Here is a 461373-nt window from a genome sequence, read left to right as displayed (position 1 = left end):
CGAGATTCCAGTTGCCATCATGCCTTTAGTGGATAAAAAATCTATCCCTGTAGAGCAAACCAACCAATTCAAAGTGGCTGCGTTTTACTCCATTAGTAACTGCGAGTCTGGACTGCGGGGGGTTTCGATGGGCAACTTCTTAATTAAGCGCGTTGCTGAGCAACTCCATGCCGAGTTCCCGGGATTAAAAACCTTTGTGACCCTATCACCGATTCCGGGCCTCATGGAGTGGATTACCGATGGAGCCCATTTGGGCGACCTGCCAAGCTCTGACAAAATGAAGCCGGCGATTCGTAAGGCCCGTGACGAGGCGCTTGAACTTTTGAAACTCAATGGTGCTAATTGGATGGATAAGCTAGGCAAGTCCTGGCATCCAGATCAATGCAGTGAGGACGAAAAGGCTGCCCTGATGGCTTTAACCGCGATTTATCTGACCGTGGTTACCCCAAGTCGGGACGGCAATCCTGTCGCTAAATTCCATCTAGGTAATGGTGCCAAGCTGCATCAAATTAATTGGGCGGGTGATTTGTCCAAAAATGGCCTGCGGCAATCCGCTGGTTTAATGGTGAATTATCTGTATGATCTGTCGAGCGTTGAAGAAAATCATGAGCGCTTCGTGAACGGCGATATTATTTATTCCTGTTCGGTTGGTAAGCTGATCAAAACATAAGCCTAATAAGTCCTGTATAAGACTTTTAGGGGTTTTGCCCTAGTTTTTGAAGTTCGATTTAGAATGATGTTCGCAATCGTTTTACCCTTTATAAGAATTGAAGAGGAGACAATAATGGCATTAATTCAGAAGAAAAAAATAGCAGGCCTCGTGCTTAGCTTACTAGCAGCAGTGGGTTTATCAAGCACCGCTCATGCGCAAGAGTGGCCAGTAAAAACCGTCACATTTTTGAACCCATTCCCAGCGGGTGGTGGCACGGATGCATTCGCCCGTCCTTTGGCTGCTCAGTTAACCGAGCAATTGGGTAAGCAGTTCATTATTGATAACCGTGGTGGTGCAGGTGGTACGGTAGGTGCATCGGTTGCAGCGAAAGCAGCACCAGATGGCTATACCTGGTTTATTGGCGCATCCCATCACACCATTGCTCCTTCCATGTACAAGAACTTGGACTATGACATTCAAAAGAGCTTCATTCCAGTTGCTCTTTTAGCCAGCGTTCCACAGGTATTGGTAGTAAACCCCAATCGTGTGAGTGCTCGTAACTTAAAAGACTTCATTGCTCTTATGAAGAAGAACCCTGGTAAATACAACTTTGCCAGCGCCGGTAGTGGCACAGTGCATCACTTAGCTGGTGAGTTATTTAAGATCCAAACAGGCACCTTCATTGTTCATATTCCTTATCGTGGTGCAGGTCCCGCAATGAGTGACCTCTTAGCTGGCCAGGTTGATTTGGAATTCGATGGCTTGGGAACATCCGCTCCACAAATTAATGCTGGTAAGTTGTTTGCGATCGCCGTTGCTTCTGAGAAGCGCAATCCAGCAATTCCAAATGTACCAACATTTGTAGAAGCTGGTTTGCCTGACTATCGCGTTTCGACTTGGTACGGTATGTTTGCTCCTGCTGGCACACCAAAGCCAATCATCGATAAGATGACAGCTGAGGTTCAAAAGGCTCTTAACTCACCAAAGTTGAAAGCGATTTGGGCTCAAAACGGTGCGGATAATCCAAATCTTTACGGAGAGGCATTTGGTAAGCAAGTTGCGTCTGACGTAACCCGTTGGGCTGAGGTTGTTAAGAAATCAGGCGCTAAGCTCGATTAATTTTGTATTCGTAGTCAAGGGTTTTGAGTGAACTTATACGCATTATTAGAGTCTGGCTTTCCTAAAAATCGCGAGGACTGTGCACTAGAAACCCAAGACGGACTGTATTACTCGTGGCGCGATCTCGATCGCGCCACGGCCATGATGGCAAATCTTCTCAAGAGCTTGAAGTTACCCCAAGGCTCACGAGTTGCTGTCCAAGTTGAAAAATCCCCAGAAGCACTTTTCTTATATCTGGCCACTCTACGTGCCGGGTATGTGTACTTACCCTTGAACACGGCGTATCAAGAGTCTGAGATTCAGTATTTTCTAGAGAATGCAGAACCAGCCGTTGTCGTTTGCAGTTCCAAGAACTTTTCTTGGATTTCAAAGATTGCATTTAAGAGCGGCACTCAAAATGTATTCACCCTCGATGAGAATCGGACCGGATCACTTTTAGATCGCGCTGCTCAGTGTTCCGATCAATTTAAGACCGTTAAAAAAGCCGACGACGAACTAGCTGCTATTTTGTACACCTCCGGTACTACAGGTCGCAGTAAAGGTGCCATGCTCACGCACGGTAACCTGGGTAGTAATGCCCTGGTATTAAAAGAGTTTTGGGGCTGGAAAAAAGGTGATGTCCTTTTGCATGCTCTGCCCATTTTCCATGTGCACGGATTGTTTGTTGCTGCCCATGGCGCTTTATTAAACGGCAGCAAAATGATTTGGTTGCCTCGTTTGGATACTGCACAACTCATTAAGCATTTGCCACGCTCAACCGTCATGATGGGCGTGCCAACATTCTATGTACGCCTTCTGCTGGATCCGAACTTTAATCAGAGCGTCTGTAAAAACATGCGCCTCTTTGTTTCAGGCTCCGCACCTTTATTAACTGAGACCTTTAATAATTTCCAGAAAGTGTCTGGTCATACTATTCTTGAGCGCTATGGTATGAGTGAGACTGTGATGTTGGTCTCTAATCCGTATAAGGGTGCCAGAGTTGGGGGATCCGTTGGCGTTCCTCTTCCTGGAGTTGAGGTTCGTGTCGTGAATGAATCCGGATCACTCTGTGATGTCAACGAGATTGGTGCCATTGAAGTGCGCGGTCCGAATATATTTAAGGGCTACTGGCGCATGCCTGAGAAGACCGCTGAGGAGTTCACTAAAGACGGTTGGTTTAAAACGGGTGATGTGGGTCGTTGGGGCGGTGAAACCAGTGCCGGTAAAGTGCCTGATCACTATCTGTGCATCGTGGGTCGCAATAAGGATTTAATTATCTCGGGTGGCTACAACGTCTATCCAAAAGAAATTGAGAGTTTTATTGATGATATGGATGGGGTTGAGGAAAGCGCAGTGATTGGGATTCCGCATAAAGACTTTGGTGAGGCGGTCATGGCCGTGGTGGTTCCAAAGCCAGGCGCCAAACTCAATAGCCAATCGATGATCGATGCTCTCAAGTCAAAGATTGCAAACTTCAAAGTTCCCAAGCGGGTTGAAATTGTCAACGACTTACCCCGAAACGCCATGGGTAAGGTCCAAAAGAACGTATTGCGCCAGCAGTACAGCCATTAAGCGCCAAGCGCTTTATGGGCCTCATTGAACATAAAGAGCGCCAAGAACATTAGCATTACCCCAAAGACTCGCTTGAGTTGAACGACATTGAGCTTGCGAGCTAATTTTGCTCCAAGTGGGGCAGTAAAAATACTCGTTGCTACGATGCAGGCAACGGCCGGTAGATAAATGAAGCCAAAAGATCCTGCCGGTAAGTCGGGCCGACCAAAGCTACCAAATACGTAACCCAAGGTTGACGCAAGCGCAATCGGAAAGCCGAGCCCCGAGGAGGTTGCCATTGCGACATGGGGACTCACATTGCACCAGATCATGAATGGCACGGTGACAAAGGCGCCACCGGCACCTAGTAAGCTCGATAGCCCTCCGGAGAAGGCGCCATAAGAGAATAAGCCGACCTTACCAGGTAGCTCACGTTCCGGCTTGGGCTTTTTGTTGATGAACATCTGAATCGAGGTGTACACAATAAAGATGGCAAAGAAGAGGGAGAGCCAGCCAGTATTGAATGCCTCAAATAGTTCGCTACCTCCTAAAAAACTCCCCACAATGATTCCGGGGGTGAAGCCCGCAACCAGTTTCCAGTCAATTGAGCCATGGCGATGATGCGCCCGAATGGCTGACAGTGAGGTAAACAAAATGGTGGTCATTCCAGTGGCAATGGCCATATGAACAATGATGTCTTGGCTAAAGCCCTGGTGATTAAAGACAATGATCATGAAGGGGACCAAAATCATTCCCCCGCCAATCCCAAGCAGACCCGCTAAGAACCCTGCACAGGCTCCGCAAATCAGCAGGATTGCAATATCAGTCAGAAACATGCAAGGATCCCCGCCTTGGTCGCTAGACCGTCATCCTGAACCCTAAAGTTCAAGGTGGCACGGTAGCAATACTTCGGGTGCATCAAATGACTCAGGGAGTATCGGACTAGCCCACACTGTAAATCGATCAGACGCTCGCGCCCATACTGCAATACCCGTTCCGTATGCTTACGCATCGGTTCAAGGAACTATTGGCCTTGGCGCACCAGGCAGGGAAAGTGTTTTGATCAGGGAATCGACTTGCTGTTCAAGCGCATTGACTTCCTGCTCAATCAAAGTCAGTTGTTCGGGGTCAACCTTGGGGGCGTTGGCTGCTTGTGCCAAAGATTGCTGAGCTTGAATCAGGTCACCCGCTAATTTAATGGCCGCCATCATGGCTGCCCGTTCAATACTTTTATTACCACTGGCTAGAGCTAACTTAATCTGTTCATCTACTAAGGTGCAGGCCTCGCGAAGTAATGGCTCATGATCGCTTGATGTAGCTAGCGTGATTTTATGGCCAGCAAGGCTCACTTCAATGCGTTGTTGGGTCATGGTCTTTATCGATGATTGCGTTATCGCCTAACAGGTTCATTTGGCGAGAATCACTTTGTTCTGGCAGGCGCTTTAGGATGTGCTCAATACGCTTTTGGGCATCCTCAATTTTTGACTCAAGGGCAACGCGATCGTTTCGTAATGCCTCAACAGAGGCATTCACCATTTTTAACTTCTCAGAAAGGCGTCGGAGCGTTTGCTCGATGGAATCTTGCGACATAAACAAGATCGTATCAGAACTAGGCTAATTTCTTTTTGGAGGTCTCGGTCACCAGATAGAACGCTAGCGAGGCAACAGCAATGTAGCAGAGGGTGAAGAACAAATTACCAAAGAAGTAGGTTCCAAAGATCTCAGCAAACCCTAATAGTGAAGCATTGCTCTTTTGGAAATAAAAAGCCCCACTTGAGATCAACTCGCAAATTGCCACGCCACCAATTAAGGCTACAACAAATTGACCAATCTTAAAACCTTGCTGTTCGAAGTGCTGCCGCAACCACCGACCAGCTAACCAAAGTGCCAAATATGCAGGAATCAGGGCCGCGTACGCAAAGTTAAAGAGGTAATTACCCATGGCCAAGTAGTCGATTACAAAGGCCTGAACTAAAACGATTACGAAGAGAATGGGGCTCAATAAAAAACCAAGCATGAAGGCGATTGCCCAGGTGGCATCCGGCAGACTCATCATGGAAGCCACATGTTGACCTCGGGTGGCCCACAAAATCAAGGAAAAAACCACTGCAATCCCAACAGTCTGTTTGGTCGAAAGATTAAACATGTTTCCTCCTTGAGTAATGAGCCTATTTTAGACCTAAATTAGCAAAAATCCTTTATTTCATGGCGTACCGAACCCCGACAAAAAGGTTCGATCCCGGGGTATTAAATCCATAGGACAGCTGGTAATCCTTATTGAAGATATTGTTCCAACGACCAAAGATCGACCAATCTTTGGCAAACTCGTAATTGCCATACAAGTTGAAGATCGCATAGCCGCCCATATAACCGGAGTTACCAGAGTTATAGCGACCACCTTGGAAAGTTCCTTCGGCACCCATATTCACTTTCCGATAGCGGTACTCGGCGCCAAGGTTTCCGAATTGACGAGCACGTTTTGCTAGCAAAAACCCAGTAGTCTGATCAATTGGATTTTGCTGATCATAGGACGCCTTTAAGCGAAGACTTGATAACTTTGCAATGCCGCCAACCGATACACCAGAGATTTTTGCAACGCCAGCGTTTCCAGCACAACCATAGTTTGGACCATTGAGTTGTGCAATCGTACACGGGGGAGCCGTGGTGGTGTACTGAATGAGGTTGGTGATGGTGCTATTAAATCCAATTAAATGTAGATCTAATTTGCTAGATTCATAGTGCAGACCAATCTCGGTATTTTTACTCTTTTCCGCTTGCAAATTTGTATTGCCGTAATCTGGAAAATACAAATCATTAAACGAGGGCGCTTTAAAGCCGGTGCCGTAATTAATATTGCCTCGAATTTGTTTAGAGAAAAAATAGCCATACGATGCGCTACCGGTTGTTTGTGGCCCATATCCGGTAATACTGTCATTGCGAAGCGCGAGGTTTGCTAAGTGAGATCCGCGCTTAAGTTGATAAGAACCTGCCACGGTATTGGTATTTTGGTTTTGACTGACAATTCCACCATCATTCGAATACCCGTTTAAAGTTTTTCGCTCGGCAACGAGTTGCAACAAATCGCTGCCAATTTTGATATCGTTCTGCCAGGAATAAATCATCTGCTTTGTTTTATAAACAGGATTCCCGGAGCTATAGAGGTTTTGTGAGTAATCATTTGATTGGGAGATTTGAAGCATGCTTTTCCAGTCTTTGTTGATTTGATTATTCGAAAACAAAGAAAAGATCCCCAAATTACTAATTTGGCTTCCTATACCGCCACCATAAAAATTAGCAACGGGATATTGATTGTCGAGTCGCGAAGCCAAAAACTGAAATCCAAACTCTTGACCACGATCCCATTCCTGGGCAATACGACCAGCACCACCACTTTTGGTATAGCCTGTTCGATTTTGACTTAATGCATTTCTATTATTTGTAGCTACAGAATTAAATCCAGTAGAAATCTCTTGGGATCCACTGAGGGCATAGCTTGTTGTCTTGGTGTCTCCAAAGGAACCATAGAGGCTTGCATCCGTAATGCTCGTGCCGTAACTACCATATCCCGTTGAAGCGTTCGCTTGAAAAGGCCCGGTTCCTTTTTTGGTGAATATCTGAATTACGCCACCAATTGCGTCAGAGCCATACAAGCTACTCTGCGGCCCAAAAATGATTTCGATTCGATCAATAATGCCAAGTGGAATTGCTTGTAAAGAAAATCCACCCGTTCCCGCAGCTTGAGTGCGAACGCCATCGACTAATAAAAGAGCTTGATTGGAGTTTGATCCCCGCAAGAACACGCTTGCTGCTGACCCTGGGCCGCCAATAGTAGAAATCTCCACCCCCCTTTGTCGCTGTAATAGCTCCACTAGACTCGTTTGCCCAGCATCAGCTATTTCTTCTGGGCCGATGTAGACGTAGTCAGCTAGAACGTCATTGGCACGCGTGGGGGTACGAGTTGCAGTGACAATTACCGGATCCATTGGATTATTGGCTGTACTGACCGAGACACTGCTGCTTTGAGCAAATGTAGTTGGGTTACTGAAAACAAGGGTTGAGGCGAGGGTGAGTGCAGATAGGCGCCAACGGTTCTTGGCTCCGAAAGAGTTACGGCAAGGTTGCATGATGAATCCCAAGTTGTAATGCCTGCCAACCTCCCCGTTAGCGGGCGATACAGAATTCGGAATAGGGATGAGCGTCAATGAGGGTGTGCGAGGACCCTATATTGGCGCGCGAAGATCCCCGTCCGCGAAATTCCACCTGTCTTGGCCGGTATCCGGGCTGGTGAACTTTAGATTTGGCCTTCCCATGTATTGACACACAGTGGCTTATCAAACCATAGCGCTAAATGACTAGCGCATTCACTTACCGTTGCGGGGGCAGCACACGTTTGGGTAGTGTTTCCCGTTTAACCCAAATGCAAGCATTTGGGCACCACGACAGCCCTATATTACCCTATCTGCGACTAGGAATAACCCGAATATGTGATGTTGAAAGGCTTACAATGAGAGGTTCAAGCACATATTTCAATGACCATACTAGACAGACATCCAGAGAAAAACCTAATTCGCTTGCAGCTAAGCCAAAACATTGTCCTGCGTAATCTAGACCCGGGCAGCATGGCTGAATTAGAGAGCTCTCTTGAGATCTCGGATCTGAAGAAATCCGAGATCTTATTGCGCCAAGGTAACTATCAAATGGAGCAGTATTTTGTTCTCGATGGAATCTTGAAGCGCATTGTGTCGAGTGCCGATGCAAAAGAAATGATCTTGCGTTTTGCCATTGAGAAAGATATTGAAACCAGCTACGCCGCTTGGCGCTTACAGCGCGCCGCTCCATACAGCATCGCTTCGGTTACCAAGGCAAGGGTGGCGAGGATGCCGCTTAAAAAGTGGGCTGAGTTTCTAGAGAATCATCCAAAACTGAAAGAAAGTTTCGAGTTTGAGGTAATGCGTCTCATGAGTGAAATCATGGCGCACACCATTACCCTGCACATGCTCGATGCCCCGGGCCGAGTCGAGCGATTTTTGCGGAAATATGAAAACTTGTTCGATGTTTTGCCCAAGAAAGAATTAGCCGCCTATCTCAATCTCTCACCCGAAACTCTAAGCCGTTTAAAGAGTAAACACAAAGAGCTATTTATATAAAATAAAAGGGTTTTTTAGGGGATTGAGTAGGCTCTAACCCTAGGTTTTTATTGGATTTTAGGGGAAATTGACGAAAGTCAATGCTGAAGCTATCTATGAGTCCTAAGATTCGTTTCAGTTCAGCGGAAACTCTTTTATGGAGGCAATGCTGAAGACAACCAATCCCACGGAGAGAGACAACGTTATGTTGACAGCGACGAAAGAGCATTCTGCCAATGCTGCTGCAGAAGATACCCCATTAACCGACGGTTTCCATTTGGTAATCGATGCGCTTAAAGCGAACGATATCGATACTATTTTTGGACTCGTTGGTATTCCAATTACCGATCTAGCTCGCTTGGCTCAAGCGGAAGGAATGCGCTTCATTGGCTTCCGCCATGAGCAGCATGCAGGTAATGCTGCCGCGATTGCTGGTTATATGACCCAAAAGCCTGGCATCTGCTTAACGGTGTCGGCCCCAGGATTTTTAAATGGCTTGACCGCCCTTGCTAATGCAACTACCAACTGCTTCCCCATGATCTTAATTTCTGGATCGAGCGAGCGTGAGATTGTGGACTTGCAGCAGGGTGATTACGAAGAAATGGATCAGCTCAATGCTGCTAAGCCCTATGCGAAAGCTTCTTACCGGATTAATAAGGCAGAAGATATTGCCATTGGTGTCGCTCGCGCCATTCGTGCTGCGGTCTCTGGACGTCCAGGCGGCGTTTATCTCGATCTGCCTGCACAGTTATTGGGACAAAGTATTCCGGCTCAAAAGGGACAAGAATCATTGTTCCGCGTGATTGACGCAGCACCGAAGCAGATTCCTGCTCCAGACGCGATCAAGCGCGCTATCGATGTGTTGAAGAATGCTAAGCGCCCCTTAATTTTGTTGGGTAAAGGCGCAGCTTATGCGCAAGCCGACCAAGAGATCAAAGATTTGGTTGAGAAATCGGGCATTCCTTATTTGCCAATGTCCATGGCCAAGGGTTTATTACCCGATAACCACCCACAGTGCGCATCCGCAGCGCGTTCATTTGTGTTGGCAGAAGCCGATGCGGTGATGTTGGTTGGTGCCCGCTTAAATTGGTTATTGGCTCACGGTAAAGGTAAAACTTGGGGCAATCATTTGAAGAAATTTATTCAGATTGATATTGCGCCGACCGAAATCGATAGTAACGTTCCGATCGCAGCACCTGTCATTGGTGATGTTGGTTCGTGTGTGACTGAGATCTTGAAGCAAATTGCAAGCGTTCCCAAGCCCAGCGCTGAATGGATTAATGCAATCAACGAGAAAAAAGAGAAGAACATTGCCAAGATGGAGGAGACACTCTCCAAGAACCCATCGCCTATGAACTTCCACAGCGCATTGCGTGCAATTCGCGAAGTGGTGAAGGCCAATCCCGAAGTCAATATCGTGAACGAAGGTGCCAATACGCTTGACTATGCCCGTAGCATCGTCAATATGTACAAGCCACGTAAGCGTTTTGACTCCGGAACTTGGGGCATTATGGGTATTGGTATGGGTTACGCCATCGGCGCCGCAGTGGTAAGTAAGTTACCGGTCATTGCGATCGAGGGTGATAGCGCATTTGGATTTAGCGGCATGGAACTCGAAACCATCTGCCGTTATAACTTGCCAATCATCACGGTGGTATTTAACAATAACGGCGTTTACCGTGGTACTGATGTGAACCCCACGGGTGGCTCTGATGTTGCGCCAACCGTGTTTGTGAAGAATGCCCGTTACGACATCATGATGGAGGCGTTTGGTGGAGTCGGATATAACGTCACCACCCCTGAGGAGTTGACTGATGCATTGAACAAGTCATTAGCTTCTGGCAAGCCCACCGTCATCAATGCTGTGATCGATGAAACTGCCGGTACTGAGAGTGGTCGTTTAACCAACCTCAACCCAGCTTCTACTGCAACTAAGAAGTAATCATTAATTGATATAAAGAGTCCAAAGGAGATTCAAGATGAGTAAACCACTAGACGGAATTCGGATTATCGATTTCACCCACGTACAAGCAGGTCCTGCTTGCACCCAATTGCTTGGCTTTTATGGTGCCGACGTCATTAAAGTAGAGCGTCCCGGCTCTGGCGACGTGACCCGCAGTCAGTTGCGCGATATTCCGGATGCTGATGCCTTGTATTTCACGATGCTCAACGGTAACAAGCGTTCCTTAACCTTGGATACCAAAACTCCTCAGGGTAAAGAAGTGCTCGAGAAGTTGATCAAGGTTTCTGACGTAATGGTTGAGAACTTTGGTCCTGGTGCCTTAGATCGCATGGGTTTCTCATGGGATCGCATTATGGAATTGAACCCCAAGATGATCTTGGCTTCCGTAAAAGGCTTCTCCGACGGTCACTCCTATGAGGATCTAAAAGTGTATGAGAACGTGGCTCAGTGTGCTGGCGGTGCTGCATCGACCACCGGTTTCTGGGACGGCCCCCCCACCGTATCTGCTGCCGCATTGGGCGATAGCAATACCGGTATGCACTTGGCGATTGGTATTTTGACTGCCCTCATGCATCGTCAAAAGACCGGTAAAGGTCAAAAAGTGGCTTGCTCAATGCAAGACGCCGTATTGAACCTCTGCCGTGTGAAGTTGCGTGACCAGCAGCGTTTGGATCGCGTCGGTTATCTCGAAGAGTACCCACAGTATCCTCATGGCAAATTTACTGATGTTGTGCCCCGTGGCGGTAACGCCGGTGGTGGCGGACAGCCTGGCTGGGTCTTAAAGTGCAAAGGCTGGGAAACCGATCCAAATGCCTACATCTATTTCACGATTCAAGGTCATGCTTGGGAACCAATTACCAAAGCTCTCGGTAAGCCAGAGTGGGCAACCGATCCAGCCTATATGACTGCAGAAGCTCGTCAAGATAAGATTTTTGACATCTTCGCAACCATTGAAGATTGGCTCAAAGATAAGACCAAGTACGAAGCGGTTGATATCTTGCGTAAGTACGATATTCCATGCGCACCCGTACTCTCGATGAAAGAGATTGCTGAGTCACCTGATTTGCGTGCCAGCGGTTCCATCGTGGAAGTGGATCACAAAGTACGCGGCAAGTACCTGACAATTGGTAGCCCCATTAAGTTCTCCGATCTGAAAGTTGAAGTGAAGCCATCCCCAGTTTTGGGTGAGCACACCGATGAAGTTCTCTCAGATCTAGGCTACAGCAAAGACCAAATTGCTCAGTTGCATGCAGCAAAAGCAGTCTAATCGTATTCGTGATTAAGCAATGGCGCCTGCGGGCGCCATTTGTTTTTCAAGGGGAGCGGATCATGGACGATGAGGTCGATCTTCATCAGCTGATTGAGGCGATTGGCGATGCTGTCGTAGTGTCCAATGTAGCAGGCAAAATTACCCTGTGGAATCGGGCCGCCGAAGAAATGTTTGGATACACCGCGGCAGAGGCCTTGGGACAAAATCTAGACATCATTACACCGGAGCGATTTCGGGCGCGTCATTGGGAAGGCTATCACCACTCGATGGAAACAGGCACCACAAAGTACGGCAAGCAAACCCTGCGAGTGCCAGCTATTCATAAAGATGGGCATACCTTGTCGATCGCATTCACGGTCGCCATGCTTCATGATGAACATCATCGAGTGAGCGGTGTGGTTGCGGTGATTCGGGATGAGACCGCACGATTCTTGGAAGAAAAAGAACTCAAAAAGCGTCTGATCGAGCTGGAATCCAAGCCGGGGGCTTAATTGGCGTGTTGACTCAAATTGGTCATCGAACACCATTTTTGGCTAATACCAGCACTGGTAAAATGGCTTTCATCATATTTTCATACTTTTTAGGACTTTTTTATGGCTAAAGCACTTGAGGGGATCAAGATCCTCGACTTTACGCACGTTCAATCTGGGCCGACGTGCACCCAGTTGCTCGCTTGGTTTGGAGCAGATGTCATCAAGGTGGAGCGCTCGGGTGAGGGTGATGCAACACGCAATCAACTCCAAGATATACCTGATGCCGATAGCTTGTATTTCACGATGCTCAATCACAACAAGCGCTCGATTACCGTGAATACCAAAACACCAGAAGGGAAGGATATTCTGGAGCGTCTAATTAAGCAGTGTGATGTCTTGGTTGAGAACTTCGCTCCAGGCGCTTTGGATCGCATGGGATTTACCTGGCAGCGCATTCAAGAACTCAACCCTCGCATGATCATGGCTTCGATTAAAGGATTTGGACCAGGGCCTTATGAGGATTGCAAGGTGTATGAGAACGTTGCGCAATGTGCGGGCGGTTCTGCATCAACTACGGGTTTTGATGATGGCCCACCCATGGTAACGGGTGCGCAGATTGGTGATAGTGGAACTGGTTTGCACTTGGCGCTTGGTATTGTGACCGCACTTTATCATCGCACCCACTCTGGCAAGGGGCAAAAGGTCGATGCTGCCATGCAAGATGCGGTTCTCAACCTTTGCCGCGTCAAGCTCCGTGACCAACAGCGTTTGGAGCGTAATGGCACGATGCAAGAGTATCCACAGTTTCCCAATGGTAAGTTTGGTGATGCAGTGCCTCGCGCGGGCAATGCATCTGGTGGTGGCCAGCCCGGTTGGATTTTGAAGTGTAAAGGCTGGGAAACTGATCCTAATTCCTATATCTACATCGTAGTGCAGGCTGCAGTATGGGAAGCTATTTGTAAAGTGATTGGTCGTGAGGATTGGATTACCGATACCAATTACGCGTCGCCCATGGCGCGCTTACCACGTCTGATGGGAATCTTTGCAGAGATTGAGAAGTGGACCATGACCAAGACCAAGTTCGAGGTGATGGATATTCTCAATCAATATGATGTGCCCTGTGGCCCAATTCTCTCGATGAAAGAGATTGCTGAAGAGCCTGCCTTGCGTGCCACTGGGACCGTGGTCGAGGTCGATCACCCCATTCGTGGTAAGTATTTGACTGTTGGTAATCCGATCAAACTATCGGATAGCCCTACCGAGGTCACTCGTTCCCCTCTATTGGGCGAGCACACCGATGAGATCTTGCAAGAACTTGGCTTTAATATCGATGATCTGATTGATTTACGACATAAGAAAGTCATCTAATGCGCATTGCACTGATTGGCAGTCAAGATTTTGGTAAGGCCGCACTCGAGGCTTTTCTGGAGCGTGGGGATGAGGTGGTGGCTGTGTTTTGTCCACCCGATAATCCGAAAGCCACCAAGCCCGAGATCCTTAAAGAGACCGCTTTGGCTCGGGGCCTCAATATGCTCCAGTTCCCTAGTCTCAAGGGGCCTGAGGCTGCCAATGCAATGCGCGATAGCAAGGCTGATATTTGTGTGATGGCCTATGTATTGCAATTTGTACCCCAGGATTTAGTGAAGATTCCTCGGTTTGGCACGATTCAGTATCACCCATCGCTGTTGCCAAAATACCGTGGTCCCAGCGCCATTGGTTGGTCGATTGCTTTGGGCGAAACCAAAACCGGATTAACGATCTTTCGACCCTCAGATGGTTTGGATGAGGGTGAAATCATTTTGCAAAAGGAAGTACCAATTGGTCCAGACGATACCCTGGGTCAGGTGTACTTTAATCATCTCTTCCCATTGGGGGTAAAGGCATTATTGGAAGCAGCTGACCTCGTAGCGGCCGGCAAGCATCAAGAGATTGTGCAAGATGAGTCGCAAGCAAATTATGAAGGGTGGTTTGACCAAGCCGCCGCTCGGATTCATTGGTCAAATCACGTCAGTCAAATCTATAACTTGATTCGGGCATGCAATCCAGCCCCAGGTGCATGGACTGCGCTTAATGGTGAGAAGGTTCAGATCTATGATGTGCGCAAGCATGTCACCCCGACCTTCGGATCGGTTAAGGGTAAGCCTGGCGAAGTGGTTGAGGTTAGCTCAGACTCGTTTAAGGTGGCCTGCCATGGCGGCCAGATCGAGGTTCTGAAAGCCAAAGTTGGAAAAGGTTCCAAAGTCTCTGGCTCTGAGTGTGCCAGTGCAGCCGGTATTCAAGTCGGCCAGTTCTTTGACGCTTAAACCTTAGATCTCGAGATTATCAATCAAGCGGGTCTTGCCAAGTTTGGCGGCTGCCAAAATAACAAGTTCTTTCTTTGCCAGTAAATCATCATGGCTGGGTGCTAGCAAATCGGCGCGTTTACGAATCGCGATGTAGTCAGGTTGCCAGCCACGTTGTGTCAGGGCACTGCTAGCCTTCTTTTCCAGATCACGCAGGGATTGATCTAGAGGTTTCGGGTTACTAGCCCGATGAATGGCATCTAAAACATCTAACCGTAGTTGTTGCAGACTGGCTTGCAAATGCGGGGCCTCAGCGCGCTCGGCATCACTGAGATAGGCATTGCGCGAGGATAGTGCCAAGCCATCATCAGCCCGAATAGTTTCACCAGCCACAATCTCAACGGGCAAGGCAAATTGATGGGCCATCTGGCGAATAATCATCAATTGCTGGTAATCCTTTTTGCCAAAGACCGCAACGCGCGGCTGAACGCAGGAGAATAGTTTTAGGACAACGGTACAAACCCCCTTAAAGAATCCGGGACGGAACTCGCCTTCCAAAATATCGCCCAACTGCTTGGGTGGATCCACACGGTATTCCTGTGGCTCGGGATACAAGACCTTCTCAGTGGGGGCAAAGAGTACATAAACCCCTTCCTTTTCAAGCTTCTCGGCATCCGCCTCTAGAGTGCGCGGGTATTGATCAAAATCTTCATGAGGACCAAATTGCAGGCGATTTACAAAAATACTGGCAATTACTGGATCACCGTGCTGCCTTGCAATGCGCATTAAGGAGAGATGCCCTTCATGCAAATTACCCATGGTAGGAACAAAGGAGGCACGATTTTGGCCGCGCAACTGGTCGCGCAGTTCTTGAATATCGGTAACGATCTTCATGCGCTTGGTGTATAGGCCAGTCGGACGTAGATGGGCGCGTAGGGCTCGGCTTGCGTGATTTCAATGAGAGATTCACGGGAGAGTTCAAGCATCGCAATGAAGTTCACCACAATCACGGGGACACCATTACCAGAACGAATGGCATCCTCAAATAGCTCGCTGAATTCGACAAAGCGGGTGTTCTGTAAGCGCCGCAGAATGCGCGTCATGAAGTCACGAACCGATAACTGCTCGCGTGTAATAGTGTGGTGTTGATTAAGTTTGGCACGGTGTAAGACATCACGCCAGGCCATCTGTAAATCTTCAAGGTTCACCTCGGGCCACGTGACTGCAACACTGGTATCGACATAGCCATGAGCCACCTGAAAGTCACGACCCACTTGCGGAATGCGATCAAGTTCTTGGGCAGCTAATTTCATGCGCTCGTATTCCAGTAAGCGCCGTACTAGCTCAGCGCGTGGATCTTCGACCTCTTCATCACTGTCTGCTTTTTTCATGGGCAGGAGCATGCGCGATTTAATCTCAATGAGCATCGCTGCCATCAGGAGATACTCGGCCGCCAGTTCAAGATTGTGATGACGGATTTGGTCGATATAACTGAGGTACTGCTGCGTGACCTCGGCCATTGGAATATCGAGGACATTGAAATTCTGTTTACGAATTAGATACAGCAGCAAATCCAGTGGACCTTCGAAGGCTTCTAGAAAAACCTCCAGAGCATCTGGTGGAATATATAAATCATTTGGTAACTGAAACAGCGGTTCGCCATACAGCTTGGCAAAGGCAGAGCTTAAGCCATCAATTTTTTCTTCTGATGGACCATTGGGGAGCGGCTCGAGCTCCTCAGTCATTGCCATATACGTAGGCGCGTTGCTTGACTTTAGCCAGTTGGTTGCGTCGGATCTCTTCGGGGCTCAGTGCAGGCTTATCCCACAATAGGGCACGACCTTCACGCTGCGCTTGTTCCAGATGGGGATTTTGAGACTTGAGTTTTTCTAAAAACAAGGTGGCTTGAGATTTATATTTCTTCATAAAATCAATAACTTAGCTAATAAAACAAATTCCAACACCCTTCATTATTAACGATTTTTGGGGAGTCTTAGCGATTTAATTGGAGGAGAGTCTCGACCTGGGTTGGCTCAACCCGGGTCATTAAATGACGATAAGGTTTAATGGCCATGTCGCTCTTTAATGATTTGCGGATGTCGTGCCATTGCATGGGCTCAATCGATAAAAATTCTTCAACTTGAGTAACAAGATTTGGCAAGACAGGCTTTAAATACAAGCTCAAGCGACGGAAAGATTCTAGGATGACGCTACACACTTCATGTAGTTTGCTTGACCCTTGGGGATCCTTGGCAAGCTCCCAAGGCTTGTTCTCATCGACGTAGGCATTGACCAGATCCGCGAGCTCCATGATTTGACGTACTGCTTTTGCAAATTCGCGAGATTCATAAAGATCTGCGATTGAGTCACTTGCATTGGCAATCGATTCTAGTAATGGATGCGTCATCGCTGCATCCGTAACTCGACCCTCAAAGCGTTTTACTAAAAATCCAGCGGTACGACTAGCGATGTTGATGTACTTCCCCAAAAGATCGCTGTTAACGCGTGCCACAAAATCTTGGAGGTTTAGATCCAGATCCTCCATGGTTGCATTCAACTTTGTTGCAAAGTAATAGCGAAACCATTCAGGATTAAGACCAGCTTCAATCACACTGTTGGCAGAAATAAGCGTGCCACGTGATTTACTCATCTTCTCGCCATCCACGGTTAAAAATCCGTGAGCAAAAACATTGGTGGGTGTGCGATAGCCTGAAAAGTGCAAGGTCGCAGGCCAAAAGAGCGTATGAAAATACAAAATGTCTTTACCAATGAAATGGTATTGCTCGGTAGTGCTATCGGGCTTAACCCAGTTTGCAAAATCAAGGCTTCGTTCCTTGCAATACTTTAGGAAGCTCGCGTAATAGCCAATGGGAGCATCAAGCCATACATAAAAATATTTACCGGGCGCGTCGGGGATTTCAAAGCCAAAGTAGGGCGCATCACGCGAAATATCCCAGTCACCTAGTTTGCTATCCCCCTCGGTGCCCACCCACTCTTTCATCTTGTTCTTGGCTTCAATCTGTAGCGGGGTTTTTACTTGGGTCCATTCGCGTAAAAATGCTTCACAACGCGGATCGGATAGTTTGAAAAAATAATGATCCGAGACCTTACGAATTGGCGTAGCACCACTCACCACGGAGTATGGATTCTTGAGATCGGTGGGCGCATACGTGGCGCCGCATTTCTCGCACGAGTCGCCATATTGGTCAGCAGCTCCACATTTAGGGCAGTTGCCTTTGATGAAGCGATCAGGCAGAAACATTTCTTTCACCGGATCGTAGGCTTGCTCAATCGCCCGCTTTTCAATCAATCCTGCCTCTCGCAACTTCAGATAAATTTCCCGAGATAGCTGCTCATTCTCAGGACTATCGGTGGTGTAGTAATGATCAAAGGAGATCAGAAAGTGATCAAAATCCCGCTTGTGTTCATGCCACACCTTGTCGATTAGCTCTTTGGGAGTAATTCCTTCTTTTTCAGCTCGTAGCATGATTGGGGTACCGTGGGTATCGTCGGCACCGACGTAATGCACCTCATGGCCACGCATTCTTTGGAACCGAACCCAAATATCCGTCTGAACGTATTCCACGAGATGTCCAATATGGATTTGGCCATTGGCGTAGGGTAGGGCGGAGGTGACGAGCAGTTGACGCATATCAATCATTCTTATTAAACATTGATTTTAGACTGCGGTTAAAGTGTATGGTGAGATACCGTGGGGTATCGATGATGGACAAAGATCAGACCGCCGATGAGTAAGACTTCGCAATCCACTATTGCAATGACAAACGCTTCTGTACCCGTGGTTCATGAGGTGGCGATTATTGATGAGTTAGGACGCCAGAAAACTACTTTTATTCCAGGCGAGCGCTCCTTGACCATCTACTTGGATAAGCGCGAAGTGGTGACTCTCATGACCTTGGGTGCGGCACCCGAGGCCTTGGTCCTAGGATATTTACGCAACCAACGACTGGTGGAGTCGGCTGAGGATATTGAGAGCATTCAGGTTGATTGGGAAACCGACTCAGCGGCGGTCAAGACCCGCAGAGCCACAGTCGATATTGATGCAATCACCAGTAAGCGTGTCGTGACCACGGGCTGTGGCCAAGGCACCATGTTTGGTGGGTTAATGGAGGATATGGCCCAGATTCGGCTACCAGACGGCCCTAAGCTTCATCAGGCGGCGATTGTGGATCTCTTGGAGCAAATCAGGGCTCATGAAACCATCTACAAGAAAGCGGGCTCTGTGCATGCCTGTGCGGTATTTGAGCGTGCTGGGGACGATCGGGTCAGACTCTTGCATCTGATTGAGGATGTGGGCCGGCACAATGCAGTTGACTCCATTTCGGGCTTACTTTGGTTGGCTAAGCGCCAAGGTGAGGACCTCATCTTTTTTACGACCGGGCGCTTAACTTCGGAGATGGTGATCAAGGGGGCTCAGATGGGTATTCCCTTTTTGCTGACCCGTTCCGGGGTTACGCAGATGGGCTTGGAGCTGGCCAAAAAGACCCATTTAACCTTGCTCTCGCGCTGCTCTGGTAAGCACTTTGAGATCTATAACGCCCCAGAGCGTGTGGTTTTTCAGACACCCTCGACCTGAAAGCGAGGGTTTGTGTCCACTTGGGCACGAAAGTCTTACAATCCCGCCATGACTATTAAATCTGACCATTGGATTCGCCGGATGGCCGAGGGGGGCATGATTAGCCCCTTTGAGCCCGGCCAAATTCGGACGAACGCCGCAGGGCAAAAAATTGTGAGTTATGGCACATCAAGTTATGGCTATGACATTCGGTGCGCGAATGAGTTCAAGATCTTTACCAATATCAACAGCACGATTGTGGATCCGAAGCAATTTGATGAAAAGTCATTTGTGGATTTCAAGGGTGATGTCTGCATCATCCCCCCTAATTCCTTCGCCTTGGCAAGAACGGTGGAGTATTTCAAGATCCCTCGCAATGTGTTAACCATTTGCGTAGGCAAGAGTACCTATGCGCGTTGCGGAATCATCGTCAATGTCACACCGTTTGAGCCCGAGTGGGAAGGTTATGTCACCTTGGAGTTTTCGAATACCACTCCATTGCCAGCCAAAATTTATGCGGGCGAGGGTTGCGCTCAAGTCCTTTTCTTTGAGAGCGATGAAGTATGCGGTACCTCTTACAAAGATCGTGGCGGTAAGTACCAAGGCCAACACGGCGTTACGTTACCCAAAACCTAAGCCATCATGAAATTTCGTTTCCCGATCATCATCATTGATGAAGACTTTCGCTCCGAGAACATTTCGGGTTCTGGTATTCGTGACCTTGCAGTTGCGATTGAGAAGGAAGGAATTGAGGTGATTGGTCTCACCAGTTATGGTGATCTCACCTCATTCGCGCAGCAAGCCTCGCGAGCATCATGCTTTATTTTGTCGATTGACGATGAAGAATTTGATGCTGTTATCGACTCTGAAGACAGTGATCTGCCAGCGATTACCAATTTGCGCTCTTTTGTCGTCGAAGTGCGTAAGCGCAATGAAGATATTCCGATCTTTTTGTATGGTGAGACCCGTACCTCGCGCCATATTCCGAACGATATTTTGCGTGAGCTGCATGGCTTCATTCATATGAATGAAGATACGCCGGAGTTCGTGGCGCGCCACATCATTCGTGAGGCTAAGGTCTATCTTGATTCTTTAGCGCCCCCGTTCTTTCGGGCGCTCACCCACTATGCCTCTGAGGGTTCGTATTCCTGGCATTGCCCGGGTCACTCAGGAGGCGTTGCCTTTTTGAAGAGTCCTGTTGGTCGTATGTTCCATCAATTTTTTGGTGAGAACATGTTGCGTGCCGATGTTTGTAATGCAGTGGAAGAGTTAGGTCAGCTCTTAGATCACACCGGACCCGTGGTGGCCAGCGAGCGCAATGCCGCACGTATCTTCAATGCAGACCATTTGTTTTTTGTCACTAATGGCACATCGACCTCGAACAAAATTGTTTGGCACTCGACAGTGGCTCCGGGCGATGTGGTTCTAGTCGATCGCAATTGCCATAAATCGGTGATTCATTCGATCATGATGATGGGTGCGATCCCAGTATTTTTGATGCCCACCCGTAATCATCTTGGCATTATTGGGCCTATTCCAAAGGAAGAGTTTGAGTGGGCCAATATTCAGAAAAAGATTGCGGCTAACCCCTTTATCAAAGATAAAAATGTTGTGCCACGGGTCTTAACCATAACCCAGAGCACCTATGACGGGATTGTCTATAACGTTGAGATGATCAAGTCCATGCTCGATGGTAAGGTCGATAGCTTGCATTTCGATGAAGCGTGGTTACCGCATGCAGCTTTTCATCCTTTTTATCAGGACATGCATGCGATTGGTCAGAATCGTAAACCTCCACAAAAGAGTTTGTTGTTCTCAACCCAATCAACCCATAAATTACTCGCTGGCTTATCGCAAGCCTCCCAAGTCTTGGTGCAGGATGCCCAGGAGCGCAAGCTTGATCGAGATTGCTTTAACGAGGCCTACTTGATGCATACCTCGACCAGTCCTCAGTACGCGATTATTGCCTCATGCGATGTATCGGCAGCCATGATGGAGTCACCCGGTGGCACCACCTTGGTTGAAGAGTCGATTGCGGAAGCCTTAGATTTTAGGCGTGCGATGCGTAAGGTCGATGAGGAGTTTGGCTCTGACTGGTGGTTTAAGGTTTGGGGCCCAGATCATTTGGCTGAAGAGGGCATTGGAACGCGTGACGATTGGATTTTGGAGCCCAACGCCTATTGGCATGACTTTGGTCCTTTGGCCAAGAACTTCAATATGCTTGATCCGATCAAGGCAACGGTGGTTACTCCGGGCTTGGATATTGAAGGTAATTTTGGTGAGATTGGTATTCCGGCAAGTATCGTGACCAAGTACCTGGCCGAGCACGGCGTGATCGTTGAGAAGACCGGGCTCTATTCATTCTTCATCATGTTCACGATTGGTATTACCAAAGGGCGTTGGAATACTCTCGTGACCGAGTTGCAACAGTTCAAGGATCACTTTGATAAGAACCAACCCCTGTGGAAGGTGCTGCCTGAGTTTGTTGCTAAGCACCCCCGTTACGAACGCGTGGGACTACAAGAGATTTCTGCGCAAATTCATTCTTTTTATAAGAGCCGCGATGTAGCCCGCATGACCACTGAAATGTACCTCTCGAATATGGAGCCAGCGATGATTCCAGGCGACGCCTGGAGCAAGATGGCCCATAAAGACATTGACCGAGTACCGATTGATGAGCTTGAGGGTCGCATTACCGCCATGCTGGTAACACCATATCCCCCGGGCATTCCACTGCTGATTCCGGGTGAGCGCTTTAATAAAGCGATTGTGGATTACTTACGCTTTGCACGTGACTTTAACCAACGGTTCCCGGGCTTTGAAACCGATATCCATGGCCTAGTTAAAAATGCCGATGGCAATCACGGTTACTACGTCGACTGCGTGCGTGCTTAACGAGTTTTAATTACTTCTTTTTCAGGGCGGTGCGGGCACGTTTAATAGCTGCAATGACCTGTTTGGGGGCAGTACCTCCCAAATGATTGCGGGCACCCACTGAACCCTTAGGGGTTAATACCGCAAACACATCCTGAGTAATTAACTTAGATTTGGTGGTTAATCCGCAAGCCTTAATGAGCTCCGTCAGAGTGAGATCGCTTAAAGCACAATCTTTCTCAACGCAGCGTTTGACTGCATGAGCAACCGCCTCATGCGCATCCCGAAATGGCAATCCTTGCTTAACCAAGTAATCGGCCAGATCCGTAGCGGTTGCAAAACCCTCTTCTGCTGCGTATTCCATTGCGGCTTGATTAACCTTGATGTGAGGGACCATATCCGCAAAAATTTGGATCGTTTGGCTAACTGTATCGACGGCGTCAAAGAGAGGCTCTTTATCTTCTTGATTATCTTTGTTATAGGCAAGTGGTTGCCCTTTCATGAGGGTGAGAAGAGCAATCAAATCACCATTCACCCGCCCGGTCTTGCCACGGGCTAACTCAGGGACGTCGGGATTTTTCTTCTGCGGCATGATTGAGCTGCCGGTACAAAACCGGTCTGGCAAATCAATAAAACCAAAGCGTGGGCTGAGCCACAAAATCAACTCCTCAGATAATCTGGAGACATGCATCATGAGGATTGCAGCGTTTGCACAAAACTCAATTGCGAAATCACGATCAGACACTGCATCGAGCGAGTTTTGGCAGACTCCATCAAAACCCAGGGTTTTGGCAACACGGGCCCGATCAATCGGATAGCTGGTACCAGCCAGAGCGGCGGCACCCAAAGGCAATTGGTTCACTCGCGCACGGCAATCGACAAAGCGCTCTGCATCACGGGTAAACATCTCGTAGTAAGCGAGCAGATGATGGCCAAATGTCACGGGTTGAGCTACTTGCAGATGGGTATGACCCGGCATGATGGTATTGGCGTGTTGCTCCGCCAAGTTGAGAAATGCCTCGCGTAAACGTGTGAGGTCACCCAAAATTAAATCAATTTCACTTCTTAGCCATAAACGAATATCGGTGGCAACTTGATCATTGCGTGAGCGGCCAGTATGTAGACGTTTGCCCGCATCCCCGATCAATTTGGTAAGCCTAGCTTCAATATTGAGGTGAACATCTTCAAGGGCTAATTGCCAATCAAAGCGTCCAGACACAATTTCTTTTTCGATCTGGGCCATGCCCTTTTGAATGGCCATGAAATCAGCCTTCGAAATGATTTTCTGGGCAGCCAGCATCTCGGCGTGGGCCATAGATCCGGCAATATCCACAAGGGCTAGCCGCTGGTCGAAGGCCAGTGAGGAAGTGTAGTGCTGAACTAGGGAATCGACGGGTTCAGCAAAGCGGCCAGACCACGCTTTGGATTTATTGGCTAAAGAATTTTTGGATGAGCTCATAAACACAGTATATTGTGTGTCGTAACAGTTTATTTTAATTCTGAAGTTGCCCTATGAGCCCAACGCGTTTAGTTATTGCCTCTCGTGAGAGCAGGCTTGCCATGTGGCAAGCCGAACATGTTCAAGCATGCCTTAAAAAGTTGTACCCCGGCTGCGAGGTCATCATCCTAGGAATGACCACCAAAGGCGATCAAATCTTAGACCGCGCCCTCTCTAAAGTGGGGGGCAAAGGACTCTTTGTAAAAGAGCTGGAAACCGCTCTGGAAGATGGTCGCGCTGATCTTGCCGTGCACTCATTAAAAGACGTGCCGATGGTGATGCCAGAGGGCTTTGATCTTTCATGCATCATGGTGCGCGAGGACGCGCGCGATGCCTTGGTATCCAATGACTATGCCAGCTTGGCTGAGTTACCCGCAGGAGCAGTGGTCGGTACCTCAAGCTTGCGGCGTGAAGCGATTATTCGGAGTCAGTATCCTCATTTACGGGTTGAGCCATTGCGCGGTAATTTAGATACGCGGATGGCCAAGCTGGACCGCGGTGAATACCAGGCCATTATTCTGGCTGCCGCTGGCTTAAAGCGCCTAGGGATGGGTGCTCGCATTAAAGCACTGTTGCCTTATGATCCCCATACCCCAGCTGCTGGCCAAGGGGCATTAGGCATTGAAACCTTAAGTGCACGCCCTGATGTGAAAGCCTGGCTAGCGCCTTTAAATGATTTACCAACCGCTCTCGCAGTGACCGCCGAGCGGGCGGTATCACGTAAATTGGGTGGCTCGTGCGAGGTGCCTCTGGCGGCTCACGCACAATGGCAAAACCCGCAAGAGCTCTCGATGCGCTCCTATGTGGCCAGTACTGATGGTCGGCAAATTTGTTTGGCTTCTGGTTCGCGTGCGATCAGCAATTATCAAGAAGCGGAAGCATTTGGCCTGGCGATTGCTGATGATCTGATTGCGAAGGGGGCGGCAGCCTTATTGCCGCACTAAATCTGTGAAGGGGTTTGAACCGGCGATCATCGTAACCCGACCGACCGGTCAAGCACGCCGCTTAACTGAATTAATCCAAGCAGCTACGCAGGCAGTTTATCCATCGGTGCGGATGGTGAGTCTTCCCTTGCTGACGATTATTCCAAAAAATGATTTCGCGCTCCTAACGCAATTACGCACAGCCTTACAACGCTCAACACTGATCATTTTTGTGAGCCCCAATGCGATTGAGTGCGCCATGCGAGCTGTCGATGATGCGAACTCGTCTTGGGGGCAATTAGTGAATCCTGGAGTAAAGATTGGGGTGGTGGGGCAGAGCAGTCAAGAGGCGCTGATCCGGCACGGCCTAACCAAAGCATCCATCTTGGTTCCCGCCCACGATGAATCGGACTCTGAGGGTCTATGGAGGGTCCTTCAATCCAAGATCACTGACTGGCCTAAGGAATCTGTTTTGATTATTAAGGGAGAGGGGGGTCGTGAGACCCTAATCGAGCAATTGCGTTCAGTTGGCGCTGGGCTTGAGATCGTATCAATTTACTCGCGTGTTCCATTAGATCTTGCTAGCCCATTATGGCAGTCGTGCACCGAACTTGATCCACTGCATACGTTGTGGACCTTAACCTCGTCTGAGGCGGTGCGGCATTTGGGTGAGCGCTGTAAAGAGGTCAACCGAATTCCAAGACTTGCGATTGAGAATAGCTCGGCTTTGTGCAGTCATGCCAATATCGCACATGCAGCTCAGCAAATCGGTTTTAGAAATATCTCGGTTTGTGAGCCGCGGGACGAGTCGATTAGTCAGTCTGCGGCAGCTTGGTTAGTAGAGCAGGTAAAAAGATTTCCATAACCAGTAGAGGGTGACCGTTGAGTTGGTAGAGTGTGCGTCTGGCCCAAACGCGTTTGGGGAGATCCGCATACCGTCGTTGGCAGGCTTTCCACTCTGGATGATGATGGTCCAAACGAACAATTTGCCGAATGGGGCGAAAGCGCCCTTTGAGAACTTTGGCAAATAAAACTGCACCCAAGGGTTTATGACCCAATTTCAGAATCGTATGGTTACTGCCAATCGAACTTGTGATGGGCAATACGCTACGCGCCATCACAATTGGCTCACTCTGATCGCACAGCAAAATCTCACGAACCCGCGAGCGATGGATTGGGCGTCGAAAGAATTTTTTTTCGGATGCAACTAAATTTTGTTTGCCATCGGCAAGGATTTGTAATTCAAGGTGGCGATCTTCGGGATAGTGAAGTGCTTTCTCGAGTTTGCGTGTGAGCGATCCAGTATCGCTTAACCATTCTTGTAATGCCAATGGAGCACCCAAGGGTGCTCCATGGTCAAGTTGATGCCAGGTCGATGGGGAGCGAGACTTCCGCCACAACATACAAGGCGCTAATTAGTGCTGACGTGTGCTATTTTGAAATGAGCCAGTACGTGAACCAAAGCGCGGCCCTGAACTTTTACGCGCCTGACCCCCAAACTTGGGTTTAGTGCGTTTGGCAGCTCCAGGGCGATGATTAGGTTTATGTGAGCTTGGTTTTTGTTGAGGCTCAAGACCTGCAATTTCAGCAGCAGCCATGGGTTGCTGAGTAAATCGCTCAATCGCTCTAATCTTCACGCGATCACGATGCTCGGCTAGTGTAATGGCAATACCATTGCGCCCAGCGCGACCTGTACGACCGATACGGTGCGTATAGTCCTCAGGTTTCATGGGCAGACCAAAATTGATCACGTGACTGATTCTGGGCACGTCAATTCCACGCGCAGCTACATCAGTGGCGACCAAAATCCGGGTTTGGCCTTTGCGTAATGAATCGAGGCGACGGTTGCGAACGGCCTGTGGCATCGCGCCATGCAAGGCACTCGCTTGATAGCCATTGGCACGCAAGGTGTCAGCAATCTTTTCGCTTTCTACTTGGGTGCTCGCGAAGACAACTGCTTGATCGAGCTCGGGGTCGGAGAGCAGGTGCTCCAACAGGCGATGCTTGTGCGCCATGTTGTCAGCCCAATGAAGTTTCTGGGCGATATTGGCATGCGCTTCACCAGCATGGGCAAGCTCGATCCGTTTGGCGTCTTTTGTGAGGTTTGACGCTAGGCTCATGATGCGCGGGGCAAACGTTGCTGAGAACATGAGTGTTTGAGAACGACCTTTGCAACGCTCATCAATTGCCTCAAGATCTTCAGCAAAGCCAAGATCCAACATGCGATCAGCCTCATCGACCACCAGGCACTCAACTTGATCTAAGCGAATGGCGCGTGAGTTAAATAAGTCCAGTAAGCGACCTGGAGTCGCTACCACTAAGCTTGCCCCCTTAATCGCTTGGATTTGCTTGCCGTAGGGCATACCACCCATGATGGTGGCAATCCGTAGGCTCTTGATACCGCGCGCCAGATTAATCGCATCGGTGGCAACTTGTTGCGCTAGTTCGCGGGTTGGACACAAGACCAAGATCTTGGGCTGAGCGCGACCAGGTACAGGGCTACCATTGGGATTGGCAAGAACAAGTTGATGAAGAAGTGGCAATAAAAAAGCAGCAGTTTTACCGCTTCCAGTTTGGCTGCTCACCAATAAATCGCCGCCCTCGAGGGCCGCAGGAATAACCTGTGCTTGGACGGGGGTGGCTTGTGTATAGCCCAGCGCCTCAATGTTCTTGAGTAAGGGCGCAGCTAAGTTCAATGAAGCAAATGAATGGTTCGTAATTTCAGCAGAATGTGACATGCAATACCCATCCTCTCATAGGATGGTCTCCGGTTGTGCGCCAAGTTTATGTAAAGGCGCGATGGTCAAGGGCATCGACCATCAGACAAGCGGCAGCGGGGTAAAAACCAAAACGCTGAAAAATGTAAATTGCTGGGGACGATGTTTCAAAAAGCCCTCCATTATGACACGTTTCCTGTTTATGATCTAGTCATGCTGGATTGGATGAATTTGACCCATGTTGGCGTCGTACAGTTGCCAACCTTTATTCTGGGCACCATCGCGATTGTTTTATTGCCGGGCCCAAACTCCCTTTATGTTCTGACAGCCTCATCCAAGCTGGGCTGGAGGGCCGGGGTGTGGGCATCATTGGGCATTGTGGTGGGCGATTCAATTCTGATGATTGCCATTGTTTTAGGGGCTGCATCCCTCTTACAAAACTCTTCTGGCATTTTTATGGCATTACGTTGGCTGGGGGCGATTTACTTGCTGTGGCTAGCTTGGGGCCTGATGCAAACCGCTTGGAATCGTTTGCAAAGGTCCTCCTCACAAAATAGCGCTCCAGCAAGCACCATGCGACTTATACATATGCATCCATTTGTGGCTGCACTCGGTTTATCGCTCACCAATCCCAAGGCCATTTTTTTCTTCATCTCCTTCTTTACCCAGTTTGTCGATCCACAATTTGCCAATCCAGCCCAGAGTTTTTTATACCTTGCCATCATTTTGCAGATGATTAGCATCACCTACTTGGGGGTACTGATTTGGGTTGGTGAAACTCTGGCTCATCGAATGGAGCGCCATCCGCAATGGGCGGCTATGCTGTGGTTTGGGGTTGGCGCACTATTTATCTATTTTGCGTTACGCTTATTGATAGGCGGTTAAGTAAAAACAGTATTGGAGAATCTTGGTGGCAACGATCTTAGAGAAGGCGATATTGGGCGGTGGGTGTTTCTGGTGCCTCGAGGCGGTCTATCAGCGCGTTCAGGGCGTTACGCATGTGATCTCGGGATATGCTGGTGGCCATGTTGTTAATCCCAGTTATGAGGCGGTCTGCTCGGAGTCGACTGGGCATGCCGAGGTTGTTGAGATTGAGTTTGATCCCAGCATTATTTCCTATCGGCAGTTGCTAGAGATCTTCTTTGTGATTCATGATCCAACCACATTGAACTACCAGGGTAATGACGTAGGAACGCAATATCGCTCGGTGATTTATGCCCTTAACGATCAGCAATTGCAAATCGCTAAAAACCTAGTCAAAGAGCTTGAGGAGCAAAGACAGTTTTCTGATCCGATTGTTACGGAAGTGATCATGGCCCCCGTTTTTTATCCTGCGGAAGACTACCATCAGAATTACTATCGCAATCACCCATTTCAGGGTTATTGCATGGCAGTTGTAGGTCCTAAGGTTAGTAAGTTTAAAAAGACTTTCTCATCTTTACTGAAAGATTGAGAGAGAACCTTCTATGGCGCCAAGCGACTAATGCGCCATGTCTCTTGAGCCTTGGTGTACAAAATACGATCATGTAAACGTGAGGGGCGACCTTGCCAAAACTCAATCTTCTCGGGCCTTAAACGATATCCTCCCCACTGGCTTGGTCTTGGGGGATTTTCGCCAAATTGTTGTTTAAAGCGTAATTCTTCTTGTTCTAAAAAAGCACGACTTTCAATTTCTCGGCTTTGGGGTGAAGCCCAGGCGCCTATGCGAGAGGCTGGGGGGCGTTGAAAAAAGTAATCATCGCTCTCAGCTGCGCTTAGTTTGGAGACAATTCCATTAATCCGCACTTGGCGCTCTAGCTCGTGCCAATGAAATAGTAGTGCCGCTTGTGGGCGGATTGCAAGCTCTTGCCCCTTTTGACTTTCGTAATTTGTAAAGAAACAAAAATCACCTTGGCTGATTCCTTTTAATAAAACCACCCGGGCTGAGGGCGTACCTGATGCATCTGCTGTTGCTAGCACCATGGCATTGGGTTCCGGACATTCTGCCTGACTAGCTTGCTCAAACCAGCTTTCAAACAGGATGATGGGATCGAGAGGCAGCTCACGTTCCGATAGTTGCCCTGCGGTATAGTTTTTCCGTAAATCGGCTAAGTTTTTACTGATTGAACTCATGGATTGAGTATAAAGAGAGCGTATGACAAACGAAAGAGTGCTTGGCCCAAGTACGTGTGAGAGCAATGAAGTGGCAGATCGACGATTTGCTGGGGTGGCTCGTCTTTATGGAGAGGATGCCTTTAAAGCATTTGGCCAAGCCACGGTTGTGGTGATCGGCTTGGGTGGGGTTGGCTCATGGGCTGCTGAGGCTTTGGCTCGCTCTGCGGTTGGGCATTTGGTTTTGGTCGATTTTGATCATATTGCACCTAGCAATGTGAATCGTCAGTTGCATGCCATTGAAGGTAGTTTTGGGAAAGCTAAAGTGCTGGCTATGGCTGAGCGTCTTCAAGCCATTAATCAAATGATCACAATCACTATGCATGATGTATTTGCGGAGCCAGCCAATTTGGAGCAGATCATTCCGCATAACTCTTTTGTACTGGATGCCTGCGACGATGTATCGGCGAAGGTAGCGCTGGCTAGCTTTTGTAAAACTCAGCAGATTCCATTAGTGATGTGCGGAGGCGCGGGCGGGAAGGTTGACCCCACCCGAATTCAGATTGCTGACTTATCCAAAACCACCCAAGACCCCTTGCTAGCCAAAATCAGAGCCCAGTTGCGCAAAAACCACTCATTCAGTAGGGATTTGAAGAAATCCATGGGAATTCAGGCTGTTTATTCAGTGGAAGCTAGGAGGGGCTTAGCCAGCGGGGGTTTGGAATGCTCTGGGTATGGCTCAGGAGTTACCGTAACCGCAGGGTTTGGATTTACAGCTGCCGCGGCTTGCCTTGCCCAAATAGCCAAATTACAAGCTTAATATTTTGCTAAACTCCTGATTTACTTGAAATGATGTTCAGGTAATTGGTTTGTCAACCCTTTGTTTTTAGAAGCGTTAATGAACTAACCTAATGAAAGCCATTTGTAGCTACATTGGTTTTCTTTGGGCTGTTGTATTTCCGTAGGAGACTACGTTTATTAATTTTTACTTTGGAGTTTTACATGAAAAAGATCGTTGCTATGTTAGTTGCTGGTTTGTTCTCTGCTGGTGTTTTCGCTCAAGCTGCTCCAGCTAAGAAAGATGACAAGAAAGACGCTAAGCCAGCTGCTGCTGCTCCAGCTCCTGCTGCTGCTCCTGCTGCTCCAGCCAAGAAGTAATTCTTCTTGTTTAAGAGAACCCCAGCTTGCTGGGGTTTTTTTTCATCCAAAATTTGCTCAGAATCACTAGGGCTATCCCTGTAAGAATTTACTGATTTTTCTGTAAGTAACTATTTTTTTAATGGCAGCTTTCATTGATTATTCAGTAGATTCTCAAAGTTACTTAATTATTAATTTCGTTCTTGATACTTCTATAGTTTTTAAGCACTAGTTTCAAACGTATTCGCTCCATAGACTCTCATGCGGTGGCGTTGTGCCACTGTCATCATGAAAGGAGTTCTCTTGGAGAAGAATGAAGAAGGCTTAAAGCGCCATCTCAAAGTCAGACACATTCGCTTAATGGCTTTGGGTTCGACCATTGGTGTCGGATTGTTTTTAGGATCTGCCACCGCAATTCAAATTGCGGGACCATCAATTTTGCTTGCGTATTTCTTAGCCGGCCTGGTTGCATTCGTGGTTTTGCGAACCTTAGGTGAAATGGCGGTTCACGAGCCAGTCACAGGGTCATTTGCCACCTATGCCAATACCTATGTCAATCCCTTAGCGGGATACATGGTGGGTTGGGGCTATTGGACATACTGGGTGGTGGTAGCTATTGCCGAAGTCACCGCGGTTGGTATCTATATGGGGGTTTGGTTCCCAGATATACCGCAGTGGATTTGGGCGCTATCGTCCATCATCCTGATGGGGCTCATTAATCTGATTGCAGTCAAAGTATTTGGTGAGTTTGAGTTTTGGTTTGCGCTCATCAAGATCATGGCGATTGTGCTAATGATCGCTTTGGGCTGCTCGGTCATTTTCTTTGGGTTTACCAACGATTGGGTACCAATGGGATTGGGAAATCTTTGGCAGCATGGCGGATTTTTCCCGAACGGATTTAGTGGATTTTTGCTCTCCTTGCATATGGTGTTGTTTGCCTATGTTGGTATTGAGATGATCGGCCTATCGGCGGGCGAGGCACAAAATCCAAAACAGACGATCCCAATGGCTATTGATTCATTGATCTGGCGCATCCTGATTTTTTATCTGGGCGCATTGATGGTGATCTTGGCTATCTTTCCCTGGAATGAAGTAGGTCAGCAAGGCAGTCCATTTGTAGCGATGTTTGAGCGCATTGGTTTGCGTGAGGCTGCAGGTGTTGTTAATTTTGTGGTCATTACCGCTGCCTTATCTGCTTGTAACGCTGGTGTATTTAGTGGTGGCAGATTACTGTATGCACTCTCAGCTAATGGCTACGCACCAAAGCCTTTTGTCAAGCTGTCAAACAATGGTGTGCCGCATCGTGCTGTGATTGGAACGGTTTGCGTACCAATGGTAGGCGTGATCCTGAACTATTTTGTCCCCGAGAAGGCATTCCACTACATGATGGCAGCCGTTACATTTGTGGGCCTCATGGTTTGGATTTCCATTCTGTATACCCACTATCGCTTTCGGGCAAGCCTTAGCAAAGATCAGCTTGCTCAATTGTCGTATCGCACACCATTGTGGCCCTATTCCAGTTGGTTTGCCTTGGCCTTCATCGCGCTCGTCATTGTCTTGATGAGTTTTCATGAGGATGCGCGCATGGCACTCATTGTGGGTCCGATCTTATTAACCATTTATTTGATCCTGTATTTCGTATTGGGGATTGATAAAAAACACGTACTTCAATTAGGAGAGCAAAAATGATTATTGGTATTCCAAAAGAAATTAAGAACAATGAGTTTCGAGTTGGCCTCACCCCTAGTTTGGTGAGTAGTCTGACGCGGCAAGGTCACACAGTGTTAGTGGAGCAACATGCTGGGGCACAAATTGGTTTTGCTAACGAACAATACGAAGCAGCTGGAGCAAAATTAATGGCAGATGCTAAAGCGGTTTTCGCAGATGCTGAGTTGATTGTGAAGGTGAAGGAGCCACAGCCACAGGAGTGCGCGATGCTTCACGAGGATCAAACTCTCTTTACCTATTTACACCTGGCCCCTGATCCAGTGCAAACGGAAGCATTAATCAAGTCCAAGGCCATCTGTATTGCTTATGAGACGGTGACCTCATCGAGTGGCGCACTCCCGCTCTTGGCACCCATGAGTGAGGTGGCTGGGCGGATGTCCATTCAGGCGGGGGCGGCACATTTGGAGAAATCCAAAGGTGGCTCTGGATTATTGTTAGGCGGCATTCCTGGGGTTACTGCGGCAAAGGTATTGATCTTAGGTGCAGGTGTTGTAGGGCGCCATGCCTTACAAATTGCCGTCGGTATGGGCGCCCACGTGAGCATTATGGATCGCGACTTGGATCGACTGCGGCAGATTGATGCACTCTATGGCAATCGAGTCCAAACCCTATTTTCTGATCAGCAGAGTATTGAGAATGCAGTGAGAGATAGTGATTTAGTGATTGGCGCAGTGTTATTACCAGGTGGTTCGGCGCCAAAATTGGTGACCGCAGCCATGATCGGGCAGATGCGAGCTGGATCGGTGGTGGTAGATGTAGCGATTGACCAGGGCGGTTGCTTTGAGACCTCGCGACCCACCACCCATGCGGAACCCACTTATGTTGAGCACGGGGTGATTCATTATTGTGTGGCTAATATGCCAGGCGCGGTTGCCCGAACATCTACGATTGGTTTAACCAATGCAACCTATCCCTTCATTGAGCAGATTGCTAATCTTGGGGTGATAGAAGCATTGCGGCAGAACACGCATTTGAGGAATGGCTTAAGCGTCTATCAAGGGCAACTCACTTCTGCACCCGTCGCTCGGGCGCAGAAGCGGTCGTACGTCTCAGCAGATGAGGCTTTACTGCGCCCCGATTTAGTCGAGGTCTGTGACTAAGGAGGCGAGTGTTTCATGAGGGAGGGTTTCGACATGCATGGGATATCCCTTGTGGTCGCAACCCACCATCATTTGAGCACCGGCCTTTAGCGCCTCTTTCATCGCAGGTGTTAATGGAATGCGCAGGAAGTGCACGGCCGAGGTTTTCTCGGTCGTTGCACGCTCTAGATCCTCGTCGGCAATTGCATAGACCCGTGGCTGACCTTCAATCTCAATAAAAATCCGATCTTCTACACCAACTAATTTAGCCAGTGCTACGCGACGATCGGCCTCATTAGGGTACTCAATCATCATGGTGACCTTGAAGTCTGAACCACTCGGTACCATTGGATTGTAGGCATCTAACTCGTCTTGAATGCCTTCTTCTTCAAAGGTTTTCTCAACGCGCAACATCTCCTGAATCTGATAGCGCATTAAGAACTCGTTTTCAAAAATGAGCGTGAGATGCTCGCCCAGGTGGACGGTACGTAGTTTGCGTTCCGCAATGGCGCGCGCTCTCATTTCAGGGCGTGCTTTGTGATAAGCCTCAAGGCTTAATAAACTATCGCGAGTAATTTTTCCCATTTCAATTGATCCTGTTGTCATGATTTAGAGTCCGTAGGCCTTGGCCATTAGTGTGAGTGGATGAGCCATCGCGGTCTTGGGCAGACCCAGTTCATCCATTCCTTGCGCAATGTGGTGCCCAGCGAGTTGGCAATCGGAGCTAATGTAGTTTGGTGATTCTTCAGCCATGCTGCGAAATACTGGACGACCAATCTTCATTGCCATCGCATGAAACTCTTTCTTGACGCCCCAGGTTCCGGAGTGGCCTGAGCAGCGCTCCACCACATTCACTTCGGTTCCTGGAATGAGTTTCAATGCCTCAGCGGTTTTCTGACCAACGTTCTGCACGCGGGAATGGCAGGCGACGTGATAGCTCACATGACCCAACTCTTCTTTGAAGTCTTGGTTTAAAAGACCATCCTTGCTGCGCGCAATAAAGTACTCAAACGGATCCCACATCGCGTCTTTGACTGCTTGCACATCAGCGTCATCGGGGAACATCAATGGCAACTCTTGTTTAAACATTAAAGTGCACGATGGAATTGGAGTCACGATGGCATAGCCCTCACGCGCCAACTTAGCGAGTTTGGGGATGTTCTTTTCCTTATTTTCTTTTACGGACTCAAGATCACCTAATTCGAGTTTAGGCATGCCACAGCAGGCCTCTTTGTCAACCAGGGCATACGGGATCTGGTTGTGATTGAGGATCTTAATGAGATCTTGACCGATACCAGGCTCGTTGTAGTTGATGTAGCAAGTAGCATAGATCGCGACTTTACCGGGGGTGCGTTGACCATCTTTTACTGGAAACGCTACCGATGGCTTCGCCAATTGGGGGAAGGTCTTCGAAGCGTATTCAGGAACCCATGCTTTTTTATCAACGCCTAAGGCGCCTTCCATCATTAAACGGGTGACGCCCATATTGTTCACCGCATTGACCGCTTGGGTCACGATTGGAATGCCTGCAAATTGTCCAAGCTTGTCAGTGGAAGATAATAATTTGTCACGGAAAGTGGTTTTACCTTCTTTGAAGGCAACCGCCTTCGCGCGCAGCATCAAATGCGGGAAGTCAATATTCCAAGGGTGGGGTGGGGTGTAGGGACACTTGGTCATGTAGCAAACGTCACACAGATAGCACTGATCAACCACTTTTTGATAGTCGGCTTTTGCCACACCTTCTACTTCACCTTCCTCGGTCGCATCGACGAGGTCAAAGAGGGTAGGGAATGAGCCGCAAAGATTGACGCAACGACGGCAACCATGGCAAAGATCAAATACCCGCTCCATCTCGGCTTCGAGTTTCTCGGTGTTGTAGAAGTCCGGATTGGTCCAGTCCAAGGGGTGTCTAGTTGGGGCTTCGAGATTGCCTTCGCGTAAAGTCATGGAATTGCCTTTAGAGAAAAATTAAGATGCACGCAGTTTAGGGTTTTTTCCTATGATAGCCAAATTGTATTAATTAAAAATATTGATAGATTTTATTTAAATATCTGATTTATATGGATTTTTATGGATTATTCATTTCTACCGGGGTGGTTGCCCTGGCAGAAATCGGGGACAAGACCCAGCTTTTGTCACTCATGCTCGCAGCGCGCTATCCCAAGCATGCCTGGCCGATTATTTGGGGGATCTTGCTGGCAACGCTTGTTAACCATGCGCTCGCTGCTTATGTGGGACATTGGGTTGCTGGGCTACTCAGTCCTGATCTATTGCGTTGGATTCTGGGAATTGGATTTTTAGCCCTTGGCGCTTGGCTACTTATCCCCGACAAATTGGATGAGGACCAAGCTGCAAAAGCAGCAAAAGGGGCTTGGGCAATTTTTGTATTGACCACCAGCTTATTTTTCATTGCCGAAATGGGTGATAAGACCCAAATCGCCACGATTGCTCTGGGAGCGAAGTATGACAGTGTGGTGTCGGTCACGATTGGGACAACTCTTGGCATGATGCTCGCGAATGCTCCTGCGGTATGGCTTGGTAAGCAATTTACCAAGCGCTTGCCAATTACGTGGGTGCATCGTATTGCGGCGATGATATTCATTGTGCTTGGAATGGCGACCTTACTTTGGGGTGGGGATCTTGCGTAAGCGCTAAGTAAAGATCCAACTAAAATCGTTCCATGCGAACCGATTCTGCCAAGCGCTTTTTGCGCTCTCAATACAAAGCTCCCGATTATCAATTTGGCCAAGTAGAGCTTGATTTTGAATTAATGCCGCAACGCACCCTTGTGCACAGTCGCATTGAGGTGATCCCTAGTGAGATCACGCAAACCTCGAAAGACGAGCTCCCCCTTATTTTGGATGGTGAAGAGCTCGAGTTCATTAGCCTGCGTATCAATGGCGAGACGCATCGCCATTTGGAGCTAACGCCGGGGAGACTGGTGATTCATGGTTTACCTCAAGGAGGCAAGCAGCGTTTTGTGATTGAAATCAAAACCGCATGCATTCCTGAGAAAAACACATCATTGATGGGCTTGTATGTCTCACGTGGTAATTTCTTCACGCAGTGCGAAGCAGAGGGTTTTCGGAAAATCACGTATTTCCAGGATCGTCCCGATGTGATGGCGCGCTACCGCGTGACCATGCGAGCACTCAAAGCCGATTACCCAGTCTTGCTCTCGAATGGCAATTTGATTGCCAAAGAGGATTTGGCCGATGGTTGGCACAGCGCCATTTGGGAAGACCCGTTTCCAAAGCCTTCTTATCTGTTTGCCTTGGTGGCTGGAAAATTAGTTTGCTCAGAGGATGTGATTACTTCTCATAGTGGTGATAAAAAACTATTGCAAATTTGGGTTGAGCCGCGGGATCTGCATAAAACCCACCACGCGATGGACTCGCTAAAGCGATCGATTGTTTGGGATGAGAAGCGCTTTGGTTTAGAGCTTGATTTAGAGCGCTTCATGATTGTGGCGGTGAGTGATTTCAATATGGGGGCGATGGAGAACAAGGGCCTCAATATCTTCAATACCAAGTTTGTGCTGGCGGATGCGCAAACGGCAACGGATACGGATTTTGCCAATGTTGAGAGCGTAGTAGCCCACGAGTATTTTCATAATTGGACAGGCAACCGCGTGACCTGTCGGGATTGGTTTCAACTATCACTGAAAGAAGGTTTAACCGTCTTTCGGGATCAAGAGTTTTCAGCCGATCAAATAGGTACAGAGTCTGGTCGGGCGGTTAAGCGCATCGATGATGTGCGTTTACTTCGCCAGCTACAGTTCCCCGAGGATGCGGGGCCCATGGCTCATCCGATACGGCCCGATGAGTATCAAGAAATCAATAATTTTTATACGGTAACGGTCTATGAGAAGGGTGCGGAGGTGGTACGGATGTATCAAACCTTACTTGGGGTTGATGGCTTTCGTCGCGGCATGGATTTGTATTTCAAGCGTCACGATGGGACGGCGGTGACCTGTGATGAGTTCATCGCCGCGATGGCTGATGCGAATGAGCGCGATCTCAGCCAGTTTAAAAACTGGTACAGCCAATCGGGTACTCCGCGAGTTCAAGTCAATGAACAGTTTGGTGCTCGGAAGAAAGAATATCGCTTGACCCTCAAACAACATTGCCCCCCAACACCTGGGCAGAAGACCAAAAAACCATTTCATATTCCCTTGAAGGCGAGTTTGTTATTTGAAAAGGGCGCATCCATTACTGCAAAAGAAGCAAAGCATTTTGGTCAAGAAGTATTGCTAGAGCTAACCCAGTCAGAGCAAACGTGGGTAGTCAAGCAAATCCCGGCAAAACCAGTGCTTTCGATCAATCGGGATTTCTCGGCACCCATTTTGATTGAGCACGAGCAAAGCGAAGCAGAGTTGCTCGCTCTCATGGCCTATGAGACGGATTCATTTAATCGGTGGGAGGCTGTGCAAAAACTAGCTCAGCAATTGATTTTGGTAGGTCGAGAGCCCGATCGGCGATTGCTAGAGGCCTACCGTGAATTGTTGGTCGATCCGCAATTGGATCCGGCGTTCAAACAACTTCTCTTTACACTGCCAGCCGAAACCTATTTGTATGAGCAGGTTCAGTTGGTTGACCCTCAGCAATTGCATTGGGCGCGTAGAGGTTTTAAGTCTGCTCTAGCGCAAGCGCTTAAATCCGACTGGGAAAAGACCTACCGCTCGCTCCAAACCTCAGCGAGCTATAGTCCGGACGCAATGAGTATGGGTCGGCGCGCTCTCAAAAATGATGCGCTGATGATGCTTTTAGAAACCAAGGACACTCGCTGGTATGAGGTGGCCGAAGAGCAATACGAGTTAGCGAACAACATGACCGATCGCTTTGCGGCATTACAGGCCCTTGTATTCGCTCACGCACCCCAGGCTGAGAATGCCTTAGCTGATTTTTATCAGCGCTTTGCGGAAGACCCGCTCGTGGTTGATAAGTGGTTTGCCTTACAAGCAATGCGACCCCCGCAAACCAAGGGTCAGTCTGTGCTTGGTCATGTGCAAGAGCTGATGCGACACCCCGCATTTCAGATGAATAATCCTAATCGGGTGCGCAGCCTCATTCATGCATTTTGTTTGAGTAACCCAGGTGGATTTCATGGGGTCGATGGTGTGACCTATGCCTTTTGGGCCGAGCAAGTGATTGCATTAGATGAGATCAATCCTCAAGTAGCGGCGCGACTGGCCCGTGGCTTAGACCGTTGGCGTCAGTTTGCATCACGCTACCAGAAGCCGATGAAAGCGGCGCTAAAGACCCTAGCAACAGTCAGTCGGCTTTCCCCAGACGTGCGCGAGGTTGTTTCTAAAGCGTTGGGAGACGCTCATCCTAGCGCCTCGTAAAGGCATTGATTTTGCTGGGATAAAATCTCAGTCTGAACGCAGTATTTTCCAAAGGTTCATGCCGGAATAGCTCAGTTGGTAGAGCAGCGCATTCGTAATGCGAAGGTCGTAGGTTCGATTCCTATTTCCGGCACCAGTTTGCCCCTTAAATAAGTGCTTAAAGTACGGGTTTTCACTAGTCAGTACGGGTTTTACTTATGTGAAAATTTTTGTTTGTTGATGTCTGTCAATTTTTGTCTAAAGCTTTTATTGAAGAATTAGTCATCAAAGTTGCTACATAACAAATTTAATACTTTGAAAAAACTTTTTGGAGGAGCAGCTATGCGTTTGAAATTTAAGTCAACTGTACTAAGCGTCGCTTTACTTGCTGGTTTTGCAGCTTCAGCTACTGTACAAGCACAGGCTAAGTGGGAGCCAACTAAGCCGGTAGAATTTATTATTCCAGCAGGTCCCGGAGGTGGGGCCGATCAAATGGCGCGAATGATTCAGGGAATCATTTCCAAAAATAATCTGATGAAGCAATCAGTTATTCCTGTAAACAAGGGTGCAGGAGCTGGTGCGGAAGGTTTCTTGGCAATTAAAGAAGCAAAGGGTGATCCAAATAAAATTATCATCACGCTTTCAAACCTTTTTACTACCCCTCTCGCAACCGGTGTACCATTTAGCTGGAAAGATATGACTCCTGTTGCGATGTTGGCGCTTGACCAGTTCGTATTGTGGACTAATGCTGAAAAGCCTTATAAATCAGCTAAAGAATATATTGATGCAGCGAAAGCCGCTGGCGCTGGTAAGTTCAAGATGGGCGGTACCGGATCGAAGCAAGAGGACCAAATCATTACGGTAGCGCTTGAAAAATCTACCGGTGCGAAGTTCACGTATGTCCCGTTTGCAGGTGGCGGCGCAGTAGCAGTTCAGTTGGTTGGTAATCACATTGATTCATCGGTTAATAATCCAATTGAAGCCGTTGCACAGTGGCGTGCTGGTAAGTTACGTGCTCAATGCGTATTTGACACTGAGCGGATGCCATACAAGGAGAAAATCACCCCTACTCAATCATGGAATGATGTGCCTACATGTAAAGAGGTTGGCGTGAATACCGATTATGTAATGTTGCGGGGTATTTTCATGCCACCAGGCGTAACTCAAGCTCAAGTGGATTTCTATATTGACTTGTTCAAAAAAGTCCGTGAGACACCTGAGTGGAAGAAGTTTATGGCTGACGGTGCCTTCAATCAGACCTTTATGACTGGCAAGGATTTTAATTCTTGGTTGGAAAAAAATGCCGCTCTCCATGCTCAGCTGATGAAAGAAGCCGGATTTTTAGCTAAGTAATTTGGTTTTTACTAAATAAGACCTCTAAACTGGGGTCTTATTTTTTTAAGTTTGAATTAATTTTTATATAGAGCAAAGTATGTCTGATCACTCAAATCAAAATTCTGTAATTAGTATGCGATCGATGGAAATCATCGTTGCCCTTTTATTTTTAGTTGTCGGTTTTGTGGTGATGACTGGAAGTCTTAAATTAGGTGCCAAGTGGGGTAGTGATGGTCCCGAGTCTGGCTATTTTCCCTTTTATATCAGTTTAATTATTTTGGTTTCAAGTTCGATCACGTTATTTCAAGCGTTTAAGAATAAAGAACAGGGTGAGGAGAGTTTTGTTGATAGAGAGCCTTTGCGCCAAGTTCTTTCGGTTTTAATCCCCGCTGCCTTGTATGTTCTTGGGGTTCAGTTGATTGGTATTTATGTCGCATCGGCTCTTTATATCGCAATTTTTATGGTTTGGCTCGGTAAATATGCACTCTGGAAAGCTGCTGCGGTTGGTTTGGGAGTTAGTGTCGCCTTATTCATGATGTTTGAGTATTGGTTCCAAATACCCCTGCCCCATGGATCCTTGATTAATCCACTGGCTATATTCGGATTGCAGTAATACAAGACAAAAATTAATAACGATAGAGACTTAATACAAAGGAGCTGAAGTTGGAAGAAATTAACGCCCTATTTGGAGGCTTTGCTGTCGCGATGTCGCCATTCAATATTTTGTTGATGCTTGTTGGCGTCACCCTCGGGGTCATCATTGGCGTATTGCCAGGGCTTGGCGGAGCGAATGGAATCGCAATTTTGTTACCCCTTACCTTCACGATGCCTCCAACTTCAGCAATTATTATGCTCTCTTGCATTTACTGGGGCGCTCTATTTGGCGGTGCAATAACATCTGTACTTTTTAATATTCCGGGTGAACCTTGGTCTGTAGCAACCACATTTGATGGCTACCCTATGGCCCAAGATGGTAAAGCTGGTGAGGCCTTAACTGGTGCATTCACCTCTTCTTTCGTTGGCGCATTCTTCGCAATCGTCATGATTACCTTTTTGGCCCCACTGGTTGCGAAGTTCGCATTGCAGTTTGGCCCCCCTGAGTTTTTTGCTGTCTATCTATTAACTTTCTGCAGCTTTGTGGGCATGAATAAGGGCTCACCTTTCAAAGTCATTTCTGCCATGATGCTCGGTTTTGCTCTGGCAGCCGTTGGTATGGACACTGTTACTGGGCAATTGCGACTCACATTTGGATCCACTGAGCTCATGCGCGGCTTTGACTTCCTCATCGCTGTAATTGGTTTATTCGGTATTGGTGAGATTTTGCAATCGATGGAGGAGGGACTTTCCTTCTCTGGTAAAAGTGCCAAGATTCGTGCAAAAGTTGTCTTTGAAACCTGGGCAAAGTTGCCTAAATATTGGGCTACATCTTTGCGCAGCTGTTTAATTGGTTGCTGGATGGGTATTACCCCTGGTGGAGCGACGCCCGCCTCATTTATGAGTTACGGGGTTGCTAAACAAATGTCTAAGAATAAAGATAAGTTTGGCAAGGGTGAGATGGAAGGTATTGTTGCTCCTGAAACAGCGGCACATGCTGCTGGTACTGCAGCTCTTTTGCCTATGCTCTCTTTGGGTATTCCAGGCTCACCTACCGCCGCGGTTCTACTGGGTGGCCTCCTCATTTGGGGTTTGCAACCAGGACCTCTCTTGTTTGTAGAGAAGCCAGATTTTGTTTGGGGCTTAATTGCTAGTATGTATTTGGGTAATATTGCCGGTTTGTTTGTAGTATTAACCTGTGTACCAATTTTCGCCTCAATTTTAAGAATCCCATTCTCAATCATCGCTCCAGTGATCATTGTGGTTTGTGCAGTTGGTGCATTTACAGTTCATAACGCGATGTTTGATGTATGGCTCATGTTAGGTTTTGGTGTACTGGGCTATCTCTTTAAGAAACTTGACTATCCGATGGCGCCGATGGTTCTCGCCTTAGTGTTGGGTGATCGCGCCGAAGACTCTTTCCGTCAAGCGATGCTAATCTCTCAAGGTAATTTGAACGTGTTCTTCTCAAACTACCTGGTTGGTAGCATCACCTTACTTGCAATCATCCTCTTGTTCTGGCCTTTAATTTCAAAATTAAGGCAGAAGAAGGCATAATTTTTTCAGGATGTTTTAAAAATAAAAAAAGGGGGGGCGCAAGCCCCCTTTCTTCATCCAGAGCCTTTCTGGATAAAATAACGATATGCTTTCCCCCCACCAAAAATTGATCCATTGGCTTTGTGCGATCGCCTTTTCATGGAGTATTTTTACCCCATCGCTAGCCAAAGCCTTTTTCCAATCGGCCAATACAAATTTTCTGACCATGGAACTGTGTGTGGTGGATGGTTCCAAGCAAACCGTTAATTTAGATACCGAAGCGCCGACTACGATGGCCGGCGACTGTCCCTACTGTGTCGCGCAATCAATGGCGCCACTGAACCTACTCACCAATCTTGGATTTGCAAGCCCCGCAATACCTATTTTGACTCCCAGTCTCTATTTGGAGTCTCCCAAAACTCTATTTGCGTGGGTCAAGCTCCCCTCTCAGGGGCCGCCTTCAAATCATTGCATCTAATTTAGTGGCAGGGGTTTTATTGGAACCTCTCATGCAATGCCGTTTTCATTTGAAGGATTTATATGAACATCAACTTTTTACAAGCAGTAATAGCAAGTGCTCTAATCGCATTCTCAAGCCACTCATTGGCACATAAGGATATGAAGAGCCCAGAGTATCGAATTGGGCAACTCAAGATTGAGCACCCTTATGCACGCGCGACGGCCCCTGGGCAAAAAGCTGCGGGCGGATTTATGAAGATTGAAAACAAAGGGGCTGCTGATCAATTAATTGCAGCAAGCTCCCCAGTCGCTGGCGAGATGCAATTGCATACCATGACAATGGATGGCAACGTCATGAAAATGCGCGAGGTGAAAGTGATTGATGTGCCAGCAAACGGGTCCGTCGAGCTCAAACCAGGTGGTTTGCACCTAATGTTTATCGATATTAAAAGCCCGCTTAAGGCTGGTGAGGCTGTACCAGTTAAGCTGAAATTTCAGAAAGCCGGTGAAGTTGAAATCAAGGTACCGGTGCGCGAGATGGGCTCAGGTTCTGGGCACATGAAGCACTAGTCAGGCCGCAGTAGTCATACAGCCTGTCTCGCTATGGGCGATTCAGGCTGTGTCGAGTTAAGTTAATTAATCCAGATTTCGGTCAGTAACAGCCCCTTTGCTAGCAGAGCTTGCTAGACGGGCGTATTTAGCCAATAAACCACGTGTATACCGGGATTTTGGTTGTTTCCACGCAGCGCGCCGTTTGGCAATCTCTTCCTCTGGAACATTGAGTTGGATTAATAACTTATGCGCATCGATCGTGACCGAGTCACCTTCTTCAATTAGGGCAATGGTGCCGCCCACAAAGGCCTCAGGAGCGACGTGACCGACCACCATTCCCCAGGTACCCCCTGAGAACCGCCCATCGGTAATAAGTCCAACAGTCTCACCAAGCCCCTGGCCAACTAGAGCCGAAGTAGGCGCTAACATTTCTCGCATTCCGGGACCACCTTTAGGGCCCTCATAACGAATCACGACCACATCACCATGCTTAATTTTCTGGGCCATGATGGCCTCCATGGCCTCATCTTCGGAGTTAAACACGCGTGCTGGACCGGTGATCGATGGATTCTTAAGGCCAGTAATTTTGGCGACGCAGCCCTCGGGCGAGATATTGCCCTTCAAAATCGCCAAGTGTCCTTGTGGATAAAGCGGGTTATCTAAGGTTCGAATAACCTTCTGATCGGCTCTTGGTTTGGACGGAACATCTTTGAGGGTCTCTGCAATCGTTTTGCCGGTGATGGTCATGCAATCGCCATGGAGCAGGCCACCGTCTAGCAAAATCTTCATAACCTGCGGAATACCGCCCGCCAAATGCAGATCGGGAGCTAAATAGGTTCCTGATGGCTTCATATCGGCAATTACAGGCACACGTTTACGAATCCGTTCAAAGTCATCAATGGTCCACTCAATCTCCGCAGCACTCGCAATTGCCAAAAAGTGCAGAACAGCATTGGTCGAGCCACCTACAGCCATAATGACGCTGACGGCGTTCTCAAGGGATTTTTTGGTAATGATGTCGCGTGGTCGAATATTATTTTTGATCGCTTGAACCAATACGCGGGCTGACTCGGCTGCGCTATCGACCTTTTCTTGGTCTACGTTGGACATGGTTGAAGAGTAGGGCAGACTCATCCCTAGCGCTTCAAAGGAGGAGCTCATGGTATTGGCGGTATACATGCCACCACAAGAACCACTGCTTGGACAAGCGTTTTGCTCAACGCCTTTGAGGTCCTCCTCGGTTAAGCGTCCAGAGGTAAATTCGCCAACGGCCTCAAAGGCAGAAACAATATTGAGCTCTTTACCTTTGTAATGGCCTGCTTTGATGGTGCCGCCGTATACATAGATTCCAGGAACATTGGTGCGCGCTAGCGCAATCATGCCGCCGGGCATGTTTTTGTCACAGCCACCAATGACCACCACGCCGTCTTGCCAGAGGCCGTTGACACAAACCTCAATACTGTCAGCAATCACCTCGCGTGAGACCAGGGAGTATTTCATGCCCTCCGTGCCCATGCCGATACCGTCGGAAACTGTGGGAGTACCAAAGACTTGGGCTTTGGCACCCGCTTTCTCCAGAGCATCGATTGCCGCATCGGCTAGTTTTTGTAGGCCGCTATTACATGGGGTAATGGTGGAGTGGCCGTTGGCCACTCCCACCATCGGTTTTACAAAATCTTCCTCTTTGTAGCCCATGGCGTAGTACATGGATCGATTGGGTGCGCGCGCAACCCCTTCGGTCACCATGCGTGAACGCTCATTCATGCGTTTTGGGGCTTGTTTTTGGTCTGCCATGTCATTGTCTCCGCGATTAAATTGCCATCATTTCAAAGCTGTCTTTTCCTGCCCCGCAATCAGGGCAGGCCCAATCGGCAGGGACATCGTCCCATTTGGTGCCAGGTGCAATGCCATCCTCGGGGCGGCCTGCTGATTCGTCATAAATAAAGCCGCAAACAATACAAAGATAAGTTCTCATGGGATTGTGATTCACGCATTAATGTAGAAGGGTATTTTAGGGATATCCAGCAAAATTAGCCTTATAGCTAATAGCCAGTCCAGTTATGGGGGGTTACATTGTTGATCTATAAGTAATTTCAAGGTAATGATAAGCCATGACGCGATTAACCGGCACCGTGTATCTCATCGATGATGACAACTCGATGAGAGATTCATTGGCGCGGATGTTGCGCGATGTTGGTTACTCGATACAAGATTTTGAGAGTGCCACTTCGTTTTTACAAAATTCATTACCAGTTGCGCCAGCTGTGATCGTGCTTGATATGCAAATGCCGGATGTCAGTGGTCTCGATTTAATGGAGCGCTTGGAAAAGCTAGGTCGTAAAACTCCGATTGTGTTTTTGAGTGGCCAAAGCCATCCCCAGCAGATTGTCAAAGGTCTTAAAAAAGGTGCGCTGGATTTTCTGTTTAAGCCCTTCAATATTGATGAGCTCTTGCAAGCTATCGATCAAGCCCTTGATTACGACCAAAAACAACTCAAACGTAATTTAAAAGATGGCGAGATCAAGCGTAACTTCAATACCCTAACACCTCGAGAAAAGGAGGTGTGTACCTTACTCGTGGAGGGCCTCATGAATAAAGAAATTGCTGAGCGCTTAGGCACGACCGATGCCACGATTAAGGTCCATAAGGCCAGGGTCATGGAAAAAATGCAAGCGAACTCGGTTCAGGATTTGGTGAAATTCTATTTGGAGTCCAATTTAACAAGGTAAGTATTAGCCCTAGGGTCGATAGCCAAATATTGTTATTTATGTCATATTCTGAAGTAATTAAGCCGATACGATTGATATACAAGGCATTGATTCAATTACAAATAATTATAAAAACTATATAAAAGTGAGACGCATTTGGTGATGAATAAACGCGTTCCAGATGTTCGAGGAGAGGTTCTTAAAAAGGCTCGTGAAGCCAAGGGTCTCACTGTCTCCGAATTAGCGAGTAAGGTTTGCTTTTCGACTAAACAAATTGAGCAGCTTGAAAATGGTGAGAAAAGCCATTTCTATTCCCTGGCGATTAAAGCGAATGCAGCAAAACGGGTAGCCGATGAGTTGGGCATCAGCCAAGAGGATGTATTTGATTTTGGACCTGACTTGATCGAAGCTGCAAAAGTCCGTCAAGAGAGTTCAAGGGAAGTGGCAAGTCTATCTTCGCCACTAGAGGCACAAGCAAATTCTTCTGGGCCTGTTGAGAAAGAAGAATCTCAGAAGAAAACTTCTCAACCTAAACGTACGACTCCAAAAAAGACTGCAGACCAAAAGGTGGAGCAGCTTGAGCGGTTTGATGAGACTCCCAAGCCAATTATTAAAAAGAATCGCACTCTCATCTACTTTGGTAGTGCTGCAATCGTCGCCGCCATTGGAATGGTGGCTCTGAATATGAATCAACCGCAGCCAGTGAAGTCAGTAGAGGTCGCGAAACTGCCATCGGAAACGATTGCAGCAGAGTCTAAAAAGGAAGAAGTAGTAAGTCCGGCACCACCAACTGCCAACGCCCCAGCACTCGTTGCTTCAGAGGCGACAAATACTTGCCCATCGGAAGATGCCAGTCCAAAAAGTTACCGCATGGCTAGCGCATCAAAGCCTGGCAATATGGTCTATGTGCAAAGCCGAAGTGCCCAAACGATCTGTGTAAAAGATGCAAGCGGCAAACTGGAGAAAAAGAGCTTAGAAGCAGGGGGCTCATATTCCTTCTATGGAAAGGCCCCCTTTGTAGTGATGACCGCTGGCTTAGGTCAAACGGATCTCTTTTTTCAGGGTTATAAAGTGAAAATTGATAACCCAAATGCCAAGAGCATTATTTTGGAAGAAGTGGCGTTCTAGACAGCGGCGTCGTCCACCTCACCCGTACGAATGCGGATCGCCTGCTCAACTGGGCTCACAAAAATTTTGCCATCCCCAATTTTTCCAGTACGCGCTGCTTTGATGATCGCTTCGGTGACGGTTTCCACCAAGTTATCGGCCACAACCACTTCCACTTTCACCTTGGGTAAAAAGTCGACAACATACTCGGCGCCCCGATAGAGTTCGGTGTGACCCTTTTGGCGACCAAAGCCTTTCACCTCAGTGACCGTCAGACCGGTAACGCCAACTTCGGCAAGTGCCTCGCGGACCTCATCAAGTTTGAACGGTTTAATAATGGATGTAATCAGTTTCATAGTGTCTCCTTTGCCTCCATCATACTCAAGGATCATGACCTATTCATGTCCCCACTATTTTTAGGTCTAGAGCTTCGCTCCAGAAGTAATGGGGTAGCGCCAATCTCGGCCAAAAGCGCGTGCAGTAATTCTGACACCCGGGGGTGCCTGACGCCGTTTGTATTCATTGATTTGAATGAGGCGGGTAATTTTTTGCACTGCCGCAGAATCATAGCCTGCTGCAATGATCTCAGCGCTTGATTGATTTTGTTCCATATAACGCGCCAAGATCGCATCAAGCACCTCATACGGTGGCAGACTATCTTGATCGGTTTGATTGGGGCGCAGTTCTGCCGACGGTGGGCGCGTCAGAATTCGCTCTGGAATCACTGGTTTGATCTGATTGCGATAGCGACATAATTGATAGACCAAGGTCTTGGCAATATCTTTAATCACCGCAAAGCCCCCAGCCATATCGCCGTAAAGAGTGCAGTACCCAACGGCCATCTCACTCTTATTGCCGGTGGTAAGAACCAAGCGACCCGTTTTATTGGAGAGGGCCATCAAGATCGTGCCACGCACCCGTGCCTGAATATTTTCTTCGGTGGTGTCGCTCGGTAAATTGGAAAACTGTGCTTGTAGAGCATCTTCAAAAGCCTTCACCGGCTCTTGAATCGAAATCTCATCGTATTGCACGCCCAAGTTGGATGCCAGCTCGCGGGCATCGAGCCAAGAAATTTCAGCGGTGTAGGGCGAGGGCATCATGACTGCGCGCACTTTCTCTGCGCCCAGTGCATCGACTGCAATCGCTAAGACTAAAGCGGAGTCCACGCCACCCGACAAGCCAAGAATTACTCCTGGAAAACGGTTTTTGTGGACATAATCACGCGTCCCCATCACGAGTGCGGCATAGACTTGCGCCTCGAGAGTTAATGCGGGAGTAATCTCACCTCGTTGTGGTTCGCCTCCTATAAGCTCAATAAATCCGACCCCTTCCTGAAACTGCGGCATGGCAAACACCAGCTCGCCATGGGAGTTCACAGCGCAGGATCCGCCATCAAAGACGAGTTCGTCTTGTCCGCCCACCATATTGAGATAAACGATGGGTAAACCGCAGGCTTGACTCTGCTCTTTGAGTAGTTCGTAGCGAGTCTGTTCTTTTTGCAGATGGTAGGGTGAAGCATTGAGTACCAGCAGCATTTGCGCCCCCGCATTCTTGGCTAGACGCGCTGGCTCTGAATGCCAAATGTCTTCGCATAGCAAAACACCGAGTTTTAAACCGTGATGATCAAAAACGCAGGCATTCTCACCCGCCACAAAATAACGCTTCTCATCAAACACTTCATGGTTGGGCAATTCCTGTTTGAAGTACGTGGCAATCACTTTGCCATTCTGAATAACTGATGCTGAATTGCGCAGACCCGCATCGGATTCGCAGGGGTGGCCCACAATCACGGTTAATCCACTCAACTCTTGAAGTTGTTCGCATAGAGACTGAAGTACAGTCCGTGTCTCTTGAATAAATCCGGGGCGCAGTAATAGATCTTCTGGAGGGTAGCCAGTTAAAGAAAGCTCTGGAGTTAAAAGTAGACTGGCGCCGTGTTCATGGGCATCTTGCGCTGCCTGAAAAATCGCTTGCGCGTTGCCAACGCAATCCCCTAAAAGAGGATTGAGTTGCGCCATGGCAATCTGCATGGGGGAATGAGTGCGCTGACTCATAACCTACGCCATGCACGATTCATATTTATGCCTTCTCTTTCTGATAGCGGGCCATACCATCGGTAATCTCTTTGTGAGCGTCGGCAATCGAGCCCCAGCCTTTGACCTTGACCCATTTGCCTTTCTCAAGATCTTTGTAATGCTCAAAGAAATGCTGAATCTGATTCAAACGCATCTGGTTGATATCCTCGGAGCTCTCCCAATGGCTATAGATCGATAAAATGCGATCTTCAGGAACGGCTAGTAACTTGGCATCGTCACCAGCTTCATCGTTCATTTGTAAGACGCCTAGGGCACGGCAGCTAACCACCACGCCAGGAATCAATGGAAAGGGTGTAATTACCAAGACGTCGACTGGATCACCGTCGCCCGCAATGGTCTTGGGGATGTAACCATAGTTGCAGGGATAGTGCATGGCGGTACCCATAAAGCGGTCCACGAAGATCGCCCCGGTTTCCTTATCGACCTCATATTTAATGGGGTCGGCGTTCATGGGGATTTCAATAATGACGTTAAAGTTCTCGGGAACCCGTTTTCCTGGGCTGACGTTATCAAGACTCATACATACTCCAAATTAAATAAAAATCGGTCTGCTTAGTAGATACCCTGATCTTAGCAAAGTGGCAAATCACTAAATCTGTTGGATACTTTTGAAAGCTAGGCTTGCTATTTTAAGCCTTTAGGCGAATAGCAAGATTGTCGTATCAAAATTAAATTGAATCCTCAACCAAGTAGGAGTGATTTAGCATGAGTGATGTGACTGTAGGTCTGTATTTTGCCTTAGCGTGCGGCGTCATCGCAGTGGTTTATGGCTTTGTGATGCGTACGTGGATTCTTAAACAAGACACTGGCAATGCCAAGATGGTTGAGATTGCCGAAGCGATTCAGCAGGGTGCGGCTGCTTATCTCGCGCGCCAATATAAAACGATTGCAATTGTGGGCGTAGTGCTAACCATTCTGATGGCGGTCTTCCTCGATTTAGCAACTGCGATTGGTTTTGTGATCGGCGCTGTTTTATCGGGAGCTTGCGGCTTCATTGGTATGAACGTCTCCGTGCGTGCGAATGTGCGTACTGCGCAAGCAGCAACTCAGGGCATGAACCAAGCTTTGAACGTCGCCTTCAAAGGCGGCGCTATCACCGGCATGCTCGTGGTTGGTTTAGGACTCTTGGGCGTCGGTGTATTTTTCATGCTCCTGGTGTCGATGGATAACGGTCAAGACCTCTCGGACGTGTTGCACCCCCTAATTGGTTTAGCCTTCGGGTCTTCCTTAATTTCAATCTTTGCACGTCTGGGCGGCGGTATCTTTACTAAGGGCGCCGACGTCGGCGCTGACTTGGTGGGTAAAGTCGAAGCAGGGATTCCAGAGGATGATCCGCGCAATCCTGCGGTGATTGCCGATAACGTAGGCGATAACGTGGGTGATTGCGCAGGAATGGCCGCCGACTTATTTGAGACCTATGCGGTGACCTTAATTGCAACCATGGTCCTGGGCGCACTAATGGTGATGAATGCTCCCGTTGCGGCAGTGGTCTACCCGTTAGTCCTTGGCGGTATTTCGATCATTGCCTCGATTATTGGCTGCTCGTTTGTTAAAGCAAGCCCCGGCATGAAAAACGTCATGCCCGCTTTGTATAAAGGCCTGATCATCTCAGGATTAATTTCATTAGTGGGTTTTTACTTCGTGACCAACTGGATCATTCCAGACGATGCCTTGGGGATTCCGGGTAGCCAGTGGCGCTTATTTGGCTCATCGATTGTGGGCCTGCTACTCACTGCGGGTTTAGTGTGGATCACCGAGTACTACACCGGTACCGATTACAAACCAGTGAAGCATATTGCCGAAGCCTCCACCAAAGGTCATGGCACAAACATCATTGCAGGCTTAGGCGTATCGATGCGCTCGACAGCTTACCCAGTGATCTTCGTCTGTATCGCCATCTTTGCCGCGTATTACTTAGCAGGTCTTTACGGTATCGCTGTAGCCGCAACGGCCATGCTTTCACTCGCAGGGATTGTGGTGGCGCTCGATGCCTATGGCCCAATTACAGACAATGCTGGTGGTATTGCCGAGATGGCAGGTTTGCCGGATTCGGTCCGCGATATTACTGATCCATTGGATGCGGTGGGTAACACCACCAAAGCGGTCACCAAAGGTTACGCGATTGGCTCAGCCGGTCTTGCATCCTTGGTACTCTTTGCCGACTACACCCATGCTTTAGAAGCAATTGGTCAGCAAGTCACCTTTGATCTTTCGAATCATATGGTCATCATCGGCCTCTTTATTGGTGGCTTGATTCCTTACCTCTTCGGAGCGATGGCGATGGAGGCAGTAGGGCGTTGCGCTGGAGCTGTGGTGGAGGAAGTGCGCCGTCAGTTCAGGGAGATCCCCGGCATCATGGAGGGAACTGCAAAGCCAAAGTACGGCAAAGCGGTCGACATGCTCACTTCTGCAGCGATCAAGGAAATGATTATTCCTTCGCTCTTACCAGTAGTGGTCCCGATTCTAGTCGGCCTATTCTTGGGACCAGCAGCATTGGGCGGCCTCTTGATGGGTACGATTATTACGGGACTCTTTGTGGCAATCTCCATGTGTACCGGTGGCGGTGCTTGGGATAATGCCAAGAAATACATTGAAGAGGGTAACCATGGTGGCAAAGGTTCAGAAGCGCACAAAGCTGCCGTGACTGGCGATACCGTAGGTGACCCCTACAAAGATACTGCGGGCCCAGCAGTCAACCCACTCATTAAGATCATTAATATCGTGGCACTCTTAATCGTGCCACTCTTGCCTGTGGTTCGTTAGGTCGTAACGGATCAAATAAAAACGCCCAGCATTGCTGGGCGTTTTGCTTAGGGAGCAGGCTTAAGTCAAGAACAATTACTCGAGACCTTCCAGATAACGTTGCGCATCCAATGCTGCCATACAACCCGTGCCCGCACTGGTAATGGCCTGGCGATAGATGTGATCTTGGACGTCACCTGCTGCAAAGACACCAGGGATATTGGTTGCTGTGGCATTGCCCTCTAAGCCCGAGTGCGTTTTGATGTAGCCATTGTTCATATCAAGTTGACCAACGAACAAATCGGTATTGGGTTTGTGACCAATCGCAATGAAGGCACCCGATACCGCAATTTCTTCGGTGCTGCCATCCTGTTTTTTGATACGAACTCCCGTCACCCCCTTGTCATCACCCAAGACTTCATCGAGGGTGGCGTTGAGTTTGAGTTCAACCTTACCTTCGGCTACTTTTGCCATTAAGCGATCATTCAGAATCGGCTCTGCACGGAATTTGTCACGGCGATGGATCACCGTCACCTTACGAGCAATGCCCGTCAGATAGAGCGCTTCCTCAACGGCCGTATTGCCACCCCCAACTACGCACACATCCTGACCCTTGTAAAAGAAGCCATCACAGGTTGCACACCCTGAAACCCCCCGACCCATGAATGCTTCCTCACTTGGAAGCCCAAGGTATTGAGCGGAAGCTCCCGTTGAGATAATCAGTGCATCACAGGTGTAGGTGCCAGAGTCACCCACTAGACGAATCGGCTTTTCAGTGAGGGCTGCCGTATGGATGTGATCAAAAATGATCTCGGTATTAAAGTGCTCGGCATGCTTTAGAAAGCGATCCATGAGCTCGGGTCCTTGGACGCCATTGGGGTCAGCAGGCCAATTTTCCACATCGGTGGTGGTCATGAGCTGGCCGCCTTGCGCGAGCCCGGTAATCAGGGTGGGCTTGAGGTTGGCGCGGGCGGCATAGACCGCAGCGGTGTAGCCGGCTGGGCCCGAGCCCAGAATCAGTACTTTAGAGTGTTTAGTAGTTGTCGTCATCCCTAAATTATAGAGTTTGAAGGCCAATGCTTGTTTACAATCAGGTGAACATGGCTCGTAGCTCGCTCCCACAAATTAAGACCCCGCTGCCTCCCGAGGGCGGCACTGGCAAGATGTCTCGATTGATTGCCGAAGTGCGCTGGATGCTGATGCTTGCCATCTGCCTTGGCTTATTTGCGGTTCTGATTACCTACACCAAATCCGATCCAGCCTGGTCGCACGCTAGTTTTGAGGTTCCTAAAAATATTGGTGGTCGTATTGGAGCATGGACCGCTGATTTGATGCTCTACATTTTTGGCGTATCGGCATTTTGGTGGGTCGTATTATTTGGTCGGCGGGTCTATCAAGGTTGGCGTGAGCTCTGGAGTGTGTCATTACCAGTTGATCCAGAGGCTAGACCCGAATCCTTTTGGACCCGTTGGTTGGGCTTTGCCTTGACCCTCACCTGCAGCATGGGACTAGAGTCGATTCGGATGCATTCTTTGCAATGGGAGCTGCCCAGACCCCCGGGCGGTATCTTGGGCGAAGTAATCGGGGATCCCCTGCAAATGGCGTTTGGCTTTACGGGCGCCACTCTGATTTTGATCTTTGGCTTAGCAGCTGGCCTCTCTCTCTTTTTACATTTCTCGTGGCTCACGCTTTCTGAGCAAGTGGGACGATTTATCGAGCTAAGTATTCGACGTCTGCGTGAGAAGCGCGAGGAGCAAGAAGATCAAAAGATTGGCGAGCAAGCTGCGGTTGAGCGTGAAGAGCACGTCGAGGAAGTGCGGATTCGGGAAGAGGTGGCACCCAAGGTACAAATCTTTAATCAACCCTTAAAGATTGTGAAGAGCGAGCGAGTTGAGCGCGAGAAGCAGCAACCACTCTTTGTAGAAATCCCGGACTCGGAGTTGCCGCCGCTCTCACTCTTAGATCCCGTTCCTGAGGCAAAAGAAACAATTTCTGCTGAGACCCTAGAGTTCACCTCCCGCTTGATTGAGCGCAAGCTCGACGATTTTGGGGTGCAAGCTAAGGTGATTGCTGCTTATCCAGGACCGGTTGTGACGCGTTATGAGATCGAGCCTGCAGTCGGTGTGAAGGGCAGTCAAATTGTGAACCTCTCACGCGACCTATCACGTTCTTTAGGTGTCGTGAGCTTGCGCGTGGTCGAGACCATCCCCGGCAAGACCTGTATGGCGCTTGAGTTACCCAATCCAACGCGACAGTCAGTCTACCTCTCCGAGATTTTGAGCTCCCAGGTCTATAACGACAACCATTCTCTACTCACACTAGCCTTGGGTAAGGATATTGCGGGTAGCCCCATGGTTGCAGATTTAGTGAAGATGCCACATTGTTTAGTGGCGGGTACTACGGGCGCGGGTAAGTCGGTCGGGATCAACGCCATGATTTTGTCGATCCTCTTTAAGGCCAAGCCGGATGAAGTGCGACTCATCATGATCGATCCCAAGATGCTAGAGATGTCCGTTTATGAGAAGGTGCCCCATCTGTTGTGCCCCGTAGTAACCGACATGAAACAGGCCTATAACGCGCTCAATTGGGCAGTCAATGAGATGGAACGGCGCTACAAACTCATGAGTAAGTTTGGAGTGCGTAACTTAGCCGGCTTTAATAAAAAGATTATGGAAGCCGAAGCCAAGGGGGAGAAACTCACCAATCCATTTAGTCTCACCCCTGAAGATCCAGAGCCACTCTACAAAGCCCCCATTATTGTGGTCATCATCGATGAGCTTGCTGATCTGATGATGGTCTCTGGTAAGAAGATTGAAGAGTTGATTGCACGGATTGCGCAAAAGGCGCGTGCTGCCGGTATTCATTTGGTGTTGGCAACGCAACGTCCGAGTGTGGATGTCATCACCGGCTTGATCAAAGCCAACGTTCCCACCCGCATTTCCTTCCAGGTGAGTAGCAAGATCGATAGCCGTACCATCCTAGACCAACAAGGTGCTGAGACGCTGTTGGGAATGGGTGATATGTTGTACATGCCACCAGGAACGGGTTTACCAATTCGGGTGCATGGTGCATTCGTATCCGACGATGAGGTGCATCGCGTGGTTTCCTGGCTTAAAGAGAAGGGTGAGGCTAACTACATCGAGGGTGTGCTCGAGGGTGCCGATGAGTCCACCATGGATGCCTTAAATGGTGGCGGCAATGGCGGTGGTGAAGCCGACCCCCTCTACGATCAAGCGGTAGCGATCGTCCTTGAGAACAAACGTGCTTCGATCTCGCTGGTGCAGCGGCATTTACGGATTGGTTATAACCGCGCTGCGCGCCTTTTAGAGGATATGGAAAAAGCGGGCCTAGTCTCGAAGATGGGCGGCAATGGTAACCGTGAGATTCTGGTTCGCCCCAGCGAATAAGCCAAACTCCAAAGAATGAAGCGCTTTATTTTCTATTTCTTTGTCGCAGTATTGACTATTCCAAATGCGATTCATGCGCAACCGGCCGCACCATCTGGTATTGAACAACTAAAGCAGTTTGTGAAGACCGTGCGCTCTGCCCAAGGTAAGTTTGTGCAGCAACAAATGCGCACCCCCAAACCTAATGAGCCGCAAGATCAATTGAAAATGATTCGGCAAACCTCAGGGCAATTTATCTTCCAGCGCCCGGGGCGCTTTGTGTGGGATACCCAAAAGCCGTATGAGCAAAAACTCATCATGGATGGTAAGCAATTGCTCATGTGGGATAAGGACCTCAATCAATTAACCATCCGATCAGCCAATCAGGCCTTAGCCGCCTCGCCTGCCGCCATCCTGTTTGGGGATGTCGCTCTTGATCAGCAGTTTGATTTAGAGGAAGCGGGCACCAAAACCAATTTGCAGTGGGTAAACCTAAAGCCAAAGGCAAAACCCGGGCAGGGCGATTTACCTTATACGCAAATTGCGATTGGCATGGGCTCTGGATTGCCTAAAGCATTGGAGCTGACCGACGGATTTGGCAGCATGGTGCTCGTGATTTTCAATCAGATGCAAATCAATCCGAGCGTGGATAGTAGCCGCTTTCAATTTAAGCCTCCACAGGGTGCCGAGGTCTTGCGACTAAACTAATGTCTTGAACCCGAAGGAATCGTATGCTGGACCCCCAACTGCTTCGTAAAGATTTAGAGAGTGTCAAGGCACGCTTGGCCACGCGCAAGTTTGAGCTAGATACCAACCTGTTTACACAGCTTGAGAATGAGCGCAAACAGCTTCAAGCAGGTACCGAAGAGTTGCAAGCCAAACGCAATCAATTGGCCAAAGCCATTGGTATGAAAAAAGGCAAGGGCGAGAATGCAGATGCAGAACTTGCTGAGTCGGCAAGTGTCAATCAAACGCTTGAGAAAAACTCCACTCGTTTATCGACCTTACAAGATCAAATCAAAGACTTGATGCTCAATATCCCGAACTTACCGGATGAGAGCGTGCCGGTTGGTATGACGGCCGACGAAAATAAAGAGATGAAGGTTTGGGGAAAACCAACAGAATTTGATTTCACCCCCAAGGATCACGTCGATCTAGGCGCTCCCATTGGACTAGATTTTGATGCAGCATCCAAAATCAGTGGCGCGCGTTTTGTGGTTCTCAAAGGCAACGCTGCGAAGCTCCATCGGGCGCTTGCGCAATTCATGCTGGATGTGCACACCGAGCAGCATGGTTACCAAGAGGTCTACGCGCCATATATAGTGAGCGCGCAAGCAATGCAGGGTACAGGACAGCTACCCAAGTTTGAGGCTGATTTATTCAAAGTACCCCGCAAGATGGGTGGCGAGCATCCTGACGATGGCGGTGAGCGCATTGAAAACTTTTATCTCATCCCCACTGCTGAAGTGCCGGTGACTAACTTAGTGCGTGACGCGATTATTAACACTGATCAGCTACCGCTCAAGTATGTAGCTCACACTCCATGCTTTCGCTCGGAAGCAGGCAGTTATGGGCGTGATGTGCGCGGCATGATCCGCCAGCACCAATTTGATAAGGTCGAGTTGGTGCACATCAGCCATCCCGAGAAATCGATGCAGGCTTTGGAAGAATTGACTGCGCATGCGGAAAAAATTCTGGAGCTCTTGGAATTGCCGTACCGACGCATGCTCTTATGCACCGGCGATATGGGCTTTGGAAGCACCAAGACCTATGATCTGGAAGTGTGGATCCCTTCGCAAAATGCCTATCGAGAAATTAGCTCGTGCTCCAACATGGGAGATTTTCAAGCTAGGCGGATGCAAGCGCGTTATAAAGCGGGTCAGAGCAAACCGGAATTACTCCACACATTGAATGGTTCGGGTCTTGCAGTAGGCCGAACCGGCGTGGCACTGTTGGAAAACTATCAGCAAGCCGATGGCAGTATCCGGATCCCCAAGGTATTGCAGCCCTATATGGGCGGTTTAGAGGTGATTCGCTCGCTATAATTGAGCCATCGAGTATCGGAGAGGTGGCAGAGTGGTCGAATGTACCTGACTCGAAATCAGGCGTAGGTGCAAGCCTACCGTGGGTTCGAATCCCACCCTCTCCGCCAAGATTCCACATGAAATTAGTCAAAAATTCAGGAACTATTTGGCCTGCAGGCGACTAATGTATTCCAGTAGAAGCAGGATTCGACTCTCAGCGTAAATATCACCAAAATAGGGATCGCTTGGATAAATTTGATATGCCTCGTATTGATACTCAGGACCCCAAACAGGCATATTGCTCCGACCATGTATCGGAACCGTTCCTTCCCATAGGCTTTGATAAATGCGTGAAATGGGTAAAACCCCACCATTATTTTTAGAGAGTTGCGTGAGGTCTGGAGGCCCATCAATTAAAAAGTCAGCTAACCAATCATAGCCCTTACCATCTTTGCCATGGCAGGTTGCACAGCGCGCTTCAAACTCTTGTTTACCAAAATCCATGGGGGGTGGTCTTTGGGCATTGCTGACTGTCATAAAGATTAGGCTCAATAAAAGGAGCAGCGCTAAAAAAAACAATTAATTTCTTTGGATTTGCTGAGGCAGATTTATACCTCGATCGCTTATAGAGTGTCATATAGGCAGATAGTCATCAATGATGAAAATAGTTGGGTTAATCGAGCTGGTCAGGTGTGAGGAATCGAACCTCAGCCGCAAGCTATTCCTAGTTACTGTTCTGCCACTGAACTACACCTGAGAGAGCGGGGCGTAGGTATCGAATCTCTACCGCGCACATAGAAGGATTTAATTTGCAGCCCCTCACAAACTAAATCAAGAATCACAACCTACGCCATCTTTATAAATTCGATGTAATCAATAAATTTTGAGAATTATCAATTTATTTTTTAGAAAGAAAATTACGGTACACACTTTATCCCTAGGATTAATTATGGATACTTTGGTTAAAAAAAATCACATTCCTGAGTCTGTTAATCCATCCACATTAATTCCTGAGCTTTTGCGTGAGGCTGGAGTAATAATTAATGGCACCAACCCTTGGGATATGCAGGTTCATGATCCAGCTGCATATGATCAAATACTCTCAAGATGGTCATTGGGCTTAGGTGAGTCTTATATGGATGGCTTATGGGACTGTGAAAAGCTTGATGAAATGCTTACACGACTCTTAGATGCAGACTTAAATGTAAAAGTTCATGGATTAGCAAAAGCACGTTTTGCCATTGAGGTTATTCGGGCAAAGGTAATTAATTTACAGTCAAGATTTATATTGATCTTTAGAGTATCAATAATCTAAGAAAATGAAACCAAATCCTCCGCTAGCAAAATTAGACATCTGATTTTCTGAAAATACTTAAAGCCTAGTTTGAGTAGATTAGATTACTGTTTGATACCGCTGTAAAGGCTTTTGAAATTTTCTAAGTCAACATTGATAGCAATTTTTTTACCATTGAGTAGTTGGTACGTTAGTATCATTTCTTTTCGATTCGACAAAAGCCCCAGCATCTTGTCGTCTGCTGTAAATTGAGAAACGCAGCCACCTCCATCGCAAAAGAGAAATGCATAGGCGGCGGGCTTTTCACCACCAAAGCCAATTTCAACACCAGGATTTAACGCAATACCAAGTGGGCTAATAATGGTGATAATCGTATTTTTGTTTTGATTGGAAGTTCTAACCCCAATCCCACCAATGCGGTTGCGTTGATTTTTATCCTCAAAGAGATACTTTTCCAAAACACATATTTTTTCTTTTGAGGGCGGGGACTCTTGGCATTTAGAGGTCCAGGGTGTAACAAAAAAAGTTGGTTCTGGTTCTTTGGCCAACGCCCCAACATTAGGCAAAAAACTAATAAAAACCATTAAAAAAAGTATGTTTTTAAATTTCATAATGAAATCAATAGGTTAAATCGCAAAAAAAAACGCTATTAGCTATTGAGTTACTAGCTGTACAGATAATAAACTATCAAAACTTTTTTTACTAAAAAAATCAATAGTTTATGAAAATCAATTTTAAATTCCTAACCTTCGTCCTGATTACTTTTGCTCATGGACAGATTTATGCTGCCCCCGCAGTTTTTTTTAATGACAACCTTACTGCTGGGCGCACAAGTTTTACCAATACAGTTAATAGTGCCGCTGCTGTTGGTGGTGGGACACCAATTATTTACATTGTAGATATTGGTGCCCAAGCCGGACAATCAAATTTCACAGCGACTAGTTCTAGCGGGCCGACTATCTACGTTAGTACCTCTCGACTTGGTTCGCCCGCATCAAATAACAGTACTGGAGATATTGGCGGTTTAGGTTATACGACTTGGAGCGTGAGCTATACGTCCGGCAATTTTTCAAGCGTCATCGATCGGGGATACAAAGTATCTTTCTTCTCCGATAGTGCTAGAACGACACCCGTTGACATTAATGCAATTGGCATACAAACAACCAATTGGGGAACCTGTTGCACAGGAAACAACACAACACCAGATGGTTCGCTACAACCGGGCTCTGCGATTTACATGAATTTTGCTGGGACAACCTCTGGAAATTTATTGGTAGGTAACATTACTTCATCAATTAGTGGTACCGAGCATTTTGTTGGCGCTATCAACGATACTGCTTTTTTCAACACCATGACATTAGCGCCCAATGGTACTGGAGAGTTTTTTGGTGTCGGTTCTTATTTAATGTTCTCGACTGTCGCGTTAGGCTCGGTTCCAGCTGGGTCTTCGGTAGTAACGGTGGGCACTACTTCTACAAGCTCTAGCATCACCGATATCATCACCCCTGGTACTTTCCTATTAAGTAGTGTAGTCACAGGATTTAATCCAATCTTCGATAGCGGAACGCTAACGGTTGCAAACGGTGACTCAAGTAGTCAAACTTTTACCATTAGATCTACAGGTGGAACCATCACGATTGCCAGTGGCACAGGTACACTTTCGGGAGTAATTTCAGATCAAACGGCGAATGCAAACGGCGGTTTAACAAAAACTGGCGCTGGAATCTTAATTCTTTCTGGCGCCAATACTTATACGGGTGGTACAACGGTATCGGCTGGTACATTGCAAATTTCGGCAGACAATAATCTTGGGGCTGCCTCCGGTGGGGTCACCCTAGCTGGCGGAAAATTACTTGTTGCTAACACTATTAGCACCGCTAGAAATATTGTTCTCTCAACGGGTACCACGAGCTCTATTGAGGCCTCTTCTGGAGAAGCCTATACGATCAATGGAATTATTTCCGGTGCAGGATCGATTAACTTTACTGGAGGCTCGGTTTTGTTAACTGAAGCTAATACATTTACTGGCTCCGCTGGTATATCTGGAGCTGCGACATTGGCATTAATCAACGCTGCAACGATTGCGAATGCCTCAGCAGTTACGGTTACAAACGGCACATTTGATATCTCTGGAGCAAACGGTAGTGTTAATCTTGGCGGTACTTATACTCAAGCATCAGACGGTAATCTGTCGATGAATTTTACGCCAAGCAATGGTCAACAATTAGTGGTTGCTGGTACAACAACACTTGCAGGCGGCTTAATATTGAACGGATCCGCTGGAACCTATCGACCCGGTCGATATGCATTGATAAGCGGTAGTTCGGTTTCTGGAACATTTGGAAGTTTGACTACTAATTTACCTAGCTTTACGCGCCTGGATTATGCTTTGGCATACGATGCCTTAAATGTGTATCTAATTTTGAATCCAAACTTAGCTGATACCCAGCAATCACTCGTTAATACTTCATCCGTTTTGCAGGGTACCTTCACTCTTCAGAATTCGGTCATGGTTAATGGTTTTACCTATGACTGCCCAGTCTTTGACAAGAATGGTATTTGTGTGAGTGCTGGAGGTCGCAATACAACTGTACAGGCTCAAGGAATCAACAATACGAGTGGCTTACTCATTGCGTCGTATCGCTTAGATAAAAACAATAGCCGCATTGGCGCATGGGTCGATCAGAACCTATCGGTTAGTGGGCCTGGTACTGTTCAGTTGGGAAATAGCACCCCAATGATGGGTATCTTTGGAGTCTGGAGTGAGCGCCCAGATGATTTGGGTGCCGAGGTAAAGATCGGAGCTGCCTATGGGCAAAAAGATGTAACCGTGACAAGGCAAATAGTAGGCACATCGGAGCCGGGAAGCGGAGGGTCGCAACTGGTAACTCAAGGCGTTCAATTAACTGCTAAATACGGTTTTGGTTTGCCTGGTAGCTTTATCGTCTCACCATATGCTGGTATGCGCTATACCCAAAACAATATGGGAGGCTATACCGAAGCAACATCACCAGCCGTTTTTGCACCATTAACTTACTCAGCACTCAACACCAATGCTACTACGGCACTGGCAGGAGCTGAACTAAAGTACAAGGGGATTATCAAGACCACGCTGTTTGCCAGTGCTGGTGTGGAGACCGATACCAATACCTCGAACGGAACCTATTCTGCCACTGGGCTTAATGGTCTAACCCCTGTTAACTTTAATCCCAATCCATTGAAGACCAGGCCCACCGCTACTCTCGGTGGGTACTATGACATCACTAAGTCGCAGCGGTTTGGTGTGACTGGAATCTATCGTCAGGAACCATTCCAAGCCGTATCAACCACAACGGTAATAGCTACCTATACTATTGGTCTATAAACCGTCCCTATGGCATTACTCCCAAGCATGGGGGTAGTGCCAACCAAAAGCGGGATGTGCATCATCTTACAATTGTGAAATGATGGTTTTTAACAATTGTCGGTGGGTATGCTTTTAACCCTAATCTTCGCTATCAATGCTTTGATCGCTTTCATATGCATTCTTTTGCACTATGAGGTGCTCTATAGGCTAAACATAACTATGCCGAAAATTCGACATATTCACGCACGCTACAAAGTGCTAATTGCGGTAGGCGTTATTTTTATTGCGCACATCGTGGAGATTTGGATTTTCGCGTTGGCTTATTACGTGATGGTTCATTATCCAGAAACTGGTTATTTTGTTGGCACGATCTCAGACCACGGATTATTACTGGATAGTATCTATCTATCTTTTATTACCTTCACTACTGTTGGGTATGGTGATATTGTGGTGAATGGATATTTGCGTTACCTAACTGGAATCGAGGCGCTTGCGGGCCTAATACTAATTACTTGGTCTGCATCTTTCCTATTCATTGAGATGCAAAAATACTGGGGCTCGCACGAGCTAAAGTAATTTCAACACTTGCCTTTGCTAAGGACTTGGCTAGCATTCAATAATTCTTAAAACTACTCGCATATTTAAGCAAAATCTTTCATGACACGTTATAAGAATTGAATATGGGGGCACCCTTTAGATTGCTGGAATATACGGGTAATATCATTACGATAAGTCAATGAAAGTTTTACTCGCACTCAATTTTTTTATTTTCGCAGCTATTCAGCTCGGATTACTCTTTGGAATTCTTCATTATCTTAAGGGTGACTCTAAGTCGAAGCCCAATCCTTATTGGCTTGGAGCATTAATTTCTAACGTTATTGGTTTGGGATTATTCGCAATTGGGATTTTATTAACTGATGATATTCAGAAGGTCCCACCCGTCTTTACACTCGCCAACACTTTGTTTTATGCAGCAGCAATTCTGCAAGGCCTATTTTTTTACTCCTTCAATCATCCAGTCAGTAAATCCTTGAAATGGACCCTAGGAATTTCAATGCTTTGCTACGGTATCTTCTTTGAATACTTACGCCTGCATTGGACCTTTGAGGCCCGTACGGTTTTTGCAGTATCCACTTACGCCATTATTCTTGCGTGGCAGATTCGAGAAGCTCGACTTATTAATCAAGGTTTGGGTCTTCAACAATTACGTTATTTTCAATATGCTGCAATAGGAGAGGCACTTTTCCTGGCGCCGCGACTGGTTGTCCTGTTCGAAACCAATTTCCCGATTCGTTCGATGGAGCAATTGCCGCAGCTTCTCATCATCTTTACGTTTGGCCAGATTTTGATGAACACCTTATCGTTTATTGCAATCTGGGGTTACTGGTCCGAAAAATTAGCGATCGACAGCCGGCAGACCGAATTCCAAAATATGACGTTTAAGAAGCTGCTTGATGAGCGCGAAACTCTCATTAGTTCATTGCTAAAGGCTAATAAAGGTAGCACCACGGGTGCATTAACGGCCTCGATCGCCCATGAGATTAATCAGCCATTGGGGGCGATTCAGATTAATAGTGAGTATTTGCAAAAAAAAATTTCTGAGGAGTTGATTGACCGAGAACTCATTAAAAGACTCGCTGACGATATTGCGAAGGACAATATGCGCGCCGCTCGTATTATCAAAACTCTAAAAGCAATCTTCTCTGAGAAATATGACGCTTTCCCCGAAAAAGTATCAGCGGTTGAGGCAATCGAATCGGTCATTTTGTTATCCAAACCTGATCTATCTGAAAAGCATATTCGTGTTGAAGTCGACATTCCGAACTCGATAAGCATGCCGATGAGTTTTGGGGAGGCGCAGCAAATCTTTCTAAATTTAATCAATAATTCAGTCCAAGCATTACAAGCCAGTTCTCAACTAGAGCGCACCATTCGTATTTTTGGAAATGAAGATGCGGAGAAAATAACGATTCGAAGCGAAGATAATGGACCAGGCGTGCCTCGAGAACAGATCCAAAATCTATTTGACCTCTTTTCTGGCAGTAAGCGCGAGGGGATGGGCCTCGGGCTTTGGTTGTGCGAGTACATCATTAGTCGCCATAGCGGCAAGATCCGCCTTGATGCCACTTTTCAAGGTGGCGCTGCTTTTGAAATCACCTTCCCGAAAACCGAATAAAATAGAACAACGAGGGAGATCATCATGTCTATTTTCTGGGCTTTACTAGGTATTTTCGCCACCATCGGTGGAATTATTGCGTATGTCACCACTGGCAACGTGATCTATTTTGCGATCGGTTTTCTGATCCTGTTCTATCAGGCTTGGTTTCGATCCAAAGATGACGAAGAGATTAAAACGTATTTCTAATGGGATGTTAGTACCATTTTGATGTGATTAATACCGGCCTCCTCAAATGGGAGGCCGATTGCCTTAAAGCCGTGGTATTGATAAAAGCCAATAGCGGTTGTCTGGGCATGCAAAAAGAATTGCTTGATTTCTTCTTGGCGGCCATAAGACACTAAAGTCTTTAGTAGTTCACTTCCAAGACCTAGACCGCGATACTCTTTGAGTACCGCCAAGCGACCAATCTTGCCATTTTTCAGTAAGCGTCCTGTTGCAATTGCTTTGCCATGGTCTAGCACAACCACATGCCAGGCCATTGCATCATCGTCATCGAGCTCGAGCTCTTCGGGGACTCCTTGTTCATTAACAAATACGGTCAAGCGAATCGGGTAGGCAAGCTCTTTTGCCTCATCCCATCGCATGATCCTGATTTCTTGCATAAACAAATCATAAACTGCTATCGTTATGGCCTATGATTCGGATTACTGAGCTCCGCCTACCGATTGACCATGCTCCAGAGGCGCTTGAAGCAGAAATTCTGAAGAGGCTTGCCATTGCACCCAAAGATCTCATGCGGTTTGAGGTGTTTAAGCGCAGTTACGATGCCCGTAAAAATAGTGCGCTAACCTTTATCTATACCATCGATGCATCGGTTTGGGATGAGGCGGGTATTCTCAAGCGGCATGCACATGATCCCCATGTGCGACCCAGCCCCGATACCTCGTATCACTTTGTTGTTCAGCAGAGTCATAATCAGCCAACCAAATCTCCATTGCGACCTGTTGTGATCGGTTTTGGCCCCTGCGGAATCTTTGCAGCGCTGCTCTTGGCGCAAATGGGATTCAAACCGATTGTGCTTGAGCGCGGCAAGGCCGTACGTGAACGTACCCAAGATACTTGGGGACTATGGCGTAAGAAAATTCTGAACCCGGAATCCAATGTGCAGTTTGGTGAGGGTGGGGCGGGTACCTTCTCGGATGGCAAGCTATGGAGCCAAGTGAAGGACCCGAAGTTTTATGGTCGTAAAGTCTTACACGAGTTTGTGAAAGCGGGGGCACCTGAAGAAATTCTGTATGTCTCGAAACCCCACATTGGGACCTTTCGCTTAGTCGGAATGGTTGAGAAGATCCGCCAAGAAATTATTGATCTGGGCGGCGAAGTGCGCTTTGGTCAAAAGGTGACTCATTTTGATATCGACAATCACGTATTGAAGGGGTTACGCTTGGAAAGCGGTGAGTATCTGCCGGCCGATCATGTGGTGCTCGCACTTGGTCATAGTGCACGCGATACCTTCAAAGAGCTCTTTGACGCAGGCGTCTATATGGAAGCGAAGCCCTTCTCAGTCGGCTTTCGCATTGAGCATCCCCAATCCGTGATTGATCGTGCGCGCTTGGGGCCGCATGCCGGACACCCGCTCATTGGTGCAGCGGACTATAAGCTCGTGCACCATGCCAAGAATGGACGCTCAGTCTATAGTTTTTGCATGTGCCCAGGTGGTACGGTGGTGGCAGCAACTTCCGAGCCTAATCGGGTGGTGACCAATGGCATGAGTCAGTATTCGCGCAATGAGCGCAATGCCAATGCGGGAATTGTAGTGGGAATCGATCCAAGCGACTATCCGGGCGGACCATTGGCTGGTATTGATTTTCAACGCGAGCTGGAATCGAGAGCGTATACCTTGGGTGGGTCGACCTATGAAGCTCCCGGGCAGTTAGTGGGTGATTTCTTAAAAGGCAAGCCATCGACGGAATTTGGCTCAGTCATCCCATCATATAAACCAGGCGTGCATCTCACCGACCTCGCCACAAGCCTACCGAGCTATGCAATCGAGGCGATTCGGGAGGCGATTCCCGCGTTTGAGAAAAAGATCAAAGGCTTTGCGATGCCTGATGCGGTACTCACCGGGGTAGAGACCCGTACTTCCTCGCCACTGCAGATTAAGCGTGGACCCAATTACCAAAGCATCAATACCAAAGGCCTTTACCCAGCCGGTGAGGGCGCGGGGTATGCCGGTGGAATTATGTCCGCTGGGATTGATGGCATTAAAGTCGCTGAAGCGATTGCGCTCGATCTCGTGAGCACCTAATTAGATTTCAATATTGTCGAGTACCGAATCGGTGAGATGACTCGTATCGCCCCAGCGCTCAATCGACCAAGTATTGCCATCATGGACAATCCAATTAAGTGAGGTATTGGGAACCACCGCGACGCGTTCGGCATCTAAAGCTTGTTGGGTGACGATGCGGTAGATCATATCGAGTGAGCCACCATGACTGACCGCCAAAATCTGCTCGCCAGCATGCTTCATTAATAAATGATCGAGCATGCGCTTCATCCGATTATGAAACTGCACAATACTCTCGCCCCCGCCGAGATCAAAGTCTAAATCGCGGGTCAGGTGACGTTGCCATAGTTCTGGTTCTGCCCGGGGTGCATCAGCCAAAAGCAACCCTTGGAGTTTGCCGACATGGCGCTCGCGCAAATCAGGGTGCACTGAAATATCCAAAGACAAAGGACTTGCAATCACTTTGGCGGTATGAAAGGCGCGCTCTAAATCGCTCGAGTAGATGCGATTAAAACGATGACCGGTTCTTAAGAGGGCTTTGGCTAAACGTTCAGCCTGCATTAGACCGTGGGCATTGAGGGGAATGTCGGTATGACCTTGCATCCGCTTTTCAACATTCCAATTGGTTTCCCCGTGACGAACAAAACAGATTTTAGTCAGTTGCCTCATAGGGTAGATTGTATTGATTTCACGATTGGGATAGAAAAAATAGTATTGGTAGGAGTTAATTCAACTAAGATATCAAAAGTATCAAAATCAACACTAGAGATGGTGATTTCATGAGCTGGCTACGACTAATCCTAAGCATGGTTTTATTGAATACGAGCGTTTGTTGGGCCCAGCCAAATACAGCAGCATCCATTCGTTTGCAATTGGCATGGTCGCATCAAAGTCAGTTTGCTGGCGTCTATGTAGCCCAAATTCGCAAGCACTTTGAAAATGAAGGGCTAGACGTGATTACATTCCCTGGGGGGTCAGGCATTAATCCCCTCCAAGAGCTTCAAAATGGTAATGCCGATGTAGCCATCTCTTGGTTTAACAATGCCTTTGAGCTCTCCAAGCCCGATCAGCGCATTACTAATATTGCACAGTTGTTTTCAGGATCGGCGCTCAATATTATTTGCCGAATCAGTGCGGGCGTTTATGTGCCGAAGGACGTTCAGGGTAAACGCATTGGAGTTTGGGGTGTAGGGGATCAAGAGATCCTCTATGAACTTCTGGATCAACTCAGTATTCCAAGAAATTCAGTCGAAGTCGTGATGCAACGCTCCAACGGTGAGGATTTAATTGATGGGAATGTGGCGTGCGCTACTGCTATGTCCTATAACGAGTATTGGAAAATTTTGCACTCGGGCATACCAAGTGCGGATTTGGTGGTGGTGGATCCGCAAAAATATGGCACCATCAATATTGAGGATGGGTTATATGTGATGAGCGCTCGCCTCGAGGATCCCATCTTTCGAGAGCAAATGGTTCGCCTGATTCGGGCGCTGCGTAAAGGCTGGTCTGAAGCCCGCATCGCCCCAACCCTTGCTGCCCAATCCGTGCAAAAAATTGCTCCCCATTTGGATCCTGCCCAACAGCTGCACATGTTGCAAGTGGTATTGGATTTAATCCCCAAGGAGAACAAACAATTTGGACTATTTAACCTCGCCTATTTTGATAAAAGTGTACGTCGCTTAAGTGCGGTATCTAAAAATTCGGATTTAGATCCTCGTTCACTGTGGACGCATCAAATATGGAATCAAGTACAAAAAGAAGACGGCCGAAAACTACCGCTCACGGAGGCAACTCGCTTTTATGTCACAGAGATTGTGAAGTCCACTTGGTTTAAGTTGCTCATTTATTTATCCGCATTTACTTTTGCTCTATCGGGAACCTTAGAAGGTATGAACCGCAACTACGATCTGTGGGGGCGGTTGGTGTTGGCCTTCCTATCGGGTCTTGGTGGTGGAACCCTACGAGACATCATTATTGGGGGTGAGCGCTTAGACTTCTTTTACGTGCGAGATGTGGTCTTTCCTACCGGTATTTTGCTGATTGTTCTTACTGCTAGTCTCATTGGATTGCGTTATCGTGATTTTCATCATTCGGAGACATTCAAGACCGTTAAAAAATACACCGACGTGATTGGCTTTGCCGGTTTAGCCACCTTGGGTGCGATGCTGGCTCTTGCTGCAGGAATGGCTTGGTTTTGGGCACCGATTTGTGCGGCGCTATCCTGTGCTGGCGGTGGTGTCTTACGCGATGTCTTGGTGAATCAAGAGCCGCATACTTTTAAAGGAGTAATTTATGAGGAGGCGGCAGTCGTTGGTGGTTTAGTACTCACCGCAGGGCTCTTTATCGCCAATTACTATGAATCAAGCCCAATACCGGTTGTGCTGACCGTGGGGGTTACATTTATCTTCTTAGTTGGCTTACGACTAGCCATTTATCGTTATAAGCTACAGTACCCAGAGATTCTTGGGGGACCCAAAAAACCAACTAAGCCTAAACTAAGCTCAAACTAAGCCTACTGAACGACTGACGGATTATTTAATCCGTAGATTTTTAATGCTTACATCTCAGTTTGGTAGATGAGTCCCGCATGCTCGCGTAACGCATGAAACTCAATTTGCTCCCAGCGCTGCTGGGCGACATCGAGCTCTGACTTGTGAGCCGCCAAAAAGACCGAGGCACCGACCACATCTTCGGCCATGCGGTGGCTGTTCTCCGTAATAAATTTTTTGAGGGCGACTGGATCTTCGGAAGTCACCCACCTGGCCATGGTGTAGCGTGCAGGCAATAAGCGCACCTCGGCGCCATACTCGGTTTGTAAGCGGTGCGCCACCACTTCAAACTGCAACTGGCCAAAGGCACCCAAGAGCATCGTCCCGCCACTCATAGGGCGAAACACTTGAATCGCTCCTTCTTCTCCGAGTTGTAAGAGTCCTGTGCGCAGTTGCTTATTACGCATTGGGTCGGCTGCCTCAACCATGCGAAAAATCTCCGGGGCAAAAAACGGTAGACCCGTAAATTGCAACTCTTCCCCTTCAGTGAGCGTGTCGCCTAAATGCAAGAGACCATGATTGGGTAAGCCAATAATGTCACCCGGAAAGGCTTCATCCAAAATATCACGCCGTTGCGATAAAAAGGAGAGGGCATTGTTGGTGCGAATCTCTTTGCCATTGCGCACAATCTTGAGTTTCATGCCGCGCTCAAAGTGACCTGAGCAAATCCGCAAGAATGCCACCCGATCGCGGTGTGCGGGATCCATATTGGCTTGGATCTTAAACACTACGGCCGTAAATTTTTTCTCATGGGGATCGACCTGGCGTTGCACTGCCTTGCGTGATCCAGGCCCAGGAGCTAAATCCACCAAGGTGTTCAAAATCTCACGAACGCCAAAGTTATTAATCGCAGATCCAAAAAATACGGGCGATTGCTCACCAGCCAAGAACGCCTCGCGATCAAAAGCGGGCATGGCATTTTTCACAAGATCAACTTCAGCCAAGGCTTCTTCTAATTCACTACCAAAGCGCTCTTTGAGCATGGGATCATCTAAGGACACGACGAGGTTCGAGTCTTCGGTGACCCGATCCTCGCCGGCTTTAAATAGACGCATTTGATTGTTAATGATGTCGATCACCCCGGCAAAGGATTTACCCATACCGACTGGCCAAGTAAAGGGGACTACCGCCATACCGAGTGCTGCTTCAATCTCATCCATGAGATCAAGTGGTTTTTTAACCTCACGATCGAGCTTATTAATAAAAGTGACCAAAGGCGTATGCCGCGCACGACATACATCAATGAGACGTCTGGTTTGGGGCTCCACACCGTTCGCTGCATCAATCACCATCAAGGCGGAGTCGACCGCAGTTAAGACCCGATAAGTGTCTTCGGAAAAGTCTTGGTGACCGGGAGTATCCAGAAGATTAATGATGGCGTTGCGGTACTCCATCTGCATCACCGAGCTCGCAACCGAAATACCCCGTTGCTTTTCAATTTCCATCCAGTCTGAGGTGGCATGGCGACTCGCTTTACGGGCCTTCACGCTCCCGGCAATTTGAATGGCACCCGCGTAGAGAAGTAATTTTTCAGTGAGTGTGGTCTTACCCGCATCTGGGTGCGAGATGATGGCAAAGCTTCGGCGGCGGGCAACCTCATCCAAAGTGGATAAGGCAGATGATGAATCGGGGGAGTTAATGGAAACACCTCAGGAAAAGCATCATTATAAGACGCTTAGACGAATAAACCGTTGATAATGATGGGTTATGGCATTGATTACTCTGACGGACGCCAAGCTAGCGTTCGGTCATCACCCCCTCTTAGACCGCACCAACTTTGCACTCGAGGCAAGTGAGCGCGTGGGTCTCATTGGGCGCAATGGCACCGGTAAATCCTCCTTTCTAAAGATCCTCGCTGGTATTGAAAAACTCGACGATGGCTTGATTCAAATCCAACAGGAACTACGGATTGCCTATGTAGCCCAAGAACCCCTCTTGAATGCCAAACAAACCATTTTTGAGGCAGCTTCTGAAGGCTTGGTAACTATTAAGCAAATCCGATCGGAGTATGAGGCGCTTGCGCAAGCCGATTGGAACGAAGCCAATCAAGAGCGCTTAGACACCCTGCAATCCCAGCTTGATGCCACGCATGGCTGGAACTGGGAGCAGCGCGTCTCTGAAATCCTGAATCGCTTACATCTCAATACCGATCAAACCATCGGAACTCTTTCAGGGGGCACTAAAAAACGCGTAGCGCTCGCGCAAGCCTTGGTCACTCAACCGGATGTGCTGTTACTGGATGAGCCCACCAATCACTTGGATTTGGATTCGATTACATGGCTTGAGGGGCTTCTGAATGAGTACGCTGGGTCGATTGTTTTTATTACTCATGATCGCAGCTTTTTAGACCAAGTTGCTACCCGCATTGTGGAGCTCGATCGCGGCGTGCTGCGCAGCTACCCCGGAAACTACAGTCGCTATGAGTTTGTTAAAGAGGAAGAGCTCAACGCCGAGGCGCTTGCCAATGCACGAGCCGATAAACTACTCGCGCAAGAAGAAGTGTGGGTGCGCAAGGGCGTGGAAGCCAGGCGCACGCGCAGCGTCGGGCGCGTGGCGCGTCTTGAGAAACTTCGAGCGATGCGCGCTGAGCGACGCAATGCCATGGGCCAGGTAAAGCTCTCAATTGCCTCCGGTGAGCGCAGCGGCAAAATTGTGGCAGACCTCGATATCATCTCCAAGTCCTACGAAAAACCGATTGTGAAAAATTTCACCGCCACGATTTTGCGTGGCGATAAGGTGGGCATCCTAGGGCCCAACGGCGCAGGTAAAACGACACTGCTGAAATTAATCCTCGGTGAAATTACCCCCGATACCGGAGTCGCTAAATTAGGCACGCGCATTGAGGTGGCCTACTTTGATCAGATGCGCGAAAGCCTCAATTTAGAGGCGACGCTCGAAGACTTCATAAGCCCCGGGAGTGAGTGGGTGGAGATTGGCAATCAGCGCAAGCACGTGAAGAGTTATTTAGGGGATTTTCTATTTGCACCTGAGCGCACCAACTCCCCCATCAAAACCCTCTCGGGTGGTGAGCGCAATCGCTTATTACTCGCAAGACTTTTTGCCAGACCTGCGAATGTCCTGGTCCTTGATGAACCTACCAATGATCTCGATATTGATACCTTGGATCTTTTGGAGCAACTGCTTCAAGACTATCAAGGCACCGTCTTTTTAGTGAGCCACGATCGCACCTTCTTAGATAATGTGGTCACTAGCATGATTGCCTATGAGGGCGATGGAGTGTGGCGTGAGTACGAGGGCGGGTATGAAGATTACAAAGTACAAAAGGCACGCTCGGATACGGTGATACCAAGTCCTCTCATGAAAGTGGCTGAAAGTAAGGCCCCCAGTAAACCATCGAATCCAATCGTTGCTAGCAAGTCAAAACTGAGTAGTAAGGAAAAAATTGAGCTAGAAAAATTACCCACTCAAATTGAGGCGCTTGAAGAGCAGCAAGTGATATTAAGCGAGCAATTAGCCGACCCTGCGCTTTACAAGGGCGATCCGAGTGCGAGCATTGCACTCAAAGAGCGGGCACTGGCGATTGATGCACAACTCAAAGTACTAATGGCGCGCTGGGAGCAATTGCTGGAGCGGGAGACGGGCTAGCTAGTTTTTGTCTCAGTACCGTTTTACGATCCGGTGCGCTTTGACTCACCTGCAGTATCGCTGTTTTTTCGGTAACTGGCGGCACGAGGGATATTTTCAGTTCCGGCACACTAATCCCAAACGCCAGTCGTGCGCACTGTTGTAGGGTTTTGTGTCGCAGCATCCGCCTGGGCATTTGATTCCATATCGGATGATCGGTTTTGAGTTCTGCGTAATACTCCCGAACGGTAATGGGTTGGATTAGATCTGCGCGATAGATGGAGCACTCCATCCAAATTGGAATGCCCTCTTCGGTCTCATTAGCTTGGCCAAAGGTGAGTCCTTTAAAACTGGGCTCCCGATGGATCATGGCAATCCAGCCATCAATCGGAATGTAGACTTCATATCCACCTTCCAAATTGTGTTCCCAGTCAACCTGACTTAGTAGGGGGTTGAGCTTTAAGCGTAAAGCGGTTCTTAAGATCAATTGCAAGACCTCCTCGGGAGCTACCGCTTCTTTAGCCCAATGACTCAGTTCTTGAGGGACGATCCCAAGGGTATTAGCCACCTCTGTCACCAATATATCGAGAGTGGGTTCGCTTGGCGGATGAGGTTGATCGTCATCCAAAAGATCCTCGGGTAAATCTAGGATGGATACTTTCTTCATGAGGTAACTCCTTCCAATGCTTTTTCCCTGGGGATGAGTTCATGCTGCAACAGTTCCTCGGGTAAATCCTTCACCACAAAGCGCCGACTATTGATGACTGGACTTTGGTAGGCCTTTACTAGCTCTGGATGTTCGAGACTTAGACGTTTGGTATCAATCCGATAAGTTGGTTTGGGAGCCTTCCAGGTAATGACCGGTTTACCTAGGTAAGTAAGTACTTCGGCATCCGCCATGTGTTCCATCAAGGCTTGCTTAATGCCATTAATTTGCTCCTCCTCAGCATGGGTTTGGGACTCTAACGCTTTGAGCTTTCGAATGAGATCCAATGCTTCCGAGGAAGCTTCTAGCGTTCTACCCGAACAACTCCTTTGAAAGAGCGCTTGGCAATCGTCAATCGATTGGGGTTTGGGTGGAATGTCTTTTTGAACATGCTCGGTCCAAAAGAAAGCAGCTTTCTCAAATAGTAAGGACTCAAGTTCTAAGTCTCGAGTAATCGTATAGATACGTAGATCCGATCCCCCTAATAAAACAGCAACATCAATCTCTGATAGATTGGTAATGCCTAAGTACCAGAGGCATTGACAGAGATAGGTTAGGGGAATCGCGTCCGTCCCGGGCTCACCCCAATCACTTTGACTGTAATAATTTGCTGTTTTACATTCCAAGAGCTTCTTGGCATTAAGACCTCCGTCAGAATGAAAGAGAGGTAAATCTTTCTTCTCCAACACAAAGCGATCAATATGTCCGACGCAAAAGGAATACTTAGGATGAATAAGGCCCCGGGGATGCTCCACCACATGTTCACCTGTGAGTAAGGCATATTCATCTGCAATAAAGGATTCGGCAAACGAGCCAAAGCGCAGGGCAAAGCTATCTTTGATATCTACTTTCTTGCCGGTTTTCTCGAGCCACACGTCCATGGCCGAGCGGTACTTGGAGACCCCCAGAATCGCCCCAATATCGCTTCCACCTAGGAAAGCAGCACGATTATGTGTAAAATCTTGATTATTAAGCATTTTTTATCCTCTATAAACAATAAATTATTAAATAAATAGAATATTTTGTTCTATTATAGTTAGGTTTTATTTTGATTACAAGTGGTCAAATAAAAGCAGCAAGAGCCTTGCTCGGCATAACCACAACGAAGTTGGCGGAAATGTCGGGGGTTGCCTTTACTACGGTGATTCGGATTGAGTCGTCAGATGGGATTCCATCTGGACAGGTAAAAACTCTGAATGCAGTTCAGAGAGCACTCGAGGATGCGGGGATTGAATTCATCGGCACCCCTGAATCTGGAGCCGGAGTGCGGTGGAAGATTAAAAATTAACGCTTAAAGATAACTCTTATCTAACTAACACTAAAAGTTCACCAATTGCTGAAGATAGTTGGCGCGATATCGTCGTTTGGTAACGCATGAGCCGATCTAAGTTTTCAAAATTCGGCAAATTCGGAATTTCAACTTTCTTTTCCTCTAGCGATTTTTGTATCCGCTCAATATATTCCGGTACCGCACTTAATTGGGTCTGAAACCATTGTTTTAAAGAGTGGTACTCGTAATAGTCTCTCGCTTGAATTCCTCTATGGTTGTCTTTAGAAGCGCGTCGATCGATTGCCATCGATAGAACTTCAATATTGATTTCGGCGTAATTTCTTTTACCTTTACTGGAATGATGAATGGCTTGCAATTTATCTTCAATATAGGCATCGATTTTTTGCTGATAAAAAGCTGCTTCGGTATATAAATAGGCGCCTAGCAGGGTACTTTGCATAATCGTTGGGATGTCGGATACTTCTTTTTCGAGGCTGATTTCCTCTTTATCCTCTTCCACTGATTCGGATTCGTTAAACAGTAGTTTTAGATTCTCTTTCAAGAAAAGTAAACGAATTTTATCGAGTATCTTTGGTTCTAAAAGTCCAATACTAAATTTAATGCGAGTTGCTGCTTGCATCAAACTTTCATCTGTTAATTTTTTAGTTGGTTTTTTATCATCGCGACTCTGAAAATACAGCACATCAATTAGATTTTGAATGCGCTCTAGCTGAATCGTTAGACGTGCGATCCGTTCAATCTGGATGGGGACTAATGGGGAGGTTGCGGCGTAATGGGCGCTTAATTCGCGAACAAGTTGATCAAAGCGATCACGCTCATTGATGGTTAAAAAATCGCTCGAGGTTGCTCCATGTTTGAGGGCATTTTTTTCGGGCCCGAGTTTATTTTTACTAAGTAATGAAGATTTAGTCTTTGCTGTGCGTAAGGATTGTTTTTGATGCGTTGGATTTTTCATTTTCTTGAATCTCCAAGGTAGGTCGTGTCACAAATTTCAGCATAGCCCAATCTTCAAATTTTGGTTGTAATTTTTATAACCAATGCCTCAGAAAATACATTTTTGCAAAACGAAATCTGTAACGTATTGAATAAATTAGGGTTTTTAAATTACAATTCCTCTATTTTTAGGAAAATGCCCCGTACCAAATGAGCCAATGGGGCGCCTAATAGGGCTAATAAAGGCTTTAGAATCAGTGCTTAAAAAAACAAATCCGATGAAATTAAATACTCGCCTTTCGCAATCGCTGCTAGTTTGTTTTGGATGCGCTGTCGCAACCTCATCATTTAGTCAAAATCGGCCACCAGGTCCACCAGTGGATGCCGGTGCTTTGCAGCAAGGCCTTGAGCGGCAGCTACCGATGCCGTCTCCTTTGCCGCTTCCCGAACCATCGCGCGAAACGGAAAAGCCCAAGGACGCCAAAGCCAAAGAAGTGCGTGTTGATGTGAAACGTTTTGAACTCGAGGGCGTGAAAACGATCCCCGAAGAAAAAGTTCAAGCGATCTTAAAACCCTATTTGAATAAATCCCTCACGTTTGATGAGTTACAAAAAGTCTGCGATGTGATCGTTGATTTTTATCGTCAAAACGGATTACTCGTCCAAGCAACCTTGCCACCACAACGTATCACCGATGGCGTAGTACGAATTGCAATTACCGAAGCAAAGTTAAGTAGCGTGATTGTGGATACCCCCAAGGGTCCAACCCGCTTTAGTAAAGATCGAGCAGCTGCTTACATCACAGACGCCAATCCTGTGGGTTCTCCATTAAATACCCAAGCAATTGAGCGGGCTTCGATTATTTTGAACGAGACCCCCGGCGTCATTGTGGCAAGCCAATTACAGCCTGGTGAGGATCAAGGACAAACGGCTTTGCGCATGGAGCTTACGGATGGCCCTTTGGTTCAGGGTAAGGTTGAGGCGAACAACTACGGTAGCCGCAGCACCGGACAAAACCAAGGTGTGATTGCTTTAAATCTGAACAACCCCACTGGGATTGGCGATCAAGCCTCGGTAAACGGAATTTACTCCGAAGGATCGCAGTACATTCAAGGTGCTTATTCCTTGCCAGTGACTCGCACAGGATTGCGTCTTGGCGCATCGGGGACCTACCTAAATTACAAAAACGTCAGTAACTACGGCTATCCCAACGGCGGCTTTGGTGATGCTTGGACTGCGGGTGTGAATTTGGCTTACCCCTTGATTCGGCGCCAGGGTACTAATGTCAATACCATATTGGGATATGACGTCAAAAGTTACATGAACAAAAGTAATTTTACGAATGCTGTAATTAGTGCATACAACATTAATAACGTGACCGCCGGTATTTCCGGAAACCATTACGATAGTTTTGGTGGGGGTGCCATCAGTGCAGGCTCGCTCAATTTCGTTGTTGGTAATTTAGAGATTTCGCCAACTAGTGTGACTGGCTTTGGAACCTACACCCCTAGCCAATTTACGAAGGTCACTTTTTCTGCCAATCGTAATCAACAGATTACGGCAGGGGGTGAGACCACCCTCTATGTTGGTATCTCGGGACAAATGGCCTCGGTAGATCTCAACTCTGCGGAGCAATTTTATTTGGGCGGGCCATACGGAGTGAGAGCTTATCCGGTGGCGCAAAGTGGTGGCTCGCAGGGAGGGCTTGGAACTGTTGAGCTACGTCAACAGCTTCCCTATAACGTATTGGGCTCTATTTTCTACGACGTTGGGATCATTCAGCAGTACAAAAATCCAATCGCCTATAACGCGACCAAGGGTTTAACGAATGCCAATAATGTGTACTCTTTGCAAGGGGCTGGGTTTGGGGCTCGCTGGAGCTACCAAGGGTGGAATGTAAACGCTATGGTAGCCTGGCAAATCGGCCAAAATCCCCTATATTCCTTTACAGGTCAACAGGTTGCGGTCGATGGCACCACCACCAACCCACGGGGTTGGATTACCGCTAGCTACCAGTTTTAGGTCTAGGCATGGCTAGGCTCCATGCGCTGATAATCGCGATCTTTTGGGGTCTTTTGGGCTCTGGTTTAGCGACCGCGCAAACCACGATTTCTCAGTGGACTTTGGAGTCTAAAGAGATCATCACTGAAGCGTATACCGCGGGTGAAACGAACACTACATTCGGCGTTTTTTGCTCTGCCAATCAATGTATGTTTTATGTGCATCAACCATCGGTGTGTTTACCCAATCAACGCTATCCCGCACTCGTGCGCAATCAAATTCAAACGTATGCGATCACCATGAAATGCACCTTGGTGGGTAACAAATTATTTTTAATTTTGGAGCCATTTAATACGATGTTGCAAGCGACCCAAATTGGTGAGGAAATTCATTTTGCGTTTGCTTTGCAATCAGCTGAATTTATGACCGCACGTTTTAGTTTGTCTGGTGCGCGTCAAGCGATTCAAGAGGCCTTACAAATTTCGGCAAAAAAGGGTGCGCCAAAACCGCCTGCGACAACACAACCAAATCCCCCTAAAGTGATGCCGCCTTCGAGACCAAACTCCAAAGATTCGACAACATAAATACATTGAAAAACGAATTTTGTAGAGCAAATTTTATAAACAAATTGCATGAAAAAGCACGTGTTTTGCCAAAATGATGCTGCTTAAATTTTAGGCACATATTTTTCAAAATACCCTTTTGTGGTTTAGGGCCAGAAATTTCCAAAATTTACACATCTCTTTGCGAGCCTCATAAATATTGGCTTGGCCGGGAGGGTATTTTTGAAGCCCCATTTTTGGCAGTCCATTGATCAAAATCCATTATCCTTACGGCTAATTCCAGAAGTTCATTGATTAGCGCCTAGTAAGGGTTTATGAGCTTTTTTGATAAAGCTCAAATCATAAAAAATTGTGTTGAAAAAAGTAAACGTATTTGAAGACAGCTGTTGTAACTTTTCTAACCGGTGTAGTCGCTAGATCTCAAAATTTATTACGAGGTCGCCGGGAGCTTTTTTCTTACGTTTCGCAATCTGCTCTACAGAGCGCAAAAATTTCTTACACGATTTGCAAAAGTAAAAAATTCCAACAGCAATTTTTTGCAATCACTCTGATTTATTCGCAAATCAATTTTGCAGTTGCGCAAACAAATCCAACTGCACTACCAACCGGTGGAAATGTGGTTGCTGGATCCGCAACGATTACGCAAACATCGAATGGCACCACAGCCACGATGAACATCAACCAAACATCACAACGTGCGATTGTGAACTGGGATTCATTTAATGTGGGCGCGAATGCACAAGTCAACTTCAATCAACCCAACAGTAGCGCCGCGATTTTGAATCGTGTCACTGGTGCGAGTGCATCGGTGATCGATGGTGCGATTCGTGCCAATGGTCAAGTGGTGCTAGTCAACCCCAATGGGGTGATGTTTGGTAAGGGAGCACAGGTCAATGCCGCCGCTGTGGTCGCCACCACCATGGATATGGCCAATAAGGACTTTATGGCGGGTAAATCCACCTATGCTGGTAACGGTAAGGGCAAGGTCCATAACCAAGGCACCATCAGCATCAATGACCCCAATGGCTATATTGCCCTCTTAGCCCCGGAAGTGCGTAATGAAGGCTATTTATTGGCCCAAAAGGGAGCTAATAACACTATTGCCATGGCCTCTGGCGAGCAAATTACCCTGGATTTCCGAGGAGATCGCCTTATGCGGGTCTCGGTAGACATCGCCACCTACAACGCCTTGATTGAGAACAAGCGGGTAGTGGAGACTAAGGGCGGCCTCATTGTTGTGGCAGCCGGCTCCGCCCGCAATCTCATGAATTCAGTTATAAACAATACCGGTGTTATTACTTCAAGTAATATGGTGAACAATGGCGGCGTCATTGAATTGGTGGCTGCCAACGTCACCCAAGCGGGCAAGGTGAGTGCCAATGGCAAAGGCGAGAACAGCACCGGTGGTCAGATCAATATCGTCGGTGAACACATCACACTCACAGCAAATTCCGTGACCAAAGCAAACGGCAAAGCCGGTGGTGGTCAGATTGAAATCGGTGTGGGTCAAACAATCGCTACGAACGTGACAAGTGCACCGCAAGTCCAAATTCAAACCCAGTTGGCCAGTGCTGCTGTAAGCAACACCGCGAACACCACTGCAGTTGCACCTTCCTCTGTAACTGCATCACAAACCCAAACACAAACACAAACTGCACGCTTAGATCAACACCAAGCATCTGCTCTCACCAAAGCACAAGCCGCGAGTGATGCCAAACAAATGGCCAAGACCGTCACGATTGAAAATGGCGCACGTGTTTCTGCTTCTGCTACCGAAAAAGGTAACGGTGGTTCGATTGTGATTTGGAGTGAAACCAAGACCGCAGTAGCCGGTCTTTTGCAAGCACTCGGCGGCAAGAATGGCGGCAACGGTGGCTTTATTGAAACGAGCTCTAAAGGTGAAGTGCTCTTAGGAAAAACATTTACCGTCCAAACCCAAGCACCCCAAGGACAAACCGGTCGTTGGTTACTAGACCCCATTGATCTCACATTGGATCGTAATGCTGCGCAAGTGATCTCTGCGGCACTCACCAACAACAACGTGAGTATTGCAGTCAACGGTAATACCTGCCCGAGCCTGGGAAGCTGTACGCAAAATGGCTCAGGCAGCTTAACCTTGGCTAGTGGTGCAGACATCCTCAAAGAAGGCAATACGCTCACAACATTGACACTTACCGCATCGGGTATCTTTAATCTCAATGCGAACATTACTGGTGCGAATCTAAACGTCATCATCAATAGCTCGATTGCGTATCTCAATGTGGGCACCACCATCGATGTCAATCAAGTGACGGTGCAAGCCCAAACGATTTATGCCAACGGCAACATCACCGCACGTGGTGGTTATACAAGTAATGCTAATAACAGTAACAACAGCATTCGTGCTGCAATTGAACTCTTAGCGCAAGCGCTCTACATCTCTGGACGTCTATCCACTACACAAACGAGCAGTAATACGAATACATCAACCACATCGACTGCACTCACCATCAATGGCACTGTGGTGCGCCGTGAAGATTTACCGCAATACCTCACACAACAAAACAATACATTCGATCTCAATGAGATTGTGTATGCGACGATCGCTGCGAATGATGCGAATATCACCAACGCGCACAGTAATGTGATTGAGCTATTTGCAACTCAAACAATTACTGCTACCAATACAGCAGAAATCCGTGCGAACGGAACAAATGGCGGTGCGATTTATTTCAATGCCCCGCAAGTCAACACCCAAAATGGGTCTTTAATCCAGGCCCATGGTAATAACGGGCCCGGTGGGGTGATTGCCTTTACCGGAAATCAAATGAATTTAGCTGGAACCGCAACTGCCAATGGAAGCAGTGGAGGTTCTGTTGCCATTTCTGGTGATACAGCAACACTCGATAGTGGCGCATTCATCCAAACCAATGGTAGCGTGGGCCCTGGCGGTACGATTTCCATCGATATTGAGAATCATTTGCAAATCAATAGTGCGCAATTGCAAGCGAATGGCGCTACCGATGGTGGATCCATCCGGATACTCAGCCGCGCAGGCAACTTAAATCTCTTCGATTCAGTAGTTCAGACCAATGGCTCAAATGGTCGCGGTGGAAGTATTGGCATTTCAGCTTTCGATCAAACCATTTTTAGTAACGCAACAGTAGAAGCGAATGGTTTTATTCAAGGCGGAACAATCTTATTAGGCAATGATGCAGAAAACGGCACATTGCCTTTTTCTATTTATGCAAGCTTTGATCCATCTACCCGCATCAGTACATTAGCGACGAGTGTAAACGGAGTGGGTGGCTTTATTGAAACTTCAGGCCAAACCATTTATCTCCTTGCGAGTATTAATGCTGGGCGCGGCGGAATGTGGTTGATTGATCCTGTAGATATTTTTATTGGTAATTCTGCAAACCATAGCATCCTTAACACAGCCATTAATACCGCACTAGTAAGCTCGAATGTAACAATCAATTCATTTGGAAGTGGATCATGTACCGGAGTTTCTTGCTTTCAGACAACGCCACCAGATTGGAGCGGCGATATTTGGCTTCTGGGGTCTATAGACAAAACAGGGAGTAGTCCAACTACCCTTACTTTGACTGCAGCAAGAAGCATTTTAATTAATGCGCCTATCACTAATTCCGGGACAGGCGCACTTCATGTTGTCTTAAATGCCAGTGGCGAGGTTCAAGTCAATCAGCCAATCACAATTAAAGGCAGTTTGGAGGTAACGAGCACTAATCAATTTACAACCGCCTTTGGAAATAACATCACCGCGCAAGCAGGGATTACCAAAGTTGCTGGTGGTGGTCGAACTTCGTTAGGCGGAAATCTAACAACCAGTAATGCAGCTATTAATATCAATAGTGATTTATTGATACGTAATAACCTTTCGCTGAATACATCTGGAGGGGCCATCAATGTTACGGGTACGGTCACTAGTATCACAACTGCAGTTGACACCTTCACAAGCTCTGGAACCTTCAACAGGCCCGGCGTAACTGACATCGAACTATTAGTAATTGGTGGCGGCGGCTCGGGTGGCGGCTCTGTAGGAGGCGGTGGAGGTGCGGGTGGGGTGATTTACTACTCTACTACAGTAATCAGTAACACAACCCACACCATCACGGTAGGTGCGGGTGGAGCAGGAGTTTCTCGTGATTTACCTGGAAGTAATGGCGGTAGCTCGATCGCTTTTGGAATCACTGCACTAGGTGGGGGAGGTGGTAGCGCAATTCCGCCATCAACTAGTGGCTTTAGTGCTGGATCTGGTGGCTCTGGTGGTGGTGGCGGCGGATATTGGGGTATCTACACCGCAAGAGGTTCCAATAATATTATCCAGGGTAACTCTGGAGGTCAATATATTGGAAATTCCAATGCCAGTGGTGTTGCTGCCACGGCTGGAGGGGGTGGTGCACTTGGACGGGGTGGAGATGCAACTCTAGGTCAAGGCGGTACCGGTGGTGATGGCATTTTTTATGCTATCACTGGGTCCTCAACTCTTTATGCAACGGGTGGAGGTGCGTTAGGAGACTCATCTTGGATTACTGCTGGTGGCAATAATAGTGCGCATAATAATGCTGGACATGATGGATGGAGTGGTGCTGCGCCTACTATTACCGCCAACAGAGGTTCTGGGGGAGGGGGGCAATGGGCTCACGCATCCGCGAACCCTAGTCAATCAGGTTCGGCGGGTATTGTTGTTGTACGTTATGCAACCTCCGGGGGATCGACTCTTACACTAGATTCGGGTTCTGGGGCAGTCTCAATTCAAGGTAATATTTCTGGCGCAACCAGTATTGTAAAAAATGGTTCTGGAGTGGCCACCCTCTCCGGCCCCAACACCTACAGCGGCACCACCACTATTTCAGCTGGAACATTAACGATTACCGGAACATTGGGTGGTGGAAATTACGCAGGTGCCATTTCAAACTCAGGCACTCTCATAATTAATTCAAGCTCAAACCAGATACTGAGTGGCGTTATTTCTGGTACAGGAAGCTTGACTAAATCCGGTTCAGGCACTCTATCGCTCACCGGAAATAATACTTATAGCGGTGGAACAACTGTATCTACTGGAACGATTGGCGTTTATCACAACAACGCATTAGGCTCCGCCTCTGTAGCGATGGCCGATGGCACAACTCTATTGTTAGGACGCGCACTGACAACCGTTGCTAACAATATTGCCTTAACTGGTTCAGTCACAGTTGATCTTGATACCGCAGTGGAATATTTGATCGTTGCTGGTGGAGGTGGGGGTGGTGGCGGTATTGGTGGCGGCGGTGGTGCCGGTGAGTTTATTCAGGGATCTGTTGTTCTTTCGAATGGTGATAATCTGATTACAGTCGGTGCTGGAGGTGGTAGCGCACATAACGCTAATGGTCAATCCGGTTCGAATAGTACTGCCTTTGGCATAACGGCCAATGGCGGGGGCGGCGGTGGCGGTTATGCACTGAGCGGATTACCGGGAGGCTCGGGCGGCGGTGCTGGATCGGATTTGGCCAGCGCAACTGGTGGCGCATCAATCAAGTTAGGTGGCGGCTTAGGAAATCCCGGCGGTGATTTTGCAACAAATTATCTTGGTGGTGGACCCAATGCAATATCGTCAGGCGGTGGCGGCGCTGGTAGTGCTGGGGTGCGCGCTGCAGGAACTACTCAAACCGGTGGAAATGGCGGCTCTGGGGTTAGCAGTACCATCTCTGGAAGTTTGCAATTCTATGCTGGCGGGGGCGGAGGTGGCATTAATGGAGATCCAGCCGCTACATCCGCCGGTTCTACAGGAGAGGGTGGTAGTGGCGTAGGTGGTAATGGGGGAGCTAAATCTTCAAATGCTGCTTTAAGAGCGGGGGGAGATGCTGTTAATGGAACAGGCTCAGGCGGTGGCGGTGCTAGTAACGCAAGTTTAGGAGGACGTGGCGGCTCCGGAATTGTGATTGCCCGCTACCTTGGTGCCACTGCCGGTTCTGGCGGCAATACTCTAGCTGCTGGGAACGGACTCGCTGCGGGCTATACGGTGCACACCTTTACGAGTAGCGGCACGCTTACGCTTAATGCTATCGCCCCAGTTCTCAGCGGAAATATTACTGGCACAGGTAACCTCACCGTAGATGCAACCGGTGGCACGATTTCATTGACCGGTACCAATGCCTATGCCAATACGACGATTAGTGGTGGCACTCTTAATATAGGCAATAACACTACTGCGGGTACCTTGGGCTCTGGCACCGTAACAAACAATGCCGCTTTAGTATTGCAGCGTTCCAATGACTTTGCTGTCGCCAATAACATCAGTGGTACTGGTGCGTTAACTAAGTTAGGGACTGGAGTGGCCACTCTTACGGGGACTAATTCTTACGGTGGTGATACAACTATTTCTGCTGGCACATTAGCAATCGGCGGCTCAGGAACGTTGGGCTCTGGAAATTATGCAGGCAATATTTCCATCGCCAACACCAATGACGGCACTTTGCAATATGCATCAAGCGCAACGCAAACCCTCTCGGGAATATTAAGTGGCACGGGTGCTCTTACCGTCTCTGGAAGTGGGACATTAATACTGACAAATACAAATACTTACACAGGCATCACAACGATCTCCGGCGGTATTTTGTCGATTAGTGCCGATAGCAATTTAGGAGCTGCGCCTGCCTCAACCACGGCAACTGCCATCACATTAAGTGGTGGTACGCTGCAGGCCACGGCAGACTTAACACTTCATACCAATCGGGGTATGACCTTAACAGCCGCGAGTGGTTTAGCTGCAATTAGTGGCGCGCGCTTGATTCAGTCAGGTGTAGTGACTGGCAATTTTGCGCTAACTATCAATGGCGCTGGTCAAACTGGTATGGTTGCACTGACTGCTACTAATACCCATGGCAGTACCACAGTTACAGCAGGGACCTTCGGTCTCTATAACAATACAGCGGCTGGTAGCGGTGCAATAGCAATGGCCAATGGTACTACTCTGTTATTAGGCCGCGCAGTGACAACCGTTAGTAACAATATTGCCTTAACTGGTTCCGTCACAGTTGCTCTTGATACCGCGGTGGAATATTTGATCGTTGCTGGTGGTGGTGGAGGTGGTGCCTGGGTAGGTGGTGGTGGCGGTGGTGGTGGTGTACTAACTGGAACAACGAGTTTGGTTTCAACAAGTGCTTTTACCATTTCCGTTGGTAATGGCGGAGTTGGTGCTATCAATGCTCCATCAACCGTCTACACAGCTGCAACTCAAGGCGATAACTCATCTGCATTTGGTTTCACCGCAGTTGGGGGTGGGGCAGGAGGAAACTATTTCGGTGGGGCAACCTCCGGGGGATCTGGAGGCGGTCAGGGCGGTAATCAAGCCGCAGCTTCAGGCACATCTGGTCAAGGTAGCGCCGGCGGAAGTGGTGATGGAGTTGGAACATGGGGCTACGTGGCTGGTGGCGGTGGCGGTGCTGGTGCAGTTGGTGGAAATGCCACAACCACTGAGGCAGGAACCGGCGGAATCGGACTGCTATCGTCAATATCTGGCAACCCTATTTACTATGGAGGCGGTGGGGGCGGAGGTGTTCATAGTGGTGGACTTGCAGCAGCAGGTGATGGTGGATTAGGTGGCGGTGGAAACGGAGTGGTTAACTCCGCATTAAAAGCATCAAATGGAAATGCGAACACTGGGGGTGGCGGCGGCGGTGCTGGTCGAGTTAATAACGCTTATTCAGAGGGGGGTAATGGCGGCTCCGGAATTGTGATTACTCGCTACCTTGGCGCTACAGCTGGTTCGGGCGGGGCTCCTGCAGATGGAACCGGACTCGCTGCGGGCTATACGGTGCACACCTTTACGAGTAGCGGCACGCTTACGCTTAATGCTATCGCCCCAGTTCTCAGCGGAAATATTACTGGCACAGGTAACCTCACCGTAGATGCTGCAGGGGGTACAGTCTCTTTATCAGGTACCAATGGTTATACCGGTACCACCACCATTTCTGCCGGTACTTTAGTAATTAGCGGCACAGGTTCATTGGGATCAGGATCGTATGCTGGCAACATCACTAACAATGGCACATTAAGGCATTCCTCCAGTGCAGCCCAAACTTTTTCCGGAATTATTTCTGGATCTGGTACTTTAACAAAAGATACCTCAAATTCAAGCACCTTAACACTATCAGGTGCCAATGATTACACCGGCGCTACCACCATCTCTAATGGTGTTTTACGGGCCTCTCACAATACGGCGCTTGGAACTGTTGCAGGTGGAGTCACAGTGGCAAACGGTGCGGCACTGGAATTATCAGATGGCATTTCGATTGGCGATGAGGCTCTAAGTTTAAATGGCACCGGCATTAGTAATGGTGGTGCATTACGAAATATCAGTGGTAACAATACCTATGGTGGCGCAATCACCTTGGTAACGAACGCAGTTCGAATCAATTCGGATAGTGATACCTTAACACTTAATAAATCATCCACTGCAATTACTGCATCAAATATCAGCTTAACGATTGGTGGTTCTGGAAACACGACTGTTAGTACGATTATCGCTACCGGTACAGCAACCTTAACAAAAGATGGCAGCGGCACCCTAACTTTATCCGGCACCAACACCTACACCGGCAATACCACTATCTCGGCTGGCACCTTATCAATTAATACCGATCAAAGCCTGGGAGCAGTTCCGGGTTCGGCCACAGCTGACTCAATCGTTCTTAATGGCGGTGTTTTATTAGCAACCGCCGACATCACATTAAGTAGTCTTCGTGGCATTAGCCTCGGTGCCAGCGGTGGTGCATTCAGCATGGATAGTTCGAAAACTCTCATCTATGGCGGCATAATTGCCGATGCCAGTGGTGTCACCGGTGCATTAACGAAGGTTGGTGCAGGTACCTTGGTGTTATCTGGACTAAATACATACAGTGGCGTTACCACCATTAGCGCAGGCACTCTCAGAATAGGCTCGGCTACCGCGCTTGGTGCCTCCACTGCTGCTGTCACGATTACCGCAGGTGCCGCACTGGATCTGAATGGTCAAACGATGACCAATACCAATGCGTTAACTGGAAATGGTTCTGGGATCAATAATGGTGGCGCGATTACGAACTCAAGTTCCTCACCAGCAAGCTATGCAGGCGCAGTCAGTCTTGGTAGTGCTACTGCAATTGGAAGTACCTCTGGAGGAATTACGATTAGTGGTTCAATCTCTGATAGTAGTAATTATGGTTTGGCCATAGTGGGCAATCAAGCAGTAACGATGAGTAATAGTAGCAATACCTTATCAACTATTGCATCAGGTACTGGTATCGGCGCATTAACGCTAGTGAATAATGCCAACTTAACGATTGGCTCAGTCACAGTTAATAGTGTGGCTTATGCAGGTATTAACTCAACGGGCAGGATCTCGATTCAGACGACCCGTAATCTCACGATTACCCAGAACGTCGCAACGACTGATAACTCATCAACAGGTTCGTCCCCCGCATTATTACTTGCGGCTGGAAGTGGCAGTGGAGTTGGTAGCGTGACCTACAACATCACTTTGAGCGGTTCTTCTGCTTTAACAATTGGTAACGGCGGAATTGCCAACTTGTATTCAGGCGGCCTAGATGAAAGTGCAGGTTTAGCCACTTATATCAATACTTTGTCACCAAAGTCTTACACTTATGATGCCACCACATCCACGCAACCATCAGCGTTAGGCTATAACGTCATATTCCGTGGCAGCGCACCGATTATTTACCTCACGATTGTGGACGGGCAAAGTAGCACCTATGGAACAGCAAGCGCCTTAAGTTTTTGGTATTCCTCAAGCCCAACCCTTTATGGAGAGAGCTACGTACCAAGCTCTCTTTCTGCCTACAATACTGTTCAAACCTTTACAGCAGGGCAAAGTTCTATTTCACTTACCGGTAGCTTGAGTGGCACGATTGCTATTAGTACTGCGCTAACAGCGACCACGAGTGCGAATACCTATAGCTTAACCTTAACGCCTACGCTTACTCTTTCTGGTTCAACTACAACATTCCAGGCTGGCACCGCAAAGAACTTTACTGTCAATCCCAAAGCCTTGAATATTGGTATTACTAAGACGTACGATGGATCCAATAGCTATACCAACGCTCACTCGTACACTTTAACTGGCATGGTTAATGGTGATAGTGCACCAACGATTAGTTCGGGATCGGCCGCCATTAATACGGTCAATGTAACGAATACACCAGTTGCCTCGTTTGATAGCAATACATTTGCATTAAGTAATAGCAACTACACCTTGACCGGTGGTACGGTCAGCGCTGCAATCACCCAACTTGCCTCCGTAACGTATACGGGTGCAAGCGGTGGACTATGGTCCGCAGGCGCGAACTGGACAGTAACCGGTGGTGTAGCGACTGGCGCCACACCAACTTTGGGTAACGTTGCCACTGTGGTCATTCCAAGTGGCTCATCCGTGACTTATGGCGACGCGATGAGCGGTTTGACGCCAACAAATGCAACCGCGATTACCAATAATGGATCGATCGCCTTCACAAATACGAGTTCAGTGACTTTACCAAGCGCAATCTCAGGTAATGGTCAGGTGACACTTTCTGGAAGTGCGCCGTTGATTTTGACTGGAAGTAATACGTATGCTGGAGCTACCACTATTAATTATGGCTCCACCTTGCAAGTTGGAAGCGCTGGCGCACTCTCTAGCAGTTCAGCATATGTTATTGACGGCACCTTAGATCTAGCAGGCTACTCCGTATCCGCCGGATCAATTGCTGGGGCAAGTGGGGGAGTGATCACAAGTTCGGCTAGTGGTACCCCAACCCTCACCGTGGGTGATAATAATTCCAGTACCACCTTCTCGGGAGTGATTGAAGATGGATCGGCAAGTAGTTTGGCGATCACTAAAGCCGGAAGCGGCGTTCTCACACTGGCGAATGCAAACACCTACAGTGGCCTTACCACCATTAATGCGGGTACGTTAAAAATTACCAATGCTGCTGGATTAGGCTCCACGAGTGGTGCCACAACGATTAACTCAAGTGGCGTATTGGATTTACACAATGTAGTGGTGGGCGCTGAGGCCATAACGCTTGCAGGCGGAACGCTTAAAGATGTTACTAGCAGCCTTGCTGGGAACATTACGCTAACAGCCGATAGTACTATTAGTGCGACTAATGCTGATGACACGCTCACCTTAAGTGGGGTTATTTCTGGTGGTTTTGGAATTACCAAAACCGGTTTAGGTCTAGTAGTTCTCACTAATGCAAACACTTATACAGGTGCCACCACGATTAGTACTGGAACATTAAGCCTTACTGGTAGTGGCTCGATTGCTGACTCTTCAGTGGTGACCGCAACAGGTACCTTCGATATCAGCGGCACAAGCTCTGGAGCAAGCATCAAGAGTCTTGCTGGAGCCGGCGCGATCAATCTGGGTGGACGTGCTTTATCGTTAACAGCAGCCAATAGCGATACTTTTAGTGGCTCAATCAGCGGTACAGGCGGAAGCCTCACTTTGGTGTCAGGTACCCAAACCCTCTCAGGAAGCAGTACTTATAGCGGCGGTACAACTATTAATGGCGGCACACTCATTGTGTCCGGTGCTACGGCTTTGGGATCCTCTGCTGCTGCGCTTACCATGAGCGCAAACGGTATCCTGGATCTGCGTGCCGCACTCACTGTAGGTAGCTTGACCATGGCCTCCGGGAATACCGTCATTAATACGACGGGCACCTCAAGTCTTGCTGTGAGCGGTGCCGCAACCTTGGGAAGTGCAATTACAACCTCTGGTTCACAAACTTATAGTGGGGCCGTGACTTTAATCACGAACACCAGCCTCAGTGCAACGAATAGCGGAATTAGCCTAGGCTCAACGCTTGATGGTGCCTATACATTCAGTACCAGCAATGGCAGCGGGGCAATAACTCTTGGTTCAGTTGGGGCGACAACGCCACCGACTGGACTGAGTCTTGCTGGAACTGGAGCCAATACTCTCAACGGGGATCTGGTGGTTGCAGGTAATATTGATTTGAGAGGAACTTCACGTTCAACCGGTTTCTCGGCTGATCGCGCTATCAACACTGGTTCGACAAATGGTAATGTAATGCTTGGTGTGGTGAATAGCGCGTTTGGCCTCACTGTTGCCTCGGGAAGTGGAGCGATTAACAGTTTGGCAATTGGTACCTCTACACCACTTGCGTATGTCACATTCACTGGAACGGGCTCCAACACAATTGGCGGCAACATCAGCAGTTATGGGGCAATTAATCTCGGTAGCGCGCGAACCAGCAATGTGGGCGCAAGTTATACGATTAGCTCGGATGGTGATTTAACAGTAGGGGCCATCAATCTCACGGCAGGCTCTACTCTGACCTTGGATGCAAGTGCTGGAAATATTGCTGTAACTAGTATTGCTGGACCAGGATCAGGAAGTAACGCCAACGTGACCTTTAGTAATAGCGGTACGGTGGTCGTGAGTGGCAATATTGCTAGTCGCATCGGTACCCTATGGCTCAATAAAACTGCGGGTAATGTGAGCTTTGCAGGAAACCTGCAAATTAGTCAGTTCAGATCAGATGCAAGTGCCGCCTACAATTTGAGCATTTTGGGTTCGAGCAATTCGATTGCGAGTTTCTCGACCACCACTGCATTTGAAACCACTGGCAGCCTCACGATTGGTGATTCAGCGAGTGACGCCTTTGCATACTCTGGTGGCGCTTTTGCACCCACGATGCCATCTGCACTTAATATCGGTGGCACCATTGCCACCACCACAAGTACATCTGGTAGTGGAGTGATTACTTTAGGAAGCTCAATCCCAGTGACTTTGCATTCGGATTTAACGCTAGATAGCAGTGCAAGTAATGCAAACATCACCGTGGCCCGCGCCATTGCAGGCGCCACTAAGAGCATGACGATTAATTCGGGTACGGGCACCATTGCGTTGACCGGGGCCGTCACTGGAATGGGTAACATCAGTTTGACAGGTAATAAGATTAATTGGTCATCAACTCTCGACGGAACGGGTGCCTTAACCTTAAAGCCAACCACCACTACTAACTTAATTCATATTAATGGCTCGACTGACGCTATCGCTACGATTCTTGACATTACAGCTGCCGAGTTGGCCAATCTGGGAACTAACTTTAGTTCTGTATTATTTGGCGGCGCATCACAAAGCGGCAATGTTTTCCTCAAAGCAAATCTAGCCACCTCCTTACCGACCACGCTTCAGACCTCTGGGGTCATTTACTTAGAGGGTAACTTCACTGGTAGCGGTAGTGCTTCACTCAATTTAACTGGACCAGTACAAATTAGTGCCTCTCGAACCTTGACTGCTTCAACAGTAACATTGAGCTCTACACTCACCACAGTCAGTGCCGCTGCGTATGATCTCGGCATTAGTGGTGACGCTATATTTAGCGGTGCAATCACAAGTGTGCGGAATTTAAGTGTCTCAGGCACAACTTCGATTGGTGCTGATATCACCACCACTGGTACGCAAACCTATACCGGAGCCGTCACACTATCTGGTACCGGCGCAACCAGAACTTTGCAGGGCACCACGGTTACTGCAAGCTCCACCATTGCGGGTGGTGCTAACGCACTCACGATTACGGGTAACGCAGTCTTTGGTGGTGCAATTTCAGCAATTACCAATCTTGGTATCTCAGGCACAACTTCGATTGGTGCTGATATCACCACCACTGGTACGCAAACCTATACCGGAGCCGTCACACTATCTGGTACCGGCGCAACCAGAACTTTGCAGGGCACCACGGTTACTGCAAGCTCCACCATTGCGGGTGGTGCTAACGCACTCACGATTACGGGTAACGCAGTCTTTGGTGGTGCGATTACGGCAATTACCAATCTTGGTGTCTCAGGCACAACTTCGATTGGTGCTGATATCACCACCACTGGTACGCAAACCTATACCGGAGCCGTCACACTATCTGGTACCGGCGCAACCAGAACTTTGCAGGGCACCACGGTTACTGCAAGCTCCACCATTGCGGGTGGTGCTAACGCACTCACGATTACGGGTAACGCAGTCTTTGGTGGTGCAATTTCAGCAATTACCAATCTTGGTATCTCAGGCACAACCTCGATTAACGCCAACATCACCACCACCGGTACCCAAACCTATACCGGAGCGGTGACCTTAGGTGCCAATGCGGCCTTAGCAACCACCAATAATGCGATTGCCTTTAGTAGTACGGTAAATAGCGATAGCAGTACACCACGTAATCTCACGGCCAATGTAGGCTCTAGCAACATTACCTTTACCGGTGCCGTCGGTGGCGCCCAAGGCTTGGGGAACATCTCCTTAACCAGCACTGGCACCACCACCTTTAGCTCCACCGTAGCCGCTAGCAGCGTAGTGCAAAACTCCACCACCGGTACTACCGCAATCAATGGTGGTTCGATCACCACCACTGGCGCACAAACCTACGGTAACGCAGTAACCCTAGGGGCTGACACCACCTTAGAGAGTTCTGCCTCTGGCAACATTACCTTCTCCTCGACCGTCAATGGCGCCAAGGACTTAACGGTAAACACCTCAGGTGCTACCGTCTTTAGCGGTATCGTGGGCGGTACCACCAACTTAACCTCGATCACCACCGACGCTGGTGGTACGGTCTCCTTTGGTAACAACATCACCACCACTGGCGCACAAACCTATAACGATGCTGCCACACTTACCGCCGCGGCGATCCTCTCGGCTTCTAGCATCACCACGGGCTCCACGTTTGCTGCTAGCACCTTTGCACTCACACTCACCACCGATGCGATCAGCCTGGGCGGTAATCTGAGCGGTGCGGGTGCTTTGGTCATTCAACCGAAGACAAATAGCACGACGATTGGTCTGGGTAGTGGTATTACCGCCACCTCATGTGGTGGGGCAGTGTGTACCTTAACCCTTGATGATGCAGAGTTGGCATATTTACAAAACGGCTTTACTGGTATCACGATCGGCAGTACTGCTGGTACGGGAGCCATTGCCTATACCACTTCTACCAATTACACCTTCAACGATCCGCTGACCATCCGTAGCAGCTCCGGCACGATTACTGCAACTAGTGCATTGAACACCGGTACCAATAATCTAACGATCACCAGTGGTGGAGCGGTAAGCTTAGCAGCGATTACTTCCGGTACCTTAGCAGTGACAGGAACAGGCATTACCCTCAATGGTGATATCACCACTAGCGGCACCCAAACCTACACTGGTGCTGTGACCTTAGGCGCTTCGATTACTGCCGCTTCCACAGGTGCATCATCGGCTGGCAACAACATCTCCTTTACGAGCACGATTAATGGGGCAAGAGCACTCACTATTAATGCAGGTACTGGAGCGATTAGTTTTGGAAGTACAGTTGGTAATACTACTGCTTTAACTAGCTTAGCTACCACCTCAACCCATACCTCTGGTACAACCATTAGTGGCAACATCACCACCACTGGTACGCAAACTTACACGTCGAATGTGACCTTGAGTGCTGCGAATAATGAACTCAGTACAACTAATAGTCCAGTAACAATTACTGGTAATGTGATTGGCGGTTCTTCGTCATCAACTCTTATTTTGGAGTTCTTAGGTAGCGGCCAATATAAACACAATGGCACGACCTATACGGCTGGTAGCGGTAGCCAACCCGCTGGAATCACAGTCTCATTCTCATCCGGTGCTTATAGTTGGACACCGTCTGCTTCAACCACTGCTAATGTATTGGTGGTGGGCGGTGGTGGTGGCGGTGGTTTTGATGGTGCCGGTGGTGGCGGAGGTGGCGGAGTTATTTATACAACCTATAGCGTTGTCTCTGGTAGTGTTATTTCAGTCACTGTTGGCTCTGGGGGTACGCGTTCGTCAACTGTTGGTGGACAAGCTAGTAACGGGGGTCAGTCAACATTTGCGAATTTAACTTCCTTAGGCGGTGGCGGTGGTGGTTCTAAGCAGGCAAATGGAGCTAATGGCGCCTCTGGTGGCGGAGGCGGTCACAACAATTCCACCACGTCGCTTCAGCAGGGCGGTTCTGGTAGCTATGCAACCGATGGAAATAGCACTACCTTTGGAAATTCTGGAGGTGCTTCTTATGGACCCTCTGGTGGCGGCGGTGGTGGTGCAAGCTCAGCTGGTGTAAACGCAACTAGTTCCGGCCCTGGAGCTGGTGGCGCTGGTTATTCAAGCGATATCAGTGGGCAAACTGTTGTATACGGAAGTGGTGGTGGCGGCGGTTCGCACGCAGTTGCAGGGGCATCTGGTGGAACCAATGCGGGTACCGGAGGAGGAAATACAGCCGCGGCAACAAATCCAGTCAGCAATACTGGCGGCGGTGGCGCCGGTGGTGGAAATGTAAGCGCTGGTGCTACACCTTCCAATGGGGCCTCTGGAATCGTGATTGTTAATGCAAGTTCAACCGGTACTGGATTGACCATTAACACCGGCAGTGGCGTCATTACCATCGGTGGTAATGTTGGTGAATCCAATGCAATTGCAAGCTTATCTTTAACCAGTAGTACAGAAATTGTCCTAAATGGCAACATCACCACCACCGGTACCCAAACCTATACCGGAGCGGTGACCTTAGGTGCCAATGCGGCCTTAGCAACCACCAATAATGCGATTGCCTTTAGTAGTACGGTAAATAGCGATAGCAGTACACCACGTAATCTCACGGCCAATGTAGGCTCTAGCAACATTACCTTTACCGGTGCCGTCGGTGGCGCCCAAGGCTTGGGGAACATCTCCTTAACCAGCACTGGCACCACCACCTTTAGCTCCACCGTAGCCGCTAGCAGCGTAGTGCAAAACTCCACCACCGGTACTACCGCAATCAATGGTGGTTCGATCACCACCACTGGCGCACAAACCTACGGTAACGCAGTAACCCTAGGGGCTGACACCACCTTAGAGAGTTCTGCCTCTGGCAACATTACCTTCTCCTCGACCGTCAATGGCGCCAAGGACTTAACGGTAAACACCTCAGGTGCTACCGTCTTTAGCGGTATCGTGGGCGGTACCACCAACTTAACCTCGATCACCACCGACGCTGGTGGTACGGTCTCCTTTGGTAACAACATCACCACCACTGGCGCACAAACCTATAACGATGCTGCCACACTTACCGCCGCGGCGATCCTCTCGGCTTCTAGCATCACCACGGGCTCCACGTTTGCTGCTAGCACCTTTGCACTCACACTCACCACCGATGCGATCAGCCTGGGCGGTAATCTGAGCGGTGCGGGTGCTTTGGTCATTCAACCGAAGACAAATAGCACGACGATTGGTCTGGGTAGTGGTATTACCGCCACCTCATGTGGTGGGGCAGTGTGTACCTTAACCCTTGATGATGCAGAGTTGGCATATTTACAAAACGGCTTTACTGGTATCACGATCGGCAGTACTGCTGGTACGGGAGCCATTGCCTATACCACTTCTACCAATTACACCTTCAACGATCCGCTGACCATCCGTAGCAGCTCCGGCACGATTACTGCAACTAGTGCATTGAACACCGGTACCAATAATCTAACGATCACCAGTGGTGGAGCGGTAAGCTTAGCAGCGATTACTTCCGGTACCTTAGCAGTGACAGGAACAGGCATTACCCTCAATGGTGATATCACCACTAGCGGCACCCAAACCTACACTGGTGCTGTGACCTTAGGCGCTTCGATTACTGCCGCTTCCACAGGTGCATCATCGGCTGGCAACAACATCTCCTTTACGAGCACGATTAATGGGGCAAGAGCACTCACTATTAATGCAGGTACTGGAGCGATTAGTTTTGGAAGTACAGTTGGTAATACTACTGCTTTAACTAGCTTAGCTACCACCTCAACCCATACCTCTGGTACAACCATTAGTGGCAACATCACCACCACTGGTACGCAAACCTATACCGGAGCCGTCACACTATCTGGTACCGGCGCAACCAGAACTTTGCAGGGCACCACGGTTACTGCAAGCTCCACCATTGCGGGTGGTGCTAACGCACTCACGATTACGGGTAACGCAGTCTTTGGTGGTGCAATTTCAGCAATTACCAATCTTGGTATCTCAGGCACAACCTCGATTAACGCCAACATCACCACCACCGGTACCCAAACCTATACCGGAGCGGTGACCTTAGGTGCCAATGCAGCCTTAGCAACCACCAATAATGCGATTGCCTTTAGTAGTACGGTAAATAGCGATAGCAGTACACCACGTAATCTCACGGCCAATGTAGGCTCTAGCAACATTACCTTTACCGGTGCCGTCGGTGGCGCCCAAGGCTTGGGGAACATCTCCTTAACCAGCACTGGCACCACCACCTTTAGCTCCACCGTAGCCGCTAGCAGCGTAGTGCAAAACTCCACCACCGGTACTACCGCAATCAATGGTGGTTCGATCACCACCACTGGCGCACAAACCTACGGTAACGCAGTAACCCTAGGGGCTGACACCACCTTAGAGAGTTCTGCCTCTGGCAACATTACCTTCTCCTCGACCGTCAATGGCGCCAAGGACTTAACGGTAAACACCTCAGGTGCTACCGTCTTTAGCGGTATCGTGGGCGGTACCACCAACTTAACCTCGATCACCACCGACGCTGGTGGTACGGTCTCCTTTGGTAACAACATCACCACCACTGGCGCACAAACCTATAACGATGCTGCCACACTTACCGCCGCGGCGATCCTCTCGGCTTCTAGCATCACCACGGGCTCCACGTTTGCTGCTAGCACCTTTGCACTCACACTCACCACCGATGCGATCAGCCTGGGCGGTAATCTGAGCGGTGCGGGTGCTTTGGTCATTCAACCGAAGACAAATAGCACGACGATTGGTCTGGGTAGTGGTATTACCGCCACCTCATGTGGTGGGGCAGTGTGTACCTTAACCCTTGATGATGCAGAGTTGGCATATTTACAAAACGGCTTTACTGGTATCACGATCGGCAGTACTGCTGGTACGGGAGCCATTGCCTATACCACTTCTACCAATTACACCTTCAACGATCCGCTGACCATCCGTAGCAGCTCCGGCACGATTACTGCAACTAGTGCATTGAACACCGGTACCAATAATCTAACGATCACCAGTGGTGGAGCGGTAAGCTTAGCAGCGATTACTTCCGGTACCTTAGCAGTGACAGGAACAGGCATTACCCTCAATGGTGATATCACCACTAGCGGCACCCAAACCTACACTGGTGCTGTGACCTTAGGCGCTTCGATTACTGCCGCTTCCACAGGTGCATCATCGGCTGGCAACAACATCTCCTTTACGAGCACGATTAATGGGGCTGGTGCGAATAGTCAGTCCTTATCTTTGAATAGCGGTTCATCTGGAACGATTGCGGTATCGGGTGCGGTTGGAACGGGTGCCTCCCTCATGACTCTAACAATTACGAACTCAGGAGGAGCTACTTTTAGTAATGCCGTTACAACCGGAACTGGTATTGTTATTACCAATTCTTCCTCATCAACCCTTATTAGCTTTAATGGCAACCTCACAACTGCAGCTTTGACAGTCACGGGTACCGCAAACACTTATAACGTTCGTTTAATTGGCTCAACGAATTTAGTTACCAATGGGGTCACCTTCGCCAATACCGGAACCTTGGTCTTGGGCGATTCGGCAACCGATAGCTTTACTTTTAGTGGCGGCATCACTGCGATAGCCCCAAGTAGCATGACCTTAGCTGGAACCTTTACCAGCGGAAATACCTGGAGTGTTGGCGATAGTAATACAGGAGTTTCTTTAGCGGCGAACACGTCAATTACCACTGCGGCAGCTAATGCCAATTTAACTTTAGGTGGTGCTGTGACTGGGGCCGGCTATACACTCACTCTCAATGCTGGTACTGCCACAATCACTTTTGGCAGCACTGCTTCGGGTTTAGGGAATACATCATTAATTGCAAACGAAATTGATCTGTCGGGTAGCTTTGCAGGCTCAGGAACACTCACGATTGTGCCTGCCACCCTATCACGCAATATCTCTTTAGGCGCTTCTGATAATTCTGATACGACTGTCCTAAATCTCACCACAACAGAGTTGGGCTATCTTGCGGATGGCTTCTCAGCGATTACGCTTGGTGGTGGAAGCTACACGGGTAATTACAGCTCACAGGCCGCCGTAAGCTTTAAGGACCCTGTAACCTTCACCTCTTCAGGAACGTTCACTTTAAGTCATAACCTTGCCGCTGCCGCCTCCACTAATGCAGCATTTACGATCAATGGGCCACTTCTTTGGAACGGTGGCGACATCACGACTAGTTCCGGTCTAGTATCTTTACTTGGAAATGTTACTTTAGGTGGAACGGGTACACGAACAGTCTCGACAACGAGCGGTGAGGTCACGATTGGTACCAACTCTAGTAATACCGTTACTGGAAATGCAGTTAATTTCACATTGAATAGCGGCTCCGCTGGTACCACGATTAATTCTTCGTTCAGTAATATTGGTGATCTGGGCCTTGGGGTAACGGGACAAACTGGATCTATTTATGTCTTGAATGACGTTACTGCTGCAGGTTTGATTACTGGCACTACAAATTATGATATTTACATTGGGCAAGCACCATCGAGTATCGATTACATCCAAATTACTGTTGATAACGGCTATACCGCTTATTTAAATGGCACCACTTTGGGGTCAGGGGCGGACTGGGGGTCTGCGCAGAAATATTCAAACCCAAGTTCCGCAGTGAATGGGGTCAATATTTTTGCCGTTGCCGCATACGATGCTGGAGGCATCGCTGCACTGCAGGCTGAGATTAAGTTATCCAACGGGACTGTGTTGGGTAGTGACGAAACCTGGAAATTAACCACATCAAACCCAACTTCCAATGCCAATTGGAATAAGTCTGGTTACAACGATGCTTCCTGGACCACGCCAAATGCAAATGCTGTTTGGCCCAATAATTCTGGACCATGGGGAAATAGACTCGACAATACCGTTGGCAAATGGATTTGGTCATCCGATAACGACGCCGACAATAATGTCTGGTTCAGATATGCCTTTACTGTGAACAGTGGTGGTAGCAATACCAATAGTTTTGTGATTGGTTCCGGTGCCACCATTCAAAATACTGGAAGGCTTAATATTCAAACCTCTGGAACAGTTTCGTTTGGAGGCAATTTAGTTGCTCAAACTCAATCAGCCATCAGTTTGAATGCCAGTGTTGCTGTCTCTGGTACTGCTACTATCGGTGGTGCCTCAACCCCGGTTACGCTCACTGGAAACTCATCGATCTCTACTGCGACAGCCAATGCGAATGCTGGTGCAAACCTTGCGATCGCTGGGGCAGTTGACGGTACTTTTAGCCTTAGCCTGGCTGCAAAGGCGGGCGAAATCACACTAAGTCGCCCAATTGGAGCAACAACCGCTCTCACTTCTCTTGCAATTGATAACGCTCAGACTGGATCAGTTGCTATTAATGGGACCTATCGGTCTACCAGTTTTAGCTCTGGTACCGGAGTTTATAACCTGATATTTACTGGATCGACTGTTCAGGTAACGAATGCTACAACATTTAGTAATCTAGGTACCTTGCAAATTGGAGATGCTGCTACAGATTCAGGAACGTTTACTGGCGGCTTTACCGCGATCACACAAAGCGGTATCAGCCTAGCCGGATCGATTACGGCGAATGGTCCTACTACGATTGGAAGTAATTCTGCGGGAATCACTTTGCTTGAGAATGTTTCGATTAATACATCGGGCGGTTCCAATACAACTAACCGAGCTTTGACATTTAATGGCGACTTAGTTGGAAGTGGCAAGTCTTTAACTCTCAATACGGGTTCTGGAGTGCTCGCAACCAAAGGCCTTGGAATCAGCGGAGGCGGATTGGGGGCAATCACCATTACCTCAAATGAATTTAATCCGACTGGCGATATCTATGGCCAATCAACCTTAACTATTCGGCCTTCAACATCAGGCAATACGATGGTTTTGGGTGATTTGGACTCGACTAACGATAATACAAATTCAATTCTTGATCTGACTGTTACTGAGCTTGGTTATATCAAGCCAGGCTTTACTGGCATCACCTTTGGGTCTTCAACAACTGGTGCAATTAGTACCGCATCGAATCTAGCATTTACGAGCCCTGTGACTTTTGATACGAATGGCACGGCGCCGGTGTACCTGGGCGGTAATCTCAGCGGTAGTGGCACAGCAGCATTTACATTTAGCGATAAGGTCGTAATCACTGCAACATCTGTAACGGTTCAAACGGCCGACCAAGCGGTTACCTTTAATAGTACGTTGGATGGAACCACTCGGTATGGCCAAAGTCTGGTCCTAAACGTTGGAGCTGGTAGCGTAACCTTTAATGGTGCTATTGGAGCAACATTTGATCTTGATGTATTTACTTTAGAGGGTACCGGTACATATACGATTAATGCCCCAGTGAATACGGCATCCATTAATACTGGTGCTGGCGGCACAACGGTCATTGATACCCCAGTAGTGGCCACTGTAGGCTCTCAGACCTATAACAATGCATTGCTGATTAAACAAAACACCACGATATCAACCACCAACGCTAATATTACTTTTGCCTCAACCGTCAATACGCACCCTAGTGCCACAACTCCAACCCTAAGTGTTAATTCAGGTTCAGCCACCACCACCTTTAATGGCGCCGTAGGTGGGGTCAAAGTTCTCGGCACTACCTCCATTACTGCCGGCTCAGTGATCACTGGGGCAAGTGGCACGATTAATATGGGCGGTAGCGCTCTTTCAATCGCCGCTGATGCTATCAGCCTGGGCGCTAACATCTCAGGAACAAACACCTTAACCATTGCCCCTCGTACCGCAACTACGACGATTGGTTTGGCTGGAGCAGACGGCTCTCTCAATCTCACGAGTGCCGAGCTTGATTATTTACAAAACGGTTTCTCATCTATCACGATTGGTAGTGCGAGCGGCACAGGCAAGATCACGATCGGTGCTTACACCTTTAATGATTCCCTCACCCTGATTAATGGCGGTGCTAGCTCAAATGGTGGGATGCAATTTACAGGTGCGGTATCGGTTCTTGGTAGCTCTGGTACCACTAATACCTTGACCTTAAATACACGTGGCACGGTAACCCAAGATAGTGGGGCAAGCATCACGGCGTTTGGTTTAGAACTCTTAGGTGCTGGCGCTACCTATACCCTAACGGATGGCACGAATGCTATTACAAATTTAGCGGGTAACACGGGTACAGTATCTTTTGCTGAAAATTCAGCCTATACAGTTACCACTGTCAATACAGTGAGCATGACCACCACTGGTAATTTGGTTTTAAGCGGTACCAATGGAATTACCTTGGCTGGAAATATCACCTCTGGTGCTGGCACACAAACTTATGTTGGCCCAATTACACTGGCCTCACAAGCCATTAGTTTGACTTCTACGAATGCTGCCATTACTTTTGATGGCCTAACATCAACAATTGATGGCGCACAAAACTTGACCATTAATAGTGGGTCAGGGGCCATTACTCTCGGATCGACGATTGGTGCCGTTACGCCGATTAGAACTCTGAGTCTCACCAGCTCCAGTGGAATCAATATTGGTGGAAACATTACCAATGGCAGCACCCAAACCTTTACGGGACCAGCAGTGCTTACTGCAGACGCAGTTTTATCAACCACAGCTAGCGCAGCGACAGGTAACCAAATTTCCTTTACTAGTACGATTAATGGATCAACTGCCAACACTCAATCGCTAACCTTAAATGCTGGCACATCAGGAACAATTGGTGTTTCTGGAATTGTGGGGGGTATTACAACCCTTCGGAATTTAACGATCACTCACTCTGGTGGAGCTACCTTTAGCGCTGCCGTTACAACAGGTACCCAGGTTGCACTGACCAATACCGTTGGAACCATCTTATTTAGCGGAGCTTTATCAACAAATACTTTATCAGTTGGTGCGCAGGGATTTAATCTTTCGATGCCAGCTGCTTCTGGAACGATTGCTAATGCAGTTACCTTTGCGAACACCGGCACCTTAAGGCTGGGCGTGAGTGGAGGAACTCAAACTTATACCGGTGGTTTCACTGCAACGGCGCCAAGTGTGGTTACCTTACATGGCACATTCAATGCTGCAGGTACGGTTGAAATTGGTGATGCTGGCACCGGTATTGCATTGGGCTCGAATACCAATATCTCGACGGCCAGTGGAAATGCAAACTTGACCCTTGGTGGCGCAATCACAGGTAGCGGAATCAATCTCTCGCTCTCTTCGGGTTCGGGTGTAATTAGCGTTGCCGGAGCCATAGGCGTTTCAGGCACCGCATTAGGTAACGTCATAATTGCCGCCACTGGTGCACAAACGGGGGGCGTAACGATAGGTGGAAATATTTATGCTTCTACCTTGACTGTGAATTCAGGCGCCTATGATTTGCTCTTAACCGGAGCTGCAAAAGTTATCTCGAATGCGACTACTTTCAATAACACTGGAATATTGCAACTCGGTGCATCGAGCACAGATAGTCACACCTTTACAGCAGGCGGGACAGCTATCGCTCCCTCTGAGGTGAAGCTGGCAGGAAGTTTTGCTTCAACTTCTGCGAGCTTTACGATTGGTGATGCTGACACTCCAATCACATTATTAACAAATACCAGTTTTAGTATTGCCGAGTCGCCAGCCGCAACAACTACCTATACCAACAATACAACATGGGTAGTCCCCACTGGAGTTACATCGCTAACAGTTGATGCAATGGGTGCCAGAGGGGGCGGTTCTGGAGGTTTAGGTGGGCGTGTGCAGGCTACGGTTGCTGTATCCAGTGGCGATACTCTTTTAATTAATTTTGCTGGGGGAGCATCTGGGGGCGCAGGTTCCGGATCCTTCCCGGCTGGGTACTCTGGCGGGAACTACGCAGGACTCTTTTTAAATTCTGTTGCTCAGGCTAACGCCTTAGTTATTGCGGGCGGAGGTGGTGGAAGGGATGGTAGCGGTAGCGTGTCCGGCGGTGCCGGCGGCGGCTTAACTGGCGCGTCTGGAACAAATTCAAATAATAGTCAGTTCAGCTCAACTGGTGGCGGCGGTGGTACCCAAAGCGCTGGTGGTGCAGGAGGCACAATTGCATCGCCTGGTACAAACGCGTCTTCTGGTACAGCATTGGCGGGGGGTTCTGGTGCTCGAGGTATCAACGGTGGGTGGTCAAATATCCCCGGCGGCGGTGGTGGCGGTGGCGGTTATTTTGGTGGTGGCGGCGGAGCCGGCGGCAACGATCATGGCTCTGGTACTCGCAATGGATCTGGCGGTGGGGGTGGATCCTCTTACACCAATGCAGGTTACGTCACAAATGTAACCCATACTCAGGGGCATAATTCAGGGGGAGCTTCTCTAGCGATTTCCTATGCGGTAACTACTGGCGAAGTCGTTCTTGGCGGTACTGTGAATAGTGATGGTGCTACCCCACGCAATATTACGATTAGCACTGGTAGTGGAAACATTACCTTCACAGGAGCAGTGGGGGGTTCTCGCGGACTTGGCAATATCGCCTTGACAAGCACCGGAACAAGCACGTTCTCAGGAACTGTCGTGGCAGCCTCGGTAGTGCAAAATGGTACTAGTGGTACCACCGCAATTAATGGTGGGGCAATTGATACGACCGGCGGAGTACAAACTTATGCCAACAATGTCAGCCTCGGAAATAGTGCAACTCTAACGGCAAGTACTGCAACCTTTAATGGCACGGTCTCTGGAGCCCATGGACTCAGTATTGCTGGTAACGCTGTATTTGGTAATGCCGACTCCGACACCGTCGTACTCACGGGTACGGCCAAGAATCTGTCCATCAGTGGCGCCACCACAATTAACACCAATGCAATCACGACTTCGGGTTCACAAACCTATAGTGGTGCCCTGACCATTGGCACTAACACCATGCTCACAGCGAGCAATGCCGACATTACCTTTAGTTCAACTGTCAATAGTGCAACGAGCACTGCTAGAACTTTAACGATAGATGTAGGCTCTGGAGTCCTTACCATTAATGGCGCTGTTGGAGGTATGAATATTTTGAGCACCACAGCACTAACTGCCGGCTCAGTGATCACTGGGGCAAGTGGCACGATTAATATGGGCGGTAGCGCTCTTTCAATCGCCGCTGATGCTATCAGCCTGGGCGCTAACATCTCAGGAACAAACACCTTAACCATTGCCCCTCGTACCGCAACTACGACGATTGGTTTGGCTGGAGCAGACGGCTCTCTCAATCTCACGAGTGCCGAGCTTGATTATTTACAAAACGGTTTCTCATCTATCACGATTGGTAGTGCGAGCGGCACAGGCAAGATCACGATCGGTGCTTACACCTTTAATGATTCCCTCACCCTGATTAATGGCGGTGCTAGCTCAAATGGTGGGATGCAATTTACAGGTGCGGTATCGGTTCTTGGTAGCTCTGGTACCACTAATACCTTGACCTTAAATACACGTGGCACGGTAACCCAAGATAGTGGGGCAGATCTCTCTGCTGCCGGCCTGCAACTTCTCGGCACCGGCGGTACTTACACGCTCACCAACACTGGTAACGCGATTACTACTTTAGCCGGTAATACTGGCACTGTTTCATTTACCGAGAATGGCGACTTTGCGATTGGTACAGTCGGAACCGCTGGACTGACTACGAGCGGCAATCTGACATTAAGCACAACAGGAACAGTAACGCAGAGTCAAAATATTTCAGCAAGCGGTTTACGTTTATTGGGAACGGGTACCTTTACCTTAAGTCGCACAGGTAATGCGATTACGACTTTAGCTGCTGATACGGGTGTTCTAAGCTATGCACAGAACACGGCTTATACCGTCGGCTCTGTAACTACGGTTGGTATCACAACTACCGGTAATTTAAGCTTAAGTGGTACCGCTGGATACACCATCGCACAAAACATCACATCAGGCGGCACACAAACCTATACCGGCCCCATCACTTTATCCACCGGCGCTATTACGCTGACGGCGAGCGATTCTAATATTACGTTTAGTGGTTCAACCACCACCATCAATGGAGCAAGAGCACTCACCATTAATGCGGGTTCTGGAGCGATTAGTTTTGGTGGAGTTATTGGCGGCAATGTAGCAATCAGTTCGCTAGATTTGCAGGGAACTGGAGCAAATACCCTACCAAGCGCAATTACCGCTACTAGCGACATTAATCTCAAGGGAGTTTCACGAACGAATTCCCTCGTAGCTGCTACAACGCTAACGAGTAACTCGGCAGGAACAATTTCTCTGGGCGATACCAATGGCGCTTTTACCTTAAACATTTCTAATGGGGCAGGTATCATTGATTTGGCAAATGTAGGTAATAGCACAAGCCTTCAGAGCCTGACCTTATTGGGTACTGGTATTAATCAGTTGCGGGGCAGTCTCACTACCACCGGTGCGATTGATCTAAGGGGCACCTCACGCACAACCCAACTGTTCTTTAGTCCGACGATCACCACTACCAATGCCAATGTCACAACTGGCACGATTGATGGTGGCACCGGAACAGCGGCCGGCACTTACTCATTAACCATTGCTAACGGTTCTGGCACCATTACTCTTGGTAATGTTGGTTCCACGATCGCGCTCTATGAGTTAACTCTCACAGGTACAGGCAGCACGGTAGTGGGAAGCATAGATACCACCTATCGCTATAACTTGGGCGCTAGCCGTGGTTTGACACTAAGTGCGGATACCACCTATATCAACCCATCTGATGCTGTTGTTCTCGGAAATATTACCCTTGCAAATGGTGTGACCCTAACATTGGGTAATGGCGGACCTGCAACCATTACGATTAACTCGATTGCGGGTACTGCTAGCGGTACAACATCGCACATTGTGATTAATTCAACTAGTACGGTTGGTGTTACAACAACCATCGGTACCGACATCGGCACGATCACCATCACCAACTCAGGTGGCACCACCTTCGGTGGCACCGTGAGTGCAGCATCGCTTGCAATCACTAGCACTACCGCGAATAACACCATCACCTTCAGTGACAACCTCACCCTGTCCACCGGTATGACCGTCGGTGCTGGCTCGGCTGCCTATAACGTCGTACTCAATGGTTCGAGTAATAGCATCGCCGGTGCAACCACCTTTGCCAATACTGGTACGGTGACCTTAGGTAATGGTGGTGATACCACTGCGTTTACTGGTGGTGTTACTGCCACGGCTCCGAGCCGCATTCATCTTGGAGGAACGATTACCGCTGCTGGAAGCGGTGTAATTAATCTGGGCGCTCCGATTACCGTCAATTCGAATACAACAGTAGGCGGCACCTCCACTGGCGCCATCACTTTGGGTGCTACCACCCTCGCCGATGGTGTGATCCTCACCATTGGTACGGGCATTGCCAATGCTATTAACCTCTCTTCGATTGCGGGCACTGCAGACGGCACCACCTCCAACATTGTGATCAACACCACCGGTGCCGTCACCATCTCCAGCACCATCGGTACCGACATCGGCACGATCACCATCACCAACTCAGGTGGCACCACCTTCGGTGGCACCGTGAGTGCAGCATCGCTTGCAATCACTAGCACTACCGCGAATAACACCATCACCTTCAGTGACAACCTCACCCTGTCCACCGGTATGACCGTCGGTGCTGGCTCGGCTGCCTATAACGTCGTACTCAATGGTTCGAGTAATAGCATCGCCGGTGCAACCACCTTTGCCAATACTGGTACGGTGACCTTAGGTAATGGTGGTGATACCACTGCGTTTACTGGTGGTGTTACTGCCACGGCTCCGAGTGCCATCACTGTTAACGGTACGGTGAGTGCAGCCGGTACTGGCGTGATTACCTTGGGTGATAGCAATACCGCACTGACCATCGGTGGTACCTCCACGATTGGTGGTACTTCTACCGGTCAAATTACCACCGGTGCAATTAATCTTAATAACAACCTCACCATTGGCACTGGTGTAGCCACCCCGATTAGCCTCACCACCGTAACGGGGCCATCCAGTGGTAGCGCAAACCTCACTATTAACACCACTGGTGCAGTGACCGTCAGTGGTGCGATTGGTACCAATATCGGCACACTTACCATTACCAACTCAGGTGGCACCACCTTCAGTAGTACTGTTGGCGCTACTACCGTAACCCTGACCGATACCGCCGGTACCATCACCTTCAATGGCGCACTCACCGCCACCACCCTGAACACCAATAGTGCAGGGTACAACCTAGCGCTCAACGCTACCACCGGTACGATCACCAATGCGGTGACCTTCAGTAACACCGGTACCTTAACGCTTGGAGCAAGTGGGGGAACTTTAGCCTTCACCGGTGGTTTAACAGCGACCGCACCAAGTGCACGCACCATCAGGGGTACCATTAGCAGCAGCAATGCGGCGATGAGCTTCGGTGCGATTACCTTAGGCGCTGCGACGATACTGAATACCAACGCCACCACCAACGTGGCTGATCTCAGCATCGGTGCAGTGACTGGTGCAACATATAACCTGACACTCGTCACCGGTGGTGTAGCGGGTGCAGAAATTACTGGCTCCTCGGTCTCCGGTGTGGGTACGCTTATCATCACCCATTCTGGTGGCACGACCTTTAGTGGTACCGTAAATGCTACGACGGTAACACTCACCAATACTGTCGGCACGATCACATTTAATGATGCACTCACTACCAGCACACTCAATACCGCCACCCAAGCCTATAACTTAGCGCTTAATGGCGCCAGCGGTACGATTACCAATGCGGTGACCTTTAGCAACACCGGTACCTTAACGCTCGGTGCGAGCGGAGGAACACTCAGTTTTGGTGCTGCATTAACTGCGACTGCGCCAAGTGCGAAGTATTTATCCGGAACTATTGCGATTACATCTGGTTCAAGTGCTCTTAATTTGGGTACAACAGCAGTTAGCATTTTGGCTAATACAACAGTAGGCGGCACCTCCACTGGCGCCATCACTTTGGGTGCTACCACCCTCGCCGATGGTGTGACCCTCACCATTGGTACGGGCATTGCCAATGCTATTAACCTCTCTTCGATTGCGGGCACTGCAGACGGCACCACCTCCAACATTGTGATCAACACCACCGGTGCCGTCACCATCTCCAGCACCATCGGTACCGACATCGGCACGATCACCATCACCAACTCAGGTGGCACCACCTTCGGTGGCACCGTGAGTGCAGCATCGCTTGCAATCACTAGCACTACCGCGAATAACACCATCACCTTCAGTGACAACCTCACCCTGTCCACCGGTATGACCGTCGGTGCTGGCTCGGCTGCCTATAACGTCGTACTCAATGGTTCGAGTAATAGCATCGCCGGTGCAACCACCTTTGCCAATACTGGTACGGTGACCTTAGGTAATGGTGGTGATACCACTGCGTTTACTGGTGGTGTTACTGCCACGGCTCCGAGTGCCATCACTGTTAACGGTACGGTGAGTGCAGCCGGTACTGGCGTGATTACCTTGGGTGATAGCAATACCGCACTGACCATCGGTGGTACCTCCACGATTGGTGGTACTTCTACCGGTCAAATTACCACCGGTGCAATTAATCTTAATAACAACCTCACCATTGGCACTGGTGTAGCCACCCCGATTAGCCTCACCACCGTAACGGGGCCATCCAGTGGTAGCGCAAACCTCACTATTAACACCACTGGTGCAGTGACCGTCAGTGGTGCGATTGGTACCAATATCGGCACACTTACCATTACCAACTCAGGTGGCACCACCTTCAGTAGTACTGTTGGCGCTACTACCGTAACCCTGACCGATACCGCCGGTACCATCACCTTCAATGGCGCACTCACCGCCACCACCCTGAACACCAATAGTGCAGGGTACAACCTAGCGCTCAACGCTACCACCGGTACGATCACCAATGCGGTGACCTTCAGTAACACCGGTACCTTAACGCTTGGAGCAAGTGGGGGAACTTTAGCCTTCACCGGTGGTTTAACAGCGACCGCACCAAGTGCACGCACCATCAGGGGTACCATTAGCAGCAGCAATGCGGCGATGAGCTTCGGTGCGATTACCTTAGGCGCTGCGACGATACTGAATACCAACGCCACCACCAACGTGGCTGATCTCAGCATCGGTGCAGTGACTGGTGCAACATATAACCTGACACTCGTCACCGGTGGTGTAGCGGGTGCAGAAATTACTGGCTCCTCGGTCTCCGGTGTGGGTACGCTTATCATCACCCATTCTGGTGGCACGACCTTTAGTGGTACCGTAAATGCTACGACGGTAACACTCACCAATACTGTCGGCACGATCACATTTAATGATGCACTCACTACCAGCACACTCAATACCGCCACCCAAGCCTATAACTTAGCGCTTAATGGCGCCAGCGGTACGATTACCAATGCGGTGACCTTTAGCAACACCGGTACCTTAACGCTCGGTGCGAGCGGAGGAACACTCAGTTTTGGTGCTGCATTAACTGCGACTGCGCCATCGGCAATTACTCTGGCCGGAACCATCAACACTGACAGTGCGGCGGTTTCGATTGGTGCAACTGCAGTTACCACCACCTTAGCAGCTAATACTTTGATCAATACCTATGCCAATGCAGGTGCTGGTGCAGCGATTACGATCCATGGTCCTATTCAAGGAAATTCTGCTGGTCTTGAGGCGCTCACTCTTAAATCGAAGGGTGGGGTCGTGACACTCTCCGGTGTGATCGGCTCCTCCACTCGAATCGGTACGCTCACCTTAGGCGATGCAAGTCAGACTGGCACCATTACGGTCAATGGCACCATCGTTGCACAAGCTCTGGTCGTTGGTGCAAGTAGTGGATCCAATGCCTTTGCCATCGCGCTGAACAACATTGCCTCAGCGGTTGGTGCTACAACTATTACAACAACTGCCACGTTCTACAACACAGGCACGATTCGGTTGGGTGACTTCGCGACGGATACCTTTAGTTTTGTGGGCGGCCTATCGATCGCCAACGCTTCTGCAGTCACGATTAAAGCCCAGACAATTTCAGCTACTGCCAATGAGTTGTTTATCAATGTACCAGTCCGCTTTGAGGTCAGCACTACCTTAAGCCCCACTACGGGCCGAATTACGTTAGGGGCGGTGACTTTAGATGATGGCGCCACCTTGACGCTTGGCGCTGGCGCGGCCACACCCATGACCTTAAGTTCGATTTCGGGAACTGCCGCTGGTGCTAAATCGCACATTACGATCAATACCAGCGATGTGGTTACTTTAAGTGGCAGCATTGGTACGGATATTGGTACCTTGACCATCACCAACTCCGGCGGCATTACTTTTGGCGGCTCGGTCGGTGGCACTGGTGATCGCATCTCAACGCTTGCATTGACAACCAGTTCCGGCACTATTGAATTTAGCAATAATCTCTATGCGGGAACATTAACCAATGCTGGCGGTACTGCTGATATTAAGTTCTTCGGTACAACTACTGATGTGACTAATGCGGTCACACTCAATACAACTGGAGACGTTTACTACGGAGATGCGACGGGCGATACCCTCACATTCTCACGCGGCATCACGCATACCACTGGGAATAATATTCTCGCTGGAACATTTACGGCAGGCGATCCTACTCAATGTACTGGTGCAGTGAATTGCTCCTTTAATTTGGGTGGCACCACAAGCTTCCTCAATCAAACGAGCACCTTTGATTTTGGAACATCTGCGATTACCTTAAACAATGTGATTTTAGGTAATGGGGTTACGCTTTATTTGGGAAGTGGTAACTCTGGTGCGATTACGGTAGCCTCTATCACGGGAACTGTAGGTGGAGCTAGCTCCAACATTGTGATCAACACCACCGGTGCCGTCACCATCTCCAGCACCATCGGTACCGACATCGGCACGATCACCATCACCAACTCAGGTGGCACCACCTTCGGTGGCACCGTGAGTGCAGCATCGCTTGCAATCACTAGCACTACCGCGAATAACACCATCACCTTCAGTGACAACCTCACCCTGTCCACCGGTATGACCGTCGGTGCTGGCTCGGCTGCCTATAACGTCGTACTCAATGGTTCGAGTAATAGCATCGCCGGTGCAACCACCTTTGCCAATACTGGTACGGTGACCTTAGGTAATGGTGGTGATACCACTGCGTTTACTGGTGGTGTTACTGCCACGGCTCCGAGTGCCATCACTGTTAACGGTACGGTGAGTGCAGCCGGTACTGGCGTGATTACCTTGGGTGATAGCAATACCGCACTGACCATCGGTGGTACCTCCACGATTGGTGGTACTTCTACCGGTCAAATTACCACCGGTGCAATTAATCTTAATAACAACCTCACCATTGGCACTGGTGTAGCCACCCCGATTAGCCTCACCACCGTAACGGGGCCATCCAGTGGTAGCGCAAACCTCACTATTAACACCACTGGTGCAGTGACCGTCAGTGGTGCGATTGGTACCAATATCGGCACACTTACCATTACCAACTCAGGTGGCACCACCTTCAGTAGTACTGTTGGCGCTACTACCGTAACCCTGACCGATACCGCCGGTACCATCACCTTCAATGGCGCACTCACCGCCACCACCCTGAACACCAATAGTGCAGGGTACAACCTAGCGCTCAACGCTACCACCGGTACGATCACCAATGCGGTGACCTTCAGTAACACCGGTACCTTAACGCTTGGAGCGAGCGGAGGAACGCAAACTTATAGTAATGGCTTAACAGCACTGAGCCCATCAACAATCACGATGAATGGCGGCTTCACTGTTGGCGGAACGAGCACTTTGGGTGATAGTGATTCCACGATCACGTTTGGCAGTTCTATGACCTTCAGTGTGAATGCCTCCGGCACCCTTAGTATCGGGGGCGCAGTTAGTGGTTCGAATACTAATTTAACAATTGGTGGGGCTGGTAATACTGTGGTCAGCTCTAGCATTGCTACTGGAAGTGGTGCCTTAACTAAGTCGGGTGCCGGTATCTTAACCTTGAGTGCGAACAACACCTTTACGGGAACAACCACCATTAATGGCGGTATTGTGGTGATTCATGACGATGCCGCTTTGGGTGTAATTAGCTCCCTCAATTCTTCAGCGATCACCCTCAATAATGGGGTCTTGCAAGCTAGCGAAACCTTTAGCCTAGATAGTAATCGCGGCATTACCGTGGGAAGCTCTGGCGGCGGACTGGCTGCAAGCAGCGGAAAGACATTGACTTTTGGTGGAGTAATCACTGGCAATCATCCACTCACGATTAATGGCGATGACCAAACGGGAAGCGTGATACTTGCTGGTACAAATAATGCAAGCACCATCACGATTGGCGCTGGTACGCTACAAATTGGTATTGGTGGTAGCACCAACTCCATCGGTACTGGTGCCATTACGAACAATGGCAATCTCATCTTTAATTTAGCGGGAGCGCAAACAGTCGGTCGCGCGATATCCGGAACGGGCACCCTAGAATTTATGGGTTCAGCCACCTATACGTTGTCTGGCACGAATACTTATCAAGGTTTAACAACTCTTAGGTCCGGCACACTGGTAGTCACGAATTCAGCTGGGCTGGGATCAACCGATCAAGGTATTACTCTTAATGGGGGTGTTCTAGATCTTCAAGCGGATATTGGCGTAGAGCCAGTCATTCTTAATGGTGGATCGATCGCAACTTCCTCTGGCTCCGGCGCGTTCTCCGGCGCTTTAGTGCTCTCGAGCGACACCACCTTTGATGTTACGAGCGGTACATTAACAGTCTCAGGATTAATTTCTGAGACGGGCGGCAGTCGTTCCATTATCAAAACAGGTGATGGCACTTTATTGATGACGAACGCCAACACCTACTCGGGCGGCACTAATGTCAACAGTGGAACCTTAAAGGCTGGAATTAGTACTGTGATGAGTGGTGGCTCAATCAGCACTGGTGCTTTTGGTACAGGTGCAATTACTGTTGTTAGTGGTGCAACACTTGATTTAGCAGGTTATACCGTTGCGAACAATCTCAATTTAATTGGTGCTGGTACAGGCGCTACGGTCGGGGCGCTGACTAGTACGAGTGGCACAACTGGTTTAGCAAGCGGTAGCCTCACGTTCATGGGCCATACATCCATAGGCGGCACTCAGAATCTAACGATTAGCGGTGTGATTGGCGACGGTGGTAATGCATACAATTTAAATAAAGTCGGTACGAATACCGTAACCTTAAGCAACTCCAACGCCTACACCGGCACCACCACCATTAATGCGGGTACTTTAAGTGTGACCGGCACCTTATCGGATAGCACCGCCGTAACCGTAGCCAGTGGCGCTACCTATAACGTTGCTGCCAACGACACCATCGCCTCGGTACAAGGCGCTGGTAATGTCAACCTCAATAACTTCACACTCACCACCGGTGATAGCAACAACACCACCTTAAGCGGTGTGATGAGTGGTACGGGTAACCTCGTGAAGGTGGGTAGCGGCACGTTCACCCTAGCAGGCAATAACGATTACACCGGCACCACCACCATTAATGCGGGTACTGTTGTTGTCACCCATAACAATGGTTTGGGTACTACCGCTGGTGGCACCACAATTGCTAGTGGCGCCACCTTAGATCTCTATAACGTGACTGTTGGCGCTGAGGCTATTACCCTAAGTGGCGGCACTCTCAAGGATGTTACTAGTTCCTTGGCGGGTAATATCACCTTAACGGCTGACAGTACCATTAGCGCCACCAACGTAGGCGATCAGTTCACCTTGAGTGGTGTGATCTCCGGCCCCTACAGCATCACTAAGGGTGGTTTAGGTACGGTGATCTTCAGTGGCAATAACGATTACACCGGCACCACCACCATTAATGCGGGTACCTTAAGTGTGACCGGCGCCTTATCGGATAGCACCGCCGTAACCGTAGCCAGTGGCGCTACCTATAACGTTGCTGCCAACGACACCATCGCCTCGGTACAAGGCGCTGGTAATGTCAACCTCAATAACTTCACACTCACCACCGGTGATAGCAACAACACCACCTTAAGCGGTGTGATGAGTGGTACGGGTAACCTCGTGAAGGTGGGTAGCGGCACGTTCACCCTAGCAGGCAATAACGATTACACCGGCACCACCACCATTAATGCGGGTACCTTAAGTGTGACCGGCGCCTTATCGGATAGCACCGCCGTAACCGTAGCCAGTGGCGCTACCTATAACGTTGCTGCCAACGACACCATCGCCTCGGTACAAGGCGCTGGTAATGTCAACCTCAATAACTTCACACTCACCACCGGTGATAGCAACAACACCACCTTAAGCGGTGTGATGAGTGGTACGGGTAACCTCGTGAAGGTGGGTAGCGGCACGTTCACCCTAGCAGGCAATAACGATTACACCGGCACCACCACCATTAATGCGGGTACCTTGGCGATTAGTACGGATACCAACTTAGGTACCGCACCAGCGAGTGCCACACCTGGACATCTGGTTCTCAATGGCGGTACCTTAAACAGCACCGCTACCTTTACCTTAAGCGCCAATCGCGGTATTACCTTAGGTAGCTCTGGCGGCACCATCAATGTCAATGGGGCAACCACCTTAACCTATGGCGGCATCATGGCTGGTAGTGGAGCCTTTACGAAAGCCGGTGCTGGTACCTTAATCCTCTCCGGTAACAACACCTACACTGGTATCACCACCATCAGTGCCGGTACCTTAGGTGTGACCGGTACCTTAGGTAGTGGTACTTATATTGCTGATCTCGTCAACAACGGTATCTTGCACATCAATAGCAGTGCTAACCAAGAGCTCGGTGGCGTGATCAGTGGCTCAGGCTCGGTACTCAAAGAGGGTGCTGGCACCTTAATCCTCTCGGGTAATAACACCTATACCGGTAAGACCACCATTGCTGGCGGTCAGCTCAATATTGGCTCAGACGCGAACTTAGGTACTGCACCAGGCAGTGCGGTTGCCGATCAATTAACCCTCAATGGCGGTGCACTCTTTAATTACAACGGTGCGAATATCACCTTTGCTGCCAACCGTGGCATTACCTTAATCGGTAGCAACACCATCCAGGTCAATAACGGCACCACAATTACTGTGTCTGGAGTTATTACCGGCTCTGGCGCACTCACACTCTCCGCGAACGTTGGCTTAGATGGTGTCTTAATCCTCGCGGGTAATAACACCTACACCGGTAACACTACGATTACCGGCGGTACGTTTACAGTGACCGGTACTTTAGGTAATGGTAGCTACGCTGGTGCGATTGCTAATAATGGCATCTTGCTGGTCAACAGCAATACCAATCAAACCTACAGTGGTGGAATCAGTGGTGCTGGCTCTCTAGAGAAAGCAGGTAGCAGCACCTTAGCTCTAGGTAATACCAACGCCTACACCGGCACCACCACCATTAATGCGGGTACCTTAAGTGTGACCGGCACCTTATCGGATAGCACCGCCGTAACCGTAGCCAGTGGCGCTACCTATAACGTTGCTGCCAACGACACCATCGCCTCGGTACAAGGCGCTGGTAATGTCAACCTCAATAACTTCACACTCACCACCGGTGATAGCAACAACACCACCTTAAGCGGTGTGATGAGTGGTACGGGTAACCTCGTGAAGGTGGGTAGCGGCACGTTCACCCTAGCAGGCAATAACGATTACACCGGCACCACCACCATTAATGCGGGTACCTTAAGTGTGACCGGCGCCTTATCGGATAGCACCGCCGTAACCGTAGCCAGTGGCGCTACCTATAACGTTGCTGCCAACGACACCATCGCCTCGGTACAAGGCGCTGGTAATGTCAACCTCAATAACTTCACACTCACCACCGGTGATAGCAACAACACCACCTTAAGCGGTGTGATGAGTGGTACGGGTAACCTCGTGAAGGTGGGTAGCGGCACGTTCACCCTAGCAGGCAATAACGATTACACCGGCACCACCACCATTAATGCGGGTACCTTGGCGATTAGTACGGATACCAACTTAGGTACCGCACCAGCGAGTGCCACACCTGGACATCTGGTTCTCAATGGCGGTACCTTAAACAGCACCGCTACCTTTACCTTAAGCGCCAATCGCGGTATTACCTTAGGTAGCTCTGGCGGCACCATCAATGTCAATGGGGCAACCACCTTAACCTATGGCGGCATCATGGCTGGTAGTGGAGCCTTTACGAAAGCCGGTGCTGGTACCTTAATCCTCTCCGGTAACAACACCTACACTGGTATCACCACCATCAGTGCCGGTACCTTAGGTGTGACCGGTACCTTAGGTAGTGGTACTTATATTGCTGATCTCGTCAACAACGGTATCTTGCACATCAATAGCAGTGCTAACCAAGAGCTCGGTGGCGTGATCAGTGGCTCAGGCTCGGTACTCAAAGAGGGTGCTGGCACCTTAATCCTCTCGGGTAATAACACCTATACCGGTAAGACCACCATTGCTGGCGGTCAGCTCAATATTGGCTCAGACGCGAACTTAGGTACTGCACCAGGCAGTGCGGTTGCCGATCAATTAACCCTCAATGGCGGTGCACTCTTTAATTACAACGGTGCGAATATCACCTTTGCTGCCAACCGTGGCATTACCTTAATCGGTAGCAACACCATCCAGGTCAATAACGGCACCACAATTACTGTGTCTGGAGTTATTACCGGCTCTGGCGCACTCACACTCTCCGCGAACGTTGGCTTAGATGGTGTCTTAATCCTCGCGGGTAATAACACCTACACCGGTAACACTACGATTACCGGCGGTACGTTTACAGTGACCGGTACTTTAGGTAATGGTAGCTACGCTGGTGCGATTGCTAATAATGGCATCTTGCTGGTCAACAGCAATACCAATCAAACCTACAGTGGTGGAATCAGTGGTGCTGGCTCTCTAGAGAAAGCAGGTAGCAGCACCTTAGCTCTAGGTAATACCAACGCCTACACCGGCACCACCACCATTAATGCGGGTACCTTAAGTGTGACCGGCGCCTTATCGGATAGCACCGCCGTAACCGTAGCCAGTGGCGCTACCTATAACGTTGCTGCCAACGACACCATCGCCTCGGTACAAGGCGCTGGTAATGTCAACCTCAATAACTTCACACTCACCACCGGTGATAGCAACAACACCACCTTAAGCGGTGTGATGAGTGGTACGGGTAACCTCGTGAAGGTGGGTAGCGGCACGTTCACCCTAGCAGGCAATAACGATTACACCGGCACCACCACCATTAATGCGGGTACCTTAAGTGTGACCGGCGCCTTATCGGATAGCACCGCCGTAACCGTAGCCAGTGGCGCTACCTATAACGTTGCTGCCAACGACACCATCGCCTCGGTACAAGGCGCTGGTAATGTCAACCTCAATAACTTCACACTCACCACCGGTGATAGCAACAACACCACCTTAAGCGGTGTGATGAGTGGTACGGGTAACCTCGTGAAGGTGGGTAGCGGCACGTTCACCCTAGCAGGCAATAACGATTACACCGGCACCACCACCATTAATGCGGGTACCTTAAGTGTGACCGGCGCCTTATCGGATAGCACCGCCGTAACCGTAGCCAGTGGCGCTACCTATAACGTTGCTGCCAACGACACCATCGCCTCGGTACAAGGCGCTGGTAATGTCAACCTCAATAACTTCACACTCACCACCGGTGATAGCAACAACACCACCTTAAGCGGTGTGATGAGTGGTACGGGTAACCTCGTGAAGGTGGGTAGCGGCACGTTCACCCTAGCAGGCAATAACGATTACACCGGCACCACCACCATTAATGCGGGTACCTTGGCGATTAGTACGGATACCAACTTAGGTACCGCACCAGCGAGTGCCACACCTGGACATCTGGTTCTCAATGGCGGTACCTTAAACAGCACCGCTACCTTTACCTTAAGCGCCAATCGCGGTATTACCTTAGGTAGCTCTGGCGGCACCATCAATGTCAATGGGGCAACCACCTTAACCTATGGCGGCATCATGGCTGGTAGTGGAGCCTTTACGAAAGCCGGTGCTGGTACCTTAATCCTCTCCGGTAACAACACCTACACTGGTATCACCACCATCAGTGCCGGTACCTTAGGTGTGACCGGTACCTTAGGTAGTGGTACTTATATTGCTGATCTCGTCAACAACGGTATCTTGCACATCAATAGCAGTGCTAACCAAGAGCTCGGTGGCGTGATCAGTGGCTCAGGCTCGGTACTCAAAGAGGGTGCTGGCACCTTAATCCTCTCGGGTAATAACACCTATACCGGTAAGACCACCATTGCTGGCGGTCAGCTCAATATTGGCTCAGACGCGAACTTAGGTACTGCACCAGGCAGTGCGGTTGCCGATCAATTAACCCTCAATGGCGGTGCACTCTTTAATTACAACGGTGCGAATATCACCTTTGCTGCCAACCGTGGCATTACCTTAATCGGTAGCAACACCATCCAGGTCAATAACGGCACCACAATTACTGTGTCTGGAGTTATTACCGGCTCTGGCGCACTCACACTCTCCGCGAACGTTGGCTTAGATGGTGTCTTAATCCTCGCGGGTAATAACACCTACACCGGTAACACTACGATTACCGGCGGTACGTTTACAGTGACCGGTACTTTAGGTAATGGTAGCTACGCTGGTGCGATTGCTAATAATGGCATCTTGCTGGTCAACAGCAATACCAATCAAACCTACAGTGGTGGAATCAGTGGTGCTGGCTCTCTAGAGAAAGCAGGTAGCAGCACCTTAGCTCTAGGTAATACCAACGCCTACACCGGCACCACCACCATTAATGCGGGTACCTTAAGTGTGACCGGCACCTTATCGGATAGCACCGCCGTAACCGTAGCCAGTGGCGCTACCTATAACGTTGCTGCCAACGACACCATCGCCTCGGTACAAGGCGCTGGTAATGTCAACCTCAATAACTTCACACTCACCACCGGTGATAGCAACAACACCACCTTAAGCGGTGTGATGAGTGGTACGGGTAACCTCGTGAAGGTGGGTAGCGGCACGTTCACCCTAGCAGGCAATAACGATTACACCGGCACCACCACCATTAATGCGGGTACTGTTGTTGTCACCCATAACAATGGTTTGGGTACTACCGCTGGTGGCACCACAATTGCTAGTGGCGCCACCTTAGATCTCTATAACGTGACTGTTGGCGCTGAGGCTATTACCCTAAGTGGCGGCACTCTCAAGGATGTTACTAGTTCCTTGGCGGGTAATATCACCTTAACGGCTGACAGTACCATTAGCGCCACCAACGTAGGCGATCAGTTCACCTTGAGTGGTGTGATCTCCGGCCCCTACAGCATCACTAAGGGTGGTTTAGGTACGGTGATCTTCAGTGGCAATAACGATTACACCGGCACCACCACCATTAATGCGGGTACCTTAAGTGTGACCGGCGCCTTATCGGATAGCACCGCCGTAACCGTAGCCAGTGGCGCTACCTATAACGTTGCTGCCAACGACACCATCGCCTCGGTACAAGGCGCTGGTAATGTCAACCTCAATAACTTCACACTCACCACCGGTGATAGCAACAACACCACCTTAAGCGGTGTGATGAGTGGTACGGGTAACCTCGTGAAGGTGGGTAGCGGCACGTTCACCCTAGCAGGCAATAACGATTACACCGGCACCACCACCATTAATGCGGGTACCTTGGCGATTAGTACGGATACCAACTTAGGTACCGCACCAGCGAGTGCCACACCTGGACATCTGGTTCTCAATGGCGGTACCTTAAACAGCACCGCTACCTTTACCTTAAGCGCCAATCGCGGTATTACCTTAGGTAGCTCTGGCGGCACCATCAATGTCAATGGGGCAACCACCTTAACCTATGGCGGCATCATGGCTGGTAGTGGAGCCTTTACGAAAGCCGGTGCTGGTACCTTAATCCTCTCCGGTAACAACACCTACACTGGTATCACCACCATCAGTGCCGGTACCTTAGGTGTGACCGGTACCTTAGGTAGTGGTACTTATATTGCTGATCTCGTCAACAACGGTATCTTGCACATCAATAGCAGTGCTAACCAAGAGCTCGGTGGCGTGATCAGTGGCTCAGGCTCGGTACTCAAAGAGGGTGCTGGCACCTTAATCCTCTCGGGTAATAACACCTATACCGGTAAGACCACCATTGCTGGCGGTCAGCTCAATATTGGCTCAGACGCGAACTTAGGTACTGCACCAGGCAGTGCGGTTGCCGATCAATTAACCCTCAATGGCGGTGCACTCTTTAATTACAACGGTGCGAATATCACCTTTGCTGCCAACCGTGGCATTACCTTAATCGGTAGCAACACCATCCAGGTCAATAACGGCACCACAATTACTGTGTCTGGAGTTATTACCGGCTCTGGCGCACTCACACTCTCCGCGAACGTTGGCTTAGATGGTGTCTTAATCCTCGCGGGTAATAACACCTACACCGGTAACACTACGATTACCGGCGGTACGTTTACAGTGACCGGTACTTTAGGTAATGGTAGCTACGCTGGTGCGATTGCTAATAATGGCATCTTGCTGGTCAACAGCAATACCAATCAAACCTACAGTGGTGGAATCAGTGGTGCTGGCTCTCTAGAGAAAGCAGGTAGCAGCACCTTAGCTCTAGGTAATACCAACGCCTACACCGGCACCACCACCATTAATGCGGGTACCTTAAGTGTGACCGGCGCCTTATCGGATAGCACCGCCGTAACCGTAGCCAGTGGCGCTACCTATAACGTTGCTGCCAACGACACCATCGCCTCGGTACAAGGCGCTGGTAATGTCAACCTCAATAACTTCACACTCACCACCGGTGATAGCAACAACACCACCTTAAGCGGTGTGATGAGTGGTACGGGTAACCTCGTGAAGGTGGGTAGCGGCACGTTCACCCTAGCAGGCAATAACGATTACACCGGCACCACCACCATTAATGCGGGTACCTTAAGTGTGACCGGCGCCTTATCGGATAGCACCGCCGTAACCGTAGCCAGTGGCGCTACCTATAACGTTGCTGCCAACGACACCATCGCCTCGGTACAAGGCGCTGGTAATGTCAACCTCAATAACTTCACACTCACCACCGGTGATAGCAACAACACCACCTTAAGCGGTGTGATGAGTGGTACGGGTAACCTCGTGAAGGTGGGTAGCGGCACGTTCACCCTAGCAGGCAATAACGATTACACCGGCACCACCACCATTAATGCGGGTACCTTGGCGATTAGTACGGATACCAACTTAGGTACCGCACCAGCGAGTGCCACACCTGGACATCTGGTTCTCAATGGCGGTACCTTAAACAGCACCGCTACCTTTACCTTAAGCGCCAATCGCGGTATTACCTTAGGTAGCTCTGGCGGCACCATCAATGTCAATGGGGCAACCACCTTAACCTATGGCGGCATCATGGCTGGTAGTGGAGCCTTTACGAAAGCCGGTGCTGGTACCTTAATCCTCTCCGGTAACAACACCTACACTGGTATCACCACCATCAGTGCCGGTACCTTAGGTGTGACCGGTAGCTTATCGGATAGTACGGTTGTAACTGTTACGGCCGGAGCCACCTACAGTATTGATGCGGATGAGATTGCCAGCGTAATCAATGGCTCAGGAACCATCCTATTAAATGCGAATTTGACTATTAATGGTAGCAACCCAAGTGCCAACATCACGGGTTCGATTGGGGGTAATGGTTCCTTAATTAAGACTGGATCAGGAGCGCTGGTTCTCTCAGGGGATAACTCCTTTACCGGTAATCTGGTGATGAATAACTCCCAATTGACTCTTGCTAATCCTAATGCGTTGGCAAACAGTACCTTGGTTGTTAGTTTGGGTAACTTAGCGTTAGATAGCGGTGTCACCTTATCGACATTACGTGTTATTGGACGGGTGGTGATTCAGACGGATATTCGGTCAACGGGTTCACAATCCTATGGCGGTGATGTTGTCATTGCTCCAGCGAGTGGTTCTTCAGTATCGATCTCAAGTACAGGATCCGACATTAGCTTTAATGGCTTAATTGATGGGGTATCAAAAGTCACATCATTAACAGTAAGCGCCCCAAGCGGAACCGTAACGATCGGTGATAGCATCGGCTCCGCCTCTCCAATTGATGTCTTAAGAGTAACGGGTCGGGATATTGTGATTAAGGGTGATGTGCTGACCCATCGTGAGCAGTATTACACTGGTAACGTTCTCATTAGTGATAACGGTCGCCCCGGATTCTTATTCGATCGGTTTGTGCAATCGACTAGACCAGTTGAAGGTTTCACTACATCATCGCGCGCAAAAACCAGAACCTTCTTATCAATGGATCCAAAGGTTGAATTCAATGGACCTGTTAATCCAGATACCACCGATACATATACCTTATTAGTCGCAGCAGTATGGTTGGGTATCGTAGATGCCAATATCCCCGATACCGTGCCACTCGTCACATTCAATGGCCCTGTAGGAAATATTCGACCCTTCTTCTCGACTAATTTCCAAACCCTGCAATTGAGTGATATCACGGGTGGCACGAAGTCCGTTGCTGGAATCATCACCGTTAAAGAAGCTGTGCAAACAGCAGCTGAGCAAAATTACAGTACTGCCGAAATGCGTGTTTCGGGAAGCGCATCAGGCTCTACGATGACCTTCACCTCAACGCGTAGTGGGTCAATTAATTACGATGTTTCTCAACTCAATGGACAATTTAATGTGGTGGGTGATGGATCAACCCGCATGGTGATCGATGGTAATACTAATTTCACCGGAACCGGGGTTCGACTCGGTGGAGTAAGTCGTCCTTGGATTGAGCGTCGCGATGCCCAACTTGCAGCCCAACGCGCTGCGGCAGCAAGCGGTGGAAACTTGCAAACAACGCTCAAATTTAGCAATATGCTGAGTTTGAATGAAGTAACCACTACTCGCAGTGGAGTGACCGTGGTAATGGACGAGTCTGTGAAGTCAAGTCAAGGTACTGGATCGGCTGGAAGCTCCCTTGCGGGAAGTGAACAGCCAACCACAAGACCGCCAGTCGATGATGCACTTTGTGCAGAAGAGCCGCTGGCCGTAGCGTGTCGTTAACTCGGCTTATTCATTCAAGAATTATTTCGTACAATCTGGTCATGAAAACAATCTGGCTTGCTTTACTATTGGTATTAATCCATCCCGCGACTGGATTGGCCAATCCTGAAAAAAAAGAATTAGCCTTTGTTGCCTCGGTCAATAACGCTCCAATCACTCAGCAGCTCTATGATGCTGCCCTTAAAAATGCCATTGAGCGGGGTGCCAAAGATTCCCCCGAACTTCGTCAAGCCATTAAAGAGGAATTAATCAACCGCGAGTTATTGGTCCAAGAAGCCAAGAAAGAGGGCCTAGAGAAGACCCCTGAGTTCATCCTACAGGTCGATCAGTTTGAGCAAACTCTCTTATTACAACTCTATATTGATCAGCACTTTCAAAAAAACCCCATTACGGATGAGCAACTCAAGGCTGAGTACGAGCGTCAAAAGAAATTAATTGGGGATACGGGTGGCGAAGTACAGTACCGCTTTAGCCAAATTGTGACCACTAAAGAGAGTGAGGCTATGATTTTGATGAGTCGCTTGCAAAAGGGCGATTCGTTTACCCAGTTGGCGCGCGAGTTTTCCGCTGATGCAGCTACTAAAAAAGAGGGTGGTAGTGTCGGGTGGGTCAACGCCTCCCAAATGAATGCTGCTGTCTTACAAACCTTGCGCCTTCTCAATAAAAACGAGTTTGCCAAAAAACCCATTCAAATTGGTAACGCGTGGGTGATCGTGCGTTTGGATGATAAGCGCGCGATGAAGATTCCGACTTTTGACGAATCCAAACCCCAATTGCGGCAAGCGATTGTGCAGCAGTACCTCACCGAGACCGTGCGGCGCTTGCGTCAAAATGCCAAAATTGTGATGTAAGGGTGGTATGGGTTTTCAGTTTCAGTGTCGCCTTGGACTGGGCACCTGGCAAATGGGGGAGAGCGCTCGCTCTGAAGCCCAAGAAATCACTGCGATTGCGTCCGCCATTGAAATGGGCTATCAACTCATTGATACTGCCGAGATGTATGGCTCTGGTCAAGCTGAAACCTTAATTGGTAAAGCATTGCAACGCGTTGGTAAAAGTACGCGTGACCATCTCCAAATTGTCAGTAAAGTATTACCCAGTAACGCGAGCACCAAAGGAACCATCACGGCTTGTGAGCGCTCAATTAGGCGGATGGGGTGTGACTATTTGGATTGCTATCTCTTGCATTGGCAAGGCTCTTATTCTTATGAAGCGACGCTTGAGGGATTGATCAAACTCCAGGAACGAGGAGTGATTCGTAGTTATGGCATCAGTAATTTTGATGCGCCCGATGTGAATGATTGGCTCGCAGCGGAGCGCAATGTCGGCAGTCCCTATCAAACGGTATGCAATCAGGTCTATTACGCTCTCAATGGCCGTGGCATTGAATACGATTTGATCCCGCTCATTCAAGAAAGGGGCATGGCATTGATGGCATATTCCCCGCTGGGCGCTGGTGCTCTGATGCACCATCCCCAACTTAGCGTACTAGCTAAAGAGGCTGGCTTGACCCCAGCGCAAGTGGCTCTCGCTTGGATCTTGCGCCAACCCAACGCAGTGGCGATTCCGAAAACCGTTCATCCAGAACGTCTCAAAGAAAACTTAGATTCAACAAATTTGGTATTGGATAGTGATTTACTTGAGGCGCTTAACCGGATATTTCCTGCGCCAACTCAAAAGAAACCGCTAATGGTAATTTAAGGGATAGTAGGATTACCCAGCGCGTTGCATCGTGGGGTTCTCAAATACCCCCTCAAGACGATCTTCGAGTTCTTCACTCGCTTGTTTCATCGCGGCACGCATTTCATCATCGGGCTGCCAGTAGTTGCGATTCGAGGCTTCCATGAGACGGTTTGCCATGCGTGCGGACGCAGTAGGATTCAATTGCGCTAAGCGCTCCCGCATCTTGGGATCCAAGATAAAGGTTTGGGTGAGTTGCTTGTAGACCCAAGGTTGTACTTGCCCTGTGGTTGCAGACCAACCCATGGTATTGGTGATGTGAACCTCAATCTGACGCACACCTTCATAACCGTGCTTCAACATTCCCTCAAACCATTTGGGATTAAGCATTCGCGTACGTGTTTCGAGTGATACTTGTTCAGAGAGCGTTCTCACCACCCCTTCACCTTGGGTTTGATCACCGATGTACACCGGGATCTCTTCACCCCCCTTGGCGCGTTTCACAGCCTTGGTAATGCCACCTAAGGTATCAAAATAGTTATCGATGGTAGTCACCCCGAGTTCCATCGACTCCAAGTTCTGATAACTCATGCTGACATCCGCTAAGACGCTCTTCAGAAGAGCGTTATTGCAAATGGGCTTACCGGATTTGCCATACGCAAAACCTTTGCGACGCATATAGGTCTCGGCGAGTTCATCGTCCTCATCCCATACGCTGTGTTCAACCAAGTGGTTCACGTTCGCCCCATAGGTACCATCGGCATTGCCATAAACACGAAGTGATGCAGTTTCAAGATCGCAGCCGTGCTCTGCCATATAAGCAAGGGCGTGTTTGCGAACAAAGTTTTGCTCGATTGGCTCATCTGCTGCAGCAGCGAGATAGGCTGCTTCAGCTAAGAGCTTAATTTGCAAGGGCATCAGATCGCGAAAGATCCCAGAGAGAGTAATCACCACATCAATGCGGGGGCGTCCAAGTTCTGCGAGTGGAATGAGGGTAGCACCCGCAAGTCGTCCGTAGCCATCAAAGCGTGGTAGTGCTCCTAAAAGCGCTAAGGCTTGACCAATTTGCCCACCTTCGGATTTGAGGTTGTCACTGCCCCACAGCACAAGAGCAATCGATTCAGGGAGGGCTTGGGCATCATCGATATGCCGTTGCAAAATCTTCTGGGCTTGCTTGGCGCCATCTTTGACCGCAAAAGCACTTGGAATGCGGAAAGGATCAAAGCCGTGCAAATTGCGCCCCGATGGTAAGACCTCGGGGTTACGCATCACATCGCCACCCGGCGCAGGACGAATAAAGCGACCATCAAGCGCCTTCAGAATACTGGGGATCTCGGTCTCTTCTTGGATCTGCTGATCCCAGTGTTGGAGCTTCTCCAAAATCGCAATCGCTTCCTTTCGAGCGAGCTCTTGAAGGTCTTTATTCTTATTCACGATGGTTTGAATGGGTTTACCTTGCACCAATTGCGTAATCGCTGAATTTGGTAAGGCCTGACTGAAAGAACCAATCGCCATGGCGCTTAGTAAATCGACACGCTCGGATTCACTGGGGGTGGAGCCGACCACATGCATGCCATGCGGGATTAAGGTGTACTCCAGCTCCAAAATCTGCTCAAAGAGTTTGGTGATTTGCTGTTGGATGAAGTTCGCATCGCGCAGTTCCCACAGCGGTTCCGCTTTACACAAATCCATCTGCGCCGCTTGTGCCTGAATCAGTGCCGCCAAATCATGATCCTCTTCCTCGCCACGCTGCTCGGGCGAGAGACCACGCCAGCGCTCAATCGAGGTTTTGAGATCGGCAAGCCCCGCATAAATCCCCGCCTGGGTCACAGGTGGTGTGAGATAGCTAATGAGTGTGGCACCTGCACGGCGTTTGGCAAGAGCACCTTCCGAAGGATTATTGGATGCATAGAGATAAAAGTTGGGTAGATCGTTAATTAAGCGATCGGGCCAGCACGAACCACTCATGCCTGCTTGCTTACCCGGCATAAATTCAAGGGCTCCATGTGTGCCGAAGTGCAGAACAGCATTGGCAGCAAAGTCTTCCCGCAAGTAGCGATAGAAGGCTGAGAACGCATGCGTTGGTGCAAAGCCTTTTTCAAAGAGCAGGCGCATCGGATCGCCTTCAAATCCAAAGCCGGGTTGCACAGTCACTAAGACGTTGCCGTACTGCTTACCCAATATAAAAATCCCCGAGCCATTGCTCCATTGCTTGCCCGGAGCTGGTCCCCATTGCGCTTCAATCTCGCTTAACCAACGCTCGCGCTTGACATGATCATCGGCGCTGATGATGGTGTGCACATTGGCTTCGGCCCCATATTGCTGGGCGTTGCCTTCAATGATTTCTTTGCGTAAGGCTTCAGGGGTTTCTGGCACGGTGAGGGTATAACCGTCGGCTTTGAGTCCCAACATGGTTTGGTGTAAGGACTCAAAGACATTGAGGTAGGCGGCAGTGCCCGTATGTCCCGCATTCGGTGGGAAGTTAAAAATTACCAGACCCACTTTACGATTGGCTTTATCGGAGTTGCGCAGATCCACCAACTTCGCGGTACGAGATGCGAGCATGGCAGTGCGCTCGACGCAGGTGAACATATCTTGCGGGTTGTGTTCTTCCGTAAAAGTGCAGCGCTGATGGCAACCGGTACAAGTGGTGCCTGCTGCACCAGGTCGACCGCCATACACCATCGGTTGAGTTGCGCCGTCGAGTTCGGGAATCGCCACCATGATGGTGCTCTCGACTGGCATCAAACCACGATCGGAGCCGCCCCATTGCGTGAGCGTCTGAAACTCCACTGGGTGGGCAGCGATGTAAGGCACATCAAGCTTCGCAAGTACCTCTTCAGCCGACTTGGCATCGTTGTACGCTGGGCCACCAACTAAGGAGAAGCCGGTCAGTGAGATCACCGCATCGACTGTGACCTCATGATTTTTCATGAAATAGGTATCAATGGCAGGGCGCGCATCAAGACCTGCGGCAAAGGCGGGTACCACTTGCAAGCCATGGGCTTCTAATGCAGCAATCACGGGATCGTAGTGACCACTGTTACCAGAAACCAAATAGGAGCGCAGTAATAGAAGACCAACGCGACCGCGGCGTTTGTTATCGGAGATTACTTTAGGAAGGTCAGAGAGTTTTTCACTCAGACGATTTTTCATGCGCGGGTGATAAACACCCAAATCGGGATACTCCACCGGATCGGTGGGCTTTGCTAAACCACGCAGGACCTCCCGCGGACCAGAGGCGTAACGGTTGATGAGGTAACTAAAGAGATTGAATAAGTTTTCTTCGGAACCACCCAACCAATACTGCAGTGTTAAGAAATACACCCGCACGTCTTGTGCCGTCCCCGGAATCCATTTGAGGATTTGCGGAATGAGGCGCAGCACTTTCATTTGCTTGGCGCCCGAACTAGTTTGCTTCTCGCCCTCGGTCTTGGGTTTGGGGCGCAGTTTCTTGAGGATTGCCATCGGCCCACTGGCGGGCTTACTCATATCAAGTTTACCAATCTTGGTGAGCTTCACCACATCCCCAGCTGACATGGCGCAGACCATCGCATCGCAATCATCGCGCTTCGCTTTTAAAGCTTCAAACACTGGAAGGTAGTGATCTTCCATGAATAACATGGTGGCGAGCACAATATCGCCATGGGCGATGTCATGCACCGCTTTATCAATCAACTCAGGATTGCCGGTAAATTCACTTGCGGCATGGATCTGCAAGGACAGGCCTGGAATGGCGCGTTGGAGCTGAAATTGGGCGCGTCGTGCCGCACTATTTAAGTGCGTGTCCATGGTCACCAATACCAAACGAATGGGTACGGCTTCCTTCTTGGACTTGGATTGAACGGCCATGGCTGCCTAACTCGGGTGGGACTCCTCTTTTTATATTGAATTGTGCTAAATGTGTCAACTTATATTGACACTTATAACTGTATTAGCACCTAAAACTAGGGTTAACCCTTAAAAGTAAACATTCATGGAGATAAATTTCTGAACGATCTATAAATGACACAAGACAAATCGACGCAAAAATAGGCCTAATTTTCATTACAGCAGGGCTAGCCTAAAGCGCCACAGAAGAAAATTGGAGTGTGAATGGCTTTATGGCGTTACGCAAGTCTCCTCAGGGCAAAATTACTTTCAAAGCCTGAGGAGCACCAGAACATCAACCCAAGTCAGGACGAATGGGAAGAGTGTGCCCAAGAGTCAGCTAACGATCAGCACAGCCACCGTATTAGTCAGTTATCGACTAGTTTGGGGAGTCGACCGCTACGGTTAAATGCTAGACCCGATGAGCACTTGGATTGGCTCATGCAAACCATTGAAACCAATGTCATCCCGCGATTACTTGTAAGTCACTCAAGCTCGCCAGAAGCTAATCGCTCTCCCGTAATGAGTATTCGGCTCAATGATGAGAGCCGTGTTCATGAGCTAACGGAGTTGGTATTGCGAGATGACGCAACTAAAGCGGCAGATTTTGTACAAGAACTCTATGAGCAGGGTGTACCGCTCGATGAAATCTATCTTCGCTTACTAGCACCTGTTGCAAGACGATTGGGTGTGATGTGGGAAGAGGATCGCGCCACGTTTACACAGGTCACTACTGCGATGTGGCGCATTAAGCAATTGATTTATGACTTCAGCCCACTGTTTCAGGAATTTGCCAGGACGGATGAAAAAGCGCCGCATGCAATGCTAGTGCCCTTACCTGGATCGCAGCATACCTTGGGTTTATTCATAGTGTCAGAGTTCTTTAGACGCGGCGGCTGGAAGGTGTGGGGCGAATTAGCCGCGAGTGAAGGTGAAATTATTGTGGCGATTAAAACCCAATTCTTCGACTTGGTCGGCTTATCAGTAAGTACCGAAGACCAAATACCTGCCCTCAAACGATTCATTCAACTGCTAAAAGAAGAATCTCTAAATCCAAAAATTGGAGTGATGGTCGGCGGTCCAATTTTCATTGCCCGGCCCGAATTAAGACAAGGTATTGCAGCCGATATCGTAGGACTTGATGCGGAAGAAGCTCTGGCGCAGGCAGAGTTTTTCTTAGAGAAAAATCAACACCATTAGGTAAAAAGTTCTAAAAGTAATTCCCTGAGTACCGTAAGGTAGTTGCTATACTGTATCCGTTCGATTACAATATGTCTTATAAAATTCATGCATGATAAAAGTGTATGAAACAATGACTTTCCGCAAATGGTTTTCTGGCATCAAGGACTTTTCAGTACAAATTCGCCTTGCAAGAAGGCTAGAAAGAGTTCGACGTGGGAACTTGGGTGATATTAAAAAATTAGCTCAATACTTATTTGAAATGAGAGAATTTTTTGGTAACGGCTGGAGAATGTATTTTTATCAAGATATCGAGCCAAGCATTTTGATGCTTTATGGTGGTACAAAAGATAGTCAAAAGGCTGATATCAAGAAGTCAAAGCAGATGATTAAGGAATTAATGAATGATGAAAAAGATTCATAAAAATAAACAGCAAGAAATTCGTGAGTTTGATATTGTTCGATTGCTAAAAAATAAACGGGCAATTACGGAGTATTTAAACCAAGTAATAGCTGAGGGTGATGATGCAGAATTGGCGGCTGCCCTTGGACATATTGCTCGCGCAAAGGGGATGACAGCTATTTCAGAGTCTAGCGGCCTAACACGTGAGGCACTCTATAAGGCTCTGCGCCCTCGCTCGAAGCCTCGATTCGATACGGTATATCGAGTGGTGCAAGCGCTTGGCTTGCGTATTGCGATTCATGCCTAATCCGCATCACACCACAGCTTCCCACCGGTAGCCCAGTCTTCTTTCTTCACATCGGTGATGATGATGTCAACCGATCCAGGGCTGCATCCTAAGGTTTCGCAGGTGACACGAGTTACCTCAGCAACAAATTTGCGTTTTTGCTCGACTGTTCTTCCTTCAAACATTTGCACATTGAATGTGGGCATATCAACTCCTTGTTCGTGATTTAGTTAATTAATCTTTATAGCTCTCATCAAAGCGATCGAGCATTCGTAGTAGGGCGGGCCACTCTAGTATTCCTTCTTCGGCGCCGCCATCATGTAACTCATCGGCGGCTTTCTGGATCACACTTTGCTTGGGCAGATGCAATTGTGGACTCGAGAGTGCAGCAATCTGAATCTCACACGCTTTAATCAGAGTGGCCATCACCACATAGGCTTCGCCGATCGTGCGACCTACGGTGAGTGTGCCGTGGTTACGCAATAGCATGGCAGGGTGTTTACCAAGGGATTCAGTAAGGCGCTTTCCTTCGGATTCGGTGAGAGCAACACCTTCGTAATCGTGGTATCCCAGATGTCCCATAAAGCGCATGGCATGCTGCGAGAGTGGTAATAAACCGTTCTCCTGAGCGGATACCGCAATCCCAGCGGTGTTATGTAAATGCATCACGCAGTTCGCATCGGGGCGGGCGCGATGCACTGCCCCATGAATCGCAAAGCCGGTGGGATTAACGCGGTAGGGTGAGTTGGGATCCACAATCTCACCTTGGGTATTGACCTTTACCAAATTCGATGCGGTGATTTCATCAAACTGATAGCCAAACGGATTGATGAGATAGTGATTAGGTTCATTGGGAACCGTTGCTGAGATGTGGGTATAGATCAAATCATCCCAGCCCTCAAATGCACACAAACGGTAACAGGCTGCTAAATCAATCCGGGTTTGTTGTTCTGCAGGACTCACGTTTAATCACCACCCGGATGATCAGTTTTACTGGGAAATTTATTGGAGGCATAACGCACTAATGCATTGGCGAGTGCTAAGACGAAAATGGTAAGGCCCATTAGCAAGATGCCCATGTCCGCCTCATGCTTGGTGCCAACCAGATCGATGATCAGCCGCGTGACGGCAGTAATGGCAATGTAAATCAAGAAGCGCACGGGCATGTGATTGGTCTTAAAGTAAATGCCCACCATTGCACCAATTTCTAGGTAAATAAATAGAAGGAGTAAATCTTGAACTGAGGCATAGGGCTTATGCATCATTTCCAGAAAGCTCATCCCAGCGGCCCATACGGTGGCCGCGCCAATTGCAAAGAGGGCAATTCGATGAAATAAGGAAACAAAAAGATTGCCCGTTGGAATAAACCAAGACTCGATGCGCTCTTCAACGCTTTTAATGCTCTTTGGGGTCTTATCGCTCATCGTTTTTCCTTAAATGGGCTCATTGCCCGTTAGATGCCTTATATTTAACCTTAATTTGGCAACAAACCAATAAAGTTTATTCAAGGAGCGCTTGCATGACCCGTAACTACCCCTTCTCAGCCATTGTGGGCCAAGAGGATATGAAGCTTGCTATTTTGGTAGCTGCATTGGAGCCTAGTATTGGCGGTGTACTGGTGATGGGAGATCGCGGCACCGGGAAGTCAACTGCGGTTCGAGGTCTCGCATCACTCTTACCCACCATGACCGTTGTGAAAGACTGCGCGTATGGATGCGATCCCAAAGCGATGGCAGGCCTATGTGCTATTTGCAGTTCGGGAGCAAAAACCAAACCCAAAACGGAGCTGCGCCCCGTTCCAGTGGTTGATCTTCCCTTGGGCGCGACTGAGGATCGTGTACTGGGTGCGTTGGATATCGAGAAAGCTTTAACACTTGGTGAGAAAGCCTTTGAGCCCGGCTTGTTAGCGAAAGCTAATCGCGGATTCTTATACATTGATGAGGTTAATTTGTTGGATGATCACTTAGTTGATCTACTCATTGATGTCGCTGCTTCGGGACAAAATGTGGTGGAGCGCGAAGGCTTGAGTGTGCGCCATCCTGCTCGCTTTGTATTGGTGGGCAGTGGCAACCCCGAGGAGGGCGAGTTGCGCCCCCAACTCTTAGATCGTTTTGGCCTAGCCGTGGAGGTGAAAACCCCAAGCGATATGCCCAGCCGTGTCGAGATCATTAAACGACGTGATGCCTTTGAGCGTAACCCCGAGGCCTTCATGAAGATCTGGGATAAAGAAGACGCGAAGATTCGGGAGATGATGGCCAATGCGCGCAAGAAACTAGCCAGCGTTAAGGTTGATGACAAATTGCTACACGATGCTAGTACGCTGTGCGCGCATCTTGGTACCGATGGCCTGCGCGGCGAACTCACGCTGTTGCGCGCTTCACGCGCAGTCGCTGCCCTCGATGGGAAAAATAAAGTCACGCGCGATCATCTTAAGCGCATTGCAGTGCCTGCCCTACAACATCGCTTGCGTCGCAACCCTCTCGACGAATCCAGTTCGGCAACGCGTGTGCAACGGGCACTTGATGAGTTATTTGCTTAAGGCATGAACCCTTACTGGTTAACTTGCCTGCACGTTGCGCAGTTAATGACTCTCGCACCCCATGAATTTGGTGGGGTGATTGTGCATGCGCGCTCCGGACCTGTGCGCGAGCGCTGGTTACAAACCCTTGAACAGCTTGCACGCCATCATGGTTTAGCAACACCATTACGGAAGATCCCCAGCGGTATCTCAGATGAGAACTTACTAGGTGGTTTGGATATTGAAGCCACCATCATCTCGGGGAAGCCAATCTTTCGACCGGGGCTCTTAAGTCATTGTGATCAAAGCCTCGTGATTTTGCCAATGGCTGAGCGAGTGGAAGCAGGCACAGTGGCCCGTATTGCAGCCGCCCTCGATCATGGCGCCATTCAGGTTGAGCGTGATGGTCATGGAGAACGCATTGCCTGCGCGATGGGAGTGATCGCTCTTGATGAAAGTATTGAAGAAGACGAGAGTGTGAATCCAAAATTGATCGAGCGCTGCGCGTTTTATATTGATTTGGACTCGATCGCATGGCATGACTTACCAGATGCCAAACTCGATGCAGAGTTCATTGATCTCGATCGCATATCGATTCAAGGGCGGGTAGAGCAAATCACCCTCAGTGATGAACAATACGCCGCGCTCGTCGGAATTGCGGCGCAGTTAGGCATTGTTTCCTTGCGCGCGGTGCAATTTGCAGCAAGAGCTGCGAGGTACTTGGCCGCGATGGATCTCGAATGGCATGAGAGTGAGCTAAGCAAAGAACATCTTGAGCGCGCGGTGACCCTGGTACTGCTACCGAAAGCAACCCAAATACCTAATATGGCCGACGAGACTCAGGCTGAGGATGAGTCCAATCCTGAACCAGACCCCGAAGAAAACGAGGAAGCTAATTCAGAGGAGACTTCATCTCAGAATCAAGAGACAGAAGTTCTTGAAGATCAAGTATTAGAAGCCGCACAGGCAGCGATCCCTCGCGAGCTGCTTGATCGACTCACTCAACTCGCGCTGGTACGCCAAAAAAATCACTCAGCTGGTAAGGCAGGCGCGAGTCAATTGAGTCATCTGCGTGGTCGACCAATGGGCTCAAAGCCCGGTATGCCCTCTGGTAATCAACGATTGAGTTTGATGGATACTCTGCGCGCTGCAGTACCCTGGCAGCGGATTCGTCAGGCCCAACTTAAGAGTAGTCAGAATCCGTCTCAGCCAAAAATCCTCATTCGTAAGGATGATCTGCGCGTAAAACGCTATCGACAGCGTAATCAAACACTCACCACGTTTGTGGTCGATGCCTCGGGCTCTGCGGCGATCAATCGTTTAGCTGAAGCAAAAGGTGCAGTGGAGTTACTGCTTGCAGAGTGCTATGTGCGACGTGATCAGGTAGCACTCATTAGTTTTCGGGGAAGCGAAGCAGAACTGTTGTTAAGCCCAACTCGTTCCCTGGTTAGAGCGAAGCGCTCATTAGCGTCACTGCCTGGTGGGGGCGGCACACCGCTAGCCCTTGCGATTGATACAGCTTTTGCACTGGCGAAGGGGTCACTTAAAAAAGGCATGACCCCCACCTTGGTGTTCTTAACCGATGGTCGCGCCAATATTGCACGCGACGGCACACCAGGTCGCACCCAAGCGCAAGTTGATGCTGAGCAATCCGCAAAGCTAGCATCGCAGATCAAGGTACGCAGTTTATGGATCGATACCTCGCCGCAAGCGCGCGAGGAGGGGGGGCATATTGCCCGACTGATTGGTTCGTACTATTTGCCCTTACCGCATGCGCGCGCGCACGAACTCTCGCAAGCAGTCTTAGGTGTTTTGCATACCTAGAGCCAATTACTTCTTCAGGGCGCGCAGCTCACTCAAGATTAGATCAGCGGTCTTGGCAGTTTCCACTTCGTGCATGATGTGACCACCTGGCCAATAGATCACGGTGGATTTAGGAAAGTACTGGCTGATGATTTTCTTCAAGCCCATTTCTGGGACCCATTGATCACTCTCACCAATCACCCAAATTAACTTGCTTGAAAGGCTTGAGCCGGCTTTAAGTACTTGATCAATGTTGGCCGAGGCCATAAAGTTCATGGCACCGCGCACATGCTCAGGTGATTGAAAGAGGCGCCGATAGTAATTGCGATTTGTTTCTGGCAAATTGGTATTGGTGGAATCTAGTAATCGATCGGTCATACCTGAGAGTGGTGCAAGCTTTGCCAGAATCGATGCCAGCGTTGCTGATTTAGTGACTGGCCCCAACATGGGTCCAAAAAATTGGGTGTAGCTCGGCGGCGGCGGAATCAGTGAGGGATTTAGACCAATAATCACTTGTGGTTTGGTGGGTGCCAGATTAGCAAAGGCGAGTGCTAGGGGAGCGCCAGCAGAATGACCAACGACAATGGTCGGCCACGGCACTTTGAGTTCACCAATCAATGCAATCAAATTACTCGCGATCTGCTCGAGTCGTAAGGAGTCCACTGAAGCTCCCAGAGTAAAGGCGTGCCCTGGTAGATCGACGCTAAGAACTTGCGCCTCTTGATTGAGTAAAGGCGTGAGCTCGCCCCAAGAGTGTGTGGAGGAACCGGTGCCATGCAGTAACAAAATTACCGGCCCTTTGCCTAAGATTTGGACGTGCCAGGTGAGGTCGCCCACGGTGACGGAGCGGCTAATTTGGCGGTTTGGCCAGTCGTAGGGAATGCGATTAATGGTACTCATTAGGGTTTTCCCTAGATATGATTGATTGACCCTCTTGCATTAGCTGTCTATATTCATCATCATGATAAGTGTAAAAAAATATTTACACTTTTTTACCCGTATTGCGACCCGATTAACTCTGAAAGCCGGCTATGAGCTCAAAAATCAGCCCCAGTCAAGCGATGCAAGAACGCATTGAAAAGGGCTTGCATCAAGCGCTTGCCATCGCAGAGTCTAAGACAGCCCCACAAAATTTACAAAGGGCATTGCATCATGCCGTGTTCCCGGGGGGTGCGCGCATTCGGCCGCAACTGTGTTTAGCAGTCGCTGCGGCCTGCGGCGATGACGATCCGGATTTATCGATTGCAGCTGCGGGCGCAATTGAGCTATTGCATTGTGCATCCCTGGTGCACGATGATTTGCCCTGTTTTGATAATGCCATGGTGCGCCGTGGCCAACCCTCAGTACATGCCGCATTTGGTGAGCGCATTGCCGTGCTTGCGGGTGATGCACTGATTGTGTTGGCATTTCAATACATGGCTTCGTGCAGCATGCGCTCGCCACTGCGCTTAGCACCACTTCTAAAAACGATTGCCGCATCCGTCGGTGCGCCGCACGGCATTGTGTCGGGTCAAGCGTGGGAGTGCGAATCCAAAGTCCAACTATCGCAATACCAAAAAGAAAAAACCGGTTCACTCTTTGAGGCGGCAACCGCAGCGGGCGCACAAGCCGCAGGAGCGGATGCCGATACTTGGAAACCACTCGGTGAGTGGTTGGGTGAAGCCTATCAAGTGGCTGATGACATTCGCGATGTATTGGCTGATCAAGCGACGATGGGTAAACCACAAGGCCAAGATTTAGCCCATGATCGACCAAGCTCTGCGCGAGATCTTGGATTGGTGGGCGCGGTTCAGCATTTTGATGAGTTGGTCTACAAAGCAATTCATTCGATACCGTCGTGTAAAGGCGAGAAGATGCTACGCGCTCTGGTCGCAAAAGAGGCAGAACGCTTGATTCCCGAAGCATGGTTTATCAATACGAGTCGACCGCTGCATCACCATGCCACTGTCTGAGCGTGTGTCCGAAGACACGCAAACCCATCACCGCTCATTGAAAGACACCTTCGCCGATTGGCGTAATAGTGTCATTGCCTCACCCCGATTTCAGCGCTGGGCTGCGCGCTTTCCATTGACACGCTGGGTCGTGCGGCGTCAGGCCTCCGCACTCTTTGATGTGATGGCGGGCTTTGTGTACTCCCAAATCTTATTGGCTTGTGTCAAAGTCAATTTGTTTGAGTTGCTCGCAAACGGCTCTTTGTCTAAAGCACAATTGCAAGAGCGCATTGCGTTACCGCCTGCAGGCCTCAATCGTTTACTCGACGCAGCAGTTGCCATTCGTCTTTTAACAAAACGCGACAACGAGCACTATGCACTTGGCATGCTGGGGGCGCCTTTAGTTGGTAATCGTGCACTCATCGATATGATTATTCATCACGGCGATTTCTATCGTGATCTGCAAGATCCGTTAGCACTCTTGCGCGGTGATATTTCTGGGAAAGCGGCGATGGCCGAGTATTGGCCCTATATCGATCACGCCCACGATCCCAAACCAGAATCGCTATCGGCCGAGCGCGTTGCGAACTATTCAAAGCTCATGGCGCACACTCAACCTTTAGTCACCGCCGAGGTAATCGATGCCTACTCGTTTGCTAAGCACCGCCAATTACTCGACATTGGTGGTGGGCAGGGCGCGTTTGCGACTCAACTTGCAAAACTTTATCCGCAGTTGCGGTGCACGATTTTTGATCTTCCTGGTGTGGCTGAGTTAGCCACCACTCAGATTGCTAAAACGGATCTATCAAACCGTATCCAAGCGATTGGGGGGAATTTCTTTGATGGTGAATTGCCCAAGGGCGCCGACGTAGCCACCCTGATTCGAGTCATTTTTGATCATGATGACTCCCGGGTCAAAATCTTATTACGTAATGTTTTCAATGCCTTAGAGCCAGGAGCGAGCTTGATTCTGGCAGAACCAATGGCTAATACCCCGGGGCAAGAAGCGATGGGGGATGCCTACTTTGGCTTCTATTTGCTCGCAATGGGTCGGGGTAGACCGCGTTCCCAAGCGGAAATTACCCAAATGCTGATCGAGGCCGGCTTTGAGGCTGTTCGCCTAATGCCATCCGCTATCCCCTTGAATGCACAGATCTTGCATTGTAAAAAGCCAATGATTTCAGTGGGTTAGAGTTTAAAAGCCAATTTTTGCCCAAAAAGCCTTGTAAATACTAGGGGTCATTAGTAGAAACCCCTAGATGAATTATCCCTAAAGTGGTGAAGAATGAGTCATGTAAATAAATATTTACACATAAAATATGTAAATAAGAAATGACACTATGAACACAATCTATCAAGCAAAGGCCATCGTGCTCGAGAAGCCCGAGAGCGTTGTCTTGAGTGAGCTGAAGTTATCACCCGTCACCGAGACGGATGTTGTGGTTGATATTGAATGGAGCGGTATTAGTACAGGCACTGAAAAACTTCTATGGAGTGGGCGCATGCCCCACTTCCCGGGCATGGGTTATCCACTCGTTCCGGGTTATGAGTCCGTCGGCAAAATTTATCAAGCAGGGATTCGGTCAGGGTATCAGCCCGGTCAGCGTGTATTCGTACCTGGGGCGCGTTGCTTCGGTGATGTGAAAGGTCTCTTCGGTGGCGCAGCATCACGCGTAGTGGTACCGGCTAGTCGGGTGATTGGCGTGGACAACAAATTAGGCGCAGAAGCCGTTTTGTTTGCATTGGCAGCAACTGCGCACCACGTCACATCGGCTGAAGGCAGTCAACAGCCTGATCTGATTATTGGCCATGGTGTTTTGGGCCGCCTGATTGCACGCATTGCCGTACTTGCTGGAAAAAGCCCAGTGGTTTGGGAAACCGATGCTGATCGTCGCACCGGAGCAATTGGTTATGAAGTGATTGATCCAAAGGCAGACCAAAAACGGTATTACAAAACGATTGTGGATGTGAGTGGCGACGCTTCATTACTGGATACCTTGATTTTGTGTCTGGCACCCGGCGGTGAAATTGTCCTGGCTGGCTTTTATGACGCACCCATGACCTTCTTATTCCCACAAGCATTTATGCGCGAAGCCCGCATTCGAGTAGCAGCGCAATGGCAGCCTAAGGATTTATTAGCCGTGAAACATTTAGCCGAGTCGGGTCGACTCTCACTAGATGGATTAATTACGCATCATGCATCACCTGCGCATGCGGATAAAGCCTATCGCCAAGCGTTTAGCGATAAAGATTGTTTAAAGATGGTCCTTGATTGGAGAACCTTGCAATGAGTCCAGCAACCGCAAAATTAGAAGGTGTGCCAGCCGAAGCAACGGTGCAATTTGTCAATCTCAAAAAAGAGGCTGACATGGAACCAGACCCAGTCCACAAAGGACCGGTGACCAAAGAAACCCAAATCATCGCCATTTACGGCAAGGGCGGAATTGGTAAAAGTTTTACCCTCGCCAATCTTTCTTACATGATGGCGCAGCAAGGTAAGAAAGTACTGCTAATTGGTTGCGATCCGAAGAGTGATACGACCTCCTTATTGTTTGGAGGCAAAGCCTGCCCAACGATCATTGAAACCTCCTCGAAGAAAAAGTTATCGGGTGATTCTGTATCGATTGGCGATGTGTGCTTTAAACGCGATGGCGTATTTGCGATGGAACTCGGTGGCCCTGAAGTGGGGCGCGGTTGCGGTGGTCGCGGCATCATTCACGGTTTTGAAACCTTGGAGAAGTTGGGTTTTCATGATTGGGGATTTGATTACGTTCTCTTAGATTTCTTAGGCGATGTGGTGTGCGGTGGTTTTGGATTGCCGATTGCACGCGATATGTGTCAAAAAGTGATCGTGGTGGGTAGCAATGATTTGCAATCCCTCTACGTTGCCAACAATGTCTGCTCTGCCGTGGAGTATTTCCGTAAGTTGGGCGGTAATGTCGGTGTTGCAGGCATGGTGATCAATAAGGATGACAACACCGGTGAAGCCCAAGCCTTCGCAGAAAAAGTAGGTATTCCAGTCTTGGCAGCGATTCCTGCGCACGAAGATATTCGGCGTAAGAGTGCTAGCTATGAAATCATCGGCCGTCCTGGTACGCAGTGGGGACCGCTGTTTGAAGAGTTGGCGACCAATGTTGCCGATGCACCGCCGGTACGACCCAAGCCGCTCAGCCAAGACGATCTCTTAGGACTCTTCTCATCAGACATTACTGGTCGTGACTACGTACTTGAGCCCGCTACCGAAGTTGACATGATGGGCAAAGACGCGGTCGTCAAGAAAACCCTTGAAGTGGTGTACGACAAAGTTTAAGTTCATGAGTAAACCCATCATTCCTATCGTGCCAGAGCAGTTGGTCAACGATCCATCCCAAGGGGATGGTGTGGGATGTCATGCGGGTGAAAAACAAATGATGGATGCGGCAAAGTCTGCGGGCAAAGCGGAGGTATTGCAACGCTATGCGCAAGACTACCCCAAAGGGCCGCACGATCAACCACAAAGTATGTGCCCAGCCTTTGGATCATTGCGGGTTGGATTGCGCATGCGTCGCACCGCTACCATTTTGTCGGGCTCTGCCTGCTGTGTGTATGGCTTAACGTTTACCTCGCATTTCTATGGTGCTCGTCGTAGCGTGGGTTATGTGCCATTTAATTCCGAGACCCTGGTCACTGGAAAACTCTTTGAAGATATTCGGGACTCGGTGCACGAACAGGCCGACCCCAGCAAGTACGATGCGATTGTCATTATTAATTTATGTGTCCCCACTGCAAGTGGCGTACCGCTGCAGTTGCTGCCTAAAGAAATTAATGGGGTACGTATTATTGGTATTGATGTGCCAGGCTTTGGTGTGCCAACCCATGCTGAGGCAAAAGATGTACTAGCCGGTGCCATGTTGCAATACGCCCGCCATGAAATCATGGCTGGTCCCGTGCAAGCGCCGCGTACTGGCGTGCAAACCAAACCGACCATCACGCTTTTAGGAGAGATGTTCCCAGCCGATCCCGCAGTGATTGGCGCCATGTTGGAGCCGATGGATCTTGCGGTAGGCGCTACAGTACCAACGCGTGAATGGCGTGAGTTGTATCAAGCGCTCGATTGCAAAGCAGTCGCAGCGATTCATCCGTTTTATACAGCCAGTATTCGGGAGTTTGAAGCCGCAGGTCGACCCATCGTTGGATCTGCGCCGGTTGGTTACGAGGGAACTGCTGCATGGTTAGAAGCGATTGGCAAAGTAACCAATACACCGCAAGACCGAATTAATGCCGCTAAACACAAAATCTTGCCAGCGATTAAAGCAGTGCTTGGCGCAACCCCGATTAAAGGTCGTATTACCTTAAGTGGTTACGAAGGCTCTGAACTTCTAGTCGCACGCTTACTCATTGAGAGTGGTGCAGATGTTCGGTATGTTGGATCTGCCTGTCCCCGCACAGTCTGGAGTGATGCGGATCGGGAATGGTTAGAAGCAAAAGGTGTGCAAGTGCAGTTCCGCGCCTCACTTGAGCAGGATTTAGCAGCGATGGCCGAGTATCAACCCGATTTAGCCATTGGTACCACGCCGGTAGTACAAGCAGCCAAGCAAGCATCGATTCCTAGTCTGTATTTCACGAACCTCATTTCAGCACGTCCTTTAATGGGGCCTGCAGGCGCTGGATCGCTAGCGCAAGTAATTAATGCCGCGATTGGAAATCAAGCACGCTTTGATGAGATGAAAGCCTTCTTTGGTGAAGTAGGTGCAAGTCACAATGCCGGTGTTTGGGAAAGCGTTCCCAAAGATCGTCCCGAGTTCAAAGCCGAGACCCGTCGCAAGTTAGAAAAAGCGATCAAGAAGCGCAAAGCCGAGGAGATGATCTGATGTACGTCATTGATCACGATCGCGCTGGCGGCTACTGGGGAGCCGTATATGTGTTCACGGCCATCAAGGGATTGCAGGTGGTTATTGATGGGCCAGTAGGGTGTGAGAACTTACCCGTTACCTCGGTCTTGCATTACACCGATGCCTTACCGCCGCATGAGTTACCCATCGTAGTCACCGGATTGGCTGAAGAACAATTAGGTCGTGAAGGAACCGAAGGTTCGATGAAACGTGCTCATGCCACCTTAGATCCTGATTTACCTGCCGTGGTTGTGACCGGATCAATCGCCGAGATGATTGGTGGTGGTGTTACACCTGAAGGTACAGCCATTGCCCGCTTCTTACCGCGTACGATTGATGAAGACCAGTGGCAGTGCGCTAATCGCGCAATGTATTGGTTATGGTCAGAGTATGGCATTAAGAATGTGCCGGCACGCAAACCCCGCAAAGAAGGGGAGAAGCCACGCGTCAATATTATTGGTCCCGCTTATGGCACGTTTAATATGCCGAGCGACTTGGCTGAGATCCGTCGCTTAGTCCAAGGAATTGGCGCCGAGATCAATATGGTGTTTCCACTCGGTAGTCACTTAGCCGATGTGTCGCGTTTAGTCGAAGCCGATGTCAATATTTGCATGTACCGCGAGTTTGGGCGCATGCTCTGCGAAGCCCTTGATCGCCCTTATTTACAGGCACCGATTGGTCTTCATAGTACGACCAAGTTCTTGCGCAAACTAGGTGAGTTGCTTGATCTTGATCCCGAGCCATTTATTGAGCGTGAGAAGCACACCACGATTAAGCCAATTTGGGATCTGTGGCGCTCGGTGACGCAGGACTTTTTTGGGACCGCAAATTTTGCGATTGTTGCAAACGAGACCTACACGCGCGGGATCTCTCATTTCTTGAGCGAGGAGATGGGGCTGCCATGCAGCTTTGCCATTTCACGTAAGCCTGGTCAGAAAACCGATAGCGAAGAAATTCGTAAATTGGTAAAAGAAAAAGCGCCTCTCGTACTATTTGGTAGTTACAACGAAAGAATGTATCTAGCCGAAGCGGGTGGTAAGGGTATGTATATCCCTGCATCATTTCCTGGCGCAATTATTCGGCGCCATACTGGCACGCCATTCATGGGATACGCCGGCGCAACCTATTTAATCCAAGAGTTTTGCAATGGGCTCTTTGATGCACTGTTCCATATCTTGCCCTTAGGTACTGAAATGGATAAGGTCGACTCCACCTTGGCACGTGGTCAAGCAGCGAATGCCTTCTTGTGGGATAGCGACGCACAAACCATGGTTGCTAATTATGTTCAGAAACAACCGGTCTTAGTGCAAATCTCGGCAGCCAAGCAATTACGTGATCGCGTCGAGCGCGATACCGAATCCTCAGGTGAAGCGCGAGTCACTGCAGAGCGCGTGCGCCTGTCTTGTCCTGAGATTGTGCAAGAGAAAACACCCAACCCCATATCGGAGAAAGTATGAATCTGACTACTTTGCTCCATCCCCAATGTGGCAGTTCCATGCCATATGCCCTTGTCGCGCGGGCTTTGCGCGGTGCTAGCCGAAAGGCTAATTTTGAAGGAGGGATCTCGAATGAGTGATCACAGAGGCTCTATTTCTGGTCTTACCGACGACGAGGCGAAAGAATTTCACCAGTTTTATGTCCAAGGTTTGGTCGGGTTTACTGCAATAGCGGTCATTGCTCACATTTTGGTGTGGGCTTGGCGTCCTTGGTTCTACTGAAATCGGAAGTAACAACGTAAAGGTAACGATATGAAAGATATCCATTTAAACCACTCGGTACAGGAGATCGCTAAGAACGATTCAATCACGTTCAAGACGATTTTTGTCTTGTGTTTTGTGGTGTGTTTTGTACTCGCGCTCTTTACTGTGTTCTTACCGGGTCAGTGGAGATCCTGGTTACCAGGATCGGAAGAGAAGTCAATGATCGACGGCGTAAGGTCTGCGGTTTATAGCTTTATGTCGTATTTAACTTAGGAGAAATACCATGTGGAGAATTTGGAAACTATATGACCCATTACGGGCTATGGCTATTCAAGGAATCTTCCTGTTCGGTTTGGCAGCAATGATTCATTTGATTCTGCTAAGCACAGTTCGTTTTAATTGGCTTGATGGTTTAAGTCAGGCTGAGTATGTAAAACAAACTGGTAACAGTGGAGCAGCTAAACCACCAGCAGTACCAGCAGCAAAGTAGTAAGCATCATGAAAACCGTGGTGGATAGGACTTGACTACATATCGAGTCTTATCTACCAATTAAAGGAAGGACTAAAAAATGGCCATGCTCAGCTTTGAACGAAAGTACCGAGTACGAGGGGGAACCCTGGTTGGCGGAGATTTATTCGACTTTTGGGTGGGCCCTTTTTATGTCGGATTTTTTGGTATCACCACGATCTTCTTTACCTTTTTAGGCACTGCACTCATTTTGTGGGGCGCATCGCAAGGACCAACTTGGAACTTGTGGCAGATTAATATCGCCCCGCCCGATTTGAAATACGGCCTAGCACCCGCTCCACTGATGGAGGGAGGACTGTGGCAGTTAATTACGATTTGTGCGCTAGGCGCATTTGGATCATGGGCACTTCGTGAAGTCGAGATCTGTCGCAAATTAGGTATGGGCTTTCATGTGCCATTCGCCTTCTCAGTCGCGGTCTTTGGGTATTTCACGCTGGTTGTGATTCGTCCCGTATTGATGGGCGCTTGGGGGCATGGATTCCCCTACGGTATCTTGAGTCACCTCGATTGGGTCTCAAACGTCGGCTATCAATACTTGCACTTTCACTACAACCCTGCGCACATGATTGCGATCACCTTATTCTTTACGACGACCCTTGCACTTGCTATGCACGGTGCATTAGTGCTGTCGTCAACGAATCCGCAAAAAGGCGAGTTTGTTAAAACCCCCGAGCACGAAGATACCTTCTTTCGAGATTTGATTGGCTACTCCGTTGGTACCTTAGGAATCCACCGACTTGGTTTGTTCTTGGCATTGGCGGCGGTCTTTTGGAGTGCCGTTTGCATTGTTATTAGTGGGCCATTTTGGACTCGTGGTTGGCCAGAGTGGTGGGGTTGGTGGTTAAACCTCCCCATTTGGTCATAAAAAGAATCGAGGGATAAGAATATGGACTATCAAAATTTATTTACCCAGGTTCAGGTGGTTGCTGAACCGCATCATGGCTCACCACTTAATCCCAGAAAGGATGAGCGCGAGCGGATTGGCAAACCCTTTTTAGTCCATTTATTTGGGCGTCTAGGCAATGCGCAGATTGGCCCCATTTATTTGGGAACCATTGGCATCGCCTCTTTATTCTTTGGCATGATCGGTTTTCAGATCATTGGCTGGAATATGTTGGCCTCGGTGAACTGGGATCCTATCCAGTTTGTGCGCCAACTCTTTTGGTTATCGCTTGATCCGCCCTTGCCGAAGCATGGCCTGAACTTCATCATGCCGCTCTCTGAAGGCGGTTGGTGGATGATGGCCGGTGCATTCTTAACTGCATCGGTACTGTTATGGTGGTGGCGAACCTACCGACGTGCGGTTGCACTTGGTATGGGTACCCATATTGCTTGGGCTTTCTTGTCAGCAATTTGGTTGTTCCTCGTCTTAGGCTTCTTTAGACCGCTATTAGTTGGCAGCTGGAGTGAAGGCGTGCCCTTTGGTATTTTCTCGCACTTGGATTGGACCGCTGCATTCTCTTTACGTTACGGTAATTTGTTTTACAACCCATTTCATATGCTCTCCATTGCCTTCCTGTATGGATCAGCACTGTTATTTGCCATGCATGGCGCAACCATCTTAGCGGTTGGTCGCTATGGTGGTGAGCGCGAGATTGAGCAAATTGTGGATCGCGGTACTGCATCGGAGCGTGCCGGATTATTCTGGAGATGGACCATGGGCTTTAACGCCACGATGGAGTCGATTCACCGTTGGGCCTGGTGGTTTGCCGTGCTAGTGCCACTCACTGGCGGCATCGGCATTTTATTAACCGGTACTGTGGTTGATAACTGGTACTTGTGGGCTGTGAAACATGGGGTTGCACCTGCATACCCTGATGTCTATAGTATCCCCACGGTTGATCCAGCAGCAACATTTGTGCCACCTCCACCTGTTGCGAAATAAGGAGCAATCATGAACTCAATTCAACGCATATTGGGCATTGCTGCTCTGGCCGGAGCCACATTATTTCTAACGGCATGTGAACGCCCGCCAGTGGACTCAGTGCAGAGTGGCTTCCGTGGCACCGGTATGGCAATGGTATACAACCCACGTACGTTAGAGGCGCAGGCAGAAAAGAATCAGGTACCGGTATCGATTCCTGCTGATGCGGATGGTCCAAAAGCTGGCGCTGTCTACAAAAACGTCAAGGTCTTAGGAAATCTGAGCGTTGCCCAGTTCACAAACTTTATGGTGGCAATGACCAGCTGGGTTGCCCCTGAGCAAGGTTGTGCCTACTGCCATAACGTCGCAAATTTTGCTGAAGACTCGAATTACACAAAAATTGTCTCGCGCAAGATGATTCAGATGACCCAACGAATTAACGTGGAATGGAAATCCCATGTGGCAGATACCGGGGTGACCTGCTATACCTGCCACCGTGGAAACAACATTCCACAAAACGTTTGGTTTACCGATCCTGCTAAGCCTCAGGGCAGTGGGTTCTTAACGGGCAAGAATGGCCAAAATACCCCCTCACAATCAGTGGGTGGGAGTGATTTGCCCTATGACCCATTCACCCCTTACTTATTAAAAGCTGAAAACATTCGCATGAATGGACCAACGGCTTTACCCACTGGCAATAAGAACAGCATTCAGGATACCGAGAAAGTCTTTGGCTTAATGGTACATATGTCGACCTCATTGGGTGTGAACTGCGCCTATTGCCACAATACCCGTGCCATGCCTGAGTGGTCGCAAAGTCCACCGCAGCGGATGACCGCATGGTATGGCATTCGGATGGCACGTGACATTAATAACAACTATATGGTGCCGATTACCAATGTATTCCCGGCCCATCGATTGGGACCCGAAGGGGATGTGGCAAAAGCGAATTGCGCAACCTGTCATCAGGGAGCCTATAAGCCTCTCTACGGAGTTTCGATGCTCAAAGATTACCCATTCTTAACAGGCACGCCTGCACCGCGCGTTGCACCAAAGCCTGCTGAGAAGAGCAATACTGTAGCGATGAAGTAAGGAATGATGTAACCGGTACTTATGGCGTCCTTCGTGGCGCCATTTTTTTCTAAATTAGGAAGCCATGCTCAAACGAACCTATCTACCCAGTGATGACCGCCCGATTGCGGCGGTGATTGGGAGTGGTTTTGGTGGTTTAGCTGCAGCGATTCGGCTTTCGCATAAGGGCTACCGCGTGAAGGTATTTGAGAAGCTCGATAAGCCCGGTGGGCGCGCCTATGTACATCAACGCGACGGTTATACCTTTGATGCCGGGCCCACCATTATTACGGCTCCCTTTTTACTTGAAGAGTTATGGGAGCTATGTGGTGAAAAACTTGAGAATGATGTTGATCTGCGGCTGATGGATCCGTTTTATCGAATTCGGTTTGATGACGGCAGCCATTTTGATTACACAGGCGATCTGGCGCGCATGCGTGATGAGGTTGCTAAGTTTAGTCCAGCAGACTTGCCGGGCTATGATCGTTTTCTAGCTGAGGCCGAGAAATGCTATCAACTGGGCTTTGAAGAACTCAGTAATGTCGCCTTTGACTCCCTAAGTGATTTATTTGAGGCATTCCCATCGATGGTGAAGATGAAGGCCTGGGAGAGCATCTATACACTGGTTGCAAGACATTTGAAGAACGACAAGTTACGCCAAGTGATGAGTTTTCATCCATTATTAATTGGCGGCAATCCCTTTTCGGTAACGGCAGTGTACTCGCTCATTAATTCTTTGGAGCGCAAGCACGGCGTGTTCTCAGCCATGGGCGGTACCGGCTCCCTGATTAAGGGCTTAGTTCGTTTATTGGCCGATTTAGGGGTGGATGTGCAATGCAACCAGGAGGTAAAGCGCATTGAGGTGCGTGATGGCAAAGCCGTTGGTATTACGCTAGCAGATGGTAATTTTGTGCCAGCCGATATCGTGGTCTCGAATGCTGATGCCGCTTGGACCTACCAGAAGCTGATTGAACCGCAGCATCGCAAGGTTTGGACCGATAAGAAAGTAGCGCGTAGTAAATATTCAATGAGTTTGTTTGTTTGGTATTTTGGAACCAATCAGCAATATCCTGACGTCCCCCACCATATGATTTTGCTGGGCAAGCGTTACCGCGAGTTGCTGGAAGATATCTTCAAACGTAAAGAGCTGGCGAAAGATTTCAGTCTCTATTTACATCGCCCAACTGCGACCGATCCGAGTCTTGCGCCCTCAGGTCATGACACCTTTTATGTCTTGTCTCCCGTGCCAAACTTAGACAGTGGCACAAACTGGCAAGAGACTGCAGAGTCTTATCGCCAGGCGATTGCAGAGTATCTGGATCAATCAGTACTGCCTGGTTTTCAAAAACATCTCACCACCTCGTTTTGCACCACACCGCAGGATTTTCAGGATCGGTTGTTGTCAGTCAAAGGTGCTGCCTTTGGATTTGAGCCGCTCTTATTGCAAAGTGCGTGGTTTAGACCGCATAACCGTAGCGAAGATGTAAAAGGACTGTATATGGTGGGTGCCGGCACCCATCCTGGCGCCGGAATTCCGGGTGTTTTGTCATCTGCGAAGGCTTTAATGTCAGTGGTTCCCCATCCCATTAATGTGGCGAAGGGGTATGCGCAATGAATCGCAGCTCGAAGCGCTTTGATCAGGACCTCAGTGAGTGCGTAGAAACCATGCGCGATGGCTCCAAATCCTTCTTTGCTGCCTCGCGTGTATTGCCCAGTCGTGTACGGGATCCTGCTACGGCTCTGTATGCATTTTGTCGGATCACCGATGATATTGCCGATGCAGCAGACGCTACTGATCAATCGATTATCACTCTACAAAAGCGATTAGATGCCATCTATTTAGGTCAACCCATTGATGAGGCGGCTGATCGGGCGCTAGCAGAGGTGGTGCGTGCCTTTGATATCCCTAAAGAGTTACCACTCGCATTGATTGAGGGATATGCATGGGATACGCAGTACCGCACCTACGAGACCTTTGATGAGTTGCTCGATTACTGTGCGCGCGTCGCTGGTACGGTTGGCGCCATGATGTGTTTGATCATGGGAAAGCGTGAGTCCGAGACCGTGGCGCGTGCTTGTGAACTTGGCCTTGCGATGCAATTAACCAATATTGCGCGTGATGTGGGTGAAGATGCGATGAACGGCAGGATCTACCTGCCCATCGAGTGGATGAGGGAGGAGGGGCTTGAGCCCAAGGAGTGGTTAGCAAACCCACAATTTAATGAAGCAATCTCACGCGTAGTGGCGCGACTTCTCAAAGAGGCCGACAAACTCTACACGCAAGCCGAGATTGGAATTGGTGACTTGCCGTGGGACTGTCGCCCAGCGATTGCTGCAGCACGTCTGATTTATGCGGAGATTGGTCGTGAAGTCGAGCGCTTGAACCTGGATTCTGTATCAGTTCGGGCGGTGGTCTCAAAGCAACGCAAACTGGTCTTATTAACCCATGCCACTTCAGCCATCATTGCGAAGTTCTCGATCCGACGTTTTAACCCAGAAGCACATCCCTCGATTCAGTTCCTGATTGAGGCGGTGAATAAAACACCGCACATCCGTCATTACGGTGGAACTATTCACGAAAGACTGACTTGGGTCGTTGATCTACTCGAGCGGGTGGAAGAGCGAAAGCGAGAAGCGGAAATGACTGTGGCCGATCGTTTTATTCAACCACTGCGTTAACCGCGAATCAATTACTTCACCCTCGGCATCCGCCAAGGAAGCATAAACTGCACTGCCCAAGATGAGAGTCTTGGAACATCGAGCGTCTCATGAAATGAAGTCACGCGCTCACCGAGTAGCTCGCTGCTGAGAACCGAGCGTGCATAAAAAGGCGTATCTTCCAGTGTTTCCAAGATCTTGAGTTGGGCATCCTTCGGGTTACGCATTTGCCTCTGAATCCGCCAACCTGTTTTGGGAAGAGCTTGACGAGGAGGGGGTTCAAAGTGCTCAATGCGACCATCCGGAGTAAAAATGAGCCCCAAGACTCGTTCTATCCCATTACGCTGGCGCACATCATAGATGACTGCAGTACGCTCACCACTTAATTGTGCACGTGACCAATCCCAATCTTTAAACGGAATTGCAATCGGTTCATCCCCCTCATTAGAATCAAAATAGGCATTGCCTTGCCACTTGATGTTAGGTGACTCTAGTTCAACCTCGATACGCGCGCTAGGTGCCAATGGCCCCCAGCGATGCTTATGCTGATCATCTAGATGGGTTGAGAAATAAAATAATTGTTTTGGGTATAGTTTGAAGTGCCCAACGACGCGTTGACCAAAGGGAATAGCGCGTTCCACAAAATCAACCCGCAAATGGTCACCATTCCAATGGAGGCTGCTAGGTCCAATCACAAACTCAGTTTGATTCCGAGAAATACTCGCTGCGCTACGCTCGGTCATGGTCCAGCGCTTATTACCCGGACTATAGATCGCCAAATTAATCGCACAATGGTTTTCTGGATCAACATGGGCATGGCGACGGCGTGCTAAGGCATAGTATGGGGAGAACACGCTCCCCACAAATGCAATCATGACCAGACCATGCTTGCCATCATCACTTAAGGCATCGACGTACCACCAGAGATAAGCACCCGACCCGACCGCTTGGTCAAACCGAGGTGACCCATCAGGGTTGCGGCCGCCATACGACCCGAGAGGGCCGCCATGGGCACTCCCGCTCCCGGATGCGCGCTGCCCCCCGCTAGATAAAGACCCGAAATCGCTGTTTGGGCTGCTGGCCGTCGAAAGGTATCCATCCAACCATGGTTCGCTTGGCCATACAGAGCCCCACCGGTTGCTGGAAAGAGGCGATGAAAGTCCTGTGGCGTAGTGCGCGTTACCGTTGCATCCGCTAATGAGAGATTGAGGCCACAGTGTTCGAGTAGGGAAAGGGATTTTTCTTGACATGATTCAATCTCGGCTTGAGTAGGTTGTTGGTGATCACCAGTGGCTGGCGCATTGACTAAACATAGGAGTCGCTCTCCTTCGGGGTGCGAAAGATGATGGTCGGTTTGATCTTGGGCGCAAATGTAAACCGTTGGCTTTTGTGGCAAACGCTTGCGATAGAAGATATCCGTGAACTCGCTATCGTAGTCTGAGTCAAAAAATACATTGTGCCGAATCAGTGGGAAACCCTGAGGCTTCGCAAACATCGACCAGGTAATTGCGGATAGCGAGCGGGTGGTTTGGGTAATTGGAGAGGCTTGACGAATGGCTTCACCCAATAAGCCAGTTTGTAGGGCCATGGCATCGCCATTAAAGATAACGGCTTGCGTCTGAATCGTTTCGCCATTACTTAAACGCACCCCTGAGACCTTACGGTTACCTTGCATAATCTCTTCGCAGTTCACGCCGCAGATCAAGCGTACCCCTTTGGAGCGCGCCAGATCCGAAAGTGCTTGAGTAATGGCGATCATGCCGCCTTGCACCGCCCAGACCCCTTGCATTTCCACATCTGCGATGAGCATCAGGGTCGCAGGCGCCTGAAACGGTGAGGAACCGCAATAGGTGGCGTAGCGCCCAAAGAGTTGATGCAAGCGCGGGTCTTTAAAGTAGCGACCTAGACTTTTCCAAAGATCATTAAATAGACCAATTTCATACAGTGCTTTTGAGCCAGTTGGTCCTAAATCACTCATCATGCCCATCATCGAGGGCCGTTGCGACAACATATAGGGTTTTTCTAAGGCGCGATAGAGTTTGCGGGTTTGTTCGCAAAAATCAATGAAGCGCCTTGCCTCTGCAGCACCGGCAAAATCTTCAATTGCTTTAGCCGATTCATCACGATTGGCAAAAAGATCTAAACGCTCGGATTTGCTCCATGCATGGCGGGCTAAAATTTTGAGAGGTTCTATTCGCAGCACATCCTCTAGTCGTGTGCCTGCATTGGCAAAGATGCCGTCAAAGACCCAGCGCATGGTAAATACGGTTGGCCCAGAATCCACTCCATGACCGGCACAATCAATCTGTCGGATCTTGCCCCCAAGGCTTTGCTCTTTCTCAACCACGATGACCTCTAGACCGGCGCTAGCAAGTTCAAGAGCGCTCACTAAGCCACCGATGCCGCCACCGATCACCACAATGGGTTGATTACCAAGGGATTTAGGCAAGCGTTCTTCCTTTCCATGAACCGGTTGCGTCAAATGGTTGAAAGCGCACAAACATGGATTCCGAAAAATATTGACCTTGCATGGCGGATTTGATGGCTGCCAAGTGTGCGCCCGAGCGCGCGTAAGTATCCATCGCTGCCTGAGATTCCCAGATGGTAAAGGTTGCTTGCCGTAAGATCGGCGCCTCACCAACACCTGCAGAGATTAGGCAGCCCTCGGTATGCAATAAATCAACTTCTGCAGGTGGTGCCTTGGTCCAAAACGATATTGCTTTTGAGGGCTTAATCGATGCCCGCGTAAGTGAGGCGATTGGCCCTGAGCTTGGTGGAGCAATCGACTCACTCAATTGATGGCCAGACCATTGGCCTTTAACTGAATAAGCACGCAGTTTGACGGTAAATAGTTCATGGGCATGTTCTTGATACCACTTTAGCAAGGGGGATTCGCGAACAAATGCATTTGCATGCTCCAAAGAATCAAAGAGACTAAATAAACCTTGATGGGTTCCACTGGGGCTCACCGAGAACCCGGCATTCTTCCCAGACCCCATGTGTTTTTGGAGCAATAAGCCGCTTGGTCGATAGGTGCTAAATCGGTTGAACATCAGACGCGCAATGCCGGCGAGTTTGGCTTGCGGTTGGATGCTGACCAAGCTCATGACTGCTACCTGTGAAGACATCTTATTCCTCGATGTCGCTATCTTTGCTTTGATCGCTCAGATTATATTTACGTAATTTAATGTAGAGACTTTGCCGAGAGAGACCAAGCATCTCAGAAGCAGAGACTCGATTGCCACGCGTGAGCTCGAGTGCGGCTTTAATGCAAAGCTGCTCAATCAAATCAGTCGTCTCGTTAATAATTTCTTTTAAAGGTAAGCGGCCAACCAGTTGTGTGAGTTCTTCACTCGAGCGTGTAATTGACTCTTCGGGTTGGATCTTTGAGCGAATGCGTGAGCCAACCTCACGAATCGTAAATCCTAAGCATGCATGTGGGTAGGCAACCGATACAGCAGAGATCTCAACCGGATGCAAAGTACCAAACGAGTCTCGAATCGAGGTTGCAAATAACTTAATAGATCCCTTTTCTTGAAGATTGGAGAGCATGACACGTAAATCGACACTCGAACGCTCAAGCCAGCGCTCCAGAGGCTCATTTAAGATTTGATCGAGCTTATCAGCCATGATCAGACGCAAGAATGCTTGATTCGCAGTTAATATTTTCCCGGCTGAGTTGGTCACAATAAAGCCATCGGGCGCATTTTCGAGCGCTTGAATCACTAATGATTGTGCGCCTACATCTTGACGGTCAATAAATTCACCCGAGCGCTTAATCGTGATTAATAGTAGGGATTGGTTTTCATTACGAAACGGTGCGGCTGATAAAAATGCCTCTTGGCCATTTAAAAGCTGAGTGCTGAGGTCAGCCGCAGTGCTTGTATATGCAACCTTACTGAGTAATGACTGCGCTTGAATGCGATCACCCTTGGCTAAATAGTCAATTAAAGAGCGACCGTTGAGTTTTTTAATGGATTCATTTAGCAAATCAGCAGCACGAGGGTTGGCCTCAACAATCTTGAACGTATTTGCGTCAAGCACTAATACGGCCTCGGAGGCCATTTCAAATAAAACACGATACCGCGTTTCAAGTTGGCGCAGGCGAGTGTAATCACGCTCAATCGCTTGCTGTGCGTCGACTAAGCGTTGTTGGAGGAGGGAGATCTCGCGTAAATCACGAGCGAGCGCAATAATCTGCCCTGTACTTCCAATTTTCAGTGTTGCGCAGAGGAGGGGCAAATCACTGGCGCCCGGCATCGCAACATTAATTTGCCGAAAGCGCGAGAGGGAGGACTCATTGGCATCCGTCAAGAGCGCCTGAATCTTCGGACGGCTTTCTACAGTGACCACATCGACCCAAGATTTACCAACCCAGTTTTCTAAGTTGGGGCTTCGTAAATCTGGGTTACCAAACGCAATACTTTGAATCACACCCTCTGAATTCAGGGTGAGCGAGATATCTGCCGAAGCCTCGACGAGATTAGCAATCTCTTCCGGGTTGAGCTGCCCAAAGGTGTGGGCGGTGCTGGCAATATTGGTCACGATCTCAGTCTTTTATTCGTTTTTCTTAAACTCGCGATTTTAAGATATTCTCAGCGGCAATTACCGCATCTGGGGCGCTCAAAGTGCAAATGTCTGCAGCGCATTGATCCATTAATTCTGGCTTAGCATTAAAGAGTGCACCCCCAGCCATAATCCCAATTTGGGAGTTGGCTGAACATTTCCGAATCGCCTGGACCAATTCCTGCATAGCGTCCCATTGCAGCTCATACGAAATTGAGATTCCAACAATATCAAATGCTTGCTCACGGCAAAGCGTAAGGATTTCCTCTTTGGAGGGGTTGGCTACTGTCGTGACATCCCAGCCTGCTTGGATAAAGAATTCGCTCAACATCAACACCCCCATGGTGTGTTGGGAGTGGGGCATTGCAAATAACAAGGCTCTCCCTGAGAGGGTTTTGTGTTCACTTTCATTATTCCGAAAGTCCGGGCTAAGTTCTTGCATGATGCGCTGAACTCGACCGAGGGCAAGGGTCACGGTTGTAAAACTTTGCTCATCGAGTTCCCAATAGCAGCCTAAGCGCCTTGCTGCCGGTGCAATTAAGTCGAGATAGATCTCATTTAATCCCCGACCTTCAAGGCGCATGGCTTGAATGTAGCCTAGGCAAATATCGTTCGAGCTATGAATGAGCAATTCAGCAAAGTGTTTGACCTCATCACTGGATATCGGCACCCCAGTTATTCTGGAAGCAACATCCGGGTGGCTGTGGCCATGCTGCATTAGGAGGCGGGGAATAATTTGTGCCTCGATGGTTTTATTCAGTAGATTATTGAGTTCATGAGAGGGTAGCGAATCCACCTTTTGGGAAATCTGGGTATTGAAGCGCAGTTTTTCGTGCCATGGTTGGCCTTCCTTGCCTTCTGATGCCTGATTACCGTTTCTCGGTAGATTAAATTGATCCACTCTTAACCCCTAAGCCATTTACATATGTTGCGATGCAATATTTATTGCATTCCAAGCACCTTTTTTTCAGGTAATTCTTCCCAGAAATCCAACTAAAAATAGGCTAATCCAGGCCAAAAACCTTCTTTTTTTGACCAATTTCCCTAAGGTTTACCACTAGGAGTCTAAACTGTCAAAATAATTTGACATATATAAGGGTTTATTCCTAGATTTGTCTACATAAAAAAGCGTAAACTTAGGTTTACATATTTATATAGGAGCCAGGCTGCGTAAGGAAAAAAGCACATGGCAAGTCAAATTCACCCCCTTTATACACCCGAAGAGCGAATCCGACGCGATCGTTCGAAGTGGACCTTGGTTCAGGGGATCTTGGCGCCTGTGCAATTTGTCATTTTTTTGGTGAGTTTGTATTTCGTGATTCGATTTTTAATCACGGGGCAGGGCGAGTTTGCCGCCAATGTCTCGATCGTGATTAAAACCTTGATTCTCTACACGATCATGATCACCGGCAGCATTTGGGAGAAAGAGGTATTCGGTAAGTATCTTTTTGCACCCGCTTTTTATTGGGAAGACGTGTTTAGCATGCTAGTTTTGGCATTGCACACCGCTTACTTAATCGCATTAACGTTTGGGTTTTTAGAGCCCCGTGCGCTGATGGTATTGGCCTTATCGGCTTATTTGGCGTATGTGATTAATGCCGCTCAGTTTTTATGGAAACTGCGCCAAGCTCGCTTGCAAGAGTCGAGTCAAGGAACAGAGCGGGTGATGGCATGAATCGCGTGATTCCTTTGCAGCCCACAACCGATACGTGCGACTCGTCAGACCGCGCAATCCTCAAAGAGCGTGGTCAACGCGAAGTGTTTTGTGGCTTAACCGGCATCATTTGGCTGCACCGCAAAATTCAGGATGCATTTTTCTTGGTAGTTGGCTCTCGTACTTGCGCACACTTGGTGCAATCGGCTGCGGGCGTGATGATTTTTGCAGAACCACGTTTTGCGACAGCGATTATTGATGATCATGATTTGGCAGGCCTCGCCGATGCCAATGAGGAGCTCGATCGGGTAGTTAATCAACTCCTCACCCGCAGACCCGATATCAAAATGCTTTTCTTGGTGGGCTCATGTCCATCCGAAGTGATCAAGCTCGATCTCTCACGCGCCGCCGAGCGTTTAAGTAAAACCCACACACCACGCGTACGCATTCTCAATTACTCGGGTAGTGGAATTGAAACCACTTTCACACAAGGTGAAGACACTTGCCTTGCCGCACTTACCAAAGAAATTCCGCGGCATGCACAAGATCATCCGGCACAGAGGGAAGTGGATCTATTGATTGTTGGTTGCTTGGCCGATATTGTGGAAGATCAGTTCTCCCGAATCTTCAACGAGCTGGGCATTGGATCCTATGCATTCTTTCCGCCCAGACGGTCGGGTGATATTCCACGCCTAGGGCCCAATACTCGGTACTTGCTTGTGCAACCCTTCCTGACCGATACCGCCCGCGTGCTCGATGATATGGGTGCAAAGCGGATTCCAGCTCCGTTCCCACTTGGTGTTGAAGGGACAGAGGCTTGGTTTGCCGCCGCGGCTAAGGCATTTGGAATCGATCCAAATCATGTTGAGAAGGTGATTGCACCTAAACGTCAACGCGCAAACTTGGCGCTGGAGCGCCAACGACAAGTTCTCAATGGCCGCTCAATCTTTTTCTTTCCAGATTCGCAATTGGAAATCCCTCTGGCGAGATTTTTGCACCGCGAACTGGGCATGCAGCTGACTGAAATCGGGATGCCTTATATCCATCGCCAACATCTGGCGGAGGAACTGGCTTTGTTGCCAGCTGAAGTGAGCCTATCAGAAGGGCAGGATGTGGAGAAGCAACTTGATCGCTGTCGTAATTATCGTCCCGATATGGTGGTTTGCGGCTTGGGTTTGGCAAATCCACTCGAGGCTGAGGGGTTGACTACGAAGTGGTCAATTGAATTGGTGTTCACACCGATTCAAGGGTTTGATCAAGCGGCTGATCTCGCTGAACTCTTTGCGCGGCCATTGGTGCGCAGAACTAAATTGGCGGCTTAGGAGAGCTCATGAAATTAACGCTCTGGACCTACGAAGGACCGCCTCATATTGGTGCGATGCGTATCGCAACGGCAATGGAGAGCGTGCATTACGTCCTGCATGCACCACAGGGCGATACCTATGCAGATCTGCTCTTCACCATGATCGAGCGCATGAACAAGCGCCCACCAGTGACCTACACCACCTTTCAGGCACGTGATCTTGGTGGTGATACCGCTGAGTTGTTCAAAGATGCAGCGCGTTCTGCTTACGCACGTTTTAAGCCCGACTTACTCATGGTGGGTGCGTCATGTACCGCTGAATTGATTCAGGATGATCCAGGTGGATTAGCAGCTGCACTGCAATTATCAGTTCCTGTATTGCCATTGGAATTGCCCGCCTATCAGAAGAAAGAAAACTGGGGCGCCGCAGAAACTTTTTATCAAATGGTACGTTTGCTAGGTAAAGACTACGTTTTATCTCCTGGAGAGAAACGTAAACCACGGCCTGCTGGATTGCCACCAAGTTGCAATATTTTGGGACCAACCGCTTTAGGATTTCGGCATCGCGATGATTTGGTGGAAATTCGGAAGCTACTACGACAGATTGGTGTGAGAGTCAATGTTGTCGCACCCTTGGGCGCTAAACCTGAAGACATTTCACGCCTGCATGAGGCAGACTTTAACGTGGTGCTCTATCCCGAAGTGGCCAATAGTGCAGCCCAGTGGTTAAGTAAAAACTTTGGGCAGCCCAGTACTAAAACCATCCCAATCGGATTTAATGCAACACGTGCCTTTATCGAGGAGGTATGCACCCTAGCGCAAATCCATTGCGATATTGATGAGTTGACAAAACGCTCACGCGCACGCTGGTATGCCTTATCGGTGGATTCAACCTATTTAACGAATAAACGTGTCTTCATCTTTGGTGACGCAACTCATGCAATTGCGGCTGCAAAAGTTGCATCCCAAGAAATGGGCTTCCAGGTCGTTGGTCTTGGTACCTACAGCCGAGAGTTGGCCAGGGAAGTGCGAGAGGCCGCAAGTCAGTATGGCATTGAAGCTTTAATTACGGATGATTACCTAGAGGTCGAGCAACGCATTACCGAACTACAGCCTGAGTTGATTCTGGGTAGTCAGATGGAGCGCCATATTGCCAAGCGCCTTAAGATTCCGTGTGCTGTTATCTCAGCACCAATTCATGTGCAAGATTTCCCAGCACGCTACTCGCCACAAATGGGATTTGAGGGAGCCAATGTTCTCTTTGATACCTGGGTCCATCCATTGATGATGGGCTTAGAAGAGCACTTGATTGGTATGTTCCGCGAAGACTTTGAGTTTCATGATGGCGCAGCTCCATCTCATTTGGGCCATGGACATCAGCGCACCCCCGCGAACGAAGCGAGCGTTATATCTGAGCCTGCACCGGTTCCTGAGGTGGCAGTAGCTAATGGCGCCCCTGTGACTGAGAGTGTGTGGGAGCCAGAAGCACAGAAAGAGCTCAATAAGATCCCATTCTTTGTGCGCGGTAAAGCCAAGCGCAATACCGAGCGCTTTGCGATTGAGCGCGGTTTACCAACGATTTCTTTAGAAACTTTGTATGACGCAAAAGCCCATTTTGGACGCTAAGCGCACTGGAGCCATGTTATGAACGTAGTCAATATTCCCGTAAGTGAGATGAAGTCACGACGAGCTGACGGAGAGGGCAGTGTTCAGGTACAACTTGATCCCAATTTAAAGATTGGGAAGGCAAAAGTCTTTGCGGTTTATGGCAAGGGTGGAATTGGTAAGAGCACGACCTCCTCCAATCTCTCCGTGGCTTTTTCCAAATTAGGTAAGCGTGTGATTCAGATTGGTTGTGATCCAAAGCATGACTCCACCTTCACGCTTACTAAAAAATTGATGCCGACTGTGATTGATGTCTTAGAGAAGGTTGATTTTCATTCAGAAGAATTGCGCGTCGAGGATTTTGTCTACGAAGGCTACAACGGTGTCATGTGTGTCGAAGCCGGTGGCCCTCCGGCAGGTACGGGCTGCGGCGGCTATGTGGTAGGCCAGACCGTGAAGTTACTGAAAGAACATCATTTACTCGATGACACCGATGTGGTGATTTTTGATGTCTTGGGCGATGTGGTGTGTGGCGGCTTTGCAGCACCCTTGCAACATGCGGATCGTGCACTGATTGTGACCGCTAATGATTTTGATTCGATCTTTGCGATGAATCGCATTGTGCAAGCGATTGGAGCTAAGGCCAAAAACTATAACGTGCGTTTAGGCGGCGTGATTGCTAATCGCAGCGCTGGTACCGATCAAATTGATAAGTTCAATGAAAAAGTGGGCCTCAAAACGATGGCGCATTTTCCAGATCTTGACGTGATCCGTCGCAGTCGCTTAAAGAAATCAACGCTCTTTGAGATGGAGCAATCGCCAGAGCTCGACAAAGTACAGCAAGAGTATCTCCGTTTAGCGGCAGCCCTCTGGGCGGGCGCAGATCCCCTGCCAGCAGTGCCCATGAAGGATCGTGACATTTTTGATCTCTTGGGATTTGATTAATTAAGGCATCAGCATGCAAGAGCATTCGTATCTCGAAAAACGCAGTCAGTTGCAGCAGTACTTTGATCGAACTGCCTTTGACGCTTGGGCAAAATTAACGTCCACTGCACCGGTAAGTGGTATTCGTAAAACGGTACGGGCAGGGCGCGATGAGATGCGTAATGTCCTTTTAGGCTACCTGCCTAATGACCTTCATGGACAGCGAGTTCTGGATGCGGGTTGCGGGACTGGTGCACTCGCGGTCGAGTTAGCCAAGCGCGGCGCGCAAGTGATGGCCACCGATATCTCACCAACCTTGATTGATCTAGCACGCGAGCGCTTACCGACCGATTTGGGTCGGGGGTCAATCGAGTTCTTTGCTGGCGATATGTTAGATCCGGCCTTGGGAGATTTTGATCACGTGGTTTGTATGGACTCCATGATTCATTACCATCGCCGCGATATTACCAAGGCACTAGCGGGGCTTGCGCAACGGACGCGGCAACGGATTGCATTTACTTTTGCGCCTAAGAACCCATTTTTATCCACCATGATTGCCGTTGGACGTTTATTTCCACGCGGTGATCGTGCACCTTTTATTGAGCCAGTTGCTGAGCAAACGCTGGCGAAGTTAATTACACGCGAGCCTGATCTGAGTACCTGGAAGATTGATGCGACCCAAAAGATTGCACGCGGGTTTTATATTTCGCAGGCGATGGTGCTAAGTCGATGATGCGAGTGATGAACCTTAATCTATTCTCGGCCTGGCGACGAATCTCGCCACGGTTTATGCCATTTTCTGATGTGGCAACCAAGGATTTGCCTTTAAGTAAATGGCTACGCTTGGCATTGTTTCAAGTATCGGTGGGGATGGCGACTGTGATGCTGATTGGTACCCTCAATCGCGTCATGATTGTTGAAATGGGTGTACCCGCGAGCCTGGTTGCGCTGATGGTGGCGCTACCTTTATTGTTTTCCCCGTTTCGTGCTTTAGTGGGATTTAAGAGTGATCACCACCGCTCCTTTTTGGGCTGGAAGCGCGTTCCTTACATTTGGTTGGGTAGTTGGTTGCAGTTTGGCGGTCTCGCCATCATGCCATTCTCTCTGATTCTATTGTCAGGGGATTCCAATTGGCCTCATTGGTTTAGTTACATTGCCGCAGCGCTGGCATTTTTATTAGTGGGCGCTGGGATGCAAATTACCCAAACCGCCGGCTTAGCGCTCGCCTCCGATTTAGCAACGACAGAATCCCGTCCACGGGTGGTAGCCCTTATGTATGTGATGTTTCTAATCGGTATGGTCTTTAGTAGTGTGATATTTGGACTATTGCTAACGAACTTCTCACCACTGCGTTTGATTCAAGTGGTGCAGGGCGCCGCAGCCCTAACGATGGTACTGAATCTGATGGCGCTGTGGAAACAAGAGGCACGCCAACCAAAGACTAAGGAGCAGATCAATCAAGAGCCAATCACTCGCTTTAAAGAGTCTTGGAGCCGATTTGCCAAGCAAGACAAGGTGATTCGATTCCTGGTTGCGCTAGGGATGGGAACCGCAGCCTTTAGCATGCAAGACATCATTTTGGAGCCTTATGGAGCGGAAGTACTTCACTTATCAGTAAGCGCTACCACCTTGTTAACCGGCTTGACCTCGATTGGAGCCTTATTGGCATTTATGTTGGCAGCCAAGGTCTTAAATCGTCGGATTGATTCGCATCGCTTAGCTGCGATTGGGGCGCTCTGCGGGATCTTTGCCTTTACTTGCGTCATCTTCTCTGAGCCATTACTGGCGCCTAATTTATTTCGAGTCGGCGCATTCTTGATTGGTTTTGGTGGGGGATTGTTTGCAGTTGGCACTCTCGCAACCGCCATGAGTTTTGATTCCTTGGGTATGAATGGTTTGGTCATTGGTGCATGGGGTGCGGTGAGCGCTACTGCAGCTGGTTTAGCAATTGGCCTCGGCGGGGTGATTCGGGATGTGGTCTCGACCTTAGCAGTATCTGGGTCACTCGGATCTGTTTTGGTCTCACCGGGAACGGGGTACAGCTTTGTCTATCACATTGAACTGTTTTTGTTGTTTGCAACCTTAGTTGCGATTGGTCCTTTGGTCGTGATGAAACGTCCAAAGCCATCGCTGTCAGATTCGAAGTTTGGATTAGCAGAGTTTCCAAGCTAATTCATTGTTAAAGAGGGGAGTACGTTATGGGAACTGGAGCAATTACACAATACGTGGATGTCGCGCAATTAGCCCTGTATGCATTTTGGGTTTTCTTCGCCATCCTCATTTATTACCTCACCATTGAGAGTAAGCGTGAGGGATTTCCGCTTGAGTACGATCAAGCCGGCAAGGTGCGTCGTGCCGAAGGCATTGCAGCGATGCCTAAGCCAAAAACCTTTAAGACCCAATTTGGTGGCGATGTCACGGTGCCACGAGATGAGCCCTTAGAACGTTTGGCTGCTAGACCAGCAAACGGGATGAATGGCGCACCGATTGAGCCAACCGGCAACCCAATGCTCGATGGTATTGGCCCAGGCGCATATGCCAATCGCGCTGATGTGCCCGATCACATGCCAGAGGGCGGCCCTCGCATTGTCCCAATGCGCTTGTTGGGTGACTTCTGTGTAGCCAGACAAGACATTGATCCGCGTGGGCTCAATGTAGTGGGTGCCGATGGCGTACGTGGTGGCACCATTAAAGAGATTTGGGTTGATCGCCTCGAGATGATGATTCGGTATCTGGAGCTTGAGACCACCCCTGAAGCAGGTGCACGTCGTGTGCTATTGCCCATGAACTTTGTTCGGGTCGGTCGCAATCAGGTATCTGTGAAAGCAGTCTTGGGTAAGCACTTTGCTAAAGTACCTGCGACCAAGAGCATGGAGCAAATCACCTTGCTCGAAGAGGAAAAAATTATGGCGTACTTTGGGGCAGGTACCTTGTACGCCACTCCTGAGCGCAGTGAGCCACTGGTGTAATTGGAATGAGCACCATCTACCAATCCCCAGAGCATGAGTTCGAGGCACAGCCCGGATTGCCCGAGCCATTGCCTGAAGATGAGCGTATCCTTTGGCAAGGAAAGCCAGACCTCAAATCATTTGCACTGCATGCAGCGCATTTGCAATGGTTTGCACTTTACTTTTCTGCCATGGTGGTTCTCAAGATTATTGCGATTAGTCGCTCTACGGGCGGATGGGCTGAGGAATGGCCTGGCTTTGCCTGGGCTCTGGGACTGTCTCTGTGCGCATTGACCTTGTTGGCCTTGCTCACCTATTGGTCGGTGAACGCAACGATGTACACCTTAACCAATCGACGTCTAGTGATGCGCATTGGAATTGTGCTGACGATTACATTTAACTTACCCCTCAAGCGTTTAGCTCAAGCAGGTGTCCACATTTATCCAGATGGTAGTGCGGATATTCCCATCAAACTCAATGCGGATGACAAAATCCCATTCTTGCATTTATGGCCCCATGCCCGCGCTTGGAAGTTGGCGCATCCCGAGCCCATGATGCGATGCGTACCGGACGGTGCCAAGGTAGCTAAGTTATTTGCAGATACCTGGGCAACAATGAATCAAGTTGAGTTGCGCCCCCAACCCATCAGTCAGCCCGACTCATCCGTTAGCTCCTATGGACAGGGCATGGCAATCGCAAAGGTATCTCAATCGCGCACATGAGCCGCTCATCGTCACCCCCTCTCAGTAAAACAACGGTTCTGGTGCTCGCACTTGGAGTATTTGCTGTGTTCATTGCTTGGGTGATTACGCAGTCTCAACAGATCGCGCGCTATCCCGATGCGCCAGCAAAAATGATTAAGCAACTCCGATTTGAAGATCGTCCCGATGGCTCAATTGCGGTAGTCGACTATCAATCGAAGCAGCAAGTTGATGTGATTATTGGGGAGGCTGGCTTTATGCGCGGAGCATTACGGACCTTGGCGCAAGAGCGCAAGCGTCGCGAGATCGGTAGCGAGCCACCTTTTGAGTTAATTGCCCGTCAAGATGGGCGCTTAACCCTTGCCGACCCCAGCACCGGACGCATGATTGATTTGGAATCTTTTGGGGTTATTAATTCACAGCATTTTGCACGCCTTCTTCGGACGGATGCAAATCAAACCCAACAACGTTGATATTGGAGAACTAGATGGAATCCGCAGAAAGCCTATTACGAGACCAGATTCCGGCGACCCCGCAAATTAATGATTCAACGAAGAAGGCATTGCAAGATGCCATGTTGAGTCCGCGTTTTTACACCACCGACTTTGCCGAAGTGGATCGGACTAATATTGATGCATTGCGCTCGGAGTGGAATGTTCTAATGGCTGAGTTTGCAGCCGATATTAATTCTGATCACTTTCAGCGGCCTGCTGATATGAGCAAGAACTATTCCAATGTGGATCCGGAGCTCTATGACGAGTTTGTTGATTTCTTGATTAGCTCGATTACCTCGGAGTTCTCAGGATGCATTTTGTATGCCGAGATCAAGCGTAAGGTCAAGAATGAGGATATGAAATTGCTCTATGGCTATATGGCGCGAGATGAGTCCCGCCATGCTGGCTTTATTAATCAGTGGTTAAAAGATTTTGATATCGGAATTGATCTTGGTTTCTTAGCGAAGGCTAAAAAATACACGTATTTCAAGCCCAAATTTATTTACTATGCGACCTACCTTTCGGAGAAGATTGGGTATGCCAGGTACATTACGATCTTTCGAGAGCTTGAGAAAAAACCAGAACTCCGTTTTCACCCGATCTTTTTGTGGTTTGAGAGATGGTGTAACGACGAGTTTCGCCATGGCGAAGCGTTTGCATTAATTATGCGCGCCAACCCCCATTTATTAACGGGGCTCAATAAGTATTGGATTCGGTTCTTCTGCTTAGCGGTCTACAGCACGATGTATGTCCGTGATCATTCACGACCACAGTTGTACAAAGCAATGCAAATCTCACCCACTGACTATGACAAAAAGGTCTTGCGGATTACCAATGAAATTACTAAGCAGGTATTCCCCATCTCTCTGAACTTAGATGACCCCCGTTTTTATGAGTGCATGAACCGCATGCTGGCCTTATTCCAAAAAATGGATGTCTATAAAGCCCGCGGAGGTTTCATAGCAAAAGTGATGGTGCCGCTCTTAGGGGTGCGTGCTGGCCTAGTCTTTGCCCGTGCATATTTCTTACCCGTGCACAACCACGAGTTACCCCGTAATGTCCGCTTGGTCCCCAGCTGGTAATAATCGATGAGCGTGAGTAGCTTTCTCTTTCCGATGCTCTACACCATCTTCTTATGGTGGTTTGGCACCGGAATCATTTTGTTACTCAATCAACGTCCACGCTCGACCCATCAGGCGACCTTTTGGATGAGCGGTATGGTTTTGCTCTTTGCTTTGGTTGGCCTAAAGACTAGTGCTAATCTCAATACAGTGGCTGGAGCATATTGCGGATTTACATGCGCTTTATTGGTTTGGGCTTGGCAAGAGATTGGATTCTTATTAGGGTATGTCACCGGCTCCAGGCGCACTCCATGCCCGCCCGATTGCAGGGGTGTACGTAAAGCGATTTATGCGTTTCAGACCATCTCACATCATGAGTTAGCTCTCATCATTCTCGGAATTGCTGTTGCGGTCGCTACATGGGGTGGCAGTAATTTAGTCGGTTTATGGACCTTTCTCATCCTCTGGGCGATGCGGCAAAGCGCCAAGCTTAATGTGTTTTTAGGTGTGTTGAATCTAAATGAGAAGTTCTTGCCTGTGCATCTTCAATACATGCATAGCTACTTTACCAAGCGGTCTATGAACCCCTTATTACCGATTTCGATTCTCTTGGCAGGTTTAGTGGCCTTACCACTTTGGCAGCATGCGTTTGCCATCAATGCCAACCCGTATCAAATTGCGTCCTCGACCATTTTGGCGACCTTACTCTCGCTTGCCATCTTGGAGCACATCATGATGGTCCTACCATTTTCAACTGACGGATTATGGAAATGGGGACTTCGGTCTTAAACCAAACTTCGCAACGGTCTTGGCCAACTCCATTTGCAATTCTGGAGTTGCTCAAGCCCATTACATGGTTTCCACCCATGTGGGCATTTGCCTGCGGAGTGATTGCAACTGGTGTCGCCATCACCGAGCGTTGGCAGATATTACTCGCTGGTGTATTGCTAGCTGGTCCGATGGTGTGTGCCACTAGTCAGGCGATCAATGACTGGTTTGATCGACATGTGGATGCGATTAATGAGCCCAATCGTCCGATTCCATCGGGACGTATGCCTGGACGTTGGGGTCTGTACATTGCCATTCTTTGGACTGGATTATCGCTTCTAGTGGGTTGGTGGATAAGTCCTTGGGCATTTGTTGCTACCTTAATTGGCCTATTCTTAGCTTGGGCCTATAGTGCACCACCGTTACGCCTCAAACAAAATGGTTGGTGGGGCAATGCAGCTTGCGGCTTATCGTATGAAGGTCTTGCATGGTTCACCGGTTCCGCGGTGATGTTGGGGGACGTGTTTCCCTCAACCGCATCGATCACCTTGGCTTTGCTCTACAGTATTGGCGCACACGGCATCATGACCTTAAATGACTTTAAGGCGATTGAGGGTGATCGCCAAATGGGTGTGCGTTCATTACCAGTGCAATTGGGTATCAACGGAGCGGCTTGGAATGCCTGCTTGATGATGATCATCCCGCAATATCTAGTGGTTGGATTCTTGTATTGGCATGGCAGTTCATTTCATGCATTGGCGATCCTGGTCTTAATCATTGCGCAATTGCTCATGATGAAGTATTTCTTGGGGGACCCCGTAAAGCGCGCTTTATTCCTAAGCGGTTTTGGTGTCCCATTATTTGTGAGCGGCATGATGGTCAGTGCCTTTGCAGTAGGTCGATAAGATGACGTCACATACGACCACCCTCAATTGGTTTGGAATCGCTCGCTTAGGTCTGGTGCAAGCCTCCTTGGGTGCGGTGGTGGTATTAACCACATCAGTTTTGAACCGAGTGATGGTCATTGAACTCGCGCTTCCTGCTTTATTACCTGGATTGCTAGTGGCGATGCACTATCTGGTGCAATTTATCCGACCCCGTATGGGTTTTGGGTCGGATCGCAGCGGTCGTTCAACGCCCTGGATTCAGGGTGGGATGTTAGTTCTGGCGAGTGGGGGTGTGTTAGCAGCAAGTGCTGTCGCTCTCATGAGTCGTGATGTCAGTTGGGGTATTGGTCTTGCTTTTATTGCTTTCATGATGATTGGCTTGGGAGTGAGTGCAAGCGGTACTGCCTTACTGGTACTCCTGGCAAAACGCGTGGATGAGAAACGCAAAGCCGCGGCCGCAAGTTGTGTTTGGCTGATGATGATCTTTGGCTTTGCCATGACCGCTGGAATTAGCGGAAAACTGCTCGACCCATTTTCCTTTGAACGCCTCATCATGGTGTCGCTTGGGGTGTCGTGTTTAGCCTTAGTCATCAGCTTCATTGCGCTGCATGGGCTTGAGCCTAAATCATTGGCGCAAGCGGCACAAAACGCCAATGAACCCAAGCTGCGCTTTAAAGAGGCCTTAGCCGAAGTATGGCAAGAGTCCCGAGTGCGCCGCTTTACTGTATTTGTCTTCATTTCGATGTTGGCATATAGCTCGCAAGATTTGATCTTAGAGCCATTTGCAGGTACTGCGTTTGGTTTAACGCCTGGAGAAACGACAAGCCTATCAGGCCTTCAGCATGCAGGCGTGCTTTGCGGGATGCTTTTGTGTGGATTTGTTACGAGTAGAAGTAAGAATCCCAATTTATCATCCTTACGGATGTGGACGGTCGGCGGTTGTATTGCCTCATCGCTCGCCATGTTGAGTTTGGTGATGTCTGGATTAGTGGGCCCAGGTTGGCCATTCTTTAGCACGGTATTTATATTGGGCGTATCCAACGGTGCGTTTTCAATCGCTGCGATTGGCTCCATGATGCAATTTGCTGGCATGGGCAAGGAGCGTCGCGAAGGTGTGCGAATGGGAGTTTGGGGCGCAGCGCAAGCGATTGCCTTTGGTCTGGGTGGCATTTTAGGAACTGGAGCGAGTGATCTTGCGCGTTATTTATTAGGCGACCCAGTGACCGCCTACGCGAGTGTGTTTTTCATTGAAGCCATTTTATTTATGGCTGCTGCCATCTTGTCCTTTTATATCCGACCAATTGAACGAATTACCAAGTCCCAGTCGATTGAATCATCAATCCCTCGTCAGCTTATTTCCCATGGAGGATCATCATGAGTACCCTAGAAACCTTTGATGCAGTGGTCGTTGGTGGCGGGCCCGCGGGGGCGACTGCTGCGGGCGATCTTGCCAAAATGGGGCATACGGTCTTACTACTTGATCGTGCAGGGCGTATCAAACCCTGTGGTGGTGCAATCCCACCCCGTCTGATTAAAGACTTTGAGATTCCCGATGAGTTATTGGTGGCTAAAGCCCGCTCGGCTCGCATGATCTCGCCCAAAAATAATCAAGTGGATATTCCGATTGAGGGTGGCTTTGTGGGAATGGTCGATCGCGATCAATTCGATGAATGGCTTCGAGTCCGAGCAGCCAATGATGGCGCTACGCGTCGCACTGGTATTTTTGAGAAGATCACACGCGATACCGATGGCACTGCAATTGTTCACTATCGGATTCACTCAACGAATCGATCTGAGCCAGAGAAGACCGGCGCAGTCCGAGCGAAGGCGATTATTGGTGCTGATGGCGCGAAATCAGGAGTCGGGCGTCAAGCCATCCCTGGGGCCAAAGATGTGGACTATGTGTTTGCCTACCATGAGATTGTTCGAGTACCCGAGGCACCTCCTCAAGGTTATGACGGATCGCGTTGCGATGTGTTTTATCAAGGGACGCTATCCCCTGACTTCTATGGTTGGATCTTTCCTCATGGCAATACCATGAGCATTGGGACCGGCAGTGCTGACAAAGGGTTTTCATTGCGTGGTGCCGTTGGCCAATTAAAGAAATTGACCAATTTAGAGAACACCGAGCTTCTTCGTCATGAAGGCGCACCGTTACCGATGAAGCCACTTAAAAAATGGGATAACAATCGGGATGTGATTTTAGCTGGCGATGCCGCTGGAGTCGTTGCTCCCGCCTCCGGAGAGGGGATCTATTACGCCATGGTGGGTGGCCGCCTAGCCGCAGAATCGGTGCATGAGTTATTGGTGACAGGAAATGTCAAAGCACTAGCCCAAGCACGTAAGCGTTTCATGAAAGAGCACGGTACCGTCTTTTTGGTACTTGGGATCATGCAACGTTTTTGGTACGGCAACGATAAGCGGCGTGAGCGTTTTGTCAAAATGTGCGAAGATAAAGACGTTCAACGTCTAACTTTTGAGTCGTACATGCATAAGAAATTAGTCCGCAAAGACCCCATGGCCCACATCAAAATCTTCTTTAAAGACATGGCCCACCTTTTGGGTATGGCTAAGGTATGAGTGCAGAATGGTTTGCACACTATAAGCCGATCATTTTTGCTGTTGTTTGGGGTTTAGTGCTCGCATTGGCTGGGGCCTGGGCTACCGATATCGGTGAGTGGTATAAAAGTTTGCAGCAGCCTGCTTGGAAACCGCCCGATTGGGTATTTGGTCCCATGTGGTCCACCATCTTTATTCTTGCGGGCATCGCTTTTGTGATGGCCTATCACCGAGCTCCTAATCAAGAGACCATTCGCATGTTGGTCATTCTCTTTATTGTGAATGGCTTATTTAATTTCATCTGGAGCGTGTTGTATTTTCGGATGGAACGACCGGACTGGGCTCTGATTGAGGCGGTTGGGTTATGGCTTTCTGTATTAGCGATTGTGCTGGCCACCCGTTCGTATTCGCCGATCTCTAGCCTCTTAGTATTGCCATACTTGGCTTGGGTCTCGGTGGCCATGCTTTTAAACTGGACCACGATTCAATTGAACGGCCCATTCGGTCGGGGTTAATAAAAAAGCCAAGCATTGCGCTTGGCTTTTCTCGGGGCAGGGTACTTATTAACCCAAGCTATCCGCCCAAATATTACGAGCCCAACCCCAGGCATAAACACCCTCGAGTTTGGTGGGTTCGGACGATAAGCCACCAGACCCAGGAACAGTCTTGAAGGTCTTATCTTTAGCATCGTACTGGTGGACGCTAGCAACGTGGACCACCTCGTCTGCATTGACGAAGCTATAACAAGTGTTGGTGAGTACAGGTGCTTGATTAATCTCAAAGCCGCCGAGCTCAGCAACCACAGCTGCTGCTGCAACCTTCGCATGCGAGTTCGCCATGTGGCCTGATTTAGGCATTGCTGGCGCAATCTGAATCGAATCACCAAGAACATGAATATCTTTGGCGGCAGTGGATTCAAAGTTGATGTAGTTCACATTGACCCAACGGGCATTCGAGTTGGCAATGCCGGTCTTCACCGCAATATCACCTGCACGCATGAGGGGTAGAACATTCAATACATCAGCCTTAACATCGTTTTGTACATCAAATTTGAGAGTCCTTGTTTTGCTATCAACCTCAACCACGTTGTGCTTGGGGCGGTATTCAATCATGCCGGGATACATCGATGCCCAAGCTTTCTTAAACAGACCGCCCTTGGAGGTCACATCATCATTCGCATCCAAGATCAATACCTTGGACTTGGGCTTAAATTGCTTAAAGTAACTGGCCACTTGGCAGGCCCGCTCATAAGGCCCAGGAGGGCAGCGATAGGGTGCCATTGGGATGGAGATTGCGTAGACGCCACCATCTTTCATAGACTCCAGTTGTTTGCGAAGCAGGACGGTTTCAGCACCAGCTTTCCATGCCTGAACCGTAACCCCTTCTTGGTTGGCCTTATCTAAGCCTTTGATGGTATCCATCATGAGACCAATGCCAGGTGACAGGATTAGCTTGTCATACTTCATTGAGCCGCCGGAGGCAAGACGAATAGTCTTTTGCTTTGGATCAATGGCGGCCACCATATCCTTCACAACCTTAATGCCGTGACGCTTCGTCAAGTTGTCATAGGGGGTTGAGATATTCGAGATGGTGGTATGGCCTCCAATCACGAGATTGGAGAGTGGGCAAGAAATAAACTCAGGATTGGGTTCAATTAAGGTAACTTGGGCGGTATTGTTTGAGAACATCCGCACATACTTGGCAGCGGTTGCTCCACCATAGCCACCCCCAACCACGACCACATTGGCTTTACTGATATTGACAGGAGGACTGCTTGCGCAACCGGCTAATACGCCGAGAGAAGCAGCTGAACTAACACCTAGAAAGTGACGACGATCCATTTTTTTATCCTCAATTATTTTTTGCCAAGTACATTGGAAATGGTTTGAAGTTGCTCATCGGTATAGCCTTTGGCCAACTGATGCATGATGGTGCCAGTTCTGGCGCCGCTCTTGAAGGCCTTGAGTTGGGTGAACATCGCATCGGGCGTTAAATGATTAATTTGTGGCATCCCTGCATTGGGTACGCCAACGCCATTGGTGCCGTGGCAATTAGCACAAGTAGCTGCCAAGGAAAGTTGATTGATATTAGCTGGACTGGTCTGACTCGCGGCAATACCGCTAAAGGTCAGCAAACCTGTGGTGCCAATGCTAAGCCCTACGAGCTTGAGCTGACGTGCAGATGGAAAGTGCATTTTAATAATCTCCATTGGTTTTAATGCGAACAACAAAAAGCTTTAGTGATATTAAATGATTGATGGGCAATATTTAAAAGAATGTCTCACGAATTCAATACTTATTAGTCATAATGATATAACCCAAGGAATCCCCTGGGATTAAGGTTTTCCCTAGGTTTTGTGCAAATCTAATTGGGAAATGAAGAGGCCTATACGCCAGACTAATAAACTAGCGACTATGCAAACGCCCATTTCTATTCCGTCGATTCTGTTTGGGCTCGTTCTAGCATGCATTACTTATCTGTATGGGGTTGATAGTCGCTTTGCTCCCAAGAATGGCGATGAATACCCTTATACCCATATTGTCCGCATGACCAATGCATCCGATGCATGGTTGCCGCTGCAATCAGAAATGATCGGTATTAAAAATACCAAGCCGCCATTGTTGTTCTGGCAGGGCATGCTCTCAAGCGAGCATGGCAATGCATGGTCGCTATTTAATTTGCGCTGGCCCAGTTTGGTGTACACCGCACTCACAGCCCTCCTAATTGGGTTGAGTGCAATAGCGATTAGTAGAAATCGTTCGGTTGGAGTGTTGGCCAGCATCATTTGGCTTGCCTTTTTTAATACCTATCGCTATGGGCGCCCCTACCTGGCCGAGCCCCCAGAGATCTTTTGGCTCTCCCTTCCATTTTTTCTGTTACTCATCGTTGGCAAAAGACTGGCTGACTCTAGATTCTTATTCCCATTAATCACGGGTTTTGCCATTGGTTGCGCATTGCTTTATAAATCGGTGGCCTACATTGTTCCTGCCTGCCTCGTATTATCCCTGTGGTACTGGCAATGGCGCGATCGTCGGGTGATGGAGTACATCCAGCGCGACCTCCTCAAAGTGATCTCGATTGGCCTGATTGCATTAGGCTTATTTGCACTGTGGTTTGTGTTGGATCCGGACCCGCTGGCGATCTGGAATGAGTTCGTGATTGGTGAAAATGCAGGTAAGTTCGCAGCCAGAAATACGAGTTATTTAAAAGACTTCGTCTGGGGTGGGGATAGTGTGGGCATGCTCTTAGTGACCGGAGTGGCTAATGCCGGATTTTTAACATTCGCGGTATTCAACCTCTTTTATCTGGCAATCAGTGATCGCAAGCCAATGAGCACCGAAGAGAAGTTGCTATGGATTTGGATCGCAGTGTTCTTCATTATCTTTTCTCTTCCAAGTCAGCGCTCAGGCCGATATCTGCTACCGATCATGCCAGCGATTGCGATCTTACTGGCTATTCATTGGCAGCAACTCAATCGCTGGACCTTATGGATTGGCTTGGTATTGCAGGGCGTTGTCTTGGTGGCTTTGACATGGCTCTCTTGGAACATCTATCTTTGGTCCTATCCCGTATGGCATTGGTTCTTACTGCTTGGTGCAATCGGCATCGTTCTAGCTGGGCTAGTTCAGACCCGTTTTACCAAGACAGCAACATTACTGGCTTGTTTTCTCACGATGCTGAGTTTAAGTAGTAGCATCATGCCGCTTGATGGCGTGGCAGGGCGGTTTGATACCAAAACCATTACCGCACTCCAAGGTAAAACGGTGTGGTTCCCTTGCGACTTTCGAGCTAAAGACGAGGAGTATCGCTTTTTGATTCCAGGCGCTGAAATTAAGGGCTATCCCGCGAGCGAGGCTAAAAATCTCACCCAGTTGGCTAATCGCTATGCCTATTTTGCAGTTCAGGCCCCGGTGAATACCAAGTTTGCCCCATGCCCCGATTGTGAGGTGATTGGTGAGCGCCTTGAGATGCGTGCCCGACACTCGTCTGATGAGATTAAGGCGATGCTGTTGGGCCAAGTGAGCGACAATCTCTTTGTGAAAGAGTACATCGTGTTTGCCCCATTCAATATCGGTAAAGATACCTCCACCGAGAAAGATGCATGTCGATGATGCGGGTGTTGGCATTTGTATTCTTAGTGGTTGCGATCGCAATGGCGTATTTTCAGTTGGACGATCATCCCGCTTGGGCTGATTTTCAAGTTCCTAGCGAGTCAACCAATACCGATCCAATCCTATCGTCCATTCCAGGCCCATCGAAAACGAAGACCATCGTTAATGCGCCTACATTGCAGGGCTTAGCGGAGTGGTTACCTGATACCACAAGACCCTCGGTGCATGCGGCAAGTGTCATTCCATTAAAAGACGGAAACTGGCGTGCGTTTTGGTTTGCTGGTTCGCGAGAGGGCGCGGCCGATGTGGTGATTCAGAGTGCGGTGTGGGATTCAACAAACAAGCAATGGGGTCCAGCGAGCGTGGTCCTCGATCGAGAGGGTGCGCAAGCAAGTCTCGGACGATACATTGCCAAGCTTGGTAATCCTGTGCCCATGCGCAATATCAATGGGCAATTACAACTTTATGTGGTAGCGGTATCGATCGGCGGTTGGGCTGGTAGCTCCATCAGTGTGATGCATTCGGATGATGATGGATTGACTTGGACTGGCCCAAAACGTCTCATCACTACACCCTTAATTAACCTCAGTACCCTAGTGAAGGGTTCTGGATTTTTGTTTGCCGACGGCACCATGGGAATGCCGGTCTATCACGAGTGGATTGGTAAATACGGAGAGTTATTGCGGCTTGATCCGAGCGGTCAAATGCTTGATAAACGACGCATGACCTCGGGCCGTGGCACTTTGCAACCCATTGTCTTTATTGATGATGCCAAGCATGCGAGCGCTTATTTTCGTCAAGCTCGTCGAACGGGCGCCAAGCAAATTCCGGTGAGCTACACCACTAGCGCTGGTGAGCGTTGGGAGTTAGCGCCTGACTTGGGTCTACCCAATCCGAATGCAGCCATCACTGGAGTGGAGCTATCGGATCGAACTCGTTTGATGGTCTTTAATGATTTAGAACACGGACGTCATCGCTTGGTCCTCGCCGCGTCATGGTCCGGCCAGACACAAGCAGATAGCAGCCAGCCAGCTAAGAGCAACTACTCTCCATGGAAGACGATTGCCGTGCTTGAGGATGAGACGGCCTCAATGACCAACCCCAAGGAAGAGTTTTCCTATCCCTATATGAGTCTGAATCAACAAGGCCAAGTCTTGCTGGTCTATACCTGGAATCGCAAGCGAATTAAGTCGATTCTTTGGGATGCTGGTAACTTACAGTCGTATCTCCAGCATATAAAAGCAGAAACGGATCAAACCCCATGACCTTGGCTACCCTCATTCATCAGCTGCCGCTCATCGAGATCAGTCTTGTGACGAGCATTATTTGCTTACATCTAGTTCGCTCCATACTCAATAAGGCTCATGGCTTGATTGCGGGCTTGTTCTTTGTCACCATTGCATCACTCGTTTTATTGGCCCCATTCGCTGCAATTGGTGCACCTTGGAACTTACCGTTTGCAGCTTACATTCGTGGCGTGACTGGCGATTTGAGTATTTTGAGTCTGTTGCTAATTTTATTTACATGGAGTGGATGGAGTGCATTTCGAATCGCAAGCGTGACCCCAATACTGATTGCAGTGATAGCTATCCTGTTTTATCCATTTGCTTTGGGACTTACCTTTTTTGACACCTACGCTTGGGGTTACCACTCTAGCGTTTTTGCAGGAACTGTTTTGTTGATCGCCGCAATTTATTTCTTTGCCAAGCACTCCTGGGAAGCTCTGATGTTATCGATTGCCGTGATTGCTTGGTCCATTCACTGGCATGAGTCGAATAATTTATGGGATTACCTCTTAGATCCGTTTCTCGCTGCCTGGGCAATTGGATTAAGTATTCGATGGGTGATTTGGGGCAGACCCAAACAAAATGATCTGGATGGATGGGGCATCGATGCAAGTCTGATGGCGCGTCGCAAACGCGGTCGGATGTTTGGCTAATGCCCAAATAAAAAGGCCGGTTTGCACCGGCCTTGGAATCATTGAAAGTCCAACAAATTAATCAGGAATGTTGGCTTTACGAATGATCGGACCCCAACGGTTGATCTCGGCATCCAAGTGAGCTTTCAGCGACTCACCGTTTTGCTTCGCAACGGGAACGATATCAATGTTCGAGGAATCCAAGCGAGCCTTCAGATCAGGATCGGTCAACGCCTTCTTGAGAGCAGCATTAAGTTTCTCGAGAACTGGTTTTGGTGTGCCAAGGGGAGCATAAATACCATGCCATACCTTCACATCAAAGCCTTTCATGCCTTGCTCATCCAAGGTTGGAACATTGGGGAGGGCGGAAAGACGCTTAGGAGTAGTTACGCCATAGACCTTCACCTTGCCGTCTTTAATGAACGGAATGGTTTGGGTGGTTTGGTCGCACAAAATGTTAACTTGACCACCAACTAAGTCAGTCAAGGCTGGGCCTGTACCTTTGTAAGGAACGGTTGTCACGCGCACACCCAAACGGCTCTGAAAAATCAATCCGCACAATTGAGATACGGCGCCAGGACCTGCATTAGCCATGGTCACCTTGTCTTTATTAGCGCGAATGTAGGCCTCAAGCTCTTTGAAGTTGTTAGGTGGGAAGTTTTTGCTACCTAAGAGCACCATTGGTACGTCAGCAACTTGACCGATGTACTCAAAGTCTTTGAGGGGGTCATAGGGAAGCTTGTCATATAGAGCTTGAGCAGTAGCCATACCCATGTGATGGATATAAATGGTGTAACCATCGGGTTTGGATTTGGCAACTTTTGCAGAAGCAACAGTACCACCTGCACCAGGAACGTTTTCAACAACAACCGATTGACCCAAGGATTTACTCATTTGGGTTGCCAATAGACGAGCAATGGTGTCGGTTGGGCCACCAGCAGCAAATGGGACCACGAGGCTAATTGGTTTATCAGGGTATTTTTGTGCGTTTGCAGTGCCGCTTAACAACACACCAGCACCCATCACCGCAGCAAGTAATGCATTCAAAGGTTTTTTCAAGTTCATTCAAAAGTCTCCGTTAGGGATAAAGCAAACGCCATTTTGCCATGGTTTTGTGGCTGTAAACCTAGGGATTACCAGCCAAACTTAGGATGCGGCGCGCCAACATGACAACTGGCCGATCGATCATCTTGCCATCCACCTTGGCGGCTTGCCCCCCAGAGGCTTGATCTGCTGCAATCACCCGTTGGGCCCAGTCGATCTCTTGGGGATTGGGAGTAAATGCTTGTTTCACAACAGGTATTTGCTTCGGATGAATGCATAACTTGGCGCCAAAGCCAAAGCGTCTAGCTTTTTGTGCATGTGCAAAAATAAGAGCTGTATCGGTCGTCGATTGAGTAACCCCATCGATTGGTGGGGCTATCTGCGCTAATTTTGAGGCCAAAGTCATCATAAATCTGGCGGTATCTAGTTCCGTTTCATTCTCATCGCAGCTGATGCCAAGCTCAACTTGCATATCAAAGTTGCCGAGCGCAAGTCGTAATACCTGCTGCGAACTTGCGATGTCATTCAAATGATGTAGGCCCAGCGGGGTCTCGATCATGGGAATGAATGCGGTGTTGGGGAGCTCTTCGGCAGCGCCATTGATATGATCGCGCGTCTCCGTTTTGGGGATCATCAGGCATGGTGCTTGCAACTCTTTGAGTAATACCAAATCCGCTGCATAAAACGGTGAACCTGGTGCATTACAACGGACCACCAGCCGCTCTTTATCAGAGTCTGAAATCGATGACCAATGTTGTTTGAGTAGTTCGCGCGCTTTGGGCTTGTCGTCTAGACCAACCGCATCTTCTAAATCAATGATGACGCCTTGCGCTCCACTGGCAAATGCTTTGCTGTAGCGCTCCGGTTGATTCGCTGGAACAAACAAGAAGCAACATGCATCACTTAGCGGTAAGTGGGGGAGGTTCATGGCAGCAATCCTTATTTAGAAAAAATAAACGGGACAGCACTTGCCCGACGAATATCAAATAGCAATGCAATAGCTTCGCGCATCTCGGGTTCAGTGGCACCACCACTAAAAGCAGCTAAACGTAGGGCTTTTTCTTGAATTTCCGCTCGCGATAGCGTATTACCTGGATCACCTTTAGGCTCATCGACGCGACCTTCATAAATACGACCATTTTTAAGATAGACCTTGACCTTACCAATCCAGCGCTGCGGATAAGCTTGATCAACCTCGGGATCTAAAACCATACTCACCCGATTACGTAGGGCACGAATCTCGGGATCATGAAAGTGTTTGGCGAACTCATCGAGACCAGCAAATTGATATTTACAAATTAGCGCTAGAACCGTGCCCATTGAAAATTTGGACTGATGTAAGGTAGTTGCCTCACTGGCGGGTCCAAGAACATCGATCGCGCCCTGATGGACCAGGGTCTCGATGCGGTCAATCTCATTCATCTGCACAGCGTGTTTCTGAATCACTTGCAATAAAGCATCTGCTGCGGGATGAGTATGACGACACGAGGCATGATATTTGAACGAGGTCTCCGCCAAACACCAACGCGAGCCTAGTCGATCAATTAATTTTTCAGGATTGGCATCGGTTGATGTGCCTGCTGCAAGACCTTGAACGCCCTCGAGTATTTTCTGGGCACCAGTAAATCCAGCTTGTGCCAAGTAGGCGGACATCAGGCCAGTGGCGCTGGCATGCGCAGTATGCAGCTGCTTGGAATCCGCAGCATCACGCAAGAACTCCCAAAGGCCAGCCGATTGCGTACCAGCCGAACCAAAGGCATGCAGCATTTGCTCCGGACTCAACTTGAGCAAACGACCGACAGTTGCGGCAGCCGCTAAGGTACCAGCGGTACCCGTAGTATGAAAAATTTTGTAGTGGGAGCGGCCCAAGAATTCACCGACTCTAATGCCGACCTCGTAGCCAACCACAGCAGCGGTTAAGAACTCACGGCCACTCAGTTGTTTGGCCTGCGCAAGCGCTAATGCCGCTGGAAATACGATGGTTCCTGGATGAAAGACCGAGCCGTTATGAACATCGTCTTGTTCAACGACATGCGATGCTGCGGCATTGGCTAAGCACGCAAGAAATGGACTCGATATCGAGCGCGATACAATGATTTCTGCGGATCCGGCAGCCGCAGGTTGCGAGACTGGTCCCATCGATTGGGCAAATTGCGTAATGATCTCAACTGGTTTTGCACCTTTGCCGCCAATCGCAGAAGCAAACCAATCGACTAATAAATCTTCCGCCCGTGAAATGACATCTTCGGGAATGTCTTCAAATTGCAATTGGCTTGCAAAGCACGCAAGTTCAGCAGAGTAATGAGTCGTCATCGCTATTTGCTCAATACTGCTTTGGCTTGCATCGTTAGCCAACCCTCATGATCTTCTGCCCAGACCCGCAAGGTTTGACCGCTCGGATCATCACCATCTAACGCGGCATTCACTTTCATGAGATGGATGTCAAAAGTTGGACGAATTGCTCTGAACTCGAAGGATTGCAGCTTTCTGCTGGGGTGATGCTCTCTAACTAGATCCACTAAGAGCGTGGCGATCAAAGGGCCGTGCACGATCAAACCTGGGTAACCTTCCTCTTGGGTGACATAACTGCGGTCGTAATGAATACGGTGTCCATTAAAGGTGAGTGCGGAGTAACGAAACAAAAGAACTGGATCGGGATTAATCACCTTGGTCCACTGCGCATCGCGAGGGGCGGGTGTTGGAGCTGGTGGTTTCTCATCAGGACTTGGGGCTGCTCGGTACACAATGTCATGCTCTTCAGTTAAAGCAAGCCCTTTTTGATTGGAGATTTGATGTTCAACCAGGACAAACAGCAAATCACCAGTTCGTCCTGATTTGTGAGTGACCGACTTAATCGTGGATACGCGCTCGATCGCATCACCAATTTGCAGTTCACCCACCCAACGCAGTCGACCACCGGCCCACATGCGACGTGGCAGTGGCACGGGTGGCAAGAAGCCTCCGCGCTTGGCATGACCATCCGGACCAATTTCGGACTGTTGAGGATGTGGCAAAAAATACAACCAGTGCCATAGCTCTGGCAAAAAGATACCCGGTTTTGGCTCGGGATCATTGCGGTCGAGGGTTGCAGAAAGAGCGCGGTAAGGTGCGGCGGTCACTTGATCTGGATAACGCTCGGATTTACCAATCCACTCTTGGAGATGGGATAGTGTGGCTTCGTCGATTCTCATGACACCATTATGCCAAGTTTGGCATCAGGCTTATCGATCAATATCTAGGAAAACAGCCCACCATTGGCAGCAAACAGAATACCCAAAAGTCCCGCTAGACCTAAGGTACGAATGACACCCCATTGGAGTCGTAGCATCAGAACTAAAGACGCCAAACAAATGAGAAGTGCAAATACCGATAAACCACCCGAGAAGCCCTTCGGAAAAAATACCTGATAGGCAAAGAACACCCCAAGGTTGGCAATCACACCAACCACCGCTGCGCTGATCGCGGTCAGTGGTGCGGTAAAGCGTAAATTACCGTGGGTTGATTCAATCAAAGGGGCACCTAAAAAAATAAATAAGAACGATGGCAAAAAAGTAAACCAGGTCGCCACGCAAGCCCCCAGTACTCCTCCCCAAAAACCGAGGCCACCCAAGACCGTGTCATTAGCAAACCCTGCCAGAAAGCCCACAAAAGCAACCACCATGATGAGCGGCCCTGGTTTGGTCTCACCCAAGGCCAAGCCATCCATCATTTGTGGGGCTGTTAACCATTGGTAATGTTCTACAGCACCTTGAAAGACGTAAGGCAGGACTGCATACGCGCCCCCAAAGGTTAGGAATGCTGCTTTGGTAAAAAACCAAGCCAATTGTGGATAGAGCGATCTCCAACCCTCAATCAGAATCAAAACGACTAGTGGGATGAGCCACAATAAAACCCCAATGCTTAAATGTCGATAAAGACGACTTGCATTATGGCGAGCATGCTCTGGAGTAGGGGTGTGATCACCAATGAGAGCTTGAATACCAGAGTTACTGCGATGAGATGGTGTGTGGGCCTGATGCGCGAAAAGAGATGGGTGGCGTTGACCTAACCAAAATCCAAAGAGTCCTGCGCTCACAATAATGAGTGGGAATGGAACATTAAAAACAAAGATGGCGATAAAGGATAGGAAGGCAAGCCAGGCCAGTATGGCATGACGAATACTGCGTTTTGCAATGCGGATGACCGCCACGATCACAATCGCGGTCACCGCCGGTTTGATTCCCTCAAACAGCGCAGCAATCAAAGGGGTTTGACCAAACTCCAGATAAATCCATGAGAACGCAATCAGAATCAAGAGCGAGGGCAGAATAAATAAGGTGCCCGCCAGAATGCCACCCCAGGTTCGATGCATCAGCCAACCTAAATAAGTAGCTAATTGCTGAGCCTCTGGGCCAGGTAGCAGCATGCAGTAATTAAGGGCATGCAAAAAACAACGCTCGGAGATCCAACGTTTTTTCTCGACCAGTTCATCATGCATCATGGCAATCTGAGCGGTCGGCCCGCCAAAACTAATAAACCCGAGCTTGAGCCAGTACGCTAATGCCTCTCTTAGCGGTATTTGTGGCAGAGATTGATCTGAGGAAGTGATTTCTAAACCTCATCCATGCCACCAACCACTTGGCTAAAGCCGTTGTCGACATAAATAATCTCAGCGGTAATACCGCTAGCTAAGTCGGATAGCAAGAATGAGGCTGCATTACCAACATCATCCACTGTCACATTGCGTCGCAGAGGAGCCGTTTTTTCAACCGCATCTAGAATTTTTCCAAACCCTTTAATGCCCGAGGCGGCGAGAGTTTTAATCGGACCAGCTGAAATACCATTGACCCGAATGCCTTTGGGTCCCAGTGAGCCTGCTAAATATCGAACCGATGCCTCGAGGGATGCTTTGGCTAGCCCCATGGTGTTGTAGTTGGGAACGTTACGCATCGAACCTAAATAAGTTAGGGTAAGAAGGGCGGCATTCGGGCTTAACATGGGGAGCGCTTCTTTCGCCATTGCCGGAAAGCTATACGCTGAGATATCGTGCGCAATCTTGAATGCTTCCCGACTTAAACCCTCCAGAAAATCTCCAGCAATTGCCTCACGGGGTGCAAATCCAATTGAGTGCACAAAGCCGTCAAATTGGGGCCAGGATTTTCCAAGATCTTCAAACAGAGCATGGATCTGTTCGTCGCTACCCACATCGCAGTCAAAAATGAGTGAGCTATTGAATTCTTTAGCAAATTCTGTGATGCGGTCCTTAAAGCGTTCGCCCACATATGTAAATGCCAGTTCTGCACCCTCGCGGTGGCAGGCCTTGGCAATGCCATAGGCGATTGAGCGGTTGGAGAGGAGTCCGGTAATGAGGATGCGTTTACCGCTTAAATAAGCCATGATGAGTCCTTTACTTCAAAATTGATTTGCTATCTACAATTGTTGCATATGCTAAGCCAATTACCCCTGCGATCATTACCAAGCCAATTTGGGGCGCATTGGCGGTCTCTTTTGATCACGCTACTGTGCTCAATGCTCATTTTCCCTCTGGGAGTCGAGGCCGCTCAGGGCATCGCGCAATATGGCAAACCCAAATATGCCGATGGTTTTGCCCATTTTGACTATGTCAATCCGAATGCGCCACGCGGTGGAACACTCACGCTACCCAATCCAGACCGCCGCACCAGTTTTGATAAGTTCAACCCCTTCACCTTGCGGGGTGTGACTGCCCCTGGCATCGGTGCTTTGATGTTTGAGTCATTGGCGGTGAGTAGTGCAGATGAGGTCTCGAGTGTCTACGGCTTAATCGCCGAAGATATAAAAGTAGCACCAGATCAGATGTCGGTGACCTTTCGTTTAAGACCTGAGGCGCAGTTCTCCGATGGCAGTCCGATTTTGGCTGACGATGTCAAACACAGTTTTGATACGCTCATGAGCAAACTTGCCAATCCGCAGTACCGCACCATTTACGCCGATGTCAAACAGGCGGTGGTGGTATCGGAGCGAGTGATTCGGTTTGACTTTAAGACCCGCAATAGCGAGTTACCTTTGATGGTCGGCGGTATACCTGTTTTTTCTAAGAACTGGGGCAAGAAAGCCGACGGCAGTCATACTCCCTTTGACAAGATTACCTTTGAACATCCAATTGGTAGCGGCCCTTACTTAATTGAGTCCTATCGCGCAGGTAAGTCGATGATCTACAAGCGTAACCCGAACTACTGGGGCAATAAGGTGAATGTGCGGGTGGGATTCTTTAATTTTGATCGGATTGTTTACAAACTGTATAGCGATGATGCAGTGCGCTTAGAGGCATTTAAAGCAGGTGAGTTTGATGCGCTTGTGGAGTACCGCGCTAAAAATTGGGCGAAGAGTTATGTGGGCCCTAAATTTAATAATGGCACCCTAATTAAAAAAGCATTTCCAAATCACAACGGTGCTGGAATGCAGGGTTTTGCGATGAACTTGCGTCGTCCTATTTTTCAGGATGTACGAGTTCGCAAAGCTCTTGGATATGCATTGGATTTCGAATGGCTCAATCGCCAACTCTTCTACGATCAATACAGTCGGATTGAAAGTTATTTTCAGAACAGTGATTTGAGTGCTAACTACCAGGGTGAGACCGTGCCCACCGCCGCTGAACTCAAACTCCTAAAACCCTTACAGGCGAAGTACCCTCAATTTGTACCCGAGGCAGTGTTTGGGGCAATGCCGCCAGCACCGAGTACCTCACCGCCCAGTAGTTTGCGTAGCAATCTTCGCAAGGCGAAAGAGCTATTGGCAGAAGCTGGGTGGACCTATCGCGATGGTGCGCTCCGTAATGCAAAAGGGGAGGTATTCCGTTTTGAAATTGTCGAAGATGGCCCGTTCTTTCTGCGGATTCTGACCGCGTATGTACGTAATCTTGAGAAGTTAGGAATCAAAGTAGATATCCGCACCAGCGACTTTGCGCTTCATCAAAAACGCATGGATGACTATGATTTTGATATGACCACCATTCGCTTTCCCGACACCCAAAGCCCTGGGAATGAACTCTACGATCGCTATGGAAGTGCGGCAGCTAAAGAGAGAGGTTCTGATAATGTCATTGGCGTGCAATCACCGGTCGTGGATGCATTGATTGATGCGATTGTGCGGGCTGAAACGAGGGAGCAGTTGCAAGCCGCAACCCGTTCACTCGACCGCGTGCTGTGGAACAGCTACTATGTAGTGCCGCATTGGTACAGTGCAACCCATCGCATTGCATACCGTAAAGAAATGGGCTACCCCAATCCGCCCTTGTATTACTCAGCCGAATCATGGATTTTGTCAACCTGGTGGTTACAGGAGGCGCGCAAATGAGCTCCGAGATTCTGATCTACATCATTAAGCGGGTTTTGCTCATGATCCCCACCTTGCTTGGGGTTTTAACTCTGACTTTTGCAGTGGTGCAATTTGTTCCTGGTGGGCCTGTCGAGCAGCTGATGCTCGAACTTAAGGGTAAGGGCGATGCAGCGGTCGGTGGTGAGTCCTCGGGAGGTGGCGTGACCTATCGTGGACGTCAAGGGGTGGATGCCGAACGGCTTGAGCAAGTCAAAGCCTTATATGGGTTTGATAAACCTCCGCTTGAGCGCTACTTCATGATGCTCAAACGCTTTGCGCAATTTGATTTGGGACAAAGCTACTACCAACACAAAAGCGTTTGGGATTTGGTGATCTCAAAGCTACCTGTCTCGATCAGCATTGGTCTTTGGACTTTCTTTATCAGTTATTTAGTGTCGATTCCCCTGGGGATTGCTAAAGCGGTCCGCGATGGCACGCGTTTTGATCGCGTCACCAGCACGATGATTTTGGTGGGCTATGCGATCCCGGGATTTGTCCTGGGGGTATTGCTATTGGTACTCTTTGGCGGAGGAAGTTTTCTGCAAATCTTTCCTCTGCGCGGCCTGACCTCCGATAACTGGAGTGAGCTTAGTTTGATTGGCAAAGTGTTGGATTATCTATGGCATTTGGTCTTGCCCATCACCGCGTCCGTGCTAGGTAGCTTTGCAGTGATTACGATGCTTACGAAAAATTCTTTTTTAGAAGAGATTCGTAAGCAATATGTCTTAACCGCCCGAGCAAAAGGGGTGAGTGAGAACAAGGTGCTGTGGAAGCATGTCTTTCGGAATGCCTTAATTCCTCTGATCACTGGATTTCCTGCCGCATTTATTGGCGCCTTCTTTGCTGGCTCACTCTTAATTGAAACCCTGTTCTCTCTCGATGGCTTAGGTTTACTTTCCTATGAAGCAGTGATGCGCAGAGACTACCCTGTAGTGTTTGGCACGCTCTATCTGTTTACCTTAATAGGTCTAATTACAAAGTTAATTTCTGATCTTTGCTATGTGCTGGTCGATCCCCGTATCCAATTTGGCTCTGGGGGTGGATCGTGAGCAAATGGCTGCGCTTTAAAGCGAATCGCTTGGGCTATGTCAGCTTATGGATATTCTCGATCCTGTTTGGTTTGAGTTTATGCGCAGAGTTGATCGCGAATGACAAACCTTTAGTGGTGCGCTACGAGGGTAAGTTCTATTTCCCCTTAGTCAAAAATTATCCAGAGACCGTCTTTGGGGGCGACTTTGCTACGCGCACCGATTATCTCGATCCGGATATTAAAAAGAATATTACCGATGGATCGAACTGGGGCATTTACCCCCTCATCCCCTATAGTTTTGAGACCCTCAATTACTTTGCCAAAGAGCCCAATCCAGCAGCACCCTCGGCGGAGAACTGGTTAGGTACCGATGATCGGGGGCGTGATGTATTGGCACGCCTCATCTATGGATTTCGTTTATCCATTCTGTTTGGCATCGCGTTGACTGCAGTGGGTGTAGCGGTTGGAGTACTCACCGGCGCATTGATGGGATTTTTTGGGGGACGCTTTGATCTCATAACCCAACGCATCATTGAGATTTGGTCAGCGATGCCCGAGTTATATCTGCTTATTATTTTTGCTTCGATCTTTAACCCTAGCGTGCTCTTACTGATTATTTTGTTAGCGGCATTTGGATGGATGGGTTTATCCGACTACGTGCGTGCCGAGTTCTTTCGTAATCGCGCTCTTGAGTATGTGCGTGCGGCCAAAGCCTTGGGACTGACAAATGCCCAGATTATGCGGCGGCATATCTTGCCAAATAGCTTAACCCCTGTCATTACTTTTTTACCGTTTCGGATGAGTGCGGCGATTCTGTCACTCACGAGTTTGGATTTCTTGGGATTGGGAGTGCCTCCTGGAACTCCTAGCTTGGGGGAGTTGCTATCGCAGGGTAAGGCAAACCTTGATGCCTGGTGGATTTCGGTGTCGACCTTCGTAGTGCTCGGGGGCACCTTGCTCTTATTAACATTTATGGGCGAGGCATTGCGAGATGCCTTTGATTCTCGCAAGAGCAACCCGTTAACAGGGGCGCGCGTATGAGCTTATTGCGCTATGAGCAACTCTCAATCTCATTTGGTACTGGGCGACGAGAGAAGTATGCCGTTCGTGAACTCGATCTGAGCATTGCGCCAGGTGAGCGCATTGCCTTGGTTGGTGAATCCGGTTCCGGAAAAACACTCTCCGCACTGGCGCCGCTGCGCCTCACCCCAGAAGGTGCTCGTCTGCAGGGCCGGATTCTCTGGCAACGCGAGGATGGCACAGAAGAAAATCTATTAGATTTATCGATTGAGCGTATTCGGGAGGTTCGGGGGCGGGAGATTGCGATGATCTTTCAGGAGCCAATGACCGCGCTCAATCCCTTGTTTACCATTGGCAATCAAATTGTTGAAGCAGTTCAGGTGCATGAGCCCTTAATGCCTTTGGAGGAATGCCGCCAGACTGCCATTACGCTTCTGAAGAAAACCGGGATCCCGCAAGCAGAAGAGCGTTTTTATGCCTATCCCCATCAGTTATCGGGCGGTCAGCGTCAACGCGCCATGATTGCGATGGCGTTGGCATGCAAACCACGTTTGTTGATTGCCGATGAGCCAACCACTGCTTTGGATGTGAGTTTGCGTCTCCAGATTTTGGATTTACTGCGCGATCTGCAAGAAGAGGCCAAAGAGCGGGGTGGCATGGCGATTCTATTAATCACGCATGACCTCAATTTAGTGAAGCATTTTGCAAACCGGGTAGGGGTCTTAAATCAGGGGTGTCTGGTGGAGGCTGGATCAACGCATGAAGTTTTCTCGCACCCCACGAATCCTTACACGGAGCAATTGGTTAACAGTCAGCCTGAGCGTGAACTGCTACCGGTAGTGCCATTGGCCCCCGTTTTATTAACCGCTCATCAATTAAGTGTCTCTTACCCGCAATCCAATTTTGCTAGTGGTGGCTTGCGCTGGCGGGATTGGTTTAGTAAAGCGAAGCGCCATCAAGTCCTCAAGCCCTTAAGTCTTGAACTCAAACAAGGGCAAACGATTGGTGTGATTGGTGAATCTGGTTCTGGGAAAACAACCTTGGCCATGGCCATTCTGGGATTGCTTGGAGAGACAAGGGCCAAGGTGGAGGGTGATGTCTCGGTCTTGGATCAATCGTGGTCAACGCTAACTCCAATTGAGCGTCGTGCAATGCGCGCCCATTTGCAGGTGATTTTTCAGGACCCCTTTGGTTCATTATCACCACGCATGACTATTTTTGAGATTGTGTCCGAGGGTTTGAGTGTTCATCAACCGCATTTGTCTTATGGCGAACGGGAGACCAGGGTGGTTGAGATCTTGCGTGAAGTTGGTTTGGATCGTTCCGCTCTCCAGCGCTATCCCCATGAGTTTTCTGGTGGGCAGCGCCAACGAATTGCGATTGCGCGCGCACTGATTCTGAAGCCACAAATACTGGTACTCGACGAACCCACTTCGGCCTTGGATGTTTCAATCCAAAAACAGGTCTTAAAGTTGCTTAGTGAACTTCAAAAGAAGTACAACCTTGCCTATCTCATCATTAGTCATGATCTCGCGGTGATCCGGGCAATGTCACATGAACTCATGGTGTTGCGCTCTGGAGAAGTGGTGGAGTATGGCGAGACTGAGGCGATGGTTCGTGATCCCAAAGAGCCCTATACCAAAGCATTATTTAAGGCGGCGGAGCTGACCTAGAAATAAAAATCGATATAAAACAATTACTTAAGAATCAATATTCGGGATGAACTTGCTTTCCCTTTTGGTTCGGTTTTGCTAGAATCCATTCATGCCTATTCGTAAGCACATGATCCGTTTACCTTTTCAATTCCTAACCGCCATGGTTTTGGGTGGATTGGTATCGATTGCCAGTGCTAACACTGCTACAGATACAGTAGCTAAAGAGGCCCCAAAACCAGAAGTTCGGATTGAGGGCAATTCTTCCTACTTTGCACGCTTTACCCATCAGGTGGTGGATTCGGTATCCACCAAAACCGAAGCCCTGATTAATGAGGCGATGCAATTAATTGGGGTGCGATATCGCTGGAATGGTGATTTGCCACAATCCGGTTTGGACGCGAGTGGCTTTGTGCGATTTGTGTTTAAAGATAAATTGGGTTTTTTGCTCCCACCTAAGTCCTCGCAAATGAGTAAAGTGGGTAAACCCATTTCTCGGGAGGAGTTAGAGCCCGGTGATTTGGTGTTCTTCAATACGATGCGCCTCACCTTCTCACACGTTGGTATTTATGTGGGCGATAACAAATTCATTCACTCCCCATCAAAGGGTTCAGCAGTCCGAGTTGATGACTTAGCAAGTGCCTATTGGGATAAGCGCTTTGATGGCGCAAGACGCTTAGATGGAACTGATGAGTTAAGCAATGCTGAGCGTAATGCCCTCATTCAGGAAGCAAAAAAGTTACGCGCTCAGCCACGTAAGCTTTAATCCTATTTCAATCCTCGTAGCTTTTCTTTAATCTCACCCACTTTTTCTTGAGCGGCGAGCTCGCCAGCGAGGATAGCGGCGTTACGCGCTCTAAAGTCAGCACTTCCCATCTGCTTAAGTTGAGGCGTAATCACAATATCTGCCTTTGCTAACTCGTATTGATTGATGCTCTGCTGCATGATGCTGATGGTCTGTTGCAATAAACCAAGCGTGCCCGTGGCATTAAATGCGCTCGCATCGGAAGAAATATTGACGGCAATCACAAAAGTGGCACCCATCTCATGCGCATAACGGACGGGCACGGGAGCGACTAATCCGCCGTCGACATATTCACGTCCTTGAATCAGTGCGGGCTGAAAGACCCCGGGCACAGCGCAGGATGCCCGCACCGCTAGACCGGTATCGCCTCGACGAAAAAGAACGCCTTTACCGGTTTGTAATTCCGTGGCAACAATTCCGAGTGGCAGGGTCATTTGTTCGATGGATCGATTCTGGACCTCGCGATTGACCATGCTTTGCAATGCATCGCCTTTGATTAATCCACCAAAGCGCCCGGCAAAGGGGTAGGCCCAGTCTGCAAGGGCTGCCTCATCTAAATTGAGCCCAATCCGATTGAGCTCCAGTCCGCTATAACCAGAGGCATATAGAGCGGCAATTACGCTTCCTGCGCTTGAACCTACCACGAGATTGGGACGAATTCCTTGAGCCTCGAGGGCCTTAATTACTCCAATATGTGCAAAACCCCTGGCAGCACCAGAGCCAAGAACCAGTGCAATGACTGGGGGTTTAGGGCTGTCACGAAACATGCTGCACCCGGGGAGGGTGCTGATTCCAGCAAGACCTAAGCCTTGAAAAAACAAGCGACGATTTGGAGAAAATAAGGACATTTGGCTATTGTATTGACCCTACCCTATAATGGAGTAACAGGTGTAAATTGCTTCGCAAGCGACTTGACCTCCTTGGATCGCTGGCCTTTTCCCATAATAAGAATTGCTGTGAGTGATGCCGGCGCAGTCCATAAACACCCCAACCTTTTTTGACGATTGTGAATAAGCCTCTAAACAGCCTAGCTGTTTGATACAACATATGGATAACGATCACTACAAGCGGGTCATCGAGACCGCCTTAATTTGCGCCCAAGAACCACTAACGGTGAATGAGCTAAGCCGACTCTTTGTGGATCCGCCTTTGGCTAATGCAGACCTGCAGAATATTTTGTTGGAAATTCAGAAAGAGTGGCAAGACAAGGGGATGGAGCTGGTTAGCATTGCAACGGGCTGGCGTTTCCAGAGCCGCCTTCAGATGCGCGAGTATTTGGATCGTCTCACCCCAGAAAAGCCACCAAAGTATTCAAGGGCAGTGCTTGAGACCTTAGCGATCATTGCCTATCGTCAGCCTGTCACTCGAGGAGAAATTGAGGAAGTGCGTGGCGTGGTTGTGAGTAGTAATGTGATGCGTCAGTTGGAAGATCGTGGCTGGGTGGAAGTGGTTGGTCATAAAGAGACGATTGGTCGACCAGGCCTTTATGCCACCACCAAACAATTTTTAGACGATTTGGGTCTAAAAGATTTGCAAAGCTTACCAATGCTCGAGGATGGCTCCATATCCGCAGAAGCATTAGGACAAGCCGTAATTGAGTTTGATGCCGATGCCACGGTGGAGACCGTTATTCCGCTTGAGTCGTCCACTGAGAGTTCTGAGAATGACAAGTCCTGAAAACGATTCTTCCCAAGTAAGTGCCATCCCAGATACAGCCGATGGCCCAATTTCGCGAGACGAGGGTGGTGAGCAACGCAAAGATCGGGGTCCGCGGCGGTTTAATAAATTCAATAACAAATCCCGTCCAGGCAAGTTCAACAAAAATAAGCGTCACTCCGGAGGTTCCGCAAATGAAAATCCGAAGGCAGCTGCATCAGCCTCTCCTGAGTTAATCGCCGAGACCGAGGCCTTATTTGCAGCTGTGGTCTCCGGGGAGTTTGATGCTGCTCTTGAAGCCCCTGAGCCTGTAGAGGCCGTTCGTGATGATCCTGCAGAGATATCGCATGAGGCTGGTGTTGAGCGGCGTGCCGGTAAGGCGGGCGAGGAGGAATCTGAGGAGCCTGAGTCTTTAAGTGATCTTGAGCGTCTGCAATTTGCGAGCGTTGATGAGTTACCCCTGAGTTTGCGCGATGAGGTCTGGTCTGATCTCGATGGTTTAGATGATGATGCAGATGATGAAGATACGGTTAAGCTTCACAAGGTCTTGGCTGACGCAGGAATGGGATCGCGTCGCGAGATGGAAGATCTAATTATTCAGGGTCGCGTCTCGGTCAATAGTATGCCGGCCCACATTGGGCAGCGCGTTGGCCCCAGCGATATTGTTCGTATCAATGGTAAGGTCGTGCATCGCAAGATCCCGACGAAGCCCCCTCGTGTGATTCTGTATCACAAACCCGCTGGAGAAATTGTGAGTCAGGCTGACCCCGAAGGACGCCCCAGCGTGTTTGATCGCTTACCAAAACCTCGCCAAGGCCGCTGGATTGCTGTAGGCCGTTTGGATTTCAACACCGAGGGACTGCTTCTCTTCACGACCTCAGGAGAACTCGCTAATCGCTTAATGCATCCACGTTATGGGGTTGAGCGTGAATACGCGGTGCGTATTTTGGGTGAGCTATCGGCGGAATCTGCCGAACAATTAAAAACAGGTATCACGCTTGATGATGGACAGGCGCGTTTCTTGCGTTTGAGTCAAGGCGGTGGTGATGGCGCGAATCGTTGGTACTCAGTTGCATTGACCGAAGGGCGTAATCGTGAAGTGCGTCGGATGTTTGAGGCAACTGGTCATGTGGTGTCGCGTCTGATTCGAACCCGTTACGGTATTTTTATGTTGCCACCGCGTTTGCGTCGCGGGAAGTGGGAAGAGGTGCCGATGGAGAGCGTGGCGCAACTGATGCGGATGGCTGGTCTGAAGCTGCCCCAGAATATGGCAAAAGATAAAGGTCAGTCTCAGGGTCGATCCTCGCGAATGGACCCAGTGAGCGATCCCAACTTTCAGCCTGATCCCATGCAAACCTCCGTATCGTATTGGGGATCCAAGGAGGCGCTCACGCTAGCCACTCACCATGGGCATGGGGTATCGCACTTACCTGGTCAAGGTCGAGGTGCAAATGGTGGTGGAGGGCGCGGCGGCTTTGGGCAAAAACCCTCGCACTCCAGAGGAGGCAAATCGGGCTCACCCCGCTCGAAGGGTCAAAAAGTTCATCACGCCAGTGGCTTTAGTGCCCCAGCGGGCAATAGCACTGGGGGTCAGCGGCGACCCAATAAGGGTAAGCCGTTCAAGGGCCCACGCAAGCCCCGAAATTCAGGTGAAAGTTTCTGATTTCTCAGTGATTTTTCTGATTCAGGTATAATTCACACATACACCGGCTGATGTTGACATCAACGTAGGCTGGCCTGTTCTGGTAATGAGGAATATGGGCTTGTAAGCCCATTTTTTTTTGCCAAATGCGTTGTAAATGCAGTTTTATAACAGCGGTTGATTTGTGGGGAAGATGTGAAAGAACAGCAGATTATTTCTGCCGAGGTGCGTAATTTGGGCTACTCGCTCGTTGATATTGAGCGTGAAGGCCGTGGTTTATTGCGGGTCACGATTGAGAACCCCGACTATGAGCGCATGATCACCGTTGAGGATTGCGAGAAAGTGAGTCATCAGTTGACCTACACCTTCGCGGTTGAGAACGTGCCGTACGAGCGACTCGAGGTCTCGTCACCTGGTTTAGATCGACCGATTAAGTCTGGTGATGATTTTGTTCGGTTCGCAGGTTTAGAGATTGAGCTGAAGTTGCGAATTGCAGTAGGTAATCGAAAGAATTTTAAAGGGGTGTTGCAAGGCCTGAGGTCTGGGGTTGTCAACACACCGGATGCAAAGTTTAGTTTGTTATTTGAGGCGAGCGATGGCTCTCCAGCCGAACTGGAATTTAGTTTGTCTGAAGTAGAAAAAGCTCGTTTGGTCCCTGTTATTGATTTCAAAGGAAGAAAATCATGAGTCGTGAAGTTCTCATGTTGGCAGAAGCCCTGGCCCGTGAAAAAAATGTTGATCGTGAGATCGTATTTGAAGCTCTTGAGTTGGCGCTTGCCTCGGCAACCAAAAAACGGTACACCGAGGATGTTGATATTCGAGTTTCCATTGATCGCAACAGCGGTGAGTATGAGACCTTCCGCCGCTGGTTGGTGGTTCCCGATGAAGCTGGTCTTCAGGAGCCCGATAAAGAAATTTTGCAATTTGAGGCCAAAGAGCAAATCTCCGATATTGAGACGGGCGATTACATCGAAGAGCAAATCGAATCCTTAGCCTTTGGCCGGATTGGTGCCCAAGCCGCTAAGCAGGTGATCTTGCAACGCATTCGCGACGCCGAGCGTGAGCAGATTTTGAATGACTATCTGGAGCGCGGTGAAAAAATTATGACCGGCACCGTCAAGCGGGCGGATAAAAATGGCCTGATCGTGGAATCGGGTCGTGTCGAGGCATTACTGCGTCGCGATCAAATGATCCCCAAAGAGAATTTACGCTCTGGCGATCGTGTGCGCGCTTATATTCTGAAAGTGGATCGTGAGGCACGTGGTCCTCAAATTGAGCTCTCGAGAACATGCCCTGACTTCTTGATTAAGTTGTTTGAGAACGAAGTGCCCGAGATTGAGCAGCGTTTACTAGAAATTAAGGGCGCTGCTCGCGATCCTGGCATCCGAGCCAAGATTGCTGTAGTGACCCATGACAAGCGCATTGATCCGATTGGAACCTGCGTTGGTGTGCGTGGCACTCGTGTAACCGCAGTGCGTAATGAAGTGGCGGGCGAGGCTGTTGATATTGTTCTATGGTCTGAAGATCCAGCCCAATTTGTGATTGGTGCATTAGCGCCTGCACAAGTGTCATCGATCGTAGTTGATGAAGAGCGTCATGCGATGGATGTGGTGGTTGATGAAGAAAACTTGGCGATCGCGATTGGTCGCAGTGGTCAGAATGTTCGTTTAGCTAGTGAGTTAACCGGCTGGCAAATTAACATCATGACCCCAGAAGAGTCTGCCGAGAAGTCTGAAAAAGAATCCGTGGCGGTGCGCCAACTCTTTATGGACAAACTCGATGTGGACCAAGAGGTCGCTGATATTTTGATCGAAGAGGGCTTTAATTCTCTTGAGGAAGTTGCCTACGTGCCGCTTTCTGAGATGCTTGAGATCGACGCATTTGACGAAGATACCGTCAATGAGTTACGGACTCGCGCGCGCGATTCCTTGCTGACCATGGAGTTAGCAAAAGAAGAGCGTCTTGAGGAGGTCTCGCAAGATTTGCGCTCGCTTGAAGGTCTCTCCACCGAATATATTGCAACCTTAGCCGAGAACCAAGTGCATACGCGCGATGATCTGGCTGGATTGGCTGTAGATGAGCTCGTTGAGATGACGGGTATGGATGAAACAGCAGCCAAAACGCTCATTATGAAGGCGCGCGAACATTGGTTTAATGCATGAGGGGAAGCGCATGGCGACAACAACTGTAAAAGCATTAGCCGAGGAGCTCAAACGCAGCCCCGCTGATTTATTGGAACAACTCAAGGCCGCTGGAATCGATAAGGAATCCGAGGCTGACAAGATCACCGATAAAGATAAGACCGCGTTACTGGCTTACCTTCAAAAAGCACACGGCAGTGCTGAGCCTGGTGTGCGTAAAAAGATCACTCTTACCAAGCGCGAGACCAGCGAAATCCGTCAAGCAGATTCAGCTGGGCGAACCCGCACCGTGCAAGTTGAGGTGCGCAAAAAGCGTGTTTTAGTTAAGCGTGATGATGCTGGTAAGGCAGATGAGCCGACTGAGGCAAAGCCAACTGCAGCAGTTGAGACCAAGCCTATTCTTTCCGATGAGGAGTTAGAAAAGCGTGCCGCGGAGGCTGCTCGTCAAGCGGAACTCTTGGCGCGACAAGAAGCCGAAATGAAAGCGGCGAGTGAGGCCAAGCAAAAGAAGATAGAAGCTGAGCAAAAGCCAAGCAAGGTAGAGGCCGAGCAAGAGGCTGCTAGCAAAGAGCAGGCCAAAAAGGAGTTGGCTGAACTGCAATCACGCCGCGCGGCGGCAGAGGCTGAGGTGTCGGCAATTCGGGACATGATGAGTGCCCCGGCGCGCGTACTAAAAGCTCCAAGTGAGATCGCCAGTGAAGAGGCTAAAAAAGGCACTTTGCATAAGCCAGTTAAAGCAGATGGCGGCGATGATAAGAAAAAGCCCACGAAGGTTGGCGGCAAACTGATTAAGTCTTCTGAGACTTCCTCCACCTGGCAAGAAGAGGGTGCAAAGCGCAAGGTTGGCCTAAAAACGCGCGGTGACCTTACTGGCGGCTTAGGCGGCGGATGGCGAACAGGCGGGGGTCGTAAGAAGCAGCAGCATCAAGACGATAACCCAGCGAGCAATTTCCAGGTACCCACTGAGCCGATTGTGCGTGATGTGCATATTCCGGAGACCATTACCGTAGCCGATCTAGCCCACAAAATGTCAGTCAAGGGCGCTGAGGTCATCAAGTTACTCATGGGCATGGGTCAGATGGTGACGATTAACCAAGTGCTGGACCAAGATACTGCGATGATCATCGTGGAAGAGATGGGCCATAAAGCCCATGCTGCTAAATTGGATGATCCAGAGATTGATCTTGGTGCGGCGGCTGAAGATGCCCCATTGATGCCAAGACCACCTGTTGTAACCGTAATGGGTCACGTCGATCACGGCAAAACATCGCTCTTGGATAAGATCCGAGTTGCGAAAGTGGCCGCTGGTGAGGCAGGCGGTATTACACAGCATATCGGCGCGTATCACGTCGAGACTCCACGTGGTGTCATCACATTCTTGGATACCCCAGGTCATGAAGCCTTTACAGCCATGCGTGCACGTGGTGCAAAGGCGACCGATATCGTCATCCTAGTGGTGGCTGCTGATGACGGTGTGATGCCGCAAACGCGTGAAGCGATTCATCATGCGAAAGCCGCCAATGTGCCCTTAGTGGTAGCGATCAATAAGATCGATAAACCCGAAGCCAACCCCGATCGCGTGAAAACCGAACTGGTGAGCGAAGAGGTAGTACCTGAAGAGTACGGCGGTGACTCACCATTTATTGGAGTATCTGCAAAAACTGGTGAAGGTATCGACGCCTTGCTTGAAAACGTGTTGTTACAAGCGGAAGTGTTGGAGCTTAAGGCTCCTAAAGAGGTGCCTGCCCAGGGGATTGTGATTGAAGCGCGCCTAGATAAAGGGCGTGGTCCAGTCGCTACTGTACTGGTTCAATCTGGCACATTAAAGCGTGGCGATATGTTATTGGCTGGTCAGTCCTATGGTCGTATCCGTGCGATGTTGGATGAAAACGGCAAATCAACCAATGAAGCAGGACCATCGATTCCGGTTGAGATTCAGGGTTTATCGGAAGTGCCCGATGCTGGAGAGACCTTCCAAGTAGTCGCTGACGAGCGCAAAGCCCGTGAGATTGCCCTATTCCGTCAAGGTAAGTTCCGAGACGTCAAGTTGGCCAAGCAACAGGCGGTCAAGTTGGAGAACATGATGGAGACCATGGGCGAGGGCGCCGTCGAAGCTAAGATTTTGCCGATCATTATTAAAGCCGATGTGCAGGGTTCGCAAGAGGCTCTCTCACAATCTCTGCAAAAGCTTTCTACCGATGAGGTGAAGGTGCAGATCGTACACGCTGCCGTTGGTGGTATTACAGAGACTGACGTCAATCTCGCGATTGCCTCGAAGGGGGTGATTATTGGATTTAACGCGAGGGCTGATGCGGTAGCACGTAAGCTGGCTGAGAGTAATGGCGTAGATATTCGCTATCACAACATTATTTATGATGCGGTCGATGAAGTGAAAGCAGCCTTAAGCGGCATGTTGACACCAGATAAGAAGGAAGAAATTACTGGATTGGTTGAGATCCGACAGGTTTTCCATGTGTCCAAGGTTGGGGCCATTGCAGGCTGTATGGTGCTCGATGGGATCGTGCGCCGTAACTCACGAGTGCGCTTATTACGCGACAATGTCGTAGTGTGGACCGGTGAACTCGACTCCTTAAAGCGCTTCAAAGATGATGTGAAAGAAGTGAAAGGTGGATTTGAATGCGGCCTTTCCTTGAAAAACAACAATGACATCCAAGAGGGTGATCAACTCGAGATCTTTGAAGTGACTGAAGTAGCGCGTACTCTTTAATCATCATGCACAAAACCAGTCCTCATCGCCATCAGCGTCTCGCAGATCAAATTCAGCGCGATCTTGCAGAGTTGATCCCCCGGGAATTACGTGACCCCTTGAATGGTTTAATTACCATTCAAGCGGTGGAGCTATCGCCTGATCTCGCGCATGCGAAAGTGTATTTCACGGTTTTGGGTGGTGATCCACAGTATGCGCTGGGATCGCTACAAGAGAAAGCTGGATACTTACACTCTCTTCTCTTTAAGCGGATGCATACCCATACCGTACCTACTTTGCATTTTGTGTTTGATACCTCGATAGAGCGGGGCGCAGAGATGTCACGATTAATTGATCAGGCCTTGGGCTCAAAGCCCAATTAATTGTGATGGCGCAACGAATTGATGGGGTGGTCTTATTAGACAAACCCAATGGTATGAGTTCCCAAGGTGCGGTCACTGCGGTTAAGCGCTATTTTCAGGCAGAAAAGGCTGGTCATACCGGTACCTTAGACCCAATGGCAACAGGTCTGTTACCTATTTGTTTGGGTGAGGCCACCAAGTATTCTCAAGATCTTTTGGACGCTGATAAGACCTATATCGCAACCCTGCGCTTTGGCATCGAAACTGATACGGGTGATGCTGAGGGGCAGGTATTAGCCGAGCGATCGACTGCCGAAGTCGTGGATGATTTGATGGCCAAAACACTCTTGGAGGCAATCCTACCTAAATTCATGGGTGATATTGAGCAGATTCCACCAATGTACTCGGCATTAAAACGCGATGGTAAACCCCTTTACGAATACGCCCGTTCGGGTGTGGAGATTGAGCGTGAGCCCCGAAAAATTACTATTTACTCGATTCGTCTTGTCGCTATTCATTGGCCCCATGTAGAGATCGAAGTCCACTGCAGCAAGGGAACCTATATCCGGGTCTTGGCTCAAGATATTGGTAACGCATTGGGTTGTGGTGCACATTTGAGCGCCTTGCGACGCACCAAGGTTGGCCATCTGAGTTTGGAGCAGAGTTGCACCCTAGAGTCCCTTGAAAATACCTCCACGGTATTGCTCCCAGTCGATGCCTTATTACAAACTCTGCCTGAGTTGACGGTAGATGACCAACAGGCCAAACGCCTAGAAATGGGTCAGCGCGTACCGTGTGCCCTCAATCGCGCCAGCCAGTGGGCTAATTCTTTATTTCGGATTTATCGCAGCCAAGCTTTGCCGCAAAACTTTATTGGAACGGCAGATTGGCGCAGTGGGGTGTTGCACCCCCGACGATTTATCGCTCAACGACTTTTGAACCAAAACTAATTGATCTTTTTGTAAAGCAACTCATGACCAAACGCGCACTTCGTAATATCGCCATCATCGCCCACGTTGACCACGGCAAAACCACTCTGGTTGATCAACTCTTACGGCAATCTGGAACCTTTCGTTCGAATGAAAAGATCTCCGAACGAATCATGGATTCCAATGATCTCGAGAAAGAGCGTGGTATCACCATCTTGGCTAAAAACTGCGCTGTGGAGTATGAGGGTACACACATCAACATTGTGGATACCCCAGGGCATGCGGACTTCGGCGGCGAGGTTGAACGCGTTCTCTCGATGGTCGATGGTGTATTACTGCTGGTCGATGCGGTTGAAGGCCCGATGCCCCAAACCAGATTTGTGACAAAGAAAGCCCTTGCCTTGGGTTTAAAGCCCATCGTTGTCATCAATAAGGTGGATCGTCCTGGTGCCCGTTGTGATTATGTGATTAACGCAACCTTTGAGCTCTTTGATAAATTGGGCGCAACCGAAGAGCAGTTAGACTTCCCGGTCATTTATGCCTCTGGCTTAAATGGCTATGCCGGCACCGATGAGAATGTGCGTTCTGGCGATATGCGTCCACTCTTTAATGCAGTACTAACGCATGTGCCAGTGCGCGATGATGAAATCGATGCCCCATTGCAGTTGCAGATTTCATCGATTGATTACAGCAACTATGTCGGCAAAATTGGTGTGGGTCGGATTCGGCGGGGCAAAATTAAACCCGGTACGGATGTGGTCTGCATCAATGGACCCGATGGCACACCTTTTAAGGGTCGCATCAATCAAGTGCTGAAGTTCAAAGGGCTTGAGCGCGAAGTGGTTGATGAAGCCATTGCGGGTGACATTGTTTTGGTGAATGGTATTGAAGACTTAGCAATTGGTACCACGATCTGCGCACCTGATCAGGTCGATGCCTTGCCGATGCTGAAGATCGATGAGCCAACCCTCACCATGAACTTCATGGTGAACACTAGCCCTCTGGCTGGTCGTGAGGGAAAGTTTGTGACCAGTCGGCAAATTCGGGAGCGCTTGGATCGTGAGCTCAAATCCAATATGGCGTTGCGGGTACGTGATACCGATGACGATACCGTATTTGAAGTATCGGGTCGGGGCGAACTCCATCTCACTATTTTGGTTGAGAACATGCGACGCGAGGGTTATGAGTTAGCGGTGTCACGACCCCGTGTAGTGTTTCATGAAGAAAATGGCGTGAAGTTAGAGCCCTACGAGAACCTCACGGTGGATGTGGAAGATTCCACACAAGGTGGGGTGATGGAAGAGTTGGGTAAGCGCAAAGCCGAGCTCCTGGACATGGTGAGTGATGGTAAAGGGCGTACGCGTCTTGAGTATCGGGTTCCAGCGCGAGGCTTGATTGGATTTCAGGGGGAGTTTATGACCCTGACCCGTGGTAACGGACTCATGAGCCATAATTTTGATTCGTATGGCCCCGTCAAAGATGGAATTTTGGGTGAGCGCCACAATGGCGTATTGATTAGTCAAGACGATGGCGATGCGGTTGCCTATGCATTGTGGAAGCTACAAGACCGTGGCCGTATGTTTGTATCGCCCGGCGACCCTCTCTATGAGGGCATGATTATTGGGATTCATAGTCGTGATAATGATCTAGTGGTGAATCCCATTAAAGGGAAGCAGCTCACTAACGTGCGCGCCTCTGGAACCGATGAGGCAGTGCGCCTTGTACCACCCGTGCAACTCACCTTGGAATACGCTGTGGAATTTATTGCCGATGATGAGTTGGTTGAGGTTACCCCAAAGAGCATCCGCTTACGCAAGCGCTTCCTGAAAGAGCATGAGCGTAAGAAGGCCTCGCGCGAGGAAGTGTAAGTCGGATCCCCATCAGAAAAATGTAGTAACATTGCTACATTTAATAGGTTATGGGGAATGAAGTGCCAAAGACCTTATCAAGCCGAGAATTTAACCAAGACACCAGCGGTGCTAAGAAAGCCTGTCAATCAGGCCCGGTATTTATTACGGATCGCGGCAAGCCCTCGCATGTATTGATGCGATACGAAGACTACCAACGCGTGATCGGTCAGCAAAAAACCATCCTTGATCTTGTGGGTATGCCTGGATTAGCCGAGATCGAGTTCGAGCCTGAGAAAATAAAGCGCTTAACGAAGCCAAGCAATCTTTCCTAATGTACCTTCTCGACACCAATGTCATCTCTGAGCTCAGAAAAGCGGGCACGTCCAAGATTCATCCACAAGTTCATGATTGGGCACAATCGATTGCCCCATCTCGGATGTTTCTCTCGGTGATTAGTATTCTAGAAATTGAACAAGGCATTCTGTCGGTTGCGCGCCGAGATAAAAAGCAGGGCCAGTTATTAAAAAAATGGCTGATGCAAATGATTCTCCCGGTATTTGCTGATCGAATTATTCCAATTGATGTTCCAATTGCACTTCGCTGCGCTGATCTCCATGTTCCCAATCCATCTTCTGAGCGAGACGCCATGATTGCAGCGACAGCGATTGAGCACCGTTTGACTTTGGTTACGCGCAATACCAGCAACTTTGATCCAACGAAATTGAAGTTAATCAATCCTTGGGACTGATTGCATGAGTACCAAGCGCTTAGCCGTTGCTCCCATGATGGAGTGGACCGATCGTCATTGCCGGTCATTTCATCGAATGCTGACTAAGCGCGCAGTACTGTATACCGAGATGGTAACCACAGGGGCGCTTTTACACGGTGACCAGCCACGGCATTTGGATTTCAGTCATGAAGAGCACCCAGTGGTTTTGCAACTCGGTGGGAGTGATCCTGCTGAGCTCGCCCAATGTGCAGCACTTGCCCAACAATGGGGCTATGACGAAATTGATCTCAATTGTGGTTGCCCCTCCGAGCGGGTCCAAAAAGGGGCGTTTGGGGCATGCCTAATGGCTGAACCCGAACTCGTAGCCCAGTGCGTGAGTGCGATGCGTGCTGCCTGCGATCTGCCGATTTCGGTTAAGCATCGTTTGGGGCTTGATCAAATGGATGCGGCCCAATCGTCGCGTGACTACCAATTTGTATTGGATTTTGTATTGGGAGTAGCTGCTGCGGGGGCTTCTCAGGTTACGATTCATGCTCGCAATGCGGTCTTGAAAGGCCTATCACCTAAAGAAAATCGCACTAAGCCCCCATTGCACTATGAGGTCGCCAAGCAATTACGTCGCGATGCACAAAAGCGCTATCCAAATCTAAACGTATTACTCAATGGTGGCTTAGAGTCCAATCACGATATGGCGCAGCATTGGTCTGATTTTGATGGTTTTATGATTGGTCGCGCTGCCTATCATTTTCCGGCCATGCTCTTGGGTTGGGATGATCTCATTGAAAGTAATGGCAATGCAGTGGGTTACCTCTTTAGTGAGGCAGATTGGCATCGAGTGCAAATTGGCTTGATTCAATACAGTCAAGCATGGTTGGCCGATTGCCAAGCCAACCACAAACCGTTTTATCTTGGAGCCATCACCCGTCACATCATGGGCTTAGCGCACGGGCGCGCTGGATCGCGCCGGTGGCGTCAACGCTTATCCGATCATCATGCTTTGGCAAAAGTGAAGACAGCCGATGCTATTGAAACCTTCTTTTTGGAGGCCAGTATGGAGCTGGGAGATTGGGCGCTATTTGAGCCCCCGTCAATCGGTTCGGGAGCATAGTCGTTATAATGCGTTTGTAGCAATGGTGGACGTAGCTCAGTTGGTAGAGTCCCAGATTGTGATTCTGGTTGTCGCGGGTTCGAGTCCCGTCGTTCACCCCATTCGCTACTGACTTGGTCTCACGTCAATTACCTCAATAATCGCCGTATTGCGATCTGCTTCCCCGATGATGAGTTCACTGCGGTCCTGAACAGTAGGGATCACAATTTCTTCACAAATTGGTTTAGAACTAAACACGTTAAAGAAGCTGCAATCCTTTTTGGTCGCTGCGGATGTGGCATGTTCGAGCGGGGAGCGCCCTGTAGTCACGGTTGAGGTAACGCTAACTGCGGTCATTGGGCTCGCTGCCGCCGCAGATCCTGCAGCGGTACCGACACTACTGGCGGCTGCCATGAGAGGGGCCGCACAGCCCTGTAACGCGACAAGGCTGATTAAGATAAAAAAACAGAGTAGGGTGAGCGCCCCTTGGTTGCTGATTAATTGCTTAATTGGATTAGTTTGCGCGACACGCAAGGTTATAAACTCCTGCCGGCCAATCGCCGCTCACGATTGCCTCAAAACTGCTATTTGGGGTCTTGATTTCATCAACCACCTTGCCTTCACCACGCTTACCCGACATAAATTTGACCTCTAAGGGGCGATATTGAACTTGCCCGCAATGGTATTCATTCAGACCAATGATGGAGTTCACGGGTAGCTTGGTTTTAGGTTCAACCCCAGGCTTCTTCAGATCGAGCATCGATAGAACTTGTACCTTATCCCCAGATTTCTTGATACTAGATTTATCAATCAAAATCGTGATGAACTCATTGCTTCCCAGTTCATCCCAAGCAGCTAAAGCAACATTAGAGGAAAGAGCAAAGATTGAAACACTGAGAAGTTGAAGAATAATTTTCATGATAATCCTCTGTAATTAATAGGGATTGTAATGGGTCGATGCCATAACTCAAAACGACTTGGTCTTGAGGACCAATTCACGCTGGACCTGTTTGGGCTTCATTGCCAATGGGATGACTTGATTGTTTGCCCATGCATCGCTTAGATTGCGATAGCGTTGACTTTGAGCCCAACCGGACTGACCCGTCGGAAACATGAAGACCGATTGTTCTGGATCATTTAGGTCATAGATTGCTCGCAGACTGGGTGCATGATTGGCCGCAAAAGGCGCTTTGGGATTGTTCAGCACAGGACGTCCAACATTGACGGTAAAAGCATCTCCTGGAAATGGGACGCTGACATTAAAGAGTCCCGACAGGAAGGGAATGTTTTTGAAAGGACGATGCTCGGAAACGGCGTGATGCGCTTTACCCCAGCGCCAATCATTCGCGGATTTTCCATAACGTTGACTCAAATCATTTAAGGCACGCTGCAATGCAAGATTGGCGGCACCTTGGCAATTTTCTATCTCAGTTGTGGTGTGCACATCACACCACGGACTATTGGGATTGCTGATTTGATTGAGGAGCGCTCCCCGAAAATGACGCCTGCCATATTCCTCGGTAAATGAATCCCCCAAACGAGAGAATAAGATTCGTGTTAATTGATCAACCCAGGCATTGAAGACCAAAGCCGCTACCGAATCCGTACTCATACTTCCATTAAAACCATCGATCGCTGACTGGATGCTAGGCTGCAGGGCATGACCCGAGCGAGCACTCTTGAATAAGGCCAAGAGGGGCTGCGCCCCCAAGGAAAGCACATCGCCTTGCATCGTTTGCATGGAAGCACGATCATGCTGGTCTTTTGCCCCAATCATCGCTTCGATGCGGTCGTATCGAAAGGGGAGATCCCAATCTCCAGTTAGTGGGTTTGGATTCGTTGCAGAGATAATTTCTTGATTGGCGCTTGCTAGCCACTCTGAGCTTGGATTCGAAAAGCTGGGCAATTGCTCAAACGGCACGTAGGTCGTCCAATCATATTGGCGCTCCCACCCTAGAGCCGGCGCAACCCCATAGAGACCTTGGTGTAGTTGCCTACGTGGTGCAATTCCAGCAACTTGTAATGCAATATTGCCTTGAATATCAGCCATAGCTACGGTTTGCATGGGGGCATAGTGATGACGCAAGGCAGCCTTCAATGAGTCAATTGAATCGGCACGATTCATGAGGATGCCGCCCATCAAGGTTTGATTCTCGATATCCAAGGCCGTCCAGCGTAGGGCTAGTGCGTAACGCTGCGTATCAATCACTTTCTTAGCGCGGGCATGACTATCCGAAATGATAGGACCATGGCGACTTTGCCTAACCACAAATCGTAGCGGTGGCTTATCTTTAATCTGAATAATCTCCTCGCGCGCCAAAAAAGAGATCGCACCGTCTGGGCCAATATATTGATTGGGATTGCTCGGATCAATCTTTTCCAAATAAAGATCTTGCACGTCGGGGCCAGTATTGGTAAATCCCCAGGCAATTTTGTCGGTCCTTCCCAAAACAATCGCCGGGATACCTGGCAAGGTGGCGCCAATTACATTTAAACCCGGAGCCTCTAGGTGCGCAAAGTACCAAGTTGATGGTGCACTTAGACCCAAATGCGGATCATTCGCCAGCAGAGGTTTACCCGAGACCGTTTTTTTGCCTGTAAGTACCCAGTTATTGGAGCCCAAGCCCTCTTGCTGATCACTAAGCCACCCAACAGTATCAGCCTGTTTTAGTAAATAAGGCTCACCCTCTCGAGATGCTTGAGCTTTAGATTGAGCGGGCCTAAAAACCTGATGCTCTCGATACAGCTTGGCAAAATCCATCGAAGTAACTGGATTGCTGCCAGGGTAGGGTGGCATGACTTGCCAAATCTCAGCCGTGTTGAGATATTGCGAGAGCTCTAAGCGAAATAATTCTTTTTGCCAGTTGTCACCCAGATCCAATGCCATCATCAGAGACCAGGCAACGCTATCCGCAGCAGACCAATAACCAGGTTTCGATCCAGTCAAAAAATACTCGATTGGTAAAGCCCAGCCAAGTGACTGATTGCCAGCATTGATGCCATCCGCATAGGCTTGCAACAATTGCTTAAATTCAGCAGGGTAGCGTTCGAACTGTTTCTCGGCTGCTTGTTTAATGCCTAAGGTGCGGATAAAGCGATCAAGCGAAACCGTGCGCTCACCCAAAATTTCAGAGAGACGCCCTGAAGCTAAGCGCCGACTAATTTCCAGTTGCCAAGAGCGTTCGGTAGCATGTACAAATCCCAGAGCGTAATACGCATCTCGTTGCGTTTTTGCTTTAATGTGCGGGACGTCGTTCTCATCAAACTGAATGTTTACCGCCTGAGCTAGACCGGCACTAATAACGGTTCCAGAATAATTGGATTTGGCGCTTATCCAGTAGCCGACTATCACTAAAGCAATGAATGTGAGTAAAACTACAAACGCAATTACAAAGTAACGCAAGAAGCGCGATAGTTTAATCATCGATCTAGAGGATTTCATGCGATTTCCGAGCATCATAAAAAACCCCGCCGAAGCGGGGTTGATATCTCAAGACTCTACTTGTAAAGAACCCCTGGTAGCCATAATCCAATCTGTGGGAACATGTAGAGTATCACGATAGCAATTACTTGAATGCCCATGAACGGCAACATGCCCATGAAGATCTGATTTAAAGTGACGTGCGGAGGTGCAACGCCTTTAAGGTAGAACGCTGACATTGCAACCGGGGGTGAGAGGAAAGCGGTTTGCAAGTTCAGAGCAACCAATAAACCAAAAAACAATGGATTGATACCAAAGTTATCGAGTAATGGTACAAAGATCGGCATGAAGATCACGATGATCTCGGTCCACTCCAGTGGCCAACCCAATAAGAAAATAATGATCTGCGAGAGGATCAAAAATTCGATGGGGCTTAAGCCAAGCGAGAGAACCCATTTTTCCACTAAATCTTGGCCACCAAGCAAAGCAAAGGCTGCCGAGAAAATTGAGGATCCCACAAACAACCAGCACACCATTGCTGCCGTCTTCGCAGTCAGAAACACGGACTCTTTTACAACCGTGATATTCAACTGCTTATATGCGGCAGCTAAGATAAAGCCACCAATCGCCCCGACAGCTGCCGCCTCCGTAGGAGTTGCCAGTCCAAAAACAATTGAACCCAGCACAAACAGAATGAGTATTGCCAGCGGGAAGAACGATCCCAATAGCATCTTGAAAATCTCAAGACGAACCCAGGTGAGTAGGGCGTAGTAGATCAACAGAATCGCACCAAGGATGCCAGTCATGATCCAGAACCATAAAGGGGCATCAACCGGCTTGGGCGGCTCAGCAGCTTTTGCAGGCTCTTCGCTAGCGCTTACTTGTGCAGCCGCAGGTTTTTCATCCTCGGCGCCTGGTGGGAGCGAAAGACCTGTGCTTGAAGACTCTTTTTCAGCCCCGGGAGGCTCGCTAAGACCTGTTGAGCTTGATTCGCCTGAATAATCTGAACCGCTTCCCGCAAATCCCATCGGCATGAGATCCATCTCGATTACTTCAGCAGGTTTGGTTGCGATTTGATACATCGACCCCGTAAAACCAATAAATACGATTAAGGGCAATAGCGTCACGATGAGAGATTTAGCAATCTCTGTGCCACTGACGTTGAGATTACGTTTGCCTTTCAGGGCCATTAAAAGCGCCGGAATTACTTTTTGGCTTAATTTTTCACCGAGCTCGGTATAGCTCATTGGTAGTGGAACTTTTCGATCCTCTTCAGCCAGTGGTGGCATCAATTTGGGCTTGAGTTTTGCTAGAAGAATCACATAGCCAATGTATAAGGTGGCCAACATGATTCCTGGAAAGAAAGCACCCGCATACAGCTGCACGACAGATACTCCAGCAGTTGCGCCGTAGACGATCAACATGACAGAGGGGGGGATCAAAATTCCTAAACATCCGCCCGCCGTAATGCAGCCAGCAGAGACACGGGGATCGTAACCGGCCTTTAACATTTGGGGCAGAGCCAGCAGGCCCATCAGTGTGACCACAGCACCCACAATACCAGTCGCGGTCGCAAAAATCGCGCAAGTGAAAATGGTTGCGACTGCTAAAGAGCCTGGTACGCGAACCAAGGCGAGGTGCAATGAGCGGAATAACTTTTCAATTAAGTTCGCACGTTCGACCAAATACCCCATGAATACAAACAGGGGGATTGAAATGAGCACATCATTGGTCATCACCCCATACGCACGCTGAACCATGAGCATTAAGGTATTTTGAAGAGCTAACTCGGGATTTTGAAAACTATAGGCAAAAAAAGTAAAAATCATGCCCATGCCCATGAGGGTAAAGGCGGTGGGGAAGCCCAACATAATAGCAACCACGACTAAGGCCAGCATCAATAAGCCAATGTGACCACTCTCAATATTGCCCCACGGCATGAGGACGAGGGTGGCTACCACCACCAGGGTCATGATGGAGAAGCCGAATAATAGTTCTTTACGCATAGTATTTATTCCTTGTCTTTGCCAACCATGGCTTTGAGGGCATCAACGTCGACTTCCTCAACATCCTGTTCTCGTGAGGGCCATTCACCCTCGCGGATGCATACCACGCAGCGCATGATTTCAACGATGCCTTGGAGTAAAAGAAATACGCCCGCAAGCGGAATAATTGTTTTGAAGGGATAGATAGGAGGGCCATCCGCAGTAATCGATGAATGCTCCAAAATTCTCCAGGAGTCAGCGGCAAAAATGTAGCCCGCATACGCTAACGCAATAATCCCTGGGATGAAAAATACTACATACAAAATCAAATCAAAGATTGCTTGGGTACGAGGCTTTAAAAAGCCGTACAAAATATCACCGCGCACATGTCCATTCTTGGCAAGGGTGTACGCACCAGCCATCATAAACATCGTGCCATACAGCATCATTTGCGCATCAAATGCCCATGCATGAGGACTATTTAAGACGTATCGTGAAAAGACTTCATATCCGATTAGTCCGGTCAAGCCGATCACCAACCAGGAGAAGCAATGACCAACAAAAGTAGATATTTTGTCGACCGTCAGGAATAGGTTTTGCATAACGATATCCTTGAAACTAATATAAGAAATGGGATGGTTAGTGACTAACCATCCCATTGGTTTACTACAACCGGTATTCTATCAAGAAAACCGGTTTTGCTATGCCTGTATTAGGCTTTTTTGGCTGGCTGACCAAAATAGTGGTCATAGGCCATACGGCGCTGAACGTTGGTGTCCAAATCCCACTTCACTGCACGTTTGGCGAAGTTACGCTGTGAGTCAACAATCTTCTTGAAGATTGGGTTCTCAGCTGACTTCTTGGCAACCACGTCATCAAATACTTTGAGCTGGGCGCGTAATACCGAGTCAGGGGTCTTAAAGAACTTAACGCCTTGCTTGGTTTGCATGTCTTCGTAAGCAGAAGAGTAGCGATCCACAGCCTTCCATGACATATCAGCAGAGGAGGCCTCCACGGCGTAGTCAAGGATGTTACGTAGTTTTGCGGGCATTGCGTTGTACTTGGTGCCGTTAAAGAGGATCTCAAACTGCTCAGCATTTTGGTGGTAGCTCTGCAACATGCAAACCTTCGATACGTCTGGGAAGCCCAATTGACGATCTGAAGAGGCGTTGTTGAATTCAGCTGCATCCAAAAGGCCGCGATCCATCGCAGGAACGATCTCACCGCCTGGCAGTGCGTTGACTGAAACGCCCATTGCAGTGAACATATCAATCGAGATACCAACGGTACGATACTTGAGGCCTTTCATGTCCTCAATTTTGGTGACAGGCTTTTTGAACCAGCCGAGAGGCTGAGTAGGCATTGGGCCATAGACATAAGACTTCACGTTGGCACCAACGGTTTTATAGAGCTCCTCGAGCAACTGTTGACCTCCACCGTATTTATGCCATGCAAGTAGCATGTTCGCATCCATACCAAATGAAGGGCCTGATCCCCAGAGTGCGAGGGCTGAGTTCTTACCGTAGTGATAAACCACCACGCCATGACCACCGTCTAAAGTGCCCTTTGATACAGCGTCTAACAAACCAAAAGCAGGAACCACTGCACCAGCAGGCAGAACTTCAATCTTCAGTTCACCACCGGTCATGTCATTCACTTTTTTCGCGAAGTCGAGTGCGTACTCGTGGAAGATATCCTTTGCGGGCCAAGTGGATTGGAAGCGCAAACTTTGTGGCGCTGCTTGACCTTTAGAAATCATTGGGAAGCTAAGAGCGGCTGCTCCAGCGCTACCGACTGCTGCACCTTTCAAAAATTTACGACGTGGTGCTTGTTTTTTGGTTTCGGACATTCATATCTCCTGGTTAATATCAATTAAATACTGCGTGTAAAGCAGAAGGAAATTGTAGGATTATTGGAAAGAATCATATATGGGGTAAACCCTTTGTTTGCATGGCTTCATGGTTATTTTTAAAGGCTGTGCGGTGAGGGTCAATTCTCTGCTCGTGATACGATTCAATCTGCGATTCATTGTTGCGACGCATCACCATGCGTAAACTATTTATTACAATGTTGGATTGCGTTTGCCCGAGTGGTGAAATCGGTAGACACAGCAGATTTAAAATCTGCCGCTCATAAAAAGGGCGTGCCGGTTCGATTCCGGCCTCGGGCACCAATTACGGATTTCGGACGCAGCGAAATCCGATGTAGACCACCACGGTGTTCTCAGGCTTGGTTGCCACATTCCCCTCCATTTGCTGTTCTGGTCCGTACCACCACGAGGCACCGCGGGTAATGCGCTCACTGTTAACTTTAGTTGACGTCCATTCCCATACATTGCCCCCCATATCCGATAGGCCATTCACCCCTGGCTGAGTCGTCCCGGCTGCAACATGGCCATCGCCACGGAGCAAACTACCTGGTGGAGCCAAGCCTTTGTAGTTCCCACAGGCTGAACTTAAGCAATGGGAGCCCTTCGGGGTGCTGCCATTTGGGTAGGGGTAGCGTTGTCCCCGCTGAAAACCTGCCGGCGGGGCTTTGCGTTGCTCTACGAATGCCGCCTCAACCCATTCTTTATCCGTTGGTAAGCGTTTGCCAAAGAATTCGCAGATCGCTTGGGCCTCAAAGGCATTGAGGTGGACGGCCGGTTCATTATCACCCGCTGCCACGCCATAAGGCGTACGCCAAGTCCAGCCGGGTTTTTTCACAAAGCCTAATTCATAGGAGGTGCCACCGCCGGCTTTCTCCGCTGCACTTTGAAAACCAGTTGCAGTGGCATAGCGTTTGACCTCGCCTATCGTCATCTCATGCTGATCCCAAAGAATGCCGTGCACCTCAAGACTCGGGATGGTTGATTTCGCAGGCTGAGCGTGCACATGAAAACCAAAAGTCAGGAATGAAAATATGCAAATTTTGCTAATTGTGAGAATATTCATAAAAGTTTGTTAATCTCAATATTGATGTACAAGCATTTTTGCTGAATTCCAAATCTTTTGCACAACGGAATTTTTGAGCAACCAGGCCCATGAAAAAACACATTCTCTTTCTTCTCAGTGCGCTCTTTCTAGTTCAAACCGTTTGGGCTAATCCAGAGCCGACTAAAAATACGCGAGAGACTGCAAAAGCAGATGCGCCCATGACTGCAGAGGTATTGGCAGTCTTTTTTACTCCGCCGACGGGGGCGGCCCGTGGATTAATTCGTTATTTGGATGGCGCCAAGAAAAGTATTCAGGTGATGACCTATAGCTTTACCTACTTGGAGATTGCAGACGCGCTTACGAGAGCAGCCAAACGCGGCGTGGAAGTGCAGGTGATTCAGGATGGGCCAACTGCAGCAAATAACTTTGATGTGATCCCGGTATTGCTTAAGGGAGGCGTATCAGTACGCGGCAATAAAGCCCACCGTATTTTTCATCATAAAGTGATGATTATTGACGGCGAGATTGTGGTGACCGGGAGTTATAACTTCACCAACAGTGCCGAGAAAAGTAATGCCGAGAACATGATTATTTTGCGCTCGACTCCTTTAGCGCAGCAGTATTACAAAAACTTTGTTACGCATTGGGAGCGCAGTTACCCGATTACCACGCCGCCTGAGCGTAAGACAGTCAAACCCAATTAATCAGGCTCGGTCACAAACCCTAATTTTGTTAAGCCCGCTCGACGCGATGCGGCAAGCACCTGAGCAACCGCATCATAGCGTACCGATTTATCAGCCCGTAAGTTGATCTCGGGTTGCGGGTCTTTCTTAGCGGCTTTATCCGCATACGCGGTAAAGGTTGCTAAGTCGATGGGTGTGCTATTCCAAAAGATTTGGCCTTTGCCATCAATCGTCAACTGAACCGACTCAGGCTTTACTTCATTGCGCACGCTATTGGCTTTGGGAAGTTCTACCTTCACTGCTTGTTGAACGACCGGTAGGGTGATCATAAAAATAATGAGTAAAACCAACATGACATCCACCATGGGTGTCATGTTGATCTCGGCCATCATGCCATCTTCTTGCTGATCGTTTGAGGGATTACTAAAGGACATGATTAATCTTTCTGGGCAACGCGTGCACCAGTGACAAAGTAAGCCAGGAGATCGTTGGCAAAGCGATTAAGGTCGGCAACTACTAAGCGATTAGTGCGATTAATGGTGTTGTAGCCAAGCACTGCTGGAATTGCAACGGCGAGACCAAAAGCGGTCATGATGAGTGCCTCACCGATTGGACCGGCGACTTGATCGATCTGTGCACTCCCAGAGCTGCTAATCGCAATCAGGGCATGATAGATTCCCCAGACGGTGCCGAACAAGCCAATAAATGGTGCGGTTGCCCCGGTGGATGCTAAAAAGGTTAATCCTTTTTGTAACTGTGCCGTTGAGGTATCAACCCCATTTTTTAAACTGCGCGCCATCCACTCGGAATAATTGAGGGTTTGGAATAGTTCACGATGACTAGCACTTTGGTTCTGATGATGCGCCGAAGCTTCGTTGCCAGTCTTTGCAACCATAAAGAAAGGATTGATCGCATGATTACTCAAGCTATTAAGTCCCTCATCAAAGGAGCGGGCTCGCCAAAAGGAATCTAATTCACTTTTGAGGCGTTTGATATTGCGTAAACCCCATAGGCGACTGATCAAAATGACCCAGGTCACGATTGACATAAATAAAAGTAGAAGAGCCACAAAGTGCGTGACGAAGTCACCTTGGGTCCAAAGATGGTGAAGGCCAAACGCGTTGTTCATATTAGGGGCTCTTTAGGTTGAATTTAATTAATAGATTGGTTGAGATTTTAGTGGGACTGCCGTTAATGGTGTACGGTTTAAATCGATAGCGCTTCCCAATTTCCATCGCGGCTCGATCAAGCCTGGGATAGGAGCTAGACTGCAGTAATCGCGCTTCTTCCACTTCACCGGACTCGCTAATGATGAGCCTAACCACCACCTCACCTTGCTCGCCCGCCCGTTTTGAGAATGAAGGGTAATACGGATCAGCGTCGGGCTGATAGACCACCACCAATTTACCAATATCGGTTTGGATGGGGGTGCCACTGACACCTCCGCCTGAAGTGGGGGGTGCAACATTAGCTGTTTGGGAGCTATCGGAAGCCTTGGTGGGCGGGGTTTCTGCTGAGGCGGCTGCCTTTGGAGCGGGCGCTGGGCTTGGCGCGGGAGATTCGGTTTTCTCTAGTTTTTTGGGTTGTGGCTTTGGGGTTGGTTTGGGTGCCTCAACTGGAACCTTAGGGGCTGGGGGTGCGGCTGTCTTAGCGGGCGCTTGCGGCGCCTCTGGAGCCAGAAGATTTGCCATGACGCGCTCGTCATTTTGATAATCCGGCGGCTTAGGACTTAAACCAAACTGAAAGGGAATGATTAATGACAAGTGCGCCAGAATCACCAGAGCAATGATGATGCGCTCATCCCGTGAGAAGGGAAGGTGCCAATGTGCGGAACTTGCAGAGGCCATGCTCAAATCATCAATGATTGTTGGTCGACGCTACGGGGTGACAGGGGAGTTTGCAATAAACGCTCTGCCATTGCGAGTAATGTATCCGCATTTGCAGTGCTCAGCAACTTTAATGACGCGACCCCTGATTCTTCAGCTAGTCTGTGCTGCAGAAGCTGCCGACTTAATTGACGAACCACCGCATCACTGGTATCGACGATGGTAATGGATGTACCAATGAGTTCCTTAATCTGGTTTTTCAGAAAAGGGTAATGCGTACAACCCAAAACCAAGGTATCTGCTTGCGCCTCAACAATCCCTTTGAGATGCGTTTGCAACAGAGCATGCATGGCTGGAGATTCAATTTGACCATCCTCGATGAGCGGCACCAGGCCGGCGCCCGCTTGCTTAATAAAGCGACAGTGACTGGGTAATGTGGCTAAGAGCGCATTGAACTTATCGCTATTAAGGGTTGCCTCGGTTGCGAGGACGCCCACAACGCCATTTTGGGATTGCATCGCTGCTGGTTTAATACCGGGCTCGACACCAATGATGGGTATTTGAAGCTCAGAGCGGATTTGCGCAATCGCTTCTGCGGTTGCGGTATTGCATGCCACCACAATGGCATCGCAACCTTGATCAACCAGGTAGCGACACATCTGCAAACTGCGCTTGGCAATCCAAGACGCAGATTTTTCTCCGTAGGGTGCGTTGGCAGAATCGGCTAAGTAAATGTAATGATGCCGGGGTAGTTGTTTGAGCGCCTCATCCAAAATGGATAAACCGCCAACCCCAGAATCAAATACACCGATCGTTGCCAAGGTTGCTTACCAGTCAGTCTATTAAGCGACGCTCACTGGAATCTTGCCAATTTTCATTTGCCATTCTTTAGGACCCGTTTCATGCATGGAGATCCCTTGAGAGTCAACCGCTACAGTCACTGGCATATCGACCACATCGAATTCGTAAATGGCTTCCATACCTAAATCTTGAAATGCAACCACCTTCGCATGGGCAATCGCTTTAGATACTAAATAGGCTGCGCCGCCCACCGCCATGAGATATGCAGAGCGATGCTTTTTGATGGACTCGATCGCTACGGGGCCGCGTTCGGCTTTACCAATCATGGCGATCAAACCGGTTTGCCCCAACATTGTCTCGGTAAATTTATCCATTCGAGTGGCGGTGGTTGGGCCTGCTGGGCCGACCGCCTCACCACGCACGGGGTCAACAGGACCGACGTAATAGATCACGCGATTTTTAAAGCTAACAGGTAAAGACTCGCCTTTAGCCAACATGTCGGAAATGCGTTTGTGGGCCGCATCACGGCCGGTGAGAATCTTGCCATTCAGCAATAGCGTCTGACCCGGTTTCCAGCTGGCCACCTCCTCGGGTGTTAATGTATTGACATCGATGCGCTTAGATTGCTTAGTATCAGGTTGCCAAGCAACCGCAGGCCAGTCGCTTAGAGATGGGATATCAAAATGAGCTGGGCCGTTACCGTCAAGATGAAAATGAACATGCCGTGTCGCCGCACAGTTCGGAATCATTGCCACTGGTAAAGAGGCGGCGTGTGTGGGGTAGTCCATGATCTTCACATCAAGAACGGTTGCGAGTCCACCAAGACCTTGAGCGCCGATCCCTAATTGATTGACCTTTTCATAGATCTCAAGACGTAACTCATCAATGCGATTTTGGGGTCCGCGCGCAATGAGTTCTTGAATATCAATGGGCGCCATCAAGGATTCTTTAGCAAGCAACGCTGCTTTCTCAGGCGTGCCACCAATTCCGATTCCGAGAATGCCGGGAGGGCACCAGCCAGCACCCATCGTGGGAACTGTTTTTATAACCCAATCCACAATGGAATCAGATGGATTGAGCATCACCATCTTCGCCTTGTTCTCGGAACCTCCCCCTTTGGCTGCGCAGATTACCTCAAGATCATCGCCTGGCACGATCTCATAATGAATCACCGCAGGCGTGTTATCACCCGAGTTTTTGCGCTTACCGGCGGGGTCTAAGAGCACCGAGCCACGCAATGGATTATCAGGATTCATGTAAGCGCGCCGCACACCCTCATTGACCATGTCAGTAACACTCATGGTGGCGCCGCTCCAGTTGATGTTCATACCCACCTTCAGGAAGACCACTGCAATCCCGGTGTCCTGACAAATTGGTCGCTTACCCTCGGCACACATTTTGCTATTGGTCAAAATTTGAGCAATCGCATCTTTTGCTGCTGGGCCTTGTTCAAGCTCGTAGGCACGCCCCATGGCTTGAATGAAATCCCGAGGATGGTAGTAGGAAATAAACTGGAAAGCGTCCGCAATGCTTTGAATCAGGTCGTCTTGGCGTATCGTAGGCATAGGAATATTTCAAAAAGTGGAATGAAATGAGCATTTTAAGGGTTTGCCATAGGGCAAATCAGGACTTAATTCACTTATCGTCATATGAAACGATAGACCGATTGTTTGTTGTGTTGTCACTATAAGTTTTTAGAGAGGGTGTTATTCGTATGGAACCATTAATGCAAGAAAACCGGATTTTTAATCCACCCGCTGATTTTGTAAAAAACGCCGCCATTTCAGGAATGGACGCTTACAAAAAGTTATGCGCAGAAGCTGAGAAAGATTACGAGGGATTTTGGGGGCGCTTGGCTAAAGAAAATCTCTATTGGAAGCAAGTGTTCACGACAGTGCTCGATGAGTCCAAAGCGCCTTTTTATAAATGGTTTGAGGATGGCACCACCAATGCCTCATACAACTGCCTTGATCGTAATTTGCAAAATGGCAATGCGAACAAAACTGCCATCATTTTTGAGTCGGATGATGGCAAAGTAACCAATGTCACCTATCAAGAGCTGCATGATCGTGTTTGTCAATTGGCGAATGCTTTGCGCAAACGCGGTATTAAAAAGGGTGATCGCGTCATCATTTATATGCCGATGTCAGTCGAGGGCGTGATTGCCATGCAAGCATGCGCTCGTATTGGTGCCACACACTCGGTGGTATTCGGAGGCTTCTCTGCCAAATCGCTGCAAGAACGCATCATTGATGCGGGAGCGGTGGCAGTGATTACTGCCGATGAGCAAATGCGTGGCGGTAAAGCCTTGCCTCTAAAAACGATTGTGGATGAAGCGCTATCACTCGGTGGTTGCGAGAACATTAAAAACGTGATCGTCTACAAGCGTACGGGCGGCAACATTCCGTTTAAGGCCGGCCTTGATTCGTGGATGCACGAGGTGACCGATAATGAAGCAAAAACCTGTGATCCAGAATGGGTGAGCGCTGAGCATCCCTTATTTATTTTGTATACCTCGGGCTCAACCGGCAAGCCAAAAGGCGTGCAACATTCTACCGGTGGCTATCTACTGTGGGCCATTCTCACGATGAAGTGGACCTTTGATATCAAGCCAAGCGATATCTTTTGGTGCACGGCCGATATTGGTTGGGTCACTGGCCACTCTTATATTGCGTATGGCCCATTAGCAGTCGGTGGAACGCAAATTGTGTTTGAGGGTGTGCCTACATTCCCAAATGCTGGCCGTTTTTGGGAGATGATCCAAAAACACAAGGCCACAATTTTCTATACAGCACCCACTGCGATTCGTTCTTTGATCAAAGCATCAAATACGGATCCAAGTGTGCATCCTAAAAATTATGATCTCAGCTCATTGCGTCTTTTGGGATCAGTGGGCGAGCCGATTAATCCAGAGGCATGGATGTGGTACTACGAGAACATTGGCGGCTCGCGTTGTCCGATTGCCGATACCTTCTGGCAAACCGAGACCGGTGGTCACATGATTAGCCCATTGCCCGGTGCAACCCCGATGGTTCCTGGCTCTTGCACCTTGCCATTGCCTGGCATTATGGCTGCCATTGTGGACGAAACGGGTAACGATATGCCCAATGGGCAGGGCGGCATCTTGGTAGTGAAGCGTCCATGGCCATCGATGATCCGTACGATTTGGGGTGACCCCGACCGCTTTGTCAAAGCATATTTCCCAGACGAGTTTGGTCGCAAACTTTATTTGGCGGGTGATGGTGCGATTCGAAATAAAGATACAGGCTATTTCACGATTACTGGCCGTATCGATGACGTTCTGAACGTTTCAGGGCATCGTATGGGCACGATGGAAATTGAATCAACCCTCGTTGCCAATCCCCTTGTCGCTGAAGCTGCTGTTGTAGGGCGCCCTGATGACATGACCGGTGAAGCGATTTGCGCTTTCGTGGTTCTCAAGGGTAAGCGACCCGAAGGGGAGGAGGCCAAGAAGATTGCCACCGAGTTACGCAATTGGGTAGGTAAAGAGATTGGTCCGATTGCAAAGCCAAAGGATGTGCGTTTTGGTGATAACTTGCCAAAGACCCGTTCTGGAAAGATTATGCGCAGACTCTTGCGTGTGATTGCCAAGGGCGAGGACATCACACAGGATACCTCCACGCTTGAAAATCCAGCGATCTTGGAGCAATTAAAGAAGTCGCTGTAAGCGTCACAAAAGCATCAGAAATCATCCGCCACTCCTCGAACCGTATAATGAACGGTTTCGGAGAGGTGGATGAGCGGTTTAAGTCGCACGCCTGGAAAGCGTGTGTAGGTTAATAGCCTACCGCGGGTTCGAATCCCGCCCTCTCCGCCAAATGGCAATGAATCGCTTTAAATCGCGATCCACTCTTTGGCTTTCAGGTCATTCAGTTAAATTATCTGTATGAGGCCTCATGTGAACAAAAACCGGCTTGGTGAAGAGATCAAAAAAATGCTGATCTTGTTCATCTATTTTTCAATCTGGTTCTGCGCGCTTGCATTTCTGAGTTTCTCGGTGGAGCGTTTGCAAGGCTTTCCCTATATCCATATTGGCTTGGCTTTAGTGAAAGCATTGTTGTGTGCCAAGTTCATGCTGATGGGCCAGATGTTATATCCGATCGAGAGTAAGCGTGATAAACCGCTCATTGGGCAGATCCTGCCTCGCTCGATTGTCTATGTAGGTGTCGTAGTTTTGTTGAGCGCTCTCGAATCCGGGACAGAGGGTTGGTTTCATCATCGTGGATTTATTAGCTCTTTAGCTAATTTCGGAAACGGTGACCCCATCCATATACTGGCACTGAGTTTGATCTATTGGTTAATTGTGTTGCCTTACCTCACATTTATGAGCTTGCAATCGGTCATCGGGTCGCCGGAGATGAAAAAGATTTTTTGGGGCTAATTGCGAATTGATGCGATTGTCCAGTGTTCGACCTTTTCGTATTTCTCTAATCTTCAGTGCGGTACTGGCAATTTTGGCCAGTGCTTTTTGGATCATTGGCAGCACCTGGGCGCCTACTTGGATCAAAAAGCAAATTGAGGAATATAGTCAGCGACTAGGATATTCGGTACAGATTCAATCCATTAGCGTCAAACCCTTTCAATTAACTGCTCGGGTGGAGGGTCTGCGCCTTCAACAAATTCAGAGCAAACAATTATTCGCATTAGATGCCGGTCTGATTCGTCTGCACTGGAGCAAATTAATGACCGGAGAGTTGGGGATTCGTGATCTACAACTCACGAATCCATCGATCTTGCTTGAGCGCCCAGATGGCGATGGAGCGAAGTGGAACTGGATGCAATTGATTGAGACGATCAATGCCCAAAAACCACCATCGACACCCACCAAATCAAAAACAATCAAAGTATCCGTTGATCAATTCGGAATTCAAGGGGCGCGTCTTCAGTTTCGCGATGGGCAAACCAAGTTTACTGATGATCTAGGACCGTTTTCTCTCAATCTAAAACAACTTAGTAATTATCGACAAGCATCTGATGAGCCTGGTGTGGAGGGTTTGTATGAGCTCGATCTGGGCAAGGTTGACGTGCTCATTCCATCAATCAATAAGATGGTGCTATTTAACAACGTTCAAGCCTCGGGAGGAGTTAGTAGTCCAGAGCCTGAGCAACTTACGGCGAAGTTAAACCTCAAACTTGATGCTGGCGTATTAGATTTCCTTTTTTATCTAGAGCCTAAACAAAATTTAATTAAGATTGATGTGGCCATCGATAACCTGTCTGTGGCCCCAATCGTTACTTTGTTGCCAGCCAACAATCCTTTGCAGACCAACTCGGGTGTCATGGCTGGCAAATTGGAGTATCAAACTCGCCAAGGGCTATGGTCAACCGTGGGTGAGTTAAGCCTTAAGAATATTGAAATCACCGAAGGTAAGCCGCGGCAGCCCTTCATGAAATGGCGCCAAGCCGATCTCAAGCAAATTGATCTTCGTAAATTAGCGAGTGGTAAAACATCACTCACGATTGATGAGGCGTTGTTTGATCAACCTGACTTTAAGTACGAGCTTGATGAGCAAGGGTTTTCGAACATTCGTCGAATGTTTTCTAAACCTGCTCCAAGCCCAGCTCCAGCCTCAGAGTCACCGAAAAGTGCAGCAGAAGTAAAGCCGTCAAATTTTGAGCTCGACATTAAAGCCATCAAATTGCGAAATGGCATTGTGCACTATGCCGATTTGGGTGTAGTGCCACAGTTGCAAACCGATATTCGTAAACTCAATGGTTCCTTGCTTGGCGTGAGTAATGTTCCTGGCCGCTATGCAGCGATTGCTCTTGATGGATTGATTGCAGATCATGGCAGTTTTCGAGCCAAAGGTCAGGCTGCTTTTGAAGACCCGCGCCGCAACCATGACGTGTCATTCGAATTTAAGAATGTTCCACTGAAGGCTACGAATGCCTATTTCATGAAATACGCCGGGTATGCGATTCAAGATGGGCGCTTGGACCTGATGTTGAACTATAGGGCTAAGGATGCTGAGCTAGTTGGCCAAAATCGTTTCGTCATCAAAGATATTGAGCTCGGGGAAGAAGTGCCTAATTTTCAGGGGCGGCGCTTACCCCTGCGACTAGCGATTGCCTTACTAGAGGACTCTGACAATGTGATTGATATTTCACTGGGGATCAAAGGGAATGTTGATTCTCCCGAGTTCTCCGCAACGGGTCTCGTTTGGCAAGCGATTCGTACTGTCCTCACCAATATTGTTACCGCACCGTTTCGGGCATTGGCATCCTTATTGGGGCTTCAAAGCGATACGCCGATTCATGCAGTATTGGGCGAGAGCTCTTATTTACCAGTTGATCAAGAGAAACTCGATAAATTAGCAGGGGTCTTAGTAAAACGTCCTCATGCCACGATTGAGTTTGTTGGCGCCTATGATCCCAATGCCGATAAGGCGGCCTTAGCTAGGGCGAGTGCTGACCGCGCTATTTTGAACGCTGCCGGATTTAAATTGAGCCCTCAGGAACCTCTCCCTATCCCCAGTCTTTCGGACCCCCGGGTTCAATCTGGAGTCAAATCCGCGTATGGGCAACAAGTCGGCCGAATTAAATTAGCCCAGCGTTTGATTTCACTGCCTGACAATGAGGCGCGCTATCAGCAACTGCGCAATGAGCTAATCGAAAGTTATGCGGTGAGCGAGGCCGAGCTATTGCAATTGGCAAGCGCACGAGCCAATCGCGCTAAAGAGTTAATGGTTGCACAGCAACCTAATTTAGCCGAACGAATTACCATAGGAGCATCTAAGGCGGTCAGTGCTGATCAAGAGGGTATTCCTTTGGGTATTTCCCTGGGTAGTAAAAAATAACACCAACAAAGTACATTTATTTTTGAGTTAATTAGCCCCGCCTCATTTATTGCCGCTTGCACAATCGTGTTGGTGGCGTACTTCATTTTTGGAGTGACCGGTTTTGGGTCATCGATTATTTCGGTGCCGGTGCTCGTATTATTCTTCCCCTTACAGGTCGTCGTGCCGATTATGGTGATACTCGATCTGTGTGCGGCATTCTATTTGGGCACAAAGTCCTTTGATGCAGCCGACAAGAAAGAACTCGCCTGGTTACTGCCATTTAGTTTTATCGGTATGGTGATTGGTATCACCTTGCTCTTGAAGGCTCCGCCGGAGCCTTTGCTGATCACCTTGGGCGCCTTTGCCGCATTCAATGGCTTGCGAGTGTTAACCAAGAAAAAATCGGCACCCATGCATACCATCTCGCAGTATTGGTCGATGCCCTTTGGTATTGCCGGAGGGATTTTTACAGCATTGTTTGCTACAGGCGGACCCATCTATGCATCGTATTTAGCGATGCGTTTTAACCAACCCAATACACTCCGCGCAACCATGGCCTTTGCCATTCTGATTTTTGTGTTCTTACGTCTGATCTTTATGTTGGTTACAGGCCTGATATTGAACTGGGAGGTTTTAGGTCTGGCATTATTTCTGGTGCCCTGTATGGTGATTGGTCTTTGGGTTGGCTCAAAAACCCATCGGCGCTTGAGTATTCATCATATGCAATTGGCCTATGGCAGCATTTTGGTATTTGCGGGATCGGTCCTCTTAATAAAGCAAATGTTTTAGGTGATAGACTCGACGTATGACAATGAAAATATTGATTGCTGGATTAGTGATTGCCAGTAGCTTAGGCTTATCAGCCTGTGGTACGGTACAGTCCGCCGCGCAAGCCGATTGCACGGCAGTGGGCTTACGGGTAGGAACGCCCGATTTTGAAGCCTGTTTTAAAGCCCGTGTCCGGGAAAGGGAAATGGACTACAGCAATACCTTTTTGCCTAGTTCCAATTAATCTAAACAGGTAGAAGCTGGACTCCCTGCCAAACTTCAGGGTTAACCCTGATTCGGGAGATCTTGAGCCATATCAATTACTTAGATGGGTAGATCAATTACATTGATTTCAATCATTAAAAGGTCATGTAGAACGATCTTTTAAATAACTATTTAGAGAGACTAAAACAGCATGAATCACCCTAAGCCCTCTAGCGAAATCAAGGCGGTTGCAATTGCAAGTGCAGATGACCTTCGTGAGCGAATTCGGCAAAAAAGTAAATTAAAAGGGCGACAGGCGGATGATGCATCCTTAGCCGAAGTTAAAAAACTGATCGGTGATGGCCCATATCGACGTGACCTACTGATTGAGAACTTGCATCTCATTAATGACGCCTACCGCGCTTTGCATGATCGGCACTTAGCGGCACTGGCCAAGCTAATGAACTTGCCGATGGCCGAGGTTTATGAAGTTGCCACGTTCTATCATCACTTCGAAGTCGTGCGCGGCAATGATCCGGTTGCTGATATTACGGTGCGGGTGTGCGATGGATTGTCATGCGAGCTAGCTGGTGCTAAACAGTTATTGGAGCGCTTACCAACGATTCTTGGTAATGCGAAGACCAAAGTGATTGCAGCTCCGTGTGTAGGTCGCTGTGAGCAAGCACCAGTGGCGGTGGTGCATCAATACCCCGTATTGTTTGCTGACGCAGAAAAAGTATCGAAGGCCGTTAAAAATGGTCAACTGACCCATCCCAAGGCAAAGGATGATGCTCAATTTGAGCCCGCAGACTTTGCGCAGCGCGCCGTGAGTCCTGAGCAAAAAGCCAATGAGGTATCTCCTGCTTATGTGGGTTACGAGGCCTATTGTGCAAAAGGTGGCTACGCTTTAGTCAACGAGTTTGATAGCGGTAAGCGCGAGGTTGAGTCCATTATTAAGGCGATGGAAGATTCTGGTTTGCGCGGTCTTGGTGGTGCTGGATTCCCGGCTGGGCGCAAATGGCGGATTGTGAAGGATCAACCGGCACCTAAGCTCATGGCGGTCAATATTGACGAGGGTGAGCCCGGAACATTTAAAGACCGTACCTATTTGGAGCGCGACCCTCATCGCTTCCTTGAGGGAATGTTGATTGCTGCGCGCGTAGTTGGAATTGATGCTTGTTACATCTACTTGCGTGACGAGTATCACGGCTGCCGCGAGTTGCTTGATGCTGAGATTAAAAAACTTCAAGCGCATGCATCGTTCAAGTTGCCGCTGATTGAGTTGCGCCGAGGAGCGGGTGCCTACATCTGCGGCGAAGAGTCCGCCATGATCGAGAGTATTGAGGGTAAGCGGGGCGAGCCTAGAATGCGTCCTCCTTACATTGCACAAGTTGGTTTATTTGGTCGACCCACGCTTGAGCATAATTTTGAGACCTTGTATTGGGTACGCGACATTATTGCGCGTGGACCACAATGGTTTAGTTCCTTTGGCCGTCATGATCGCAAAGGCTTGCGAAGCTTTAGTGTGAGTGGTCGAGTGAAATATCCAGGTGTCAAACTTGCACCAGCTGGTATCACCATTCAGGAGCTGATTGATGAGTATTGCGGTGGTATGCAAGAAGGTCACACTTTCTATGGCTATTTGCCGGGAGGTGCTTCAGGCGGTATCTTGCCAGCGACCATGAATACCATTCCATTAGATTTTGATACTTTGCAGCCTTATGGTTGTTTTATCGGTTCTGCAGCTGTAATGGTCTTTAGTCATCAAGATAAGGCGCGCGATGCAGCCCTAAACGTGATGCGCTTTTTTGAGCACGAGAGTTGTGGTCAATGCACCCCATGCCGGGTTGGAACTAGTAAAGCTGCGCAATTGATGCAAGCACGTGTATGGGATCAGGCTACTTTGGAGGATCTGTCCACGGTGATGGTGGATGCCTCTATCTGTGGTCTTGGGCAAGCAGCACCAAACCCCATCCGTTGCATCCATAAATATTTCCCCCACGAAATTGCATAACCGCTTAGATAGGGAGCTTAAGGCGTGAACGCACCAGTCAATCCGCAAGAACTTGCATTGCAAACCGTTGAGTTCAAACTCGATGGCAAGACAATCGTTGCCTATGATGGTGAGACCATCTTAAAAGCAGCCAAACGTCATGGAATTGATATCCCCCATTTGTGCTTTAAGGACGGCTATCGTCCCGACGGTAATTGCCGCGCATGCGTGGTCGAGATCAATGGCGAGCGCACCTTGGCGCCCAGTTGCTGCCGAGCCGCTACTGCTGGCATGGAAGTCAAAGCCAATAGTGAGCGTGCCCTAAAGAGCCAAAAATTAGTGCTTGAGATGCTTCTCTCTGACATGCCCGATGAAGGCTATAAATGGGTCGGTGATAGCGATGCTGAACGTGAGCGTCAGCAACATGGGGAACTTAGTGAATGGGCCAGCCGTCTTGATGTAGCGGTTCGTCCTGAACTCAAGGCCTTGCGCCGTCACCAACCACCGGCTGATTTGTCGCACCCTGCGATGGCTGTTAATTTGGATGCGTGTATTCAGTGCAACCGTTGTGTACGCGCTTGCCGTGAAGAGCAGGTCAATGATGTGATTGGCTACGCGATGCGTGGCGCTCATAGCGAAATCGTATTTGATTTGAACGATCCGATGGGTACTAGCACTTGCGTCGCTTGTGGCGAATGCGTACAAGCCTGTCCAACCGGTGCTCTGATGCCCAAAACCCACATTGGTTCTCAAGCTGTTGATCGTAAGGTGGATTCAGTATGCCCATTCTGCGGGGTGGGTTGTCAAATTACCTACAACGTGAAAGACGAAAAAATTGTAAGCGTGGATGGTCGTGATGGCCCTGCAAATCACAGTCGTCTGTGCGTGAAGGGCCGATTTGGCTTTGATTATGTGCACAACCCTCAACGCTTAACCAAGCCGTTGATTCGTAAACCTGGTGTAGCAAAGGACGAGCATTCGATTGAGTCTGCAGGTAAAAATCCTGAGGATTGGAGCGAAGTCTTCCGTGAAGCTACTTGGGAAGAGGCCTTGGATCTTGCAGCCGGTAAATTAAAGGCCTTACGTGATCAACATGGCAAGAAGACTTTGGCAGGATTCGGTTCGGCCAAAGGTAGCAACGAAGAGGCCTACTTATTTCAGAAGCTGGTACGGACTGGCTTTGGTAGCAACAACGTCGATCATTGCACCCGCTTATGCCATGCATCGAGTGTTGCTGCCTTGCTCGAAGGTGTTGGTTCTGGAGCAGTGAGTAACCAGGTCAATGATATCGAGCACTCTGGCTTAATTCTGGTGATTGGTTCTAACCCAACCGCCAATCATCCCGTGGCCGCGACTTGGATGAAAAACGCTGCTAAGAATGGCACCAAGATTGTGTTGGCCGATCCACGCGTGACCGATATTGGTAAGCACGCTTGGCGCACCTTGCAATTTAAGCCAGATACCGATGTTGCCATGCTCAATGCCATGATCTATACGGTGATTGAAGAGGGCTTGTGCGATCAAAACTTTATTTCTCAGCGCGCTTCAAACTTTGAAGCCCTTAAAGAGAATGTCAAGGGTTACAGCCCTGAGGCAATGGCACCCATTTGTGGCGTGCCTGCCGCAACCCTGCGTGAGGTAGCGCGCGAGTTTGCTAAATCCAAAGCCTCGATGATTTTATGGGGCATGGGTGTGAGCCAACACGTGCATGGCACCGATAATGCCCGTTGCTTAATTGCATTGGTCAGTATTACCGGTCAAATTGGTAAGCCTGGCTCCGGTTTGCATCCACTGCGTGGTCAGAACAATGTCCAAGGTGCCAGTGACGCGGGATTGATCCCCATGATGTTCCCGAACTATCAGCGCGTTGATAACGCCCAGGCACATGAGTGGTTCGAGAAGTTTTGGAACACCCCCTTAGATAAAAAGCCTGGATATACCGTAGTTGAGATCATGCATAAGATCACAGCACCAGATTCGGATCCTGACAAGATTCGGGGGATGTACATCATGGGCGAGAACCCTGCCATGAGTGACCCCGATCTAAACCATGCGCGCCATGCTTTGGCATCGCTTGATCACCTTGTCGTGCAAGATATCTTTATGACCGAGACCGCATGGTTGGCGGATGTGATCCTGCCAGCAAGCGCATGGCCTGAGAAAACCGGCACCGTGACCAATACTGACCGTATGGTGCAGCTGGGTAAGCGCGCTCTCAATCCACCTGGTGATGCAAAGCCTGATTTGTGGATTATTCAGGAGCTTGCTAAGCGCATTGGCTTGCAGTGGGGTTACCAAGGCGAGGAGTGCGGTGTTGCTGAGGTCTATGACGAGATGCGTCGCGCCATGCATGCCGTGATCAATGGCATTACCTGGGATCGCTTGCAGCGTGAGTCATGTGTCACTTATCCATGCTTAAGCGAGGACGATCCGGGTCAGCCCATCGTGTTTGACGAGAGCTTCCCAACCGCTGATGGCAAAGTAAAACTGGTGCCTGCCGATATTATTCCGGCCAATGAGCGACCTGATACAGAATATCCTTTTGTATTAATCACAGGGCGCCAGCTCGAGCATTGGCATACTGGTAGCATGACCCGACGCGCAGGGGTTCTGGATGCGATCGAGCCCATGGCGACCGCCTCGATGTGTGGTGAAGACATGGCAAAGTTGGGTTTAAACCCAGGGGATGTGATTACTGTGAAGTCCCGCAGGGGCGAGGTTGGGATTCATGTTCGGCGGGATGATGGCACACCCAGTGGGGCTGTATTTATGCCGTTTGCTTATTACGAGGCAGCAGCTAATCTGATGACCAACCCTGCGTTGGATCCTTTTGGCAAGATTCCAGAGTTTAAGTATTGCGCTGTGGCAGTTCATAAAGGCGGCAAGCCAGCACAGCACATTGGTTATGACCGAACGGTAAACGATGCTATGCTCATTCAATGAGCGTAGCGCATGACCAACATCATCCTGTATTAATCATTGGGGCCGGCTTAGCCGGCCTTACTGTTGCCCTTCACCTCGCAGACCGTCAACCGGTGATCTTGATGGCCAAGCGCCGTCTGAGCGAAGCAGCAACTGCTTGGGCGCAAGGCGGGATTGTTGGGGTTCTCGATCAAGAGGACAGCATTGAATCGCATGTGGTCGATACAGTCAATGCCGGAGCAGGACTCGTTGTTGAGTCGGTAGCGCGTTACGTTGCCGAGCAGAGTGCGCAAGCAATTCATTGGTTGGTTGAGCAAGGTGTCCCATTTACTCCTGATCAATCTGGTCCCGAAGGATTGCATTTAACCCGTGAGGGTGGGCATAGTCATCGACGCATCGCCCATGCTGCGGATGCAACTGGTAAGGCAATTCATGAGGTATTGCTGGATAAGGCCAAAGCACATCCCAATATCCGGATTCTTGAAAACTGGATTGCACTCGATCTCATCACCAATAAGCATTTACAAGTGCCCGCAAAGTACAAATCGAATCGTTGCTATGGGGCGTACGCACTTGATATTGAGAAGGGTCGGGTAGAAACGATCCTAGCCAAAGCTGTGGTGCTGGCAACGGGCGGCCTGGGAAAGGTCTATCGTTATACCAGTAATCCCGATACCGCCACTGGTGATGGAATTGCGATGGCATGGCGCGCAGGCTGCCGGATCGGCAACATGGAGTTCGTGCAATTTCATCCAACCTGTTTGTATCATCCAAGCGATCGCACCTTCCTGATTACCGAGGCGATGCGTGGTGAGGGCGGAATCTTGAAGTTGCCTAATGGTCATCGATTTATGCCGGAGCATGATGATCGCAATGAGCTCGCTCCCCGCGATATCGTGGCACGAGCCATCGACTTCGAGATGAAAAAACATGGCTTGGATTATGTGCATCTCGATGCAACGCATCTTGGTGAATCATTCATCCGGGAACACTTCCCCATGATTTACTCACGCTGCCTCGCTTTGGGTATCGACATCACCAAACAACCAATTCCCGTGGTACCCGCTGCACATTACACCTGTGGAGGGGTTGTCACTGACCTTAAGGGCCGCACTGATTTAAGCGGCCTATATGCGGTAGGTGAGGCAACCTACACTGGATTGCATGGCGCTAATCGCTTGGCCTCTAACTCATTGTTGGAATGTGTGGTGATTGGTAAGGCTGCTGCAGCCGATATCCTAGAGCAGGGCGATATTGAACAAGCTCCAGTGCGGCTATGGGATGAAAGTAAGGTTGAAGACGCTGATGAGCAAGTCGTCATTGCGCATAACTGGGATGAGTTACGCTCCTTGATGTGGAACTACGTGGGCATTGTGCGAACCACACGTAGACTCGAGCGCGCCTTGCACCGCATTGAGCTCTTGCGTACTGAGGTCCAAGACTACTATGCCAATTTCAGAGTAAGCCGAGATTTAATTGAGTTACGCAACTTACTTGAGTGCGCTGAACTAGTGGTCCGCTCGGCCTTATTGCGTAAGGAGAGTCGAGGCTTGCACTTTAGTCGTGACTATCCAAAAACCTGGCCGGTTTCATATCCAACCATTCTGACCCCGATTCAAACTCAGCGCTCTACGTAATACGATCGATGCGCATTGAGTAATCGATTGCCTGAATATCCTTAGTCAATTTGCCAATTGAGATTCGGTCGACACCCGTTGCTGCAATAGCACGGAGTTGATCTTGGGTAACGCCACCAGATGCCTCTAAGAGAGCTCGGCCGCCAGTGAGCTTTACGGCCTCGCGCATTTGATCGAGAGTAAAGTTATCGAGCAAAATACTCTTAGCGCCGTGATCGATCGCCTCTTGGAGTTCTACCAGACTTTCCACTTCAATTTGTACATCCACCCCTGCGTTGAGTCGATTGGCAGCAGCCAATACCGCCACAATACTACCTGCCGCAGCGATGTGATTCTCCTTAATTAAGATGCCATCCCATAAGGCCATTCGTTGGTTCTGACCATGACCGATTCGAACCGCATATTTTTGGGCTTGCCGCAGCCCTGGGATCGTTTTGCGGGTATCCAAAATGGCGCAACCCTTGGGATTAGGGCTAGCATCTGCAATCGCCTCAACGTAGCGGCGGGTGGTGGTTGCGGTTGCAGAAAGGGTCTGCAAAAAGTTCATGGCGGGGCGTTCAGCACTAAGTAGGGAGCGAGCGTTTGATGAAATTTCACAGACCAGATCATTGGGCGCCATCCAATCACCTTCGGAGAAGAGCCAATGAATTCGTGCCTGCGCATCCAGAGCATGAATCACCGCATCAAACCATGCAGTTCCACACAGTACGGCCGGCTCGCGCACAATTAATCTGGCATGGGCCGTTTGATCAGCGGGCACCAGATTGGCGGTCCAATCGCCGCGACCCAAATCTTCATAGAGGGCATCACGCACATTGCGAGCAATCGCCTGATCTAAGGATTCGTTATCAGAAAACATGGAAAAATACTTAGGCAGCACCAATATTTTTAATGAAGCCGTGCTGGGCTTTGGCCAATAATTCAGGGTGGGTGGAGGTAAAGTCCAGCATGCGTTTAATGCATGCCAGCGCTTCAGAGCGAATGGGCTCTTTCACCTCGATCTCGCCAAGGCCATGCTCCAAGCAATTTAAAATGCCACGTAAGCCATTCATGGCCATCCAGGGACAATTAGCACAACTTTTGCAAGTGGCGCTCTCACCAGCTGTTGGGGCGGCAATCAACTTTTTATGGGGTGCCAATTGACGCATACGGTGAAGGATGCCTTGATCGGTCGCTACGATGTATTCAGAGGCGCTTCCCTCGAGCACCGCTTTAATCATCGCCGAGGTAGAGCCAACCACGTCTGCTTGATCGACGACGTGTTGCGGTGACTCCGGATGAACCAGAACCATGGCATCAGGATGCTTCTCACGCATTGCCGCGAGCTCAACCGCTTTAAACTCATCATGCACAATGCAGGCGCCATTCCACAGAATCATGTCAGCACCAGTTTGCTCTTGAATGTAACGGCCCAGATGCCGATCGGGCGCCCACAATATTTTTTTACCTTGCTGGTCTAAATAGTGCACGATCGCTAGGGCGCAAGAACTGGTTACCATCCAATCCGCCTGTGCCTTCACTGCGGCACTCGTGTTGGCATACACCACGCTGACTCGATCCGGATGAGCGGACTTGAATTTCCGAAAGTCATCCGCGGGACACCCTAAATCAAGTGAGCAGGTTGCCTCAAGATCTGGCATGAATACGCGCTTCTCAGGACTCAGAATCTTTGCGGTCTCACCCATGAATCGCACACCCGCAACGATCAAATTCTGAGCAGTATGATTTTTACCAAACCGAGCCATCTCTAAAGAGTCAGAAACAAAGCCCCCAGTTTGCATCGCAAGGTCTTGAATATCACCATCGACGTAATAGTGCGCCACAATGACCGCATCTTTTTCCTTTAACAAAACCTTGATCCGCTCGATTACATCCTGCTTTTCTCCCAAAGCAAGGGGTGCAGGCGTTTTGGCCCACGCCTGCGCAATACAGGTAGCTCCCGATGCATCTTGCTGGGGATAATCATAAAAACTACCGGTCGAAAGTGATTGATTCATTGTGCTCATCTATCAATCTTAACTCGCAATCACTTTCGCGATAGAATCCCATCCTTAAAGGGGATTTCTATGAAACGAATCATGTTATTGGCAAAGTTACATCGGGTCGTCGTGACCGAGGCCGATTTGCATTATGAGGGTTCTTGTGGGATTGATGAGAATCTCATGGATGCCGCCGATATGCGTGAATACGAAAAGATAGAGCTCTACAACATCAATAACGGCGAGCGATTTTCCACCTACATCATTAAGGCACCCAGAGGCTCAGGTGCGATCTCCTTAAATGGTGCTGCTGCTCGTAAGGCCCATGTAGGAGACCATCTCATTATTTGCACCTACGGACCGGTTGATAATGCCGAGTCTAAAACTCATAGCCCCAAAATTGTTCTAGTAGATGAACAGAATCAGATTAAAGAAATTAAAAAGATTTAAGTGGGTCTGCTAAAACGGTAATTTTGCATCGGGCTTCACCGCCAAAAGAGCTGCTTTGAATTCTTGTTGGATTCGTTGAATCGCTTCTTCAGAATCAGCCTCAAATCTGAGTACCACAATCGGTGTTGTATTCGAGGGGCGAGCCAAACCAAAGCCATCGGCATACTCAACCCGTACGCCATCAATCGTATTCATCGATTGGGAACTTGGAAACTTGGGATTGGCTTTAATCTTTTCAAGTAAGACAAAAGATTCACCCTCGGCACATGGCAGTTGCAACTCTGGGGTGCAAATGGCATTGGGTAGAGCGTTGAGTACTTTGCTTGGGTTATCAAATTGACTGAGGATTTCTAGCAAACGAGCGCCGGTATAGAGGCCATCATCAAAGCCAAACCAACGGTCCTTAAAGAAGATATGACCACTCATTTCCCCGGCTAGAGGGGCACCAGTCTCTTTCAGCTTGGCTTTGACCAAGGAGTGGCCGGTCTTCCACATTAGCGGCTCACCTCCATGTTTACGGATCCAAGGAGCGAGGTTGCGAGTACATTTGACGTCATAAATGATTTGGCCCTTGGGATTGCGACTGAGTACATCCTTGGCAAACAGCATCATTTGCCGATCCGGAAAAATCACCTCGCCATCTTTGGTTACCACACCCAGTCGATCAGCATCGCCATCAAAGGCAAGTCCCAGCTCATTGTTGGTCGTTGCGAGATTGCGAATCAGGTCTTGAAGATTTTCAAGGTGGGCAGGGTCTGGATGGTGATTCGGAAAACGTCCATCAACCTCACAAAAGAGCTCTTGCACCTCACAGCCCAGAGCTCGGAATAACTCTCCAGCAAACGCGCCACCCACACCATTGCCACAATCGACGGCGATCTTCATGGGTCTAGCTAAGCGAATATCACCAACAATGGTTTGCAAATATTGGGGGAAGATATTGAAGCTGGAGCGTTTTCCATTGCCTTGCCGAAAATCATCCGCTTCAATTTGCTGGCGTAGCCCCTGAATCTGATCCCCATAAATGGCTGAACCACCGAGCACCATCTTAAAGCCGTTGTAATTAGGCGGATTATGACTACCCGTAATCATGATGCCGGATTTCGGTTGGCAATTTCCAATGGTCTGATGGGTGGCGAAGTAGACCATTGGGGTGGCGACCATCCCAAGGTCAATCACATTAATGCCTGTGGATAGCAAACCCTCGGTCAGGGCCTCAATCAGAACTGGGCCAGAGAGTCGACCGTCACGGCCAATTACAACATCCGTTTCTCCCAAATCGCGCATTTGACTTCCAAAAGCCTGACCAATTGCTTTAGCAATTGATGGATTCAGGGTTTCATCAATAATGCCGCGGATATCGTAGGCTTTAAAAATCGAGGCAGGAACGTTCATGGATTATTTCTGGAAGTAATGGATTCTGGCAGCGGTGATGGAATCAAATTCAGCACCGGAAGTGTCTTTTTGTTGAAGAGCGCGCTCAATGGGTTTGGCTAGTACCTTGCCGAGCTCAACCCCGGGCTGATCAAAGCTGTTCATGCCCCATAGTGCTCCCAAGCAAACGGCACGGTGTTCGTAAAGAGCAAGTAAAGCACCCAAATGATAGGCATCAAGCTTGGGTAGCACAATTAAATTGCTAGGTCTCTTTCCAGGATAGCTAAGATTGGGGTCGCTCGCATCACGGCCTAGGGCCAACGCCTGAGCTTGGGCCAAGCAATTGGCTAAGAGGGCATAGTGATGATCCTTAGCTTCTGGTAGGGCGCTCATCGGCTCTTTAATCGCAATCAGATCAACCGGAATGCATTCCGGTCCTTGATGTAGTAACTGGAAATACGAATGCTGGGCATTGGTACCGGCGCTACCAAACACAACAGGGGAGCTCAGCGATACCGGCTTACCAAGGCGATCGACTTGCTTGCCATTACTTTCCATATCCAATTGCTGCAACCAATACGGGAAGAGTTCCAAGGCGTGCGCATATGGAATCACTGCATAAGATTTGGAATGATGTTTGCTTTGTTGATAGTACAAAGCCAATGCCATTAGGATTGGGAGATTTTGATTGGGACGAGCACTGATCGCATGGCGATCCATGTGATTGGCTCCCAACAAAAATTGTTTGAAGGTCTCAAACCCATACTGCAAAGCAATGGGCAGACCAACCGCAGACCATACCGAGAATCGCCCACCTACCCAATCCCAAAATGGAAAGACATGCTCTGCTTGAATGCCAAAGTCTTCTGCCGCTTGGACATTGCTAGTAATCGCAAATAGGGAGTTTTGGATCTGCGAGCTCGTGAGGTTCTTCGCTTTGAACCAATTAAGAACAGCGCGTGCGTTCATTAAGGTCTCAGCCGTGCCAAATGATTTGGACACAATCAGTACCTTAGTGCTATTCGCCTGAGCACGTTCTAATACATGGCTCAGTTCTGCGCTATCCACATTAGCCACAAAATGAACCCGCATCCCGCGATTGAATTTGTGCGCTGAATGGGCTAAGGCTTGCACTGCAAGTCGTGGGCCAAAGTCAGAGCCCCCAATCCCAATATGAATTAAATCTGTTACCCCCACCCATTTATTGCATAAACCCTCGATTCGTTGCCAAACCTCGGCAATCTCTGGCATTACATCATTGCCATCAACCAGTATTGGGGATTTATCGAGATTACGTAGTGCCGTATGAAGTGCAGGGCGGTGCTCACTAGTATTAACATGTTCGCCAGCAAAGACAGCATGGAGATGATTGCTGAGCTGCGCTTGCTCGGCTTTGGCAAATAAGTTCTTCCAATCTTCAGATCCAATCCCCTGATAGGCAAGATCCAATACGATGCCAGCTGCTTGCAAAGAGCCAAAAACCGCGGTTGAGGGGTTATCGAATGATTTTGCGTTGGAGAATGCGGTCATATATAGATTTTATCAATAAGGGCTTCGAAAGCATCAAGATTTAATTTCAGTGAAATGGTACGATTTGGCATCAAAAAATAAGCAATTAATATGGATAAACTGGATTGTGTCGTCGTTGGTGCGGGAGTTGTGGGCTTAGCAGTGGCCCGCGAAATGGCATTGCAAGGTCATGAAACCGTATTGCTAGAGCGCGAAGCATCGTTTGGAACCATTAGTAGCTCCAGAAATAGCGAAGTCATTCATGCCGGTATTTATTACCCCAAGGATTCTTTAAAAGCAAAACTGTGCGTTGAGGGTAATCGCATGCTCTATGAGTATTGTCGCGACCATCAGGTGGGAACCCAGCGCTACGGTAAATTAATTGTGGCAAGCGATCCACAGCAGGTTGATGATCTGCACGGTATTTTTTATCGTGCCCAGCAAAATGGGGCACGTGAGATTAGCCTCATTACAGCCAAAGAGGCCAATGCGCTAGAGCCCGATCTACGAGTTGCAGCAGCGATTTTGTCCAAAACGACTGGCATTGTCGATAGCCATGCTTATATGCTCTCATTGCTTGGCGGCTTTGAGGATGCAGGAGGAATGGTTGCTTATTTGTCTCCGTTAAATCATGCACGCGTGATTCCTGGAGGGTTTGAGCTAGAGGTGGGCGGTGCCGATGCGATACAACTGCAAACTAAGTATCTAATTAATTGTGCGGGTATGAGTGCGCCGGCCGTAGCGCAACGCATTCACGGAATATCGGCCGAGCACATTCCCAAAGCCTATTTTGCAAAAGGCAACTATTTCTCCTTAGCTGGTAAGTCACCCTTTCGACATTTAATTTATCCCGTCCCAGAGCCGGGCGGATTAGGGGTACATTTGACCCTCGATATGGCGGGGCAGGCTAAGTTTGGCCCCGATGTAGAATGGCTTGATATCGATGCGGAAGATCAAATTAATTACGCAGTCGATCCCACTCGCGGTGAGCGATTCTATGCAGCCATCCGACAGTACTGGCCAGGTCTTCAAGACGGAGCGTTGCAGGCTGATTATTCAGGGGTGCGCGCCAAGATTGTCTCGAAAGATCAACCCGCAGGGGATTTTCGTATCGATGGCCCTAATGAGCATGGTATTGAGGGCCTCTACAACTTCTTTGGCTTTGAGTCACCCGCACTAACCTCAAGTTTGGCAATCGCGAAATATCTAAAGGGCTTACTTAATCCTTAGGCCTCAATTCTTCATCCAAGCTTCAACTCCCCTATAATTGCTCCTTCAGAGGAAGCGTGGCAGAGTGGTTGAATGCACCAGTCTTGAAAACTGGCGAGGATGAAAGTCCTCCGTGAGTTCGAATCTCACCGCTTCCGCCATCATCTATTTCAAGAACAATTCCTGCAGGTCATTGAGATAGCGCATGCCCAGTGGGCTAGCTTTGAGTCGCGTTGGATCTTCGTCCAATAGCCCCTTGCGGAGAGCCTCTGTAATTGGTTTGCTAATCGTATTAAGCCCGAGGCTCGTTCGCTCCGAGAACATACTTGTTGGCACCCCATCCATTAATCGCAGTGCTCCCAACATGAACTCAAACGGTAAATCGTCTTGCGTGAGTAAACGATTTTCAATGACAGCATGACCTTGTTCAGTCATCTTGCTAATATAAGTCTCAGGGTGGCGCTCACGAATCTGCCGTGTGATGCGATTTGGATAGGAAATCTTGCCATGTGCACCCGCACCAATGCCAATATAGTCTCCAAACTCCCAATAATTGAGATTGTGCTTGCATTGTTGTTTGGGCTTGCTATAGGCCGATACCTCATATCGGTCGTAGCCATGCGCTGCCAACATTTCTAGAGCGGATTCAAACATGGCATCACTCTCATCTTCGTGCGGAAGTGCTGGCGGGTGACTCGCAAAATAGGTATTCGGTTCGAGTGTTAGGTGATAGAGCGATAGATGCGATGTATTAAATGCCAGAGCTTCTCTGAGATCGGCTTGTGACTGGGCAAGGGTTTGCTGTGGAAGAGCGTACATCAAATCAAGATTGATGCGTTCAAAGTGATCGTGTGCGATTTCAATGGCACGGCGCGCATCCTGCTGATTGTGAATCCGCCCCAACGCCTTGAGATGATCTGAGTTAAAGCTCTGGATCCCAAGCGATACACGGTTAATGCCGATGCTAGCGAACTCGGCAAACTTCGCTGATTCCACTGAACCTGGATTGGCCTCGAGAGTGATTTCTGCATGAGGTTCCATCGGGATGAGTGCCCGCACGTGCGATAAGAGATGATCAAGACCCTTGGGGGATAAGAGACTGGGAGTGCCGCCCCCAATAAAAATCGTGTGAACTCGACGACCCCAGACATTCGGTAGCTCGGTTTGAAGATCTGAGATAAGCGCTTCGATATACCGGCTCTCGTTAAATCCACCATCCTTAACCTGATGCGAATTAAAGTCGCAATATGGGCACTTACGCTCACACCATGGGAAGTGGATATAGAGCGAGAGAGGGGGAAGTGCGGTTAGTGCGATACCAGAGTTAATCATCGGTTTTCTGAAAAAACGGATCTTTCTCTAATTGCTCCATGAGCTGAACCAGCGCCTGGCCGCGATGGCTAATGGCATTCTTGCGCTCTGGGCTGAGTTCTGCTGCGGTCATCTGATGTTTAGGGAGATAAAAGTAGGGATCGTAGCCAAAACCATGTTGACCACGCGCTTCGTCGATGATCTCACCGTCCCAATGGATTTCAACGACGATTGGGTTGGGATCATTGGCCTCGCGAACCACCACTAGGGCGCATACATAGTGCGCTTTACGATTTAGCTCGCCCGCGAGTAATGACAGTAGCTTTTGGTTGTTATCGGTGTCTGAGCAGTGCTCACCGGCAAAGCGGGCTGAGCGAACACCGGGCGCACCACCTAAGGCATCCACACAAATGCCGGAGTCATCGGCAATGGCGGGTAGACCACTGAGCTTGCTGGCATGGCGTGCCTTTGCTAGCGCATTATCGATAAAGCGGTCAAATGGCTCCTCTGCCGCACTAATCCCAAGCTCCCCCTGGGGGATGAGTTCAATCGCAAAGGGTTTAAATAGTTGTGCAAACTCTCTGAGCTTCCCAGCATTATTCGAAGCTAAGACCAACCGTCGACTCATGCGGCTAAGACGCTTTTCTGGATGCGTGTTAATTCCTCAATACCTGCTTGGGCAAGATTTAATAATGCCTCGAGTTCGGTACGCGAGAATGGAGCGCCTTCAGCGGTTCCTTGCACTTCAATCATGCCGCCACGACCGGTCATCACCACGTTCATATCGGTGTCGCACTCTGAGTCCTCTGCGTAATCGAGATCGAGAACCGGAACGCCCTGGTAGATACCTACCGAGATCGCCGCAACACTATCAATCATCGGGTCGGAGGCAATCATCTTCTGATTGAGCAAATGATTGACCGCATCGCGGGCAGCCACATAGGCGCCGGTAATTGCCGCAGTCCGCGTTCCGCCATCGGCTTGCAATACATCGCAATCGAGATGAATAGTGCGCTCACCGAGTAGTTTAAGATCAAAGACACTGCGCATGGCTCGTCCAATCAATCGCTGAATCTCTTGAGTTCGCCCACTTTGCTTGCCCCGGGCGGCTTCACGATCAGAGCGAGTATGGGTGGAGCGGGGCAGCATGCCGTATTCCGCGGTGACCCAACCCTCGCCAGAGCCTTTTTGATGGGGCGGCACTTTTTCAAGAACGCTTGCCGTGCAAAGAACTTTGGTATCCCCAAACTCAATAAGAACCGAACCCTCTGCGTGTTTTGTAAAAGAGCGGGTAATGGTGATGGGCCGCAGATCGCGTGCTTGGCGTTGGCTAGGACGATTCATGTGGGAGTTCCTTTTTTGCAATTTACAATGCCTACATGATATCGAGCATGACTGGCTACGGCAGCGCTTCCCATCCCATTGAAGTGGGCGAGGGGGGGTATGCGAATCTGCAGGTTGAGATCCGGGCGGTCAACAGTCGCTTTTTGGATTTGAGCTTTCGGATACCCGATGAGTGTCGTGCTGCTGAAGGCGCTTTGCGTGAGCTCCTTAATAAGCACTTAAAGCGCGGTAAGGTCGAGTTTCGGGCTGCATGGCGGCAAAGCACTGGTGAGCATGCGCGCTCCCAAACCATCTCGATCGATCCAGCAAAGTTGATCGCCTTAAAAGATGCACAAGCCATGATTCAGGAGCAATTTCCTGCGGCCGAAGAGTTGCGCGTCGCCGATATCCTGCGCTATCCGGGTGTTGTAACCGAATCGGAGACCGCCGAGGATCAATGGCAAAGTGCCACCCTAAAGGCTGGCGAAGAGGCCTTACGGCAATTAATCCAATCACGGCAAATCGAGGGCCAAGCACTCGCTAAGGTATTAACGAATGCTCTCGATGCGATGCAAGACATGGTTACTCGGCTTGAGCCCCGCATCCCAGAAATCGTGACCCTCTACCAAAATAAATTAGTTACTCGGATCGAGGAAGCATTGGGCGTGCATGCAACCCAAGCCAATATCCCCTTTAATGCTGAGCTAATGGAGCGTATCCGGCAAGAGGTTGTCTTATATGCAGTACGGATTGATGTTGCCGAAGAATTGGCTCGTCTCAAAACGCATATCCAGGTTGCAAGGACGGCCCTGGCAGAGGGCGGGGCTGTCGGTAAGCGTTTAGACTTCTTAATTCAGGAGCTTAATCGCGAGGCAAACACCCTCGGATCCAAGGCGGTCCATGAGGATTGCACGAACACTGCCTTGGAGCTCAAATTATTGATTGAGCAAATGCGCGAGCAAGTGCAAAATTTGGAGTGATGACCATGAGTGCTCCAACCACCTATCAGGGCAGTATGCTGATGATCGTGGCCCCTTCGGGGGCTGGCAAATCCTCTTTAGTCAATGCGCTATTGGAGTCCGATCATCGATTACAGCTTTCGCTGTCGTGCACTACGCGTGCGCCGCGTGCCGGTGAGTTGGATGGGCGTGATTACTCCTTTATTACCAAAGAAACCTTTTTGGTTAAACAAGCGGCCGGTGATTTTCTGGAGTCCGCCGAGGTGCACGGCAATCTCTATGGCACCTCGCGTTCGTGGATAGAAGGTCAAATGCAACAAGGTCAGGATGTGATCCTGGAAATTGATTGGCAGGGCGCACAGCAAATTCGTAAACTAATTCCCCAAGCGATTTGGGTATTTATCTTCCCACCCTCTATTGAGGCTCTTGCGGAGCGTTTGCACAAGCGCGGCCAGGACGATGAGATCACGATTGCCAAGCGCGTTGCAGCCGCTCATATTGAGCTGCAACATGCTCACGAAGCCGACTTTATTGTGATTAATGAGGTCTTTGCCGACGCCTTAAAAGACCTGCAGGCGATTGTGGCAGCCAGCCGGCTACGGACGGGGCCGATGATGGCCCGTTATCCAGCCTTAGTCAAGCGACTTGGGGCATGATGGGCTGTCATCGGGTATCCTATCGGTATTAATCTAAATAAGTGAGTTCAGAATGGCCCGTATTACCGTAGAAGATTGTTTAAAAACCATTCCCAATCGTTTTGAGTTAGTCCTCGCTGGCACCTATCGGGCCCGCCAATTGGTTCAGGGTCACGCAGCCCGAGTCGACGCAAAAGATAAGGCAACCGTGGTTGCATTGCGTGAGATCGCTGTTGGGGTAACCGATCGGGATATGCTGACCAAAGTACCTCTCTAATCCGGGGGTCCCGCTGTGGCGTCTACAGTCACCACAACGGGTTCGCTAGACGAAGTCTCGTCTAGCCAGATTCGCACAGGTAAGCCTTTACCAAGCGCCAATCCCGCTCAAAGCGTGATTGCCTCTTTGCTGGAGCAATCCAGCCGCCATCTCTTTGGCCCTACCTCGCAACCGACTTTGCCGCCTAAGCAGCAAGTTGTATCAATTACGAGCTTGACCGAGAAGCTTCATTATCTGAAGCCCGAGGAAATTAACCAAATTAAGAAGGCCTTTCAGTTTGCGGATGCCGCGCACTTAGGCCAATATCGCCATAGCGGGGAGCCTTACATCAGCCATCCGGTCTCAGTCGCTGAGCTCTGTGCAACCTGGCGCTTAGATGCCCAAAGCATCATGGCCGCTTTGCTCCATGATGTGATTGAGGATTCTGGTTGCACCCAGACTGACCTCGTGAATCAGTTTGGCGCGAAAGTGGCCGAGCTAGTTGAGGGTTTAACCAAACTCGACAAATTAGAGTTTCAAAGTCATGCCGAGGCCCAGGCTGAGAGCTTTCGGAAAATGTTTATGGCCATGGCCCGTGATGTGCGGGTCATCTTGGTCAAGTTAGCTGACCGAACCCACAATATGCACACCCTCGATGCGGTGCCGATTGAAAAACGACGCCGGGTTGCATTGGAAACCATGGAAATCTACGCCCCGATCGCACATCGTCTGGGGCTTAACTTAATCTACCGTGATCTGCAAGACATCAGCTTTAAACACTCAATGCCCATGCGCTTTAGGGCCATTGAGAAAGCAGTAAAGAAGGCGCGTGGCAATCGCCGTGAGATGGTGGATAAGATTCTGGATACGGTACGGATGCAGTTTGCGAAAGCCGGGATCGAAGTTGATTTGCAGGGTCGTGAGAAAACCCTATTTAGTATCTACAACAAAATGCGTAGTAAGCATTTGAGCTTCTCGCAGGTTTTGGATGTTTATGCGTTCCGAGTCACGGTACGAACCGTGGATGAGTGCTATCGTGCCCTCGGCATTTTGCATGCTATCTATAAGCCCATGCCTGGGAAGTTCAAGGATTACATCTCGATTCCTAAACTCAATGGCTATCAGTCTTTGCACACCACTTTAGTCGGCCCATCCGGAGTGCCAGTGGAGTTTCAGGTACGCACTGCGGATATGCACGCCGTAGCTGAATCTGGAGTGGCAGCCCATTGGGCCTATAAGGACGGTTCACCCGAACTGAGTGAAGTGCAAAACCGTGCGCACCAATGGCTGCAGTCGCTGGTGGATATTCAGGACAACAGCGGTGACTCCCAAGAATTCTTAGAGCACGTCAAGATTGATTTATTCCCCGATGCTGTCTATGTGTTTACCCCCAAAGGGCAAATACGGGCGTTACCACGGGGCGCAACAGCCCTCGACTTTGCCTACTCGATTCATAGTGACCTTGGTAATACCTGCGTGGCAGTCAAGGTGAATAATTTACAACTACCGTTACGCACTGAACTCAAAAATGGCGATATTGTGGAAGTGATCAATTCCACAACCTCTCAACCCAATCCAGGGTGGTTAGAGTTTGTGCGCACCGGTAAGGCCCGAGCAGCGATCCGCCATTCATTGAAAACCAAGCACTATGCCGAGGCGTTACAGTTAGGCGAACGTTTATTGGCGAGCGCATTGCGACAACAGGGAGTTGATGCGGGGCTCCTTACTCCCGAGATTTGGGAAAAGTTACTGCATTGGACTGGTGATAAATCGCGCGAGGAGGTCTGTGTCAATATTGTGCTGGGCCGACGTACCGCTGCCGAGTTGGCGACCCGTCTAAAAATTCTGATTGGTGAAGAGGGCGGGGCGGAGCAAATGCGCTTGGGCTCAAATGATTGGGGCAGCTCTGATCAAGAGACGCAAACACAAGCCCTCGTCGTGGATGGCCGTGAGGGCATGTCAGTAAGCTTTCAAAGCTGTTGCCATCCAATTCCTGGGGATGACATCATGGCCTATCTTGGTAAGGGTGAGGGGCTGCAAATCCACACTCAGGACTGTAAGGTAGCTCATCGCATGCTGTCCAAAGATAGCGATAAGTGGGTTGGTGTGCAATGGAGTAAAGATACCAACCGAGAGTTTGATGTGGCCATTACAGTGGACACTAAGCAAGGAAAAGGGGTGTTGGCCCGCGTTGCGAGTTCGATCACTTCAGCTGACTCGAACATCCTCAATGTCTCAATGGACGATAAATACAAAGAAGACTCGGTCACGATGCGCTTCACGATTCAGGTATTAAACCGTTTGCATCTCTCGCGCGTATTGCGGGGCCTGCGCGCGAATGCCGATGTATTTCGGGTAATCCGTAATAAAAGCGTTTAGTAGTCCTCGTAACGCACATCCAGAATATCAATTTCTTTGGCACCTGCTGGCGTTTGAATGCGGACCGTATCGCCTACTTTGGCCTTGATTAGTGCTTTCGCAATTGGCGAGATCCAGCTCACATAGCCTTTCTCAAGATCGACCTCATCGATACCAACAATCCGAATTTGGGTATCAACCCCGTCACCATCACTATAAACAACGGTTGCTCCAAAGAAGATCTGCTCGGGATCGCCGCCATTTGCAATACGTTCTTGGTTATTGACCACCACAGCATTCTCAAGACGTTGATTGAGGAAGCGAATGCGCCGATCGATCTCACGTAAACGCTTCTTGCCGTAAATGTAATCACCGTTTTCAGAGCGATCCCCGTTGGATGCTGCCCAATGCACCACCTGCACAATTTGTGGGCGCTCTTGGTCTAAAAGCTGTAAAAGCTCGGTTTTTAGAGCCTCATGCCCAGCCGGTGTGATGTAGTTCTTCGTATCCATGGCATAATTCTGCCTCATGCGGCTGTAGCTCAGTTGGATAGAGTACTTGGCTACGAACCAAGGGGTCGTGGGTTCGAATCCTGCCAGCCGCGCCATATTCCTAGATCTGCCCTTGTGGCAGATTTTTTGTAAGTCACGATTCTTTGCTTTAATAGTCAGAATATGGCTTCATCTACCACCATCACTTCATCAATCCCGGTTGCAAGCTGGCATGTATCCGGAGCGATTGCTTGTGTAACCCTATCGGGCCGAATCAGTGCTGATGCCTTGGGGCACACCTGGCAAGACGTTCGCAATCGGCAAATGCAATGGTTAGGGCAGGGGGCTGAAAGTAAAACGCTGCAAATTAATGGTGCAGCCATTGAGTACATTGATGGTGCAGGTTTGGCATTCATCATTGATTTGCAACATGCCCAAGCCTTGCACGGTGGGGCGATCGAACTGCAGGGATTTAGTGCCACCCATCAAAATCAATTAAAACGCTTTGCACCGTTTGAGAAATTATTTCCGAAGGAGGATGCGGTTCCAGATGAGGGATTGCTAGTGAAAACTGGCAAAGCAACCCTCTTATTCTGGAACGATATCCGGGGCATTATCTTTTTCACAGGACAGGTTGCTAGTGAGCTCGCTTGGGCCGCACGCAACCCCCTAAAAGTCCGTTGGCAAGATTTTGCCAGCGTTGCCGTACAAGCGGGTCTTGCGGCAATGCCGATTGTTGGCTTGGTGGCATTTCTGATTGGTGTGATTTTGTCCTTTCAGTCAGCCATTGGTATGGAAAAGTTTGGAGCTATTACCTTTGTCGGTCCGCTCGTTTCCTTGGGGATCTTTCGGGAGTTGGGACCCTTGATTACTGCCATCTTATTGGCAGGTCGATCCTCTGCCGCCTTTGCAGCTGAAATCGGTACTATGACCGTCAACAGTGAAGTGGATGCCTTAGTAACCGCTGGATTAAACCCCATTCGTTTTTTGGTTCTACCCCGAGTCTTAGCAGGTTTGGTTGTGGCACCCATCTTGACCATTTATGCCGACTTAGTTAGCGTCTTTTCATCCTCGCTCACCATGTTGATCTATGGCGTACCTTTGGTGAACTTTTATGAAGGTGTGCTCAATACTGTGCTACTGGAGGATATTTTTTCTGGATTAACCAAGGCCACCCTATTTGGTGTCGTGGTCGCGAGTGTGGGTTGCTTGCGGGGCATGCAAACGGGCACTGGAGCAGCCGCAGTGGGTATCTCGACCACGCGCGCAGTAGTAAGTAGCATTGTGATGATTACAGTGGTGGATGGTATTTTTGCCTATGTCTCATACCGAACAGGTTTCTAATGAATCCAATTGAGGTCAAAAATCTAACCGTTGGCTATGGCAGCAAGGTGCTGTTACAAAACCTTAATTTCTCGGTAGCCGATGGGGAGATCTTTATTATTCTTGGCGGGTCCGGTTGTGGAAAATCGAGCTTACTTAAAAATCTGTTTGGACTCTATCAACCTCTTGCCGGCGATGTCTGGATTGAAGGGATGAACATTACCCAAGCGATTGGTCAGGAACGCCAAGACATCATGACCCATTTTGGGGTGATGTATCAGCAAGGCGCATTATTTGGTTCGATGACCCTCCTTGAAAACGTCCGACTCTTTATGGAGGAGTACACCGACCTCAGCGATGACGAGATGGACTTATTGGCGCGTTGTAAATTAGACCTAGTGGGTTTATTACCCTATGCCAATTACATGCCCAACGAGATTAGCGGAGGGATGCAAAAGCGGGCGGCGATCGCGCGCGCCATGGCCTTAGACCCGAAGATTTTGTTTCTAGATGAACCGTCCGCTGGCCTTGACCCGATTACATCCGCTGATTTAGATCAGACCATTTTGGATTTGGCCAAAAATTTGGGCATCACGTTTGTGATCGTTTCCCACGAGTTGGCCAGTATTTATGCGATTGCGGATCGAGTGATTATGTTAGATAAAGATACTAAAAGTATTATTGCGCAAGGCGATCCTCGTGTCTTACGAGATACCAGTACTGATCCCAAAGTGCATCAATTTTTTAATCGCGTTATGTCGAAGGAAGCAGCATGAGTCAATCGAATCCAAATTACTTTCGCTTGGGATTGTTTGTGTTTGCCGGCTTTGCTGCCATTCTTGCCTTGATTTTGGTGTTTGGAACTGGCCAGCTCTTTAAGAAAACAACGATGGCGGAGACTTATATTGAGCAATCAATTACGGGATTAGATGTAGGCGCCCCAGTACGATTTCGGGGGGTGAAAGTGGGGCAAGTAACCTTTATTGGCTTGTCAGGTGCCTTGTATGAGTCCAATGAACCGTTCCCTGAGCGCAAGGAGTATGTCGTAGTGCGGATGCTGATTGATGGTGATGAAGAAAAATTATTAGGACCCACTAAGCAACTACCAAAGGACTTGCGCGCTCGTGTGAAAAGTCAGGGGATTACCGGCGTGAATTATGTCGAGCTCGACTACGTGCGTGATATGAATAACTATAAGTCTCTCCCATATAACTGGAAACCTGAGTATTTGGTGATTGATTCCCTACCTAGTCAGACCGACATTTTTTTCTCAGGAATTCGTAAGGTATTGGATAACTTGGGCGAGATGAATTTAGCAGAAACTCAGAAAAAATTTGATGTGCTGCTGACCAATCTCAACACCATCATTGGTGGCGATGGTAAAGACAATTCCGGGATCGCAAAATCGGTTGAGCGCTTAAATGTATTGCTTGGCAGAATTGATGAGGTCGCTAATAAAGCAGAGCTTGAGCTCTTGATGCGCGAAGTGATTGCGACCACGGTCATTCTTCGTCAAACCTTATCGAGTATGCAAGGCGACACCATTACCTCAATCGATAATCTCAAGCAAATTACCGATCAGTTGAATGATTTTGCCAAAGTGGCTAGCCGATATCCGAGCAGCATGGTTTGGGGAGAGCCCCCACCGCGCATTACCTTGCCCCAAACTGGAGTTCAAAAATGAGCTTTGCATTACGTCGCCTCACGCGAATCTTGGTCCTGTTGACTGGCATTTCTATCTTGGCGGCTTGCGCCCCCACCCGACCCAATCTTGAAACTAGCACTTGGTTGATTGATCCAAAGCGAACTGGGGAGCCCCGTAAACCCAATACCGATTTTTGGTTAAAGGTTGGGCCAGTATCGGTCAATGGACCATTTGATAGTAAATCCATGGTTTATCGCTTAGCCGATCAGCGCTATGAGAAGGATTTCTATAACGGCTATATTTCCAGTCCAGCGGAGATGGTTGGTAATGCGACGCGTCAGTGGATCAGTGACGCCAATATTTTTAAAGCAACTGTTAATCAAAGTAACACCTTCTTTCCGTATTACACCCTCCAGGTTAATGTCACTGAGTTTTATGGGGACTATCGCAATCAAGCAGAAGCGGTTGTTAGCATCGAGTTCTATTTGGTCGTTCTGTCCTCAGGCTCCCAAAATCCCATCTTGATGAACAGCCGTTACACACAGCGCGTTCCTTTAAAGGATAATCGTCCCAATACGCTAGCTAATGGTTTGCAACAAGCGTTTGCGACTATCTTGCAGCGGTTTGAAGCCGATTTGGATGCGGGTACCAAGAACCTGCCAAAACCATTGGTTCAGATGAAGTCAATCAATCAATAAAATAACGAATAAGGGGATGCACAATGGATTTAGGAATCAAGGGAAAGACCGCGTTAGTGCTGGCATCAAGCCGTGGTTTAGGGCAAGCCATGGCGACTGCTTTGGCACGTGAAGGCGTACACGTTGCTATAACCGGTCGCAATGCCGAGGGTCTCGCGCAAACGGTCAAAATGATTGAATCGGTTGGCGGCAAGGCGCTTGCCTTAAATTGGGATCTCGCCGATCTCAATGCGATTGATGGCCATGTTCAAACGGTTGAGAGCCAACTAGGCCCAATTGATATCTTGATTAATAACACTGGGGGGCCGCCACCCACAACGGCGAGCGGTCAAGATCCACAGCTATGGCAAAAAAGTTTTCAGGAGATGGTTCTCTCCCTCATGAAAATTACCGATCGGGTCCTGCCGGGCATGCGCGAGCGTCGATGGGGCCGGATTATTACCAGTACCACTTCTGGAGCCATCGTGCCAATTCGTAATTTAGCAATTTCGAATACGCTTCGTGCCGCGTTACTAGGTTGGTCCAAAACCTTGGCTGCCGAGGTGGCAGCCGATGGTGTGACTGTCAATGTCATCATGCCAGGTCGCGTGGCCACTGATCGCTTGCGCCAACTTGATGAAGCGCGCGCTAAGCGTGAGAACATCTCTTACGATGCGGTCGTAAGTGCCAGTCTGAATACCATTCCCGCAGGCCGTTATGGTGATCCAAAAGAGTATGGCGATACCGCTGCATTCTTGGCGAGTCAAAACGCTTCCTACATTACGGGGTCAGTAATACGGGTGGATGGCGGTCAGGTGCCTAGCATTTAATACAGATGCAGATGCTCTTTAAGGAGCTGCGCGCCAAAGAGCTCTTTTGGCTCTTTGTGGCCCTCGTGCTTTCAGTAGCTGCGCTCTCTAGCGTTAGCTTTTTGGCCGATCGGCTCCAACGCAGTTTTGAAATCGATGGCCGTACACTGCTGGCTGCCGATCTATTAATTGCTGCGGATCAGCCGATCTCGCCTGCATTAATTGAGGAGGCAAGGTCCAAAAAGCTCAACATTGCCCAAACAGTCGTATTCCCAAGCATGGTGAGCCATGGCGGGGAAAGTAAATTAAGTTCATTAAAAGCGGTGAGCGCTCTTTATCCTCTCCGGGGCCAGTTGCAAATTAGTCGTCAAGTCATTGATGGCAGGGTCGACGAGCGATCGATTGAAGAGGTCACTGGGATGCCTCCTAAAAATACGGTTTGGGTTGACCCGGCTGTGTTGATTTCTCTGCGTGCCAAGTTAGGTGACTCACTAAACATCGGCGATCGTCAATTTCGGATTGATGCGGTGATAGTGCGAGAACTGGATCGTGGTGCAGCTTTTATGAACTTTGCACCTCGAGCAATGATCAGTATTGATGATTTGGCAAGCACTGGGCTGATTGGTTTTGGAAGTCGTGTTACCTATCGCCTACTGGTTTCTGGAACAGATCGTCAAATCCGGGGCTATCAAGATTGGGCTCTCAATCATATTGAGCAAGAAAAACTGCGCGGTATTCGGATTGAGTCCTTGGAAAATGCTCAGCCGATGATGCGCAAGACCTTGGAGCGAGCAGAGCGCTTTTTATCACTAGTAGCCTTAATGACAGCACTGATCTGCGCCTTGGCAATTGCACTTGCAGCCAGACGCTATGTTCTCAAGCAAGCGGATAGTTGTGCGGTATGGAAATGCTTTGGCGCAAGTCAGGGACAAATTTTGCGCAAGCAACTGCTTGTTCTCACCCTCATTGGCGTGGTAGCCACCATTCTTGGCGGATTGATCGGTTGGTTTGCTCAAGAAGTCTTAATGCAGCTCCTGGGGGGGCTTATTCAAACTCGTCTACCTTTGCCATCGGTTTGGCCGGTGGTCTGGAGCATTGCATTTGCTCTGTTACTCCTCTTTGGCTTTGCTGGGCCACCAATCTTGACCTTAAGTCAGATCTCTCCATTGCGACTAGTGCGTCGAGAGTTTGGCAAAGTACCGTTAGCGGCCAAATCGATTGCGCTGTTTGGACTCATTAGTTGCTTGGCTTTGGTCTTTTGGGCAACCCGCGACCTGAAGTTACTCGTTTGGGCAACCGGTTCATTTGGGATTGGCGCCTTACTCTTTGCCGGGCTCGCTTGGCTTGGTCTGTGGGGCCTCGAGCGCTTTAGCCAATCACGCTATCTAGCGAGGATTGGCTTTGTGACCCGCTTTGCGATTAGTACACAATCGCGCCGCGCTGCTTTTGCCATGATTCAGGTGAGCTCTTTGGCATTGGCCATCATGGCACTCTTACTGATCTTTTTGTTACGCCAAGACCTATTGCAAAGTTGGCAAGCTAATGTCCCTGATAATGCCCCCAATCGATTTTTGATCAATATCCAAAATGATCAAAAGGCAGACGTGCAGCGCATGTTAAATATCGGTGGCATTGCGCAGGCGCAACTATATCCGATGGTTCGGGGTCGACTCACGCATATCAATGAGCGTGAGGTCATGCCCGATAACTATCAAACCGACAATGCACGCCGCTTGGTTGATCGAGAATTTAATCTCTCGTATACCAATCAATTACCCAGTGACAATCAATTGGTTTCTGGTCAATGGTTTGGCAATTCGGCAACTCCACAAATTTCGATTGAGAGTGGTATTGCGAAGACCCTGAATCTGCGCATGGGCGATCAAATGAGTTTTGATATCGCTGGCCAAAAAATTACTGCACCCATTACCTCGATGCGCAAGCTCGATTGGGGATCCATGCAGGTTAATTTCTTTGTGATCTTTCCGCCTGCGGCCTTGGATGATTTCCCTAAATCTTGGATTACCTCCTATCACCAACCCAGAGAGCGTGAGAACTTGGATCTCAAGTTAGCTCAGACCTATCCTAATTTGACGATTGTTGATATTGAGAACTCGATTCGTCAAATTCAGGAGGTCTTAAATCGTCTAGCGAGCGCATTGGGTTTGTTATTGGTGTTTACCTTGTGTGCTGCTATTTTGGTGCTCTTTGCTGCAATTGGATCTACGCAAGACGATCGTTTTCGGGATGCGGCTCTGCTTAAGGCAGTGGGGGCATCAAAACGAACCTTGGCGCAGCTCGTGGTCATTGAGCTCACCACCATTGGATTTCTATCGGGACTATTAGGCGGCTTGGCAGCAAGCGCAACTACGTGGGCCTTGGGCCGCTACCTATTGGAAATTGAGTTCTATTCCTTTGGTACAGCAATTGGACTTGGTATTGTTTTGGGCGTGTGCGTCAGTTTGCTGGCTGGTTTTCGTTTACAGCAAAAGATCCAGACCGCGAGCACGATGGAATGTCTACGCGAGGTTTAGTCCGCTTTTGGAGCGGCGGCCTCCTTAACCTTTGATTTGGGTGGCAACTGAATTAACTTCGTTTGTGCCATGCGATCGGGTATGCCTTGACGATATTTGCGATCCAAATACATACTGAGCGGCCAAAGGAAAAGAGAAACCGCAAACAGGAGCCCAATGATTTGCCAACCCCGTAGCGGATAGATGGCGTGGATGATGAGGCAGGGTACGATCCACAGCGAGCCGTAGACGTAGCGCCACAGCGCCTGATTTTTGGCTAGCAGACCACCATCCTCAGCGACGATTTGGATGCGCCAGGTTTGCATGGCTAAGGTTTGTCCGTTGCGTCGCCAGTACCAGACAAAGTAAAACCCCAGCACACCATATAAGTAGAAAAAACTGAGCCAACTGGGGATCGCGATACCAAATAGAACCCCGATTAATAAATTGGGGACCATAAAGGTGAGCGCTAATACTCCAACCAGTAGAAGTTGTTCATAAAGATTACAAAATACGCGTCGCCAAAATCGAGGTGGCGGTAAGGCATTGAGCTCTGCGGGGTTCATCCCCAGAGTTTATTTGATTGTGGAGTTTGGTGCGGGCCCTGAGGGGGTATTGATGACCGCGCGCGGCTGAATTGCAGGTGCGGTAGCTGCGCTTGATTTTCTTTTATTGAGTTCTTGCTGAGCAAGCTTTTGCTTTTCTTCTTCAGAGAGTTGTTGATAAGCTTCCCAAGCAGCCGCTTTTTGTTCCGCTGGGATTTGTAGGCTCGTCAGATAGTTATCGCGCGCGATACGCCGATCTTTTTGGGGCAGCTTTGCCCAATCGGCCATTCGTCCCTGGAGCCGTTCTTGCTCGGGAGAGGTCATATAGGGGTAGCGATTCGCGACCCGTAACCATTTTGTTTTGCGGTCATTGCTCAAGGTTTCCCAATCACTCTCCAATGGCGCAAGTACGGTTTGCTGCAGTGGGTTTAATTGATTCCAGGCGAGCTTATCGACTTTCTTGCCAACAGTTGTCGGGGAGGGCTGGGTTACTCCAGTATTCTGCGCATGAGCCCCAGAGTTCGACAGTGCGATGAAGAGAGTGAGAAGGGCTGGTGCTAGAAGTCGAAATTGCATCGCTAAATTTTTTCGTCGTCGGACTTTTTATCATCCGTCTCTGGTTTGGCGAGGGTCTTTAGTTTTAGGAACGCCATAAAGCCGTTATCAACAAATGCATCGGGTGGAACGTCATCGGTTAGGAGGGCAATATCGACATTGGCAATATCATTGATGCGCAAGTCTTCTTGCCATTCGGTGATGGCAATTAAGCCAAGAACTACGACGGTAATGGGTACGAGCCAACCAGTGAATGACCATATGGGTTTATTCCAAGATGAGGTCCGAAAGCTACGATGCGTCGTTTGGAGTTGTGCAACAAATACAGGTTCAGGCTTGGCGCGACTGAGCGCAGTCGCACGAGCATCTTGCAAGCGCGATTGGATATCGCTGCTGAGATTTTCTGATTGAGCGCTTAATAGACGGGTTACCCGCTTTCCAAACTCTTGCTCAACTGGATCTAAATTTTGTTTATTCTTGTTCATCATCACAACACAATTCCTCTGGCCTTCAATGCAGCTGCCAAGGTGTGGGCGGCTCGGGAGCAATGGGTTTTTACACTGCCCTCGCTGCATCCCATGGCAAGGGCCGTTTCAGAAGTACTCAGTTCATCCCAATAACGCATGAGGAAGGCCTCTCGTTGACGACTTGGCAATTTTGATATTTCTGCCTCAAGGATAGCCAATAACTCTTGATTGGCTAATGCCGCACTGGCATCTAGGGGTATTGGACCCCCATCCCGGATCTCAATAAGCTCCAAAGGATCAAAGTCTTCCTCGCCATCATTACCCGATCCCAATGCTGAGAAGGGGGTCTCGTGGGCGGAGCGCACTTTTTGGCGACGAAACCAGTCATGGATCCGATTTTGCAGAATTCGGGTAAAAATCAGTGGCAGCTCTGCGGCTGGCCGATCGCCGTATTTTTGAGTCAAGCTAATCATGGCATCTTGCACCACATCAAGGGCAGCGGCCTCATCCCGAACCGCATAGACGGCCTGTTTGAAGGCTTTTTTCTCAATGCCAGCCAGAAATTGGTCGAGTTCTTGGGCAGAAGCCATGTGAATTACTGCGGATTAATGAGTGTGTTTTTGTGGTTTCGTTATTCGTTTTCGACCCAAAATAGTGCCTAAACTCGCTCATTCTAGGCTATTGCTTTACAATGGAGGGCTTACCGCAAAGAGACCATCCAAGAAGTGGCAGTCTTTTTTCTTTGCGGCAGCGCCGTTCGAACCCGGACCATAAGTAAGGGACAGAACAGCCTAAACAATTTTTTGCCGAAAATTGCAAAGGAAAATGACAATGAATACGAGTAATGCTGAATTCTTAGCCACCAAAGGTGGTCAGGCCGCAACCGGGTCTCAAACCGACTCTAACCCAAGCCCCACAAAACAATCCGCCCCTGAAATGATTGGTGCTGAGATGTTGGTGCATGCCTTGCATGCCGAGGGGGTGGAGTACGTATGGGGATATCCTGGTGGTGCGGTTCTCTTTATTTACGACGAGATCTTCAAACAAGATAAGTTTGAACATATTTTGGTTCGTCACGAACAAGCGGCGGTTCATGCAGCTGATGGCTATGCGCGTGCTACCGGTAAGGTCGGTGTGGCATTGGTTACCTCCGGTCCAGGAGTCACGAATGCGGTCACTGGGATTGCGACCGCTTACACCGATTCAATTCCGATGGTCATCATTACCGGTAACGTGCCAACCTACGCGATTGGTGAGGATGCCTTTCAAGAGGCCGATACCGTGGGCATTACACGACCCATCGTCAAACATAATTTCTTGGTCAAGGACATTAATGACCTGGCCGTCACTCTTAAAAAGGCATTTCATATTGCACGCACTGGTCGTCCTGGCCCAGTGTTGGTGGATATTCCAAAGGACATCTCGGCCACTAAAGCACCTTTTGTTTACCCTGATAGTTTGAGCATGCGCTCCTATAACCCGGTGATCAAGGGTCATAGCGGCCAAATCCGCAAAGCCGTCTCTTTATTACAAGAGGCTGAGCGGCCCTATATTTATACGGGTGGCGGGATCATCATGGCCGAAGCCGCCAAAGAGCTTAAAGAGTTTGCCGAACTCTTGGGCTATCCCGTAACCAATACACTCATGGGCTTGGGTGGATTCCCGGGCACGCATGAGCAGTTTGTGGGCATGCTTGGAATGCATGGCACCTATGAAGCCAATATGGCCATGCAGCACTGCGATGTGTTGATTGCAATCGGCGCTCGTTTTGATGATCGTGTGATTGGAAACCCAGCACACTTCGCTAGCCATCCACGCAAGATTGTTCATATTGATATTGACCCGTCGGTGATTTCAAAGCGCGTTAAGGTGGACGTTCCGATTGTCGGTGATCTCAAAGAGATTTTGGTCGACATGAGCGCGCAATTAAGAGCGGCACCAGCACGCAAGAATCAGGCGAAGGTGAAGGCGTGGTGGGATCAGATTAATGAATGGAAGAAGCGCGATTGCTTGAAATACGATCGTGACTCGCAAATCGTGAAGCCTCAATACGTGGTTGAGAAGCTTTGGGAGTTGACTAAGGGCGATGCCTTTGTGTGTTCAGATGTTGGCCAACATCAGATGTGGGCGGCCCAGTTTTATAAGTTTAATGAACCGCGTCGCTGGATTAACTCGGGTGGTTTAGGCACCATGGGAGTTGGTTTGCCCTATGCCATGGGAATTAAAAAGGCGTTCCCTGATCAGGAGGTCGTCACCATTACCGGAGAGGGCTCGATCCAGATGTGTATTCAGGAGCTTTCAACGCTCACTCAGTACAACACGCCGATTAAGATCGTTTCCTTAAACAATCGGTATTTAGGAATGGTGCGTCAATGGCAAGAGTTGACCTACAGCAAGCGCTATTCCAGTTCATACATGGACTCACTACCCGATTTTGTGAAGTTGGCTGAAGCCTATGGCCATGTGGGGATGCGGATTGAGACCAAGGCCGATGTAGAGCCAGCTCTGAAAGAGGCCCTGAAATTAAAGGATCGCACCGTATTTATGGATTTCCAGATTGATCCACATGAAAACGTTTGGCCCATGGTGCAAGCGGGTAAGGGCATTAGTGAGATGCTGCTTGGAAGTGAGGATCTCTAATGCGTCACATTATTTCTGTTTTGCTCGAGAACGAGCCAGGAGCGCTCTCGCGCGTCGTTGGTTTGTTCTCAGCCCGCGGTTATAACATTGAGACCTTGAGCGTCGCACCAACCGAAGACCCGTCTTTATCGCGCATGACCTTGGTCACGATAGGTTCCGATGATGTGATTGAGCAAATCACTAAGCATCTCAACCGTTTGGTGGAGGTGGTAAAGGTCTTTGATTTAACCGAGGGTCCTCATATCGAACGCGAGCTCATGATGATTAAGGTGAGGGCCGTTGGTAAAGAGCGCGAGGAGTTAAAGCGTACTGCGGATATATTCCGAGGCCGCATTATTGATGTGACTGATAAAAGTTACACGATTGAGCTCACAGGCGTAAGTAGTAAGTTGGATGCCTTCATTAGTGCAATTGATCGTGCATCGATTCTTGAGACGGTCCGCACAGGCGGCTCGGGAATTGGGCGCGGCGAACGTATTCTGAAAGTTTAGTTTTAATCACTCTGTATTTAATTTAAGGAAATCGTATGAAAGTTTTTTATGACAAGGACGCCGATCTGTCCCTGATCAAGGGTAAAAAGGTAACCATCATTGGTTATGGCTCGCAAGGCCATGCCCATGCACAAAACCTCAACGACTCCGGCGTGAAAGTCACCGTCGGTTTACGTAAAGACGGCGTATCCTGGAAAAAAGCAGCGAATGCGGGCTTGCAAGTGAAAGAAGTTGCTGAAGCAGTGAAGGACGCAGACGTTGTGATGATGCTGTTGCCTGACGAGCAAATTGCCGACGTGTATAAAAACGAAGTGCATGCCAATATCAAACAGGGCGCTGCTTTAGCATTTGCACATGGCTTTAATGTGCATTACGGTCAAGTGATTCCTCGCGCGGATTTGGACGTGATCATGATTGCGCCTAAGGCTCCTGGCCACACTGTGCGCAGCACGTACACCCAAGGTGGTGGCGTGCCCCATTTGATTGCGGTTTATCAAGACAAGTCGGGCTCTGCACGTGATTTAGCTTTATCGTACGCAACTGCCAATGGCGGTGGCCGTGCAGGTGTGATCGAGACCAATTTCCGTGAAGAGACCGAAACCGATTTGTTTGGTGAGCAAGCTGTACTCTGCGGCGGCACCGTCGAGTTAATCAAAGCTGGATATGAGACCTTGGTGGAGGCCGGTTATGCTCCTGAGATGGCCTATTTTGAGTGCTTGCACGAGTTAAAGCTCATCGTGGATCTCATTTATGAAGGCGGTATCGCTAACATGAACTACTCTATTTCAAATAATGCAGAGTACGGTGAGTATGTCACTGGTCCACGGATTGTGACCGAGGAAACCAAGAATGCAATGCGCAAGGCCTTGCACGACATTCAGACGGGTGAGTATGCCAAGAGCTTCATCCTTGAAAATCGGGCTGGCGCACCAACCTTGATTTCGCGTCGTCGTTTGACTGCTGATCATGAGATCGAAGTTGTGGGTGCGAAGTTGCGTGCCATGATGCCTTGGATTGCGAAGAACAAACTCGTTGACCAGTCGAAGAACTAAGTTCAGAAGGTAATCATCCGATGATGTATCCACACCCCATCATTGCCAAAGAGGGCTGGCTCTACCTGGTTGTGATTGGGGCTGTGGCTTTTGTGGTCCATCGCTATGCTGGTTTTTTCTGGTCATGGCCATTGTGGCTATTCTTTGTCTTCACCTTGCAGTTCTTTCGTGATCCACAACGAATTGCCCCCTTAGGTAAGGATCTTGTTTTATCGCCAGCCGATGGACGCATTGTGGTGGTTGAGAAAGCCCATGATCCGTATGCCAATCGGGAAGCCTTAAAGATTAGCGTGTTCATGAATGTGTTTAATGTGCACTCCAATCGCTGTGCCGTGAGTGGCCTTGTTAAGCAGGTCACCTATTTTCCAGGTAAGTTCTTTAATGCCAGCATTGATAAGGCCTCGACGGAGAATGAGCGTAATGCGGTCGTGATTGATGCCAATGGCAAAACGGTCACCTTGGTGCAAATCGCAGGTTTGGTTGCGCGACGCATTTTGTGCTACATACGTGCTAATGATCGCGTCAAGCGCGGTGAGCGCTATGGATTTATCCGCTTCGGATCGCGGGTGGATGTGTATTTACCTTTGGAGGCCGAGCCCTTAGTGAGTGTTGGCGAGAAAGTCTTTGCAACCAATACCGCGCTGGCACGTTTGCCGGGTTTAGATTAAGTCATGACCCCACGCCGCAAGTTCCGTCCGGACCGTTCTCGTTTTCTGCGGAGTAAAAATACGCGACGCGAGGAATGGGATTCTGTGGAGGATTTGACGGAGGATGATCTCGTCGTCGAGCCACCGCGTCCACGTAGCAAAGGCATTTATTTATTACCCAATTTATTTACGACGGCGGCATTGTTCTGCGGGTTCTTTGCGATTGTGAACGCTATGAACCATCGCTTTGAGGTTGCAGCGATTGCTGTCTTTGCTTCGCTGGTGCTCGATGGCATGGATGGCCGAATCGCGCGAATGACCAACACCCAAAGCGCGTTTGGTGAGCAGTATGATTCTTTGGCTGATATGGTTTCATTCGGTGTGGCCCCAGCCTTAGTGGCGTACGAGTGGGTCTTAAAAGATCTTGGTAAGTGGGGCTGGTTAGCAGCATTTACCTATTGTGCCGGCGCAGCACTGCGCTTAGCCCGCTTTAATGCCAATATTGGTGTGGTGGATAAAAAGTTTTTCCAGGGCTTGCCAAGTCCAGCGGCTGCAGCGCTCTTGGCGGGTTTTATTTGGTTGGCGGACGATAACAAGATACCAGTCAAGGACTCTGCGATTCCGTTAGTAACCTTCTTCATTACGATTTATGCAGGACTCACCATGGTTTCAAATGCCCGTTTTTACAGTGGCAAGGCCTTGGATATTCGGTATCGAGTACCGTTTTGGGTGATGGTGCTTTTGATCCTCGGTTTTGTATTGATTTCCTCGAACCCACCCCTAACTCTATTTGGCCTCTTCGTGGTGTACTCCCTATCTGGCTATGTTTTATGGTTATGGGAGCGGGCGATGGGGCGCAGGATTGGTGGAGAAACCACAGTTGCAGCCAAGTCTGAGTAAATGGGGTATATTATTTCAATGATGAATCAATTCAATGCGCTTCTACTTCTTCTAGCACTGGGCCTTCGGCTCGGGGCGGGTCGCGCTTAGACACATGAAGTAAGGCACTAAGTTCGCAAACCAGCCCCAGCTAAACCGCTGGGGTTTTTGTTTTAGAAAACCAGTATTGGATGTTTAGACAAGGAATAGATGATGAGTGACCGATTAATTATTTTTGATACCACCTTGCGCGATGGTGAACAGTCACCTGGTGCATCCATGACCCGAGATGAAAAGGTACGGATTGCCCGTCAACTCGAGCGCTTACGGGTCGATGTGATTGAAGCCGGTTTTGCAGCTAGCTCTGAAGGCGACTTTGCGGCTATCTCTGCGGTTGCTGCAGCCGTGAAAGACTCGGTGGTGTGCTCACTCGCGCGTGCCAATGAGACTGATATCACTCGCGCTTCAGATGCCCTCAAGGCAGCCAATGCAAAACGTATTCATGTGTTCTTGGCAACCAGCGCCTTGCACATGGAAAAGAAATTGCGCATGACCCCGGAGCAGGTGTATGAGCAGGCTAAAAAGTCTATCCGCTTTGCCAGAAACTTGGCAGGTGATATTGAGTTCTCTCCCGAGGATGGCTACCGCTCGGATATGGACTTCTTGTGCCGGGTCTTGGAGGCAGTGATTGCTGAGGGTGCGAGCACCATTAATGTTCCTGATACGGTTGGTTATGCCGTTCCTGAACTCTATGGCGAGTTCATTAAAACCTTGCGCACTCGGATTCCGAACTCAGACAAAGCCATCTGGTCCGTGCATTGCCATAACGATTTAGGGATGGGCGTGGCCAACTCCTTAGCTGGTGTGCATATTGGCGGCGCCCGCCAGGTGGAGTGCACGATTAATGGTCTTGGCGAGCGCGCGGGCAATACGTCCTTAGAAGAAATTGTCATGGCGGTACGAACTCGGAAGGATTTCTTTCAGTTGGATGTGGGCATTGATACGAAGCAGATCGTGCCAGCCTCTAAATTGGTCTCGCAAATCACGGGCTTTGTGGTGCAACCGAATAAAGCAGTGGTTGGCGCCAATGCCTTTGCCCATGCATCAGGTATTCATCAGGATGGTGTATTGAAGGCACGCGATACCTACGAGATCATGCGGGCTGAAGATGTGGGCTGGGCAACCAATCGCATCGTGCTTGGTAAGTTATCCGGCCGGAATGCCTTTAAGCAACGCATTGCCGAGTTGGGGATTGTGTTGGAGTCGGAGAGTGAGCTCAATGATGCCTTCGCCCGCTTTAAGGCTTTGGCCGATCAAAAGGCCGAGATTTTTGATGAAGACATTATTTCTTTAATGTCAGACTCTTCAGTGGCTGATCAGAATGAGCACTTCAGTTTCATTTCCTTGAACCAACATTCTGAGACCGGTGAAAAGCCATCGGCGAAGGTGGTGTTCAAGATGGGTGGTCATGATGTGCATTCTGAGGCGGAGGGTAATGGCCCGGTTGACGCCACCTTGCATGCGATTGAGAACAAAGTACAAAGCGGCGCTGAACTCTTGCTCTACTCAGTCAATGCCATTACCTCAGGAACCGAGTCGCAGGGGGAGGTTACTGTTCGGCTCTCTAAAGGGGGTCGTATTGTGAATGGAGTGGGTATGGACCCCGACATTATTGCTGCCTCGGCCAAGGCCTATTTAGCGGCATTGAACAAATTGCACGACCCCAGCGCGATTAAGCTCAATGCCCAGATGGCACCTTAAATTATAAGTTATTGATTTATATAACTTTATGAACTATCAGACCGCTTTGCCCACAATCGGAGGGTGCGGTCTGTTAGAATGCTGAAGCTTTGATTTATAAAGCTTTTTATTAACACGGCATATCAGGTGCAAGCTTGAGTGTCCGCACGTATGGAGTATGAAGATGGCAGTTGCAGACATTAATAAGGCGGAAATCGTCAAACAAAACGCGCGTGGCGCAAACGATACGGGTAGCCCCGAAGTTCAGGTGGCGTTATTAACCGCTCGTATCAATGAACTTACCCCCCATTTCAAGGCAAACGCAAAAGATCATCACAGCCGTCGTGGCTTGTTGAAGATGGTCTCGCGCCGTCGCCGTCTCTTGGATTACCTCAAGAGCAAGGATCTGGACCGTTATCGCGCGCTGATCGACAAACTAGGTTTACGTAAGTAATTTCTTGTTTTTGTCAGCATTGCAATGAAGTAGGGTGTTGCCAAACCGGCAAGGCTCTACTTTGAGTGGTTCAAGATGACCGGCTTCTAGGGATCGTGTCATTCCAATGCGTTTCTTCTTAAAAGAGGCGCACTGGAATGGCATCCCACTTGGGTTCATCAAACAATCACTCCAGTGATACCGCGGCGCTGTGGATCCGCGGTGCGTATGTTTGGAGAAAAAAAGATGTCAATGTTTCATAAAGTTGTAAAAACGTTTCAATGGGGCCAACACACCGTCACCATGGAAACCGGTGAGATTGCTCGCCAATCCAGTGGTGCTGTACTCCTCAATATGGATGACACTGTGGTGCTCGCCACGGTAGTCGGTGCTAAAACAGCGAAAGAGGGCCAAGACTTTTTCCCCTTAACCGTTGACTACATTGAGAAGACCTATTCTGCTGGCAAGATTCCTGGGGGATTCTTTCGTCGCGAGGGACGTCCTTCCGAAGGCGAGACCTTAATTTCTCGTCTGATTGATCGTCCAATTCGCCCATTATTCCCAGAAGGCTTTTATAACGAAGTCCAGGTGGTCGTACATGTGATGTCGATTAATCCTGATGTGCCAGCTGATATTCCAGCTTTAATTGCATCATCTGCAGCCCTGGCAATTTCGGGTATTCCATTTAATGGCCCCATGGGTGCGGCGCGCGTTGGTTATCGTGATGGCCAGTACTTACTCAACCCCAATCGTAGCGAGCAAGCGACGAGCGAACTCGATTTGATCGTAGCCGGCACCCAAGCGGCAGTATTGATGGTGGAATCCGAGGCCCAACAGCTATCTGAAGCCGTCATGCTAGGTGCTGTTGTGTATGGACACGAGCAGTCACAAATCGCGATCAATGCGATTCAGGAGCTGGTGCGTGATGCCGGTAAGCCCGAGTGGGATTGGAAACCAGCACCCAAGAACGAAGCTTTGATCGCCAAGTTACAAAGTTTGGCAGAGGGCCCATTGCGGGATGCGTATCAAATTCGTCAAAAGCAAGCTCGCTCCACCAAGATTAAAGAAGTGGTTGCAAATGTCATGACCCAGTTGGCCGCTGACGGTGAAGTGGATGAAGTAGAGGTTGGTAATCTCTTGTTCGAGATCGAAGCAAAGATCGTACGTAGCCAAATTCTCAATGGTGAGCCACGCATTGACGGCCGTGATACTCGAACCGTGCGCCCCATTGAAATTCGCAACGGTGTATTGCCTCGCACCCACGGCTCCGCACTCTTTACTCGTGGCGAGACGCAAGCCTTAGTAGTTGCAACTCTTGGAACAGCACGCGATGAGCAAATTATTGATGCGCTCGAAGGCGAGTACCGCGATCGCTTTATGTTCCACTACAACATGCCTCCATTTGCAACCGGCGAGACCGGTCGCGTTGGTACACCCAAGCGTCGTGAGATTGGTCACGGCCGTTTAGCAAAGCGCGCTTTAGTACCAGTATTGCCAAGCATGGAAGAGTTTGCCTACAGCATTCGTTTGGTCTCTGAGATTACCGAATCCAATGGTTCATCTTCAATGGCTTCGGTATGTGGCGGCTGCTTAGCGCTGATGGATGCCGGTGTACCAGTCAAGGCCCATGTGGCCGGTGTTGCCATGGGCCTGATCTTGGATGGCAATCGCTTTGCCGTCTTAACCGATATCTTGGGTGATGAGGATCACTTAGGCGACATGGACTTTAAGGTAGCTGGTACTGCTAACGGTATTACTGCCTTGCAGATGGATATTAAGGTCCAGGGTATTACCAAAGAAATCATGCAGGTTGCGTTGGCGCAAGCCCAAGAAGGCCGTTTGCATATTCTGAGCAAAATGCAAGAAGCGATGGGTTCTGTCCGCACAGAGCTATCAGAGCACGCACCACGCATGGTGACCTTTAAGATCCATCCAGACAAGATCCGTGAAGTGATTGGTAAGGGCGGCGCAACGATCCAGGCGCTCACTAAAGAGACCGGGTGCAGCATTGATATTAAAGATGATGGTACGGTCACGATTGCCTCAACCAGTGCAGAAGGTATGGCGCAAGCGAAAGCCAAGATCGAAGGTATCACGGCTGAAGCTGAAGTTGGTAAGGTCTATGAGGGACCAGTGGTGAAGTTACTTGAGTTTGGCGCCCTCGTGAATATCCTTCCGGGTAAAGATGGGCTGTTACATATCTCTGAGATCTCAACGGAGCGCGTGAAGGATGTCAAAGACTTCTTGCAAGAGGGTCAGATCGTGCGTGTGAAATTACTCGCAGCCGATGAGCGTGGCCGTTTGCGTCTATCCATGAAAGCTCTGTTAACCCCGGAGTCTGGTTCAGCAGATACTCAGGCAAGCGATAGTCCCAACGAGACCGTTTAAGTAGGAGTATTGGTATGCGTGTAATGGAGATTCGGGAGTATGGCGCGCCAGAGATGTTGGTAAAAGCTGAGCGCCCTGATCCTGCTGTGCCAAGCGTAGGTTCTGGCGAGGTCTTAATTCGGGTGAAGGCAGCCGGTATTAATCGTCCAGATGTCTTGCAACGAAAAGGGCATTACCCCGTTCCTCCAGGTGCATCCGATATCCCCGGTCTTGAAGTGGCTGGGGAGATTATTGGCGGTGATCTCGCACATGCTGATAACACCTTTGGTTTGAAGGTGGGCGATAAAGTCTGTGCACTTGTGCAGGGTGGCGGATACGCGGATTTATGCACTGCTCCAATCGCGCAATGTTTGCCCTATCCAAAAGGTTTTTCAGATATTGAGGCAGCGTCTTTGCCAGAAACATTCTTTACCGTATGGAGTAATGTCTTTCAGCGCGGGCATCTCAGTAAAGGTGAGACTCTGCTGGTGCAAGGTGGTTCCAGTGGTATTGGTGTGACCGCTATTCTGATTGCCAAAGCACTCGGTCATCGAGTTTTTGTTACTGCAGGAAGCGATGAGAAGTGTGCGGCCTGCACGCAATTGGGCGCAGATCTTGCAATCAATTACAAAACTCAAGACTTTGTAGAAGAAATCAAGAAGGCTACCAATGGCAAAGGTGTGGATGTGATCTTAGACATGGTCACCGGCACCTATTTACAGCGCGAGATTGATTGCTTGGCCGATGACGGTCGTATTGTGATCATTGCGATCATGGGGGGCTCAAAGGCAGAAGTCAATACGGGCCAAATATTGCGTCGCCGCTTAACTATCACGGGATCGACCTTGCGTCCTAGACCTGTCGCCTTCAAGCATCAAATTACCAAAGAGTTGTATCAGACGGTGTGGCCCTTACTGAATGCGGGTCAACTAAAGCCAGTCATTTATAAAACATTTTCCTTAGAGCAAGCCGCTGATGCGCATCGATTGATGGAATCGAGCGAGCATGTCGGAAAAATTGTTTTAACGGTGTAAGAGGGTTGCTATGCGCGCATTGACGGTCATCGGCAATTGGAAGATGAATGGCAGTGTTCGTAGTAATCGGGATTGGTTGCAAACGGTCATTGCAGAGATGCAGCAGGGCATGCCCGCAGGGCGCCGCTTCGGTGTCTGCATACCCTTTCCCTATTTGCAAGAATGTGGCAGCTATTTGGGAAGTTCGCAACTTCAGTTGGGTGCGCAAGATGTATCGGCCTATGCATCCGGTCCGTATACAGGTGAGGTGAGTGCGAGCATGTTGCAAGAGATGGGCGTTCGCTTTGTGATCGTCGGTCACTCGGAGCGTCGCATGCAGTATGGCGAGGCCAATGAGAGCATTGCCCTTAAGGCAGAGCAGGCTTTAGATCATGAGCTGACCCCAATCATTTGTGTTGGTGAAACAGCCGATGAACGAAATTCTGGGCGTGCGGTCGAGGTGGTGAGGCGACAGGTTGCCAGTCAGGTGAGCACCCTGCAGGATCGATTGGTGGATTGCTTGATTGCGTACGAACCGATTTGGGCAATTGGTACAGGTAAAGTTGCCAGTGCGCAAATGGCCCAAGATATGCACCGGGCGATTCGTTTGCAACTGGCTGAGTTTGATGATGATGTGGCCTCTCATATTGGGATTATTTATGGGGGCAGTGTCCGTGCCGATAACGCCACGGAGCTTTTTGCCATGCCCGATATTGATGGGGCGTTGGTTGGTGGTGCGTCGTTAGATGCCAAGGAGTTTTTAGCAATCTGTCGAGCGTGATGGATTGCATGATGAATGACAATATGGAGAACAGAAATGGAATGGCTTAAAACTTTATTCGTGGTCCTGCAAGTAGTTTCTGCATTGGCCATCATTGGCTTGGTCTTGATTCAGCAAGGTAAGGGTGCTGATATGGGTGCCGCATTTGGTTCAGGTTCCTCAGGCAGTTTATTTGGGGCGACTGGTTCCTCAAACTTCCTCTCGCGCACCACTGCTATTTTTGCAGTGATCTTTTTTGTAAGCACCCTAGGAATTACATGGTTGGGAACTAAAAAGCCTGTTGAGTCAGGGGTTTTATCCAACTCAACGTTGCCGACTGTAGCCCCTGCCCAGCAAGGTGGCGCCACTCCAGCAAATGGAGCAAGTTCAGAACCCGGTAAGCCGGTCGTGCCTCGCTAATTTGCACCTTTTTGGAAGGTGCAATGCGGTAGAATTGAGGGTTGTTGTAGGGCTTTTCCGAGATGCCGACGTGGTGAAATTGGTAGACACGCTATCTTGAGGGGGTAGTGGCTTAGGCTGTGCGAGTTCGAGTCTCGCCGTCGGCACCAAAGTGGAATAGTTTGGTCGGGAATTCTTGTCTTATTGCTGTAAATCAAGAATCCCAAAATGAAAGTCGTTGATAATTCGAACGTTTGGAAATCTGACACAGGATAGAAGAAGTTGAACCTTTCAAATTACTTCCCAGTACTGTTGTTTATTCTTGTTGGTATCGGCGTCGGTCTTGCTCCCATTGTTTTGGGAAAAGTGTTAGCCCCCTCCAAACCTTATTCAGAAAAAGATTCTCCATATGAGTGCGGCTTTGAAGCCTTTGAAGATGCTCGTATGAAATTCGATGTGCGCTACTACCTAGTCGCCATTCTCTTTATCCTATTTGATCTCGAAACCGCATTTTTATTTCCTTGGGGCATTGCCTTGAGGGATATTGGCTGGGAAGGTTACATTGCGATGGCAATTTTCCTCCTCGAATTTATCGTTGGTTTTGCTTACATCTGGAAAAAGGGCGCCCTGGATTGGGAGTAGACGTCGATGGCACTTGAAGGTGTTCTAAAACAAGGTTTTGTAACGACTTCGGCTGACCAGTTAATTAATTGGACCAGAACCGGATCGCTTTGGCCGATGACCTTTGGTTTGGCCTGTTGCGCAGTTGAGATGATGCATGCGGGCGCATCGCGTTACGACCTCGATCGTTTTGGGGTGGTGTTCCGTCCATCGCCTCGTCAATCAGATTTAATGATCGTGGCGGGTACCTTATGTAACAAAATGGCCCCCGCTTTACGCAAGGTCTATGACCAGATGCCAGAACCGCGTTGGGTGATATCGATGGGTTCATGTGCTAACGGCGGTGGCTATTATCACTACTCTTATTCGGTGGTACGCGGATGCGATCGTATCGTTCCAGTGGATGTGTATGTTCCTGGTTGTCCACCAACGGCCGAAGCCTTGATCTACGGCATCATTCAATTGCAGGCCAAAATTGGTCGCACCAGCACCATTGCGCGGAAGGGTTGAGATGAGTGATCGCCTCGAACAACTTCGTTTGCAATTGGATCGTATTTTAGGCAACCGTATTCAGAGTGCCACGATCGATCATCGTGAGTTGACCATCGTCTTGCATCATGCAACGTATGCTGAGTCAGCCAAGTTATTGCGCGACGATCCCAGCTTAGCGTTTGAGCAGCTGATTGATTTATGTGGAGTTGATTACAAAGACTATGCTGATGGCACTTGGAGCGGCCCCCGCTTTGCGGTGGTTAGCCACTTACTGTCGATCAAGCATAACCAACGTCTGCGTATTCGGGTATTTGCTCCAGACGACGACTATCCATTGGTGGCATCGATGGTACCCATTTGGAACTCAGCCAATTGGTTTGAGCGCGAAGCCTTCGATCTTTTTGGCATCCTATTTGATGGTCATGAGGATCTGCGTCGTATCTTGACCGATTACGGCTTTATTGGTCATCCATTCCGTAAAGATTTCCCAATCTCGGGCCATGTCGAGATGCGCTATGACCCGGAGTTAAAGCGAGTGGTGTATCAGCCAGTCACGATTGATCCACGTGAGGTGACCCCCCGCGTGATTCGTGAAGAACAATACGGTGGCTTGGCAAATGGCTGAGATTAAGAACTACACCCTCAACTTTGGCCCCCAGCATCCTGCGGCTCACGGTGTATTGCGTTTAGTGCTTGAGCTCGATGGCGAGGTGATCCAACGCGCCGATCCGCATATTGGCTTATTGCATCGTGCGACCGAGAAACTCGCCGAGACCCGGACTTGGATTCAGAGTGTGCCGTATATGGATCGTCTTGATTATGTATCGATGATGGTCAATGAGCATGCCTATGTGATGGCCATCGAGAAGCTTCTCGATGTTGATGTTCCTATCCGAGCCCAATACATCCGCGTGATGTTTGATGAGCTCACCCGTCTGCTCAATCACTTACTCTGGGTTGGCTGTCATGGCCTCGACGTTGGTGCGATGGCAATCTTTTTATATGCCTTCCGTGATCGCGAAGATATCTTCGATATGTATGAGGCGGTATCCGGTGCTCGCATGCATGCAGCCTACTATCGTCCCGGCGGTGTCTATCGCGATTTACCTGAGAGGATGCCTCAATACGCCAAGTCGGCGATTCGGAGTGAGCAAGCGGTAAAGCGTTTGAACGAGAGCCGCAGCGGATCATTATTGGATTTCATTGAGGACTTTACTAATCGCTTCCCAGCCAATGTGGATGAGTACAACAATTTGTTAACCGATAACCGCATATGGAAGCAGCGCTTGGTGGGTATTGGTGTGGTCTCCCCTGAGCGAGCTCTGCAGATGGGCTTTACTGGTCCGATGTTGCGTGGCTCTGGTTTTGCTTGGGACTTGCGCAAGAAGCAGCCTTATGAAGTCTATGACCAGTTGGATTTTGATATTCCAGTGGGCGTGAATGGCGATAGCTATGATCGGTATTTAGTGCGCATGGAAGAGATGCGTCAATCCAATCGGATTATTCAGCAGTGTGTGAAGTGGTTGCGTGCTAATCCAGGTCCAGTAATGAGTGATAACCACAAAGTAGCCCCACCTAAGCGCGTTGATATGAAAACCAATATGGAAGAGTTGATCCATCACTTCAAGCTCTTTACCGAAGGGATTCATGTGCCAACGGGTGAAGCGTATGCAGCAGTAGAGCACCCGAAGGGGGAGTTTGGTATCTACGCCATTTCGGATGGTGCTAATAAACCTTACCGCTTAAAGATTCGGGCTCCTGGCTTTGCTCATTTAGCAGCCATGGATGAGATGTCACGCGGTCACATGATTGCGGATGCGGTCACCATCATTGGGACCCAAGACATTGTATTTGGTGAGATTGATCGATAAATCATGATGACAGCCCAATCCCTTTTTTCTGCTAAGACCCGCGCCCAAATGGATCGCAATATTGCGAAGTATCCGCCTGAGCAAAAACAATCGGCGGTGATGGCATGTTTAATTGCTGCACAAGAAGAGCATGGTTGGGTCTCCCCCGAGATCATCGCCGAGGTGGCGCAAATTCTGGAGATGCCCAAGATTGCGGTTGAGGAAGTAGCGACGTTCTACAACATGTATGAGACCAAGCCGATTGGTAAGTTCAAGCTCGTGGTGTGCACGAATTTGCCTTGCCAATTAACGCATGGCGAAGAAGCGGCTGACTACCTCAAGAAAAAACTCGGGATTAACTTTAATGAGACTACGCCCTGTGGAACCTTCACCCTAAAAGAGGGTGAGTGCATGGGTGCTTGTGGCGACTCCCCTGTAATGTTGGTGAATAACCACCGTATGTGTAGTTTTATGACCCAAGAAAAGATCGATGCTTTATTAGATGAGTTGAGTGCAGAAGCAAAACGGGGGAGCATATGACCAGTTTGCATAGTCGTCACATTAAGCCCTTAATTTTGGCTGGCCTAGATGGTAAGAACTGGCATCTCAAAGACTATGAGGGTCGCGGTGGTTATCAGCAGCTACGCCGGATTCTTAACGAAAAGATTACCCCGGATGCCGTGATTGCGGAAGTCAAGGCATCGTCCTTGCGTGGCCGTGGTGGTGCGGGATTCCCAACGGGCTTGAAGTGGAGCTTCATGCCCAAGAACTACAACGGTAACAAATACCTCGTTTGTAATAGCGACGAGGGTGAGCCCGGTACATTCAAAGACCGTGACATCATGCGCTACAACCCCCATGCATTGATTGAAGGCATGATCATTGGCGCCTATGCCATGGGGATCTCAACGGGATACAACTACATTCATGGCGAGATCTGGGAGGTCTATGAGCGCTTTGAAGAGGCTCTTGAGGAAGCGCGTGCTGCGGGCTATCTTGGACAGAATATTTTAGGAACAGAATTTAGTTTCCAATTGCACGCTGCCCCAGGCTTTGGTGCTTATATTTGCGGTGAAGAGACCGCACTCTTGGAGTCTCTTGAGGGTAAAAAAGGGCAGCCTCGCTTTAAGCCACCATTCCCAGCGAACTTTGGTTTGTACGGCAAGCCAACCACCATTAACAATACCGAGACCTTTGCAGCTGTGCCATTTATTCTGGCCATTGGTGCAGAGGCTTATCTCAAATTGGGTAAGCCCAATAATGGCGGCACGAAGATCTTCTCAGTATCGGGAGATGTCACTTACCCAGGTAACTATGAAGTTCCGCTCGGTACACCGTTTGCTGAGTTATTGAAGTTGGCAGGCGGGATGCGCAATGGCAAACAGCTCAAAGCAGTGATCCCTGGTGGATCATCGGCACCAGTCTTGCCTGGCAAGATCATGATGGATATCACGATGGATTACGACGCGATCTCCAAAGCTGGGTCGATGCTCGGCTCTGGAGCAGTGATCGTGATGGATGAGTCCCGTTGCATGGTACGTTCACTCTTACGCCTCTCGTATTTCTATCACGAAGAGTCGTGTGGCCAATGCACTCCATGCCGCGAGGGGACTGGTTGGTTGTGGCGGATTGTTAATCGCATTGAACACGGTCAAGGTCGACCTGAGGATTTAGATCTTCTCAAAGACGTTGCCGGGAATATTCAAGGGCGGACCATCTGTGCTTTAGGTGATGCAGCGGCGATGCCGGTGCAAGGCATGCTCAAGCACTATATGGATGAGTTTGCTTACCATGTCGAGCATAAGCATTGCATGGTTTCTTCATTTGCAAAGGCCGCCTAATCATGAGTACGGTGAACATGATTGAGATCCATGTTGACGGTAAGCCCGTCGAGGTACCGCAGGGCTCCATGGTGATGCATGCCACCAACAAGCTAGGCACTTACGTTCCTCATTTTTGCTATCACAAGAAGCTGAGCATCGCCGCAAACTGCCGGATGTGTTTGGTTGAAGTGGAGAAGGCGCCTAAGCCATTACCAGCATGTGCCACCCCCGTGATGGCGGGCATGAAAGTGTTTACTCATTCGGCGAAGGCTGTTGAGGCTCAAAAGTCGGTGATGGAGTTCTTGCTCATTAACCATCCCTTGGATTGCCCGATTTGCGATCAGGGTGGCGAATGCCAATTACAAGATTTGGCGGTTGGCTACGGTAAATCCAGTTCGCGCTATAAAGAAGAGAAGCGTGTGGTCTTCCATAAAAATGTTGGACCACTCATTTCCATGGAAGAGATGTCGCGTTGCATTCACTGCACCCGCTGTGTGCGCTTTGGCCAAGAGGTTGCTGGTGTCATGGAACTTGGCATGATCAACCGTGGTGAGCATTCGGAAATCACGACCTTTGTGGGGCAAACGGTTGACTCTGAGCTCTCGGGCAATATGATCGACATCTGCCCGGTGGGCGCCTTAACCAGTAAGCCATTTCGGTATGCCGCGCGCACCTGGGAGTTGGTCCGTAAGCGCTCGATCAGTCCGCATGATGCCGTGGGTGCCAACACTACCGTACAAACGAAGGCTAATCATGTGATGCGGGTTGTCGCACTCGAGAACGAGGCCATCAATGAGTGCTGGATTAGTGACCGCGATCGCTTTGCATATGAAGGCCTAAATAGCCCTGATCGTTTAACCACTCCAATGGTGAAACAAAATGGGCAGTGGTTAGAGACCGATTGGCAGTCTGCCCTCGATTACGTCGTGCACTCATTAAGTGATATTCAGAAGCAGCATGGTAGTCAGGCGTTAGCGGCATTGGCTCACCCCATCGCAAGCGCTGAAGAACTTTACCTCTTGCAAAAAGTGATGCGTGGTTTGGGAAGTCATCAAATTGAGACGCGTTTGCGCCAAACTGATACCCGCGGAGCAGCAACGCTACCCTGGTTGGGTATGCCAATTGCGAAGTTGAGTGAACTCAAGCGTGTCTTGGTGATTGGTAGTCATTTGCGTAAAGATCTGCCGCTGATCGCTGCTCGGATGCGCACGGCAAGCAAACAGGGCCTTAAGGTCTATCGACTCGATGCAGGCGGTAACGATTGGCTCATGCCGATTACTGCGCATCTCAAATCGAAGCCCAGTCAATGGGTGGATCAATTGGGGCAAATTGCCCAAGCGATTGCGCAAGCAAAATCCTTACAGCCTCCAACTGGTCTCTCAGTGAAGAGCGTTTCTCGTGAAGCGCAAGCGATTGCAGATCAATTGCTCAGCAATGCCAAACTTGAGAGCCCTGAGCCACAGGCAATATTCTTGGGATCACTGGCGATTGCCCATCCCAACGCCTCTGATTTACATGTTCTTGCGGAGTTTATTGCCAAGCATACGGGATGCACCTTTGGGTTCTTGTGTGAAGGTGGTAATTCAGTGGGGGCGCAACTGGTGGGTGCTACCCAGGGTAATCAAGGCAGTGTTGATACCGTATTGCAAAGTAAGGCGCGCGCCTATGTGATGTTACACGTCGAGCCACTTCAGGATTTACCCAACCCACAACAAACCCGAGCTGCGTTACAAGGCGCCGATACCGTAATTGCGATGAGCGCCTACACGAGCCCCGATTTGCTTGAGTTAGCCGATGTGATTCTGCCAATCACTCCTTATACTGAATCCGTTGGAAGTTTTGTGAACATGGCGGGGCAGGTGCAAACCATTCAGCCTTCTGTTCGACCTTTGGCAGATGCTAGACCGGCATGGAAGGTGCTCCGTGCATTAGGAAGTCTCCTAAACCTCAATGGTTTTTTGTATAACCTCCCAGAAGAGGTATATGCCGATGCGTTTGCAAAGTCTGTAGAGAGCCAACTCAATAATTGTTTTACAGCCAACCCTGAGGTCCAACAACGCGTTCAGATTACCGCATCGCTCGAGCGCCTTGCCGATCAAGCGATTTATTCAAGTGATGCGATTGTGCGCCGCGCCCCTGCATTGCAACGCACCCGTGATGCAAAGGATGCCAATATGGTTGGAGTGGGGGAGACCCTTTGGGGGCAACTAGGTTTGCAGGCCGGTGATCGCGTGGCGCTTACCCAAGCTGGCCAGACGGTTGAAGTGGGCGTTCAATTACAACCCGACTTGGCCGACGGTGTAGTGCGCATTGCAACAGCAACGGAGCTGAGTGGTCATCTAGCCTCTATGTTTGGTGAAGTGGCTCTTTCTAAATTAACGGTGAGCGCTTAAGGTCGTTATGGGCAACTGGATCGATCTCATTACCAGCCACGGCGAACAACTGTTTGGTTCGTTCTGGCCTTTGGTTTGGAACTTAGCGAAGATCCTGATCATCGTATTACCCATCTTTGGTGCGGTCGCTTACCTTACTCTGTGGGAGCGTAAGCTGATTGGCTGGATGCACATTCGTTTGGGTCCAAATCGGGTTGGTCCCCTCGGTTTATTCCAGCCGATTGCAGATGCACTCAAGCTATTGATGAAGGAGATCGTCTCCCCAACACGCGCCAGTCATACGCTCTACATCATTGCCCCTCTCATGGTGCTTACCCCGGCACTTGCTGCATGGGCAGTGGTGCCATTCCAGGCAGACTTAGTTCTAGCGGATGTAAATGCCGGTCTCTTATATGTGATGGCCATAACCTCGGTGGGTGTGTATGGCGTGATCTTGGCAGGGTGGGCCTCAAACTCGAAGTACCCATTCTTGGGAGCGATGCGTGCCTCTGCTCAAATGATCTCTTATGAGATTGCCATGGGCTTAGCCCTGGTGACCGTATTGATGGTGGCCGGCTCCTTAAATCTCAGTAATATCGTGCGCTCTCAAGAGGTGGGCATCTTTGCCGACATGGGCCTGAACTTCCTCTCGTGGAACTGGTTGCCCTTACTACCCATGTTTGTGATCTATTTCATCTCTGGAGTTGCGGAGACCAATCGTCACCCCTTTGATGTGGTGGAAGGTGAGTCAGAGATTGTTGCGGGTCATATGGTGGAGTACTCCGGTATGGCATTTGCATTATTTTTCTTGGCCGAATACGCCAATATGATCTTGATTGCCGCCTTAACGTCGATCATGTTCTTGGGTGGTTGGTTACCAATCCTTGATTTACCTATCTTGCGCGATATTCCAGGATTTTTCTGGTTATTTGCCAAGATCTTTTTTGTGCTCTCGTGCTTTATTTGGTTACGGGCTTCATTGCCACGGTATCGCTATGACCAAATTATGCGTTTGGGTTGGAAGGTGTTTATTCCGTTAACCGTGGTTTGGGTATTGTTGGTTGGGGCCTGGATTTTGTCCCCCTGGAACATTTGGAGCTAATCACTATGTTCAAGCGCGCCTCTCAGTTTCTCAATAGCTTAATGCTCAAAGATGTTCTTAAAGGAATGTCGATTACTGGGCGTTATTTATTTAAACCTAAAATTACGGTTCAGTATCCGGAAGAAAAGACGCCACTCTCACCACGTTTTCGAGGCTTACATGCGCTGCGTCGCTATCCGAATGGGGAAGAGCGCTGCATTGCATGCAAACTGTGTGAGGCCGTTTGCCCAGCTTTGGCAATCTCGATTGAGTCTGATCAGCGTGAGGATGGTACCCGCAGAACAACACGCTATGACATCGACCTCACCAAATGCATTTTCTGTGGCTATTGTGAAGAGGCTTGCCCTGTGGATGCCATTGTGGAAACCAATATTTTTGAGTATTTCGGGGATAAGCGCGGTGATCTGTATTTCACCAAAGAGATGTTGCTAGCAGTCGGTGATGAATACGAAAAGCAAATTGCCGCTAACCGAGAGGCAGACGCACCTTACCGTTGATTGATTTATGACCCTCGACCCGAATTTAATCTTCTCAGTCTTTTTCTACGCCTTCGCGGCGCTCTTGGTGATTTCCGCATTACGGGTCATTACGGTTCCCAATCCTGTGCATGCCGCCTTGTTCTTGGTTTTGGCGTTCTTTAGTGCCTCAGGTATTTGGATGTTGCTCAAGGCCGAGTTCTTAAGCTTGATCCTGATCCTAGTCTATGTGGGCGCGGTGATGGTGTTGTTCTTATTCGTGGTGATGATGCTCGATTTGGATCTTGCGCATCTCCGACGTGATTTCAAGAAGTATCTACCACTCGCCATGCTGATTGGTGTGGTCATTATCTTGCAACTCTCGATCGTGTTAATCCGCGGCTTTATTGGTACTACCGCGCCAGTGAATGTCTTGCCCGATGTAGTGGCAGCAAATAATACCCAAGCCCTTGGTTATTTAATGTTTACTGAGTACATCTATGCTTTTGAGGTAGCTGGTATTGTTTTATTGGTTGCCATCATCGCAGCTGTTGCTCTTACCTTGCGCAAACGCAAGGATGTGAAGGGTCAAAATATTGCAGAGCAGGTTGCGGTCTCCGCTAAAGATCGGATGCGGATTGTCTCGATGGATGCTGAGCGTGATGCTAAGCAAGACCTAAAGTCTCGAACCAACTCAGGTGACCCAGCATGACCATCACCCTTGCACATTATTTAGTCCTTGGCGCTATTCTGTTTGCAATTAGCGTCGTCGGTATCTTCCTAAATCGACGTAACGTGATCATCCTTTTGATGGCGATTGAGCTGATGTTGCTTGCCGTCAATATGAACTTTGTGGCGTTCTCCCATTACTTAGGTGATATGGCCGGTCAGGTATTTGTATTTTTCATACTGACCGTAGCCGCTGCGGAGGCTGCGATTGGTTTGGCGATCTTGGTGGTGCTATTCCGTAAGGTCGATACGATTAATACCGAAGACCTCGATCATCTCAAAGGCTAGTTGACATGACCACTGCTTTAACAACTGCCCATCTCTGCGCGATTCCGCTAGCACCGCTGGTGGGAGCATCATTCGCTGGATTATTGGGTACTAAGTTCTTTGGCAATCGGATTGGTCAAGTGGCATCCCAATCGATCACCATCTTGGGTGTCGCCATCTCCTTTTTGCTGTCGTGCTGGGTTTTATATGAGGTGATGAACGGCTATTACTTCGATGGTAGCGTCTACACCTGGATGAAGATTGGGGAGTTGAGTTTTGATATTGGTTTTCTGATTGATCCATTGACCGCCGTGATGATGGTGGTGGTGACCTTTGTCTCTCTGATGGTTCACATCTACACCATCGGCTATATGGCAGGTGAGGAGGGCTATAACCGTTTCTTCGCTTATATCTCCTTATTCACCTTTGCGATGCTGATGCTTGTTATGAGCAATAACATGCTGCAGCTGTTCTTTGGCTGGGAGGCGGTTGGCGTTGTTTCGTATCTGTTGATCGGTTTCTATTACGATCGGCCCACCGCAATTTTTGCCAACATGAAGGCCTTCTTGGTCAACCGGGTGGGCGACTTTGGCTTCATCTTGGGGATTGGTCTATTGCTCGCGGCTACTGGCTCGATGAACTATGCGGACATCTTTGCCCAAAATACCGTCATGGCTGCGCAGACTGTACCGGGTACTGACTGGAATCTAGTCACCGTTGCTTGCATTTGCCTCTTCATTGGTGCGATGGGTAAGTCGGCTCAGTTTCCATTGCATGTCTGGTTACCGGACTCAATGGAAGGCCCAACCCCCATTTCGGCCTTGATTCATGCGGCGACGATGGTGACCGCAGGTATTTTTATGGTGACCCGTATGTCGCCATTATTTGAGCTCTCCGATGTTGCCCTGAGCTTCATTCTGGTCATGGGCTCAATTACCGCGCTCTTTATGGGATTCTTAGGAATCGTGCAAACCGATATCAAGCGCGTGGTGGCGTATTCAACGCTCTCGCAATTGGGCTATATGACCGTTGCGCTCGGCGTCTCTGCCTATCCAATTGCTATCTTCCATTTAATGACCCATGCCTTCTTTAAGGCTTTGCTGTTCTTAGGAGCGGGTAGTGTGATCATTGGAATGCATCACGAGCAGGACATGCGCAAGATGGGCGGCCTCTGGAAATACATGCCAATTACCTGTTTGATGATGTTAATTGGTTCCTTGGCATTGATTGGCACACCATTCTTCTCGGGCTTTTACTCTAAAGACTCGATTATTGAGGCGGTGGCGGCGAGCACCATACCTGGATCGGGCTTTGCATACTTTGCGGTGATGGCGAGCGTCTTTGTGACCGCCTTGTATTCTTTCCGCCTCTACTTCTATGTATTCCATGGCAAGGAGCGTTTTGGTCATGACTATGACCATCACCATTCGCACGATGAGCATCATCATGGGCTTGCACCAGGTGAGAAGCCGCATGAGTCACCTTGGGTGATCACCTTGCCGTTGATTGCATTGGCAATTCCTTCGGTGATTATTGGTTACTACACGATTGACCCGATGTTGTTTGGTAGTTTCTTTGGCGATGCGATCTATATTGATGAAGCGAAGCATCCTGCACTCGCAACCTTTGCATCTCATTTCCATGGCCCAGTGGCGATGGCCTTGCACGGCTTTACCACTCCCGTGTTTATTCTGTTGATCCTGGGTGTATTGGTGGCTGCCATTTGCTACCTATGGGCCACATCTTTGCCCGAGAAAATCGCGAAGACCTTTGCTCCAATCAAGACCTTATTGGATAACAAGTATTACCTCGATGATTTGAACCAATGGATTTTTGCAAAGGGTGCTCTGTTGATTGGTGGTGGCTTATGGAAGCAGGGCGATCAACGAGTCATTGATGGTTTTGTGGTGAACGGCAGCGCTCATTTGATTGGCAAGTTCTCAGGGGTGATCCGTCATTTGCAGTCGGGTTATCTCTATCACTATGCCTTTGCCATGATCGTCGGCTTGATTGGCTTAATGGCCTGGATTTTGTATACCCATATTTATATTACTTACTAAGTACACCTGGTCATGATTCTTTCTTACGCGATTTGGATTCCGATTGTTTTTGGCCTGATGATTTTGGTCTATGGCTCAGAGCGTCCATCCGCTGGCGTGAAGTATTTGGCCTTGTTTGGGGCTATTTTGGGCTTTATTGCTACCTTACCTCTAATCGCCAACTTTGATATCGCCAATGCCGGCATGCAGTTTGTGGAAAAGCATAGCTGGATTCCACGCTACGACATTAATTATCACCTTGGTGTGGATGGTATTTCGGTATGGTTTGTGGTGTTGACCGCCTTTATCAATATTTTTGTCGTGATCGCTGCTTGGGAGGTGATTACCGAGAAGGCCTCGCAATACTATGCCGCATTCATGATTTTGTCGGGACTCATGATTGGGGTGTTCTCAGCGCTTGACGGCCTACTGTTTTATATCTTCTTTGAGGCAACGCTCATCCCAATGTACATCATCATCGGGGTATGGGGTGGACAAAACCGTATCTATGCGGCATTTAAGTTCTTCCTTTATACCTTGTTGGGATCGTTACTGGCTCTAGTCGCTATTTTGTATCTCTACAACCTAACCAATACCTTTGACTTGCTGACCTGGCACCGGGCGAAGTTGGATATTGTGGAGCAGGTACTCATCTTTATTGCCTTCTTCATGGCCTTTGCCGTGAAGGTGCCAATGTGGCCTTTGCATACTTGGTTGCCTGATGTTCACGTGGAGGCCCCAACCGGTGGCTCAGTGGTACTGGCAGCCATTATGTTGAAGCTTGGTGCTTATGGATTCTTGCGTTTCTCGTTGCCGATTGCGCCAGATGCCAGCATCCTTTTAGGACCGATCATTATTTTCTTATCGCTTGTTGCAGTGATCTACGTTGGTTTGGTGGCGCTGGTTCAGCAAGATATGAAAAAGCTGGTGGCGTATTCGTCGATTGCGCACATGGGTTTTGTGACCCTAGGATTTTTTATCTTCAGTCCTCTAGGTGTTGAAGGCGGCATTGTTCAAATGATCTCGCACGGATTTGTATCGGGTGCGATGTTCCTGGCAATTGGTGTTCTATACGATCGTATGCACACCCGCAAGATTGCTGATTACGGTGGTGTGATACATCGCATGCCAAAGTTCTCGGCATTTATGGTGCTCATGGCAATGGCTAATTGCGGCTTACCAGCCACCTCGGGTTTTGTGGGGGAGTTTATGGTGATCCTGGCTGCCGTTGATTATGACTTCATGATTGGCCTCTTGTCAGCGACCGCATTAATCCTTGGCGCTGCCTATTCCTTATGGATGGTCAAGCGCGTGATCTTTGGTGCGATCACCAATCCAGAGGTCGAGAAGCTTGAGGATCTCAATGGTCGCGAGTTCTTTATGTTCATCGTTCTGTCGCTCTGCGTGATTGGCATGGGCGTGTATCCCAAACCCTTTACCGACATTATTCATCCGGCAGTGATGCAGTTGCTTGAACATGTCGCGATTAGCAAACTCTAATTAAGGTTATTGCATGGATACTTTTGACCTAATTGCCATCGCTCCAGAAATTGTTCTGGCTTTTGTGGCCAGTGATTTGCTGTTGACTAGTGCCTTTATTAAAGAGAAGAAGGATCATGTCGCGAGTGATGTTTTTCACACTCCACGGGCAGCATCTTTTGTCTATTTCTGTTCCTGCTTACTTTTAATTGGTTTGGGTGTGGTGTTTTTGAGCAGAATGGTTGATTTGCCATACCTTGCCATGGCCGGTCTGTTCCAGTCCGATCCGATTGCCAATTTACTGAAAGCAGGGTGCTGCTTTGCGCTACTGGTTAGCCTGATTTACTCCAAGCAGTATTTGATTGATCGGGGCCTCTTCCGGCCTGATTTCTTGGTCCTCACCTTATTTGCTTTATTGGGACAATTAGTCTTAATCTCGGCATCCAACCTCATCACCTTGTACCTTGGTCTTGAGTTGATGGCTCTGTCAACCTACGGCTTGGTAGCAATGCGCCATTCCAGCGGCCTTTCCTCTGAAGCGGCGATCAAGTACTTTGTACTGGGCGCCTTAGCATCGGGATTTTTGCTCTATGGTATGTCGATGATCTACGGTGTGACCGGATCCTTAGATCTTCTAGAGATCTTGCGCTCCCTCCTCGATCCCCGCATTAATCACCTCATCATGGCGTTTGGCCTAGTCTTTATTGTGGCTGGCGTTGCCTTTAAGTTTGGCGTGGTGCCATTTCACATGTGGGTACCGGATGTTTATCAGGGCGCGCCAACCGCGGTCACCTTATTGATTGCAGCAGCTCCTAAGCTCGCTGCCTTTGCTCTCCTGTTCCGTCTGCTGATCAATACCTTATTACCCCTGATCTCCGATTGGCAGCCGATGCTGATGATTCTTGCGGTTCTATCCTTAGTGATTGGTAATATCACGGCGATCGCCCAAACCAATATCAAGCGGATGTTGGCCTACTCAGCGATTGCGCAGATGGGCTTTGTGTTGCTTGGCATGCTCTCGATTTTTGATGATCACGCCTTTAGTGCCTCGATGTTCTATGTGATTGCGTATGTGATCACTACTTTGGGCACCTTCGGTTTGCTGATGGTCTTATCACGCAAGGGCTACGATTGCGACACCTTGGATGGCTTAAAGGGTCTCAATCGCAAGCACCCATGGTATGCCTTCATTGGTCTCATCATGATGTTCTCCCTAGCTGGAGTGCCCCCCACTTTGGGTTTTGCCGCTAAGCTTTCTGTTTTGGAAGCATTGGTTGACGCTGATTACATCGCTTTGGCTGTGATTGCGGTGATCGCATCGCTGATTGGTGCTTTCTACTACTTGCGTGTAGTGAAGGTGATGTATTTTGATGAACCAAGCCATGAGCATTCGGTGACTGGTTCAGGAATTGCAAAAGGGGTGTTGGGTCTCAATGGCTTGATGGTTCTCCTGTTGGGTGTATTTCCAGCAGGTCTGATGGCCCTATGCCTCAATATCATGCGCAATACCCTCATCGGTTCTTAATTGTTTGGGTATGAGCGAGAAATCGTTTCAAGATCTCGCGCATACCGATGATCATTTAGTCGAGAAGCGCGTATCGGGTGAGGATGTCTACACTGGCATCTTTTTAAAGATGAAACGCGATACGGTGCTGCTGCCTGACGGGCAGCGAGCCTTGCGTGAGTATCTGGAACATCCTGGCGCGGTTGCCATTTTGCCGATCTTAGACGACGGGCGTGTGATTGTAGAGCGTCAATACCGTTACCCCATCGAGCAAGCCGTGATTGAGATTCCGGCGGGTAAGCTTAATGTAGGGGAGGATCCCTTACTCTGTGCGCAGCGGGAGTTACAAGAAGAGACCGGCTACCTTGCTAAGCGGTGGAGCAAGATTCGGCGGATTCATCCGGTGATTTCCTATTCCACCGAGTTCATCGATATTTACCTGGCAGAGGGTTTAACCGCTGGCCCAGCGCGTCTGGATGCCGAAGAGTTTTTGGATGTCTTTGCTGCGCCCCTTGAGGAGTTGATCGAGTGGGTGGAGAACGGCACGATTACGGACGTGAAGACCATCATTTCGCTGTATTGGCTCGATCGCCAACGGCGACTGCGTTAAGGCCTTAAAATAGTAATAACGACAAATATGTCAGATTGCTATTGATTATCCAACCACCATCCCCATCTGTTCTTCATGAAAGTCTATAACTTAGCGTGCGATCTGGAGCATCATTTTGAGGGGTGGTTTGCCTCAGAGGATGACTTTTTATCGCAACAAGCCAGTGGCACATTGTGCTGCCCAGTGTGCGACAGCGCGCATGTCAGTCGCTTGCCATCAGCCCCTCGTATTGGCGGTAAGGTCAGTTCAGAAGAGCCAGTGGCCGTTGAGCCGAGTCAAAGTATTGCCTTATCGAATGCCGATCACGGACAGCTCGAGCGTCAGATTCAGGCGACGTTCATGAAAGCCATGCGAGAGTTGGTTGGTAAATCGGAGGATGTGGGTGCAGCTTTTGCCGAGGAGGCCAGGAAGATTCATTACAAAGAGTCGCCCGAGCGCAGCATCCGGGGGCAGACCAGTGCCGATGAAGTGATGGCATTACGCGAAGAGGGAATTGATGTCCTTGCACTCCCTGAAATGCCGGTCCTCAAAAATACTTTGCAATAATTACTCCTTCTTCACAATCGATTAAAAGGGCTCCATGGAAGAGCTGGGTTTTTGGGTAGGCATTGTTGCTTCCGCAGCCTTTGCGGTAACCGGCGTTTTAGCTATTTCCGATCGTGGCGTGGATCTCTTTGGCGTTTTGGTGCTTGGCATCATCACTGCGATTGGTGGCGGCACGATTCGGGATGTGATTCTGGGAGTGCCCGTGTTTTGGGCGGATGCCCCCATCTATATTCTGGTGGCAGCGATAGCCAGCATCATTACCTTCTACGCAGAATCCACTTTATCTCAGCCTCAACTGTACAAGGCCATTCTTTACATCGACGGCTTAGGAGCGGCTCTGTTTGGTATCCAAGGCGCCGATAAAGCTTGGCATTATGACTTTGGTGGATCGGCAGCAGCGATCATTCTAGGCGTAGTCACCGCCATTGGTGGGGGACTCATTCGCGATGTATTAGCAGGACGCAAAACCTTATTGATGTCCTATGAGCTCTATGCGATCCCCGTATCACTCGGTTGCATGCTTTATGTCTTGCTCTTGAACTACTTTCCGGAGCATGCGATCGTCGGATCGATTGCCTGCATCGTACTGATCTTTGCCTTTCGCTCGGCTGCGATCTACTGGAACCTGAAGGTTCCAGTGATGTTCATCTCACGCAAGAAGTAAACGACTGGTTTTATTTGGAGGTGGGCATGACAAACTCTGCCCCCTTGGAGATACTCTCTGGCCAGCGTTGCATCACACTCTTTTGCTTGGTGTAAAAACGTACACCTTCTTTGCCATACGTATGGGTATCACCAAATAAGGAGCGCTTCCAACCGCCAAAACCATGCCAAGCCATCGGTACTGGAATAGGCACATTAATCCCCACCATGCCAACCTGAACGCGCCGTGCAAATTCTCGGGCGATGTTGCCGTCGCTAGTAAAGCAGGCTACGCCATTGCCATATTCATGGGCATTGACCAGCTCAAGAGCCTCACTAAAGTTGGCGACTCGGACGCATGATAGGACGGGACCAAAGATTTCTTCTTTGTAAATGGTCATGTCTGGGGTGACCTGATCAAAGAGGGTGCCGCCTAACCAGAACCCATTCTCAAAACCGGGAACTTTGAGCCCACGGCCATCGACTAATAGTTTTGCGCCACCACTGACGCCCTGATCGATATAGCCAGTAATGCGCTCGAGCGCAGCTTTGGTCACAATGGGACCCATTTCAGCATCGAGCTCAAGCCCATTTTTTACCTTGAGGGTCTTGGTGCGCTCAATCAGTTTGGGCATGACTTTCTCAGCCGCGTCTCCAACGAGCACGGCAACCGAGATCGCCATGCAGCGCTCACCCGCGGATCCGTATGCAGCGCCAACTAAGGCATCAACGGCTTTATCAATATCCGCATCGGGCATCACCACCATGTGGTTCTTGGCGCCACCGAGGGCCTGAACGCGTTTACCAAAGTGTGCACCGCGCTCGTAAATGTAATTAGCAATCGGTGTGGAGCCCACAAAACTCACGGCACGGACATCGGGATTTTCTAAGAGAGCATCAACCGCTTCTTTGTCGCCTTGCACCACATTAAACACGCCATCGGGCAGACCTGCCTCTTTTAAGAGACGCGCTAAGAGCAATGAGGCCGATGGGTCGGTTGGACTCGGTTTGAGAATAAAGGTGTTACCGCAGGCAATTGCGACGGGGAACATCCACATTGGTACCATCACCGGAAAATTAAAGGGTGTAATGCCTGCGACTACGCCTAATGGTTGGCGCATCACCCAGTTATCAATGTCAGTTGAGACCTGCTCGGTGTAATCGCCTTTGAGGAGTTCGGGAATGGCGGTAGCAAATTCGAGAATCTCAATTCCACGGGTCACTTCACCTTGGGCATCGGTGAACACTTTGCCATGCTCAGAAGTAATGATGGCAGCCAGTTCATCGCGATGACGATTTAAGAGCTCTAAGTATTTAAACAAGATGCGCGCGCGCCGCAGTGGGGAGGTATTGGCCCAGGCTGGGAAGGCGGCTTGTGCAGAAGCCACCGCTTGATTGACATCGGCTTTGCTGGCCAATGCCACGCGACGCGAGATGCTCCCTGTGGCGGGGTTATAAACATCGGCAAAGCGACTGCCTTGGGGCAAGACCATTTGGCCACTCATGTAATGAGCAATATCTTCTTTAATTTCAAAGGCTTGGGGAGCGTTCATGGTATTGGTGTCTCGTAGGTTGGGTGCTTGGCAATCAAAGAAGTCGCCAATGCATTGGTTATCAAAGCTATTGGTATCATTTTAATCGTTTCAGGTAAGTCCGTTTGCGGACCATTCTTTCATCTCAATCTCACAATCACCAATCCATGAGCCTCCTTTTTTCTTCGTACTCCCTTCCAGCCCCCAAAGGATCTCTTACGCTAGCCAATCGGGTGGTGGTGGCACCAATGTGCCAATACTCCGCGCATGAGGGTCAGGCAACCGATTGGCATCTGATGCACTGGGGCAATTTACTCAATAGTGGTGCCGGACTTTTTATTATCGAGGCCACGGCAGTGAGTCCCGAAGGCAGAATCACCCCATATTGCCTGGGATTGTGGGATCAGGCAACCCAAAGCGCTCTACACAGCACCTTAGAGCGCGCCAAACAATTAGCGCCGAAGACCCCGGTTTTTATTCAATTGGCACATGCTGGGCGCAAGGCATCGAGTGCGCCACCATGGCAGGGCGGTCAACTATTACCGATCACTCAAGGTGGTTGGGAAACCCAAGGGCCCTCGGATATTCCTCAATTGGAGGGCGAGCGACCGCCGCATGCTTTGAGTGTGGAGGAGATTGAGCAAATCATTCATGAGTTTGTGATCGCCGCCAAGCGCGCAGAAGAAATCGGTATCGATGGTATTGAGCTGCATGCTGCTCACGGATATTTACTCCATCAATTTCTATCGCCGATTGCCAATCAACGAAATGACCAATACGGCGGTTCGCTTGAGAACCGAATGCGTTTTGTCTTGAAGTTATTTTCAGCAGTGCGCGCTCAGTGGCAGGGCGTATTGGGAGTGCGTCTCTCTGCTAGCGATTGGATCGAGGGCGGCTGGTCGCTTGATGAGTCCATCGAACTCACTAAACAACTAAAAGCATTGGGCTGCGATTACATTCACGTCTCATCCGGAGGAATTTCTCCGAAGCAGCAAATTCAGTTAGGCCCAAACTATCAAGTGCCCTTTGCGAAAGCAATTAAAGCAGCAACCGGAATGGCTACGATAGCCGTTGGGCTCATTGCCGATCCAAGGCAAGCTGAGGCAATCCTCGAAAACCAAGAAGCTGATTTGATTGCATTAGCACGTGCATTTTTGTACAAGCCCCGTTGGGCATGGGAAGCAGCGGCGGTCTTAGGAGGGCAAGTGAGTGCGAGTCCTCAGTACTGGCGCTGTTTACCGAGGGATGCGCAAAGCGTCTTTGTGGAAGCGAAGATGGGGCAGCGTTAGAATGAAATTCACCATAACCGCAAGAGGAGACCATGATGACCACAAAAAGAGTGCTTAAGACGCTCGTCACCATCACATTTAGTATTGTTCTGGGTTTTGTTGCACCCCATAAAGCGATTGCTCAAAATTTTCCTGATCGACCGATCACGATCGTCGTTCCAGTCCCTCCGGGTGGCTTGGTTGATGCATCGGCGCGTTTATTGAGCGAGCCGTTAGCACGTGTCATTGGCCAATCGATTGTGATTGATAATCGCCAGGGAGCGAGTGGCAATATTGCCTATCAATACGTTGCCCGCAGCAAACCAGATGGCTACACCTTGCTAGCCTCTTACTCCGGATACCACGCAGCCAATCCTCTTCTGATGGATAAGTTAAATTGGGATCCATTTAAAGACTTTACGCCAATTGCTTTATTAACGGTCGCCATGAACGTCATTGCGATTCATCCCTCGGTTCCTGTGAATAACCTAAAAGAATTCATTGCGTATGCCAAAGCAAATCCCGGTAAGTTGAACTACGCCTCTCAAGGGAATGGCTCGGTTTCGCATATTGGAACTGAGATTTTTGAGCAAGCAACGGATATCAAATTAACGCACGTTCCCTACAAGGGGTCTGGCCAAGCGATTCAGGATGTATTGGTTGGACAAGTGCAGGTCTTTATTACGACTCCGCCCTCGGTCATGGGCCATATTCAAAGCGGTCGGTTAAAGGCGCTAGCAGTTACTGGTAAAGCTCGGCACCCAATGATGCCCAATGTGCCAACGGTTGCTGAGGCAGGTTTGCCAGGATTTGAGCTGGAGTCATGGGTTGCGCTATACGCTCCCGCAGGAACCCCAACACCAATTGTGAACAAATTAACACAGGATGTAAAGAAAGCCATAGAACTGCCAGAAGCTAAACAACGGGCAGATGCGGCGGGAATTGAGCTACGTTATCTAAATCCGCAGGCAACCGATACCTTGCTAAAAAGGGAAATTGCATTAACGCAAAAAGCAATTAAAGCAGCAAATATTAAGATTGATTGATTGAAATTGGATCGGAGAGTTGTTGAGCGAGGGCGCTTGCTGCACTGAGTAGCAGGCGATCTTGTCCAGGCCCCGCAACTAATGTCACCCCAACGGGTAAACCATTGGGCCCCGCGGTCACGGTTAAATTAATGCACGGTAAGCCCAGCAGGGTCCAGCCGCGACTAAAGACTGGATCGCCCGTTTCTTCTAATGTCTTAGGCGCCTCACCGGCTGCACTGGGCGCAATGATTAGATCAATGTCATTTGAAAAGAATTGGGTGATCGTAGTGCGAGCGCGACGGGCTTTGAGAAGGGCATCGCTGTAATGATGGTAATCAATGGCATCGCCACGTTCAATAATCGCTTTAAGGGTTGGACTGATTTGATCAAAGTGGTTGAGCTTTTCAAAGGTAAAACTTTTGGCCATCTCAAACAGCATAATCTTGGTTTGGGTCTCACTGAGCTTGGCGCAATCTGCAGGTAAGGTGATCTCCTCAACGCCCCCTTTAGCAAACACCTTCGCTGCAAAGCCGGCTAGCGAGAGGGCAGCTGCGGTTTCAGGTTGGGCAAGAGCAAAATCATCGGTCTTGCAAATCCCAACGCGGATTTTGGACTCTAAGGGAGCAATATTCATGAGATCATGATCTGCCGACATCGCAGCAACGCCCAAGGCTACATCCGATACGGTGCGACCAAACACACCAAGCGTATCGAGAGATACCGATAGGCTCTTGACCCCACCAATACTAATCTTGCCGTAACTGGGTTTATAGCCAACCACCCCACAGTAACTCGCCGGCCGAATAATCGAGGCAGCGGTTTGACTCCCTGTTGCAAGAGGAACCATGTAATCCGCAACCGCCGCAGCAGAGCCGCTGGAAGATCCACCGGGAGTGTGATCAAGATTACGTGGATTGCGGGTTGGTCCCGGTTTGAAGCTGGCAAACTCAGTGGTGACTGTTTTACCCAGCACAATCGCGCCAGCCTCACGCATCAGTGATACCGAAACCGCATCGCAAACCGGATGATTATTACCATAGATCGGTGAGCCGTAATTGGTTGGCAAATCGTGTGTATCAAATAGATCCTTCACGCCAATGGGTAGGCCATGCAAGATTCCTTGGATTGGACCGCGATCGAGGGCGCGAGCTTGGGTTTGAGCATGCACCTTGGCAAAGCTGACCCAAGCATGCACCTCAGGCTCGCGCATGCCAATTTGATTTAAGCAATCATTGAGCAGATCCTCGGCCTTGATCTCGCGTTGAGCGAGCGCTTTCGCGGCTTGGGTGGCGCTAAGGTTAGCTAGATTTTTAAAGGATGTCATCGTTTTGGCTTAAATGCGTTTATGCTCGTGGTTTCGTTGCTTGACCCTTTTAGAATACCCCAATTTACCCCAAGATTTCCCACTATTTGTATGACTCAAAGTAATTCCTCTCACAGCACTCGCGAAGCCTGGCTACAAGATGGCGTGCGTCATTTGGAAGCAATTTTTGCGAAGGCTGGCTATGTGATTCCGCCGGTGCGGGTCTCCTGTGGCTTTCCGGCGTCAAGTAGCCCACGAACCACCCTAGGGCAGTGCTGGCCGCGCGAGCGCTCAGGCGGGGGTGTGAATGAGATCTTTATCTCACCAAAATTGGATGATCCAGTTACGCTTCTCGATACGCTCTTGCATGAGTTATGCCATGCAGTCGATGATTGTCATAGTGGTCATGGTGAGGATTTCAAGGGGATTTGCCAAGCCGTTGGATTAGAGGGGCCCGCGCGCATGGCGCATGCATCCGAAGAACTGCAAGTACGCCTAATGACCATCAGTCAAAAGTTAGGCCCTTACCCTCATCAAGCGATTGTGTTTCCCCCGCCACGAGCGAGTAATCTCAGTCGCAATAAAGCGAAGTGTCCCCAATGTGGTTACGAGGTAACACTCTTAAAGCGTTGGGCAAGTTATGGCGCACCCATTTGTCCAAAAGATAACTTGCGTATGGAAGAGCTCGCATTATCGATCCCCGCAGCCGAGACTGATGAGGAAGCCAAGGAAAAAGAGCGCCAGGCCGAACGTGAAATCCGCCGCGCCATCAGCTAGTAAAATCGATCTTTTAATCCATGAGACATGATTTATGAACACCAAAAAGAAAATAACGAACCCTAAGATTGCTGTGATTCCTGGTGACGGGATTGGTAAAGAGGTGATGCCGGAGGGCGTACGCGCTCTAGAAGCGGCTGCTAAAAAGTTTGGTATTCAATTTCAGTTTGACCACTTTGATTTCGCCAGTTGCGATTACTACCAACAGCACGGCAAGATGATGCCGGACAACTGGTTTGACACCCTCATGAAGTACGATGCGATCTTCTTTGGCGCGGTTGGTATGCCCAATATCTTGCCGGACCATCTATCCCTGTGGGGTAGCTTGATCCAGTTCCGTCGTGGCTTTGATCAATACGTCAATCTGCGCCCAGTACGCTTATTGCCAGGTGTGCCTTGTCCACTAGCAAACCGCAAACCAGGTGATATTGATTTCTTTGTGGTGCGCGAGAACACCGAAGGGGAGTACTCCGCCGTGGGTGGCAAGATGTTTGCTGATACCGAGCGTGAGATTGTGGTTCAGGAGTCAGTATTCTCACGCCATGGCGTCGATCGAATTCTGAAGTTTGCCTTTGATCTCGCTCAAAGTCGCCCCAAGAAACATTTGACCTCGGCAACCAAATCCAATGGCATTGCGATCACGATGCCATATTGGGATGAGCGGGTCGAGGCAATGGCGAAGAACTATGCTGATGTGCGAACGGACAAGTATCACATCGATATCTTGACCGCTCAGTTCGTGATGAACCCGGATCGCTTCGATGTCGTGGTTGCCTCAAATTTATTTGGTGACATCCTCTCTGATTTGGGTCCGGCCTGCACCGGCACGATTGCGGTCGCACCGTCGGCCAGTATTAACCCAGAAGGGAAGTTCCCGTCGCTCTTTGAGCCCGTGCATGGTTCAGCCCCTGATATTTATGGCAAGAACATTGCCAATCCAATTGGTCAAATTTGGAGTGGAGCACTCATGCTCGATCACTTAGGCTATCCAGAAGCAGGGGCGCAAGTATTTGCAGCGATTGAGTCCGTGCTGTCAGCCGGACCTGCTCACGCACCACTCACACCAGATATTGGTGGCAAGGCGAGTACCCAAGATTTGGGTAAAGCGATTGCTGCAGCGATCTAGAGTGAACTTAGAGACCCCAAATCGGGGTCTTTTTACTGGCCTTCTCGATGGCCTGTAAAACTTTTTCATGTTCGGCGCAATCTAGTTCGCTCGCTTTGAAGTAGATTAAGTCGCTTGGTAGCGGGGCCTTTGACAAGCCATCTTTGCCAGTGACGCTGTAATCGATTAAATCAATGGTGAGATCATCCTGACCTCGGGTCATGGCTAGATAAACTTCAGCTAGGAGCTGAGCGTCGAGCAAGGCGCCATGTAGGGTGCGGTGTTCGTTACTGACTGCAAAACGTTCACACAAGGCATCCAAAGAATTGCGTTTACCTGGAAACATGCGGCGCGCATCGACTAGCGTATCGGTAATCTTGGCAGCAAGCTCTGAGAAGCTCGGGCGCTTGAGTAGAGCATATTCATTATTGAGAAATGACAAATCAAAGGGCGCATTATGAATAATCACCTCAGCCCCAGCAATGAACTCAGTGAGCTCATCCACAATTTGCGCAAACACAGGTTTGTCCGATAAAAACTCGCGAGATAGGCCGTGTACCGCAAATGCACCTTCGGCAATGTCACGCTCGGGATTAATGTAATGATGGAGGGTCTTGCCAGTCTGGCGGCGATTGATTAACTCAATGCACCCGACCTCAATAATGCGATCACCGGTAGCTGGATTTAAGCCTGTGGTTTCTGTATCGAGAATGATTTGACGCATACCTAATTGTAAAACGCTTAGGTATCCTCGAGATCTTCTGGGGGTATCTCAAGAGGGCCGCGACCAGCAAAGCGATCAAGATACAAATAAATGACCGGCGTAATGAACAAGGTCACAAACTGAGAAAGCACTAAACCACCCACTACGCTGACACCTAGGGGTTGACGTAACTCAGCGCCGGCACCAATACCAAGTGCTATTGGGAGGGCGCCCACGATCGCAGTGAGGGTGGTCATCATGATGGGCCGAAAGCGCAAAATACAGGCTGAACGGATTGCTTCAGTAGGACTCATTCCCTGTTTGCGTTGCGCCTCAAGGGCGAAGTCAATCATCAGGATGGCATTTTTCTTGACGATGCCGATGAGCATCAGAATACCAATCGTCGCAATAATGGTGAGCTCCATCCCAAACATCCATAAAGATAGCAGGGCACCAATTGCCGCGGAGGGCAGGCCAGCCAAAATGGTGATTGGGTGAATGTAGCTTTCATACAGAACGCCGAGCAAGATATAGATCACTGCAAGGGCAGCAATAATTAGAATAAATTGCCCGCTCTGATTACCTTTGAAGACCTTGGCATCGCCCCCATAGCTTGTGATGATAGAGGATGGAAGCTTAATCTCTTTGACGTATTTCTCAATCGCATCGGTGGCTTGCCCGAGAGCAACATCGGGTGCCAGATTAAACGAGAGAGTTACCGCCGGAATCTGCCCTTGATGGTTGACCGCAGTCGGACCAATGGTGCGCTTGAAGCTGGCAAGACTTGAGAGCGGAATCAATTGATTGGTTGAGCGCCCTCGTACAAAAACTTTACCGAGATCGGTTTCAAACTGGCGCTGATCTTCGGCGGTCTCCAAAATGACGTAATAAGTGTTGACGCTTGTGTAAATGGTAGAGACCTGACGCTGACCAAAGGCGTTGTACAGGGCCTGACGAATATCCGCAATCGTCACTCCTGCTTGCGCTGCCTTCTCACGATTGATATCAATCTGAACGTTCAGGCCCCGTAGTTGCGAATCCGAGGTCACATCCCTAAAGAGTGGGTCACCTCGAAGTTTCTCAAGTAATTTCTCCGACCATTCATTCACCCCCTCAAAACCAACACTTTGCAAGGTAAATTGATAACGGCTTTTACTGGATCGTCCACCTAATTGAAGGTTTTGAATTGGCCGCATGAACACCTGTAGGCCGGGGACATCTCTAAACTTTTTACGAAGGCCCTCAAGCACTTCAGTCATAGACTCCCGCTCGCTGCGGGGCTTGAGCACAATAAAGAAGCGGCCGGTATTGCTACCCGCACTCAGACCCCCACCAAGAATTGAGACAAAGCTCGCTACATTCGGGTCATTCGCCACAATCTCAGCAGCACGATCTTGCAACTCTAGCATCGCCTTGTAGGAGATATCTTGATCAGCTTCGGTCGTTGCTGTGATCTGGCCAATATCCTCCTCCGGGAAAAATCCCTTCGGGGTATAGATGAACATCGCAATCGTAATGACAAACGTTGCGATGGCTAACCATAGCACTCGCTTGCGATTTGCGAGAGCCAGATCCAAGTAGTGCACATAAGTCTTTTGGGTCCAATTGAACCAGCGATCAAAGTGACGGTTAATCGGGTATTCGCGGGCATGCTGACCAGGTTTCGGGAGGTAACGGCTGCATAGCATCGGTACTAAAGAGAGGGATACCACAGCAGAAACTAGGATGGCGAGTGAAACAACGACCGCAAACTCACGAAAGAGGAGTCCAATCGGACCTTCCATAAAGAAGAGGGGAATAAAGACTGCCACTAAGGATAGGGAGATTGAGACAATCGTAAAGCCAACCTCACGACTTCCTTTCAGGGCAGCCTTGAGGGGGCTCATACCCTGATCCACGTAACGCACGATGTTCTCAAGCACCACAATGGAGTCATCCACCACCAAACCTACGGCGAGTGTAATGCCCAATAGCGAGACGTTATCTAAGCTATAGCCCATGAAGTAGAGTAGGAAAAAGGCGCCAATCAGTGAAATGGGCAGACTCAAGGATGGAATGATCGTGGCTGAGAGGTGCTTGAGGAACAGGAATATCACCAGTACTACCAGGGCTACGGTGAGCGCCAAGGTGAAGTTGACGTCAGCAATTGCCTCGCGGATTGATTTAGAGCGATCATTGATCAGCGTGAGCTTAATCGAGGCTGGTAGCTGCTTCTCAAACTGTGGGATCATCGCCTTGACCGCATCTACCACCTTAACCGTATTGGCATTTGGCTGGCGCTGAATGGCTAGCGCAATCGAGCGCTCACCATTGGTGGTGGAGAGGGTACGAACGTTCTCATAACTCTCAACCACATCAGCGACATCCCGCAGATAAATCGGTAAACCATTTTTCTGGGCAATGATGAGGTTGGCAAAGTCAGAGGCAGTGACTAATTGCTTATTGGCGTAAATAGTTAATAACTGTCGCGGACCCTCTAAAACACCCACGGGGGTATTGGAGTTTGCTTTATTAATGGCGATCGACAGATCCTCCATCGTGAGGTTATGGATTGCCAAGGAGTCAGGCCGCGCTTGCACGCGAATGGCATAGCGCTTAATGCCATACACAATAATTTGCGCAACCCCATTAATCGTGGATAGCGTTGGAGAAATCAGGTTCTCCGCATAATCATTGAGCTCGGATAAATCCATCGATGGCGAGGTCATGCCGATGATGAGGACCGGTGCATCGGCGGGATTGACCTTGCGATAGGAGGGCGGCACGGTCATCTCGATTGGTAAACGGCGCTGGGCGCGCAACAGTGCCGCTTGCACATCAACCGCGGCTTTATCAATGTCGCGATCGTTATTAAATTCGAGGGTGATATTTGTCGTACCCAAGAAATTCGTCGAGCTAATCACTGAAATACCGTCGATGGTCGAGAACTCTTTCTCAAGCGGCAGGGCAACCGAGGCCGCCATATTTTCTGGGGAAGCGCCAGGCAAGGAGGCTGATACAGAAATTACTGGTGTATTAAAACTAGGTAAGGCTGCAACTGGAATGCGGGTGTACGCCACTGCACCCGCAATCACCGTCACTACTGACAGCAGGACGGTCATGACGGGCCGTCGGATACAAAGCTCAGAGAGCGTCATTTTTTATCAGCAGGTTTGGATTCAGGTTTGGGGGCGTCAGTGGGCTTTGCAGGCGCCACTTTGTTTTCTCGGATCTTGGTGCCGGGCCGCAGATTTTGTTTACCTTCGATCACCACGCGCTCACCAGCTTCGACACCAGTAATTGCAGCCTTGCCCTGATACTCATAGCTCACTTTGATGGGTTTGAGGCTGACCTTATCTTCAGCGCCCACTACATAGATAAAGCGCCCGCGCGGATTAATCACCACCGCTTGGGATGGAACCAAAATGGCGTCCTTTAAGGTATTGGCTTCGAGTTTGACCCGAGCAAATTGTCCAGGTAATAGAGTGCGTTTGTCATTGGCAATTTGTGCCTTGACCCGAACAGCCCCGATTGCTGGATCGACCTGGTTATCGATGACTAAAACTTTGCCCTCGTAGACCTGGGTGCGGTTATCGCCTACGGTCACTGATACTTTTAAGTTAGCAGGATCGGTTTGCATCAATAGTGGAATGTTGTCTTCACCGACGATAAATTGGACGTTGATGGGATCTAACTGAGTGATCGTGACCATCGCACCCAAAGCAGTGGTTGCAGTGGAGCTGGAGGCGGTGGTTACGATATTTCCAGGCGCCACTAAGGAGCCAGGGAACACATTAATAATGCCTGCACGTCCATCGATTGGAGCGCGAATGTAATCAAAGGAGAGTTGCACCTCAGCAGCGCGAGCAGTAGCGGCAGCAGATTTGGCATTGGCTTCGGCAGTATCTAAACCTGCTTTGGAGATAAAGTTTTGAGCAACGAGCTCTTTGGCACGTTGCAACTGACGTTGCGCATCATCGGCTACGGCTTTGGCTTTATCGTAATTGGCGCGATCATTGCGATCGTCTAAGGTGAATAGTAGTTGCCCCTTCTTGACCTCTTGACCTTCTTTAATGTGGACTTCTTTGACCACATTGCTAACCTGCGGACGGATATCCACAATATTAGCTGCCACCACGGTACCGGTCGATTCAATGATGATAGGGATATCTTGTTTCTCGAGGACCAGGGTAACCACCGTTTGTGGCCCACCGCGTTTACTCTCGGGCGGGAAGAAATGATCGTAGGCTTTATCACCGGCATAAATGAATACGAGGATCGCCAGCACCCACCATTTGCGCTTGATTAAAAACGCCACTATTTGCTTCACGTCGATTTTCTGGAGTTGGGTGACCAGTTGGCAACCCCAAGCCATGATGGTTTGTTTGACTCGAGCTAAAAAGGAAGGAGGTTTGGTCACAGCGCTAGTCTAAATTGCTTTGTTATTTAAAGAGTTAAAGCATTCTCTCATAAGCCCAAGCGGGGCGCAGATCAGTTATTGGATAAAAAGGCTTCCACACCTTGATTGGCGAGTTGATCGGCCAGCTCATTTCCAGGGTGGCCGTTATGGCCACGGACCCAGTGCCACTGAATTTCATGAAGGGGCAATAGGGCGTCGAGCTCTTGCCAAAGATCGACATTCTTGACCGGGGACTTGTCGGCTGTCTTCCACCCCCGAGCCTTCCAACCGGCAAGCCACTCACTCACACCTTTTTGGACGTATTGGGAGTCGGTATAGAGATCCACCACGCTGGCTTGCTTAAGCGCCTTGAGTGCGTGGATCACCGCACTAATTTCCATCCGATTATTGGTGGTGTCATGGGCGCCGCCATGCAAGTGTTTCTCATGCGCGCCGGAGCGCAACACCACTCCCCAGCCACCAGGACCGGGATTGCCTTTGCAAGCACCATCGGTGTAGATCGTAATGTGGGGTTTGCTCATGCGCTCTTTATACCTCTTCAGTTACCCGATGGGAAGTTTGCTGAGCAGCGGGGTTGAGTTGGGGGAGTGCTTGCAAGGCTTGTTTGGGAACGCGGCCTACCAAACGGGTACCCGGATGGCGCTTAATTGCCGAGATTAAAAAGACCGAGCCAAAGATCGGCCACCAGCGATTACCCATTTTTTCTAGGAAAGCCATGCGAGCGATATTTTTCTCTTTGCGCAGTGGCAGGCGATAGCAGGCAAAGTGACCCCTATCAAGAGAGTAGTCGAGTAACTTCAACCAATCCTTCACGCGCAGCAAACTCAAGAACTGACCCTCACGTGGTAAATAGTTTTTACCGATTAATCGTCCTGCATATTGACGCAAGCCCCAGAGGCTTGCTGGATTAAATCCGGAGATTACGACACGACCCTCGGGCATTAAGACACGATCGACCTCACGCAAAATCTGGTGCGGATCTTGGGCAAATTCCAAGACATGCGGCAACACCACTAAATCAATGGATTGATCGGCAAATGGCAGTTCCTCCGGAATTCCTTCAATCGGTTGATAGGGCAGATCACCATCGGCTTTCGCAAGCCCGTGGGGAAGCAACATCAATTTGAGTGAAATCCGATTTTCTGCGAGGGTATTGATTTGCGGTAAACCAATTTGTAAAGCGTAGTAGCCAAACACATCGACAACCGCTTGATTAAAGAGCTCTTGCTCGGATTTGAGGATGTATTGCCCTGGAGGGGATTGCAGCCAGGTCTCCCACGAACTCTCGGGTGGAGTGTTGGTCTGCACGTTTGGCGGGGTCATTGGTATCATAGAAGGATTATCTTGTGTCCTAAGGTGTTGCCGTGGTTACAAATTCCTTATTGCAAGTGTGGCCCATACCCGCCTTTACTGACAACTACATCTGGTGCATACACGATCAACAGTCGGCTATTTTGGTTGACCCTGGTGAAGCAAAGCCAGCGATTGATTATTTAACTCAGCAGAACTTACGTCTTACCGGAATTCTAATCACTCATTACCACGCTGACCATATTGGAGGATTACCAGAGATCCTCGCGTGGGCAAGTCAAGGGGGCCTCTCAGTCCCAGTGTATGGCCCCGCGGCTGAGGATATTGCCTTGCGCAGTCACGCACTCTTTGAGGGTGATACCGTCCGCTTTGATGAGCCGCCCATTCAATTAAACGTCCTAGAAGTCCCTGGGCATACCTTGGGTCACATTGCTTACGTGGCACGCAGCGAGGATAACGCTGGACAAACCTCAAAATTGTTTTGCGGCGACACACTCTTTGCTACCGGTTGTGGACGGCTCTTTGAAGGCACGCCCACTCAAATGTCGAGCTCACTGGCCAAGTTCTTGGCCTTACCTCCCGATACGCTGGTGTACTGCACCCACGAGTACACCTTATCCAATATTCGGTTTGCACTCGCGGTCGAGCCAGATAATTCAGATCTAATCGAGTGGTCGCAAACCGCCGATGCCTTACGTCAGCGCAATCAACCCACGGTACCCACGACGATTGCCCATGAGAAGCGGGTTAATCCATTCATGCGCTGCGATCAAGCCCCAGTCATTGCCGCTGCGCGTGCACAAATTGGGCAAGACCTCAAAAGTTCCGCCGAGGTTTTGGCGGTCGTACGGGCCTGGAAGGATCGCTTCTAAGATGATGCGCCGTTCACTCCTACTAATTGCCAGCGCAGCTGTTCTGGTGTTGAGTGGTTGCGCCAGTACTTCGCCCGAGTGGTCCTCAAGCACTGATTCAAGGCGTGACCCGCGGGCAGCCAAAGCGCCGCGTGTGGATCTTAGTAAGCAATCGGTGAGCAGCATCATGGCACCTTCGAATGATCTTTGGATCCAGATTCGGCAGGGCTTTCAATTACCCGAGCTCGATAGCCCCTTGGTCGAGCAGCAAACCCAATGGCTGGTTAAGCGTCCAGATTATGTCAATCGTTCGATGGCACGCTCGTCTCGCTATCTCTTCTACATTGTTGAAGAAGTTAATCGTCGCAATATGCCCACCGAGATCGCACTTTTGCCATTTGTTGAGAGCGCCTTCAATCCTGAAGCCAAGTCGACCGCCAAAGCCATGGGGATCTGGCAGTTCATGCCCAGAACCGGTCAGGACTTTAAGTTAACCCAGAATGTTTTCCGGGATGAGCGACGCGATGTCTTGCAATCCACGAACGCCGCTCTCGATTATCTCCAGCGCCTGTATAAACAATTTGGTGATTGGCAACTCGCTCTGGCTGCCTATAACTGGGGTGAGGGGAATGTGGCCCGTGCGATTAAGCGCAATCAAGCCCAGCGTAAGCCCACGGATTACCAGAGCCTCACGATGCCACGCGAGACCCGTGAGTATGTGCCTAAGTTGATGGCCTACAAAAACATTGTGCAAAACCCAGCTGCATACAACATCGTGTTACCGGAGCTTGAGAACCACCCTTATTTTGTAGCGATTGATGTGACCCGCGATATTGATGTCGATGTTGCTGCCCAATTAGCCGAAATGTCTTTGGAGGATTTTCGTAATCTCAATCCGGCATTTAATAAACCCGTGATCTTGGCCGCAACCGATCAGCAAATGCTTTTACCTTTTGCGCGTGCCGAGCTCTTTCAGATGAACCTGGCAAGCTACACCAAACCCTTATCGTCTTGGACTGCACTCAAGGTCACCAAGAGTGAGACCCCTGAGCAATTGGCAACTCGTCTGGCTTTAAATCCGGAAACGATTCGGGATGTCAATAACATCCCCCGTGGCATGCGGATCCGGGCGGGATCAACCGTTCTGATCCCCAAACCCCCAGGAAAACAGTCGGATATTTCTGAGTATTTGGCTGAGCATGGGCAGTTGAAGCTCGACAAGGCAGTCCCGCCCAAACCCAAGACCAGTAAGCCGGCTCAGGCAAACACTGCAAGCAAATCGGCCCCCAAAAAGGCCGCCAACCCTAAGACCGCAAGTACTCAGCAAAAATCCCCATCGACAAACTCCACAAAATCAGCGAAAACTGGAACTACCTCCGGCTCTGGAGTAAGTGCCAGTGTAAAAACGGCTCCTTAATTCCTGGCCATTGATTATTTTGCTGTGAAGGGAATGCAGGATGAGTGTCGGCTACAAATCGTTTCATGAGAATTCCATTCGGGATCCAAAAGCATTTTGGTCCGAGCAGGCCAAACTGGTTGATTGGCATCAGCCGTTTTCACAAGTCCTTGATTATTCCAATCCACCCTTTGCGAAGTGGTTTGTCGGTGGGCAAACCAATCTGTGCCATAACGCCGTTGATCGGCATTTGAAGGATCGCGCCAACCAAATCGCACTGGTTGCAGTCTCGACCGAAACCAATCAGGAGCACGCCTACACATTTGCAGAGCTGCACGATGAGGTCAATCGTATGGCTGCGATCTTGCAAGCCAACGGCGTGAAGAAGGGCGATCGTGTTTTGATCTACATGCCAATGATTGCGCAGGCCTGTTTTGCCATGCTCGCCTGTACCCGCATCGGTGCGATTCATTCAGTCGTGTTCGGTGGATTTGCATCGCATAGTTTGGCTTCACGCATCGATGATGCAAAACCCAAAATGATTATTACCGCTGAGGCCGGAATGCGCGGTGGTAAGGCCGTTCCCTACAAGCCACTCCTCGATGAGGCGATCACGCTATCAACTGCTAAGCCTGAGAAGGTTCTGATTGTGAACCGTGGCCTCTCGGAGTTCACAACCGTGGCCAATCGTGATTTGGATTACGCCACTGAGCGTGAGAAGCACCTCAACACCAAGGTTCCCGTCGAGTGGGTCGATGCAACCCATCCATCCTATATTTTGTATACCTCGGGCACCACTGGCAAACCTAAGGGGGTACAGCGTGATACGGGTGGTTATGCCGTTGCACTCGCAAGCTCAATGCGTCTGATCTTTGGTGGCAATCCGGGTGAGACGATGTTTACCACCTCCGATATTGGTTGGGTGGTCGGGCATAGCTACATTATTTATGGGCCATTGATTAACGGCATGGCTACCATCATGTATGAGGGCACCCCGTTGCGCCCTGATGCGGGTATTTGGTGGAGCTTGGTTGAGAAATACAAGGTATCGGTGATGTTCTCTGCCCCCACGGCGGTGCGAGTACTCAAGAAACAAGACCCCGCCTTCCTCAGTAAATACAACTTATCGACGCTGCGGACATTGTTCTTGGCCGGTGAGCCACTCGATGAACCAACGGCATCATGGATTCATGATGCGCTGAAGAAGCCGGTGGTTGATAACTACTGGCAGACCGAGACCGGTTGGCCAATCTTGGCGATTCAACGAGGTGTGGAGGTCATGCCACATAAATTTGGCTCGCCCGGTGTACCGGTCTATGGCTACAACATGAAACTGCTTGATGAAGCAACCGGTGCTGAGTTGGGTTCGGATCAAAAGGGCGTAGTTGCGATTGAAGGGCCATTGCCACCGGGATGTATGCAAACCGTCTGGGGCGATGATCAACGGTTTATTAAAACCTATTGGGAGACCGTGCCTGGCAAGATGGTGTATTCCACTTTTGATTGGGCGATTAAAGATAAGGATGGTTACTTTTTCATCTTGGGTCGTACCGATGATGTGATTAACGTCGCTGGACATCGATTAGGAACTCGCGAGATCGAGGAGAGTATCTCAAGTCACGCTAATGTCGCCGAAGTGGCAGTTGTTGGTGTGGAAGATCAACTCAAGGGTCAGGTAGCAATTGGCTTTGTGATTGCAAAAGATCCAAGCAAAACCGAGACCATGGAGGCGGAGGTCATGAAAACCGTCGACTCTCAATTAGGAGCGGTCGCGCGACCAGCACGGGTGTACTTGGTGAGTGCATTACCAAAGACGCGTTCGGGCAAGATTGTGCGACGCGCATTACAAGCCGTTGCGGAAGGGCGCGATCCTGGGGATATCAGCACGATGGAAGATCAATCGGTTCTAGCGCAGATCAAACAGGTGATTGGAAAGTAGCTTGGCAAAGTAAACCGTTTTGCGTGAAGGCAGGGTGAGGGGCGGAGAACTGGTATCATTACGTTATCAGTAACTAATAAATTGCCCTAGCGCTTAAAGACACTTACCTCCCCGCAATTTCGCCTCGGGTTTGTCTTTTGGGGCAAAAAGTGTTGGACGGCAACAGGGTATTGGAGATTGTTTGTCGCCCTTGCTTCCTTCCTTTCCCCCCGCTGTTTTAGCTCTTGCTGACGGCTCCATTTTTTCTGGTCAAAGTATCGGCGCTCCTGGCGAGACCAGCGGTGAAGTTGTTTTTAATACCGCATTAACGGGTTATCAAGAAATCATCACTGATCCCAGTTACGCGCGTCAGCTTGTTACCTTAACCTATCCGCACATCGGCAATGTGGGCGTTAATGCCCAAGACGCTGAGTCAGCACAAATCTACGCTGCCGGCCTCATCATTAAAGATCTCTCTGCACGTGTCTCGAACTTTCGAGCCGAAGACAGTCTCGATCATTACTTGCGTGCCGCTAAAGTCCCTGGTATCGCCGGTATTGATACCCGCAAGCTCACGCGTTTATTGCGTGACCGCGGCGCTCAATCGGGCGCCATCGTGGCTGGCAAGATCGGCGATGATGTAGAAGCGCTTGCCAAGCGTGCTCTAAACCTAGCTAAGGCATTTCCTGGAATGGCAGGTCTCGATTTGGCGCAAGTGGTTAGCACCGATAAAGCCTATGAGTGGCAAGAAGGTGAGTGGCAGTTGCATGGCGAGCAGGGTAAGCCTGCATTCAGAATCATGAAGAACCCAACGAAGCGCGTTGTGGCCTATGACTTTGGTGTGAAACGCAATATTCTGCGTATGCTGGCCGAGCGCGGTTGTGCGCTCACAGTCGTGCCTGCCAAAACTCCGGTCGCTGAAGTGTTGGCCTTAAAGCCCGATGGCGTATTTTTATCCAACGGCCCTGGCGACCCCGAGCCCTGTGATTATGCGATTAGTGCGGCTCAAACCATCATTAGTAAAAATATCCCAACCTTTGGTATTTGCTTAGGTCATCAGATCATGGGCTTGGCTGCGGGTGCGAAGACCTTAAAGATGAAGTTTGGGCACCACGGTGCAAACCATCCTGTCAAAGATCTAGAAAGTGGTCGGGTGGCGATCACCTCACAAAACCATGGCTTTGCAGTTGACGCAAAGACCTTGCCAAATGATTTGCGGGTGACGCATATTTCCTTATTTGATGGATCCTTGCAGGGCCTAGCCTGGAAAGATAAGCCAGCATTTTGTTTTCAGGGGCACCCAGAGGCTTCCCCGGGCCCACATGACATTGCCTATTTATTTGACCGCTTCATGCACCTCATGAATGCCGCTGGCCAAGGAGCTCGCTAATGCCAAAGCGTACCGACATTCAGAGTATTTTGATCATTGGCGCCGGTCCAATTGTGATTGGACAGGCTTGCGAGTTTGATTACTCTGGTGCGCAAGCGTGCAAAGCTTTGCGTGAAGAGGGCTATCGCGTCATTCTGGTCAACAGTAATCCAGCGACCATCATGACCGATCCGGAGATGGCCGATGTCACCTACATCGAGCCGATTACCTGGGAAGTGGTGGAACGCATCATTGCCACCGAGAAGCCCGATGCGATATTGCCCACCATGGGTGGTCAGACCGCACTCAACTGCGCTCTCGATTTGCATCGGCATGGCGTTCTCAAAAAATACAACTGTGAGTTGATTGGTGCATCTCCTGAGGCAATTGATAAAGCCGAAGATCGTCAGAAGTTTAAAGACGCGATGACCAAGATTGGTTTGGGATCGGCAAAGTCTGGGATTGCGCATTCGATGGACGAGGCGATCGCGGTTCAGCAACGTATTCAAGCAGAGACCGGTAGTTCAGGATTCCCGGTAGTGATTCGCCCCTCGTTCACCATGGGTGGATCGGGCGGTGGTATTGCTTATAACCGCGAAGAGTTTGAAGAGATTTGCAAACGCGGCCTTGATCTGTCGCCAACGCGGGAGCTTTTGATTGAAGAGTCCCTCTTAGGCTGGAAAGAGTTTGAGATGGAGGTGGTGCGCGATCGGGCTGATAACTGCATCATTGTTTGCTCGATTGAGAACTTAGACCCAATGGGCGTTCATACCGGGGATTCGATCACGGTAGCTCCCGCACAAACGCTCACTGATAAAGAGTATCAAATCATGCGCAATGCCTCGATCGCAGTCTTGCGTGAGATTGGCGTAGATACCGGCGGCTCAAATGTGCAGTTCTCGATTAATCCAGTTGATGGCCGCATGATCGTGATTGAGATGAACCCGCGGGTCTCGCGCTCATCCGCTCTTGCATCGAAGGCCACTGGCTTCCCCATTGCCAAGGTCGCTGCCAAATTAGCCGTGGGCTATACCTTAGATGAGTTACAAAACGATATTACGGGTGGTGCCACGCCGGCATCGTTTGAGCCCAGCATTGACTATGTCGTCACCAAGATCCCACGCTTTGCCTTTGAGAAGTTCCGTGAAGCGGATCCACGCTTAACCACCCAAATGAAATCCGTGGGCGAGGTGATGGCGATTGGCCGCACCTTCCAAGAGTCCTTCCAAAAAGCCCTGCGCGGTCTTGAAGTGGGCGTTGATGGTCTCGATGAGAAATCCACTGATCTTGAAGACATCATTGCCGAGATCGGTGAGCCTGGCCCGGATCGCATTTGGTATGTGGCTGACGCCTTTCGTATGGGCATGGGAATCGATGAGGTTTACGAAGAGACCAAAATTGACCCATGGTTCTTGGAGCAAATTGAAGAGCTCGTTGAGATTGAGAATGCGGTTAAAGAGCATACCTTGGCAAGCCTGAGCGCTGCAGAAGTACGGTTCTTAAAGCAAAAAGGATTTTCAGATCGTCGTCTTGCCAAATTATTAAAGACCGATGCGACGGCGGTGCGTCAAGCGCGTCATCGCCATGGCGTATTCCCAGTCTATAAGCGGGTCGATACCTGCGCAGCCGAGTTTGCAACGAATACGGCTTACATGTACTCCACCTACGAAGCAGAGCATGGTGAGTGCGAGTCTCAGCCCACGCAGCGCGAGAAGATTATGGTGCTCGGCGGTGGGCCCAACCGGATTGGCCAGGGTATCGAGTTTGATTACTGCTGCGTCCATGCGGCACTGGCAATGCGCGATGATGGTTACGAGACCATCATGGTGAACTGCAATCCCGAGACCGTATCAACCGACTATGACACCTCGGATCGTCTGTACTTTGAGCCTCTGACCTTAGAGGACGTACTAGAGATTGTCGCCAAGGAAAAGCCCAAGGGTGTGATTGTGCAATATGGTGGTCAAACCCCATTGAAGCTTGCCCTTGATCTTGAGGCCAATGGCGTGCCGATTATTGGCACATCGCCTGACATGATTGATGCTGCTGAGGATCGGGAGCGCTTCCAAAAGCTCTTGCATGACCTCAAATTGCGTCAGCCGCCCAATCGCACTGCACGTGCTGAGGATGAGGCGTTAAAGCTGGCCGAAGAGATTGGCTATCCCTTAGTCGTTCGCCCCTCTTATGTGTTGGGTGGTCGAGCCATGGAAATCGTGCATGATGGACGTGATCTTGAGCGGTATATGCGCGAGGCCGTCAAGGTATCGAATGACTCACCCGTATTGTTAGATCGTTTCTTAAACGATGCGATTGAGTGTGATGTGGATTGCATCTCCGATGGAACTCGAGTATTCATTGGTGGGGTGATGGAACACATTGAGCAAGCAGGAGTGCATTCGGGTGACTCGGCCTGTTCATTGCCGCCATACTCATTATCCAAAGAGACCGTTGCTGAGCTCAAGCGCCAAACTGCGGCGATGGCCAAGGGTCTCAATGTCGTTGGTTTAATGAACGTGCAATTTGCAATTCAGCAAAATGATGGCAAGGACACGATCTTTGTATTAGAAGTCAATCCTCGTGCATCACGTACGGTGCCCTATGTATCAAAGGCAACTGGTTTGCAGTTAGCCAAGATTGCAGCGCGTTGCATGGTGGGGCAGAGCCTCGATCAGCAAGGCATTACCGAAGAGGTGATTCCTCCGTACTACTCGGTTAAAGAGGCGGTGTTCCCATTTAATAAGTTCCCGGGCATTGATCCGATCCTGGGCCCTGAGATGCGCTCCACCGGTGAGGTGATGGGCGTCGGCAAGACCTTTGGCGAAGCCTTATTCAAATCGCAGTTAGCAGCTGGTATCAAGTTGCCCAAGAGCGGTAATGTGGTATTGACCGTGAAAGACAGTGATAAGCCTCTCGCCGTTGCGGTTGCCAAGCTCTTGCATGAGATGGGCTTTCCGATGGTCGCCACCAAAGGGACTGCCGCAGCGATTACCGCAGCCAATATTCCGGTATCAGTTGTAAACAAGGTAAAAGAGGGTCGTCCACACATTGTGGATATGATCAAAAACGGTGAGATTACCTTGGTGTTTACGACTGTCGATGAAACCCGTAATGCGATTGCGGACTCTCGTTCGATCCGTACTACCGCACAAGCCAATGGTGTGACCTACTACACCACAATTAGTGCGGCACGTGCGGTGATGGAAGGGATGCGAGCGAAAGATTCGCTCGAGGTTTATTCATTGCAGAATTTACACATTTCGCTTAGCTAGACTAAAATCGAGCTTCATCGATTTTAAGGTTGAGCAGTATGAGTACAAACACTATTCCCATTACCAAGCATGGCGCTGAGCTCTTGAAAGAAGAGCTCACGCGCTTAAAGCATATTGATCGTCCTGCCGTGATTAATGCGATCTCTGAGGCGCGCGCCCAAGGCGATCTTTCTGAGAACGCCGAGTACGATGCTGCAAAAGAGAAGCAAGCGTTTATCGAAGGGCGTATTAAAGAGCTTGAGACCAAATTATCGGCCGCACAAATTATTGACCCTGCTTTACTCGAAGCAGAGGGTCGTGTTGTCTTTGGGGCAACCGTTGAACTTGAAGATCTCGATGACGGTAAAAAAATGAGCTACCAAATCGTAGGCGATGATGAAGCCGACATCGCTGCCAATAAGATCTCGATTAGCTCCCCCATTGCTCGAGCCTTAATTGGCAAAGAGGAGGGCGATGTGGTGACCGTCCAAGCCCCCGCAGGCGCCCGAGAAGTCGAGATCCTCTCAGTTCGTTACATCTAGTTATATAAAAATATAATAACCTCCTGAATTTGTTATACTTCGGTATAACTTATTCGGAGGGCGTATGCATACCAATTTAAGAAAGGTTGGAGGCTCAGTGATGCTGGCAGTGTCCCCGGTTTTCCTTAAAGAACTTCAGATCACTTGCGGCTCGACCGTTGATGTCGCCCTAAAGGACGGGCAATTGGTCGTTCGACCCATCGCAAAGCGGAAGTACGAACTCGCTGATTTATTAGCGCAATGCGATCCCAAAGCAAAAATGCCAAGCGAGGATCGGCAGTGGTTGGATAGCGCCCCGATCGGCAATGAGATTCTGTAATGAAGCGAGGCGATATTTATTTGGTATCTCTTGATCCAACGGCTGGCCATGAGCAAAAAGGGTATCGACCCGTATTGGTAGTGTCACCAGCACCGTTTAATCAATTAACCAAGACCCCAATCGTTGTACCGATCTCCACTGGAGGTCAGTTTGCGCGGGTGGCAGGATTTGCAGTTGAGCTGGTTGGAGCTAAAACTGTTGGTATTGCACGCTGCGATCAACCTCGCACACTAGACCTCGCGGCTCGCAAAGCAAAACGCGTTGAGACCGTGTCGGAGACTGTGATTGATGAGGTCTTGGCTAAACTAGCAACCTTAGTTACCTAGCACGCATTATGCAAGCTCAATCCACCCAGCACCAAATTGCACAACGTCTATTTCTCTTTGTGAGTAGTCTTTGGGTTGGTAGCCTCATTACTGTTGGCTACTTGGTTGCACCGACGCTCTTTGCAACGCTCACCGATCGTCAGGTCGCCGGTATGGTGGCTGGTGCGATCTTTCAGGTGGAGGCATATGTGAGTCTGGTGCTCTGCGTAGCGCTACTGGTCTTGGCAAACCTCTTGGTAAGTCGTGGGTTGCAAGCCTATCGTGCGATTCGTTGGATTTTGCTTGCGATGCTTGTGTGTGCTGCGCTTGGTAGCTTTGTGCTCATGCCCTGGATGGAGAACTTACGCGAGGATGCCTTGTTGCAAGGCATGCCAGTGATGTATTCAGCTTCTGCGAGTTTATTTGCTACTTTGCACGGTATCTCAAGCAGTGTTTTTTTGGTACAAAGCCTCTTGGGTATTTACTTGGTTTGGCGCTTAACCCAAAGCCGCTTTTTTGGGACTAGCTAAGCGAGTCTTGCGGCGCTTTGGTTTGCTGGGGCTAGCCATGGTTGCCTTTTTAAAGCCTGCACGCGAGCCACTGCCACGCTGATTGCTGCGAGCGGTTTGATAGGCGCGTGCTACTTTTTTACTGGGAACTACTTTCTCAGGCTTGGATGCAACAGGGCGCCACACCACGAGCAGTTTGCCAATGTGCTGAATCGGGGCAGCATTCAGGTCATCGCAAATCGATTCATACATCGCAATGCGGGCATCGCGATCATCACCTAGCACGCGGATCTTAATCAGGCCATGGCTCGATAGGGCACGATCAATTTCTTTGCGAACGGCAGCAGTGAGTCCTTCGTTACCGATCATGACGACGGGGTTAAGAGCATGGGCTTTAGCGCGGTGCGCCTTGCGTTGCGCTGATGTTAGTGAGAGAGCAGTCATCCCTGCATCATAGAGGATTTGCAGTGTGTAACCCAAAACAAGGACAATAGCGTTTGTGGCAAAGAATAAGTTCAACAAAAATTGGTTACACGATCATGTCAATGATCCCTACGTCAAGCTCGCGCAGAAAGAGGGTTATCGTGCGCGCGCGGCCTATAAGCTCTCGGAGATCGATGAACAAGATCACCTCATCAAGGCTGGGATGACTGTGGTTGATTTAGGAAGTGCCCCGGGTAGTTGGAGTCAGTACATTCGTAATCGCTTAGTAAAGCTTCGCAAACATCCCACACCCGAGACAGCTGGCAAGCCCGATGGTTGCATCATCGCTATTGATCTCTTGCCGATGGAGCCCGTGGCGGATGTCACCTTTATAGAGGGTGATTTTCGGGAGGAGGAGGGTTTGCGAGCGCTCGAGGCTGCTTTACCCCCAGAGGCCAATGGCAAAGTTGATTTAGTGCTATCCGATATGGCGCCTAACCTCTCTGGTGTTGGTGTAGCCGATGCAGCGCGGATGGCTAATCTTGCGGAGCTCGCTTTGGAGTTTGCCAAAGAGCATCTCAAGCCCGATGGGGCACTTCTGATCAAGTGCTTTCATGGGAGCGGCTATAGTCAAATAGTTGAGGCATTTAAGGGGGTATTTAAGACCGTTGCCCCTCGTAAACCCAAGGCCTCGCGGGATAAATCCTCGGAAACCTTTCTGCTAGGGCGCTATTTGAAGTAGGGTAAATGGTAGAGATTGCCCAAAAACCATAGAAAACCCAGCATTTTTAGGATAAATTAGTCCTCCAACCCTTGAATTTCAACGGGAGTAGAATCAAATACATAGGGTGAGGTTTGGTTCTCAACCCCGATAACTCCCGGATTGATCCGGCAAAGGTGTATTTTGAATAACAATATGTTCCAAAAAGTGGGTGTATGGCTCATCGTGGGCTTGGTTTTGTTCACTGTGTTTAAACAGTTTGATAAACCACGGACTCAAGATCAGGTCACGTATTCCCAATTTATGGATGATGCCAAAGCTGGCAAGATCAAGCGCGTGGATGTGCAAGGCCGTACCTTGCAAATCACCCCAGTTGATGGCAATAAATACTCGATCATCTCCCCAGGCGATATCTGGATGGTGGGTGATCTCATGAAATACGGTGTTCAGGTTACCGGCAAGACCGAAGACGAACCCAATCTATTGGTCTCTGCGCTCTATTACTTAGGACCTACTTTATTAATCATCGGCTTTTGGTTCTTCATGATGCGTCAGATGCAAGGTGGCGGCAAGGGTGGCGCATTCTCCTTTGGTAAATCCAAAGCACGTCTCATTGATGAGAACAGTAACTCGGTGACTTTTGCCGATGTCGCAGGTTGCGATGAAGCTAAAGAAGAAGTATTTGAGATTGTTGACTTCCTCAAAGATCCCCAAAAGTTCCAAAAGCTGGGTGGTCGTATTCCACACGGCGTGCTCTTAGTTGGTCCTCCTGGAACCGGTAAGACCTTATTGGCCCGTGCCATCGCTGGCGAGGCCAAAGTACCATTTTTCTCAATCTCGGGCTCCGACTTCGTTGAGATGTTTGTGGGCGTGGGCGCTGCGCGTGTACGCGACATGTTTGAGAACGCTAAAAAGCATGCACCTTGCATCATCTTTATCGATGAGATTGACGCAGTAGGCCGTCATCGTGGTGCCGGCATGGGCGGCGGTAATGATGAGCGCGAGCAAACCTTAAACCAAATGCTCGTTGAGATGGACGGCTTTGAGACCAATAGCGGTGTAATCGTAATTGCTGCGACCAACCGTTCGGATGTTCTGGATCGCGCCTTACTACGCCCTGGCCGTTTTGACCGCCAAGTGCATGTTGGTTTACCTGACATTCGGGGTCGTGAGCAAATTCTTCGCGTGCACATGCGCAAAGTGCCGATTAATGCTGACGTTGATCCTGCGGTCTTGGCTCGTGGTACTCCAGGGTTCTCGGGTGCGGATCTTGCTAACTTAGTCAATGAAGCAGCTTTGTTTGCAGCTCGTCGTAGTAAGCGCGCAGTGGATATGCAAGACTTCGAGGATGCCAAAGACAAGATCTATATGGGTCCTGAGCGTAAGTCCGCTGTGATGCGCGAGGAAGAGCGTCGCAATACGGCTTATCACGAGTCGGGTCATGCGGTGGTGGCAAAGATGCTGCCAAAGGCCGATCCCGTTCACAAGGTCACCATCATGCCTCGCGGTATGGCGCTTGGCGTCACTTGGCAGCTGCCAGAGTTCGATCGTGTGAACTTATACAAAGATCGCATGCTCGAAGAGTTAGCCATCTTGTTTGGCGGTCGTGCTGCCGAAGAAGTATTCTTGGGCTCCATGAGCACGGGTGCATCGAACGACTTTGAGCGCGCCACCAAAATGGCTCGTGATATGGTTACCCGTTACGGCATGAGCGATAGCTTGGGTACCATGGTCTACGTGGATACCGAGCAAGACAGCATGTTCGGTCGCATGAACAGCAAGACTGTATCGGAGCTTACCCAACAAAAGGTTGATGCGGAGATCCGCACCTTGATTGATAGTCAATACGCACTCGCCAAAAAGATTTTGGAAGAGAACCGTGACAAGGTGGAAGCCATGGTTACTGCCCTCTTAGAGTGGGAGACGATTGACTCGGAGCAGATCAATGACATCATGGCGGGTCGCACACCGAAGCCACCTAAGCCAGTCACCGCGACCGCGTTTGGTAACTCTGCGGGTGGCGGTGGTACTCAGGGTCCTGCAGCAGGTAGCGCACCCGCAACCGCGTAAGCATGTCGTATTCATCACCGCCCGTGGCATGGCGCTGCGGGCGTTTTCTTTTTGAGTTCCCCGCCAATCAGCATCGACGCCCATTGGTAATGGGCATCCTCAATGCCACGCCGGATTCCTTCTCAGATGGCGGGCGGTTTTATCAGCGCGATGCAGGTCTCATTCAGGCCGAGAAAATGCTCGCTGCGGGCGTTGACATCATCGATATTGGTGGAGAGTCTACCCGGCCAGGAGCCGAGCCCGTTGGTTTGCAAGAGGAGCTCGATCGTGTTTTGCCAGTCATCGAATCACTCAAAGAGTGTGGTGTTGCTCTCTCGATTGATACTTACAAGCCCCAAACCATGCAAGCAGCACTCGCCATGGGTGTTGATTGCGTCAATGATATTTGGGCCTTGCGACAAGCGGGAGCAGTCGATGCCATCAAGTCAAGCCAATGTGGCATTGTGTTGATGCACATGCAGCGTGATCCTCAAACTATGCAATTTGATCCCAATTACGAACATGTGGTTCAAGAGGTACAAGCATTCCTATTAGAACGTGCGGCAGTGATCGAAGAAGCAGGAGTTGACTCGCAACGGATTGCCATTGATCCTGGATTTGGCTTTGGTAAGAGCTTGGAGCATAACTATCAATTATTGGCACAAATGAACGTATTTACTGAACATGGTTACCCGGTCTTAGCGGGCCTATCGCGTAAGTCCATGCTTGGCAAGGTCACCAATCTTGAGGTGGGCGAGCGTTTGATCCCGAGTATTGCGGCAGCCATCTTGGCAGTGGAGCGTGGCGCGATGATTGTGCGTACGCACGATGTACCTGAGACCGTGAATGCACTGCAGGTCTGGCAGGCTATGCGAGAGCAAAGTACCTCAGTTTTATAATGAATCATGACTAAAAAATATTTTGGGACCGATGGCATTCGGGGTGAAGTTGGTATTTCACCCATCGTTCCGGAGTTTATGTTGCGCCTCGGTTACGCTACTGGCATGGTGTTTAAGCGCCATGGCAAACCCAATGAGCGTCAACGCATCCTAATTGGTAAAGACACGCGGGTCTCAGGTTATTTGCTCGAAGCTGCCTTGGAGTCTGGGTTCTCGGCTGCTGGGGTTGACGTGACTCTGTGTGGACCAATGCCCACTCCGGGGGTCGCTTATCTCACCAAAGCCCTGCGCTTATCTGCCGGTGTAGTGATCTCTGCGTCGCATAATCTTTACCAAGATAACGGTATCAAGTTTTTTAATGGCAAGGGCGATAAGTTCTCTGATGCGATCGAGCTTGAGATTGAAGCAGAGCTCGAAAAGCCGATGGGCTGTGTTAGCTTCGACAAAATTGGTAAGGCATTTCGTTTGGATGATGCCGCAGGGCGCTACATTGAGTTCTGCAAATCCACTTTTCCACAAGACCTTAACCTCAAAGGATTGAAGATTGTGGTGGATTGTGCCAATGGTGCTGCCTATCACACCGCACCGCCAGTGTTTCATGAGCTGGGTGCCGAGGTGATTGCGATTGGAGTAGAACCCAATGGCAAGAACATCAACGATCATTGTGGTGCCACCGCACCAGCTGCGCTGATTGCAAAGGTTAAGGAAGTGAATGCCGATATTGGGATTGCCCTCGATGGTGATGCTGATCGTCTGCAAATGGTGGATCAAAGTGGGCGTTTGTTTAATGGCGATGAGCTCCTCTATATCTTGGCTAAAGATCGCTTAGAGCAAGGTAAGGCAATTGGTGGAGTTGTAGGCACCTTGATGACGAACTTGGCGATTGAAGTTGCCATCAAAAAACTGGGTCTCGGATTTGAGCGAGCCAAGGTTGGAGATCGATACGTCCTCGAGCTCTTACAAGCCAAGCAGTGGGTGATTGGCGGTGAAGGTTCAGGGCATCTTTTATGTTTGGATCAACACAGTACCGGCGATGGCACGATTGCAGCCCTTCAAGTACTTGCAGCCATGCAACAAAAGCAACAATCCTTAAGCGAACTGTTAGATGGCATCACCATCTATCCGCAAGTGCTCATCAATGTGAAGACTACTCCAAGCTACCAGTGGCAGGCCGATCAAAAGCTTAATGCCATGGTCAGTAAGGTGGAGCAAAGCCTAATTGGTAAGGGCAGGGTCTTAATCCGGCCATCAGGAACTGAACCGGTCCTGCGCGTCATGGTTGAAGCCAATGAGCAAAGTCTGGCACAGGCAAGTGCCGAGGCAATCGCAAAGGAAGTCAGCGTTTCTTGAGGTTAAATTAAGCGACTTGTAACTTGTGCGGCGCATCAAGCGATTGTCATATTCGTTTGTTAGACTGAATAATCTTCATTTAACGCGAGGTGTTCCATGAAAAAGCCGTCAGCAGCTGCTAAGAAAGCCAAAGCACAAGAGTTATTTACCTTGTCCCACAAATTATTAGATGCTGCCAAACAGCTAAGTGAGCATCATGCAGCAGAGTTGCGCTACAACATGCAGCAAGCGATGGAGGCCGCTAAGACTGCTGCACAAAAGGACGTCACCAAGTTGCAAGCCCTACAGAAAAAGGCAGCAGAAGATGCGACTAAGCGTATGAGCGTCTACCAAAAGAAGGTTAAGGCAATCCTGAAAGATATCGGTAACGAAGCAGCCGATGGCGCTGAAAAGCATTTTGATCGTGCTCGTGATGCCATCAGTGACTGGATCAAAGAGGCTGACAAAAAAATACCAATGGGCGGAGAAAAACTTGCGAAGGTTGTGCGTGAGGTATCCGATGCGGGCGCCAAAGTATTTAAAGAGGGCCGTAAGGCAGTAGAGGGCGCAATTAATTCTGCTGAAAAGAATTTGCATACAGTTGCCAAAAAGGCCAGTAAAGCCATTGCACCCAAAGCACCAACCAAACGAAAGACTGCGGTTAAAAAATTAGTCCCCAGAAAAACATCCCGAGCCGTCAAAAAGGCCGAATCAAGCACTCCTGGAAAAACTTCCGATCAGTGACCTCTTTTATTTATTGAAGAGACAGTGGGGTAGCATATGCTGCTAGCCCATTGATTCATTTGATTTTTTTAAGAAACTTCATTTAGTTTCTTGTCATGAAAGCGTCATATTTCCTGTTTATTGTTCAAGTATCGCGTTGTGCGAGAACCATTTAAAGGAAGATAAATGACGATTACCTTGAAAAAAGCCCTAGCAGTAGCGGCTCTTTCTCTATCCACTGCCAGTTTTGCTCCAGCAGCCTTTGCTGCAGACATTACTGGTGCTGGTGCAACATTTCCATACCCCATTTATGCCAAGTGGGCCGAAGCTTATAAAGCTCGCACTGGCAATGGTTTGAACTATCAATCAATCGGCTCTTCAGGCGGTGTCAAACAAATTAAAGCCAAGACTGTAGACTTTGGTGCAACCGACAACCCAGTGAAGTTTGAAGATCTACAGGCCGATGGATTGGTTCAGTTCCCTGCAATTATTGGTGGTGTTGTGCCAATCATTAATTTAGATGGCATCAAGCCTGGTCAAATTCGTTTGGACGGCCAAACCTTGGCTGATATTTTCCAAGGCAAGATCACGAACTTCAACGACAAGCGCATTGCTGATTTGAACCCTGGTGTGAAGATTCCTGCGGGAGAGATCACCGTGGTGCATCGTGCCGACGGTTCTGGTACTACCGCAATTTTCACTGACTACTTGGCCAAAGTAAGTGCCGATTGGAAATCCGCTGTTGGCGCTGGCGCTGCTGTGAAGTGGCCTGCCGCTTCATCGGTTGGTGGTAAGGGCAATGAAGGCGTGGCTGCAAACGTTGCACGTGTTAAAAACTCCATTGGTTATGTGGAGTATGCCTATGCTAAGAAGAACAACATGACCCACGTACAACTTCGTAATGCTGCTGGACAGTTTGTGCAGCCCGATGACGATACATTTGCTGCTGCCGCTGCCGGTACCGATTGGGCAAAGATTCCTGGAATGGGAACCTTTATCACTAATGCTGGCGGTGCCAAATCCTGGCCCATTACTGGTGCATCCTTTATCTTGATGTACAAAGAGCCTGCAAACAAAGCACGTTCAGCTGAAGTATTGAAGTTCTTTGACTTTGCGTTCAAAGAGGGTAAAAAGATGGCAGCTGAGTTGGACTATGTGCCAATGCCTGATGCCACGACCGACTTCATTCGCAAGAATGTTTGGAATCAAATTAATACAAAGTAATCTCTTTACCGACTGTTCTAAAATCAGCTCTAGTATCACTGGGGCTGATTTTGTCTAAAAAGGTCTATTCATGGAAGCCGCGTTAAGCAATCACGTAGTCAATCACGAAGTCTTAAGTATTGCTAAACGACAGCGTGCTCTCGATCGTGTCTTTAAATATTCCACGCAATTTTTTGCATTGACTGTATTGCTTGCATTGCTCGGCATTATTGCCTCCTTAATTTTTAATGCTGCTCCAGCGCTTAGTAAATTTGGTTTCGGGTTCTTCACCACAGTAGAGTGGGACATTATTAATGGCGAGTTTGGTGGCTTGATTGCCATCTACGGAACCATCATGACCTCGCTGATCGCTCTGGTGATCGCAGTTCCATTGAGTTTTGGTATCGCAGTATTTTTAACTGAGATCTGTCCTACTATTTTAAGACGCCCGCTTGGGACCGCAATTGAGATCTTGGCTGCAGTGCCGTCCATTATTTACGGTATGTTTGGATTATTCATTTTTGCACCTTTATTTGCCGACTATGTTCAACCAGCTCTTGCTGCAACATTGGGGCAAATCCCTGGGCTAGGTATTTTGTTCTCAGGCGCCTTTAATGGAATCGGTATTTTGTGTGCCGGTTTAATTTTGGCAATGATGGTTCTGCCGTTTATTGCTTCGGTGATGCGTGATGTATTTGAAATTGTTCCCCCGGTATTAAAAGAGTCTGCCTACGGCATTGGTTGCACCACCTGGGAAGTGGTCAAGAACGTTGTTTTACCCTACACCAAGACCGGTGTCATTGGGGGCATTATGTTAGGTCTAGGGCGCGCTCTTGGGGAGACCATGGCCGTCACCTTTGTAATTGGTAATGCCCACAAGATTTCAGCGTCGCTCTTTGCTCCAGGAAATTCGATTGCATCGACTTTGGCAAATGAGTTCGGTGAAGCAGAAGTGGGTCTGCATTATTCCTCATTATTTGCCTTAGGCTTGGCATTGTTTGTGATCACTTTCATCGTTTTATCGCTCGCAAAGGTCATGTTGATGCGCATGGAAGCTAATCAAGGAGTCAAAACCTAATGAGCACGCGCGATCCATCCTTATTTGCTAAAAGAAAGCGGGCTAATGCCCTGGGCCTGACTTTCTCCATGATTGCCATGTCGATCGGCATGCTATTCCTTTTCTGGATCTTGGCCATTCTTCTATGGAAGGGTTTTGCCGCAATTAGCCCATCTTTATTCCTTGCCAGCACTCCAGCACCCGGATCAGAGGGGGGCGGTCTAGCCAATCCCATCGTCGGTAGTTTGATGATGGTGGCTTTCTGTGCCTTTATCAGCACACCCATCGGAATCTTGGCAGGAATCTATTTGTCCGAGTATGGCCAAAATAATAAATTTTCAGAAGTGACGCGTTTTGTCACCGATATTATGTTGTCGGCTCCATCCATTGTGATTGGTCTCTTTGTCTATGCCATCATCGTCTATCAAGTAAAGCACTTTTCAGGATGGGCTGGAACGGTTGCACTCTCCTTAATCGCAATCCCAGTCGTCGTACGTACCACTGAAAACATGCTGAAGTTGGTACCCACCACACTTCGTGAAGCGGCTTTTGCGCTTGGCGCCCCAAAGTGGAAGGTATCGCTGAGCGTGGTTTTGCGGGCCGCCAAGAGCGGTGTGATCACAGGTGTATTGTTGGCGATTGCACGGGTAAGTGGAGAAACAGCGCCTTTGCTATTTACTGCTTTAAATAATCAGTTCTTCTCAACCAATATGAATGCCCCGATGGCTAATTTACCCGTGGTGATCTTCCAGTTTGCTATGAGCCCATATGACAATTGGGTCAATTTGGCTTGGGGTGGGGCGCTCCTAATTACGTTTGCGGTTCTCGGTTTAAATATTTTGGCTCGCGTAGTATTGCGTGAAAAGGTAAAAGTATGACAATGATGAAAACGATGTTTCATGCGGATATTAATCAGACTGTTGAACAGCAGTCCGCTGAGCAAGTGGCCGTTGCTCTCAAGATTAAGAACCTAAACTTTTTCTATGGAAGCTTTCAGGGTCTGAAGAATATCAACCTTGATATCTTGGAGCGTAAGGTTACTGCGTTTATTGGCCCATCAGGTTGTGGCAAATCGACCTTATTACGAACCTTAAACCGCATGTATGACCTTTACCCAGGTCAGCGTGCTGAGGGTGAGATTACCTTCTATGGCGAGAATATTTTGGAAAAGGGTAAGGATGTTAATTTACTCCGCTCCCGAATTGGGATGGTCTTTCAAAAACCGACACCATTTCCGATGTCGATCTATGAGAACATTGCCTTTGGAGTTCGTCTTTATGAGCGCTTATCGAAAGCAGAGATGGATGAGCGGGTTGAGTGGGCGCTCAATAAAGCCGCCTTGTGGAATGAGGTGAAAGATAAGCTCAATCAAAGTGGTCTATCTCTTTCGGGCGGTCAGCAACAACGTCTTTGTATTGCTCGTGGTGTCGCAGTGAAGCCATCGGTTCTGTTATTGGATGAGCCAACCTCAGCACTAGACCCCATTTCAACGGCTAAGGTCGAAGAGCTAATCAATGAGCTCAAAAAGGATTACACGATTGCGATTGTGACTCATAATATGCAACAAGCTGCGCGTGTTTCTGATTTCACCGCCTATATGTATTTGGGTGAACTGATTGAATACGGCAAAACCGATGAAATTTTTATTAAGCCAAAGCGTAAAGAAACCGAGGATTACATCACTGGTCGCTTTGGTTAGTGAGGAGAAGCAATGAACGATCGCCATCTATCATCTCAATTTGACGAGGACTTAAATTCCTTATGTAGCAAGCTGCTTAAAATGGGTGGCCTAGTAGAGTCCCAGGTCGAGGTTGCCATGCGCGGATTCTCAGAAACTAATATTGATTTATGTAATCAAGTCATTGAACGAGAAAAATCAATTAATACCTTAGAGGTTGAAATTGATTCTGCATGCACTGAGTTAATTGCGCGTCGTCAACCAACAGCCCGTGACTTGCGATTGGTCATGGCGATTTCTAAGGCGATTACCAATCTTGAACGAGCCGGCGATGAAGCAGAAATTGTTGCGAAGCGTGCCAAGCGCGTGATTGAGCAGGCGCCGAACTATAAAATTAATGCTGCGGAGATTAAGCTCTCCGGGCAAATGGCCATTGAGCTATTGCGCCGTTCCCTTGACTGTTTTGCACGTCTTGATGCCGCCTCGGCTGCCAAAGTGGTTGAGGATGATAAACAAATCGATGAAGAGTTTAGGGGTTTTGTACGTAAACTCATTACTTACATGGCAGAAGATCCCAAGATGATCTCAACCGGACTGGATCTTTTATCGATTGCAAAAGCAATCGAGCGGATTGGTGATCACTCAAAAAATATTGCAGAGTTTGTGATCTATATTGTGAAAGGCGCCGACGTTCGTCATGTGCCACATGATGACCTAGTTCGCGAGGCGACTAAGTAGCCCCATGTCACACCGCATTCTGATTATTGAAGATGAACCTTCGATTGCAGAACTGATTGCGATTAATCTAACTCATTCAGGTTTCACGGTGGAGCGTGCCCTGCAATCGGAGGAGGGGCTGCAAAAGATTAAATCTCAAAAACCCGATTTATTGATCTTGGATTGGATGATGCCCGGTAAATCTGGGGTGCAATTCACCAAAGAACTTCGCGCTAGTCCTGAGTTACAAAATATACCCATTCTGATGCTGACCGCCAAAGGCGCAGAAGCCGATAAGATCCAGGGGCTGGATTCTGGGGCGGATGATTATGTCACCAAGCCATTTTCACCAAAAGAGCTCATTGCGCGGGTGAGGGCACTATTACGACGTAATACCGTCTTGGGGATGAGTGATGATGTATTAAAACTCGGGCCCATTCAACTGGATCCGGTCACCCATCGCATTACCGTAACCCATCCCGGAGAAAAAGAGCAATCGCTCAACTTGGGCCCAACCGAATTCCGCCTTCTGCAGTTCTTCATGGGCAATCCTGAGCGGGTTCATAGCCGCTCGCATCTTCTGGATCGGGTTTGGGGCGATCAGGTCTACATCGAGGAGCGGACCGTTGATGTCCATATTAAGCGCTTACGCGCGGCCCTATCGGAAGCCAATTGTGATCAATATATCGAGACCGTGCGCGGTAGCGGCTACCGGATCACTAAAACCCCAGCTTAGGCGTTATGCTTAATTTTTGAGCATCTCCGGAAGATGCTCTAAGATGTCGCCATGCTTTCTGGATTTCTCCGTCTTATCCCAATCCTTCTACTTGCCGGCGTTGCTGGCTTGATTGGTGAGTCGTTTCTACGGGATGAGCTTGGTTGGCTTCTTGCAGTATTCATCATTGTATTTAGCTTATTCATTGCCTATGTCAATCAATCCCGCCTAGACGCCTTTGTAAAGGGTGCAGGAATCTCTCATTTATCGGGATTTGGCGGCGCTTGGGCTGAGATCTTCTTCAAACTCCAACGCATTATTACTGGCTTACGGAAAGACATTGAGCAGGCAGAGCGCCAGCATAAACGCTTTATTGAGGCATTTCAGGCATCCCCGAATGGTATTGTGATGCTTGATGATCAAGATCAAATCGAGTGGTGCAATGCGATTGCGGAACGCTTTTTGGGGATTGAGCTCAAACGTGATGTGTTACAACGGATTCATTACATCGTCCGCAAACCAGAGTTTGTGCAATACATCACTGAGCGGAATTATGAAGAGCCGATTGTGTTAGAGAAGATGAGTGGTTCAAGCCTGATACTTCGTCTGCAAGCATTCCCATTCTCTGAGAACCGCCGCTTGGTCTTGATTCAGGACATCACGGATTTGAGTAAGGCTGAGGCCATGCGCCGTGATTTCGTGGCCAATGTTTCGCATGAGATGCGCACACCTCTCACCGTCATGATGGGCTTTTTGGAGACCATGCAAACCTTGGATCTACCACCCGAGCAAAAGGCCCAATACCTCGAGATGATGATGGATCAAGGTAAGCGCATGAAGAATTTAGTTGAGGACCTCTTAACTCTGGCAAACCTTGAGGCCAACACACAACCCGCACCTCTAAACAGTGTTTCGATGAGTTATTTGATGTCGCTCATCAAAAATGATGCTTACGCCTTATCGCAGGGTAAACATGCTCTGAACTTTAATCTCAATACACCCTGTAATTTATTAGGTGAAGAGCGCGAGGTCTTGTCCGCTTTTAGTAATTTGGTATCGAATGCGATTCGGTATACACCAGAAGAGGGATCGGTGACGGTCTCATGGGGCATTAATCCTGAGGGAGAGGGGGAGTTCTCGGTAACCGATACGGGACCTGGGATTTCAGCGGAACACATTCCACGCTTAACCGAGCGCTTCTATCGGGTCGATCGGAGTCGCTCGCGTGAGACCGGTGGTACCGGTCTTGGCTTAGCGATTGTGAAGCATGTGGCGAGCCGTCATCAAGCCCAGTTAGTGGTTGAGAGTACCCTTGGCAAGGGTAGTACCTTTACCCTGCGCTTTCCCCCCGAGCGAATTTCTTAAGCAGTTCGAGCTGACCCACGATCGGTGTTTGGTTGCTGCGTGGCTTACTCTTCACGTAACCACCATCGGGCTTCATTAGCCATGCTGAGGCATTATCTTTCAGTAAAACCATCAAACCCTCGTTAATCACCCGTTGCTTGAGTTTGGGATCCTTTACCGGGAAGGCAACCTCCACGCGGCGCAGTAGATTACGCTCCATCCAATCCGCGCTCGAAAGATAGACCTGTTCAGAGCCGCCATGATAGAAGTAATAAATCCGGTGATGCTCTAAAAAGCGACCCACAATCGAGCGTACCTTAATGTTCTCCGAGAGGCCTTTCACCCCAGGGCGCAGAGCGCAGACCCCGCGCACGATCAGATCAATCTTTACCCCAGCCTGAGAGGCTTTATAGAGCTCTTCGATGATGGTCTTTTCTAAAAGAGCATTCATCTTGCCGATGATGCGCGCTTTCTTACCTTGCTTCGCAGCCTTGGTCTCAGCCCGGATGTGATGCACGAGTTGCTCGAGCATCGTGAACGGGGCTTCCCACAGTTCGCGGGTCTCGAGCTGCATTCCAGTCCCCGTGAGTTGCTGAAAAACTTGATGCACATCCTTGGTGATGAGTGGATCGCAGGTCATCAAACCAAAGTCGGTGTAGAGCTTAGCGGTACGGGGGTGATAGTTGCCGGTTCCAAGGTGGGCGTAGCGCACTAGTGATGTCTTACCTGACTTATGGATTTTCTCTTTACGAACGATCAGCAATAGTTTGGCATGGCATTTATGACCGACCACCCCATAGACCACATGTGCTCCAACTTCCTCTAAGCGAGCCGCCCAATTAATATTGGTTTGCTCATCAAAACGGGCAAGAAGCTCAAGGACCACCGTAACCTCTTTACCATTTTGGGCAGCCTCAATCAGAGCCTCCATGACTGGCGATTTATCACCAGTCCGATACACTGTTTGCTTAATTGCCAATACGTGAGGATCGCGACTTGCTTCGCGCAATAGATCTAAGACGGGCTCAAAGCTCTCATAGGGATGATGCAAAAGAATATCGGCCTGCTTAATGCGCTCAAAGAATGAGACAGCTCCATTACCTGAGCCGTGCTTAAATGGTATGGCAGGAGTGTATGGTTTAAAGACCAGCTTAGGCTCATCAACCAAGTCTGGGAGTTGAGCAAGGCGGACCAAATTGACTGGGCCATTGACACGGTAACAATCGCGCATATCAAGATTATTTTCCTTGCATAAGCGCTGTAAGAGAGCATCTGGAATATTGATATTCGCCTCTAGGCGTACTGCATCGCCCAAGTGACGGGTAGGTAGCTCGCCTTGCAAGGCTTGACGAAGATCGGTGATCTCATCATCGGAAACGAACAGATCAGAATTACGCGTCACCCGAAATGGATAGCAACCAAGCACTTTCATCCCCGGAAATAGCTGACCCACATACGCTTGAATAAAGGAGGATAAAAATACAAAGGTGTTCGTATTGCCTGATAAGCGGTGAGGCATTTTGACCAAACGAGGCAGTGCGCGCGGTGCTTGCACCACAGCAAGATTAGCCTTGCGTCCAAAAGCATCCTTCCCATCAAGTTGAACGATAAAGTTTAGGCTTTTATTGATGACTCGTGGGAAGGGGTGAACCGGATCGAGGGCGATGGGTGTGAGTAAGGGAAAGAGTTCTTCTTTAAAGAAGTCTTCAGCCCAAACTCGCTGTTCATCATTCCAGTAATCGGGTAGCAAAAATTCAATACCCGCTTTGCGCAACTGCGGGATCAGCACCTGTTGATAAAGATGATACTGGCGCTCAACCAAGGTGTGGGTGTGTTGCGAGACCAGTTCATAACTCTCTGCAATAGTACGCCCATCAGAGCCTACCTTTAAGGAGTTATCGATGAGCTGTTCCTTGATACCTGACATCCGAATCTCAAAAAACTCATCGAGATTACTCGAGACAATACTCAGAAAGCGAATGCGCTCCAGTAGGGGGATCTTCGGATCCTCGGCTTGCGCCAGAACCCGTGAATTAAATTCGAGGATACCGATTTCACGGTTGAGTAATAGAAGTGACATATCTCTTTATATTTCACAAATGTGTCACTTTTATTTCATACGATAATAGTCTTTGACTTTAATAAATCCTAAATACCGTGTCTAAGACCAGCACCCCTAATAAGCCCGGACTAGACCTAGTGGCCGCCGTTGACCTCGGCTCCAATAGCTTTCGATTGCTCATCTGTCAGGCCTACATTACTCCCTCCGGGATGCAGTTACGTACCATCGACACCTTGCGCGAGCCAGTTCGTTTGGCAGCCGGCCTAACCCCTGGCAAGGTCTTGGATGACGAGGCGATGGAGCGGGGCTTAGGGGCGATTCGACGCTTTGGGGAGCGCTTGCGGGGCTTTCAGCCTGAGCAGGTGAGAGCCGTTGCCACCAACACCTTACGAGTAGCGCGCAATGCGCAAAAGTTTGTGCAAGAGGCTCAGGTTGCTTTGGGATTTCCGATTGAGGTAATCGCTGGAGTGGAAGAAGCCCGTCTGATTTATATCGGCACCTCGCATGAGGCTCCAGCTGTTTCAGGCAATCGCTTGGTAATCGATGTGGGTGGTGGCTCGAGTGAGTTCATTATTGGTAAGGGCTATGAGCCGAAGCTCTTAGAGAGTCTTTATATTGGTTGCGTATCGCATAGCATTCGTTTTTTTCCAAATGGAGTGATTGATCCCCACGCATTTAAAGAGGCGGAGCTAGCGGCGCGCCGCGAGGTGCAAGTGATTAAAGGACGATTTAGTAAATCAGGCTGGAACCAAGTGATTGGCTCATCGGGAACGGCACGCGCTTTAGCTGACTTGATTGCAGACAACAAACTAAATGGTTCAGGTGAGAAGTCAATCCTAGACCCCTTAGACAATAGTGGTGCGGGGGTGATTACCTTGCAGGGTCTCAAGGGCCTGAAGAAACGCCTTCTAGATTTTGATCACATCGATCGAGTCAATCTCATCAACCTCAAGGATGATCGTCGCCCCGTCTTGCCGGGTGGGCTATCGATCATGCTCGCCATCTTCGATGAGTTAGGCATCGAGCGCATGGAAGTTAGTGATGCAGCCCTCCGAGTTGGCGTGCTCTACGATTTATTAGGACGGACGCAGCACGACGACATGCGCTTTGTGACCGTTGAGCAGTTTATGCAACGCTATGCAGTTGATCGTGAGCAGGCGCATCGTTTAGGCACTTTGGCAGCGGAGTTCTTAGCCCAATTACCAAAGCCTAATCACGAGAGCCGCACTGATAACCTTGCCTTACTTGGCTGGTCAGCAAACCTGCATGAGGTTGGATTATCAATCTCGCATAACGGCTATCACAAACATTCAGCCTATATCGCCGCAAATGCGGATATGCCAGGGTTCTCCAAGAATGATCAAGCCCGATTGGCAGCGCTGCTTCTGGGACATACGGGCAAACTGGGCAAACTCTCAAACAATGCCAACTTCACCGACTGGCGTATGTTGTTCTGCATTCGTCTAGCGCATGTCTTGTGCCGCTCACGCATGGATGAGCACCTACCCAAGGTAAAGGTCAAGAATCCTAATAGCGAGACCTTTGAGGTTGCGATTGATCGGCAGTGGGCCAATGCCCACCCCTTAACCGAGTTCAGTCTACGTAAAGAAGCGGCGGAGTGGGAACGAATCGGATACCGCTACACCCTAAAGCTAACGGATTAGTCCGCCTTTTCCAGAAAATGCTTCGCGTAGCGCGGATTCATTTCGGAGAGCCGCAACATCGTGAGTAGATCGGCGGTGTTGAAGTCTGGATCCCAAGCGGGCGCACTACAAATCTTAGCCCCGAGTTTCAGGTAGCCCTTAATGAGCGGTGGTGCTTCCACATGCAGACCGCTATTTAAGCGATCTAAGGGGAGAGGTAGCTTCGGAAACGCATGGTTCTCAACTGGTGCCATTTGCTCCGGCCCGAGCGAGTTATAGAGACTGGCTGCATAGTGGCCGCCATCAGCCATTGGAATGCTGGCGCAACCGAGCATGATCTCATATTGATGCTGTTTCATATATTGGCCAAGACCGCTCCACAAGGCCATGATTACTGCACCCGAGCGATAGTCTTCATGCACACAGGAACGACCCACCTCAACCATTTTGGGGCGTAAGTGATTAATGCGGGAGAGATCAAACTCCGAATCCGAGTAAAGACGACCAAGCTGAGTAGCTTTATGAGGTGGCAAGACCCTGTAAGTGCCAATGACACGCAGGGTCTCTGGATCACGAATCAATAAATGATCGCAATAGGCATCAAACTCGTCGATATCAAGACCGTCTTCATTGACTGGCAGATGCGCGCCCATCTCTTCGGCAAATACCTTGTAACGCAGGCGTTGTGCCTCTTTGATTTCCTCGGCATTGATGGCCCACGAGATCTTAAAGGGAGCACGCTTGGCTTTACCTAAGAGCTGAGGAACGTTTTCTAATCCAGTCTTAGACGTGGGCGTGTCGGACTTGATATCGCCCTCAGGAGTCTCTGGCTTTTTGCCAAAGAGCTTTTTGAGAGGATTCAATTTATCCGCCCAGGGTTTAGTGGAAATTGATGCGTTCGCATGACGTTTCGTTGTAATAAATAGGTTGTCTAAAGGCGAAAAAGGATTTGGGATATCAGGCATTGTGATTCCTTAGTTGATAGCCTGATCCTATAGGGCATATATTACAGGAATAAGGCAGGGGTGACAAAATCATAAGTAATTGTTTTTATTGAATAAATTCTTGATAGAGGACGGCAGCCCAGATCACAAAGGCAATGAGAAGGGCTAGCATCACAGCGGCAGAGCCAAAATCCTTGGCCCGCTTCGAGAGGTCATGGTGCTCAAAGGAGATTCGGTCGATAGCGGCTTCTACGCTCGAGTTCAGCAGTTCAATCACCAGCACCATGATTAAGGAGCAGATCATGAGAGCCTTCGCAAGAAGGCCGATCGGCAAGAGAGCAGCAACGGGACTTAAGACTACTAATAAGACCAGTTCCTGCCGGAAAGCACTTTCCTCTTTAAATGCAAAGACCAAACCATGCCAGGAGTTCTTGGCCGCATGAATCGCTCGGGTCAGACCGCGATTCCCCTTATGGGGATTTTGTTTAATGTCGTATGGTTGGCTCATCAAGCGGGAACCGTTTGCGTGCTCACATGCACACGCACTGGCTTTAGATGATTGGCAAACTGCTCACTCGCCGCTTTCCATGAGAACTTCTCGGCATGGGCGCGGGCCACCTCACGCGGAACCCGAAGGGCCTCCATGCAGGCAGTCTTTAAATCGGCATGCATGACTCCAGCCTTGGAGTCACCCAGTACATCAATTGGGCCGGTAACAGGGTAGGCTGCTACAGGCAAACCGCAAGCCATGGCTTCAAGTAAAACGAGACCAAAGGTGTCAGTCTTGCTCGGGAACACAAAGACATCGGCCGCTGCATAGACCTCAGCCAATTGATATTGATTTAAGACACCAAGATAGTTGACGAGCGGGTATTTCTCTTTAATTTCTTTTAAGGCCGGACCATCTCCGACCACCCACTTTGAGCCAGGAAGATCGAGCTCTAAGAAAGCATTGATATTTTTCTCAACCGCAACCCGACCCACATATAAAAAGATAGGATGAGCTGAATTTAATACTTTGGAGGGTTGGACTTTAAATATCTCTAGATCAACGCCGCGCGACCAGATCACGACATTGTCAAAACCGTATTTCTCGAGATCATCTTTGACCACTTGGGTGGGTGCCATCACTGCCATCGATGGCCCATGAAACCATTTCAGGAAGCGATAGGTCCATGCTAGTGGAATGCGGGTGCGTGCGAAGACGTATTCCGGAAAACGGGTGTGGTAAGCGGTTGAGAATGGTAGGTTGTGGCGCAGTGCGTACGAGCGTGCAGCCAAGCCAAGCGGCCCCTCGGTCGCAATATGAATTGCATCGGGCGAGAAGGCCTTCATGCGTTTAGTGACACCTTTGCCAGGCAAGATCGATAAAGAAATGTCTGGATAGGTGGGGCAGGGAATGGTCTTAAATTCGGTGGGCGTAATCATCTCGACCTGATGCCCCATCTTTTGGAGCTCATAGGTGGTTTGCTTGAGGGTTCTGACAACCCCATTGACTTGGGGTTCCCAAGCGTCAGTCACGATCATGATTCTCATGAAATAGTCTCCATTGAATGAGTGGTAGTGGATTGCGCCATCAACGCAGGCGATGCGGCTCGGCTCGGAAAAGAAATCGATAGACTCATTTGCTCAACCATCACCTCTTCGATAACCGGTTTGTCATCTAAGATGCGTGGCCAATGCACAATCTTGAGCTCACCCTCATGGGTCTCAACTAAGGCGGTCAAACTCTCGACCCAATCGCCATCATTGCAATAGAGGAGGTTATCGATCATACGGATCTCAGCTTTATGAATATGCCCACAGACCACGCCTTGACAACCCCGTAAACGAGCCTCGCGCGCCATGATCATCTCAAAGTCGGCAATGTAGCTCACCGCATTCTTGACCTGGTGCTTTAAGTATTGCGAGAGCGACCAATACTGCATACCCATGCGAATACGCAGTAGATTGAGATAGCGATTGAAGTACAAAATGAGGGAGTAGAGATTGTCACCTACATAAGCAAGCCACTTGGCATATTGCATCACACCATCAAATAAATCACCGTGGGTAATCCAGAGCTTGCGACCATCGGCTGTGGTATGAATAGCCTCGGGCACCACTTTGATTTCACCAAAGGAGAGGCCCAAGAACTGACGCACAGACTCATCATGATTACCGGGCACATAGACGACCTCAGTACCTTTGCGAGCCTTGCGTAAGATCTTTTGCACGACATCGTTATGCGACTGAGGCCAGTAAATACTCTTCTTTAAGCGCCAGCCATCAATGATGTCGCCAACCAAATAAAGAGTATCGGATTCGTTATGCTTTAAGAAATCGAGGAGGAACTTAGCCTGGCATCCAGGTGTCCCGAGATGCACGTCTGAGATCTAAATGGCTCGATAGTGCTTCATGGACCTCTACAATGCCACCGCATCATGAAATCATCATGACACTTTGGTGTCAGTTTGATGACAAGCTCCGGGGCAACCCCCTTTATTATCTGAACTATGGCAGATTCATCCCGATCCTTACTCTGGCCCGCCTTGCAAATCATTTTCCATGTGATCAAAGGCGCATTGATTCTGATTATGATTTTCCCCTTTGCGCAGGAATCGACTAAAAAACATCATATTCAAGCGTGGTCAAGACAACTTCTTAAGATCTTTAAGCTCAAACTCAAGGTCATTAATGCCGAGTATTTGCCCAAGAGCGGGGGCTATCTGATTGCGGCTAACCATATTTCTTGGATTGATATTGCCAGTATTCATTCCTTCTTGCCTTGCCGCTTTGTCGCCAAATCCGAGGTAGCAAGCTGGCCTATCTTTGGCTGGATGGCAAGGCAAACTGGTACGCTCTTTATTCGTCGAGATAACAAACGACACGGCAAAGAGATTGCTAAACAATTAGAAGACCTTCTGCCTAAAGAGCCAATATGCATCTTCCCAGAAGGGACCTCAACAGCAGGGGATCGGGTCCTACCATTCAAAACCAATCTCTTTGAGTCAGCCGCCCAAACCCAGGTACAAACATTTCCAATGGCCATTCGGTATCGCAATGCGCATCAGGAATATAGCGATGCCACCGCCTTCATTGGCGACATGACCTTGATTGATTCCATTGCCAAGATGCTGAGAGCCAAAGCCATTACCGTCGAGCTGATCTTTGCACCAAGCCCTGCAGTCGAACTGGATCGCAAGGATCTCGCGCTGTATTGCGAGAACCAGGTACGATCCATGATTGAGGCTTCTAGAAGTTAGCTCGAACACCCACCATCAAACTGCGACCGGGTTGGGGTGCGTATAAACGAACCGCCATCGGCGTGGTGGCATAGCGAATATCATCGTTCAGAATGTTTCTGAGCATCATATAGCCCGTCCAACTCACCTTATTGATCTTCTCGGTATAGGACAAACCGGCATTTAAGAGGTTATAGCTTGGAGTTGGGCCAACCTCCCAGTCAGCGAGACGATTTTGCTGAAAGCTATAGGTATAACTGGCGTTCGCCAACCAACCATTCTTCTGATGCGCTACCTGCACACCAACCCGAGGGGCAGGCTGCAAGGGCAAGTTACCACCCACATCAAATGTACCTTGAGACGCATCGGCAAACAAACGGGCACCACTGCCGACATTACCCCAGTTGTAGGTCAGCTCACCCTCAGCCCCCTTAATGGTGGCAGCGGCTTGTTGAGCAACTACAACTGAAAATTCTTCAGCAGCCTCTGCAGTTTGTCCCGTGTAATAACCATAGATGTAGTTATTAAATTTATTGAGATAAAGATTGACCTTGCCTTTTACTTTACCCACCGTCTTTTGCAGATTGAGTTCTAAGTTATGGGAAGTCTCTTTGTTCAAATTCGAGTTACCCACCGCAAACGTCGCAGTCGACTCATGAATACCGTAGGAATAAAGCTCCTGCGGACTTGGTGCTCGTTGAGAAACGGTGTATGACAATCCTGTGCCATACCCATTAGCAAAGTTCCATAGACCACCCACTGAGTACGAAATCAGATTGAAATTACGGTTCTGCAAGTTTGGGGTTGCTGGATTACCACCAGCTACACCAGGATCCTGAAACTCACTGACCTGATTGGGATTTTGAGATACCAAGTCATATCGCAAACCCAAATTACCTTGCAGGGCGCCCCAACGGCCTTCCTCAATCCAGAAGAGTGCATTGGAGTTGGTCTTAGTGGATGGCAAGATGGCGTAGCTGCCGGTTTCGACCTCAGTAGCCTCTGCTGAGGAGCGTGTTACCTGTGCACCAAACGTTCCCTTCCAGCCCATCACCGCTTTGTGGGCCAACTCAAGTCTTGCCTCATTAGCAATATTTTTCCAGAGTGCGGCAGGAGTGTATGCACCATTCGTTATAGAAAACTCAGTATGGTTGTAATTACTATTGGCTGCACTGAACTTAATGGAGGAGAGCCCAGCAAACGGATCACGCGTCTGATGCTGGAAATCATAGCGATTTTGGGATTGGGCAATCATGCCGCCCTCTGGAGTCGGAATGCCGTAGTTATTATTCATTCGCTCTACGGAAATCCCGGTATATCCAGATTTGCCAATGTAGGAAGCCCCAACCCCTAGATTATTTTGGTTGTTAAAGGAGTTGGGTAGTTTGCCCGTGTAGTTTTCAAAAGGACCACCTGGTGGAACACCCCACACTTGATTTGGCCCGCCTTGCGTTGAATTTACTGGAATTCGATAGTTTTGGTTATTGTTGATTGCGGTGTCAACATGGATTGCGATGGACTCAAAGGAAGTATCCACATGCCCCGAAGCAGCGCGACCATTGCTAACAGAGTCATAGCTCGTATTTGCTGAACCTGTAGCCTCCCCAGGCAGAGTCGTGAGAATTCGGTCGTTGACGATATTCACCAGACCGCCGCTTGAACCTGAGCCATAGAGCAGGGCGGCAGCTCCTCGCAGAATCTCAATCTGTCGGGCGTTTGCTACCGGGCTGGCTACTGCATGGTCGGCTGAGATTGATGAGACATCGCCGACCGACAGACCGTTCTGAAGAATCTGCACTCTAGCTCCCTCAAGACCGCGCATGACCGGGCGCGATGCACCAAGGCCGTAGCCGGTCTGAGATACACCAAGCTCATTCCCAATGGTGGCACCTAAGGTGGTACCTAACTTATCTTGTAGTTCATTCCCTTGCAAGATTTTGGTGGGCGTTAAGATGCCCGTTGTTGATTCTGCTGATCCACTGACATCAATTTGTAAGCCTGGATTTTCATGCGCTACCGACCAACTAACGGCAGCTAATAGGTTTACTAAAAGATAACTCTTGATTAAATCAATCTGCTTCATGACCTCAATACCTCTAAATACCCCTTCGTCTTTTACGAGGGATTAATACGCACGGATTGACCTGTGAAAGCCAATCAGCCAAAGAAAATTACAGGGTATTGAGCGGAGGTGCCCGAGATTGATAGGGCTCGTGAGTGCGGGATGCACTAACTTGTTTAACAAAGCCAAAGAGTGATTGGCTAAAACCATTTGGAACAACCAACTGAATTGGACTGCTGGTAATGAGACCTGCGAGGGTGATCGCATCAAATAGTTGGCACTCGACCGAATGATCTTCATGACCCAGGAAAGCAAAAATTGAGTGATCATGGCTCTCGCAACTGGCATGGGACTCATGGGTCTGTAGAGTTACCGATGGTTTAAATTCTTGATGCCCAATCTGGTGAACCAACCCAAGCCATTGAGTACTTAAGAGGCTCAGCAGCACCAAGCCAAGCATCACCCAGCGCTTGATGGGCGCGGTATCCGGGGTAATGAGGCGATGGTGCAATAAAGAAGGCATATCGTCAATACTACCTGAGCTGTCAAGCCCCCCTATTGTAGGAGGGCGCTCAGAGCCCAGTCAGGCTATAATAGAAGTCTGTCGGAGTGTAGCGCAGCCTGGTAGCGCACCTGCTTTGGGAGCAGGGGGTCCAAGGTTCGAATCCTTGTACTCCGACCACTTTTCTCTTGATACGCTCGTAACCCCCTCAAAAACGCCACGTTACACCAACCTCGCTACGGTCGGATGTAATGCCTTTGCTAGTCCAAGCATTGTTGGGTGTGGTGCTGCTCTGCAGATAAGACAGGCCAATATCCACATTCTTGCTCACCGAGAATATCGCCGCCACCATTCCATAGTCATTGACTGCGGCTGCATTTGGGGACGTATCAATCGAGCTACCAATATCTAAAGCAAGCTTAAGCCATGAGTTCACAATCCAAACAGGCGCAATAGAACCCGATACCAAATTGATTTGATACGGACTGTATGTGCCGCTTATGGGATAGTTGGTGTTGTAGGGATTACGGGCATAACTAATATTGGTATGTACCTGAATGCGCTCCCAATAGTAGGAGATGATGTAATTGATCTCATAGTTGGTTTTTGCCAGACCTAAGCCTTGCACCTGTTGCGAGGTGCTCGCTGGCAGGGTAATTGCCGGTTTAATTGCCATTCCAAGACCCGTTTGACCATCGCCCCAGAAGCGCCATTTCAAGGAAACAATGTTGTTTGAGAATGGTGAGTACGATCCACGCGGCGTTGCATAGTAGGTCGTTGAAAATGCGATCTCGGTCGTATCGGAGATGCCGTGCGTATAGGTAAATGGAAATGCCTTGGCATTACCAAGCCCCCGGAACTCCTCGCCAGGAGTGGCGACGCTACCAGGATTACCTGGCGTATTGTTGTGCAGAACGTAAAAGTATTGCTCGATCTGGTTGACACTTTTACCAATCGTGCCTGCATCATCGGTATTCAAGGGCTCAAATGCATGACCAAGTCTTGGCGATCCAGCCAAGACCAGTATCAGCAAAGCGCTATGAATGAACCCGGACAAACGCATGAACCACATCCACAAAAGCTCTAGTTTACAGAGCAAGATGTCAGTTCAATGACCTAAGAGATCTTCCGTAACCGCAGAATAAGGAGAGCAACTAAGCCTGCCAGCATCACATAGAAGGAGATCTCGACTGCTCCTTTGCTGTGGGCATACATAATGCTCGAATAGGCTAAGTAGGCACATGAGGCACAGAAGATCAGTGGTGTGATGGGGTAGAGAGGTACGCTAAAGGGGCGCGGAGAGCGGTCTTTAAACCGCAATACAAATAAGCCAAGGCCAACCAGTAACAAGAAGGTCCAAAACACTGGGGCAGTAAATTCCACCATGGCTTCAAAGCCATCACTTTGCAAAGCACCAAAGCCAACTAAAGCCAGGCTGATGACACCCTGAACTAGATATGCAAATGTGGGGGTGCCACGGGCGGATTCCCATTTGCCCATTTTGCTTAAGCCATCCCAGTCTTCACCCATTGCGTAGTTGGTGCGGGCTCCCACAATCATGGTGGCATTAATACTAGTTAGCGCTGCAACTGCCACAAACAAACCGAGTAATTTTTCACCGACGGGGCCAAAGACCAAACCTAATAAGTCAGCAGGAGCCGCCTTACTACTGGCTAACGCTTTCAGGCCTAGTCCATTAATAAGAGCAATATTGACCAGTAAGTAGATGATGGTAATCACCACCAGGCTAATCACAATCACGCTCACGATCGTTTTGCTAGTGCCCTTGAGTTCAGCGGAAATGTAGGCGGATTCGTTCCAACCGCCAAAGGTGAGTAAGACAAAGACCATCCCCAGGCCAAGCATGCCGAGTTGCGGGGTATTGCTAAATAAGGGTGGGTTATCAACGGGGGGTGGAGTATTACCGAATAAACCAAAGCCAGCGATGATGATGGCGACTAAACCAGTCACCTCTAAAATAGTCAGTACTGTTTGCACATTAGCCGACGCATGAATACCAATCAAATTAATGAGCGTAAGTGCAATCACAATCAAGAATGCCCAATAGAGGGAGGAGTGAGCTCCCAAAGGCAACACTTTGGTCATATAGTCACCAAAGACGAAGGCTAGCAATGCAATCGAGCCAGTATTAATAACCATCGCTTTGGCCCAGCCATACAAGAACGAGACGTTCTTGCCATACGCACGGGTCAAGAAATGGTAATCACCGCCTGCATGAGGATAGAGGGTAGCAAGCTCAGCGTAGCAAAGGGCGCCCATCAATGAGATGAGTGCGCCAGCGATCCAAATCGTAATTGCCCAACCAACATCACCAGTGATACCGGCTACCATCGATGGGGTTTTGAAGATGCCGGCACCAATGACGATGCCCACAATAATGGCAACAGCCCCTAGGGGGCTGAGCAAACGTTGAGGAGAGGCGCTATTGCTAGCGCCTTGAGAACTTGCCATCTACAAGGACTTAGCGACGCTTACCGGTTACTTCAGCAAACGTTGTGCTACCTTTGTCTTCGCCTTTTAACTGAGAGCCATTGACTGTTACTTTGACTGTATGCAAATTGTTCTTGCGATCAAGATAACCAAAACTCAGTTTATCGCCCTCGAGAGTTGGATTCAGAATCGGTTGTGATTTGCCATTGATGGTGAGATTGCCACCAATGCGTTGGTAACGTTGCGACAAACTCAGGGTGCCTTTGCCGTTTACATCAAAACCGTCGAGTTGCCATTCGCCAGCCACATTGGCAGGAACCACCCAGAAGTAACCCTTGGAGCCCACATCAATTTCTTTATCCGCTTCCCAATCACCCATCGTGAATGCGTGCGAGACCACGCGAGTACCGGGCTTCATAGCTAAGATGGTGGGGCGCAGACGCAAATTGAGGTCAGGCAACAAATAAAGAGTCACTACAGTTGCTTTACTGAAATCTTCTTTGAAGATATCGCCATTAATGATCTTCACACGATCACCAACGCCTGCACGATTGGCATTGCGTTGGGCAAAGGCTGCCATATCGGGATTGAACTCAATACCTACAGCACGGGCACCAAATTCTTTGGCTGCAGCAATCGCAATCTTGCCATCACCGGCACCGAGGTCGTAGACCAAATCATTGGGACCTACTTTGGCGGTCTTGAGCATTTGAGTAACGAGCTCATTGCCAGTTGGCATCCAGATGACATCCTTGCCTTCTTGACCCAAGCGGGGTTGATACTTGTCGTCGCCCACATCAGCGGGGAACTGAGCAAATGAGGAAACGGACAGGCTTAAACCAACCAATAAAAGCCAGGATTTGAGGAATTTCATGAAATCTCCAACACAGTTTTTGTTATGAAAACACTATTTATAACAGGAGTTTAATAAATTGCCCAAAAGAGCCCAAGGCAGGGGATAGTCCATTAAAATCAGCTATCCCAACTGCCCATAGCTCAGCTGGATAGAGCAACGGCCTTCTAAGCCGTAGGTCGCAGGTTCGACTCCTGCTGGGCAGGCCAATTCATCTGTTTATAGATTTTTTGTTAATCTAAAGAATTGAACAGGTATATGAATACTCTTACTCTATTTCTAATCACAGTTTTGCTACCCGTGAGCGTACTAGCTCAATCTTCGACCATGCCGATACCCAATCTCACAACAGGCAGATTAACTCCAATTTGTAATCAATTATTAGATGATAAGCAACAGGCCGTTGGCTTTAACCAAGGCCTGTGTGTCGGTATTATTTTGGGGGTTGAAGATAATGCCCATTACGATAAAAAAATTTGTGTTCCTAAGGATATAGATATTAAAGAACGCATTCGAGTAGTAAATAACTATATTGCCACTCAATCAAATAGGGCAGGCGAGGCTTTTGCTTCATTAACTTTTGATGCGATGGCTCAAAAATGGCCTTGTCGTAGCAAGTAGGGTATTCATTCTGTTTAATTAGAGATCCAAATGAATTCAAATTCAACCGATGGTTTTTTAATCAGACCTGCAGAACCAAGTGATGCAAAAGCAATTATCGAGGCACTAACTCGTTGCTACGGTAATAGTTATCCTAATCCGCAGATGTATCAGGTCGATGAGGTAAAAAATTTGATCCAATCTCAGCTAATGCACTCAGTCATAGCAATCTCTCCCCAGGGGTCGGTTGCCGGACATTGCGCCCTTAGTTATGAACATCCCTTAGATCAAGTTCCGGAGGCTGGAAAGCTATTTGTTGATCCTGATTATCGAGGAAAACATCTTTCTGATATGTTGGCAAAGGAGCGAAAAAAACATGCCCAATTAATTGGTTTACAGGGCTTTTGGGCGGCCTGCGTTACTAATCACCCCTATAGTCAATTAGAAATTATCTCCCTGGGAGGTATAGAAACTGGATTATTAATAAACGGACAACCTAAGTCTGTTCATATGGATGGATTGCAAAATGTTGATGATGCACGACATTCCCTTATTCCATGCTACGTAAATATTCAAGATAAAGGTAATTTTTTGGCATATGTTTCCCCACATCACACATCCTTTTTTGAGGACTTACTGAGGCATACGGGAATTAAAAGAAAACTGATTAGTCAAGCCACCTTGAATAAATCCGTTGATCTATCAAACTTAAGTATCCATCATTCCCCAGAAGGAAAGCCATCATTTATCAAAGTAAGGGAAATTGGCCAGGATTTTTTGAGAAGAATTGAAAGCCTTATGGATGTACTGCGAACTGAAAATCATCCAGTAATTTACATCGATATTCCATTGAGCGATCCCTTAGCGAGCCAATCAATAAGTGATGTAGAGTCTCTAGGATTCTTTTGGGGTGCTTGGTTACCAAATTATGACCAAAATGGTGATGTACTTAGACTTCAGTGTTTGTTAGATCCATCTGTAAATGAAACAAGCATTGTTTGCGCAAGAAAAGAAAGTGAATTTATTCGAGATTACGTTTTATCAGAATGGCGTAGAACACGGTAATTTCGTTGAAATTATTCGAAAGTATTGGCTAATTTATAGGAAAGATTTGCTTTTATTGCAGGGAATTCGCTGGCAATAATGCTGTACACACAGGTATCTCTGATGCTGTTCATAGCATCAGGATGGCGATTTAGTTGATGACTTCTCAGGACGCCATCTAATTTTGCGCCTAGTCTTTCAATGCCACTTCGACTTTGGTGGTTAAACCAATGGGTCCGAAATTCAACGGCAATACAGTTCAACGTCTCAAAAGCATACGTCAACAACATTAATTTACATTCGGTATTAATTGCAGTTCTTTGGACAGATTTGCGATACCAAGTAGAGCCGATTTCCACTCTTCGATTATGTTCGTCAATATTCATATACGTTGTCATGCCAATAGGACTGCCTTTGGAATCCAAAACGCAGAATGGATTCATCGAACCTATTTTTTGTAACCCTAAGCGTCTTTCTATTTCTTTTGCCATGCCCTCAGGCGTTGGAATAGTTGTGTACCAAAGTTTCCAAAGCTCGCCATCCCTGACGGCATCGCACAGGGCATCGTGATGAGCCATCTCTAACGGAACCAAAGCCGCATATTTGCCTTGTAGGGTTAGGGGAGTTGAGATTTTCATATTATTTAATACAGATTAGCATATGAAAAATTATCCAAAAGACAAAAAGGGTAAATTAGGCTGGAATCTTAATTTTGCATTTCAGAGGAAAAAGGTTAATCTTGCGCTATTCACAAATCTTCTATTTATTAGTAGACATTTACTCTAATGAGTTCAATTGAAAATCCATCACGCCGTAATGCTTTAGCCGCTGGTGCCGGGATACTTGGCACTTCATTATTGCCCACTACCAATAAAGCAGCAGCGAGTACTTTGCAATCTCAAAATTCCCAGCAACAACAATTACCGGCTGGCTATAACATTCTTTTCATCCTGGTTGATCAGGAGCATTTTTTTCCTCAATGGCCATTTCCAGTCCCCGCAAGAGAATCCTTAAAAAAGCGAGGAATTAGTTTTGTTAACCATCAAGCAGCGTCATGTGTTTGCTCATCAGCCCGCTCGGTGATTTATACCGGACAGCATATTCAAGAAACGGGTGTGTTTGATAATTTGAATTATTTGTGGCAGCCTGATATGTCAACCAAGGTTAAAACCATTGGCAGTCGTCTGGCCGAGCTTGGTTACCATGCTGCTTATCAAGGGAAATGGCATCTATCGTATAACTTAAATCAGCAGGCCGATCCCGCAAAAGCGCCGGTTGAGCAGTACCAAAAGATCATCGCCAGCTATGGATTTGCTGATTACTTTGGTGTGGGCGATATTACCGATGGGCCACAGGGTGGGTACACTTTTGATCAATCAACTGCTAGTACTGTGGATCGCTGGTTTCGGACCACAGCGCAAGATTTGCGTACTAAAAAACAACCCTGGTATCTAGCGGTCAATTTTGTTAATCCGCATGATGCAATGTGGATTAATTCTGATTTGCCAAATCAGGTAGTGCAAGGAAAAAAACATGCCGTACCAATCTTGCCGCCCCCAAATAGTGAGATCTATAAGGCGAGTTGGACCAACTATCCCTTGCCACGGTCTCGAAATCAAGCATTGAACGCTCCGGGGCGCCCCCGCGCGCATTCCATTTATCAAACCATTCAGGATGTTATGTTAGGGCAATGGCCCAACGAGGATCGTCGCTGGCGACTTTTATTGGATTACTACTTTAATTGCATCCGTGATTGTGATAGACAAGTTGAGCTTGTGCTTAAATCATTAAAAGACTCAGGTCTCGAGAACAATACGATTGTAATTTTTACTTCAGATCATGGGGAGCTTGGCGGTGCTCACCAAATGCGCGGTAAGGGAACCAACGCCTATCGCGAGCAAAATCATTTACCACTCATCGTTGTGCATCCTGCTTTTGCTGGGGGCAAGAGCTGTAATGCAGTGACGTCTCAACTTGATTTAACACCAACGATTATTGGTTTTACGGGTAAGGATTCTGCATCACGAACCAAAGCTTCTCAGGGGCTTAAGGGAAAAGACTTTTCTTCATTAGTTGCGAACCCCGAGGTGGCTAAACCTGATTCCATCCGAATTGGCAGCTTGTTTAATTTTGATATGTTGTCTTATCAAAGCCCAGTGTGGGCAGAAGTCACTTTTGACTATATGTTTGCTGGGAATGTTTCGAATAAAGATAAAGTTCAGTACTTATTAAAAAATCAACCTAATTTTCATACTCGAGTGGCAATCCGTAGCTTATATGACGGCCGTTATCGATTTACACGCTATTTTTCACCGTTAAAATTTAATACACCAACATCCATTGAGCAGCTACTTGCCAATAATGATGTGGAGTTGTATGACTTGGTGAATGACCCTGACGAGTTAAATAATCTTGCTGTTAATCCAAAATTAAGCGGGGACTTGTTATTCGCATTGAATCAAAATCTCAATTTATTGATTTCGCAAGAGGTTGGAATTGATGATGGACATTTTTTACCCATTCGTAATGGTAAGTGGTATTTTCCACCAGAAAGTCAGCGTTAAGATTGGGTCTGTTTGGTCGGCAGTGTACTAGCGGGTAGCCTGCCTTTTCACAGCTTGGCCCGACTCAGTCCCCGATGCAATATTTCTCTGCCGGTAATAGCGCCTACGTACAATGAACTCAGTTAAATACTTTTAATTCATACAGCCTCAACCCATATTTCTCTTTTATGAAAAAAATCATCTATCTTGTGCTCGCATTTTTTTCAACCGTTGCAACGGCTCAAAACTCAACGGTTTACTTCAATGGTGACATTCTCACAATGAGGGGAGACACTCCTCAATACGTTGAAGCAGTCGTGGTGCAAGGTAATGAAATTACCTATGTGGGAAATAAAGCCAAGGCAATGACAGTCGCGGGTAAGGGTCCAAAACTAGTTGATTTAAATGGGCGCACGATGTTGCCTGCCTTTATTGACTCCTGGGGACACTTTACCTTGATCGCTCAAAATACCTTGGGTGTTAATCTGGCCTACTTTTCAGATAATCCTCCCAAGACTAAAGCCCAACTAATTCAGCGATTAAAGACTGAGGGTAAGCCATTAAACGGCTGGCTCATTGGAACTGGTTATGCTGACCCACTCTTAAGCGATGGCCCATTGACGCTAGCAGATTTGGACCGGGCATTTCCGAGTCAACCAGTACTAATTGCGAACATCTCGACTCTAACGGGGATTGCGAACTCAGCCGGGCTTAAAAAACTTGGAATAACTAAAGCTACCAAAGCAGTCTCAGGCTTTATTCCAATTAACCCCAAAACTGGTGAATTAACCGGCGAATTGATTGGTATGCCGTATCTGAGTGCTATTGCCCAAGCCGTAGGCAAGTACTCGCAGGATTTGACCTTCCAAACTTACCAAAAGGCAGAGAAGATCTATCTAGAGAATGGTTTTACGACCGCCCAGAGCTATCAAGCTGAGGTGAGTGATATTCAGTCAATGCAGACAGCCATTGAAAAGGGAGTCGTATCAATTGATCTGATTGCCTTGCCAACCTACGATGTGGTGGATCAACTACTCAAAGCAAATCCACAATATCCTTTTGGCAGGTATAACAAAGGAAAGCAAGGATTTAAGGTGGCTGGCATGATGGTGCCTACCGATGGCGCACCACAACTCCGTTTGGCATACATGACTAAGCCGTACCTGGTAACCACCGGCTTTGATAAAGATTGGCGTGGTTTTCCATACAACCCACAAAGCCTCATCGACCATTACGCAAAGCTTGCTTACGAGAAAAATATTCAATATTTTGCCTACAGTAATGGGGACGCCGGTATCGATATGACCCTTGCTGCCTTAGATAAGGCAATCAAGGAGACTGGTATTACTGAAAATCGCAGAACCGTGGTTTCTCATGCCATGTTTGCCCGTCAAGATCAGCTCAAGCAATTTAAAGAAAAACAGATATTGCCCATCATGCTGATTAATCATTTATGGCTGTATGGCGATGTTTATCAACAAATTGTTGGGCCTGAGCGAGCCGCCAATCATAACCCTCTCAAGTGGGTTCAAAACGCTGGTTTGCGGATTGGTATCCATAATGACACGCCATCCTCAGGACCTAGCGCTCTTTTTTCCATGTGGACGGCAGTCAATCGTAAGACAGTGAAGGGCACACTTCTTGGCCCCGATCAGAGAATCACGCCGTACCAAGCGTTGCAGGGTTTTACAACGAATGCTGCCTATCAATACAAAGAAGAGGGGACTAAGGGAATGATTGCTCAGGGAATGTTTGCCGATTTAGTCATTCTCAATAAAAACCCATTAAAGGTTAATCCCGATGAAATTAAAGACATTCAGGTGCTAGAAACAATTAAGCAGGGTAAATCTCTCTTTAAAAGACCGATTTAATTAGTCTGAGTAGGCCTTGTTTATTTGCTCTAAGTAGGGGTCATATCAAACGTAAATCAGTTAAGACAAAACTCTCTGAGAAGTTTTGCGTATTCATTATCACAACATCTGTGTGAAAATAAGTTGTGACCATCCTTTATTTTATTGCTGGCTTAATCCTTTTGGTTGTGGGGGCGAATCTATTGATTCGGGGCTCTAGTCAAATTGCGTCGTTTTTTGGTATTCCACCACTCATCATCGGCTTAACGGTAGTAGCATTTGGTACTAGCGCTCCTGAGCTCGCAGTTTCAGCAAAGGCTGCACTTTCTGGATCAACTGATTTGGCAGTCGGCAATGTCGTTGGAAGCAATATATTCAATATCTTATTTATTCTAGGAATATCAGCATTAATTTCACCATTAGTTGTTCACTACCAGATCATCCGACAAGAAATACCGATCTTAATTGGTTTGAATGCTTTGCTATTTGCTCTTTTGCTGGATCAAAAACTAGGGATGCATGAGTCCCTTTTATTAATTAGCCTATTAATCACTTACACGATTTTTTTGATCATCCAATCTAAGAAAGAACCCAGTCAAACTCAAGACTCGTACGCCAAAGAGTTTGATATGCAAGATAAGGTCAAACCCAGACCAAATATTTGGATCAATCTACTTTTTGTATTGATCGGATTATTCCTATTAGTTTTGGGATCCGATTGGTTTGTAGGTGCTGCAATCTCTATTGCCAAGACCATTGGCGTTAGTGACGCCGTAATTGGTCTAACGATTGTGGCTGCAGGAACCTCGATGCCAGAAGTAGCAACTTCGGTAATCGCCGCTTTGAAAGGGGAGCGAGATATTGCGGTCGGTAATGTGATCGGTAGCAATATTTTTAATATTATTGGTTGCCTAGGAATTACTGGCATTCTTGCCCCTTCTGGAATTCTGGTTCCACCCTCGGTTGTCCACTTTGATTTATGGGTTATGTTTGCAGTCTCCTTGGCCTGCATTCCCATCTTTTTATCTGGACGTGAAATTGCTCGATGGGAGGGCGGTCTTTTTGTCTTTTACTATCTTGCCTATGTCACTTATTTAATCCTAGCTTCTAAGGATCATGAGGCCTTGCCCATCTACTCGGCGACGATGTTAAGTTTTGTACTGCCACTGACTATCGTGACCTTAATGGTCATGATGTTAGGTCGATCCACAAAGAATGGAGCTTAGCGTTCTTGGCAAGTGTCGGAGGAATGGATTCATGATCATGCCCGGACTAGTGTTTGTGCCAGCCAAGCATATAGCGGTATTCCAACTAAGATATTGATAGGGAAGGTGATACCGATTGAGAGACCAAAGTAAATGGATGGATTTGCCTCCGGAATAGCGTACCGCAATACCGCAGGCACCACAATGTAGGAGGCGCTTGCGGATAGCACCATGAGTAGTATGGTGTCAGCGAGTGAGATGCCACATAGCAAGCAAAGCCCTAATGCTAAGCTCGCATGAACTAGTGGACTAACTGATGCGTAAGCGATTAATGTCAATGAGTTACTTTTGGCCTCTTTGAAGTTCTTGGCAACCATCAGACCCATATCGAGTAAGAAAAAAGCGAGCATCCCCTTGAACAAATCCCCAGAGAAAGGTTGCATCACGGTTTTTCCTGCTTCACCACTGAAGTACCCGACGGCCATCGATCCGAGTAGGAGCAAATGGGCGCCATCGGTAAAGGATTCGTGCAAGATGTTCTTTAGCGAGGGCTCTTTGCTGGTTGCTGCAGTATTGTTTTCATGACGCAACATGTTAGCCAATAACACTGCCATGATGATGGCAGGAGATTCCATGATCACTAGAGCAATGGCCATATAGCCATTTGGATTCAGTTGGCTCTGCTCCATAAACTGAATGGCAGTTACAAAAGTGACTGCGCTGACTGAGCCATACGATGCGGCCACTGCGGCGGCGTCAAACTTAGCAATCCGGTCCTTTAAGAACCAGTAGCCAATCGTTGGAACAATGAAAGCCATGGCTAGGGCAATCGCAAGGCTCAATGCGATCTCTGGGTTTAGTCCAGTTTTTGCCAGAGCGAAGCCCCCTTTAAGTCCTAGGGCCATTAATAAATAGAGCGATAAGAACTTGGCGATCGAGCGGGGGATTTCAAGATTTGAGCGAATTAGTCCGGCAAAGCAGCCAAAGACAAAGAACAGGATCGCGGGGTCGAGTAGGTTTTGCATGAAATCTCCTGTAGTTGAGAAATCATAGGCAGACCTATTTATAAAGTAAAATCGATAATTAAATATTTATATATAGATAAATATCTATGCATGCAAGCTTTCGTCAACTGCGTTTATTTCTTGCCCTTGTCGAGACTGGAAGTGTCAGCGGGGCGGCTAGACGGATGCATGTCACCCAGCCTACTGCCTCGATGCAACTCAAAGAGCTCGGTGAGAACATTGGAGAACCGCTATTCGAAGTGATCTCTAGAAAAGTTCATTTGACATACGCTGGCGAGCAATTAGCTAAATCAGCTCGTGCCATGTTTGATGAATGGCAAAGTTTTGAGCAAGAGATTGCGCTCATGAAGGGTCTCACCAAGGGGCGCTTAAAGGTAGCTGCCGTCAGTACCGCGAAATACTTTATTCCCCAGATGTTGGGCGATTTTTGTAAAACTCATCCGGATATTGAGATTGCCTTTGAGGTGCTCAATCGCGATGGCGTAGTTCAGCGCCTTGAAAACAATCAAGACGATCTTTACATCATGTCCATGCCGCCATCGCACCTAGACATTGACGATGAAATTTTCATGTCAAATCCGATTGCCATCATTGCTGCCAAAAATCACCCATTGAGCAAGAAAAAAAACGTTGAGCTTAAGGATCTAAAGCAAGAAAAATTTATCATGCGAGAACGTGGCTCTGGAACGCGTATGGCGGTTGATGCGTATTTTCGCAAGAAGCACTTTAGTCCTAACATTCGTCTTGAACTTGGAACGAATGAGGCAGTACGAAATTCGGTTGCGGCGAATCTTGGCATTGCTGCGCTGTCGATGCATTCCTTGGGGGATAGCCTAAATCGGGATATTAAGGTCTTAAACGTTCAAGACTTTCCATTGTCATCGAACTGGCATATTGTGAGTCTTCAGGGAAAAAAGTTATCGCCGCTGGCAGTCAGCTTTAAGGCTCATTTACTTGAACGTCTAACCACCAATGTAGACAATAGAAAATCTTAGTATTCATCGTTCAAGGATGTTTATTATCTAAGCTACCTATATTTCAACAGGTGAAACAAAAGCCTAGTTTTTATCCAAAGCCACCTCTGGGCAAAGTCGCTGTTACTTAATTAACTTATCAAAATCCCCGTCAATTGAATGGCGGGGTTTAGAAAGAACACGATCAATGCCAACTTATCTAAATGGGTAAGGGGCATATTAAGAGTCTGCTTACAATAGCCAAATTCAGATCAAGCACTGGGAGTGGTTATGGCTTCAAATGCACCAACTGTCGCAGAGTATGTAGTTAATCGCTTAGCAGATTTAGGAATTGACCGAGTCTTTGGCGTGCCAGGCGACTATTCCTTTCCATTCGATGATGCGATTGAATCTTGCGATCGGGTTGAGTGGATCGTCTGTGCCAATGAGCTTAATGCCGCCTATGCCGCCGATGGCTATGCCCGAATTCAGGGGGCTGCCATCTTATCAACCACCTATGGAGTAGGGGAGTTGAGTGCAATCAATGGTGTGATGGGAGCTAAGGCTCAGCGCTTGCCAATCTTTCATATTGTTGGGGCGCCTAGTACGCAAATCCAGCGTCAAGGATTGATTACCCACCACACCTTGGGGGATGGGGTGTATAACAACTTTCGCTATCTTTCAGAGGCAGCCTGTTGTGTATCCGCTTATCTCACACCAGATAATGCGATTGCCGAGATGGAGCGCGTGATTCGGGAAGCATTGCGTCTGAGTGCACCTGCATACATCACAGTACCGATGGATCTCGCCAAGATGCCGGTAATTGGTAAACCTGTCAAGGGAACACTATTAGCCAATATTGAGCGGGCCAGTAGCGACCCTGCCTCGCTAGAAGCGGCAATTGATTTCATCATCACCAAGATCGCGGCCAGCAAGACCATTGTGGCATTACCCACTCAACTGCTGGCACGCTATGGAACCATCTCAAGTGCAGTCGAGTTTTTAAATAAAAGCAAGATACCGTTTGCAACCTCACCTATGGATAAGGGCACTCTTTCAGAGGCGCATCCCAGCTATTTGGGTATCTACAATGGCGCGGGGTCCAGCCCCAGCCAAGTGAAAGAGATGGTGGAGGGGGCTGATCTGGTCCTCGATATCGGCGGGATCATTTTTGAAGACTTCAATACCACCTTCTGGTCCGATACCATCGCATCAGCCAAGCAACTCACCATTGGCGATCAGTTTGTGCGTATGGGCAGCACTATTTTTACAGGCGTTGCTATGGAGGATGTCTTACAAGGCGTGACCAAGAAGATCCAAGCCCGTCCCCAATCTAACCCCTTAAATCCTGCTACAACACCTGCCGTTACCAAACCATCTGATCCAACGACGTCTGCTAATTTTTATCCCCGTCTGCAGGGTTTATTAAAAAGCGGTGATGTCCTAGTTGTTGAAACCGGAACCTGCGTTCTTTACACCACGCCGATGCGCTTACCTGACGGAGTTGGTTTCCAGACCCAGACCTTGTGGGGCTCGATTGGATGGGCTACCCCCGCCGCCGAAGGGATTTGCATGGCCAATACCAAAGGCCGAACCATCTTGGTAACGGGTGATGGCTCCCATCAACTCACTGCCAATGAAATCGGGGTGATGGGACGCTATGGCATCAAGCCCATCATTTTTGTATTGAACAATGGCATCTATGGGGTTGAGAACGTATTAAGTGAGATTGGCCCATCATATGACAATCTGGCCCAATGGAACTACGCACAAATTCCCGGGGCGATGGGATGCAACACTTGGTTCACCGCCCGCGTGAGCACCGTGGCAGAGCTCGATGCCGCGATTGAGAAAGCCAATACCAGCGATTGCGCCTCGTATATCGAGGTCATGATTCCTGCTGCTGAGAGTCAGCCACTCCCAGAGGCAGTTCAAAACCAAATCTACAAAACTAATATTCCAGGAAGATCAGCATGACATCATCGAACCGTCGTCAATTTCTACAAAGCTCTGCACTCGGGGTGGCCGCATCTGTTACTGGAGGCTCAGCACTAGCGCAGACCAGTAATGCATGTAGCAAAGCCGTAGCCGAGGCGAAGGCGCAGGATGCTAAAAATATTCAGGCATCGACTGCGAACTGGAATGATGGACTAGCACATCCCATTCCATACAAGAACCCCCCGGGCAAAGGTAAAGATCGAGCACTCGTATTGGGTGGTGGCTCGGAGTACATGAGCTCATTCTTAGTAGGATACTTCCACGCCATGCTAACGAATGGTGTCAACTTGCGCTTAGCCGATATTGTGGTGGGCTCTTCAGCAGGCGCATTGCTGGGTAGTGCCTTATTAGGAGGGCGTCTTGATCTATTCTCCGCTGAATTTAATCTCTTAGCCGATTACCCCAAAATCATGGCCAAGTTTGTGCCAACGAATAAGTTCTCACCCAGTCAAGAGCGCGTCATGAAGATGGGTATTGAGGCCAAAGATGGTAATCCCGCCACCATCCAGGCGATTGGACATGCAGCGATGGCAGCTAAATCAATTCCCCAGGATAAGTTTGAGACCAATATCAAAGTATTTTTGGGCGATCTCAAAAAGATTCCGCCTAAGATGTACATCACCACGATTGATTGCTACACCGCCGAGCGTTTAGTGATTGCTCCGGATTCTGGTGTACCAGTTGCAACCGCGGTTGCTGCTAGCGCATCTGCCCCTGGGGTGACCGGCCCGACTTGGGTAAAAGATCGCGTCTGCATGGATGGCACGATTGGCTCCACTGAAACCCATTGCGATATCGTCGCTGGTTCGAGGCGCGCCTTGGTATTTGCCTTGGCCGATACGATTGCGCAAGAGAAGGCTGGTTTGCGCCTCAATCACCTACCCAATACCATTTTGCAAGAGGTGAAAGACTTGGAAGCTGGTGGTACCAAGACTAAATTGGTTGTGGTTGGCATGTTGCCTGGTCGAAAGACATTAAGCGTAGTGGATCCTGGCATCATGGCACCCGCGATTAAGTACGGCTACGATCGTGGCATGCAAGATCTCCCAGAAATGAAAAAGTTCTGGGCGTAATTAAGGATTATTAGTATTAAAGGAGTGCGCCGCGTGCCGCTACAGGCCAGATGGCTTCGACCCGATCTCCACGAATCGCAATTAACTCATCATAGAGATTGACGGTCGGGTCGCAATGCCCGGGAACCAAAAGTAGATAGTCGCCAAGGCCCAAGGTTGAATCTGGCGCAAGTTCTAGAACTCCATGCTCATCAGAGGCCTTCAAATATTTCGCATCGGTGCGCTTCCACACCACTGGCATCCCAGAGTCCACACTCGACGCTTTTAAGCCGGCATCGACCACTGCGCGATTATTTGAGGGATGGCTCAGCACAGCAGTCTTCACAAATAAGGCATGCTCAAAGGGTAGATCGCTAGGATCGCGTTGATTGGTCGCATAATCACGATCCATCAAGATGTAAGAACCCGCTTGTACTTCATTAAACAGTTTGGAGTGACTCTCGAGCATGACCGAGCCAGTACCTGCGCCCGAGATACGCTCCACCTGAATTCCCGCCCCCTCAATCGCCGCTTTGGCAGCGGCTGCTTTGGCACAGACTGCTGTAATGGCTTGTTGGCGCTCCTCAGGTAGTCGGTAGTGCTGGGCACTACCGTGATAACACTGCAGACCCATAAAGTTTAAGAAGGGCGCAGCATCGATTTGTTGAGCCATTGCGACCGCACGCTCAATCGATGCCACACCGCAGCGACCCATACCCACATCAATCTCAAGATAGATATCAATCAATACTTGACGCTCAGCGCTAGCACGTGCAAAAGCACTGATTTGATCTTCATGATCAACCAGCACACCAATGCGTGCCCGTGCAGCTAAGTCAAGGGCATGTGCTATTTTTTTCTCACCCACCACTTGATTGGTAATCAAGATATCCGATATACCCGCATCCACAAAGACCGCCGCCTCACTGACTTTCTGGCAGCAGATGCCCACTGCACCCATCTGAATCTGACGTAATGCAATTTCCGGGCATTTATGGCTCTTGGCGTGAGGGCGTAAGCGCACCCCAGCACTCGAGACTGCATCTTGCAAGCGCTTCATATTGCGCTCAAAGGCATCAAGATCTAGAACTAAAGCAGGGGTATCAATTTGATCAATGTGATCACCGACGCGTGCCGCTTTCCAGGGTGCCATGTCTCTCTATTCCGTATCGAATCGTATTTATTTAATCTTGTAACGCGCTACGAAAGTATTCTAGAGTAGATCATAAGCGCCAACCGATTACATCCTTATCTGTTTATATCAACCGCTGGGCAAACTTCTTTGTTAGTCGAATTTGTTTGCCACTCTTTGAAACACGCGCTATTCATATCTAGCGTTAATGGAACCGCTTGATCCCAGCGACGACTAGCAATCAAGCGCTCTTGGTCCATAAAGACTGTTTTGTTCACATGGGTTGTAAAGTTCACAAGATGGGCCATCTCTTGGTCTGGAGCAATATTGGGTGGGTAATATCCAACTTCCGGAGCAGATGAGTAGACCGCACTTTGACCAACTGCTCGTTGATCGCCGCTAATGAAGTTAGAAACTAAGGTATACGCTTGCGCATACTTGGCAATGTTGTACCACATGGACATTCCGCGATTACTCGCATCCTGAACAACGCCCTTAGGGATATCAACCACTGAGCCATATTCCTTTTGGTTATAACTGGTAGGTACCAAAATTAAGTCAGCACGATAAATACCGTACATTTGGGTGATCTCTGGAATGCGAACTTCATCATTAAGCATCACAGCGACATTACCAAAATTAGGAGTAGAGAAAACTGGTAGTTCATTTCCAGCACTTGCCCATACTTTTTCTGAATCGTTTAGATGAGACTTGCGGTAGATGCCAACTTGTTTACCGCTCCCATTAAATAAAATAGCAGTCTGAAAGTACTGATTACCCCTTTTTTCGGGCATTGAGAATAGGACATAGGTTTGATACTTCTTGGCTAAGCCAGCGGCGAGTTGATAGCTCTTACCATTGAGCTCCTCCGCATATTGAGCGACCGTATTTTTGTTAAGGGTAACAGGCCCTAAAAATGAATTAAAAGGGAGAACGGTGAGATTAAATACCCCAGTGCGTTGTTTTAAAAGTTGCTCAACCTTTTTAAAGTTAGCATCGACATCACCTGTTTTTGGTTCATACTGAACGAGGACAGCTGCAACTTGGCGTGATTGATAGGTCGCGTTGCCATCATCGGGATAGCGGTAATTATTGAGATCTTGATAAAGTTCTGGACGACGATGCTTTAGCCAATAGTTTTTTTGTTCACTTTGCTTGCTGAGGCTCAGCGTTGCATATACGGTTTGAGGCTTGGTCGGATTGGCTACTGTCGATAATGGCGCTGAAATCAAGCGTTTTCCTGTGTTATCCCAAATGGATGAGGATCCATCAAAGGTTACAAAAGCCATACCTGGAAGACCCTCTGAGCGCGTAGAATTTGTGGAAATTACATTGGTACCCATCCAGCTCACTGCTGTTGATATATTAGCCATGGTTGAGTGATTGGTGTAGCTCGCTGTGAAGATGCTGGGTATTTTGTTTGAGCCAATCGGTTGCGCCACGATATCAGCACCGCGCAATACTGGTAATAAAAGATTTTGAATATTAGTATCGTCAAAGCAAATCACTAGACCAATCTTGCCAATATCCGTTTTAAATACTGGAAAGCCGAGATTACCCGGTGAGGCAACCATACCCTCGCCAGTCGCTAAATTATTCTTGTGGTACTTACCAATATAGCCATTCGGTCCAATGAGAACCGCGGCGTTGTAGATCTTATTAGTAATGGGGTTCTTTTCATACATACCGACTACAACATAGGCATTAAATTGTTTGGTAACTTTTGAGATGGCTTCTGTTGTTTTGCCTGGAACGGTATCAGCGTATGGCATTAGTGCCTTAGTATCTTGATACAAAAAGCCAGTTGTAGCACCTTCAGGTAGAACCATCAACTTGGCACCATTTTTAGCGGCCACAGTTAATGCATCCACAATACCAGGTAAATTTGCTTCAAAGCCAGGCGACTTAGCTGCAAACTCTACAGCGGCTACTTTAATTTCCTTCGCACAAATAGTGAGGGGCATTAGAAGTGAAATAGCGAGGAGGGATTTAATGGATTTCATGATGGATTCAATAAAGTTGATATCAAAATAAATATTAATGGTGACAGCGGGTCAAAGCTTTTTTACCCATACATCTTCTTGCCAGCCACCCAGGTTTGTGAGGCTTTAATGGCACCGACTTTATCTGGGCTAGTGGTGAATGGGTCACCATCTAGGAGTGTGAGGTCAGCATCTTTGCCTACCTCTAGTGTGCCTAAGGAATCACCTAAACCAATTTGCCGTGCCGCATGCATGCTGATCGCACGCATCGCATGCTGGATATCGACTCGTTGATCAGCGCCGATCACAGAGTTATCGACAATACAACGGCGCATCAGCTGAATCTCCACATGTCGCATAGGATTAAGTGGCATACCAGCCGCTGGATTATCAGAATGCACCGTGTAATTGAGTTTTGCCTTAGCAGCTGCACCAAAGGGCACCATAAAATTAGCTCTGGGATTACCAAAAATCTGATCGCGGTAGGCATTGCCGTACAAATAAATGAAGTCGGTCATAAAACTGGGTTCATAACCGAGGCGCTTCATCCGATCGATCTGATCTTGCCTTGCCATTGTGGCGTGCTCAACGCGGATGAGGCCAGTAGATGGGTTAGCGCCGTATACGGCTTCTAATGCATTGAGGTATTGCTCAATGGCCGCATCACCTTGACAGTGTGCAAGCATGGTCCAACCAGCTGCTTTGGCATTCTTGCAGATCTCGACCATTTGCTCGGATTTATATCCTCCCGTCCCACGCCGATTGGTATTGAGATAAGGCTTGCTTTGCCATGCGGTCTCAGCTTGATTCGATCCATCGGACCAGACTTTCATGCCATAGAGCGAGAACCGACTATTCGGAATCATGCGGGCTTTGTGAGAGGGGCCTAAGCTCGCAAACGCCTTGCTATGTTCAACATCGACGCTGCTAAAGCTAGCACTTAGGCGAATCGGTAAGACATTAGATAGTTTGGCAAGACCCTCAATCCACTCCGGCTTCACAGTACCTGGCTCATGCAAGGCTGTAAAGCCGGCCGCTGCAGCCTTATTGGCATATGCGATTACTGCCTTTTCTAAAACCTCAGGGGTTGGTTTGGCAATCGCATGATCTAAAACTTTCATAAGGGCAGGTTGGTTATAAATCATGCCATTGAGCTTGCCATTGGCGCCGCGACCAAAAAATCCACCGCCTGGCAGGGGGCCGATATTTTCTGTTACCCCAGCTTTGGAAAAAGCTAAGCTATTGGCTGCACCTACGTGCCCGTTGACGTAGATGATGTAGATGGGATGGGTTTTAGAGATAGCATCCAGTTCTGTGAGAGACCAATCGCCACCTTGGAGCAAGTTATCGTAGAAGCCAAACACCAGCCATTGACCAGCGGGTGTATTGGCTACTCTCGATTTGATCATGGCAGCGACATCGGCCTTGGTCTTGTATTGGGCAAAGCCGGCATTGATGAGGAGTAGATCAAAGAGACTACTAAGAACCGTGTGATTATGCGGATCAATTAATCCCGGCACTAGGGTGCGGCCCTGAAGATCGACAACCGTAGTGGATGCACTTGCAGTGCGCATCACATCGGCAACAGATCCTAAACTCCTGATTTTGCCGCCACTAATGGCCAGCGCCTCAACCCGTTTGTTATCACCAGCGATTGGATAAATGGGACCATTACGAAAAATGACCTCAATGGGTTGATTACTTTGAGCTACTGAGGACGCAGCATAAGTTGCAGCGCTTGAGGCGAGTAGGGCGCTGGAGTACTTTAAGAATTGGCGTCGGTCACCTGAAATGCCTGAGGTGAGATGTTCGGAGATGACTGTGGAAATACACCATTGGCACATACATATAACCTTTACTAATAGAGTGTGTTCGATAAAACTTGAAAAAAATTTTTGACTATTTTTTTGTCTAATATAATTTACAAATTTAATCCATCATTAAAAAACATGATCTTTATGAAATCAACCTCTTTCAATCTTTTTCGTCACCCCTTACATGCAATGTTGGCAACCATCTGCCTCCTGGGGTTCGGTACAGCATCCGCCAATACCGACAATCCGATTCCTGCCGTTGCTGATCAATGGCGCTTTGAGGTAACCCCTTATCTATGGGCGCCAGGAATCAAAGGCACGATGGGTTTTGATAATGGTCTAGCCCGATCAGCAGACTTCAGCTCAAGTAATGTTCTAAGTAATCTAAAGTCTGGCGGCATGATTGCTGCCGAAGCGCATTATGGCAGGTGGGGAATCATGGGTGATTTGGTATCTGCGACGCTTCAAAACTCGGGATCAGTTCCTGTGATGACCCCAGAGGGCGCTGCTAGGGTGGCAGACAAAATTACTCTGCAGCAAACCATTTTGACCGGTGCAGCAACATATACCTTTGCCAACACCAAAAATGCCTACGTGGATGGATTGTTGGGTGTTCGCGCCATTGATGTGACTGCAACCTTAAATGGTATCCTAGACGGAACTTCATTTCAGAGGACCATCTCAAAATCTACGTCGACTGTGGACCCGATCATTGGTGCCAAAGGGCGCTATCGCATCGCTGACTCGAGCTGGTATGTCCCGTTCTATGGTGATATCGGTAGCGGCGGAGGCACGACGAATATTACCTGGCAAGCGATGGTGGGGGTGGGTAAGTCATTTGGCAAATTGATTGATGCCTCATTAACTTATCGCGCCTTGTACTACGACATGAAAGCCGGTGGTGTATTGCAAAAGACCACCATGCAGGGTCCTCAAATTGCTGTCACGTTTAAATTCTGATTCATTGTTTTATGAAGCCCATAAAAATTATTAGCGCCACGTTTCTGGCTATCGGCTTAACCGGCACGGCAATTGCCCAGCAAGCTGCACCGAGTGCCCCTGCTGCTCCAAGCGGAGGGATTGATAAGGTTGAGATTGCTAAAAAACTAGCCAATCCAATTGCCAATATGATTTCTGTGCCATTTCAGTATGAGTACAGTCGGGGAGTGGGCGCGAACCAAGCGGGCTCTGAGCAAACTTTACTATTTCAGCCGGTCATGCCTTTTGATCTAGGCGGAGGCGATACGTTTATTGTGCGACCCATCGTCGCTGGTGTACGTGAGGTGAGTGTGCAAGGTCCCACGGGGTCACCATTTTCTGGATACGGTATCGCCAGCGTGACCGTGGAATCCTTTTATGCACCAAACACAAACTCTTCATGGATTTGGGGCGTTGGTCCTTACCTAGTCTCGCCATCGGGTAATAGCGGTAAGTTTGGCTCTCAGCAAACGGGTGCGGGTGTTACTGGGGTAGTGCTGAATCGCAAGGGTCCATGGACCTACGGCTTACTTGGCTACCAATCTTGGGAGGTGGGTGGCAATCCTGCCTTTGGTACTCAAAATAACCTCTATGGGCAACCCTTTGTAGCCTACACCACCAAAGACGCGTGGACCTTCACAACCAATATGGAAGCACTTTATAACTACGACACCCGTCGTACCTCCAATCCGCTCTATGCTGGGGTCTCGAAGGTAACTGTGATTGGAGGTCTACCGTTCTCGTTTAGTGCTGGCCCCATGTATTACGTCAGCAATACCCCAGGTGGCCCATCCGGTTGGGGTGCTAGAGCAACGGTGACCCTGATTGTTTTGAAGTAATTCTTCTCATTTACACCTAGCGCAATTATTTCTTAGGGTTTTGTATGAATAAACTATTTTCAGTTCTGGCAGTCAGTGCCTTATTGAGTATTTCTGTATCCGTGGCGCACGCTAATCCACCGATGCTACCGTTTTATGCCGATGTCATCAAAATGAAACCCGAAGGTAAGTTGGGTCAGGTCATCAAACAAGAAAAGATTGAGACTTCGGTTAAGGGTGCACAGGCCTGGAAGATTGCTTATATTTCATCGGACGTGGGTGGACGTACTACTATCTCCACCGGTTTGGTGGTAGCTCCGGTCGCTGCTGCTCCCAAAGAAGGTCGTCCCGTATTAGCCTGGGCGCATGGTACGACTGGTACTGCGCAAAATTGTGGGCCCTCACAGGTAATCAACCCCGCAGCCCCGCTGAATCAGTATTTTTTGGTTGGCGGTAATTCATGGACAGACTATGGCATTCCCAACCTTGAAGAATTTATTAAAGAGGGTTATGTGGTTGTAGCGACTGATTATCAGGGTCTTGGCGGAGGTGGTAAACATCAATACGCAGTGGCTGGCACTAATGGTCGTGATTTAATTAACTCAGCGCGCGCCGCCATTTCCATGAAAGATACAGGCGCAAGTAAGCGCACTATTTTCTACGGCTGGTCTCAAGGTGGAGGCGCTACGATTGCAGCCGCAAGCTTGGGGAATTATTTAAGCCAGAAGGGTAGTGTTGCTGATGATTTGCAAGTGCTTGGTTTTGTTGCGATGGCACCCGAGGATGCTGGGGTGATGATCCAAAATGCAAACAAAGATCAAGCAACCGCTGATAAAGCTTTAAACGGACTAATTAAGCTCTTCTCTGACAATGTATTCAATTTCTCGCATTTTGCGATGACGATGTGGGGTACCCAAGCGGCATACCCCAATCTCAAGCTGACCGACTTATTTACTGATCAGGGTGCAAAAGTAATTGATCAAGTGCTGTTGAATAAGTGCATGCATGTGGTTGCGGATACGTTTAATTACGCCTACGGCGCCGATTTCAAATCGCTTCTTCGAGATAAGCCCATTAATTCGATCGCATGGGTAAAAGCCTTGATCGACGGTAGCGTTCCCCCGGTAAAGCCGGTTGCACCGGTTGTCATTTATTGGGGAACAAAAGATACCGCGGTGCCACCGATCATGCATGAGCTTTATCAGAAACAAATGTGTGCCATGGGTGCCAATATCGAGCGGATTCAATTACCAGGACAACAAACCCATTTCTCAACTCCCGGAGTATCTGCTCCTATGTATTTGCAATGGGTGAAGGACCGGGTCGCAGGCAAGTCTTTGGGAAATGGCTGTCCCAAAAGTTAACTAATCGCGAGGATTGCAACCAAACCCTCATCAATAATGATGGGGGTTTTCTTTTTGATTTCTGCGCCTGTGGTTTTTATAGGGTGCGGTCTCTTGGGTTGCTATCATTCTATTGACTAATTCAATTCTTAAACTCACCGTTCAATTAACCACACTATGCAACGTCGAACCTTCCTAAAAATTTCTTCCCTAGCGACCCCTGCACTTGCGAGTCCTTCCTATTTATCTACTGCTCATGCACAGGGCTTAGCAAAAAGAGCTGAACAGATCTCAGAGAAGATCTTTGGTAACGATGGTTTGTCAATTCCAATTGCTACGACACCTAAGGTTTCACTACTTGCCAAAGGCTTGGATCGTACGATGGTATTGGGTGGCGGTGGGGAGTATTACATTGCCTGGTATTGCGGATTCTTTCACGGCTTAATGGAAGCTGGCCTTGATATGGCAGGTCTGCCGCAGATGGTGGTGGGAACCTCGGCTGGTTCCTACATGGGCTCATCGCTGTTGTCAGGGCACTTCAAACGCTTACGCTCTGAAATGGATTTCTTTGGTGAATTTCCGAAGATTTTTGCCAAACTTGCGCCAACGACTAACCCCAACGCAAGTCAGCTCAGAGCGATGGAAATCAATATGAGTGCAACCGATGGCAGCATTGAAACAAGGCAAGTCATTGGACGAGCTGCACTGGCAGCCGATAACCGTTTGAATGGTTCGCGTGTAGAGGCACTAGCTGCGTTACTGACGGGCGATAGTAAAACAGATTGGCCAACACCCAAAATGTTCACATCATCGATTGATTGCTATACCGGTGAACGGCTAATTGTTGGTCAAGCTAGTGCTCGAAAGAATAAGATTGCATTGGCTCATGCCGTGGCAGCGAGTAGCTCGCTCCCCGGAATCGTGGGACCCACCTTACTCGGCCAGCGTTACGGTATGGATGGTGGAATGTGCTCCAATCCAGCCCATGTTGATGTAGTGGCCGGATCAAAACGTGCTCTAGTGATTACTCTTACCGATGGTGTAACAGGCCCCATTCTGACAAAGATTCCGCATCCGATGGCACAAAACATCAAAGATATTGAGAGTGTTGGCACCATAGTGAAATGGATTGTGGCGGGAGCGCCAGATGGGATAAACCTAACGGACCCTCGTCAAATTCAACCCGCTCTGCGAGCTGGCTATGAGCGGTCCAAGAGAGAGGCTGCTCAAATTAAGGCCTTTTGGGCCTGAGGTAATCAAAAAATGTACCTAAGAATTGCTTGAGGGGCGAAGGGATTTTGCAGAGTCAGATGCCAAGTTAGCCAGCTTGACTGCTTCAGCTGCCGCTTCAGCTGCACGCTTTGTTGCCGATGCTGCCTCAGCCGATGCCTGAAGCGATGAAGCCTCTGCTTGATGGGCAACTGCTGCAGCCGCCGCTGCTGCTGCCGAGGATGCTGCAGCGGCTGCTTGAATAGCCGCCTCCGCTGAGAACTTGGCAGCCTCGGCCGCCGCTTCAGCCGCAGCAATGACCGATTGACTGGCTGCCTCTCTAGCGGCATTGGCACAGCGCTCGGTCGCGCCTTTGGCATGTTCGGCTGCTAAGCAAGCTTTCTTGGCAGCTTCAGCAGCACTGCTGGTTAGTTCTTTCAGAGAGGCAAGTGCTTTGGTATAGCGCTCATTAACGATCATGTAGCCTTTGCGCAGGTTAATGATCTCAGTCTCATGTGCCACTAATTTGGCATAGATTTTTTCAATATCGTCGTTCATTATTTCGCTACCATTCCTAAAAAGGGAATATCAGTTCAGCCATAAAGTAGCGGTAAAAATAATTGGGGCCCAAAAAGCCCGCTGATTTACCATATCCTGCTTTTGTTCGTAAGAATACATCATTCGCATTGACAGGGCTCGTGAGCGCTAACTCATAGAGTTGTGTAGTTGTACTGGGGCCTTGATCAATGCTTTGCTGCCCTACACCAGCAGTGCCATTGATCATCCAGCCTTGGACACGCTGACGCATCCCCAGGGCCACCATGGATTCGTTATAACTATCTGGGTTGAAGTAGTTGTTCGCGACATTGGTATTGGTATCGCGATACTGGCGGTAGCGCAACTGGGCCGTAATGCCATAATCGGGAATCAGATCGTAAATGATTCTGGCACGCAGGGTGGGGCGGGTATTGGTGTCTGAGAAGTAGAGATTGCCCCCGAACAATACAATGCTTAGCCGCTCCATGACTTGCTGTTCAATGCTAATTCCGCCCATGGTGTAGTAAATACCATTAATCAGAGAGTTTTGGGTTTCTACTCGATCCCGAAACACCATAATCTCTGCGCGCGTAGTGTCAGTCAGCATGGTGGAGTAATTACTGTCAGTCGTCAGCAATTTATAGCCGCCCTCCAAGTTGTAGCCAAGATTAAGGTTATAACCGAGGCCGTTGCGTGGATTAATTTTCTTGGTTACTAACGTATATTGCTCAGCGGTGGAGTTCCAATTACTTTGACTAAAGTAATTGTGTTGGTATTGCAGTCCAGTGTAGTTATCGGCATTCTGATATAGAGGATAGATGCTAGCTTTGTACTTATGAGTTAAAAAGCCCTCACTATCGGACGATACATACACTTCTGGAATTGATATGGCATGTTTTGGCTTGAGAGTTGCATCTTGAGCGCCAACCTGCGTTGTTAGGAGCAATAGGATGAATCCGCCAAGCAGTCTGATCATTTGGTGCCCCAGTGCTTACGAAGATTAAAAATCTCGCTGACATATCCCCAAACACAGGCCGGTTGCAACACCATGCCATAGGCCAAAACATAGAAAATGAAACCAAGATAGTTTTTTCGGATATGAAGATTTTCTTGAACAAACATGGCTTTACTACGGTTATACATCACAATATTGAGTAGAAATGCCATCGGAATTAGGGCAATGGTCATTGGGCCCACGATCCAGTAAATACCGAAGCCAGCAAGGATTAGTCCGGGAATAAAGCCAAAGGTGTAGGCCACATCAATGATTGGGAAGAGGGTGTTCCACCAAATGTAAAGGGTGCTTTTTTGAGCCTTAAAAAGAATGGGCCAATTTTCTTTAAAGGACTCAATCAAACCTCGCGACCAGCGTCGACGTTGATTTACAAATTTCATTAACGTATTTGGGCAGGTTGTGAATGCGCAGGCATTCTCAGCGTGACCTACTCGATAGCCCGCTAGCAGTATTTTCCAGGTCAGCACAATATCTTCACCCACCTTATTTGGCCAGCCCCCAAGGGTCTCAACAGTCTTGCGGTCATAGAGTGAAAAAGCGCCCTGTGCGACTAAGGTTCCCTGAAATAGTGACTGAACCCGCTTTATCGAAGCGATCCCTAAAAAGTAATCCCATTCCTGTGCTTTAGTAATCCAGTTCTCCCGTGAATTCCGAATCAAGATTTCGCCAGCAACTGCGCGAGTGTTGCTAGGATCCGACAAGTAGCGTCCCACGAGGTGACGCAATGCATCTTTTAATAAGTAGGAGTCTGCATCAATTGTGATCACAATATCTGTCGTGCATTCCTTTAGCCCACGATTGAGCGCATTGGCTTTCCCCCCATTTTTTTGTAAATCAATCAACTGGAGCTGGGGATGATCGGGCATAAACCGACTCACGATAGTAGCCGTATCATCTCGGGAGCCATCATTAATCACAATGACATGGACCGCATTGGGATAGTCCTCTTGAAAAATACTATTCAGTGTCGTTGCAATGTCAGAAGCCTCGTTATAGACTGCAATCAAAATCGTAATGGGAGGGTAGTGCTGTTCCTGTAAGATAGGTGGGCGCTTATCAAACAGCAAGGAGCTAACCACAAACGCATTCATGTAGCCCGGAATAATGGCAATAAATGAGATAAAGAAAATAGCGAGTGGCCAGCCAATAACCTGAGAAAGATCTTGGTACCACGGTAGTGATAACCAAATCGAGATTACCATCCAGGCAAGTGCCGCCATGAGGCAGATCACGTATTTGGCTTTGATTGTTTGATAAGCCATGAATTCAGGTTAACACGCTGCTCTGGATCATTATACAAGAGCCTGACTTAATTACGCATGTATGGCGATTTTGATTGACTTATCCATCGAAATTAGTAGTTTCCAGCGTATCATTGAACTTTAATCCAATGAATAGGTAGTCAAGCGTTGGAAAGTCTTAATGATCTGCAGAAGCAAAACTGGGCGCTACTTGCGTACGCGAAGGCATCCTCTGCTTTAGTTCGCTCGAACAACCGGGATGAGCTCATCGAAGGTGTTTGTAACGCAATCGTTAATCAATCACCTTATATACTGGCTTGGGTTGGTCTGGCTATGCATGACGATCTAAAAACCGTTCAGGTAATCGGTACGCATGGCGCAGCAGCAGATTACGCCAAGGGAATTGATGTGAAATGGTCGCCTGACACATCAGCAGGACAGGGACCCACCGGTCTTTGTATTCAAACCAGTTTGCCTGTTTTGATTGCGGATTCTGAGAATGACCCTCGCTTTTTACCTTGGCGAGAGCGCTCTAAACTATATGGCATTCGCTCAGTGATTGCTGTTCCAATTAAAAACCATGAACCCCAAGCAATTGGTGCGCTTACGGTCTATGCCAATCTGCCAAATGCGTTTAGTGAGATTGAGGTTCAATTATTTGCGAGTTTGGCTAAAGAGATTGGCTTTGGACTCGCGGCTATTGAAAAGCAACGCCTGCTTGATGAAGAAATCACCAAGCGCGAACAATTAAATACTCAATTAGTTGATTCCTTAAATGCAACCATTGAGGCAATCTCAAAAACAATGGAATGGCGAGACCCCTATACAGCAGGACATCAAAAAAAGGTCGCCTTACTATCCCAAGCAATTGCAAGAAAATTGGGTTGGGGGGAAAAGAGAATAAAAGGACTATATCTTGCTGCACTAGTTCATGATATCGGGAAGATTGCTACGCCTGCCGAAATTTTAACAAAGCCCTCAATGCTCACTGAGATAGAGATGACTTTAATCAAAGAGCATCCAAAGACCGGATACAACATACTCAAAGATATTCCATTTACATGGCCGATTGCACAAGCGGTTTATCAGCACCATGAGCGCCTTGACGGAAGTGGCTACCCTAATAAATTATCTGGAGACTCAATTATCCCGGAGGCGAAAATATTAGCTGTTGCTGACACGATTGAGGCGATATCCTCTCATCGACCATATCGTCCTGGTTTAGGATTGGAAAAAGCAATCCTTCAAGTTAAGGCTGAGGCGGGTAAAACTTTAGATCCGGCTATCTGTGAGGCGGCATGCCAACTGCTTGAACAAGATGAATTTCAAAAAATAATGGCATCAACCGAATGACACATAACATCGTCGTAAGTTTGTATGTCATATCTTTATTGTTTCAGATAATAGCGGTTTATTTTTCTTTTCAGCTTTTTCGCAAAGCAACCATTTACCGAATCCCCTGTTTATTTTTAATATTGGGATTTTTGATGATGGCGTTAACACGAATACATCCTTTGGTGTCGCCTTTGGAAGGTAAGATTTTTAATGAGATTGATGCGATAAAGGCAGTAGTAATTTCAGGGCTCATTATGATCGGCATGTATTACATGATTCGGATCTATACATCACTGGAAGATCAAGGTCATATTTTCGAGCTCGATGCCAAAACAGATGCTATGACAGGTGCCTTAAGACGCCAAGAAACCTTTCATCGCTTGGAGCAAGAGATCAGTCGTAGTTTTCGTAATCACCAGCCATTAGCGCTCGTCATGATTGATATTGATCACTTCAAGTTTGTGAATGATCGCTATGGGCATTTGGTAGGAGATGTTGTGCTAAAAAATTTAGTCGCTTTCTATCAAGAGGGATTGCGTGATATTGATATCTTAGGCCGGGTTGGCGGTGAGGAGTTTTTGGTAATCCTGCCAGCTACCAATGAAGCTGATGCTCTTGAAATTACTGAGCGTCTTCGCAAAGCATTACAGGATCATGTTGTAGCACGCGTCAATCATGAGCCCATTAAGATTACGACTAGTAGTGGAATTTCAATTTTCAATCCTGAACAAGAGCTGGATTTAATCCACAAGGACTTAGCAAATAAATATTTTCAGCAAGCTGATTTAGCAATGTATCAGGCTAAGCAGAGAGGGCGAAACCAAAGCGTAGTTTGGTCGGACTCTGAAAGCGCTTAGTTTTATAGCAAATAAGTGATATTACTACTTTAAATAATCTTACATTGTGATAAAAATATCGCTAATTTCACCGTGAAATTATTTCAGAAAAATCATACTAGGAAGAATCAATGACCTTATTTCGAAAAATACTCACCATTGCTCTAATAAGCTTTGCCTCTTTATCCTTTGCGAAAGGCAATGCTGACACCATTTTTTATGGCGGCCCGATTGTGACCGTCAATCAGAAAAATGAAGAAGTTCAAGCCTTGGCCGTTCAGGGTGGCAAGATCGTGGCGGTGGGCAACAAAGATGCGGTCATGAAAGATTGGCAATCCAAAACGACGCAGTTGGTGGATCTCAAAGGCCAAACCTTAATGCCCGGATTTGTGGAGCCTCATGTGCACATCATTGTGACCTCGGTCTTTGAGGGCTTGGGACTAAATCTCAGTAATTTCAACTTACCATATGACACCAAAGAGACCTTAATCGCCAAAATGAAGGCGCATCTGAAAAATGTGCCCAAGGGTGGTTGGCTATTTGGTTTTGGTGTCGATCCATCGCGAACTTCTCCATTCATGGCCGAGCTCACCGCAGATGATCTCGACAAGGTCTCCAAAGATGTACCCATCTTTATCGTCAATCAATCAGGTCATATTGGCTACGTAAACCGCAAGGCCTTTGAACTTGCTGGCATTACTGATAAAACCCCAAACCCGAAGGGTGGCGGTATCTTTGTGAAAGATGCGAATGGCAAATTGACCGGTAAGTTGGTCGAACCACCATCGTACTTGCCATTCATGGCCAAAATGCCTAACCCTTCGGAGGCCGAGTTGACAGCGGCAATCTTGGCAACGATGCGCAAGATAGCTTCGGTTGGCGTGACCACCGCCTCGGAGATGAGCGTGGGCGGTAATTTTGGGGTTGATCAAGAAATCGCCATTTATAAAGGTCTTTTTGCCAAGAATCTGTCACCGATTCGAGTCCGGGGTTATTTGTTTAGTGAGGCAATGCCACCTGGATACAAAACCATTAAGCCGAATGATGGTGATGATCGTTTGCGCTTTATCGGTATCAAATACATCTCGGATGGCTCAACCCAAGGTTTAACCGCCGCGCTGCGCGAGCCCTATACCTATCCGAAGGGAAGTTCTTGGAGTGGGGCACTGAACTTTAAGGATGACGAAATCTACCAATCGATGAAGTCTTACTTTGATCAAGGTTGGCAAATCTCAACCCATTCCAATGGTGATAAAGCAATCGATCAAACGCTCAAAAGCTATACCAAACTGCTCTCTGGTAATTCTAAGCCACAAGATCGACGCTTACGCATCGAGCACTTTACGGTGAACCATCCTGAACAGGTCAAGCAAACCGTGAAACTTGGGGTTATTCCAAGCTTCACCATTGGTCATGTGGATTATTGGGGTTCGGCTTTTTATAACCAGCTTATTGGTGCAGATCGAGCCAAACGTATTGACCCGGCCGGTGAGATCAAGCGGGCTGGCGGCAAGTTCACCTTGCATAGTGATACCCCAGTCTCCAATGTGGGACCACTGAACTACATTACTGAATCGGTTACCCGTATGTGGCAATTACCACCGAGTAAAGCATTGGGTCCTGATCAAGCTATTTCAGTTGATGATGCAATTCGAGCAATCACCATTGACGCTGCCTACCAGATCTTTGCTGATCAATTAGTTGGTAGCCTAGAAGTTGGTAAGCAAGCCGATTTGGTAATTCTGGAAAAGAACCCACGCAAAACCAAGCCTGAAGAGATTCGTAATATTAAGGTCATGTCGACCTGGATCGATGGCAAGCAGGTCAGTTTGAAGTAATTACTGAAGGATCGAGTTCATGAAGAAAGCCGCATTCTCTTTAATCATGCTTGCAGCCATTGGTACGGCATACGCTCAAGAATCAAGAACTGATCGTGAGATTGATGAGCGCTTTGCAGCTGCTGATAAAAATAAGGATGGCAAGTTGACCTTAGAGGAAGCAAAAGCCGGCATGCCAAGAGTGGCAGCTAACTTCCAACGTATTGATACCCAGAAGAAGGGCTATGTAACCGCCGCAGAAATTAAGGCAATGGCTGATCGTTAATTTTTTGGGTGAGTAGCCAACATCTTTTTTGATTCTTCAGTGCAATTAGCCAGCTAACGGAGGCACCCTGGTGGGCAGCTCTACAATATCGGCTTTCCATCAAGCCTTGAAAGTTGAGCATGTCTGTACCCGATGAACTATCTAAAAATACCCTAGGTAGTTCTGAATCCATCATTATGGGTATTGCAGGAACTGCCCCCGCATTTAGTGTGGCGGTAACCACTGCAGCGATTGTTTCTTCGGTAGGGGAGCTTTCGGTTGGTAGCGTGCTATTTTGCGGGCTCATTATGTTTGGCATTGTCTTAGCCTTCATGAACCTAAGCAAAATTACTGCTAATGCGGGTGCTGCTTATGCATGGGTGGGCCACGTATTTGGACCCAATTGGGGATTTTTTACTGGTTGGGGTCTTTTGGTGGCTTCGGTATGCTTTATGGTGTCGGCAACGATTCCAGCCGCTAGCTCCACACTGTTATTAATTGCGCCAAGCTATGTTGAGAATACCCATGCCATTGCAGCTGTTGCAGCGATTTGGCTGACACTAATTACACTTCTGGTGGCTAGGGGAATCAAGCACTCCAGCTATGTACAAATTAGCTTCACAATCATTGAGGCAACTATTTTGATTGCCATTATTGTTGGCGCATTTATTCAATACTGGGATGCCCCGGTGCGCATACCAACGTTGCAGTGGATTTCGCCATTGTCATTCTCTCCAGGACTATTCGCGACAGGTGCTTTAATCGCAATTTTCTTCTTCTGGGGATGGGATGTCACGATGAACCTAAGTGAGGAGAGTAAATCGAGTCAGGGTCATGCATCTGGTGCGGCAAGTACCGGTGCCTTTTGGTCTGTGATCAACATGATTCTCTTTTTCTCGATCATGATGGTAGTGGTCTTGATTGTATTGACGGATGATGAGATTTCAAGTGCCAATACTAATGTCTTATTCGCAGTTGCAAGCAAGCTATTTCCGGAACCATGGAACTATCTTGCTGTCTTTTGTACGATTTTGAGTACAGTTGGAACAATCGAAACCCAAATTCTGCAATTTAGTCGGAGTTTATTCTCGATGTCGCGGGATGGCATGATGCATCCGTCCTATTCAAAAATTCATCCAGAGTGGCAAACGCCATGGATTGCAACCCTGGCAATCTGGGTTTTAGGACTTTTGCTGTTATTTACTTCATCGTATATGCCGACCGTGAAATCGATTCTCTCAAGCTCCATCATGGCGATTGGATTTCAAATTTGTTTCTATATGAGTCTTGCGGGTTTTGCATGTGCTTGGTACTACCGCTCTCAATTATCCAATGGGCCAAGTCATGCAATTGGCTATGTCATTTGGCCATTTCTATCAGCATTATTCATGGTCTTTATTGCGATCTACAGTGCCCAAACTTTTGATTTTCTGACTAATCTCATTGGCTTAGGTGGTCTTGCTCTTGGTTTTATTCCTCTGTATCTCAATCGAATCCGCAATCGTCAACGCAGTTTATCTAACTAATAATCCATTGAGATAATTGAAGGATCAACCCCAGTATCGATGGTTTGGTAACCAACACAATTTTTACTTCAATGCTATTGTTATCACTCTGTCTACAAGAGTGATTTGTCATGAGTTATCAGCTCGTTTGGTTTAAGCGTGATCTGCGTTGGGAGGATCATGCCGCCTTAGCACATGCTGCAAAGCGCGGACCGATACGCTGTATTTATGTGATTGAGCCGAGCCTCTGGCAGCAGCCCGATATGGCTTTAGGGCATTTTGGGTTTATTGCCGAGTCGCTAAGGGATCTCGATGCAGAACTCCATAAACATGGTGGTGGCTTGGAGGTGTTTACGGGAGAGATGCTTGAGGTTTTGGAGCGCTTGTGGAAATCCCAGCCTTTTGCTGCAATCCATTCGCATGAGGAGACCGGTAATCAATGGACGTATGATCGAGATCGATCCGTGTCGCATTGGTGCGCAGATCATCAGATTGCGTGGCATGAGTATCCGCAGTTTGGAGTGGTGCGACGCCTAAAGAATCGTAATGCCTGGCAGTCGGCTTGGGAGCGTCATATGGCTAGCCCGCCAGAAAAAACTCCAACACTTTCATTCTGGAATCCCGCGATACCATCTTTGTCAGCAATCAATCCCCCATCACATCTTCGGCACGACCCACCACGGCGTCAGCGAGGAGGGCGTAGTCTTGCACTCAAGACCTTAGATGATTTTTTGACCATTCGCAGTCAAGGCTATCGAGGTGGAATCTCATCGCCATTAACGTCCCCGCAAGCATGCTCTCGTATCTCGACCTATCTTACCTATGGTTGTCTGAGTATGCGTGAGGTGGTGAGTCGCACCCGCGCCAGAATCACGGAAGAGGGGATTGCAGCAAGGCAAAAGGCGGGCTTACGAGCGTTTCTGAGTCGACTGTATTGGCACTGCCATTTCATTCAAAAGCTCGAGAGTGAGCCCGAGATTGAGTGGCGCAATATGCACCGCGGCTACGATGGTTTGCGTGAGAATGACTTTCATCACGAGCACTTTGAGGCATTGAAGGCGGCACAAACCGGTTGGCCGATGGTCGATGCTTGTGTAGTGATGCTGCGCGAGACCGGTTGGCTCAACTTTCGGATGCGCGCGATGTTAGTCTCAGTCGCGGCTTACCCGCTATGGCTGCATTGGCGCCCCGTAGGCGAATGGTTGGCTACCCAGTTTTTGGATTACGAACCTGGGATTCATTGGAGTCAACTGCAAATGCAATCCGGCACCACTGGAATCAATACCACGCGGGTCTATAACCCGATTAAGCAAGCGATGGATCATGATCCCACTGGGGAGTTTGTGCGCACTTGGTTACCAGCGATGCGCAAAGTGCCCAATACCTATCTCTATGAGCCCTGGAATATGCCCCAAGCTCTGCAAGAGCAACTTGGCATTCGGGTGGGGGTTGAGATTCCGCTACCGATTGTGGATTTGGCGATTGCTACCAAAGAAGCCAAGTCACGCCTGTATGGGCGCCGCCAGCAGGCTGAAGTCAGAATTGCCAAGCAGGCAGTACTAGAAAAGCACGGCTCTCGCAAAACGATGCATCGGACCAGGGCAAAGACCGCTCCCGCAAAGGCACAACTGGGCTTTGACTTCTAATGATCCGCTCCAAATAGTATGGTTGAAAGTGAGGGCGATGAACCCTCTGCATAAAAAAGTGGATTTTGGTATGCTGGATTCATCTTTTTGAAAGCCATCCATGAAATTGATCCCAATCCTCGCCACTGTCTTGAGTAGCTTGTTGCTTGTCACGTCTAGCCCAAGTCTAGCTACGGTTAGCAGCGACCCGATCGCTAAAAGCTGTATTAATCAGCAGCTACGTAATCATCAAAACGTCAAGAACAGAAGCCTCGAGGCCAGTGACTTTAGTAACTACTGTACCTGTGTCGCGCGGGTTGTGCGCAATTTAGCCAATGATCAACAATTGAGTGAGCTTAATTCATTGACTAATCAAACCAAGCCCGAGTGGCTCAAAGCGATCGAGCGTAACGCTCAAAAACAGTGCATGGTAGATCCCAGCGCTAAGCTACAGTCAACTTAAAGTATTTCATCGTGGGTTGTTCAATCTATTGGTTTAGAGCAGACCTACGTCTTCTTGATAACCCCCAGTTTGTAAACGCCTGCCAGAACTCTCAAAACCTCTTACCGATTTTTATACTCCCCCCGCAAGAGCAAACACCTTGGGGATTTCAACGAATCAGTAAAGGACGCCTTGCATGGCTGCACCAGAACCTTCGTGACTTAAGAAACTCACTAGAAGAGAAGGGCTCTACGCTATTGGTTCTAGAGGGCGCGCCAAACGATGTATTACCAGCACTTTACAAAGAGATTGGTGCTGATGCGCTTTATTGCGAAGTGATCGCCGCTCCTGAAGAAGAGCACGATGTTTTAGAATTGCAAAGAGCAGGACTAAATATACACACCCAATGGCAATCGACGATGCTCGATCCTCAAACCCTGGGTATGGATATTGGTGAGCTACCGGATGTCTTTACTAACTTCCGGCAGTGGGTTGAAAAGCGTCGCCTCAAGTTTGCCAAGCCAGTAACGATCCCTCAAACGATTCCACCACTGCCATCCAGGTTGCCACCCCAGGATCAAATTCAAGAGAGTGCCGTCACGCTCTTTGTGAATGGTGGTGAGTCCCATGCTCTAAGGCATCTCGAACAATATTGCGAGCGACGCTTACCTGATACCTATAAAGAGACCCGTAATGCCTTAAGTCAATTTGATTCATCGAGTAAGTTCTCGCCTTGGTTGGTGGTCGGATCGATCTCTGCGCGCACGATTGCTGGGCGGATTCATCAATATGAAGAACAATACGGGGCTAATGATGGCACTTATTGGCTTTGGTTTGAGCTGCTCTGGCGTGATTACTTTCGCTTTCTGATGCTTAAATACGGTAAACGCTTGTTTAGGCCTATGGGATTGAGTCAACGTGCACCCAACACCTTTGACCCCGAATGCTTTCATCAGTGGTCTACCGGTACTACCGGTGTTGATCTCATCGATGCGGGTATGCGGGAGCTGGCTGAGACGGGTTTTCTATCGAATCGCATGCGCCAAATTGTGGCGAGTCACTGGATCTATGCCATGAGCGGTAATTGGCAGGCGGGGGCAGCCTGGTTTGAGTCCTGCTTGATTGACTATGATGTCTATAGCAATCAAGGCAACTGGTTGTATATCGCGGGTCATGGTACCGACCCAAGGGGTGGTCGAGCGTTTAATGTCGCCAAACAGATTGCGCAATATGATGCAGATGGTTCTTATCGAAAACGCTGGTTGAGTTAAATGACTACTATTAAAAAACGGGTTGCCATCATCGGTGCGGGGATTGCTGGTCTATCCTGTGCCCAAGAATTGCAAGCTCATGGCTTTGCTGTGACCCTCTTTGACAAGAGCAAAGGGGTAGGCGGTCGTATGAGCCATCGCTACTTTGGTGATTGGGAAGCCGATCATGGTGCTCAGTACTTCACGGCGCGCGATCCTCTATTCCAGAGAGAAGTTGCTCAGTGGGTGCAAGCTGAGGTTGCCAAACCATGGTCAGGTCGGATTGTGAGCTTCAATCATGGCAATGCCATCGATAAACCCTCGGATGCGACGCGCTATGTCGGTATTCCGGCGATGACCTCGCCAGCCAAACACTTAGCACAGAATTTGAATGTGCTGACCCAACATACGGTAGTGGATCTGCATCGGATTAATGATCTCTGGAAAATTACCACCAAAGAGCATGGCCAACTCGCTGGGGCATTTGAGTATCTCGTACTAGCGATTCCGTCGGTGCAGGCTGAACGCCTAATTGGTCAATACTCAGCATCCTTAAAAGCGATTTGCCAGGAAGTGGTGATGCTGCCCTGTTGGACTCTCTTGGCCTTTTTAAAAGAACCACTTAATCTTTCTTTTGATGGTGCTTTTGTGGAGGACAGTTTGTTTTCCTGGTTGGCGCGTGATAACTCCAAGCCCGATCGTCCCATATATGAGGCCTGGGTTGCACAAGCGAGTCATGCTTGGTCATCAGAGCATGTAGATCGCACTCAGTTTGAGATCGAGCCCATTTTGATTAAAGCATTTCAGGAGCTGACTGGGGTGGAGCCCGATTTGCACCAAAGCCATTTATGGCGCTATGCCAAACTTGAGGAAGCCAATAAACGAGAGTTTGCCCTTGATCCATCGATTGCAGTGGGCCTGTGTGGGGATTGGTTAAAGAACTCCACCGTGGAAGGAGCTTGGTTGAGTGGCTATCGCCTGGCGGAGCAACTAAAGCAGATTCTCTAATTACCAGGGAATCACTTCGCCACTGTAGGACACAAAGCTTCCAGAGTTCTCGGCACTCACTTTTAATAGAACGGTTAGGATTTCATTGGCGGCTTGTTGAGGGTCGCGACCAATTTCTTCACCCCGAAACGGTTTGGATAAATTGGAGTTCACGGTACCTGGATGGATTGCAATCAAGGCAACCTTGGGCATGGTGCGTTTGAGCTCAATCGCTGCAGTCTTAATTAACATATTGAGAGCTGCTTTCGAGGATCGGTAGCTATACCAACCTCCTAAACGGTTATCGCTGATGCTGCCCACCTTAGCTGATAGGGTGGCATAAATAGCACCCGCTGGATTTAAGAGCTTCGTGAACTGGCTGATGGTCAGCGCTGGCCCAATTGCGTTTACCAAAAACTGCTCTTGGAGTTGTGCGGCTCGTAGATCTGCCAAGCGCTTTTCGGGAGAGATGTTCTGATTATGCAAAACCCCAATGGTGTTAATGATCAGATCAAAGGGCGCATGAACTACTAATTGCTCTGCTGCCAAAGTAATCGAGTTCGGGTGAGCGTAATCGATGGATGGCTCAGATCCACGATGGATCCCGACCACCTCGGCGCAGTTAGAGTGCATTTGGAGGGCTGATACCAAGGCAGAGCCAATGGTTCCGGAGGAGCCAATCACAAGAGCCCGAAATGGTTTTTGGAGCAAGGACATGCGGCGACTGTACCTGATTTTGTAAATTCGTGTTTAATCCAATGCATGCACACACTGAATCCATCTGAGCTATCGCGTATCGTCGAAATGGCCTGGGAAGACCGCACTCCCTTTGAGGCAATCCATGCGCAATTTCAGTTGAGTGAACCCGAGGTCAAGGCACTTATGCGCAGTGTCCTAAAGCCGAGCTCCTATCGTCTATGGCGCGCGCGAGTCACCGGACGACAAACTAAGCATCGGCAATTGCGCGACCCTGATGTGCAGCGTGCTTATTGTCCAACCCAATACAAACACAAATAAAGCCATGAATCCAAATCTCAGTCTTTATCTCGTTTCCGCCATGATCGGCATCATGGTGTTCTTCACCATCGCCGTGGCACCGACGGTATTTAAGGTGCTGCCTCAGGAGTGGGCGAGTAAATATGTACGCAACTTTTTTCCTAAGTACTACGCTTTCCTAGGAGCGGTCTCGATCATTGCCTCCTTCTTGGCGAACGACACGCTTAGCATGGGATTGTTAGTGGGATGCGCAGCCTTATTCTTCATCTCCCTATGGGTTCTTACACCCGCCATTAACCGCGCATCGGATCAAGGGCAGAAGAAGAAATTTGGGATCCTGCACGGCTTGAGCATAGTGATCAACTTTATCCAGCTCGGGAGCTTTGTTTATCTAGTTTGGTGATACAACCGATAATTCCCCTAAAAATAGTCAACCAATTTGTTTCAAGCACATTTAAGAAATTCCTGATAGCGTAGCCCTATTGTCATAAGGAGTATTACGCATGAAACGTATTTTTCTGTTCCTAATTACCAACATTGCCATCATGTTGGTGATCACGATCATCATCAATATCTTTGGCTTGGGCCAAGTCTTGGATGAGCAGGGTGTTGGTCTTGATCTGACCTCGTTACTGATGCTCGCTGGTGTGGTGGGCTTTACGGGATCGTTTATCTCCCTGGCCCTATCTAAAACGATGGCCAAGCACTCCACCGGTGCCTATGTGATTGAGCAACCCCGTAACGAGCAGGAGCAGTGGCTCGTAAATACAGTAGCTCGGCAAGCCAAGGAAGCAGGTATTGGCATGCCCGAGGTGGCAATCTACGACTCACCAGATATCAATGCCTTTGCAACCGGGATGATGCGCGACAGTTCCTTGGTGGCGGTCAGCACTGGCTTATTACGCGGCATGACCCGCGATGAGGCAGAAGCAGTACTGGCCCACGAGGTAAGCCATGTGGCCAATGGTGATATGGTGACCTTGGCGCTGATTCAAGGGGTGATCAATACCTTTGTCTTCTTCCTGTCGCGTGTGATTGGTCACATTATTGATCGGGCGGTCTTTAAGACCGAGCGTGGGCATGGTCCTGCTTACTGGATCACTACCATCATTGCGCAGTTGGTCTTGGGTATCTTGGCCAGTGCGATTGTGATGTGGTTTAGCCGTCAGCGGGAGTACCGTGCCGATGCCGGCGCAGCCTATCTAGAAGGTAAGCAGAAGATGATTCGGGCGCTGGAACGCCTGCAGAAGTCGATTAACGAGCCTCATTTGCCTGAGCAGTTAGAAGCCTTTGGAATTTCAGGTGGTATGGGCACTGGCCTTAAGCGTCTTTTCATGAGTCATCCGCCATTGGATGAGCGTATTGCCGCCTTGCGCAATATGGCCGATTAATCCTGGGTGGTTGGCGGTTTACCGCCAACCATCAAACCTCAGCACAAGTAACCAATTTCCCCTAGAAAAACTGGTGGTATTCAAATAGTCCGTACTCGTACTAAAATAGTACGCATACAGACTAATTGGAAATACCATGAGTTACCTTCGTTTTATCCGCAGCCTAGCAAGTACCTACCAAGCCTTTGAGGCTTACTCGACCAAGCACATTAAGGGTATGGGTCTTACCATGACCCAATTTGATGTGATTGCTACATTAGGCAATCAACCGCCTATGACCTGTAAGGAATTGGGCGAGAAGACCTTGATTTTGAAGGGCACGATGACCGGTGTGCTTGAGCGCTTAGAGCAAAAGGGCTTGATTACAAAAATACCCAATGCGAAGGATGGCCGCAGTTACCGAATTGGATTGACCAAAGCGGGCGAGCGCCTCTTTAAGAAAGCCTTCCCTGAACATGTGCAGTATTTGGAGCAGGGCTTTGCCAAGTGCAGCATGAAGGAGCTCAATCAAACCATCGAAGCCTTAGACCGAATTCGTAGTCAGTTTATTTAACCCCAATTAACCTAAATTAACAGGAGAGAACATGTCAAACATTGCAGTGGTATTCCACAGTGGCTATGGCCATACCCAAAAGCAAGCCGAGGCCGTTGCCAAAGGCGCAAACGCAACATTGATCGCTATTGATGCCGATGGCAATATTACCGAAGCCCAATGGGAGGTATTAAAGAACGCCAAAGCCATCATCTTTGGCTCACCCACCTATATGGGCAGTGTGAGTTGGCAGTTCAAGAAATTTGCTGATGCAAGCTCAAAGCCCTGGTTTAGCCAGCAGTGGAAAGACAAGATCTTTGGTGGCTTTACCAACTCAGCAACCATGAATGGTGACAAACACTCTACCTTGCATTATTTCTTTACTTTGGCGATGCAACACTCAGGTATTTGGGTCGGCACTGGCCTCATGCCATCGAATGCCAAGTCCGCAAAGCGCGATGATGTGAACTATGTCGGCTCTTTTGCTGGCGCGATGATGCAAACCCCATCCGATGCCAGCGCCGATGAAGTTAACCCCGGTGACCTCGAGACCGCACGTTTGTATGGTGAGCGGATTGCAAAAATTGCTAGCCAATTCCATGCCTAAGCCATGATGCAGATTCGTAAATCGCAGGAGCGGGGCTATGCCAATCATGGTTGGCTCAAGAGCTTTCACTCATTCTCCTTTGCCAATTACTATGACCCCAAATTTATGGGCTGGGGTAATTTGCGGGTGATCAATGAGGATCGCATTGATCCTGGTACGGGCTTTGGTGAGCACAGCCATCGGGATATGGAAATCATTAGCTATGTTCTCTCAGGCGAGTTGGCACACAAAGACAGTATGGGTAACGTCAAATCCATCCCGCCTGGAGACATCCAACGTATGAGTGCGGGTACGGGCGTCACCCATAGTGAGTTCAACTATGCCAAGGATCAAACGACACACTTTCTGCAAATTTGGATCCAGCCCAAATTTACGGGAGTCAAGCCAGGCTATGAGCAAAAAACGATTCCAGCCCAAGATAAAGATGGCAAATTACGCCTCTTAGCCTCCATCGATGGAGCAGAGGACTCGATCACCATGAACGCGGATGCGAAGCTCTATGCCGGTACCTTTAATGGTGATCAATCAGCGATCCTCAAACTGGACCCAAGTCGCAAAGGATATGTGCATCTCATCAAAGGCACCCTGACGGTGAATGGTCAGCGCTTAAGTGGTGGGGACGCCGCCATGATCGCTAATGAGTCAGGTATTGAGATCAACCAAGGTGAAGAGGCAGAGGTGTTGGTCTTTGATCTGGTAGCCTAGGCTATTTGGTTAAAAGTATGTATCACTCACGATGATACGTGGTTGAATGTTAGAATTTTGATCAATTCATTTTCTAACATCTACCATGACTGATTTGTTGCCAGTATTACCTTTGTGGGTCGATGTCACGGCGATGTCCACAACGGCTGTCTATGGTGCAGCAACCGCGCGCAGCCGTAATGTGCCGATTTCTGGAACCTTATTTGCAGGTATTTTATGTGGCGCTGCAGGTGGCATGGTGCGTGATCTCCTTTTGGGTCTTGAGCCGGTTGCAATCACCGGTCCTTATTACTTGCCATGGATCTTATTTGCCTCAGTGCTAGGCGCCTTCTTCTTTTACCGCTTCATTTCGCAAGAGCTTCCGTATTTAGTACTTCGTGGGGTTGCAATTGGTCTCTTGATTGCGATTGGATGCCAAAAAGCTCTCATTCATGAGGTTCCCTTTGTATCAATTATTTTGTGTGGGGTGCTGACGGCAACTGCAGGGGGGATGGCGCTCGATGCTTTAACTGGGCATCGCTCCGCAGTGTTCAGTCAGGCCCATTGGTTTGCCACCGCACTCATCATTGGAAGTTTAGTTTTTTACGGTTTAACCATCACCACATCGTTTTATATTGCAACAGCGATTGCAGTGATTGTTACGGCCTCCTTATATGTAACCAGTGTTATCCGCAAATGGCCATCCCCTAAATGGCCTGGCGAGAGTAACGATATGTCCGCCTGATAGGATCACCTTATGCAAGAGCCATTTAAAGTAGCTGCCATTGAATTTAATCCTGAGTTCATGGAGTTTGAGAAGAACATTACCGGAGCTGTAGCCATTGCTGAGGAGGCTGCGAAGAATGGCGCCCGTTTGATCGTGATGCCAGAGGCTGCCATCTCGGGTTATATCTATCGCGATTTAGAGCAATTTCTGCCATATATGGATACGGTACCAGGTAAGACCACGGATGCACTCTCCAAAATCACTTCTCAATACCAATGCTATATCGCGATTGGGATTGCCGAGATTGATCGTGATACTGGATTAACTTATAACACTGGTGCACTGATTGGCCCCCAAGGATTTATTGGTAAATACCGCAAGAATGGTTTAAATCCCTCCGACATTTTATGGTTTGTCCCCGGAAATACTGGCTACCCAGTGTTTGAGACCGAGCTTGGCCGCATCACCATGATCATTTGTTATGACGATACCTATTGGGAGCCTGCTCGGGTAGCGGCTGTGAAGGGCTGCGACATCATTGCCTACATTTGCTCATCCGATCGTGTCTTGCCAGAGCTTGGGGCAGAGGCGGCGGGTAAGCATTCGACCATCGCTGCTGTTCAACACCAATCGGCCTGGAATGGCTTAGCCATGGTGGCAGCAGATCGCAATAATGCCGAGAGCAATCCCACAACTGGTGTCACAGTGACCTATGGGGGCTCAGCCTCCATTTGGCAGGCTGACGGTGAGCGTGTCGCACATGCGCCTGCAACGGATTACTCCAAAACGATGACCAATAAAGCTAGCATTCTCTATGGCACGATTGATCCTGCGAAGTTCAACAACGATCAGAAAAGAACACTTGAGCATCGCCGCCCTGAGCTTTATAAAGACCTAGCCTTCTATCGTGCGCCTACCGATGGAGCAGCGACCAAGTCGCCCAGCGAGGTAACAGCGAGAGCCGTGCAATATCGTATTGATGCAAATGATTTTGTTGGCAATCTCAATCGTTGCGATGCATTGATTAAAAAAATACAGGCTCAATCCAGCGTTTCCAATCTGGTAGTCTTACCAGCCTATTCATTTTGTGGTCCGGTATCAAAAGACAATGTCCAGGCGATTGCTGAAAAGCGATTGGGTAAATCAACGCAAGCTGCGAGCGACTTTGCAGTACGACTCAAGTCCCACCTAGTTGCCTCCTTTATAGAAGGTGATAACGGGGCATACTTTCATACGGCGGTATTGTTAGGTCCAGATGGTAAGTTGATTGGCCATTACCGCCAAACCCATTTGGATCCATCCCAAGCTGCCTTTCTGAGTGCCGGGGATGATTTGCCCGTCTATCAAACCTCAATCGGGAAGATTGGGATGTTGCTCAATGATGATTTCCGATTCCCAGAAGCGTCGGGCGTCTTAGCATTGCGCCGCGCTGATTTAATTGCGGCGCCGGTCTCCTGGTCTGGACAGTATGGTGCGCGATTACAAGATGCTGCCGGACTATTCGATCATCCGAGCGCCAGCAACACCATGATCTTCTGGTATGCCGCTGCGAAGACCTCGCAAGCCTACACCGTAGTTGCGAATGCGGTCGATAACGGTTGCTTAGGATCAAGCGGAATCTTTACGATCAACCCAATTGACTCCTTGGAGATTCCGCAAGTGGCATCGATTGATCAGGAGGAGGTTGTTTCCCTGAAGTTCACTACGCTGGGGAATAATTACTGGATGGATCAAACGAAGCTAGTGGGTGGACGGCGTGCGGATTTAGCTTCACCCTTGGTCTTCCCATTGGACTCTAAAGCCTTACAGAAATGGCGCACAGCCAGCGGCTTTAATGTCAATGCATGGGCTGCATATCAGCAGTAGCCAATGGAAATTACTGCCGGTCAGGATGTATTCAACCTCCAGGCATTTGTCCTGGGGAGTTTTGTGCTCATCCTATGCATCTTGATCCAAGCATTCTTTGTAATGGTGGTCACAGGCAAAGGCAAGCAAACCCTGATTGGCTATAGAAAGCAGGGCCATGGCATTCAGGCGCAACTTGTTTTCATTGTTTGCATCTTAATATTGCTCTTGTCTCATCTCTGCCAGATTTATGTCTGGGGATTGGCTCTTAATTACTCGGAGATTATTCCGGTTCAGCATAAGGCCATGGTTTATGCAGGCAGTACGTATACAACGGTTGGATTTATCTCGGACCCACTGCCAACCCAATGGCAGTTGCTCTCCGTGATTATGGCAGTTTCGGGGTTGCTCTCCTTTGGTTGGAGCACTGCAGTCATGTTTATTCTTTCCCAAGCGCTCTTTCCGACTGAGCGATAAAACCACTCCTACTGAATCTGCAAATAAGGCGCACTGGATATTGCAATCACACCTAGGTAGGGGCTGCTGAAAGTGAGGGCAATCATGCAGATTGGCACAAGAACAGTCGCCGTTGCAATGGATAGCGCCACAATTAATGCTTTTGGTTTTGAGACGTGGATGAATCCCACGGCAATCTGAACCAATATAGCCAACAGTAAGATTGCGTACCAGCGAATGGGGTGTACATCGAATGATACAAAGGCTAAGCGCATTTCCCGTGCGTTATCGACCATCTGAAAGGCACTCATGAGAGCCTTTGATTCGGCATTATTGTTTAACTGATTAACCGCTTTAAATAGATCCGCGCGCATTGCGACAAATTTCTCTTGGGTCTTAAGGGACTGTTTGCTATCAGTCGAAAGTGTTTGCCACTCCTCATCAATAATGGATTTTGCATAGACCCGTGTTGCATTAGCAAGATTGCTATGTTTGAGTTCCGGAATCGTATTGGCGAGACTGATGATTTCCATAAGCCCCTGACTTTCATTCTTAATCGCTTTTGATGCGACGTTATAGTTCTCCCAGATGGAGGTGGCCATGAGGGCGGCGGTAAGAGAGAATAGGACTGCCGGCAAGCCAAAAAAGGGAGCCACAACCCCTTCGTATTGCAGCATTGCAGGCCGTGTGCCAGGAGCAAGAAAAATACGCATAATGATTAGTCCAATGATGCTAAACGCCGTAATAATTAGCGCAATTAACCCGATTTCATAATCAACACTTAAGTTTTGCATCTCAGCCATGCCTAAATTTGTTATTGTTAACAATGTACTACAGCCCAATTCAACCCTCTAGATAGGCCTTTTCGGGCTAAACTTGTTTGGTTCGGTGTTTAATTCCATCTGGGACTTATTAAAACTATGTCACCAAGCTCATCCAAACTCGTTCGTCTATTCCTAGCCGGCTTATTAGCGGCATTTCCTCTGATTGCAACGGCTTTGCTGATTGCCTTTGTAGTGGGGATCGTGATTCGTTGGCTAGGACCATCGAGTGCAGTCGGCAGCGTGATGGCAAAGATGGGCTTAGGCATTGCAGGTTTCGAGTGGGTTGGTTATGTCATTGGCTTGGCGATCGTGATCCTAGCCTTGCTCATTCTTGGCCTGTTGGTTGAGAAGGGTTTGCAGAAGGGATTTACAGCCATCATTAATGGCTTGGTTCGGAAGATACCAGTAGTACGAACGGTCTATGACACCATTCATAGCTTTGTGAGTCTGGTTGCCAAGCGGGATGATGAGGAGTTGAAAACGATGCGCCCGGTATGGGTGCATTTTGGTGGAGCGGGTGGGGTGTCAGCGCTGGCTTTGCTCTCATCCCCCCAAGCAGTCATGGTGAAAGAGCAGGCCTGCTATGCAGTGATTGTGCCAACCGCACCAGTACCGATTGGAGGGGGCTTACTCTATGTCCCAGTTGATTGGGTAAGTCCAGCCGAGATTGGTATGGAAGAACTAACCAGCATCTACGTGTCGATGGGGGTTACATCGCCGCAGTTTATGAAGACAGCAGCAGCGGCAAAATAGCACTGTTAGTTGGTATCAATAATTTTCTTGATAACTAATGTAATTCCGAAGTAAGCATTTAAGCTCTCAGCCCTTGTCACAAAGCTGTCATATATTTCTATATAATTGGAAATATGAAAAATACCGACGCTATCCAAGTCCTTTTAGCCCTTGGGCAGGAGACTCGCCTTAATATCTTCCGTCTAATCGTGCAACGCGGCGACATTGGCCTGACCCCTAGTCAGTTGATTGAGAAGTTAGGCATTCCCAATGCAACCTTGAGCTTTCATCTGAAAGAACTTTTCAATGCGAAGTTATTGTTAGTGGAGCGTCAAAGTCGAAACCTCATTTATCGCCCCAATCCAAACTTGATTGAGGATTTAAGTGGTTTCTTATTGGATAACTGCTGCCAGGGTCAGTCCTGCAGTACCCCTAAATCTAAGAAGAAGGTGGTGTGCGAATGAAACGTCTTCATGTCCACGTAGCAGTCAACAATATCCCCGAGAGCATCCCGTTTTATTCCAAGATGTTTGGTTGTGAGCCAACGGTTATCAAAACCGATTACGCCAAGTGGCAACTCGAGGATCCCAAAGTCAACTTTGCGATCTCAGCCCGCGGCGCCCCAGTTGGGATCAATCATTTGGGGATTCAGGTGGATGATGCCAGTGAGTTAGGGGAAATGAAAACCCGCCTTGATCAAATTCAGGGGGAGGTAGTTGAGGAAATGGGTACTGCCTGCTGCTATGCGCAGTCGGATAAGTATTGGGTCAATGATCCTGCCGGTATTCCTTGGGAGACCTTTCATACGCTCGACTCCATTCCAGTCTTCAATCAATCCGAATCAAGCAGCGCTGATGCCTGCTGCGTGCCAGCCCCAATTGCTAGCGTATCGATCGCATCGATCACCAAAAAATCGTGTTGCTAATTTATTAACAGGACCCCTCATGAAAAAATACAACATACTCTTCTTGTGTACCCATAACTCGGCGCGCTCGGTGCTCGGTGAGGCGCTAGCCTCCACCCATCCCAGCGGTCTCTTCGTGGGCTATTCTGCAGGCTCAACCCCAGGCACCCAAGTCAATCCTTTTGCCAAGGAGTTGGCCTTGGAGATGGGCTATGACGAATCTAAATTACGCAGTAAGAGCTGGGATGAGTTTGGTTTACCCAATGCACCCAAGATGGATTTCATTATTACGGTCTGCGATAACGCGGCGGGTGAGGTATGCCCCGTCTGGCCAGGTAATCCTGCTACCGCACATTGGGGATTTCCGGATCCATCGCAAGTTAGTGGTACAGATGTAGAGAAGCGTCTTGCATTTATCGAAGTGATGAACGGTCTCAAAAAACGCGTTGATTTGTTAGCCAGCATGCCACTCGATAAACTCGACTCGATGGCTCTGAAAGATATTCACCACAAAGCCTCATGAAATCTTACGCGGCCGAGTTCTTCGGCACCGCATTACTGCTCGCAATTGTGGCGGGTAGCGGCATCATGGGCGAGACCCTCGCGAGTGGCAATGCAGCTGTGGCCTTGCTTGGTAATAGTATTGCAACTGGAGCCGGGCTCTATGTCTTAATCGTCCTCTTGGGCCCCATCTCAGGGGCGCATTTCAATCCAGCAGTGAGCCTGATGTTTTGGAAGCTGGGGCATCTTAATCTCAACAAGCTACTTGCCTATTGGGCATGTCAGTTCAGTGGTGCGATTGCTGGAATTTGGGTAACGCATCTAATGTTTGGTCTAGCAATTTTGCAAGAGTCAACGAAAGTGCGAACTGGTCTTGGTATTTGGACTAGTGAGTTGATCTCAACACTGGTACTTCTCTCGGTGATTCGGATTGGGGATCAAGCGTCAAAAGATAAGATGCCGATGTTGGTGGCGCTTACTGTCACCGCGGGTTATTGGTTTACCTCATCCACCTTCTTTGCCAATCCTGCGGTCGCTGTGGCTAGAAGCCTCACCAATACCTTCGTGGGTATTGCGCCTGCCGATGTGTTGGGCTTTGTCAGCGCTGAACTGATTGCTGCTCTCGTGATGGTAATGTTGTTTTGTAAGGCGAGTAAGTCGATCCATCAACGATAGGGCGTAATCTTGTCGGCGTTGAGAACGTAGGCGCTACTGCCAATCTCAGAATAAGTTCGACCCTCGCTCAGAATGCCTTCCACCCAGATGGCATCCATGGTGCGCACCTTCGAGCCCTTTGGGGGCTTGACCAAAATAATTTGATTAGCCGGAGGTGGTGGCGAATGAATGCAGGCACCAAAGTAGGGGACTAATAAAAACTCACTACTTTGCATGCGTTCCGCGTCAAGTGGCACCACATAACCAGGAATACGAATGGCTTTACCGATATAAACCTTGGATGGCGGCGCGGTGTCCCAAGCTTTCTTTAGTCGAGCATAGGCCTCATCGGCCTTGGGGTCGCCATCCATTAAGCTGCCATAGCGGCGCATGCGAGTGACCTCCAAGATCATTTTCTTGCGCCAGCCCTCAGGCATCAGATCATCCCACTCGATCTCTTTATAGGTCGTAGCCTGACTGCGAAGTGGATGCACCCCTAGCATCAGGCCCAGTAAGCTGACACTCGATAAGCGTAAAAAGGATCGTCTCATGTGGATGGGGGATTTAACTCTTCGTTGAGTGCCATTCTATAGGCTTTGATGGCCGGAATGCAGGCACAGAGGAGCACCACAATCACCAAGGCGAGTAAGGAAAGTAGATCATGGGTAGTCGGAAGCCCAATGCTGGTGACCACGCCCCAAGAGGTGCGGAAGTAATCGGCTGATAAGAGGATCGCGATCTGTAACATCAGCCAGCCTAGTGCAATACCAATTAGACTAATCAAGAGCGCTTCAAAAAGTACAAGGCGTAACAGTTGATAGGGCTTGGCTCCAATCGCCCGAAAGATGGCCAACTCACGACGTCGGTTCTCCAGTGAGACCAATAGGGTGGCCGTGATTCCTAGGATGGTCGTGATCAACACCCCTAAAGAAATAATTAAGAGCGCGTTCTCAGCCACCTCCATGGTGGACCATAAGTCATCTAAGGCAACCCCGGGCATCACACCCATAAGCCCTACATTGGGCAGGGCGTCGATTTGGCGCCGTGCTGAGAACACGCTGCCGCGATCTTTGAGCCCCACATAGAAAGCACTCACCTGAGAATCCGGATTGAGCTTGGCAAACTGAATTCCGCCTTCCTCAATGTCATGGAGCGCATCAAAGGCATTGGTGGAAATGAACACCGCATTATCGATGGGGGTGCCATTAGGCTTTAGGATGCCCACCACCCGAAAGGGCGAGTTACTGTGGTCTTGCTTGGGGCCGGTACCTGAGCCATGGGTAATGGCAATTTGTTCACCTAGTTTCAGTTGGGTGTTCTTAGCCACGTTAGCACCCAGCACGACCTCAAAGAGTGTGGGATCGGTCAGTACCTTGCCTTCGGATAATTCCAGATGACGACCTTGTGCCTTGATACGAGTAAAGAACTCAATGCTCGTTCCCACCACTGGATAGCCCCGGAAGCTATCGCCCAATTGCACAGGTACCACCCAGGCCACAGGCTTCATACTCATGAGGGATTTTTCATAAGAGGCGGCAATGGTATTAGTTGCTCGACCAATATGAAAGACGCTATACAAAATGAGTTCGGTGGGACTTCCTTTGGCGCCTACCACCAAATCGACACCACTGATTGCATTCGAGAAACTGGTCTTGGTGTCATCCCGGATCTTAAAGACCCCAAGCAGTATCGCCACTGAGATAGCGGTCGATAAGACCATAATCAATAAGCCGCCTTTGCGAGCTAAGGCGCTCAAAAGTGCAATGCGTAACCAAACCATTAGGCAGCCACTTTCTGGGCAAAGCCGATGCGCTCATCAAATTGCTCGCTTAAGCGCTCATCGTGACTGACCATCACCAAGGCAGTGCGTTGCTCTTGTGCAAGACTCAAAAATAAATCCATCAGTTGGGTCTGATTCTGCCAATCCAAGGCCGAAGTGGGCTCATCTGCGATCACAATTGATGGCCGACCAATAAAGGCACGTGCCGCCGCAACGCGTTGCTGTTGACCAATCGAGAGCCGATGTGCGGGTTGGGTGATGAGAGCTGGAGCGAGACCTAGGCGTTCTATTAAATGCGACAGTGCGGAGTCTAGGGAACCAAACTCCGCAATGGCAGCTTGACGCCGCTTGGGATACAGATGGGTAGGCAACAGGATGTTATCGGCAACATTAAGGTAAGAGATCAAGTTAAATTGTTGAAAGATAAAACCCATTTCTTCGCCGCGTAAGCGATCTATCGCACTCCGACTTAAGTCCTGTAAACGTTCGCCATGGATCCAAATCTCACCACGCTTGGGTGGCATCACCCCGGCGAGCAGATTCAATAAAGTACTTTTGCCACACCCCGATGGCCCTGAGATGAAGAGACTCTTCCCAGGGGCCACCGAGAACGATAGATTGGTAAATAGTGGCGCCTGAGCTGGCCAAGCAAACTCCAAATGCTTAACCTCAATCGCGAGGGAGTGGGGCGAGCATCTCACTTAAAAGTTAACCGTACTGGAATCGCGTTTGGCGGTCGCTGATTTTTGACCCCAAGGACCAACTGACTCTACCCGAATCTCTTTGAGACGTTTGTATTCCGAAAAGAGGCCAATGCGAAGTTGTTTGAGTGAACCGAGTTTGGCACAGTTCAGGTCAAACTGATAGTCCAGATCGGCATGCTTACCTGCTTGATCGCGCACGATGGTACTGCTAATTAATTTGGGGGAGCACTCTGCGTCATTATTTGCCACAAAGAATGCGCCAGGATTCTGCAGTTTCTGGTTCATAGTATTAATGGCATTGGTCTCCGCCTCTGTCTTGGGGGCGCGCTCAAACCCAACGAGCGCCTCCAGTGGAAGCTTCATGTTGCCAATTGCCCTACCAGACTCAATTGTGAGCTCAAGTTTGCCCTTACCATGCTCATGCGCATGGCCATGTTTGGCTTGAGCCAGAGCATGTCCGCTTGTGAGGGATAAAGCCCCAATTAATAAAAAAGGAATAATGATCATCGCTGGCTCTTTAAGGGAAATAACTGTTGATCAACCCAACATACTACCTAGAAATTAATCCCATTTCATGAATGGTCTATAAAATATGTGGGCTTAGTCATTTATGACGTTTTAATCGATTCTTATCAACAGGACCCATCAATGCGTATTTCCAATCGCTGGACTGCTATCTTTTTAACTCTTCTTTGCCCACTGCTTTTGATCGCATGTCAATCGACTGGTAAAGATGGCAAACCATTGACCCCAGCCGAGATTACGCAAAAGCGCGAAGCAATGATCAAAATGGCAGAAAATGGCCTTAATCTTTTGTTAAAACAAGACCCTAAGGTGCGTAAAGATATTGAGAGTGCGGCAGGCTATGCCGTATTTAATACTACTAATGTGAACGTCATCTTGGTGGTGGTGGCTCGTGGCGAGGGGATTTTGTTCGATAAGCGTTACAAAGACCAACCCGTATTCATGCGTGATATGAAGACCGGTGAGGGCCTCGGTGCAGGATACCAAGAGCAATACCAAATCATTATTTTCAAGAACCAGGATGCGATTGACCAATTTATTCTGACCACTGTTGATGGTCAGCAGTTAGGCCTTGATGTCGAGGCGAACTTCTCGGCCGGCTCAAGCAGTACGATCCGCTCGTTTAATCCGAATGTGACCTTTTACACCGTGGGCATCTCGGGCTACGATTTGCAAGCCAATTATGGCGGCGCTTTATACATGGTTGATCAGCAGCTCAATACCCCAGCGGTCTTAAAAGCCATTCAAGAGCGCCGTCAGAAGAAATAATTTCTAGTTTGGTGAGACACAGAAGTGAGCACCCCAGCAGCGCTTGAGTTTGACACCATTATTGTGGGCGCTGGTAGTGCGGGTTGCCTCTTAGCAAACCGTCTCTCCGCAGACCCAAACCATCGAGTCTTATTACTCGAAGCCGGAGGAGAAGACGATTGGTTTTGGATCAAGATTCCTGTCGGCTACCTCTACACGATTGCCAATCCCAGAACTGACTGGTGCTTTAAAACTGAGTCCGATCCTGGCCTCAATCAGCGCTCGATTCATTATGCGCGAGGGCGTATGATTGGTGGATCCTCATCGATTAACGCCATGATCTATATGCGTGGTCAGGCGAGTGACTATGCCCGTTGGGCCGAGTTAACCGGCGATCCCATCTGGAGGTGGGATCAAACCCTAGAGACATATAAATCCCTCGAAAACTACTTTGATGGAGCCAATGCCTGGCACGGAGATCAAGGGGAGATGCGGGTTGAGCAAGCCCGTGTCCAATGGCAAATCTTGGACGCTTGGCGCAAAGCCGCGCAGGAGCAGGGCATTCCCTCGATCGAGGAGTTCAATCGGGGTGACAACGAAGGGTGTGCATATTTTCAGATGACCCAAAAGAAGGGAGTGCGTTGGTCGATGGCTGATGCGTATCTCCACCCAATTCGTCATCGAAAGAACTTAACGATTCTGACTAAAGCACAGGTATTGCAACTCAATTTAATACCGACGCAACCCCAAACCCAAAATAATCCAAAACAACAGAAGAATGCCTGGTATGGCGCGGCCTGGGAAGTGAGTGGTCTAGATCTATTACACGCCGGATCACGCGTCACTGCCCATGCCAAGGACCAAGTGATTCTGTCAGCCGGTTCGATTGGATCCCCCCAACTATTGCAAGTCTCAGGAATCGGTGCGCACCATCACCTCAATTCCATCGGGGTCGAAACTAGGGTAGACCTTCCGGGCGTAGGCGAGAACTTGCAAGATCACTTACAGATCCGCACGGTGTATCAGGTTGAGAACTGCAAGACCGTCAATACACTCTATAAAAACTGGTTGACCCGAATGGGAATGGGCCTTGAATATCTCATCAAACGTACTGGACCACTAACGATGCCACCATCGACCTTGGGTGCATTTACCAAAAGCGATCCATCGCAGCCCACAGCGAATATTGAATGGCATGTACAGCCACTCTCCTTACCTAAATTTGGGGAACCGCTACATCCCTTTAATGCGATTACACCCAGTGTATGCAATTTGCGACCCAGCTCACGCGGCTGGGTGAGGGCTAAATCAGCCGATACCCAGATGCATCCAGAAATCCAGTGCAATTATTTATCGACCCCAGACGATCTAAAAGTGGCAGTCGATAGCCTCCGAATCACACGCCAAATTATGGGAAGCGATGCCCTAAAGCCTTACGCCCCCAAAGAGGTATTACCTGGTACTCAATTACAAAGCGAGCAAGACCTTGAGCACGCGGCACGTGATTTAGGAACCACGATCTTTCATCCAGTGAGTACCTGCGCTATGGGGAAGGTCGACGCCCAAGGTCAAACTGATAATCCAAATACCGTATTGGATTCTGAGTGTCGGGTACGCGGAGTAGCACGCTTACGAGTCATCGATGCCTCAGCGATGCCCTGTATTACCTCCGGTAACACCAATGCGCCAGTCATGCTCATCGCAGAAACTATTGCCAGGCAAATCCTGGCGCAGCGCTAGGTCGAGCCGCCGTATTTTTTCTGGCAGGCCTCGGCGGATAGCTCGGGATGATTGCGCTTACAACGCTCAACTCGTTGTTCAGGGGTCATGTTCTTCATGTTTTGATACATCGAGCGACACTGGTCAACACTCATCTCAGGATGGCGTTGGCGGCAATGGTCAATCATGCGTTGTTCATTGCTGGTATCTTGAGCCATTCCAGGGCTCACCCAGATCATTAGAACAGTACTAATTGTTAATATAGGTTGACTCATGCGTAATCGAATCATTTCATTCTCCGTAGTTAAGTTGGAAGGATGCTGTACATTAAGCCAATTGATTGATCGTACTACGAATAACATGCTACTGCTGATTAATTTAATTAAATTCATTTGCTTGACCATTCCCTTGCTTTCAGGGGTGACACTGGCCCAATCCCCAACGAGTACTATGAGCCATACTGCCAAATCAGGGCAGCAAATGCAAAATCCGCTGTACCCTAAATCCCATGTCTTAGTCACCTATAACGCTAATCAAAAGTTAGGTGCCAACAGTAATATTAAGCAAGATGAGTATATGGTTGCTCCAGTCATTCCACTGCATCTTGGATCAAACATTCATTTGATTCTGAACCCGACATTAACCTACAACCGCAATATCAGCAATCAGCAGGTCACTAATCAGCAACAACCAATTCAGTTCCCAAGTTATTTCACTGTCATTCTCGATAAACGATGGTTTGCCGGAATCGGTCCCTACGTTCAGACCCCAGCCAGTAATGCCAATAATGGGTCAAGGCAAACGGGTGTTGGTATATCGGCTGGGGCTCTATATGCACCAGATAATTGGACCATTGGCGCGACCATGTTTAATTCTTGGGGGATTGGCAATGACCTATCAGGTGGCTCAGCCAACATTCTGAATGTGCAACCAACATTGTCCTATACGAGCGATCATGCGTGGACTTACAACTTATCGAGTCAAATGAACTTCAATTACACCGCGCGCAATGCTACTAATCAGCTCACCTTGAGTGGTGGCAAAACGGTCAAATTGCTGGACTATCACGCCTCATTTCAGCTGGGACCAACCTATATGGTGACCACAACACCAACCAGTGCTAAAGGCTTTGGAGCCTACCTTGGTGTCAGTATTAAATCAGCCCAATAAGGTCAAGTATGATGAAGCTTCTAAACGAAAGGCTCTTGATGATGCGCCGTTATTTACTAACAATCCTAATTACTTTATCCCTAACTCATATCGCTCAAGCGCAGCAATGTAAGGCATTGGTTATCACTGGCCATCCAGCATATCCGCCAGTTGCTTGGGCAGCCGACGGAAAACTGCAAGGGTCATCGGTTACTTTAGTCAGCAATATTGCCAAAGGTCTTGGGGTTGAGAAAGTTAACTCGATGGATTTTGGTTCATGGGAGAAGGCGCAACAAGCCATACGTGATGGTCGCGCAGACATCATCTTTGGCATCTATAAGAACCCAGCTCGGGCCGAATATATGCATTACATAGAGCCACCTTACATGCTCGATCCAGTATCGATCGTGATTCGTAAGGGCGACAACTTTAGGTTCACTCAATGGTCTGACCTAAAAGGGCATCGTGGTGTCACCAACCAAGGAGAGAGTTACGGCAGTCAATTTGATGCCTATATCAAAACTGATTTGAATGTTGTTCGATCCAATGGCGTTGATCAGGCGTTTGCTCAGTTACTCAATAAACAGGCTGACTATTTAATTATTGGAAGCTACCCAGGCAAATTGGAGGCTAAGAAGTTAAATCTGGACTCAAAGGTGGTTTTCTTGCCCAAGAGCGTATTAACAGCAGATATGTATATTGCCTTCTCTAAAAAATCAAAGTGTTACTCCCAATTAGAAAGGGGCTTTACTGAGGGGATCAAAAAAGCAGTTACCAGTGGCACGGTCGATCAACTGATTGAGAGTGCTAATCAACAGTTTTATAAGTAGTCAGAGTAAAGAAAAAGGCTTACAAGCCAATTAAGCTGTAAGCCTTACTGAATTTGGCTCCCCGACCTGGACTCGAACCAGGGACCTGCGGATTAACAGTCCGTCGCTCTACCGACTGAGCTATCAGGGAATAGACGCTATTATAACGAATAGATTCCGAGGACCTCTTTTTCATGAAACTCACTAAACCCAACCCCATCTTCATCCCCAAGGTATTAAGCATTGCGGGATCTGATAGTGGTGGTGGCGCAGGGATTCAGGCGGATCTGAAGGTCATTACTGCCTTAGGTGGCTTTGGAATGACCGCCATTACGGCAATTACTGCACAAAACACGATGGGTGTGACCCGTATCCAAGATGTTGACCTTGATGTGATTGAAGCGCAAATTGATGCAGTAGTGACGGATATTGGTGTGGATGTGGTCAAGATCGGCATGCTGGCGAGCCCCGCCATTGTAAAAACAGTGGCCGCTACACTCAAGAAACACGGTATTCGTAAAATCGTATTGGATCCGGTCTTGCGGGCTACCTCAGGAGCCAGTTTGGGTAGTGACGATACAGCGCGCACCATGGTGACCGAACTCTTTCCCCTTGCGACCATCATCACCCCCAATTTACATGAAGCTTCGATCTTATTGGGACGTCCGATTGTGGCGGTTGATCAATTCAAGACAGCTGCTGAAGAACTATTAGCCCTTGGCCCACGCGCGGTCTTGATCAAAGGTGGACACCTGGAAGGTGAGCCCAATGAGCTAGTCGACTATTTAATCTGGCATGATCGCAAAGACGATGTGCCGGTCGTGTTTCATAAAGAGTTTAAGCATCCACGCATACCGACGGTGAACACCCATGGCACAGGCTGCTCACTCTCAAGTGCTATTGCAACCTACTTGGCTGACAAGCATGATCTCAGTCACTCGGTAGCGAAAGCAATATCATTTGTGAGTGCAGCAATTGAAGCAGGGCAGCGTTTAGAAATTGGTAAGGGTCCCGGGCCGCTGTGGCATATGCACGACTTCTATCCCACCCAACTACCTGACCAACAATAGCTTGCTTAGTTGGTTTTCATGAGCTCTTGTAAGCGCTTGACCGCCGCTTTGGGATCATCGCTGGCCACAATCGCGCGTACTACTGCGACCGATCCCACACCACTTTGTGCCACCGCATGAATACTGCCCTCGTCAATGCCGCCGATGGCGACAAGCGGGTAGTGCTGCATGAGCTTGGCATAGGCATATAAGCGACCTAAGCCTTGAGGTGCGGTGGGCATCTTCTTTAGATTGGTCGGGAACACCGCACCCATGGCAATGTAGCTTGGGCAATAGCGATCCGCAATTACCAACTCAGCGTAGCCATGGGTACTCAGCCCCAAACGCAGGCCTGCCTCACGAATCGCATCCAAATTGGCGCTTACTAAATCCTCCTGACCTAAGTGCACTCCATAGGCGCCAGCTGCAATCGCTTCTTCCCAATGGTCATTGATAAATAAGAGGGTCTTGCTACCTTTAACTGCCGCAACCGCCTCACGGATTTGTGTGCGTATTTGGGTTACATCATCGGATTTAAATCGCAACTGTGCGGTAGGTAGCTCAGCATCGACCATGCGCTTAATCCAATCCGCATCCGGGAACACCCCATAAAGACCCAAACGCTTGGGACACTCTTTAAAGGCTTTTGGATTCGAATTGCGCGAGTAGGGCAACATCTCAAAATACTCTGGGCGTGAGGGCCAGAGCTTGGGATTAAAGTCACCTACGTCTTTAATCATACGTGACCATGCTTTGCCTAACACGCGTGCATCGCTCTCAATAAAACCCATCTCAATTGCCGCAATCGTACCTGCGAGTTCGTATTGATCTTGGCTGGTCTCGGTCTTAATGGTTGGCAGTGGTTGATCGGGACTAAAGCTTGGCAAGGGTAAGCACAACTCATGATGGCAATGCGCTGCCACAATTTGCTTCGCCATCTCCCGAATATGACTCACACTAGATTCCTATTCGTGATGCCAAAACGGAGTGCCTACCAATGGGGTACTCGCCTGCGCTGAATCCTGGGGTTGCATCGCCCCCGATAAAAATGCCTGACGACCTGCATGAACGGCGCTGGCAAAGGCTTGAGCCATCGCAACAGGATCTTGGGCAAGTGCTACGGCCGTATTCAGTAGCACACCATCAAAGCCCCATTCCATCACCGTACAGGCATGGGACGGTAGACCTAAGCCCGCATCGACAAGTAAGGGAACCGACAAGCGCTCGCGCAGCAAGCGCATCGCATAAGGATTAAGCGGCCCTTGACCGGTGCCAATCGGTGCAGCCCAGGGCATGACCGCTTGGCAACCAACATCGACTAAGCGCTGACACAAAATGAGATCCTCGGTGCAATAGGGCAGAACCTTGAACCCATCTTTGATGAGATGCTCGGCGGTTTGCACCAGGCGCAAGGTATCCGGTTGCAGGGTGTAATCATCTCCAATCAGTTCTAACTTAATCCAGTTGGTCTCAAACACCTCACGCGCCATCTGCGCGGTGGTAATTACCTCTTGTGGGCTGTGGCAACCAGCGGTATTCGGTAATACCGGTACTGCCATTTTCTTGAGGAGCTCCCAAAAGCCACTGTGCGCTTCGGTTGCAGCGGAGCCCTGACGTCGCAAGCTTGCTGTAATCATCGCTGGGCGTGCACGTTGCACGGCGGTCTCTAGTACCTGAGGCGAGGGATAGCGTGAGGTACCCAATAGTAAGCGACTCGCAAATGACTCCCCATACAGAATGAGGGGATCGTTGAGGTGGGTTGGTAAAGGAGCGGTCATGGTGCGTATATGGATAGTTTAACCACCGGTCACCGGTGAAATAATTTCAATGGAGTCGTTGTCATGCAATACATACTCCGCATGCTGTGATTTGGGAACGAACTGCAAATTAACCGCCACGGCATACGGTGGCTTGGCATCGAGCACTGTTAAGAGATCGCTAACCTTGCTCGCAGGGGGAAGCTCATGGACCTGTTGGTTGACGAGCACGCGCATCATACGAGGGATCCACTCAAGCTAGCTTGCTGGATTTTCAAATCAAAGCGCTTGGCAAGCGTTTGGTTCTCACCACGTAGAAGTTGTATTGCTGCATCCATCATTGCTGGCGCAATTAAATAACCATGGCGATAGAGCCCATTGATTTGCATGAGCCCAGGTTCAGGGATGCATATCTCCGGCAAATTATTTTTAAGCGTTGGACGACATTGCGTAGCCGCTTCCACAATCCGTGCCTCGGCAAAGCCGGAGTGCACCGAGTAGGCCGCTGAGAGTAATTCCATGGAAGAGCGCACGCTCACGGGCGAGAGGTCATCGGATTCAATTTCAGTGGCCCCAATTACATAGAGATCATTCTCTTTGGGTGCAATGTAGATGGGATAGCGGGGGTGGATTAGACGCGTAGGGCGCTTGAGCTTGACCTCTGGGGCATGCACCCGAATCACTTCCCCCCGAACCCCACGCAGGGGATTGCGGGTATCGGCCCAACTGGCTTTGGCACCTAAGCCACGGCAGTCAATCACCCAGTCAAAGCCATGTCCACGCAGCTCATGGGGCTCCATCGCACGATGCCAATGCATGGGCACTTGTGCTTTCGTTAAGAACTCAAGTAAGCCAGTTAAGAGTTGACGATTATCGAGCTGGCCCTCGCGAGGCAAAAAGAGACCTTGGGTAAAGCGCTCCGCTAGGGCAGGCTCAAGCTCGGTGAGTGCCTTGCTATCAAGATGCCAGGGTGTCGCCAGAGCTGGGTTCATGCGCACATTACGCTCAAGATGTTCAGCAAAGCGTTGCGCCTCGGGTGCATCAAGACGATGCCACAGAACGAGGGTGCCGTCTTGCTGAAAGTAGGTCTGTTGCGATACTTGCGCGTTCAACTCCGTAATGAGCTGCTTCCAGCGATCAAGCCCATACAGCCCCATGCGCACCACCGGTGCTTCGGTAATCGCTGATTCGGCAAGAGGGGCTAACATCGAAGCGGCAACCCGTGCAGCGGAGTGCTCTGCATCGGGGCCACTGCGCTCAAACAGTTCCACCTTTGAGCCCGATTTGGTGAGGGCATACGCCATCATCCGACCCATGAGGCCGGCACCAACGATGGCGTATGACATACTCATTTCAAGACCTACTGATAGATCTCACTGCCGCGTTTGCGGAACTCGATGGATTTCTCTTCCATACCCTTGGCAGGATCAACACCTTCTTTGAGGCTCGCGGCGTAATCACGCACATCTTGGGTGATCTTCATGGAGCAGAACTTGGGACCGCACATTGAACAGAAGTGCGCAATCTTGGCACCCTCGGCTGGTAGGGTGGCATCGTGGTACTCACGCGCACGCTCGGGATCCAAGCCTAGATTGAACTGATCTTCCCAGCGGAACTCAAAACGTGCTTTGGAGAGGGCGTTATCGCGCAATTGCGCACCCGGAAAGCCCTTCGCAAGGTCAGCGCCATGGGCAGCGATCTTGTAGGTAATGATGCCCTCGCGCACGTCCTCTTTATCGGGAAGACCCAAATGTTCTTTGGGAGTTACATAGCACAGCATCGCCGTGCCGTACCAACCAATCTGCGCAGCGCCCACACCACTGGTGATGTGATCGTAGCCAGGAGCAATATCAGTAATCAAGGGTCCTAGGGTGTAGAAGGGGGCCTCAAGGCAATGCTTGAGTTCTTCGGTCATGTTCTCTTCAATGCGTTGCATTGGAACGTGACCAGGGCCTTCAATCATCACTTGTACATCGTGTTTCCAGGCCTTAGCGGTAAGTTCACCTAAGGTATGCAACTCACCAAACTGAGCAGCGTCATTGGAGTCCGCGATGCAACCTGGACGCAAACCATCGCCAAGACTAAATGACACGTCATAGGCTTTCATGATCTCGCAGATCTCATCAAAGTGGGTGTAGAGGAAGTTCTCTTTGTGATGCGCTAAGCACCACTTGGCCATGATCGAGCCACCGCGGGAGACGATGCCGGTAATGCGATCGGCAGTGAGTGGTACATAACGCAGCAATACGCCTGCATGGATCGTAAAGTAATCCACGCCTTGCTCGGCTTGCTCCACCAAGGTGTCACGGAACATTTCCCAGGTGAGGTCTTCGGCAATTCCACCGGTCTTATCGAGTGCTTGATAAATCGGTACCGTACCAATTGGCACTGGCGAGTTCCGAATAATCCACTCGCGCGTTTCATGAATATGCTTACCGGTGGAGAGATCCATGATGGTGTCGGCACCCCAACGGATCGCCCAGACCATTTTCTCGACCTCTTCATTAATCGAGGAGGTCACGGCGGAGTTACCCAAATTGCCATTAATCTTCACACGGAAGTTGCGGCCAATGATCATGGGCTCCAACTCTGGGTGATTAATATTGGCGGGGATAATGGCACGGCCTGCGGCAATCTCCGAGCGTACAAACTCCGGAGTAATCACATCCGGAATATTCGCACCAAAGGATTTGCCAGGATGCTGCTTGAGGATCTGTTGGTAGCGTGGATCTTGGCGAAGTTTCTCAAGGCCCATGGACTCGCGCAGAGCGACGTATTCCATTTCAGGGGTGATGATGCCTTTGCGGGCGTAATGCATTTGACTGACGTTCGCACCGGACTTGGCAACCCGAGGCGCAGCAATGTGTGAGAAGCGCAAATGCGCGGTGGCTGGATCGTGTGCGCGGGCCACACCGTATTCGGAGGAGGGGCCAGCGAGTTGCTCGGTATCACCGCGCTCACCAATCCATTGACTACGTAATTTGGGTAGACCTTTTTCTAAATTGATGACGATATCGGGATCGCTGTAAGGACCTGAGGTGTCATACACCGGAATCGGCGGATTAGGGGTCTCGGTTTCACCAGTTTTAGTCGGTAACTGCTCAATCACCCGAATCGGCGCCTTCACATCAGGACGCGATCCTTGCAAATAGGTTTTGGTGGAAGCAGGATAGGCAAACTTTTGCCCAAAGTCACGCTCCAAACTCTTCAGACTGGGGATCTCAGGTTTGGCCTTCTTTTGATTCTCGGTGCTAACGCTCATGTCCATCTCCTCGCAATATTCATAGAGTGGACGAAACCGGGTGCCGGTTTGATGGAACTCCCCACGCCAGCATTACCTGGATCGGGTTCGAGGGTCTTTCTCAGCACCACCGCAGTGGGGGCACCCCTGTTTCATCCTTGTGACCCTATTTAACCACGAATCCCCCAAGCCCATCCTTGAGCTTCATCAAGCCATCCGGTTGCGGCGCAATATCAAATCGGCAGTGACCAGGGCCGCATCGGTCGTGAACTCATCCGCGAGGATGCGGGCGGCAGCCTCCGCGAGATCCAGTTGGATAAAGCCACTGACCTCGCCATCGTGGTTGACGGGGATTAGATGATTAGGGAGCTCAAGATCAAAGATGAAGAGGCTTTCATGGTGGATCCCATGCGGTGGGTGAGGGCGGCTAATGAGTAGCTTGCCTGCTGGAGTAATGGCACTGGCGATCGGCTCGGGAATGCCTGCTTCTTCCCAAAGCTCCCGAATCGCGCAATGCACCACGGTCTCGGAGGCGCTAATGCCCCCAGCGGCGAGGTTATCGAGTTTGCCGGGATCAATTTGCTTACTCTCGCTGCGCCGTCCTACCCAGAGTTGGCCATTGGCGCTTACGCCATTGATGTGCGCCGCCTGACTTTGTACCCCAAGACTACGAAACGCCGCGCGCTCAACCCGAAAGTACTCATGACCATCAGCGCCATAGAATGCAAACTCTTCATTGCGCCACGCAGGGATCAAGCCAGCGTCACGCATCCTCATCGCCAAGACGCGCAAACTGGCACTGAGGTGGGCAGGAGGAACTGCTGCCAAAGACAAACCACGCGCACTGACATTCAGATGGGCAATTGGCTCGCGTTGCAAACTCTCGATCACGAAGGGGGTGAATTCAGGGACGAGGTGACCAACAGTGCGCTCACCCAACAGAATCGGCAGGCACGCGTGTGGTAGATGACAACTCGCGTTTTGCAACATTTCTTCGAGAGCGGCGAGTGTGCTTACAGGAATTGTTGACATGAATCAAGTGTAAGCGAACTATGTCGACCATGCTCAATTTTTGAGCATGCCAGCTCACTCGTTTAAAAATCAGCACTTAGGAAAATTTTTATCGATTTGTCCACATACGCTGTGGATAACTTCATCACCAATTGATCGTGCATGAATTAAAAAGCGTAACAAATAAAGGACATGTTCACATCAAACAAGATTAGTAGTTTTCCTAATTCAACAATCAATGCGTTATGAATAAATTTGGTCCCCCTGCCAGGAGTCGAACCTGGATCTATCGCTTAGGAGGCGATTGCACTATCCATTGTGCTACAGCGGGAGTGGATTACCAGCCACACAGGGCCCATGCTTGCTCAGCTAAACCAATCACAACTTCTGGAATGAAGTAGAGCGCAAAGACCAGCATCAGAAGAATCACAACAACTGCATAGAGAGCAATCTTCTTTCTGGTCAGAGTTGAAGTCATTGATGCGGATTGGCTCATGAATGCATTCTACCGAAAGCAAGTGGCCATCGCTACAGAAACTCTACCGCCTCACGCGCTTGCTGGGCGCTGTAAGGGTTCCTCGCGGATCGGTAAATTAATCAGACCGGCAAAGACCCCGAGGGCCATGGCAATGCCCCATACGATTTGATAAGAGCCGGTGAGATCGTAGAGGTAGCCACCAAAGTAGGCACCACAAAAGCTCCCTAATTGATGGGAGAAGAACACCACCCCCGAGAGCATGGTGAGGTACTTGACCCCAAAAATCTGAGCGACGATCGCATTCGTGAGCGGAATGGTCGAGAGCCAAAGTACCCCCATCACGGCAGCAAATACATAGGTGCTCATCGAGGAGAGGGGCAGTAATAAAAAGAGGGCAATCGCTAGCGAGCGTGTGAAGTAAATACCCGAGAGTAAAAATCGTTTAGGAAAGCGTTCACCCAAGACCCCAGCATAGTAGGTGCCAATCACATTAAATAAACCAATCAAGGCCAAGGCGGTGGTTGCCACAGTCGCACCGTTGATGCCCGGATAAATCGCTGACATGTCCTTGAGATAGGGTGCGAGGTGAACCGTAATAAAGACCACCTGAAAGCCGCACACAAAGTAACCCATCATCAAGAAACGAAAGTTGCGATTACCAATTGCCTCATTAAGAGCCTGTCGGATGGTTTGATCACCGGCTTGATTAGGCTCAAAACCGGTCTCGCGTAAGAAAAATGCAATGGGGATCATGAGTGAGGCCATAAGCCCTAAATAGATGAGTGCTTCGTTGGCTCCAAAGTTGCTAATCAAGCCTTGCTCAAGCGGCATCATCAAAAACTGACCGAAGGAGCCTGCCGCTGCCGTAACACCCATCGCCCAGACGCGTTTTTGAGGCGATACATTGCGACCAATAATGCCGTACACCACACTGTAGGTTGTCGCCGCTAGACCAATACCAATCGATAGACCGCCCGCCAAATGAAATAACAAGGGATCATTGGTGAGTGCCATCCCTATCAGACCCACGGCATATAAGAATCCACCCAGAATCATGATCTTGAATGGTCCATAGCGATCGGCAAGCGCACCAGCGACGGGTTGTGCAAATCCCCAAATGAGGTTCTGGAGTGCAATCGCTAATGCAAAGGTCTCACGGCCCCAACCGTTGGCGGAGGTAATGGGCATATTAAAGAGACCAAAGCCATGACGAATGCCCATGGAGAGGGTGACCATTAGGCTGCCAAAGATCAGCACTTGAAGCATCGATAGGCTGGGCGCGCGCTGGGTCACACAATGCCTTTCTGATGCAACTCGCTAATTTGCTCTTCACTCATACCCAGGTCGCGTAAGACCTCATCGGTGTGTTGTCCCAACAGCGGCGGTGGCATGCGCACCTCCACCGGGGTTTTGGAGAGACGCATCGGACTCGCAACCAATTTCATGGTGCCGGCGGTTGGGTGGGGCACGCGCATCTCAATGCCACGCGAGATGACTTGCTCGTTCTCAAACACCTCTTGCAAATTATTAATGGGCCCGCAAGGCACACCTGCCGTCTCCAATAAAGAAATCCACTGCGCCTTGGTCTTCTCCTTCACCATCTCGGCTAACAGTGGGATTAATGCAGCGCGGTGCTCAATGCGCGCTGGGTTTGTTGCAAAGCGCACGTCGTCAGCAAGAGCCTCGCGATTGCCGACCTTCACGAAGTTACGAAACTGGCTATCGTTACCGACCGCCACAATAATCCAGCTATCGCTGGTCTGAAAGGTTTGATAAGGCACCACATTAGGGTGAGCATTGCCCCAGCGATGCGGCGAGATCCCGCTGCATAAATAATTACTGGAGATATTGGCAAGCATTGCTACTTGAGTATCGAGGAGAGCCATATCAATGTATTGACCCTCACCAGTGCGATCGCGATGAATCACCGCCGCAAGGATGGCGGAGCTGGCATACATCCCTGTAAATAAATCCACGATCGCAACCCCAGCCTTTTGAGGACCACCACCGGGTAAATGATCCGCTTCACCGGTAATGCTCATAAAGCCACCCATGCCTTGCAAGATAAAGTCATAGCCAGGGCGATGTTGATAGGGACCGGTTTGACCAAAGCCAGTGATCGAGCAATAAATGAGATTGGGCTTGATCGCACATAAGGATTGATAGTCAAGACCGTACTTCGCTAGCTGACCCACCTTGTAGTTCTCGATCACCACATCGGAGGTCTTGACCAAATCACGCACAATCGCTTGACCCTCAGAGGTACTGATATCGAGCGTGATGGATTTCTTATTACGATTAATCGAGATGTAATACGCTGACTCGGTGGTGTCCTGACCATTTGGGTCTTTAGCAAAGGGAGGGCCCCAATGGCGGGTATCGTCACCTGCGCCCGGGCGCTCCACTTTAATCACCTGAGCACCCAAATCAGCTAAGTTTTGAGCACACCACGGACCCGCTAATACCCGGCTCAGATCTAATACGCGAATATGACTTAAAGCTCCCATAGGCTTATTTTCCCATGCTTTTGTCACACGCCTTTGGGATATGACTACAATTTCTGCGCATGGCAACCCGTAAACCATCCCAATACAGCGAATCCTCCATCAAAGTCTTAAAGGGCTTGGAGCCAGTGCGTCAGCGCCCGGGTATGTACACCCGCACCGATAATCCCCTGCATATCATTCAGGAGGTCTTAGATAACGCCTCAGACGAAGCACTCGGTGGTTACGGTAAAGAAGTGGTCGTGACCTTACACACCGACGGTAGTGTGAGTGTGGAAGACGATGGCCGCGGCATTCCAGTGGGTATGCATCCCCAAGAGAAAAAACCCGTCGTTGAAATCGTCTTTACCCAATTGCATGCCGGTGGCAAGTTTGAGAAGGGTAGTGGCGGTGCTTATGCATTCTCAGGTGGCTTGCATGGAGTCGGTGTCTCAGTGACAAACGCTCTGGCTAAACGCTTAGAGGTGACCGTGTGGCGTGAGCAACAGGTCTCCAACATCACCTTTGCTGATGGTGATGTGATCGAGAAACTTAAATCCAAAGCAGCAACCAAAGGCGATAAAGCGCATGGCACCAAAGTGCGCGTTTGGCCGAATCCAAAATACTTTGATAGTGCCACCATTCCCATGGCTGATCTCGAGCGCCTCTTGCGCTCCAAGGCAGTGTTATTGCCGGGCGTCAAGGTCACGCTCGTGCACGAGAAAAACGGTCAAAGCCAATCCTGGCTCTACACCCAAGGACTAAAAGGTTACCTCGATGAAGCCTTGGCACAAGGTGGCCATAGTGCCCCAGTGATTCCTGCATTTGAGGGTGAGCATTACGCCAGTGGCGCAGGCGATGAAGAAGCCTTTGCCGAAGGTGAGGGTGCCGCTTGGGTCGTGAGTTGGACCGAAGAGGGGGCACCGGTGCGCGAGAGTTATGTGAACCTCATCCCAACCCCAGCGGGTGGTACGCATGAGAGTGGTTTGCGCGAAGGACTCTTTAATGCGGTCAAAAGTTTTGTTGAGATCCATGCCTTGCAACCCAAGGGAGTGAAGCTCATGCCTGAGGACGTATTTGCCAGGGCCTCATTTATTTTGTCTGCCAAAGTGTTGGATCCCCAGTTCCAAGGACAGATTAAAGAGCGCCTGAACTCCCGCGATGCCGTACGCTTGGTCTCTGGCTTTGTGAAATCCGCTCTTGAGCTGTGGCTTAACCAGCACGTCGATTACGGCAAAGCACTTGCAGAGCTCGTCATTAAACAAGCACAAGCGCGCACCCGCGCTGGGCAAAAGGTGGAAAAGAAAAAATCTTCGGGTGTCGCGGTACTGCCTGGCAAGCTCACCGATTGCGAGAGTGAAGACATTCTTTTAAATGAGATCTTCTTAGTGGAGGGCGACTCCGCCGGTGGTTCTGCCAAGATGGGGCGCAATAAAGAATATCAAGCGATTTTGCCTTTGCGGGGCAAGGTCCTCAATACTTGGGAGACCGAGCGCGATCGGCTCTTTGCTAATAACGAAGTACACGATATCGCAGTAGCGATTGGAGTTGATCCCCACGGGCCTAATGATGAACCCAACTTGGGGAACTTACGCTACGGCAAGATTTGCATACTGTCGGATGCCGATGTGGATGGCTCGCATATTCAGGTGCTGCTGCTCACACTCTTTTATAAGCATTTCCCACGCTTGGTCGAGAACGGTCATGTGTATATTGCGCGACCACCACTGTATCGCGTTGATGCACCTGCGCGCGGCAAGAAGCCCGCACAGAAGATCTACGCACTCGATGAGGGCGAACTAACTGCCATTGAAGATAAGCTGCGCAAAGACGGTGTGCGCGAGGGCGCCTGGCAAATCTCGCGCTTTAAGGGCTTAGGTGAGATGAGTGCTGAGCAACTGTGGGATACCACCTTGAATCCAGATACTCGTCGTCTCTTACCAGTGACCTTGGGCGAGATGAGTGAGAGCGAAACGATTAAGACCATGGACATGTTGATGGGCAAAGCAGAATCTGGCGCGCGCCGTGATTGGTTAGAAGAGCGCGGTAATGAAGTAGAAGCCGACATTTAGGACACAGCATGGCGACTAAAAATAAGAAAGCAACTCCTGAGCAGGGGGATCTCTTTACTCAAGAGCGGCCCAAAGCAAATACGGCTAACCCAGAGGAGTTCTTATCCTTAGGCATCTACGCTGAGCGTGCGTACCTTGATTATGCGATTAGTGTGGTCAAAGGGCGGGCATTACCCGAAGTCGCCGATGGACAAAAGCCAGTACAACGTCGTATTTTGTTTGCGATGAACGAGATGGGCTTGCGTGCCGATGCGAAGCCAGTTAAGAGTGCGCGCGTGGTCGGCGATGTCTTGGGTAAGTTCCATCCCCATGGTGATCAATCGGCCTACGATGCCCTGGTGCGCTTGGCACAGGATTTCTCCTTACGCTACCCATTAATTGATGGCCAAGGCAACTTTGGCTCGCGCGATGGTGATGGGGCTGCGGCGATGCGCTACACCGAAGCACGCTTGACTAAGATTGCGAGCCTGCTGCTCTCTGAGATTGATGAGGGTACGATTGATTTTGTTCCCAACTACGATGGTTCGTTTAAAGAACCTAAATTACTCCCAGCACGTCTGCCATTTGTCTTGCTCAATGGCGCCTCTGGCATTGCCGTGGGTATGGCGACCGAGATTCCATCGCATAACTTAAGGGAGGTGGCAAGTGCTGCAGTAGCGCTCATGAAGTCTCCCAAAACCAGTTTGGACGATTTACTCAAACACATTCCAGGCCCGGATTTTCCAGGAGGTGGACAAATTATCTCGCCGGCTAGTGAGATCGCCCAGATCTATGAGGGTGGGCGTGGCTCGGTCAAGGTGCGCGCACGCTGGACCATTGAAGAACTCGCACGTGGGCAATGGCAAGTGGTGGTTAATGAGTTACCACCCGCGACCTCAGCGCAACGCGTCTTGCAAGAGATCGAGGAGCTCACCAATCCCAAGGTGAAGCTGGGCAAGAAATCACTGACCACCGAGCAAAACAATCTCAAGCAAACCATTTTGAATGTCTTAGATAGCGTGCGCGATGAATCGAGCCGTGAGTCCCCGGTACGTTTGGTGTTCGAGCCAAAGAGTAAGAATGTGGAACCGAATGAGTTCATCACCTTACTACTTGCGCATACCTCACTCGAGTCCAATGCCTCAATTAATTTGGTGATGATCGGCAATGACGGCCGACCCCGTCAAAAGGGATTAAAAGAGATCCTCACCGAGTGGATTGAGTTTCGCGTGCAGACCGTCACTCGCCGTACCCAGCATCGCTTGGGGAAGGTCAAAGACCGGATGCATATCTTGGAAGGGCGCAAGATTGTCTTTCTAAACATTGATAAGGTCATTAAGCTGATTCGCAATAGCGATGAGCCAAAACCCGATTTGATGAAGGCCTTTAAGCTCACCGAGCGTCAGGCCGAAGATATCTTAGAGATTCGTTTGCGCCAGCTGGCACGCTTGGAGGGGATCAAGATTGAGCAGGAGCTTAAAGAGCTCAAAGGGCAAAAGGCAGAGCTTGATGAGTTACTCAGTAACGAGTCGGCATTGCGCAAACACATCATCAAAGAAATTGAGAGTGATGCTAAAGAGTTTGGTGATGCGCGTCGCACCCTCATGAAAGAAGATGAGCGTGCGGTAGCCGAGGTGAAGGTGATTGATGAGCCGGTGACCGTGATCGTATCCCAAAAGGGATGGGTGCGAGTCCGTCAGGGGCACGAGCATGATCCCCAACAGTTCACCTTCAAAGCCGGTGATGCGCTCTACGATACCTTTGAGTGCCGCACTGTCGATCAAATGCTTGGCTTTGGTAGTGACGGTCGAGTCTATACGGTTGCCGTGAGTGAGTTGCCCGGCGCACGAGGCGATGGCTCACCACTTACGAGCTATGTCAATCTCGCGCCAGGCTCACAAATGGTTGCTTACTACGCAGGTCACGCAGATGATCTGGTGTTGATCTCCACCAAAGGCGGTAATGGATTCTTGGCGAATGTGGCAGACATGATCACTCGCAATAAAGCGGGTAAATCCTTTGTGGGTCTGGATAAGAAAACCCCTGGTGATGCACCTCTTGGTGCTGCGAAGGTGAGTGAGGGCATGCGCCAAGTTGCTTGCTTATCTGAGAACGGCCGACTCTTAGTGTTCCCACTGGATGAGCTCAAACGCTTACCGACTGGCGGCAAGGGTGTGATCTTGATGGGACTGGATGCCAAAGAGCATTTGCGTTGCGCAATTACCTTTAGCTCAGCAGGGATAAGTTATAGCGGGTTAGGACGTGCTGGTAAACCCACTGATACACTGCTGGACGCTAAAACACTAAAGGGCTTCGCAGGCAATCGTGCCCGCAAAGGTCATTTAGTGGATCCGCGACTCAAAGAAGCACGATTAAAAGCAATTAATAACTAAGAAACCATGCCTTACAAAATCTTATTACTAGGAGCCTCATATGGCTCCCTCCTAGCATCTAAATTACTCTACGGCGGTCATCACATTCACTTGGTGTGTTTGCCCGAAGAGGCAAAGCTGATTAATGCCGAAGGGTTCAAAGTTCGTTTACCCATTCGAGGGCGTACTGAGCCAGTGCTGCTCAACTCACAACAATTACCAGGCTCGGTTAGTGCTGGACCTGCAGAAACAGTCGACGTGAGCCAATATGATTTGGTGGGGCTGTGTATGCAAGAGCCTCAATATCGCTCACCCGGTGTACGTGAGTTGATGGCAGCCATCGGTCGTTCTGGAATACCGTGTATGTCGATTATGAACATGCCGCCATTGCCCTACATGAAGCGTATTCCTGGACTGGATTATGAGGCGCTAGAGGCTGCTTACACCGATGCACGTGTATGGGATAGCTTTGATCCGAACAACGTTACATTAAATAGCCCCGACCCTCAGGCGATCCGTCCGCCAGGCGAACCAGCCAATGTTCTGCAGGTGACCTTACCAACGAACTTCAAATGCGCCACCTTTAACAATGACGCGTATAACCAAATCTTGCGTCAGCTGGAAACCGATGTAGCCAATGCCCGATTTGCAACGCCAGAGGGACCGATTGAGCTACCCGTGAAATTGAAGGTTCATGACTCACTATTTGTGCCCTTAGCGAAGTGGGCGATGTTATTGGCTGGTAACTATCGATGTGTAACTGCTGATGGTATGCGCAATACTCAGGACGCCGTTCACGCCAACCTTGATGAATCACGCTCGGTCTATAACTTTGTGGTCGATTTGTGTATCAAATTAGGTTCCAACCCAGCCGACTTGGTTCCCTTCGAGAAGTATGCCGCTGCAGCCCAGTCACTCTCAAGGCCTGCATCTGCAGCGCGTGCTTTGCAGAATGGCGCCCCTTACATTGAGCGCGCTGATAAGTTAGTGCAACTCATTGCCAGATCAAAGGGCATGAGTCATCCGGCAATTGATGCTCAGGTAGCGCTTGTGGATCGCCGTCTCGAGGCGAATCGTCAGAAGCTCTCGACCTAGTAGGTTCTAGATATAAGCCAACCAACGTCCCATCCCAATCACACTCGCCCAACCGGTGAGTGAGAGAAGGGCTTGGGCTTTACTCACCCCATTGGTGATGGTGCGCATGCGCAGAATCATGGCATTGGCGAGCAACAAGAAGATGAGGCACATCTTCAGAATAAATAAGCGTGAACCAATGAGCTCAGAGGCTTGAGTAACAAACATCAGTGATCCAGTGAGAACCGCTAGGCCAAACCCGATGAAGGCCACTAAGATCCCCAAGCGAGATAGGTCTGACAGATTGAGTTTGTTACCAAATCCCAAGACTCGTAAATCCATGATCACCACACTTCCAAAGAGCATGCCAATGCCCCAGATGTGCATAGTCTCAACCGTGGGATAGAGCCAACTCGAGTGCTTCATGGCCTGGGCTAGCCATAAGCCCTCCAAGGCCATGATAGGACTACTCATTAACGCAGTTCAACCGTTTTTGTGCCAGCAGTGATGCGCTCAGCACGCAGTTCATCGGGTTGGCTGCGATTGATATAGCCCTCAACCGTGACTTGCGAACCGTTGGCAATATCACTCTTGCTCAAGCCCCGGTTTTCCATTCGAAAGGGTGGAGCAAGCACAATCGTCCACGACTTACCATCGGCACTTAATTTAATTACTCCATGCGGATGCTCATAACCACTTTGAGTAATCGTGCCAGTGAGCTTCACGGTCTTGGTCTGATCATATTCAGACCAGCCGTGATGGGCATGAGCAAGACCAAGATTGAATAATAAGCAGCTCAGAATGATTCGTTTAATGATTGTGATCATATTCACCTCGTTCGGTTAATTGATTGTATGGTGAGATGGCGCGCATCACAATGACTGATAGCGCTTGGCAGCCTTTAGAAGCTCCTCGGCAACGCGTTTGCGCAAACTAGTAGGTGCCAGCACCTCAACACCATCCCCATGCTTCATGATCTCCATCACAAGCTCGGGATCTTGGTTGTAATCAAATTCAAGGAGGTAATTACCTTCTTTATCAAAGCTGCTCACCTGTTGACCGTGCCAGGTCTCTGCGGCAACCCAGCGGGCTTTCTCTGGGGTAAAGCGTAATTTGGCACGTTGCGTCGCTTTGCCAGAGAAGATGCCATAACTTTCAGCAAAGTTTTCTTGTAATTCTTTTTCAGAGACATCGATGGCTTTTTCATCCAAAACATGCGCTGTTTGAATGCCATCCATGGCAAAACTACGCAGGCCTTTGCGGAGATGGCAATACGCATCGAGGTACCAGTTATCTCGATAGAAAATTAAGCGCTGCGGTGATACATCACGCTCGGTTGATTCATCCTTACCCTTGGAGTAATAGGACAGGTGTAAGCGCTGGCGTTTTAGGAGTGAGATACCGACTTCTTCAAAGTTCTCGAGCACATTCTTGCGGGCTGACACACCAAAGACCTTAATGCGTTTACGTAACTCTTTTGCAGAGATCTCAGACTGACCCAAGATACCATCAATGATGTTCATGAGGGGGGCAATATGAGGGCTTAGTAAGCCATTGGTATCTAGATTGGATAAGAGGTGTTGCATGAGAACAAGGGCAGTCGCCTCTTTTTCTGAGAACCACAAGCCGGGTAACTCAAACTTATCGCCAGCATTGGGCTTATCAAAGCGATAACCGCCCATGGCGCGGTCGTAGACAATTGGTGCGTTCATACGATCACGCAGATAGTCAAGATCGCGTTTGAAGGTTGCGCGCGAGATTTCTAAGCCACTTAAAAAATCCTCAATCGGCACGCAGCCCCGACTCTGGATCATGTACTTAATCTTGTGCAAGCGCTCCATATCGCTCATTGGCAATCTCCCATAACAAAACAGGTAACAGCATGGGCCATAAAAGGCTCACTATATGAGCCAGATCAAGGTAAGTCAATGAAGCGAAACCAATACCAGCCCCCAAGCACTTCAGTTAGGATTAGGGTATGAAAATCATCAGACTTCTATTCGTGTGCCTTATGCTCATCCCGGGCATGGTTCTGGCACTGACAGTTGGCCAAACCATTGAGTTGGGGCAACTGCAAACACTCAACAGCACTCCGTATGTCATACCGGCTAACAACACCAAGAACACCTTAATCCAGGTTTGGGCCACCTGGTGCCCATTTTGTAAGAAGCAAAATGCTTATTTAGAAAAACTCTACAAAGAGCTGCCGCCTAATTCACTCAATGTCATCACCATCTCCATTGATAAGAACCCATTACTTGCCAAGCAATACATGGAAAACAATAAGTACACATTCCCGGCAGCCATGATGACCCCAGAACTGCAAAAATCAATGGGGAAGGTCAAAGGCATACCAATTCTTATCATTTTGGATAAGAACAACAAAGTGATCTACCGTGAAATCGGGGAGATATTTCCTGAAGAGTATGCAGACCTTAAGCGCTTTGCAAAAGTTCAATAATTAATCAAGTAATACATACGTACTACTTCCGTTGTGATTACAAACGTTTAGGCCCAACCTTCTTCACAAACCAAATGCATACAAATAATCTAGTGATTATTAAATCCCAAAGGTTAGGTATTCAAAATGGTGTTTTTAATCGAACTTACTCACAATCGAGCCAAAATATTCCGTATTGAGTTTGGCTCTCGCTTGCTCATGGCAATCACAATCCTAGGAATTGCCTATTTGACCTTCAAAAGTTTACTTGGGATATTTCTAGGATTATTTAGCAAATAGCTAAACGATCGATTCATTTGCATCACTAGGAAATAAGGACGAGCCCGACCCTCGGCACTGATAGTATTTGGGTATGGCTGCTTCGTTCCCGACCTGACCAGGTTGCCAAGCCACCATGCGAGGAGGCCCGTCCATTCTTATTGTAGCCTTGTTAGAATTGAGCCCATGACTGCACTTGCATTGGCTCGTAAATGGCGCCCCAAAACCTTCACTGAACTGGTGGGTCAGGATCACGTAGTGAAAGCCTTAACCCATGCCTTAGATCAAGGCCGCTTACACCACGCATGGTTATTCACGGGCACCCGTGGAGTCGGCAAGACCACCATCTCTCGCATTATGGCTAAAGCCCTCAATTGCACCGGAGTAGATGGCAAAGGGCAAATGACCTCAGAACCTTGTGGCCAATGCCAAGCCTGTACCGAGATTGATGCTGGACGCTTTGTTGATTACATTGAGATGGATGCGGCGAGTAATCGTGGTGTGGATGAGATGGTCTCATTATTAGAGAAAGCCGGTTATGCACCCAGCAGTGCTCGCTTTAAGGTCTACATGATCGACGAGGTGCATATGCTCTCCACGCATGCCTTTAATGCCATGCTCAAGACCTTGGAAGAGCCACCGCCGCATGTGAAGTTCATCTTGGCAACCACCGATCCCCAAAAGGTACCGGTCACCGTACTCTCTCGCTGCTTGCAGTTCAATCTTAAGCAAATGCCAGTCCCTTTGATCGTAGAGCACTTGCGGCAGATTCTGGGTTCGGAGTCAGTGACTGCTGAACCGAATGCCTTGCGTGTGATTGCAAAAGCCGCCCAGGGATCCATGCGCGATGCACTATCGCTTACCGACCAAGCAATTGCCTATGCAGCAGGACCGGTCACAGAGGCCGCAGTCCGCACCATGTTGGGCACGATTGACGAGACCTATCTCATCAAGATCTTAGATGCTCTACAGAATAAAGATGGCAAAACTCTAAACGACATTGCGGAAGAGATGGGTCTGCGCAGTATGTCCTTCTCCTTAGCGCTCCAAGATCTCGCCAGTCTCTTACACAAAATAGCCACAGCCCAGATCGTGCCTGACTCCGTATTGGAGGATTGGCCAGAAGCGAATGAGATTCGGAGGCTTGCTAAAGCGTTTGCCCCCGAAGAAACCCAACTCTTTTATCAGATCGCTATTACCAGCCGGGCCGATTTGTCATTGGCTCCCGACGAGCAAGCTGGATTTGCGATGGCGCTTCTACGAATGTTAGCCTTCAAACCCGGTGGCAGTGGTAGTACTTCAGTAACAGCGAACAGCATACCCAAGCCTGCTACGCAAGCTACTCCTAAATCAACCGCTCCTGCAAACAAGTCAGTAGAAGCAAAGCCGGTTGCAAAGACTGTTGCGAGTACTGTTACAAATACTGCAGCCGAAACCGCCACCCATACGCCGAACCTTAATAGTGAGATCAAACCCGATTGGCATGCGATGGTACGTAATTTGCCATTGCGAGGACTCTTGCAACAACTGGCTCACCAAACTGAACTGGTGGAGTGGCGCGACACCCCAACGACACTCTTTATTACTCTGACGACCGCAATGCCCCAACTGGCGACTGATGATGCGTTAGCCCGTTTTGGGGAGACCCTCCGGGCGCAGTACGGTAAACCTGTGAAGCTGCAATTGGGTGAGGGTAAGGCTAATCACACGATCGCTAAAGTAGATGCCCAAATTTACGAAGAGAAAAAACTCAATGCCGAAGAGCAAATTGCTGAAGACCCATTCCTAAAAGAGCTGGAGCGTGAGTTCGGAGCCAAAGTGGTCTCGGGCTCAGTTCGTCCCATTAATTAATTTCAAAAGCGGAGAAGCACACCATGATGAAAGGTCAAATTGCGGGTTTAATGAAGCAAGCCCAGCAAATGCAAGAGAAGATGAAGCGCGCCCAAGAGGAGCTCAATGCCTTGGAACTCACGGGCCAAGCCGCTGGCGGCATGGTGAAGGTCACGATTAGCGGCAAGTATGAGATGAAGCGGGTGCAAATTGATCCGGCAGCAATGGATGATCGCGAGATGCTCGAAGATTTGGTGGTCACTGCGTACACCGATGCATTCAAGCAGGCTGAAGCCGCTAGCCAAGCTCTCATGTCGGGCGCGACCGCTGGGATGCCCATGCCCCCCGGATTTAAGTTACCGTTCTAAAGTCGGATGAGTCGGACCAAATCACCAAACGAGCCTCAAGACGCACTTAGTCGTTTGGTGGAGGCCCTGCGGGTCTTGCCTGGCGTTGGCCCCAAATCAGCGCAACGCATGGCGTATTTCTTATTGCAACATGATCGCAATGGCGCAGCGGTCTTAGCCCAGTCATTGGGTGAGGCAGTCGAATCGATTGGGCATTGTCAGCGTTGCAATACCTTTACTGAACTCGAGCTTTGTACGACCTGCAGCGATTCACGTCGTGACCCCGCCTTGTTGTGCGTGGTGGAGACCCCGGCAGACCAAGTGATGGTTGAGCAAACCATGAGCTTTAAGGGTCAGTACTTCGTTCTGATGGGGCGTATCTCACCACTGGATGGCATGGGCCCCAATGAGATTCATTTTGATCGCTTACTTGATCGGATTGAGAAACCAGAGTTTGGTGGACCCGTACGTGAAGTGGTGCTGGCTACCAACTTCACGAGCGAGGGTGAGGCCACCGCGCATTACATTGGCGAGGTCTTAAAGATCAAAGGCATCAAAGCAACCCGCATTGCCCGCGGCATTCCGGTGGGTGGCGAGTTGGAGTATGTGGATGCTGGCACCTTAGCACGCGCCTTACTCGATCGCCGCTCCATCAGCTAAAACAATCAACGAAAGCATCTATGAGTAAAGTCCCACACATCTTAGTGAGTAATGACGATGGCTATTTAGCTCCTGGCTTACTCGCTTTGGTTAATGCACTACGCCCCTTAGGGAAGCTAACGATTGTGGCACCGGAGCAAAACCACAGTGGCGCATCGAACTCGCTCACGCTCTCACGACCCTTGAGTATTCATCGGGTCGCCGGTGGTGAGCGCGATGGATTTCTATTTGTAAATGGCACGCCCACCGACTGTGTGCACATGGCCATGACCGGATTTTTGGAGAGTAAACCTGATTTGGTGGTCTCAGGAATTAATCAAGGCGAGAACATGGGCGAGGATGTCCTGTACTCAGGTACCGTTGCCGCTGCGATTGAAGGTGTGATGTTTGGGGTGCCAGGCATTGCGTTCTCACAAGTGGACCGTGGTTGGGCTCAAATTGAGGATGCTGCAAAGGCAGCGCGTGACATCGTGACCCAGGCTCTGCAAGAACCCATGGAGCGGGTCGATGGCATAGCCACCTTACTAAACGTCAATATTCCCAATGGCCATTATGAGCAGCTCAAACGCTGGCGGGTGACGCGCTTAGGAACACGCCATCACTCGCAACCCGTGATCGTGCAACAAAATCCTCGTGGTGAGAACATTTATTGGATTGGTCCCGCAGGCGAAGCGCGTGATATCTCCCCCGGGACGGATTTTCATGCGATCAATGAAGGATGTATCTCAATTACGCCGATGCAACTCGATCTCACGCACCATGCGCGCCAAGCGAGTATGCGTGCTTCTGGCTGGGACCGCGGATGAAAGCGGCCGAGCGCTTTGCCGGGCATCGCCAAGACCTCGCACGCAAGGTGCATGAGGCCGGGGTGAAGAACCCACAGGTCTTACAAGCCATAGCCACCGTACCGCGCCACTCATTTGTGGATGCTGGATTGCACGCGCAAGCCTATGAAGACTCGGCATTACCGATTGGTCATCAGCAAACCATCTCGAAGCCCTCGGTGGTGGCACGCATGATTGAGCTCTTGCACAAGAACAAACAACCCTTGGGGAAGGTGCTAGAGATTGGTACGGGATGTGGCTACCAAGCAGCGGTGCTGAGTTTGTTAGCGCAAGAGGTCTACTCGATTGAGCGAGTTCGTGCTTTGCATGATCTGGCTCGCACCAAATTACGACCCTTTCGTATCGCCAATTTGCGCCTCATCTATGGCGACGGAATCCGCGGGCTAGCGCAAGCAGCACCTTTTGACGGAATCATCCTGGCAGCGGCGGGGTTGGGGGTGCCCGACCCCTTATTGGATCAACTGGCGATTGGCGGACGCTTAATTGCCCCGGTCTCTAAAAGCGAGACCGAGCAACAACTCTTACTCATTGAGCGGGTGAGCTCCCACCGCTATCAAAGGACCGCACTTGATGAGGTCTTTTTTGTGCCCTTACAATCAGGGGTGATATGAACCCATTGCATGCCAGCCCACAATCCCGATACGCGATTCGCGTCGGCCAGACCGCACTAGTGGCAGTTGTCGCTTTTGGGCTTGCAGCATGCTCAACACCACCCAGAACCAAGCCAGCCACCATTACGGATCGCAGTGCACCGGTAGCCAGCGCACCTGTTCAAGAGCCAGTTCCTCCGGGGTTCTATCGGGTTAAGCGCGGCGATACCTTAATTCGGATTGCGCTCGATAACGGGCAGTCTTATCGCGATATTGCCGCTTGGAACAACATCACCGACCCTAATTTGATTGAGGTTGATCAGGTCTTGCGGGTGAAGCCACCGCCAAGCACTGCTCGGGTAACAACCAAGCCTATTGAGCCGATCAAACCCGCTGATAGTAAAGCGCCTGCCGATAGCAAAGTGGCTGCTAAGAAAGTGGAAGAGAAAGAGGTAGTAGTTGCTGAGCCCAAAGCGAATGCAATTGATCCACCCATTAAGCTCTCATGGCCTGCAAAGGGCAAAGTGGTTGAAGAGTTCAACGAAGCCAAGAACAAGGGTATTGATATTGCCGGCAAGATGGGTGAGCCCATTCAAGCGGCAGCTGATGGCAAAGTCGTCTATGCCGGTAACAGTCTGCGAGGGTATGGCAACCTGGTCATCGTCAAACATGACAACACCTATCTCACGGCCTATGCCCATAACCGCACCCTTTTAGTGAAAGAGGGTGAGAACGTGCGCAAGGGCCAACGGATTGCTGAGATGGGCGACTCCGATGCCAATATGGTGAAGTTGCACTTTGAGGTGCGTATGAACGGTAAGCCCGTTAACCCAATGCAATATTTGCAATAACTGTAATCACCCGTTTGGCTAAATCGATCCCCAGCGTACTGGTATTTGATATTGAGACCGTTCCGGATGTTGCGGGTCTTCGGGTACTCAATGCCTATCCAGACTCGATGAGCGATGCTGAGGTCGCAAAGGCCGCGATGGATGAACGTGCCGCCCAAACTGGCCATGAGTTTTTACCCCTTTACCTGCAAAAGATCATTGCGATCTCGTGCGTGATCCGCAGAACCACCAAAGAGGGCTTACCGCAATTTAAGGTTGGGAGTCTCGGAACCGCAGCCGATGATGAGAAAACTCTCGTACAAGCTTTTTATGAACTCATTGAAAAATACACCCCCCAGTTGGTGTCGTGGAATGGAAGCGGCTTTGATCTACCGGTCTTGCACTACCGGGCGCTGTTAAACCAAGTGGCCGCACCGCGCTATTGGGAGATGGGTGAGAGCATGGATAGCGATAGTAAAGACTTTAAGTGGAACAACTACATTAACCGCTATCACATGCGTCACATTGATCTCATGGATGTTCTAGCCAAACACAATGCCCGTGCCAACGCACCGCTCGATGCGCTAGCGAAGCTGTGTGGCTTTCCTGGAAAACTGGGGATGGATGGCTCGCAAGTATGGCCTGCCTATCAACGCGGAGAGATTGAACAAATCCGACAGTATTGCGAGACCGATGTGGTGAACACCTATTTGGTCTACTGCCGCTTTCAACAGATGCGTGGGGGCTTTACTGCCGATGAGTACGACGAAGAAATCGTCTACGTGAAGCAGCAACTCGAGCAGGATGCCAAGCAAGGCAAAGCCCCTTGGGCCGAGTACTTAGCCGGCTTTAGTTACTAGCACCCATCAAGGTCAGAATGAGTACGGAAGCACGGATGCCAAAAGCATCTCCGATCGTCACGATTGACTCTTTGGATCTCGATGCACAAGGCGTTGCGCGGCAATCGAATGAAGAGGGCGGTAAAGTACTCTTTATTCGGGGAGCATTGCCGACCGAGCGCGTGACCTACACCATCACGCGGGAGAAAGCGCGCTTTGCCAAAGCCAAACTTCATGAGCTGATTAAACCCGCGGTCTATCGCACCACCCCCCGTTGTAACTATTTTGGGACCTGCGGAGGATGCAGCATGCAGCATCTAGATTTTGCTGCGCAGATTGCGATCAAGCAACGGGTTTTAGAGGATGATTTGTGGCACATCGGACGGATTAAGCCTCAAGAGATCTTGCGACCGATTGCAGGACCCGCTTGGCACTATCGCCATCGAGGACGTTTAAGTGTGATCGATCGCTCGATCAAGAAGGGCACAATCTTGGTGGGTTTTCATGAACACAACAGTAGTTATGTGGCAGACATGCTCACCTGCGAAGTCATCCCCAAACGCATCTCCGATCTTTTGGTGCCGATGCGGGAACTGGTGGGCTCACTGAGTATTCGGGATCGCGTACCGCAAATCGAGTTTGCCGTTGGAGAAGACGCAAACCAACCGGGCGTCACTCAAATTGCCTTAGTGATTCGTCACTTGTTGCCGCTGACCCCCGCCGATCTCAAGAATATGGAGTCATTTGCCAAACATCATCAAGTTGGTATTTGGTTACAGCCCCAAGGGCCTGAGAGCGCCAAACCGTTTTATCCCACTGAGCAGTCCCTGAGCTATACCTTGCCAGAGTTCGGGGTCACCTTGCCGTTTCTGCCGACAGACTTCACCCAAGTTAATCATGCAGTTAATCAAGTGCTCATCAGTAAAGCCATTGCATTACTGGATATCCAGGCGAGTGATCGTGTGATCGATCTCTTCTGTGGCATTGGGAACTTCACACTGCCCATTGCAACCCTAGCCATGGAAGTGCTTGGCATTGAGGGTAGTAAGACCCTAACTCAGCGTGCCTTGCAAAATGCTCGGCATAACCAACTCGATCACAAAACCCAATTTAGTCAGAGCAATCTCTTTGAGATCACGGCCACTGATCTCAATGTCTGGGGCAGGGCCGATAAATGGCTGATTGACCCACCGCGAGAGGGTGCTATGGAGATTTGCAAGGCGATGCAGGATTTACCAACAACAGCGCTACCGAAACGCATTGTCTATGTGTCATGCAATCCCAAAACACTGGCACGTGATGCAGCGATTCTGACGCACGAACTCAATTACACCCTGAGTAAAGCAGGGATCATCAATATGTTCCCTCACACCTCGCACATTGAATCGATTGCGGTGTTTGATCGACTGGGATAAAAGTTAGGTATTCTGATGGGGTTCATCGATTAGATTCCCCATGACCAACCTTAATCAACTACCTACCGATTTACCAGCCCCTCAAGATGATGGGGCTTGTAAACATTTGGTCGGCATGGCTTTGCCCAATGTGGCTTTGTTAGCAACCGATGGATCGATGGTGAACCTCTCACAACTACCCGGGCGCACAGTCATTTATTGCTACCCCATGACCGGGCAGCCTAATGTGTCATTGCCCGAAGGGTGGGATCAAATCCCAGGCGCGCGTGGCTGCACACCCCAAAGCTGTGCTTATCGTGATCACTATCAAGAACTCCAAGCCTTAAATGCCAATGTGTATGGCCTCAGTGTGCAGAGTACGGATTACCAACGCGAGATGGCTACGCGTTTGCATTTGCCATTTCAGGTGCTCAGTGATGAGCAGTATCAGTTCCAGCAGGCCCTCAACTTGCCAACCTTTGTAGCGGCAGGGATGACCTTACTAAAACGCGTGACCCTGATTACCAATGATGGGCATATTGAGGCAGTACATTACCCAATCTTCCCAAGTGATAGTGATCCTACTTGGGTATTGGATTATTTGAAGAGCAAGAAATAAAAAGGGCGCCGCAGCGCCCTAAGTTACCGCATGACGATGTTGCTATTAGTCGCGGTCTCCACCAAAGATGCCCAGAAGAGCCAAGAGGTTGGAGAAAATGTTGTAAATGCTTAGGTAGATGCCTAAAGTTGCAATGATGTAGTTGGTCTCACCACCATTAACCACACGCTGCACATCCACCAGGATGAACGCGGAGAAGATGGCAATCGCTACAACCATCAAGGTGAGCATCAGGGCAGGGATCTGCAACCAGATGTTGGCCAAGGAAGCCAAGATCAACAGAATGACGCCTACGAACAGGAACTTGCCCATGCCCGAGAAGTCTTTCTTGGAGACCGTGGCAATCGACGCCATCACGGTGAAGATTGCAGCTGTGCCACCAAAGGCGCCCATGATGAGAGCAGCACCATTGCTGTAGCTACCCAGGGTCATGCCAATCAAGCGCGAGAGCATCACACCCATAAAGAAGGTAAACGCCAGCAAGAGCACGACGCCCATACCGGTGTCTTTGTTCTTCTCAATTGCCCAGAAGAAACCAAAGGCAACGGCCAAGAACAAAATTGCGCCCATAAATGGACTACCTTCAAAGAAGGTAAAGCCCATGGCCACACCCAGCCACGCACCAATCACGGTAGGCACCATGGAGAGTGCCAAGAGGGCGTAGGTGTTTCTTAGGACACGGTTACGGGATTGGGCAGTTGCAACTGCAGCACCACGACCAAAACCATACGAATTCAGATCACTCATTGAGTAGCTCCTTAAAGTAAGTCCAACATGGACTTGATAGTCACCAAGTATAGACAAAACATATAAAAATCAAGACCTTTGTGACAGGAAGGTCGCTGGCATTAGGGTCTTTTGGTGATATACCTAAGAAATTCAATGGCTTAGGACTAAGAATAGGGGATAAAACCCTAAAAACAACGTATAATTTCGCATCGCAATACCGAGTATTGCTGACAAATGATTCAATAAAACCGAAAAACCGTTTCATACAACCTCACTGGAGTTTTTGCATGGCAATTCAGCGCACCTTATCCATCATCAAACCTGACGCAGTCGCGAAGAACGTGATTGGCCAAATCTATGCTCGTTTTGAGCAGGCTGGTTTGAAGATCGTCGCCGCCAAAATGGCGCACCTCTCAAAAAATGAAGCTGAGCAGTTCTATGCCGTGCATAAAGAGCGTCCTTTCTTCAAAGACCTCGTGAGCTTCATGATCTCGGGTCCGGTCATGATTCAGGTACTTGAAGGTGAGAACGCGATTGCCAAAAATCGTGAGCTGATGGGTGCGACCGATCCCAAGAAAGCCGACAAGGGCACAATCCGCGCTGACTTTGCAGATAGCATTGATGCTAATGCCGTGCATGGTTCGGATGCACCAGAGACCGCTGCAGTGGAAGTCGCCTTTTTCTTTCCCGGCATGAACATCTACGCACGTTAATTCACCATTGAATTCAAGCCGCACGAACTTACTCAATTTTGATGCTGCCAAGATGGCAGAGTACGTTGCGGGACTAAATGAGAAGCCCTTTCGGGCGAAGCAACTCTTGCAGTGGGTTCATCAGCGTGGCGTCAGTGACGTGGCGCTGATGACCGATCTGGCTAAATCCTTTCGTCATCAACTCGCAGAAGAAGCAGAAGTCATTAGTCTGCCAGTCATTGGGGATATGAAGGCTGGTGACGGTACCCGCAAGTGGTTACTGGATGTGGGGGCTGGTAATGCCGTTGAGATGGTGTACATCCCCGAGGATGATCGCGGCACATTGTGTATTTCCTCCCAAGCGGGTTGTGCAGTCAATTGCCGATTTTGTTCCACTGGTCACCAAGGCTTTGCTCGTAATCTGACCCCGGCCGAGATTATTGGACAACTTTGGTTTGCCGAGCATCATTTGCGCGAGGATCCGCTTGCGATTCGCAGGCTGGATGAGGATTGTGCGGAGCAAGCACAGGGTCGTGTGATTACGAATGTGGTGATGATGGGCATGGGCGAGCCTTTGCTCAACTACGATGCGGTGCTCGTGGCATTGCGTTTGATGCTCGACGATCACGCCTATGGACTCTCGCGCCGTCGCGTGACTGTCTCAACCTCGGGTGTGGTGCCCATGATGGATCGCTTGGCCCAGGATTGCCCAGTGGCTCTCGCTGTATCCTTGCACGCACCGAACGACGCTCTGCGCGATGAGCTCGTGCCGCTGAATCAAAAATACCCCTTAAAAGAACTGATTGCCGCGTGCGATCGCTACTTACCATTTGCACCGCGCGACTTCATTACCTTTGAGTACTGCATGCTCGATGGTGTAAACGATCAAGACCAGCATGCCAAAGAGCTAATCAAACTCTTAAAGGGCTTGCGTTGCAAATTAAATCTCATTCCCTTTAATCCATTCCCAGCTTCAGGCTTAAAACGCTCACCCGCTGAGCGCGTCAAACAGTTTGCCCAAATTTTGCTAGACGCTGATTTAGTAACCACCGTGCGTAAGACCCGCGGTGACGATATCGCAGCTGCCTGCGGCCAGTTAGCAGGCGATGTGATTGATCGAACCCGTCGTGCTGAGCGCATGCAAGCACTTAATGAGCAGGTGATTCAGTTTCAGGGACGATAATGAACGCAATTGGATGCCATGATGAATAAGATCGAGCCAGGCTGTTTGCCACCATTACCTCTCGGACCATTACCGCGCCGTCTATCGCGCCAGTCGGTGGTGGCGTGGGGCGATAACCGCGTCACAGTTGGTGGAGATGCCCCGGTGCGGGTGCAATCGATGACCAATACCGACACCGAGGATGCGATTGCAACTGCGATTCAGGTCAAGGAGTTGGCGCGTGCTGGATCGGAACTGGTGCGCATTACCGTGAACACCCCAGAAGCCGCGGCACAAGTGCCCTATATTCGCGAGCAACTCGATAAGATGGATGTGAAGGTGCCTTTGATTGGCGACTTTCATTACAACGGCCACACCTTACTCAAAGATTATCCCGATTGCGCCAAGACCTTATCGAAGTACCGTATTAATCCCGGTAATGTGGGTAAGGGTGCTAAGCGGGACCCGCAATTCGCACAGATGATCGAAGCGGCTTGCCATTACGACAAGCCAATTCGGATTGGGGTGAACTGGGGCAGTCTTGATCAAGAGTTACTCGCACAGATCATGGATGAGAACGCTAAGCTGGCCACTCCCAAGACCTCTCAAGAGGTAATGATTGAAGCCTTGATTCAGTCGGCACTTCAATCGGCCAGTAAAGCGGTTGAGCTCGGCATGAACCCTGATCAGATTACGCTCTCGTGCAAAGTGAGTGGTGTACAAGATTTAATTGCGGTCTATCGCGATCTCGCCAGACGTTCCGATTACTCCTTGCACCTCGGGCTCACCGAAGCTGGCATGGGTAGCAAAGGTATCGTGGCATCAACGGCTGCACTTGCAGTGCTCTTACAAGAAGGAATTGGTGACACCATTCGTATCTCCTTAACACCCGATCCCGGTGCACCGCGTGAGAATGAGGTTATTGTCGGGCAGGAGATCTTGCAAACCATGGGATTGCGCAATTTCACGCCGATGGTAATTGCTTGTCCTGGATGCGGTCGCACTACGAGCACCACCTTCCAAGAACTGGCTGCCAAGATTCAATCGTATCTGCGTCAACAAATGCCAGTGTGGAAGAAAACCCATCCCGGTGTTGAAAACATGAACGTCGCAGTGATGGGTTGTATCGTCAATGGTCCAGGCGAGAGCAAGCACGCCAATATCGGCATCTCTTTACCAGGAACTGGTGAGAGCCCCGCAGCCCCAGTCTTTGTGGATGGTGTGAAGGTCAAGACCCTACGCGGTGAGGGCATCGCCGAAGAATTTCAACTAATCGTCGACGAGTACGTTAAAGCCAATTACCATGCAAAAAATTAATGCCATCCGCGGCATGAACGATCTGCTGCCTAAGGATGCAGCAGCTTGGTCTTATCTCGAGCGCACCTTAGCGGATCTGACTCGAGCATACGGCTATGAACAGATTCGGACACCCATTGTGGAATCCACCGCACTATTCCAACGCGGTATCGGTGAGGTGACTGATATTGTCGAGAAGGAGATGTACTCCTTTGAAGATCGACTCAATGGAGAGCAACTCACACTGCGCCCCGAGGGAACCGCAGCAGTCGTGCGCGCTACGATTGAACACAATCTAATTTATGACGGCCCCAAACGGCTTTGGTACACAGGACCCATGTTTCGGCATGAGCGCCCACAGCGTGGACGCTATCGCCAGTTTCATCAATTTGGGATTGAGGCACTGGGATTTGCAGGCCCAGACATCGATGCCGAGATCATCTTGATGGGCCAACGCCTGTGGGATGAACTGGGTTTGCAAGGCGTGCGTTTGGAGCTTAATTCCCTGGGCGAGGCGCCCGAACGCGCTGCGCATCGCCAAGCACTCGTCGATTACTTTACGCAACACCACGCACAATTGGACGAGGACTCGCAGCGGCGTTTGCAAACCAATCCACTGCGGATTCTGGATTCGAAGAATCCAGCAATGCAGACTCTCATTGAGGGCGCCCCCAAACTCTTGGAGTTTTTGGGTTCGGAGTCCTTAGCTCACTTTGAAGCAGTGCAAACGCTCCTAAAGGCCAACAACATTCCATTTAAGATCAACCCACGATTGGTGCGAGGTTTGGATTACTACAACCTCACTGTATTTGAGTGGACCACCGAGGCATTGGGGGCGCAAGGTACGATCGCCGGCGGCGGTCGCTACGACCCCTTGATGGAGCGGATGGGTGGCAAGAGTGCGCCAGCCTGCGGTTGGGCGATGGGTATGGAGCGCGTACTCGATCTGATGGCGATCTCGAAAAGTACTCCCGCTAGTGAACCCGTATGTGATGTGTATGTCTTGCATCAAGGCGGCGAAACTCTGGTGCAAGCCATGATTGCCGCAGAGGCGCTGCGTAGTACCGGAATTGATGTGATTTTGCATTGCCCACCCGATGGGCAGAGCGCAAGCTTTAAATCTCAAATGAAGAAAGCGGATGCCAGCGGTGCGCAATTGGCTCTGATTATTGGTCCTGATGAGCTTGCCCGTGATGAGGCGCAGTTAAAAAATCTGCGCGGCACCGGTGCGCAACATGCCGTGCCACTCTCTGGCTTATTGGTGGCCGTGGTGGATGCTTTAGTGGATTCTTAGCCATAAAGCATAAAATAAGCGTTTGAACAATTGAAGAAAGCAGTATTGGAATGGCACTTGACCTCGAAGAACAAGAGAACCTAGCGAACCTCAAATCGTTTTGGGCCCGCTATGGCAATTACATCATCGGTGTTATTACCGTGGCATTGCTCGCCTATGCCGCTTTCAATCTTTGGGGCTGGTATCAGCGCAGCCAAGCAGCCGATGCGGGTAAGTTGTACGAGACCCTGATTAATGCAGTCACGAAGAACGAGAAAGATAAAACCTATCTCGCCGCCGATGATCTGCAAAAGAAATACGGCGGTACCACCTATGCTGCCATGGGCAACCTCGTGGCTGCCAAGATTGCGATGGATAGCAATGACGCTGCGAAAGCACAAGCGTATTTGAAGTGGACCGCCAATAAAGCGAGTGATGATTCGTTTCGGGCGCTGGCGCAATTGCGTCTCTTAGGACTTCTTATTGATCAAGGAACGGAAGCCAGCCTGAAAGAGGCCGATCAACTCCTCAAAGAAAAAGCCGTCAAAGGATTTGAGCCTTTATGGATTGAGCGCCGTGGCGATTGGTATTTGGTGCAAAAGAAGATTCCGGAGGCCCGCACCGAGTACCAGAAGGCGATGAAGGCGATGCAAAGTGATAAAGCCTTTCCAGAGGACGCACGTGGTTTGTTGAAAGTGAAGATTGATGCCGTAGGGGGTATGTAGTGCAAGTTTTGCGCTGGGGGCTCATTGCGTCACTTTCACTTGCATTGATTGCTTGTTCTGGCTCGTCTAAAGTTCGCAAACCCGCTGAGCTCGTCAATGTTAGTAATCAAGTCGAGCTTGCTGAGGTTTGGTCAACCAATGTAGGCAGTTCGATACCCGCGAACTTCCGCCCCTTGGTTGCTGGCGATCATGTATTTGCGGCATCTGCGCGTGGCACCCTTAGTAAATTAAATATTCAGAATGGACGAGCGGTGTGGGAGGTCAGTGTTCCCGAGAAACTTTCGATTGGTCCAGGATCGGATGGTAAGACTACGGTTGTGGTGAGCGCGGAAGGCAATGCCTACGGTTACGATGAGTCGGGCAAAAATATTTGGAAGACCCCGATTGGTAGCGAGGTGCTCTCCGATCCGATTGTGGGGGCGGGGGTGGTAGTGATCCGTACCCTGGACCATCGCTTTATCGGTCTGGATGCAACGACGGGTAAGCGGCGTTGGATCTATCAGCGACAACAGACTCCTTTGTCGTTGCGTGTCGGCTACGGCATGCTCCTGGTGGGTAATGATGCAGTGGTGACTGGATTTGGGGGCGGTCGCTTTGGAGCGCTTGCGCTCTCCAACGGCGGTCTCATCTGGGAATCGGCTGTCTCTTTCCCCAAGGGCTTCTCTGAGATTGAGCGCTTAAATGATGTTACCAGTCGACCCAGCTTAGAAGAAGGGCGTCTTTGCGTAGTCTCGTATCAGGGCAAGATCGGTTGCGCAGAACTGCGTAGCGGTAATTTAGTGTGGTCGAAGGACTTCTCAAGCTATACCGGTACCACCCAAAGTACCGAGTTTGTGTTTGCTGCCAATGAAAAATCCCATGTGTATGCCTACCGTGCAAGCGATGGTGTGCAAGTTTGGGAGAACACCCAGTTAACCTGGCGTGATGTTGGTGAGCCACTGGCGATTGGACGCGTGGTGATGATGGGTGATAAACAAGGCTATGTGCATCTTCTGAATCAAAATAGTGGTCAGATGGTCTCGCGTATTCGTCACGACAGCTCACCGGTCACAGCAGCACCGATTGCAGCCGGGGGCGTGATCATCATTGCTTCTCAAGGTGGCAAGATTGCGGCGTATCGCCCGCGTTAAGACCCATTACTTATGAAACCCGTTATTGCCATCGTGGGCCGACCCAATGTCGGCAAATCCACCTTATTCAATCGCTTAACCAAATCCCGTGATGCCTTGGTGGCGGATTTTCCTGGACTCACGCGCGATCGCCACTATGGTAACGGTCGAGTGGGGGATCGTGAATTTATTTGTATTGATACGGGCGGCTTTGAGCCCGTTGCTAAGACCGGCATCATGGCCCAGATGGCCAAGCAAACCAAGCAAGCGGTCGCTGAATCAGATCTGGTGATCTTTTTGGTCGATGGTCGACTCGGACTTGCACCGCAGGATCGCGTGATTGCGGATTTCTTGCGCAAGACCGGACGCCCGGTGATCTTGGCAGTGAATAAGACCGAGGGTATGTCAGCTAGCGTGGTCACCGCAGATTTTCATGAACTGGGTCTCGGTCAACCCGAGCCCATTTCCTCTGCGCACGGCGATGGAGTGCGGGCTTTAATTGAAGAGGCTCTTGATCAGCTGCAGATCCCCGAACCTGAGCCCGATGATGCTGCCGTTGCCGATGGCACGCGACCCATGAAGATTGCGGTGGTCGGTCGACCCAATGTCGGCAAGTCCACCTTCATTAATACTTTGCTTGGCGAAGATCGGGTGATTGCTTTTGATCTCCCCGGCACCACGCGCGATGCCATTGAAGTCGAGTTTGAGCGTAATGGCAAATCCTATGTCTTAATTGATACGGCAGGGCTGCGCCGGCGTGGCAAGGTGTTTGAAGCGATCGAAAAGTTCTCGGTGGTCAAAACTCTGCAAGCAATTAACGATGCCAATGTGGTGATCTTGATGCTCGATGCCCAACAGGATATCTCGGAGCAAGACGCACACATTGCTGGCTATATTGTGGAAGCAGGGCGCGCATTAGTACTAGCTGTGAATAAATGGGATGGCATTGATGCCTACGTGAAAGAACGTGCACGGGTTGAGATTGCCCAAAAGCTTCGCTTTCTAGACTTTGCCAATGTGCATCCCATCTCAGCTAAAAAAGGATTTGGGATCAAAGAGCTGTTTAAGGATTTGGATAAGGCCTACCAAGCTGCGATGGCGAAACTCTCCACGCCCAAACTGACCCGCGCCATGATCGATGCAGTAGCACACCAGCAGCCCAAGCGGGTGGCCAAGGGTCGACCCAAACTTCGCTATGCCCATCAGGGTGGTATGAACCCCCCAATCGTGATTATTCATGGGAGTGCACTGCATGGGATTACCGATAGCTACAAACGCTATCTCGAAGGGCGCTTTCGGGAGATCTTTGAGCTGCGCGGCACCCCCTTGCGGATTGAGTTTCGGACTGCGGCAAACCCTTATGTCAAGGATGAAAAACCACGCCGTAAGTAGGATTTGTCACACAAATACAGAAATCCATTAATTAGGGTTAATATCCTTATAGAAAACATCAGTGTTGTATACAAAAGCAAGACTCCCTAACTTAAATAACGATTAAGGAGCAGTATGAATACCAAACAAGTCCAGTTGCTGCAGGACCCTTTTCTCAATGCCTTGCGTAAAGAGCATATTCCGGTATCCATCTACTTGGTAAACGGAATTAAGTTGCAAGGTAATGTTGAGTCATTTGATCAATACGTGATTCTGTTGCGCAATACTGTCACGCAAATGGTCTACAAGCATGCGATATCGACCGTGGTACCCGCCCGAGCTGTGAGCTTTAGGGCAGACGATGAGGACGCTCCAGCTGCATAACACCGGAGTCGAGGAGGTCCGCGCGGTATTGGTTGGGATTGATACCGGCAAAGACGATTTCCCAGAAAGCATGGCTGAGCTTGCACTCTTGGCAGAGAGTGCGGGCTCCATTCCAAGCGCCTCGGTGATTGGTCGCCGCGGCAGTGTGGATCCATCCTTATTCATCCGTTCCGGTAAGGCCAATGAATTGCTGCGGGCCATGAAAGAGCACGATGCTGAACTCGCGATCGTCAATCACGCGATTTCCCCAACCCAGCAACGTAATCTTGAGCGCCATCTCGGTAAACATGTGATCGATCGCACGGGCTTGATTCTGGACATCTTTGCACAGCGTGCGAAGAGTCATTTGGGTAAGACTCAGGTGGAGTTGGCCAATGTGCGCTATCGCATGTCAAGGCTAGTGCGCGCTTGGAGTCACTTGGAACGTCAAAAGGGTGGTATTGGTCTGCGTGGTGGCCCGGGTGAGACCCAGATGGAGTTAGATCGCCGCATGCTCGCCACTAAAGCAAAACGCTTAGAAGCCGAGCTTGCAAAGTTGCAACGTCAGCAGCGCACTCAACGTCGGGCACGCGCTCGCAATGAGGTGTTCTCGGTGTCTCTAGTGGGGTATACCAATGCCGGTAAGTCCACTTTATTTAATGCGCTCACCAAAGCCGGCACGTATGCTGCTGACCAACTCTTTGCAACCTTGGATACCACCTCTCGACGGGTTCACTTGGAAGAGGGGCGACAAATTGTCCTTTCTGATACTGTGGGATTTATTCGTGAGTTACCTCATCAATTGGTGGAAGCCTTTCGGGCCACACTCGACGAAACAGTGCATGCGGATTTGATCTTGCATGTAATCGACGCCTGCAGCCCCGTTGCGAAGGAACAGCAGGCCCAAGTCGAGGCAGTACTCAAGGAAATTGGGGCGGATGGTATTCCCCGCTTAGAGGTCATGAACAAAATTGATTTGATGCCACAGACCTTTACGAAGGGTCCCCAGATTGAGCGTGATATCCATGGAGTGCCCTATAGGGTCTATATATCCGCTCAGGCCGGTATGGGTTTAGACCTCCTGCGTGAGTGTCTATGCGAGTTTGCGCACAGGACTGATAAACTAAAGGTTGAGCACGCTGACGTCCAACATCGCAAGGCGCATGGCGATCTGCTCCAACCCTTAACCGATAGACCAGAAACCGCTGATTTTGATTTCCATTCGACCCGAAACTATTCGCCAAACACTCCATAAAGTAGGTGACTACTTTAAAGGGTTTTTCTCCGTCAATGATCCTGGCTGGGGAAATAATTACCAAGCACCCAAAGGGGATAAAGACCCCAAAGAAGGTGGTGATCAGGCTCAGCCCAATGATCCAATCGGGCAGCCTCAAGGTAATCGCCGTCCTAATAGTGGGCCACCTGATTTAGATGACCTCTGGCGTGACTTTAATGACAAGTTGAATAATCTCTTTGGCGGTAAGAAGCGCCCATCGGGCGGTGGTCAGCCCCCAAGTGGTGGTGGTCGTAAGCCACCGCAATTTAATGTTGAAGGCTTTAATCCCAAGACGGCTAGTTTGGGCGCCTTGGTGATTGTGACCCTGGTATGGCTCTTTAGTGGCTTCTTCATGATTCAGGAAGGTCAGGCGGGCGTCGTTCTCACCTTTGGTAAGTATGATTACACCGCGCGCCCCGGTATTAACTGGCGGATGCCCTGGCCAATTCAATCAACCGAGACCGTGAACTTATCAGCCGTTCGTTCGGTTGAGATCGGTCGCTCGGTCATGATTAAGGGCACTAATCAAAAAGACTCCTCGATGTTGACCGAAGACGAAAACATCATTGATGTGCGTTTTGCAGTTCAGTACCGCTTAAAAGATCCGATGGAGTACCTCTTTAATAATCGCGATCCAGACATGGCCGTAGTTCAAGCCGCTGAGACCGCGGTGCGTGAGATTGTGGGACGCAGCAAGATGGATACGGTTCTGTATGAAGGTCGTGAGAAGATTGCGATTGATCTGGCGCTGGCTATCCAAACTATTTTGGATAGTTACAAGACCGGCATCTTTGTGACCAGCGTAACCGTGCAAAACGTACAACCGCCTGAGCAAGTTCAGGCTGCGTTTGATGATGCAGTGAAAGCCAGCCAAGACCGAGAGCGCCTCAAGAGCGAGGGTGAGGCGTATGCGAATGACATCCTGCCGCGCGCCAAAGGTACTGCAGCTCGTCTGATTCAAGAGGCTGAGGGTTATCGAGCCAGAGTCTCGGCGATGGCTGAAGGTGATGCCTTGCGCTTTAAACAAATTTACAGTGAGTACGCGAAGGCTCCACAGGTGACCCGCGATCGGATGTACATCGACACCATGAAGGAAATCTATAACAACGTCTCGAAGGTCTTGGTGGATACCACCAAGAGCAATAGCTTGTTGTATCTACCGCTCGACAAAATCATTAATCAGGTAACCACCGAGGCACAGCAAGCTGCCCAAGTGCAGGGCGCCACGCTGCCTGGCGTCGTATCACCGAATGCCATCTCCGCTCCTGCCCCCAATGCAACCCCTTCGCCCGCAGAGCGCGCTCCTGAGCGTCGTGAAGGCTTGCGTAGTCGTGAACGTTAAGAATCGAGGAAAAAGTTATCATGCCTAATCGTCTCCTTGGTCTTATTCTGGGCCTAATCGTTGCGTTTTATTTGATTAGTTCTTGCATCTTTGTAGTGGATCAACGCAAGTTTGCGGTGGTGTTTGCCTTCGGTCAGATCGTACGAGTAATTGAAGAGCCAGGTCTGCAGTTCAAGCTTCCTGCGCCATTCCAAAACGTGATCTTCTTTGATCGTCGCATCATGACGATTGATAATCCCGATGCTGAGCGCTTCATTACCGCTGAGAAGAAAAACCTCTTGGTGGATTCGTATGTGAAATGGCGCATTATCGATCCGCTTAAGTTCTTCGTGAGCTTCCGTGGCGATGAGCGTTTAGCAACGGATCGTATGAATCAGCTCATTCGGTCGGCATTGAACGAAGAGTTCACTAAACGCACCATTCGCGAGATTATTTCTGAGCAGCGTGATCAGGTGATGCAGGGCATCCAGAAAAAAGTGGAGGACGATGCCAAAGCCATTGGTATTGAGATCGTCGACGTTCGTCTCAAGCGGATTGACCTCCTGGCCGAGATTAGCGATTCGGTTTATCGCCGGATGGAAGCCGAGCGTAAGCGCGTTGCGAATGAGTTGCGATCCACTGGTGCGGCAGAGTCCGATAAGATTCGGGCGAGTGCGGAGCGTCAGCGCGATGTGATCTTGGCAGAGGCCTATCGTGATGCCCAGCGCATTAAGGGAGCAGGCGATGCGCGTGCCACCGCTTTATACGCAGATGCATTTAACCGTGACCCGCAGTTTGCTCAGTTCTATCGCAGCCTTGAGGCGTATCGCAATTCGTTCAAGGATAAGAAAGACGTGATGGTGATCGAGCCGAGTAACGACTTCTTCCGGTTCATGCAGAAGAAGAACTAATCGAGTTCACCATGAACCGTTGGTTATTGCCCGAGGATATTGCTGATGTATTGCCAGCCCGGGCTCGTAAGATCGAGGAGTTGCGGCGCCGCTCGCTCGATCTGTATCAATCCTATGGCTATGAGCTCGTTAGTCCGCCGTTATTGGAGTTCTTGGATTCGCTCTTAACTGGGACGGGATCTGATCTTAATTTGCAGACCTTCAAGCTAGTTGATCAGCTCTCGGGCCGCACCTTAGGCTTGCGTGCCGACATCACACCTCAAGTAGCGCGTATTGATGCACACCTTCTCAATCGCGAAGGCGTAACCCGTCTGTGCTACGCAGGGTCGGTGGCGCGGGTGCGCACACCGCCAGGCTCGACCTCGCGTGAAGAGTTGCAATTGGGTGCCGAGATTTATGGGCATTCCGGATGGGAAGCTGATCTCGAGGCGATCCAACTCCTTCTGAAAACACTTAGCCAAGCTGGCATTGGCAAGATCTATTTGGATCTCTCACATGCTGGCGTTCTCAAAGGAATCTTGGGGGATTTGGTATTGAGTCATGCTGATACCGAGACCCTCTACACCTTATTGCAAACCAAAGACCGGCCGAGTCTCGCTCAATGGGTGAGCCAGTTTGCTCCCTCGATTAGTAAGCCTTTATTGGCATTATTGCAACTCAATGGAGCATGTGCCGAGGTCTTGGCCAATGCCCGTTCTGGTCCCCTGGCATTGCCCAGTCAGTCTCTGATTGAGCAATCTCTCAAAGACCTAGAGCGTTTGATTGAGGCGATCAGTCGCTTATCCGATCAACTCGAGCTCTCACTTGATCTGGCGGACTTGCGTGGCTATCAGTACCACAGCGGTGTGATGTTTGCGGCCTATGTCGATGGTTTACCTCAGCCGATTGCGCGAGGTGGTCGCTATGACCATGTGGGTCAAGCCTTTGGTCGCTCACGTCCGGCTACGGGGTTCTCTCTTGACCTGCTCACGCTGGCCGACCTATCGACGATTTCCATCAAGCGCCAGGCTATTCTGGCGCCATGGTCGGACGACCCTGCTTTAAACCGTCGCATTGCAGAGTTACGCGCCGAGGGTGAGGTGGTGATCCAGGTTCACAAAGGGGATGACGCACATTCTGAGGAGTTTGAGTGCCAACGCGAGCTCGTTAAGCAGGGCACTGTCTGGGAACTAAAATCACGTGCCTAGTGGCTTGATCACTACAATTAGGCTAAATCAATAAAAAATGAAGTGGAATGGATATGAGTAAGTCTCAGGGTCGTAATGTTGTCGTGATTGGCACGCAGTGGGGCGATGAAGGGAAGGGCAAGGTGGTTGATTGGCTCACCGATCACGCACAAGCCGTCGTACGCTTTCAGGGTGGACATAACGCCGGACATACACTCATTATTGGTGGCAAGAAAACTATCTTACGCCTGATTCCTTCAGGGATCATGCATCCTCAAGTCATTTGCTATATCGGCAATGGTGTAGTGCTCTCACCGGAGGCTCTATTTAAAGAGATTGGCGAACTTGAAAGCGCAGGTCTTAATGTACAAGGACGCTTAAAGATCTCCGAAGCAGCCACGCTCATTCTTCCGTACCACGTGGCGATTGATCATGCGCGTGAGAAAAAACGTGGCAGCGATAAGATTGGTACGACCGGGCGTGGAATTGGTCCTGCGTATGAAGATAAAGTAGCTAGACGAGCACTCCGGGTACAAGACTTCTTTTATCCCGAACAATTTGCCTCTAAGTTGCGCGAGAACTTGGATTATCACAACTTCGCATTAACTCAGTATTACAAAGTGGATGCTCTAGACTTTAATCGTGTGCTCGATGAAGCCATGTCCTATGCGGAGCGCATTAAACCCATGGTAGTGGATGTCTCAAGCGCACTCTATGCGGCTGAGCAAGCGGGTCAGAACCTTCTCTTTGAAGGTGCACAGGGCACCTTACTTGATATTGACCACGGTACTTATCCCTTTGTGACCTCGAGTAATTGCGTTGCTGGTAATGCGGCTGCTGGCTCTGGTGTAGGACCCGGTTCATTGCATTACATCTTAGGGATTACCAAAGCCTATTGCACCCGGGTGGGCGCAGGACCATTCCCCAGTGAGCTGTATGACCACGAGAACCCCAATAAGCAAGATCCGGTTGGCATTCGTCTCGCTGAGGTCGGCAAAGAGTTTGGATCAGTGACCGGACGACCACGGCGTACGGGTTGGCTTGATGCCGCGGCACTAAAACGCTCCATCCAAATTAATGGTCTCTCTGGCTTATGCATCACGAAGCTTGACGTGCTCGATGGCATTGAGACCATTCGTCTGTGCGTAGGCTACAAGCTGGATGGCAAGACCTTGGATGTTTTGCCACGAGGTGCTGAAGCGGTCGCGCGTTGTGAACCCATCTACGAAGACTTTAAGGGCTGGACTGAGAGTACCGTTGGGATTACAGATTGGAACAAGTTACCCAAGACCGCTCAAGACTATCTCAAACGCGTGCAAGAGATCTGTGGCAAACCGATTGCGATGGTCTCTACCGGACCAGAGCGGGATGAGACCATCCTCTTGCAGCATCCGTTTGAAGATTAAATGAGGATTGGTATTTAATCCTCTTGCATTTTGGTGCCCAAAAGAGGACTCGAACCTCCACAACCTTTCGATCGCCAGCACCTGAAGCTGGTGCGTCTACCAATTTCGCCATTTGGGCATATTTGCATTATAGGTTGCAGTCATCACATTGTGGTCAAATCACTCTAATGACCTTAATTGCGAAAGCCGTTCATGCGTAAATCGGATCAACCCATTACCCGCGATAGCGATCGCATGGGCACGGTTCAGGGTCACCGCGATGGCTTTGGCTTTGTGGTGCCCGATGACGGCGGTGAGGATATCTTCCTAGCCGAGCGTGAGATGGCTCGGGTCATGCATGGTGACCGGGTCTCGATTCGAGTATTGGGTACCGACCGGCGCGGCCGACCTGAGGGTCAAATTGTGGAAGTGCTGGTGCATGCCAATCGCTTGGTCATTGGACGTCTACTTAATGAGAACGGTGTTCTGATTGTGGCGCCTGAGGATAAGCGTATCGGTCACGACATCCTCATTCCACCGCGCGGGCAAGGCATGGCCAAATTGGGCCAGGTGGTGAGTGTTGAGATTATTGATTATCCCGATAGTTATCGCCAGGCTGTTGGCCGAGTTGTTGAGGTCCTGGGTGAGATTGATGACCCCGGTATGGAGATCGAGATTGCGGTTCGTAAGTATGGTGTGCCCCATACGTTCTCACCTGCTGCCCTAAAAGAAGCTGAAGCATTACCGAATGAAGTCACGCAGGAGGATCTCAAGGGCCGAGTTGATCTACGCGATATCCCACTGATTACGATTGATGGCGCCGATGCCAGAGACTTCGATGATGCAGTCTATTGCGAGCCAGTGCAGTATGGCCAAACCAAAGCCTGGCGTTTAATTGTGGCGATTGCTGACGTTGCCCATTATGTGAAGCCCGGTCATCCACTTGATAAGGATGCCTTGCTGCGGGCCACCTCGGTGTATTTCCCTCGCAGAGTGATTCCGATGCTACCCGAGAAAATCTCGAATGGCCTTTGCTCCCTTAATCCCGAAGTCGACCGCTTGTGCATGGTTTGTGATGCGGTGGTGGATCAAAAGGGTGAGATTCTGGCGTATCAGTTTTACCAAGGCGTGATGCACTCAGCACAACGCTTCACCTACGATACTGTCTGGGAGATATTAAGTAATACTCGTGGACCCGAAGCAGTGCGCTTTGCCCAGTTTAATGATCAGCTAAACCACCTCTACCAACTCTACAAAATATTATTTGCCGCCCGTGAGAAGCGAGGCGCGATTGATTTTGAGACCGTTGAGACCCAGATCATTAGTAATGAGCTCGGTAAGATCTTGCGCATTGAGCCCCGATTGCGTAATGACGCCCATCGCTTGATTGAAGAGTGTATGTTGACCGCGAACGTCTGTGCTGCTAATTTTCTACAAAAGCATGAGCATCTCAGTCTCTTTCGAGTGCATGGGGAACCCTCGGTCGAGAAAGTGCAGACCCTCAAGCAGGTGTTGCGAACCACTGGCTTACATCTAACCGGAAGCGAGAAGCCTCATCCCAAAGACTTCTCAAAGCTCATGAAAGAGATCAAGGGCCGGCCTGATGCTAGCACCTTGCAGATGTTGATTCTGCGGTCGATGCAACAAGCCATTTACCAACCAGAGAACGAGGGCCACTTTGGTCTGTCGTACCCTGCGTACGCTCACTTCACAAGCCCCATCCGGCGCTACCCCGATCTCCTGGTGCACCGCTCGATCAAAGCAATCTTGAGTAAGAAAGCCTATCATCCGCATTTGCCAGAAGATGTACCCATGAACCTCACCATGCCTCGTAAGGGGCAAGGTCGCGCCAATGCCGCTGCTGTGAAGCAGTCACAGCAGGATAATAAGGCAAAGAGTAAGCGCGCAGCGAATACCAAAGGATCCAAAGAGGGTGCAGCACTAGCCGTCTGGGCCCAGTTTGGAGTCCATTGCTCTGCCAACGAGCGCCGTGCCGATGAGGCCTCACGCGATGTAGAGGCTTGGCTTAAGTGTTATTACATGCGTGACCATTTGGGTCAAGAGTATGCGGGCACGATTACCGGGGTGGCTAACTTTGGCCTCTTTGTGCAACTTGAGAGTTTATTTGTGGAAGGCATGGTCCACGTTACTGAATTAGGGGGCGATTATTACCAATATGATGAAGCCCGCCAAGAGTTACGAGGTGAGCGCACCGGCATTCGGTATCGAATTGGTGATCGCTTGCATGTCTTAGTGAGTCGAGTGGATCTCGATGCTCGCAAGATTGAGTTCAGCCTCGTGAAAGCCAATGGCAGCAATGAGCGCGATGGCGCACGATTTAAATCAGCGGTCTTGGCCAATGACTCAGGTCGCCCCTCTAAGAAAGCGGCCCACAAGAAAACCCGTCCTGCCGAGAAAGCGCCTAAGCGCGAGACCACAACCGCGAGTAAGAAATCAAAGGCAAAAACGGGTAAGACTGCACGTCAGCCATCGATGGGTCAGGGAACCGGTCGTAAGAGTCATAAGGGCAAACGCAAATGAAGCAGTTGCTCTTGGGATTTCATGCGGTGCAGACGCGTTTGCGGGTTGATCCCCAGAGTATTCAGTCGGTCTACTACGATCCTGCTAGACGCGATCGTCGGATGGCGGACTTCATTAAGCAAGCAGAACCCATCTTGGGGAAGCGTTTGTACACCGCTAATGCCGAGCGCTTACACAATCTTGCTGGCCATGATCGTCATCAGGGGATTGTGGCGATGGCAGAGGGCATCTCTGTAGCAAGAACCTTGCCAGAACTATTAGATAGCTTAGATGCTAAAAGTGATCCACCCTTACTCTTAGTACTCGATGGTATTACGGATCCTCATAACTTAGGCGCTTGCCTGCGTGCAGCCGATGGTGCGGGGGTACATGGTGTGATCGTTCCTAAAGATCGCTCAGCCAGCATCAATGCCACCGTGAGTAAGGTCGCCAGTGGCGCTGCCGAGGTAATCCCAATTATTACGGTGACCAATCTTGCAAGAACCATGCGCGAGATGCAAGAGCTTGGAATTTCGATCATTGGTACTGATGATGAGGCCCAGGAGTCGATCTATGACATTGATCTCAAGGGGCCCACTGCGATCGTTATGGGTGCAGAAGGTGAGGGTATGCGGCGCTTAACCCGCGAGACTTGCGATCAATTGGTGCATATTCCGATGCAAGGGGCGGTCGAGAGTTTGAACGTCTCGGTGGCCACTGGTGTGACACTGTATGAGGCGCGCCGCCAACGCGTACAAGCTAAATCACCGAAGAAGTGATTAGCGAACTAGCAAGGCCTCGAGTTTCTCAATATCGGCACAAAAGGCCTGAATACCTTCTTGGAGTTTCTCGAAGGCCATGGTGTTTTCAGTTAAGAGGGTCTGAAACCGTGCTTGATCCAAGTTCAAGCGCTCCACATTGGCTAATTTAGCATCGCTAACTAGTAATTTTGGGCTCACTGGTTCGGTACTGGCTTGCAATTCAGCTAAGAGTTCGGGGCTAATGGTCAGTAGATCGCAACCCGCAAGCTCTAAGATCTGACTGGTATTTCGAAAGCTTGCCCCCATGATCTCGGTTTCAATCTCAAAGTGTTTGTAATAGGTATAGATGCTGCGCACCGATTGCACCCCGGGGTCGTTGGCGCCCCCGAACTGCTCGAGAGACCATTGATCGCCCAACAACTTCTTATACCAATCACTAATGCGTCCCACAAATGGAGAAATTAATCGAGCCTTAGCATCCGCACACGCAACTGCTTGCACCACCGAAAAAAGCAGAGTCATATTGCAATGAATACCTTCTTGCTCAAGCTCACGAGCCGCCATAATGCTCTCCCAGGTGCTAGCAAGTTTGATTAAAACCCGCTCGCGGGGGATGCCCATTGCCGCGTAGAGCGCGATGATCTCTTTGGCCTTCGCAATGGTGGCAGCGGTATCAAATGACAGACGTGCATCGACTTCGGTTGAGACCCGACCCGGCACAATGCGCAGTATCTCCACCCCAAACGCCACCAAGATCCGATCAATTAATTGGGCAGGGGAGGCGTTGGGATGATCACGCTGCACCGATGCAACCAAGGCTTGATACTCTGGCAGCAAGACCGCCTTGAGAATGAGCGATGGATTAGTGGTTGCATCTTGCGGAGCAAAGGCGCGCATGCGCTCAAAGTCGCCAGTATCAGCAACCACGGTGGTATAGCGTTTGAGTTGGGCTAATGTGTCCATAAGGTAATGGCATATGATAGCGAATATCCTTCTGTATCATTGCGTTTATGAACCAAGACGACCTCAAAAAACGCGTTGCCCAAGCTGCCAAAGACTATGTCATTGGGGCTATGCCCAAGGGTCAGTATTTGGGGATCGGGACTGGCTCAACCGCTAACTGGTTTATTGATCTACTTGCACCGTACCGCGATCATTTTGCGGGAGTGATCTCAAGTTCACTAGCAAGCACTGAGCGTTTGCTCAAATTAGGCTTTCATGTGGTCGACGCCAACCAATTACCTGATGCGATTGCAAAGCAATCCTACCCCATGCCAATTTATGTGGATGGTGCTGATGAAATTAATCCGCAGGGTCATATGATCAAAGGTGGTGGCGGCGCTTTAACCCGCGAGAAGATTATTGCTAGCATGGCTCAAGACTTTATCTGCATCTGCGATGAGACTAAACTCGTACAGCAACTTGGCCACTTTCCCCTCCCGGTAGAGATTATTCCCCTGGCGCAAACGGCGGTTACCAAAGCCCTTGCCCCATTGGGTGGGCAAGCTCAATTAAGACTGATCAAATCCGGTAAAGCCGAAGGTCAACCCTATCTCACCGATAACAAGGCTTGGATCTTAGATATCCATGGCTTATCCATTGAATACCCAATCGCCCTTGAGGAAGCAATCAATCAAATCCCAGGCGTAATTAGTGTGGGACTCTTTGCCAAACGTAAGGCAGATGTATTGCTTCTGGGTAAAGAGGAAACCGTAGAAACTCTTCGATTTAGCTAAGCGCAACTACTGCGTAGGTGGTACATAGCCACTAGCCATATCGGCGCCACCTTCAAAGAAATACTTCTCGACCTGCTTGAGAAGGTATTGGCGGGCTCGGGGATCGGCCATATTGAGGCGGTTCTCATTAATGAGCATGGTCTGGTGCTTTAGCCATCCAGCCCAAGCCTCTTTAGATACCTGATTCCAGATCTTTTTACCAAGATCGCCAGGTAGGGGAGCAAAATCTAAGCCCTCAGCTTCTTTATTAAGCTTAATGCATTGAACCATTCGTGCCATATCAACCTCGATTGAACTAATTCCTTTGATTATAGGCACTCACACCTGAGTCGGCATTGCACCTCTAAATGCGGGGGATTAAATCTTCTTGGTGAGCACCATGGATTTGCGATCCCAGTTGTAGATCTGCTTACGCTCTTCTGGAAGATCGTCAACGGTAGCGCGGACAAAGCCGCGCTTGAGGAACCAGTGCTCCGTACGGGTTGTCAAAACAAATAATTTGTTAATGCCTTCTTGCTTGGCACGTGCTTCAATGCGTTTTAATAGCCGCTCACCATCACCCGAACCCTGGGAGTTGGGGTCAACCACCAGGCAAGCAAGCTCTCCCACACCATTGGGAAACGGAAAGAGGGCGGCGCAACCAAATAAGACCTTATCGTGCTCGATGACCGAGAACCTGGCGATATCGCGCTCGATCACGTCCTGACCACGCGCAGCCAAAATGCCCTCTGCTTCGAGTGGCAGTGTGAGTTGCAAAATACCACCCACATCATCTTGCGTTGCTTCACGGAGGTTCTCGATATCGGAGGCGGCCAGCATCATGCCCACGCCATCGTGTGTGAACAATTCTTCGAGTAAAACACCGTCCCGATCGCAGGGTAAGAAATGCGCACGGCTCACACCAGAGCGCACCGCGCGCATGGCCGTGTTCAAGAAGTTGCGCATATTGCTTGGTAGATCAGGGTAGAGCTGGAGGTAGTGCTGAAGTTGGGCAATCGAGAGCTCAGTAACTAGTTGACCTTCCTCATCTTGCAACCCTGGAAATGGCGTTAAGAACATCAGCTTATCGGCTTTCAGAGCTGCAGCAGTAGCGGCAGCCACATCTTCAAACGATAAGTTAAATGCCTGACCGGTGGGTGAGAACCCAAGCGGTGAGAGTAATACCAACTTACCGCTATTGAGGGACATCCGAATCGATTCGGAGTCGACTTTACGGACAAGCCCAGTGAGTAGGTAATCGATCCCATCAACCACACCAATCGGCATTGCCGTAATAAAGTTGCCCGAGATTACTGAGATGCGGGAGCCCGCCATGGGGGTATTGGGTAAACCGCGACTAAACGCAGCTTCAATATCCAGACGCAGTTCACCAGCCGCCTCTTTGACACACTCAAGAGCGGGAGCATCGGTAATCCGATAACTGCTCATGTGGCCCTTACCAAACTTGCTCTTGATCTTACGCAAGGAGAGCTGCTCATCGATTTGGGGACGAATACCATGAACCAGGACGATGCGCATACCCATGGCATGCAACATGGCAATGTCCTCAATTAGGTTCTCGAGTTGATCGAAGTCCTGGGCTAGCTCACCGGCAAAGGCAATAACAAAGGTTTTCTCACGAAAGGCGTGGATATAGGGCGCTACCTCGCGTAGCCAGCCAACGAAGGGAAAGTGAGCGGAATGGGAGGAAGATGGAAGCGCGGACATAATGCGAAAATTATAGGGTGCAAGCGCGTAGATACCAAATAAATCATGGATGCCAATCCTTACAACTCATGCTTCGGCCTAGACTATGAGCGAGTCAAGCGCGATCGTTTGGCATTCACTACGGGGTAAACCCATTACCTTCCCAGAGAGTTTGCCGGTCTCCTCGCAGCGCGAGGTAATCGCCAAAGCCTTACTGGCAAGCCCTGTGATCATTGTGTGCGGAGAAACGGGTTCAGGCAAAACCACCCAGCTCCCCAAAATATGCCTAGCTTTGGGCCGAGGCAAAATCCATCAGGGTGGACTAATCGGTCATACGCAGCCGCGTCGTATTGCCGCCACAAGTACCGCCAAACGAATTGCCCAAGAACTGGGTACACCTTTGGGTGAAGACGTGGGCTATCAGGTGCGCTTTGCCGATCACACCAGTAGCCAAGCATCGATCAAATTAATGACCGACGGGATTTTGTTGGCGGAGACCCAGGCTGATCCTCTCCTTAAAAAGTACGACACCATCATCATTGATGAGGCCCATGAGCGCAGTCTCAATATTGATTTCTTATTGGGTTACTTAAAACAACTAATTGCGAAGCGACCCGATCTCAAACTCATCATTACCTCAGCGACGATCGATGCCCAACGGTTTGCCAACCACTTTGCAATCCATGGTCAAGCCGCTCCGGTGATTGAGGTGAGTGGTCGACTCTTTCCTGTGGAGCAACGTTATGCACCATTGCAAGTTGATGGTCAAAAGGAGGCTCTTGAGATCCCCGAAGCGGTTTGCAAAGCAATTGGCGATGTGTGGCGTGAGGGTGCCGCAGGGGCTGGCGATGTCCTGGTGTTTTTGCCGGGTGAGCGGGAGATTCGGGAGTGTGCTGAAGCCTTACGCAAAGACCCATTTTTACAACAACGTTTCCATCCAGAGATCCTGAGCCTATTCGCACGGCAAGCAGTGAGTGAACAAGAGCGCGTATTCCAAACCGGCAATGGCCGCCGGATTGTGTTGGCAACCAATGTGGCCGAGACCTCCTTGACCGTGCCGAACATTCGGTATGTGATTGACTCAGGATTAGCGCGCGTCAAGCGTTACTCGTATCGGAATAAGGTTGAACAGCTTCAAGTGGAGCCGATCTCTCAGGCTGCAGCGAACCAACGTGCGGGTCGTTGTGGCCGTGTAGCCGACGGTATCTGCATTCGCCTCTATAGTGAAGTGGATTACCAAGCGCGCGCCGCGTATACCGACCCAGAGATCTTGCGCAGCTCACTCGCCGCCGTGATCCTACGAATGGCCGCGTTGCGCCTACCCAATATTGCTCAATTTCCATTCATTGATAAACCTTTGGGTCGAGCGATTGTCGACGGCATGCAGCTCTTAGAAGAGTTAGGTGCGATTGAGAACGCAGCCGAGCCAGATGTACAGGGTCAACACCGTGTTCAACTCAGCGCGATTGGCAAGGCTCTCGCTGAGCTACCCTTAGATCCTCGTATCGGGCGGATCTTGCTCGCTGCGCGTGAGCAGCAGGCACTCAAAGAACTCACCATCATTGCTGCAGCCATGGCCTGTCAAGATCCGCGGGAGCGGCCGCTGGAGTTTGCCAGTACAGCTGATCAAGCCCATTTGCAATTTGCTGATGAGCGTTCTGAGTTCCTATCGTTTGTGAAACTGTGGAACTGGTATCAAGAGGCTCTGAAACACAAGCAAAGTAATCGCCAGCTGGAGAATCAATGCCGCAGCCTCTTTCTCTCACCTAGGCGTCTTCGAGAATGGCGCGATGTGCATGGGCAATTGCATGTCTTGCTGGCGGAGAAGGGTTGGAAAGAGAATCAAACCCCAGCAACCTATGAGCAAATCCATACAGCTCTTCTTACTGGGCTTCTTGGCTATATTGGCAAGCGCGACGAAGATGCAAGTGATCAACGGGGCAATAAAGCCGGTGACTATCTCGGGGCTCGGGGTATTCGTTTATTCATTTGGCCCGGATCGAGCCTGGGTAAAAAAGTGGGCGCATGGTTTGTGGCGGGTGAGATTCAAGAGACCACTCGCTTATACGCGAGAACCTTGGCCAAGATCGAGCCTCAATGGATTGAGCGAGTTGCCAAACATCGTCTAGTGAAATCATTGAGCGATCCCTTTTGGGATAAGGAACGCGGCGAGGTCTTAGCCTTTGAGCGAGCCACACTGTATGGCTTACCCGTCTACCATGGTCGACGAGTAGCTTATGCGCCGCACGATGCAAGGGAGGCGCACGCCTTGTTTATTCAGAAAGCCTTAGTCGAAGGGGAGATGTTTGGTAAGGTCGACACCCCAGCTTTGGAGCGTGAGACCCAAGCGGAAGCAAAACGTCGTTACGGTAAATTATTTGCCTTCTTTTGGCACAACCGTCAAATGATTCGGGAAGTGGAGGCGCTAGAACATCGCTCACGCCGCCCTGATGTATTAGTGGACGATGAGTTGCTGTGTGCGTTCTATCGCGAACGAATTCCAGAAACGGTCTATAGTCGCAGCGGTCTCCAAGCCTGGCTTGAGGAGGATCGTGCCAAACTGGAACAAAAAGACCAGAGTCTGCGTCTCCAGAAATCAGACCTGATGCGCCACGAAGCTGCAGGTATTAGCGCTGACCGCTACCCCAAAACAATCGTCATGAATGGTGTGAGCTTGCAAACTAGCTATCACTTTGAACCGGGTAGTCCCAAAGATGGCATTACCTTGATCGTACCCATCACCGTTCTGAATCAGGTCGATGCGATTCAAGCGGAGTGGCTCGTGCCAGGCCTCTGTGTTGAGAAAGTCCAGCTACTTCTGAAGTCCTTGCCACAAAAGATTCGTCGTCATTGCATCCCATTGCCAGAGAGTGCTAAACAATTTGTTCAAGAACACTTAGACAGCAACAGTTTTGGGAAGGGGGATTTAATTGATCGGCTGATGCGCTATATCCGTGACCAGAATCCAATTGAGGTCAAGCGTACCGACTTTCGACCCGAGACCTTGCCGGTCCATTGTTTCATGAACTTCCGTTTAATCGATGAGCATGGTCGACAGCTAGAGTTAGAGCGTAACTTAAATCGCTTACGTAGCGAGTATGGTGCGATAGCGCGTGACGCCTTCCAGAGCCTTGCTGATGCCAATATAAGAACGGTACAAACGGATCAAGCACAGGCATTACCCATTCAGAAGGGTAGTTATCAGGCTTGGGATTTTGGTGAGCTAGCGCAGACCGTCACCATGACACGTGGAAACCAAACCATCCAGGGCTATCCGGCATTAGTAGATCGTAAGACAGCGGTAGAACTGGAAGTATTTGATGACCCAGCGGAGGCGAAACGAATCCACCGCCAGGGTTTATGCCGACTATATAGCCTGGTCTTAAAAGAGCATACCAAGGCTTTGCATAAACAATTACCGCATGCGCGCGAGATCGGTTTACTCTTTATTCAATTAGGATCAGTCGAGGAGCTCATTGAGAACATTGGCATGATGGCGATTGAGCGTGCCATGTTGCAAAACCAATATCCCACCAACAAAGCGCAGTTTGAAGAATCACTAAAACAAGGCAAACCCCGCCTCATGCTCATTGCTGGTGAGATCGCGAAACACGTGTTAACCAGCCTGCAAGAGTATGCCGAGTTGCATAAGAAATTAATTGCTGCCAAAGCCTTATCAAGTAGCGCCTATGAAGACATGCGCTCGCAATTGCAGGGATTGATTCATGCGCAGTTTGTGAAGCAAATACCTTATGAGCATTTGGTGCACATACCACGCTACCTGAAGGCCATTGGGCTAAGGATTGAAAAACTGCGTAGTAATGCTAGCCGCGACGCTCAAAACCAGCGCGATTGGGAGTCTGTTGCAAGGCCTTGGCAGAGGATGATGCAAGAGAGTAAAAGCATGGCTGGAATGAATGATGAGCACGATGCGCGCTTGCGTGAGTTCCGGTGGCAGCTTGAGGAGTTACGGGTTGCCTTATTTGCCCAAGAACTCAAGACCCCTATGCCAATGTCGGTCAAGCGCCTCGAAAAGGTCTTAGCCAGTCTGCGCTAATAAGCCCAGAGTTCTTAGGCCTTTGGTCACTTTGGATGCGGCAAGTAGGGCCTTACAATCACGCTATGCAAATGATTCAATCCCTTTTAACCATCGCAGTGGCCTCATTTCTTTGGATTTCGGCTCCGCTTGCTGCCCCAGCCGAACCCAAACTCGCAATTGTGCTGAACTCCGGCGAGGCAACCGTGAGCCTCATCGATATGCAAACCCGCAAGGTGACCAAAACCTTTTATGTTGGCAAAGAGCCGCATCATTTGATGATGACCCCGGATGAGAAAACTCTCTTGGTCGCCAATGCGGTGGGCGATGACATTGCCTTGCTGAATCCATTAACCGGTGAGATTACTGGACGGATCCCCAAAATTATCGATCCTTATCAGATTGGCTATTCGCCTAACAATAAATGGTTTGTGGCCGCTGCCAATCGTTTAGACCGTGTTGATGTCTACGCTGCCAATGGTGCCGACTTTAAGTTGGCTAAATCAATTCCTGCAGCCAAGACCCCTAGTCACATCGCGTTTACTGCCGATAGCAAACTGGCATTTGTGACCTTGCAAGATTCGGCTGAGGTAGTGGCGATTGATTTGGATAAGCAGGTGATCGTCTGGCGGATGCGCACCGGACCGGTTCCTGCCGGCTTGTGGATGACGCCCAATGATCAGTACTTATTAGTCGGCATTACTGGGGCAGATTATGTGCAGGTGATTGATTGGCGCAACCAAAAAGAGATTAAACGTATCAAGACAGGCAACGGAGCGCATAACTTTCGGCCAATGGGTGACAAGAAGCATGTGTTTGTCACCAATCGTGTAGCGAACTCGATTAGCCTTTTGAATATGCAAACGCTTGAGAAGATCGGTGATATCACAGGACTTCCAGCAGGGCCTGACGATATGGAGTTGACGCCTGATGGTAAAACCTTATGGGTCACCCTGCGCTTCTCAAAACGAGTGGGTGTGATCGATGTGCCCTCGATGAAGCTGATTGATGTGATTCCGGTGGGGCGCTCTCCACACGGTGTCTTTTTCTATCCCCGCGCTAAGTGGGAGTAGGGTGTCTCGCATGCGCATGATTCGGTATCCACTCATCATCGCATGCATTCTCTTGAGCCAAGTCGTGTCTGCACAATCCAGTGCTTGTAAAAATACGGCTTACCTCACGTTTGATACTGGCAATATGGCGGTTGCCGAGTACATTGCCCAAGTACTCAAGCAACAGAACATTAAAGCCACTTTCTTCTTAGCCAATGAGAAAACCAAACAGGGCGGCTATTCGTTGGATGATTCATGGAAGGGGTATTGGCAAGCCAGACTTCAAGAGGGCCATCGCTTTGGTAGTCACACCTACGATCACAGCTATTGGGTCCAAGATGTTGGTGAGAGTGATGTGATGTTAAGACCCCAGTTTGGCAAAAATGCTGGCAAAGCGATTCGTTTTGATCAAGCGCAACTTTGCCAAGAAATTTCCAGAGTGAGCACCCGTTTTCAGGAGCTCACAGGTAAGCCGATTGATCTGATCTGGCGTGCGCCGGGCGGTAAGACCTCACCTCGACTAATTGCCATGGGTGAGCGGTGTGGCTATCGCCATATTGGTTGGTCCCCCAGCGGCTTTCTGGGTGATGAGTTGGACTCTAAGCGTTTTCCAAACACAAAGTTACTGGAGCAGGCCAGTCGGGGTCTCAAGAATGGCGACATTGCCATTGCCCATTTGGGCATTTGGTCGCGAGAGGATCCATGGGCGCCTGCGGTTCTGGAGCCGCTCATTGAGAACTGGAAGAAACGCGGCTTCTGCTTCGCCTTAATCCCGAATTGACGATAATAGGGGCATGAGCCTGATTCAATCGATTCAAGACGCTTACGCCGATTTGCATACTTGGTTGTATACGCAGATGGTCGAACCTATTTTGTTCCGAGCCGGTGCGATGGCATGGGCGGAAGATCTGTTTGACGGTACCGAATGGTTTATGTTGGGTGTGATTCAGATTCTGATCATTGCCATTGTGTTTCGGACCTGGGAGCGTATCAACCCTGCTGAATCTCAGAACAATGCAAGACCGTATGTGCGGACGGATATTCTCTATACCCTGATTCACCGCCTTGGTTTATTCCATGGGGCATTCTTTATCTTGTTCTCAAGCCTGTTTTTCTACCTCTCGGGTGTCTTGCACGATTGGCGCTTTGAGCGTTTTAATGTCGAGGGCTGGATCCCCGGTGTAACCACCATCCCCATCGTTAGTTTTCTGATCTATCTGATCATTCTCGATTTCATTGATTATTGGTATCACCGCGCTTCGCATCGCTTTCATTGGTGGTGGCAGTTACACGCCTTACACCATAGTCAAACACGCATGACCGCATGGTCCGATGATCGTAATCACATCATCGATGATGTGATGCGTGCCATGGTCTTTGCCTTCTTTGCCCTGATCTTTGGTGTACCGCCTGGGCAATTTATCTTTTTGGTAGTGGTCGGACAGTTGGTGCAAAGCTGGCAACATGCCAATCTGAAGATTGATCTTGGCCCCGCAAAGTATCTATTGGTATCACCCATGTTTCATCGCTATCACCACGCCGTGGGCTATGGCCATGATGCGCCGGGTAAGCCTGGCGTATTGGGAGGTTGTAATTTTGGGGTGTTATTTCCGTGGTGGGATATGTTGTTTGGTACTGCGGTGTTTGAGAAGCGCGTTTTTCCAACGGGTGTTCGTAATCTTGAAGTATCAAATAATCTTTTGGTGCAGCAATGGCAGGGCTTCACACACTCCTTGCGATACCTGTTGAATCTACCCCGGTCAACAGAGACCAAATCCAAATCGATCAGCTAAGTAGATGAAGGAGCACGATTGTCTGAGTTAATTCGTTCACTGGGCCTCGCATTAGTTGGGACCATGCACCCAAAAATGCTGTGGCTTAGCTTTCGCCCATTCTTAATCGTGTCGATCTTCTGGGGCGTAGTGATTTGGCTGATCTGGTCTCCAGCGCTAGAGATGCTTCGTACCTTCCTAACTGCATCGATCTTTACCAGCTGGATTCAATCGGGACTTGAGTACGTTGGCTTTGATGAGGCACGCGCTTGGATTGCACCCTTGTTCTTAGTGATCCTATTAATACCAATCATTGCCATTAGCCTCTTGGTTTTTATTGCATTCTCGACCGTTCCTGCTGTAGTGGATTCGGTCGCGAAACAAAAAGCCTACGAAGGAATCATGCGAATCAAAGGTGGTAGCTTTGTTGGCAGTTTCTTTTATACCCTGTGGTCCGCACTGATTTGCTTGGCTCTGGTGATGCTGACCCTACCGGTATGGTGGATCCCCCCATTGTTTGCGATTCTGCCACCGCTCTTGTGGGGCTGGTTAACGATGCGTTTGATGGCCTATGATGTTTTACTAGATCACGCAACAGCAGAAGAGCGCAATCAATTACTGGAGACGCATCGCTGGACTCTTTTGGGAATAGGCGTGGTCGCAGGGATGATTGGTGCGGTTCCTACATTCTTTTGGGCCACCTCGGTATTGGCTTTAGTCCTCTTTCCATTTGTATCCTTTGTGGCACTGTGGATCTACTCACTCATCTTTATCTTCTCCGCTCTTTGGTTTAGCCATTTCTTATTGCATGCACTCAAGCAATTACGTCAGAAGGAACAATTGAACACGATTGATACCTCGGCAACCTTGATCGCTAATCCATCAAATTCAGGAGTGATTGATGGCTAAGGAGCGTCGTTTTGGCTTAATTGTTATTGGGGATGAGATTCTGTCGGGGCGTCGCAGTGATAAGCATCTGAGCAAGATGATTGAGTTACTCAGTGAGCGGGGTATGCATTTATCATGGGCTCGTTATGTGGCGGACGACCCCAATCACATTACCCAAACCCTTAAAGAAACCTTTGCAAGTGGCGATGTGGTCTTTAGTACGGGTGGTATTGGAGCGACTCCGGATGACCATACGCGTCAGGCTGCTGCTCGCGCTCTAGGCGTTGAGCTTGCCTTGCATCCGCAAGCGAAGGAGCTCATTACAGCTCGTATCATTGCCAGCGCCGAGGGCGATCCCATCAAAGCTGATCTCAATCGCCCTGAGAACCAGCATCGCTTTAAGATGGGTGAGTTTCCAGTGGGCAGCGAGATTATTCCTAATCCGTACAACCAGATTCCGGGATTTCGGATCCGTGAGCACCATTTTTTTCCGGGATTTCCAGTAATGGCTGCGCCGATGATGGCATGGTGTTTGGATGAACACTACCGTGATCACTTTCATCGAACCAACTGGTTAGAGCAAAGTTTCATTGTTCCTAGTGGTATCGAATCGACCTTAACCCCACTCATGGAATCCATTGAGTCTGAATTTCAAGGGATTAAAGTGTTTAGCTTGCCTTCGGTGGGTGATCCGATTCGGGGTGGCGTGTTTGCCAAGCGCCATATTGAGTTGGGGGTGAAGGGTGATGCAGATATCGTGCCAATGGCCCTTGAAAAGCTCAAATCAGGCACAACTGACCTTGGTTTTGAGGTCTTTATTCACCAATAAATCCACTTTATTGCACCCAAATAGTGCAATATTGGCTTAAATCGCAATTTATTCACCAAAGTAGTGCAAAATGTCAAAATCGTGCAATCCTGCACGAGTACAGTTCATCCTATGTATTAAATCGGAATTGGCATGGTTAAAACCATGTTGTTGAAAAACGCTTTATCTATTCATCGAGGAGAGTTGCATGACCAAAACTGTCGCAGACGTAATGAAATTAGTCAAAGAAAAGGAATGTACTTTTGTGGACTTCCGCTTTGTGGATACCAAGGGAAAAGAGCAGCACGTATCGGTTCCTATCTCCGCATTCAATGAAGATAAATTTGAGAGTGGTCATGCGTTCGATGGTTCATCGATTGCTGGATGGAAGGGTATTGAGGCGTCGGATATGTTGCTCATGCCAGACCCAACCGCAGCGTATGTCGATCCATTCTATGAAGAGCCAACCTTGGTTCTCACCTGTGATGTGATCGAGCCATCCGATGGTAAGGGCTATGATCGCGACCCACGTTCGATTGCTAAGCGCGCTGAAGCGTATTTGAAGAGTTCCGGTTTAGGAGACACGGCTTACTTTGGTCCAGAGCCAGAGTTCTTTGTATTTGATGGCGTGCAATGGAATGTCGACATGCAAGGTTGCTTCGTAAAGATCAATTCTGAAGAGGCACCATGGTCATCGGGTGCTGATATTGAAGGTGGTAACACGGGTCATCGTCCTGGTAAGAAGGGTGGTTATTTCCCCGTTGCACCTGTTGATACTTTCCAAGACATGCGCTCCGAGATGTGCTTGATTCTTGAGTCCTTGGGCATTCCCGTGGAAGTGCATCACCATGAAGTTGCGGGTCAAGGCCAAAATGAATTGGGTACCAAGTTCAGCACGCTCGTACAACGCGCCGATTGGACCATTTGGCAAAAGTATGTCGTCCAGAACGTAGCGCACGCCTATGGCAAGACCGCAACCTTTATGCCAAAGCCAGTGGTTGGTGATAACGGCTCAGGCATGCACGTGCATCAGTCGGTCTGGAAAAACGGTGAGAACCTTTTTGCAGGTAATGGCTACTCGGGATTGTCTGAGTTCGCGCTTTATTACATTGGCGGCATCATCAAGCACGCTCGTGCACTCAATGCGATTACCAACCCAGGTACAAACTCCTATAAGCGTTTAGTTCCAGGCTTTGAGGCCCCTGTGAAGTTGGCATACTCAGCACGTAACCGCTCGGCATCGATTCGTATTCCATACGTTGCTAATCCAAAAGGTCGCCGGATTGAGACCCGTTTCCCTGATCCATTAGCAAATCCATACTTGGCATTCTCTGCCTTGTTGATGGCAGGCCTGGACGGTGTACAGAACAAGATTCATCCAGGTGAAGCAGCTGATAAGAACCTCTATGATTTGCCACCTGAAGAAGATGCCAAGATCCCAACCGTGTGCCATAGCTTGGATCAAGCTCTGGAGTGCTTGGATAAGGATCGCGAGTTCTTGACTCGTGGTGGCGTGTTCACAAATTCGATGCTCGATGCTTACATTGATCTGAAGATGGAAGAGGTCACCCGCTTCAGAATGACCACGCATCCGATCGAGTTTGATATGTATTACTCGCTGTAATTATTTGATTGGTTGCGCGCGCTATGTTGCGTAATCCATTAAGTAAAGGGGCGGTTACTGGTTCGCCAGTCGCTGCCCCTTTTGTTTCCAGCATGCTCGACCAAATGCCAAACTCGGTATTGGTGTTTGTGGGCGCCACAAAAGATTTAGCCTATGCCAACGCTGCTGCCGAAGCATCCTTGGATTTATCCCGCAAGAGCTTACAAGGCTTAACCCTGTATGACCTCTTTGGCGATAACCAATCCTTAAATCACATGATTGATGAGGTCTTTGCAGGCCGCGCTGCGGCTCAGCGCCAAGAGTTAGTGTTGTACTCGGTTCCTGGAAAAATCTATCGTGAGCCACTTGCAGTGCATGTGGTGATTGCAATGTTAGAAGATCCAACGCTCATGATGATGGAGTGGTTCCCGATCGATCAACAATTACGTAGTGAGCGTGACGAGCGCGTCTCGCATCAAGTTGAAGCCAATAAACAACTCATGCGTAACCTTGCGCACGAGATCAAAAATCCCCTCGGTGGCATTCGAGGGGCTGCTCAACTTTTAGAGTTTGAGTTACCCGAGAAGGGCCTGCGCGAGTACACCCAGGTCATTATTAAAGAGTCAGATCGCCTACAAACCCTCGTGGATCGTTTACTAGCGCCGCATCGCAAAGCCCATGCGATGGAGCCGCTTAATATTCATGAGGTTTTGGAGCGCATTCGTAGCCTGGTATTAGCTGAGTTCCCCCAAGGCTTGAAGATTATTCGGAACTACGACACCAGCTTGCCCGATATATTAGGCGATCAGGAGCAGCTGATTCAAGCGGTCCTCAATATTGTGCACAACGCTGCGCAAGCCTTGGCTGATGAAATTCGCCGTGGGACCGCCCAGATTGAATTACGAACCCGCGTCGCACGCTCGGTCACGATTGCGAAGCAACGTCATAAATTAGCCTTGGATCTGCATGTGATTGATAACGGTCCTGGTATCCCCGATGAGATTCGGGAGCGGATCTTTTTTCCCTTAGTCTCGGGACGCGAGGGCGGGAGCGGTCTTGGTTTAACCCTTGCGCAAACCTTTGTGCAGCAGCATCAGGGCTTTATTGCCTGCGAGAGCCGTCCAGGCTATACAGATTTTCATATACAGATTCCTTATCGGAAGCAGGAGATAGCGGCATGAGCAAACCAATCTGGATCGTGGATGACGATCAATCCATTCGCTGGGTTCTCGAGAAGGCACTAAGTCGCGAGAAGATACCGCATCGTAGCTTCAGCAATCCCAATGACGTGCTCAATGCCCTTGAAAAAGAATCCCCAGAGGTATTGATCTCCGATATCCGTATGCCTCGTGGCAATGGCATTGATTTGTTACAGCATGTGAAGGCGAGCCACCCGCATTTGCCAGTCATCATTATGACTGCCTATTCAGATCTCGAGTCAGCGGTTTCATCGTTTCAGAGTGGGGCGTTTGAGTATCTCACCAAACCATTTGATATCGATAAGGCCGTGGAGTTGATTCATCGTGCGGTTAGTGAAGGCAAACGCTCACCAGGACCCAATAAAGAATCCAATGCGTGGCTCCAAGAAGCCCCAGAGATTATTGGTCAAGCGCCCGCGATGCAAGAGGTCTTTCGAGCTATCGGACGCTTATCCCAATCACAAGTCACGGTGCTGATTACAGGTGAGTCTGGAACGGGTAAAGAGTTGGTGGCGCACGCACTGCATAAACACAGCCCACGGGCCAAGGGACCATTTATCGCCTTGAACACCGCAGCTATTCCCAAAGACCTACTTGAGTCCGAGTTATTTGGCCATGAGCGCGGCGCATTTACCGGTGCGCAAGCACTGCGGCGTGGACGTTTTGAGCAGGCTGAGGGCGGCACACTCTTCTTAGATGAGATCGGTGATATGCCATTTGATTTGCAAACTCGGCTCTTAAGGGTGTTATCCGATGGTCATTACTACCGCGTGGGTGGGCATGATCCGATTCGGGCGAACGTGCGCATTATTGCTGCGACCCATCAGAACCTAGAGGCAAGAGTGGCGCAAGGATTATTCCGGGAAGATCTATTGCATCGCTTAAATGTGATTCGGATCCGTTTGCCCGCTTTACGTGAGCGCTCGGAAGACATTCCTGCACTTGCACGGCACTTCATGATCTCCAGTGCGAAGTCTTTAGGGGTTGAGGCAAAGCGCCTATCGGATGAGGCCATTAAGGCGATTAGCCAAATGTCCTTTCCCGGAAACGTGCGTCAACTCGAGAACCTTTGCCACTGGATGACCGTGATGTCACCCTCCACCATTGTTGGGGTTCATGATCTCCCCGAGGATTTACTGCAATCGGCCAATCCTCCTGCTACAAGCGCAAGTTCATCGGTAGCCGCCTCTATACAAAGTTTAGAAGCCAGCATTAGTCAACGGGGCGGGGATTGGGAGAGTAACTTACATCGCTTGGCGGTCAAGATGCTGCAAGAAAACCAAGACGAGGTATTTGATTCTCTCTTAGCTAAGTTTGAGCGCTCGGTCTTAAGTGCGGCGCTTGAGGTCACGCGCGGCCGTAAGGTAGAGGCAGCAACCCGCTTAGGAATTGGACGCAATACGATCACTCGCAAACTGCAAGAGTTGCAGATCGAAGTCTAAGTTAACATCGCTGGCCTTTACAATCCAGTGATGTCTACCCATTCAAGTATTCGTTTAGCCGCTTGGAACGTGAATTCCATTAAGGTTCGTCTGCCACATGTGATTCAGTGGTTGGAGAGTCAGGAAAAAGCGCAACGCCCAATCGATGCCCTGTGCCTCCAAGAGCTTAAACTCACTGACGATAAGTATCCTCATCAAGAGTTAGAGCAGGCCGGCTACTTGAGTCTCGCCAATGGCCAAAAAACCTATAACGGGGTCGCAATTGTGGTGCGTAAGGCTGCGCTCAGTGCAATCAGTTCCGATCCCCAAACTACCTTTCTAAAGGTCACCAAGAACATCCCGAACTTCGCCGATGAGCAGCAGAGGATTGTTGCCGCCACAATTTCATTTAAAGAAGCGCAACCCATCCGCATCATTAGTGCCTATATGCCTAACGGGCAAGACCCGGCGAGCGATAAATTTCAGTACAAATTGGCTTGGTTACAAGCCTTGCAAACCTGGCTGCGTGATGAACTAGCAACCTATCCCCGCTTAGCTCTGCTGGGCGACTTCAACATTGCACCGGAGGACCAGGATGTGCATGACCCCAAAGCTTGGGAAGGGCAAAACCTAGTTTCTCCGCAAGAGCGGGAGCAATTTCAGAGACTCATTCAGTTAGGATTGTGCGACTCGTTCCGACTGTTTGAGCAAGCCCCAAAATCCTATAGCTGGTGGGACTATCGCATGATGGCATTTCGTCGTAACGCGGGATTGCGTATTGATCACATATTACTTAGCAACGCTCTTCAAGAAAAATGCATGGCCAGTACGATTGATAAAACCCCCAGGGGCTGGGAGCAGCCCTCGGATCACGCTCCGGTGATTGTGGAGATTGCTAAATAAGTTAATGTGCAGTCACCAAGCCACCATGACGCAATAGCGCATCAATTTGTGGGGGACGCCCCCGAAACGCCGCAAATGACTCAGCAGCCGGGCGACTACCGCCTACCTCCAAAATCTCTTGGCGATACCGAATACCGGTCTCTGGATCCAAGACCGTGCCCTTAATCTTGGCCGCTTCCTCAAATGCAGCATAGACATCTGCCGATAAAACCTCAGCCCATTTATAGCTGTAATAGCCTGCGGCATAACCGCCCGCAAAGATATGACTAAAGGTATTGGGCCAGCGTGAGATCGATGCTTGAGGAATCACGTGGTATTCGTTATTGATCGATCGGGCCAGGTCTAAGACCGCCTGACCTTGTGCAGAGTTCGCATCAAAGCGCGAATGCAAACGCCAATCGGTTAAGGAGAACACCAGCTGACGCATGGTGGTTAAGCCATTTTGGAAGTTCTTGGCAGCCAGCATTTTGTCAAATAAGGATCGGGGTAAAGGCTCGCCCGTATCAATATGAGCGGTCATGCCTTGTAACACTTCCCACTCCCAGCAGAAGTTCTCCATAAACTGGCTGGGTAACTCAACTGCATCCCATTCAACTCCATTAATACCAGAGACACCCAATGCGCCCACTTGCGTGAGAAGGTGGTGAAGACCATGACCGCTTTCATGAAAGAGGGTAATGACATCATCGTGAGTAATTGTTGGTTGGCGCAATTGACCATCAACCTCGACGGGTGCAGCAAAATTACAAACCAGATACGCAACTGGTGCCTGCACCTCGCCATTACTAAAAACACGACGGCCACGCGCATCATCCATCCATGCACCACCGCGTTTGCCTGGACGCGCATAGGGATCTAGGTAAAAGTAAGCAATGGGTTGCTGCTGACCATTTAGGATTTCAAACGATTGAACGCTAGGATGCCATGTGGGCAGCGATGCAGGGCGGATACTCACTGAGAATAGGGTCTGGATTACCTTAAACAATCCCTCTAAAACCTTTGGAAGAGGGAAGTACTGTTTGAGTTCATTCTCAGAGAACGCATAACGAGCTTGCTTGAGCCTCTCGGATACAAATGCCATATCCCATGGCTCAATTTCTTGAAGGCCTAGGGACTTCATTCCAAACTCTTGCAGCTCTAACCAATCCTTTTGTGCAAATGGCTTGGCGCGTTGGGCAAAGTCACTTAAAAAGGTATCGACCTCAGCCACATCTCGTGCCATCTTGGGAGCTAAGCTGAGTGCCGCATAGTTTGCAAACCCAAGCATTCTTGCTTCTTCATCCCGCAGACGTAATTGATCAATCATGTTTTGGGTGTTATCCCATTCCAGTTGACCACGACCATATTGCGCAGCTAGCTCGGAGGCGCGTGTGACGTATGCCTCATACATGAGACGCCGCAGTGAGCGATTCTCAGCATACTGTTGCACAGGATAATAGGATGGAAAGTGCAGAGTAAATGCCCAACCTTCCAAGCCCTTTTGTTTGGCAGTATCAGCCGCTGCCGCAATCACATCCTCAGGCAATCCAGCCAGATCGTCAATCGAGGTCACCACATGCACAAAGGCGTCGGTGGCATCGAGCACGTGATCTGAAAAAGCTTTAGCCAAAACCGCCTGCTCATCCTGGATCTGGGCAAAGCGGGGCTTATCAGTATCGGGTAGCTCCGCACCTCCCAAACGAAAGTCACGCAAGGAGTTCTCAATCACTTTCTTTTGATCAACACTTAGAGCTTCAAATGAAGAGCTATTCCTTAACTCTTTATAGCGCTGGTAGAGGGCTAAGTTTTGCCCAAGACTGGCAAAGAAGGCGGTAACTTTGGGTAACATCGCACCATAAGCTGCACGAAGTTCTGGAGTATCAGCGACTGCATTGAGGTGCGATATCACCCCCCATGAACGACCCAATTGCTCGGTGGCATCCTCAAGTGGTTCGACTAAATCAAGCCACGTTGCTGGTGTTTTTGGATCGACCGCCCGAGTAACCGCACTCTCGCAAATACCTAGCAAGTGCTCAATGGCTGGAGCAATTTGCTCAGGACGCACGGCATCGTACTGCGCAATGCCGCGACCAAAGGATAAAAGGGGATTTCGGGAATCGAGGGAAGAGGGATTAATTGGAGCATTCATAGGGATAGCTTAATGGAATTTTCTTCAAAAGGTTTTATCAACATTAGATGACTGCATCTTAATTAAGAGTCATAAAATATGGAATTTATGAATAGGATTTCGTGGTGGAGAACTTAAAAAAGCAAAGTCGAATTATTCAAAACATGAATAAAACTTTTTCTACCTTAAAAAAGGCCGGAGTGATTAACGCTCAGCAAATAGCCGAATATCAATCTATTTCAACTAGAAAACCAAAACAAATGAATCAAAACTTAGGGGAAGTAAAAACTAGCTAAGCTTACTCACTGGCTTGGTACTACGCTCAACCGCCTCTAAGGTATTCATGAGGAGCATGGTGATGGTCATGGGACCAACGCCGCCTGGTACGGGGGTAATCCAACCTGCCACATACTTGGCCGTATCAAAATCCACATCGCCACAGAGCTTGCCATCTGGTAGGCGATTAATACCCACGTCAATGACAACCGACCCTGGCTTGATCATATTGCCAGTAATCATCTTGGGTTTGCCAGTTGCAACCACGAGGATATCCGCCTCTTTAGTGTGAGCTGTGAGATCTTTGGTCTTGCTATTGCAAATCGTGACCGTGGCGCCCGCTTGAAGTAAAAGCATTGCCATGGGCTTGCCCACAATATTGGATGCCCCAATCACAACCGCACGCGCACCACGCAGTGGGTACTCAATGCTCTCGAGCATCTTCATGCAGCCATAAGGTGTGCAGGGCTTAAAGAGTGGGGCGCCGACCATGAGGGCGCCAGCATTAGCCACATGAAATCCATCAACATCCTTCTCGGAAGCAATCGCCTCCAAGACGCGATCAGCAGCGATATGCTTAGGCAAAGGTAATTGCACCAAGATCCCATGAATACTTGGATCTGCATTAAGAGTCGCAATGCGCGCTAGCAGTTGGGCTTCATCAAGCTCCGCAGGGTAGCGCTCCAAGACCGAATGAAATCCTACATCCTCACAGGCTTTCACTTTATTGCGAACATACACTTGGCTCGCAGGATCATCTCCGACCACAATCACAGCCAATCCGGGACGCACACCTTTGGCGGTCAGAATGGCCGAGCGGGTTGCAATCTCAGCCCGAAGTTTTTTTGAGAGAAGATTACCGTCAATCAGTTGGGCTGGCATCGCGCTTACTCGAATGATTAAGAGAGTGCCAGACGTAGCAGGTCGGCAACAGTGTTGACGTTGAGCTTCTCCATGATGTTGGCACGATGTGCTTCAACGGTCTTAATAGAGATGCTCAGATCATCGGCAATTTGTTTATTCAGACGACCTGCCACAATGCGCTCCAAAACCTGGCGCTCACGACCGGTGAGTTTGCTCAAGAGGCTCTGTGTGTTCTTACGTTGATCTGCCTGTGCAAAATCCACGCGTGCCTTGGTGAGCATCCGTTCAACTAGCGCACACAGTTCATTTTCTTTAAAGGGCTTCTCAATAAAGTCGACCGCGCCACGTTTCATGGTGGATACCGCCATCGAAACATCCCCGTGACCAGTGATGAACGAAATGGGCATCGGTAAGTTCTCGCTGATGAGACGCTCTTGGAGCTCAAGACCCGACATGCCGGGCATACGTACATCTAATATTAAGCACGAGATCGTCGACTTATCGGTATTTTGGAGGGACTGCAAGAAGCGCTCGGCACTGGCATGGCAACGGACGGTGTAGCCGTTACTCTCAAGTAACCAGGTCAGAGAGTCGCGCACTGCCTCATCGTCGTCAACCACATAAACGACTTCAGCCTGGGTTGTTTTCGGTGGATTGCTCATGTTCATTGCTATTTCCTATTGACGCCTTTGTTATTTGATTAGATTCCAACGGTAACAGAATTGTAAAGGTGCAGCCGACTAAGCGTGTGTGCTCGGTATCCATGTGATTTTTGGCCCACAGCCTACCATGGTGGGACTCGATGATGGAGCGGCAGATATTTAGGCCCATGCCCATTCCATCGGATTTGGTGCTAAAAAAGGGTTCAAACATTCGGTTGAGAACCGACTCGGCGATGCCGGCCCCAGCATCGGTCACCCGAATCCGCAGCATGCTGGGGAAGGTACTGGTTTCAAGGTCAGCACTGATCTTCACTGGTGGGGCTGACCAGCGTGAGGAGAGGGGGTAAACCTCGCGCAGGCTATCTAAGGAGTTTTTCAGGAGGTTGACCAAGACCTGCTGAATCAGAACAGGGTCAAGCTCAACCTGAGGAATATCAGGGGCTATCTCGGAAATAATCTTGAGGCGGTGGCGATTTGCTTCAATCTCCACCAGACCAACAGAGTCAGCGATGATGTCACCAATGCTGCATAACTTACTTTGCGGCTCACTCCGTTTTACAAAGCTACGAATGCGCGAAATGATCGTCCCTGCCCGATGTGCTTGGTCGCTGGCTTTTTCTAATGCGGGGACTAGTTCGTTGGAGAGCGGATTTTGGGTGCTCGATAGCCGCTTAGCAATTCCCATGCAATAGTTCGAGATCGCAGAGAGAGGTTGGTTGAGCTCGTGTGCGAGTGAGGACGCCATCTCACCCATGGTGGTAAGACGGCTGGTAAATTGCATCCGCTCTTCCTGTTGTCTGGCGAGCTCCTCGGTATTCTTGCGCAGCGTGATATCCGTAGCAATCAGTAACTGTGCCAGGTGACCATCCACCCACGAAATATAACGGCGCCGCACCTCGTACCAATGCGTCGTATCGCCTCGTAACTGAATCTCCTCAGATTCAATTTCATTGGATTGTTTTAAGGCAGACGCGGGGAGGCCTGCTAAGGCATCGACGTTATCACCTTCAAAATGGAAGATGGAAGATGGATCCATCTCATGGCCGGTTAGATCAATATGCCCCTTGGCGGTATCACCAAAGCGCTCACGGTAATAGCGATTAGCAAAGAGCAGTTCGCCAGTTTCAATCGAGACCACCGATACGGCCGCATCTAAGCCCTCAAGCACTGTGACAAAGCGTTCTTGAGTAGCCGATAATTCTTCTCGGATCTTTTTGGGTTCTGAGATATCAATCACCGATGTCACCCAACCGGTTTGCTGGCCCTTATCATTAATTAATGGGGCTATGAAAGTACGTGTTGCAATCCGAGTTCCATTCTTACGCTGAATCGTGCCCTCGATCCCATTCTTCGCATTACCCTCAAGCGCCCCAGCCATCTTTTGCATTAATTCTTCGTGAAGCTCGGCTGGCCAGAATGGAAAGGGCGGTTTTAATCCAAGCAACTCCTCTTGGGCCCAGCCGGTCATTTCAGAAAATGATCGATTGACATAGGTAATGCGTTTTTCCATATCATGCGCCCGAATTCCGACCGGCATGGAGTCTTCTAGCACCCTACGGAAGCTACTCTCAGTTCGTAAGTTTGCTTCAGTGAGTTGACGCACTTGCATCTGTTTTAGAACCGACCATAAGCTCCAGACCACAAAAGCGGATAAGCCAATCACAACACCCAGCAGCATCCGAAAGGTGAGGTCAGTTGGAGGTGGATAGGTATCCACGCGTAACATAATGTTGGGGCCCAGTGCACCAAAGTCCAGACTCGTTTCATTACTGAGTGAGCGCGTGGGTGTATCGCGATCGGATGAGATGGCGAGCACTCGATTATCTTTACCAATTAAGGAGTAGCGGTGCTGGCTCTTTAGCTCGGGTGGAATAATGTATTGCAAGATCCCTTGGCTCGAGTACATCACAGCTAATGCACCTGTCGCTTCCCCATCTTTGAAAATTGAAATAACCTCCCAAAAAACCGATTGACGCTCACTCATGATTGGATCGTCTTTGGGGACGGTAATACTAATTACCTGACTATAGGCGGGTCGATTAGTCTCACGACTTAAGAACAGAGCTTTCTTTAATTCTCGATCAATATCGGTTGCTTGGGGCACGATATCAAACCATTCATGATTACGAGCGGGGGGAGGGACCATCCATTGCCGCCACTCGTTATCGTTTAACCAGATGAGCTGCAATATCTCGGGGTTCCCTAAAACAAAGGACTCGATTTGAGCTAAGACCTTGTCACGTGCGGCGCGATCATTTTGGGTTTGGGCGAGATCACGACTAAAGGATTGCAAGGCTTCACTGTTATTGATAAAGCGCAGCTGAATCCGCTGCTTCACCAAACTTAGTTCACGAAAGAGGGAGCCCTCTTGTTGTTGTCGCTCTTGAACTTGCAGCGTTCCAAGAATGATGGCCATCACCACCAAAAAGATCACAATCGCCATTAGTGGCGTGTAAACCAAGCGCGAACCAATAAAGCGCCGGATCGAAGGCATTCGTTTGAACGCTTCGTAGAGCTTTACCTGCAAGGAGTTCCCAGTAGCCAATCCAAGGGTCTTTCTAATTAGAGGAAGTTCCTAATATAAAGGGCTTTGCACTGCAATATTATTCCATATAGTGATAAAGATTACCGGAATGTGGAAAATTAATTGTCACAATCGTCACCTGTTCTTAGAATATTAGCCATAGAGGGACACAATCCCTCGTCACAGATTAAAACGGAGGCAAACCATGGCAGCTGTACCCGAGCAAGTGGCAGGTCAAATGAATCCAATGGATGTTGATCCAGTTGAGACCAAAGAGTGGTTAGAAGCACTCGATGGCGTGATCAAGCATGAGGGCACGGATCGTGCTGCGTATCTGATTGATCAGCAAATCGCGCATGCGCGTGTGAATGGTGTTGATCAACCCTTTCATGCAGAAACACCCTATATCAATACGATTCCGGTAGAGATCCAAGCGCGAATTCCAGGGGATCAAAATATCGAGCATCGAATTCGATCCTTTACTCGGTGGAATGCCATGGCGATGGTATTGCGCGCCAACAAGAACACAAACGTTGGCGGGCATATTTCTTCCTTCCAATCGGCTGCTACCTTATATGACGTTGGATACAACCACTTCTGGCATGCGCCGTCCGAACAACATGGCGGCGATTTAATCTTCGTCCAAGGACACTCGGCGCCCGGTGTATACGCTCGTGCCTATATGTTGGGACGCCTAAGCGATGAGCAGCTTAATAATTTCCGCCAAGAGGTGGATGGCAAAGGCATTTCAAGCTACCCCCATCCTTGGCTAATGCCTGATTTCTGGCAGTTCCCCACGGTATCGATGGGCCTTGGTCCCATCATGGCTATTTATCAAGCACGCTTTATGCGTTACCTCGAGGATCGCGGTTTTGCGAAGACCGAAGGTCGCAAAGTGTGGGCCTTCTTGGGCGATGGTGAAACCGATGAACCCGAGTCGCTCGGTGCTATTGGTATGGCGGGCCGCGAGAAACTCGACAACCTCATTTTTGTGGTGAACTGCAACCTGCAGCGCCTAGATGGACCGGTTCGTGGTAATGGCAAGATTATTCAGGAGCTTGAGAGCGAGTTCCGAGGCGCTGGTTGGAATGTCATCAAAGTGGTTTGGGGCGGTCATTGGGACGCACTTTTTGCCCGCGATAAGAATGGCATCTTGATGCAGCGCTTGGGTGAGATTGTGGATGGCGAGTACCAGACCATGAAAGCCAAAAATGGTGCCTATGTCCGTGAGAAGGTATTTAATACTCCGGAACTAAAAGCCTTAGTGGCCGACTGGAGTGATGAGGATATTTGGAATCTCAATCGCGGTGGCCATGATCCCCATAAAGTCTACGCCGCGTTTCATTCGGCTGTGAACCATCGTGGTCAACCAACAGTGATTTTGGCGAAAACCATTAAAGGCTATGGCATGGGTGGCTCGGGTGAGGGCATGAATATTGCTCACCAAGCGAAGAAGATGAGTCATGACGATGTGGTGCGCTTTAGGGATCGCTTTGAGATTCCGGTAAGCGATGAACAATTGGCTGATATGCCCTTTGTGAAGTTCCCAGAGGGCAGCCCCGAACTGGAATATATGCGCTCACGTCGCATGGAGTTAGGTGGTTATCTGCCACAGCGCCGCACAAAAGCTGAGAGCTTACCAGTGCCTGCTTTGGATGCCTTCGCGCCTCTTTTAGAAGCAACGACTGAAGGCCGTGAGATCTCAACCACCATGGCCTTTGTGCGTTTACTCAATACGGTGGTGCGCGACAAGACCATTGGTCGCCGAGTTGTACCGATCGTGCCTGACGAGTCACGTACCTTTGGTATGGAAGGTATGTTCCGCCAACTTGGTATCTGGAATCAGTTAGGACAGCTTTACACCCCAGAAGATCACGATCAGTTGATGTTCTACAAAGAAGATAAGGCCGGACAAATTCTGCAAGAGGGAATTAACGAGGCCGGTGGCATGTGTGACTGGATTGCAGCCGCGACATCATATTCCACCCACGGCGTGCCGATGTTACCGTTCTACATCTTCTATTCGATGTTCGGCTTCCAACGCATTGGTGATTTAGCATGGGCTGCTGGGGATATGCGCAGTCGCGGTTTCCTTCTTGGTGGTACTGCCGGTCGCACGACTCTGAACGGTGAAGGCTTGCAACACGAGGATGGCCATAGTCAGATCTGGGCGGCAGCCGTGCCGAACTGCGTGAGCTATGACCCCACCTTTGCGTTTGAGTTAGCGGTTGTGATTCAGGATGGTATGCGTCGCATGCTGACCGAGCAAGAGGATATCTATTACTACATCACCTTAATGAATGAGAACTATGCTCACCCAGCGATGCCTCAGGGTGCTGAGCAAGACATTATTAAGGGAATGTACAAGTTGCAGTCGATGGGTGACGCAAAAAATCCATTACGCGTTCAATTACTCGGTAGTGGCACGATCTTCCGCGAAGTGATTGCTGCTGCAGAACTATTAAACCAAGATTGGGGAATTGCTTCGGATCTATGGGGTTGCCCCAGTATGAACGAACTTGGGCGGGATTGGAATCAAACCAACCGCTGCAATCTACTTAACCCAACTGCCACACCGAAGTTATCGCATGTCGAGCGCTTACTGAAAGATCATCAGGGTCCAGTCATTGCTGCCACCGACTACATGCGCATGTTTGCAGAGCAAATACGTCCAGCGATTCAGAACCTGGGTCGTCGTTATGAGGTGTTGGGAACCGATGGCTTTGGTCGCTCCGATACACGCGAGCAACTGCGTCACTTCTTTGAGGTGGATCGTCACTGGATTACGGTCGCTGCACTGAAGTCCTTGGCCGATGATGGGAAGATTGATCGCAGTAAGGTTGCACAAGCGATTACGAAGTACCAAATTGATCCCAATAAACCCAACCCCATGAAGATGTAAGGCCATCATGAGTCAATTACTTGAAATCAAGGTCCCCGATATTGGAGACTATCAGGATGTGCCGGTCATTGAGGTGCATATCAAAGCAGGTGATCGCGTTGAGAAAGAGCAATCCCTCATCACGCTCGAGTCCGATAAGGCAACCATGGATGTGCCATCCTCGCATGCAGGAGTGGTGAAAGAGGTGAAGGTCAAAGTGGGCGACAACATCTCGGAAGGTGGTGTCGTGCTCTTATTGGAAGCAAGTGATGCGAGTGCATCTGCGCCCGCTGCCTCTGCAGCTCCGCCAGCCCAAGTTGCACCGGTTGCCCCAGCACCCACACCAACACCCCCGCCAGCAGCGATCCCTGCTGCAACTCCGGTACGAGCTGAGCCAGTAAGCTCAATTGATGGCGCAAGCCATGCCAGCCCATCGGTTCGTAAGTTTGCCCGTGAGTTGGGCGTAACGATTGCGCAGGTTAAAGGCACAGGCCCCAAAGGGCGTATTTCACAAGAAGATGTGCAGGCCTTCGTTAAATCTGTAATGACTGGTACGAGTGCGCCGGCAAGTCAAAGCCCAGGCGGCAGTTTAGGAGGCCTCAATCTCTTGCCATGGCCTAAGGTTGACTTCAGTAAATTTGGTGAGACCGAGCGTCAACCGCTCTCCCGAATCAAGAAACTCTCAGCTGCTAATTTGGCACGTAACTGGGTGATGATTCCGGCGGTTACTTATCATGAGGATGCCGATATTACCGACCTTGAAGCGTTTAGAGTGCAGACCAATAAAGAGAATGAGAAGCAGGGCAGCAAAATTACGATGCTTGCATTCTTGATTAAGGCTTCGGTTGCCGCATTGAAGAAGTACCCTGAGTTCAATGCTTCACTTGACGGCGATGATCTCGTTCTCAAAAAGTATTTCCATATTGCCTTCGCAGCAGATACGCCTAATGGTCTGGTTGTGCCAGTGATTCGCAATGCGGATCAAAAAGGGATCTTCGAGATTGCCAGAGAGACTGCAGAACTCGCAGCGCTTGCACGTGAGGGCAAGTTAAAGCCCGAGCAAATGCAAGGAGCCAGTTTCACGATTTCATCCTTGGGTGGCATTGGTGGTACATACTTTGCGCCCATCATTAATGCTCCTGAGGTAGCGATTCTGGGCGTTAGTAAAGCTGCCATGAAACCCGTTTGGGATGGCAAAGCCTTTGTGCCGCGATTAATCTGCCCACTATCACTCACAGCGGATCACCGAGTAATTGATGGGGCGTTAGCGACGCGCTTTAATGTTTACATTTCGCAGTTACTCGCCGACTTCCGTCGCGCTGTTTTGTAGGAGAAGGTGATGAGTCAACATGCGATCGTAGTGCCTGATATTGGCGATTACTCTGATGTACCGGTCATTGAGGTTTTGGTGAAAGTTGGTGATGCAATTGAGAAAGAGCAGCCACTGATTGTTCTGGAGTCCGACAAGGCCACGATGGAGGTCCCCGCGGATCAGGCGGGTGTCGTCACTAGTCTTGCGGTGAAAGTGGGTGACAAGGTAAGTAAAGGTTCGGTGATTGGGCAGCTTGAAGTATCGGGTGCAGCATCATCAGTTACTCCAGCGACTACAAAATCATCTGTACCACCAGTACCACCAGCGCCACCCGCAGCCATTCCAGTTCCCGCTGGCGCGTATCAGGGTAAGGTACAGCATGAATGCGAAGTACTTGTCTTAGGTGCCGGCCCCGGTGGCTATAGTGCCGCATTTCGGAGTGCAGATCTTGGTGCGAATGTCATTTTGGTCGAGCGCTACCCAACCCTCGGTGGCGTTTGCCTCAATGTGGGCTGTATTCCATCCAAAGCACTCTTGCATACCGCAGCGGTGATGGATGAGGTGAAGCACATGGCCAAGCATGGCATTGAATTTGCTCCTCCCAAAATTAATCTCGATCAATTACGCCAACATAAAGAGGGCGTGATTGCTAAATTAACTGGTGGTCTAGCGGGTATGGCTAAGATGCGCAAGGTCAATGTCGTCAGAGGTCTCGGACGTTTTCTGGATGCTCATCACGTTGAAGTGGATCTATGCACAGGCAGTGGGCAAGATCTATCGGGTCAGAAAGAGGTGATCCGTTTTCAGAAAGCCGTTATAGCGGCTGGTAGTCAACCCATTGCCTTGCCCTTTATGCCCAAAGACCCCCGGGTGGTGGATAGTACGGGCGCATTGCTATTAAAGAGTATTCCGAAGCGGATGCTGGTGATTGGTGGTGGCATTATTGGTTTAGAGATGGCCACCGTCTATAGCGCACTCGGCTCTCGCATCGATATTGTGGAGATGATGGATGGTTTGATGGCTGGGGCTGATCGTGACCTCGAGCGCGTTTGGGAAAAAATGAACGCGCATCGCTTTGATCACATCATGCTCAAAACTCGGGCGGTTCGTGCAGAAGCCAAGCCGGATGGCATTGAGGTTTATTTTGAGGGTGAGAAGTCACCAGGCAGTCCACAACGCTACGACCTCGTATTAGTAGCAGTAGGGCGTACCCCTAATGGTAAGAAGATTGATGCAGGCGCTGCTGGTGTGCAGGTTGATGAGCGCGGATTTATTCCCGTAGATGCACAAATGCGAACCAATGTAGCCAATATCTTTGCGATTGGCGACATTGTTGGACAACCCATGTTGGCGCACAAGGCCGTGCATGAAGGCCATGTAGCAGCTGAAGCAGCGGCTGGTCAGAAATCCTACTTTGATGCGAAGCAAATTCCGTCGGTAGCCTATACCGATCCCGAGGTTGCCTGGGCCGGTCTTACCGAAGAGCAGTGCAAAGCACAAGGGATTGCCTATGAGAAAGGTTTATTCCCATGGGCGGCCAGTGGACGAGCAATTGCCAATGGTCGTGACGAAGGCTTTACTAAATTGCTCTTCGATGCCAACACCCATCGCATTATTGGTGGAGGCATTGTGGGAACCAATGCGGGTGACCTCATTGGTGAGGTGTGCTTAGCCATTGAGATGGGAGCCGATTCGGTCGATATTGGTAAGACTATTCATCCGCATCCAACCCTAGGGGAGTCCGTGGGATTGGCAGCAGAAGCACATCATGGATCATGTACCGATTTGCCACCCGCCAAGAAGAAATAGCGCGCAAATAGATTTGCTTCTCTTCAGTACTATGAAAAAACCCCGCCGTAGCGGGGTTTCAACTTCAATCGTTCTATAAATTACTCAGAAGACTTCTTCGAGGCTTTTGCTGCTTTACTAGCCGCTTTGGTTACAGTATCTGCTGCATTTTGCATATTGGCTTGCGCCACTTCCATCGCGTGCTTGATAGCCTTTTGGCTGGTCTCATAGCTGTTGTTTGCTGCCGCGATTGCTTGCTTCATCATTTGCACGGCAGCATCTGACCCGGCCGGAGCGTTTTTGGTCCACTCATCAACCATGGATTGCAATTTTTTCTGGTTAGCAGCGAACTCTGCCTCTGCCGTTTTGGTAAACGCATGGGAGCTATCTTGTGCAATCTCATAGAGATCACGACCGTAGTTCATCATGCGCTCAGCCATTGGCTGAATCATTTCAGCTTGCTGGGTAATGAGTTGTTGAACATCGCGTACTTCTAGTGCTTTCTTGGCATTGCTCATGCTCTCGCTCAAACTATTCTTGGCGATTTGCATATTGAGTTCAACGAGTTTCTCAACGCTTTTGAGGGCTTGGTTGGTAAGACCGGCAAGGGTCTCCAGATTAGCCTTTTGGGCGGCCGCAATTTGTTCTGGGGTTAGGTTCATCATGGACTCCTTTAGTTAAATGGGGAGACTGGTTATAGTCATCATACCTTTGATTATAGGAGAAGATTTGTTGCGTCGCAACAAAAAATATTAGCCGTAAGGTTAATATTAATAATTCAATATAATCAGTAACTTATACAATAAACCTTAGATTCCTTGAAAGCCTTCTACAGCGATCACTTTGTATTACCCTTGCCCGCGCGGCATCGGTTTCCGATGGCGAAGTACAAGATGCTGCGAGATTTGGTTGTTGATCTTCCAAATATTCAATTACTTGAAGCGCCTCAGGCAAGCGATACGGAACTCCTCCTAGCTCATGACGCTTCCTACCTGCAACGGGTGATTGCCGGAACCCTGACCGAGGCAGAGCAGAAAGAAATCGGATTTCCTTGGTCAGAGAAAATGGTGGAGCGTTCCCGCCGCTCGGTGGGTGCCACGATTGCCGCATGTCAATCTGCTATCGAGGAGGGTGTCGCAGTCAATCTAGCGGGTGGTACCCATCACGCCTACCGTAATAAGGGCTCGGGCTTTTGCGTTTTCAATGATGCTGCGATTGCGGCGCGGGTGCTGATGAAGTACCCAATCGGTCCTCAAAGAATCGGCATTCTGGATCTCGATGTTCATCAAGGCGATGGCACGGCAGCGATTTTGCAACATGATCCTGCGATTTGCACGGTCTCGATCCATGGTGAGAAAAACTATCCATTCACAAAAACGAACAGTGATCTGGATATTGCCTTAGCCGACGGTAGTGGCGACACCATCTATTTAGAGGCCCTCGAGCAGGCCCTCGAGTTTCTTGCAAAACATGACATTGAATTTCTGATTTACTTGGCCGGTGCCGATCCATTCGAGGGTGATCGCTTGGGACGCCTAAGACTCACAAAAGAGGGACTAGCGCTACGTGATCAGCGCGTCATGGCATTTGTGGGAGAGCGGGGTATCTCCATCGCCATTGCGATGGCAGGAGGGTACGCTAATCCAATTGAGGATACCGTGCAGATTCATTATCAAACGATCCAAATTGCAAGTGCGCATCAGCATAAAATGAGAACCTCCAAATCTCGACCCTCTTCATGAAGTCAGCCACTCCAATCGAGGCATTTGCCGCGCCATTATTTGTATTTATCTGGAGTACGGGCTTCATCATTGCGCGCTTTGGTATGCCATACATGGAGCCCGCCACATTTTTATTCTTACGCTTTACTGGCGTATTGCTCGTGATGGGTCTCATCATTTTGTTCTGGAAACCCATCTGGCCCAACCGCAGCCAGACCATCCATATTGCAGTCGCTGGAGTGCTATTGCAATTTGGCTATGTCATGGGGGTATGGAGTGCGGTGCGTTTGGGGATGACCGCTGGACTGATCGCATTGATTGTGGGGTTGCAACCCATCTTAACGGCGTGGAGTGCGTCATGGGTTGCCGAGCGGGTTAACTATCGCCAATGGCTTGGTTTGGTTTTGGGCATTGGTGGCGTGGCTTTGGTGGTGGCTGATAAAACCAGCTTTTTAGATATTCCAGTGAGCGCCTATTCATTTGCTATTGCCGCCTTATTTGCCATTACCTTTGGTACGCTTTACCAGAAAAAATACTGCCCAGATTTTGATCTTCGGGCTGGATCGATGATTCAGTTTTCGATCTCAGCTCTCTTGTGCTTGATTGTTGCCTTGCTCTTTGAGACCCGTGAGATTGTCTGGAATGCGCCAGTGATTGGGGCCTTGCTCTGGGGCATTTTGCCCACCTCGATTGGTGCAATTAGTTTATTGTTTATTTTGATTCGTAAGGGTGCTGCCACCAAGGTTACGAGTCTTTTATATCTAACACCACCCACCACAGCGTTGATGGCCTGGATACTATTTGATGAACCCCTGACTCTCATGATGCTAGCGGGGCTATTGCTAACGATGACTGCGGTGATCTTGGTCAACTACCAAGGAAAAATACCAGCCAAGCGCTAATCCAGTTATTATTATGCAACTGTACTGAATTCTGGGATTTAAATTGAGATTGATTCAAGCGTTTATTAATTCAGTTACTCGTCATTTGTCTGAACAGCAGACAAGGGCCCGACGCCCCCTCCAGATTCTCCTCCTTGGTATTCTTAGTATCACTCTTGGTGTTACTGAACCAGCATTGGCGCAGTCTTCAAATAGTTCCCAAGCGAATAAACCTAAACAGAGCACGCAAGCAAAAAAGCCCGCCACGGCCCAAAAACCCAAGTCCGCCAATCCTAAGCAGGTTCGGACTACGGTCAATCGCCCCAAGAATCCCCCCCAGGCCGCTGGTCGTCCATCATTTGCAACTGCCATGGGGTTACGAAACCAACCCGATGATCTCAATCTCAAGTCGAGTGTGGCGATGGTGGTGGATCAGCACTCTAAAGATATCCTCTTTGAGAAAAATCCAGATGTCAGCTTGCCTATTGCATCCATTACTAAACTCATGACCGCGATGGTGGTGCTTGATTCCAACGCACCACTGAACGAAGTTCTCACGATTACCCAAGAGGATGTGAAGATTTATGCTAAATCCCGCTTGTCTTTGGGGACCAAGTTGACCCGTGAGGAAGCACTCCTCCTAGCGTTGATGTCCTCTGAGAATCGCGCCTCGTATTTATTGGCTCGTAATTATCCAGGCGGTGCGAAGGCCTTCGTCGAGGCCATGAATCACAAAGCCTATTCTTTGGGAATGACCCATTCCAACTTTACCGATCCAACCGGTTTATTGGCGACCAATGTATCGACCGCTGAGGACTTGGCCAGAATGCTGGTTGCATCTTATAACTACAAATTGATTCGGGAGTTCTCAGTGTGGCCCGATACGACCTTGGTCATTAATAAACGCCCACAGGTATTCCTAAATACCAACCGACTGGTGCGCGCGGGTGATATGGAAATCGGCTTGCAAAAAACGGGGTTCATTAGTGCGGCCGGTAAGTGCTTAGTGATGCAAGCCAAAGTAAACGGCCTACCCATACTGCTCGTGTTCTTGGATTCGGTTGGAACCCAATCGCGCTTTGCGGATGCCGTTCGGGTACGAGACTGGATTGAAAGTTATCAGCCTGGTGAGCCCAAGCCGATTCGCCGCCTGACAATGTAGAGACTAGTCGGTTTTAGAGCTGGTTTGGGGTTTATATCCCAGACCCTTAGAAATCTGTAGCGCAGTTTCTTGTAAGGCCTTGAGCCAATCGGGTTGCATGCGATCGGTTGGTGAGCTCAGTGATAGACCTGCCACTAACTTACCCGTGTCATCCAAAATGCCAGCCGCGAGGCAACTCACTCCGAGCTCAAGCTCTTCGTTATCCCGTGAGTGGCCCACATGGCGAACACTACCAAGCTCACTCTCAAGCTTCGCTAACTGTGTGATGCTGTTGCGCGTATGGCCGGCAAGACCCGTTCGGGTAGCATAGGCGCGTACTTGATTGGGGTCATCGACCGCCAAGAATAATTTACCAACGGAGGTGAGATGTAATGGGGCACGACCACCAATGGCGCGCACCACTTGCATCCCAGAGCGTTCACTATAGGCACGGTCGACATAGACAATTTCATCACCCTGACGAACCGAGAGATTGACGGTTTCCCCGGTCAGCTTATGAAGGGCTCGCATGGGCAGTTGAGCAGCTTCTCGAACGGATAGACGCTCTTTGACCAAATTACCAAGCTCTAAGAGCCGTAAGCCTAATTTATACGTTCCACCATCACCACGCTCGACTAAGCGACAGGCAACCATGTCGTTGAGAATGCGGTGCGCCGTAGAAGGATGTAATCCGGTTTTTTGAGAGAGCAGTTTGAGGCTACTCGCTTCTTCCTGATCGGCCAAACAATCAAGCAGGTTCATCATGCGCTCAACGACCTGAATTGCCGTCTTGCCAACATCACCGGAGTTTTTGGTTGCCTTGCTATCCATATTGATGATTGTAATGAGTTTTTACAGCGTTGCGTATTGTGAAATCTAATAGTAAATCAACCGGAGCAATTCAACAACTAAGGGACGGATGAAGTCTCTAGGGAAAGGCCCGGACGCAATCTGCAATGAGTTTAGGCCCTTGATAGATGAGCCCCGTATAAATTTGCACCAGACTAGCGCCTGCATCGAGTTTCTGTTTGACGTTCTCGCCAGACAGGATGCCGCCAACCCCAATAATGGGTATACGGTTATGAAGCACCTGAAATAAATCATAAATCGTTTGATTGGAGCGAGCCAAAACGGGCGACCCTGAGAGACCCCCAGTTTCATGACCATGCTCGAGATCCTCTACACCGGTGCGTGCAATAGTGGTATTCGTAGCAATCACCGCATCGATCTCAAACTCCATTAAGAGCTCAGCAATCAGCCTAAGATCAGCGGCCTCAAGATCTGGTGCAATTTTAAGAAAGAGTGGCTTGCGCACGCCTAACTGATTACTTAAATCTTGACGGGTTTGGTGAAGCGCTTGTAATAACTGGCGCAACATCGTTTCACCCTGAAGATCGCGCAAGTTTTTGGTATTTGGTGATGAGATGTTAGCCGTGATGTAGCTTGCTACTGGATACACCTTGCGCATGCAGGTCACGTAGTCATTAGCAGCATCTTCGATCGAAGTGCTGGCGTTCTTACCAATATTGAGACCAATCACGCCACCCTCTTGGTAAAACCGAGAGCGTTTGACACGTTCAATACAGGCATCAACCCCATCATTATTAAAGCCCATGCGATTAATTAAGGCGTTTGCACTTGGCAGACGAAACATGCGCGGCTTGGGATTACCTGGTTGTGGTAAGGGGGTCACGGTGCCAATTTCTAAGAACCCAAATCCAAGGCTTGCAAGTGCGTCAATATGTTTGCCATCTTTATCTAAACCGGCAGCCAAACCCACTGGATTACGAAATCGTAAACCGCAGAGCTCAACCGGCTTGATGATGGGTTTGCCAATTAAGGCTTTCAGAAGTCCGCAGCGCTCTAAGCGATCTAGTTGTGCGAAGGAGAAGTCATGAGCCTCTTCGGGGTCCATTGAGAACAGCAGGGGACGAACAAGCGGGTAGGTATTAATCATCAGTAAGCTGATGCGGCAACAAGGGTTGCCACTGATCGTTGATCAATCCTTCCAGTGGTTGAAATTTAATCTTGTATGACATTTTAGGGCTTTGTGCAATGTAGTAGCCCAAATATAAATAGGGTAGACCCAGTTTTTGAACCTGATCAATCTGCCACAAGACACTATAGGTACCATAGCTCGTACCTGCCTGACTGGAATCATAAAAGGTGTAGACCGAGGAAATGCCTTGCTCCAAGACATCAATCATGCTCACCATCCGCAACCGCCCGGGATGTGGATCATTCGGACCATCCCGAAACTCTACCATGCGCGAGTTAACTCGGCTTTGCAATAAGAACTGTGTGTATTGCTCTTGATTGTCGTGCTCCATCAAGCTGGAGTGATGACGGGTTGATTGATACTGCTGATAGAGTTGGTAGTGCTCGTCAGTAAACGCAAGGCTTAAGACCTGAGTCTGCAATCCGGCGTGTTTTTGCCAAGCGCGGCGTTGACTGCGATTAGGAGTAAAGGAGGCTACTGGAATACGTGTAGCGATACAGGCCTTGCAATGATCGCAATAGGGTCGATAGGTATAAGAGCCGCTGCGACGAAAACCCGCATTCACTAAATTGCTATAAACATCGGCGCCGATGGAATGCGTAGGGGTGGCAACTTGCGAGCGAGCAATTTGGTTGGGAATGTAGCTACACGGATAGGGTGCTGTGGCATAAAACTGGATTGCCGTAATCGGTAGTTCATGGACACGGCTCATCGCAGGTATCTCTCTAGAATGAACTTATCCATTACCCATTTTTCTTGGATTGGGGTGGATACCGCACGCTCGATATGCCCTAAAAACTCAGAGCGGCTAATCGGCAAGGCACCCAAAGAGCGAAGATGGGCGGTTTCTTGTTGGCAATCAATGAAAGTCACTCCATGATCGTAGCACCATGCGCACAAGGCTGCTAAAGCAAGCTTAGACGAGTCCCGAACCCGAGAAAACATCGACTCTCCAAACACCATCGCCCCAAAAGAGACGCAATATAGGCCACCAATGGCGTGCTGA

The 461373-nt window shown here is 49.3% G+C and carries 389 protein-coding genes, 14 tRNA genes, 2 other RNA genes, 2 pseudogenes and 2 riboswitches (2 of these 409 only partly in view); of the genes and pseudogenes, 271 read left to right on the top strand and 136 right to left on the bottom strand.

The genetic code is table 11. The features are described 5' to 3' along the window. The 3 genes from QUE62_RS07150 to QUE62_RS07140 form a co-directional block, all read left to right on the top strand. On the top strand, window positions 1-670 hold the 3' portion of the coding sequence (locus tag QUE62_RS07150) for a malonyl-CoA decarboxylase (RefSeq protein ID WP_286261289.1). Its footprint begins 635 nt before the window's first position; 670 of the gene's 1305 nt are visible here — the last part of the coding sequence; its start codon lies off the left edge, out of view; its stop codon occupies window positions 668-670. Window positions 671-784: 114 nt separating this feature from the next. Then, complete coding sequence (locus QUE62_RS07145; protein ID WP_286223387.1) at window positions 785-1771, top strand: Bug family tripartite tricarboxylate transporter substrate binding protein; 987 nt, start codon at window positions 785-787, stop codon at window positions 1769-1771. Window positions 1772-1798: 27 nt separating this feature from the next. Continuing rightward, window positions 1799-3322 (top strand): malonate--CoA ligase, encoded by a 1524-nt coding sequence (locus tag QUE62_RS07140; RefSeq protein WP_286223386.1) that lies wholly within the window; start codon window positions 1799-1801, stop codon window positions 3320-3322. Here the strand turns inward: QUE62_RS07140 and QUE62_RS07135 are convergent. From QUE62_RS07135 to QUE62_RS07115, 6 genes and pseudogenes are all read right to left on the bottom strand, one after another. Beyond that, a complete protein-coding gene (locus QUE62_RS07135) occupies window positions 3319-4137 on the bottom strand; it encodes a sulfite exporter TauE/SafE family protein (protein ID WP_286261287.1) in 819 nt (272 codons plus the stop codon). The genes QUE62_RS07140 and QUE62_RS07135 overlap by 4 nt on opposite strands. Before the next feature lie 3 nt (window positions 4138-4140). Further along, window positions 4141-4356, bottom strand: a non-coding RNA gene (gene ssrS / locus QUE62_RS07130) — 6S RNA. Window positions 4357-4440: 84 nt separating this feature from the next. Next, window positions 4441-4671 (bottom strand): annotated as a pseudogene (locus QUE62_RS09135) (cell division protein ZapA); the annotation flags it as partial. Beyond that, on the bottom strand, window positions 4652-4891 hold the full coding sequence (locus tag QUE62_RS07125; protein WP_108508911.1) for a hypothetical protein: 240 nt from the start codon (window positions 4889-4891) through the stop codon (window positions 4652-4654). The pseudogene QUE62_RS09135 and the gene QUE62_RS07125, both read right to left, overlap by 20 nt. 19 nt (window positions 4892-4910) lie before the next feature. Beyond that, a complete protein-coding gene (locus QUE62_RS07120; RefSeq protein WP_286261285.1) occupies window positions 4911-5447 on the bottom strand; it encodes a hypothetical protein in 537 nt (178 codons plus the stop codon). 52 nt (window positions 5448-5499) lie between these two features. Continuing rightward, entirely contained in the window at window positions 5500-7425 is a 1926-nt protein-coding gene (locus QUE62_RS07115; protein WP_286261283.1) for a TonB-dependent receptor domain-containing protein, read from the bottom strand. Between the two features lie 126 nt (window positions 7426-7551). Next, window positions 7552-7755: riboswitch (cobalamin riboswitch) on the bottom strand. Between the two features lie 75 nt (window positions 7756-7830). Between QUE62_RS07115 and QUE62_RS07110 the strand changes: the two genes are divergently transcribed. The 6 genes from QUE62_RS07110 to QUE62_RS07085 all read left to right on the top strand — a co-directional run bounded on the left by QUE62_RS07110 (window position 7831) and on the right by QUE62_RS07085 (window position 14436). Further along, window positions 7831-8448: a Crp/Fnr family transcriptional regulator gene (locus QUE62_RS07110; RefSeq protein WP_108508908.1), complete on the top strand. Its 618-nt coding sequence runs from the start codon at window positions 7831-7833 to the stop codon at window positions 8446-8448. A 184-nt stretch (window positions 8449-8632) separates the two neighbouring features. Then, a complete protein-coding gene (gene oxc, locus QUE62_RS07105) occupies window positions 8633-10369 on the top strand; it encodes an oxalyl-CoA decarboxylase (protein ID WP_286225120.1) in 1737 nt (578 codons plus the stop codon). Between the two features lie 37 nt (window positions 10370-10406). Continuing rightward, window positions 10407-11657: a formyl-CoA transferase gene (gene frc, locus QUE62_RS07100; protein WP_286226529.1), complete on the top strand. Its 1251-nt coding sequence runs from the start codon at window positions 10407-10409 to the stop codon at window positions 11655-11657. A 62-nt stretch (window positions 11658-11719) separates the two neighbouring features. After that, window positions 11720-12151, top strand: coding sequence for a PAS domain-containing protein (locus QUE62_RS07095; RefSeq protein WP_286262597.1), 432 nt, complete (start codon window positions 11720-11722; stop codon window positions 12149-12151). A 102-nt stretch (window positions 12152-12253) separates the two neighbouring features. Next, complete coding sequence (gene frc, locus QUE62_RS07090) at window positions 12254-13501, top strand: formyl-CoA transferase (RefSeq protein ID WP_286261281.1); 1248 nt, start codon at window positions 12254-12256, stop codon at window positions 13499-13501. Further along, window positions 13501-14436, top strand: a complete 936-nt coding sequence (locus QUE62_RS07085; RefSeq protein WP_286223378.1) for a methionyl-tRNA formyltransferase — start codon at window positions 13501-13503, stop codon at window positions 14434-14436. The genes frc (QUE62_RS07090) and QUE62_RS07085 overlap by 1 nt, the downstream gene beginning before the upstream one ends. Window positions 14437-14439: 3 nt before the next feature. Here QUE62_RS07085 and panC read toward each other — a convergent pair whose 3' ends face one another. The 4 genes from panC to metG form a co-directional block, all read right to left on the bottom strand. After that, window positions 14440-15309, bottom strand: coding sequence for a pantoate--beta-alanine ligase (gene panC / locus QUE62_RS07080; protein ID WP_286226528.1), 870 nt, complete (start codon window positions 15307-15309; stop codon window positions 14440-14442). Further along, window positions 15306-16160, bottom strand: a complete 855-nt coding sequence (locus QUE62_RS07075) for a segregation and condensation protein A (protein ID WP_458574702.1) — start codon at window positions 16158-16160, stop codon at window positions 15306-15308. Before QUE62_RS07075 ends, panC begins: the two co-directional genes overlap by 4 nt. After that, window positions 16153-16341, bottom strand: a complete 189-nt coding sequence (locus QUE62_RS07070) for a DUF3460 family protein (RefSeq protein WP_108508900.1) — start codon at window positions 16339-16341, stop codon at window positions 16153-16155. The genes QUE62_RS07075 and QUE62_RS07070 overlap by 8 nt, the downstream gene beginning before the upstream one ends. 67 nt (window positions 16342-16408) lie before the next feature. Beyond that, complete coding sequence (metG, locus tag QUE62_RS07065) at window positions 16409-18067, bottom strand: methionine--tRNA ligase (protein WP_458574821.1); 1659 nt, start codon at window positions 18065-18067, stop codon at window positions 16409-16411. Between the two features lie 126 nt (window positions 18068-18193). Between metG and QUE62_RS07060 the strand changes: the two genes are divergently transcribed. Genes QUE62_RS07060 through QUE62_RS07050 form a run of 3 tightly spaced genes read left to right on the top strand, consistent with a single transcriptional unit; the run spans window position 18194 to window position 21886 of the window. Beyond that, entirely contained in the window at window positions 18194-19012 is an 819-nt protein-coding gene (locus tag QUE62_RS07060; RefSeq protein WP_286223374.1) for a formate dehydrogenase accessory sulfurtransferase FdhD, read from the top strand. Between the two features lie 48 nt (window positions 19013-19060). Further along, window positions 19061-19627 carry a dCTP deaminase gene (gene dcd, locus QUE62_RS07055; RefSeq protein ID WP_286223373.1) on the top strand — a complete coding sequence of 189 codons (567 nt, stop codon included), beginning with the start codon at window positions 19061-19063 and terminating at the stop codon, window positions 19625-19627. Between the two features lie 6 nt (window positions 19628-19633). Continuing rightward, window positions 19634-21886 (top strand): arginine/lysine/ornithine decarboxylase, encoded by a 2253-nt coding sequence (locus QUE62_RS07050; protein WP_286261279.1) that lies wholly within the window; start codon window positions 19634-19636, stop codon window positions 21884-21886. Window positions 21887-21896: 10 nt separating this feature from the next. Here QUE62_RS07050 and argH read toward each other — a convergent pair whose 3' ends face one another. Then, window positions 21897-23324, bottom strand: coding sequence for an argininosuccinate lyase (gene argH / locus QUE62_RS07045; RefSeq protein ID WP_286261278.1), 1428 nt, complete (start codon window positions 23322-23324; stop codon window positions 21897-21899). A gap of 53 nt (window positions 23325-23377) precedes the next feature. On the opposite strand from argH, the gene hemC reads away from it, so the two are divergent. Both hemC and QUE62_RS07035 read left to right on the top strand, forming a co-directional pair. After that, a complete protein-coding gene (gene hemC, locus QUE62_RS07040) occupies window positions 23378-24307 on the top strand; it encodes a hydroxymethylbilane synthase (RefSeq protein ID WP_286225113.1) in 930 nt (309 codons plus the stop codon). A gap of 4 nt (window positions 24308-24311) precedes the next feature. Then, window positions 24312-25151 carry a uroporphyrinogen-III synthase gene (locus QUE62_RS07035; RefSeq protein WP_286261276.1) on the top strand — a complete coding sequence of 280 codons (840 nt, stop codon included), beginning with the start codon at window positions 24312-24314 and terminating at the stop codon, window positions 25149-25151. Here QUE62_RS07035 and QUE62_RS07030 read toward each other — a convergent pair. Together QUE62_RS07030 and QUE62_RS07025 are read right to left on the bottom strand one after the other, a co-directional pair. Beyond that, on the bottom strand, window positions 25099-25689 hold the full coding sequence (locus QUE62_RS07030; RefSeq protein WP_286261275.1) for a chorismate--pyruvate lyase family protein: 591 nt from the start codon (window positions 25687-25689) through the stop codon (window positions 25099-25101). The two genes, QUE62_RS07035 and QUE62_RS07030, sit on opposite strands and share 53 nt — an antisense overlap. Before the next feature lie 12 nt (window positions 25690-25701). Then, the gene (locus QUE62_RS07025) at window positions 25702-27024 is read right to left on the bottom strand and encodes a DEAD/DEAH box helicase (RefSeq protein WP_286223367.1); all 1323 of its coding nucleotides are present in this window, start codon (window positions 27022-27024) and stop codon (window positions 25702-25704) included. Window positions 27025-27216: 192 nt separating this feature from the next. On the opposite strand from QUE62_RS07025, the gene leuE reads away from it, so the two are divergent. After that, on the top strand, window positions 27217-27888 hold the full coding sequence (gene leuE, locus QUE62_RS07020; protein WP_286261273.1) for a leucine efflux protein LeuE: 672 nt from the start codon (window positions 27217-27219) through the stop codon (window positions 27886-27888). 22 nt (window positions 27889-27910) lie between these two features. Continuing rightward, window positions 27911-28456 carry a peptide-methionine (S)-S-oxide reductase MsrA gene (gene msrA, locus QUE62_RS07015; RefSeq protein ID WP_286223365.1) on the top strand — a complete coding sequence of 182 codons (546 nt, stop codon included), beginning with the start codon at window positions 27911-27913 and terminating at the stop codon, window positions 28454-28456. 11 nt (window positions 28457-28467) lie between these two features. Here msrA and pdxH read toward each other — a convergent pair whose 3' ends face one another. Continuing rightward, on the bottom strand, window positions 28468-29115 hold the full coding sequence (pdxH, locus tag QUE62_RS07010) for a pyridoxamine 5'-phosphate oxidase (protein ID WP_286223364.1): 648 nt from the start codon (window positions 29113-29115) through the stop codon (window positions 28468-28470). Between the two features lie 22 nt (window positions 29116-29137). Here pdxH and QUE62_RS07005 point away from each other — a divergent pair, with 22 nt between their 5' ends. From QUE62_RS07005 to ald, 4 genes are all read left to right on the top strand, one after another. Next, on the top strand, window positions 29138-29914 hold the full coding sequence (locus QUE62_RS07005; protein ID WP_286261271.1) for a tRNA threonylcarbamoyladenosine dehydratase: 777 nt from the start codon (window positions 29138-29140) through the stop codon (window positions 29912-29914). A 182-nt stretch (window positions 29915-30096) separates the two neighbouring features. Next, window positions 30097-30252 (top strand): hypothetical protein, encoded by a 156-nt coding sequence (locus tag QUE62_RS07000; protein WP_286223362.1) that lies wholly within the window; start codon window positions 30097-30099, stop codon window positions 30250-30252. 267 nt (window positions 30253-30519) lie between these two features. Continuing rightward, window positions 30520-31920: an amino acid permease gene (locus QUE62_RS06995; RefSeq protein ID WP_286225105.1), complete on the top strand. Its 1401-nt coding sequence runs from the start codon at window positions 30520-30522 to the stop codon at window positions 31918-31920. Further along, window positions 31917-33059, top strand: a complete 1143-nt coding sequence (gene ald, locus QUE62_RS06990) for an alanine dehydrogenase (protein WP_286261269.1) — start codon at window positions 31917-31919, stop codon at window positions 33057-33059. The genes QUE62_RS06995 and ald overlap by 4 nt, the downstream gene beginning before the upstream one ends. On the opposite strand, the gene QUE62_RS06985 is transcribed toward ald, so the two are convergent. Further along, complete coding sequence (locus tag QUE62_RS06985) at window positions 33039-33644, bottom strand: DUF3501 family protein (protein ID WP_286261267.1); 606 nt, start codon at window positions 33642-33644, stop codon at window positions 33039-33041. The genes ald and QUE62_RS06985 overlap by 21 nt on opposite strands. A gap of 3 nt (window positions 33645-33647) precedes the next feature. Next, window positions 33648-34985 (bottom strand): heterodisulfide reductase-related iron-sulfur binding cluster, encoded by a 1338-nt coding sequence (locus tag QUE62_RS06980; protein ID WP_286261265.1) that lies wholly within the window; start codon window positions 34983-34985, stop codon window positions 33648-33650. 113 nt (window positions 34986-35098) lie between these two features. Here QUE62_RS06980 and QUE62_RS06975 point away from each other — a divergent pair, with 113 nt between their 5' ends. From QUE62_RS06975 to QUE62_RS06940, 8 genes are all read left to right on the top strand, one after another. Continuing rightward, the gene (locus QUE62_RS06975; RefSeq protein ID WP_286223357.1) at window positions 35099-35686 is read left to right on the top strand and encodes a TMEM165/GDT1 family protein; all 588 of its coding nucleotides are present in this window, start codon (window positions 35099-35101) and stop codon (window positions 35684-35686) included. A 32-nt stretch (window positions 35687-35718) separates the two neighbouring features. Then, window positions 35719-38385, top strand: coding sequence for an aminopeptidase N (gene pepN / locus QUE62_RS06970; RefSeq protein WP_286261263.1), 2667 nt, complete (start codon window positions 35719-35721; stop codon window positions 38383-38385). A gap of 60 nt (window positions 38386-38445) precedes the next feature. Beyond that, window positions 38446-38521, top strand: a tRNA-Thr gene (locus tag QUE62_RS06965). A 185-nt stretch (window positions 38522-38706) separates the two neighbouring features. After that, window positions 38707-39717 carry a Bug family tripartite tricarboxylate transporter substrate binding protein gene (locus QUE62_RS06960; protein WP_286261261.1) on the top strand — a complete coding sequence of 337 codons (1011 nt, stop codon included), beginning with the start codon at window positions 38707-38709 and terminating at the stop codon, window positions 39715-39717. A 79-nt stretch (window positions 39718-39796) separates the two neighbouring features. Continuing rightward, window positions 39797-40312: a tripartite tricarboxylate transporter TctB family protein gene (locus QUE62_RS06955; RefSeq protein WP_286261259.1), complete on the top strand. Its 516-nt coding sequence runs from the start codon at window positions 39797-39799 to the stop codon at window positions 40310-40312. Window positions 40313-40362: 50 nt separating this feature from the next. Continuing rightward, window positions 40363-41850: a tripartite tricarboxylate transporter permease gene (locus QUE62_RS06950; protein WP_286261258.1), complete on the top strand. Its 1488-nt coding sequence runs from the start codon at window positions 40363-40365 to the stop codon at window positions 41848-41850. A gap of 85 nt (window positions 41851-41935) precedes the next feature. Beyond that, entirely contained in the window at window positions 41936-42307 is a 372-nt protein-coding gene (locus QUE62_RS06945) for a DUF2946 family protein (RefSeq protein ID WP_286261256.1), read from the top strand. A 62-nt stretch (window positions 42308-42369) separates the two neighbouring features. After that, the gene (locus QUE62_RS06940; RefSeq protein WP_286261253.1) at window positions 42370-42858 is read left to right on the top strand and encodes a copper chaperone PCu(A)C; all 489 of its coding nucleotides are present in this window, start codon (window positions 42370-42372) and stop codon (window positions 42856-42858) included. Window positions 42859-42924: 66 nt separating this feature from the next. Here the strand turns inward: QUE62_RS06940 and ilvD are convergent, their stop codons facing one another. Beyond that, window positions 42925-44604 (bottom strand): dihydroxy-acid dehydratase, encoded by a 1680-nt coding sequence (ilvD, locus tag QUE62_RS06935; RefSeq protein WP_286226192.1) that lies wholly within the window; start codon window positions 44602-44604, stop codon window positions 42925-42927. A 46-nt stretch (window positions 44605-44650) separates the two neighbouring features. Beyond that, a complete protein-coding gene (locus QUE62_RS06930) occupies window positions 44651-44815 on the bottom strand; it encodes a rubredoxin (protein WP_108508877.1) in 165 nt (54 codons plus the stop codon). Between the two features lie 136 nt (window positions 44816-44951). On the opposite strand from QUE62_RS06930, the gene QUE62_RS06925 reads away from it, so the two are divergent. Both QUE62_RS06925 and QUE62_RS06920 read left to right on the top strand, forming a co-directional pair. Next, the gene (locus tag QUE62_RS06925; RefSeq protein WP_286225096.1) at window positions 44952-45569 is read left to right on the top strand and encodes a response regulator transcription factor; all 618 of its coding nucleotides are present in this window, start codon (window positions 44952-44954) and stop codon (window positions 45567-45569) included. A 141-nt stretch (window positions 45570-45710) separates the two neighbouring features. Continuing rightward, window positions 45711-46676, top strand: coding sequence for a helix-turn-helix domain-containing protein (locus QUE62_RS06920; protein WP_286261251.1), 966 nt, complete (start codon window positions 45711-45713; stop codon window positions 46674-46676). On the opposite strand, the gene QUE62_RS06915 is transcribed toward QUE62_RS06920, so the two are convergent. The 3 genes from QUE62_RS06915 to ppa all read right to left on the bottom strand — a co-directional run bounded on the left by QUE62_RS06915 (window position 46673) and on the right by ppa (window position 49271). Next, on the bottom strand, window positions 46673-47011 hold the full coding sequence (locus QUE62_RS06915; RefSeq protein ID WP_286225094.1) for a P-II family nitrogen regulator: 339 nt from the start codon (window positions 47009-47011) through the stop codon (window positions 46673-46675). The genes QUE62_RS06920 and QUE62_RS06915 overlap by 4 nt on opposite strands. Before the next feature lie 66 nt (window positions 47012-47077). Then, a complete protein-coding gene (locus QUE62_RS06910) occupies window positions 47078-48709 on the bottom strand; it encodes an NAD+ synthase (protein ID WP_286261250.1) in 1632 nt (543 codons plus the stop codon). Window positions 48710-48734: 25 nt separating this feature from the next. Further along, complete coding sequence (gene ppa / locus QUE62_RS06905) at window positions 48735-49271, bottom strand: inorganic diphosphatase (protein ID WP_286223346.1); 537 nt, start codon at window positions 49269-49271, stop codon at window positions 48735-48737. A 185-nt stretch (window positions 49272-49456) separates the two neighbouring features. On the opposite strand from ppa, the gene QUE62_RS06900 reads away from it, so the two are divergent. Further along, entirely contained in the window at window positions 49457-51514 is a 2058-nt protein-coding gene (locus tag QUE62_RS06900) for a sodium-translocating pyrophosphatase (RefSeq protein ID WP_286261249.1), read from the top strand. Between the two features lie 75 nt (window positions 51515-51589). Here the strand turns inward: QUE62_RS06900 and trxB are convergent, their stop codons facing one another. Then, window positions 51590-52543: a thioredoxin-disulfide reductase gene (trxB, locus tag QUE62_RS06895; RefSeq protein ID WP_286223344.1), complete on the bottom strand. Its 954-nt coding sequence runs from the start codon at window positions 52541-52543 to the stop codon at window positions 51590-51592. A 50-nt stretch (window positions 52544-52593) separates the two neighbouring features. Between trxB and QUE62_RS06890 the strand changes: the two genes are divergently transcribed. From QUE62_RS06890 to QUE62_RS06875, 4 genes are all read left to right on the top strand, one after another. Continuing rightward, complete coding sequence (locus QUE62_RS06890) at window positions 52594-54900, top strand: DNA translocase FtsK (protein ID WP_286261245.1); 2307 nt, start codon at window positions 52594-52596, stop codon at window positions 54898-54900. A 15-nt stretch (window positions 54901-54915) separates the two neighbouring features. Next, window positions 54916-55587: an outer membrane lipoprotein carrier protein LolA gene (locus tag QUE62_RS06885; protein ID WP_286261243.1), complete on the top strand. Its 672-nt coding sequence runs from the start codon at window positions 54916-54918 to the stop codon at window positions 55585-55587. 23 nt (window positions 55588-55610) lie between these two features. After that, on the top strand, window positions 55611-56924 hold the full coding sequence (serS, locus tag QUE62_RS06880) for a serine--tRNA ligase (RefSeq protein WP_286261241.1): 1314 nt from the start codon (window positions 55611-55613) through the stop codon (window positions 56922-56924). 17 nt (window positions 56925-56941) lie between these two features. Continuing rightward, window positions 56942-57031, top strand: a tRNA-Ser gene (locus QUE62_RS06875). 34 nt (window positions 57032-57065) lie between these two features. On the opposite strand, the gene QUE62_RS06870 is transcribed toward QUE62_RS06875, so the two are convergent. Next, window positions 57066-57407, bottom strand: coding sequence for a c-type cytochrome (locus QUE62_RS06870; protein ID WP_286261238.1), 342 nt, complete (start codon window positions 57405-57407; stop codon window positions 57066-57068). A 181-nt stretch (window positions 57408-57588) separates the two neighbouring features. Further along, window positions 57589-57660, bottom strand: a tRNA-Pro gene (locus QUE62_RS06865). A 192-nt stretch (window positions 57661-57852) separates the two neighbouring features. Between QUE62_RS06865 and QUE62_RS06860 the strand changes: the two genes are divergently transcribed. After that, window positions 57853-58218 carry a hypothetical protein gene (locus tag QUE62_RS06860; RefSeq protein ID WP_286261237.1) on the top strand — a complete coding sequence of 122 codons (366 nt, stop codon included), beginning with the start codon at window positions 57853-57855 and terminating at the stop codon, window positions 58216-58218. A gap of 83 nt (window positions 58219-58301) precedes the next feature. Here the strand turns inward: QUE62_RS06860 and QUE62_RS06855 are convergent, their stop codons facing one another. Next, window positions 58302-58808 (bottom strand): invasion associated locus B family protein, encoded by a 507-nt coding sequence (locus QUE62_RS06855; RefSeq protein ID WP_286261236.1) that lies wholly within the window; start codon window positions 58806-58808, stop codon window positions 58302-58304. Window positions 58809-58918: 110 nt separating this feature from the next. On the opposite strand from QUE62_RS06855, the gene QUE62_RS06850 reads away from it, so the two are divergent. The 4 genes from QUE62_RS06850 (at window position 58919) to QUE62_RS06835 (ending at window position 63908) form a co-directional block, all read left to right on the top strand. Continuing rightward, window positions 58919-61561 (top strand): autotransporter outer membrane beta-barrel domain-containing protein, encoded by a 2643-nt coding sequence (locus tag QUE62_RS06850; RefSeq protein WP_286261234.1) that lies wholly within the window; start codon window positions 58919-58921, stop codon window positions 61559-61561. 201 nt (window positions 61562-61762) lie between these two features. Beyond that, on the top strand, window positions 61763-62119 hold the full coding sequence (locus QUE62_RS06845) for a potassium channel family protein (protein ID WP_286261231.1): 357 nt from the start codon (window positions 61763-61765) through the stop codon (window positions 62117-62119). A 160-nt stretch (window positions 62120-62279) separates the two neighbouring features. Continuing rightward, window positions 62280-63719 carry a sensor histidine kinase gene (locus QUE62_RS06840; protein WP_286261229.1) on the top strand — a complete coding sequence of 480 codons (1440 nt, stop codon included), beginning with the start codon at window positions 62280-62282 and terminating at the stop codon, window positions 63717-63719. 24 nt (window positions 63720-63743) lie between these two features. Next, window positions 63744-63908, top strand: coding sequence for a hypothetical protein (locus QUE62_RS06835; RefSeq protein WP_159074921.1), 165 nt, complete (start codon window positions 63744-63746; stop codon window positions 63906-63908). Here the strand turns inward: QUE62_RS06835 and QUE62_RS06830 are convergent. After that, window positions 63905-64324: a GNAT family N-acetyltransferase gene (locus QUE62_RS06830; protein WP_286261227.1), complete on the bottom strand. Its 420-nt coding sequence runs from the start codon at window positions 64322-64324 to the stop codon at window positions 63905-63907. The genes QUE62_RS06835 and QUE62_RS06830 overlap by 4 nt on opposite strands. 32 nt (window positions 64325-64356) lie before the next feature. On the opposite strand from QUE62_RS06830, the gene QUE62_RS06825 reads away from it, so the two are divergent. Continuing rightward, entirely contained in the window at window positions 64357-65970 is a 1614-nt protein-coding gene (locus QUE62_RS06825; protein ID WP_286261226.1) for an NAD(P)/FAD-dependent oxidoreductase, read from the top strand. Here QUE62_RS06825 and QUE62_RS06820 read toward each other — a convergent pair whose 3' ends face one another. Continuing rightward, window positions 65971-66618, bottom strand: coding sequence for a histidine phosphatase family protein (locus QUE62_RS06820; RefSeq protein WP_286226502.1), 648 nt, complete (start codon window positions 66616-66618; stop codon window positions 65971-65973). 110 nt (window positions 66619-66728) lie between these two features. On the opposite strand from QUE62_RS06820, the gene QUE62_RS06815 reads away from it, so the two are divergent. After that, window positions 66729-68459 carry an ABC transporter substrate-binding protein gene (locus QUE62_RS06815; protein WP_286226501.1) on the top strand — a complete coding sequence of 577 codons (1731 nt, stop codon included), beginning with the start codon at window positions 66729-66731 and terminating at the stop codon, window positions 68457-68459. Window positions 68460-68506: 47 nt separating this feature from the next. Here QUE62_RS06815 and QUE62_RS06810 read toward each other — a convergent pair whose 3' ends face one another. Further along, window positions 68507-70102 carry a peptide chain release factor 3 gene (locus tag QUE62_RS06810; protein ID WP_286226500.1) on the bottom strand — a complete coding sequence of 532 codons (1596 nt, stop codon included), beginning with the start codon at window positions 70100-70102 and terminating at the stop codon, window positions 68507-68509. A 103-nt stretch (window positions 70103-70205) separates the two neighbouring features. On the opposite strand from QUE62_RS06810, the gene QUE62_RS06805 reads away from it, so the two are divergent. Further along, window positions 70206-72104 carry an ATP-binding cassette domain-containing protein gene (locus QUE62_RS06805; RefSeq protein ID WP_286261224.1) on the top strand — a complete coding sequence of 633 codons (1899 nt, stop codon included), beginning with the start codon at window positions 70206-70208 and terminating at the stop codon, window positions 72102-72104. Here QUE62_RS06805 and QUE62_RS06800 read toward each other — a convergent pair. Together QUE62_RS06800 and QUE62_RS06795 are read right to left on the bottom strand one after the other, a co-directional pair. Beyond that, a complete protein-coding gene (locus tag QUE62_RS06800; protein ID WP_286261222.1) occupies window positions 72052-72750 on the bottom strand; it encodes a recombinase RecT in 699 nt (232 codons plus the stop codon). The genes QUE62_RS06805 and QUE62_RS06800 overlap by 53 nt on opposite strands. Beyond that, window positions 72747-73766, bottom strand: coding sequence for a YqaJ viral recombinase family nuclease (locus QUE62_RS06795; protein ID WP_286226497.1), 1020 nt, complete (start codon window positions 73764-73766; stop codon window positions 72747-72749). The genes QUE62_RS06800 and QUE62_RS06795 overlap by 4 nt, the downstream gene beginning before the upstream one ends. 71 nt (window positions 73767-73837) lie before the next feature. Between QUE62_RS06795 and QUE62_RS06790 the strand changes: the two genes are divergently transcribed. Beyond that, a complete protein-coding gene (locus tag QUE62_RS06790; protein WP_286226496.1) occupies window positions 73838-74077 on the top strand; it encodes a helix-turn-helix transcriptional regulator in 240 nt (79 codons plus the stop codon). 16 nt (window positions 74078-74093) lie between these two features. Here QUE62_RS06790 and QUE62_RS06785 read toward each other — a convergent pair whose 3' ends face one another. Continuing rightward, window positions 74094-75035 carry a hypothetical protein gene (locus QUE62_RS06785; RefSeq protein WP_286226495.1) on the bottom strand — a complete coding sequence of 314 codons (942 nt, stop codon included), beginning with the start codon at window positions 75033-75035 and terminating at the stop codon, window positions 74094-74096. A 256-nt stretch (window positions 75036-75291) separates the two neighbouring features. On the opposite strand from QUE62_RS06785, the gene QUE62_RS06780 reads away from it, so the two are divergent. The 5 genes from QUE62_RS06780 (at window position 75292) to QUE62_RS06760 (ending at window position 124242) form a co-directional block, all read left to right on the top strand. Then, window positions 75292-77034, top strand: coding sequence for a ShlB/FhaC/HecB family hemolysin secretion/activation protein (locus QUE62_RS06780; RefSeq protein WP_286261220.1), 1743 nt, complete (start codon window positions 75292-75294; stop codon window positions 77032-77034). Window positions 77035-77042: 8 nt separating this feature from the next. Further along, a complete protein-coding gene (locus QUE62_RS06775) occupies window positions 77043-77597 on the top strand; it encodes a hypothetical protein (RefSeq protein WP_286226493.1) in 555 nt (184 codons plus the stop codon). A 352-nt stretch (window positions 77598-77949) separates the two neighbouring features. Next, window positions 77950-122544 carry an autotransporter-associated beta strand repeat-containing protein gene (locus tag QUE62_RS06770; RefSeq protein ID WP_286261218.1) on the top strand — a complete coding sequence of 14865 codons (44595 nt, stop codon included), beginning with the start codon at window positions 77950-77952 and terminating at the stop codon, window positions 122542-122544. Between the two features lie 41 nt (window positions 122545-122585). After that, window positions 122586-123395: a peptidylprolyl isomerase gene (locus QUE62_RS06765; RefSeq protein ID WP_286261216.1), complete on the top strand. Its 810-nt coding sequence runs from the start codon at window positions 122586-122588 to the stop codon at window positions 123393-123395. 7 nt (window positions 123396-123402) lie between these two features. Next, the gene (locus tag QUE62_RS06760; RefSeq protein ID WP_286261214.1) at window positions 123403-124242 is read left to right on the top strand and encodes an aldo/keto reductase; all 840 of its coding nucleotides are present in this window, start codon (window positions 123403-123405) and stop codon (window positions 124240-124242) included. A 12-nt stretch (window positions 124243-124254) separates the two neighbouring features. Here the strand turns inward: QUE62_RS06760 and QUE62_RS06755 are convergent, their stop codons facing one another. After that, window positions 124255-128073: a magnesium chelatase subunit H gene (locus tag QUE62_RS06755; protein WP_286261212.1), complete on the bottom strand. Its 3819-nt coding sequence runs from the start codon at window positions 128071-128073 to the stop codon at window positions 124255-124257. A 243-nt stretch (window positions 128074-128316) separates the two neighbouring features. Here QUE62_RS06755 and QUE62_RS06750 point away from each other — a divergent pair, with 243 nt between their 5' ends. The 3 genes from QUE62_RS06750 to QUE62_RS06740 all read left to right on the top strand — a co-directional run bounded on the left by QUE62_RS06750 (window position 128317) and on the right by QUE62_RS06740 (window position 129980). After that, entirely contained in the window at window positions 128317-129291 is a 975-nt protein-coding gene (locus QUE62_RS06750) for a cobalamin B12-binding domain-containing protein (RefSeq protein WP_286226486.1), read from the top strand. Between the two features lie 91 nt (window positions 129292-129382). Then, entirely contained in the window at window positions 129383-129694 is a 312-nt protein-coding gene (locus QUE62_RS06745; RefSeq protein WP_286226485.1) for a type II toxin-antitoxin system RelE/ParE family toxin, read from the top strand. Continuing rightward, on the top strand, window positions 129675-129980 hold the full coding sequence (locus QUE62_RS06740) for an addiction module antidote protein (protein WP_286226484.1): 306 nt from the start codon (window positions 129675-129677) through the stop codon (window positions 129978-129980). The genes QUE62_RS06745 and QUE62_RS06740 overlap by 20 nt, the downstream gene beginning before the upstream one ends. On the opposite strand, the gene QUE62_RS06735 is transcribed toward QUE62_RS06740, so the two are convergent. Genes QUE62_RS06735 through QUE62_RS06725 form a run of 3 tightly spaced genes read right to left on the bottom strand, consistent with a single transcriptional unit; the run spans window position 129977 to window position 131383 of the window. Continuing rightward, window positions 129977-130165, bottom strand: a complete 189-nt coding sequence (locus tag QUE62_RS06735; protein WP_108508852.1) for a 4-oxalocrotonate tautomerase — start codon at window positions 130163-130165, stop codon at window positions 129977-129979. The two genes, QUE62_RS06740 and QUE62_RS06735, sit on opposite strands and share 4 nt — an antisense overlap. Before the next feature lie 28 nt (window positions 130166-130193). After that, a complete protein-coding gene (locus tag QUE62_RS06730) occupies window positions 130194-130922 on the bottom strand; it encodes a class II aldolase/adducin family protein (RefSeq protein ID WP_286223313.1) in 729 nt (242 codons plus the stop codon). 2 nt (window positions 130923-130924) lie between these two features. Beyond that, on the bottom strand, window positions 130925-131383 hold the full coding sequence (locus QUE62_RS06725; protein ID WP_286223312.1) for a phosphate-starvation-inducible protein PsiE: 459 nt from the start codon (window positions 131381-131383) through the stop codon (window positions 130925-130927). A 95-nt stretch (window positions 131384-131478) separates the two neighbouring features. Here QUE62_RS06725 and bchI point away from each other — a divergent pair, with 95 nt between their 5' ends. Together bchI and QUE62_RS06715 are read left to right on the top strand one after the other, a co-directional pair. Next, window positions 131479-132498 (top strand): magnesium chelatase ATPase subunit I, encoded by a 1020-nt coding sequence (gene bchI / locus QUE62_RS06720; protein ID WP_286226483.1) that lies wholly within the window; start codon window positions 131479-131481, stop codon window positions 132496-132498. A gap of 3 nt (window positions 132499-132501) precedes the next feature. Next, a complete protein-coding gene (locus QUE62_RS06715; RefSeq protein WP_286226482.1) occupies window positions 132502-134301 on the top strand; it encodes a magnesium chelatase subunit D in 1800 nt (599 codons plus the stop codon). A 6-nt stretch (window positions 134302-134307) separates the two neighbouring features. Here QUE62_RS06715 and bchO read toward each other — a convergent pair whose 3' ends face one another. Beyond that, entirely contained in the window at window positions 134308-135180 is an 873-nt protein-coding gene (bchO, locus tag QUE62_RS06710; RefSeq protein WP_286261210.1) for an alpha/beta fold hydrolase BchO, read from the bottom strand. 131 nt (window positions 135181-135311) lie between these two features. On the opposite strand from bchO, the gene QUE62_RS06705 reads away from it, so the two are divergent. The 14 genes from QUE62_RS06705 (at window position 135312) to QUE62_RS06640 (ending at window position 148925) form a co-directional block, all read left to right on the top strand. Next, window positions 135312-136232: a polyprenyl synthetase family protein gene (locus tag QUE62_RS06705; protein WP_286225062.1), complete on the top strand. Its 921-nt coding sequence runs from the start codon at window positions 135312-135314 to the stop codon at window positions 136230-136232. Then, complete coding sequence (locus QUE62_RS06700) at window positions 136219-137403, top strand: methyltransferase (protein ID WP_286261208.1); 1185 nt, start codon at window positions 136219-136221, stop codon at window positions 137401-137403. The genes QUE62_RS06705 and QUE62_RS06700 overlap by 14 nt, the downstream gene beginning before the upstream one ends. Before the next feature lie 148 nt (window positions 137404-137551). After that, window positions 137552-138502 (top strand): chlorophyll synthesis pathway protein BchC, encoded by a 951-nt coding sequence (bchC, locus tag QUE62_RS06695; protein WP_286261206.1) that lies wholly within the window; start codon window positions 137552-137554, stop codon window positions 138500-138502. After that, window positions 138499-139521: a chlorophyllide a reductase iron protein subunit X gene (locus QUE62_RS06690; RefSeq protein WP_286223305.1), complete on the top strand. Its 1023-nt coding sequence runs from the start codon at window positions 138499-138501 to the stop codon at window positions 139519-139521. The genes bchC and QUE62_RS06690 overlap by 4 nt, the downstream gene beginning before the upstream one ends. Window positions 139522-139525: 4 nt before the next feature. Beyond that, window positions 139526-141061 (top strand): chlorophyllide a reductase subunit Y, encoded by a 1536-nt coding sequence (bchY, locus tag QUE62_RS06685; protein ID WP_286223304.1) that lies wholly within the window; start codon window positions 139526-139528, stop codon window positions 141059-141061. Beyond that, a complete protein-coding gene (bchZ, locus tag QUE62_RS06680; protein ID WP_286223303.1) occupies window positions 141061-142539 on the top strand; it encodes a chlorophyllide a reductase subunit Z in 1479 nt (492 codons plus the stop codon). Before bchY ends, bchZ begins: the two co-directional genes overlap by 1 nt. A 111-nt stretch (window positions 142540-142650) precedes the next feature. After that, window positions 142651-142800 carry a light-harvesting antenna LH1, beta subunit gene (pufB, locus tag QUE62_RS06675; protein WP_108508840.1) on the top strand — a complete coding sequence of 50 codons (150 nt, stop codon included), beginning with the start codon at window positions 142651-142653 and terminating at the stop codon, window positions 142798-142800. Window positions 142801-142830: 30 nt separating this feature from the next. Next, the gene (locus tag QUE62_RS06670) at window positions 142831-143055 is read left to right on the top strand and encodes a hypothetical protein (RefSeq protein WP_199908496.1); all 225 of its coding nucleotides are present in this window, start codon (window positions 142831-142833) and stop codon (window positions 143053-143055) included. A gap of 10 nt (window positions 143056-143065) precedes the next feature. Continuing rightward, on the top strand, window positions 143066-143272 hold the full coding sequence (gene pufA / locus QUE62_RS06665) for a light-harvesting antenna LH1, alpha subunit (protein ID WP_108508839.1): 207 nt from the start codon (window positions 143066-143068) through the stop codon (window positions 143270-143272). 79 nt (window positions 143273-143351) lie between these two features. Continuing rightward, window positions 143352-144176, top strand: coding sequence for a photosynthetic reaction center subunit L (gene pufL, locus QUE62_RS06660; RefSeq protein WP_286223302.1), 825 nt, complete (start codon window positions 143352-143354; stop codon window positions 144174-144176). A gap of 21 nt (window positions 144177-144197) precedes the next feature. Next, a complete protein-coding gene (gene pufM, locus QUE62_RS06655) occupies window positions 144198-145196 on the top strand; it encodes a photosynthetic reaction center subunit M (RefSeq protein ID WP_286223301.1) in 999 nt (332 codons plus the stop codon). Between the two features lie 9 nt (window positions 145197-145205). Further along, window positions 145206-146267, top strand: coding sequence for a photosynthetic reaction center cytochrome PufC (gene pufC, locus QUE62_RS06650; protein WP_286261204.1), 1062 nt, complete (start codon window positions 145206-145208; stop codon window positions 146265-146267). Window positions 146268-146331: 64 nt separating this feature from the next. Then, entirely contained in the window at window positions 146332-147861 is a 1530-nt protein-coding gene (locus QUE62_RS06645; protein ID WP_286261202.1) for a phytoene desaturase, read from the top strand. Beyond that, on the top strand, window positions 147858-148925 hold the full coding sequence (locus QUE62_RS06640) for a phytoene/squalene synthase family protein (RefSeq protein WP_286261200.1): 1068 nt from the start codon (window positions 147858-147860) through the stop codon (window positions 148923-148925). Before QUE62_RS06645 ends, QUE62_RS06640 begins: the two co-directional genes overlap by 4 nt. A gap of 11 nt (window positions 148926-148936) precedes the next feature. On the opposite strand, the gene QUE62_RS06635 is transcribed toward QUE62_RS06640, so the two are convergent. The 5 genes from QUE62_RS06635 to QUE62_RS06615 are packed head-to-tail and all read right to left on the bottom strand — an operon-like array spanning window position 148937 to window position 154371. Beyond that, window positions 148937-149779, bottom strand: coding sequence for a carotenoid 1,2-hydratase (locus tag QUE62_RS06635; RefSeq protein WP_286261199.1), 843 nt, complete (start codon window positions 149777-149779; stop codon window positions 148937-148939). 26 nt (window positions 149780-149805) lie between these two features. Then, window positions 149806-151353, bottom strand: coding sequence for a 1-hydroxycarotenoid 3,4-desaturase CrtD (gene crtD / locus QUE62_RS06630; protein ID WP_286261198.1), 1548 nt, complete (start codon window positions 151351-151353; stop codon window positions 149806-149808). Then, window positions 151346-152032: a spheroidene monooxygenase gene (locus QUE62_RS06625; protein ID WP_286223295.1), complete on the bottom strand. Its 687-nt coding sequence runs from the start codon at window positions 152030-152032 to the stop codon at window positions 151346-151348. Before QUE62_RS06625 ends, crtD begins: the two co-directional genes overlap by 8 nt. A gap of 1 nt (window position 152033) precedes the next feature. After that, window positions 152034-153449, bottom strand: a complete 1416-nt coding sequence (gene ppsR, locus QUE62_RS06620) for a transcriptional regulator PpsR (protein WP_286261196.1) — start codon at window positions 153447-153449, stop codon at window positions 152034-152036. A gap of 25 nt (window positions 153450-153474) precedes the next feature. Beyond that, window positions 153475-154371 carry a cobalamin B12-binding domain-containing protein gene (locus QUE62_RS06615; protein ID WP_286261194.1) on the bottom strand — a complete coding sequence of 299 codons (897 nt, stop codon included), beginning with the start codon at window positions 154369-154371 and terminating at the stop codon, window positions 153475-153477. A gap of 285 nt (window positions 154372-154656) precedes the next feature. Here QUE62_RS06615 and bchF point away from each other — a divergent pair, with 285 nt between their 5' ends. Genes bchF through QUE62_RS06540 form a run of 15 tightly spaced genes read left to right on the top strand, consistent with a single transcriptional unit; the run spans window position 154657 to window position 168889 of the window. Beyond that, a complete protein-coding gene (gene bchF, locus QUE62_RS06610; RefSeq protein ID WP_286261192.1) occupies window positions 154657-155145 on the top strand; it encodes a 2-vinyl bacteriochlorophyllide hydratase in 489 nt (162 codons plus the stop codon). Next, entirely contained in the window at window positions 155142-156446 is a 1305-nt protein-coding gene (locus QUE62_RS06605; protein WP_286261190.1) for a ferredoxin:protochlorophyllide reductase (ATP-dependent) subunit N, read from the top strand. The genes bchF and QUE62_RS06605 overlap by 4 nt, the downstream gene beginning before the upstream one ends. An 8-nt stretch (window positions 156447-156454) precedes the next feature. Further along, the gene (gene bchB, locus QUE62_RS06600) at window positions 156455-158053 is read left to right on the top strand and encodes a ferredoxin:protochlorophyllide reductase (ATP-dependent) subunit B (RefSeq protein WP_286261188.1); all 1599 of its coding nucleotides are present in this window, start codon (window positions 156455-156457) and stop codon (window positions 158051-158053) included. 18 nt (window positions 158054-158071) lie between these two features. Continuing rightward, window positions 158072-158977 carry a ferredoxin:protochlorophyllide reductase (ATP-dependent) iron-sulfur ATP-binding protein gene (bchL, locus tag QUE62_RS06595; protein ID WP_108508824.1) on the top strand — a complete coding sequence of 302 codons (906 nt, stop codon included), beginning with the start codon at window positions 158072-158074 and terminating at the stop codon, window positions 158975-158977. 13 nt (window positions 158978-158990) lie between these two features. After that, on the top strand, window positions 158991-159689 hold the full coding sequence (gene bchM / locus QUE62_RS06590) for a magnesium protoporphyrin IX methyltransferase (RefSeq protein WP_286225047.1): 699 nt from the start codon (window positions 158991-158993) through the stop codon (window positions 159687-159689). An 8-nt stretch (window positions 159690-159697) separates the two neighbouring features. Further along, entirely contained in the window at window positions 159698-161128 is a 1431-nt protein-coding gene (locus QUE62_RS06585) for a BCD family MFS transporter (protein WP_286261187.1), read from the top strand. Window positions 161129-161154: 26 nt separating this feature from the next. Next, on the top strand, window positions 161155-161925 hold the full coding sequence (gene puhA, locus QUE62_RS06580; protein WP_286261185.1) for a photosynthetic reaction center subunit H: 771 nt from the start codon (window positions 161155-161157) through the stop codon (window positions 161923-161925). A gap of 5 nt (window positions 161926-161930) precedes the next feature. Then, window positions 161931-162626, top strand: coding sequence for a photosynthetic complex putative assembly protein PuhB (gene puhB, locus QUE62_RS06575; RefSeq protein ID WP_286261183.1), 696 nt, complete (start codon window positions 161931-161933; stop codon window positions 162624-162626). Continuing rightward, window positions 162623-163078, top strand: a complete 456-nt coding sequence (gene puhC, locus QUE62_RS06570) for a photosynthetic complex assembly protein PuhC (protein WP_286261181.1) — start codon at window positions 162623-162625, stop codon at window positions 163076-163078. Before puhB ends, puhC begins: the two co-directional genes overlap by 4 nt. A gap of 14 nt (window positions 163079-163092) precedes the next feature. Further along, a complete protein-coding gene (gene acsF / locus QUE62_RS06565; RefSeq protein ID WP_286223284.1) occupies window positions 163093-164181 on the top strand; it encodes a magnesium-protoporphyrin IX monomethyl ester (oxidative) cyclase in 1089 nt (362 codons plus the stop codon). Between the two features lie 12 nt (window positions 164182-164193). Further along, entirely contained in the window at window positions 164194-164949 is a 756-nt protein-coding gene (puhE, locus tag QUE62_RS06560) for a putative photosynthetic complex assembly protein PuhE (RefSeq protein ID WP_286261180.1), read from the top strand. Continuing rightward, on the top strand, window positions 164925-165833 hold the full coding sequence (chlG, locus tag QUE62_RS06555) for a chlorophyll synthase ChlG (protein ID WP_286261176.1): 909 nt from the start codon (window positions 164925-164927) through the stop codon (window positions 165831-165833). The genes puhE and chlG overlap by 25 nt, the downstream gene beginning before the upstream one ends. Window position 165834: 1 nt before the next feature. Beyond that, window positions 165835-167193: a BCD family MFS transporter gene (locus tag QUE62_RS06550; protein ID WP_286223281.1), complete on the top strand. Its 1359-nt coding sequence runs from the start codon at window positions 165835-165837 to the stop codon at window positions 167191-167193. Beyond that, window positions 167190-168395, top strand: a complete 1206-nt coding sequence (locus QUE62_RS06545; protein ID WP_286223280.1) for a geranylgeranyl diphosphate reductase — start codon at window positions 167190-167192, stop codon at window positions 168393-168395. Before QUE62_RS06550 ends, QUE62_RS06545 begins: the two co-directional genes overlap by 4 nt. Then, window positions 168392-168889, top strand: a complete 498-nt coding sequence (locus QUE62_RS06540; protein ID WP_286223279.1) for a TspO/MBR family protein — start codon at window positions 168392-168394, stop codon at window positions 168887-168889. The genes QUE62_RS06545 and QUE62_RS06540 overlap by 4 nt, the downstream gene beginning before the upstream one ends. Before the next feature lie 48 nt (window positions 168890-168937). Here the strand turns inward: QUE62_RS06540 and QUE62_RS06535 are convergent, their stop codons facing one another. Together QUE62_RS06535 and QUE62_RS06530 are read right to left on the bottom strand one after the other, a co-directional pair. After that, the gene (locus tag QUE62_RS06535; protein WP_286223278.1) at window positions 168938-170215 is read right to left on the bottom strand and encodes an NAD(P)/FAD-dependent oxidoreductase; all 1278 of its coding nucleotides are present in this window, start codon (window positions 170213-170215) and stop codon (window positions 168938-168940) included. A 14-nt stretch (window positions 170216-170229) separates the two neighbouring features. After that, window positions 170230-170568, bottom strand: a complete 339-nt coding sequence (locus tag QUE62_RS06530; protein ID WP_286223277.1) for a c-type cytochrome — start codon at window positions 170566-170568, stop codon at window positions 170230-170232. Window positions 170569-170788: 220 nt separating this feature from the next. Between QUE62_RS06530 and QUE62_RS06525 the strand changes: the two genes are divergently transcribed. The 3 genes from QUE62_RS06525 to QUE62_RS06515 are packed head-to-tail and all read left to right on the top strand — an operon-like array spanning window position 170789 to window position 174425. Next, on the top strand, window positions 170789-172486 hold the full coding sequence (locus QUE62_RS06525) for an ArnT family glycosyltransferase (protein WP_286261173.1): 1698 nt from the start codon (window positions 170789-170791) through the stop codon (window positions 172484-172486). After that, on the top strand, window positions 172477-173751 hold the full coding sequence (locus tag QUE62_RS06520; RefSeq protein WP_286261171.1) for an exo-alpha-sialidase: 1275 nt from the start codon (window positions 172477-172479) through the stop codon (window positions 173749-173751). Before QUE62_RS06525 ends, QUE62_RS06520 begins: the two co-directional genes overlap by 10 nt. After that, window positions 173748-174425 carry a hypothetical protein gene (locus tag QUE62_RS06515; protein ID WP_286261170.1) on the top strand — a complete coding sequence of 226 codons (678 nt, stop codon included), beginning with the start codon at window positions 173748-173750 and terminating at the stop codon, window positions 174423-174425. Before QUE62_RS06520 ends, QUE62_RS06515 begins: the two co-directional genes overlap by 4 nt. A gap of 57 nt (window positions 174426-174482) precedes the next feature. On the opposite strand, the gene QUE62_RS06510 is transcribed toward QUE62_RS06515, so the two are convergent. The 6 genes from QUE62_RS06510 to fabI form a co-directional block, all read right to left on the bottom strand. Continuing rightward, the gene (locus QUE62_RS06510; RefSeq protein WP_286223273.1) at window positions 174483-175469 is read right to left on the bottom strand and encodes a Bug family tripartite tricarboxylate transporter substrate binding protein; all 987 of its coding nucleotides are present in this window, start codon (window positions 175467-175469) and stop codon (window positions 174483-174485) included. Window positions 175470-175530: 61 nt separating this feature from the next. Further along, window positions 175531-176376 (bottom strand): HpcH/HpaI aldolase/citrate lyase family protein, encoded by an 846-nt coding sequence (locus QUE62_RS06505; protein WP_286261168.1) that lies wholly within the window; start codon window positions 176374-176376, stop codon window positions 175531-175533. A gap of 11 nt (window positions 176377-176387) precedes the next feature. Further along, window positions 176388-177761: an MmgE/PrpD family protein gene (locus QUE62_RS06500; protein ID WP_286261166.1), complete on the bottom strand. Its 1374-nt coding sequence runs from the start codon at window positions 177759-177761 to the stop codon at window positions 176388-176390. A gap of 2 nt (window positions 177762-177763) precedes the next feature. Then, complete coding sequence (locus QUE62_RS06495) at window positions 177764-178639, bottom strand: HTD2 family dehydratase (RefSeq protein WP_286261164.1); 876 nt, start codon at window positions 178637-178639, stop codon at window positions 177764-177766. Between the two features lie 44 nt (window positions 178640-178683). Continuing rightward, complete coding sequence (gene chrA / locus QUE62_RS06490; protein ID WP_458574836.1) at window positions 178684-180006, bottom strand: chromate efflux transporter; 1323 nt, start codon at window positions 180004-180006, stop codon at window positions 178684-178686. Window positions 180007-180038: 32 nt separating this feature from the next. After that, window positions 180039-180824 (bottom strand): enoyl-ACP reductase FabI, encoded by a 786-nt coding sequence (fabI, locus tag QUE62_RS06485; protein WP_286225033.1) that lies wholly within the window; start codon window positions 180822-180824, stop codon window positions 180039-180041. Between the two features lie 132 nt (window positions 180825-180956). Here fabI and QUE62_RS06480 point away from each other — a divergent pair, with 132 nt between their 5' ends. The 5 genes from QUE62_RS06480 to QUE62_RS06460 all read left to right on the top strand — a co-directional run bounded on the left by QUE62_RS06480 (window position 180957) and on the right by QUE62_RS06460 (window position 187251). Continuing rightward, complete coding sequence (locus QUE62_RS06480) at window positions 180957-182762, top strand: extracellular solute-binding protein (protein ID WP_286261162.1); 1806 nt, start codon at window positions 180957-180959, stop codon at window positions 182760-182762. 8 nt (window positions 182763-182770) lie between these two features. Next, complete coding sequence (locus QUE62_RS06475) at window positions 182771-183832, top strand: microcin C ABC transporter permease YejB (protein WP_286224750.1); 1062 nt, start codon at window positions 182771-182773, stop codon at window positions 183830-183832. Continuing rightward, window positions 183829-184854, top strand: coding sequence for an ABC transporter permease (locus QUE62_RS06470; RefSeq protein ID WP_286261161.1), 1026 nt, complete (start codon window positions 183829-183831; stop codon window positions 184852-184854). Before QUE62_RS06475 ends, QUE62_RS06470 begins: the two co-directional genes overlap by 4 nt. Then, entirely contained in the window at window positions 184851-186506 is a 1656-nt protein-coding gene (locus tag QUE62_RS06465) for an ABC transporter ATP-binding protein (protein WP_286226456.1), read from the top strand. Before QUE62_RS06470 ends, QUE62_RS06465 begins: the two co-directional genes overlap by 4 nt. A 91-nt stretch (window positions 186507-186597) precedes the next feature. Beyond that, window positions 186598-187251 carry a C40 family peptidase gene (locus QUE62_RS06460; protein ID WP_286223265.1) on the top strand — a complete coding sequence of 218 codons (654 nt, stop codon included), beginning with the start codon at window positions 186598-186600 and terminating at the stop codon, window positions 187249-187251. 2 nt (window positions 187252-187253) lie between these two features. On the opposite strand, the gene QUE62_RS06455 is transcribed toward QUE62_RS06460, so the two are convergent. Then, window positions 187254-188138, bottom strand: a complete 885-nt coding sequence (locus QUE62_RS06455) for a patatin-like phospholipase family protein (RefSeq protein WP_286226455.1) — start codon at window positions 188136-188138, stop codon at window positions 187254-187256. A 199-nt stretch (window positions 188139-188337) separates the two neighbouring features. On the opposite strand from QUE62_RS06455, the gene scpB reads away from it, so the two are divergent. The 12 genes from scpB to QUE62_RS06395 all read left to right on the top strand — a co-directional run bounded on the left by scpB (window position 188338) and on the right by QUE62_RS06395 (window position 200516). Next, window positions 188338-188967: an SMC-Scp complex subunit ScpB gene (gene scpB, locus QUE62_RS06450; protein WP_286223263.1), complete on the top strand. Its 630-nt coding sequence runs from the start codon at window positions 188338-188340 to the stop codon at window positions 188965-188967. After that, a complete protein-coding gene (locus tag QUE62_RS06445) occupies window positions 188954-190609 on the top strand; it encodes a pseudouridine synthase (RefSeq protein WP_286261159.1) in 1656 nt (551 codons plus the stop codon). The genes scpB and QUE62_RS06445 overlap by 14 nt, the downstream gene beginning before the upstream one ends. Before the next feature lie 174 nt (window positions 190610-190783). After that, window positions 190784-191275, top strand: coding sequence for a ribosome maturation factor RimP (gene rimP, locus QUE62_RS06440; RefSeq protein ID WP_286261157.1), 492 nt, complete (start codon window positions 190784-190786; stop codon window positions 191273-191275). Then, window positions 191272-192750, top strand: a complete 1479-nt coding sequence (gene nusA, locus QUE62_RS06435) for a transcription termination factor NusA (RefSeq protein ID WP_108508796.1) — start codon at window positions 191272-191274, stop codon at window positions 192748-192750. The genes rimP and nusA overlap by 4 nt, the downstream gene beginning before the upstream one ends. Window positions 192751-192760: 10 nt before the next feature. Then, window positions 192761-195457 carry a translation initiation factor IF-2 gene (infB, locus tag QUE62_RS06430; RefSeq protein WP_286261155.1) on the top strand — a complete coding sequence of 899 codons (2697 nt, stop codon included), beginning with the start codon at window positions 192761-192763 and terminating at the stop codon, window positions 195455-195457. Window positions 195458-195462: 5 nt separating this feature from the next. Continuing rightward, complete coding sequence (gene rbfA / locus QUE62_RS06425) at window positions 195463-195819, top strand: 30S ribosome-binding factor RbfA (RefSeq protein ID WP_108508795.1); 357 nt, start codon at window positions 195463-195465, stop codon at window positions 195817-195819. A 5-nt stretch (window positions 195820-195824) separates the two neighbouring features. Further along, window positions 195825-196748: a tRNA pseudouridine(55) synthase TruB gene (gene truB / locus QUE62_RS06420; protein ID WP_286223259.1), complete on the top strand. Its 924-nt coding sequence runs from the start codon at window positions 195825-195827 to the stop codon at window positions 196746-196748. Window positions 196749-196771: 23 nt separating this feature from the next. Continuing rightward, window positions 196772-198595 carry a translational GTPase TypA gene (gene typA / locus QUE62_RS06415; RefSeq protein ID WP_286261153.1) on the top strand — a complete coding sequence of 608 codons (1824 nt, stop codon included), beginning with the start codon at window positions 196772-196774 and terminating at the stop codon, window positions 198593-198595. Window positions 198596-198657: 62 nt separating this feature from the next. Then, on the top strand, window positions 198658-198909 hold the full coding sequence (locus tag QUE62_RS06410; protein ID WP_286223257.1) for a type II toxin-antitoxin system Phd/YefM family antitoxin: 252 nt from the start codon (window positions 198658-198660) through the stop codon (window positions 198907-198909). Beyond that, window positions 198909-199325, top strand: a complete 417-nt coding sequence (locus QUE62_RS06405; protein WP_286261151.1) for a type II toxin-antitoxin system VapC family toxin — start codon at window positions 198909-198911, stop codon at window positions 199323-199325. Before QUE62_RS06410 ends, QUE62_RS06405 begins: the two co-directional genes overlap by 1 nt. A 4-nt stretch (window positions 199326-199329) precedes the next feature. Further along, window positions 199330-200415: a tRNA dihydrouridine(20/20a) synthase DusA gene (gene dusA / locus QUE62_RS06400; RefSeq protein WP_286223255.1), complete on the top strand. Its 1086-nt coding sequence runs from the start codon at window positions 199330-199332 to the stop codon at window positions 200413-200415. A 25-nt stretch (window positions 200416-200440) separates the two neighbouring features. Then, window positions 200441-200516: transfer RNA gene (locus QUE62_RS06395), tRNA-His, on the top strand. Between the two features lie 4 nt (window positions 200517-200520). On the opposite strand, the gene QUE62_RS06390 is transcribed toward QUE62_RS06395, so the two are convergent. From QUE62_RS06390 to QUE62_RS06365, 6 genes are all read right to left on the bottom strand, one after another. Then, window positions 200521-200928, bottom strand: a complete 408-nt coding sequence (locus QUE62_RS06390; RefSeq protein ID WP_286225023.1) for a hypothetical protein — start codon at window positions 200926-200928, stop codon at window positions 200521-200523. Continuing rightward, window positions 200909-201313, bottom strand: coding sequence for a surface-adhesin E family protein (locus tag QUE62_RS06385; RefSeq protein ID WP_286223253.1), 405 nt, complete (start codon window positions 201311-201313; stop codon window positions 200909-200911). The genes QUE62_RS06390 and QUE62_RS06385 overlap by 20 nt, the downstream gene beginning before the upstream one ends. Before the next feature lie 48 nt (window positions 201314-201361). Beyond that, window positions 201362-203854, bottom strand: a complete 2493-nt coding sequence (locus tag QUE62_RS06380) for a penicillin acylase family protein (protein ID WP_286261149.1) — start codon at window positions 203852-203854, stop codon at window positions 201362-201364. 38 nt (window positions 203855-203892) lie between these two features. After that, window positions 203893-205821, bottom strand: coding sequence for a TRAP transporter large permease (locus QUE62_RS06375; protein ID WP_286261147.1), 1929 nt, complete (start codon window positions 205819-205821; stop codon window positions 203893-203895). Window positions 205822-205826: 5 nt separating this feature from the next. Then, entirely contained in the window at window positions 205827-206402 is a 576-nt protein-coding gene (locus QUE62_RS06370; protein ID WP_286225020.1) for a TRAP transporter small permease subunit, read from the bottom strand. A 110-nt stretch (window positions 206403-206512) separates the two neighbouring features. Continuing rightward, window positions 206513-207649: a TRAP transporter substrate-binding protein gene (locus QUE62_RS06365; RefSeq protein ID WP_286261143.1), complete on the bottom strand. Its 1137-nt coding sequence runs from the start codon at window positions 207647-207649 to the stop codon at window positions 206513-206515. 234 nt (window positions 207650-207883) lie between these two features. Between QUE62_RS06365 and QUE62_RS06360 the strand changes: the two genes are divergently transcribed. Next, a tRNA-Leu gene (locus QUE62_RS06360) sits at window positions 207884-207973 on the top strand. A gap of 1 nt (window position 207974) precedes the next feature. On the opposite strand, the gene QUE62_RS06355 is transcribed toward QUE62_RS06360, so the two are convergent. After that, complete coding sequence (locus QUE62_RS06355) at window positions 207975-208733, bottom strand: formylglycine-generating enzyme family protein (RefSeq protein ID WP_286261141.1); 759 nt, start codon at window positions 208731-208733, stop codon at window positions 207975-207977. An 89-nt stretch (window positions 208734-208822) separates the two neighbouring features. Here QUE62_RS06355 and QUE62_RS06350 point away from each other — a divergent pair, with 89 nt between their 5' ends. Continuing rightward, window positions 208823-209419 carry a phospholipase D family nuclease gene (locus QUE62_RS06350; protein ID WP_286261138.1) on the top strand — a complete coding sequence of 199 codons (597 nt, stop codon included), beginning with the start codon at window positions 208823-208825 and terminating at the stop codon, window positions 209417-209419. Here the strand turns inward: QUE62_RS06350 and QUE62_RS06345 are convergent. From QUE62_RS06345 to QUE62_RS06325, 5 genes are read right to left on the bottom strand one after another with little or no spacing between them, the layout of a single operon-like run. After that, on the bottom strand, window positions 209416-209832 hold the full coding sequence (locus QUE62_RS06345; protein WP_108508781.1) for an ExbD/TolR family protein: 417 nt from the start codon (window positions 209830-209832) through the stop codon (window positions 209416-209418). The two genes, QUE62_RS06350 and QUE62_RS06345, sit on opposite strands and share 4 nt — an antisense overlap. 2 nt (window positions 209833-209834) lie before the next feature. Next, complete coding sequence (locus QUE62_RS06340; RefSeq protein ID WP_286261136.1) at window positions 209835-210527, bottom strand: MotA/TolQ/ExbB proton channel family protein; 693 nt, start codon at window positions 210525-210527, stop codon at window positions 209835-209837. A 1-nt stretch (window position 210528) separates the two neighbouring features. Next, window positions 210529-211245 (bottom strand): energy transducer TonB, encoded by a 717-nt coding sequence (locus QUE62_RS06335; protein WP_286261134.1) that lies wholly within the window; start codon window positions 211243-211245, stop codon window positions 210529-210531. A gap of 2 nt (window positions 211246-211247) precedes the next feature. Further along, complete coding sequence (murI, locus tag QUE62_RS06330) at window positions 211248-212045, bottom strand: glutamate racemase (protein ID WP_286261131.1); 798 nt, start codon at window positions 212043-212045, stop codon at window positions 211248-211250. A gap of 21 nt (window positions 212046-212066) precedes the next feature. Further along, window positions 212067-213590 carry a fumarate hydratase gene (locus QUE62_RS06325; protein ID WP_286261129.1) on the bottom strand — a complete coding sequence of 508 codons (1524 nt, stop codon included), beginning with the start codon at window positions 213588-213590 and terminating at the stop codon, window positions 212067-212069. Between the two features lie 149 nt (window positions 213591-213739). Between QUE62_RS06325 and acs the strand changes: the two genes are divergently transcribed. The 9 genes from acs (at window position 213740) to nadB (ending at window position 226349) form a co-directional block, all read left to right on the top strand. Then, a complete protein-coding gene (gene acs, locus QUE62_RS06320) occupies window positions 213740-215713 on the top strand; it encodes an acetate--CoA ligase (RefSeq protein ID WP_286261127.1) in 1974 nt (657 codons plus the stop codon). A gap of 59 nt (window positions 215714-215772) precedes the next feature. Next, window positions 215773-215863: transfer RNA gene (locus tag QUE62_RS06315), tRNA-Ser, on the top strand. Between the two features lie 81 nt (window positions 215864-215944). Next, window positions 215945-216427, top strand: a complete 483-nt coding sequence (locus QUE62_RS06310) for a hypothetical protein (protein ID WP_286261125.1) — start codon at window positions 215945-215947, stop codon at window positions 216425-216427. A gap of 10 nt (window positions 216428-216437) precedes the next feature. Then, window positions 216438-218843, top strand: coding sequence for a DUF748 domain-containing protein (locus QUE62_RS06305; protein WP_286262591.1), 2406 nt, complete (start codon window positions 216438-216440; stop codon window positions 218841-218843). Window positions 218844-218915: 72 nt separating this feature from the next. Beyond that, window positions 218916-219614 (top strand): sulfite exporter TauE/SafE family protein, encoded by a 699-nt coding sequence (locus QUE62_RS06300; RefSeq protein WP_286223239.1) that lies wholly within the window; start codon window positions 218916-218918, stop codon window positions 219612-219614. Window positions 219615-219630: 16 nt separating this feature from the next. After that, the gene (locus tag QUE62_RS06295) at window positions 219631-219837 is read left to right on the top strand and encodes a hypothetical protein (RefSeq protein ID WP_286223238.1); all 207 of its coding nucleotides are present in this window, start codon (window positions 219631-219633) and stop codon (window positions 219835-219837) included. 171 nt (window positions 219838-220008) lie between these two features. Next, window positions 220009-221811, top strand: a complete 1803-nt coding sequence (locus QUE62_RS06290; RefSeq protein WP_286261123.1) for an NAD(P)H-dependent oxidoreductase subunit E — start codon at window positions 220009-220011, stop codon at window positions 221809-221811. A gap of 24 nt (window positions 221812-221835) precedes the next feature. Further along, a complete protein-coding gene (gene fdhF, locus QUE62_RS06285) occupies window positions 221836-224733 on the top strand; it encodes a formate dehydrogenase subunit alpha (RefSeq protein ID WP_286261121.1) in 2898 nt (965 codons plus the stop codon). Next, the gene (nadB, locus tag QUE62_RS06280; RefSeq protein WP_286261118.1) at window positions 224730-226349 is read left to right on the top strand and encodes an L-aspartate oxidase; all 1620 of its coding nucleotides are present in this window, start codon (window positions 224730-224732) and stop codon (window positions 226347-226349) included. Before fdhF ends, nadB begins: the two co-directional genes overlap by 4 nt. On the opposite strand, the gene nadC is transcribed toward nadB, so the two are convergent. Both nadC and nadA read right to left on the bottom strand, forming a co-directional pair. After that, window positions 226342-227208: a carboxylating nicotinate-nucleotide diphosphorylase gene (gene nadC, locus QUE62_RS06275; RefSeq protein ID WP_286261116.1), complete on the bottom strand. Its 867-nt coding sequence runs from the start codon at window positions 227206-227208 to the stop codon at window positions 226342-226344. The genes nadB and nadC overlap by 8 nt on opposite strands. A 10-nt stretch (window positions 227209-227218) precedes the next feature. Continuing rightward, complete coding sequence (nadA, locus tag QUE62_RS06270; RefSeq protein WP_458574820.1) at window positions 227219-228355, bottom strand: quinolinate synthase NadA; 1137 nt, start codon at window positions 228353-228355, stop codon at window positions 227219-227221. Between the two features lie 60 nt (window positions 228356-228415). Between nadA and panD the strand changes: the two genes are divergently transcribed. Continuing rightward, window positions 228416-228778, top strand: coding sequence for an aspartate 1-decarboxylase (panD, locus tag QUE62_RS06265; RefSeq protein ID WP_286223232.1), 363 nt, complete (start codon window positions 228416-228418; stop codon window positions 228776-228778). Window positions 228779-228787: 9 nt separating this feature from the next. On the opposite strand, the gene QUE62_RS06260 is transcribed toward panD, so the two are convergent. Together QUE62_RS06260 and pgi are read right to left on the bottom strand one after the other, a co-directional pair. After that, entirely contained in the window at window positions 228788-230173 is a 1386-nt protein-coding gene (locus QUE62_RS06260; RefSeq protein ID WP_286223231.1) for a phosphomannomutase/phosphoglucomutase, read from the bottom strand. A gap of 3 nt (window positions 230174-230176) precedes the next feature. Beyond that, window positions 230177-231682: a glucose-6-phosphate isomerase gene (gene pgi, locus QUE62_RS06255; RefSeq protein WP_286261114.1), complete on the bottom strand. Its 1506-nt coding sequence runs from the start codon at window positions 231680-231682 to the stop codon at window positions 230177-230179. Between the two features lie 90 nt (window positions 231683-231772). On the opposite strand from pgi, the gene QUE62_RS06250 reads away from it, so the two are divergent. Both QUE62_RS06250 and QUE62_RS06245 read left to right on the top strand, forming a co-directional pair. Further along, window positions 231773-232891 (top strand): NAD(P)/FAD-dependent oxidoreductase, encoded by a 1119-nt coding sequence (locus QUE62_RS06250; RefSeq protein WP_286223229.1) that lies wholly within the window; start codon window positions 231773-231775, stop codon window positions 232889-232891. 50 nt (window positions 232892-232941) lie between these two features. Beyond that, a tRNA-Ser gene (locus QUE62_RS06245) sits at window positions 232942-233031 on the top strand. Between the two features lie 4 nt (window positions 233032-233035). Here the strand turns inward: QUE62_RS06245 and hemW are convergent. From hemW to rph, 3 genes are read right to left on the bottom strand one after another with little or no spacing between them, the layout of a single operon-like run. Beyond that, a complete protein-coding gene (gene hemW, locus QUE62_RS06240) occupies window positions 233036-234202 on the bottom strand; it encodes a radical SAM family heme chaperone HemW (protein WP_286223228.1) in 1167 nt (388 codons plus the stop codon). Continuing rightward, the gene (gene rdgB, locus QUE62_RS06235) at window positions 234195-234809 is read right to left on the bottom strand and encodes an RdgB/HAM1 family non-canonical purine NTP pyrophosphatase (RefSeq protein WP_286261112.1); all 615 of its coding nucleotides are present in this window, start codon (window positions 234807-234809) and stop codon (window positions 234195-234197) included. Before rdgB ends, hemW begins: the two co-directional genes overlap by 8 nt. Next, the gene (rph, locus tag QUE62_RS06230; RefSeq protein WP_286261110.1) at window positions 234806-235525 is read right to left on the bottom strand and encodes a ribonuclease PH; all 720 of its coding nucleotides are present in this window, start codon (window positions 235523-235525) and stop codon (window positions 234806-234808) included. The genes rdgB and rph overlap by 4 nt, the downstream gene beginning before the upstream one ends. Before the next feature lie 35 nt (window positions 235526-235560). On the opposite strand from rph, the gene QUE62_RS06225 reads away from it, so the two are divergent. The 4 genes from QUE62_RS06225 to QUE62_RS06210 all read left to right on the top strand — a co-directional run bounded on the left by QUE62_RS06225 (window position 235561) and on the right by QUE62_RS06210 (window position 239733). Next, a complete protein-coding gene (locus QUE62_RS06225) occupies window positions 235561-236484 on the top strand; it encodes a YicC/YloC family endoribonuclease (RefSeq protein ID WP_286261109.1) in 924 nt (307 codons plus the stop codon). Then, window positions 236484-237119 carry a guanylate kinase gene (gene gmk, locus QUE62_RS06220; protein WP_286223224.1) on the top strand — a complete coding sequence of 212 codons (636 nt, stop codon included), beginning with the start codon at window positions 236484-236486 and terminating at the stop codon, window positions 237117-237119. The genes QUE62_RS06225 and gmk overlap by 1 nt, the downstream gene beginning before the upstream one ends. 52 nt (window positions 237120-237171) lie before the next feature. After that, window positions 237172-237375 carry a DNA-directed RNA polymerase subunit omega gene (gene rpoZ, locus QUE62_RS06215; RefSeq protein ID WP_108508758.1) on the top strand — a complete coding sequence of 68 codons (204 nt, stop codon included), beginning with the start codon at window positions 237172-237174 and terminating at the stop codon, window positions 237373-237375. 69 nt (window positions 237376-237444) lie between these two features. Beyond that, the gene (locus QUE62_RS06210) at window positions 237445-239733 is read left to right on the top strand and encodes a RelA/SpoT family protein (RefSeq protein ID WP_286227499.1); all 2289 of its coding nucleotides are present in this window, start codon (window positions 237445-237447) and stop codon (window positions 239731-239733) included. On the opposite strand, the gene greB is transcribed toward QUE62_RS06210, so the two are convergent. Continuing rightward, window positions 239730-240224, bottom strand: coding sequence for a transcription elongation factor GreB (gene greB, locus QUE62_RS06205; protein WP_286223223.1), 495 nt, complete (start codon window positions 240222-240224; stop codon window positions 239730-239732). The two genes, QUE62_RS06210 and greB, sit on opposite strands and share 4 nt — an antisense overlap. Before the next feature lie 18 nt (window positions 240225-240242). Here greB and QUE62_RS06200 point away from each other — a divergent pair. From QUE62_RS06200 to QUE62_RS06170, 7 genes are all read left to right on the top strand, one after another. After that, a tRNA-Arg gene (locus tag QUE62_RS06200) sits at window positions 240243-240319 on the top strand. Window positions 240320-240386: 67 nt separating this feature from the next. Then, the gene (locus tag QUE62_RS06195) at window positions 240387-241547 is read left to right on the top strand and encodes an MlaE family ABC transporter permease (protein ID WP_286261107.1); all 1161 of its coding nucleotides are present in this window, start codon (window positions 240387-240389) and stop codon (window positions 241545-241547) included. Next, window positions 241547-242302: an ABC transporter ATP-binding protein gene (locus QUE62_RS06190; RefSeq protein ID WP_286223221.1), complete on the top strand. Its 756-nt coding sequence runs from the start codon at window positions 241547-241549 to the stop codon at window positions 242300-242302. Before QUE62_RS06195 ends, QUE62_RS06190 begins: the two co-directional genes overlap by 1 nt. Further along, a complete protein-coding gene (locus QUE62_RS06185; protein WP_286224993.1) occupies window positions 242299-243210 on the top strand; it encodes an MlaD family protein in 912 nt (303 codons plus the stop codon). Before QUE62_RS06190 ends, QUE62_RS06185 begins: the two co-directional genes overlap by 4 nt. Then, window positions 243207-243869: an ABC-type transport auxiliary lipoprotein family protein gene (locus tag QUE62_RS06180; protein WP_286261105.1), complete on the top strand. Its 663-nt coding sequence runs from the start codon at window positions 243207-243209 to the stop codon at window positions 243867-243869. Before QUE62_RS06185 ends, QUE62_RS06180 begins: the two co-directional genes overlap by 4 nt. Before the next feature lie 23 nt (window positions 243870-243892). Beyond that, window positions 243893-244678, top strand: coding sequence for an SDR family oxidoreductase (locus tag QUE62_RS06175; RefSeq protein WP_286261103.1), 786 nt, complete (start codon window positions 243893-243895; stop codon window positions 244676-244678). A gap of 5 nt (window positions 244679-244683) precedes the next feature. Continuing rightward, complete coding sequence (locus tag QUE62_RS06170; RefSeq protein WP_286261101.1) at window positions 244684-247191, top strand: ABC transporter permease; 2508 nt, start codon at window positions 244684-244686, stop codon at window positions 247189-247191. On the opposite strand, the gene QUE62_RS06165 is transcribed toward QUE62_RS06170, so the two are convergent. The 4 genes from QUE62_RS06165 to QUE62_RS06150 are packed head-to-tail and all read right to left on the bottom strand — an operon-like array spanning window position 247188 to window position 249327. Continuing rightward, on the bottom strand, window positions 247188-247736 hold the full coding sequence (locus QUE62_RS06165; RefSeq protein WP_286223216.1) for an RDD family protein: 549 nt from the start codon (window positions 247734-247736) through the stop codon (window positions 247188-247190). The genes QUE62_RS06170 and QUE62_RS06165 overlap by 4 nt on opposite strands. A gap of 9 nt (window positions 247737-247745) precedes the next feature. Continuing rightward, window positions 247746-248291, bottom strand: coding sequence for a DUF3106 domain-containing protein (locus tag QUE62_RS06160; RefSeq protein ID WP_286223215.1), 546 nt, complete (start codon window positions 248289-248291; stop codon window positions 247746-247748). A gap of 2 nt (window positions 248292-248293) precedes the next feature. After that, window positions 248294-248758, bottom strand: a complete 465-nt coding sequence (locus tag QUE62_RS06155) for a DUF3619 family protein (protein ID WP_286223214.1) — start codon at window positions 248756-248758, stop codon at window positions 248294-248296. Beyond that, complete coding sequence (locus tag QUE62_RS06150; protein WP_286224987.1) at window positions 248758-249327, bottom strand: RNA polymerase sigma factor; 570 nt, start codon at window positions 249325-249327, stop codon at window positions 248758-248760. The genes QUE62_RS06155 and QUE62_RS06150 overlap by 1 nt, the downstream gene beginning before the upstream one ends. Window positions 249328-249568: 241 nt before the next feature. On the opposite strand from QUE62_RS06150, the gene QUE62_RS06145 reads away from it, so the two are divergent. From QUE62_RS06145 to QUE62_RS06005, 29 genes are all read left to right on the top strand, one after another. After that, window positions 249569-251377, top strand: coding sequence for an acetolactate synthase 3 catalytic subunit (locus QUE62_RS06145; protein WP_286261099.1), 1809 nt, complete (start codon window positions 249569-249571; stop codon window positions 251375-251377). Continuing rightward, window positions 251377-251868 carry an acetolactate synthase small subunit gene (gene ilvN / locus QUE62_RS06140; RefSeq protein WP_286223211.1) on the top strand — a complete coding sequence of 164 codons (492 nt, stop codon included), beginning with the start codon at window positions 251377-251379 and terminating at the stop codon, window positions 251866-251868. The genes QUE62_RS06145 and ilvN overlap by 1 nt, the downstream gene beginning before the upstream one ends. 35 nt (window positions 251869-251903) lie before the next feature. Further along, window positions 251904-252920 carry a ketol-acid reductoisomerase gene (ilvC, locus tag QUE62_RS06135; RefSeq protein ID WP_286261097.1) on the top strand — a complete coding sequence of 339 codons (1017 nt, stop codon included), beginning with the start codon at window positions 251904-251906 and terminating at the stop codon, window positions 252918-252920. Between the two features lie 20 nt (window positions 252921-252940). After that, window positions 252941-253588: a phosphatidylserine decarboxylase gene (locus tag QUE62_RS06130; RefSeq protein ID WP_286223209.1), complete on the top strand. Its 648-nt coding sequence runs from the start codon at window positions 252941-252943 to the stop codon at window positions 253586-253588. Window positions 253589-253591: 3 nt separating this feature from the next. After that, a complete protein-coding gene (gene pssA / locus QUE62_RS06125; protein ID WP_286223208.1) occupies window positions 253592-254467 on the top strand; it encodes a CDP-diacylglycerol--serine O-phosphatidyltransferase in 876 nt (291 codons plus the stop codon). Between the two features lie 192 nt (window positions 254468-254659). Beyond that, entirely contained in the window at window positions 254660-256207 is a 1548-nt protein-coding gene (locus QUE62_RS06120; protein WP_286223207.1) for a 2-isopropylmalate synthase, read from the top strand. 163 nt (window positions 256208-256370) lie between these two features. Continuing rightward, entirely contained in the window at window positions 256371-256640 is a 270-nt protein-coding gene (gene rpsO / locus QUE62_RS06115; protein ID WP_108508739.1) for a 30S ribosomal protein S15, read from the top strand. 225 nt (window positions 256641-256865) lie between these two features. Then, the gene (pnp, locus tag QUE62_RS06110) at window positions 256866-259007 is read left to right on the top strand and encodes a polyribonucleotide nucleotidyltransferase (RefSeq protein WP_286223206.1); all 2142 of its coding nucleotides are present in this window, start codon (window positions 256866-256868) and stop codon (window positions 259005-259007) included. Window positions 259008-259021: 14 nt separating this feature from the next. Beyond that, entirely contained in the window at window positions 259022-260020 is a 999-nt protein-coding gene (locus QUE62_RS06105) for an NAD(P)H-quinone oxidoreductase (protein ID WP_286223205.1), read from the top strand. A gap of 10 nt (window positions 260021-260030) precedes the next feature. Continuing rightward, window positions 260031-260780 carry a triose-phosphate isomerase gene (tpiA, locus tag QUE62_RS06100; RefSeq protein ID WP_286223204.1) on the top strand — a complete coding sequence of 250 codons (750 nt, stop codon included), beginning with the start codon at window positions 260031-260033 and terminating at the stop codon, window positions 260778-260780. A gap of 36 nt (window positions 260781-260816) precedes the next feature. Further along, a complete protein-coding gene (gene secG, locus QUE62_RS06095) occupies window positions 260817-261179 on the top strand; it encodes a preprotein translocase subunit SecG (RefSeq protein WP_108508735.1) in 363 nt (120 codons plus the stop codon). Between the two features lie 64 nt (window positions 261180-261243). Further along, a tRNA-Leu gene (locus QUE62_RS06090) sits at window positions 261244-261328 on the top strand. A 112-nt stretch (window positions 261329-261440) separates the two neighbouring features. Further along, entirely contained in the window at window positions 261441-261800 is a 360-nt protein-coding gene (locus QUE62_RS06085) for an NADH-quinone oxidoreductase subunit A (protein WP_286223203.1), read from the top strand. A 6-nt stretch (window positions 261801-261806) separates the two neighbouring features. Beyond that, window positions 261807-262289: a NuoB/complex I 20 kDa subunit family protein gene (locus tag QUE62_RS06080; protein ID WP_108508733.1), complete on the top strand. Its 483-nt coding sequence runs from the start codon at window positions 261807-261809 to the stop codon at window positions 262287-262289. Between the two features lies 1 nt (window position 262290). Next, on the top strand, window positions 262291-262896 hold the full coding sequence (locus tag QUE62_RS06075; protein WP_286261095.1) for an NADH-quinone oxidoreductase subunit C: 606 nt from the start codon (window positions 262291-262293) through the stop codon (window positions 262894-262896). Beyond that, a complete protein-coding gene (locus tag QUE62_RS06070; protein WP_286262586.1) occupies window positions 262889-264142 on the top strand; it encodes an NADH-quinone oxidoreductase subunit D in 1254 nt (417 codons plus the stop codon). The genes QUE62_RS06075 and QUE62_RS06070 overlap by 8 nt, the downstream gene beginning before the upstream one ends. A gap of 6 nt (window positions 264143-264148) precedes the next feature. Then, the gene (gene nuoE / locus QUE62_RS06065) at window positions 264149-264661 is read left to right on the top strand and encodes an NADH-quinone oxidoreductase subunit NuoE (protein ID WP_286262583.1); all 513 of its coding nucleotides are present in this window, start codon (window positions 264149-264151) and stop codon (window positions 264659-264661) included. After that, entirely contained in the window at window positions 264658-265962 is a 1305-nt protein-coding gene (gene nuoF / locus QUE62_RS06060) for an NADH-quinone oxidoreductase subunit NuoF (RefSeq protein ID WP_286261094.1), read from the top strand. Before nuoE ends, nuoF begins: the two co-directional genes overlap by 4 nt. Window positions 265963-265979: 17 nt before the next feature. Next, entirely contained in the window at window positions 265980-268337 is a 2358-nt protein-coding gene (gene nuoG, locus QUE62_RS06055) for an NADH-quinone oxidoreductase subunit NuoG (RefSeq protein WP_286224747.1), read from the top strand. A 7-nt stretch (window positions 268338-268344) separates the two neighbouring features. Further along, window positions 268345-269418 (top strand): NADH-quinone oxidoreductase subunit NuoH, encoded by a 1074-nt coding sequence (gene nuoH, locus QUE62_RS06050; RefSeq protein ID WP_286223199.1) that lies wholly within the window; start codon window positions 268345-268347, stop codon window positions 269416-269418. Between the two features lie 5 nt (window positions 269419-269423). Then, window positions 269424-269915 carry an NADH-quinone oxidoreductase subunit NuoI gene (gene nuoI / locus QUE62_RS06045; RefSeq protein ID WP_286223198.1) on the top strand — a complete coding sequence of 164 codons (492 nt, stop codon included), beginning with the start codon at window positions 269424-269426 and terminating at the stop codon, window positions 269913-269915. A gap of 7 nt (window positions 269916-269922) precedes the next feature. Then, window positions 269923-270585 (top strand): NADH-quinone oxidoreductase subunit J, encoded by a 663-nt coding sequence (locus QUE62_RS06040; RefSeq protein WP_286223197.1) that lies wholly within the window; start codon window positions 269923-269925, stop codon window positions 270583-270585. Further along, on the top strand, window positions 270582-270890 hold the full coding sequence (gene nuoK, locus QUE62_RS06035) for an NADH-quinone oxidoreductase subunit NuoK (protein ID WP_108508726.1): 309 nt from the start codon (window positions 270582-270584) through the stop codon (window positions 270888-270890). Before QUE62_RS06040 ends, nuoK begins: the two co-directional genes overlap by 4 nt. A 5-nt stretch (window positions 270891-270895) precedes the next feature. Next, window positions 270896-272929: an NADH-quinone oxidoreductase subunit L gene (gene nuoL / locus QUE62_RS06030; RefSeq protein WP_286261091.1), complete on the top strand. Its 2034-nt coding sequence runs from the start codon at window positions 270896-270898 to the stop codon at window positions 272927-272929. Between the two features lie 12 nt (window positions 272930-272941). Further along, the gene (locus QUE62_RS06025) at window positions 272942-274408 is read left to right on the top strand and encodes an NADH-quinone oxidoreductase subunit M (RefSeq protein WP_286261090.1); all 1467 of its coding nucleotides are present in this window, start codon (window positions 272942-272944) and stop codon (window positions 274406-274408) included. A 13-nt stretch (window positions 274409-274421) separates the two neighbouring features. After that, the gene (gene nuoN / locus QUE62_RS06020) at window positions 274422-275912 is read left to right on the top strand and encodes an NADH-quinone oxidoreductase subunit NuoN (RefSeq protein ID WP_286223194.1); all 1491 of its coding nucleotides are present in this window, start codon (window positions 274422-274424) and stop codon (window positions 275910-275912) included. 10 nt (window positions 275913-275922) lie between these two features. Beyond that, window positions 275923-276501, top strand: coding sequence for an NUDIX domain-containing protein (locus tag QUE62_RS06015; protein WP_286223193.1), 579 nt, complete (start codon window positions 275923-275925; stop codon window positions 276499-276501). A 75-nt stretch (window positions 276502-276576) separates the two neighbouring features. Then, a complete protein-coding gene (locus tag QUE62_RS06010) occupies window positions 276577-277047 on the top strand; it encodes a DUF1178 family protein (protein ID WP_286261089.1) in 471 nt (156 codons plus the stop codon). Between the two features lie 34 nt (window positions 277048-277081). Further along, on the top strand, window positions 277082-277711 hold the full coding sequence (locus QUE62_RS06005) for a trimeric intracellular cation channel family protein (RefSeq protein ID WP_286223191.1): 630 nt from the start codon (window positions 277082-277084) through the stop codon (window positions 277709-277711). A gap of 10 nt (window positions 277712-277721) precedes the next feature. Here the strand turns inward: QUE62_RS06005 and QUE62_RS06000 are convergent, their stop codons facing one another. Beyond that, a complete protein-coding gene (locus QUE62_RS06000) occupies window positions 277722-279242 on the bottom strand; it encodes a CoA-acylating methylmalonate-semialdehyde dehydrogenase (RefSeq protein ID WP_286261087.1) in 1521 nt (506 codons plus the stop codon). A gap of 146 nt (window positions 279243-279388) precedes the next feature. Between QUE62_RS06000 and QUE62_RS05995 the strand changes: the two genes are divergently transcribed. Beyond that, window positions 279389-280510 carry an NADH:flavin oxidoreductase/NADH oxidase gene (locus tag QUE62_RS05995; protein ID WP_286261085.1) on the top strand — a complete coding sequence of 374 codons (1122 nt, stop codon included), beginning with the start codon at window positions 279389-279391 and terminating at the stop codon, window positions 280508-280510. 35 nt (window positions 280511-280545) lie between these two features. After that, complete coding sequence (locus QUE62_RS05990; protein ID WP_458574835.1) at window positions 280546-281535, top strand: Bug family tripartite tricarboxylate transporter substrate binding protein; 990 nt, start codon at window positions 280546-280548, stop codon at window positions 281533-281535. On the opposite strand, the gene QUE62_RS05985 is transcribed toward QUE62_RS05990, so the two are convergent. Beyond that, a complete protein-coding gene (locus QUE62_RS05985) occupies window positions 281522-282841 on the bottom strand; it encodes an amidase (RefSeq protein WP_286261081.1) in 1320 nt (439 codons plus the stop codon). The two genes, QUE62_RS05990 and QUE62_RS05985, sit on opposite strands and share 14 nt — an antisense overlap. 90 nt (window positions 282842-282931) lie before the next feature. Here QUE62_RS05985 and QUE62_RS05980 point away from each other — a divergent pair, with 90 nt between their 5' ends. Continuing rightward, a complete protein-coding gene (locus tag QUE62_RS05980) occupies window positions 282932-283597 on the top strand; it encodes a SprT-like domain-containing protein (RefSeq protein WP_286224973.1) in 666 nt (221 codons plus the stop codon). A gap of 52 nt (window positions 283598-283649) precedes the next feature. Next, the gene (locus QUE62_RS05975) at window positions 283650-284723 is read left to right on the top strand and encodes a tartrate dehydrogenase (protein WP_286224746.1); all 1074 of its coding nucleotides are present in this window, start codon (window positions 283650-283652) and stop codon (window positions 284721-284723) included. 7 nt (window positions 284724-284730) lie between these two features. Here the strand turns inward: QUE62_RS05975 and dnaQ are convergent, their stop codons facing one another. The 5 genes from dnaQ to QUE62_RS05950 form a co-directional block, all read right to left on the bottom strand. After that, complete coding sequence (dnaQ, locus tag QUE62_RS05970; RefSeq protein WP_286223185.1) at window positions 284731-285426, bottom strand: DNA polymerase III subunit epsilon; 696 nt, start codon at window positions 285424-285426, stop codon at window positions 284731-284733. Between the two features lie 17 nt (window positions 285427-285443). Continuing rightward, entirely contained in the window at window positions 285444-288542 is a 3099-nt protein-coding gene (locus QUE62_RS05965) for an efflux RND transporter permease subunit (protein WP_286261079.1), read from the bottom strand. Then, window positions 288539-289804, bottom strand: coding sequence for an efflux RND transporter periplasmic adaptor subunit (locus QUE62_RS05960; RefSeq protein WP_286261077.1), 1266 nt, complete (start codon window positions 289802-289804; stop codon window positions 288539-288541). The genes QUE62_RS05965 and QUE62_RS05960 overlap by 4 nt, the downstream gene beginning before the upstream one ends. A gap of 71 nt (window positions 289805-289875) precedes the next feature. Continuing rightward, complete coding sequence (gene rnhA / locus QUE62_RS05955) at window positions 289876-290325, bottom strand: ribonuclease HI (protein ID WP_286223182.1); 450 nt, start codon at window positions 290323-290325, stop codon at window positions 289876-289878. A 7-nt stretch (window positions 290326-290332) separates the two neighbouring features. Further along, window positions 290333-291127: a class I SAM-dependent methyltransferase gene (locus QUE62_RS05950; protein WP_286261075.1), complete on the bottom strand. Its 795-nt coding sequence runs from the start codon at window positions 291125-291127 to the stop codon at window positions 290333-290335. A 41-nt stretch (window positions 291128-291168) separates the two neighbouring features. Here QUE62_RS05950 and gloB point away from each other — a divergent pair, with 41 nt between their 5' ends. From gloB to QUE62_RS05905, 9 genes are all read left to right on the top strand, one after another. After that, window positions 291169-291987, top strand: coding sequence for a hydroxyacylglutathione hydrolase (gene gloB / locus QUE62_RS05945; RefSeq protein WP_286261073.1), 819 nt, complete (start codon window positions 291169-291171; stop codon window positions 291985-291987). 1 nt (window position 291988) lies between these two features. Further along, entirely contained in the window at window positions 291989-293383 is a 1395-nt protein-coding gene (locus QUE62_RS05940) for a transglycosylase SLT domain-containing protein (RefSeq protein WP_353506830.1), read from the top strand. A 40-nt stretch (window positions 293384-293423) separates the two neighbouring features. Further along, a complete protein-coding gene (locus QUE62_RS05935; RefSeq protein WP_286261071.1) occupies window positions 293424-295301 on the top strand; it encodes a propionate--CoA ligase in 1878 nt (625 codons plus the stop codon). A 190-nt stretch (window positions 295302-295491) separates the two neighbouring features. Then, window positions 295492-296670: a glutamine-hydrolyzing carbamoyl-phosphate synthase small subunit gene (gene carA, locus QUE62_RS05930; RefSeq protein ID WP_286223178.1), complete on the top strand. Its 1179-nt coding sequence runs from the start codon at window positions 295492-295494 to the stop codon at window positions 296668-296670. Then, window positions 296670-299918 (top strand): carbamoyl-phosphate synthase large subunit, encoded by a 3249-nt coding sequence (gene carB / locus QUE62_RS05925; RefSeq protein WP_286261070.1) that lies wholly within the window; start codon window positions 296670-296672, stop codon window positions 299916-299918. Before carA ends, carB begins: the two co-directional genes overlap by 1 nt. A 38-nt stretch (window positions 299919-299956) precedes the next feature. Then, window positions 299957-300439: a transcription elongation factor GreA gene (greA, locus tag QUE62_RS05920; RefSeq protein WP_286224966.1), complete on the top strand. Its 483-nt coding sequence runs from the start codon at window positions 299957-299959 to the stop codon at window positions 300437-300439. A gap of 64 nt (window positions 300440-300503) precedes the next feature. After that, window positions 300504-300758: an AbrB/MazE/SpoVT family DNA-binding domain-containing protein gene (locus tag QUE62_RS05915; protein ID WP_286223176.1), complete on the top strand. Its 255-nt coding sequence runs from the start codon at window positions 300504-300506 to the stop codon at window positions 300756-300758. Continuing rightward, window positions 300758-301084: a type II toxin-antitoxin system PemK/MazF family toxin gene (locus QUE62_RS05910; RefSeq protein ID WP_286223175.1), complete on the top strand. Its 327-nt coding sequence runs from the start codon at window positions 300758-300760 to the stop codon at window positions 301082-301084. The genes QUE62_RS05915 and QUE62_RS05910 overlap by 1 nt, the downstream gene beginning before the upstream one ends. Before the next feature lie 8 nt (window positions 301085-301092). Next, window positions 301093-301593, top strand: a complete 501-nt coding sequence (locus QUE62_RS05905) for a DUF4149 domain-containing protein (protein WP_286224963.1) — start codon at window positions 301093-301095, stop codon at window positions 301591-301593. Here the strand turns inward: QUE62_RS05905 and QUE62_RS05900 are convergent. After that, window positions 301561-302016 (bottom strand): YhbY family RNA-binding protein, encoded by a 456-nt coding sequence (locus QUE62_RS05900; protein WP_286261068.1) that lies wholly within the window; start codon window positions 302014-302016, stop codon window positions 301561-301563. The genes QUE62_RS05905 and QUE62_RS05900 overlap by 33 nt on opposite strands. A gap of 55 nt (window positions 302017-302071) precedes the next feature. On the opposite strand from QUE62_RS05900, the gene QUE62_RS05895 reads away from it, so the two are divergent. The 12 genes from QUE62_RS05895 to phoR all read left to right on the top strand — a co-directional run bounded on the left by QUE62_RS05895 (window position 302072) and on the right by phoR (window position 314451). Beyond that, window positions 302072-302737, top strand: a complete 666-nt coding sequence (locus tag QUE62_RS05895) for an RlmE family RNA methyltransferase (RefSeq protein WP_286223172.1) — start codon at window positions 302072-302074, stop codon at window positions 302735-302737. 162 nt (window positions 302738-302899) lie between these two features. Beyond that, on the top strand, window positions 302900-304786 hold the full coding sequence (ftsH, locus tag QUE62_RS05890; RefSeq protein WP_108508702.1) for an ATP-dependent zinc metalloprotease FtsH: 1887 nt from the start codon (window positions 302900-302902) through the stop codon (window positions 304784-304786). Window positions 304787-304788: 2 nt separating this feature from the next. After that, window positions 304789-305664 carry a dihydropteroate synthase gene (folP, locus tag QUE62_RS05885; RefSeq protein ID WP_286261066.1) on the top strand — a complete coding sequence of 292 codons (876 nt, stop codon included), beginning with the start codon at window positions 304789-304791 and terminating at the stop codon, window positions 305662-305664. A 6-nt stretch (window positions 305665-305670) separates the two neighbouring features. Then, window positions 305671-307014 (top strand): phosphoglucosamine mutase, encoded by a 1344-nt coding sequence (glmM, locus tag QUE62_RS05880; RefSeq protein ID WP_286261064.1) that lies wholly within the window; start codon window positions 305671-305673, stop codon window positions 307012-307014. Window positions 307015-307110: 96 nt separating this feature from the next. After that, entirely contained in the window at window positions 307111-307737 is a 627-nt protein-coding gene (locus tag QUE62_RS05875; RefSeq protein WP_286224959.1) for a phasin family protein, read from the top strand. 165 nt (window positions 307738-307902) lie between these two features. Next, complete coding sequence (gene pstS, locus QUE62_RS05870; protein ID WP_286223168.1) at window positions 307903-308940, top strand: phosphate ABC transporter substrate-binding protein PstS; 1038 nt, start codon at window positions 307903-307905, stop codon at window positions 308938-308940. A gap of 70 nt (window positions 308941-309010) precedes the next feature. Further along, entirely contained in the window at window positions 309011-309997 is a 987-nt protein-coding gene (pstC, locus tag QUE62_RS05865; RefSeq protein ID WP_286223167.1) for a phosphate ABC transporter permease subunit PstC, read from the top strand. Further along, window positions 309997-310854: a phosphate ABC transporter permease PstA gene (gene pstA, locus QUE62_RS05860; RefSeq protein WP_286223166.1), complete on the top strand. Its 858-nt coding sequence runs from the start codon at window positions 309997-309999 to the stop codon at window positions 310852-310854. Before pstC ends, pstA begins: the two co-directional genes overlap by 1 nt. A 14-nt stretch (window positions 310855-310868) precedes the next feature. Then, on the top strand, window positions 310869-311675 hold the full coding sequence (gene pstB / locus QUE62_RS05855) for a phosphate ABC transporter ATP-binding protein PstB (RefSeq protein ID WP_286224744.1): 807 nt from the start codon (window positions 310869-310871) through the stop codon (window positions 311673-311675). Between the two features lie 12 nt (window positions 311676-311687). Further along, window positions 311688-312392, top strand: coding sequence for a phosphate signaling complex protein PhoU (gene phoU / locus QUE62_RS05850; protein WP_286223165.1), 705 nt, complete (start codon window positions 311688-311690; stop codon window positions 312390-312392). A 4-nt stretch (window positions 312393-312396) separates the two neighbouring features. Continuing rightward, window positions 312397-313107, top strand: a complete 711-nt coding sequence (phoB, locus tag QUE62_RS05845; protein ID WP_286223164.1) for a phosphate regulon transcriptional regulator PhoB — start codon at window positions 312397-312399, stop codon at window positions 313105-313107. A 51-nt stretch (window positions 313108-313158) separates the two neighbouring features. Beyond that, a complete protein-coding gene (gene phoR / locus QUE62_RS05840) occupies window positions 313159-314451 on the top strand; it encodes a phosphate regulon sensor histidine kinase PhoR (protein ID WP_286223163.1) in 1293 nt (430 codons plus the stop codon). Here the strand turns inward: phoR and ppk1 are convergent. Beyond that, the gene (gene ppk1, locus QUE62_RS05835) at window positions 314417-316510 is read right to left on the bottom strand and encodes a polyphosphate kinase 1 (RefSeq protein ID WP_286261062.1); all 2094 of its coding nucleotides are present in this window, start codon (window positions 316508-316510) and stop codon (window positions 314417-314419) included. The genes phoR and ppk1 overlap by 35 nt on opposite strands. Before the next feature lie 77 nt (window positions 316511-316587). On the opposite strand from ppk1, the gene QUE62_RS05830 reads away from it, so the two are divergent. Next, window positions 316588-318156 (top strand): Ppx/GppA phosphatase family protein, encoded by a 1569-nt coding sequence (locus QUE62_RS05830; RefSeq protein WP_286261060.1) that lies wholly within the window; start codon window positions 316588-316590, stop codon window positions 318154-318156. Here the strand turns inward: QUE62_RS05830 and QUE62_RS05825 are convergent. The 4 genes from QUE62_RS05825 to QUE62_RS05810 form a co-directional block, all read right to left on the bottom strand. After that, on the bottom strand, window positions 318153-319100 hold the full coding sequence (locus QUE62_RS05825) for a GNAT family N-acetyltransferase (protein ID WP_286261058.1): 948 nt from the start codon (window positions 319098-319100) through the stop codon (window positions 318153-318155). The genes QUE62_RS05830 and QUE62_RS05825 overlap by 4 nt on opposite strands. 85 nt (window positions 319101-319185) lie before the next feature. Further along, window positions 319186-319587 (bottom strand): diacylglycerol kinase, encoded by a 402-nt coding sequence (locus QUE62_RS05820; RefSeq protein WP_286261057.1) that lies wholly within the window; start codon window positions 319585-319587, stop codon window positions 319186-319188. Beyond that, window positions 319587-320615: a glycosyltransferase family 4 protein gene (locus QUE62_RS05815; RefSeq protein WP_286223158.1), complete on the bottom strand. Its 1029-nt coding sequence runs from the start codon at window positions 320613-320615 to the stop codon at window positions 319587-319589. The genes QUE62_RS05820 and QUE62_RS05815 overlap by 1 nt, the downstream gene beginning before the upstream one ends. After that, window positions 320612-321454, bottom strand: coding sequence for a UDP-2,3-diacylglucosamine diphosphatase (locus tag QUE62_RS05810; RefSeq protein ID WP_286262579.1), 843 nt, complete (start codon window positions 321452-321454; stop codon window positions 320612-320614). Before QUE62_RS05810 ends, QUE62_RS05815 begins: the two co-directional genes overlap by 4 nt. 120 nt (window positions 321455-321574) lie before the next feature. Between QUE62_RS05810 and QUE62_RS05805 the strand changes: the two genes are divergently transcribed. After that, window positions 321575-322324, top strand: coding sequence for a lysophospholipid acyltransferase family protein (locus tag QUE62_RS05805; protein WP_286261055.1), 750 nt, complete (start codon window positions 321575-321577; stop codon window positions 322322-322324). Here QUE62_RS05805 and QUE62_RS05800 read toward each other — a convergent pair. Then, window positions 322314-324386, bottom strand: a complete 2073-nt coding sequence (locus tag QUE62_RS05800; protein ID WP_286261053.1) for a TonB-dependent receptor — start codon at window positions 324384-324386, stop codon at window positions 322314-322316. The two genes, QUE62_RS05805 and QUE62_RS05800, sit on opposite strands and share 11 nt — an antisense overlap. A gap of 88 nt (window positions 324387-324474) precedes the next feature. Further along, window positions 324475-324888, bottom strand: coding sequence for a hypothetical protein (locus QUE62_RS05795; RefSeq protein ID WP_286261052.1), 414 nt, complete (start codon window positions 324886-324888; stop codon window positions 324475-324477). An 82-nt stretch (window positions 324889-324970) separates the two neighbouring features. Here QUE62_RS05795 and QUE62_RS05790 point away from each other — a divergent pair. After that, window positions 324971-325047, top strand: a tRNA-Pro gene (locus QUE62_RS05790). A gap of 28 nt (window positions 325048-325075) precedes the next feature. On the opposite strand, the gene QUE62_RS05785 is transcribed toward QUE62_RS05790, so the two are convergent. From QUE62_RS05785 to QUE62_RS05775, 3 genes are read right to left on the bottom strand one after another with little or no spacing between them, the layout of a single operon-like run. Further along, on the bottom strand, window positions 325076-325930 hold the full coding sequence (locus tag QUE62_RS05785; RefSeq protein ID WP_286261050.1) for a hypothetical protein: 855 nt from the start codon (window positions 325928-325930) through the stop codon (window positions 325076-325078). Between the two features lie 53 nt (window positions 325931-325983). Continuing rightward, window positions 325984-327339, bottom strand: a complete 1356-nt coding sequence (locus tag QUE62_RS05780) for an APC family permease (protein ID WP_286261048.1) — start codon at window positions 327337-327339, stop codon at window positions 325984-325986. 10 nt (window positions 327340-327349) lie between these two features. After that, entirely contained in the window at window positions 327350-328192 is an 843-nt protein-coding gene (locus tag QUE62_RS05775; protein WP_286261046.1) for a methyltransferase domain-containing protein, read from the bottom strand. Window positions 328193-328303: 111 nt separating this feature from the next. Here QUE62_RS05775 and QUE62_RS05770 point away from each other — a divergent pair. From QUE62_RS05770 to QUE62_RS05760, 3 genes are all read left to right on the top strand, one after another. Further along, window positions 328304-328380: transfer RNA gene (locus QUE62_RS05770), tRNA-Arg, on the top strand. 49 nt (window positions 328381-328429) lie between these two features. Then, window positions 328430-328792: a Rap1a/Tai family immunity protein gene (locus tag QUE62_RS05765; RefSeq protein WP_286224943.1), complete on the top strand. Its 363-nt coding sequence runs from the start codon at window positions 328430-328432 to the stop codon at window positions 328790-328792. Window positions 328793-328822: 30 nt separating this feature from the next. Beyond that, window positions 328823-329836: a GNAT family N-acetyltransferase gene (locus QUE62_RS05760; protein ID WP_286224942.1), complete on the top strand. Its 1014-nt coding sequence runs from the start codon at window positions 328823-328825 to the stop codon at window positions 329834-329836. Window positions 329837-329847: 11 nt separating this feature from the next. On the opposite strand, the gene QUE62_RS05755 is transcribed toward QUE62_RS05760, so the two are convergent. Continuing rightward, window positions 329848-330453, bottom strand: a complete 606-nt coding sequence (locus QUE62_RS05755) for a GNAT family N-acetyltransferase (RefSeq protein WP_286224941.1) — start codon at window positions 330451-330453, stop codon at window positions 329848-329850. Between the two features lie 147 nt (window positions 330454-330600). On the opposite strand from QUE62_RS05755, the gene QUE62_RS05750 reads away from it, so the two are divergent. The 3 genes from QUE62_RS05750 to QUE62_RS05740 all read left to right on the top strand — a co-directional run bounded on the left by QUE62_RS05750 (window position 330601) and on the right by QUE62_RS05740 (window position 335434). Beyond that, a complete protein-coding gene (locus tag QUE62_RS05750) occupies window positions 330601-332379 on the top strand; it encodes a sulfatase-like hydrolase/transferase (protein WP_286224940.1) in 1779 nt (592 codons plus the stop codon). Window positions 332380-332546: 167 nt separating this feature from the next. Beyond that, a complete protein-coding gene (locus QUE62_RS05745; RefSeq protein ID WP_286261045.1) occupies window positions 332547-334229 on the top strand; it encodes an amidohydrolase in 1683 nt (560 codons plus the stop codon). 125 nt (window positions 334230-334354) lie between these two features. Then, on the top strand, window positions 334355-335434 hold the full coding sequence (locus QUE62_RS05740) for a calcium/sodium antiporter (RefSeq protein ID WP_286261043.1): 1080 nt from the start codon (window positions 334355-334357) through the stop codon (window positions 335432-335434). Window positions 335435-335469: 35 nt separating this feature from the next. Here QUE62_RS05740 and QUE62_RS05735 read toward each other — a convergent pair whose 3' ends face one another. Next, the gene (locus QUE62_RS05735; protein WP_286261040.1) at window positions 335470-336438 is read right to left on the bottom strand and encodes a sodium-dependent bicarbonate transport family permease; all 969 of its coding nucleotides are present in this window, start codon (window positions 336436-336438) and stop codon (window positions 335470-335472) included. 86 nt (window positions 336439-336524) lie between these two features. On the opposite strand from QUE62_RS05735, the gene QUE62_RS05730 reads away from it, so the two are divergent. The 3 genes from QUE62_RS05730 to QUE62_RS05720 all read left to right on the top strand — a co-directional run bounded on the left by QUE62_RS05730 (window position 336525) and on the right by QUE62_RS05720 (window position 340462). Further along, window positions 336525-337433 carry a LysR family transcriptional regulator gene (locus QUE62_RS05730; protein WP_286261038.1) on the top strand — a complete coding sequence of 303 codons (909 nt, stop codon included), beginning with the start codon at window positions 336525-336527 and terminating at the stop codon, window positions 337431-337433. A gap of 249 nt (window positions 337434-337682) precedes the next feature. Next, window positions 337683-339368 (top strand): alpha-keto acid decarboxylase family protein, encoded by a 1686-nt coding sequence (locus QUE62_RS05725; protein WP_286261036.1) that lies wholly within the window; start codon window positions 337683-337685, stop codon window positions 339366-339368. After that, window positions 339365-340462 (top strand): patatin-like phospholipase family protein, encoded by a 1098-nt coding sequence (locus QUE62_RS05720; protein WP_286261035.1) that lies wholly within the window; start codon window positions 339365-339367, stop codon window positions 340460-340462. Before QUE62_RS05725 ends, QUE62_RS05720 begins: the two co-directional genes overlap by 4 nt. A 16-nt stretch (window positions 340463-340478) precedes the next feature. Here QUE62_RS05720 and QUE62_RS05715 read toward each other — a convergent pair whose 3' ends face one another. From QUE62_RS05715 to QUE62_RS05705, 3 genes are all read right to left on the bottom strand, one after another. Next, the gene (locus tag QUE62_RS05715; protein ID WP_286261034.1) at window positions 340479-341594 is read right to left on the bottom strand and encodes a DSD1 family PLP-dependent enzyme; all 1116 of its coding nucleotides are present in this window, start codon (window positions 341592-341594) and stop codon (window positions 340479-340481) included. 95 nt (window positions 341595-341689) lie between these two features. Further along, on the bottom strand, window positions 341690-343576 hold the full coding sequence (locus QUE62_RS05710) for a carbon-nitrogen hydrolase family protein (protein WP_286261033.1): 1887 nt from the start codon (window positions 343574-343576) through the stop codon (window positions 341690-341692). Window positions 343577-343638: 62 nt separating this feature from the next. Further along, on the bottom strand, window positions 343639-345399 hold the full coding sequence (locus QUE62_RS05705) for an amidohydrolase (RefSeq protein WP_286261032.1): 1761 nt from the start codon (window positions 345397-345399) through the stop codon (window positions 343639-343641). Between the two features lie 114 nt (window positions 345400-345513). On the opposite strand from QUE62_RS05705, the gene QUE62_RS05700 reads away from it, so the two are divergent. The 4 genes from QUE62_RS05700 (at window position 345514) to QUE62_RS05685 (ending at window position 349759) form a co-directional block, all read left to right on the top strand. Then, the gene (locus QUE62_RS05700; protein ID WP_286261031.1) at window positions 345514-346329 is read left to right on the top strand and encodes a hypothetical protein; all 816 of its coding nucleotides are present in this window, start codon (window positions 345514-345516) and stop codon (window positions 346327-346329) included. An 11-nt stretch (window positions 346330-346340) separates the two neighbouring features. Further along, window positions 346341-347186 (top strand): hypothetical protein, encoded by an 846-nt coding sequence (locus tag QUE62_RS05695; RefSeq protein WP_286261030.1) that lies wholly within the window; start codon window positions 346341-346343, stop codon window positions 347184-347186. A 44-nt stretch (window positions 347187-347230) separates the two neighbouring features. Next, entirely contained in the window at window positions 347231-348529 is a 1299-nt protein-coding gene (locus QUE62_RS05690) for a lipase family protein (RefSeq protein ID WP_286261029.1), read from the top strand. A 156-nt stretch (window positions 348530-348685) separates the two neighbouring features. After that, window positions 348686-349759 carry a patatin-like phospholipase family protein gene (locus tag QUE62_RS05685; protein WP_286261027.1) on the top strand — a complete coding sequence of 358 codons (1074 nt, stop codon included), beginning with the start codon at window positions 348686-348688 and terminating at the stop codon, window positions 349757-349759. 18 nt (window positions 349760-349777) lie between these two features. Here QUE62_RS05685 and QUE62_RS05680 read toward each other — a convergent pair whose 3' ends face one another. From QUE62_RS05680 to QUE62_RS05670, 3 genes are read right to left on the bottom strand one after another with little or no spacing between them, the layout of a single operon-like run. Beyond that, window positions 349778-350275, bottom strand: a complete 498-nt coding sequence (locus QUE62_RS05680) for a hypothetical protein (protein ID WP_286226329.1) — start codon at window positions 350273-350275, stop codon at window positions 349778-349780. A gap of 16 nt (window positions 350276-350291) precedes the next feature. Beyond that, on the bottom strand, window positions 350292-351230 hold the full coding sequence (locus tag QUE62_RS05675; protein ID WP_286261025.1) for a hypothetical protein: 939 nt from the start codon (window positions 351228-351230) through the stop codon (window positions 350292-350294). Beyond that, window positions 351227-352531 carry a glycosyltransferase family 2 protein gene (locus tag QUE62_RS05670; RefSeq protein WP_286261024.1) on the bottom strand — a complete coding sequence of 435 codons (1305 nt, stop codon included), beginning with the start codon at window positions 352529-352531 and terminating at the stop codon, window positions 351227-351229. The genes QUE62_RS05675 and QUE62_RS05670 overlap by 4 nt, the downstream gene beginning before the upstream one ends. Before the next feature lie 147 nt (window positions 352532-352678). Here QUE62_RS05670 and QUE62_RS05665 point away from each other — a divergent pair, with 147 nt between their 5' ends. The 9 genes from QUE62_RS05665 to QUE62_RS05625 all read left to right on the top strand — a co-directional run bounded on the left by QUE62_RS05665 (window position 352679) and on the right by QUE62_RS05625 (window position 362593). Continuing rightward, window positions 352679-353863: an HD domain-containing phosphohydrolase gene (locus QUE62_RS05665; RefSeq protein WP_286261023.1), complete on the top strand. Its 1185-nt coding sequence runs from the start codon at window positions 352679-352681 to the stop codon at window positions 353861-353863. Window positions 353864-354036: 173 nt separating this feature from the next. Beyond that, window positions 354037-354702, top strand: coding sequence for a GGDEF domain-containing protein (locus tag QUE62_RS05660; RefSeq protein ID WP_286261022.1), 666 nt, complete (start codon window positions 354037-354039; stop codon window positions 354700-354702). A 110-nt stretch (window positions 354703-354812) separates the two neighbouring features. Beyond that, window positions 354813-356519: an amidohydrolase gene (locus tag QUE62_RS05655; protein ID WP_286261021.1), complete on the top strand. Its 1707-nt coding sequence runs from the start codon at window positions 354813-354815 to the stop codon at window positions 356517-356519. Window positions 356520-356538: 19 nt separating this feature from the next. After that, the gene (locus QUE62_RS05650) at window positions 356539-356784 is read left to right on the top strand and encodes an EF-hand domain-containing protein (protein WP_286224923.1); all 246 of its coding nucleotides are present in this window, start codon (window positions 356539-356541) and stop codon (window positions 356782-356784) included. A gap of 119 nt (window positions 356785-356903) precedes the next feature. After that, window positions 356904-358289 carry an APC family permease gene (locus QUE62_RS05645; RefSeq protein WP_286261020.1) on the top strand — a complete coding sequence of 462 codons (1386 nt, stop codon included), beginning with the start codon at window positions 356904-356906 and terminating at the stop codon, window positions 358287-358289. 110 nt (window positions 358290-358399) lie between these two features. Beyond that, window positions 358400-359914 (top strand): cryptochrome/deoxyribodipyrimidine photo-lyase family protein, encoded by a 1515-nt coding sequence (locus QUE62_RS05640; RefSeq protein ID WP_286261019.1) that lies wholly within the window; start codon window positions 358400-358402, stop codon window positions 359912-359914. 100 nt (window positions 359915-360014) lie between these two features. After that, entirely contained in the window at window positions 360015-360356 is a 342-nt protein-coding gene (locus QUE62_RS05635) for a hypothetical protein (RefSeq protein ID WP_286261018.1), read from the top strand. A gap of 11 nt (window positions 360357-360367) precedes the next feature. Beyond that, a complete protein-coding gene (locus QUE62_RS05630; RefSeq protein ID WP_286261017.1) occupies window positions 360368-361606 on the top strand; it encodes a DASH family cryptochrome in 1239 nt (412 codons plus the stop codon). Next, window positions 361607-362593, top strand: coding sequence for an NAD(P)/FAD-dependent oxidoreductase (locus QUE62_RS05625; protein ID WP_286261016.1), 987 nt, complete (start codon window positions 361607-361609; stop codon window positions 362591-362593). It begins immediately after the preceding gene. Here QUE62_RS05625 and QUE62_RS05620 read toward each other — a convergent pair whose 3' ends face one another. Continuing rightward, window positions 362594-363289 carry an SDR family NAD(P)-dependent oxidoreductase gene (locus tag QUE62_RS05620; protein ID WP_286261015.1) on the bottom strand — a complete coding sequence of 232 codons (696 nt, stop codon included), beginning with the start codon at window positions 363287-363289 and terminating at the stop codon, window positions 362594-362596. Between the two features lie 45 nt (window positions 363290-363334). On the opposite strand from QUE62_RS05620, the gene QUE62_RS05615 reads away from it, so the two are divergent. The 9 genes from QUE62_RS05615 (at window position 363335) to QUE62_RS05575 (ending at window position 369831) form a co-directional block, all read left to right on the top strand. Then, complete coding sequence (locus QUE62_RS05615) at window positions 363335-363589, top strand: TIGR03643 family protein (protein ID WP_286223121.1); 255 nt, start codon at window positions 363335-363337, stop codon at window positions 363587-363589. A 4-nt stretch (window positions 363590-363593) separates the two neighbouring features. Continuing rightward, the gene (locus QUE62_RS05610; protein ID WP_286226317.1) at window positions 363594-363971 is read left to right on the top strand and encodes a DUF4149 domain-containing protein; all 378 of its coding nucleotides are present in this window, start codon (window positions 363594-363596) and stop codon (window positions 363969-363971) included. 100 nt (window positions 363972-364071) lie between these two features. Next, the gene (htpX, locus tag QUE62_RS05605; RefSeq protein ID WP_286261014.1) at window positions 364072-364959 is read left to right on the top strand and encodes a protease HtpX; all 888 of its coding nucleotides are present in this window, start codon (window positions 364072-364074) and stop codon (window positions 364957-364959) included. A gap of 136 nt (window positions 364960-365095) precedes the next feature. Then, window positions 365096-365512, top strand: coding sequence for a MarR family winged helix-turn-helix transcriptional regulator (locus QUE62_RS05600; RefSeq protein WP_286226315.1), 417 nt, complete (start codon window positions 365096-365098; stop codon window positions 365510-365512). Window positions 365513-365543: 31 nt separating this feature from the next. After that, on the top strand, window positions 365544-366098 hold the full coding sequence (locus tag QUE62_RS05595; RefSeq protein WP_286261013.1) for a flavodoxin family protein: 555 nt from the start codon (window positions 365544-365546) through the stop codon (window positions 366096-366098). A gap of 3 nt (window positions 366099-366101) precedes the next feature. Further along, entirely contained in the window at window positions 366102-366803 is a 702-nt protein-coding gene (locus QUE62_RS05590) for a pirin family protein (RefSeq protein ID WP_286261012.1), read from the top strand. Between the two features lie 85 nt (window positions 366804-366888). Further along, window positions 366889-367527 (top strand): TRIC cation channel family protein, encoded by a 639-nt coding sequence (locus QUE62_RS05585; protein WP_286261011.1) that lies wholly within the window; start codon window positions 366889-366891, stop codon window positions 367525-367527. Between the two features lie 12 nt (window positions 367528-367539). Next, window positions 367540-369375 (top strand): nitrilase-related carbon-nitrogen hydrolase, encoded by a 1836-nt coding sequence (locus QUE62_RS05580; RefSeq protein WP_286261010.1) that lies wholly within the window; start codon window positions 367540-367542, stop codon window positions 369373-369375. 3 nt (window positions 369376-369378) lie between these two features. Next, the gene (locus tag QUE62_RS05575; RefSeq protein WP_286261009.1) at window positions 369379-369831 is read left to right on the top strand and encodes a hypothetical protein; all 453 of its coding nucleotides are present in this window, start codon (window positions 369379-369381) and stop codon (window positions 369829-369831) included. A gap of 8 nt (window positions 369832-369839) precedes the next feature. Here the strand turns inward: QUE62_RS05575 and QUE62_RS05570 are convergent, their stop codons facing one another. Then, complete coding sequence (locus QUE62_RS05570) at window positions 369840-370613, bottom strand: bestrophin-like domain (protein ID WP_286261008.1); 774 nt, start codon at window positions 370611-370613, stop codon at window positions 369840-369842. Between the two features lie 117 nt (window positions 370614-370730). Here QUE62_RS05570 and QUE62_RS05565 point away from each other — a divergent pair, with 117 nt between their 5' ends. From QUE62_RS05565 to QUE62_RS05545, 5 genes are all read left to right on the top strand, one after another. Next, a complete protein-coding gene (locus QUE62_RS05565; RefSeq protein ID WP_286261007.1) occupies window positions 370731-371387 on the top strand; it encodes a DUF502 domain-containing protein in 657 nt (218 codons plus the stop codon). 113 nt (window positions 371388-371500) lie between these two features. Beyond that, window positions 371501-371830 carry an ArsR/SmtB family transcription factor gene (locus QUE62_RS05560; protein WP_108508579.1) on the top strand — a complete coding sequence of 110 codons (330 nt, stop codon included), beginning with the start codon at window positions 371501-371503 and terminating at the stop codon, window positions 371828-371830. Further along, window positions 371827-372291, top strand: a complete 465-nt coding sequence (locus tag QUE62_RS05555) for an ArsI/CadI family heavy metal resistance metalloenzyme (protein ID WP_286261006.1) — start codon at window positions 371827-371829, stop codon at window positions 372289-372291. The genes QUE62_RS05560 and QUE62_RS05555 overlap by 4 nt, the downstream gene beginning before the upstream one ends. A 19-nt stretch (window positions 372292-372310) precedes the next feature. After that, window positions 372311-372793, top strand: a complete 483-nt coding sequence (locus tag QUE62_RS05550; RefSeq protein WP_286261005.1) for an arsenate reductase ArsC — start codon at window positions 372311-372313, stop codon at window positions 372791-372793. Next, window positions 372790-373446 carry an aquaporin gene (locus tag QUE62_RS05545; RefSeq protein ID WP_286261004.1) on the top strand — a complete coding sequence of 219 codons (657 nt, stop codon included), beginning with the start codon at window positions 372790-372792 and terminating at the stop codon, window positions 373444-373446. Before QUE62_RS05550 ends, QUE62_RS05545 begins: the two co-directional genes overlap by 4 nt. Here QUE62_RS05545 and QUE62_RS05540 read toward each other — a convergent pair. From QUE62_RS05540 to QUE62_RS05525, 4 genes are read right to left on the bottom strand one after another with little or no spacing between them, the layout of a single operon-like run. Then, window positions 373437-373976: a DUF3299 domain-containing protein gene (locus QUE62_RS05540; protein ID WP_286261003.1), complete on the bottom strand. Its 540-nt coding sequence runs from the start codon at window positions 373974-373976 to the stop codon at window positions 373437-373439. The genes QUE62_RS05545 and QUE62_RS05540 overlap by 10 nt on opposite strands. Beyond that, on the bottom strand, window positions 373973-375205 hold the full coding sequence (locus tag QUE62_RS05535) for an ABC transporter permease (protein ID WP_286261002.1): 1233 nt from the start codon (window positions 375203-375205) through the stop codon (window positions 373973-373975). Before QUE62_RS05535 ends, QUE62_RS05540 begins: the two co-directional genes overlap by 4 nt. Next, window positions 375205-375864, bottom strand: a complete 660-nt coding sequence (locus tag QUE62_RS05530) for an ABC transporter ATP-binding protein (RefSeq protein ID WP_286261001.1) — start codon at window positions 375862-375864, stop codon at window positions 375205-375207. The genes QUE62_RS05535 and QUE62_RS05530 overlap by 1 nt, the downstream gene beginning before the upstream one ends. Before the next feature lie 42 nt (window positions 375865-375906). Continuing rightward, a complete protein-coding gene (locus QUE62_RS05525) occupies window positions 375907-376416 on the bottom strand; it encodes a ZrgA family zinc uptake protein (RefSeq protein WP_286223108.1) in 510 nt (169 codons plus the stop codon). A 141-nt stretch (window positions 376417-376557) separates the two neighbouring features. Between QUE62_RS05525 and QUE62_RS05520 the strand changes: the two genes are divergently transcribed. Together QUE62_RS05520 and QUE62_RS05515 are read left to right on the top strand one after the other, a co-directional pair. Further along, complete coding sequence (locus QUE62_RS05520) at window positions 376558-377202, top strand: lipid-binding SYLF domain-containing protein (RefSeq protein ID WP_286261000.1); 645 nt, start codon at window positions 376558-376560, stop codon at window positions 377200-377202. A gap of 24 nt (window positions 377203-377226) precedes the next feature. After that, window positions 377227-378921, top strand: a complete 1695-nt coding sequence (locus QUE62_RS05515; RefSeq protein WP_286260999.1) for a GMC family oxidoreductase — start codon at window positions 377227-377229, stop codon at window positions 378919-378921. On the opposite strand, the gene QUE62_RS05510 is transcribed toward QUE62_RS05515, so the two are convergent. Beyond that, complete coding sequence (locus tag QUE62_RS05510) at window positions 378918-379190, bottom strand: hypothetical protein (RefSeq protein ID WP_286223105.1); 273 nt, start codon at window positions 379188-379190, stop codon at window positions 378918-378920. The genes QUE62_RS05515 and QUE62_RS05510 overlap by 4 nt on opposite strands. 160 nt (window positions 379191-379350) lie before the next feature. On the opposite strand from QUE62_RS05510, the gene QUE62_RS05505 reads away from it, so the two are divergent. Further along, window positions 379351-380070, top strand: a complete 720-nt coding sequence (locus QUE62_RS05505) for a hypothetical protein (RefSeq protein WP_286260998.1) — start codon at window positions 379351-379353, stop codon at window positions 380068-380070. A gap of 8 nt (window positions 380071-380078) precedes the next feature. After that, window positions 380079-380879, top strand: coding sequence for a substrate-binding periplasmic protein (locus tag QUE62_RS05500; protein WP_286260997.1), 801 nt, complete (start codon window positions 380079-380081; stop codon window positions 380877-380879). A 54-nt stretch (window positions 380880-380933) separates the two neighbouring features. Here QUE62_RS05500 and QUE62_RS05495 read toward each other — a convergent pair. Continuing rightward, window positions 380934-381009 (bottom strand) — tRNA-Asn (locus tag QUE62_RS05495). 43 nt (window positions 381010-381052) lie between these two features. Here QUE62_RS05495 and thiD point away from each other — a divergent pair. Next, complete coding sequence (thiD, locus tag QUE62_RS05490) at window positions 381053-381928, top strand: bifunctional hydroxymethylpyrimidine kinase/phosphomethylpyrimidine kinase (RefSeq protein ID WP_286226301.1); 876 nt, start codon at window positions 381053-381055, stop codon at window positions 381926-381928. 5 nt (window positions 381929-381933) lie between these two features. Here thiD and QUE62_RS05485 read toward each other — a convergent pair whose 3' ends face one another. The 10 genes from QUE62_RS05485 to QUE62_RS05440 all read right to left on the bottom strand — a co-directional run bounded on the left by QUE62_RS05485 (window position 381934) and on the right by QUE62_RS05440 (window position 390901). Then, window positions 381934-382863, bottom strand: a complete 930-nt coding sequence (locus QUE62_RS05485; RefSeq protein WP_286260996.1) for a thiamine phosphate synthase — start codon at window positions 382861-382863, stop codon at window positions 381934-381936. Window positions 382864-382872: 9 nt separating this feature from the next. Beyond that, entirely contained in the window at window positions 382873-383685 is an 813-nt protein-coding gene (locus QUE62_RS05480; RefSeq protein ID WP_286226299.1) for a thiazole synthase, read from the bottom strand. 18 nt (window positions 383686-383703) lie between these two features. Then, on the bottom strand, window positions 383704-383904 hold the full coding sequence (gene thiS / locus QUE62_RS05475; RefSeq protein WP_458574784.1) for a sulfur carrier protein ThiS: 201 nt from the start codon (window positions 383902-383904) through the stop codon (window positions 383704-383706). Further along, complete coding sequence (locus tag QUE62_RS05470; protein ID WP_286226298.1) at window positions 383901-385016, bottom strand: FAD-dependent oxidoreductase; 1116 nt, start codon at window positions 385014-385016, stop codon at window positions 383901-383903. Before QUE62_RS05470 ends, thiS begins: the two co-directional genes overlap by 4 nt. An 8-nt stretch (window positions 385017-385024) precedes the next feature. Beyond that, the gene (gene thiC / locus QUE62_RS05465; protein ID WP_286223084.1) at window positions 385025-386926 is read right to left on the bottom strand and encodes a phosphomethylpyrimidine synthase ThiC; all 1902 of its coding nucleotides are present in this window, start codon (window positions 386924-386926) and stop codon (window positions 385025-385027) included. A gap of 41 nt (window positions 386927-386967) precedes the next feature. After that, window positions 386968-387064, bottom strand: a riboswitch (TPP riboswitch). A 48-nt stretch (window positions 387065-387112) separates the two neighbouring features. Beyond that, a complete protein-coding gene (locus tag QUE62_RS05460) occupies window positions 387113-387937 on the bottom strand; it encodes an NUDIX hydrolase (RefSeq protein ID WP_286260995.1) in 825 nt (274 codons plus the stop codon). Window positions 387938-388172: 235 nt separating this feature from the next. Further along, window positions 388173-388247 (bottom strand) — tRNA-Arg (locus tag QUE62_RS05455). Window positions 388248-388253: 6 nt separating this feature from the next. Continuing rightward, a complete protein-coding gene (locus QUE62_RS05450; protein ID WP_286223082.1) occupies window positions 388254-388412 on the bottom strand; it encodes a hypothetical protein in 159 nt (52 codons plus the stop codon). A 51-nt stretch (window positions 388413-388463) separates the two neighbouring features. Beyond that, the gene (locus QUE62_RS05445; protein ID WP_458574819.1) at window positions 388464-389687 is read right to left on the bottom strand and encodes an MFS transporter; all 1224 of its coding nucleotides are present in this window, start codon (window positions 389685-389687) and stop codon (window positions 388464-388466) included. Next, the gene (locus QUE62_RS05440) at window positions 389684-390901 is read right to left on the bottom strand and encodes a CaiB/BaiF CoA transferase family protein (protein ID WP_286262574.1); all 1218 of its coding nucleotides are present in this window, start codon (window positions 390899-390901) and stop codon (window positions 389684-389686) included. Before QUE62_RS05440 ends, QUE62_RS05445 begins: the two co-directional genes overlap by 4 nt. Window positions 390902-390960: 59 nt before the next feature. On the opposite strand from QUE62_RS05440, the gene QUE62_RS05435 reads away from it, so the two are divergent. Genes QUE62_RS05435 through QUE62_RS05425 form a run of 3 tightly spaced genes read left to right on the top strand, consistent with a single transcriptional unit; the run spans window position 390961 to window position 396395 of the window. Continuing rightward, window positions 390961-392949: a DNA topoisomerase IV subunit B gene (locus QUE62_RS05435; RefSeq protein WP_286223080.1), complete on the top strand. Its 1989-nt coding sequence runs from the start codon at window positions 390961-390963 to the stop codon at window positions 392947-392949. Window positions 392950-392957: 8 nt separating this feature from the next. Continuing rightward, entirely contained in the window at window positions 392958-395321 is a 2364-nt protein-coding gene (gene parC / locus QUE62_RS05430) for a DNA topoisomerase IV subunit A (RefSeq protein ID WP_286260994.1), read from the top strand. 6 nt (window positions 395322-395327) lie between these two features. After that, a complete protein-coding gene (locus tag QUE62_RS05425; RefSeq protein WP_286260993.1) occupies window positions 395328-396395 on the top strand; it encodes a Rossmann-fold NAD(P)-binding domain-containing protein in 1068 nt (355 codons plus the stop codon). Window positions 396396-396401: 6 nt separating this feature from the next. Here QUE62_RS05425 and QUE62_RS05420 read toward each other — a convergent pair whose 3' ends face one another. Genes QUE62_RS05420 through QUE62_RS05410 form a run of 3 tightly spaced genes read right to left on the bottom strand, consistent with a single transcriptional unit; the run spans window position 396402 to window position 398224 of the window. Next, window positions 396402-396848 (bottom strand): hypothetical protein, encoded by a 447-nt coding sequence (locus QUE62_RS05420; protein WP_286260992.1) that lies wholly within the window; start codon window positions 396846-396848, stop codon window positions 396402-396404. After that, window positions 396848-397201: a DUF6152 family protein gene (locus QUE62_RS05415; RefSeq protein ID WP_286260991.1), complete on the bottom strand. Its 354-nt coding sequence runs from the start codon at window positions 397199-397201 to the stop codon at window positions 396848-396850. Before QUE62_RS05415 ends, QUE62_RS05420 begins: the two co-directional genes overlap by 1 nt. 45 nt (window positions 397202-397246) lie before the next feature. Next, the gene (locus QUE62_RS05410) at window positions 397247-398224 is read right to left on the bottom strand and encodes a helix-turn-helix transcriptional regulator (RefSeq protein ID WP_286260990.1); all 978 of its coding nucleotides are present in this window, start codon (window positions 398222-398224) and stop codon (window positions 397247-397249) included. A gap of 128 nt (window positions 398225-398352) precedes the next feature. On the opposite strand from QUE62_RS05410, the gene QUE62_RS05405 reads away from it, so the two are divergent. Beyond that, window positions 398353-398835: a TlpA family protein disulfide reductase gene (locus QUE62_RS05405; RefSeq protein ID WP_286226287.1), complete on the top strand. Its 483-nt coding sequence runs from the start codon at window positions 398353-398355 to the stop codon at window positions 398833-398835. Between the two features lie 313 nt (window positions 398836-399148). On the opposite strand, the gene ffs is transcribed toward QUE62_RS05405, so the two are convergent. After that, window positions 399149-399246, bottom strand: an RNA gene (gene ffs / locus QUE62_RS05400) — signal recognition particle sRNA small type. Window positions 399247-399279: 33 nt separating this feature from the next. On the opposite strand from ffs, the gene dnaX reads away from it, so the two are divergent. The 9 genes and pseudogenes from dnaX (at window position 399280) to QUE62_RS05355 (ending at window position 407047) form a co-directional block, all read left to right on the top strand. Continuing rightward, window positions 399280-400944: a DNA polymerase III subunit gamma/tau gene (gene dnaX, locus QUE62_RS05395; protein ID WP_286260989.1), complete on the top strand. Its 1665-nt coding sequence runs from the start codon at window positions 399280-399282 to the stop codon at window positions 400942-400944. Between the two features lie 23 nt (window positions 400945-400967). Further along, window positions 400968-401291 (top strand): YbaB/EbfC family nucleoid-associated protein, encoded by a 324-nt coding sequence (locus tag QUE62_RS05390; RefSeq protein ID WP_286224883.1) that lies wholly within the window; start codon window positions 400968-400970, stop codon window positions 401289-401291. Between the two features lie 6 nt (window positions 401292-401297). Beyond that, window positions 401298-401930: a recombination mediator RecR gene (recR, locus tag QUE62_RS05385; protein ID WP_286260988.1), complete on the top strand. Its 633-nt coding sequence runs from the start codon at window positions 401298-401300 to the stop codon at window positions 401928-401930. Between the two features lie 20 nt (window positions 401931-401950). Next, window positions 401951-402736: a 5'/3'-nucleotidase SurE gene (gene surE / locus QUE62_RS05380; protein WP_286223070.1), complete on the top strand. Its 786-nt coding sequence runs from the start codon at window positions 401951-401953 to the stop codon at window positions 402734-402736. 26 nt (window positions 402737-402762) lie between these two features. Further along, window positions 402763-403386 (top strand): annotated as a pseudogene (locus QUE62_RS05375) (protein-L-isoaspartate(D-aspartate) O-methyltransferase); the annotation flags it as partial. Beyond that, window positions 403383-404216, top strand: coding sequence for a peptidoglycan DD-metalloendopeptidase family protein (locus QUE62_RS05370; protein WP_286260987.1), 834 nt, complete (start codon window positions 403383-403385; stop codon window positions 404214-404216). The pseudogene QUE62_RS05375 and the gene QUE62_RS05370, both read left to right, overlap by 4 nt. Before the next feature lie 26 nt (window positions 404217-404242). Continuing rightward, complete coding sequence (locus QUE62_RS05365; protein WP_286224740.1) at window positions 404243-405055, top strand: 3'-5' exonuclease; 813 nt, start codon at window positions 404243-404245, stop codon at window positions 405053-405055. A 35-nt stretch (window positions 405056-405090) separates the two neighbouring features. Next, window positions 405091-406449 (top strand): 23S rRNA (uracil(1939)-C(5))-methyltransferase RlmD, encoded by a 1359-nt coding sequence (gene rlmD / locus QUE62_RS05360; RefSeq protein WP_286260986.1) that lies wholly within the window; start codon window positions 405091-405093, stop codon window positions 406447-406449. 40 nt (window positions 406450-406489) lie between these two features. Beyond that, window positions 406490-407047, top strand: a complete 558-nt coding sequence (locus QUE62_RS05355; RefSeq protein ID WP_286260985.1) for a peroxiredoxin — start codon at window positions 406490-406492, stop codon at window positions 407045-407047. Window positions 407048-407092: 45 nt separating this feature from the next. Here QUE62_RS05355 and QUE62_RS05350 read toward each other — a convergent pair whose 3' ends face one another. Next, a complete protein-coding gene (locus tag QUE62_RS05350) occupies window positions 407093-407794 on the bottom strand; it encodes a Bax inhibitor-1/YccA family protein (protein ID WP_286223063.1) in 702 nt (233 codons plus the stop codon). A gap of 269 nt (window positions 407795-408063) precedes the next feature. On the opposite strand from QUE62_RS05350, the gene ndk reads away from it, so the two are divergent. The 13 genes from ndk to QUE62_RS05285 all read left to right on the top strand — a co-directional run bounded on the left by ndk (window position 408064) and on the right by QUE62_RS05285 (window position 421847). After that, window positions 408064-408489: a nucleoside-diphosphate kinase gene (gene ndk / locus QUE62_RS05345; RefSeq protein ID WP_108508520.1), complete on the top strand. Its 426-nt coding sequence runs from the start codon at window positions 408064-408066 to the stop codon at window positions 408487-408489. A gap of 7 nt (window positions 408490-408496) precedes the next feature. Further along, the gene (gene rlmN, locus QUE62_RS05340) at window positions 408497-409651 is read left to right on the top strand and encodes a 23S rRNA (adenine(2503)-C(2))-methyltransferase RlmN (RefSeq protein WP_286260984.1); all 1155 of its coding nucleotides are present in this window, start codon (window positions 408497-408499) and stop codon (window positions 409649-409651) included. 18 nt (window positions 409652-409669) lie between these two features. Next, the gene (ispG, locus tag QUE62_RS05335) at window positions 409670-410947 is read left to right on the top strand and encodes a flavodoxin-dependent (E)-4-hydroxy-3-methylbut-2-enyl-diphosphate synthase (RefSeq protein WP_458574818.1); all 1278 of its coding nucleotides are present in this window, start codon (window positions 409670-409672) and stop codon (window positions 410945-410947) included. Further along, window positions 410934-412220, top strand: a complete 1287-nt coding sequence (gene hisS / locus QUE62_RS05330; protein WP_286260983.1) for a histidine--tRNA ligase — start codon at window positions 410934-410936, stop codon at window positions 412218-412220. Before ispG ends, hisS begins: the two co-directional genes overlap by 14 nt. A 50-nt stretch (window positions 412221-412270) precedes the next feature. Beyond that, window positions 412271-412924, top strand: a complete 654-nt coding sequence (locus QUE62_RS05325) for a YfgM family protein (RefSeq protein ID WP_286260982.1) — start codon at window positions 412271-412273, stop codon at window positions 412922-412924. Next, window positions 412924-414054: an outer membrane protein assembly factor BamB gene (gene bamB / locus QUE62_RS05320; protein ID WP_286260981.1), complete on the top strand. Its 1131-nt coding sequence runs from the start codon at window positions 412924-412926 to the stop codon at window positions 414052-414054. Before QUE62_RS05325 ends, bamB begins: the two co-directional genes overlap by 1 nt. Before the next feature lie 12 nt (window positions 414055-414066). After that, a complete protein-coding gene (der, locus tag QUE62_RS05315; protein ID WP_286260980.1) occupies window positions 414067-415425 on the top strand; it encodes a ribosome biogenesis GTPase Der in 1359 nt (452 codons plus the stop codon). Between the two features lie 114 nt (window positions 415426-415539). Beyond that, a complete protein-coding gene (gene hfq / locus QUE62_RS05310) occupies window positions 415540-415788 on the top strand; it encodes an RNA chaperone Hfq (protein ID WP_108508513.1) in 249 nt (82 codons plus the stop codon). After that, on the top strand, window positions 415766-417022 hold the full coding sequence (hflX, locus tag QUE62_RS05305) for a GTPase HflX (RefSeq protein ID WP_286260979.1): 1257 nt from the start codon (window positions 415766-415768) through the stop codon (window positions 417020-417022). The genes hfq and hflX overlap by 23 nt, the downstream gene beginning before the upstream one ends. Continuing rightward, window positions 416979-418385, top strand: coding sequence for an FtsH protease activity modulator HflK (gene hflK, locus QUE62_RS05300; protein WP_458574817.1), 1407 nt, complete (start codon window positions 416979-416981; stop codon window positions 418383-418385). Before hflX ends, hflK begins: the two co-directional genes overlap by 44 nt. Before the next feature lie 20 nt (window positions 418386-418405). Further along, window positions 418406-419275 (top strand): protease modulator HflC, encoded by an 870-nt coding sequence (gene hflC, locus QUE62_RS05295; RefSeq protein WP_286223055.1) that lies wholly within the window; start codon window positions 418406-418408, stop codon window positions 419273-419275. Window positions 419276-419286: 11 nt separating this feature from the next. Next, window positions 419287-420462: an ATP phosphoribosyltransferase regulatory subunit gene (locus QUE62_RS05290; protein WP_286260978.1), complete on the top strand. Its 1176-nt coding sequence runs from the start codon at window positions 419287-419289 to the stop codon at window positions 420460-420462. Between the two features lie 53 nt (window positions 420463-420515). Next, on the top strand, window positions 420516-421847 hold the full coding sequence (locus QUE62_RS05285) for an adenylosuccinate synthase (protein WP_286260977.1): 1332 nt from the start codon (window positions 420516-420518) through the stop codon (window positions 421845-421847). A 31-nt stretch (window positions 421848-421878) separates the two neighbouring features. Here QUE62_RS05285 and QUE62_RS05280 read toward each other — a convergent pair. Beyond that, window positions 421879-421965 (bottom strand) — tRNA-Leu (locus QUE62_RS05280). A 74-nt stretch (window positions 421966-422039) separates the two neighbouring features. Here QUE62_RS05280 and rnr point away from each other — a divergent pair. Both rnr and rlmB read left to right on the top strand, forming a co-directional pair. Beyond that, entirely contained in the window at window positions 422040-424367 is a 2328-nt protein-coding gene (rnr, locus tag QUE62_RS05275) for a ribonuclease R (RefSeq protein WP_286260976.1), read from the top strand. After that, window positions 424364-425125, top strand: coding sequence for a 23S rRNA (guanosine(2251)-2'-O)-methyltransferase RlmB (gene rlmB, locus QUE62_RS05270; RefSeq protein ID WP_286260975.1), 762 nt, complete (start codon window positions 424364-424366; stop codon window positions 425123-425125). The genes rnr and rlmB overlap by 4 nt, the downstream gene beginning before the upstream one ends. On the opposite strand, the gene tal is transcribed toward rlmB, so the two are convergent. Further along, a complete protein-coding gene (gene tal, locus QUE62_RS05265; RefSeq protein WP_286260974.1) occupies window positions 425126-426070 on the bottom strand; it encodes a transaldolase in 945 nt (314 codons plus the stop codon). A 47-nt stretch (window positions 426071-426117) separates the two neighbouring features. Here tal and rpiA point away from each other — a divergent pair, with 47 nt between their 5' ends. Continuing rightward, window positions 426118-426843 (top strand): ribose-5-phosphate isomerase RpiA, encoded by a 726-nt coding sequence (rpiA, locus tag QUE62_RS05260; RefSeq protein ID WP_286260973.1) that lies wholly within the window; start codon window positions 426118-426120, stop codon window positions 426841-426843. A 6-nt stretch (window positions 426844-426849) separates the two neighbouring features. Here rpiA and QUE62_RS05255 read toward each other — a convergent pair whose 3' ends face one another. Together QUE62_RS05255 and argA are read right to left on the bottom strand one after the other, a co-directional pair. After that, window positions 426850-427122, bottom strand: coding sequence for an oxidative damage protection protein (locus QUE62_RS05255; RefSeq protein WP_286224866.1), 273 nt, complete (start codon window positions 427120-427122; stop codon window positions 426850-426852). A 78-nt stretch (window positions 427123-427200) separates the two neighbouring features. Continuing rightward, window positions 427201-428550: an amino-acid N-acetyltransferase gene (gene argA, locus QUE62_RS05250; protein WP_286223045.1), complete on the bottom strand. Its 1350-nt coding sequence runs from the start codon at window positions 428548-428550 to the stop codon at window positions 427201-427203. An 85-nt stretch (window positions 428551-428635) separates the two neighbouring features. Here argA and hrpA point away from each other — a divergent pair, with 85 nt between their 5' ends. The 10 genes from hrpA to xth all read left to right on the top strand — a co-directional run bounded on the left by hrpA (window position 428636) and on the right by xth (window position 442211). Further along, window positions 428636-432586 carry an ATP-dependent RNA helicase HrpA gene (gene hrpA, locus QUE62_RS05245; RefSeq protein WP_286260972.1) on the top strand — a complete coding sequence of 1317 codons (3951 nt, stop codon included), beginning with the start codon at window positions 428636-428638 and terminating at the stop codon, window positions 432584-432586. 71 nt (window positions 432587-432657) lie between these two features. Next, window positions 432658-433638, top strand: a complete 981-nt coding sequence (locus QUE62_RS05240; protein WP_286227487.1) for a YVTN family beta-propeller repeat protein — start codon at window positions 432658-432660, stop codon at window positions 433636-433638. 10 nt (window positions 433639-433648) lie between these two features. Continuing rightward, window positions 433649-434398: a polysaccharide deacetylase family protein gene (locus QUE62_RS05235; RefSeq protein ID WP_286260971.1), complete on the top strand. Its 750-nt coding sequence runs from the start codon at window positions 433649-433651 to the stop codon at window positions 434396-434398. A gap of 19 nt (window positions 434399-434417) precedes the next feature. Further along, window positions 434418-435410: a sterol desaturase family protein gene (locus QUE62_RS05230; protein ID WP_458574804.1), complete on the top strand. Its 993-nt coding sequence runs from the start codon at window positions 434418-434420 to the stop codon at window positions 435408-435410. 18 nt (window positions 435411-435428) lie between these two features. Beyond that, window positions 435429-436298 (top strand): EI24 domain-containing protein, encoded by an 870-nt coding sequence (locus tag QUE62_RS05225; RefSeq protein ID WP_286260969.1) that lies wholly within the window; start codon window positions 435429-435431, stop codon window positions 436296-436298. Next, a complete protein-coding gene (locus QUE62_RS05220; protein ID WP_286260968.1) occupies window positions 436291-437106 on the top strand; it encodes a competence/damage-inducible protein A in 816 nt (271 codons plus the stop codon). The genes QUE62_RS05225 and QUE62_RS05220 overlap by 8 nt, the downstream gene beginning before the upstream one ends. A 187-nt stretch (window positions 437107-437293) precedes the next feature. Next, window positions 437294-438709 carry a type I glutamate--ammonia ligase gene (gene glnA, locus QUE62_RS05215; RefSeq protein WP_108508496.1) on the top strand — a complete coding sequence of 472 codons (1416 nt, stop codon included), beginning with the start codon at window positions 437294-437296 and terminating at the stop codon, window positions 438707-438709. A 23-nt stretch (window positions 438710-438732) separates the two neighbouring features. Then, window positions 438733-439869, top strand: coding sequence for a nitrogen regulation protein NR(II) (gene glnL / locus QUE62_RS05210; protein WP_286224858.1), 1137 nt, complete (start codon window positions 438733-438735; stop codon window positions 439867-439869). Then, window positions 439866-441329 (top strand): nitrogen regulation protein NR(I), encoded by a 1464-nt coding sequence (gene ntrC / locus QUE62_RS05205; protein WP_286260967.1) that lies wholly within the window; start codon window positions 439866-439868, stop codon window positions 441327-441329. Before glnL ends, ntrC begins: the two co-directional genes overlap by 4 nt. A 30-nt stretch (window positions 441330-441359) precedes the next feature. Further along, window positions 441360-442211, top strand: coding sequence for an exodeoxyribonuclease III (xth, locus tag QUE62_RS05200; RefSeq protein ID WP_286260966.1), 852 nt, complete (start codon window positions 441360-441362; stop codon window positions 442209-442211). A gap of 1 nt (window position 442212) precedes the next feature. On the opposite strand, the gene QUE62_RS05195 is transcribed toward xth, so the two are convergent. From QUE62_RS05195 to QUE62_RS05180, 4 genes are all read right to left on the bottom strand, one after another. Further along, entirely contained in the window at window positions 442213-444339 is a 2127-nt protein-coding gene (locus QUE62_RS05195) for a M3 family metallopeptidase (protein WP_286260965.1), read from the bottom strand. Between the two features lie 267 nt (window positions 444340-444606). Then, entirely contained in the window at window positions 444607-445476 is an 870-nt protein-coding gene (folD, locus tag QUE62_RS05190; protein ID WP_286224852.1) for a bifunctional methylenetetrahydrofolate dehydrogenase/methenyltetrahydrofolate cyclohydrolase FolD, read from the bottom strand. A 17-nt stretch (window positions 445477-445493) separates the two neighbouring features. Continuing rightward, window positions 445494-446126, bottom strand: a complete 633-nt coding sequence (locus QUE62_RS05185) for a response regulator transcription factor (RefSeq protein WP_215368546.1) — start codon at window positions 446124-446126, stop codon at window positions 445494-445496. Then, a complete protein-coding gene (locus tag QUE62_RS05180; protein WP_286260964.1) occupies window positions 446089-448665 on the bottom strand; it encodes a PAS domain-containing sensor histidine kinase in 2577 nt (858 codons plus the stop codon). Before QUE62_RS05180 ends, QUE62_RS05185 begins: the two co-directional genes overlap by 38 nt. 184 nt (window positions 448666-448849) lie before the next feature. Between QUE62_RS05180 and aceE the strand changes: the two genes are divergently transcribed. From aceE to lpdA, 3 genes are read left to right on the top strand one after another with little or no spacing between them, the layout of a single operon-like run. Continuing rightward, entirely contained in the window at window positions 448850-451546 is a 2697-nt protein-coding gene (aceE, locus tag QUE62_RS05175; protein WP_286260963.1) for a pyruvate dehydrogenase (acetyl-transferring), homodimeric type, read from the top strand. Window positions 451547-451553: 7 nt separating this feature from the next. Continuing rightward, window positions 451554-452855: a dihydrolipoyllysine-residue acetyltransferase gene (gene aceF / locus QUE62_RS05170; RefSeq protein ID WP_286260962.1), complete on the top strand. Its 1302-nt coding sequence runs from the start codon at window positions 451554-451556 to the stop codon at window positions 452853-452855. 9 nt (window positions 452856-452864) lie between these two features. Next, window positions 452865-454646 carry a dihydrolipoyl dehydrogenase gene (gene lpdA, locus QUE62_RS05165; RefSeq protein WP_286260961.1) on the top strand — a complete coding sequence of 594 codons (1782 nt, stop codon included), beginning with the start codon at window positions 452865-452867 and terminating at the stop codon, window positions 454644-454646. Window positions 454647-454726: 80 nt separating this feature from the next. On the opposite strand, the gene QUE62_RS05160 is transcribed toward lpdA, so the two are convergent. Next, on the bottom strand, window positions 454727-455290 hold the full coding sequence (locus QUE62_RS05160; protein WP_286260960.1) for a phasin family protein: 564 nt from the start codon (window positions 455288-455290) through the stop codon (window positions 454727-454729). Between the two features lie 153 nt (window positions 455291-455443). Between QUE62_RS05160 and QUE62_RS05155 the strand changes: the two genes are divergently transcribed. Genes QUE62_RS05155 through QUE62_RS05145 form a run of 3 tightly spaced genes read left to right on the top strand, consistent with a single transcriptional unit; the run spans window position 455444 to window position 458389 of the window. Further along, complete coding sequence (locus QUE62_RS05155; RefSeq protein WP_286260959.1) at window positions 455444-456367, top strand: histone deacetylase family protein; 924 nt, start codon at window positions 455444-455446, stop codon at window positions 456365-456367. Then, window positions 456364-457248 carry a DMT family transporter gene (locus QUE62_RS05150; protein ID WP_286260958.1) on the top strand — a complete coding sequence of 295 codons (885 nt, stop codon included), beginning with the start codon at window positions 456364-456366 and terminating at the stop codon, window positions 457246-457248. Before QUE62_RS05155 ends, QUE62_RS05150 begins: the two co-directional genes overlap by 4 nt. Window positions 457249-457291: 43 nt before the next feature. Further along, a complete protein-coding gene (locus QUE62_RS05145; protein WP_286260957.1) occupies window positions 457292-458389 on the top strand; it encodes a serine hydrolase in 1098 nt (365 codons plus the stop codon). Between the two features lie 3 nt (window positions 458390-458392). Here QUE62_RS05145 and QUE62_RS05140 read toward each other — a convergent pair whose 3' ends face one another. The 4 genes from QUE62_RS05140 to aat form a co-directional block, all read right to left on the bottom strand. Beyond that, window positions 458393-459199, bottom strand: coding sequence for an IclR family transcriptional regulator (locus QUE62_RS05140; protein ID WP_286223025.1), 807 nt, complete (start codon window positions 459197-459199; stop codon window positions 458393-458395). Window positions 459200-459296: 97 nt separating this feature from the next. Next, window positions 459297-460325, bottom strand: a complete 1029-nt coding sequence (locus QUE62_RS05135; protein ID WP_286260956.1) for a quinone-dependent dihydroorotate dehydrogenase — start codon at window positions 460323-460325, stop codon at window positions 459297-459299. Continuing rightward, window positions 460318-461079: an arginyltransferase gene (locus tag QUE62_RS05130; RefSeq protein ID WP_286224842.1), complete on the bottom strand. Its 762-nt coding sequence runs from the start codon at window positions 461077-461079 to the stop codon at window positions 460318-460320. Before QUE62_RS05130 ends, QUE62_RS05135 begins: the two co-directional genes overlap by 8 nt. Further along, window positions 461076-461373: the 3' end of a leucyl/phenylalanyl-tRNA--protein transferase gene (gene aat, locus QUE62_RS05125; protein ID WP_286260955.1), read on the bottom strand. 440 nt of this gene lie beyond the right edge of the window; only the last 298 of its 738 coding nucleotides appear in the window; its start codon lies beyond the right edge, outside the window; its stop codon occupies window positions 461076-461078. Before aat ends, QUE62_RS05130 begins: the two co-directional genes overlap by 4 nt.

It is taken from the genome of Polynucleobacter sp. HIN9 (assembly GCF_030297635.1).
GTDB lineage: Bacteria > Pseudomonadota > Gammaproteobacteria > Burkholderiales > Burkholderiaceae > Polynucleobacter.
The sequence above is the reverse complement of the archived record's forward strand: the minus strand, read 5'-3'. Positions and strand labels throughout refer to the sequence as shown.

Excerpts from the sequence above, each read along its gene's own strand:
- parC (WP_286260994.1), top strand. The coding sequence starts at position 392,958 with ATGGCGACTAAAAATAAGAAAGCAACTCCTGAGCAGGGGGATCTCTTT.
- rlmB (WP_286260975.1), top strand. The coding sequence starts at position 424,364 with ATGAAGCAGTTGCTCTTGGGATTTCATGCGGTGCAGACGCGTTTGCGG.
- QUE62_RS06885 (WP_286261243.1), top strand. The coding sequence starts at position 54,916 with ATGAAGCGCTTTATTTTCTATTTCTTTGTCGCAGTATTGACTATTCCA.
- QUE62_RS05700 (WP_286261031.1), top strand. The coding sequence starts at position 345,514 with ATGAAATCAACCTCTTTCAATCTTTTTCGTCACCCCTTACATGCAATG.
- QUE62_RS05610 (WP_286226317.1), top strand. The coding sequence starts at position 363,594 with ATGAATCCAAATCTCAGTCTTTATCTCGTTTCCGCCATGATCGGCATC.
- QUE62_RS05685 (WP_286261027.1), top strand. The coding sequence starts at position 348,686 with ATGCAACGTCGAACCTTCCTAAAAATTTCTTCCCTAGCGACCCCTGCA.
- QUE62_RS05655 (WP_286261021.1), top strand. The coding sequence starts at position 354,813 with ATGACCTTATTTCGAAAAATACTCACCATTGCTCTAATAAGCTTTGCC.
- tal (WP_286260974.1), bottom strand. The coding sequence starts at position 426,070 with ATGGACACATTAGCCCAACTCAAACGCTATACCACCGTGGTTGCTGAT.
- QUE62_RS05420 (WP_286260992.1), bottom strand. The coding sequence starts at position 396,848 with ATGAGTAGTCCTATCATGGCCTTGGAGGGCTTATGGCTAGCCCAGGCC.
- rpoZ (WP_108508758.1), top strand. The coding sequence starts at position 237,172 with ATGGCCCGTATTACCGTAGAAGATTGTTTAAAAACCATTCCCAATCGT.
- nuoI (WP_286223198.1), top strand. The coding sequence starts at position 269,424 with ATGTTCAAGCGCGCCTCTCAGTTTCTCAATAGCTTAATGCTCAAAGAT.
- QUE62_RS06860 (WP_286261237.1), top strand. The coding sequence starts at position 57,853 with ATGGATACTTTGGTTAAAAAAAATCACATTCCTGAGTCTGTTAATCCA.
- pstA (WP_286223166.1), top strand. The coding sequence starts at position 309,997 with ATGAGCACGCGCGATCCATCCTTATTTGCTAAAAGAAAGCGGGCTAAT.
- QUE62_RS05990 (WP_458574835.1), top strand. The coding sequence starts at position 280,546 with ATGACCACAAAAAGAGTGCTTAAGACGCTCGTCACCATCACATTTAGT.
- QUE62_RS06890 (WP_286261245.1), top strand. The coding sequence starts at position 52,594 with ATGGCTCGTAGCTCGCTCCCACAAATTAAGACCCCGCTGCCTCCCGAG.
- infB (WP_286261155.1), top strand. The coding sequence starts at position 192,761 with ATGGCGACAACAACTGTAAAAGCATTAGCCGAGGAGCTCAAACGCAGC.
- puhC (WP_286261181.1), top strand. The coding sequence starts at position 162,623 with ATGAGCCGCTCATCGTCACCCCCTCTCAGTAAAACAACGGTTCTGGTG.
- QUE62_RS06670 (WP_199908496.1), top strand. The coding sequence starts at position 142,831 with ATGAAAGATATCCATTTAAACCACTCGGTACAGGAGATCGCTAAGAAC.
- QUE62_RS06805 (WP_286261224.1), top strand. The coding sequence starts at position 70,206 with ATGGCATTGATTACTCTGACGGACGCCAAGCTAGCGTTCGGTCATCAC.
- QUE62_RS05805 (WP_286261055.1), top strand. The coding sequence starts at position 321,575 with ATGGCAGATTCATCCCGATCCTTACTCTGGCCCGCCTTGCAAATCATT.
- QUE62_RS06830 (WP_286261227.1), bottom strand. The coding sequence starts at position 64,324 with ATGCAAGAAATCAGGATCATGCGATGGGATGAGGCAAAAGAGCTTGCC.
- QUE62_RS05560 (WP_108508579.1), top strand. The coding sequence starts at position 371,501 with ATGAAAAATACCGACGCTATCCAAGTCCTTTTAGCCCTTGGGCAGGAG.
- ilvC (WP_286261097.1), top strand. The coding sequence starts at position 251,904 with ATGAAAGTTTTTTATGACAAGGACGCCGATCTGTCCCTGATCAAGGGT.
- QUE62_RS06515 (WP_286261170.1), top strand. The coding sequence starts at position 173,748 with ATGACCTTGGCTACCCTCATTCATCAGCTGCCGCTCATCGAGATCAGT.
- QUE62_RS05135 (WP_286260956.1), bottom strand. The coding sequence starts at position 460,325 with ATGATTAATACCTACCCGCTTGTTCGTCCCCTGCTGTTCTCAATGGAC.
- QUE62_RS05745 (WP_286261045.1), top strand. The coding sequence starts at position 332,547 with ATGAAAAAAATCATCTATCTTGTGCTCGCATTTTTTTCAACCGTTGCA.
- QUE62_RS05765 (WP_286224943.1), top strand. The coding sequence starts at position 328,430 with ATGAATACTCTTACTCTATTTCTAATCACAGTTTTGCTACCCGTGAGC.
- QUE62_RS06155 (WP_286223214.1), bottom strand. The coding sequence starts at position 248,758 with ATGATGAACAAGAATAAACAAAATTTAGATCCAGTTGAGCAAGAGTTT.
- QUE62_RS06820 (WP_286226502.1), bottom strand. The coding sequence starts at position 66,618 with ATGAGGCAACTGACTAAAATCTGTTTTGTTCGTCACGGGGAAACCAAT.
- QUE62_RS06525 (WP_286261173.1), top strand. The coding sequence starts at position 170,789 with ATGCAAACGCCCATTTCTATTCCGTCGATTCTGTTTGGGCTCGTTCTA.
- QUE62_RS06080 (WP_108508733.1), top strand. The coding sequence starts at position 261,807 with ATGGCACTTGAAGGTGTTCTAAAACAAGGTTTTGTAACGACTTCGGCT.
- QUE62_RS06765 (WP_286261216.1), top strand. The coding sequence starts at position 122,586 with ATGAAAACAATCTGGCTTGCTTTACTATTGGTATTAATCCATCCCGCG.
- QUE62_RS05545 (WP_286261004.1), top strand. The coding sequence starts at position 372,790 with ATGAAATCTTACGCGGCCGAGTTCTTCGGCACCGCATTACTGCTCGCA.
- QUE62_RS06625 (WP_286223295.1), bottom strand. The coding sequence starts at position 152,032 with ATGTCTTCACAGGTAGCAGTCATGAGCTTGGTCAGCATCCAACCGCAA.
- QUE62_RS06225 (WP_286261109.1), top strand. The coding sequence starts at position 235,561 with ATGATATCGAGCATGACTGGCTACGGCAGCGCTTCCCATCCCATTGAA.
- rnr (WP_286260976.1), top strand. The coding sequence starts at position 422,040 with ATGCGTAAATCGGATCAACCCATTACCCGCGATAGCGATCGCATGGGC.
- QUE62_RS07095 (WP_286262597.1), top strand. The coding sequence starts at position 11,720 with ATGGACGATGAGGTCGATCTTCATCAGCTGATTGAGGCGATTGGCGAT.
- pufB (WP_108508840.1), top strand. The coding sequence starts at position 142,651 with ATGAGTGATCACAGAGGCTCTATTTCTGGTCTTACCGACGACGAGGCG.
- QUE62_RS06540 (WP_286223279.1), top strand. The coding sequence starts at position 168,392 with ATGAGTGCAGAATGGTTTGCACACTATAAGCCGATCATTTTTGCTGTT.
- glnA (WP_108508496.1), top strand. The coding sequence starts at position 437,294 with ATGACCAAAACTGTCGCAGACGTAATGAAATTAGTCAAAGAAAAGGAA.
- aceE (WP_286260963.1), top strand. The coding sequence starts at position 448,850 with ATGGCAGCTGTACCCGAGCAAGTGGCAGGTCAAATGAATCCAATGGAT.
- QUE62_RS06105 (WP_286223205.1), top strand. The coding sequence starts at position 259,022 with ATGCGTGTAATGGAGATTCGGGAGTATGGCGCGCCAGAGATGTTGGTA.
- nuoH (WP_286223199.1), top strand. The coding sequence starts at position 268,345 with ATGGGCAACTGGATCGATCTCATTACCAGCCACGGCGAACAACTGTTT.
- QUE62_RS05625 (WP_286261016.1), top strand. The coding sequence starts at position 361,607 with ATGACTACTATTAAAAAACGGGTTGCCATCATCGGTGCGGGGATTGCT.
- QUE62_RS05825 (WP_286261058.1), bottom strand. The coding sequence starts at position 319,100 with ATGCCTGATATCCCAAATCCTTTTTCGCCTTTAGACAACCTATTTATT.
- lpdA (WP_286260961.1), top strand. The coding sequence starts at position 452,865 with ATGAGTCAACATGCGATCGTAGTGCCTGATATTGGCGATTACTCTGAT.
- QUE62_RS06460 (WP_286223265.1), top strand. The coding sequence starts at position 186,598 with ATGCCTATTCGTAAGCACATGATCCGTTTACCTTTTCAATTCCTAACC.
- QUE62_RS06040 (WP_286223197.1), top strand. The coding sequence starts at position 269,923 with ATGACCCTCGACCCGAATTTAATCTTCTCAGTCTTTTTCTACGCCTTC.
- glnL (WP_286224858.1), top strand. The coding sequence starts at position 438,733 with ATGTTGCGTAATCCATTAAGTAAAGGGGCGGTTACTGGTTCGCCAGTC.
- ilvN (WP_286223211.1), top strand. The coding sequence starts at position 251,377 with ATGCGTCACATTATTTCTGTTTTGCTCGAGAACGAGCCAGGAGCGCTC.
- QUE62_RS06760 (WP_286261214.1), top strand. The coding sequence starts at position 123,403 with ATGGGTTTTCAGTTTCAGTGTCGCCTTGGACTGGGCACCTGGCAAATG.
- QUE62_RS07125 (WP_108508911.1), bottom strand. The coding sequence starts at position 4,891 with ATGTCGCAAGATTCCATCGAGCAAACGCTCCGACGCCTTTCTGAGAAG.
- folP (WP_286261066.1), top strand. The coding sequence starts at position 304,789 with ATGTCGTATTCATCACCGCCCGTGGCATGGCGCTGCGGGCGTTTTCTT.
- dusA (WP_286223255.1), top strand. The coding sequence starts at position 199,330 with ATGAGTACCAAGCGCTTAGCCGTTGCTCCCATGATGGAGTGGACCGAT.
- QUE62_RS06550 (WP_286223281.1), top strand. The coding sequence starts at position 165,835 with ATGACGTCACATACGACCACCCTCAATTGGTTTGGAATCGCTCGCTTA.
- QUE62_RS05220 (WP_286260968.1), top strand. The coding sequence starts at position 436,291 with ATGGCTAAGGAGCGTCGTTTTGGCTTAATTGTTATTGGGGATGAGATT.
- QUE62_RS05735 (WP_286261040.1), bottom strand. The coding sequence starts at position 336,438 with ATGCAAAACCTACTCGACCCCGCGATCCTGTTCTTTGTCTTTGGCTGC.
- pgi (WP_286261114.1), bottom strand. The coding sequence starts at position 231,682 with ATGACCGCATTCTCCAACGCAAAATCATTCGATAACCCCTCAACCGCG.
- QUE62_RS05640 (WP_286261019.1), top strand. The coding sequence starts at position 358,400 with ATGAGTTATCAGCTCGTTTGGTTTAAGCGTGATCTGCGTTGGGAGGAT.
- QUE62_RS06735 (WP_108508852.1), bottom strand. The coding sequence starts at position 130,165 with ATGCCCACATTCAATGTGCAAATGTTTGAAGGAAGAACAGTCGAGCAA.
- greB (WP_286223223.1), bottom strand. The coding sequence starts at position 240,224 with ATGGATACGAAGAACTACATCACACCGGCTGGGCATGAGGCTCTAAAA.
- dcd (WP_286223373.1), top strand. The coding sequence starts at position 19,061 with ATGACTATTAAATCTGACCATTGGATTCGCCGGATGGCCGAGGGGGGC.
- rlmD (WP_286260986.1), top strand. The coding sequence starts at position 405,091 with ATGCCAAAAGCATCTCCGATCGTCACGATTGACTCTTTGGATCTCGAT.
- QUE62_RS05705 (WP_286261032.1), bottom strand. The coding sequence starts at position 345,399 with ATGTGCCAATGGTGTATTTCCACAGTCATCTCCGAACATCTCACCTCA.
- QUE62_RS06465 (WP_286226456.1), top strand. The coding sequence starts at position 184,851 with ATGAGCTTATTGCGCTATGAGCAACTCTCAATCTCATTTGGTACTGGG.
- nusA (WP_108508796.1), top strand. The coding sequence starts at position 191,272 with ATGAGTCGTGAAGTTCTCATGTTGGCAGAAGCCCTGGCCCGTGAAAAA.
- QUE62_RS05575 (WP_286261009.1), top strand. The coding sequence starts at position 369,379 with ATGGAAATTACTGCCGGTCAGGATGTATTCAACCTCCAGGCATTTGTC.
- argA (WP_286223045.1), bottom strand. The coding sequence starts at position 428,550 with ATGTCCGCGCTTCCATCTTCCTCCCATTCCGCTCACTTTCCCTTCGTT.
- acsF (WP_286223284.1), top strand. The coding sequence starts at position 163,093 with ATGGAATCCGCAGAAAGCCTATTACGAGACCAGATTCCGGCGACCCCG.
- QUE62_RS07005 (WP_286261271.1), top strand. The coding sequence starts at position 29,138 with ATGACAAACGAAAGAGTGCTTGGCCCAAGTACGTGTGAGAGCAATGAA.
- QUE62_RS06835 (WP_159074921.1), top strand. The coding sequence starts at position 63,744 with ATGTCTATTTTCTGGGCTTTACTAGGTATTTTCGCCACCATCGGTGGA.
- bchF (WP_286261192.1), top strand. The coding sequence starts at position 154,657 with ATGGCAAGTCAAATTCACCCCCTTTATACACCCGAAGAGCGAATCCGA.
- nuoL (WP_286261091.1), top strand. The coding sequence starts at position 270,896 with ATGACCACTGCTTTAACAACTGCCCATCTCTGCGCGATTCCGCTAGCA.
- metG (WP_458574821.1), bottom strand. The coding sequence starts at position 18,067 with ATGCGTCAACTGCTCGTCACCTCCGCCCTACCCTACGCCAATGGCCAA.
- hfq (WP_108508513.1), top strand. The coding sequence starts at position 415,540 with ATGAATACCAAACAAGTCCAGTTGCTGCAGGACCCTTTTCTCAATGCC.
- QUE62_RS05195 (WP_286260965.1), bottom strand. The coding sequence starts at position 444,339 with ATGAATGCTCCAATTAATCCCTCTTCCCTCGATTCCCGAAATCCCCTT.
- QUE62_RS06290 (WP_286261123.1), top strand. The coding sequence starts at position 220,009 with ATGAATCACCCTAAGCCCTCTAGCGAAATCAAGGCGGTTGCAATTGCA.
- serS (WP_286261241.1), top strand. The coding sequence starts at position 55,611 with ATGCTGGACCCCCAACTGCTTCGTAAAGATTTAGAGAGTGTCAAGGCA.
- QUE62_RS06385 (WP_286223253.1), bottom strand. The coding sequence starts at position 201,313 with ATGAAAATTATTCTTCAACTTCTCAGTGTTTCAATCTTTGCTCTTTCC.
- QUE62_RS05480 (WP_286226299.1), bottom strand. The coding sequence starts at position 383,685 with ATGACCGCTCCTTTACCAACCCACCTCAACGATCCCCTCATTCTGTAT.
- frc (WP_286226529.1), top strand. The coding sequence starts at position 10,407 with ATGAGTAAACCACTAGACGGAATTCGGATTATCGATTTCACCCACGTA.
- truB (WP_286223259.1), top strand. The coding sequence starts at position 195,825 with ATGGCGCAACGAATTGATGGGGTGGTCTTATTAGACAAACCCAATGGT.
- QUE62_RS05130 (WP_286224842.1), bottom strand. The coding sequence starts at position 461,079 with ATGAGCCGTGTCCATGAACTACCGATTACGGCAATCCAGTTTTATGCC.
- QUE62_RS05800 (WP_286261053.1), bottom strand. The coding sequence starts at position 324,386 with ATGAAGCAGATTGATTTAATCAAGAGTTATCTTTTAGTAAACCTATTA.
- gmk (WP_286223224.1), top strand. The coding sequence starts at position 236,484 with ATGACCATGAGTGCTCCAACCACCTATCAGGGCAGTATGCTGATGATC.
- nuoN (WP_286223194.1), top strand. The coding sequence starts at position 274,422 with ATGGATACTTTTGACCTAATTGCCATCGCTCCAGAAATTGTTCTGGCT.
- QUE62_RS06955 (WP_286261259.1), top strand. The coding sequence starts at position 39,797 with ATGTCTGATCACTCAAATCAAAATTCTGTAATTAGTATGCGATCGATG.
- QUE62_RS06510 (WP_286223273.1), bottom strand. The coding sequence starts at position 175,469 with ATGAACTTGAAAAAACCTTTGAATGCATTACTTGCTGCGGTGATGGGT.
- QUE62_RS06325 (WP_286261129.1), bottom strand. The coding sequence starts at position 213,590 with ATGCCTACGATACGCCAAGACGACCTGATTCAAAGCATTGCGGACGCT.
- QUE62_RS06780 (WP_286261220.1), top strand. The coding sequence starts at position 75,292 with ATGAAATTAAATACTCGCCTTTCGCAATCGCTGCTAGTTTGTTTTGGA.
- folD (WP_286224852.1), bottom strand. The coding sequence starts at position 445,476 with ATGCCAGCCCAACTGATTGACGGTAATCTTCTCTCAAAAAAACTTCGG.
- QUE62_RS07060 (WP_286223374.1), top strand. The coding sequence starts at position 18,194 with ATGACAAACGCTTCTGTACCCGTGGTTCATGAGGTGGCGATTATTGAT.
- QUE62_RS05405 (WP_286226287.1), top strand. The coding sequence starts at position 398,353 with ATGAAAATCATCAGACTTCTATTCGTGTGCCTTATGCTCATCCCGGGC.
- der (WP_286260980.1), top strand. The coding sequence starts at position 414,067 with ATGAAACCCGTTATTGCCATCGTGGGCCGACCCAATGTCGGCAAATCC.
- xth (WP_286260966.1), top strand. The coding sequence starts at position 441,360 with ATGTCTACCCATTCAAGTATTCGTTTAGCCGCTTGGAACGTGAATTCC.
- puhB (WP_286261183.1), top strand. The coding sequence starts at position 161,931 with ATGAGCACCATCTACCAATCCCCAGAGCATGAGTTCGAGGCACAGCCC.
- QUE62_RS05995 (WP_286261085.1), top strand. The coding sequence starts at position 279,389 with ATGAGCCTCCTTTTTTCTTCGTACTCCCTTCCAGCCCCCAAAGGATCT.
- QUE62_RS05520 (WP_286261000.1), top strand. The coding sequence starts at position 376,558 with ATGCGTATTTCCAATCGCTGGACTGCTATCTTTTTAACTCTTCTTTGC.
- QUE62_RS06960 (WP_286261261.1), top strand. The coding sequence starts at position 38,707 with ATGCGTTTGAAATTTAAGTCAACTGTACTAAGCGTCGCTTTACTTGCT.
- QUE62_RS05570 (WP_286261008.1), bottom strand. The coding sequence starts at position 370,613 with ATGGCTGAGATGCAAAACTTAAGTGTTGATTATGAAATCGGGTTAATT.
- QUE62_RS05965 (WP_286261079.1), bottom strand. The coding sequence starts at position 288,542 with ATGACGCTCTCTGAGCTTTGTATCCGACGGCCCGTCATGACCGTCCTG.
- QUE62_RS05240 (WP_286227487.1), top strand. The coding sequence starts at position 432,658 with ATGATTCAATCCCTTTTAACCATCGCAGTGGCCTCATTTCTTTGGATT.
- QUE62_RS05690 (WP_286261029.1), top strand. The coding sequence starts at position 347,231 with ATGAATAAACTATTTTCAGTTCTGGCAGTCAGTGCCTTATTGAGTATT.
- QUE62_RS06345 (WP_108508781.1), bottom strand. The coding sequence starts at position 209,832 with ATGTCCTTTAGTAATCCCTCAAACGATCAGCAAGAAGATGGCATGATG.
- pssA (WP_286223208.1), top strand. The coding sequence starts at position 253,592 with ATGACCCCACGCCGCAAGTTCCGTCCGGACCGTTCTCGTTTTCTGCGG.
- typA (WP_286261153.1), top strand. The coding sequence starts at position 196,772 with ATGACCAAACGCGCACTTCGTAATATCGCCATCATCGCCCACGTTGAC.
- QUE62_RS06585 (WP_286261187.1), top strand. The coding sequence starts at position 159,698 with ATGAACCTTAATCTATTCTCGGCCTGGCGACGAATCTCGCCACGGTTT.
- QUE62_RS05160 (WP_286260960.1), bottom strand. The coding sequence starts at position 455,290 with ATGATGAACCTAACCCCAGAACAAATTGCGGCCGCCCAAAAGGCTAAT.
- ilvD (WP_286226192.1), bottom strand. The coding sequence starts at position 44,604 with ATGAATGAGCGTTCACGCATGGTGACCGAAGGGGTTGCGCGCGCACCC.
- QUE62_RS07085 (WP_286223378.1), top strand. The coding sequence starts at position 13,501 with ATGCGCATTGCACTGATTGGCAGTCAAGATTTTGGTAAGGCCGCACTC.
- QUE62_RS06175 (WP_286261103.1), top strand. The coding sequence starts at position 243,893 with ATGGATTTAGGAATCAAGGGAAAGACCGCGTTAGTGCTGGCATCAAGC.
- QUE62_RS06855 (WP_286261236.1), bottom strand. The coding sequence starts at position 58,808 with ATGAAATTTAAAAACATACTTTTTTTAATGGTTTTTATTAGTTTTTTG.
- QUE62_RS06260 (WP_286223231.1), bottom strand. The coding sequence starts at position 230,173 with ATGAACGTTCCTGCCTCGATTTTTAAAGCCTACGATATCCGCGGCATT.
- QUE62_RS06170 (WP_286261101.1), top strand. The coding sequence starts at position 244,684 with ATGCAGATGCTCTTTAAGGAGCTGCGCGCCAAAGAGCTCTTTTGGCTC.
- QUE62_RS05150 (WP_286260958.1), top strand. The coding sequence starts at position 456,364 with ATGAAGTCAGCCACTCCAATCGAGGCATTTGCCGCGCCATTATTTGTA.
- bchM (WP_286225047.1), top strand. The coding sequence starts at position 158,991 with ATGCAAGAGCATTCGTATCTCGAAAAACGCAGTCAGTTGCAGCAGTAC.
- QUE62_RS06480 (WP_286261162.1), top strand. The coding sequence starts at position 180,957 with ATGCTCATTTTCCCTCTGGGAGTCGAGGCCGCTCAGGGCATCGCGCAA.
- QUE62_RS05910 (WP_286223175.1), top strand. The coding sequence starts at position 300,758 with ATGAAGCGAGGCGATATTTATTTGGTATCTCTTGATCCAACGGCTGGC.
- aceF (WP_286260962.1), top strand. The coding sequence starts at position 451,554 with ATGAGTCAATTACTTGAAATCAAGGTCCCCGATATTGGAGACTATCAG.
- frc (WP_286261281.1), top strand. The coding sequence starts at position 12,254 with ATGGCTAAAGCACTTGAGGGGATCAAGATCCTCGACTTTACGCACGTT.
- nuoF (WP_286261094.1), top strand. The coding sequence starts at position 264,658 with ATGACCAGTTTGCATAGTCGTCACATTAAGCCCTTAATTTTGGCTGGC.
- QUE62_RS06995 (WP_286225105.1), top strand. The coding sequence starts at position 30,520 with ATGAAAGGAGTTCTCTTGGAGAAGAATGAAGAAGGCTTAAAGCGCCAT.
- phoB (WP_286223164.1), top strand. The coding sequence starts at position 312,397 with ATGTCACACCGCATTCTGATTATTGAAGATGAACCTTCGATTGCAGAA.
- carB (WP_286261070.1), top strand. The coding sequence starts at position 296,670 with ATGCCAAAGCGTACCGACATTCAGAGTATTTTGATCATTGGCGCCGGT.
- QUE62_RS05440 (WP_286262574.1), bottom strand. The coding sequence starts at position 390,901 with ATGGGAGCTTTAAGTCATATTCGCGTATTAGATCTGAGCCGGGTATTA.
- hisS (WP_286260983.1), top strand. The coding sequence starts at position 410,934 with ATGCAAAAAATTAATGCCATCCGCGGCATGAACGATCTGCTGCCTAAG.
- QUE62_RS05785 (WP_286261050.1), bottom strand. The coding sequence starts at position 325,930 with ATGCGTTTGTCCGGGTTCATTCATAGCGCTTTGCTGATACTGGTCTTG.
- pstS (WP_286223168.1), top strand. The coding sequence starts at position 307,903 with ATGACGATTACCTTGAAAAAAGCCCTAGCAGTAGCGGCTCTTTCTCTA.
- bchO (WP_286261210.1), bottom strand. The coding sequence starts at position 135,180 with ATGAGTACCATTAATCGCATTCCCTACGACTGGCCAAACCGCCAAATT.
- tpiA (WP_286223204.1), top strand. The coding sequence starts at position 260,031 with ATGCGCGCATTGACGGTCATCGGCAATTGGAAGATGAATGGCAGTGTT.
- QUE62_RS06340 (WP_286261136.1), bottom strand. The coding sequence starts at position 210,527 with ATGAACAACGCGTTTGGCCTTCACCATCTTTGGACCCAAGGTGACTTC.
- dnaQ (WP_286223185.1), bottom strand. The coding sequence starts at position 285,426 with ATGCGTCAAATCATTCTCGATACAGAAACCACAGGCTTAAATCCAGCT.
- rpiA (WP_286260973.1), top strand. The coding sequence starts at position 426,118 with ATGAACCAAGACGACCTCAAAAAACGCGTTGCCCAAGCTGCCAAAGAC.
- rnhA (WP_286223182.1), bottom strand. The coding sequence starts at position 290,325 with ATGAGCAAACCCCACATTACGATCTACACCGATGGTGCTTGCAAAGGC.
- panD (WP_286223232.1), top strand. The coding sequence starts at position 228,416 with ATGAAACGAATCATGTTATTGGCAAAGTTACATCGGGTCGTCGTGACC.
- QUE62_RS06495 (WP_286261164.1), bottom strand. The coding sequence starts at position 178,639 with ATGAGAATCGACGAAGCCACACTATCCCATCTCCAAGAGTGGATTGGT.
- QUE62_RS05285 (WP_286260977.1), top strand. The coding sequence starts at position 420,516 with ATGAGTAAGTCTCAGGGTCGTAATGTTGTCGTGATTGGCACGCAGTGG.
- QUE62_RS07070 (WP_108508900.1), bottom strand. The coding sequence starts at position 16,341 with ATGAAGAAATATAAATCTCAAGCCACCTTGTTTTTAGAAAAACTCAAG.
- QUE62_RS06910 (WP_286261250.1), bottom strand. The coding sequence starts at position 48,709 with ATGAGTCAGCGCACTCATTCCCCCATGCAGATTGCCATGGCGCAACTC.
- oxc (WP_286225120.1), top strand. The coding sequence starts at position 8,633 with ATGTTGACAGCGACGAAAGAGCATTCTGCCAATGCTGCTGCAGAAGAT.
- QUE62_RS06775 (WP_286226493.1), top strand. The coding sequence starts at position 77,043 with ATGGCTAGGCTCCATGCGCTGATAATCGCGATCTTTTGGGGTCTTTTG.
- QUE62_RS06825 (WP_286261226.1), top strand. The coding sequence starts at position 64,357 with ATGATTCGGATTACTGAGCTCCGCCTACCGATTGACCATGCTCCAGAG.
- nadB (WP_286261118.1), top strand. The coding sequence starts at position 224,730 with ATGAGCGTAGCGCATGACCAACATCATCCTGTATTAATCATTGGGGCC.
- QUE62_RS05600 (WP_286226315.1), top strand. The coding sequence starts at position 365,096 with ATGAGTTACCTTCGTTTTATCCGCAGCCTAGCAAGTACCTACCAAGCC.
- ndk (WP_108508520.1), top strand. The coding sequence starts at position 408,064 with ATGGCAATTCAGCGCACCTTATCCATCATCAAACCTGACGCAGTCGCG.
- QUE62_RS06605 (WP_286261190.1), top strand. The coding sequence starts at position 155,142 with ATGAATCGCGTGATTCCTTTGCAGCCCACAACCGATACGTGCGACTCG.
- QUE62_RS05620 (WP_286261015.1), bottom strand. The coding sequence starts at position 363,289 with ATGTCCTTGCTCCAAAAACCATTTCGGGCTCTTGTGATTGGCTCCTCC.
- QUE62_RS07115 (WP_286261283.1), bottom strand. The coding sequence starts at position 7,425 with ATGCAACCTTGCCGTAACTCTTTCGGAGCCAAGAACCGTTGGCGCCTA.
- QUE62_RS05795 (WP_286261052.1), bottom strand. The coding sequence starts at position 324,888 with ATGCCTTCTTTATTGCACCATCGCCTCATTACCCCGGATACCGCGCCC.
- nuoG (WP_286224747.1), top strand. The coding sequence starts at position 265,980 with ATGATTGAGATCCATGTTGACGGTAAGCCCGTCGAGGTACCGCAGGGC.
- thiD (WP_286226301.1), top strand. The coding sequence starts at position 381,053 with ATGAAACTCACTAAACCCAACCCCATCTTCATCCCCAAGGTATTAAGC.
- QUE62_RS06755 (WP_286261212.1), bottom strand. The coding sequence starts at position 128,073 with ATGGCCGTTCAATCCAAGTCCAAGAAGGAAGCCGTACCCATTCGTTTG.
- QUE62_RS05780 (WP_286261048.1), bottom strand. The coding sequence starts at position 327,339 with ATGGCAAGTTCTCAAGGCGCTAGCAATAGCGCCTCTCCTCAACGTTTG.
- QUE62_RS06075 (WP_286261095.1), top strand. The coding sequence starts at position 262,291 with ATGAGTGATCGCCTCGAACAACTTCGTTTGCAATTGGATCGTATTTTA.
- QUE62_RS05140 (WP_286223025.1), bottom strand. The coding sequence starts at position 459,199 with ATGGATAGCAAGGCAACCAAAAACTCCGGTGATGTTGGCAAGACGGCA.
- pnp (WP_286223206.1), top strand. The coding sequence starts at position 256,866 with ATGTCAATGTTTCATAAAGTTGTAAAAACGTTTCAATGGGGCCAACAC.
- QUE62_RS05635 (WP_286261018.1), top strand. The coding sequence starts at position 360,015 with ATGAAATTGATCCCAATCCTCGCCACTGTCTTGAGTAGCTTGTTGCTT.
- recR (WP_286260988.1), top strand. The coding sequence starts at position 401,298 with ATGAGTCGGACCAAATCACCAAACGAGCCTCAAGACGCACTTAGTCGT.
- QUE62_RS06150 (WP_286224987.1), bottom strand. The coding sequence starts at position 249,327 with ATGGCTTCTGCCCAAGAACTCGACCAATTTCTGGCTGGCATTGAGAAA.
- QUE62_RS06530 (WP_286223277.1), bottom strand. The coding sequence starts at position 170,568 with ATGCACTTTCCATCTGCACGTCAGCTCAAGCTCGTAGGGCTTAGCATT.
- QUE62_RS06985 (WP_286261267.1), bottom strand. The coding sequence starts at position 33,644 with ATGACAACAGGATCAATTGAAATGGGAAAAATTACTCGCGATAGTTTA.
- QUE62_RS07075 (WP_458574702.1), bottom strand. The coding sequence starts at position 16,160 with ATGACTGAGGAGCTCGAGCCGCTCCCCAATGGTCCATCAGAAGAAAAA.
- QUE62_RS06925 (WP_286225096.1), top strand. The coding sequence starts at position 44,952 with ATGACGCGATTAACCGGCACCGTGTATCTCATCGATGATGACAACTCG.
- QUE62_RS05415 (WP_286260991.1), bottom strand. The coding sequence starts at position 397,201 with ATGATCACAATCATTAAACGAATCATTCTGAGCTGCTTATTATTCAAT.
- chlG (WP_286261176.1), top strand. The coding sequence starts at position 164,925 with ATGGAAATGGGGACTTCGGTCTTAAACCAAACTTCGCAACGGTCTTGG.
- glmM (WP_286261064.1), top strand. The coding sequence starts at position 305,671 with ATGACTAAAAAATATTTTGGGACCGATGGCATTCGGGGTGAAGTTGGT.
- QUE62_RS06365 (WP_286261143.1), bottom strand. The coding sequence starts at position 207,649 with ATGTCCGAAACCAAAAAACAAGCACCACGTCGTAAATTTTTGAAAGGT.
- QUE62_RS05290 (WP_286260978.1), top strand. The coding sequence starts at position 419,287 with ATGAACCGTTGGTTATTGCCCGAGGATATTGCTGATGTATTGCCAGCC.
- QUE62_RS06000 (WP_286261087.1), bottom strand. The coding sequence starts at position 279,242 with ATGAACGCTCCCCAAGCCTTTGAAATTAAAGAAGATATTGCTCATTAC.
- QUE62_RS06545 (WP_286223280.1), top strand. The coding sequence starts at position 167,190 with ATGAGTACCCTAGAAACCTTTGATGCAGTGGTCGTTGGTGGCGGGCCC.
- QUE62_RS05710 (WP_286261033.1), bottom strand. The coding sequence starts at position 343,576 with ATGAAATCCATTAAATCCCTCCTCGCTATTTCACTTCTAATGCCCCTC.
- secG (WP_108508735.1), top strand. The coding sequence starts at position 260,817 with ATGGAATGGCTTAAAACTTTATTCGTGGTCCTGCAAGTAGTTTCTGCA.
- hrpA (WP_286260972.1), top strand. The coding sequence starts at position 428,636 with ATGAGCGAGTCAAGCGCGATCGTTTGGCATTCACTACGGGGTAAACCC.
- QUE62_RS05535 (WP_286261002.1), bottom strand. The coding sequence starts at position 375,205 with ATGGTTTGGTTACGCATTGCACTTTTGAGCGCCTTAGCTCGCAAAGGC.
- nadC (WP_286261116.1), bottom strand. The coding sequence starts at position 227,208 with ATGTTTTCTGATAACGAATCCTTAGATCAGGCGATTGCTCGCAATGTG.
- bchZ (WP_286223303.1), top strand. The coding sequence starts at position 141,061 with ATGTACGTCATTGATCACGATCGCGCTGGCGGCTACTGGGGAGCCGTA.
- QUE62_RS05725 (WP_286261036.1), top strand. The coding sequence starts at position 337,683 with ATGGCTTCAAATGCACCAACTGTCGCAGAGTATGTAGTTAATCGCTTA.
- QUE62_RS05980 (WP_286224973.1), top strand. The coding sequence starts at position 282,932 with ATGACTCAAAGTAATTCCTCTCACAGCACTCGCGAAGCCTGGCTACAA.
- rph (WP_286261110.1), bottom strand. The coding sequence starts at position 235,525 with ATGAATCGTCCTAGCCAACGCCAAGCACGCGATCTGCGGCCCATCACC.
- QUE62_RS05450 (WP_286223082.1), bottom strand. The coding sequence starts at position 388,412 with ATGAGCCAATCCGCATCAATGACTTCAACTCTGACCAGAAAGAAGATT.
- QUE62_RS05460 (WP_286260995.1), bottom strand. The coding sequence starts at position 387,937 with ATGTCAACAATTCCTGTAAGCACACTCGCCGCTCTCGAAGAAATGTTG.
- QUE62_RS06980 (WP_286261265.1), bottom strand. The coding sequence starts at position 34,985 with ATGACTTTACGCGAAGGCAATCTCGAAGCCCCAACTAGACACCCCTTG.
- leuE (WP_286261273.1), top strand. The coding sequence starts at position 27,217 with ATGCTGGATTGGATGAATTTGACCCATGTTGGCGTCGTACAGTTGCCA.
- pstB (WP_286224744.1), top strand. The coding sequence starts at position 310,869 with ATGTTTCATGCGGATATTAATCAGACTGTTGAACAGCAGTCCGCTGAG.
- QUE62_RS06800 (WP_286261222.1), bottom strand. The coding sequence starts at position 72,750 with ATGAAGAAAGTATCCATCCTAGATTTACCCGAGGATCTTTTGGATGAC.
- QUE62_RS07050 (WP_286261279.1), top strand. The coding sequence starts at position 19,634 with ATGAAATTTCGTTTCCCGATCATCATCATTGATGAAGACTTTCGCTCC.
- QUE62_RS06700 (WP_286261208.1), top strand. The coding sequence starts at position 136,219 with ATGCCACTGTCTGAGCGTGTGTCCGAAGACACGCAAACCCATCACCGC.
- pufA (WP_108508839.1), top strand. The coding sequence starts at position 143,066 with ATGTGGAGAATTTGGAAACTATATGACCCATTACGGGCTATGGCTATT.
- QUE62_RS06740 (WP_286226484.1), top strand. The coding sequence starts at position 129,675 with ATGATGAAAAAGATTCATAAAAATAAACAGCAAGAAATTCGTGAGTTT.
- QUE62_RS05680 (WP_286226329.1), bottom strand. The coding sequence starts at position 350,275 with ATGAACGACGATATTGAAAAAATCTATGCCAAATTAGTGGCACATGAG.
- QUE62_RS05940 (WP_353506830.1), top strand. The coding sequence starts at position 291,989 with ATGATGCGCCGTTCACTCCTACTAATTGCCAGCGCAGCTGTTCTGGTG.
- argH (WP_286261278.1), bottom strand. The coding sequence starts at position 23,324 with ATGAGCTCATCCAAAAATTCTTTAGCCAATAAATCCAAAGCGTGGTCT.
- QUE62_RS05550 (WP_286261005.1), top strand. The coding sequence starts at position 372,311 with ATGAAAAAATACAACATACTCTTCTTGTGTACCCATAACTCGGCGCGC.
- QUE62_RS06305 (WP_286262591.1), top strand. The coding sequence starts at position 216,438 with ATGCGATTGTCCAGTGTTCGACCTTTTCGTATTTCTCTAATCTTCAGT.
- QUE62_RS05915 (WP_286223176.1), top strand. The coding sequence starts at position 300,504 with ATGCATACCAATTTAAGAAAGGTTGGAGGCTCAGTGATGCTGGCAGTG.
- QUE62_RS06010 (WP_286261089.1), top strand. The coding sequence starts at position 276,577 with ATGAAAGTCTATAACTTAGCGTGCGATCTGGAGCATCATTTTGAGGGG.
- QUE62_RS05235 (WP_286260971.1), top strand. The coding sequence starts at position 433,649 with ATGCGCATGATTCGGTATCCACTCATCATCGCATGCATTCTCTTGAGC.
- QUE62_RS06165 (WP_286223216.1), bottom strand. The coding sequence starts at position 247,736 with ATGAACCCCGCAGAGCTCAATGCCTTACCGCCACCTCGATTTTGGCGA.
- QUE62_RS06380 (WP_286261149.1), bottom strand. The coding sequence starts at position 203,854 with ATGATGCTCGGAAATCGCATGAAATCCTCTAGATCGATGATTAAACTA.
- QUE62_RS06750 (WP_286226486.1), top strand. The coding sequence starts at position 128,317 with ATGGCTTTATGGCGTTACGCAAGTCTCCTCAGGGCAAAATTACTTTCA.
- pufL (WP_286223302.1), top strand. The coding sequence starts at position 143,352 with ATGGCCATGCTCAGCTTTGAACGAAAGTACCGAGTACGAGGGGGAACC.
- nuoK (WP_108508726.1), top strand. The coding sequence starts at position 270,582 with ATGACCATCACCCTTGCACATTATTTAGTCCTTGGCGCTATTCTGTTT.
- QUE62_RS05675 (WP_286261025.1), bottom strand. The coding sequence starts at position 351,230 with ATGATCAGACTGCTTGGCGGATTCATCCTATTGCTCCTAACAACGCAG.
- QUE62_RS06930 (WP_108508877.1), bottom strand. The coding sequence starts at position 44,815 with ATGAGAACTTATCTTTGTATTGTTTGCGGCTTTATTTATGACGAATCA.
- QUE62_RS06070 (WP_286262586.1), top strand. The coding sequence starts at position 262,889 with ATGGCTGAGATTAAGAACTACACCCTCAACTTTGGCCCCCAGCATCCT.
- QUE62_RS06815 (WP_286226501.1), top strand. The coding sequence starts at position 66,729 with ATGAGCTGGCTACGACTAATCCTAAGCATGGTTTTATTGAATACGAGC.
- fabI (WP_286225033.1), bottom strand. The coding sequence starts at position 180,824 with ATGGCTTATTTAAGCGGTAAACGCATCCTCATTACCGGACTCCTCTCC.
- QUE62_RS06335 (WP_286261134.1), bottom strand. The coding sequence starts at position 211,245 with ATGGCCTCTGCAAGTTCCGCACATTGGCACCTTCCCTTCTCACGGGAT.
- QUE62_RS05565 (WP_286261007.1), top strand. The coding sequence starts at position 370,731 with ATGTCACCAAGCTCATCCAAACTCGTTCGTCTATTCCTAGCCGGCTTA.
- QUE62_RS06795 (WP_286226497.1), bottom strand. The coding sequence starts at position 73,766 with ATGCTTAATAATCAAGATTTTACACATAATCGTGCTGCTTTCCTAGGT.
- QUE62_RS06900 (WP_286261249.1), top strand. The coding sequence starts at position 49,457 with ATGAGTGATGTGACTGTAGGTCTGTATTTTGCCTTAGCGTGCGGCGTC.
- greA (WP_286224966.1), top strand. The coding sequence starts at position 299,957 with ATGAGTACAAACACTATTCCCATTACCAAGCATGGCGCTGAGCTCTTG.
- QUE62_RS07120 (WP_286261285.1), bottom strand. The coding sequence starts at position 5,447 with ATGTTTAATCTTTCGACCAAACAGACTGTTGGGATTGCAGTGGTTTTT.
- QUE62_RS06745 (WP_286226485.1), top strand. The coding sequence starts at position 129,383 with ATGATAAAAGTGTATGAAACAATGACTTTCCGCAAATGGTTTTCTGGC.
- bchB (WP_286261188.1), top strand. The coding sequence starts at position 156,455 with ATGAAATTAACGCTCTGGACCTACGAAGGACCGCCTCATATTGGTGCG.
- rbfA (WP_108508795.1), top strand. The coding sequence starts at position 195,463 with ATGCACAAAACCAGTCCTCATCGCCATCAGCGTCTCGCAGATCAAATT.
- QUE62_RS06375 (WP_286261147.1), bottom strand. The coding sequence starts at position 205,821 with ATGCGTAAAGAACTATTATTCGGCTTCTCCATCATGACCCTGGTGGTG.
- pufM (WP_286223301.1), top strand. The coding sequence starts at position 144,198 with ATGGACTATCAAAATTTATTTACCCAGGTTCAGGTGGTTGCTGAACCG.
- QUE62_RS06405 (WP_286261151.1), top strand. The coding sequence starts at position 198,909 with ATGTACCTTCTCGACACCAATGTCATCTCTGAGCTCAGAAAAGCGGGC.
- rpsO (WP_108508739.1), top strand. The coding sequence starts at position 256,371 with ATGGCAGTTGCAGACATTAATAAGGCGGAAATCGTCAAACAAAACGCG.
- QUE62_RS06870 (WP_286261238.1), bottom strand. The coding sequence starts at position 57,407 with ATGGATTTTGGTAAACAAGAGTTTGAAGCGCGCTGTGCAACCTGCCAT.
- hemC (WP_286225113.1), top strand. The coding sequence starts at position 23,378 with ATGAGCCCAACGCGTTTAGTTATTGCCTCTCGTGAGAGCAGGCTTGCC.
- QUE62_RS05875 (WP_286224959.1), top strand. The coding sequence starts at position 307,111 with ATGAAAAAGCCGTCAGCAGCTGCTAAGAAAGCCAAAGCACAAGAGTTA.
- QUE62_RS06350 (WP_286261138.1), top strand. The coding sequence starts at position 208,823 with ATGAAAAAACACATTCTCTTTCTTCTCAGTGCGCTCTTTCTAGTTCAA.
- QUE62_RS07000 (WP_286223362.1), top strand. The coding sequence starts at position 30,097 with ATGAAAAAGATCGTTGCTATGTTAGTTGCTGGTTTGTTCTCTGCTGGT.
- QUE62_RS05815 (WP_286223158.1), bottom strand. The coding sequence starts at position 320,615 with ATGAGAATCATGATCGTGACTGACGCTTGGGAACCCCAAGTCAATGGG.
- dnaX (WP_286260989.1), top strand. The coding sequence starts at position 399,280 with ATGACTGCACTTGCATTGGCTCGTAAATGGCGCCCCAAAACCTTCACT.
- ntrC (WP_286260967.1), top strand. The coding sequence starts at position 439,866 with ATGAGCAAACCAATCTGGATCGTGGATGACGATCAATCCATTCGCTGG.
- QUE62_RS06025 (WP_286261090.1), top strand. The coding sequence starts at position 272,942 with ATGATTCTTTCTTACGCGATTTGGATTCCGATTGTTTTTGGCCTGATG.
- QUE62_RS05905 (WP_286224963.1), top strand. The coding sequence starts at position 301,093 with ATGCAAGCTCAATCCACCCAGCACCAAATTGCACAACGTCTATTTCTC.
- QUE62_RS06535 (WP_286223278.1), bottom strand. The coding sequence starts at position 170,215 with ATGGATCGTCGTCACTTTCTAGGTGTTAGTTCAGCTGCTTCTCTCGGC.
- QUE62_RS06635 (WP_286261199.1), bottom strand. The coding sequence starts at position 149,779 with ATGATTGCATTTGTGGGGAGCGTGTTCTCCCCATACTATGCCTTAGCA.
- QUE62_RS06945 (WP_286261256.1), top strand. The coding sequence starts at position 41,936 with ATGCTTTCCCCCCACCAAAAATTGATCCATTGGCTTTGTGCGATCGCC.
- QUE62_RS05590 (WP_286261012.1), top strand. The coding sequence starts at position 366,102 with ATGATGCAGATTCGTAAATCGCAGGAGCGGGGCTATGCCAATCATGGT.
- QUE62_RS07135 (WP_286261287.1), bottom strand. The coding sequence starts at position 4,137 with ATGTTTCTGACTGATATTGCAATCCTGCTGATTTGCGGAGCCTGTGCA.
- QUE62_RS06195 (WP_286261107.1), top strand. The coding sequence starts at position 240,387 with ATGGCTTCATCTACCACCATCACTTCATCAATCCCGGTTGCAAGCTGG.
- QUE62_RS06845 (WP_286261231.1), top strand. The coding sequence starts at position 61,763 with ATGCCGAAAATTCGACATATTCACGCACGCTACAAAGTGCTAATTGCG.
- QUE62_RS06640 (WP_286261200.1), top strand. The coding sequence starts at position 147,858 with ATGAATCGCAGCTCGAAGCGCTTTGATCAGGACCTCAGTGAGTGCGTA.
- QUE62_RS05715 (WP_286261034.1), bottom strand. The coding sequence starts at position 341,594 with ATGGCACCCTGGAAAGCGGCACGCGTCGGTGATCACATTGATCAAATT.
- scpB (WP_286223263.1), top strand. The coding sequence starts at position 188,338 with ATGGATAACGATCACTACAAGCGGGTCATCGAGACCGCCTTAATTTGC.
- QUE62_RS06180 (WP_286261105.1), top strand. The coding sequence starts at position 243,207 with ATGAGCTTTGCATTACGTCGCCTCACGCGAATCTTGGTCCTGTTGACT.
- QUE62_RS05505 (WP_286260998.1), top strand. The coding sequence starts at position 379,351 with ATGAGCCATACTGCCAAATCAGGGCAGCAAATGCAAAATCCGCTGTAC.
- pstC (WP_286223167.1), top strand. The coding sequence starts at position 309,011 with ATGGAAGCCGCGTTAAGCAATCACGTAGTCAATCACGAAGTCTTAAGT.
- QUE62_RS05670 (WP_286261024.1), bottom strand. The coding sequence starts at position 352,531 with ATGGCTTATCAAACAATCAAAGCCAAATACGTGATCTGCCTCATGGCG.
- thiS (WP_458574784.1), bottom strand. The coding sequence starts at position 383,904 with ATGATGCGCGTGCTCGTCAACCAACAGGTCCATGAGCTTCCCCCTGCG.
- QUE62_RS05580 (WP_286261010.1), top strand. The coding sequence starts at position 367,540 with ATGCAAGAGCCATTTAAAGTAGCTGCCATTGAATTTAATCCTGAGTTC.
- QUE62_RS05695 (WP_286261030.1), top strand. The coding sequence starts at position 346,341 with ATGAAGCCCATAAAAATTATTAGCGCCACGTTTCTGGCTATCGGCTTA.
- ppk1 (WP_286261062.1), bottom strand. The coding sequence starts at position 316,510 with ATGTCACTTCTATTACTCAACCGTGAAATCGGTATCCTCGAATTTAAT.
- QUE62_RS05410 (WP_286260990.1), bottom strand. The coding sequence starts at position 398,224 with ATGAGCGATATGGAGCGCTTGCACAAGATTAAGTACATGATCCAGAGT.
- htpX (WP_286261014.1), top strand. The coding sequence starts at position 364,072 with ATGAAACGTATTTTTCTGTTCCTAATTACCAACATTGCCATCATGTTG.
- QUE62_RS05370 (WP_286260987.1), top strand. The coding sequence starts at position 403,383 with ATGAACCCATTGCATGCCAGCCCACAATCCCGATACGCGATTCGCGTC.
- QUE62_RS06500 (WP_286261166.1), bottom strand. The coding sequence starts at position 177,761 with ATGACGACTCATTACTCTGCTGAACTTGCGTGCTTTGCAAGCCAATTG.
- QUE62_RS05525 (WP_286223108.1), bottom strand. The coding sequence starts at position 376,416 with ATGATCATTATTCCTTTTTTATTAATTGGGGCTTTATCCCTCACAAGC.
- rdgB (WP_286261112.1), bottom strand. The coding sequence starts at position 234,809 with ATGAGTCGACGGTTGGTCTTAGCTTCGAATAATGCTGGGAAGCTCAGA.
- QUE62_RS05820 (WP_286261057.1), bottom strand. The coding sequence starts at position 319,587 with ATGAGCCAACCATACGACATTAAACAAAATCCCCATAAGGGGAATCGC.
- QUE62_RS05255 (WP_286224866.1), bottom strand. The coding sequence starts at position 427,122 with ATGGCACGAATGGTTCAATGCATTAAGCTTAATAAAGAAGCTGAGGGC.
- QUE62_RS07025 (WP_286223367.1), bottom strand. The coding sequence starts at position 27,024 with ATGTCACATTCTGCTGAAATTACGAACCATTCATTTGCTTCATTGAAC.
- QUE62_RS06005 (WP_286223191.1), top strand. The coding sequence starts at position 277,082 with ATGGAAGAGCTGGGTTTTTGGGTAGGCATTGTTGCTTCCGCAGCCTTT.
- ispG (WP_458574818.1), top strand. The coding sequence starts at position 409,670 with ATGATGAATAAGATCGAGCCAGGCTGTTTGCCACCATTACCTCTCGGA.
- QUE62_RS05950 (WP_286261075.1), bottom strand. The coding sequence starts at position 291,127 with ATGACCCCGCCAAACGTGCAGACCAACACTCCACCCGAGAGTTCGTGG.
- QUE62_RS06160 (WP_286223215.1), bottom strand. The coding sequence starts at position 248,291 with ATGCAATTTCGACTTCTAGCACCAGCCCTTCTCACTCTCTTCATCGCA.
- QUE62_RS06975 (WP_286223357.1), top strand. The coding sequence starts at position 35,099 with ATGGATTTTTATGGATTATTCATTTCTACCGGGGTGGTTGCCCTGGCA.
- QUE62_RS05935 (WP_286261071.1), top strand. The coding sequence starts at position 293,424 with ATGAGTGTCGGCTACAAATCGTTTCATGAGAATTCCATTCGGGATCCA.
- nadA (WP_458574820.1), bottom strand. The coding sequence starts at position 228,355 with ATGAGCACAATGAATCAATCACTTTCGACCGGTAGTTTTTATGATTAT.
- QUE62_RS05900 (WP_286261068.1), bottom strand. The coding sequence starts at position 302,016 with ATGACTGCTCTCTCACTAACATCAGCGCAACGCAAGGCGCACCGCGCT.
- bchL (WP_108508824.1), top strand. The coding sequence starts at position 158,072 with ATGAACGTAGTCAATATTCCCGTAAGTGAGATGAAGTCACGACGAGCT.
- QUE62_RS06920 (WP_286261251.1), top strand. The coding sequence starts at position 45,711 with ATGAATAAACGCGTTCCAGATGTTCGAGGAGAGGTTCTTAAAAAGGCT.
- QUE62_RS05595 (WP_286261013.1), top strand. The coding sequence starts at position 365,544 with ATGTCAAACATTGCAGTGGTATTCCACAGTGGCTATGGCCATACCCAA.
- ppa (WP_286223346.1), bottom strand. The coding sequence starts at position 49,271 with ATGAGTCTTGATAACGTCAGCCCAGGAAAACGGGTTCCCGAGAACTTT.
- QUE62_RS05555 (WP_286261006.1), top strand. The coding sequence starts at position 371,827 with ATGAAACGTCTTCATGTCCACGTAGCAGTCAACAATATCCCCGAGAGC.
- pdxH (WP_286223364.1), bottom strand. The coding sequence starts at position 29,115 with ATGAGTTCAATCAGTAAAAACTTAGCCGATTTACGGAAAAACTATACC.
- QUE62_RS05750 (WP_286224940.1), top strand. The coding sequence starts at position 330,601 with ATGAGTTCAATTGAAAATCCATCACGCCGTAATGCTTTAGCCGCTGGT.
- QUE62_RS05185 (WP_215368546.1), bottom strand. The coding sequence starts at position 446,126 with ATGAACATGAGCAATCCACCGAAAACAACCCAGGCTGAAGTCGTTTAT.
- QUE62_RS07110 (WP_108508908.1), top strand. The coding sequence starts at position 7,831 with ATGACCATACTAGACAGACATCCAGAGAAAAACCTAATTCGCTTGCAG.
- QUE62_RS05500 (WP_286260997.1), top strand. The coding sequence starts at position 380,079 with ATGATGAAGCTTCTAAACGAAAGGCTCTTGATGATGCGCCGTTATTTA.
- QUE62_RS06370 (WP_286225020.1), bottom strand. The coding sequence starts at position 206,402 with ATGCAAAACCTATTCCTGACGGTCGACAAAATATCTACTTTTGTTGGT.
- QUE62_RS06445 (WP_286261159.1), top strand. The coding sequence starts at position 188,954 with ATGACAAGTCCTGAAAACGATTCTTCCCAAGTAAGTGCCATCCCAGAT.
- panC (WP_286226528.1), bottom strand. The coding sequence starts at position 15,309 with ATGAAGATCGTTACCGATATTCAAGAACTGCGCGACCAGTTGCGCGGC.
- pufC (WP_286261204.1), top strand. The coding sequence starts at position 145,206 with ATGAACTCAATTCAACGCATATTGGGCATTGCTGCTCTGGCCGGAGCC.
- QUE62_RS05510 (WP_286223105.1), bottom strand. The coding sequence starts at position 379,190 with ATGATTCGATTACGCATGAGTCAACCTATATTAACAATTAGTACTGTT.
- QUE62_RS05985 (WP_286261081.1), bottom strand. The coding sequence starts at position 282,841 with ATGACATCCTTTAAAAATCTAGCTAACCTTAGCGCCACCCAAGCCGCG.
- acs (WP_286261127.1), top strand. The coding sequence starts at position 213,740 with ATGGAACCATTAATGCAAGAAAACCGGATTTTTAATCCACCCGCTGAT.
- QUE62_RS06645 (WP_286261202.1), top strand. The coding sequence starts at position 146,332 with ATGCTCAAACGAACCTATCTACCCAGTGATGACCGCCCGATTGCGGCG.
- QUE62_RS05325 (WP_286260982.1), top strand. The coding sequence starts at position 412,271 with ATGGCACTTGACCTCGAAGAACAAGAGAACCTAGCGAACCTCAAATCG.
- puhA (WP_286261185.1), top strand. The coding sequence starts at position 161,155 with ATGGGAACTGGAGCAATTACACAATACGTGGATGTCGCGCAATTAGCC.
- QUE62_RS05435 (WP_286223080.1), top strand. The coding sequence starts at position 390,961 with ATGGCAACCCGTAAACCATCCCAATACAGCGAATCCTCCATCAAAGTC.
- QUE62_RS06850 (WP_286261234.1), top strand. The coding sequence starts at position 58,919 with ATGAAAATCAATTTTAAATTCCTAACCTTCGTCCTGATTACTTTTGCT.
- QUE62_RS05775 (WP_286261046.1), bottom strand. The coding sequence starts at position 328,192 with ATGAAATTCCTCAAATCCTGGCTTTTATTGGTTGGTTTAAGCCTGTCC.
- QUE62_RS05585 (WP_286261011.1), top strand. The coding sequence starts at position 366,889 with ATGACTGATTTGTTGCCAGTATTACCTTTGTGGGTCGATGTCACGGCG.
- phoU (WP_286223165.1), top strand. The coding sequence starts at position 311,688 with ATGAACGATCGCCATCTATCATCTCAATTTGACGAGGACTTAAATTCC.
- surE (WP_286223070.1), top strand. The coding sequence starts at position 401,951 with ATGAGTAAAGTCCCACACATCTTAGTGAGTAATGACGATGGCTATTTA.
- hflX (WP_286260979.1), top strand. The coding sequence starts at position 415,766 with ATGAGGACGCTCCAGCTGCATAACACCGGAGTCGAGGAGGTCCGCGCG.
- trxB (WP_286223344.1), bottom strand. The coding sequence starts at position 52,543 with ATGACGACAACTACTAAACACTCTAAAGTACTGATTCTGGGCTCGGGC.
- QUE62_RS05760 (WP_286224942.1), top strand. The coding sequence starts at position 328,823 with ATGAATTCAAATTCAACCGATGGTTTTTTAATCAGACCTGCAGAACCA.
- QUE62_RS05350 (WP_286223063.1), bottom strand. The coding sequence starts at position 407,794 with ATGAGTGATCTGAATTCGTATGGTTTTGGTCGTGGTGCTGCAGTTGCA.
- hemW (WP_286223228.1), bottom strand. The coding sequence starts at position 234,202 with ATGATTAACTCTGGTATCGCACTAACCGCACTTCCCCCTCTCTCGCTC.
- QUE62_RS05650 (WP_286224923.1), top strand. The coding sequence starts at position 356,539 with ATGAAGAAAGCCGCATTCTCTTTAATCATGCTTGCAGCCATTGGTACG.
- QUE62_RS06520 (WP_286261171.1), top strand. The coding sequence starts at position 172,477 with ATGTCGATGATGCGGGTGTTGGCATTTGTATTCTTAGTGGTTGCGATC.
- QUE62_RS06725 (WP_286223312.1), bottom strand. The coding sequence starts at position 131,383 with ATGAGCGATAAGACCCCAAAGAGCATTAAAAGCGTTGAAGAGCGCATC.
- QUE62_RS05390 (WP_286224883.1), top strand. The coding sequence starts at position 400,968 with ATGATGAAAGGTCAAATTGCGGGTTTAATGAAGCAAGCCCAGCAAATG.
- QUE62_RS06785 (WP_286226495.1), bottom strand. The coding sequence starts at position 75,035 with ATGAAAAATCCAACGCATCAAAAACAATCCTTACGCACAGCAAAGACT.
- QUE62_RS05755 (WP_286224941.1), bottom strand. The coding sequence starts at position 330,453 with ATGAAAATCTCAACTCCCCTAACCCTACAAGGCAAATATGCGGCTTTG.
- QUE62_RS05720 (WP_286261035.1), top strand. The coding sequence starts at position 339,365 with ATGACATCATCGAACCGTCGTCAATTTCTACAAAGCTCTGCACTCGGG.
- nuoE (WP_286262583.1), top strand. The coding sequence starts at position 264,149 with ATGACAGCCCAATCCCTTTTTTCTGCTAAGACCCGCGCCCAAATGGAT.
- QUE62_RS06185 (WP_286224993.1), top strand. The coding sequence starts at position 242,299 with ATGAGTCAATCGAATCCAAATTACTTTCGCTTGGGATTGTTTGTGTTT.
- QUE62_RS06940 (WP_286261253.1), top strand. The coding sequence starts at position 42,370 with ATGAACATCAACTTTTTACAAGCAGTAATAGCAAGTGCTCTAATCGCA.
- bchI (WP_286226483.1), top strand. The coding sequence starts at position 131,479 with ATGACCCGTAACTACCCCTTCTCAGCCATTGTGGGCCAAGAGGATATG.
- QUE62_RS06455 (WP_286226455.1), bottom strand. The coding sequence starts at position 188,138 with ATGTCCTTATTTTCTCCAAATCGTCGCTTGTTTTTTCAAGGCTTAGGT.
- QUE62_RS06840 (WP_286261229.1), top strand. The coding sequence starts at position 62,280 with ATGAAAGTTTTACTCGCACTCAATTTTTTTATTTTCGCAGCTATTCAG.
- pepN (WP_286261263.1), top strand. The coding sequence starts at position 35,719 with ATGCGAACCGATTCTGCCAAGCGCTTTTTGCGCTCTCAATACAAAGCT.
- QUE62_RS07145 (WP_286223387.1), top strand. The coding sequence starts at position 785 with ATGGCATTAATTCAGAAGAAAAAAATAGCAGGCCTCGTGCTTAGCTTA.
- ald (WP_286261269.1), top strand. The coding sequence starts at position 31,917 with ATGATTATTGGTATTCCAAAAGAAATTAAGAACAATGAGTTTCGAGTT.
- QUE62_RS06915 (WP_286225094.1), bottom strand. The coding sequence starts at position 47,011 with ATGAAACTGATTACATCCATTATTAAACCGTTCAAACTTGATGAGGTC.
- QUE62_RS06120 (WP_286223207.1), top strand. The coding sequence starts at position 254,660 with ATGAGTGACCGATTAATTATTTTTGATACCACCTTGCGCGATGGTGAA.
- thiC (WP_286223084.1), bottom strand. The coding sequence starts at position 386,926 with ATGAGCGTTAGCACCGAGAATCAAAAGAAGGCCAAACCTGAGATCCCC.
- QUE62_RS07030 (WP_286261275.1), bottom strand. The coding sequence starts at position 25,689 with ATGTTGTGGCGGAAGTCTCGCTCCCCATCGACCTGGCATCAACTTGAC.
- QUE62_RS06015 (WP_286223193.1), top strand. The coding sequence starts at position 275,923 with ATGAGCGAGAAATCGTTTCAAGATCTCGCGCATACCGATGATCATTTA.
- QUE62_RS06130 (WP_286223209.1), top strand. The coding sequence starts at position 252,941 with ATGATGTATCCACACCCCATCATTGCCAAAGAGGGCTGGCTCTACCTG.
- QUE62_RS05645 (WP_286261020.1), top strand. The coding sequence starts at position 356,904 with ATGTCTGTACCCGATGAACTATCTAAAAATACCCTAGGTAGTTCTGAA.
- QUE62_RS06250 (WP_286223229.1), top strand. The coding sequence starts at position 231,773 with ATGGATAAACTGGATTGTGTCGTCGTTGGTGCGGGAGTTGTGGGCTTA.
- bchY (WP_286223304.1), top strand. The coding sequence starts at position 139,526 with ATGAGTAAACCCATCATTCCTATCGTGCCAGAGCAGTTGGTCAACGAT.
- QUE62_RS06505 (WP_286261168.1), bottom strand. The coding sequence starts at position 176,376 with ATGAACCTCCCCCACTTACCGCTAAGTGATGCATGTTGCTTCTTGTTT.
- QUE62_RS06715 (WP_286226482.1), top strand. The coding sequence starts at position 132,502 with ATGAACCCTTACTGGTTAACTTGCCTGCACGTTGCGCAGTTAATGACT.
- QUE62_RS05355 (WP_286260985.1), top strand. The coding sequence starts at position 406,490 with ATGACCAACCTTAATCAACTACCTACCGATTTACCAGCCCCTCAAGAT.
- QUE62_RS06355 (WP_286261141.1), bottom strand. The coding sequence starts at position 208,733 with ATGAATATTCTCACAATTAGCAAAATTTGCATATTTTCATTCCTGACT.
- phoR (WP_286223163.1), top strand. The coding sequence starts at position 313,159 with ATGCTTTCTGGATTTCTCCGTCTTATCCCAATCCTTCTACTTGCCGGC.
- bchC (WP_286261206.1), top strand. The coding sequence starts at position 137,552 with ATGAACACAATCTATCAAGCAAAGGCCATCGTGCTCGAGAAGCCCGAG.
- QUE62_RS06690 (WP_286223305.1), top strand. The coding sequence starts at position 138,499 with ATGAGTCCAGCAACCGCAAAATTAGAAGGTGTGCCAGCCGAAGCAACG.
- QUE62_RS06705 (WP_286225062.1), top strand. The coding sequence starts at position 135,312 with ATGAGCTCAAAAATCAGCCCCAGTCAAGCGATGCAAGAACGCATTGAA.
- hflC (WP_286223055.1), top strand. The coding sequence starts at position 418,406 with ATGCCTAATCGTCTCCTTGGTCTTATTCTGGGCCTAATCGTTGCGTTT.
- QUE62_RS06295 (WP_286223238.1), top strand. The coding sequence starts at position 219,631 with ATGACAATGAAAATATTGATTGCTGGATTAGTGATTGCCAGTAGCTTA.
- QUE62_RS05470 (WP_286226298.1), bottom strand. The coding sequence starts at position 385,016 with ATGAGTATGTCATACGCCATCGTTGGTGCCGGCCTCATGGGTCGGATG.
- QUE62_RS05615 (WP_286223121.1), top strand. The coding sequence starts at position 363,335 with ATGCACACACTGAATCCATCTGAGCTATCGCGTATCGTCGAAATGGCC.
- QUE62_RS05540 (WP_286261003.1), bottom strand. The coding sequence starts at position 373,976 with ATGAGACGATCCTTTTTACGCTTATCGAGTGTCAGCTTACTGGGCCTG.
- QUE62_RS06190 (WP_286223221.1), top strand. The coding sequence starts at position 241,547 with ATGAATCCAATTGAGGTCAAAAATCTAACCGTTGGCTATGGCAGCAAG.
- QUE62_RS06145 (WP_286261099.1), top strand. The coding sequence starts at position 249,569 with ATGAATACGAGTAATGCTGAATTCTTAGCCACCAAAGGTGGTCAGGCC.
- QUE62_RS05730 (WP_286261038.1), top strand. The coding sequence starts at position 336,525 with ATGCATGCAAGCTTTCGTCAACTGCGTTTATTTCTTGCCCTTGTCGAG.
- QUE62_RS05425 (WP_286260993.1), top strand. The coding sequence starts at position 395,328 with ATGCCTTACAAAATCTTATTACTAGGAGCCTCATATGGCTCCCTCCTA.